General features: G+C 63.1%; 410 protein-coding genes, 5 tRNA genes, 15 pseudogenes and 1 riboswitch (2 of these 431 cut by a window edge). Of the genes and pseudogenes, 237 read left to right on the top strand and 193 right to left on the bottom strand.

The features are described from left to right. Positions 1 to 492 carry the 5' end (the start) of an MFS transporter gene (locus V1293_RS21490; protein WP_334512024.1) on the bottom strand. 756 nt of this gene lie to the left of the window's left edge, so the window shows 492 of its 1,248 coding nt (coding positions 1–492); its start codon is at positions 490 to 492; its stop codon lies beyond the left edge, outside the window. A gap of 215 nt (positions 493 to 707) precedes the next feature. Between V1293_RS21490 and V1293_RS21495 the strand changes: the two are divergent. Continuing rightward, positions 708 to 2,772, top strand: a pseudogene (locus tag V1293_RS21495) (prolyl oligopeptidase family serine peptidase). Positions 2,773 to 2,857: 85 nt separating this feature from the next. On the opposite strand, the gene V1293_RS21500 reads toward V1293_RS21495, so the two are convergent. Then, a complete protein-coding gene (locus tag V1293_RS21500; protein ID WP_334512026.1) occupies positions 2,858 to 3,349 on the bottom strand; it encodes a type II toxin-antitoxin system HicB family antitoxin in 492 nt (163 codons plus the stop codon). Positions 3,350 to 3,444: 95 nt separating this feature from the next. Here V1293_RS21500 and V1293_RS21505 point away from each other — a divergent pair, with 95 nt between their 5' ends. Next, complete coding sequence (locus V1293_RS21505; protein WP_334512028.1) at positions 3,445 to 4,314, top strand: protein-L-isoaspartate O-methyltransferase family protein; 870 nt, start codon at positions 3,445 to 3,447, stop codon at positions 4,312 to 4,314. Positions 4,315 to 4,327: 13 nt separating this feature from the next. Here V1293_RS21505 and V1293_RS21510 read toward each other — a convergent pair whose 3' ends face one another. Further along, a complete protein-coding gene (locus tag V1293_RS21510) occupies positions 4,328 to 5,014 on the bottom strand; it encodes a DUF938 domain-containing protein (protein WP_334512029.1) in 687 nt (228 codons plus the stop codon). Between the two features lie 35 nt (positions 5,015 to 5,049). Next, complete coding sequence (locus V1293_RS21515; protein WP_334516831.1) at positions 5,050 to 5,385, bottom strand: ArsR/SmtB family transcription factor; 336 nt, start codon at positions 5,383 to 5,385, stop codon at positions 5,050 to 5,052. Between the two features lie 182 nt (positions 5,386 to 5,567). Between V1293_RS21515 and soxC the strand changes: the two genes are divergently transcribed. The 10 genes from soxC to V1293_RS21565 all read left to right on the top strand — a co-directional run bounded on the left by soxC (position 5,568) and on the right by V1293_RS21565 (position 13,429). Then, positions 5,568 to 6,875, top strand: a complete 1,308-nt coding sequence (gene soxC / locus V1293_RS21520; RefSeq protein ID WP_334512030.1) for a sulfite dehydrogenase — start codon at positions 5,568 to 5,570, stop codon at positions 6,873 to 6,875. A gap of 7 nt (positions 6,876 to 6,882) precedes the next feature. Continuing rightward, entirely contained in the window at positions 6,883 to 7,530 is a 648-nt protein-coding gene (locus tag V1293_RS21525) for a c-type cytochrome (RefSeq protein ID WP_334512032.1), read from the top strand. Positions 7,531 to 7,592: 62 nt separating this feature from the next. Beyond that, entirely contained in the window at positions 7,593 to 7,919 is a 327-nt protein-coding gene (gene soxX / locus V1293_RS21530) for a sulfur oxidation c-type cytochrome SoxX (protein ID WP_334516833.1), read from the top strand. A gap of 60 nt (positions 7,920 to 7,979) precedes the next feature. Beyond that, complete coding sequence (gene soxY / locus V1293_RS21535) at positions 7,980 to 8,468, top strand: thiosulfate oxidation carrier protein SoxY (protein WP_334512033.1); 489 nt, start codon at positions 7,980 to 7,982, stop codon at positions 8,466 to 8,468. Positions 8,469 to 8,480: 12 nt separating this feature from the next. Continuing rightward, positions 8,481 to 8,792, top strand: coding sequence for a thiosulfate oxidation carrier complex protein SoxZ (soxZ, locus tag V1293_RS21540; protein ID WP_334512035.1), 312 nt, complete (start codon positions 8,481 to 8,483; stop codon positions 8,790 to 8,792). After that, complete coding sequence (gene soxA, locus V1293_RS21545) at positions 8,789 to 9,655, top strand: sulfur oxidation c-type cytochrome SoxA (RefSeq protein ID WP_334512037.1); 867 nt, start codon at positions 8,789 to 8,791, stop codon at positions 9,653 to 9,655. The genes soxZ and soxA overlap by 4 nt, the downstream gene beginning before the upstream one ends. 5 nt (positions 9,656 to 9,660) lie before the next feature. Beyond that, positions 9,661 to 9,966 carry a hypothetical protein gene (locus V1293_RS21550; protein ID WP_334516834.1) on the top strand — a complete coding sequence of 102 codons (306 nt, stop codon included), beginning with the start codon at positions 9,661 to 9,663 and terminating at the stop codon, positions 9,964 to 9,966. An 87-nt stretch (positions 9,967 to 10,053) separates the two neighbouring features. Next, positions 10,054 to 11,808 (top strand): thiosulfohydrolase SoxB, encoded by a 1,755-nt coding sequence (gene soxB / locus V1293_RS21555; RefSeq protein WP_334512039.1) that lies wholly within the window; start codon positions 10,054 to 10,056, stop codon positions 11,806 to 11,808. Further along, positions 11,805 to 12,266, top strand: coding sequence for a DsrE family protein (locus V1293_RS21560; RefSeq protein ID WP_442894261.1), 462 nt, complete (start codon positions 11,805 to 11,807; stop codon positions 12,264 to 12,266). Before soxB ends, V1293_RS21560 begins: the two co-directional genes overlap by 4 nt. Positions 12,267 to 12,388: 122 nt before the next feature. Then, positions 12,389 to 13,429: an MBL fold metallo-hydrolase gene (locus V1293_RS21565; RefSeq protein ID WP_334512040.1), complete on the top strand. Its 1,041-nt coding sequence runs from the start codon at positions 12,389 to 12,391 to the stop codon at positions 13,427 to 13,429. A gap of 146 nt (positions 13,430 to 13,575) precedes the next feature. Here the strand turns inward: V1293_RS21565 and V1293_RS21570 are convergent, their stop codons facing one another. The 3 genes from V1293_RS21570 to V1293_RS21580 are packed head-to-tail and all read right to left on the bottom strand — an operon-like array spanning position 13,576 to position 16,234. Then, positions 13,576 to 14,412 (bottom strand): ABC transporter substrate-binding protein, encoded by an 837-nt coding sequence (locus V1293_RS21570; RefSeq protein WP_334512042.1) that lies wholly within the window; start codon positions 14,410 to 14,412, stop codon positions 13,576 to 13,578. Beyond that, positions 14,412 to 15,194, bottom strand: coding sequence for an ABC transporter ATP-binding protein (locus V1293_RS21575; RefSeq protein ID WP_334512044.1), 783 nt, complete (start codon positions 15,192 to 15,194; stop codon positions 14,412 to 14,414). Before V1293_RS21575 ends, V1293_RS21570 begins: the two co-directional genes overlap by 1 nt. Further along, entirely contained in the window at positions 15,191 to 16,234 is a 1,044-nt protein-coding gene (locus V1293_RS21580; protein WP_334512045.1) for a FecCD family ABC transporter permease, read from the bottom strand. Before V1293_RS21580 ends, V1293_RS21575 begins: the two co-directional genes overlap by 4 nt. A 145-nt stretch (positions 16,235 to 16,379) precedes the next feature. Beyond that, positions 16,380 to 16,578, top strand: a riboswitch (cobalamin riboswitch). Between the two features lie 113 nt (positions 16,579 to 16,691). Between V1293_RS21580 and V1293_RS21585 the strand changes: the two genes are divergently transcribed. From V1293_RS21585 to V1293_RS21600, 4 genes are all read left to right on the top strand, one after another. Then, a complete protein-coding gene (locus V1293_RS21585) occupies positions 16,692 to 18,965 on the top strand; it encodes a TonB-dependent receptor domain-containing protein (protein ID WP_334512047.1) in 2,274 nt (757 codons plus the stop codon). A gap of 95 nt (positions 18,966 to 19,060) precedes the next feature. Next, positions 19,061 to 20,098: a DUF6925 family protein gene (locus tag V1293_RS21590; protein WP_334512049.1), complete on the top strand. Its 1,038-nt coding sequence runs from the start codon at positions 19,061 to 19,063 to the stop codon at positions 20,096 to 20,098. A gap of 115 nt (positions 20,099 to 20,213) precedes the next feature. Further along, positions 20,214 to 20,453 (top strand): transcriptional regulator, encoded by a 240-nt coding sequence (locus tag V1293_RS21595; protein WP_334512051.1) that lies wholly within the window; start codon positions 20,214 to 20,216, stop codon positions 20,451 to 20,453. 6 nt (positions 20,454 to 20,459) lie between these two features. Further along, positions 20,460 to 20,750: a hypothetical protein gene (locus V1293_RS21600; RefSeq protein ID WP_334512052.1), complete on the top strand. Its 291-nt coding sequence runs from the start codon at positions 20,460 to 20,462 to the stop codon at positions 20,748 to 20,750. Positions 20,751 to 20,858: 108 nt separating this feature from the next. On the opposite strand, the gene V1293_RS21605 is transcribed toward V1293_RS21600, so the two are convergent. Further along, complete coding sequence (locus V1293_RS21605; RefSeq protein ID WP_334512053.1) at positions 20,859 to 21,101, bottom strand: hypothetical protein; 243 nt, start codon at positions 21,099 to 21,101, stop codon at positions 20,859 to 20,861. Positions 21,102 to 21,268: 167 nt separating this feature from the next. On the opposite strand from V1293_RS21605, the gene V1293_RS21610 reads away from it, so the two are divergent. From V1293_RS21610 to V1293_RS21625, 4 genes are all read left to right on the top strand, one after another. Next, positions 21,269 to 21,424: a hypothetical protein gene (locus V1293_RS21610; protein ID WP_334512054.1), complete on the top strand. Its 156-nt coding sequence runs from the start codon at positions 21,269 to 21,271 to the stop codon at positions 21,422 to 21,424. Between the two features lie 183 nt (positions 21,425 to 21,607). After that, positions 21,608 to 22,636, top strand: a complete 1,029-nt coding sequence (locus tag V1293_RS21615) for an IS110 family transposase (protein WP_334506067.1) — start codon at positions 21,608 to 21,610, stop codon at positions 22,634 to 22,636. A 560-nt stretch (positions 22,637 to 23,196) separates the two neighbouring features. Next, positions 23,197 to 24,411: an MFS transporter gene (locus tag V1293_RS21620; RefSeq protein WP_334512055.1), complete on the top strand. Its 1,215-nt coding sequence runs from the start codon at positions 23,197 to 23,199 to the stop codon at positions 24,409 to 24,411. 97 nt (positions 24,412 to 24,508) lie between these two features. Then, positions 24,509 to 26,251: an N-acyl-D-amino-acid deacylase family protein gene (locus V1293_RS21625; RefSeq protein WP_334512056.1), complete on the top strand. Its 1,743-nt coding sequence runs from the start codon at positions 24,509 to 24,511 to the stop codon at positions 26,249 to 26,251. 213 nt (positions 26,252 to 26,464) lie between these two features. On the opposite strand, the gene V1293_RS21630 is transcribed toward V1293_RS21625, so the two are convergent. Continuing rightward, complete coding sequence (locus V1293_RS21630) at positions 26,465 to 27,739, bottom strand: MFS transporter (protein WP_334512057.1); 1,275 nt, start codon at positions 27,737 to 27,739, stop codon at positions 26,465 to 26,467. Positions 27,740 to 28,002: 263 nt separating this feature from the next. Between V1293_RS21630 and V1293_RS21635 the strand changes: the two genes are divergently transcribed. From V1293_RS21635 to V1293_RS21650, 4 genes are read left to right on the top strand one after another with little or no spacing between them, the layout of a single operon-like run. Beyond that, positions 28,003 to 28,689: an ABC transporter ATP-binding protein gene (locus tag V1293_RS21635; protein ID WP_334516837.1), complete on the top strand. Its 687-nt coding sequence runs from the start codon at positions 28,003 to 28,005 to the stop codon at positions 28,687 to 28,689. Next, a complete protein-coding gene (locus V1293_RS21640; RefSeq protein WP_334512059.1) occupies positions 28,686 to 31,148 on the top strand; it encodes an ABC transporter permease in 2,463 nt (820 codons plus the stop codon). The genes V1293_RS21635 and V1293_RS21640 overlap by 4 nt, the downstream gene beginning before the upstream one ends. Next, entirely contained in the window at positions 31,138 to 32,223 is a 1,086-nt protein-coding gene (locus V1293_RS21645; RefSeq protein ID WP_334512061.1) for a lipocalin-like domain-containing protein, read from the top strand. The genes V1293_RS21640 and V1293_RS21645 overlap by 11 nt, the downstream gene beginning before the upstream one ends. 27 nt (positions 32,224 to 32,250) lie before the next feature. Then, positions 32,251 to 32,643, top strand: a complete 393-nt coding sequence (locus tag V1293_RS21650; RefSeq protein WP_334512062.1) for an MAPEG family protein — start codon at positions 32,251 to 32,253, stop codon at positions 32,641 to 32,643. Positions 32,644 to 32,985: 342 nt separating this feature from the next. Here the strand turns inward: V1293_RS21650 and V1293_RS21655 are convergent, their stop codons facing one another. From V1293_RS21655 to V1293_RS21665, 3 genes are all read right to left on the bottom strand, one after another. After that, a complete protein-coding gene (locus V1293_RS21655; protein WP_334512064.1) occupies positions 32,986 to 34,179 on the bottom strand; it encodes an ABC transporter substrate-binding protein in 1,194 nt (397 codons plus the stop codon). 151 nt (positions 34,180 to 34,330) lie between these two features. After that, complete coding sequence (locus V1293_RS21660; RefSeq protein ID WP_334512065.1) at positions 34,331 to 37,483, bottom strand: efflux RND transporter permease subunit; 3,153 nt, start codon at positions 37,481 to 37,483, stop codon at positions 34,331 to 34,333. Beyond that, the gene (locus V1293_RS21665; protein WP_334516838.1) at positions 37,480 to 38,601 is read right to left on the bottom strand and encodes an efflux RND transporter periplasmic adaptor subunit; all 1,122 of its coding nucleotides are present in this window, start codon (positions 38,599 to 38,601) and stop codon (positions 37,480 to 37,482) included. The genes V1293_RS21660 and V1293_RS21665 overlap by 4 nt, the downstream gene beginning before the upstream one ends. 131 nt (positions 38,602 to 38,732) lie before the next feature. Here V1293_RS21665 and V1293_RS21670 point away from each other — a divergent pair, with 131 nt between their 5' ends. From V1293_RS21670 to V1293_RS21705, 8 genes are all read left to right on the top strand, one after another. Continuing rightward, the gene (locus V1293_RS21670; protein ID WP_334512068.1) at positions 38,733 to 38,930 is read left to right on the top strand and encodes a hypothetical protein; all 198 of its coding nucleotides are present in this window, start codon (positions 38,733 to 38,735) and stop codon (positions 38,928 to 38,930) included. A gap of 136 nt (positions 38,931 to 39,066) precedes the next feature. After that, the gene (locus V1293_RS21675) at positions 39,067 to 40,221 is read left to right on the top strand and encodes an iron-containing alcohol dehydrogenase (RefSeq protein WP_334512069.1); all 1,155 of its coding nucleotides are present in this window, start codon (positions 39,067 to 39,069) and stop codon (positions 40,219 to 40,221) included. A gap of 16 nt (positions 40,222 to 40,237) precedes the next feature. Next, complete coding sequence (locus V1293_RS21680) at positions 40,238 to 41,788, top strand: AMP-binding protein (RefSeq protein ID WP_334516840.1); 1,551 nt, start codon at positions 40,238 to 40,240, stop codon at positions 41,786 to 41,788. Between the two features lie 296 nt (positions 41,789 to 42,084). Beyond that, positions 42,085 to 43,680 carry an ABC transporter substrate-binding protein gene (locus V1293_RS21685; protein WP_334512071.1) on the top strand — a complete coding sequence of 532 codons (1,596 nt, stop codon included), beginning with the start codon at positions 42,085 to 42,087 and terminating at the stop codon, positions 43,678 to 43,680. Between the two features lie 95 nt (positions 43,681 to 43,775). After that, complete coding sequence (locus tag V1293_RS21690; protein ID WP_334512073.1) at positions 43,776 to 44,723, top strand: ABC transporter permease; 948 nt, start codon at positions 43,776 to 43,778, stop codon at positions 44,721 to 44,723. Between the two features lie 4 nt (positions 44,724 to 44,727). Continuing rightward, entirely contained in the window at positions 44,728 to 45,621 is an 894-nt protein-coding gene (locus V1293_RS21695) for an ABC transporter permease (protein ID WP_334512075.1), read from the top strand. Continuing rightward, positions 45,621 to 46,634, top strand: a complete 1,014-nt coding sequence (locus tag V1293_RS21700) for an ABC transporter ATP-binding protein (protein ID WP_334512077.1) — start codon at positions 45,621 to 45,623, stop codon at positions 46,632 to 46,634. Before V1293_RS21695 ends, V1293_RS21700 begins: the two co-directional genes overlap by 1 nt. Continuing rightward, positions 46,631 to 47,623, top strand: coding sequence for an ABC transporter ATP-binding protein (locus V1293_RS21705; RefSeq protein ID WP_334512078.1), 993 nt, complete (start codon positions 46,631 to 46,633; stop codon positions 47,621 to 47,623). Before V1293_RS21700 ends, V1293_RS21705 begins: the two co-directional genes overlap by 4 nt. A 178-nt stretch (positions 47,624 to 47,801) precedes the next feature. On the opposite strand, the gene V1293_RS21710 is transcribed toward V1293_RS21705, so the two are convergent. From V1293_RS21710 to V1293_RS21745, 8 genes are all read right to left on the bottom strand, one after another. Further along, the gene (locus V1293_RS21710) at positions 47,802 to 49,778 is read right to left on the bottom strand and encodes an acetyl/propionyl/methylcrotonyl-CoA carboxylase subunit alpha (protein WP_442894262.1); all 1,977 of its coding nucleotides are present in this window, start codon (positions 49,776 to 49,778) and stop codon (positions 47,802 to 47,804) included. Beyond that, entirely contained in the window at positions 49,775 to 51,391 is a 1,617-nt protein-coding gene (locus V1293_RS21715) for an acyl-CoA carboxylase subunit beta (protein WP_334512079.1), read from the bottom strand. Before V1293_RS21715 ends, V1293_RS21710 begins: the two co-directional genes overlap by 4 nt. A 120-nt stretch (positions 51,392 to 51,511) precedes the next feature. Further along, positions 51,512 to 52,378: a 3-keto-5-aminohexanoate cleavage protein gene (locus V1293_RS21720; RefSeq protein WP_334512080.1), complete on the bottom strand. Its 867-nt coding sequence runs from the start codon at positions 52,376 to 52,378 to the stop codon at positions 51,512 to 51,514. Between the two features lie 65 nt (positions 52,379 to 52,443). Next, positions 52,444 to 53,265, bottom strand: a complete 822-nt coding sequence (locus V1293_RS21725) for an AraC family transcriptional regulator (protein ID WP_334512081.1) — start codon at positions 53,263 to 53,265, stop codon at positions 52,444 to 52,446. 185 nt (positions 53,266 to 53,450) lie between these two features. Then, on the bottom strand, positions 53,451 to 54,107 hold the full coding sequence (locus V1293_RS21730; protein WP_334512083.1) for a glutathione S-transferase family protein: 657 nt from the start codon (positions 54,105 to 54,107) through the stop codon (positions 53,451 to 53,453). A 36-nt stretch (positions 54,108 to 54,143) separates the two neighbouring features. After that, the gene (locus tag V1293_RS21735; RefSeq protein WP_334512084.1) at positions 54,144 to 55,295 is read right to left on the bottom strand and encodes an acyl-CoA dehydrogenase family protein; all 1,152 of its coding nucleotides are present in this window, start codon (positions 55,293 to 55,295) and stop codon (positions 54,144 to 54,146) included. Positions 55,296 to 55,427: 132 nt separating this feature from the next. Continuing rightward, positions 55,428 to 56,582: an acyl-CoA dehydrogenase family protein gene (locus V1293_RS21740; RefSeq protein ID WP_334512085.1), complete on the bottom strand. Its 1,155-nt coding sequence runs from the start codon at positions 56,580 to 56,582 to the stop codon at positions 55,428 to 55,430. Positions 56,583 to 56,927: 345 nt separating this feature from the next. Beyond that, positions 56,928 to 57,566, bottom strand: a complete 639-nt coding sequence (locus V1293_RS21745; protein WP_334512086.1) for a TetR/AcrR family transcriptional regulator — start codon at positions 57,564 to 57,566, stop codon at positions 56,928 to 56,930. Positions 57,567 to 57,619: 53 nt separating this feature from the next. On the opposite strand from V1293_RS21745, the gene V1293_RS21750 reads away from it, so the two are divergent. The 5 genes from V1293_RS21750 to V1293_RS21770 all read left to right on the top strand — a co-directional run bounded on the left by V1293_RS21750 (position 57,620) and on the right by V1293_RS21770 (position 64,634). Then, a complete protein-coding gene (locus tag V1293_RS21750; RefSeq protein ID WP_334512088.1) occupies positions 57,620 to 57,874 on the top strand; it encodes a hypothetical protein in 255 nt (84 codons plus the stop codon). A 250-nt stretch (positions 57,875 to 58,124) separates the two neighbouring features. After that, positions 58,125 to 61,556 carry an acyl-[ACP]--phospholipid O-acyltransferase gene (locus V1293_RS21755; protein WP_334512089.1) on the top strand — a complete coding sequence of 1,144 codons (3,432 nt, stop codon included), beginning with the start codon at positions 58,125 to 58,127 and terminating at the stop codon, positions 61,554 to 61,556. 289 nt (positions 61,557 to 61,845) lie between these two features. Then, entirely contained in the window at positions 61,846 to 62,013 is a 168-nt protein-coding gene (locus V1293_RS21760; RefSeq protein WP_334512091.1) for a hypothetical protein, read from the top strand. 91 nt (positions 62,014 to 62,104) lie between these two features. Then, positions 62,105 to 62,389, top strand: a complete 285-nt coding sequence (locus tag V1293_RS21765) for a hypothetical protein (protein WP_334512093.1) — start codon at positions 62,105 to 62,107, stop codon at positions 62,387 to 62,389. A 385-nt stretch (positions 62,390 to 62,774) separates the two neighbouring features. Beyond that, entirely contained in the window at positions 62,775 to 64,634 is a 1,860-nt protein-coding gene (locus tag V1293_RS21770) for a P-loop NTPase fold protein (protein ID WP_334512096.1), read from the top strand. A gap of 497 nt (positions 64,635 to 65,131) precedes the next feature. Here the strand turns inward: V1293_RS21770 and V1293_RS21775 are convergent, their stop codons facing one another. Continuing rightward, positions 65,132 to 66,445 (bottom strand): IS110 family transposase, encoded by a 1,314-nt coding sequence (locus V1293_RS21775; protein ID WP_334512097.1) that lies wholly within the window; start codon positions 66,443 to 66,445, stop codon positions 65,132 to 65,134. A 352-nt stretch (positions 66,446 to 66,797) separates the two neighbouring features. Here V1293_RS21775 and V1293_RS21780 point away from each other — a divergent pair, with 352 nt between their 5' ends. Beyond that, complete coding sequence (locus tag V1293_RS21780) at positions 66,798 to 68,348, top strand: acyl-CoA synthetase (protein WP_334512099.1); 1,551 nt, start codon at positions 66,798 to 66,800, stop codon at positions 68,346 to 68,348. 118 nt (positions 68,349 to 68,466) lie between these two features. Here V1293_RS21780 and V1293_RS21785 read toward each other — a convergent pair whose 3' ends face one another. Both V1293_RS21785 and V1293_RS21790 read right to left on the bottom strand, forming a co-directional pair. Beyond that, positions 68,467 to 68,676, bottom strand: a complete 210-nt coding sequence (locus V1293_RS21785; RefSeq protein ID WP_057841312.1) for a cold-shock protein — start codon at positions 68,674 to 68,676, stop codon at positions 68,467 to 68,469. Between the two features lie 178 nt (positions 68,677 to 68,854). Next, a complete protein-coding gene (locus V1293_RS21790; protein WP_334512100.1) occupies positions 68,855 to 69,619 on the bottom strand; it encodes a helix-turn-helix domain-containing protein in 765 nt (254 codons plus the stop codon). Between the two features lie 188 nt (positions 69,620 to 69,807). Here V1293_RS21790 and V1293_RS21795 point away from each other — a divergent pair, with 188 nt between their 5' ends. The 3 genes from V1293_RS21795 (at position 69,808) to V1293_RS21805 (ending at position 75,237) form a co-directional block, all read left to right on the top strand. Continuing rightward, on the top strand, positions 69,808 to 72,081 hold the full coding sequence (locus V1293_RS21795; protein WP_334512101.1) for a marine proteobacterial sortase target protein: 2,274 nt from the start codon (positions 69,808 to 69,810) through the stop codon (positions 72,079 to 72,081). A gap of 196 nt (positions 72,082 to 72,277) precedes the next feature. Beyond that, positions 72,278 to 72,856 (top strand): class GN sortase, encoded by a 579-nt coding sequence (locus V1293_RS21800; protein ID WP_334512102.1) that lies wholly within the window; start codon positions 72,278 to 72,280, stop codon positions 72,854 to 72,856. Positions 72,857 to 73,017: 161 nt separating this feature from the next. Next, positions 73,018 to 75,237, top strand: a complete 2,220-nt coding sequence (locus tag V1293_RS21805; protein ID WP_334512103.1) for an acetate--CoA ligase family protein — start codon at positions 73,018 to 73,020, stop codon at positions 75,235 to 75,237. Positions 75,238 to 75,403: 166 nt separating this feature from the next. On the opposite strand, the gene V1293_RS21810 is transcribed toward V1293_RS21805, so the two are convergent. Beyond that, complete coding sequence (locus V1293_RS21810) at positions 75,404 to 76,165, bottom strand: S1 family peptidase (RefSeq protein ID WP_334512104.1); 762 nt, start codon at positions 76,163 to 76,165, stop codon at positions 75,404 to 75,406. 355 nt (positions 76,166 to 76,520) lie between these two features. Between V1293_RS21810 and V1293_RS21815 the strand changes: the two genes are divergently transcribed. From V1293_RS21815 to V1293_RS21850, 8 genes are all read left to right on the top strand, one after another. Then, a complete protein-coding gene (locus V1293_RS21815; protein WP_334512105.1) occupies positions 76,521 to 77,195 on the top strand; it encodes a response regulator transcription factor in 675 nt (224 codons plus the stop codon). 639 nt (positions 77,196 to 77,834) lie between these two features. Then, positions 77,835 to 80,240 carry a S8 family serine peptidase gene (locus tag V1293_RS21820; protein WP_334512107.1) on the top strand — a complete coding sequence of 802 codons (2,406 nt, stop codon included), beginning with the start codon at positions 77,835 to 77,837 and terminating at the stop codon, positions 80,238 to 80,240. Between the two features lie 165 nt (positions 80,241 to 80,405). Further along, entirely contained in the window at positions 80,406 to 80,597 is a 192-nt protein-coding gene (locus V1293_RS21825) for a hypothetical protein (protein WP_334512108.1), read from the top strand. 53 nt (positions 80,598 to 80,650) lie between these two features. After that, on the top strand, positions 80,651 to 80,818 hold the full coding sequence (locus tag V1293_RS21830; protein ID WP_334512109.1) for a hypothetical protein: 168 nt from the start codon (positions 80,651 to 80,653) through the stop codon (positions 80,816 to 80,818). Between the two features lie 425 nt (positions 80,819 to 81,243). Continuing rightward, entirely contained in the window at positions 81,244 to 81,933 is a 690-nt protein-coding gene (locus V1293_RS21835) for a methyltransferase family protein (protein ID WP_334512110.1), read from the top strand. 153 nt (positions 81,934 to 82,086) lie between these two features. Next, complete coding sequence (locus V1293_RS21840) at positions 82,087 to 82,722, top strand: HAD-IA family hydrolase (RefSeq protein ID WP_334512112.1); 636 nt, start codon at positions 82,087 to 82,089, stop codon at positions 82,720 to 82,722. Between the two features lie 108 nt (positions 82,723 to 82,830). Then, entirely contained in the window at positions 82,831 to 83,778 is a 948-nt protein-coding gene (locus V1293_RS21845; RefSeq protein ID WP_334512116.1) for an AAA family ATPase, read from the top strand. A gap of 7 nt (positions 83,779 to 83,785) precedes the next feature. Next, complete coding sequence (locus V1293_RS21850) at positions 83,786 to 85,162, top strand: vWA domain-containing protein (RefSeq protein WP_334512118.1); 1,377 nt, start codon at positions 83,786 to 83,788, stop codon at positions 85,160 to 85,162. A 6-nt stretch (positions 85,163 to 85,168) separates the two neighbouring features. Here the strand turns inward: V1293_RS21850 and V1293_RS21855 are convergent, their stop codons facing one another. From V1293_RS21855 to V1293_RS21865, 3 genes are read right to left on the bottom strand one after another with little or no spacing between them, the layout of a single operon-like run. Then, on the bottom strand, positions 85,169 to 87,418 hold the full coding sequence (locus V1293_RS21855; protein WP_334512119.1) for a xanthine dehydrogenase family protein molybdopterin-binding subunit: 2,250 nt from the start codon (positions 87,416 to 87,418) through the stop codon (positions 85,169 to 85,171). Then, complete coding sequence (locus tag V1293_RS21860) at positions 87,415 to 87,912, bottom strand: (2Fe-2S)-binding protein (RefSeq protein ID WP_334512120.1); 498 nt, start codon at positions 87,910 to 87,912, stop codon at positions 87,415 to 87,417. Before V1293_RS21860 ends, V1293_RS21855 begins: the two co-directional genes overlap by 4 nt. After that, the gene (locus V1293_RS21865; protein ID WP_334512121.1) at positions 87,909 to 89,270 is read right to left on the bottom strand and encodes a c-type cytochrome; all 1,362 of its coding nucleotides are present in this window, start codon (positions 89,268 to 89,270) and stop codon (positions 87,909 to 87,911) included. Before V1293_RS21865 ends, V1293_RS21860 begins: the two co-directional genes overlap by 4 nt. Positions 89,271 to 89,375: 105 nt before the next feature. Between V1293_RS21865 and recQ the strand changes: the two genes are divergently transcribed. Next, the gene (recQ, locus tag V1293_RS21870; RefSeq protein WP_334512124.1) at positions 89,376 to 91,238 is read left to right on the top strand and encodes a DNA helicase RecQ; all 1,863 of its coding nucleotides are present in this window, start codon (positions 89,376 to 89,378) and stop codon (positions 91,236 to 91,238) included. A gap of 228 nt (positions 91,239 to 91,466) precedes the next feature. Here recQ and V1293_RS21875 read toward each other — a convergent pair whose 3' ends face one another. Beyond that, positions 91,467 to 92,480: a 1-aminocyclopropane-1-carboxylate deaminase gene (locus V1293_RS21875; RefSeq protein WP_334512125.1), complete on the bottom strand. Its 1,014-nt coding sequence runs from the start codon at positions 92,478 to 92,480 to the stop codon at positions 91,467 to 91,469. A gap of 161 nt (positions 92,481 to 92,641) precedes the next feature. Here V1293_RS21875 and V1293_RS21880 point away from each other — a divergent pair, with 161 nt between their 5' ends. Together V1293_RS21880 and V1293_RS21885 are read left to right on the top strand one after the other, a co-directional pair. After that, positions 92,642 to 93,106 carry an Lrp/AsnC family transcriptional regulator gene (locus V1293_RS21880; protein WP_334512126.1) on the top strand — a complete coding sequence of 155 codons (465 nt, stop codon included), beginning with the start codon at positions 92,642 to 92,644 and terminating at the stop codon, positions 93,104 to 93,106. A gap of 83 nt (positions 93,107 to 93,189) precedes the next feature. Further along, positions 93,190 to 93,783 carry a hypothetical protein gene (locus tag V1293_RS21885; RefSeq protein WP_334512127.1) on the top strand — a complete coding sequence of 198 codons (594 nt, stop codon included), beginning with the start codon at positions 93,190 to 93,192 and terminating at the stop codon, positions 93,781 to 93,783. Positions 93,784 to 93,946: 163 nt separating this feature from the next. Here the strand turns inward: V1293_RS21885 and V1293_RS21890 are convergent, their stop codons facing one another. Continuing rightward, positions 93,947 to 94,204 (bottom strand): hypothetical protein, encoded by a 258-nt coding sequence (locus V1293_RS21890; RefSeq protein ID WP_334512129.1) that lies wholly within the window; start codon positions 94,202 to 94,204, stop codon positions 93,947 to 93,949. A 482-nt stretch (positions 94,205 to 94,686) separates the two neighbouring features. Between V1293_RS21890 and V1293_RS21895 the strand changes: the two genes are divergently transcribed. Further along, on the top strand, positions 94,687 to 94,995 hold the full coding sequence (locus V1293_RS21895) for a hypothetical protein (protein ID WP_334512131.1): 309 nt from the start codon (positions 94,687 to 94,689) through the stop codon (positions 94,993 to 94,995). Positions 94,996 to 95,291: 296 nt separating this feature from the next. Here V1293_RS21895 and V1293_RS21900 read toward each other — a convergent pair whose 3' ends face one another. Next, positions 95,292 to 96,182 carry a LysR family transcriptional regulator gene (locus tag V1293_RS21900; RefSeq protein ID WP_334512132.1) on the bottom strand — a complete coding sequence of 297 codons (891 nt, stop codon included), beginning with the start codon at positions 96,180 to 96,182 and terminating at the stop codon, positions 95,292 to 95,294. 196 nt (positions 96,183 to 96,378) lie between these two features. On the opposite strand from V1293_RS21900, the gene dctA reads away from it, so the two are divergent. Together dctA and V1293_RS21910 are read left to right on the top strand one after the other, a co-directional pair. Beyond that, positions 96,379 to 97,695 (top strand): C4-dicarboxylate transporter DctA, encoded by a 1,317-nt coding sequence (gene dctA, locus V1293_RS21905; protein ID WP_334512133.1) that lies wholly within the window; start codon positions 96,379 to 96,381, stop codon positions 97,693 to 97,695. A gap of 31 nt (positions 97,696 to 97,726) precedes the next feature. After that, positions 97,727 to 98,890, top strand: a complete 1,164-nt coding sequence (locus V1293_RS21910) for a mandelate racemase/muconate lactonizing enzyme family protein (RefSeq protein WP_334512135.1) — start codon at positions 97,727 to 97,729, stop codon at positions 98,888 to 98,890. Between the two features lie 343 nt (positions 98,891 to 99,233). Here V1293_RS21910 and V1293_RS21915 read toward each other — a convergent pair whose 3' ends face one another. Further along, positions 99,234 to 100,493, bottom strand: a complete 1,260-nt coding sequence (locus V1293_RS21915) for a S1C family serine protease (RefSeq protein ID WP_334512137.1) — start codon at positions 100,491 to 100,493, stop codon at positions 99,234 to 99,236. A 283-nt stretch (positions 100,494 to 100,776) separates the two neighbouring features. Here V1293_RS21915 and V1293_RS21920 point away from each other — a divergent pair, with 283 nt between their 5' ends. Further along, positions 100,777 to 101,991: a glycosyltransferase family 87 protein gene (locus tag V1293_RS21920; RefSeq protein WP_334512138.1), complete on the top strand. Its 1,215-nt coding sequence runs from the start codon at positions 100,777 to 100,779 to the stop codon at positions 101,989 to 101,991. A gap of 45 nt (positions 101,992 to 102,036) precedes the next feature. Here V1293_RS21920 and V1293_RS21925 read toward each other — a convergent pair whose 3' ends face one another. From V1293_RS21925 to V1293_RS21945, 5 genes are all read right to left on the bottom strand, one after another. Continuing rightward, positions 102,037 to 103,362: a TRAP transporter large permease gene (locus V1293_RS21925; RefSeq protein ID WP_334512139.1), complete on the bottom strand. Its 1,326-nt coding sequence runs from the start codon at positions 103,360 to 103,362 to the stop codon at positions 102,037 to 102,039. Then, positions 103,359 to 103,934, bottom strand: a complete 576-nt coding sequence (locus V1293_RS21930; protein WP_334512142.1) for a TRAP transporter small permease — start codon at positions 103,932 to 103,934, stop codon at positions 103,359 to 103,361. Before V1293_RS21930 ends, V1293_RS21925 begins: the two co-directional genes overlap by 4 nt. Before the next feature lie 70 nt (positions 103,935 to 104,004). Then, positions 104,005 to 105,000: a TRAP transporter substrate-binding protein DctP gene (gene dctP, locus V1293_RS21935; protein WP_334512143.1), complete on the bottom strand. Its 996-nt coding sequence runs from the start codon at positions 104,998 to 105,000 to the stop codon at positions 104,005 to 104,007. A 239-nt stretch (positions 105,001 to 105,239) separates the two neighbouring features. After that, positions 105,240 to 106,109, bottom strand: a complete 870-nt coding sequence (locus V1293_RS21940) for a tetratricopeptide repeat protein (RefSeq protein ID WP_334512145.1) — start codon at positions 106,107 to 106,109, stop codon at positions 105,240 to 105,242. Positions 106,110 to 106,229: 120 nt separating this feature from the next. Continuing rightward, positions 106,230 to 106,886: a FecR family protein gene (locus tag V1293_RS21945; RefSeq protein WP_334512147.1), complete on the bottom strand. Its 657-nt coding sequence runs from the start codon at positions 106,884 to 106,886 to the stop codon at positions 106,230 to 106,232. A 293-nt stretch (positions 106,887 to 107,179) separates the two neighbouring features. On the opposite strand from V1293_RS21945, the gene V1293_RS21950 reads away from it, so the two are divergent. Further along, positions 107,180 to 110,386: a VCBS domain-containing protein gene (locus V1293_RS21950; RefSeq protein ID WP_334512149.1), complete on the top strand. Its 3,207-nt coding sequence runs from the start codon at positions 107,180 to 107,182 to the stop codon at positions 110,384 to 110,386. Between the two features lie 354 nt (positions 110,387 to 110,740). Next, entirely contained in the window at positions 110,741 to 112,981 is a 2,241-nt protein-coding gene (locus tag V1293_RS21955) for a VCBS domain-containing protein (protein ID WP_334512151.1), read from the top strand. Between the two features lie 50 nt (positions 112,982 to 113,031). Here V1293_RS21955 and V1293_RS21960 read toward each other — a convergent pair whose 3' ends face one another. Beyond that, positions 113,032 to 113,994: a Bug family tripartite tricarboxylate transporter substrate binding protein gene (locus V1293_RS21960; RefSeq protein ID WP_334512153.1), complete on the bottom strand. Its 963-nt coding sequence runs from the start codon at positions 113,992 to 113,994 to the stop codon at positions 113,032 to 113,034. A 249-nt stretch (positions 113,995 to 114,243) separates the two neighbouring features. Here V1293_RS21960 and V1293_RS21965 point away from each other — a divergent pair, with 249 nt between their 5' ends. After that, positions 114,244 to 115,158, top strand: coding sequence for a 2-dehydro-3-deoxygalactonokinase (locus V1293_RS21965; RefSeq protein ID WP_334516843.1), 915 nt, complete (start codon positions 114,244 to 114,246; stop codon positions 115,156 to 115,158). A gap of 12 nt (positions 115,159 to 115,170) precedes the next feature. Beyond that, positions 115,171 to 115,809 (top strand): 2-dehydro-3-deoxy-6-phosphogalactonate aldolase, encoded by a 639-nt coding sequence (locus V1293_RS21970; RefSeq protein WP_334512155.1) that lies wholly within the window; start codon positions 115,171 to 115,173, stop codon positions 115,807 to 115,809. A gap of 54 nt (positions 115,810 to 115,863) precedes the next feature. On the opposite strand, the gene V1293_RS21975 is transcribed toward V1293_RS21970, so the two are convergent. Beyond that, a tRNA-Ser gene (locus tag V1293_RS21975) sits at positions 115,864 to 115,953 on the bottom strand. Positions 115,954 to 116,149: 196 nt separating this feature from the next. Between V1293_RS21975 and V1293_RS21980 the strand changes: the two genes are divergently transcribed. Then, on the top strand, positions 116,150 to 116,497 hold the full coding sequence (locus V1293_RS21980; RefSeq protein ID WP_334512157.1) for a hypothetical protein: 348 nt from the start codon (positions 116,150 to 116,152) through the stop codon (positions 116,495 to 116,497). Between the two features lie 53 nt (positions 116,498 to 116,550). Here the strand turns inward: V1293_RS21980 and V1293_RS21985 are convergent, their stop codons facing one another. From V1293_RS21985 to V1293_RS21995, 3 genes are all read right to left on the bottom strand, one after another. Further along, positions 116,551 to 118,011: a trehalose-6-phosphate synthase gene (locus tag V1293_RS21985; RefSeq protein ID WP_334512159.1), complete on the bottom strand. Its 1,461-nt coding sequence runs from the start codon at positions 118,009 to 118,011 to the stop codon at positions 116,551 to 116,553. A gap of 196 nt (positions 118,012 to 118,207) precedes the next feature. Then, the gene (gene otsB, locus V1293_RS21990) at positions 118,208 to 119,044 is read right to left on the bottom strand and encodes a trehalose-phosphatase (protein WP_334512161.1); all 837 of its coding nucleotides are present in this window, start codon (positions 119,042 to 119,044) and stop codon (positions 118,208 to 118,210) included. 6 nt (positions 119,045 to 119,050) lie between these two features. Next, entirely contained in the window at positions 119,051 to 120,553 is a 1,503-nt protein-coding gene (locus V1293_RS21995; protein ID WP_334512163.1) for an MFS transporter, read from the bottom strand. Positions 120,554 to 121,018: 465 nt separating this feature from the next. Between V1293_RS21995 and V1293_RS22000 the strand changes: the two genes are divergently transcribed. Then, entirely contained in the window at positions 121,019 to 121,372 is a 354-nt protein-coding gene (locus V1293_RS22000; RefSeq protein WP_334512165.1) for a DUF3175 domain-containing protein, read from the top strand. A gap of 247 nt (positions 121,373 to 121,619) precedes the next feature. On the opposite strand, the gene V1293_RS22005 is transcribed toward V1293_RS22000, so the two are convergent. Then, positions 121,620 to 123,590: a methyl-accepting chemotaxis protein gene (locus V1293_RS22005; protein ID WP_334516844.1), complete on the bottom strand. Its 1,971-nt coding sequence runs from the start codon at positions 123,588 to 123,590 to the stop codon at positions 121,620 to 121,622. Between the two features lie 520 nt (positions 123,591 to 124,110). On the opposite strand from V1293_RS22005, the gene V1293_RS22010 reads away from it, so the two are divergent. The 4 genes from V1293_RS22010 to V1293_RS22025 all read left to right on the top strand — a co-directional run bounded on the left by V1293_RS22010 (position 124,111) and on the right by V1293_RS22025 (position 129,121). Further along, positions 124,111 to 124,596 (top strand): (2Fe-2S)-binding protein, encoded by a 486-nt coding sequence (locus V1293_RS22010; RefSeq protein WP_334512166.1) that lies wholly within the window; start codon positions 124,111 to 124,113, stop codon positions 124,594 to 124,596. 87 nt (positions 124,597 to 124,683) lie between these two features. Further along, positions 124,684 to 127,023 (top strand): xanthine dehydrogenase family protein molybdopterin-binding subunit, encoded by a 2,340-nt coding sequence (locus tag V1293_RS22015; protein WP_334512168.1) that lies wholly within the window; start codon positions 124,684 to 124,686, stop codon positions 127,021 to 127,023. Positions 127,024 to 127,034: 11 nt separating this feature from the next. Beyond that, complete coding sequence (locus tag V1293_RS22020; RefSeq protein WP_334512169.1) at positions 127,035 to 127,835, top strand: FAD binding domain-containing protein; 801 nt, start codon at positions 127,035 to 127,037, stop codon at positions 127,833 to 127,835. A 173-nt stretch (positions 127,836 to 128,008) separates the two neighbouring features. Then, the gene (locus V1293_RS22025; RefSeq protein ID WP_334512170.1) at positions 128,009 to 129,121 is read left to right on the top strand and encodes a CaiB/BaiF CoA transferase family protein; all 1,113 of its coding nucleotides are present in this window, start codon (positions 128,009 to 128,011) and stop codon (positions 129,119 to 129,121) included. A 127-nt stretch (positions 129,122 to 129,248) separates the two neighbouring features. Here V1293_RS22025 and hppD read toward each other — a convergent pair whose 3' ends face one another. Continuing rightward, positions 129,249 to 130,367 carry a 4-hydroxyphenylpyruvate dioxygenase gene (hppD, locus tag V1293_RS22030; RefSeq protein WP_334512171.1) on the bottom strand — a complete coding sequence of 373 codons (1,119 nt, stop codon included), beginning with the start codon at positions 130,365 to 130,367 and terminating at the stop codon, positions 129,249 to 129,251. 122 nt (positions 130,368 to 130,489) lie between these two features. Between hppD and V1293_RS22035 the strand changes: the two genes are divergently transcribed. Continuing rightward, positions 130,490 to 130,957, top strand: coding sequence for an Lrp/AsnC family transcriptional regulator (locus tag V1293_RS22035; RefSeq protein WP_334512172.1), 468 nt, complete (start codon positions 130,490 to 130,492; stop codon positions 130,955 to 130,957). Positions 130,958 to 131,042: 85 nt separating this feature from the next. Next, positions 131,043 to 131,354, top strand: coding sequence for a DUF1272 domain-containing protein (locus V1293_RS22040; protein WP_334512174.1), 312 nt, complete (start codon positions 131,043 to 131,045; stop codon positions 131,352 to 131,354). A 77-nt stretch (positions 131,355 to 131,431) separates the two neighbouring features. Here the strand turns inward: V1293_RS22040 and V1293_RS22045 are convergent, their stop codons facing one another. The 6 genes from V1293_RS22045 to V1293_RS22070 all read right to left on the bottom strand — a co-directional run bounded on the left by V1293_RS22045 (position 131,432) and on the right by V1293_RS22070 (position 138,948). Next, the gene (locus V1293_RS22045) at positions 131,432 to 133,159 is read right to left on the bottom strand and encodes a metallophosphoesterase family protein (RefSeq protein WP_334512176.1); all 1,728 of its coding nucleotides are present in this window, start codon (positions 133,157 to 133,159) and stop codon (positions 131,432 to 131,434) included. A 195-nt stretch (positions 133,160 to 133,354) separates the two neighbouring features. Next, a complete protein-coding gene (gene fahA / locus V1293_RS22050; protein WP_334512178.1) occupies positions 133,355 to 134,620 on the bottom strand; it encodes a fumarylacetoacetase in 1,266 nt (421 codons plus the stop codon). A gap of 130 nt (positions 134,621 to 134,750) precedes the next feature. Beyond that, entirely contained in the window at positions 134,751 to 136,097 is a 1,347-nt protein-coding gene (gene hmgA / locus V1293_RS22055) for a homogentisate 1,2-dioxygenase (RefSeq protein ID WP_334512180.1), read from the bottom strand. A 2-nt stretch (positions 136,098 to 136,099) separates the two neighbouring features. Continuing rightward, positions 136,100 to 137,056: an MBL fold metallo-hydrolase gene (locus V1293_RS22060; protein WP_108522249.1), complete on the bottom strand. Its 957-nt coding sequence runs from the start codon at positions 137,054 to 137,056 to the stop codon at positions 136,100 to 136,102. Between the two features lie 33 nt (positions 137,057 to 137,089). Further along, positions 137,090 to 137,314, bottom strand: coding sequence for a DUF2783 domain-containing protein (locus tag V1293_RS22065; RefSeq protein WP_334512183.1), 225 nt, complete (start codon positions 137,312 to 137,314; stop codon positions 137,090 to 137,092). Positions 137,315 to 137,337: 23 nt separating this feature from the next. Beyond that, the gene (locus V1293_RS22070) at positions 137,338 to 138,948 is read right to left on the bottom strand and encodes an FAD-dependent oxidoreductase (protein WP_334512185.1); all 1,611 of its coding nucleotides are present in this window, start codon (positions 138,946 to 138,948) and stop codon (positions 137,338 to 137,340) included. 137 nt (positions 138,949 to 139,085) lie between these two features. Between V1293_RS22070 and V1293_RS22075 the strand changes: the two genes are divergently transcribed. Further along, entirely contained in the window at positions 139,086 to 139,601 is a 516-nt protein-coding gene (locus tag V1293_RS22075; RefSeq protein WP_334512187.1) for a MarR family winged helix-turn-helix transcriptional regulator, read from the top strand. A 5-nt stretch (positions 139,602 to 139,606) separates the two neighbouring features. Here V1293_RS22075 and V1293_RS22080 read toward each other — a convergent pair whose 3' ends face one another. From V1293_RS22080 to V1293_RS22090, 3 genes are read right to left on the bottom strand one after another with little or no spacing between them, the layout of a single operon-like run. Next, the gene (locus V1293_RS22080; protein WP_334512188.1) at positions 139,607 to 139,951 is read right to left on the bottom strand and encodes a RidA family protein; all 345 of its coding nucleotides are present in this window, start codon (positions 139,949 to 139,951) and stop codon (positions 139,607 to 139,609) included. A gap of 12 nt (positions 139,952 to 139,963) precedes the next feature. Then, the gene (locus tag V1293_RS22085; protein ID WP_334512190.1) at positions 139,964 to 140,854 is read right to left on the bottom strand and encodes an NAD(P)-dependent oxidoreductase; all 891 of its coding nucleotides are present in this window, start codon (positions 140,852 to 140,854) and stop codon (positions 139,964 to 139,966) included. 3 nt (positions 140,855 to 140,857) lie between these two features. Further along, on the bottom strand, positions 140,858 to 141,664 hold the full coding sequence (locus V1293_RS22090; protein ID WP_334512191.1) for an N-acyl homoserine lactonase family protein: 807 nt from the start codon (positions 141,662 to 141,664) through the stop codon (positions 140,858 to 140,860). Between the two features lie 540 nt (positions 141,665 to 142,204). Between V1293_RS22090 and V1293_RS22095 the strand changes: the two genes are divergently transcribed. The 4 genes from V1293_RS22095 to V1293_RS22110 all read left to right on the top strand — a co-directional run bounded on the left by V1293_RS22095 (position 142,205) and on the right by V1293_RS22110 (position 148,730). Then, on the top strand, positions 142,205 to 143,671 hold the full coding sequence (locus V1293_RS22095; protein WP_334512193.1) for a caspase family protein: 1,467 nt from the start codon (positions 142,205 to 142,207) through the stop codon (positions 143,669 to 143,671). Positions 143,672 to 143,818: 147 nt separating this feature from the next. Further along, positions 143,819 to 144,496, top strand: coding sequence for an OmpA family protein (locus V1293_RS22100; protein ID WP_334512194.1), 678 nt, complete (start codon positions 143,819 to 143,821; stop codon positions 144,494 to 144,496). A 158-nt stretch (positions 144,497 to 144,654) separates the two neighbouring features. Then, positions 144,655 to 145,581 carry an efflux RND transporter periplasmic adaptor subunit gene (locus V1293_RS22105; RefSeq protein ID WP_334512195.1) on the top strand — a complete coding sequence of 309 codons (927 nt, stop codon included), beginning with the start codon at positions 144,655 to 144,657 and terminating at the stop codon, positions 145,579 to 145,581. After that, positions 145,581 to 148,730: an efflux RND transporter permease subunit gene (locus tag V1293_RS22110; RefSeq protein WP_334512196.1), complete on the top strand. Its 3,150-nt coding sequence runs from the start codon at positions 145,581 to 145,583 to the stop codon at positions 148,728 to 148,730. Before V1293_RS22105 ends, V1293_RS22110 begins: the two co-directional genes overlap by 1 nt. Before the next feature lie 33 nt (positions 148,731 to 148,763). Here the strand turns inward: V1293_RS22110 and V1293_RS36205 are convergent, their stop codons facing one another. Genes V1293_RS36205 through V1293_RS22120 form a run of 3 tightly spaced genes read right to left on the bottom strand, consistent with a single transcriptional unit; the run spans position 148,764 to position 149,993 of the window. Further along, positions 148,764 to 149,048 (bottom strand): type II toxin-antitoxin system RelE/ParE family toxin, encoded by a 285-nt coding sequence (locus tag V1293_RS36205; RefSeq protein WP_442894263.1) that lies wholly within the window; start codon positions 149,046 to 149,048, stop codon positions 148,764 to 148,766. After that, positions 149,045 to 149,272 carry a hypothetical protein gene (locus V1293_RS22115; RefSeq protein WP_334512198.1) on the bottom strand — a complete coding sequence of 76 codons (228 nt, stop codon included), beginning with the start codon at positions 149,270 to 149,272 and terminating at the stop codon, positions 149,045 to 149,047. Before V1293_RS22115 ends, V1293_RS36205 begins: the two co-directional genes overlap by 4 nt. A 46-nt stretch (positions 149,273 to 149,318) precedes the next feature. After that, positions 149,319 to 149,993, bottom strand: a complete 675-nt coding sequence (locus V1293_RS22120) for a Crp/Fnr family transcriptional regulator (RefSeq protein ID WP_334512199.1) — start codon at positions 149,991 to 149,993, stop codon at positions 149,319 to 149,321. A gap of 219 nt (positions 149,994 to 150,212) precedes the next feature. Between V1293_RS22120 and V1293_RS22125 the strand changes: the two genes are divergently transcribed. The 3 genes and pseudogenes from V1293_RS22125 to V1293_RS22135 all read left to right on the top strand — a co-directional run. Next, complete coding sequence (locus V1293_RS22125) at positions 150,213 to 152,285, top strand: AsmA family protein (RefSeq protein ID WP_334512200.1); 2,073 nt, start codon at positions 150,213 to 150,215, stop codon at positions 152,283 to 152,285. Positions 152,286 to 152,553: 268 nt separating this feature from the next. Next, positions 152,554 to 155,001, top strand: coding sequence for an adenylate/guanylate cyclase domain-containing protein (locus V1293_RS22130; protein ID WP_334512201.1), 2,448 nt, complete (start codon positions 152,554 to 152,556; stop codon positions 154,999 to 155,001). Between the two features lie 125 nt (positions 155,002 to 155,126). Beyond that, a pseudogene (locus V1293_RS22135) lies at positions 155,127 to 155,360 on the top strand (type I restriction enzyme endonuclease domain-containing protein); the annotation flags it as partial. A 28-nt stretch (positions 155,361 to 155,388) separates the two neighbouring features. Here the strand turns inward: V1293_RS22135 and V1293_RS22140 are convergent. The 3 genes from V1293_RS22140 to V1293_RS22150 all read right to left on the bottom strand — a co-directional run bounded on the left by V1293_RS22140 (position 155,389) and on the right by V1293_RS22150 (position 157,903). Next, complete coding sequence (locus V1293_RS22140; RefSeq protein WP_334512202.1) at positions 155,389 to 155,757, bottom strand: DUF1127 domain-containing protein; 369 nt, start codon at positions 155,755 to 155,757, stop codon at positions 155,389 to 155,391. 216 nt (positions 155,758 to 155,973) lie between these two features. Next, entirely contained in the window at positions 155,974 to 156,201 is a 228-nt protein-coding gene (locus V1293_RS22145) for a tautomerase family protein (protein ID WP_334512204.1), read from the bottom strand. Between the two features lie 124 nt (positions 156,202 to 156,325). Continuing rightward, entirely contained in the window at positions 156,326 to 157,903 is a 1,578-nt protein-coding gene (locus V1293_RS22150; protein ID WP_334512206.1) for a winged helix-turn-helix domain-containing protein, read from the bottom strand. A gap of 242 nt (positions 157,904 to 158,145) precedes the next feature. On the opposite strand from V1293_RS22150, the gene V1293_RS22155 reads away from it, so the two are divergent. From V1293_RS22155 to V1293_RS22165, 3 genes and pseudogenes are all read left to right on the top strand, one after another. Then, a complete protein-coding gene (locus V1293_RS22155) occupies positions 158,146 to 158,991 on the top strand; it encodes a class I SAM-dependent methyltransferase (RefSeq protein WP_334512208.1) in 846 nt (281 codons plus the stop codon). A 133-nt stretch (positions 158,992 to 159,124) separates the two neighbouring features. Continuing rightward, positions 159,125 to 160,015 (top strand): efflux RND transporter periplasmic adaptor subunit, encoded by an 891-nt coding sequence (locus tag V1293_RS22160; protein ID WP_334512210.1) that lies wholly within the window; start codon positions 159,125 to 159,127, stop codon positions 160,013 to 160,015. Between the two features lie 207 nt (positions 160,016 to 160,222). Beyond that, positions 160,223 to 160,505, top strand: a pseudogene (locus V1293_RS22165) (GIY-YIG nuclease family protein). Positions 160,506 to 160,729: 224 nt separating this feature from the next. Here the strand turns inward: V1293_RS22165 and V1293_RS22170 are convergent. Further along, positions 160,730 to 161,569 (bottom strand): caspase family protein, encoded by an 840-nt coding sequence (locus V1293_RS22170; protein ID WP_334512212.1) that lies wholly within the window; start codon positions 161,567 to 161,569, stop codon positions 160,730 to 160,732. Between the two features lie 376 nt (positions 161,570 to 161,945). Here V1293_RS22170 and V1293_RS22175 point away from each other — a divergent pair. The 9 genes and pseudogenes from V1293_RS22175 (at position 161,946) to V1293_RS22215 (ending at position 173,960) form a co-directional block, all read left to right on the top strand. Continuing rightward, positions 161,946 to 163,683 (top strand): annotated as a pseudogene (locus V1293_RS22175) (hypothetical protein). Between the two features lie 150 nt (positions 163,684 to 163,833). Beyond that, entirely contained in the window at positions 163,834 to 164,565 is a 732-nt protein-coding gene (locus V1293_RS22180; RefSeq protein ID WP_334512213.1) for a thermonuclease family protein, read from the top strand. Between the two features lie 226 nt (positions 164,566 to 164,791). Further along, the gene (locus V1293_RS22185) at positions 164,792 to 165,562 is read left to right on the top strand and encodes an LssY C-terminal domain-containing protein (RefSeq protein WP_334512214.1); all 771 of its coding nucleotides are present in this window, start codon (positions 164,792 to 164,794) and stop codon (positions 165,560 to 165,562) included. 200 nt (positions 165,563 to 165,762) lie between these two features. Next, positions 165,763 to 166,947: a pyridoxal-phosphate-dependent aminotransferase family protein gene (locus V1293_RS22190; protein ID WP_334512216.1), complete on the top strand. Its 1,185-nt coding sequence runs from the start codon at positions 165,763 to 165,765 to the stop codon at positions 166,945 to 166,947. Positions 166,948 to 167,296: 349 nt separating this feature from the next. Next, positions 167,297 to 168,370, top strand: coding sequence for a phosphatase PAP2 family protein (locus V1293_RS22195; RefSeq protein ID WP_334512218.1), 1,074 nt, complete (start codon positions 167,297 to 167,299; stop codon positions 168,368 to 168,370). Positions 168,371 to 168,573: 203 nt separating this feature from the next. Continuing rightward, positions 168,574 to 169,644, top strand: coding sequence for an ABC transporter ATP-binding protein (locus V1293_RS22200; RefSeq protein WP_334512221.1), 1,071 nt, complete (start codon positions 168,574 to 168,576; stop codon positions 169,642 to 169,644). A 26-nt stretch (positions 169,645 to 169,670) separates the two neighbouring features. After that, complete coding sequence (locus V1293_RS22205; RefSeq protein WP_334512223.1) at positions 169,671 to 170,660, top strand: extracellular solute-binding protein; 990 nt, start codon at positions 169,671 to 169,673, stop codon at positions 170,658 to 170,660. Positions 170,661 to 171,015: 355 nt separating this feature from the next. Then, entirely contained in the window at positions 171,016 to 172,179 is a 1,164-nt protein-coding gene (locus tag V1293_RS22210) for an IS4 family transposase (protein WP_334516820.1), read from the top strand. Positions 172,180 to 172,244: 65 nt separating this feature from the next. Then, the gene (locus V1293_RS22215; RefSeq protein WP_334512224.1) at positions 172,245 to 173,960 is read left to right on the top strand and encodes an ABC transporter permease; all 1,716 of its coding nucleotides are present in this window, start codon (positions 172,245 to 172,247) and stop codon (positions 173,958 to 173,960) included. Between the two features lie 162 nt (positions 173,961 to 174,122). Here V1293_RS22215 and V1293_RS22220 read toward each other — a convergent pair whose 3' ends face one another. Both V1293_RS22220 and V1293_RS22225 read right to left on the bottom strand, forming a co-directional pair. Then, positions 174,123 to 175,229 carry a hypothetical protein gene (locus V1293_RS22220; protein ID WP_334512226.1) on the bottom strand — a complete coding sequence of 369 codons (1,107 nt, stop codon included), beginning with the start codon at positions 175,227 to 175,229 and terminating at the stop codon, positions 174,123 to 174,125. Beyond that, positions 175,229 to 176,665 (bottom strand): MBOAT family O-acyltransferase, encoded by a 1,437-nt coding sequence (locus V1293_RS22225; protein WP_334512228.1) that lies wholly within the window; start codon positions 176,663 to 176,665, stop codon positions 175,229 to 175,231. Before V1293_RS22225 ends, V1293_RS22220 begins: the two co-directional genes overlap by 1 nt. A gap of 192 nt (positions 176,666 to 176,857) precedes the next feature. Here V1293_RS22225 and V1293_RS22230 point away from each other — a divergent pair, with 192 nt between their 5' ends. Then, a complete protein-coding gene (locus V1293_RS22230) occupies positions 176,858 to 178,975 on the top strand; it encodes a S9 family peptidase (protein WP_334512229.1) in 2,118 nt (705 codons plus the stop codon). A gap of 182 nt (positions 178,976 to 179,157) precedes the next feature. Here V1293_RS22230 and V1293_RS22235 read toward each other — a convergent pair whose 3' ends face one another. The 7 genes from V1293_RS22235 to V1293_RS22265 all read right to left on the bottom strand — a co-directional run bounded on the left by V1293_RS22235 (position 179,158) and on the right by V1293_RS22265 (position 186,921). Continuing rightward, positions 179,158 to 180,321 carry an IS4 family transposase gene (locus V1293_RS22235; RefSeq protein WP_334516820.1) on the bottom strand — a complete coding sequence of 388 codons (1,164 nt, stop codon included), beginning with the start codon at positions 180,319 to 180,321 and terminating at the stop codon, positions 179,158 to 179,160. A gap of 144 nt (positions 180,322 to 180,465) precedes the next feature. Next, positions 180,466 to 181,185: a ribonuclease activity regulator RraA gene (locus V1293_RS22240; protein ID WP_334512231.1), complete on the bottom strand. Its 720-nt coding sequence runs from the start codon at positions 181,183 to 181,185 to the stop codon at positions 180,466 to 180,468. A 108-nt stretch (positions 181,186 to 181,293) separates the two neighbouring features. Next, positions 181,294 to 182,385 carry an SMP-30/gluconolactonase/LRE family protein gene (locus tag V1293_RS22245; protein ID WP_334512232.1) on the bottom strand — a complete coding sequence of 364 codons (1,092 nt, stop codon included), beginning with the start codon at positions 182,383 to 182,385 and terminating at the stop codon, positions 181,294 to 181,296. A gap of 152 nt (positions 182,386 to 182,537) precedes the next feature. Further along, complete coding sequence (gene araD, locus V1293_RS22250) at positions 182,538 to 184,274, bottom strand: L-arabinonate dehydratase (RefSeq protein WP_334512234.1); 1,737 nt, start codon at positions 184,272 to 184,274, stop codon at positions 182,538 to 182,540. Continuing rightward, positions 184,271 to 185,134 (bottom strand): ABC transporter permease, encoded by an 864-nt coding sequence (locus tag V1293_RS22255; protein WP_334512235.1) that lies wholly within the window; start codon positions 185,132 to 185,134, stop codon positions 184,271 to 184,273. The genes araD and V1293_RS22255 overlap by 4 nt, the downstream gene beginning before the upstream one ends. 12 nt (positions 185,135 to 185,146) lie before the next feature. Then, the gene (locus V1293_RS22260; RefSeq protein ID WP_334512237.1) at positions 185,147 to 185,911 is read right to left on the bottom strand and encodes an ABC transporter ATP-binding protein; all 765 of its coding nucleotides are present in this window, start codon (positions 185,909 to 185,911) and stop codon (positions 185,147 to 185,149) included. A 5-nt stretch (positions 185,912 to 185,916) separates the two neighbouring features. After that, positions 185,917 to 186,921 carry an ABC transporter substrate-binding protein gene (locus tag V1293_RS22265; RefSeq protein ID WP_442894365.1) on the bottom strand — a complete coding sequence of 335 codons (1,005 nt, stop codon included), beginning with the start codon at positions 186,919 to 186,921 and terminating at the stop codon, positions 185,917 to 185,919. A gap of 110 nt (positions 186,922 to 187,031) precedes the next feature. On the opposite strand from V1293_RS22265, the gene V1293_RS22270 reads away from it, so the two are divergent. From V1293_RS22270 to V1293_RS22280, 3 genes are all read left to right on the top strand, one after another. Further along, entirely contained in the window at positions 187,032 to 187,751 is a 720-nt protein-coding gene (locus V1293_RS22270; protein WP_334512238.1) for a GntR family transcriptional regulator, read from the top strand. Positions 187,752 to 187,956: 205 nt separating this feature from the next. Beyond that, a complete protein-coding gene (locus V1293_RS22275) occupies positions 187,957 to 188,382 on the top strand; it encodes a response regulator (RefSeq protein WP_334512239.1) in 426 nt (141 codons plus the stop codon). 65 nt (positions 188,383 to 188,447) lie between these two features. After that, positions 188,448 to 191,954: a PAS domain S-box protein gene (locus tag V1293_RS22280; protein WP_334512240.1), complete on the top strand. Its 3,507-nt coding sequence runs from the start codon at positions 188,448 to 188,450 to the stop codon at positions 191,952 to 191,954. Positions 191,955 to 192,026: 72 nt separating this feature from the next. Here V1293_RS22280 and V1293_RS22285 read toward each other — a convergent pair whose 3' ends face one another. Continuing rightward, positions 192,027 to 192,668, bottom strand: coding sequence for a response regulator transcription factor (locus V1293_RS22285; RefSeq protein WP_334512242.1), 642 nt, complete (start codon positions 192,666 to 192,668; stop codon positions 192,027 to 192,029). Positions 192,669 to 192,810: 142 nt separating this feature from the next. Between V1293_RS22285 and V1293_RS22290 the strand changes: the two genes are divergently transcribed. After that, a complete protein-coding gene (locus V1293_RS22290; protein ID WP_334512244.1) occupies positions 192,811 to 193,128 on the top strand; it encodes a hypothetical protein in 318 nt (105 codons plus the stop codon). A gap of 184 nt (positions 193,129 to 193,312) precedes the next feature. On the opposite strand, the gene V1293_RS22295 is transcribed toward V1293_RS22290, so the two are convergent. The 8 genes from V1293_RS22295 to V1293_RS22330 form a co-directional block, all read right to left on the bottom strand. Next, on the bottom strand, positions 193,313 to 193,636 hold the full coding sequence (locus tag V1293_RS22295; protein WP_334512246.1) for a PilZ domain-containing protein: 324 nt from the start codon (positions 193,634 to 193,636) through the stop codon (positions 193,313 to 193,315). Positions 193,637 to 193,639: 3 nt separating this feature from the next. Beyond that, entirely contained in the window at positions 193,640 to 194,512 is an 873-nt protein-coding gene (locus tag V1293_RS22300) for a CheR family methyltransferase (protein ID WP_334512248.1), read from the bottom strand. 30 nt (positions 194,513 to 194,542) lie between these two features. Then, the gene (locus V1293_RS22305) at positions 194,543 to 194,932 is read right to left on the bottom strand and encodes a response regulator (RefSeq protein WP_334512249.1); all 390 of its coding nucleotides are present in this window, start codon (positions 194,930 to 194,932) and stop codon (positions 194,543 to 194,545) included. Positions 194,933 to 194,960: 28 nt separating this feature from the next. Then, entirely contained in the window at positions 194,961 to 195,434 is a 474-nt protein-coding gene (locus tag V1293_RS22310) for a chemotaxis protein CheW (RefSeq protein ID WP_334512250.1), read from the bottom strand. A 72-nt stretch (positions 195,435 to 195,506) separates the two neighbouring features. Continuing rightward, a complete protein-coding gene (locus tag V1293_RS22315; RefSeq protein ID WP_334512251.1) occupies positions 195,507 to 198,248 on the bottom strand; it encodes a hybrid sensor histidine kinase/response regulator in 2,742 nt (913 codons plus the stop codon). A gap of 242 nt (positions 198,249 to 198,490) precedes the next feature. Then, entirely contained in the window at positions 198,491 to 198,871 is a 381-nt protein-coding gene (flbT, locus tag V1293_RS22320) for a flagellar biosynthesis repressor FlbT (protein ID WP_334512252.1), read from the bottom strand. Positions 198,872 to 199,042: 171 nt separating this feature from the next. Next, positions 199,043 to 201,292: a DUF1522 domain-containing protein gene (locus tag V1293_RS22325; protein ID WP_334512254.1), complete on the bottom strand. Its 2,250-nt coding sequence runs from the start codon at positions 201,290 to 201,292 to the stop codon at positions 199,043 to 199,045. A gap of 280 nt (positions 201,293 to 201,572) precedes the next feature. After that, positions 201,573 to 201,989 (bottom strand): response regulator, encoded by a 417-nt coding sequence (locus V1293_RS22330; protein WP_334512257.1) that lies wholly within the window; start codon positions 201,987 to 201,989, stop codon positions 201,573 to 201,575. Between the two features lie 1,077 nt (positions 201,990 to 203,066). Here V1293_RS22330 and V1293_RS22335 point away from each other — a divergent pair. From V1293_RS22335 to V1293_RS22345, 3 genes are all read left to right on the top strand, one after another. Further along, complete coding sequence (locus V1293_RS22335) at positions 203,067 to 203,759, top strand: Crp/Fnr family transcriptional regulator (RefSeq protein WP_442894264.1); 693 nt, start codon at positions 203,067 to 203,069, stop codon at positions 203,757 to 203,759. Between the two features lie 282 nt (positions 203,760 to 204,041). Next, positions 204,042 to 204,425 (top strand): response regulator, encoded by a 384-nt coding sequence (locus V1293_RS22340; RefSeq protein ID WP_108523063.1) that lies wholly within the window; start codon positions 204,042 to 204,044, stop codon positions 204,423 to 204,425. A 216-nt stretch (positions 204,426 to 204,641) separates the two neighbouring features. Beyond that, positions 204,642 to 204,887, top strand: coding sequence for a hypothetical protein (locus V1293_RS22345; protein ID WP_334512261.1), 246 nt, complete (start codon positions 204,642 to 204,644; stop codon positions 204,885 to 204,887). 174 nt (positions 204,888 to 205,061) lie between these two features. Here the strand turns inward: V1293_RS22345 and V1293_RS22350 are convergent, their stop codons facing one another. Continuing rightward, a complete protein-coding gene (locus tag V1293_RS22350; RefSeq protein ID WP_442894265.1) occupies positions 205,062 to 205,634 on the bottom strand; it encodes a response regulator transcription factor in 573 nt (190 codons plus the stop codon). A 412-nt stretch (positions 205,635 to 206,046) separates the two neighbouring features. After that, complete coding sequence (locus V1293_RS22355) at positions 206,047 to 206,316, bottom strand: hypothetical protein (protein WP_334512264.1); 270 nt, start codon at positions 206,314 to 206,316, stop codon at positions 206,047 to 206,049. Positions 206,317 to 206,346: 30 nt separating this feature from the next. On the opposite strand from V1293_RS22355, the gene V1293_RS22360 reads away from it, so the two are divergent. Further along, on the top strand, positions 206,347 to 206,784 hold the full coding sequence (locus V1293_RS22360) for a hypothetical protein (protein ID WP_334512265.1): 438 nt from the start codon (positions 206,347 to 206,349) through the stop codon (positions 206,782 to 206,784). A gap of 40 nt (positions 206,785 to 206,824) precedes the next feature. On the opposite strand, the gene V1293_RS22365 is transcribed toward V1293_RS22360, so the two are convergent. Both V1293_RS22365 and V1293_RS22370 read right to left on the bottom strand, forming a co-directional pair. Further along, complete coding sequence (locus tag V1293_RS22365) at positions 206,825 to 207,031, bottom strand: hypothetical protein (protein ID WP_212422716.1); 207 nt, start codon at positions 207,029 to 207,031, stop codon at positions 206,825 to 206,827. Between the two features lie 100 nt (positions 207,032 to 207,131). After that, positions 207,132 to 208,136, bottom strand: a complete 1,005-nt coding sequence (locus V1293_RS22370) for a glycoside hydrolase family 3 N-terminal domain-containing protein (RefSeq protein ID WP_334512268.1) — start codon at positions 208,134 to 208,136, stop codon at positions 207,132 to 207,134. Positions 208,137 to 208,333: 197 nt separating this feature from the next. On the opposite strand from V1293_RS22370, the gene V1293_RS22375 reads away from it, so the two are divergent. From V1293_RS22375 to V1293_RS22400, 6 genes are all read left to right on the top strand, one after another. Beyond that, positions 208,334 to 208,609 carry a hypothetical protein gene (locus V1293_RS22375; protein WP_334512269.1) on the top strand — a complete coding sequence of 92 codons (276 nt, stop codon included), beginning with the start codon at positions 208,334 to 208,336 and terminating at the stop codon, positions 208,607 to 208,609. A 661-nt stretch (positions 208,610 to 209,270) separates the two neighbouring features. Further along, positions 209,271 to 210,005, top strand: a complete 735-nt coding sequence (locus V1293_RS22380; RefSeq protein WP_334512270.1) for a tetratricopeptide repeat protein — start codon at positions 209,271 to 209,273, stop codon at positions 210,003 to 210,005. A 16-nt stretch (positions 210,006 to 210,021) separates the two neighbouring features. Continuing rightward, complete coding sequence (locus tag V1293_RS22385; protein ID WP_334512271.1) at positions 210,022 to 211,227, top strand: efflux RND transporter periplasmic adaptor subunit; 1,206 nt, start codon at positions 210,022 to 210,024, stop codon at positions 211,225 to 211,227. 5 nt (positions 211,228 to 211,232) lie between these two features. Continuing rightward, positions 211,233 to 212,471 carry an ABC transporter permease gene (locus V1293_RS22390; RefSeq protein ID WP_334512272.1) on the top strand — a complete coding sequence of 413 codons (1,239 nt, stop codon included), beginning with the start codon at positions 211,233 to 211,235 and terminating at the stop codon, positions 212,469 to 212,471. Continuing rightward, a complete protein-coding gene (locus V1293_RS22395) occupies positions 212,468 to 213,187 on the top strand; it encodes an ABC transporter ATP-binding protein (protein WP_334512273.1) in 720 nt (239 codons plus the stop codon). Before V1293_RS22390 ends, V1293_RS22395 begins: the two co-directional genes overlap by 4 nt. A 299-nt stretch (positions 213,188 to 213,486) precedes the next feature. After that, complete coding sequence (locus V1293_RS22400) at positions 213,487 to 214,527, top strand: serine hydrolase (protein ID WP_334512274.1); 1,041 nt, start codon at positions 213,487 to 213,489, stop codon at positions 214,525 to 214,527. Between the two features lie 121 nt (positions 214,528 to 214,648). Here the strand turns inward: V1293_RS22400 and V1293_RS22405 are convergent. Both V1293_RS22405 and V1293_RS22410 read right to left on the bottom strand, forming a co-directional pair. After that, positions 214,649 to 214,738 (bottom strand) — tRNA-Ser (locus V1293_RS22405). 309 nt (positions 214,739 to 215,047) lie between these two features. Next, positions 215,048 to 216,160, bottom strand: coding sequence for an ROK family protein (locus tag V1293_RS22410; protein WP_334512275.1), 1,113 nt, complete (start codon positions 216,158 to 216,160; stop codon positions 215,048 to 215,050). Positions 216,161 to 216,556: 396 nt separating this feature from the next. Here V1293_RS22410 and rplU point away from each other — a divergent pair, with 396 nt between their 5' ends. From rplU to V1293_RS22425, 3 genes are all read left to right on the top strand, one after another. After that, on the top strand, positions 216,557 to 217,024 hold the full coding sequence (rplU, locus tag V1293_RS22415; protein WP_334512276.1) for a 50S ribosomal protein L21: 468 nt from the start codon (positions 216,557 to 216,559) through the stop codon (positions 217,022 to 217,024). Positions 217,025 to 217,114: 90 nt separating this feature from the next. Continuing rightward, positions 217,115 to 217,384 carry a 50S ribosomal protein L27 gene (rpmA, locus tag V1293_RS22420; protein ID WP_028348532.1) on the top strand — a complete coding sequence of 90 codons (270 nt, stop codon included), beginning with the start codon at positions 217,115 to 217,117 and terminating at the stop codon, positions 217,382 to 217,384. A gap of 125 nt (positions 217,385 to 217,509) precedes the next feature. Next, positions 217,510 to 218,106, top strand: coding sequence for a GNAT family N-acetyltransferase (locus V1293_RS22425; RefSeq protein ID WP_334512277.1), 597 nt, complete (start codon positions 217,510 to 217,512; stop codon positions 218,104 to 218,106). A gap of 205 nt (positions 218,107 to 218,311) precedes the next feature. Here V1293_RS22425 and V1293_RS22430 read toward each other — a convergent pair whose 3' ends face one another. Continuing rightward, entirely contained in the window at positions 218,312 to 219,226 is a 915-nt protein-coding gene (locus V1293_RS22430; RefSeq protein WP_334512279.1) for a DMT family transporter, read from the bottom strand. Positions 219,227 to 219,515: 289 nt separating this feature from the next. Between V1293_RS22430 and V1293_RS22435 the strand changes: the two genes are divergently transcribed. From V1293_RS22435 to proB, 3 genes are all read left to right on the top strand, one after another. Continuing rightward, on the top strand, positions 219,516 to 219,998 hold the full coding sequence (locus V1293_RS22435; RefSeq protein WP_334512282.1) for a MaoC family dehydratase: 483 nt from the start codon (positions 219,516 to 219,518) through the stop codon (positions 219,996 to 219,998). 118 nt (positions 219,999 to 220,116) lie between these two features. Next, positions 220,117 to 221,169: a GTPase ObgE gene (obgE, locus tag V1293_RS22440; RefSeq protein WP_334512284.1), complete on the top strand. Its 1,053-nt coding sequence runs from the start codon at positions 220,117 to 220,119 to the stop codon at positions 221,167 to 221,169. Between the two features lie 92 nt (positions 221,170 to 221,261). Next, entirely contained in the window at positions 221,262 to 222,404 is a 1,143-nt protein-coding gene (proB, locus tag V1293_RS22445) for a glutamate 5-kinase (protein WP_334512285.1), read from the top strand. Between the two features lie 2 nt (positions 222,405 to 222,406). Here the strand turns inward: proB and V1293_RS36210 are convergent. Then, positions 222,407 to 222,702: pseudogene (locus tag V1293_RS36210) on the bottom strand (type II toxin-antitoxin system RelE/ParE family toxin). Then, on the bottom strand, positions 222,692 to 222,970 hold the full coding sequence (locus V1293_RS22460) for a type II toxin-antitoxin system ParD family antitoxin (RefSeq protein WP_334512287.1): 279 nt from the start codon (positions 222,968 to 222,970) through the stop codon (positions 222,692 to 222,694). The pseudogene V1293_RS36210 and the gene V1293_RS22460 overlap by 11 nt, the downstream one beginning before the upstream one ends. A 195-nt stretch (positions 222,971 to 223,165) precedes the next feature. On the opposite strand from V1293_RS22460, the gene V1293_RS22465 reads away from it, so the two are divergent. The 11 genes from V1293_RS22465 (at position 223,166) to V1293_RS22515 (ending at position 233,273) form a co-directional block, all read left to right on the top strand. Continuing rightward, positions 223,166 to 224,458: a glutamate-5-semialdehyde dehydrogenase gene (locus V1293_RS22465; RefSeq protein WP_334512290.1), complete on the top strand. Its 1,293-nt coding sequence runs from the start codon at positions 223,166 to 223,168 to the stop codon at positions 224,456 to 224,458. Positions 224,459 to 224,489: 31 nt separating this feature from the next. Beyond that, positions 224,490 to 225,119: a nicotinate-nucleotide adenylyltransferase gene (locus V1293_RS22470; RefSeq protein WP_334512292.1), complete on the top strand. Its 630-nt coding sequence runs from the start codon at positions 224,490 to 224,492 to the stop codon at positions 225,117 to 225,119. A gap of 232 nt (positions 225,120 to 225,351) precedes the next feature. Beyond that, entirely contained in the window at positions 225,352 to 225,705 is a 354-nt protein-coding gene (rsfS, locus tag V1293_RS22475; protein WP_334512294.1) for a ribosome silencing factor, read from the top strand. A 95-nt stretch (positions 225,706 to 225,800) separates the two neighbouring features. Then, positions 225,801 to 226,283: a 23S rRNA (pseudouridine(1915)-N(3))-methyltransferase RlmH gene (gene rlmH, locus V1293_RS22480; RefSeq protein WP_334512295.1), complete on the top strand. Its 483-nt coding sequence runs from the start codon at positions 225,801 to 225,803 to the stop codon at positions 226,281 to 226,283. 40 nt (positions 226,284 to 226,323) lie between these two features. Next, complete coding sequence (locus V1293_RS22485) at positions 226,324 to 227,706, top strand: murein hydrolase activator EnvC family protein (RefSeq protein WP_442894266.1); 1,383 nt, start codon at positions 226,324 to 226,326, stop codon at positions 227,704 to 227,706. Beyond that, entirely contained in the window at positions 227,703 to 229,064 is a 1,362-nt protein-coding gene (locus tag V1293_RS22490) for a S41 family peptidase (protein ID WP_334512296.1), read from the top strand. The genes V1293_RS22485 and V1293_RS22490 overlap by 4 nt, the downstream gene beginning before the upstream one ends. 167 nt (positions 229,065 to 229,231) lie before the next feature. Further along, a complete protein-coding gene (locus V1293_RS22495; RefSeq protein ID WP_334512299.1) occupies positions 229,232 to 230,425 on the top strand; it encodes a divergent polysaccharide deacetylase family protein in 1,194 nt (397 codons plus the stop codon). A 96-nt stretch (positions 230,426 to 230,521) separates the two neighbouring features. Continuing rightward, complete coding sequence (locus tag V1293_RS22500) at positions 230,522 to 231,025, top strand: RNA pyrophosphohydrolase (protein ID WP_334512301.1); 504 nt, start codon at positions 230,522 to 230,524, stop codon at positions 231,023 to 231,025. Between the two features lie 52 nt (positions 231,026 to 231,077). Next, positions 231,078 to 231,575 (top strand): RNA pyrophosphohydrolase, encoded by a 498-nt coding sequence (locus V1293_RS22505; protein WP_334512303.1) that lies wholly within the window; start codon positions 231,078 to 231,080, stop codon positions 231,573 to 231,575. Positions 231,576 to 232,222: 647 nt separating this feature from the next. Next, positions 232,223 to 232,675: an Hsp20 family protein gene (locus tag V1293_RS22510; protein ID WP_334512305.1), complete on the top strand. Its 453-nt coding sequence runs from the start codon at positions 232,223 to 232,225 to the stop codon at positions 232,673 to 232,675. 97 nt (positions 232,676 to 232,772) lie between these two features. Continuing rightward, on the top strand, positions 232,773 to 233,273 hold the full coding sequence (locus V1293_RS22515) for an Hsp20/alpha crystallin family protein (protein WP_334512308.1): 501 nt from the start codon (positions 232,773 to 232,775) through the stop codon (positions 233,271 to 233,273). 36 nt (positions 233,274 to 233,309) lie between these two features. Here V1293_RS22515 and V1293_RS22520 read toward each other — a convergent pair. The 6 genes and pseudogenes from V1293_RS22520 to V1293_RS22545 all read right to left on the bottom strand — a co-directional run bounded on the left by V1293_RS22520 (position 233,310) and on the right by V1293_RS22545 (position 240,235). Further along, positions 233,310 to 234,900 (bottom strand): annotated as a pseudogene (locus V1293_RS22520) (adenylate/guanylate cyclase domain-containing protein). Positions 234,901 to 235,117: 217 nt separating this feature from the next. Further along, complete coding sequence (locus V1293_RS22525) at positions 235,118 to 235,525, bottom strand: F0F1 ATP synthase subunit epsilon (RefSeq protein WP_334512310.1); 408 nt, start codon at positions 235,523 to 235,525, stop codon at positions 235,118 to 235,120. Between the two features lie 88 nt (positions 235,526 to 235,613). Continuing rightward, a complete protein-coding gene (atpD, locus tag V1293_RS22530; protein WP_334512312.1) occupies positions 235,614 to 237,056 on the bottom strand; it encodes a F0F1 ATP synthase subunit beta in 1,443 nt (480 codons plus the stop codon). A 61-nt stretch (positions 237,057 to 237,117) separates the two neighbouring features. Further along, positions 237,118 to 237,996, bottom strand: a complete 879-nt coding sequence (locus V1293_RS22535) for a F0F1 ATP synthase subunit gamma (RefSeq protein WP_334512315.1) — start codon at positions 237,994 to 237,996, stop codon at positions 237,118 to 237,120. A gap of 149 nt (positions 237,997 to 238,145) precedes the next feature. Continuing rightward, positions 238,146 to 239,675 carry a F0F1 ATP synthase subunit alpha gene (atpA, locus tag V1293_RS22540; protein WP_334512317.1) on the bottom strand — a complete coding sequence of 510 codons (1,530 nt, stop codon included), beginning with the start codon at positions 239,673 to 239,675 and terminating at the stop codon, positions 238,146 to 238,148. After that, positions 239,675 to 240,235, bottom strand: coding sequence for a F0F1 ATP synthase subunit delta (locus V1293_RS22545; protein WP_334512319.1), 561 nt, complete (start codon positions 240,233 to 240,235; stop codon positions 239,675 to 239,677). Before V1293_RS22545 ends, atpA begins: the two co-directional genes overlap by 1 nt. Positions 240,236 to 240,889: 654 nt before the next feature. Between V1293_RS22545 and V1293_RS22550 the strand changes: the two are divergent. Next, a pseudogene (locus tag V1293_RS22550) lies at positions 240,890 to 241,382 on the top strand (septal ring lytic transglycosylase RlpA family protein). 162 nt (positions 241,383 to 241,544) lie between these two features. Here the strand turns inward: V1293_RS22550 and V1293_RS22555 are convergent. Then, positions 241,545 to 243,755, bottom strand: a complete 2,211-nt coding sequence (locus V1293_RS22555) for a primosomal protein N' (protein WP_334512321.1) — start codon at positions 243,753 to 243,755, stop codon at positions 241,545 to 241,547. A gap of 143 nt (positions 243,756 to 243,898) precedes the next feature. Here V1293_RS22555 and V1293_RS22560 point away from each other — a divergent pair, with 143 nt between their 5' ends. Then, the gene (locus V1293_RS22560) at positions 243,899 to 244,870 is read left to right on the top strand and encodes a tyrosine recombinase XerC (protein WP_334516850.1); all 972 of its coding nucleotides are present in this window, start codon (positions 243,899 to 243,901) and stop codon (positions 244,868 to 244,870) included. A gap of 115 nt (positions 244,871 to 244,985) precedes the next feature. Continuing rightward, complete coding sequence (locus V1293_RS22565; protein WP_334512323.1) at positions 244,986 to 245,576, top strand: DUF4337 domain-containing protein; 591 nt, start codon at positions 244,986 to 244,988, stop codon at positions 245,574 to 245,576. Positions 245,577 to 245,692: 116 nt separating this feature from the next. Here V1293_RS22565 and V1293_RS22570 read toward each other — a convergent pair whose 3' ends face one another. From V1293_RS22570 to V1293_RS22625, 12 genes are all read right to left on the bottom strand, one after another. Further along, positions 245,693 to 246,223 carry a hypothetical protein gene (locus tag V1293_RS22570; protein WP_334512325.1) on the bottom strand — a complete coding sequence of 177 codons (531 nt, stop codon included), beginning with the start codon at positions 246,221 to 246,223 and terminating at the stop codon, positions 245,693 to 245,695. A gap of 137 nt (positions 246,224 to 246,360) precedes the next feature. Next, a complete protein-coding gene (gene lpdA, locus V1293_RS22575; protein WP_334512327.1) occupies positions 246,361 to 247,761 on the bottom strand; it encodes a dihydrolipoyl dehydrogenase in 1,401 nt (466 codons plus the stop codon). A gap of 34 nt (positions 247,762 to 247,795) precedes the next feature. Continuing rightward, positions 247,796 to 248,542 carry an SDR family oxidoreductase gene (locus V1293_RS22580; RefSeq protein WP_334512330.1) on the bottom strand — a complete coding sequence of 249 codons (747 nt, stop codon included), beginning with the start codon at positions 248,540 to 248,542 and terminating at the stop codon, positions 247,796 to 247,798. A gap of 83 nt (positions 248,543 to 248,625) precedes the next feature. Then, positions 248,626 to 249,861: a 2-oxoglutarate dehydrogenase complex dihydrolipoyllysine-residue succinyltransferase gene (odhB, locus tag V1293_RS22585; protein ID WP_334512332.1), complete on the bottom strand. Its 1,236-nt coding sequence runs from the start codon at positions 249,859 to 249,861 to the stop codon at positions 248,626 to 248,628. A gap of 152 nt (positions 249,862 to 250,013) precedes the next feature. After that, positions 250,014 to 252,974: a 2-oxoglutarate dehydrogenase E1 component gene (locus V1293_RS22590; protein WP_334512334.1), complete on the bottom strand. Its 2,961-nt coding sequence runs from the start codon at positions 252,972 to 252,974 to the stop codon at positions 250,014 to 250,016. A gap of 134 nt (positions 252,975 to 253,108) precedes the next feature. After that, positions 253,109 to 253,993, bottom strand: coding sequence for a succinate--CoA ligase subunit alpha (sucD, locus tag V1293_RS22595; protein WP_334512336.1), 885 nt, complete (start codon positions 253,991 to 253,993; stop codon positions 253,109 to 253,111). Positions 253,994 to 254,032: 39 nt separating this feature from the next. Continuing rightward, positions 254,033 to 254,509 carry a DUF1579 family protein gene (locus V1293_RS22600; RefSeq protein WP_334512338.1) on the bottom strand — a complete coding sequence of 159 codons (477 nt, stop codon included), beginning with the start codon at positions 254,507 to 254,509 and terminating at the stop codon, positions 254,033 to 254,035. Positions 254,510 to 254,511: 2 nt separating this feature from the next. Continuing rightward, on the bottom strand, positions 254,512 to 255,711 hold the full coding sequence (gene sucC / locus V1293_RS22605) for an ADP-forming succinate--CoA ligase subunit beta (RefSeq protein WP_334512340.1): 1,200 nt from the start codon (positions 255,709 to 255,711) through the stop codon (positions 254,512 to 254,514). Positions 255,712 to 255,845: 134 nt separating this feature from the next. Then, positions 255,846 to 256,814 carry a malate dehydrogenase gene (gene mdh / locus V1293_RS22610; protein WP_334512343.1) on the bottom strand — a complete coding sequence of 323 codons (969 nt, stop codon included), beginning with the start codon at positions 256,812 to 256,814 and terminating at the stop codon, positions 255,846 to 255,848. A 196-nt stretch (positions 256,815 to 257,010) separates the two neighbouring features. Continuing rightward, positions 257,011 to 258,192, bottom strand: a complete 1,182-nt coding sequence (zapE, locus tag V1293_RS22615) for a cell division protein ZapE (RefSeq protein ID WP_334512345.1) — start codon at positions 258,190 to 258,192, stop codon at positions 257,011 to 257,013. Positions 258,193 to 258,391: 199 nt separating this feature from the next. Beyond that, the gene (gene thpR / locus V1293_RS22620) at positions 258,392 to 258,928 is read right to left on the bottom strand and encodes an RNA 2',3'-cyclic phosphodiesterase (protein WP_057855043.1); all 537 of its coding nucleotides are present in this window, start codon (positions 258,926 to 258,928) and stop codon (positions 258,392 to 258,394) included. Positions 258,929 to 259,108: 180 nt separating this feature from the next. Continuing rightward, the gene (locus V1293_RS22625) at positions 259,109 to 259,825 is read right to left on the bottom strand and encodes an arylesterase (protein ID WP_334516851.1); all 717 of its coding nucleotides are present in this window, start codon (positions 259,823 to 259,825) and stop codon (positions 259,109 to 259,111) included. Between V1293_RS22625 and V1293_RS22630 the strand changes: the two genes are divergently transcribed. From V1293_RS22630 to V1293_RS22645, 4 genes are all read left to right on the top strand, one after another. Further along, positions 259,824 to 260,537, top strand: a complete 714-nt coding sequence (locus V1293_RS22630; protein ID WP_334512348.1) for an ABC transporter ATP-binding protein — start codon at positions 259,824 to 259,826, stop codon at positions 260,535 to 260,537. The two genes, V1293_RS22625 and V1293_RS22630, sit on opposite strands and share 2 nt — an antisense overlap. Beyond that, the gene (locus V1293_RS22635; protein WP_334512351.1) at positions 260,534 to 263,116 is read left to right on the top strand and encodes an ABC transporter permease; all 2,583 of its coding nucleotides are present in this window, start codon (positions 260,534 to 260,536) and stop codon (positions 263,114 to 263,116) included. Before V1293_RS22630 ends, V1293_RS22635 begins: the two co-directional genes overlap by 4 nt. A gap of 241 nt (positions 263,117 to 263,357) precedes the next feature. Next, on the top strand, positions 263,358 to 264,149 hold the full coding sequence (locus tag V1293_RS22640) for a Bax inhibitor-1/YccA family protein (protein WP_334512353.1): 792 nt from the start codon (positions 263,358 to 263,360) through the stop codon (positions 264,147 to 264,149). A gap of 143 nt (positions 264,150 to 264,292) precedes the next feature. Further along, the gene (locus tag V1293_RS22645) at positions 264,293 to 264,823 is read left to right on the top strand and encodes a GNAT family N-acetyltransferase (protein ID WP_334512355.1); all 531 of its coding nucleotides are present in this window, start codon (positions 264,293 to 264,295) and stop codon (positions 264,821 to 264,823) included. A 258-nt stretch (positions 264,824 to 265,081) separates the two neighbouring features. On the opposite strand, the gene V1293_RS22650 is transcribed toward V1293_RS22645, so the two are convergent. From V1293_RS22650 to acnA, 3 genes are all read right to left on the bottom strand, one after another. Then, the gene (locus V1293_RS22650) at positions 265,082 to 265,453 is read right to left on the bottom strand and encodes a DUF2794 domain-containing protein (RefSeq protein WP_334512356.1); all 372 of its coding nucleotides are present in this window, start codon (positions 265,451 to 265,453) and stop codon (positions 265,082 to 265,084) included. 497 nt (positions 265,454 to 265,950) lie between these two features. Then, positions 265,951 to 266,712, bottom strand: coding sequence for a DUF1223 domain-containing protein (locus V1293_RS22655; RefSeq protein ID WP_334512358.1), 762 nt, complete (start codon positions 266,710 to 266,712; stop codon positions 265,951 to 265,953). 147 nt (positions 266,713 to 266,859) lie between these two features. Next, positions 266,860 to 269,580 (bottom strand): aconitate hydratase AcnA, encoded by a 2,721-nt coding sequence (acnA, locus tag V1293_RS22660; protein WP_334512360.1) that lies wholly within the window; start codon positions 269,578 to 269,580, stop codon positions 266,860 to 266,862. Between the two features lie 228 nt (positions 269,581 to 269,808). On the opposite strand from acnA, the gene ccmA reads away from it, so the two are divergent. The 6 genes from ccmA to V1293_RS22690 all read left to right on the top strand — a co-directional run bounded on the left by ccmA (position 269,809) and on the right by V1293_RS22690 (position 273,145). Continuing rightward, positions 269,809 to 270,411, top strand: coding sequence for a heme ABC exporter ATP-binding protein CcmA (ccmA, locus tag V1293_RS22665; protein WP_334512363.1), 603 nt, complete (start codon positions 269,809 to 269,811; stop codon positions 270,409 to 270,411). Beyond that, positions 270,408 to 271,076: a heme exporter protein CcmB gene (gene ccmB / locus V1293_RS22670; protein WP_334512365.1), complete on the top strand. Its 669-nt coding sequence runs from the start codon at positions 270,408 to 270,410 to the stop codon at positions 271,074 to 271,076. Before ccmA ends, ccmB begins: the two co-directional genes overlap by 4 nt. A 102-nt stretch (positions 271,077 to 271,178) precedes the next feature. Continuing rightward, on the top strand, positions 271,179 to 271,910 hold the full coding sequence (locus V1293_RS22675) for a heme ABC transporter permease (RefSeq protein WP_334512368.1): 732 nt from the start codon (positions 271,179 to 271,181) through the stop codon (positions 271,908 to 271,910). Between the two features lie 4 nt (positions 271,911 to 271,914). After that, positions 271,915 to 272,094 carry a heme exporter protein CcmD gene (gene ccmD / locus V1293_RS22680; RefSeq protein WP_334488094.1) on the top strand — a complete coding sequence of 60 codons (180 nt, stop codon included), beginning with the start codon at positions 271,915 to 271,917 and terminating at the stop codon, positions 272,092 to 272,094. Next, a complete protein-coding gene (locus tag V1293_RS22685) occupies positions 272,091 to 272,684 on the top strand; it encodes a DsbE family thiol:disulfide interchange protein (RefSeq protein WP_334512370.1) in 594 nt (197 codons plus the stop codon). The genes ccmD and V1293_RS22685 overlap by 4 nt, the downstream gene beginning before the upstream one ends. Positions 272,685 to 272,785: 101 nt before the next feature. Next, positions 272,786 to 273,145 (top strand): ComEA family DNA-binding protein, encoded by a 360-nt coding sequence (locus tag V1293_RS22690; protein ID WP_334512372.1) that lies wholly within the window; start codon positions 272,786 to 272,788, stop codon positions 273,143 to 273,145. 212 nt (positions 273,146 to 273,357) lie between these two features. Here the strand turns inward: V1293_RS22690 and V1293_RS22695 are convergent, their stop codons facing one another. Then, the gene (locus V1293_RS22695; RefSeq protein ID WP_334512374.1) at positions 273,358 to 273,960 is read right to left on the bottom strand and encodes a septation protein A; all 603 of its coding nucleotides are present in this window, start codon (positions 273,958 to 273,960) and stop codon (positions 273,358 to 273,360) included. A 125-nt stretch (positions 273,961 to 274,085) separates the two neighbouring features. After that, on the bottom strand, positions 274,086 to 275,033 hold the full coding sequence (ftsY, locus tag V1293_RS22700) for a signal recognition particle-docking protein FtsY (RefSeq protein ID WP_334512377.1): 948 nt from the start codon (positions 275,031 to 275,033) through the stop codon (positions 274,086 to 274,088). 136 nt (positions 275,034 to 275,169) lie between these two features. Here ftsY and V1293_RS22705 point away from each other — a divergent pair, with 136 nt between their 5' ends. Further along, entirely contained in the window at positions 275,170 to 275,805 is a 636-nt protein-coding gene (locus tag V1293_RS22705) for an RluA family pseudouridine synthase (protein ID WP_334512378.1), read from the top strand. A gap of 159 nt (positions 275,806 to 275,964) precedes the next feature. Here V1293_RS22705 and mtaB read toward each other — a convergent pair whose 3' ends face one another. Both mtaB and dapF read right to left on the bottom strand, forming a co-directional pair. Continuing rightward, positions 275,965 to 277,230, bottom strand: a complete 1,266-nt coding sequence (mtaB, locus tag V1293_RS22710; RefSeq protein ID WP_334512381.1) for a tRNA (N(6)-L-threonylcarbamoyladenosine(37)-C(2))-methylthiotransferase MtaB — start codon at positions 277,228 to 277,230, stop codon at positions 275,965 to 275,967. Between the two features lie 3 nt (positions 277,231 to 277,233). Further along, positions 277,234 to 278,106, bottom strand: coding sequence for a diaminopimelate epimerase (gene dapF / locus V1293_RS22715; protein WP_334512383.1), 873 nt, complete (start codon positions 278,104 to 278,106; stop codon positions 277,234 to 277,236). Here dapF and V1293_RS22720 point away from each other — a divergent pair. From V1293_RS22720 to V1293_RS22730, 3 genes are read left to right on the top strand one after another with little or no spacing between them, the layout of a single operon-like run. Beyond that, positions 278,105 to 278,293 carry a hypothetical protein gene (locus V1293_RS22720; RefSeq protein ID WP_334512385.1) on the top strand — a complete coding sequence of 63 codons (189 nt, stop codon included), beginning with the start codon at positions 278,105 to 278,107 and terminating at the stop codon, positions 278,291 to 278,293. The genes dapF and V1293_RS22720 overlap by 2 nt on opposite strands. Beyond that, positions 278,290 to 279,000 carry a GyrI-like domain-containing protein gene (locus V1293_RS22725; protein ID WP_334512388.1) on the top strand — a complete coding sequence of 237 codons (711 nt, stop codon included), beginning with the start codon at positions 278,290 to 278,292 and terminating at the stop codon, positions 278,998 to 279,000. Before V1293_RS22720 ends, V1293_RS22725 begins: the two co-directional genes overlap by 4 nt. Positions 279,001 to 279,005: 5 nt before the next feature. Further along, positions 279,006 to 279,710 carry an SIMPL domain-containing protein gene (locus V1293_RS22730; protein ID WP_334512391.1) on the top strand — a complete coding sequence of 235 codons (705 nt, stop codon included), beginning with the start codon at positions 279,006 to 279,008 and terminating at the stop codon, positions 279,708 to 279,710. Positions 279,711 to 279,852: 142 nt separating this feature from the next. Here the strand turns inward: V1293_RS22730 and V1293_RS22735 are convergent, their stop codons facing one another. Further along, positions 279,853 to 280,917, bottom strand: coding sequence for an MBL fold metallo-hydrolase (locus V1293_RS22735; protein WP_334512393.1), 1,065 nt, complete (start codon positions 280,915 to 280,917; stop codon positions 279,853 to 279,855). 499 nt (positions 280,918 to 281,416) lie between these two features. On the opposite strand from V1293_RS22735, the gene ffh reads away from it, so the two are divergent. The 9 genes from ffh to V1293_RS22780 all read left to right on the top strand — a co-directional run bounded on the left by ffh (position 281,417) and on the right by V1293_RS22780 (position 288,957). Further along, positions 281,417 to 282,964 carry a signal recognition particle protein gene (ffh, locus tag V1293_RS22740; protein WP_334512395.1) on the top strand — a complete coding sequence of 516 codons (1,548 nt, stop codon included), beginning with the start codon at positions 281,417 to 281,419 and terminating at the stop codon, positions 282,962 to 282,964. Positions 282,965 to 283,183: 219 nt separating this feature from the next. Further along, positions 283,184 to 283,516: a 30S ribosomal protein S16 gene (gene rpsP, locus V1293_RS22745; RefSeq protein WP_108520681.1), complete on the top strand. Its 333-nt coding sequence runs from the start codon at positions 283,184 to 283,186 to the stop codon at positions 283,514 to 283,516. A gap of 19 nt (positions 283,517 to 283,535) precedes the next feature. Continuing rightward, entirely contained in the window at positions 283,536 to 284,054 is a 519-nt protein-coding gene (gene rimM, locus V1293_RS22750) for a ribosome maturation factor RimM (RefSeq protein ID WP_334512397.1), read from the top strand. 478 nt (positions 284,055 to 284,532) lie between these two features. Beyond that, entirely contained in the window at positions 284,533 to 285,255 is a 723-nt protein-coding gene (locus V1293_RS22755) for a DUF5343 domain-containing protein (RefSeq protein WP_334512401.1), read from the top strand. A gap of 429 nt (positions 285,256 to 285,684) precedes the next feature. Next, positions 285,685 to 286,404, top strand: coding sequence for a tRNA (guanosine(37)-N1)-methyltransferase TrmD (trmD, locus tag V1293_RS22760; protein WP_334516853.1), 720 nt, complete (start codon positions 285,685 to 285,687; stop codon positions 286,402 to 286,404). A gap of 113 nt (positions 286,405 to 286,517) precedes the next feature. Continuing rightward, positions 286,518 to 286,898: a 50S ribosomal protein L19 gene (gene rplS, locus V1293_RS22765; RefSeq protein WP_057852665.1), complete on the top strand. Its 381-nt coding sequence runs from the start codon at positions 286,518 to 286,520 to the stop codon at positions 286,896 to 286,898. A gap of 133 nt (positions 286,899 to 287,031) precedes the next feature. After that, complete coding sequence (locus V1293_RS22770; RefSeq protein WP_334512403.1) at positions 287,032 to 287,166, top strand: hypothetical protein; 135 nt, start codon at positions 287,032 to 287,034, stop codon at positions 287,164 to 287,166. 75 nt (positions 287,167 to 287,241) lie between these two features. Further along, positions 287,242 to 288,648: a 3-isopropylmalate dehydratase large subunit gene (gene leuC / locus V1293_RS22775; protein WP_334512405.1), complete on the top strand. Its 1,407-nt coding sequence runs from the start codon at positions 287,242 to 287,244 to the stop codon at positions 288,646 to 288,648. A 99-nt stretch (positions 288,649 to 288,747) separates the two neighbouring features. Beyond that, positions 288,748 to 288,957, top strand: a complete 210-nt coding sequence (locus tag V1293_RS22780; RefSeq protein WP_334357063.1) for a hypothetical protein — start codon at positions 288,748 to 288,750, stop codon at positions 288,955 to 288,957. Between the two features lie 74 nt (positions 288,958 to 289,031). Here the strand turns inward: V1293_RS22780 and V1293_RS22785 are convergent, their stop codons facing one another. Next, a complete protein-coding gene (locus V1293_RS22785; RefSeq protein ID WP_334512407.1) occupies positions 289,032 to 289,304 on the bottom strand; it encodes a hypothetical protein in 273 nt (90 codons plus the stop codon). Here V1293_RS22785 and V1293_RS22790 point away from each other — a divergent pair. Continuing rightward, positions 289,293 to 289,502, top strand: coding sequence for a hypothetical protein (locus tag V1293_RS22790; protein WP_334512408.1), 210 nt, complete (start codon positions 289,293 to 289,295; stop codon positions 289,500 to 289,502). The two genes, V1293_RS22785 and V1293_RS22790, sit on opposite strands and share 12 nt — an antisense overlap. Positions 289,503 to 289,840: 338 nt before the next feature. On the opposite strand, the gene V1293_RS22795 is transcribed toward V1293_RS22790, so the two are convergent. Beyond that, complete coding sequence (locus tag V1293_RS22795; RefSeq protein WP_334512409.1) at positions 289,841 to 290,134, bottom strand: hypothetical protein; 294 nt, start codon at positions 290,132 to 290,134, stop codon at positions 289,841 to 289,843. 131 nt (positions 290,135 to 290,265) lie between these two features. Further along, positions 290,266 to 290,502: a hypothetical protein gene (locus tag V1293_RS22800; protein WP_334512410.1), complete on the bottom strand. Its 237-nt coding sequence runs from the start codon at positions 290,500 to 290,502 to the stop codon at positions 290,266 to 290,268. Positions 290,503 to 290,720: 218 nt separating this feature from the next. On the opposite strand from V1293_RS22800, the gene V1293_RS22805 reads away from it, so the two are divergent. Continuing rightward, a complete protein-coding gene (locus V1293_RS22805) occupies positions 290,721 to 290,945 on the top strand; it encodes a hypothetical protein (RefSeq protein WP_334512413.1) in 225 nt (74 codons plus the stop codon). 8 nt (positions 290,946 to 290,953) lie between these two features. Here the strand turns inward: V1293_RS22805 and V1293_RS22810 are convergent, their stop codons facing one another. Continuing rightward, on the bottom strand, positions 290,954 to 291,280 hold the full coding sequence (locus tag V1293_RS22810) for a hypothetical protein (RefSeq protein WP_334512414.1): 327 nt from the start codon (positions 291,278 to 291,280) through the stop codon (positions 290,954 to 290,956). 110 nt (positions 291,281 to 291,390) lie between these two features. On the opposite strand from V1293_RS22810, the gene V1293_RS22815 reads away from it, so the two are divergent. From V1293_RS22815 to V1293_RS22830, 4 genes are all read left to right on the top strand, one after another. Then, positions 291,391 to 291,789, top strand: a complete 399-nt coding sequence (locus tag V1293_RS22815; protein WP_334516855.1) for a metallopeptidase family protein — start codon at positions 291,391 to 291,393, stop codon at positions 291,787 to 291,789. Positions 291,790 to 291,874: 85 nt separating this feature from the next. Continuing rightward, positions 291,875 to 292,480, top strand: coding sequence for a 3-isopropylmalate dehydratase small subunit (gene leuD, locus V1293_RS22820; RefSeq protein ID WP_108520706.1), 606 nt, complete (start codon positions 291,875 to 291,877; stop codon positions 292,478 to 292,480). A 71-nt stretch (positions 292,481 to 292,551) separates the two neighbouring features. After that, positions 292,552 to 293,340: a hypothetical protein gene (locus tag V1293_RS22825; protein WP_334512416.1), complete on the top strand. Its 789-nt coding sequence runs from the start codon at positions 292,552 to 292,554 to the stop codon at positions 293,338 to 293,340. Positions 293,341 to 293,604: 264 nt separating this feature from the next. Beyond that, positions 293,605 to 294,018 carry a DUF6455 family protein gene (locus tag V1293_RS22830; protein WP_334512418.1) on the top strand — a complete coding sequence of 138 codons (414 nt, stop codon included), beginning with the start codon at positions 293,605 to 293,607 and terminating at the stop codon, positions 294,016 to 294,018. A gap of 154 nt (positions 294,019 to 294,172) precedes the next feature. On the opposite strand, the gene V1293_RS22835 is transcribed toward V1293_RS22830, so the two are convergent. After that, positions 294,173 to 295,051 carry an HpcH/HpaI aldolase/citrate lyase family protein gene (locus V1293_RS22835; protein ID WP_334512420.1) on the bottom strand — a complete coding sequence of 293 codons (879 nt, stop codon included), beginning with the start codon at positions 295,049 to 295,051 and terminating at the stop codon, positions 294,173 to 294,175. Between the two features lie 121 nt (positions 295,052 to 295,172). On the opposite strand from V1293_RS22835, the gene V1293_RS22840 reads away from it, so the two are divergent. Continuing rightward, complete coding sequence (locus tag V1293_RS22840; RefSeq protein ID WP_334512422.1) at positions 295,173 to 295,820, top strand: carbonic anhydrase; 648 nt, start codon at positions 295,173 to 295,175, stop codon at positions 295,818 to 295,820. Between the two features lie 176 nt (positions 295,821 to 295,996). Then, a complete protein-coding gene (locus V1293_RS22845; protein WP_334506067.1) occupies positions 295,997 to 297,025 on the top strand; it encodes an IS110 family transposase in 1,029 nt (342 codons plus the stop codon). Between the two features lie 353 nt (positions 297,026 to 297,378). On the opposite strand, the gene V1293_RS22850 is transcribed toward V1293_RS22845, so the two are convergent. Beyond that, the gene (locus tag V1293_RS22850) at positions 297,379 to 298,413 is read right to left on the bottom strand and encodes an aspartate-semialdehyde dehydrogenase (protein WP_334512424.1); all 1,035 of its coding nucleotides are present in this window, start codon (positions 298,411 to 298,413) and stop codon (positions 297,379 to 297,381) included. A 251-nt stretch (positions 298,414 to 298,664) separates the two neighbouring features. Here V1293_RS22850 and V1293_RS22855 point away from each other — a divergent pair, with 251 nt between their 5' ends. Beyond that, entirely contained in the window at positions 298,665 to 299,396 is a 732-nt protein-coding gene (locus tag V1293_RS22855) for a hypothetical protein (RefSeq protein ID WP_334512425.1), read from the top strand. 220 nt (positions 299,397 to 299,616) lie between these two features. Further along, complete coding sequence (locus V1293_RS22860; protein WP_334512427.1) at positions 299,617 to 299,997, top strand: hypothetical protein; 381 nt, start codon at positions 299,617 to 299,619, stop codon at positions 299,995 to 299,997. A gap of 158 nt (positions 299,998 to 300,155) precedes the next feature. Here the strand turns inward: V1293_RS22860 and leuB are convergent, their stop codons facing one another. Next, on the bottom strand, positions 300,156 to 301,268 hold the full coding sequence (gene leuB, locus V1293_RS22865) for a 3-isopropylmalate dehydrogenase (protein WP_334512429.1): 1,113 nt from the start codon (positions 301,266 to 301,268) through the stop codon (positions 300,156 to 300,158). Positions 301,269 to 301,501: 233 nt separating this feature from the next. On the opposite strand from leuB, the gene V1293_RS22870 reads away from it, so the two are divergent. The 3 genes from V1293_RS22870 to V1293_RS22880 all read left to right on the top strand — a co-directional run bounded on the left by V1293_RS22870 (position 301,502) and on the right by V1293_RS22880 (position 304,941). Beyond that, positions 301,502 to 302,365 carry a DMT family transporter gene (locus tag V1293_RS22870; RefSeq protein WP_334512431.1) on the top strand — a complete coding sequence of 288 codons (864 nt, stop codon included), beginning with the start codon at positions 301,502 to 301,504 and terminating at the stop codon, positions 302,363 to 302,365. Between the two features lie 93 nt (positions 302,366 to 302,458). After that, positions 302,459 to 303,655: a YbfB/YjiJ family MFS transporter gene (locus V1293_RS22875; protein ID WP_334512432.1), complete on the top strand. Its 1,197-nt coding sequence runs from the start codon at positions 302,459 to 302,461 to the stop codon at positions 303,653 to 303,655. A gap of 335 nt (positions 303,656 to 303,990) precedes the next feature. Continuing rightward, complete coding sequence (locus V1293_RS22880; RefSeq protein WP_334507587.1) at positions 303,991 to 304,941, top strand: transposase; 951 nt, start codon at positions 303,991 to 303,993, stop codon at positions 304,939 to 304,941. A 212-nt stretch (positions 304,942 to 305,153) separates the two neighbouring features. Here V1293_RS22880 and V1293_RS22885 read toward each other — a convergent pair whose 3' ends face one another. The 3 genes from V1293_RS22885 to V1293_RS22895 form a co-directional block, all read right to left on the bottom strand. Further along, the gene (locus V1293_RS22885) at positions 305,154 to 305,939 is read right to left on the bottom strand and encodes a molybdopterin-dependent oxidoreductase (protein ID WP_334512433.1); all 786 of its coding nucleotides are present in this window, start codon (positions 305,937 to 305,939) and stop codon (positions 305,154 to 305,156) included. A 73-nt stretch (positions 305,940 to 306,012) separates the two neighbouring features. Then, a complete protein-coding gene (locus V1293_RS22890; RefSeq protein ID WP_334512434.1) occupies positions 306,013 to 306,642 on the bottom strand; it encodes a cytochrome b/b6 domain-containing protein in 630 nt (209 codons plus the stop codon). 178 nt (positions 306,643 to 306,820) lie between these two features. Then, a complete protein-coding gene (locus V1293_RS22895; protein ID WP_334512435.1) occupies positions 306,821 to 307,375 on the bottom strand; it encodes a fasciclin domain-containing protein in 555 nt (184 codons plus the stop codon). Between the two features lie 369 nt (positions 307,376 to 307,744). Here V1293_RS22895 and V1293_RS22900 point away from each other — a divergent pair. Beyond that, a pseudogene (locus V1293_RS22900) lies at positions 307,745 to 308,192 on the top strand (IS110 family transposase); the annotation flags it as partial. Between the two features lie 44 nt (positions 308,193 to 308,236). Here V1293_RS22900 and V1293_RS22905 read toward each other — a convergent pair. Next, on the bottom strand, positions 308,237 to 308,998 hold the full coding sequence (locus tag V1293_RS22905) for an SDR family oxidoreductase (protein WP_334512436.1): 762 nt from the start codon (positions 308,996 to 308,998) through the stop codon (positions 308,237 to 308,239). Positions 308,999 to 309,112: 114 nt separating this feature from the next. Between V1293_RS22905 and V1293_RS22910 the strand changes: the two genes are divergently transcribed. Further along, positions 309,113 to 310,639: a malonate--CoA ligase gene (locus V1293_RS22910; protein WP_334512437.1), complete on the top strand. Its 1,527-nt coding sequence runs from the start codon at positions 309,113 to 309,115 to the stop codon at positions 310,637 to 310,639. Positions 310,640 to 310,812: 173 nt separating this feature from the next. Here the strand turns inward: V1293_RS22910 and V1293_RS22915 are convergent, their stop codons facing one another. After that, positions 310,813 to 311,664, bottom strand: coding sequence for a sulfite exporter TauE/SafE family protein (locus tag V1293_RS22915; RefSeq protein WP_334512439.1), 852 nt, complete (start codon positions 311,662 to 311,664; stop codon positions 310,813 to 310,815). Positions 311,665 to 311,797: 133 nt separating this feature from the next. On the opposite strand from V1293_RS22915, the gene V1293_RS22920 reads away from it, so the two are divergent. From V1293_RS22920 to V1293_RS22970, 11 genes and pseudogenes are all read left to right on the top strand, one after another. After that, positions 311,798 to 312,721, top strand: coding sequence for a LysR family transcriptional regulator (locus tag V1293_RS22920; RefSeq protein WP_334512441.1), 924 nt, complete (start codon positions 311,798 to 311,800; stop codon positions 312,719 to 312,721). A gap of 210 nt (positions 312,722 to 312,931) precedes the next feature. After that, positions 312,932 to 313,330, top strand: a complete 399-nt coding sequence (sdhC, locus tag V1293_RS22925) for a succinate dehydrogenase, cytochrome b556 subunit (RefSeq protein ID WP_334512443.1) — start codon at positions 312,932 to 312,934, stop codon at positions 313,328 to 313,330. Between the two features lie 14 nt (positions 313,331 to 313,344). Beyond that, positions 313,345 to 313,719 carry a succinate dehydrogenase, hydrophobic membrane anchor protein gene (sdhD, locus tag V1293_RS22930; protein WP_334516857.1) on the top strand — a complete coding sequence of 125 codons (375 nt, stop codon included), beginning with the start codon at positions 313,345 to 313,347 and terminating at the stop codon, positions 313,717 to 313,719. 3 nt (positions 313,720 to 313,722) lie between these two features. Next, a complete protein-coding gene (sdhA, locus tag V1293_RS22935; RefSeq protein ID WP_334512444.1) occupies positions 313,723 to 315,594 on the top strand; it encodes a succinate dehydrogenase flavoprotein subunit in 1,872 nt (623 codons plus the stop codon). 107 nt (positions 315,595 to 315,701) lie between these two features. After that, entirely contained in the window at positions 315,702 to 316,487 is a 786-nt protein-coding gene (locus V1293_RS22940; RefSeq protein ID WP_334512445.1) for a succinate dehydrogenase iron-sulfur subunit, read from the top strand. A 551-nt stretch (positions 316,488 to 317,038) separates the two neighbouring features. Then, complete coding sequence (locus tag V1293_RS22945) at positions 317,039 to 319,183, top strand: hybrid sensor histidine kinase/response regulator (RefSeq protein ID WP_334512446.1); 2,145 nt, start codon at positions 317,039 to 317,041, stop codon at positions 319,181 to 319,183. A gap of 135 nt (positions 319,184 to 319,318) precedes the next feature. Then, a pseudogene (locus tag V1293_RS22950) lies at positions 319,319 to 321,296 on the top strand (ABC transporter ATP-binding protein/permease). A gap of 136 nt (positions 321,297 to 321,432) precedes the next feature. Further along, positions 321,433 to 322,260 (top strand): FkbM family methyltransferase, encoded by an 828-nt coding sequence (locus tag V1293_RS22955; RefSeq protein ID WP_334512448.1) that lies wholly within the window; start codon positions 321,433 to 321,435, stop codon positions 322,258 to 322,260. A gap of 43 nt (positions 322,261 to 322,303) precedes the next feature. Beyond that, positions 322,304 to 322,690: a VOC family protein gene (locus V1293_RS22960; RefSeq protein WP_334512450.1), complete on the top strand. Its 387-nt coding sequence runs from the start codon at positions 322,304 to 322,306 to the stop codon at positions 322,688 to 322,690. A gap of 91 nt (positions 322,691 to 322,781) precedes the next feature. Further along, positions 322,782 to 323,013 (top strand): annotated as a pseudogene (locus V1293_RS22965) (hypothetical protein). Positions 323,014 to 323,199: 186 nt separating this feature from the next. Continuing rightward, positions 323,200 to 325,182: an OmpA family protein gene (locus V1293_RS22970; RefSeq protein ID WP_334512452.1), complete on the top strand. Its 1,983-nt coding sequence runs from the start codon at positions 323,200 to 323,202 to the stop codon at positions 325,180 to 325,182. Between the two features lie 181 nt (positions 325,183 to 325,363). Here the strand turns inward: V1293_RS22970 and V1293_RS22975 are convergent, their stop codons facing one another. The 7 genes from V1293_RS22975 to V1293_RS23005 all read right to left on the bottom strand — a co-directional run bounded on the left by V1293_RS22975 (position 325,364) and on the right by V1293_RS23005 (position 332,788). Continuing rightward, on the bottom strand, positions 325,364 to 326,209 hold the full coding sequence (locus V1293_RS22975) for a hypothetical protein (protein ID WP_334512454.1): 846 nt from the start codon (positions 326,207 to 326,209) through the stop codon (positions 325,364 to 325,366). 523 nt (positions 326,210 to 326,732) lie between these two features. Beyond that, on the bottom strand, positions 326,733 to 328,070 hold the full coding sequence (gene argG, locus V1293_RS22980) for an argininosuccinate synthase (protein ID WP_334512456.1): 1,338 nt from the start codon (positions 328,068 to 328,070) through the stop codon (positions 326,733 to 326,735). Positions 328,071 to 328,158: 88 nt separating this feature from the next. Further along, positions 328,159 to 328,920: a phosphatase PAP2 family protein gene (locus tag V1293_RS22985; RefSeq protein ID WP_334512458.1), complete on the bottom strand. Its 762-nt coding sequence runs from the start codon at positions 328,918 to 328,920 to the stop codon at positions 328,159 to 328,161. A gap of 90 nt (positions 328,921 to 329,010) precedes the next feature. Continuing rightward, positions 329,011 to 329,502: a hypothetical protein gene (locus V1293_RS22990; RefSeq protein ID WP_334512460.1), complete on the bottom strand. Its 492-nt coding sequence runs from the start codon at positions 329,500 to 329,502 to the stop codon at positions 329,011 to 329,013. Between the two features lie 157 nt (positions 329,503 to 329,659). Then, positions 329,660 to 330,859, bottom strand: a complete 1,200-nt coding sequence (gene rlmN / locus V1293_RS22995) for a 23S rRNA (adenine(2503)-C(2))-methyltransferase RlmN (RefSeq protein ID WP_334512462.1) — start codon at positions 330,857 to 330,859, stop codon at positions 329,660 to 329,662. 257 nt (positions 330,860 to 331,116) lie between these two features. Further along, positions 331,117 to 331,779, bottom strand: coding sequence for an invasion associated locus B family protein (locus V1293_RS23000; RefSeq protein ID WP_442894267.1), 663 nt, complete (start codon positions 331,777 to 331,779; stop codon positions 331,117 to 331,119). A gap of 169 nt (positions 331,780 to 331,948) precedes the next feature. Continuing rightward, the gene (locus tag V1293_RS23005; protein ID WP_334512463.1) at positions 331,949 to 332,788 is read right to left on the bottom strand and encodes an SDR family oxidoreductase; all 840 of its coding nucleotides are present in this window, start codon (positions 332,786 to 332,788) and stop codon (positions 331,949 to 331,951) included. A gap of 121 nt (positions 332,789 to 332,909) precedes the next feature. On the opposite strand from V1293_RS23005, the gene V1293_RS23010 reads away from it, so the two are divergent. From V1293_RS23010 to V1293_RS23020, 3 genes are all read left to right on the top strand, one after another. Further along, entirely contained in the window at positions 332,910 to 333,884 is a 975-nt protein-coding gene (locus V1293_RS23010; protein WP_334512464.1) for an NADPH:quinone oxidoreductase family protein, read from the top strand. A 355-nt stretch (positions 333,885 to 334,239) separates the two neighbouring features. After that, entirely contained in the window at positions 334,240 to 335,346 is a 1,107-nt protein-coding gene (locus V1293_RS23015) for a hypothetical protein (protein ID WP_334512466.1), read from the top strand. A 46-nt stretch (positions 335,347 to 335,392) separates the two neighbouring features. Further along, positions 335,393 to 336,574, top strand: coding sequence for a TAXI family TRAP transporter solute-binding subunit (locus V1293_RS23020; RefSeq protein WP_334512468.1), 1,182 nt, complete (start codon positions 335,393 to 335,395; stop codon positions 336,572 to 336,574). A 7-nt stretch (positions 336,575 to 336,581) separates the two neighbouring features. Here V1293_RS23020 and V1293_RS23025 read toward each other — a convergent pair whose 3' ends face one another. Together V1293_RS23025 and V1293_RS23030 are read right to left on the bottom strand one after the other, a co-directional pair. Beyond that, the gene (locus V1293_RS23025) at positions 336,582 to 336,968 is read right to left on the bottom strand and encodes a YkvA family protein (protein WP_334512470.1); all 387 of its coding nucleotides are present in this window, start codon (positions 336,966 to 336,968) and stop codon (positions 336,582 to 336,584) included. Positions 336,969 to 337,075: 107 nt separating this feature from the next. Beyond that, positions 337,076 to 337,384: a 4a-hydroxytetrahydrobiopterin dehydratase gene (locus V1293_RS23030; RefSeq protein WP_334516861.1), complete on the bottom strand. Its 309-nt coding sequence runs from the start codon at positions 337,382 to 337,384 to the stop codon at positions 337,076 to 337,078. Positions 337,385 to 337,598: 214 nt separating this feature from the next. On the opposite strand from V1293_RS23030, the gene V1293_RS23035 reads away from it, so the two are divergent. After that, positions 337,599 to 339,020: a TAXI family TRAP transporter solute-binding subunit gene (locus V1293_RS23035; RefSeq protein ID WP_334516862.1), complete on the top strand. Its 1,422-nt coding sequence runs from the start codon at positions 337,599 to 337,601 to the stop codon at positions 339,018 to 339,020. 90 nt (positions 339,021 to 339,110) lie between these two features. Continuing rightward, the gene (locus V1293_RS23040) at positions 339,111 to 340,685 is read left to right on the top strand and encodes an alkaline phosphatase D family protein (RefSeq protein ID WP_334512471.1); all 1,575 of its coding nucleotides are present in this window, start codon (positions 339,111 to 339,113) and stop codon (positions 340,683 to 340,685) included. A 36-nt stretch (positions 340,686 to 340,721) separates the two neighbouring features. Here the strand turns inward: V1293_RS23040 and V1293_RS23045 are convergent, their stop codons facing one another. Both V1293_RS23045 and V1293_RS36215 read right to left on the bottom strand, forming a co-directional pair. After that, positions 340,722 to 341,102 carry a response regulator gene (locus V1293_RS23045; RefSeq protein ID WP_334512473.1) on the bottom strand — a complete coding sequence of 127 codons (381 nt, stop codon included), beginning with the start codon at positions 341,100 to 341,102 and terminating at the stop codon, positions 340,722 to 340,724. Positions 341,103 to 341,305: 203 nt separating this feature from the next. Then, positions 341,306 to 341,473 (bottom strand): hypothetical protein, encoded by a 168-nt coding sequence (locus tag V1293_RS36215; protein ID WP_442894392.1) that lies wholly within the window; start codon positions 341,471 to 341,473, stop codon positions 341,306 to 341,308. Between V1293_RS36215 and V1293_RS23050 the strand changes: the two are divergent. From V1293_RS23050 to V1293_RS23060, 3 genes and pseudogenes are all read left to right on the top strand, one after another. Further along, positions 341,393 to 342,092, top strand: a pseudogene (locus tag V1293_RS23050) (Crp/Fnr family transcriptional regulator). The gene V1293_RS36215 and the pseudogene V1293_RS23050 sit on opposite strands and share 81 nt — an antisense overlap. A gap of 208 nt (positions 342,093 to 342,300) precedes the next feature. Next, a complete protein-coding gene (typA, locus tag V1293_RS23055; RefSeq protein ID WP_334512475.1) occupies positions 342,301 to 344,127 on the top strand; it encodes a translational GTPase TypA in 1,827 nt (608 codons plus the stop codon). Between the two features lie 186 nt (positions 344,128 to 344,313). Then, positions 344,314 to 345,570 (top strand): flavin monoamine oxidase family protein, encoded by a 1,257-nt coding sequence (locus V1293_RS23060; protein WP_334512476.1) that lies wholly within the window; start codon positions 344,314 to 344,316, stop codon positions 345,568 to 345,570. Between the two features lie 9 nt (positions 345,571 to 345,579). Here the strand turns inward: V1293_RS23060 and V1293_RS23065 are convergent, their stop codons facing one another. From V1293_RS23065 to V1293_RS23085, 5 genes are all read right to left on the bottom strand, one after another. Beyond that, on the bottom strand, positions 345,580 to 346,485 hold the full coding sequence (locus tag V1293_RS23065) for an HNH endonuclease (RefSeq protein ID WP_334512477.1): 906 nt from the start codon (positions 346,483 to 346,485) through the stop codon (positions 345,580 to 345,582). 73 nt (positions 346,486 to 346,558) lie between these two features. Further along, the gene (locus V1293_RS23070; RefSeq protein WP_334512480.1) at positions 346,559 to 346,966 is read right to left on the bottom strand and encodes a thiol-disulfide oxidoreductase DCC family protein; all 408 of its coding nucleotides are present in this window, start codon (positions 346,964 to 346,966) and stop codon (positions 346,559 to 346,561) included. A gap of 24 nt (positions 346,967 to 346,990) precedes the next feature. Beyond that, entirely contained in the window at positions 346,991 to 348,310 is a 1,320-nt protein-coding gene (locus tag V1293_RS23075; protein WP_334512482.1) for an SDR family oxidoreductase, read from the bottom strand. Positions 348,311 to 348,316: 6 nt separating this feature from the next. Continuing rightward, on the bottom strand, positions 348,317 to 348,784 hold the full coding sequence (locus V1293_RS23080) for a DUF2269 family protein (RefSeq protein ID WP_334512483.1): 468 nt from the start codon (positions 348,782 to 348,784) through the stop codon (positions 348,317 to 348,319). Then, positions 348,781 to 349,680: an alpha/beta hydrolase family protein gene (locus V1293_RS23085; protein WP_334512485.1), complete on the bottom strand. Its 900-nt coding sequence runs from the start codon at positions 349,678 to 349,680 to the stop codon at positions 348,781 to 348,783. The genes V1293_RS23080 and V1293_RS23085 overlap by 4 nt, the downstream gene beginning before the upstream one ends. A 292-nt stretch (positions 349,681 to 349,972) precedes the next feature. On the opposite strand from V1293_RS23085, the gene V1293_RS23090 reads away from it, so the two are divergent. The 3 genes and pseudogenes from V1293_RS23090 to V1293_RS23100 all read left to right on the top strand — a co-directional run. After that, on the top strand, positions 349,973 to 350,482 hold the full coding sequence (locus V1293_RS23090) for a GNAT family N-acetyltransferase (protein WP_247522123.1): 510 nt from the start codon (positions 349,973 to 349,975) through the stop codon (positions 350,480 to 350,482). 96 nt (positions 350,483 to 350,578) lie between these two features. After that, positions 350,579 to 351,106: an inorganic diphosphatase gene (ppa, locus tag V1293_RS23095; RefSeq protein WP_334512488.1), complete on the top strand. Its 528-nt coding sequence runs from the start codon at positions 350,579 to 350,581 to the stop codon at positions 351,104 to 351,106. Between the two features lie 82 nt (positions 351,107 to 351,188). Further along, a pseudogene (locus tag V1293_RS23100) lies at positions 351,189 to 351,394 on the top strand (M20 family peptidase); the annotation flags it as partial. A gap of 45 nt (positions 351,395 to 351,439) precedes the next feature. Here the strand turns inward: V1293_RS23100 and V1293_RS23105 are convergent. The 4 genes from V1293_RS23105 to V1293_RS23120 all read right to left on the bottom strand — a co-directional run bounded on the left by V1293_RS23105 (position 351,440) and on the right by V1293_RS23120 (position 354,397). Then, complete coding sequence (locus V1293_RS23105) at positions 351,440 to 352,603, bottom strand: IS4 family transposase (RefSeq protein ID WP_334516820.1); 1,164 nt, start codon at positions 352,601 to 352,603, stop codon at positions 351,440 to 351,442. A 254-nt stretch (positions 352,604 to 352,857) separates the two neighbouring features. Next, complete coding sequence (gene folD / locus V1293_RS23110) at positions 352,858 to 353,742, bottom strand: bifunctional methylenetetrahydrofolate dehydrogenase/methenyltetrahydrofolate cyclohydrolase FolD (protein WP_334512489.1); 885 nt, start codon at positions 353,740 to 353,742, stop codon at positions 352,858 to 352,860. 1 nt (position 353,743) lies between these two features. Beyond that, positions 353,744 to 354,076 carry a DUF167 domain-containing protein gene (locus V1293_RS23115; RefSeq protein WP_334512491.1) on the bottom strand — a complete coding sequence of 111 codons (333 nt, stop codon included), beginning with the start codon at positions 354,074 to 354,076 and terminating at the stop codon, positions 353,744 to 353,746. Between the two features lie 30 nt (positions 354,077 to 354,106). Further along, positions 354,107 to 354,397, bottom strand: a complete 291-nt coding sequence (locus V1293_RS23120; protein ID WP_334512492.1) for a YggT family protein — start codon at positions 354,395 to 354,397, stop codon at positions 354,107 to 354,109. Positions 354,398 to 354,592: 195 nt separating this feature from the next. Here V1293_RS23120 and V1293_RS23125 point away from each other — a divergent pair. Beyond that, positions 354,593 to 354,668: transfer RNA gene (locus tag V1293_RS23125), tRNA-Ala, on the top strand. Positions 354,669 to 354,778: 110 nt separating this feature from the next. Here V1293_RS23125 and V1293_RS23130 read toward each other — a convergent pair. From V1293_RS23130 to V1293_RS23145, 4 genes and pseudogenes are all read right to left on the bottom strand, one after another. Continuing rightward, positions 354,779 to 355,591 carry an enoyl-CoA hydratase gene (locus V1293_RS23130; RefSeq protein WP_334516864.1) on the bottom strand — a complete coding sequence of 271 codons (813 nt, stop codon included), beginning with the start codon at positions 355,589 to 355,591 and terminating at the stop codon, positions 354,779 to 354,781. A 285-nt stretch (positions 355,592 to 355,876) separates the two neighbouring features. Continuing rightward, positions 355,877 to 356,678 (bottom strand): annotated as a pseudogene (locus V1293_RS23135) (glutamine amidotransferase). Between the two features lie 168 nt (positions 356,679 to 356,846). Next, positions 356,847 to 357,626: an SDR family NAD(P)-dependent oxidoreductase gene (locus V1293_RS23140; protein WP_334512493.1), complete on the bottom strand. Its 780-nt coding sequence runs from the start codon at positions 357,624 to 357,626 to the stop codon at positions 356,847 to 356,849. Positions 357,627 to 357,853: 227 nt separating this feature from the next. Next, positions 357,854 to 358,357, bottom strand: a complete 504-nt coding sequence (locus V1293_RS23145) for a tellurite resistance TerB family protein (protein ID WP_334512494.1) — start codon at positions 358,355 to 358,357, stop codon at positions 357,854 to 357,856. A gap of 376 nt (positions 358,358 to 358,733) precedes the next feature. Here V1293_RS23145 and V1293_RS23150 point away from each other — a divergent pair, with 376 nt between their 5' ends. Further along, positions 358,734 to 359,210: a hypothetical protein gene (locus V1293_RS23150; protein ID WP_334512496.1), complete on the top strand. Its 477-nt coding sequence runs from the start codon at positions 358,734 to 358,736 to the stop codon at positions 359,208 to 359,210. 149 nt (positions 359,211 to 359,359) lie between these two features. Here the strand turns inward: V1293_RS23150 and V1293_RS23155 are convergent, their stop codons facing one another. From V1293_RS23155 to V1293_RS23165, 3 genes and pseudogenes are all read right to left on the bottom strand, one after another. After that, positions 359,360 to 360,775, bottom strand: a complete 1,416-nt coding sequence (locus tag V1293_RS23155; RefSeq protein WP_334512498.1) for an adenylate/guanylate cyclase domain-containing protein — start codon at positions 360,773 to 360,775, stop codon at positions 359,360 to 359,362. A gap of 166 nt (positions 360,776 to 360,941) precedes the next feature. After that, complete coding sequence (locus V1293_RS23160) at positions 360,942 to 362,327, bottom strand: cytochrome P450 (protein ID WP_334512500.1); 1,386 nt, start codon at positions 362,325 to 362,327, stop codon at positions 360,942 to 360,944. Positions 362,328 to 362,410: 83 nt separating this feature from the next. Further along, positions 362,411 to 363,113 (bottom strand): annotated as a pseudogene (locus V1293_RS23165) (hypothetical protein). Positions 363,114 to 363,262: 149 nt separating this feature from the next. Between V1293_RS23165 and V1293_RS23170 the strand changes: the two are divergent. The 4 genes from V1293_RS23170 (at position 363,263) to V1293_RS23185 (ending at position 368,814) form a co-directional block, all read left to right on the top strand. Then, a complete protein-coding gene (locus V1293_RS23170; protein WP_334512502.1) occupies positions 363,263 to 364,954 on the top strand; it encodes an MFS transporter in 1,692 nt (563 codons plus the stop codon). 214 nt (positions 364,955 to 365,168) lie between these two features. Continuing rightward, the gene (locus V1293_RS23175; RefSeq protein WP_334512504.1) at positions 365,169 to 366,305 is read left to right on the top strand and encodes a TRAP transporter substrate-binding protein; all 1,137 of its coding nucleotides are present in this window, start codon (positions 365,169 to 365,171) and stop codon (positions 366,303 to 366,305) included. 92 nt (positions 366,306 to 366,397) lie between these two features. Further along, a complete protein-coding gene (locus tag V1293_RS23180; protein ID WP_334512506.1) occupies positions 366,398 to 367,066 on the top strand; it encodes a TRAP transporter small permease subunit in 669 nt (222 codons plus the stop codon). Beyond that, on the top strand, positions 367,063 to 368,814 hold the full coding sequence (locus V1293_RS23185; protein ID WP_334512508.1) for a TRAP transporter large permease: 1,752 nt from the start codon (positions 367,063 to 367,065) through the stop codon (positions 368,812 to 368,814). The genes V1293_RS23180 and V1293_RS23185 overlap by 4 nt, the downstream gene beginning before the upstream one ends. Before the next feature lie 17 nt (positions 368,815 to 368,831). On the opposite strand, the gene V1293_RS23190 is transcribed toward V1293_RS23185, so the two are convergent. Both V1293_RS23190 and V1293_RS23195 read right to left on the bottom strand, forming a co-directional pair. Further along, positions 368,832 to 369,053, bottom strand: coding sequence for a hypothetical protein (locus tag V1293_RS23190; protein ID WP_334512510.1), 222 nt, complete (start codon positions 369,051 to 369,053; stop codon positions 368,832 to 368,834). Between the two features lie 241 nt (positions 369,054 to 369,294). Further along, entirely contained in the window at positions 369,295 to 369,576 is a 282-nt protein-coding gene (locus V1293_RS23195; protein WP_334512512.1) for a hypothetical protein, read from the bottom strand. 209 nt (positions 369,577 to 369,785) lie between these two features. Here V1293_RS23195 and V1293_RS23200 point away from each other — a divergent pair, with 209 nt between their 5' ends. Continuing rightward, positions 369,786 to 370,820 (top strand): polysaccharide deacetylase family protein, encoded by a 1,035-nt coding sequence (locus V1293_RS23200; RefSeq protein WP_334512514.1) that lies wholly within the window; start codon positions 369,786 to 369,788, stop codon positions 370,818 to 370,820. Between the two features lie 96 nt (positions 370,821 to 370,916). Here V1293_RS23200 and V1293_RS23205 read toward each other — a convergent pair whose 3' ends face one another. From V1293_RS23205 to V1293_RS23230, 6 genes and pseudogenes are all read right to left on the bottom strand, one after another. After that, on the bottom strand, positions 370,917 to 371,333 hold the full coding sequence (locus tag V1293_RS23205) for a hypothetical protein (RefSeq protein WP_334512515.1): 417 nt from the start codon (positions 371,331 to 371,333) through the stop codon (positions 370,917 to 370,919). 102 nt (positions 371,334 to 371,435) lie between these two features. Continuing rightward, positions 371,436 to 373,040, bottom strand: a pseudogene (locus tag V1293_RS23210) (acyltransferase family protein). Continuing rightward, positions 373,002 to 373,077, bottom strand: a tRNA-Thr gene (locus V1293_RS23215). Before V1293_RS23215 ends, V1293_RS23210 begins: the two are co-directional and overlap by 39 nt. 159 nt (positions 373,078 to 373,236) lie before the next feature. Beyond that, complete coding sequence (locus V1293_RS23220; RefSeq protein ID WP_334512516.1) at positions 373,237 to 375,027, bottom strand: heme biosynthesis protein HemY; 1,791 nt, start codon at positions 375,025 to 375,027, stop codon at positions 373,237 to 373,239. 22 nt (positions 375,028 to 375,049) lie between these two features. After that, positions 375,050 to 376,288, bottom strand: coding sequence for a COG4223 family protein (locus tag V1293_RS23225; protein ID WP_334512518.1), 1,239 nt, complete (start codon positions 376,286 to 376,288; stop codon positions 375,050 to 375,052). Between the two features lie 132 nt (positions 376,289 to 376,420). Continuing rightward, positions 376,421 to 377,167: a uroporphyrinogen-III synthase gene (locus tag V1293_RS23230; RefSeq protein WP_334512519.1), complete on the bottom strand. Its 747-nt coding sequence runs from the start codon at positions 377,165 to 377,167 to the stop codon at positions 376,421 to 376,423. 119 nt (positions 377,168 to 377,286) lie between these two features. Between V1293_RS23230 and tsaD the strand changes: the two genes are divergently transcribed. From tsaD to V1293_RS23245, 3 genes are read left to right on the top strand one after another with little or no spacing between them, the layout of a single operon-like run. Then, entirely contained in the window at positions 377,287 to 378,360 is a 1,074-nt protein-coding gene (tsaD, locus tag V1293_RS23235) for a tRNA (adenosine(37)-N6)-threonylcarbamoyltransferase complex transferase subunit TsaD (RefSeq protein WP_334516866.1), read from the top strand. 1 nt (position 378,361) lies between these two features. Beyond that, positions 378,362 to 379,342: an NAD(P)H-dependent glycerol-3-phosphate dehydrogenase gene (locus tag V1293_RS23240; protein WP_334512521.1), complete on the top strand. Its 981-nt coding sequence runs from the start codon at positions 378,362 to 378,364 to the stop codon at positions 379,340 to 379,342. 2 nt (positions 379,343 to 379,344) lie between these two features. Beyond that, on the top strand, positions 379,345 to 379,758 hold the full coding sequence (locus V1293_RS23245) for an EVE domain-containing protein (RefSeq protein ID WP_334512523.1): 414 nt from the start codon (positions 379,345 to 379,347) through the stop codon (positions 379,756 to 379,758). A 145-nt stretch (positions 379,759 to 379,903) separates the two neighbouring features. Here V1293_RS23245 and V1293_RS23250 read toward each other — a convergent pair whose 3' ends face one another. Then, a complete protein-coding gene (locus V1293_RS23250; RefSeq protein WP_334512526.1) occupies positions 379,904 to 381,061 on the bottom strand; it encodes a DNA topoisomerase IB in 1,158 nt (385 codons plus the stop codon). 375 nt (positions 381,062 to 381,436) lie between these two features. Here V1293_RS23250 and acs point away from each other — a divergent pair, with 375 nt between their 5' ends. Continuing rightward, entirely contained in the window at positions 381,437 to 383,389 is a 1,953-nt protein-coding gene (gene acs / locus V1293_RS23255) for an acetate--CoA ligase (RefSeq protein ID WP_334512528.1), read from the top strand. A gap of 306 nt (positions 383,390 to 383,695) precedes the next feature. Continuing rightward, positions 383,696 to 384,208, top strand: a complete 513-nt coding sequence (locus V1293_RS23260; protein WP_334512530.1) for a L,D-transpeptidase — start codon at positions 383,696 to 383,698, stop codon at positions 384,206 to 384,208. 48 nt (positions 384,209 to 384,256) lie between these two features. On the opposite strand, the gene V1293_RS23265 is transcribed toward V1293_RS23260, so the two are convergent. Continuing rightward, positions 384,257 to 384,856: a thermonuclease family protein gene (locus V1293_RS23265; protein ID WP_442894268.1), complete on the bottom strand. Its 600-nt coding sequence runs from the start codon at positions 384,854 to 384,856 to the stop codon at positions 384,257 to 384,259. Between the two features lie 73 nt (positions 384,857 to 384,929). Further along, positions 384,930 to 385,139: a DUF1674 domain-containing protein gene (locus tag V1293_RS23270; protein ID WP_334512532.1), complete on the bottom strand. Its 210-nt coding sequence runs from the start codon at positions 385,137 to 385,139 to the stop codon at positions 384,930 to 384,932. Between the two features lie 160 nt (positions 385,140 to 385,299). On the opposite strand from V1293_RS23270, the gene V1293_RS23275 reads away from it, so the two are divergent. The 3 genes from V1293_RS23275 to purH all read left to right on the top strand — a co-directional run bounded on the left by V1293_RS23275 (position 385,300) and on the right by purH (position 390,321). Continuing rightward, a complete protein-coding gene (locus V1293_RS23275) occupies positions 385,300 to 386,649 on the top strand; it encodes an RsmB/NOP family class I SAM-dependent RNA methyltransferase (protein ID WP_334512533.1) in 1,350 nt (449 codons plus the stop codon). A 161-nt stretch (positions 386,650 to 386,810) separates the two neighbouring features. Continuing rightward, a complete protein-coding gene (locus V1293_RS23280) occupies positions 386,811 to 388,526 on the top strand; it encodes a heparinase II/III family protein (protein ID WP_334512535.1) in 1,716 nt (571 codons plus the stop codon). Positions 388,527 to 388,728: 202 nt separating this feature from the next. Beyond that, the gene (gene purH / locus V1293_RS23285) at positions 388,729 to 390,321 is read left to right on the top strand and encodes a bifunctional phosphoribosylaminoimidazolecarboxamide formyltransferase/IMP cyclohydrolase (RefSeq protein WP_334512537.1); all 1,593 of its coding nucleotides are present in this window, start codon (positions 388,729 to 388,731) and stop codon (positions 390,319 to 390,321) included. Between the two features lie 383 nt (positions 390,322 to 390,704). Here purH and V1293_RS23290 read toward each other — a convergent pair whose 3' ends face one another. Beyond that, positions 390,705 to 392,090, bottom strand: a complete 1,386-nt coding sequence (locus V1293_RS23290; protein ID WP_334512540.1) for an MFS transporter — start codon at positions 392,088 to 392,090, stop codon at positions 390,705 to 390,707. 128 nt (positions 392,091 to 392,218) lie between these two features. Here V1293_RS23290 and ggt point away from each other — a divergent pair, with 128 nt between their 5' ends. Further along, positions 392,219 to 393,964, top strand: a complete 1,746-nt coding sequence (gene ggt, locus V1293_RS23295) for a gamma-glutamyltransferase (protein WP_334512541.1) — start codon at positions 392,219 to 392,221, stop codon at positions 393,962 to 393,964. Between the two features lie 60 nt (positions 393,965 to 394,024). After that, positions 394,025 to 394,921 (top strand): SDR family oxidoreductase, encoded by an 897-nt coding sequence (locus V1293_RS23300; RefSeq protein ID WP_334512543.1) that lies wholly within the window; start codon positions 394,025 to 394,027, stop codon positions 394,919 to 394,921. 126 nt (positions 394,922 to 395,047) lie between these two features. On the opposite strand, the gene V1293_RS23305 is transcribed toward V1293_RS23300, so the two are convergent. Beyond that, positions 395,048 to 395,713, bottom strand: a complete 666-nt coding sequence (locus V1293_RS23305) for a glutathione S-transferase family protein (protein ID WP_334512545.1) — start codon at positions 395,711 to 395,713, stop codon at positions 395,048 to 395,050. A 150-nt stretch (positions 395,714 to 395,863) separates the two neighbouring features. On the opposite strand from V1293_RS23305, the gene V1293_RS23310 reads away from it, so the two are divergent. From V1293_RS23310 to V1293_RS23330, 5 genes are all read left to right on the top strand, one after another. Then, positions 395,864 to 396,472: a DUF2239 family protein gene (locus tag V1293_RS23310; RefSeq protein ID WP_334512547.1), complete on the top strand. Its 609-nt coding sequence runs from the start codon at positions 395,864 to 395,866 to the stop codon at positions 396,470 to 396,472. Between the two features lie 100 nt (positions 396,473 to 396,572). Continuing rightward, on the top strand, positions 396,573 to 396,740 hold the full coding sequence (locus V1293_RS23315) for a hypothetical protein (RefSeq protein ID WP_334512548.1): 168 nt from the start codon (positions 396,573 to 396,575) through the stop codon (positions 396,738 to 396,740). Positions 396,741 to 396,842: 102 nt separating this feature from the next. Next, positions 396,843 to 397,448: a 2-hydroxychromene-2-carboxylate isomerase gene (locus V1293_RS23320; RefSeq protein WP_334512549.1), complete on the top strand. Its 606-nt coding sequence runs from the start codon at positions 396,843 to 396,845 to the stop codon at positions 397,446 to 397,448. Between the two features lie 166 nt (positions 397,449 to 397,614). Further along, a complete protein-coding gene (gene panE / locus V1293_RS23325; protein WP_334512550.1) occupies positions 397,615 to 398,538 on the top strand; it encodes a 2-dehydropantoate 2-reductase in 924 nt (307 codons plus the stop codon). A 251-nt stretch (positions 398,539 to 398,789) separates the two neighbouring features. Then, positions 398,790 to 400,079 (top strand): IS4 family transposase, encoded by a 1,290-nt coding sequence (locus V1293_RS23330; protein ID WP_334512553.1) that lies wholly within the window; start codon positions 398,790 to 398,792, stop codon positions 400,077 to 400,079. Between the two features lie 113 nt (positions 400,080 to 400,192). On the opposite strand, the gene V1293_RS23335 is transcribed toward V1293_RS23330, so the two are convergent. Together V1293_RS23335 and V1293_RS23340 are read right to left on the bottom strand one after the other, a co-directional pair. Beyond that, entirely contained in the window at positions 400,193 to 400,777 is a 585-nt protein-coding gene (locus tag V1293_RS23335) for a c-type cytochrome (protein ID WP_334512556.1), read from the bottom strand. An 84-nt stretch (positions 400,778 to 400,861) separates the two neighbouring features. Next, positions 400,862 to 402,121, bottom strand: a complete 1,260-nt coding sequence (locus V1293_RS23340) for a PQQ-dependent sugar dehydrogenase (RefSeq protein WP_334512558.1) — start codon at positions 402,119 to 402,121, stop codon at positions 400,862 to 400,864. 299 nt (positions 402,122 to 402,420) lie between these two features. Between V1293_RS23340 and V1293_RS23345 the strand changes: the two genes are divergently transcribed. Next, entirely contained in the window at positions 402,421 to 403,308 is an 888-nt protein-coding gene (locus tag V1293_RS23345; RefSeq protein ID WP_334512560.1) for an NAD-dependent epimerase/dehydratase family protein, read from the top strand. Positions 403,309 to 403,313: 5 nt separating this feature from the next. Here V1293_RS23345 and V1293_RS23350 read toward each other — a convergent pair whose 3' ends face one another. Together V1293_RS23350 and V1293_RS23355 are read right to left on the bottom strand one after the other, a co-directional pair. Continuing rightward, complete coding sequence (locus V1293_RS23350) at positions 403,314 to 405,629, bottom strand: DUF2235 domain-containing protein (protein WP_334512561.1); 2,316 nt, start codon at positions 405,627 to 405,629, stop codon at positions 403,314 to 403,316. A gap of 168 nt (positions 405,630 to 405,797) precedes the next feature. Beyond that, positions 405,798 to 405,872: transfer RNA gene (locus V1293_RS23355), tRNA-Gly, on the bottom strand. Between the two features lie 483 nt (positions 405,873 to 406,355). Here V1293_RS23355 and trxA point away from each other — a divergent pair. Next, the gene (trxA, locus tag V1293_RS23360; protein WP_334512563.1) at positions 406,356 to 407,279 is read left to right on the top strand and encodes a thioredoxin; all 924 of its coding nucleotides are present in this window, start codon (positions 406,356 to 406,358) and stop codon (positions 407,277 to 407,279) included. A 78-nt stretch (positions 407,280 to 407,357) separates the two neighbouring features. After that, positions 407,358 to 408,032, top strand: a complete 675-nt coding sequence (locus tag V1293_RS23365) for an LON peptidase substrate-binding domain-containing protein (RefSeq protein ID WP_334512564.1) — start codon at positions 407,358 to 407,360, stop codon at positions 408,030 to 408,032. Positions 408,033 to 408,133: 101 nt separating this feature from the next. Here V1293_RS23365 and V1293_RS23370 read toward each other — a convergent pair whose 3' ends face one another. Next, a complete protein-coding gene (locus tag V1293_RS23370; protein ID WP_334516868.1) occupies positions 408,134 to 410,605 on the bottom strand; it encodes a bifunctional diguanylate cyclase/phosphodiesterase in 2,472 nt (823 codons plus the stop codon). On the opposite strand from V1293_RS23370, the gene V1293_RS23375 reads away from it, so the two are divergent. Beyond that, a complete protein-coding gene (locus V1293_RS23375; RefSeq protein WP_334517084.1) occupies positions 410,549 to 410,698 on the top strand; it encodes a hypothetical protein in 150 nt (49 codons plus the stop codon). The two genes, V1293_RS23370 and V1293_RS23375, sit on opposite strands and share 57 nt — an antisense overlap. Positions 410,699 to 410,934: 236 nt before the next feature. Here the strand turns inward: V1293_RS23375 and V1293_RS23380 are convergent, their stop codons facing one another. Then, on the bottom strand, positions 410,935 to 411,285 hold the full coding sequence (locus V1293_RS23380; RefSeq protein WP_334512565.1) for a hypothetical protein: 351 nt from the start codon (positions 411,283 to 411,285) through the stop codon (positions 410,935 to 410,937). A gap of 90 nt (positions 411,286 to 411,375) precedes the next feature. On the opposite strand from V1293_RS23380, the gene V1293_RS23385 reads away from it, so the two are divergent. Both V1293_RS23385 and V1293_RS23390 read left to right on the top strand, forming a co-directional pair. Beyond that, positions 411,376 to 411,912 carry a TetR/AcrR family transcriptional regulator gene (locus V1293_RS23385; protein WP_334512567.1) on the top strand — a complete coding sequence of 179 codons (537 nt, stop codon included), beginning with the start codon at positions 411,376 to 411,378 and terminating at the stop codon, positions 411,910 to 411,912. Between the two features lie 60 nt (positions 411,913 to 411,972). After that, a complete protein-coding gene (locus tag V1293_RS23390) occupies positions 411,973 to 412,170 on the top strand; it encodes a Trm112 family protein (protein WP_334487762.1) in 198 nt (65 codons plus the stop codon). 70 nt (positions 412,171 to 412,240) lie between these two features. Here V1293_RS23390 and V1293_RS23395 read toward each other — a convergent pair whose 3' ends face one another. After that, positions 412,241 to 413,458, bottom strand: coding sequence for a ubiquinone biosynthesis hydroxylase (locus V1293_RS23395; RefSeq protein ID WP_334512569.1), 1,218 nt, complete (start codon positions 413,456 to 413,458; stop codon positions 412,241 to 412,243). A 197-nt stretch (positions 413,459 to 413,655) separates the two neighbouring features. Between V1293_RS23395 and tesB the strand changes: the two genes are divergently transcribed. After that, a complete protein-coding gene (gene tesB / locus V1293_RS23400) occupies positions 413,656 to 414,516 on the top strand; it encodes an acyl-CoA thioesterase II (RefSeq protein ID WP_108520136.1) in 861 nt (286 codons plus the stop codon). Positions 414,517 to 414,519: 3 nt separating this feature from the next. On the opposite strand, the gene V1293_RS23405 is transcribed toward tesB, so the two are convergent. Beyond that, positions 414,520 to 415,407 (bottom strand): DUF4339 domain-containing protein, encoded by an 888-nt coding sequence (locus V1293_RS23405; RefSeq protein ID WP_334512571.1) that lies wholly within the window; start codon positions 415,405 to 415,407, stop codon positions 414,520 to 414,522. A gap of 244 nt (positions 415,408 to 415,651) precedes the next feature. On the opposite strand from V1293_RS23405, the gene V1293_RS23410 reads away from it, so the two are divergent. The 5 genes from V1293_RS23410 (at position 415,652) to V1293_RS23430 (ending at position 420,151) form a co-directional block, all read left to right on the top strand. Continuing rightward, on the top strand, positions 415,652 to 415,990 hold the full coding sequence (locus tag V1293_RS23410; protein WP_108520132.1) for a P-II family nitrogen regulator: 339 nt from the start codon (positions 415,652 to 415,654) through the stop codon (positions 415,988 to 415,990). Between the two features lie 92 nt (positions 415,991 to 416,082). After that, positions 416,083 to 417,390 carry an ammonium transporter gene (locus V1293_RS23415; protein ID WP_334512572.1) on the top strand — a complete coding sequence of 436 codons (1,308 nt, stop codon included), beginning with the start codon at positions 416,083 to 416,085 and terminating at the stop codon, positions 417,388 to 417,390. A 308-nt stretch (positions 417,391 to 417,698) separates the two neighbouring features. After that, on the top strand, positions 417,699 to 418,037 hold the full coding sequence (locus tag V1293_RS23420; protein WP_008142813.1) for a P-II family nitrogen regulator: 339 nt from the start codon (positions 417,699 to 417,701) through the stop codon (positions 418,035 to 418,037). Between the two features lie 38 nt (positions 418,038 to 418,075). Then, positions 418,076 to 419,524, top strand: a complete 1,449-nt coding sequence (locus tag V1293_RS23425; protein ID WP_334512574.1) for an ammonium transporter — start codon at positions 418,076 to 418,078, stop codon at positions 419,522 to 419,524. Between the two features lie 219 nt (positions 419,525 to 419,743). After that, entirely contained in the window at positions 419,744 to 420,151 is a 408-nt protein-coding gene (locus V1293_RS23430) for a GFA family protein (RefSeq protein WP_334512577.1), read from the top strand. Between the two features lie 6 nt (positions 420,152 to 420,157). On the opposite strand, the gene V1293_RS23435 is transcribed toward V1293_RS23430, so the two are convergent. Continuing rightward, positions 420,158 to 420,574, bottom strand: coding sequence for a type II toxin-antitoxin system VapC family toxin (locus tag V1293_RS23435; protein ID WP_334512580.1), 417 nt, complete (start codon positions 420,572 to 420,574; stop codon positions 420,158 to 420,160). Between the two features lie 3 nt (positions 420,575 to 420,577). After that, positions 420,578 to 420,808, bottom strand: coding sequence for an AbrB/MazE/SpoVT family DNA-binding domain-containing protein (locus tag V1293_RS23440; protein WP_334512582.1), 231 nt, complete (start codon positions 420,806 to 420,808; stop codon positions 420,578 to 420,580). A 172-nt stretch (positions 420,809 to 420,980) separates the two neighbouring features. Here V1293_RS23440 and V1293_RS23445 point away from each other — a divergent pair, with 172 nt between their 5' ends. The 4 genes from V1293_RS23445 to V1293_RS23460 all read left to right on the top strand — a co-directional run bounded on the left by V1293_RS23445 (position 420,981) and on the right by V1293_RS23460 (position 426,548). Further along, positions 420,981 to 422,207, top strand: a complete 1,227-nt coding sequence (locus V1293_RS23445; protein ID WP_334512584.1) for an aminotransferase class I/II-fold pyridoxal phosphate-dependent enzyme — start codon at positions 420,981 to 420,983, stop codon at positions 422,205 to 422,207. Between the two features lie 12 nt (positions 422,208 to 422,219). Beyond that, the gene (locus tag V1293_RS23450) at positions 422,220 to 424,661 is read left to right on the top strand and encodes a DNA translocase FtsK (protein ID WP_334512586.1); all 2,442 of its coding nucleotides are present in this window, start codon (positions 422,220 to 422,222) and stop codon (positions 424,659 to 424,661) included. A 125-nt stretch (positions 424,662 to 424,786) separates the two neighbouring features. After that, positions 424,787 to 425,593: an outer membrane lipoprotein carrier protein LolA gene (locus V1293_RS23455; protein ID WP_334512588.1), complete on the top strand. Its 807-nt coding sequence runs from the start codon at positions 424,787 to 424,789 to the stop codon at positions 425,591 to 425,593. A gap of 139 nt (positions 425,594 to 425,732) precedes the next feature. Next, on the top strand, positions 425,733 to 426,548 hold the full coding sequence (locus V1293_RS23460; RefSeq protein ID WP_334512590.1) for an exodeoxyribonuclease III: 816 nt from the start codon (positions 425,733 to 425,735) through the stop codon (positions 426,546 to 426,548). Between the two features lie 3 nt (positions 426,549 to 426,551). Here V1293_RS23460 and V1293_RS23465 read toward each other — a convergent pair whose 3' ends face one another. Together V1293_RS23465 and V1293_RS23470 are read right to left on the bottom strand one after the other, a co-directional pair. Beyond that, positions 426,552 to 426,992 (bottom strand): cyclic nucleotide-binding domain-containing protein, encoded by a 441-nt coding sequence (locus V1293_RS23465; RefSeq protein WP_334512592.1) that lies wholly within the window; start codon positions 426,990 to 426,992, stop codon positions 426,552 to 426,554. Between the two features lie 51 nt (positions 426,993 to 427,043). Continuing rightward, positions 427,044 to 427,730, bottom strand: a complete 687-nt coding sequence (locus V1293_RS23470) for a response regulator transcription factor (RefSeq protein ID WP_028348340.1) — start codon at positions 427,728 to 427,730, stop codon at positions 427,044 to 427,046. Positions 427,731 to 428,001: 271 nt separating this feature from the next. On the opposite strand from V1293_RS23470, the gene V1293_RS23475 reads away from it, so the two are divergent. Both V1293_RS23475 and V1293_RS23480 read left to right on the top strand, forming a co-directional pair. Then, on the top strand, positions 428,002 to 428,571 hold the full coding sequence (locus V1293_RS23475; RefSeq protein WP_334512595.1) for a L,D-transpeptidase family protein: 570 nt from the start codon (positions 428,002 to 428,004) through the stop codon (positions 428,569 to 428,571). 15 nt (positions 428,572 to 428,586) lie between these two features. Then, positions 428,587 to 429,372, top strand: coding sequence for a 2-keto-4-pentenoate hydratase (locus V1293_RS23480; RefSeq protein ID WP_334512597.1), 786 nt, complete (start codon positions 428,587 to 428,589; stop codon positions 429,370 to 429,372). A 135-nt stretch (positions 429,373 to 429,507) separates the two neighbouring features. Here the strand turns inward: V1293_RS23480 and V1293_RS23485 are convergent, their stop codons facing one another. Further along, positions 429,508 to 430,185, bottom strand: a complete 678-nt coding sequence (locus tag V1293_RS23485; RefSeq protein ID WP_334512600.1) for a YggS family pyridoxal phosphate-dependent enzyme — start codon at positions 430,183 to 430,185, stop codon at positions 429,508 to 429,510. A 118-nt stretch (positions 430,186 to 430,303) separates the two neighbouring features. On the opposite strand from V1293_RS23485, the gene V1293_RS23490 reads away from it, so the two are divergent. Next, positions 430,304 to 431,995, top strand: coding sequence for a sensor domain-containing diguanylate cyclase (locus tag V1293_RS23490; protein ID WP_334512602.1), 1,692 nt, complete (start codon positions 430,304 to 430,306; stop codon positions 431,993 to 431,995). A 30-nt stretch (positions 431,996 to 432,025) separates the two neighbouring features. Here the strand turns inward: V1293_RS23490 and V1293_RS23495 are convergent, their stop codons facing one another. Next, positions 432,026 to 433,759 carry a TIR domain-containing protein gene (locus V1293_RS23495; protein ID WP_334512604.1) on the bottom strand — a complete coding sequence of 578 codons (1,734 nt, stop codon included), beginning with the start codon at positions 433,757 to 433,759 and terminating at the stop codon, positions 432,026 to 432,028. A 375-nt stretch (positions 433,760 to 434,134) separates the two neighbouring features. Here V1293_RS23495 and leuS point away from each other — a divergent pair, with 375 nt between their 5' ends. The 3 genes from leuS to holA all read left to right on the top strand — a co-directional run bounded on the left by leuS (position 434,135) and on the right by holA (position 438,441). Further along, the gene (gene leuS / locus V1293_RS23500; protein WP_334512607.1) at positions 434,135 to 436,759 is read left to right on the top strand and encodes a leucine--tRNA ligase; all 2,625 of its coding nucleotides are present in this window, start codon (positions 434,135 to 434,137) and stop codon (positions 436,757 to 436,759) included. Continuing rightward, positions 436,746 to 437,297: an LPS assembly lipoprotein LptE gene (gene lptE / locus V1293_RS23505; RefSeq protein WP_334512609.1), complete on the top strand. Its 552-nt coding sequence runs from the start codon at positions 436,746 to 436,748 to the stop codon at positions 437,295 to 437,297. The genes leuS and lptE overlap by 14 nt, the downstream gene beginning before the upstream one ends. Positions 437,298 to 437,412: 115 nt before the next feature. Next, positions 437,413 to 438,441, top strand: coding sequence for a DNA polymerase III subunit delta (gene holA, locus V1293_RS23510; protein WP_334512611.1), 1,029 nt, complete (start codon positions 437,413 to 437,415; stop codon positions 438,439 to 438,441). A 194-nt stretch (positions 438,442 to 438,635) separates the two neighbouring features. On the opposite strand, the gene V1293_RS23515 is transcribed toward holA, so the two are convergent. The 7 genes from V1293_RS23515 to hemJ all read right to left on the bottom strand — a co-directional run bounded on the left by V1293_RS23515 (position 438,636) and on the right by hemJ (position 446,969). Continuing rightward, positions 438,636 to 439,520: a ParB/RepB/Spo0J family partition protein gene (locus V1293_RS23515; RefSeq protein WP_334512612.1), complete on the bottom strand. Its 885-nt coding sequence runs from the start codon at positions 439,518 to 439,520 to the stop codon at positions 438,636 to 438,638. A gap of 146 nt (positions 439,521 to 439,666) precedes the next feature. Beyond that, the gene (locus V1293_RS23520; RefSeq protein ID WP_334512614.1) at positions 439,667 to 440,518 is read right to left on the bottom strand and encodes a ParA family protein; all 852 of its coding nucleotides are present in this window, start codon (positions 440,516 to 440,518) and stop codon (positions 439,667 to 439,669) included. Then, positions 440,515 to 441,213, bottom strand: coding sequence for a 16S rRNA (guanine(527)-N(7))-methyltransferase RsmG (gene rsmG / locus V1293_RS23525; RefSeq protein WP_334512616.1), 699 nt, complete (start codon positions 441,211 to 441,213; stop codon positions 440,515 to 440,517). Before rsmG ends, V1293_RS23520 begins: the two co-directional genes overlap by 4 nt. A gap of 138 nt (positions 441,214 to 441,351) precedes the next feature. Next, positions 441,352 to 443,235 carry a tRNA uridine-5-carboxymethylaminomethyl(34) synthesis enzyme MnmG gene (gene mnmG, locus V1293_RS23530; RefSeq protein WP_334512618.1) on the bottom strand — a complete coding sequence of 628 codons (1,884 nt, stop codon included), beginning with the start codon at positions 443,233 to 443,235 and terminating at the stop codon, positions 441,352 to 441,354. A gap of 129 nt (positions 443,236 to 443,364) precedes the next feature. Further along, positions 443,365 to 444,702, bottom strand: coding sequence for a tRNA uridine-5-carboxymethylaminomethyl(34) synthesis GTPase MnmE (gene mnmE, locus V1293_RS23535; RefSeq protein ID WP_334512620.1), 1,338 nt, complete (start codon positions 444,700 to 444,702; stop codon positions 443,365 to 443,367). A gap of 297 nt (positions 444,703 to 444,999) precedes the next feature. Beyond that, positions 445,000 to 446,265, bottom strand: a complete 1,266-nt coding sequence (gene rho, locus V1293_RS23540; RefSeq protein WP_108520089.1) for a transcription termination factor Rho — start codon at positions 446,263 to 446,265, stop codon at positions 445,000 to 445,002. A gap of 257 nt (positions 446,266 to 446,522) precedes the next feature. Continuing rightward, positions 446,523 to 446,969 carry a protoporphyrinogen oxidase HemJ gene (gene hemJ / locus V1293_RS23545; RefSeq protein ID WP_334512622.1) on the bottom strand — a complete coding sequence of 149 codons (447 nt, stop codon included), beginning with the start codon at positions 446,967 to 446,969 and terminating at the stop codon, positions 446,523 to 446,525. A 455-nt stretch (positions 446,970 to 447,424) separates the two neighbouring features. Here hemJ and V1293_RS23550 point away from each other — a divergent pair, with 455 nt between their 5' ends. The 4 genes from V1293_RS23550 to dnaQ are packed head-to-tail and all read left to right on the top strand — an operon-like array spanning position 447,425 to position 450,226. Beyond that, positions 447,425 to 448,264: a pyruvate, water dikinase regulatory protein gene (locus V1293_RS23550; protein ID WP_334512625.1), complete on the top strand. Its 840-nt coding sequence runs from the start codon at positions 447,425 to 447,427 to the stop codon at positions 448,262 to 448,264. A gap of 10 nt (positions 448,265 to 448,274) precedes the next feature. Further along, positions 448,275 to 448,883 (top strand): Maf family protein, encoded by a 609-nt coding sequence (locus V1293_RS23555; RefSeq protein ID WP_334512627.1) that lies wholly within the window; start codon positions 448,275 to 448,277, stop codon positions 448,881 to 448,883. Positions 448,884 to 448,901: 18 nt separating this feature from the next. Continuing rightward, positions 448,902 to 449,501 carry a dephospho-CoA kinase gene (gene coaE, locus V1293_RS23560; protein WP_334512629.1) on the top strand — a complete coding sequence of 200 codons (600 nt, stop codon included), beginning with the start codon at positions 448,902 to 448,904 and terminating at the stop codon, positions 449,499 to 449,501. Between the two features lie 29 nt (positions 449,502 to 449,530). Then, entirely contained in the window at positions 449,531 to 450,226 is a 696-nt protein-coding gene (gene dnaQ / locus V1293_RS23565; RefSeq protein ID WP_334512631.1) for a DNA polymerase III subunit epsilon, read from the top strand. Between the two features lie 22 nt (positions 450,227 to 450,248). Here the strand turns inward: dnaQ and secB are convergent, their stop codons facing one another. Beyond that, positions 450,249 to 450,737 (bottom strand): protein-export chaperone SecB, encoded by a 489-nt coding sequence (secB, locus tag V1293_RS23570; protein WP_334512634.1) that lies wholly within the window; start codon positions 450,735 to 450,737, stop codon positions 450,249 to 450,251. A gap of 438 nt (positions 450,738 to 451,175) precedes the next feature. Between secB and V1293_RS23575 the strand changes: the two genes are divergently transcribed. From V1293_RS23575 to V1293_RS23585, 3 genes are all read left to right on the top strand, one after another. Then, positions 451,176 to 451,877, top strand: a complete 702-nt coding sequence (locus V1293_RS23575) for a Tim44/TimA family putative adaptor protein (RefSeq protein WP_334512636.1) — start codon at positions 451,176 to 451,178, stop codon at positions 451,875 to 451,877. 148 nt (positions 451,878 to 452,025) lie between these two features. Beyond that, a complete protein-coding gene (locus tag V1293_RS23580) occupies positions 452,026 to 453,444 on the top strand; it encodes an MltA domain-containing protein (RefSeq protein WP_442894269.1) in 1,419 nt (472 codons plus the stop codon). After that, a complete protein-coding gene (locus tag V1293_RS23585; protein WP_334512641.1) occupies positions 453,441 to 454,037 on the top strand; it encodes a Smr/MutS family protein in 597 nt (198 codons plus the stop codon). Before V1293_RS23580 ends, V1293_RS23585 begins: the two co-directional genes overlap by 4 nt. A gap of 5 nt (positions 454,038 to 454,042) precedes the next feature. On the opposite strand, the gene V1293_RS23590 is transcribed toward V1293_RS23585, so the two are convergent. The 6 genes from V1293_RS23590 to hslV all read right to left on the bottom strand — a co-directional run bounded on the left by V1293_RS23590 (position 454,043) and on the right by hslV (position 459,460). After that, positions 454,043 to 455,173 carry a hypothetical protein gene (locus V1293_RS23590; protein ID WP_442894270.1) on the bottom strand — a complete coding sequence of 377 codons (1,131 nt, stop codon included), beginning with the start codon at positions 455,171 to 455,173 and terminating at the stop codon, positions 454,043 to 454,045. 173 nt (positions 455,174 to 455,346) lie between these two features. Next, on the bottom strand, positions 455,347 to 456,648 hold the full coding sequence (gene hslU / locus V1293_RS23595; protein ID WP_334512643.1) for an ATP-dependent protease ATPase subunit HslU: 1,302 nt from the start codon (positions 456,646 to 456,648) through the stop codon (positions 455,347 to 455,349). A 9-nt stretch (positions 456,649 to 456,657) separates the two neighbouring features. Next, a complete protein-coding gene (locus V1293_RS23600; protein WP_334516872.1) occupies positions 456,658 to 457,734 on the bottom strand; it encodes a hypothetical protein in 1,077 nt (358 codons plus the stop codon). A gap of 66 nt (positions 457,735 to 457,800) precedes the next feature. Continuing rightward, positions 457,801 to 458,412 (bottom strand): DUF2585 domain-containing protein, encoded by a 612-nt coding sequence (locus V1293_RS23605; RefSeq protein ID WP_334512645.1) that lies wholly within the window; start codon positions 458,410 to 458,412, stop codon positions 457,801 to 457,803. Then, positions 458,409 to 458,894, bottom strand: a complete 486-nt coding sequence (locus V1293_RS23610; RefSeq protein WP_334512647.1) for a GNAT family N-acetyltransferase — start codon at positions 458,892 to 458,894, stop codon at positions 458,409 to 458,411. The genes V1293_RS23605 and V1293_RS23610 overlap by 4 nt, the downstream gene beginning before the upstream one ends. A gap of 14 nt (positions 458,895 to 458,908) precedes the next feature. After that, entirely contained in the window at positions 458,909 to 459,460 is a 552-nt protein-coding gene (gene hslV, locus V1293_RS23615) for an ATP-dependent protease subunit HslV (protein WP_334512649.1), read from the bottom strand. 192 nt (positions 459,461 to 459,652) lie between these two features. Between hslV and hisB the strand changes: the two genes are divergently transcribed. The 3 genes in view from hisB to hisH are tightly spaced (at most 39 nt apart) and all read left to right on the top strand, a layout consistent with a single transcriptional unit that may run on beyond the window. Further along, on the top strand, positions 459,653 to 460,246 hold the full coding sequence (gene hisB, locus V1293_RS23620) for an imidazoleglycerol-phosphate dehydratase HisB (RefSeq protein ID WP_334512651.1): 594 nt from the start codon (positions 459,653 to 459,655) through the stop codon (positions 460,244 to 460,246). Between the two features lie 39 nt (positions 460,247 to 460,285). Continuing rightward, positions 460,286 to 460,819, top strand: coding sequence for a DUF2628 domain-containing protein (locus tag V1293_RS23625; RefSeq protein ID WP_334512653.1), 534 nt, complete (start codon positions 460,286 to 460,288; stop codon positions 460,817 to 460,819). After that, positions 460,816 to 461,373 carry the 5' portion of an imidazole glycerol phosphate synthase subunit HisH gene (hisH, locus tag V1293_RS23630; protein ID WP_334512655.1) on the top strand. It continues 93 nt past the right edge of the window, so 558 of the gene's 651 nt are visible here — the first part of the coding sequence; its start codon is at positions 460,816 to 460,818; its stop codon lies beyond the right edge, outside the window. The genes V1293_RS23625 and hisH overlap by 4 nt, the downstream gene beginning before the upstream one ends.

Below are 461,373 nucleotides of genomic sequence, written 5' to 3' on the forward strand. Positions count from 1 at the left end.
GAGCTGCGGACCGAGCACGCCGGCGAACACGCCGCCCGCCATCACCCATGACACCGCCTTGGGCCGGAACGCGGCGCTGGCGCCGTCGGCGGCGGCAAAACGATAGGACTGCGCTACCGCGCCGTAGAGACCGCCGAGAAACGTCGCGCCGCAGAACAGCCAGAACGAGGCATACAGGACGGCGACGGCGGCGAGCGCGCCGGTCAGCACGCCGCAGAACGCGCCGATGATGAAAGCTGCGCGGCGGCCATAGGCGCGCGAGATCGCGCCAGTCGGCAGCGTGCCGGCGGAGAGCCCCAGCACATACATCGAGAGCGGCACGGTCGCGAGCGAGATGCTCGGCGCCAGCGTCGCGCCGACGATCGAGCCGGTGGCGAAAATGACCGCCGAATTGGCGCCGGTCAGCGCCTGCGCCGCGGCGAGCCGCAGCACATTGGCGCGCGCACGCGCGTCATTGGCGATCTCTTCGGTGGCTGTGGTGGTATCCAACATCGGCAATTCCGCCCGGCAGGCCCCGGGGAGGAGCCTTATCGATTCATTTGCGGGCACTATGAAGACGCGGGGCGATGCGATCAACCGGCGCAAACGGGCGCGCGCTATGCGAAGCGCGCGCATTGGACAGCGCACCGGCAACAGCCTACATCGAGGGTCGCCCGATCATGCCCTATTGCGGTACAAGCGACCGGCACTTTCCTGGAGTTCAAGCCATGCCAATCGACGACAGGCCGACCATCGCCGCGCCCGACGATGATCCGTATCTCTGGCTCGAGGAAATCGAAGGCGAACGCGCGCTCGACTACGTCGATCAGCAAAGCCTGCGGACGCTGGGGAGTTTCGGCGGCCGGCCATTCGAGACCGATCGCGATACGCTCGCGGCGATCTACGATCGAAGCGACAATATCCCCTATGTCACGCGCAGCAGCGGGCACGTCTACAACCTCGAAGGATGCCAGAAATCCGCGCGGCGTCTGGCGGCGCACGACGCTTGTGGACTTTCGCAAAGCGGAGCCTGGCTGGGAGACGCTGCTGGACATCGACCGCCTCGCCGCTGAAGAGGACAAGGATTGGCTGCTGAACTGGACCCAACCGCTGCCGGGAAACTCACGCGTGATCACAGCCCTTTCCCGGGGAGGCAGCGATGCGGTAACGCTGCGGGAATTCGATCTGGATACCAAGGCTTTCGTCGCCGACGGCTTCAACTTGCCGGAAGCCAAGAGCGGGGTCGAATGGATCGACGCTGACACGCTGCTGCTTTCGAGCGCCCTTGGCGAGGGCATGGCGACAAACTCCGGCTACGCGAGAACGGTCCGGCTGTGGCGCCGCGCCGAGCCCGTGGAACGAGCGCCGGTGCTATTCGAAGTGCCGGCCGATCGGATGGCCGCCTATTGCAGCGTCGACGACACCGGGCCAACGCCACGGATGTGGTTCATCGATCGGATCGATTTCTTCAATCTGAATCTCTGGCTCGGCACAGCGGCCGGTCCGCACACAAAGCTCGAGCTGCCGACCGACATCTGGATGGAAGCGCATCAGGACTGGCTGGCCGTGAAGCTGCGTGGCGTCTGGACGGTAGCGGGCAAGACCTATGCGCCGGACAGCGTGCTCGGCATCTCGCTCTCGGCCTTTCTGGCCGGCGACCGCAACTTCACCCTTGTTTTCGAGCCGCAGCCACGGCGGGCGCTACAGGGCTTTTTCTGGACGGCCGGCCAACTCGTCTTGTCTGTTCTCGACGAGTTGCGCCCGGTGTTCGAAATCTGCACGCCGGCGGCAAGCGGCTGGAGCCGCACGGAACTGCGGGGCCTACCCGAAATCGGCGTGGTCGATGTCTGGCGCCTCGACCGTCACGAAGCCGAGAGCAACGGCGACCTGCTCGCCAATGTGCAGGATCCGCTGACGCCGCCTTCGCTGCTGCTGCTCGAGGGCACAGCCAGCCCCGCCATCTTGAAACAGGCGCCGAAGATCTTCTCCGCCGACGGGCTCATGGTCACCCGCCATGAGGCGATTTCGGTGGACGGCGAGCGTATTCCATATGTGCAGACCGGCCCCGCCGCCGAGACCGGCGATGCACCGGTCTATATGAGCGCCTATGGCGGCTTCGGCCTCGCGGTAAAGCCATATTACAACTCCGCACTCGGCAAGCTCTGGCTGGAGCGCGGCGGCACCACGGTGCAGGCCAATATCCGCGGCGGCGGCGAGTTCGGTACGCGCTGGCACGATGCCGGCCGTTACGCCGGAAAGCGGCTGGCGCATGATGATTTCGCGGCGGTTGCCGCCGACCTCGTCAAACGCGGCGTAACGCGCGCCAATAGAATTGCCGCCGAAGGCGGCTCGAACGGCGGCATCCTGATCACCAACATGCTGGTGCGCTACCCCCAGAGATTCGGCGCGCTGTTCTGCACGATTCCCCTGATCGACATGCGCCGCTACACAAAGCTGCTCGCGGGCGCGAGCTGGATCGCGGAATATGGCGATCCCGACAAGCCCGCGGAGTGGGAGTGGCTGAAAACCTATTCCGCCTATCACGCCGCAATACCGGGCCAGAACTACCCGCCGATCCTGATCGCCACCACGCGCCGCGACGACCGCGTGCATCCCGGCCATGCCCGCAAGATGGCGGCCAAGCTGCAGGCGATGGGATACGAGGCCTGGTTCTACGAACCTGCAGCCGGCGGCCATGGCTACGGCAAGGACAACCGCGAGCGCGCCGGATTCATCGCGCTCGGCTACACATTCCTGAGGAACAAGATCGGCTGGGCGGATAACGCCGTGTAGCGTTTTGCTTTTGGGCCGAAGGGCGGGCCAGCGCACCCGCGCTCGCGCGGTTGGACAGCAGATTACGCCACGCGAAAACGCCCTTTCACGGCCGCTTCTTGCCCGGCCTTCTCTCCGCTCGCACCGCGCCAGTCTTGTGGACCTTCGAGCGAGGATCCACGAGGCTGCGCGGAAAGTGCGGACTCCAATCAAGCGCGATCGTGGCGGCGAAGCCGAAGAAGCTGGAGCGGCTCATGCCAAGCTCCGTGGCGCGCTTGTCGATCCGCGTAATCAGGCTCTTCGGCAAATAGACGTTGACCCGTTCGGACGGATCGGGCGGATCGACCCCGACAATGAAATAGGCGACGACGTCGGCACCCTTGGGCAATGCGATCTGCTCGATCGGCGTCGACTCCGGCAGCGGCCTGCCCTGCTCTGCCATACCGTCCACCGCTCGCGCCAGCGCAGCCTCCGCTTTCTCGATCGCCTCCTCCTGTGACCGCCCGCCGGCAACGCAGCCCGGAAAATCGGGAAACCACGCGCCGAGCGCACCGCGCGGGCCGCGCTCCAGCACGGCCGGATAGAGCCGTTTTTTCAATCTGGCCTCCTCACGACTATTATGCTATTTAACACATGCCCGTGTGTCAAATCACACACGGATGATAGCATGGGCCAGGATGGAGGGCAAAAAAAATGGACACGCAAGCCGAACTCCCCATTATCCGCGCGGCCTACGCCAAACAGGTTCTTGCCGCTGCAAACGTGATCGATGCGCGCGTAGCTCAAGCGTTTGCCGCCATCCCCCGCGAGGATTTTCTCGGCCCGGGTCCGTGGCTGGTGCGACGGTGGATGCGCGACTATGTGTCGACACCCGACGCCGACCCCGTCTATCTCTATACCGACGATCTGGTCGCGCTCGTGCCCGAGCGGGGCGTCAACAACGGCCAACCGTCGCTGCACGCCCATCTCATCCATCAGGCCTTACCCGCGGTCGGCGGGCACGTGGTGCATGTTGGAACAGGTACGGGCTATTACACCGCCATCCTCGCACATCTCGTCGGACCGTCAGGGCGGGTAACGGGAATCGAATATGATGGAAGCCTCGCCGCGCGCGCCAGAGCCAGCCTGGCGCCCTACGCGAATGTCGCGGTGATTGAAGGCGACGGCACACAGGTGCCGTTCGATCCCGCCAATGTCATCTATGTCAATGCCGGCTGCACGCGGCCAGCGACACGCTGGCTCGATGGCCTTGCCGATGGCGGCCGCCTGATCATGCCGATGACGTCGGATCAGGGATTTGGCGGCATTGCGCCGGAGCGCATGGCGAGCGCCGGCGCAGTGTTCCGAATTGAGCGAAGAGCGGCGGAATATCTCGCATACTGGATCTCGCCTGTTGCGATCTTTCCCTGCGCCGGCAGCCGCGATGAGGCTTCCGAACAAGCGCTTGCCGAAGCTTTTACCCGCGGCGGCTGGCAAAAGGTCACGCGACTGTACCGGGACCAGGACGTTCCCGACGAGCGCTGCTGGCTTCGCGGACCAGATTGGTGCCTCGCCTATCATTGAGGCGGAACGGCGTTTACGCCGACGCGTCCGATCGCCCGAAGACCAAGATCATGTTGTTGGCTGGCATCTGCACAGTTTCGACCAACGCAAGGCCGACCGTGGCCGCAAGCTTCTCGAGATCGGCGATGTCGCGCACGCCCCATTCGGCATCCTGCTGGCGCAGGCTGGTGTCGAACACGGCGTTGCTCATCGCGGTGTGCTTGCCGTCGCGCTTGAAGGGGCCATAAAGAAACAACCGGCCGTCAGCGCGCAGATATCGCCCCGCACCGGCAAACAGGCCTTCGGCGACGCGCCATGGCGCGATGTGGATCACGTTGGCGCAGAACACCGCCAGCAGTTCCGCCGGACCGCCGCCGTCTTGCATGGCCGAAGACCAGGCGGGATCGGAGAGATCGATCCGCTGCGGCGGGCGAATGTTGGGCATGCCGGCATAAGCGCTCCACGCTTCGATGCTCTTCAGGTGCTGCTCGTTGAAATCGCTCGGCCACCAGGTGATATCGGGCGTGTGCTTTGCAAAATGCACGACATGCTGGCCGGTGCCGCTGCCGGCCTCCAGCACGTCCCCCGTTTTGCCCGCGAGGAATCTCTCCAGCACCGCCCAGATCGGCGCGTGGTTGCGGTGGAATGCCGCCGCATCGAGCCGGCCGTCGGGCTCGACCGGCCGGCCATCCTTGCCGAACTCCACCACAAACTCAGCCATCTCGGTTCGATCCTGCAAAAATCAGCGGCGATGTATCACTTCAGATCGCCGCAGAAAATCTCCTTCAACACCCCGAGGAGACGCAACGTGCGCGGGTCCGCAACACGATAATGCAGCGTCTGCGACGTCCGCCGGAATTCCACCAGGCCATCGGCGCGCAATTTCGCCAGATGCTGCGACAATGCGGACTGGCTGAGTTTCGCGACACCGACCAGTTCTCCCACCGTCATCTCGCCGCGAACCGCAAGAAAACAAAGGATCAACAGGCGCTTTTCGTTGGCGAGCATTTTCAGAAGTTGGGCTGCGTCGCCGGCCTGCTTCGCGAGCTTCTTCAGTGCGTCCGCATCGTCGGCGCCGGGGGCGAATTGCATCTCGTCGGCTGACGTCGCGGCTACTGTCATAACTTATCCGGAATAGTTTTCCGTGCCTGCGAAGCACAGATATCATACTACTGCCCCATCAATCCTTTAGCATTGACTAAATTAGCAAATGTGGATACCGGTTCAAAAAAGCAAGAAATGATGCGGCGATGCGGCCGCGAGGGGAAGAAAACGTGCGGCCTGACCCGTTACGCAGCAAAGCTGTTCTCTCCGATCTTGCCGGCGCGGACGCGCCTTTGGGACGACGCGGCTTTCTCAGGCTCGGCGCAGCGCTGACCGGCAGCCTCGCTATTGGCGGCAAACCCGCCATGGCCGACCCCATGCAAGAGGCGCCTCCCGCCGATGCCCCCTGGTCGCAATCGATCGGCGCAGGCGTGGTCGACCGGCCCTACGGCCGGCCTGCGGATACCGAAGCCTCCGTCATCCGGCGCAACGTCCCCTGGCTCACCGCCAGCGCGGAATCGTCCGTGAGCTTTTCGCCGTTGCAGGACCTACACGGCATCATCACGCCCAATGGATTGTTCTTCGAGCGCCACCATGCGGGCCGGCCCGACATCGATCCGGCGCAGCACAGGCTCATGATCCACGGGCTGGTCGAGCGGCCGCTGTTGCTCACCATGAAAGACATCCTGCGCTTCCCGTCCATATCGCGCATCCATTTCATCGAATGCCCGGCCAATGGCGGCATGAACTGGCGCGCCGCGCAGATGAACTCGCTGCAGTTCAGCCACGGCATGGTCAGTTGCGCCGAATGGATCGGCGTCAAGCTGTCGACGCTGCTGGAAGAGGTCGGCGCCAAGAAGGAAGCGAAGTGGGCGATGGTCGAGGGCGCCGACGGCGCGCATATGAACCGCAGCCTGCCGCTCGACAAATGTCTCGACGATTGTCTCGTGGTCTATGCGCAGAACGGCGAGGCGCTGCGCCCCGAACAGGGCTATCCGCTGCGGCTGGTGGTGCCGGGCTGGGAAGGCAACGTCAACATCAAGTGGCTGCGCCGCATCAAGCTCGGCGACAAGCCGTGGCATTCGCGCGAGGAAACCTCGAAATACACCGACCTGATGCCGGACGGCACCTCGCGCGGCTTCACCTGGCTGATCGACGCCAAATCCGTCATCACCTTTCCCTGCCCGGAAAAGCCGCTCGACGGGCCCGGCCTCTATGAGATCAGGGGACTGGCCTGGACCGGCAACGGCAAGGTCAGGCGTGTCGACGTCTCCATGGACGGCGGCGTCGACTGGCAGAGCGCGCGGCTGCACGAGCCGGTGCTGTCGAAGGCACTCACAAAGTTCACCCTGCCCTGGCGCTGGGACGGCCGTCCGGCGCTGGTTGCATCCCGCGTCATCGATGAGACCGGTTACGTGCAACCGACAATTGCGGAGCTGCGAAAGCAGCGCGGCGCGAACTCGGTCTATCACAACAACTCGATCCAGACCTGGCAGGTCAAATCAGACGGAAGCGTCTTCAATGTACAGCTCGCGTAAGATTTGCATGGCCGTCGTGGCCATCCTGCTGGCGGCCGGAAACCTCGCCGGCGCGGCAGAGCCAGGCTCGTTCGGTTACGGCAGCGCGGCGACGCCGGCGCAGATCGCCGGATGGGACATCGACGCCCGTGGCGAGGACGGGGCAGGCCTGCCGCCAGGCAAGGGCACGGTCGACAGGGGCGCCGACGTCTATGCCGAGCAATGCGCCGCCTGTCATGGAACCTTCGGCGAAGGCGAAGGCCGCTTCCCCAAGCTGGTCGGCGGCGTCGGATCGCTCCGGGACGAGCGGCCGGAGCCGACGGTCGGCAGCTACTGGCCGTTCGCCCCGACCCTGTTTGACTATATTAACCGCGCCATGCCGATGCCTGCGCCGCACACATTGTCATCGGATGACGTTTATGCTTTGACCGCCTATATTCTGAGCCTGAACGACCTCGTTCCCCATGAATTCGTTGCCGATCGCAACAGTTTGCCGAAAGTCAAAATGCGCAATCGCGACAATTTCATCTGGACCGACCCACGGCCCGATACGATGGCCAAACCCTGCATGAATAATTGCGTCAATGCCGCCGATGTCAGGCTATCGTCGACGGCCGAAGGCAGAGACCTGACGCCACGCACGACCGGACCGCTCGACACGATGCAACCGAAATAGAAATTACGGAAACGCCTGTGACCGATCATTTTCTGACGAAATCTGCAAGGCTCGCGGCGCTTATGCTGGCGCTGGTGATCGGCGCGTTCGCATCCGCAGGCACCGCGCAGGCGCAGTCCGCGGTGGATGAAGGCCGCAAGCTCGCTTTCGACCGCAGCAAGGGCAATTGCCTGACCTGTCATGTCATCAAGGGCGGCAACCTGCCCGGCACGATCGGGCCCGAGCTGGTCGACATCAAGAGCAAGTATCCCAAGCGCGAGGATCTCGTCGCCATTCTCAACGACGAGACCCTGCGCAATCCGCTGACCGTGATGCCTCCGTTCGGGCGCAACCGGATCCTGACCGAAAAGGAAATCAACGCGGTGGTGGATTTCCTGCAGACGCTGTGACGCAAGACCAAGAGATTTAAGGCTGTGACGTGCGCGCGCACGCTTTAGGAGACGATGGACATGACTGACGTCGGATTTTCGGCCACGCGGCGGCTGATCCTGCAGGGTGCAGGCGCAGTCGCGCTCGTTGGCCTCGGCAATCCACTCTTTGGCCTGACGCCGGCGCTGGCCGCGGCCAACGACAAATATCCGGAAGAGGCGTTCAAGGCCAAGAGCGAGGCTGACGCGATCAAGGCGCTCTACGGCAAGACGGCGGAGCCCTCCGACAAGGTCAAGATGGATGCGCCTGAAATCGCGGAGAACGGCGCCGTGGTTCCGATATCGGTGACGACGACGCTGGCGGACGTGACCTCGATCTCGTTCCTGGTCAGCGAAAATCCGGTCGCGCTGGTGGCGTCCTACAAGATTCCGGCCGGCACGCTTCCAAACGTCGCCAACCGCATCAAGATGGCGCGAACCAGCAACGTGATCGTGGTCGTGGAAGCCGGCGGCAAGCTCTATAGCGCCAACAAGGAAGTCAAGGTCACCGTCGGCGGCTGCGGCGGTTAAAGGAGAATTCAGATGGCATCGACCATTCGCGTGCGCGCCACTTCGAGCGGCGAGACCACCGAGGTGCAGGCGTTGATCCAGCATCCGATGGATTCCGGCTTCGTCAAGGACGCCAAGGGCGAGATCATTCCCGCGCATTTCATCCAGCAGCTCACCTTCGAACATGACGGCAAGAACGTGTTCACGGCCGATTGGGGCGGCGGCGTTTCCAAGGACCCCTACGTCAAGTTCGCGTTCAAGGGGGCCAAGAAGGGCGACGAGCTGAAGATTAGCTGGGTCGACAACAAGGGCGCCACCGACACCACCACGGCGAAGATCCAATGAAGCTGCGATCCGCGATCTATCCGGCTTCCGCAGCGCTTGCGCTCGCGGTGTTGACGTTTGCGAGCACCTTGCCCTCTGATGCCGCCGACAAGGTCGATCCCATAGCCGACGCCAAGGCGTTCAGGAAATTCTTCACCGACAAATTCCCAAAGGTGAAGCTGGAAGATTTCGTCAACGGCCCCTACTCGATGAACGAGGACCTGCACCGGCAATGGCAGGAGAAGGAGCAATTCCCGCCCTACGAGTTCTCGCTCGAAATGGGCAAGGAAATGTTCTCCAAGCCGTTCAAGAACGGCAAGAGCTATGCCGACTGCTTCCCGAATGGCGGCATCGGCGTTCGCCAGAACTATCCTTACTTCGACGAGAAGGAAGGCAAGGTCATTACGCTGGAGCTCGCACTGAACCGCTGCCGCGAGGCCAACGGCGAACCGCCATATTCCTATGTGAAGGACGAAATGGCGGCGCTGACCGCCTATATGGCCTTCACCTCGCGCGGCAAGCCGATGGATATCAAGATCCCGAACGACCCCCGCGCGCTCGCGGCCTACGAGAACGGCAAGGAATATTTCTACACGCGGCGCGGCCAGCTCAATTTCTCCTGCGCCACCTGCCACGTCCAAAGCCCGGGCGAGCGCGTCCGCGCCGAAATCCTGGCGCCCGCGCTGGGCATCGTCAACGCGATGCCGATCTATCGCTCGGAATGGAGCGGCATGGGCACCACCAGCCGGCGCTTCACCACCTGCAACAGTCAGATCCGCGGCGTGCCGCTGAGCCCGCAGGACGATGAATATCGCAACGTGGAATACTACCTGTCCTATGTCAGCAACGGGCTGCCGATTTCAGGTCCGGGGGCGCGGCCATGAGGAACATGACGCTCAAATGCGCATTGGTTCTGGCGCTGGCAGGAGGCGCGACGAGCGCGCTCGCCGCAGGCTCCGAGGACGAATTCAAGGCGGCCTACGCCGCGGCTGACGCCGCCAACAAGGAGGCCGGCAAGCTGCGCAACCAGTGGACCACCACCGCGTCGACGCTGGCGGCAGCGAAAAAGGCCGCCGATGCCGGCGATTTCGACAAGGCCACCGCATCGGCCAAGGAGGCCGAGGCCCTGGCCAAGGCTTCGATCTTCCAGGCCACCAGCGAGAAGACCCGCTGGAGGGATATGGAAATTCGCTAGAGCATGATCCGGAAAAGTGGAAACCGGTTTTCCGCCAAGATCATGCTCAAAGAATAGACGAGATCTTTACGACGCGCGGAGACCCGCATGACCATCCGCCGCCGCGATTTCCTGACGCTAGCGGGCGCCGCCACCCTGTCCGGCAGCCTGCCGCGGCTCAGCGCGCAGGCCGCCGATAACAATGCAGGCGTTTACGACCTCGAGCGCTTCGGCAACGCGCGCATCCTGCACATCACCGATACCCATGCGCAGCTTCGGCCGGTGTTCTTCCGTGAGCCGAGCGTCAATCTCGGCGTAGGCTCGATGCGGGGCAATCCGCCGCATCTGGTCGGACGCGCCTTCCTCGACCGCTTTGGCATCCGGCCCGACAGCGCTGACGCCTACGCCTTCACCTGCGTTGAATTCGAAAAAGCCGCCGGGAGATTCGGCAAGCTCGGCGGGTTTGCGCATCTGAAGACGCTGGTCGATCGGATGCGCAGTGAAGCCGGCGCCGGGCGCGCGCTGCTGCTCGACGGCGGCGATCTCTGGCAGGGCACCGGGCTCGCCAACACGCTGCAGGGCGCCGACATGGTCGACGCCGCCAACCTGCTCGGCATCGAGGCGATGACCGGCCACTGGGAATTCACCTATGGCGAAAAGGCGTTGCGCGCCAACCTCGAACGCTTCAAGGGCGAATTCCTGGCGCAGAACGTCTTTCTCACCGAGGAAGCCGCCTTCAACGACGCCAAGGCGTTCGATCCGGCGTCGGGGCGCGTGTTCAAGCCGTCCATCATCAAGGAGATCGGCGGGCACCGCATCGCCGTGATCGGGCAGGCGTTCCCCTACGTGCCGATCGCGCACCCGAAGCGTTTTACGCCGGACTGGAAATTCGGTATCCGCGACGAAGAGCTGCAAAAGCTCGTCGACGGACACCGCAATAGCGATAAGGTCGATGCCGTCATCCTGCTCTCGCATAACGGCATGGACGTCGACCTCAAGCTCGCCAGCCGCGTCACCGGCATCGACGTCATTCTCGGCGGCCATACCCATGACGCCGTGCCGCAGCCGGTCGCGGTCACCAACGCTGGCGGCGTCACGCTGGTCACCAATGCCGGCTCGAACGGCAAGTTTCTGGCGGTGCTCGATCTCGATATCGGCAAGGGCAAGGTCGCCAATGTGCGTTACCGGCTGCTGCCGGTGTTTTCGGAATTGCTGAAGCCGGATCCGGCGATGCAGGCGTTGATCGACAAGGTACGCGCGCCGCATGCGGCGGCGCTGGATGAAAAGATCGCCGCCGCCGACCGCCTGCTCTATCGCCGCGGCAATTTCAGCGGCACGATGGATCAACTGATCTGCGACGCACTGCGCGGCGAGTTGAATGCCGAGATCGCGCTGTCGCCGGGCTTTCGCTGGGGCACCACGGCGCTCGCAGGCCAGCCGCTGACGATGGAGGACGTGATGGCGCAGACCGCCGTCACCTATCCCGAGACCTACGTCCAGACCATGACCGGCGGCCAGATCAAGGACGTGCTGGAAGACATCTGCGACAATCTCTTCAACGCCGATCCCTATTACCAGCAGGGCGGCGACATGGTCCGCGTCGGCGGCCTCGCCTATACCTGCACGCCGGACGAATCGGTGGGAAAACGGATTTCCGACCTCAAGCTCGACAACGGCCACGCCCTGCAAGCCGGCAAGCGCTACAAGGTGGCGGGCTGGGCTTCCGTTAACGAGCAGACCGGCGGGCCGATCTGGGATGTGGTTGCCAAACATCTGCGGTCAGGCAAGCCGCCCAACCGGGCGCCGCCGGGCGTGACGCTAAAAGGCGTCGAGGACAATCCGGGCATTGCGGGACAGGGATGAGCGGTTTTTCGACCATCATTCGTACCATGACCGCAGCGGCGTTGATCGCAGCCGCGGCGCCTGCCACCCGCGCCCAGCAGGCGCCGCTGCAGGACAAGCCGTTTGCCGAGCACAAGATCGTTCTGCAGCTCTCCGATAACGACCCGCGGAAACAGGGCCTCGTGCTCAGCGTCACCAGCAATCTGATGAAGCATTACGATCCCGACAAGGTTGCGATCGAGATCGTGACGTTCGGTCCCGGCATCGATCTGCTGCGCCCGGAAAATCCCAACCGCAAGATGGTCGAGAGCCTTGTGGCGCAGGGCGCGCGTTTCGATATCTGTCTCAACACCGTCGACACGCTCGAACGCGAGGTCGGCAAGCGGCCGGAGTTCATCGCGGCCGCGACGCCGGTGCAGGTCGGCGTCGCGCAGATTCTGTTTTTGACCGAGAACGGCTATACGCTGGTGCGGCCGTGATGCCCGATGCCACCATCGTACCGTCAGGCGTGGTACAATTGATGGAACTGCAGGAGCAGGGCTGGAGCTACGTCCGGCCGTAATGTGATAGACTTTAGAAGCAACATCCGGCGGCAGCGGCCATGATTTTTCGTCAGCTCTTCGACAGCGTTTCGGGCACCTACAGTTACCTGCTGGCGAGCCGCGCCGGTGGCGAGGCGTTGATCCTCGACCCCGTGCTGGAAAAGGCCGACCGCTACTGCCAGCTCCTGCGCGAACTGGATTTGCGGCTGGTGAAGGCGGTCGACACCCATCTGCATGCCGACCACGTCACGGGCCTCGGCGAACTGCGCGACCGCACCCAGTGCATCACCATCATGGGCGAGCAGAGCAAGGCCGACGTGGTGTCGATGCGGGTATCCGACGGCGACAAGGTGATGATCGAGGGGCTGAGCCTCGATGTCATGTACACGCCCGGCCACACCGACGATTCCTACAGCTATTTGATGGGCGACCGCGTCTTCACCGGCGATACGCTGTTGATCCGCGGCACCGGCCGCACTGACTTTCAGAACGGCTCTTCGCGCGCGCAATATGAATCGATCTTCAACCGGCTGCTGAAACTGCCTGACGAAACCATGGTATTCCCCGCCCACGACTACAAGGGCGACACGGTCTCCACCATCGGCGAGGAGCGGCGTTACAATCCGCGGCTGCAGGTGCGCTCGGTCGACGAATATATCGAGCTGATGGCCAATCTGAAGCTGCCGAACCCGAAGATGATGGACGTCGCCGTGCCCGCCAACATGCATGTCGGCCTGCACCAGGAGGAGCTTGCCAAGCAGGGGCTCGCGCTCTCCGCCCGCGACGCGATCAACAGTCTGGGCCGGCCCGATATCCTGCTGGTCGATTTGCGCGAAACCAGCGAACGCGCCAAGCACGGCACGATCTCCGGCGCGCTGCATGCGCCCTACCCCGGCATCGCCGAGAGCCTCAAGCCCGGCGGCATGCTGCGCGAAGTCGCCGCCGCCACCGGCCGCCGCGTGGTGTTCTTCTGCGCCTTCGGCGAACGCTCGGCGATGGCGGTGGCCGCGGCGAAGAACGCGGGGCTGGCCAACACCGCGCATATCGAAGGCGGTATCGATGCGTGGAAGAAGGTGGGTGGACCGGTGGTGATCGAGTAATTTTTGTCGTCCCTGCGAACGCAGGGACCCATACGCCGCGGCCCCTGTGATTCAAGGCAGTGGTCGACGCCTTCTCCAGATTACAACGTCCTGTGGTTATGGGTCCCTGCGTTCGCAGGGACGACGAGATAGTTTTGCCGGGGACATCACCGCCCCACCCGCTTCACCTCCGCCGTCAGCGCGTCGAGCGCATCCGCCAGCAGCACGCCACCGCACTCGGTCATGCGCTCCGGAATCACGATGCGCTTTTCCGGCGGGTAGAAGCGCTCCAGCGCCGGATGCAGCAGGAACGCCTGGCCGTCGTCTCTCGCTGTGTCGCCGGCCTGCGAAACCACGATGAAGTCGGGCCGCAAGTTCACGATCGCCTCCAGCGAGGCAAATCCGCCGAAGGCAAAGCCGAGATCGCCGGCCGCGCTGCGCAGCCCGGTTTCGCCGAGCAATGATCCGACAAAGCTGTCGCTACCGGCGACCCAGCCGCGCCGCGACAATGGCAGCACGCGATAATGCCGCTCTGAGACCGCGTGGCGGGCGCGCGTCAGCGCCGCATCGAGCCGCGCGATTTCCGCCGCCGCACGATCGGGGTGTCCGGTGATGTCGCCGGCCTCGCGGATCTGCTGCCGCGCCTCGTCGAGGGTTCGCGGCACGGCGAGTTCGGCGAGGCGAAGCCCCTTGGCCTTCAACAGCTCCCGCGTCGAACGCTTGTCGAACGCGCTGGCGACGACGATGTCGGGTCGGATGAGCAGCACGTCCTCGGCTCCCCCGGACAACACCGGATAGCGGCTGATGTCGCCGGCCTGCGATTGCCAGCCGTCCCGCGAAAACCGGCTCAATCCCAGGATCTGTTCGGGGTCGGCCAGCGTCAGCAGCAATTGATCGGTGCAGACATTCATCGACACCAGCCGCGGCAGACTGGCTGCGAGCGCGGCGCTGCCCGGCATCGCAAGCACCATCATCGTGACCAGAAGTTTCAGCCGCCGTCGCATCAGATATCCGCCCAAGGCACGATGACAGCCTCGCGCTGGAATTCCGCGCGATAGGCCGAGATCCGGAACACATCAGCCATCACCTGCTCGGACAGCGCCGCGGCCGGCGCGCCCTGCGCGACCAGGCGGCCTTCGCACAGCACCAGCACATGGTCGGCAAACCGCGCCGCGAGGCCCAGATCATGCGTCACGACGATGACGAGCACGCCCTTGTCGGCGGTCGCGCGTAAATTCTTCATGACGTCGATCTGGTGGCGCGGGTCGAGCGAGGCGGTCGGCTCGTCGGCCAGGATGACCGGCGCCTCCACCGCCAGCGCTCGCGCCAGCGCGACGCGGCTGCGCTCGCCGCCGGACAGTTCGGTGACGCGACGGTCGCTGAACTCCATCACATCGACCGCCTGCATCGCGCGCAGCACCGCCTCCGCGTCCTTGGGCGACAGGCGCGCCGGATCGGTGGCGCCATGCGGATAGCGGCCGAGCGCCACGATATCTCGCGCCGGCAGCGGCCAGTGCACCACGTGCCCTTGCGGCAAGTAGCCGAAGCGTTTTGCGCGCTCGCGCAGCGGCAGCGAAGCCAGCGTATGGCCGCCGATTTCGATCTCGCCTTCGGACGGGATCAATCCCGCCATCGCGCGCAACAGCGTGGTCTTGCCGGCGCCGTTCGGCCCGACCAACGCCACCAGATGGCCGGCCGACAGCGCGAGCGAAACGTCTTTCAACACGATCCGGCCGGCGAGGCGCACGCCGAGTCCCCTTGCGGTCAGGAGTGCTGCTTCACTCATGCGACACCTCCGCCGAGTGCGCGACGCTCGCGCATGATCAGATAGAGGAAGAACGGCACGCCGATGATCGAGGTCAGCACGCCGACCTTGATATCCGATGTCGAGGGGATGATGCGCACCGCAATATCGGCCGCCAGCAGCAGTGCCGAGCCGGCGAGCGCGCTCGGCACCAAAAGCCGCCCCGGGTCATGCCCGATCAGCGGCCGCATCAGATGTGGCGCAACCAGCCCGATGAAACCGATGGTGCCGGTGACGGCGACCGCGCCGCCGACCCCGAGTGCGACGCCCGAAATCACGAAAAGGCGCAGGCGGCCGACATCGACGCCAAGGCTTTGCGCGGTCTCCTCGCCCAGGCTCAGCGCGCGAAAGGCATGACGCTGGCTGAACAGGATGATCGCGCCGGCAATGATGAACGGCAGCGCCAGCATCACGTGCTGAAAGCTGCGGTCCTCCAGCGAGCCGAGCAGCCAGAACGCGATTTCCAGCACCAGAAAGGGATTGGTGGCAAGGTTCATCACCAGCGCGGTCGCGGCGCCTGCAAAGCTCGAAATCGCCAGTCCCGACAGGATGAGAATCAGTAGCCCCGCGTTGCGGCCGGCAATCGAAAGCAGCACGAACACTGAGCAGAAGGCCGCACAGATCGCCGCCACCGGCAGCGCGTAGGAGCGGACATCGGCCAGCCCCAGCGCGATCACCAGCACCGCGCCGAAGGCGGCCGATTGCGGCGCGCCGAACAGGTCGGGCGAGGCCAGCGGATTGCGCAGCATGCCCTGCAGCGACGCACCCGACAGGCCGAGGATGGCCCCGATCGCCAACGCCAGCAGCGTCCGCGGCAGACGGATTTCCCGCACGATCACCTGCGACACCTCGCTGCCCCCGCCGAGCAAAGCTTCCGCCACCGCAAGCGGCGACAGCCGCACCGGACCAATACCCAGCGAGATCAGCATCAGCAGAACAACGAGGACAGAAAGCGCCGCCACAGCGCCGATCCGCCGGCGCGCGGCATCCTCGTTGGTCACGGCAACAGTCTCAACACTCATCGATCGTCCTAAAGCAGTTTTACCCGCCCCGGTACAGGAGCTCAGGCAAGGAGCAGGCAGGCGTGCTCATGCGGCAAAAATAGCGCACTCGTCCAGTGAGGACCGCGCGCGCCCGTGGCGGGATTGACTCAGACTTTAACAAACTTCTACCATAGTTCCCGACGGTTCCCGTTTTGGGGATCAAAAGGGAATGCGGTGCGGGGAAGTCCCCCAATTCCGCGGCTGCCCCCGCAACTGTAAGCGGCGAATCCTTCGTCATAGGCCACTGGGAATCTCGGTCCTGGGAAGGCGACGAAGGGTAGCGACCCGCGAGCCAGGAGACCTGCCGTCAGCCGTGGTCACACGCGAAGATGTCGGTCGGGGAGTACAGGCATTAGCTTCACCTGAGCTGCTCAAAGCACATGGTGAGACTTGGTTCGCTGTGACGTGCCACTGACGTCATCCCGAGGTCTGAACCATGCCTTCCACCATCACAGCCACCGTGCGACGGCGCCGCTACTGGCTTGCCTCCAGTTTCCTGGTGCCCATCGTATCGCTTGGCATTACCGGCGCGCAGGCGCAGCAGCAGCCGTCCGAGCAATTGCCGCCGATCGAGGTAACCTCGCCCACCGACCCGAACCGGACCCGCGCCAAACCGATCTACGATGAGCCATCAACCTCGCGCCGCGTTGTACCGGCGGCTGCGCCGTCGACTGGCACGCGACCCGCAGCCGGGACCGGCTCGAACGTCGGATCGCAAAGCGTTTCGCAAGGCGCGGGCGACAGTGGCGGCCGCCAGTTTTCAGGCATCGTCGGCACGGCGTCGACCGTTATTACCGCCGAAGAGATCGCGCATTCGCCCGCACAAACGTTGCAGGAAATCATCGCGCAAACGCCCGGCGTGCAGCTGACCAGCCTGTTTGGCGGCGTCAACGGTGCCAAGACCAGCGTCGACCTCCGCGGATTCGGCGCTTTCGCGACCTCAAATACCCTGGTGCTTATCAACGGCCGAAGGCTCAACGACATCGACATGGCGGGTGTCGATTTTTCGACCATTCCGCGCGATTCGATCGAGCGCATTGAAATCACGCGCGGCAACAGCGGCGCGGTGCTCTACGGCGACAACGCGGTCGGCGGCGTCATCAATATCGTCCTGAAGAACGGCGTCGGCGGCCCACCCGTTGCGATGCGCGCAGAGGCCGGTGTCGGCTCCTTCAATCAGCGCATGGCCTCGGTTTCGACTGCGCTGAATTCGGGACCATGGTCGACCTCATTCTATGGCAACGCCATCAAGTCCGACGGCTATCGTGAAAATAATGCGCTCGACCAGCGCAACGGGGTCGGCAATCTCAATTACACCACTCCCGACCTCAAAGCCTTCCTTACGGTGACCGGCGACGACCAGAAGCTGGGTTTCCCCGGCGGCAGGCTGGTGGACCCCTCCATCGGTCTCAACGAGCTAGTCACCAACCGCCGCGGCACCAGCACACCGTTCGACTACGGCAACCAGCAGGGAGCCAGCGCCACCGCTGGATTCACCAAAACCCTGATGAACGGCGTCGATCTCATCGTCGATGGTGGCGTGCGGGACAAGAAGCAGCAGGCCGCCTTCTTTAATCCCTTCAGTAACAGTTACGTCGACAGCCATTTGCAGACATGGTCGCTGACGCCTCGATTAAGCGTCAAAAATGTGATGTTTGGGCTACCCTCTTCGATCCTGACAGGCATCGATTATTACGATGCGACGTTCCACCAGGAGCGGCCGGAATTTAAGGGCACACCGCCGATCCATACCTATGATCTTTCGCAGAAAACACTTGCTGGTTACTGGCAGCAAACTATCGGGCTGTTGCCGACGACCGATTTCTCGTATGGCGCGCGGGTCCAGAACACCACCCTGAGCGCAAGGGATCGTCTTAACGATCCGCCGAATTGCGCCATTTTTTTTACTTGCGGCGCTCAAAACCTTCCGCTGGATAGCAGCGAGACCCAGTACGCCCTGCATCTTGGCCTCGAACATCGCTTCAACAATGTCTTCTCGATATTCGGTCGTGCCGCCCGCGCGTTCCGCACGCCGAATGTCGACGAGAGATTATCTTCCGGCCCCTCCTTCGATCCGGTCTTCTTCACCCCGATTCCGGGCAATTTCAAGCTGAAGACCCAAACCTCTCACGATGTCGAAGGCGGCTTCCGCATCAAGTCGGGCGGCTTCCAGATGCAATCGAGCATCTACAATATGGACCTCGAGAACGAGATCCATTTCGTCCCGGCGCTGTTCTATAACGTCAATCTCGATCCGACCCGCCGCTACGGCTCCGAGACCAGCGCGTCGCTGCGCGTCAGCGACAGCGTTACGCTCCGCGGCGGCGTGGCCTACACCCGGGCGGTGTTTCGCGAAGGCCAATTCGCCGGCAATGACGTTCCGCTGGTGTCCCGCTACACGGCCAGTGGCGGCGTGACGTGGAACATCTGGCAGAACTATCTCGTGGCGGACGCGACGGTGCGCGCTTGGAGCGAACGCTTCATGGACAACGATCAGAAAAATACCCAGCGCCGCATCCCGGCCGATGCCACGGTCGACTTCAAGCTGAGCGGTGCCTATGAGCACTTCTTCTGGTCGCTCAGCGTGAACAACCTGTTCAATGCGCTGTACTACGACTACGCGATCGCGAGCACGTTCACCGACGGCCGCTTCTCGGCCTATCCCCTGCCTGGACGGACCTACATGGTGAAGGCCGGCGCGACGTTCTGACCGAAGCAGCCGGTTCGGCGCCACGCCGGACCGGCTTGTCCTGACCTGACGAGACGGTATTCTCTTGGGCATATTGCCCGGGAGAATGCCCTTTCATGCCTCACTCGCTTTCGTTCCCGCAGGCTGCGATGAGCGCCGCAGCCATCGACCTGCTGCAGCGGGAAATATCCAATCCCGATACGCAATGGAGCCTCGGCACCTTCGGCGCCATTGCCGAATTTTCGCGCGACCCTGACGAGCCGGTGCGCCTCGTCCAGTCGGCGGAAGCCGTTTCGGCCGTGACGCCCCGCGGCGGCATTGCCCTCAAATCTCATGCCGCCATCCGCCCTTTCGCGTCGGAGGGCATCACCAGGACCGGGTGGAATCAAAGGATCGCGCTTTGCCTGCCGCGAGATGATTGCGCCATGCACCAGCGCGTCGCGCTGACGGAGATCGGCCCGGATCACGAAGCGCCGCGAGAGGAAGATCGGAATTCTGTTCTGTTCGATCTGGGTTTCGGCGCGCTGCAGATCGATTGCTGTATTCGAATCGGCGACCGCAGCCTCGCCGCGCAACTACGTGAGCACGCCGGCCGCGCCGTGTTCGAGCCCGGCAATCCCGCCATGGCAATGATCCTCGCGGCCAATCCGCACCGCGTCTTCATCAGCCGGCTCGGCCGCATCGAGGTCTATCAGCCGATCCCGCCGCCGTCGGGCAAGAGCCCGGAAGGACCGCACACGCATGTGCTGCCGAGGCTATTGAAAAGCGGCCGGACCCATCCCGCGACCGAGCCGGTGCCTCAGGGGTGGATCCCCTGCGCCCATCTCTATCCACCGCATCCGGCGCGCGATGGCCTGGGTGAGGCCCGGCCGTTCGACGCCACGCACTATCAAGCCTTTCAGCGGATGATGGCCGCATGCGGCGATCCCACAGCGCTTGCGACCAAGCGGCGGGTGATCGATGCCGTGCTTGCCGGCGAGCCGCCCACGGCCCTGGCCAGTGACCGCCACGGCCGGATCAGCGTCCGTATTGCGTTGCGGCAGATGAAGTCGCAGGGACATGCGTCGGCGGCGCTGAGCGCCTGGCTCGGGAGCCTCGATCAAGCGGCCCCGGACGAGGCTGACGACGAAGCGGCCCTTCAACATGAGGGCTGATTTGACAAGAAAGTGCGGCTTTTTCGACCGAAAATAACGTCCTCTGCGCCCCGATCCGTGGTAAACCGGCCGAAAGACCGCTCGACGATATCTGTCGTGATTTCAGAGGTATGACATGGACGATGAGCCGAAGAGCGCCGCGGAATTGAAGGAGATCCGGCTGAATCGCAAGCGCGCCCAGGAAGTCGAAGGCATCAAGGCAATGGCCGAGATCGCGGCCGCCGATGTCGCGATCCGGAAGCGGACCGAGAAGCTGCGCGCACTGCGTCTGGCGAAGGAAGCGGCCGACCGTGAAAACCCGCCGGAACCGGCGGTCAAGAGCAAGGCCAAGACCAAGGCCGCGAAAAAAGGCTGACCTGAAATGACGAAAGAAGATCGTGATCGCGCCCAGGCCCGCGCCGACAAGGTGGCAAAGGCCGCTCAGGACGCAAGATCCGGCAAGGCCGAACGCGACGCCAGCGCCAAGGCTGTGCTCGACAATATGGCGAAGCTGAAGGCGTTGCGGCTCGCGCGCGAGGCAGCCGAGCCGCAACGTGCTCCCGCTGCGAGGACCGCAAAGAAAGCGCACGCAAGCACCAAGCGGCCGGACGAAAAGCCGGCGGCCTTGTCCGAGTGGCTGGCGAGCCAGCAGAACGGCGGACGGCGAACCTGAGATCGGACTCTTACGGATGTCTCGTCACGCCCGGGGCAAAAGCGCGAAGACGCGCTTTGCGCTTTTGCCGGGCCGAGACAAAAAGTCGGTCAGATATCCGCAAGCGTTTTACGCCGGCCCCGGCCAATCGATCATCGAACGCGTCTTGTTCTCGGCATCGTAGACCTGCACCTGAAGCATCTGGAACCTGTTCTTCAGGGCCATGCCGGCTTCTTCAGCGGCCTCGACCGTGTCGTGATGCGATTTGAAATGACCGTCCACCACCAGCGAGTAACCGGTGGTCGGCGCCTTGTCGGCGCGGACGGCTTTGCGCGGCTGCGGTTCTTCCGCCGCAGGGCGGGGCTTCTTCATGCTGGCTCCGTGTGAAAGCCCTTTTGGACTGAACGCCGCAAAAAGGGCAGGAAAGTTCTTGTGGTCGGCGCTAACATGCCGGCCCAACGCGATCAGATTGAGGTCATGCGGATACTCCGAATCGGCATGCAGAGCAACGTCGATTCATCCGGCGAAAAAGGCATCACATGGGCGGAACTGGCAGAAGGAACGAGCCTCCGAAGCCGGCGGACGACAAACCGAAAAAGCCGAAGCGTGCGCCGGTCGAGGATGACGACTACGAGGACGGCGATATCGCCACGCCGAAGCGCGATCGCACCGGCAACGATGATGAACCGTTGTAGCGGCACTTCGTAGATGGGGTAACGGGCCCCGGCCCGCCTTCCAAGCAAGCCGCGCTTGCTACGGCGCTGTTGGGTAGCGCGCTTCGCGCGGCTTGCTTGGAAGGCGGGCGGTCGTCCCTCACATTGATGGTGTTACGGAGTCAGAGGGATGAGCCTCGCTCCAAGCATCGAGGAGAGACGACCATGAACCACTATGCCGGAATCGACGTGTCATTGGAATGCTCGAGCGTGTGTGTTGTTGACGCAAGCGGCAAGATTTTGCGCGAGGCCAGGGTGGCCAGCGAGCCGGAGGCGCTGATCGCCTGGTTCCGGCAGTCTGGCTTTGAGTTTGAGCGGATCGGGCTGGAAGCCGGGCCCTTGTCGCAATGGCTGTTTGCGGGGATGAAGGCGGCCGGCCTCGCCGTTGAGCTGCTCGAGACGCGGCACGTGCGGAAGGCGTTCGAGGCGATGCCGGTCAAGTCGGATCGCAACGATGCACGCGGGATTGCGCAACTGATGCGGCTGGGCTGGTTCCGGCCGGTGCACTGCAAATCGATCAGTGCGCAAGAGACCCGATCGCTGTTGACCGCCCGCAAGCTGGTGCAATCGAAGCTTCTCGACGTCGAGAACAGCCTGCGCGGGATCCTGCGCGGTTTTGGCCTCAAGGTTGGCAAGACGACCGGGCAGACTTTCGCGGGACGGATCGAGGAACTCGTGGACGGCCATCCGCACCTGCAAATGATCGCCAAGGCGCTGCTGGCGGTGCGAGCGGTGCTGCGGACCGAGTTCGCAGCTTTCGAGAAGCAAACCCGCAGGATGGTGCGGTCCGATACGCAGGCACGGCTGCTGACGTCAGTCCCGGCGGTCGGCCCGATCGTGGCGCTGACCTATGCCAGCGCAATCGACGATCCGACCCGGTTCAAATCGTCGAAGCAGGCAGGAGCCCATTTCGGGTTGACCCCGAAGAAGCATCAATCCGGTGAGACCGACTACACCGGCCGGATCAGCAAGATCGGTGACGCCTCGGTGCGCACGGCGCTCTATGAGGCTGCCAACGTCATGCTGACCAAGCCGCTCAAGGGCTGTTCGCAATTGAAGAGCTGGGCCATGCGGATCAAAAAGCGCGCCGGCATGAGCAAAGCCAAGGTGGCGTTGGCGCGCCGGCTCGCGGTGATCATGCACCGCATGCTCGCCGACGGAACACCCTTCAACGCCGCTGCGGCGGCAGCCTAACAGGGAGAAACAGCAGTTTTCGGGCGGGTCACGACACCAGGCCTTCTCGAAGCGAAGTCCCTTCGCCGGGACGATGGATCAGGTCAGGCCGTTGCCCACCAGGTCGCCTCGTGAGCACGCTCAACGTAGATTGGTCGACCTATCCTCTTCCAACCCCATCAGGTGGCGGCCCTGCGCCGACCCCGTACAGAAGCGAGACCCCGGCGGGCGGACAACGCAAAGGGATTGACTAATCGAGGCCCGTTACAGAAGTGTGGGCAAAGCGACTTGTCCGCCGTAGCTCAACGAGCGAAGGCGGAAGCGTGCCCACCATTCAGTATCGCGGTCGAGGACAAAGGGTGGGCACGGCGCGAAGCGCGCTTTTGCCCACCCAAAGGGATCAGGCATGTCCGACCATTGCCGTGCCGGCGGCCCTTGTCTTCCTGATTCAATGACGCATTTTGCGCGGCCTGCCCTCCGCAGGGGCAGCCATGCAGCTCTATTCATGGACAAATAACGCCTGGCCTATATTTTCGCCAGCGCACTGCCGGGCCGTAAAAACTACGGGATTTTGAGCTGACATGGTCGACATTCTGGCCGCACCGCAACAAGCCAAAGCGGACACTTCGCCGCGCACGCTGGCTGCCATTTCCGTCGCTCATTGGGCCAGCCATTTCCATCTCTTCGTGCTGCCGATGCTGTTTCCGTTCCTGAAAGAACAGCTCGGCGTCGGCTATATCGAGCTCGGTTTCGCGCTCACCGTGTTCGGCATCGTCTCCGGCCTGACGCAGGCGCCGATCGGTTATCTCGCCGACCATATCGGCGCGCGAAAGGTCCTGCTGATCGGCCTCACCGTCGGCGGCCTGGCGCTGATCATGCTCGGCCTGCATCTGAGCTACGTCTCGCTGATCGTCTGCGCCGCGCTGCTTGGACTCGCCAACAGCGTCTATCACCCCTGCGACTATGCGATCCTGTCAACGCATATGGAGGAAGCGCGGATGGGCCGCGCGTTTTCGGTCCACACCTTTGCAGGCTTCCTTGGCGGCGCGGTGGCGCCCGCGATCATGGCCGCGCTGGTGGCGACTATCGGCGGTCTCGGCGCGCTGATCGTGGCCGGCGCGATCGGCCCCGTTGTGGCGCTGCTGTTGATCGCGGTCCGCATTCCCGATGCGAGTTCGGCCGATCGCAAGACCGATGGCGCGGCGTCCCCGCAGCAGGGCATCGTCACGCCGGCCATCATCGTGCTGACGATCTTCTTCATGCTGCTCGGCCTGTCCAATGCCGGCATCAGCAATTTCGGCGTCGTCGCGCTGATGAGCGGCTATGGCGTGACATTCTCGGCCGCCAATATCGCGCTGACCGCCTTTCTCGGCGCCAGCGCGGCCGGCGTGCTGGCCGGCGGCTATCTCGCCGACCGCACCAAGCGCCACGGCAATGTCGCCGCCGCTTGCTTTGCAATCAACGCCGTCATCATCACGATCATTGCGACGATCAACCTGCCGTCGGCCGTGCTGACCGCCGCGATGGGGCTGGCCGGATTCCTCGGCGGCGTCATCGCGCCCTCGCGCGACATGCTGGTGCGCAACGCCGCACCGGCAGGCGCGGCGGGCCGCGCGTTCGGCATCGTCTCTACCGGTTTCAATTTCAGCGGCATTCTCAGCCCGCTATTGTTCGGCTGGATCATGGACCAGAGCCTGCCGCATTGGGTGTTCGGCGCATCCGTTGCCTTCATGGTGCTGACGGTGCTGCTGGCGCTGGTGACCGACCGCAAGCCGGCGGAACCCGTCAGGACGTAACTACCTGCCGATGCATTCCTGAGCCTCATCCCCGGCGGTTGACAGCATCTGACGGCGTCGGATGATGCGCCAACAAAACAGAACCGGGATGGAAGCCATGACCTCGACCCCCGACCTCGTGATCCGCGGCGGCACCGTTGCCGATGGCAAGGGTGGCGAATTGTTCGAGGCCGATGTGGCCGTCTCCGGCGGCCGCATCACCGAAGTCGGCAAGGTTGCCGCAAAGGGCAAGGACGAGATCGACGCCAAAGGCAAGCTGGTCGCGCCCGGCTTTGTCGACGTCCACACCCACTATGATGGCCAGGTCACCTGGAGTCAGGACATCACGCCCTCGTCGCAGAACGGCGTCACGACAGCGATCATGGGCAATTGCGGCGTCGGTTTCGCGCCGTGCCGCCCGGCCGATCATGTCAGGCTGATCCAGTTGATGGAGGGCGTCGAGGATATTCCCGAGCCGGTGCTGAGCGCCGGCATTCCCTGGGCCTGGGAAAGCTTTCCCGATTACATGGGCTGGCTGTCGAAGCGGAATTTCGACATGGATATCGGCGCGCAACTGCCGCATGCGGCGCTGCGCGTTTACGTGATGGGAGAGCGCGGCGCGCGGCGCGATCCCGCAACGCCTGAGGACAACAAGGCGATGGCGGCGCTCGCCGGAGACGCCGTGCGATCAGGCGCACTTGGCTTTTCGACCTCGCGCACCCTCAATCACCGCACCTCGACCGGCGACTACACGCCGACGCTGAAAGCTGGCGAAGATGAATTGACTGCGATTGCGGCTGCGATGCACGGCGTCGGCCGCAGCGTATTGCAATTCGTGCTCGACCAAAGCACCGTGCACGAAGATCTGCCGATGATGCTGCGGGTTGCCCAGAATACCAAATGCCCGATCTCGTTTTCCGTAGCCCAGGCCGACAAGGCGCCGCGACGCTGGCGCCAGACGATGGACACCATCAATGAAGCCGCCGCCCGCGGCCTTTCGATCACGACCCAGATTGCCGCGCGTCCCGTCGGGCTGCTGCTTGGGCTCGAATTGTCGCGCAACCCGTTCCAGACCCATCCGAGCTATCGCGCGATCGCCAAGCTGCCGCTGGCTGAGCGGCTCACGCATTTGCACCGGCCCGAAGTGCGCGCAGCCATCCTGAGCGAAACGGCGACGGCGACCGACGACCCGCTGTTCTTCCGGCCGAACTACGACAAGATGTATCTGCTCGGTGATCCCCCGGACTACGAGCAGCCGCCGGAAAATGCGCTCGGGCCGCAGGCCCGCCGCCAGGGTCGGCAGCCGGAAGAACTCGCCTACGACGCGATGCTTACGGACGAGGGCCGCGGCATGCTCTATGTGCCGTTCCTCAACTATGCCGACGGCAATCTCGATGCCGTACATGAGATGCTTCGCGAACCCAGCGCCGTGCCGGGCCTCTCCGACGGCGGCGCGCATTGCGGCATCATCTGCGACGCCAGCTTCCCGACCTATCTCCTGACGCACTGGACGCGCGACCGCAGCCGCGGCGAAAAACTGTCGATCCCGTTCGTGGTGGCGGCACAGTCGCGCAAGACCGCACTGTCGGTCGGCCTCTATGATCGCGGCGTAATCGCCCCCGGCTTCAAGGCCGACGTCAACGTGATCGACTACGACCGCCTGCACCTGCATCCGCCAAAAGTGCACTACGACCTGCCGGTCGGCGGCCGCCGCCTGATGCAGCAGGTCGACGGCTATGAGGCCACCATCGTCTCCGGCGTGGTGACACAACGCGGCGGCAAGGCGACGGGTGCCCGTCCCGGCAAGCTGGTGCGCGGCGCGCAGGGGAGCAAACCGCAGTTCGACGCGGCGGCGAGTTAGGGCTTGGCTGGTTCAACACGCACGATGTCGTCCCTGCGAACGCAGGGACCCATACGCCGCGGCCCACGTAAGGGAGCACGAGGGAAGATGGCCTCGGTTCGGCAACTCACCGCCGTAATTGGCCAACGCAGAGCATCAGCCGCCACGCCTCATCGATAGATCACGCGGTATGGGTCCCTGCGTTCGCAGGGACGACGAGAGAGTTGTTCCTATTCACGCGAATTTCGGCTGCGCCGCGACCTGGGCCATCAGCCGCTTGCGCTCCGTGTTCGGCCAGAGCAGCAATAGCCCGAGCAGCCCCGACGCCGCCATCACCACCGCATTGATGGTGAAGCCGGTCATGTAGCCGTCGAGCGGCACTGCCGCATTCTGGATCACGACGCCCATCACGGAAGGAGCAATCATGCCCGCCAGCGTGTAGATCGCGCCATAGATCGCGAGCACGGCGCCGCGCTGTTGAACCGGCGTGAATTCGCCGAGCATCGGCGGGCAGACGACATAGATCGAACCGCAGAGACCCGAGCCGACCACGAGGAACGCGATCTGCAGCCCGGCACCGTTGACATGCGGCATCACGGCGAGGATCAACCCGCCGATGATCAGCGGCACCGAGCCGAGCACGCCCCGCGCGCCCCGCGTCGTGAAGCCACGCGCCAGCATCACCTGCGAAATCCATCCCGTCAGCAGGACGATTGTTGCGCCGAACACCCAGGGCAGGACGGAAATCCAGCCCGCATCCTTTTGCGAGAAGCCGAGCCCCTTGACGATGAAGGGCGTGAACCAGGTCAGCCCGAGCGACAACGCCCAATAGGCGCCGAAAGTCGCGGCGCAGCAACCGATGAAGGTTCGCGAGGTCAGAAGCTGGAGATAAGGTACGCGCTGGTCGGCTGCGGCCGCTTCGGCCGTCTGCACCAGCGGCCCTTCTTTGCCCATCACGAGCCACGCCACCACCCACATCAGGCCGACCACCCCGAGCGCGCCGAAGGCGTAGTGCCAGCTATGATTGACGATGATCCAGTTCAGCGCCGGCACCGCCAGGATCACGCCGAACGCGGAACCCTGCGAGAGAATGGCGGTCGGCAGCGTTCGCTTCTCGTCGGGAAACCATTTGTAGACCGCATGCGCCGCGACTGAAAATGCCGGCCCCTCGCCGGCGCCGAGGATGATGCGGCAAATCAGGATCGTGGTGAAACCGACGGTGCCGACCATCGGAAATTGCGCCACCGACCAGATCGCCGCCATCGCGAGCAGCACCCAGCGGGTGTCGACGCGGTTGACGATGAAGCCGACGACGATGGCGGAGATCGAAAACAGGAAGAAAAACGCGGAGCCGAGCAGGCCGAACTGTTCCGGCGAAAGCTTCAGCTCGTCCATGATCGGCGCGCCGGCGAGGCCGACGACGATCTTGTCGGCAAAGTTCACCAGCATGAACAGGAACAGCAGGAAGGTGATCTTCCAGGCGCCCTTCGGCGTCGATTGCGCGGTCATGGCTGGTTTCCCCGTTTATCTTTTGCTGGCTCTGCAGGATCGGCCGGTTCCAATGGTACAAGGGGGCTCGCGGGCAAGGCAACCGGGATTTTTCCGCAGATACCCCGCTCTGCAACTGCCGGCTGCCATGGCAGGCGCGCGCCACAACCGGATCACGATCCCGTCGCGGCGCGATTGAGGCCGTGATCCCAGGCGACCGCCCTGATATGTTGCATGCCATCACGTCAGGGGATTTTCATGGTCAGATCGGTCCATCGTCGCGCATGACCAACGGCAATCCCAATGTGACCGATCACGTGCTTCATGTGGCCGGTCTGACCAAGAGCTACCGTACGGCTGGCGAAGAGGTCGCGGTGCTGCGCGGGGTGAATCTCTCGGTCGCCGCGGGCGAGAGCGTTGCGCTGACGGGTGAATCCGGCAGCGGCAAGAGCACGCTGTTGCACCTGATCGCCGGCCTCGATGCGGCCGATGGCGGCGAGATCAGGCTGGCTGATGCACAGGTCTGCCAACTTAACGATGCAGCCCGCGCGGAATTGCGCCGCGACCGGCTCGGCCTGGTTTTTCAGCAATTCAACCTGATCCCGAGTCTCACGGTGGAAGACAACCTGGTTTTCCAGTCGCGCATTGCCGGCCGTCACGACGCGGCCTGGCACCGCGAACTGGTGGAGCGGCTCGGGCTCGGCAATTTCCTCAAACGCTATCCCGAGCAGTTGTCCGGCGGCCAGCAGCAACGCGTCGCGATCGGCCGGGCACTGGCGGTAAAACCGCTGCTGCTGCTGGCGGACGAGCCGACCGGCAATCTCGACGAGGACACCGCTGACGAGGTGCTGGCGCTGGCGCGCGATCTGGTGACGCGCAGCGGCTGCGGTTTTCTGATGGTGACGCACAGTGAAAGGCTCGCCGCCACACTCGACCGGCGGGTGAACCTCCATGCCGGGGTGATCGCGTGAAGCGCGCGCTATGGACACTGGCCGTATTGCTGAGCCATTGGCGGCGGCATCCGATGCAGCTTGCGACCCTGCTGATCGGGTTGATCTCGGCGACCGCGCTGTGGAGCGGCGTACAGGCGCTCAATCAGCAGGCGCGCACCTCCTACGATCGCGCCGCCGCCACCTTTGGCGGCACGCGCACCGCCATGCTGGCCGCCCGCAGCGGCGCAAGCTTTCCGCAACAACTCTTCGTCGACTTGCGCCGCGCCGGCTGGCCGGTCTCGCCGGTGCTCGAAGGCCGGATCCAGATCGAGGGCCGCTCGTTCCGGCTGCTGGGTATCGAGCCGGTGACGCTGCCTGCGGAAGTCGGCAACGCGCCTGCGATCGGCAGAGCCGATCTGCTATCCTTCATGACGCCGCCGGGCGCAATGCTGGTGGCGCCGGAAACGCTTTCCGATCTCAAGCTCGCGGAGGGCGCGCGCCCCCAGGCCAATGGCGGCGCCTTGCTGCCGCCGCTTCGCGTGCAGCCAAATCTCGTGCCCGGCGTATTGGTCGTCGACATCGGCATCGCGCAGAGCCTGCTGAAGATGCCGGATCAGCTCTCGCGCCTCCTGATCGGCAAGGCGGCGGGCAGGCGCGCGCCGCTTGAAAGCATTGCCGGCGACAGGCTTCGCCTGATCGAGCCCGATGCGGAGACCGACCTCGAACGCCTCACCGACAGTTTTCACCTGAACCTGACCGCGTTCGGGCTGCTGTCATTCTTTGTCGGGCTCTTTATCGTCAATTCGGCGATCGGTCTTGCCTTCGAACAGCGATTGCCGGTGCTGCGCACCTTGCGCGCCTGCGGCGTCTCGGCGCGGATGCTCAACGCCGTGCTGGTGCTTGAGCTGGTGTCGCTCGCGCTGATCGCGGGGCTGATGGGTCTCGTGTGCGGTTACTTCATCGCCGGTGCGCTGCTGCCCGATGTCGCGGCCTCCCTGCGCGGACTCTATGGCGCGCAAATTCCGGGACACCTGACGCTCAAGCCGCAATGGTGGATCGCGGGCATCGCCATCAGCATAACAGGCGCGCTCGCCGCCGCCGCCGCCAGCCTGACCAAGGCGCTGCGGCTGCCGCTGCTCGCCACCGCCCAGCCTTACGCCTGGCAACAGGCGCAGCGGCGCTGGCTGGCCTACCAGAGCGCGCTGGCGCTCGCGGCGTTCGCCGCCGCGGCATGCCTGCTCTGGTTCGGCGATTCGCTGATTTCGGGGTTTGCCGTGCTTGCGGCGCTGATGCTCGGCGCGGCGCTGATCCTGCCGATGTTTCTGGAATTCGTGCTGTCGCTTGGTCAGCGCTATGCGCGAGCCCCGATCAGCGTCTGGTTCTGGGCCGACAGCCGTCAGCAACTGTCCGGGCTGTCGCTCGCCCTGATGGCGCTGTTGCTCGCACTATCAGTCAACGTCGGCGTCTCCACCATGGTCGAGAGTTTCAGCCGCACCTTCCTGGTCTGGCTCGACGGGCGGCTGGCGGCGGATGTCTATGTCAACGCCGCCAACGACGCACAGGCGGCCGAGATCAAGGCGTGGTTGCGCGAGCGCCCCGAGGTCGAGGCGATCCTGCCCGGAGGTCGCGCCGATACGCAATTGGCGGGCGCGCCGATCGAGGTGCTGGGGCTGCCCGATCACGCCATTTATCGCGACAACTGGCCGCTGCTGCAGTTGACTGAGGACGCCTGGATCAAGCTTCGCCCCGGCAATGCGGCCCTCGTCAGCGAGCAACTGGCGCGGCGTCTGCACCTCTCCGTCGGCGACCGCATCGAGGTGCCCGCCTCAGGCGGAAACTGGACACTCGACGTGGTCGGCATCTATGCCGACTATGGCAACCCCAAAGGCCAGATCGCGGTCAACTTCGCCGCGCTGACGCGGCGCTTTCCGGAAATCCCGCTGACGCGCATGGGATTGCGGGTCGCCTCACCCAAGATCGCGGCGCTGATCTCGGCACTGCAGGAAAAATTCGCACTCGACGACCGCAATGTCGCCGACCAGGCGACGATGAAGGCGGAATCGACCCGGATCTTCAACCGCACCTTTGCGGTAACCGCTGCACTGAACGCCTTCACGCTCGGCGTCGCCGGCGTCGCGCTGTTGACGAGCCTGCTGACGCTTGCCAATTCCCGCCTGCCGCAACTGGCCCCATTATGGGCGATCGGCATCACGCGGCGGCGGCTCGCGGCGATCGAGCTTCTGAAGACGATGTCGGTGGCGTTGATCACCACCATCTTCGCGCTTCCGCTGGGTTTGCTGGTCGCGTGGTGCCTGCTCGCGGTCGTCAACGTCAAGGCGTTCGGCTGGCGGTTGCCGTTTCACGTCTTCCCGCTGCAACTGCTGTGGCTCACCGGCGTCGCGATGGCGGCTGCGCTAGCCGCATCTGCGCTTCCCGTCATCAGGCTGGCGCGCATGCAGCCGGCGAGCCTGATCAGGATTTTTGCCAATGAACGGTAACAGCCCGATCACCCGCCGCGGCTTCGTCGGCGGCGCGATCCTTGCCGGCCTCGGCGGCAAGGCGTTCGCACAGGGTTTTGCCGGGCTCGGCGAAAGCGCCGATGGATTTGCGGCGGTCGTGCCCGGCAGAACATTCGCATTTCCCGCCGATCACGGGCCACATCCGGAATTCCGCATCGAGTGGTGGTATGTGACGGCCAATCTTGCCGACGCACATGGCACGGCCTACGGCGCCCAATGGACGCTGTTTCGCCAGGCGATCGCGGCGGGTGGGCCGCCGGACGGCTGGGCGAACCAACAAATCTGGATGGGCCATGCCGCCGTCACCAGCGCCGATACCCATCGGTTCAGCCAGGCGTTCGCGCGCGGCGGGGTCGGCCAGGCCGGCGTCGATGCAAAGCCGTTTCACGCCTGGATCGATGCCTGGGAGATGCGCGGGCTCGATCCGGTGAACGACGACAATATCGCACCGTGCGAGCTGAAAGCATCGGGCGCCGATTTCAGCTACGCGCTGCGCCTCGACGCGGAGCGACCGCTGGTGCTGCAAGGCGACGGCGGCTATAGCCGCAAATCGCTGCGCGAACAGGCCTCCTATTACTACAGCCAGCCGCATTATACGACGAAGGGCATCCTCACCATTGACGACAGGCCTGTCGACGTCACCGGGATGGCCTGGCTCGATCGCGAATGGAGCAGCCAGCCGCTGGCCTCCGATCAAAGCGGATGGGACTGGCTCTCGCTGCACTTCAGCGCCGGCGACAAATTGATGCTGTACCGGATGCGCCAGACCGACGGCCAGCATTACGGCTCCGGCAAATGGATCGCGCCCGACGGCACGGCCGAACAACTCGCCTCCGCCGATATCATGATGACACCGCTGAGCTTCACCGAGATCGAGAAACGGAAGATTCCGACGACATGGCGTATCGCCATTCCAAAGAAGGCGCTGTCGATCGAATGCAGGCCGCTCAATCCGAGAAGCTGGATGGGGACGAGCTTTCGCTATTGGGAAGGCCCGATCAGCTTTGCCGGTAGCCATACCGGGCTAGGCTATCTGGAAATGACCGGCTATTAAACCGCCGCAAAGATAGGAATTTCAGCGATGTATCATCTCACCGCGCTCGTCACCTTGCTGGCGGTCCTGGTCTACTTCTACTCGTCCATCCTGGTGTCGCGGGCGCGCGGCAAATTCGGCGTCAAGCTGCCGGCGATTTCGGGAAATCCGGATTTCGAGCGCGTGTTTCGCGCGCAGATGAACACGCTGGAATGGCTGCCGATCTTCCTGCCGGCGCTGTGGCTGTTCGCGATTTATGTCGGCGACGGTATCGCGGCCGCACTCGGGCTGGTCTGGGTGATCGGCCGCATTCTCTACGTGTTCGGCTATGCCAGGGCGGTCAAGGACCGCAGCACGGGTTTTGCGATTCAGGCGCTGGCGACGATCGCGCTGTGGGTGGGAGCGTTCGGCGCCATCGTGTGGCGGCTGGTGTGGGCGTGAGGGATTGAGGCGAACTCCATACCCTCGTCGTCCCTGCGAACGCACTAGGGCATCTACACATCTCTTCAAGGCTGGAAACGGACTCATCATCAAGGACTTAGCTGCTATGCGGGAGCCGGAATCCGTGGGCGCATCTCAGCGTAGATGAGCAGATTCTCCGCAGTTTACGGCCAACTCGTTGAGAAGACTCAGGAAGATGTGTAGATGCCCTAGTGCGAACGCAGGGACCCATACGCCGTGTCCTTTCGACGAAGTGGAATGCCAGACGCCCGTTCTAACAACAGGCGCCTGTGGTTATGGGTCCCTGCGTTCGCAAGGACGACGATAGTGGGAGCGTGCCACTCACTTCACCAGCGGGCAGCCGGAATCCTTCGCTGCGGGAAACGCCTTGTCTCCCGGCACCACCGCAAGCTGCTTGTAGTAATCCCACGGCTTCTTTGATTCGGACGGCTTCTTGACCTCGAACAGATAGAGGTCGTGCACCATGCGGCCGTTTTCCAGCACCTTGCCACCCTGCGCGAAGTCGTCGTCGACCGGAAGCTCCTTCAGTTTCTTGGCGACCGCCTCGGTATCCTTGGTGCCTGCCGCCTTGACCGCCTTCAGATATTGCAGCGTCGCCGAATAGGTGCCGGCCTGGATCATGTTCGGCATGCGGCCGGTACGCTTGAAGAAGCGTTCGGCAAGGTTGCGGCTCTTGGCGTCGCGGTCCCAATAGTAGCCTTCGGTCAGCACCAGGCCTTGCGAGGCATCGAGCCCGAGGCCATGCACTTCGGCGAGCGTCAGCAGCAGGCCGGCAAGCTTCTGGCCACTCTTGACGATACCGAATTCCGCCGCCTGCTTGATCGAGTTGGTCGTGTCGAGGCCGGCATTGGCGAGGCCGATGATCTTGGCTTTGGAGCTCTGCGCCTGCAGCAGAAACGACGAGAAGTCCGACGAGTTCAGGGGAATGCGGACAGCGCCGAGCACCTTGCCGCCCTTGGCCTTGACGAAATCGCCGGTGTCCTTTTCCAGCGCATGGCCGAAAGCGTAATCCGCGGTCATGAAGAACCAGCTATCGCCGCCGGATTCCACCAGCGCGCCGCCGGTGCCGTAAGCGAGCGCATGGGTATCGTAGGCCCAGTGAAATCCATAAGGCTGGCAGGCGTCGCCAGTGAGGCGCGAGGTCGCCGCGCCCACGACGATGTCGATCTTCTTCATCTGCTTGGAGAGATCGTGGATCGCAAGCGCAACCGAGGAAGTCGTCAGTTCGGTGATCATGTCGACGCCTTCGACCTCATACCAGCGCCGCGCAATGGCGGTGCCGAGATCCGGCTTGTTCTGGTGGTCCGCGGAGACGACTTCGATCTTGTGGCCCAGCACCTCGCCGCCGAAATCCTCGACCGCCATCTTGGCAGCCTCGAAGGACCACTTGCCGCCGTAATCGGCATAGACCCCGGATTGATCGTTCAGAATACCGATCTTGACGCCCTGCGCCGATGCCGGCGCGGCGAGCAAGAGACCACCCACCGCAACGGCGGCTAACAATCCCGACTTCATTTTTTTCTCCCGGAATTTTTTGTCAGAGGAACCTGGCAACACTATTCAATAACCCCGCACCTGCCCATCCATTTTCGGATCAGCCAAAAGTATGGGGAACTTCGGAATCGACACGCATCGGAATGACGGCCGTGATGAACGTATCCGCCGCTCACGCGGCGGCCGGCTTCTTGCCCTTCCCGTCGGCGAGATTCCGCACGATGACATAGAAGATCGGCGTGAAAATCAGGCCGAACAGCGTCACCCCGAGCATGCCGAAGAACACCGCGACGCCGACCGCCTGACGCATCTCCGAACCCGAGCCCGAGGAAACCACCAGCGGCAGCACGCCGAGAATGAAGGCGAACGACGTCATCAGGATCGGGCGCAACCGCAGCCGGCAGGCTTCGATCACAGCTTCCAGCCGCCCCTTTCCTTCGAGTTCGATATCGCGCGCAAACTCGACGATCAGAATGGCGTTCTTGGCCGCCAACCCTACCAGCACCACGAAACCGATCTGGGTCAGGATGTTGACGTCCTGCCCCATGATGCGCACGCCGATGGTGGCGGCCAACAGGCACATCGGCACGATCAGGATGACCGCGAATGGCAAGCTCCAGCTGCCATACTGCGCCGCCAGCACCAGGAACACGAACAGCACGCAGATCGGAAACACGTAGAGACCGGTATTGCCGCCGGTGACCTGTTGATACGAGAGATCGGTCCATTCAAAGGAGAAGCCGCTCGGCAGCGTATCCTCGGCCAGCTTCTTCATGGTGTTGATGGCGGTCGCCGAACTGGTGCCCGGCAGCGTGTCGCCCTGCAACTCGGATGCGGGGTAGAGATTGTAGCGCGCGACCCGATCGGGCCCTGAGATGTCGCTGAAACTCACGACGCTGCCGAGCATCACCATGTCGCCGGCGGCATTGCGGGTGCGCAGGCGCGCGAGATCGGAGGTCTCTTTCCGGAACGGCAGATCGGCCTGCGCCGTGACGTGGTAAGTGCGGCCGAACAGGTTGAAGTCGTTGACATAGGACGAGCCGAAATAGGTCTGGATCGTGTCGGTGATGTTGGCAATCGGCACGCCGAGCTTCTGCGCCTTGACGCGGTCGATATCGACGAACAGTTGCGGCGTGTTGGCGGCAAAAGTCGAGAACACCTGGGTCAGTCCGGGCGCCTTGCGCGCGGCGCCGACCAGTTCGTCCGTCGCCGCCGCCAGCATTTCCGAGCCGCGGCCCTGGCGGTCCTGGATCCGCATGGTGAAGCCGCCGCCGGTGCCGATGCCGGGCACCGCGGGCGGCGGGATGACGATGATGAAGGCGCCCTGGATGCTCGCCAGCCGGCCGCGCAGATTGTTGGCGATCGCGCCTGCAGAAAGCCCCTTCTTGTGGCGCTCTGCCGGATCTTCGAATACCGGGAATAGCGCCGCGGCATTGCTCGCCTGCGTCCGCGTCGCACCCGAGAAACCGGCGAATGCAGCCACGCGAATGATGCCTGGCGTATCCAGCGCAATTCGCTCGATCTCACGCACGATCTCGGTCGTGCGCGCCAGCGACGCCGCGCCCGGCAACTGCACCGAGACGATGACGTAACCGCGGTCCTGTGCCGGGATGAACCCCTGCGGCGTGGTCATCAACAGCCATCCGGCGCTGCCGATCAGCGCCGCATAGAGGATCAGCATCACGACGGAATGCCGGATCACGAAATCGGCGGCGCTGGCATAGCCATGCGACAGCCGATCGAAGCCGCGATTGAAGACGCCGGTAAAGGCGTCCCAGCCGCGCGCGATGAAATTCCAGCTCGCCGGCGGCCGCTTGTCCTCATGCGGCTGCAGGATCAGCGACGCCAGCGCCGGCGACAGCGTCAGCGAGCAGAAACAGGAAATCGCGGTCGCAACCGCAATGGTGACGGCAAACTGCTGAAAGAACTGCCCGGAGATGCCGCCCAGAAACGCTGTGGGCACGAACACCGCGCACAACACCAGCGCAATCGAAACCAGCGCGCTGCCGACCTCCTGCATGGTGCGCAGCGCCGCATCGCGGCGGCTCATGCCGTGTTCGAGATGGCGCTCGACGTTCTCGACGACCACGATCGCGTCGTCGACCACGATGCCGACCGCGAGCACGAGGCCGAACAAGGTGAGATTGTTGATCGAAAATCCCAGCGCCGCCATCACCGCAAAGGTGCCGACCAGCGATACAGGGATTGCGATGATCGGAATAATGGCTGGGCGCCAGCCCTGCAGGAACACCAGCACGACGATCACGACCAGCGCCATCGCCTCGTAGATCGTCTTGATCAGCTCGCTGACGGACTGCGCGATGAATTCGGTCGGGTTGTAGCCGATATTGTAGTCGAGCCCTTTCGGGAAGCTCGTCTTCAGCCGCTCCATCGTGTTCGAAATATTCTTGGCGGTCGCCAGCGCGTTCGAACCGGGCCGTTGGGTCACCAGCATGGCGACGGCGGATTTCCGCAGCAGGAAGCTGTTGGTCGTATAGGCCAGCGCGCCGAGTTCGATCCGCGCGACATCGCGCAGCTTCACCGTGCGCCCGTCGGCGCCGGCCTTGACCACGATCTCCTCGAACTGTTTCGGATCTTTCAGACGCCCGGTGAACGTAAGGTTCGGCGAGAAGGCGCGGTCGCCGATCGGCGGCTCCGCGATCTGCCCGCCCGCGATCTGGACGTTTTGCGCGCGGATCGCCGCCACCACCTCCGCCGCGGTCAGGCCCAGCGTGGAGATCTTGTCGGGATCGAGCCAAAGCCGCATCGAATAGTCGCGCGCGCCGAAAATCTGGATGTCACCGACGCCGTCGAGCCGCAGCAACTGGTCACGGACCTGAAGCAGCGCGTAGTTGGAGATATAGAGCTGGTCGAACGTGTCGTCCGGCGACAGCATGAACACGACCATCAGGATGTCGGGGCTGTTCTTGCGGGTGACGACGCCGTTGCGCTGCACCTCTTCCGGCAACCGGGGTTGCGCGATCGCGACGCGGTTCTGGACCAGCACCTGGGCCTTGTCGAGATCGGTGCCGAGCTTGAACGTCACCGTGATCGTCAATTGCCCGTTCGAGGTGGCCTGGCTGTAGAGATACAGCATGTCCTCGACGCCATTGATCTCCTGCTCGATCGGAGCGGCGACCGTATCAGACACGGTTTGCGCGGAGGCGCCGGGATACTGCGTGGTGATCACCACCGTCGGCGGCACCACTTGCGGATATTCCGAGACCGGCAGCGTGGTATAGGCGATCGCGCCGACAATCAGCAGCACGATCGACAGCACCATCGCCAGGATGGGCTGGTTGATGGAGAGCCGGCCGAGATTCATGTCTTGCCACCGGCCGGCTTGACCTCGGCCATCTGCGGGGTGACTTTCGCGCCGACGCGCGCCCGCTGCAGGCCGTCAACGATCACCCGGTCTTCAGGCTTCAGCCCCTCGCGGATCACGCGCAGGCCTTCGTCGAGCGGCCCAAGCGTCACCGGCCTCGCCTCGACCGTATTGTCGTCCTTGACGACGAAAACGATCTTGCGCGACTGGTCGGTCGCGACAGCCGTGTCCGGCAGCAGCAACGCCTCATAAGGCGCACTGCCGATGATCCGGACCCGGCCGAACTGGCCGGGAAGAATCGAGAGATCCTTGTTCGGGATGATAGCACGGCTGCGCAGCGTCCCGGTCGAGACGTCCAGGCGATTGTCGAGGAAATCCATCTTGCCCTCGTGCGAGGGCTTGGTTCCGCCGGTCAGCGTCACCTCGACCGGGTTCGGCGTATCGCGCGAACTCGGGCGCTTGCCTTCGAACCAGAGCCGGCTGTTTCGCAGGTAGGTCGCCTCGTCGACATCGAAATAGATGTAGATCGGATCAAGCGAGACGATCGAGGTAAGCAGCGTCGCGCCGCCCTCGCTGCCCTGCACGAGATTGCCGGGCGTGACCAGATGGCGGCTGACGCGGCCGGTGATCGGCGCCATCACATGCGTGAACTCGATATTGAGCTTGGCGGCCTTGAGCGCGCCTTCGGCCTGCATTTCCGCGGCGCGCGCCGCCTGCAAGGTCTGGCGGCGCTGGTCGACGATGGAATCGGACACCGCCTGGGTCTGGTTCAGGGTCAGGGCGCGGTCGAGTTCGCGCCTGGCGAGCTCCGCCTTCGCCCGCGCGTCGGACAATTGGCCGTCGGCCTGCTCGGCCACCGCCTCGAACGGACGGGCGTCGATCACGTAAAGCAGATCGCCCGAGCGCACGATGGCGCCGTCGCGGAATTCGACTGATGTCACGAAGCCGCCGACGCGGGCGCGAACCTGAACCTCCTGGATCGCTTCGAACCGTCCGGTGAATTCGTCCCAGTCTGTGACGGTGCGCTTGACCGGCTGCGCAACCGTGACCGGCGGCGCCGCGGGAGCCGCCTGCTGCGGTGGTTTGTTGTCGCAGGCGGACAGCGCCAGCGCGATCATCGGGGCCAACCATTTGAGGCTACGAGGTGAGTGAATGTCGGCCCACGCCAGCAAAGCCGGACGTTTCGATTGCTCAGTTGCGGTCAAACCCCATCTCCCCTCTCGACATCCCTGATGGATGAAAAGCCGCCGTGGAACTTATGGCGGAGGCCACAGATGTGATCGGTTCCCAGTCTCGTCAAGAAGTCGCTGTTATCAAGCACAATCGTTATGCATTCGCGCAGCCAACGCTCAGCACCACGCAAATCTCCCGTTTTTCGCAGTGCGATGAGAACGGAACCCGTGGCAACGAACGCTTAGCTAATCGCCGGCTGATGACGAAAACGTGACTGCATGAGGGCGTCCGCGGTGCAGTCGTAAGATGGCCCAACGGCATCACCTTCGAGCATGACGCCGGGAATTTCCTCCGCTAACCTTGCTGCCAAGGCCCGCAACAAGGGCCAGGAATGTCCGGGGAGGACAGCCGTGCATCAAGGGCGTGTCGTATTCGGCGCGATGGATGAGGTCGTGTTCGGAAGGCCGGCGTCCGAGGCGCTCGTCGGGCAGTTGAACCGGCTCGGCACCACACGCGCCTTCCTGATGGTCAGCGGCACGCTCAACCGCGAAACCGACACGATCGAAACCATCCGCCGCGCGCTGGGCTCGCGCTGTGCCGGCACGTTCGACGCGATGCCACAGCATACGCCCCGCGCCGCGGTCATCGCCGCCAGCGAACAGGCCCGCGCTGCGAATGCCGATCTCATCGTCACGATCGGCGGCGGTTCGATCACCGACGGCGCCAAGGCGGTGCAGCTTTGCCTTGCCAACAATATCCGCAATCCGGATGACATCGACAGGATCAGGGCCGGTCGTGGCGGCTCGCCGCAACTCACCGCGCCGAAGGTGCGCCAGATCAGCGTGCCGACGACGATTGCCGGCGGCGAGTTTTCCGCCACGGCTGGCGTCACCAACGAGAAGACCAGGGTCAAGGAAGCGCTGCGCCATCCGCTGTTGATGCCGCGCGCTGTCATCCTCGATCCCTGGCTGAGCCAGCACACGCCGGAATGGCTGTGGCTTTCGACCGGCATCCGCGCCGTCGATCATTGCGTCGAGGGCATCTGCTCGCGCGAGGCGCACCCTTATGGCGACGCCCAGGCGCTGAAGGGCCTGTCGATGCTGGCGCAGGCGCTGCCGCGGGTGAAAGCCGACGCCAAAGACCTCGACGCGCGGATGGATTGCCAGATCGGGACCTGGCTTTCGACCGGGCCGCTGGCTTCCGGCGTGCCGATGGGCGCCAGCCACGGCATCGGCTACGTGCTCGGCGCGGAATTCGGCGTGCCGCACGGCTACACTTCCTGCGTGATGCTGCCGTCGGTGATGCGCTGGAACAGATCAATCAATGCCGAGCGGCAGGCGATGGTCGCGGCCGCCATGGGGCGCCCTGGCGAGGACGCCGGTGACGTGCTCGACGCCTTCATTCGCGGCCTCGGCATGCCGCGCAGCCTGCGCGACGTCAAAGTGGGACCTGAGCATTTCGACCGCATCGCGCAGGCCGCGATGGCGACGCCCTGGGTGCCGCGCAATCCGCGCAAGATCGACGGGCCGGCGCAGGTTCGCGAAATTCTTGACATGGCCGCGTAAGGAGACCAAAGCCAACATGTACACCGGCAAGCATGCTCGTCTTCGTCCGCTTCAGCCCGCCTTCATCATGGCGTCATCAGGCGAAGCGGTGACCTATCGCGAGCTGGACGCGCGCTCCAACCGGCTGGCGCACCTGTTTCGCAAAAGCGGCCTGAAGCGGCTCGATCATTATTCGATCTTCATGGAGAACAACAGCCGCTACTTCGAAGCCTGTGCCGCGGGCGAACGGAGCGGATTGTATTATACCTGCGTCAATTCCTACCTGACGGCGGGCGAGCTCGCCTACATCCTCACCAACAGCCAGTCGCGCATCCTCATCACCTCGAGAGCAAAACTCGACGTCGCGCGCGAGGCGCTGAAGGAATGCCCAAAGGTCGAACTTTGCATCGTCGCCGACGGCGAAGGTGAAAGCGAACGCATCGTCGGACTGCAGGCGGCAACCGCGGATATGCCGAATACGCCAATTGCCGATGAATTCATCGGCACCGCGATGCTCTATTCGTCCGGAACCACCGGTCGACCCAAGGGAATTCTGCGCCCGCTGCCGGATCAGCCGCCGACCCAGCGACTGCCGCTGTTCGATTTCCTGGAAAAGCTCTGGCAGTATCGCGAGGGCATGATCTATCTGTCGCCGGCGCCGCTCTACCACTCGGCGCCGCAGGCGGCCGTCAACCTCACCATCGGCATCGGCGGCACCGTCGTGATCATGGAGCATTTCGATCCCGAGCAATACCTGCAGCTCATCCAGAAATGGGGCATCACGCATACCCAGCTGGTGCCGACGATGTTCTCGCGGATGCTGAAACTGCCGGAGGAGGTGCGCAAGCGCTACGACCTCTCCTCACTCGAGATCGCGATCCATGCCGCCGCGCCCTGCCCGGCGCTGGTCAAGGACGACATGATCAAGTGGTGGGGACCGATCATCCATGAATATTACGGCGCCACCGAAGGCCTCGGCTTCACCGCCTGCAATTCGGAGCAGTGGCTGGCGCATCGCGGCACCGTAGGCCGAGTGCTGCTCGGCGACCTCCACATCATGGACGAGAACATGAAGCCCTGCCCGAAGGGTACGGCGGGCACGGTGTGGTTCAAGACCGCGAGCCCGTTCGAATACTTCAACGACCCTGCCAAGACCCAGGAGGCCCGTTCGCCCGACGGCAGCATGAGCACGGTCGGTGACGTCGGCTATGTCGACGACGACGGCTATCTCTACCTGACCGATCGCGCGACCTTCATGATCATCTCCGGTGGCGTCAATATCTATCCGCAGGAATGCGAGAACCTGTTGATTACCCATCCCAAGATCGCGGACGCGGCGGTGTTCGGCGTGCCCAATCCGGACCTCGGCGAGGAAGTAAAAGCCGTGGTGCAGCCGATGCCCGGCGTTTCGCCCGGAGCGGATCTGGCCGACGAACTGATCGCCTTCTGCAGCCAGTCGCTCTCGCGCCAAAAGGTGCCGCGTTCGATCGACTTCGAGGCCGAATTGCCGCGGCTGCCGACCGGAAAACTCTACAAGCGGCTGTTGCGCGATCGTTACTGGGGCAACAAGACCTCGCGGATCGTGTGAAGCTGGTCCGGACGAGATCATGGGTGTCGAACGCAGACATGTCGAAGCTCAGTGGTGCAGTGCGTCATTGCCGGGTGAGACATTTTGGCGCGAGCCGCATTGCGACGGCTGAACCGCAACGCAACCGGCGAGCCTGCTGCGAGTGGCCGAAAACGCGGCGCGCAAGTTCCGCCACGCGGATTACGATTAGTCCGAATTGCCAAGCCTTGCATTGGCTTGGCAGGTTGCTCCAAAGCCATGCCATGGTATCCTCGATACCAATCGGCCAATTGAGACCGAAAAATGTGGAGGGGATCATGCGGAGCGTGCAAGCGCTTGCCGTCGCGGCATTGTTATTGCTGCCGGCTGTTGACGTTGCATCGGCCGGCGAGCCGAAACAGGGCGGCATCCTCAGGGTCTATCACCGTGACAGTCCGGGCAGCGCCTCGATCCACGAAGGCGCGACCTATTCGATCAACATTCCCTTCATGCCGGTTTTCAACAACCTCGTCGTCTTCAAGCAGGACGTGGCGCAGAACAGCGTGGATTCGATTGTCCCCGATCTCGCGGAGAGCTGGGCCTGGAGCGCCGACAACAAGAAACTGACCTTCAAGCTGCGGCAGGGCGTCAAATGGCATGACGGCAAGCCGTTCACGTCGGCCGACGTCAAATGCACCTTCGACATGCTGATGGGCAAGTCGCAGCAGAAGTTCCGCCAGAACCCGCGAAAGTCCTGGTACGACCAGGTCAGCGAGGTGACCGTCAGCGGCGATTTCGAAGCATCGTTCAACCTGAAACGGCCGCAGCCGGCGCTGCTTTCGCTGCTCGCCTCCGGCTACACGCCGGTCTATCCCTGCCACGTCTCGCCGGGCGAGATGCGCACCCACCCGATAGGCACCGGCCCGTTCAAATTCGTCGAGTTCAAGGCCAACGAGTCGATCAAGCTGACGAAGAATCCCGACTACTTCAAGAAGGGCCTGCCGCATCTCGATGGCATCGAATTCACCATCATTACCAACCGTTCGACGGCGATTCTCGGGTTTGTCTCCGGAAAATTCGACATGACGTTCCCGACCGAAGTGTCGATTCCGCTGCTCAAGGAGGTCAAGTCGCAGGCGCCGAATGCGGTTTGCGTGGTCGAGCCGATCAACGTCTCCACCAACATCATCGTCAACTCGTCCTCCCCGCCGTTTGACAATCCGGACATTCGCCGGGCGCTAGCGCTGGCGCTGGATCGCAAGGCGTTCGTGCAGATCCTGTTCGAGGGGCAGGCCGATATCGGCGGCACCATGCTGCCGGCGCCGGGCGGATTGTGGGCGATGCCGAAGGAAATGCTGGAATCGATCCCCGGCTACGGCCCCGACATCAACGCCAACCGGGAAGAGGCGCGTAAATTGATGCAGAAGGCGGGTTACGGCCCGGACAAGCGCCTTGCCGTCAAGGTCGCCACGCGCAACATTCCGATTTACCGCGATCCCGCCGTGATCCTGATCGACCAGATCAAGAGCATCTACATCGATGGCGAACTCGACGTCGTCGACACCGCGCAATGGTTCCCGAAGGTCGCGCGCAAGGACTACGCGCTCGGCCTCAACCTCACCGGCAACGCCGTCGACGATCCCGATCAGTCGTTCTACGAGAACTATTCCTGCGGATCGGAGCGCAACTACACCAACTACTGCAACAAGGAGATCGAAAAACTGTTCGATCAGCAGTCGGTCGAGAAGGATGTTGCCAAGCGCAAGAAGCTGGTCTGGGAGATCGACAAGAAGCTTCAGGAAGATGTGGCGAGGCCGATCATATACCATAGCCGGAACGGCTCCTGCTGGCAGCCTTACGTCAAGGGTATCACCATCATGGTGAACAGCTCCTATAACGGCTATCGTTACGAAGACGTCTGGATGGACAAGTAATCGTCCAGCCGCGGAATCAGTTCGCCAGTCGAACTCCAATAGCCGCAAAACCGGTACCCACTTTTGCGGAATACGCTGACGGGAGAACCGCTTAGGTGTTTGCTTATATCGTGCGACGCCTCGCATTGATGCTCGTGACCCTGGTGGGGATCTCGATCATCATCTTCGTGCTGCTGCGCGTCGTTCCCGGCAACATCGTCGACATCCTGTTCGACGCCGCCGGCTTCGTCGATCCCACCGACAAGGCCAATCTCGAAAAGGAGCTGGGCCTCAACCTGCCGATCTACCAGCAATATCTGAACTGGATCGGCGGACTGCTGCATGGCGATCTCGGTTATTCCTACGTATCGGAAAAGCCGGCGCTGCAGGAGATCCTGCCGCGGATTCCGATCACCGCGCGGCTGGCGGCGCTGGCGCTGCTGTTCTCCGCTTCCATCGGCATTCCCCTGGGCGTCATCAGCGCGGTCCACCAGGGCTCGCGGCTCGACTATACCTTGCGCGTCGTCAGCCTGAGCGGCCTGTCGCTGCCTTCGTTCTGGCTCGGCCTGTTGATCCTGATGGCGTCGGTCTCGCTGTTCGGCAGCATGCCGATCTACAATCCGAACCCAAGGACCTGGACCGAGGCGTTCGCGATCTATGCGGTGCCTGCGATGGCGGTCGGCTTTCGCAGCGCCGCGCTGACCATGCGCATCACGCGCTCCTCGATGCTGGAAATCCTGCGGCAGGACTACATCCGCACCGCGCGCGCCAAGGGCGCCTCCGAGGCATCGGTCAATTATCGCCACGCGCTGAAGAACGCCATCCTTCCGGTCATTACGGTGATCGGCATCGAGGCGGCGTTCCTGATCGGCGGGCTGATCGTCACCGAAACCGTGTTCAATATTCCCGGCGTGGCCCGCTTCCTGGTCGAGGCGCTGCGCTGGCGCGACTACCCGATCGTCCAGAATCTCGTGATGCTGATCGCCGTGGTCGTGGTGGTCGCAAACTTCACCGTCGACATGCTTTACGCCGCGATCGACCCGCGCATCCGTTATGGGGATTAGCCGCTTGGCCACGATCAACTTCGATAGCGAATTAAGACGGGCCGGCGCCCATTCGACGCAGGGCTGGCGCCGGCTGCTGTTTCTGGCACAGCGCTATCTGCTCGGCACCATCGGCCTTGTCATCATGGTGATGTTCGTCTGGATGGCGATCTCGGCCGACCTGATCTGCCGCTTCAGCCCGCTCAGCGTCGATTCCGCGCACCGGCTGGCGGCGCCCGACGCCTTGCATTGGATGGGGACGGATTCGTTCGGCCGCGACGTCTGGAGCCGCATCGTGCACGGCGCGCGGATCTCGCTGGCGGTCGGCATCGGCGCCACCGCGCTGGGATCATCGATCGGCGTCATCGTCGGGCTCGCATCGGGCTATCTGTCGGGCTGGGTCGACCTCTTGTTCCAGCGCATCACCGATATTCTGCAAGCCCTGCCCTTGCTGGTGCTGGCGCTGGTGATGACGGCGGCGCTGGGGCCGTCATTGCCGAACGTGATCATCGCGATTGCGATCCCGCTGATCCCGACGGTCGCCCGCGTGATCCGCGCCAATACGCTGGCGCTGCGCGAGCTGCCGTTCGTCGAAGCCGCCAAATCGATCGGCATGAGCGAAACCCGCATCGCGCTGCGCCACGTGCTGCCCAACACGCTGGCGCCCCTGATCGTGCTGGCGACCGCGCAGCTCGGCTCCACCATCCTCACCGAAGCCTCGCTGTCGTTCCTCGGCCTCGGCATCCCCGAACCCTATCCGTCCTGGGGACGCATGCTGTCGGAATCGGCGGCGGAGTATGTCCGCACCGCCCCGTGGCTGGTGATTTTCCCCGGTGTCGCCATCAGCCTTGCGGTGTTCGGCACCAACCTGTTCGGCGACGCATTGCGCGACATCCTCGACCCGAGGCAGCGCGGCTGATGACCGAGGCGCAGAAGGATGACACGGTTCTCGATGTGAAGAACCTGCAGACGGTGTTCTTCACCAATTCGGGATTGTTCCGGGCGGTCGACGACGTCTCGTTCACCGTCCGCCGCGGCGAGACGCTGGCGATCGTCGGCGAGTCCGGCTGCGGCAAGAGCGTGACCGCGCTGTCGGTGATGCGGCTGGTGCCGGACCCGCCGGGCCGCGTGGTCGGCGGCTCGGTGACGCTGGAAGGCACCGACCTGCTCGGCCTCGACGAGGCCGAGATGCGCAAGATCCGCGGCAACCGGATCTCGATGATTTTTCAGGAGCCGATGACCTCGCTCAATCCCGTGATGCGGATCGGCGACCAGATCACCGAGGTGCTGCGCCTGCACCGGGAAATGACCTCCAGGGAGACATGGGCCAAGGCGGTCGAAATGCTGCGCCTCGTCCGCATCCCCGAACCGGAACGGCGGGCGCAGGAATATCCGCATCAGCTTTCCGGCGGGATGCGGCAGCGCGCGATGATCGCGATGGCCTTGGCGTGCCGGCCGGCATTGCTGATCGCGGACGAGCCGACCACCGCGCTCGATGTGACGATCCAGGCGCAGATCCTGGCGCTGATCGTCGATCTGCAGAAGACGCTTGGCACCGGCCTGATCCTGATCACGCACGACCTCGGCGTCGTGGCGCAGACGGCGCAGCGCGTCATCGTGATGTATGCCGGCAAGAAGGTCGAGGAGGCCACCGTCGAAGACCTGTTCGCGAATCCCAGACACCCGTATACGCGCGGGCTGATGGCCTCGATGCCGGCGGTGATTTCGTTTGGCGCCAAGACCGATGCGCGGCTGAACGAGATTCCCGGCATGGTGCCGTCACTGACGAACTTGCCGCCGGGCTGCGCCTTTGCGCCGCGCTGCAGCCTCGCCGTCGATCGCTGCCGCGCAGAATACCCGCCGCTGCAGGAAGTCGACGACGATCACTTCGCGGCGTGCTGGCGGGCGGCGGAACTGGTGGGTGCGCCATGACCGAGCAACGCCCGTTGCTTGAAGTCACCGACCTCGTCAAGCATTACGCGGTGCGCGGCGGCATTTTGCGGCGGCGCGTCGGCACCGTGCATGCTGTCGACGGCGTCAGCTTCTCCGTTGGCAAGGGCGAAACCCTCGGGCTGGTCGGCGAGTCCGGCTGCGGCAAATCGACGGTCGCGCGCAGCGTGCTGCGGCTGGTGGAGCCGTCCAGCGGCGCCATCAAGCTCAATGGCACCGATATCACCGGCCTGAGCAAGGCCGAGATGCGGCCGCATCGGCGCTCGATGCAGATCGTGTTCCAGGACCCGTTCGCCTCGCTCAATCCGCGCATGACCGCGGGCGATATCGTCGGCGAGCCGCTCAGCGTGCATGGTCTCGCAACGGGCCGGGCGCAACAGGAGCGCGTTGCTGAACTGTTCGCTCAGGTAGGCTTGCGGTCCGACCAGATGAAAAACTATCCGCATCAGTTCTCCGGCGGACAACGGCAGCGTATCTGCATTGCGCGGGCGCTGTCGCTCGGACCGAGTCTTATTGTATGCGACGAGCCGGTATCGGCGCTCGACGTCTCGATCCAGGCGCAGGTGATCAACCTGTTGATCGACCTGCAGCGCAAGAATGGTTTCTCCTACCTGTTCATCGCCCATGACCTCGCCGTCGTCGCCCATATCAGCCACCGCGTCGCCGTGATGTATCTCGGACGCATTGTGGAGATCGCGGGCAAGTCCGAATTGTTCGCAAACCCGCGCCATCCCTATACGCAGGCCCTGCTGGCCTCGGTCCCGATCGCCGATCCCAAGGCAAAGCGCCTTGCGCCCGTGGTCGACGGCGACGTCCCAAGCCCGATCAACCCGCCGTCGGGATGCGCCTTCCACACCCGCTGCCGTTACGCCATGGACCGCTGCAAGGTGGAGCGGCCGGCCCTGGTGGCGGCCGGCGAAGGACATCAGGTGGCGTGCTGGCTGAATGACGGCACGGGGCGGCCGGAGTAAACCTCCACCGTCGTCCCTGCGAACGCAGGGACCCATACCGCGTGATCCATCGAGGAAGCGTGGTGGCCGACGTTTTGCATTCATTGCCGCCGTGAGTTGTTGAAGTGAAGCCGTCTGCCTTCGTGCCCATTACACCGGCCGCGGTGTATGGGTCCCGGCTCAAGGCCGGGACGACAGTTCACACTGCCGCAATCTCCACGACGATCTTCCCCGTCGTCACCTGCTCGCCTTCGGCCACATCAATCGACGAAACCGTGCCGGCAACGCCCGCCGTATGCACATGCTCCATCTTCATCGCTTCCAGCGTCATCACAGGCTGGCCGAGCACCACCTGCTCGCCCGGCTTGACCAGCACGGCCACCACGCGGCCGTTCATTGCCGCGCGCACCTTGCCGTCGCCGCCGGCCGCCGTAGCGGACTCTGGTGCGGCGAGGGTAAGGTCGCGAATCGCAATCGTGGCGCCGCGATGCAGAACATAGAGCCGGTCGCCATCGCGAAGGAATTTTGCGGAATCCATGATGCCGTCGGTGTGGAAGCGGACCGTATCGCGGTCGAGTTCGTCGATCTCGAACCGCTGCACGACGCCCGAAAGGCTTGCAAGATAATTCCCGTCGCGCTCGCGAACGATGTCGACCTCGTGAACGCCGTGACCGAGATCAATTCGTGTCGTCAGCGGGAACGTCACCGCCAGACTGCGTCCGCTGCGCCATGGCGGTGCATGCGGATTGGTGACGTAAAGCAACAGCGCTGCCAGCGCGGCTTCCGCCTTCTCGTTTGTACGTGACGCAAGCAGTTCGTCGCGATGATTGCCGATGAAAGCCGTGGTCGCCTCGCCCTTGGCAAAGCCGGGATGACGCAGACAAGAAATCAAAAATCCCTGATTGGTGGTGACACCGAACGCCGCAGTCTGCTCCAGACCGCAAATCAACCGGCCCCGCGCCTCGTTGCGATCGGCGCCATGGCTGATGATCTTGGCGATCATCGAATCGTAGAACGGCGGAATCTCCGCACCCGATTGCAGCGCGTGCTCGACACGGACGCCATCCGGCATCTGCCACAGCGCCATTGTGCCGGACTGCGGCATGAAATCGTGATTGGCGTCCTCCGAGCACAGCCGCACCTCGATGGCATGGCCAGAGAATTTGACATCCTCCTGCTTGAGCCCAAGCGGCTCGCCCGCCGCGATGCGCAACTGCAGTTCGACCAGATCGAGCCCGGTGATCGCCTCGGTGACGGGGTGCTCGACCTGCAGCCGCGTGTTCATTTCCATGAAATAGAACTCGCCGCTCTGATCGAGCAGGAATTCCAGCGTGCCCGCGCCCTCGTAGCCAATCGACTTGACCGCGGCGACGGCGACCGCACCCATGCGCGCCCGCAATTCCGGCGTCACCTTGGGCGAGGGCGCTTCCTCGATCACCTTCTGGTGCCGGCGCTGCACCGAGCAATCGCGCTCGCCGAGATGGATGGCGTTGCCGTAGCGGTCGCCGAACACCTGGATTTCGATGTGACGGGGATCGACGATGGCGCGCTCGAGGATCACGGTGGGGTCGCCGAACGCACCCTGCGCTTCGGAGCGCGCGCTGCGCAGCGCATCCGGAAATGCCGCGGCGTCCGTGACCAGCCGCATGCCGCGTCCGCCGCCGCCCGCGACCGCCTTGATCATGACGGGAAAGCCGATCTTCCTGGCTTCCGCCAGCATCACGGCATCGCTCTGGTCCGCGCCCTGATAGCCGGGCACGCAAGGCACGCCGGCCTTTTGCATGATGTCCTTGGCGCCCGCCTTGTTGCCCATGGCCCGGATCGATTCAGGCGACGGACCGATGAAAACCAGTCCGGCATCGCGGCAGGCTTGCGCAAAATCCTCGTTCTCGGCGAGGAAACCATAGCCGGGATGAATCGCACTGGCGCCGCTGGCCTTGGCGGCGGCGATGATCGCATCGATCCGCAAGTACGACTGCGCCGGCAGCGCTTCCCCGATCCGCACCGCAGAATCGGCTTCGCGAACATGCAGCGCGTCGCGATCGGCATCGGAATAGACGGCAACCACGCCATAGCCGAGGCGGCGCGCGGTGCGCATGATCCGGAGCGCGATCTCGCCGCGGTTGGCGACGAGAATCTTGAAGAACGGCGTCCGCTTCATTTCAGTCCCGCTCATGGCCGCGCGACCGAGAACTGCATGCGCTGGGGCGTGCGGGCCTCGGCCTCGCGGCAGATCGCCAGCACTTCGGAAAGCACGCTGCGGGTATCGCGCGGATCGATCACGCCGTCGTCGAGCACGCGCGCGCTGGTCGAGAACACGTCCATCTGGCCGTCGAACACGCCGGTGATTTGCGCCTTCATCGCCTCGAGCTTCTCCGTCTCGATCGGCTTGCCGCGCCTGGCGGCTGCGGCCTCGGTCACGATCGCCATGGTTTCCGCCGCCTGCTCGCCACCCATCACGGCGGTCTTGGCGTTCGGCCAAGAGAAGCAGAAGCGCGGATGGAAGCCACGGCCGCACATGCCGTAATTGCCGGCGCCGAACGACGCCCCGCAGTAGATCGTGATCTGCGGCACGGTCGCCGAGGTCACCGCCTGGATCATCTTGGAGCCGTGCTTGATCATGCCGGCTTCCTCATAGGCCTTGCCCACCATGTAGCCCGTGGTGTTGTTCATATACAGGATTGGCGTGCGCGACTGGCAGCAGGCCTGGATGAAATGCGTCGCCTTGTTGGCGCCGGGCACATCGAGCGGGCCGTTGTTGGTGATGATCCCGATCGCCTGCCCCTCGATGCGGGCATGGCCGCACACGGTGGCGGGACCGTAATTGGCGCCGAACTCGGTGAAATCGGAATCGTCGATGAAGCGGGCGATGGCCTGGCGCATGTCGACGGGCCGCTTGTGGTCCATCGGCATGATGCCGAGCAGTTCGTCGGCATCGTAGCGCGGCGGCTTGAACGATGCTTCCGCTGGCCTCCGCCGGTCCCATTCCAGATTGGCCATGATGTCGCGCGCGATGCGGAGCGCATCGCGATCGTCTTCGGCCAGATAGTCGCCGAGACCGGAGATGGACGTGTGCATCTCGGCACCGCCGAGTTCCTCCTCGGTCGCAATCTCGCCCGTTGCGGCTTTCAACAGTGGCGGCCCGGCGAGAAATGCGCGGGTGCGGCCGCGGACCATCACGATGTAATCCGAGAGACCCGTTTGATACGCGCCGCCAGCGGTCGACGAGCCATGCGTCACGGTGACGACGGGCAACCCCGCCGCCGACAGCCGCGCCAGGTTGCGAAAGATGTTGCCGCCGCGAATAAAGTCTTCGACGCGGTAGCGCAGCAGATTGGCGCCGGCGCTTTCGACCAGTTGCACGTAAGGCAGCTTGTTTTCCAGCGCCAGTTCCTGCACCCGCAGCGTCTTGTCGAGGCCGAACGGCTGCAGTGCGCCGGCATCGATGCCGGAATCACTGGCGCTGACCATGCAGCGGATGCCGGCGACGAAGCCGATGCCCGCGATCACGCCGCCGCCCGGCACGCTCTTGTCCGCATCCGGCACATCGAACATGTATCCGGCAAGCGTCGACAGTTCGATGAAGGGCGATCCGGGGTCGAGCACCAGCGCGACACGCTCGCGCGGCAGCAACTGTCCGCGCTTGTGGAAGCGGTCCCTGGCGGCAGCGGATGTTGCCCGGGTGCGATCTTCGAGGGTGCGCATGCGCGTGATCAGCGCCAGCATGCCGTCGCGATTGGCTTTGTAGCCGGCGCTGGAGGGGGAGATGGTCGATTCGAGGATGGCCATAAATTCAACTCTCTCCGTCATTCCGGGATGGTGCGCAACACCAGACCCGGAATCTCGAGATTCTCCGATGTGCATAGCACATCGTAGTTCGATGCTTCGCATCGCCCCGGAATGACGACCTCAATGCCTGGTCCCAAATATCTGCCGGGCCTCCGCCGGGCTTGCGATCTCGCGGCCCGCGCGCCGCGCGCAGGCGGCGATGGCGTCGATCAACTGCCCGTTCGAGGTCACCTTGGTGCCGTCGGCGAGATAGAAGGTGTCCTCCAGCCCGGTGCGCAGATGCCCGCCGAGATCGGCGCAGCGCTGATGCAGCGGCCAGATTTCGCCGCGCCCGATCGCGGTGACCTGCCAATGCGCTTCCGGCAATTTCAGCTTCAACAGGATCGGCAGCAATTCCGGATCGGCCGGCATGCCCGAGGCGACGCCCATCACAAAGTTATATTCGAGCGGGCCGGAATACATCCCGGTCTGCCGGTACATGCCGACGCAGCGCACGATGCCGACGTCGAAGCATTCGAACTCGGGAATCGTGCCCGCCTCCTTCATCACGTCGAGATAGTCCTGCACTTTCTCGACCGCGTTATCGAACATCATCGGCGGCCACGCCCAGGTGTTGTCGGACTTCACCTTGAGATAATTCAGCGAACCGGCATTGCAGGCTGCAATCTCAGGCCGGGTCTCGCGCACGCAATCGAGCGCGCCCTGATATTTTGGACCCGAGGTGCCCGTGGTGTGGTTGATGATGACGCCGGGGCACGCCTCGCGTATCGCCTGCTGAATCTCCCTGGATACGTTGACGTCCCAGGACGGCAGATGGCCCTTGTTCGGCTCCTGCTGGCGCAGATGGACATGCATGATGCTGGCGCCGGCATTGAACGCGACCCTGGCCTCGCGCGCCATCTGCTCCGGCGTGACAGGCACATTGTGCTGCTTCGGGTCGGTCAGCACGCCGTTCAGCGCGCAGGTAATGACGGCCTTGTCACCCATGGATCAACCTTCGAAAGCGGGACGCGAGGGATCGCGAAATACCCGGCGCGATCATGCGTCCGGCATCAGCCGGCTTCTTGCGTCAACCCGCTATTGCCGGCGGCGGCACGGCGGTGGCTATAGATCGCCAGATCGCGCGAACCTGAAAAGATCGCGCGCGGCTTCAAGCCATAGAAGCGGCGGATCGAATGGCTGAAATGCGTGGAGTCGGGATAGCCGATGTCCTGCGCCAGATGCGCAAGGTTGATATCCTGGTTGGCGAAATGCAGCAGATGCCGCGCCCGTTTCCATGCGCGGAACGAACGGAAGGAAATGCCCGTCTCTTCCTTGAACAAATGCAGGAAGCGCGACGGCGACAATCCCGCCTCCGCGGCGCAGCTTGCCGCCGTCACCGGCTCGCCGGAGAATTTTCCGATCTGCACAATGGCGCGTGCCACGCGGGCATCGAGTTCGCGCTGCGGCAGGGCCTCGCCGAGGCACAGAGAATCGAACTCGGCGCTGGAAAAATCATTGCCGGCGTGATGCTCACGCAGTTCGCGATAGGCGTCGCGAATGCGGCTGGTGAAAGCGGTGCCTTCAGGCCCCGAGAGGCGCCTGGCGAGATCTTCGAGCGCGCCGGGACGAACGCTCTCCGGTTCGATCACGACGCTGAGCACCGAACGAAAATCGCTGGCGATGGTGTGCCTGATGTTCGGCAACAGGGCGACCATTTCACCATGGGTTTCACGGCCATCGGCGGTGGTGAGCCAGAGACCGCCCTCGAGCGCGACATAGATGTTGAACCCGCCCGAGCAGCGTTGGCGCGGACGGCCGAGCAGGCCGGCGTAGAACACGCGCTCCGGGGTGATCAGCATCAGATGGCCGGATTTGTGGCCGACATCGTCCATGGCTCGTCCTCCTCGCGCGGCTCTCTGGCCGCTGCGACGGGTCAACCATAGCGGAAATTCGGTGTCTGTCACCGACAGAAGAGGCCGTCCGGGGCGATGCGAAGCATCGAACTACGATGTGCTGTGCACATCGGGGAATCTCGAGATTCCGGGTTCGCTTCGCGCCCCGGAATGACGGGGCTCTTTCAAGCCCGGATCCGAGGCGCCACGTTCTGCTCGACGCCGGCCTTGCGTTCCGCCGCAATGGCACGCTTGTACCCGTCGCGTTCCTGCAACCGGGCCCAATAGGCCGCGACATTGGGGCCGAAATCCTTGGCCAGGCCAATATTGCCAGCCAGACGCAACGCATAGCCGTTGACGATATCGGCCGCAGTGAACCGGCCGGCGCACAAGGTTTCAGCATTTGCGGTAGCGGCCTCGACAGCGCGCAGCCGGCCGAGGAACCATTTGGCATAGTCGCCGGCCACCTGCGGGTTCCGCCGTTCTTCCGGTTCGAGCTGGCTGTATCTCAGCACCAGCGTTTGCGGAAAGGTCAGCGTGGCATCGCTGAAATACATCCAGTTCAGGAACGCGCCGTAGGCTGGATCATCCTGGCCTACCACCAGCGGGGTCGGGCCGTATTTGGTGCCGAGGTAATAACAGATGCCAGAGGACTCCGTCATTTTGGTCTCGCCGTCGATCATGAACGGAATAGTGCCGAGCGGATTGATCGCGAGATATTCCTTGGCGAACACCCGCGGCGGGAACGGCAGCATTTTCAGCTCATACGGAAGGCCCATCTCTTCCAGCATCCAGAGCGGCCGGAACGAGCGTGCGCCGTCGCAGTGATAGAGCGTGATCATCAGGCATACCCCTCGTAAGTTCTGATCGGGCTTTTATTAGTTTTTCGGCAGCGTGCCCATCATCTTGCACAGCACCGTCAGCATCACCTCGTCGGCGCCGCCGCCGATCGAGGTCAGGCGGCTGTCGCGATAGGCCCGGCTGACCGGCGTCTCGTTCATGAAACCCATGCCGCCCCAGAACTGCAGGCAGGCGTCGGTGAGTTCGCGGCCCAGACGCCCGGCCTTGAGCTTGGCCATGGTGGCGAGCCGTGTCACGTCTTCGCCCGCAACCAGCGCCTCGGCGGCGCGGTAGATCAGAGCGCGCAGCAATTCGACCTCGGTCTGCATCTCCGCCAACTTGAAGTGGACGGTCTGGTTGTCGAGGATCGACTTTCCGAACGCTTTCCGGTTCCGGGTATATTCGATCGTCTCTGATATGATGAACTCATGCGCCTTGAGGCAGGCGGCCGCGCCCCACAGCCGCTCCTCCTGGAACTGCACCATCTGGTAGGTAAAGCCCTTGCCTTCCTCGCCGATCCGGTTGCGCTTGGGCACCCGGACATTGTCGAAGAAGATCTGCGCGGTGTCGGACGAGCGCATGCCCATCTTGTCGAGCTTGCGCGCGACCTGCACGCCCTTCTCTTTCATGGGCACGCAGATCAGCGACTTGTTGCGATGGACCTGGTCGTCGCTGGTATTGGCGAGCAGGCAGATCCAGTCGGCCTGCACGCCATTGGTGATCCACATCTTGCCGCCATTGATGACGTAATCGTCGCCATCGGCGCGTGCACTGGTCTTGATCGAGGCAACATCAGAGCCGGCGCCGGGCTCGGAGACGCCGATGCAGGCCACCGCGTCACCCGCAATGGCGGGCGCGAGAAACTCGCGGCGCACCTCATCCGAGCCGAACCGCGCCAGCGCGGGAGTAGCCATATCAGTCTGCACCCCGATCGCCATCGGCACGCCGCCGCAGGTGATGGCGCCGAGTTCTTCGGCCATCATCAGCGCATAGGAGTAATCGAGCCCCTGACCGCCGAATTCGACCGGCTTGTTGAGGCCGAGAAAGCCGAGATCGCCGAGCTTCTTGAACAGCTCATGCGCGGGGAAGATGTCCGCCTTCTCCCATTCGTCGACGAACGGGTTGATCTCGGCAGCAATGAACTTCTGCAGGATACGGCGGGGTTCGTCGTGGTCGGCGGTGAAGAGCATTTCTTGGTCAGGCTCCAATCGGTATTTCCACTTGCGTCATGGCCGGGCTTGTCCCGGCCATCCACGTCCTTCTTCCAGTGCCAGCAAGGCGTGGATGCCCGGGTCAGGCCCGGGCATGACGGAGAGAGAACATCACAACCCCATCTGCCTCGAGGCGAGATCCTTCATGATCTCCTCGGTGCCGCCGCCGATGGCATTAACCTTCACCTCGCGATAGATGCGCTCGACCTTGACGCCGCGCATGAAGCCGGCGCCGCCGAAAATCTGCACCGCTTCACTGGCACAGAACGCCATGGTCTGGGTGGCCTGGTTCTTCATCATGCAGATTTCGGCGACCGGGCTCTCGCCCTGCCCGAGCCGCCACGCCAGCATTTCCAGCATCGCCTGCGACGCCGCGACCCTCTGCGCCATGTCGACCAGCTTGTGGCGGATCACCTGGTGCTGCGCGATCGGTTTTCCAAACGTCTTGCGCTCCTTGGCGTAAGCGATCGCCTCATCAAGACAGACGCGGGCATAGGCCGTGCAGCTCGCCGCCATGCCCATGCGCTCGCTGTTGAAATTATGCATGATGATCTTGAAACCATGGCCCTCCTCGCCGATCAGGTTTTCGGCGGGCACGCGGCACTCGTCGAAATGCAGCGTCGCGGTATCCGACGCCCACCAGCCCATCTTTTTCAGTTTGGTCCGCGACAGGCCCGGCGTATCGCCTTCGATCAGCAACAGACTGACGCCGCCCGGTCCCTCGCGGCCGGTGCGCACCGCGACCGTCAGATAATCGGCCCGCATCCCCGAGGTGATGAAGGTCTTTTCGCCACTGACGACATAATGGTCGCCGTCGCGCCGCGCCTTGGTTCGGAGGTTGGCAACGTCGGAGCCACCGCTCGGCTCGGTGATCGCGAGCGCCGAAATCTTCTCGCCCGACAGCACCTGCGGCAGCACCCGGGCCTTGACCTCGGGCCTCGCGGCGCGCGCGATCGGCGGCGAACCGATGGTATGGCTCATCAGGCTCGCACTGATCCCGCCCGCGCCGGCGCGCGCCAGTTCCTGCGACGCCACGATCTTCATGAACTGATCGGCGGCGACGCCGCCATATTCTTCGGGAAAGCCGAGCCCCAATAGCCCGATCTCGGAGGCTTTCCGATAAAGCTCGCGCGGAAACTCGCCGGCTTCGTCCCATTCGTGCGCATAGGGTTCGATCTCGCGCGCGACGAAGCGGCGCATTACGTTGCGAAACGCCTCATGGTCCGCCGTATAGAACGGGCTTTGCACCGTTGTGCGCTCCAGCATGGTTTCCTCCGAAAGGATCACGATGCCCCGATTTGGCTCGCGCAAACTTGCGTTGAGCGGCTGAACGCAAGACCGGTTGCCCGAACATGCCCTAGCCTTGGTTTAAAACCAATAACAACATTGTCGGCCATTCGCCGGGGAGGATGCCCAGTCAAGGGCGGGTACATGGTCGAGTTTCGCGACAGCCAGTTCAACGTGATCAGTGAATTGCTGCGCGGTTCGTGAAGGCGATGCGCGATGGCAGGGCGGAGTTTTTCGGCCCTGGCGACGGCGCTTGTTCCAAGCGTGAATTGATCAGCTCGTGAATCCCTGATTGCTGCACCACCACCACCAGGATCTGCAGGGTCAGACCTCGCGGTCTCGCCCTTTACCAAGAGAGATGCCCAACCCCGCCAGGTGTGTATCCACGAATTGCGCCAACTGTTGGCGCAGCTTTTCCGGCGGCACCGCGACCATTCGCTCTTCCAGGCCGAGTGAAATGATGCCGTGCACGGCGGAGAACATCATGCGCGCCAGCAACGCCACCTCGCCCGGATTCCGGTCGGGCAGGAGCCGGACCATCGGCTCATGCATCAGCGCAAACGCCTGCATCACCATCAGCAGGATGTCTTCGGGGAAAGGCCGGTCGTCCTCCATCCGGTGTTCGAACAGCGAACGCAAAAGATTGGCGTGATCGGCCGCGAACGTCAGGTAGGTCTCGGCCAAGCCGTGGAGCTGGCGGACCGGGTCTTCGGCAGGGACCGCGACCAGGCGGACAGTCAGAGCCCGAACCGTCTCACGATTCACGGTCAGGATCAGGCCGTCGAAGTCTCCGAACTCGTTATAGACGCTTCCGATCGAGCAATCGGCGGCCTCCGCGACATCCCGAACTTTCAATGATCTCAAACCGTTAGCGGCAATCAAGCGCCGCGCGGTCTCGATCATGAGATGGCGGCGCAAATTTTTTTTGCGTTCCCGCAAAGATTCTTCTTGAGCGTTGCTCACGTTTGCCCTACACATTTTGAACGATGTTCATTTTTAACCCGGAGGCTACCCCAATGCAAACCCTTGTTTCCCAGCTGACCACCACTTTCGTCGACGATGCCATCGAACTCGTGAAGGGATTTGGCAAGGTTATCGTCCACACCGCCACCGCGCCGATCGAGCGCATTGCCAATGCCTGCGACGTCGGCGGCGTTCTGGCCCGCCGGCAGCCGGCGCGTCGCCTGCGCGCGATGATGAAAGCCCATCGTCCCCGCAGCCCGTGGAAGCGCTCGCTGTCGCCGTTTGCCTCCCTGCACTACCTGACCTGAGCCGCCGCCGCTTTCGTTCAAATGTGTCTCCGATCGTAAGAAAGGGATCACTATGCCGCGGCAAATCATCCGCCAGCTCACACGACACGATGTCCGGATAACTTTCCGTACAACCTTTCAATGCAACCGTCCCCGGTGACCACCCCGCGCATTGGCCACGACTTTCGCGCGACTGACGATGCCCAAATTAGCAGCTCACGATTTGTAGACCAGATCCGGGATTGCCCGGCCGAAGTAACAGGAAATAGTCATGATCAAGGAATTGCTGTCCTCTCGCCGCTTCGCCCCGCTGTTCTGGTCGCAATTCTGTTCGGCATTGAACGACAACGTGCTGAAGAACGCGCTCGTCATCATGCTGCTCTATGGCGTAGCCGCCGAAGAGGGCGCTCCGCTGGTGACGCTGGCCGGCGCGGTCTTCATCTTCCCCTTTTTCGTGCTTTCGGCGCTCGGCGGCGAACTGGCCGACAAATTCGTCAAGATGACCGTCGCGCGACGCCTGAAGTTCGCCGAAATATTTGCCGCCTGCTTTGCGGCCGCCGGCTTCTACATGCACTCGATCCCGTTGCTGTTCGTGGCGCTCGCGCTGTTCGGCGTGGTGGCAGCCCTGTTCGGCCCGGTGAAATACGCCATCCTTCCCGACCAGCTATCGGTTTCCGAACTCGCAACCGGAAACGCCCTTGTCGAGGGCGCGACCTTCATGGCGATCCTGATCGGCACGATCGCCGGCGGTCTGTTTATCGCAGGCGCCTCGCATATGGGATGGATTTGCCTGGCCGTGGTCGGGCTGTCGATCCTGTCCTGGGCATTTGCGGCCCGTATCCCCGTGAGCCAGCCATCCGCGCCTGATCTGTCGATCACAGCCAATCCCTGGACCTCCACCGTTCACCTTTTGAAGACGCTCCACGCCGAACCGCGCCTGTGGGACGGCATGCTGATCGTGTCCTGGTTCTGGATGGTCGGCGCGATCGTGCTGTCGTTGCTGCCCGCGCTGGTCAAAGATGGCGTCGGCGGCACCGAAGGCGTCGTGACGGTCTGCCTCGCCGTGTTCGCGATCGGTATTGCCGCGGGCTCGCTGCTGGCCGCGCAGCTCAGCCACGTGCGCCCGAATCTCGCGCTGGTGCCGATCGGCGCCATCGTGATGGGCATCGTCGGTCTCGATCTGGCCTGGGCCATCGGAAGCACGGTGCACGGAACCGACGTAACGGCCACCGCATTCACCACCTCCTTCGCTGGCGTCCGGATGCTGGCCGACTTCTTCCTGTTCGCGGTTGGCGGCGGCTTGTTCGTGGTACCGTCCTTCGCCGCCGTCCAGGCATGGTCCGCGCCGTCGGAACGAGCCCGCGTGATCGCCGCCGGCAACGTGCTGCAGGCTGCCTTCATGGTGGTCGGTTCGCTGTTCGTCGCGGCATTGCAGGCGCTTGGTCTTCCGGTCGCCTGGATCTTCTTCGGCCTTGCGATCGCAAGCTTTGGCTCGGTCTGGTTCGTGCTCGGCAAATGGGGCCGCGAAGGCGTGCGCGACTTCGGCGCGCTGCTGTTTCGTGCGCTGTTCCGTGTCGAGGTCCGCGGCATGGAGAATCTGCCGCCGGCCGGCACCCGCATGCTGATCGCGCCGAACCATGTCAGCCTGGTCGATGGCCCGCTGCTGCATGCAACACTGCCGATCGACGCCAGCTTTGCCGTCGACACCGGAATTTCCAAGGCGTGGTGGGCGAAGCCGTTCCTGAAACTGATCAAGCACTACACCATGGATCCGACCAAGCCGCTGGCGGCGCGCGACCTGATCAAGCTGGTGGCATCGGGCGAGCCGGTGGTGATTTTTCCCGAGGGTCGCATCACGGTGTCGGGCTCGCTGATGAAGGTCTATGATGGCACCGCGATGATCGCCGACAAGGCCGATGCGGTCGTTGTGCCCGTCCGCATCGAGGGCGCGCAGCGTTCGCAGCTGAGCTACCTGAAGAACGGCGAGATCAAGCGCTCGTGGTTCCCCAAGGTGACGATCTCGATCCTGCCGCCGGTCAAATTGCCGATCGACCCGTCGCTGAAGGGCAAGACCCGGCGCAATGCGGCAGGCGCGGCGCTGCAGGACGTCATGATCGACGCCACGGTCAAGAACGCCATGCTGGAGCAAACCCTGTTCGAAGCGCTGGCGCATGCCCATCGCGACCGCGACACCGGCAAGCCGATCATTGAGGACGCGCTCGGCACCAGGCTGACCTATCGCAAGTTGATCCTCGGCGCGCAGATGCTGAGCCGCAAGCTGGAGAAGGGCACCACAGCCGGCGAGAATGTCGGCGTGCTGCTGCCGAACTCGGCCGGCGTCGCCGTCGTGTTCATGGCGCTGCAGAGCATCGGCCGCGTGCCCGCGATGCTCAATTTCTCCGCCGGTCCGGTCAATGTGCTGGCGGCGATGCAGGCCGCGCAAGTCAAGACCGTGCTGACCTCGAAGTCCTTCATCGAGAAGGGCAAGCTCGACAAGCTCATTGCCGCCATCGCCGGCCAGGCCAGGGTCGTGTATCTCGAGGATGTCCGCGCCTCGATCGGTGCGCTCGACAAGGTCCGCGGCCTGCTCGCCGACACTGCCCCCCGCACCACCCGCACGGCGGACGATCCGGCGGTCGTCCTGTTCACATCAGGGTCGGAAGGCACGCCCAAGGGTGTCGTGCTCTCCCATCGCAACATCCTCGCCAATGCGGCACAGGCGCTGGCGCGGGTCGATGCCAATGCCAATGACAAGGTATTCAACGTGTTGCCCGTGTTCCACTCCTTCGGCCTGACGGGCGGGATGATGATGCCGATGCTGGCCGGCATTCCGATCTTCATGTATCCGTCGCCGCTGCATTACCGGATCGTGCCGGAACTGATTTACCAGACCGGCGCCACCATCCTGTTCGGCACGGATACTTTCCTCTCCGGTCATGCGCGCTCGGCCCATGCCTACGACTTCCGTACCCTGCGCCTCGTGATCGCCGGCGCGGAAGCGGTGAAGGACAGTACGCGGCAGGTGTATATGGAGCGCTATGGCATCCGCGTCCTCGAAGGCTACGGCGTCACCGAGACCGCGCCCGTGCTCGCGATGAACACGCCGATGGCGAATCGTCCGGGCACCGTCGGCCGGCTGTCGCCGCTGATGGAAGCCCGCCTCGATCCGGTCCCCGGCATCGAGGAAGGCGGACGTCTGTCGGTGCGTGGGCCCAACGTCATGCTGGGATATCTCCGTGCGGAAAACCCCGGCGTGCTGGAGCCGCTCGCCGGCGGCTGGCACGACACCGGCGACATCGTCACCATCGATGCGGCGGGCTTCATCGCCATCAAGGGCCGCGCCAAACGCTTCGCCAAGATTGCCGGCGAGATGGTCTCGCTGTCGGCGGTCGAAGCCATGGCCGCGGCGCTGTGGCCGCAGGCGATGTCGGTTGCGGTATCGATCCCCGATGCACGCAAGGGCGAACGGATCGTGCTCCTCACCACGCAGAAGGATGCCGAGCGCCCGGCGATGCAGCGCCAGGCCAAGACCGTGGGCGCCTCCGAACTGGCGGTGCCGGCAGATATCCGCGTGGTCGGCAATGTACCGCTGCTGGGCTCCGGCAAGACCGACTATGTAGGCGCGACCAGGCTCGCCAGGGAGCTTGCGACGCCGGCCGAGCCGGTGCGACAACAGGAAGCCGCTGAACAGGAAGTCGCATAAATTTATCGCGTCGCCGCGGGATCAATGACGATCCTGCGGCGAGTCGGTCGGGCGAGCCTGGCGAACTGGCCTTTACCCCTGGCGAGTTCGCTCGCCGCTCATCTATATGAATATGGACGGCCGGTCCTGGAAGCGGTTCGACGATGTCGGTTTACCGAGCTAGCCGTTATCGGAGCTGCGTGAGATCACCGACAGCGATCTTCGCTTTTGGAACTTCTCGACCTGACGCGATGTCCTCGGTCGCGCCGACCAACTTCTGATTTTTCCGAAATTTCGACTCGACCATACCGTGACCAAGGACAACAGCGAGAGGGTGCACCGGATCACCGGCATCTATAATCAGTCGAAGCGCATGCAGCAGAAGCGCGGCATGCTCGACGGCATCGCAGCCGAGCTACGGCGGATCATCGGCAGGCCTGCCGAGCAAGGCGAGACCGAACTGCGCCTCGTTGCCTGAGCTACCGGGAGCCCGATCCCATTAGGCATTGCTGGATCGTGCCGGTGGTGGGAGAATCGTCAAGCCAGATATTCTATGAGGGACAATAACAATGATGAAGTTTCTTCTCGCCAGTGCCGCTGTCATCGCTCTTTCGGCGCCGGCGAGCGCGTTCTACACCGAGTGCACAGTCTCAAAGGACACCGAGTTTGCGAATCGGCCCGGCGGCCAGACCGAGCCGCGCTATATGCCGGTCAACAAGGGCGACAAGGTCGCCTTTCGAGATAAGTACCAAGATTGGTGGTTCGTAATGCACTACACCGATGAACGCACCGATTACGGCTGGCTCGCGGAGAACGTTTTGACCCGGTGCAAAAAGATGGAAGGAACACCATAGATCGCCGCTATCCGGCAGCTCCGGCGAGTTGCGCCTCGATCTAAGCTCGGCCAGCGTATCGCTGGCCGGGGTTTTCCTTTGAAACACGATGAAACGCGCCATTTGGCCGCTGGTGCGTTTGCCCGCCCAACCTACCGAATTTGGCCGCGTCCTCAGTTAACGCGCACCCGTAGCCACGGCGGTGCGGATCAAGTGGCAAATTTGCCGGATGATCGGGTCAACCGCGGGCGCAAAGATGAAACCGCCGCCGCGCGCCGCCATGCGGGCTAGTCCACCCTCGGCCCAGACGACAAGGCTTCGGACAACCAGCAGCTTAATGGATACGAAGCTTCAATTTTTCGGGGCAAGTCATGTATGCTGTCGATTATTTGGGAATCACAGCACCATGGCCAACAAAGGCAACAAGCACGTCTGGGACTATTTGGCCTATTACCTCAAGCTCACACATGCGCCGGGCTTTGCAGTACTCCTTTCTGGCCCTTGGGGCGTCGGCAAGACCTATCTATTGAAAGCGTTCTTAAAGCAGCAGTTTGGGGACGATGCGGCTAACTACGTTTACGTGAGCCTCTACGGTCTTTCGACCATTGAAGAAATAGACGACGCGTTATTTCAAGCGGCTTTTCCGGCCTTGACCGGAAAAGCCGCCAAGGTGGCTGGTCGCGTTGCCAAGGCCGGCCTCAAATTTCTTAGGGTTGATCCTGGGGAATGGAGCATCAAGGAATTCCTCAGCAAGTTTGAGGCCAACGTCTATGTGTTTGATGATTTAGAGCGGTGCGAAGCACCGATTAACAAGGTGCTCGGCTATATAAATCAGTTTGTTGAGCACGCCGGCGCCAAGGTGATCATCCTTGCCAACGAGAAGGAAATCGGAGCTGACAACGACTACGCCCGTCGACGAGAAAAGCTGATCGGAAAGACCCTGCAAGTAAGCTCCGATTTTAATGCAGCGTTTGCGCATTTCGCCTCAAATATCGATCATGAGGGGGCGCGTTCATTTGTTCAGAGTAGCTTGGCCGACATCGCGACTATCTATACCCAATCTACGCTAAACAACCTGCGTATTTTGCAGCAGACGATGTGGGACTTTGAGCGTTTGTTCGTCGTGCTGTCTCCTGAGCACCAAGCCAACACGGATGCGATGGCGACGCTTCTGCGGCTGCTTGTTGTACTCTCTTTCGAGTACAAAGCGGCCCGCATCACAGAAGACGATATACTTGTGGGCCGCGGAATGGCGGCGATGATGCGAGCATCGTTCGCTAAAGATGAACCCAAAACGCCAATAGCCCTTTCGAGCGAGAGATATCCATCGGTAGATATTAATGACGATGTTCTCTCGAACCAACTTTTAGTCGACTACCTCGTGCGAGGAATCGTTGACGCTAATGCAATTCGCGCAGAGCTGGAGGCTAGCCGCTTCTTTGTCAAGGTTGCAGACGAACAGCCTTGGCGCACTGTTTGGCATTGGATGGAGCGGTCAGATAGTGAATTTGATGCCGCACTGGCAAAGATGGAGAAGCAATTTGAGGAGCGCGCATTGACCCAAGACGGCGAGATCCTTCATGTTCTCGGTCTGCGGCTCTTCCTCTCTGATCGTGGAATCTTGCGTCTGTCGAGAGCCGAAGTTGTCGCGCAGGGCAAGCAGTACATCGACGATGTTTGTGCAGCGAAGTCGATACAGTATCCGCCCCCCGGCGAGTTCAGCGAACTCCGTTTTCAAGGATGGGGTGGCCTGGGAATCAGCGAGCACGATACTGCCGAGTATAAAGAGCTGCGTCTGCATCTGACCGCGGCAGTGCAGCGCGCGGTCGAGGAGACATATCCCACGCAGGCGATTGATCTTCTATCCGAGATGACGTCGGACGTGGAGGGTTTCTACCGACACACCTCTTTGACCCATGCCGACGCCAGCCAATACATCCGCGCTCCTGTCCTCGCCCAGCTGGGGGTAGATGATTTCGTAAATGTGTTTCTTGCTCTTCATCCCGGCGCGCAGCACGTAGTGATGATGGCGCTTAAAGGCCGTTATGAGTACGGGCAGCTTGACCGCGATTTGAAAGAGGAAAGGCCTTGGATCACGTCGGTGCGAGACGCTCTTGTCGAACGCTTGCCGAGCTTAAGCCCTATTTCGCGGTATCGCCTGCAGAGGCATATCGAATGGTACCTGCAAGCAGTTCATCCTGAGGCGGCTTCCGAGGAGAAGGAAACGGTTTCCGATGAGGAAGATGCTTCCGAGCCGGAGGCGTAAATCTACGCGATCACGCCGTCCCCTCCATCTGGCCATTGGCGCCACTCGGGGCACCCACGTCAAGGCGTGGGCCACCCCGACAAACGTATTCTCACGGCGTCATCGATATCCGGCTGCATCGGCGCTCGATCAACTTCTGTTTTTCCGAAATTTTCGTTGACGCCGGACCCAAATCAGCAATATACCGCTTTCGTCCCGTCCCGGTACGAGGGGCGTTTCGCGATCGTCACAAGCGCGGGATGGGATGCGGTGGACGCGGATGTGCCTTTGACGAACGGTGCGGATGCGTACGGTGAAGTCGTGTGGTCCTGACGCCCCGATGCTGGCGTCAAGTTGGCGAGAAGCAATTCCGCCGGCGACGGTGACAACGAGCCCGGCCCGACCGGGGAGCAACTGTGTTTTTACACGTAGACCTGTGATCGGCCGGGCTCAAGGCTGGCGCTACGCGCCACCGCCTCCGGCGGCTGACGGCCTTGACCCCGTCCGCTCACCGGTCGTTAGGCTGGGCATGCGCTCGGCGGAAGCCGAGCGGGGTCGCTCGGTTTGTAACGGTTGGCGTCCCATTTTTGGCGTCGCGCGATCATGGTGTTGAGGATGACGATGAGCTTGCGCATACAGGCGGTGAGCGCAACCTTCGGCTCCTTTCCCTTGGCGATCAGGCGATCATAGAACGCCTTGAGCACGGGGTTGTGCTGGGTCGCAGCTCCCATGCAAGGCATGTAGAAGAGGTTGCGGGCCTTGCGGCGCCCGCCCTTGATGTGGCGGTTGCCCCGCCGTTGGCCGCTATCGTCATCGTAAGGTGCTACCCCCAGCAAGGCCGCGGCGATATTGTCGTTCACCTGGCCCAGTTCCGGCATCGTCGCGATCAGTCCGGCGGACGTGATCTTACCAAGTCCCGGCACGCTCTCGATGATCTCGGCGAGCTCGGCAAAATGCGCCGTCGCTTTGACCATGGCGGAGATCGCGGTCTCGAGCTTGGCGACTTCGACGGCAATCTTCTTCAAGAGCCGCGCCTGCATTTTCTGCACGACGTCCGGCACAGAATGCTCGCCACTGTTTTTCAAGCTGGTCTGCAGATCGAGCAGTCCCTGGCGCGCATTGACGATCTTGACCAGCCTCTCGCGTGCCGCGTCGAAGGCCTGGCCCGGCGCGTCGGTGAAGGTCTCGGCGAACCAGGCGATCATCTCCGCATCGATCGGATCGTTCTTGGCGAGGCGTCCGGCCGAGCGGGCGAAGCTGCGCACCCGCTTCGGGTCAACGATCCGGACTTCGATGCGGGCCTCGCGCAGCGCCTTGGCCCAGTCCTGCTCATAACCGCCGGAAGCCTCCATGGCTGCCTTGCCGACCTTGTGTTTGCGAAGCCAGCGGATCAATGCGTGCCGCCCCTCTGCGGTGCTCGGGAACGTCTGCCGTTGAGACAGCGAGCGAATGCATGCATCCACCTTGTCCTTGGCCACATCAACACCGACGACAACGACCTCATTTTGTGCCATCATCCACTCCCTTCCTTGCTCGGTTCGGGCTCGCAGCCCATGCAACTGTTCGGGTTGAGGAAGACACCGGATCTGTCCCTCGCTCCCCGACAGGCTCTCAAGGCCTTTGAGCGCGAACGGGCTCAGATCCAGCGACGGGCGGTTGGTCTGAGCCGCCCGTTCGCATATTCTGGCAGATTTTGCGGACACAAGAGCACGATATAAGCCGTAAAGCCATTGCGCAGGGAATGTCGGATGCCTCCGCTGCCCTGTATGCTCGTGTGCGTATTTTTTGTGTCTATTGCACACGAGACCGCGGGTGCAGCGTGCACCCGGCATTCCCTGCGCCCTCTGACTGGAGGGTTAAGGAAATTCGATAGCAAGCCTCGGGCGCAATGCGTCGCGAGAAGGTGAAGTTGCGTCATCCCCCGCTGTCGTCACCCGCCTTGTGCGCAATTGCGCACTGGAGCGGGTGATCCAGTATTCCAGAGGCGCCAATGATTGAACCGATAAGCCGCGGCGTACTGGATACCCGCATGCGCGGTATGACAACTGAGTGTGGGCGGGCACCAGAGAACGATTCAGCCAGCCACTTTACGCAAGACAGCATCCCTATATGCCCCCTCATCTGCCAGGCAGAATGCCATCAAGCAAAACAGGCGGCGCAAGACCGCCGGACGTGGAGGAAACCTTGTCCGTTCGTCATTACGACTGGATCGCCCATTTCGGCCGCCGTACGCCGGACAAGATCGCGGCCATCGACCTCGCCAGCGAGCGCCGGCTTTCCTACGCACAGTTCGATGCGCGGATCTCGCGGCTTGCAACCCATCTGCGCGACAAATTTGACGTCAAGCGTGGCGACCGGGTCGCGGTGCTGGCGCTGAACACGACCGATACGCTGGAAGTGCAGTTCGCCTGTTTCCGGATCGGCGCGGTATTCCTGCCGCTGAATACGCGCCTCACCGTTCCCGAACTGCAATTCATTGTCGGCGATGCCTCGCCGAAAGTGATGATCCACGACACTGATCTCGCCGAGGTCGCACTCACGGTCGCAAGGCTCTGCAACGTTTCGTCCGCGCTGCTGCTTGGCCCCGGCGGTTCCTACGAAGCGGCGATAGCGGCGTCGAAGCCACTCGACCGCTTTGAGCACGTCACGCATGACGACATCTCGACCATCATGTACACGTCGGGCACGACGGGTCAGCCCAAGGGCGCGATCATCACCCACGGCATGACGTTCTGGAATTGCGTCAACCTCGGCGGCCCCGCCTATGTCTCGCCGTCGACGGTGCTGCTCACCGTGCTGCCGCTGTTTCATACCGGCGGGCTCAATTGCTACACCAACCCGGTGCTGCATGCCGGCGGCACCGTCCTGATCATGCGCGCGTTCGATCCCGGCCTGGCGCTGCAACTGATCAGCGACCCATCCTGGGGCATTACCCAATTCTTCGGCGTGCCCGCGATCTACCAGTTCATGGCGCAGCATCCTTCGTTCGCGACATCCGATTTCAGCCGCCTGGTGATCGGCGGCGTCGGCGGCGCGCCGATGCCGGTACCGCTCCTGAAAGTGTGGGAAGAGCGCGGCGTCGCCCTGCAGCAGGGCTACGGCATGACCGAGACGTCGCCGGCGGTGCTGGCGCTCGACCGCGAGGACGCCGCGCGCAAGGCCGGCTCCTCCGGCAAGCCGGTGCTGCACACGGAAGTGCGGATCGTCCGTCCCGACGGGACCGACGCTGACGTCGGCGAACTCGGCGAACTCTGGGTCAAGGGGCCGAACGTCACGCCGGGCTACTGGAACAGGCCGGAGGCCAACGCGTCGTCATTCACCGATGGCTGGCTGCACACCGGCGACGCCACGCGCGTCGACGAGGAAGGGTTCTACTACATCGTCGACCGCTGGAAGGACATGTACATTTCCGGCGGCGAGAACGTCTATCCGGCCGAAGTCGAGAGCGTGCTGCATCAACTGACAGCTATCGCCGAAGCTGCCGTGATCGGTATCCCGAACGAGCAGTGGGGTGAGGTCGGCATGGCGATTATTGCCGTGAAGCCGGGCCAGACGCTGACGCCTGCGGAAATTCACGCCCATTGCGCGGCCAATCTGGCGCGATTCAAGTGCCCGCGGCTGATCGAATTCGTCGATGCCCTGCCGCGCAATGCGACGGGAAAGATTCACAAGCCGACGCTGCGACAGAAATTCAACGCGCCGAAGCCGACCGACAAAGCGGCCATTGCTTCATGATCGTGCGCCGGGATGCGACAAACGAAAAGCCCGCCGGTTCATCACCGGCGGGCTCTTGTATCAGAAGCCAATTAGAGGATCCCAGTACATCCGTGGAAATCCTTAAATCGGCAACCTTTTAGTCGACGCGAAGGTTCTCGGCGCTGGTCTTGCCGCGCATCGGATCCTTCTTCGCTTCGAACGAGATCTTCTGACCTTCGTTGAGCGAGCTCAGGCCCGCGCGTTCGACGGCACTGATGTGGACGAAAACGTCGGTGCTGCCATCATCGGGCTGAATGAAGCCAAAACCCTTGGTCGCGTTGAACCACTTAACTGTTCCGGTAGCCATGTAACTATCTCCAAGATGCGCGAAAGCGCTTTTGCCTGCACGACCTCCGCGCAGGCTTGATCCGATTTCAACGATGTCTTGGGGATTAGAGCCGGTTCGGCGTGGTCAACAAGGCAGAGCGATAATTCGAATAGGGGTCATATAGTGGGTTTCATTGGGAATGCAAGGCTGGAGGGGGCTATCCCGGCAGGAATAGCGCGAAGGATTCATCAGTCGTCCGCCGCAAATGCTGGCGGTACAGCGAATAATTGGGATCGTCGGACGAAACCCTGCCAAAGGTCGGAAGAGCCACCATTTTGATCGGCAAATACGCGATTGGTGCCGCGATCGGCGTCAGCAACGAGCCGCGACCCGCGAGCAGCGTCGTGATGATCCCGTACATCTCGCCCGAAATCGCCAGGTGCGCCACTGTGATCAGGCGATGCTGGCCGTGCCGGTTGGTGACGAGATAGATATGTCTCGACTGGTTCGGCACCGCCACCTCGCCGAACTGGGTGAAGGCCGCGTCCTGCCGCTCGCTTTCGTGAAACACCAGCGAAGACGCCGCCGGATCCCAGGTGATCTCGGTGCGGTAGGCGAAGATCGCGTCCTTGTCGCCGAACGAGGGACGCACCGTGACGTAGGTTCCCTCGATCCAGGCCACCGCGCGGCGCGAATAGGCGCCCAAACCATCGGGCGCGACCTCGCCGTTAACGGCGGCGGCGGGCGCCGGCGCCTCCGGTGTCTTGCGCAAGGAGACGCCGAGCGCCTGCTCGAGCCGGACGGTGGTGGCGAGCGTGAACGGACGGCGGCCACCCAGCACCTTCTCAAGGGTCGAGAGGCTGAGTTTTGCGAGTTCGGCCAGGGATTGCCGGGAGATGCGGCGACGCGCGATTTCCTCACGAATGGTGTCGGCGATCTGCCGGCTCTGCTCGGCGGAAAGCTGCTTGTCCGGCGTCGGCATCGTCACCCCTCGTTTGCGCGCGCCAGTCTAGCAGACGCACAATCCATCACAAACCCGCACAAAGCAGCCTCAGCGGTGGCGTGCCGCGCCGGCCGGCGGCTGAACAAGGCCGATCATTCCGCTCGCGCCAAATCTCCGAATTCCGCACGCTTTCATGCGGCGAAAATCGCCTCTCGGGAGTGAGCGACATGACGACATGCGACGAAATTGAGGCCGACAAACCCAGCGAACAGCCCAACCTGATCAGGCTGGTGCTGTTCTTTGTGATGCAGGGCGTAGCCGTAATCCTGTTCGGGTTTGCGGCATTATTTTTGAGCTTCGAGCCGGTCTGGTCGGCGGAGCGTGTTCAGGCAGCCTTGGTCAAGCCCGGCGAGGCGCGCTCCGGCTCGCTGCTGCTCAAGACGGACGATGGCTACGCCGATGCCTCGCGCCTCGGTATCGATGTCGATCTCACGGTATCGGGCCCGACGGTGCGCGCCCGCGTCACGCAGATTTTCCGCAACCCGACGCAAGACTGGGTCGAGGCCGTCTACGTCTATCCGCTGCCCTCGGGCGGTGCGGTCGATACGCTGAAGATGGTGATCGGCGATCGCGTCGTGGTCGGCGACATCAAGGAACGGCAACAGGCAAAAATCATCTACGACCAGGCGAAGCAGAACGGGCAGAAGGCGGCGCTGACCGAACAGGAACGGCCGAACATCTTCACCAATTCGGCCGCCAATATCGGCCCCGGTGAAACCGTGCTGGTGCAGATCGAATATCAGGAACCGGTCCAGCAATCCGGCAACGAGTTCTCGCTGCGGGTGCCGATGGTGGTCGCCCCGCGCTACAATCCCGCACCCGTCGTGCAGAGCGTCGACTTCCGGCCCGATGGCGGCGGCTGGGGTTCGGCCAAATCCGATCCCGTGCCGGATCGCGACCGCATCTCGCCCGAAGTGCTCGACCCAGCGACGAACGCGCCGGTCAATCCAACCCGCATCACCGTGCGGCTGCAGGCGGGCTTCCCCCTCGGTGAAGTCAAGAGCCACCACCACGCAATCAAGACCGAAAAGCCCGACGCCAACACCAGCATTCTGCGCCTTGCCGAAGGTCCGGTGCCGGCCGACCGCGATTTCGAGCTGACCTGGAAGCCGGCGGCCGAGAAGGCGCCGTCGGTTGGATTATTCCGCGAGCGCGTCGGCGACAGCGATTACCTGCTCGCCTTCGTAACGCCACCTTCGGTCGAGCAGGTGCAGCAGAAGCCATTGCCGCGCGAGGTCATCTTCGTGATCGACAATTCCGGCTCGATGGGCGGCGTCTCGATCATCCAGGCCAAGGCGAGCCTCACTTATGCGCTCGGACGCCTGCAGCCCGGCGACCGTTTCAACGTGATCCGGTTCGATCACACCATGGATGTGCTGTTTCCGGCGGCCGTGCCGGCCGACAGGGAGCATATCGGCCGGGCCACCTCCTTTGTCGACGCGCTGCAGGCCAATGGCGGCACCGAAATGGTGCCGGCGATGCGCGCCGCGCTGTCCGACAATGCCGGCGATGCCAGCTACGTCCGGCAGGTCGTGTTCCTGACCGACGGCGCCATCGGCAACGAACAGCAATTGTTCGAAACCATCAATGCGCTGCGTGGCCGCTCGCGCATCTTCATGGTCGGCATCGGTTCGGCGCCGAACACCTATCTGATGACGCGCGCTGCCGAACTCGGCCGCGGCACCTTCACCCATATCGGCTCGGTGGAACAGGTCGAGGAGCGCATGCGCGGGCTGTTCTCCAAACTGGAGAATCCCGCGGTGACCAATCTCACCGCCAAATTTTCCGACGCCACGGCCGATATCACGCCGGTCGCGATCCCCGACGTCTATCGCGACGAGCCGCTGATTCTCGCGGCAAAGCTCGACAAGCTCGCGGGCTCGGTCGAGATCAAGGGCCGCATCGGCGACCGTCCCTGGGTCGTCACCCTTCCGCTGGCGAACGCCGCTGAAGGCAAGGGCCTTTCCAAACTCTGGGCGCGGCGCAAGATCGCAGATGCCGAAGTCGCGCGCACCACGCGGCAGGCGAGCCCGGAAGACGCCGACAAGGCCATTCTGGCGCTGGCGATCGAGCATCAACTCGTCACGCGGCTGACCAGCCTGGTCGCGGTCGACAAGACACCGAGCCGTCCGGAAGGCGCGCAGCTCAAGATCTCGGAACTCCCGATCAACCTGCCGGCGGGTTGGGATTTTGAAAAAGTGTTCGGCGAGCGCCCACGCGCTCCAGTGACGCCGACGGAACGGCGCGCGGATATCGAGCAGGCGCGGGTTCAGATCGCGGCACTGAAACGGGCGCAGCCTGTCGTCACCCAGGCGCCCAGCACGGTCACACTGCCGAGGACGGCCACAGACGCCGAACTGAAGATGATTGCGGGTGTGATCCTGCTCACGGTCAGCCTGATCCTGTTCGTGTTCACTCGACGTCAGATGTCACTGCGTTGACGTCGGCTGAAAAGAGGAGACCTCCCCGACCTCCTCTTTCCAGAGCGCGCGCGGCTCCACCCGTCCCCCAAGGCCGCGCGCGCCGCTTTTTTTCCTGCGAGCACCGTCATTGCGAGCGAAGCGAAGCAATCCATCCTACCGCGAAAACAAGGAATGGATTGCTTCGCTTCGCTCGCAATGACGGGAGAGCCAACATATGCCCCGCTTCATCCTCCCGCTCTTACTCGCCCTCATCGGCCTGATCCTGTTCGGCCAGGGGGCCTACATCCACGCCAAGGCGCTGGTTGCACAGGTGCTGCTGGAGCGGGCCTTTCAGAAAACCATCGCCACCGGACACGAGACAAAGCCGTGGTCATGGGCAGATACATGGCCGGTCGCCCGCATCGAAGTGAAGCGGATCCATGCCCGCGCCATCGCACTCGCCGGCACCAGCGGCCAGGCACTCGCCTTCGGCCCGGGCCACGTCGAACGGACGCCCGATGCTGGCGAGCGCGGCGTCGCCGTCTATTCGGCGCATCGCGACACGCATTTCGCCTTCCTGAAAAACGTCGTCGCCGGCGACGAGATCAACGTGACGCGAAGCGATGGCAAGCAATTCCATTACCGGGTGGATGCCACCTCGGTCGTGCGCTTCGATGCTTCCGGCATCGATCCGTTCGCAGACGGACATCAACTGGTGCTGTCGACCTGCTGGCCGTTCGACGCGCTGACGCAGGGGCCCGAGCGCTATCTCGTTCACGCCACCATGATTGGCCCCGGACCCCATCCGCACTGAATTCTCCGCGAGCCGGGAAATCGTGCGCGGCGCGAATGGCGCTGCGCGCGCAACGCGTGTTGCCACCCCCGCCAAGTCTCAATAGAAGGGTATCAATCACAAAAACCCATGGTGGTGATTGCTTTCGTCACGCCACTGGAGACTACGGAGTAGAGGCGTCCATGGATCAGGTCAGCACCGCATCGCATCAAGCCGCAAAATGGTCGCCCTCGCCTGAAGCCAGCGACATCGTCAAAAGCATCCATGCGATGCTGCACCCGCGCAACATCGTGCTGGTCGGCGCTACCGACAAGCCCGGCAACTATGCCGAGCGCATCTGGAACAATCTGATCAAGTACAAGTACGAAGGCGGGCTGTTTCCGGTCAACGCCAAGCGCGAAACGATCTGGGGCGTGCCCTGCTACAAGGATTTCGCCAGCCTGCCGGAAAAGCCCGACCATGTGCTGGTGCTGGTGCCGGCGCGTTTCGCGGTGCAGGTGATCCGTGACGCCGCAGCGACCGGCGCGCGCTCCGCCACCATCGTCACCTCTGGCTTCAGCGAGTTACAGGACGAGGAAAGCCAGCGGCTGGCGCTCGAACTGAAGGAAGCGGTGCGCGAGACCGGCCTTGCCGTCACCGGCCCGAACTGCCTCGGCAATCTGAGCGCAGGCGAAAAGCTGTTCACCAATATCGACGACCGTATCGTCACCATGGAAGCAGGTCCGGTGGCGATTGCCGGGCAATCCGGCGCGATCGTGATGGCGATCCGCCAGACGCTGGAAGATCGCGGCGTCGGTGTCGGCTACATGGTCACGACCGGCAATGAGACCGGCCTCGAGACGCCGGACCTGATGGCCTATTTCGCCGCCGATCCCTCGATCCGCGTCATCGTGGTCTATCTCGAAGGCGTCCGGAATACGAAGGTGTTTCGCGAGGCATGCAAGGCTGCACGCGCCGCCGGCAAGCCGGTCATCGCGCTGAAACTCGGCGCCTCCGAGGGCGGCCGCGCCGCCGCGATGGCGCATACCGGCGCGCTCGCTGGCTCCATCGAAACGTTCGACGCGATCTCGACGCGCGAAGGCGTCATACGCGTCCGCGGGCTCGACGAGTTGATCGAGACCACCGAATGCTTCGTGCATGCCGATCCGCCGAAAGGTAATCATCTCGCGGCGGTGTCGCTGTCGGGTGGAAAGCGTGGCCTCTTGATCGACGCGTTCTATTCGGCCGGGCTGAATTTCGCGCCGCTGAGCCCGAATGCGACGGCGCAACTGGCAGAAATGCTCGGCCCCGGCAGCATCGTCGGCAATCCGCTCGACGCCGGCTTCGCCGCGGTGGTTGATCCGTCCGTCTACATGAACTCGATCAAGATCATGATCGACGATCCCGATACCGACATCGTCATCATCGACGCCGAACTGCCGAAGGCGCCGCATGAACTGCGCGAACGCAATCTTCGGATCGTCAACGAGATGGCCGGCGCCGCAAGCAAGCCCGTCGTCTACATCAGTGCGATGTCGATCGGGTTCACCGAGTTCACCAAGGCCTTGCGCAAATCGCTGCCGAACATCGCGGTCATGCAGGGCCTCGACCGCGCGGTCGGCGCGATCAAATCGCTGATTGAATATTCGTCATTGCGCAAGGAAGTGCCGGATATCAAATCGAGTTCGAAGGCTTCGGCGCGCGCGATGTTGGAGAAGGCGCTCAAGAACGCCAACGGCGCCGCGGCGCTCGACGAGGTCGCCTCGAAGAAGTTGCTCAAGGCGTACGGCATTCCGGTTTCAAAGGAAGAGATCGCGCAGACGGCCGCCGAGGCGGTGAAAATCGCCAAGAAGATCGGTTTTCCCGTCGTGGCCAAAGTGGTCAGCGCCGACATCCTGCACAAGTCAGACATCGGCGGCGTGGTGCTGAACCTCAACAGCGCCGCCGAAGTGAAAAAGGCGTTCAACGACATCACCGCGCGGGTCAAGAAGATCAAGAGCAGGCCGAAGCTCGAAGGCATCCTGATCGCGCAGCAGGTCAAGGCCGACCTCGAACTCGTGGTAGGCGCGTCGCTCGACGCCGAGATGGGACCGGTGGTGCTGTTCGGCACCGGCGGCGTCGATATCGAACTGATGAAGGATGTCGCGCTCGCCGGCGCCCCGCTGGACGAGGCGGAGGCAAAGCAATTGATCGCCAAGACCAAGGCCGGCGTGAAGATGAAGGGCTATCGCGGCAAGCCGGCGCTGCACGAGGCTTCCGCCTTGAAGGCGCTGGTCGGCCTCTCCAACCTGATGGCCGACGCCGGCAACCGCATCGCCTCGATCGACGTGAACCCATTTTTGATCAACAGCAAGGTCGGCGTCGCCGCCGACGGCCTGATCGTGCTGAACAACGAAGCAGCGAACAAGGCGGCGAAGCATTAGCGGGTTGGGTCAGTGGTCATTGTCGTCCCTGCCTAGTGCGCAATTGCGCACGGGCGCAGGGACCCATAACCACCGATGCCAGTTGTTACGAAGACAACTAACACCATCGCCCTGCCGATGGGCCGCGGCGTATGGGTCCCTGCGTTCGCAGGGACGACGGAAGTAATTACAACCCCGCACCCCACTTCTGCGCCGTCTGCACGACCCAATCCCGGTGGAGCGTCAGCGGCGTGACACCAGTCATGCTGCCGCAACCAGCCGAGCCGTTCGGCCCGGTCGACCAGCTCACCACGCCGACGATGACGGGGCCGCTTTCCTTGTCTTCGAACACCGGCCCGCCGGAATCACCGGTGCAGGCGCCGAGCCCGTCTCGCGTGCCTTGGCTGACAGGATCGACCAGCCGGATCTGCAGCGTGCCGGGCTTCCCCGTCGCGACCAGGCCGGCGACGCGGATGGTGCCGCCGCTTTTGCCGTCGCCGCGCACGGTCACGCCGATGCCCGCGATGCTAAAACGGCTGCCGACGTTGATCGGGATATCGGGCGATCCGAGCGCGGCCGGCGTCTTGCCCTTGGGCGGCGCCGCCAATAGCAGCAACGCGACATCCGCCGTCGCGCGATGTCCCGACATCGCCTGCATGTTGAAGCCGGGATGAATGGCGACCGCCTTGACGTCCTGCAAAGACGGCTGCCGGTCCGCGCCATATTCGACGATCTTGTAGTCCGCGCCGGGCTGCACGCAGTGCGCCGCGCTCAGCACCAGTTTCGGCGCGATCAACGCGCCGGTGCAAAAATTACCGCGCGAGCCGACGATGGTAACGATCGCACGGGCCACGCCGTCCGCCGACGGCGCACCGCCGCCGACGATGGCGTACGCGGGAACGGATAGCAGCAAAGCAAGGCTGGCAATCATCCGAAGCAGGATTCGCATCGGCGCAGCAACCGCCTGGATCACAAATTTGAGAGGTCGGAATCTTCCGCGATCATTCCAACGAACGTCCTGGAATTGCTCTCGCAACGCAAATCCCCTCCGCAAGCGTGGCTTTATGTAGTTTCGATCGCACAATCACAGGACATCGGCAATATGTCTCGCCTTACCTCCATCAACGCGGCAGACGGCTAGTCTTGAACACATGCGACGCGACTTGCGACGATGCGGATTTTAGTCGCGCCACAAATTTCGTTGTGTCGAACCGCAACCTTAAGTATAGCTATGTTTATTTTGTTTGTTGGCGTCGTGGGCCGAACTGGTGTTCTACGCGCCATGTTCGCGGTGTAAAGCTGTCATGAAGCTCGTAGTCGTCACGCCTATTAGGCTGTTCGGCGAGGGTCTTGCCTCCTGCTTCTCGCACTGCGCGGACATCTCCTTACAAGCGACCGTCTGCGATCTGATTTGCCTGCGACAATGCCTTCAGACCAGGGAGGTAGATATTGTCCTGATCGACGTCACGCAGGGCATTGATCTTGATGAGGTTCGCTCGATTGCGTCCGAACGTACCGACATTGCCTTGGTCGCGCTCGGTCTCCGCGAAGAACGGGGAGATGTGGTCCGCTGCGGTCGAGCGGGGTTCCGCGGTTATGTGGACAGAAATGCTTCGATCGAGGGACTCTGCCAGGCCCTTTCTGACGTTTCCTCGGGGCGACTGGCGTGCAGCGCCGAGATATCTGGCGGATTGTTGCGCGCGCTGTTTGGCATCGAACGCACCGCCCATTCGATGGAACTCGGCGAAGCGCTAACCCGCCGCGAGGGAGAGGTCCTCCAATTGATCGGACAAGGCCTGTCGAACAAGGAGATTGCACGCCATCTGCGCTTGAGCCTCGCGACGGTAAAGCACCACGTTCACCACATTCTTCAGAAGCTCAAGCTGCCGCGCCGCGCCCAGGCGATGCGCCGCGTGCGCGAGACGCCGTGGATTGCATCGTCTGCGCCGTCGTTGGTCCGGCATCAGGATTTCGACTAGCCGGTTCCACAATCGACCTCATGCACGAGAACTGGACAAACAGGCTCGTCCCGGCATCAGGCGATGGTCGGACTTTCTCAACCGAATGGTCGATATCACGGCGAGAGCTCCGTCATGCCGCCGACGGGCGTCGGCGCATGTCACCATTCGCACCGCGGGCATACAATCAATCTTTGATGACATTGAGATTTTTCGTCTCAGGACGCAGGTCGCGCTCGTCCGCACCGCAGACGAAACGCAGCAACACCCGATCGTCGAGATCGATTCCCCGCTACACCCTTCGATCCATACCGTGACGCCAACCGATGGATCTTCGGGTTTAGCCGGCAAGTGATCGTCGTCATCGATCCTTTTTGACCCGACGGGAAGAATGGAATCAAGTGTCGGCTTCTGGGATAAATGCCGCAACGCGCGAACCTGTCGATCACTTTGGGTCTGTTCGCGGTGTGAGCGGTTTGCAGTTTTTCGATTGCTGAGACTGCCCTCGCAGTTCCGATACGGACTTGGCCTCTCGGCGCCTCCTTGAAAGGCGGCGGTGCCGGACTCAAAGATCGGTTGAATTCACGCCAGTTACACGAATTTTCGTCGGAAGGCCGACCGGCCGCAGCGAAGCTGCGCCGGCACCGCGGGGATGCGAGTATGAATCCAGTAACGGATATCTCCGGCCTTTCCGCACTGTGGCAGCAGGCCTCGGGCGGTGACCCGGAAATCAGGATTGCGGTCATCGACGGGCCCGTCGATCTCAACCACTCCGCGCTGCGGCAGGCGCGTGTCACCGCCGGTGAGCAATTTGTTGCCGCCTCCTCCGTCGTCATGTCCGAACATGGGACGCATATCACGAGTGTGATTGCGGGCGCGCCGGCGAGCGGCGTATGCGGCATCGCCCCGAACTGCGCGACGACGGTCTTTTCCATCTACCGGGAAAATGCTGGCGGCGAACTGGAGCCGTCGTCCCAGGCCACACTCGCGATGGCGATCAATCAGGCCCTGGCCGAGGGTGCAGACGTCATCAACATCAGCAGCGGCCAGCAGACTCCGACCGGACAGGCCGACCGTATCCTCAGCGATGCGGTTCGAGCCTGCGCGAGTGCCGGCAAACTCATCGTGGCTGCCGCCGGCAATGACGGCTGCCGATGCGTTCAGGTACCCGGCAGTCTGGCGTCCGTGCTTGCCGTCGGTGCTTGCGACCTGGCAGGTAATCCGCTGCCGTTCAGCAATTTCGGTGACCCGTATCTCGACAACGGCATTTTGGCCCCGGGTGAGAATGTTCTCGGCGCATCGCCGATCCGGCAGGTCGCGGAGCGGTCCGGGACCAGCTTTGCAGCGCCGATCGTAACCGGGATTGTCGCTCTCTTGCTTTCCTGTCTCCGCAAAGCCGGACGCGATGCCAGTCCTCAAGCGGTCCGTGCCGCACTTCTGGCCAGCGCGGCACCTTGCAGTGCCGGAAGCGCCGGCAGCCCTCGCTGTCTCGCCGGGCTGCTCGATGTTTCCGGTGCCGTCGCAGCGTTGCTTGGCGAGAAACACAACCGGATTACCGGCGCGTCGCCGTCGAGCGTCGCCGCCGGAAGGACCCGCCGCCTCGGTGAGGTCTCGGAAATCGCACGCTCCTCCGTTCAACCACAATCCGCCGCTCCATCAACTGCAACCAGAGAGGGTTCCATGGGAGAAATAGCAGCCGCCTCCACGTCTTCCACACCGCGTATTCTTGGCCCCGACGGCTCAGTGGTCAGGAGCGGTGCCGGGCTCATGCCCAGCGAAGTCCAATCCAGCCCGCCGGCAGCGGCTACGCCGCCGTCCGCGGAATACGGCGCCGGCGCACCGTCCGTGCCGGCTGCCGCGCCGCAGTTCTACGCGCCGTCGGCAGGCAACGACGTTGTCTGGGTACCGATGGCGATGTCGGGCGGAGCCGCCTCGCACGGATGGGCGCCGGCACAGATGCCCGCAATGACGCCAAGTTCGGTTCCGCTACCCGCGATGCTGCCTTCCGCGCCTGCGCGCTATGAGTTCACACCATCCGCTCAGACAAGCGAGACCGGTTGCGGCTGCGGCGGCGTACGCCCGTCGGAAGCTCCGGGGACCAGTCGGGGGCAAATGGCGTTCCCGATCGGAAGAATTTTTTACGATTTCGGCAAGGAAGCGCGCCTCGACTACTTCGTTCAGGCGATCGCCAATTGGCGCGACAGCCTCACCGGACGAGGCGATCCGATCTTCGGACCGGATCGAGACCGGTCGGGAGACACCGCAGCTCCCTACAATCCGGCAATCATGGCTCGCTACCTCCTGAATCAAGCCGAAGGCGAAATGAGCACGCCGGCCGGTCAGGGCAGCAATTTCCCGGATGCAGACGCCATAAACTGGACGCTGACCATCGATTCGATACCGATCTATGCCATCAAGCCGCTCGACGTCTTTGGTTTGGGTTTCTTCGCAGCACTGATCCTGGCGCTATGGCATCAGGAAGTGTCGCATGAGGATCCGGCCCACTACCGAATGGGCGCACCGGACGCCGCGGCGGCTCCCCCCATTCCACGCGACGCGTTCCCGCCTCGCGGCGGTGTTGCTCGCGTTTCGATGGCCGGATGGGTCGACAGCACGAATACGACAAAGCTGCTCAACGGCACCATCGTTCCCACGCTCGTCACCGACTGGCGAGGATTCTACCAATGGGATCTGTACTCATTGTTTGGCCCGGAAGCGGATGAGTGGCCTGCCGGCGCCGAGGGATTCCTGGAACGCATCTACAACGAATTCCGGAACGTCGGCATTTCCCCGCAGGATCGCGCGCTCAATTACTCGGCGATGAACGCGTACAATACCAAGAAGATCTTCACGGACGTCGCAACCAAAGAGATGCGTCTGGACACCGTCGAAGTCGACCGGAGCGTCATCTGCCGTCCCGATTCCGACTGCTGGGACGTCACGTATCGGTTCTTCAATCCGACGGCGGTTCTGACCCAGGCCCGTGAAGTCTATCAGTACACGATCGATGTGAGTGACGTCGTGCCGGTGGCAGTCGGGCCGCTGCGGCAATGGCAGATCTATTGAGGCGATTGCTCCTCCCGGTTCGGAGGAGAGCAGAACGTGGCGCGCAACTGCGCCACGTGGTCCAGGGACCAGCAGATCTCTGGGCGACGTCCGTCGATGGTTGTTCTGGCTGGCGCTGACTTCCGGCAGCAACCGTCAACTCAACCCTAGAACAAGGAGCTGAATATGTACGCGAGGAATGATCTGGAGACCTTCAGCACCGTGCGCAGCCCGATCCAGTGTGAGGGCATCGAGCGCGGTCCGAAGAGAATTGCTGAAGTGGCCAACAGCGGATCGGTCAACCCGCAAGGCTGGCAGGACATCGTCGGCGCAGCGGCCCAGGCGTTGCCCGGCGTTCTGGGCGCGTTTGGTATCTGATCGACACTCGGGGCCCGACTCGGTCGGGCCCCACCCTGCATCGGGAGGTCAACATGGCGCAAGAGTCGACTGCCGAAAACTCTCCGCAGCACAACGGCAACAAGGTCGTCCAGCCGGCGGGGAAGATCGTCGTTTCATCAGTCGTTACCCATCAATCGCTGATCGACGCGATCAAGAAGAGAAATCCCATCATCGCGAGCCGCACCGAAGCGGAACGCTGATACGTCATCATCCCAATCAAGGAGCTTCATCCAATGGCAACACCTCCCCGGAAAACTGGTGGCGGCAAAGCCGGCGGTCCACCGCCAGCCGCCCCTCGCCCGCAAGCGGCCGGTCGACCGCAAGCCGCCGAGCCCCCGCAAGCTGCCGATCGACCGGTCAAGCTGCAAGCTGCGGACGCATCGCGTCCGGAGATTGCAACTTATACCGCCCCGACGTCGTCATCCTACGTGGTCCCTCCGCAGGGTCCCGGTGCTCCGACCCAGCTTCGGCATGATGGCGCGCCGCCGTCGGAAGAGCGGCTCAATACGGCGATGAAGGCGCTGCTTGATCCAGCGGCGCGAACAAGTTCCAGCCGGGTGTATTCGGGACAAGCCCGCAACTGGCACCGTTGAGCGACGCGCGAAACGCTAGCTGCGGATGACAAATGAGTACCGGCAGAAATCCTTCCCACCTCAGCCCCCTGATGCGCGCGATGTCCTCACTCGCCGGCATCGGGGCGCTGCTGTTTATGACGGCGGGCACGGTGCAATGGTTGGGTGCATGGGTTTTCCTTTTCGAGATCAGCATTGGCGGCCTCGTCACCGAATCGTGGCTGGCAAGGCATGATCCCGAACTTCTGGCCGAACGCCGTTCGACGCGCGGTCAGGTAGGCTGGGACAGGATACTGACGACGATCATTTCGCTGCTTTGGCTCGGCTGGCTTCCCCTGATGGCGCTCGATGCCGCACGGTTTCGATGGTCGTCGGTTCCTGGCTGGCTACAATGCATCGGTGCAATAGTCCTCGCCGCGTCGTTTTTCCTCGTTTATCTCGCCTATCGGGAGAACAGCTACGCCGCACCCGGTGTGAAGATCCAGCGCCAACGAGGACACACGGCAATCACGACGGGCCCCTACGAATATGTCCGGCATCCGATCTACGCGAGCGGGCTGCTTTCCTATCTCGGCACGCCGCTGTTACTGGGGTCCTGGTATGGCCTTGCCATCGTGCCGGTCATGGCAGCCCTGCTTGCTTTTCGTACCGTCATGGAGGAGCGGATGCTCAAGGCCGAGCTTGACGGCTATCTCGAATATTCTGCCCGTGTCCGCTACCGCCTCCTGCCCATGGTCTGGTAGGCCGACCCAATCTCTCGCAAATGACGGCGCCGAAGAGCTCCTCGGTGGCTTGCCGCGATCCTGAGAATGCCAATAATGGGAACGTGCGTTCTCCCTGTTACCGGCAATGCGTCCGGGTACTGAGGCGAAGCCGTCACTTCGCATAGGCAGGGTATGATGATCGAGGCAGTGATCTGGGATTTCGGCGGCGTGCTGACGACCTCGCCGTTCGAGGCTTTTGCGCGGTATGAGACCGAGCGCGGGCTGCCCGCCGATATCATCCGGCGCACCAACGCGGCCAATCACCTGGAAAACGCCTGGGCCAAGTTCGAACGCGCCGAAGTCGATATCGAAGCCTTCGACGAGTTGTTCGCGGCCGAGTCGCTGGCGCTGGGCGCGGCGGTTCGTGGCAAGGACGTGCTGCCGCTGCTGTCGGGCGATCTGCGGCCCGAGATGGTCGAGGCGCTCAAGCGCGTGAAGGCGCGGTTCAAGACCGGCTGCATCACCAATAATCTTCCCGCCAACGCCATCGGCAGCCATAGTGGCCGCATGCTCTACGTCGCGGAGGTCATGGCGCTGTTCGACCATGTCATCGAGTCGGCGAAAATCGGCCTGCGAAAACCCGACCCGCGCATTTACCGCATGATGATCGAGACGCTGCAGGTCGATCCCAAAAACTGCGTCTATCTCGACGACCTCGGCGTTAATCTGAAACCGGCGCGCGAGATGGGGATGACCACAATCAAGGTGGTCAGTGCAGCGCAGGCGATTGCCGAACTCGAGGCAGCGACCGGGCTGGCATTGCGCTAGGTGGAAAATGGCGGAATTTGCCGCCTCCCATGACGAAACGGCGCTTGTCCTTTACGCGGAACGCAGGCAGAACATTCCGAAATCTATCGAATTTCGGAGTTGAAACCCGTGGCTGAAAACCGGCCGTCGGCCTCGATCGAGGCAGTGGAAAGCGGTCTTGCGGCGCAAGGCTATATTGCGAGCCGCCAAATCGCGACCGCGGTCTATCTGGCGCAGCAGATCGAAAAACCCATCCTGGTCGAAGGCCCCGCCGGCGTTGGCAAGACCGAGCTTGCCAAGGCGATCGCCGCCTGGCGCGGCATGAAGATGATCCGCCTGCAGTGCTATGAAGGGCTCGACGAGGCCAAGGCGCTGTACGAGTGGAAATACGCCAAGCAGCTTCTGTATACGCAGATCCTCAAGGACAAGCTCGGCGAGGTCCTCGGCGGTGCGCCGACGCTCGAAGCGGCGCTCAACCAGCTTCATGATTTCGGCGACGTGTTCTTCTCCAAGGAATTCGTCGAGCCGCGGCCGCTCTTGCAGGCACTGGAACAACCGGCCGGCTGCGTGCTGCTGATCGACGAAATCGACAAGTCGGACGCGGAGTTCGAGTCGCTATTGCTGGAAATCCTCAGTGATTTCCAGGTGACCATTCCGGAACTCGGCACCGTTGTCGCGGTCGCGCCGCCGACCGTGATCCTGACATCGAACAGCGAGCGTGATCTCGGCGACGCGCTGAAGCGGCGCTGCCTGCATTTGCATATCGGCTTCCCCGAACAGAGACTGGAAGAGCGGATCGTCGAGAGCCGCGTGCCCGGCATTTCGCAGACGCTGCGCAAGCAGATGGTGAGCTTCATTCATGAAGTCCGCACCCTCGACCTGAAGAAACTGCCGTCGGTCAGCGAGACCATCGACTGGGCGCGCGTGCTGGTGCTGCTGCAGGCTCCCGAACTCGGCCATGAAGTGGTCAAGGATACGCTGAACGTCCTCCTGAAATACGAGGCGGATATCGAGGCCGCGTCGCCTCAGGTATCCACCTTCATCGCCAAGGCCACGCGTCAAAACGTCTTCGGATAGACAAGGGATGAGAGAGAACCTGCATCGCTTCTTTCGTGCGGCGCGGGGCGCGGGGGTAAAGCTCTCGCCGGCCGAAAGCATCGACGCGATGCGGGCCGTCTCCAAGGTCGGCTTCACCGACCGCACCATCCTGCGCGACACCTTCCTGCTCACGCTCGCCAAGACACAGGACGAGAAGAAGGCGCTCGGCGATTGCTTTGACCTGTTCTTCGATCAGCCCGAGCCGCAGTCACCACCCAAGGACGGCAAGGCCGACGAGCAGGATCCGTCCGGATCCAACGCTGCATCCGATTCGCCCGGCGATTCAAGCGGCGGCGACGAGCAGGCCGAGGGGCTTGGCCAGCTCGCCCAGATGCTGCTGGCGCAGGACCGTAGCCAGATTTCGGCGGCCATCGCCAATGCGGCGAGTGCAGCCTCACTATCCGACATCCGCTATTTTACGCAGCGCGGCATCTTCTCCGGCCGCATCCTCGACCAGATGGGCATCCAGCGCCTGCGCGACGATCTCGGCAATCTGGCCGCGACCAACCCGGCAGTGGCGGAACGGCTGACCAACGCGCTGGACGGGCTGCGCGGCACGGTTCGCGATACGGTCTCGCAGGCGCTCACGCTGTACGGACGCGAGGAAGCGGAAAACCTGCGCAACGAGATTTTGCGCAATGCGCCACTGTCGCGGATCGAGCCGCGGCAGGTCGAGCAGATGCGGCATCTGATCCGGCAGATCGCGCGCCGGCTGCGCGAGCGCTACTCCAAGCCGCGCAAACGACAGCGCCGCGGCCATCTCGACGTTCGCCGCACCATTCGCCGCAATGCCGCCTGGGGCGGCGTGCCGTTCCTGACAGCGTGGAAACGACGGCATCGCGACAAGCCGAAGATCGTAGCGCTCTGCGACGTCTCCGGCTCGGTGGCGCGGGTCTCCGATTTCTTCCTGCTGCTGATCCACAGCCTGCACGAGGTCGTGGACGACGTCCGCTCGTTTGCGTTCTCCGGACATCTGATCGAGGTCAGCGACATCCTGGAATCGAAATCGCCGGAGGAGGCGATGGCCGAGATCATGTCCAAGGTCGGCTTCGGCTCGTCCGACTACGGCAACTCCTTCGACGATTTCGAGCACGGCTGGATGAGCGCGATCACGCCGCAAACCACCGTGATCGTGCTCGGCGATGCCCGCAGCAACGACCTCGATCCCCGTGCCGACATTCTTCGCCGCATCGCCGAGCGGTCGAAGCGGCTGGTCTGGCTCAATCCGGAGGGCCGCATGGCCTGGGGCTGGGGCGATTCCGAGATGCCGCGTTACTCCACCTTCTGCACCGTGGTCCGCCAATGCGCCACCGCAAAGCAGCTCGAACGCGCGGTGTCGGATATCGTGGCGAGCTATCAGTAAACGCCCTCACGCATCGATCGCCTGCTTGATGCGCTTGCGCGTCAGCGGCAAATTCCGCAGCCGCTTTCCCGTGGCATTGGCAATGGCGTTTGCAATCGATGCCGCCGCCGGCCCCTGCCCGGTTTCGCCACTGCCGAGGAAAGGCTGCCCCGGCCGGTCGATGATGTGAACCTCGATGCTGTCAGGCACGGCATCGAAACGCAGGATCGGATAAGTCTGCCAGTCGATGCTGGTTATCCTGGTATCGTCGAAGGTCACGCTCTCGTACAATGTCCAGCTCATCGACTGCACGATTGCGCCTTCGATCTGGTTGATCAACCCGTCGGGATTGACCACCTGCCCGCTGTCAACCGCCGCCACCGCGCGGACCAGACGTGGACGGCCGGTCTCCCGATTTACCTCGACCTCTGAAGCAATGGCGCAATAAGCCGCCAGATTCTTGTAGCGCGCAAAGGCAAAGCCGTAGCCGCGATCCTGCGGCGCTTTCTGGCCGCGCTCCCATCCGAAACCCAGCGCCGCCTTTTCGATCACGGCGCGGCCACGCTGATCCTCAAGATGTTTCAAACGGAATTCGACGGGGTCGGCATCGGCGAGGGCTGCGAGTTCGTCCATGAAGCTCTCGATCGAAAACACGTTGTGATAGGCGCCGAGCGCGCGCATCGCCGAAATCCGCAGCGGCATCGCCGGGATGAAGTGATGCACCACCTGCGCGTTGGGGAACGTGTAAATCGGGATTGCGTTGCGGTCGCCGCCGCCTTCCGGCAGCGGCAGCGGCCTGGGAGCAGGCACGGCAAAGGGTTGCGCCATGTGCTGCGCCGCCAGCATTGCTCCGGCGCCGCCCGGTCGCATCGAGTGCGTATTGCTCCAGACGTCAAAATGCCAGTCGGCGATCTTGCCATTGCCGTCGAGCGAGGCCTCGAGTTTCGTCACCATCGCCGGGCCAAACGGCTCCCAGGCATGCTCCTGTTCGCGCATCCATTGCACGCGAACGGGGCGGCCGGGCAATGCGCGGGCGATCAGCGCGGCATCGGCCGCGGCATCGTCGGCGCCATTATGGCCGTAGCAGCCGGAGCCTTCGACATGGATCAGCCGAACGCTGGCCGGCGGCATGCGCAGCATTTCCGCGATGCCCTGACGATCGGGATAGACGCCTTGCGTATGCGTCCATACCGTCATCGCACCATCGATCAATTGCGCCACGGCACAGGACGGACCGATCGATCCGTGCGCCTGATAGGGCCGCGTATAGGTCGCTTCGATGGTCTTCTGGCCCAACCCCTGCGAATTCAAGACCTGCGAATTGCCGCGCTCGAAAATCGTCGAGGTCTGCGCAGGCAGGCTGGTCAACACCGCAAGCAGGTCGTCCTGCTTTGGCAGGCGCGCGGTCTCCTGCCACTTCGCGGCGCCGGCAAGTGCATTCATCGCCTTGATCGACTGGAACTCCTTTTCCGCGACTACGCCAAGGAAATTGCCGTCACGCACCACCTTGACGACGCCGGGCAGCTTCTCGACAGCGGCGGTATCGCATTCCGTCAGTTGCGCGCCATAGCTCGGCGGCCGCACGATGCGGGCGTGCACCATCCCGGGCAGCCGCATGTCCTGAACATAGGCCGCACCGCCGGTGACCTTGGCGGGGATATCGACGCGCGGCACAGGCCGGCCAATGACCTTGAATGTCGCCGGGTCCTTCAGTTTCGACTTCGGCTGCGCCTGGATATGCAGCATATCGTCCCGGACGAGTTCACCATACGACAGACGTTCACCGTCAGGTGCGATCACCGCACCGTCTGCTGTCCGCAGATTCTCGACCGGTAGGCCAAACCGCCTCGCTGCTTCCGCAAGCAGCAGTTCGCGCGCCTGTGCCGCGGCATTCTGGATCGCGGTGCCGCTGTCCTTCATGGAGTTGCTGCCTGCCGTATAGCCCTCGTTCGCGGTCAGACGCGTGTCCGCCGTCGTCACCTTGAGGGATTCGAAGGCAACATCGAGCTCCTCAGCCGCGATTTGCTGAAACGCCGTCTTGAAGCCTTGACCGAGTTCAGCCTTGCCCGTGAACACCTCAATACTGCCATTGGCGTCAATGCGGATCCACGCGTCGAGATAGGGTGAGTTTTTCAAGCTGCCGGGTGGGCTCGGTGCGGGAGCTGCTGTGGGCGCGTCTTGTTGCTGCGCCAAAGCGCCTGACAACGAGAAGCTGACGATCAGCGCGCCACCGCCTGCCAGCACGCGACGGCGATCGATCATCGCGGGGGCGTTCATCGCACTCTCCCGTCGGCCGTCGACGAAGCATCCGCGGTGTCCATCAGCCTCGCCGCACAATGCACCGCGCGCAGGATGCGCATATGGGTGCCGCAGCGACACAGATGAGGCTCAAGCTCGGAACTGATCTGCTCATTGGTCGGCCTGGAATTTCTCTGCAGAAGGGCCTGCGCCCGCATCATGATTCCGGCGATGCAGTAACCGCATTGTGCTGCCTGCTCTTCCATAAAGGCGCGCTGGATCGGCGCGGGTTCCGACGCCGTGCCGAGGCCCTCAAGCGTCGTTACCTCCTTGCCTTCAAGCAAAATCATCGGCGTCACGCAGGAGAGCACGGCCTTGCCGTCGACGATCACCGTGCACGCGCCGCACTGGCCCAGGCCGCAGCCGAATTTGGCGGCGTTGAGCTTGATGTCTTCGCGCAGCACATAGAGCAGCGGCGTATCCGGATCGGCGTCCACCTGATGCTCCCGACCGTTGACCTTCAATGTCATCATGGCTTTTCTCGCTGCTGAGGATCGGCGGGTGCGTTACGCGGCGCGGGCGATGTCAGGAGAAATGCGGCCTGCGCGCGCCGTGCGTCTTGAACGGTCTTTTCAACGCCAGACCACGGCGGTTGCTTGCTGAAGCGAGCGCGCACATAATTCAGCAGCGCTGACATCTGCGCGTCGTTGATGCTATCGGCGAAGCCCGGCATAATCGGGCTGCGTTCGCCTTCGACGGCTGAAACGCCCGCCAGCACGACGTTGGCGAGATTGCGCGGATCGGGGCTGGAGACTGCCGTACTGAGGGCGAGACTGACGCCGCCATAGGGTAGGGGCCGGTTCGTCTCATGGCAGGATGCACAGGCGCCGGCATAGATCGTCGCGCCAGCCGTGTCGGTCTGCGAGGCCTGAGACGGTGACCTGGCTTGCGCGAGCGTGGCCTCGCCTTCTCGTTTGCGGTCTGGCGTCGGTGCGCCTGATATGTCGGCCATATAGACTGCGATGGCGCGGACATCGCCATCCGGCACCGACGACAGATTGCTGACAACTTGCGCCATCGGCCCGCGCGCTGTGCCGTGATCGGGATGCCAGCCGCTGCGCAAGTACATGTACAGGGCGTCGGCATCCCACGGCACCGGTGCATGCGAGCGGTCGTTCAGGGCATAGGCGAGCCAGTTGTCGACATCACCGCCGGCAAACCGGGCGTTCACGCGTTCCGCGCCAAGCGCGTTGCGTGGCGTGTGGCAAGCGCCGCAATGGGCAAGGCCGGTGACCAGATAGGCACCGCGATTCCATTCGGCGCTCCTTGTCGCGTCGGGCTGATAGGTATCGCGACGAAGGAACAACAGTTTCCACCCGGAGATGACTGGCCGCCGATTAAGCGGGAAGGAAATCTGGTTTTGGCGCGAGGGCGCATCGACCGGTTGTCGCGTCATCAGGAAGGCATAGAGCGCATGGTCGTCCTCATCGGAAACATGGGTGAAATGATCATAGGGAAAGGTCGGATAGAGGTGCTGGCCTTTGCGGTTGACCCCGTCGCGCATCGCGCGGCGGAATGCGGCTTCCGACCATTGGCCAATGCCGGTCTTGGCATCCGGCGTGATGTTGGAAGAGTAGATCGTTCCGAACGGTGTCGGCACCGGCAGGCCACCGGCAAAGTTCTTGCCTCCGCGCACGGTGTGGCATTCGTTGCAATTGCCGATTGCCGCGAGATCGCGACCACGCTTGATCAGGGCCGCATCGAACGCGTGTGGCGCCGGGGGATCGATCGCCGGAATGACCGGTCGCCAAACAATCGCAAAAGCCGTCGCCGTGCCGGCGATCAGCACGACAGCGATACCGCTTGTGATGAGCCGAGACGATCTGGTCATGCTCATGATTTGAGTTTGTTGGTGGACCGTGTTTTAACACGGATATCCCGGCCTCGTTCGCCCGAGACGGCATCGATCACCGCCTGTTGACCCTTTGAAGCCGATATGGAAGCGAACGCAGCCCTTAATCGCCATTCGGGAACCGCTCGGGACGCGCTTTCCGTCCTCAATTCCGTGTTCGGCCTGCCGGCCTTTCGCGGCGCGCAGGAGGAAATCGTCCGCCACGTGACTGATGGCGGCAATTGCCTGGTGCTGATGCCGACCGGCGGCGGCAAGTCGCTTTGCTACCAGTTGCCGTCCTTGTTGCGCGAGGGCTGTGGCATCGTGGTGTCGCCGCTGATCGCGCTGATGCGCGACCAGGTCGCGGGACTGCTGGAGGCCGGCGTCAATGCGGCGGTTCTGAACTCGACGCTGTCGTTTGACGAAGCCTCGGAAGTCGAGCGGCGGCTGCTCGCCGGCGACCTCGACCTGCTCTACGTCGCGCCGGAACGGCTGCTGACGCCGCGCTGCCTGTCCCTGCTCGGACAAGCCAATATCGCGTTGTTTGCGATCGACGAGGCGCATTGCGTGTCGCAATGGGGACACGATTTTCGTCCCGAATATATCGGCCTGTCCGCGATCGCCGAACGCTTTCCGGATGTGCCGCGCATCGCACTGACCGCGACCGCCGACGAGATGACGCGCAAGGAGATCATCGCCCGGCTCGGGCTTGCCGGCGCGCCAAGCTTCGTGGCGAGTTTCGACCGCCCGAATATTCGTTATGAGATCGTCGAAAAGCAGAATGCCCCGGCCCAGCTCAAGGCGTTCATCAGCGAGCGCCACGCCGGAGACGCCGGCATCGTCTATTGCCTGTCGCGCGCCAAGGTCGAGGACACCGCGGCAGCCCTGACCAGCGCCGGTATCCCGGCCCTGCCCTACCACGCCGGACTTGATGCAGGCTTGCGCGCCCGCAACCAGGACCGCTTCATCAACGAGGACGGCGTCGTAATCGTCGCCACCATCGCGTTCGGCATGGGCATCGACAAGCCGGACGTGCGCTTCGTGGCGCATCTCGACCTGCCGAAGAGCATCGAGGCCTATTACCAGGAGACCGGACGCGCCGGGCGCGACGGCAAGCCCTCCAGCGCCTGGATGGCCTATGGCCTGTCCGACATCGTGCAGCAGCGCCGCATGATCGACGAATCCACCGGCTCCGACGCCTTCAAGCGCGTGTCGATCGGCAAGCTCGATGCGCTGGTGGCGCTGGCGGAAACCGCGGGCTGCCGGCGCGGCCGCCTGCTCGGATATTTCGGCGAGGAAGTCACCGGCATCAGTTGCGGCAATTGCGACAACTGCCTGTCGCCGCCGCAGCTTCGCGACGGCAAGGTCGCCGCGCAAAAACTGCTGTCCTGCGCCTACCGCACCGGGCAACGTTTTGGCGCCATGCACCTGATCGACGTGCTGGTCGGCCGCATGACCGAGCGCGTCACGCAATTCGGCCACGACAAGCTTTCCGTATTCGGGATCGGCGCTGATCACAACGAGAAGCAATGGCGCGCCGTGATCCGCCAGCTGGTCGCCATGGGGCATCTGCGGGCCGACAGCGAAGCTTTTGGCGCGCTGAAACTGACGGAAAGCGCACGCGGCGTCCTGAAAGGCGAGACCGAGGTGATGCTGCGCGAGGCGGCGCCCGGAACACGCATTCGCGCCAGCCGCGCCAAATCAAGGCGCGGCGATCTGGCGCCGCGCGCCGAGAGCAAGCCCGGCGATGCTCCCCTGCAGGCGGCGCTGCGGGCATGGCGCTCAGATATCGCGCGCCAGCGCAGCGTGCCGGCCTATGTCGTGCTGCATGATTCCACCATCGACGGCATCGCCGCGGCACGGCCTTCGACGCTCAACGAGCTCCGCAACATCCCCGGCATCGGCGACAAGAAGCTCGAACATTACGGCGACGAACTGCTCGCACTGGTGCGGGCGGCTGACGCGTAAGCAGTTAGAGCGCGATGAATTTACGACGACGCGGAGGTGCCGACGTCTCCCTCGCCCCGCTCTTGCGGGGAGAGGGTCGGGGTGAGGGGTGCTTCCGCGAAATCGGTGCCAATTGAAAGACCTGTACCCCCTCACCCGGATCGCATCTGCGATGCGATCCGACCTCTCCCCGCAAGCGGGCGAGGTTAAGAGCGCACACCTCGGACTCAAACTAGAATCAGCTCCGCCTCAGCCGTTACGGAACGTATAAGCATATCCGTTGATGGCGGGCGCGCCGCCGAGATGGGCGTAGAGCACCTTCGATCCCTTCGGGAAGTAGCCCTTGTTCACGAGGTCGATCATGCCCTGCATGGATTTTCCCTCGTAGACGGGATCGGTGATCATGCCTTCGAGGCGCGCACACAGCCGGATCGCCTCCTTGGTCTCCTCTGAGGGAACGCCATAGGCCGGATAGGCATAGTCCTCGATCAGGACGACATCGTCCTCGGCGATCCCCTGGCCCAATTCAACGAGGCCGGCGGTGCCACGGGCGATATCGAGCACCTGGGCCTTGGTCTGGGCCGGCGTAAAGGAAGCGTCGATGCCGATCACCTTGCGCGCGCGGCCATCCTTGGCAAATCCCACCAGCATGCCGGCGTGGGTCGAACCGGTGACCGTGCAGACCACGATGTAGTCGAAGGCGAAGCCGAGCTCCTTCTCCTGCGCCCGAACCTCTTCCGCGAAGCCGACATAGCCGAGCCCGCCATATTTATGCACGGAGGCGCCGGCCGGGATCGCATAGGGCTTGCCGCCCTTGGCCTTCACATCCGCGATCGCCTCTTCCCAGCTTTGGCGAATGCCGATGTCGAAACCTTCATCGACCATCTGGACATCGGCGCCCATCACGCGGCTGAGCAGGATGTTGCCGACGCGGTCGTAGACGGCGTCCTCATGCGGCACCCAGCTTTCCTGCACCAGGCGGCACTTCATCCCGATCTTGGCCGCAACGGCTGCGACCATGCGGGTGTGGTTGGACTGCACGCCGCCGATCGAGACCAGCGTGTCCGCATTGGAGGCGATCGCATCGGGGATGATGTATTCGAGCTTGCGCAGCTTGTTGCCGCCGAAGGCGAGACCCGAATTGCAATCCTCCCGCTTGGCGTAGAGCTCGACCTGGCCGCCGAGATGTTGCGACAGCCGCTCCAGCTTTTCGATATGGGTGGGCCCGAATGTGAGCGGATATCGTTCAAATTTCTCCAGCATCGTCATCCCCGTTGATGGTCCTGATCTCCGGGAACGCCCGTATCATCGTGGGCTGGAAAGGTGCTCTCTAAGTTATCGCGCATCCTGCAGCAATATTGCATGAATTCCGGACCGAGCTACAATTTCATTCACTATTCCTTGGTATTTCGAGAGATTCTCTCATGGCCGGCAGACTCGACCGCATCGACCTTAAGATATTGCGTTTGCTGCAGAATAGCGGCCGGTTGACCAATGCCGAGCTGGCCGAAACGGCCGGTGTCAGCGCCGCGACCTGTCACCGGCGCACCCAGCGCCTGTTCGACGAGGGGTTCATAGCAGGGGTCAGGGCGATGGTGGCGCCGCGCAAGGTCGGCAAGGGGGCCCTCGTCATGGTCGGCGTCGTGCTCGACCGCTCCACACCGGAAAGCTTCGCCGCCTTCGAGCGGGCGATCGCGCAGCTCAAATTTGTGCTCGATTGCCATCTGGTGGCCGGCGATTTCGACTACTTCCTCAAGATCCGCGTCGGCGATATGGAGGATTTCAACCGCATCCATGGCGAACAATTGATCGCGCTGCCGGGCGTCCGCCAAACCCGAACCTTCTTCGTCATGAAGGAGGTGGTCGACAACGCGCCGCTCGATTTCTGACGGCGTTCGGCATCGCAACACCGGACCACCTTGCCCTTATGTTGTTGCCTGAACCTTGCGAGACTCTGGTCACACCGCGCGCCATGTCCTATCAACCGGGCATGACCATGAAGCTTTGCCGGCAGGCTTTCGCCCTTGCCATCATTTTCATTGCAATGCCGGCCCGCGCCTCGGACGAACTTCAGCGGCAAGAACCCGATACCGTCATCTTTGCGATGATGTCCGGCAAGTGCAGCACGCTCAAGGTCGCGGGACGGGACTTGGCCTGTCGGGCCGTTGCCTTCTTCCAGACCGAGGAAGGCAGGGCGAATTTTACCGTGGCAATCGACGATCCCGGCGACGACAGCCACATCATCACCTTCTCCGGCGACAACGGGCGAAGGCCGGAGGCCAATCTGTACGAATTGCCGATCGACCGGATGCTGCTGAAATCCAAGGACAGGCCGAAGGCCGACGGCCTGCCGGTGCCGTCAGTCGAATCGAGTGCCGGCCTCTGCAAACAGGTCGGAAATTTCGTGACGCTCGAACTTTCCAGCATCACCTGCACGGCGACTGACAAGAACGGCAGGAAATACGAACTGCAGTACAAGTCCGATGGCACGCCGATGGCGGTACGCCGCATCAAGCGGATGCGCGTCGGCAGCCCCGCGGTGTCGCCGTTCGACGATGTGAAATAAAATGCGGGGCGCGAAATGAAAGGCCGCCGGCGGAAAACCGACGGCGGCCAGTGTCGATCCACGCATGGCTCGCGACTGCGTGGACAATCTCATGCTAGGTTGAAATTCCTGCCACGGAGTGGAGGCTAGCAGTCAAAGTCGAGCGATTGCCTTCATACAGGCTTTACCGTGAGCCGCTTCGCTCGCGCCCGCTCCTCGTTGGCAGGATGGAGCTCGCGATATCAAACGCGACGGCCCATCGCGGCTTTTCTTCCTCCGCGCCGGGCACGTTGATCTGAACGCCGCCGCCGTCGCTGACGGTGTAGGACGCCGCCAGTACGGCAGCTTCGAGGGCCGCGCCCCGCGAATCGTAGACGCCGCCGATCTTGACGTTGTCGGCAAACACCGACCAGCCCAGCGGCGCCTTCACGATTTCGAACACCGATCGCTCCATCAGATCACCCTGTATCGCTTCACCTGTATCGCTTCCGTCCCTCGCCCACGCGGCGAATCCTGGCGAAGGGAGCGTGGCGCCGGGACGCTGGCTTGTCGCCGGCGGCCTTCACTCGCCCGTCGAGAAACCGCAACCCGATCAACGAATGTACCGCCGGTGCATGCGCGATTTCCTTCCGCACGGCATCGACAATTCGTTCGAACTCAACTTCGCTCATCGCACGCTCCATTGCGCCAGGCCGGCATTCTGCCGCCAGGACGATAAGAAGGACCGCGCTACGCACAGATCGCCATGCAAGTTTGTTGTTTGAAGGCTCGCCCGCGGTCGCTTCGATGGCAAAAAATGGTCGAAATCGGGAACGGCCCAGCCGCGCCCGCGTGAAACCGGTGGCCCGCTGCCCTGCTGGCGTCCCCCCTTGGCCCAACTTGCCCGATGCGTGCTAGATTCGGCAGCGAATCAGGAGGGTTTGCATGCCGGTAGACAGTGACAGCGCCATTGCGTGGCACCGCGCCCAGCTCAAGAAGCTTCGCGAGACCTTGAAGAACATCGAGACCGCGAGGTTCATGGTGGGCGAGCCCGCCCAAGCGAACAGGACCGGCAAGACGCAGAAGGCGATTGCCGAACTCGAGCAGAAAATCCGGCAGTCGCAGCACATCATCGCCGCCTATGAGCGGCAGACCCGGCGGCCGCTTGCGACCGACCAGCGAAGCCTCGCCAGCGTGAGCTGGAGCAGCTGGAATGCCCAGACCGCGCATGGCCGCGGCGGCAATTCGCGGTAGGCGTTGAACGGCCTGACGGCCGCCGGCCATCAGGCGGGATCCGCGCCCAGGTTCGAGCTAGCGGATCGTCATGTTGGCGCGCCGCGGATGCGTTCGCGGCTGAGCGCCGTCAGACGGCTCTAGGACGCGTACTCACAAATCAAGGTCGATGGTGGGTCTTGACGAATGTCTGCTGTGCCACAGGAACCAAATTCCGTATCGCAGCGAGACTACGCGATGCACACAAGCGGACCACCGGACGCCTTGAGGTTGGAAGAAGGTGCGCGTGGTGGTCATCATGGCAGCCGAGTGTTTCTTCAGCCGACCTCTGCAGCTTCGAATGCCGACCACAGAGCTTCAACTTCGTGACTCTGTCGTGCTGCCGGGCGAAAGAGCCGTATCTCGATCGGGATCACGGACTTGGCATCGCCGGCCTCGACTAGCGAACCCGCCTTGATGTCGTCTTCGGCCAGCGTTCGGGGAAGCCAGGCGACACCGTCTCCGGACCTGACCATCGATAGCAGCGTCGCGGCGAGATGCGAGGTGAAGATCTTCTTCAGGTCCCTTTTCGCCAACTGACTTGCGACGATGCGGCCCAGCCCTGACTGCGGGCTGTAGGCCAAGTAGGGGATGGTCTCGTCGCTCTGCAGCGACCACCGCGGCTTCCGGCCGGCGCCCGCCGCGCTGAGCGGAAGGAGCGTGTCGGTACCCACGACGATGCTCTTGAATTGCCTGGTATCGAGCCGGCTGCCCATGCTGCGGTGATAGTGGCACAACAGGAACGACACGTCGCCCCGGAGCATCATCCGCTCGCACGCCAGCATGCTATCGGAAACGAGATTGAGATTGCCCAAGGCGAGGATCTTCTCGCTGCTCCGGACCCACTTCGGAAAGAACGTGAACGACAGTACGTGCGTCGCCGCGATCGACAGCGGTCCCGCGCCCCGTCCGGCCACTTCGAGGGTCTCGCGGCGCAGTTGATGAAGCGCTCTGGTCAGGATCTCTGCCTGGGTGTGGAAGTGCTCGCCGGCGGGCGTGAGCGTCACGCTGTGCGTCGTGCGAACGAATAGCGGCGCCCCCACCCAGTCCTCCAATGCCCGGATCCGCCGGCTGAAGGCCGGCTGGGTGACGTGACGGGCTTCGGCCGCCTTGGAGAAGCTCAAGGTCTCAGAGAGAGCCAGATAGTCCTCGAACCAGATCAGTTCCATCGGTAATGCCGAAACGGCATAACTATTCTCGGCAACAGCATTAGCCTTCTCCCCCGCCTGAAGCCTACGGATCACTGCAGGCTACACAACATCGCAGCAGCACGGAAGTCGTTCCGGACACCGGAGCGGCCCTTTCCAAACAGCTACAGAGGCCGGCCCAAGGCCCAGCACAGCGCAGCCATCAGGGGAGAAAACATTGAGAAAAGCGCCATCATTCGGATTTTTGAGCGAACTCTATGTGCAGGTCCTCCTTGCCATCCTGCTCGGCGGTCTGGTCGGCTATCTCTGGCCTCAGGTCGGGACCAGCCTTCAGCCGCTCGCCGACGGCTTCATCAAACTGATCAAGATGCTGCTGTCGCCGATCATCTTCGGTACGGTCGTCGTCGGCATAGCCAAGATGAGCGACATCAAGGAAGTCGGCCGGATCGGTGTCAAGTCGCTGATCTACTTCGAGGCGGTCTCGACCCTTGCCTTGGTGATCGGCCTGATCGTCGTCAACGTGATCAAGCCGGGCGCCGGTATGAACATCGACGCCAGCCACATCGATGCGGGATCGATCTCGGCCTACGTAAAGGCCGCCGACGGCAACCACGGTTTCGTGCAGTTCCTGCTCGACATCATCCCGACCACGATCGTCGACGCCTTCGCCAGGGGGATGATGCTGCAGGTCATCCTGGTTTCGGTGCTGATCGGCATCGCCATGGTTCAACTCGGCGACTACGGCAAGCCGCTGGTGAACGTGATCGACATCCTACTGCATGCCCTGTTCCGGATCGTGGCAATGGTGATGCGCCTCGCCCCGCTAGGAGCCGGGGCGGGGGTCGCGTTCACGATCGGGAAGTACGGGATCGCGACGCTCTGGTCGCTCGGCTATCTGATGCTCGGTGTCTACGTCACCACCATTCTCTTCGTCGTCGTGGTGCTCGGCGGCATCGCGACGTGGGCCGGCTTTTCGCTGCCGCAGTTCTTCCGTTACTTCAAGGACGAGATCCTCATCGTCCTGGGCACCTGCTCGACCGAAGCGGTGATGCCGCAGATGCTGGTCAAGCTCGAACGGCTCGGTTGCGACAAGACCGTCGTCGGCATGGTGCTGCCCACCGGCTACACGTTCAATGCCGACGGCACGTCGATCTACCTTTCCATGGCCGCCATCTTCGTAGCCCAGGCGACGAACACCGATCTTTCCTTCGGCGACCAGATTATTCTGCTGGGCGTGCTTCTCCTGACGTCGAAGGGATCCGCTGGCGTCGCTGGCGCCGGCTTCGTGACGCTCGCCGCGACCCTCTCTTCGATCCACACCGTTCCCGTAGCCGGGCTCGTTCTACTACTCGGCGTCGATCGCTTCATGAACGAAGCCCGTGCCGTGACCAACCTGATCGGCAACGGGATCGCGACGATCGCGATCGCCAAGTGGGACGGCGCGTTCGACCGGAAGCAGGCAGCGGAGGCCATGCGCCTTCATGGCAAGGAGCCCATCACAGCCGAATACGAACTTCCCGAGACAACCCACTAACCCGAGTCAGCAACTCAAAACGGAGAATGCCATGCGTATCGTAGATGTCGTCGAGGCGACCAAGCCAATCTCGTCGCCGATCCGGAATGCCTACATCGATTTCTCGAAGATGACGTCCAGCCTCGTCGCCGTCGTAACCGACGTCGTCCGCGACGGGCGGCGAGTGATCGGCTACGGCTTCAATTCGAACGGCCGCTACGGTCAGGGCGGACTGATCCGGGAGCGCTTTCGCGACCGCATTCTGGAAGCCGAACCCGCCAGCCTGCTCAACGACGAGGGTACCAATCTAGATCCGCATCGCATCTGGGCGAAGATGATGTCGAACGAGAAGCCCGGCGGTCACGGCGAGCGTTCCGTCGCCGTCGGAACGCTCGATATGGCGATCTGGGATGCGACCGCCAAGATCGCCGGGAAGCCGCTGTTCCGCCTGCTGGCCGAAATGAAGGGCAAGGAGGCCAACCCGCGGGTCTTCGTCTACGCTGCCGGCGGCTATTACTATCCCGGCAAGGACAACTCCGCATTGCAGGCGGAAATGCGCGGCTACCTAAACCGCGGCTACAACGTCGTGAAGATGAAGATCGGTGGCGCATCGATCGACGAGGACCGCGGCCGCATCGAGGCCGTGCTCAAGGAAATCGGGTCGCAGGCCAAGCTCGCCGTCGATGCCAACGGTCGCTTCGATCTCGAGACCGGCATCGCCTATGCCAAAATGCTGCGCCAGTACCCGCTGTTCTGGTATGAGGAGATCGGCGATCCGCTCGACTACGCCCTCCAGGCCGCCGTCGCCGAATTCTATCCCGGTCCGATGGCCACGGGCGAGAACCTGTTTTCGCATCAGGACGCTCGCAACCTGCTCCGCTACGGCGGCATGCGCCCGGACCGCGACTGGCTGCAGTTCGACTGTGCTTTGTCATACGGTCTCGTCGAATATCTCCGGACCCTGGACGTCCTAGCCCAACACGGTTGGTCGCCGTCGCGCTGCATCCCGCACGGTGGTCACCAGATGTCGTTGAACATCGCCGCCGGTCTAGGGCTCGGCGGCAACGAGAGCTACCCGGACCTCTTCCAGCCCTACGGTGGATTCCCGGATTCGGTCCGGGTTCAAGACGGTCACATCGTGATGCCGGACATTCCGGGCATCGGCTTCGAGGGCAAGTCGGATCTAATCAAGGTCATGCGCGAACTGGCCGAATAGTCGGCCTAGTTGAGGTAAAGAGCACGATCGGAAGCGATCCGCGTCGGACAAGATGTCCGTTGTGGGTCGCTGGCGTGCACATCAATTTCGGCTATGGGTCATTCGCGGCGATGTCGCGCGGCCAGCAAGGTCGGCCATGTATGCTGCCGAAAGCGGAATCAAATTCAGAGCATTAGCCGCTCCGCGACGTACAGACGTGATTCAAGCTCCGAAACCGGATCATCGAATCATGCGCGATGAACTCAGCGACTTCGAATGGATCGCCATCAGGCCAATGCGGCCGAACACGATACGCGGCGTTCGCATCAATCCGAATTTGGCTGCGTGCTAACGAGTCCAAGCCCTAGTTCTTTGCCGTCTCTTTCTCCTTCGCCTTGGCCTTGCAGGAAATCAGGAACGTGAACGCCCGCGCATTGCGCGCGATGTCGGCCGTCTTCAACTCGGCCTTGGCATCGGAGATCTGATACGGCACCACGCTGTTATCGAGAAAATCCCGGAGCGCCCCGGTCTTGATGGCGAAATTGATGTTCTCGGGGATGTTGCCCGTTGCCCGCACGAACTTGATGGCGTTCAGCTTTGCCGCGACCACGCCGACCACGCCGCCGCTCGACGCCAATAGCGGCCCGCCGCTATTGCCGGGTTGAACGGCCGCGCTGATCTGCAGAAAGCGCGTGTCGTTCAGGATGCCGCTGAGCGAGCTTACGATCCCGGTCGTCACCGTGAAATCGGATGTCAGCAGTCCATGAAAGGGATAGCCGATCGCCACCACGCTGTCGCCGGACTGGATCGCCTTGTCCCTGATCCTGGCAACATCCTTGAACGAGCCCGTCGCCTGCAGCAGCGCGAGATCGTTGGTCTCGTCGCTCGACACCAGGCGCAGTTTGGCGGGCGCCTCGCCGGACAGATTGCCCAGGATGTCGCCGACGCAGCCCTGCACGACATGCGCATTGGTCACGAGGTGCCCGTTCGGGCTCACCAGAAAGCCAGTGCCGGTCTGGTCGAACATTCTGTCGGGTTTGGCCGGCGCAGAATCCGGCGCCGCCGCGGCGGCGACCGGCTTGGCGGCGGGGAGCACCGAGAAATCGCCGGCGCTGGCCACACCGGACTGCTTGGTCTTGGCGACGCAGTTCGCCAGAATGGGCAGCAGTTGTCCGGTCTGATCGAGGCTGAACTGGAAGAGCTGTCCTTGCGTATAGGCCGTCATCCCCTTCGCCTTTCGGAATTGGGTGATGAGCGCGGAATTGGCCGGCATCGGCACGCGAACCACCTTGTCGCCGATCGGGACGCCATGGACATTGAACGGTTGCTGTCCATCGAATGTCAGGGTCAGCGGAAAGGCCTGTCCTGCTGTGAGCGTCCATTGCTCATGCATGAACCCCAGACCCCACCCGCCATTGCCGTCGATCGTCACCATGAAGTAGATGCCGCTGGCGTATCGGGCGCCTGCTGCACAATGCGAGAAAGATCCGGTCTGATCGTTGGTGTAGGCCCCGCCCTGCCAGTTACCGACGCTGATCGAACCGTAAGGCCCGCGCGCATCCGCATTCGAACCGGCAAAAATCGTACACAACAAAACTGTGACCGCAGCAGCACGGCATTTCATAAGTGTATTCCCCACAGACCCAAGGGTGAGCATATTGATATTTGCAACCGGTGTCCATTTGGAGCGACGCAGGGAAGGCCGAAATATTCTGCCGTGGCAGCGGAAAATCGGCTCGGCGTCGGTTTCATGGCCGCAAGGACGGTCCAACTGCCGAAGCGCTTTCGTTAAGTTCTTTGCCGGATCATTCGGCACATCGTCTCGATCGTCGTAAGATCGACGCCGATTCGCATCCGCCCGCGGCAAAACAGCTCATCGCTTGGCAGAAAAACTGGCAGGACAACGCATGGACTTGGCACACGGCGGAGACAATTTCGGGCAGAGGGACGCACTGCGTCCACCCGTGGTCGTGCTGATCCCCAGCCTTTTGATGGCATTTTACGTCTGGCTGAATCTGCTCACGACCATTCCATATCCGGGCAAGATCGGGCTCGACTACAATACCCTCGGCACCGACTGGATGGTGTTCTACGGCGCGATCCGCTCGGTCCTCGATGGCAACGCGCCGCTGATCTTCGATGGCGATCGCTTCACCGACTTCCTCAACACGAGTTTTGCCGGATGGCTCTCCAAGCCGCTGGAATTTCGGCCATGGGCCTACCCGCCGAGCTTCCTGCTGATCCTGCTGCCGTTCGCGCCATTGGGTTTCTTCGGCTCCTATGTGGCGTTTCAGGTCGTGACCGGCGGCCTGCTGGCGCTGGCGCTGCGATCGAGTGCGGCAGCCGCCCTGCCCTCTGGCGCCCTGCTCGTGGCCGCGTTGATTTGCCCGGCATCGGCCATCAATGCGATCGACGGTCAGGCCGTCTTTCTGGTCGCAGCCCTGATCGTCGGCGGGTTTGGCCTTCTCGAACGGCGTCCCTATCTCGGCGGATTGGTGCTGGGACTGCTGACGTTCAAACCCCAATTCTGCATCCTGGTCCCGATCGCCTTGATCGCCGCCGGGCAGTGGCGCGCGTTTTTGGCGTCGGGCTTGTCCGCGCTGGCCATGATGATCGCGAGCGGATTGATTTTCGGATGGGACCTGTGGATCCGCTGGTTTCCGCTCATCATCGAGAATCTCGTCAGCCCGAGCGAGAAGTGGATCGAGTTCGGCCGCATGTGGGGGCACAGTGTCTACACCTGCGCAGTTCTGCTCGGCGCGCCGCAACGGCTGGCGTCGTGGGTTCAACTGCTCGCCACGCTGGGCGCGGCAGCATCCGTCGTCATCGCGTTCCGATCGCGGCTGGGGACGCGGGAAAAGACGGCGGTCTTTCTGGCCGCCACCGTTCTCGCCGCGCCGCATTCCGGCCCCTATGATGTGACGCTGCTGGTGATCGCAGCGGCGTTCTGGTTGATGGCGCGCGCCGCTCCGCTGCCGCTGTGGTGCTGGACGCTGGCGTTCCTGATCTGGCTGATGCCGCTGCTGAGCCCGCCTCTGCTGTTTCCCGTGGCCAGGATCGCCCCGCTGTTTCCCGTGCTGCTGATTGTGCTGTTGCTCCGTCCGCGGTCAGAGCGCATCTAGCCGCGCGGCGATGGTCTGCGGCAAGTCGGCCGAAGGACGAAGTGTTCACTTCGGCCCAACAGCAGCGCCCATCAGGTGATCAGGCAGCCATGTGGCGATACTTGGAAAGATTGACAGGATGATGATCGCGACAATCATCATCATGACATAGGGCACGGAGCCCCACAGCACCGTCTTGGTGGGCACGTCCGGCGCTATGGCGTTGACCACGAACAGGTTCAGCCCGACCGGCGGGGTTATGAGCCCGATTTCCATATTGATGGTCACGATGACGCCGAACCAGACCGGGTCGAAACCGGCGGCCGTAATAATCGGCAACAGGATCGGTGCGGTCATCAGGATGATTCCGGCGGGGGGAATGAAGCAGCCGCATACCAGCAAGAAGACGTTGATGAGTCCCATCAGCACCCAGCGATTGAGCTGCGCGTCGGCAATGGCCTGCGCCAGCGTCTGGGTGATGTAGAGCGAAGTCAGCATGTAGCCGAACAGCACGGCGGTCGCGATAATCATCAGGATCATCACCGACTCGCGCGTGGTCGAGCGCAGTATCTGCCACCAGGCCGTCGGACTCCACATCCGGTAGATTACTATCGCCAGGACGACGCACAGCGCGGCGCCGACGCCTGCCGCTTCCGACGGCGTCGCAATGCCGCCGTACAGCACGTACATCACCCCGAAAACGATCGCCAGGAAGGGCGCTACTTTCGGAATCGATTCAAGCTTCTCGCGCCAGGTGAAACGGAATCCCGCCTCGTAGGCACGGAAGCCCTTGTACCAAATGTAGGCCAGCGTCCACAGCATGAAGAGGCCGGTCAGCAACAAGCCCGGCAGCACCCCGGCCAGGAACAAACGGCCGATGGAGGTCTCGGTCGCAATGCCGTAAAGGATGAAGGTGATCGACGGCGGGATCAGGATGCCGAGCGTGCCACCGGCGCAGATCGACCCGGTTGCCACTTCGTCCGGGTAACCACGCGCGCGCATTTCCGGTATGCCCATCTTGCCAATGGCGGCGCAGGTTGCCGGCGAGGAGCCGGTCAGCGCCGCGAACAGCGCGCAAGCGCCGATATTGGAAATCACCAGCCCGCCGGGCACCCGGTAAAGCCAGCGATCGAGCGCGATATAGAGATCCTTCCCGGCCGGCGACGAGCCGATCGCCGCCCCCATCATGATGAACATCGGAATCGAGACGAGCGTAAAATCATTCAAGCCCGAATAGAGCGTCTCCGCCGCAACCCGCAGCGAATCGGTGCCCTGGAACAGCACAAGGAACGCAACGCCAACGGCGCCGAGCCCGAAAGCGACCGGCGCGCCGGTCAGTAGCACCAGCACCGTGGTGACGAGCACGAGAACACCTTGAGCAGCCGGGCTCATATGCCGACTCCCGGAATGTTCACATCGGTCCCGCTCTCAGGCAAGCTTGCGTCGACGGAGCGCTCCTTAACCTCGATGCCGAACGGCGGCTCGCGGCCGGTGAGCAGATTGAGCAGATCGGCGACATACTGCAGCGTGAGAATCCCCAAGCCCACCGGCATGGCACCGTAGGGAATCCACAGCCGCGCTCGCCACATGGTGTCGGACACCCAGCGGCCCTCGTAGGCCTCATACCAGAATTGAAAGGTGAGCACGGTCATTAACAGGCAAAAGCCCAGCGAGACCGTGATAGCGCAAATGGCGAGCCAGTAGCGCGCGCGCTCGCCGACATAGATCGGCAGCACATCCACGTTCACGTGGCCCTTGGTCAGCAGCACGTAGGGCGCGCCGATGAAGGTAGCCGCAATCAGGCTGTAGGTGACGAAATCGGTCTGCCAGATCGTGTTCTGATTGAGAACATAACGGATGAACACCATCTGACAGACAATGATCACCGCGACCGCCGTCAATGCCGCCGCGAAAATCCCGCAGGCTTGCGATATCAGCGTTACAAGTCGATTGAGAATGTTCATCCGTCCCCCCGCTCCCGTGAGCGCAAGAGATCGGCCGGCGAACGGCCGGCCGGTCCTTATCGAAGGAGCCTTACTTGACTGCCAACGCCTCGTCGATCAGCTTCTTGCCGTCGGGCACTTCCTTGCCGAACTCGGCGTAGGAGCTTTTTTGTGCCACGTCGAGCCACGCCTGGTACTCAGCCGCCGACAGGGTCACGACTTCGACCTTGTTGTCCTGGAAGGTCTTGACCATCTTTTCGTCGAGACCCTTGCTCTCCTTCGCGAAATATTCTTCCGACTTCTTGCCGGCCTTGAGCAGAACGTCCTGTTGCTGCTTGTTGAGCTTGTCGAATGCCTTCTTCGACATCAGCACCGGCTCGTACATGAACCACAGCGCATTTTCGCCCGGAGCGGTGATGCACTTGACCTGCTCGTAGATGCGGAACGAGACGAAACTGCCGGTCGAGGTATCGGTAGCCTCCGCGACGCCCGTCTGCAGCGCGTTATAGACTTCGTTCGACGGAATCGAGACGATCGAGGCACCTGCGGCCTGCCACATCGCCGCGAAGGTCGGGCCGGCGGAGCGGATCTTCACACCCTTGATGTCTTCCGGCTTGCGGATGCAGCCTTTCTTGGAGGCCACGGCGCCGGCGAGCCAGGCGTCGGCAAGCACGATGACGCCAGCCTTCTCGATCTTGGCCTTGATGTCCTTCATGAACGGCGAGTTCGCCAGGCGCGCGGCGCGGTCATGGCTGCGCACGAGGCCCGGCATCAGAGTGGCACCAAAGTCACGCACCTTGCCGCTGGCGTAATCAAGCGGGAATGACGAGATGTCGAGTTGGCCGTTGACCATGGCGTTCCACTGGTCGTTCGGCTTGAATAGCGAGGCGCCCGGGTAGACCTGGATCTCGAGGCCGACATTGGCGGCCTTGGCTTCCTTGGCGATGATCTGCACCATCTCGTCACGCGGATCGCCCTTGCCGCCCGGAAACTGGTGAGAGGCTTTCAGTGTCACTTGCGCGTGAGCCGGCGCCGACAGCAGGATCGCCGTAGCCGTAGCGAACAATATCGTCGAGACTTTCTTCATCTTGCGTTGCTCCTCCACAGAGTCTTTTCGGGCAGCGAGTGCGCCGCCGCGCTTGGTCGATCGAACAATAGCCAAAAATCGCCCGTTGCGCCCAATTTTACCATAGCCACGCGTGCGGCATAGCGCCATAGAGTCCCGCGCGCCGACATGGCGGGCCCGCCGCACGGGGTGCGAGCGAAGGCGGGCGCTGAGAGAGGGAGTGGATTCGAACGAGCCTCTTTCCGAACCAAGCTGGCTGATCAATCGCTGGTTCGCACGCCATAGCGCGTGAAGTCGTCGTCGATTCCAGCCTGGATGGTCCTTGCCGCTGAAATATCGGCATCGCCGCCAGCCTTGTCGCCGTTCTTGAGCCTGGCGAGTCCGCGCCCATAGAGCGCACTCGCCAGCTTCGGATCGACACGCAGCGCGGAACTGAAATCATCGATCGCCGCGTCAGCTTGTCCCATCTTCAGGTGGATCAGTCCACGCGAGTCATGCGTGGCGGCGTCGTTGGGCCACGACTGAAGCACCTTGCTGCAGTCTTCAAGCGCCGCCTGCAACGCGCCGAGAATGGCCCGGGTCCAGCAGCGGCCGCTCCACGCGGCTTCCAGATTGGGCTCGAGGCGAATGGCCTCGTCGTAGTCCCGCGCCGCGCGATCGTATTCGTTCTTTTTCAGGTAGACTCCGGCACGGTTGACGAAAGCCCTGCCGTAGTTCGGATTGAGCTTGATCGCCTCATCGAGAGATTTGAGGGCGATGTCGTATTCGCCTTTTCTCAAGTAAGCCGCACCGCGGTTGTTGAGGGGCTTGGCGTTGGTTGGATCCAGCCTGATCGATTGATCGAAATCGGGGATGGCGCGGTCGAAGTCTCCCTTTGCCGTATGGGCGTTGCCACGATTGTTATAGGCAACGGCAAGCGCCGTCGTTGTACCCTGACCGGAATCGATCAGCGCCGTGCAACCACTGATCCGGGCCGCAAGCGAGATGCGATCCGAGCCGTTGCACAGCTCGATGTTCCCGAGATAGTCGCTCTTCCCTGGGCTCTGCGCGGCAGCCAGCGACCCGAGCAGCAGCAAGGCCAGAATAGGCGTTGCGCCGTGAACGACGGGTCCGCTTGCACGAAATTTCATATCCGGCCTTCCGATTCTGCCGCCAGGGAAGAAGCGGCCGTCGACTCGAACGCTCCACGCCCGGACGTCGTCTGGCTGACAAGTTGCGGGCATCGGGAACGGCTTGCGCCCTACAACGGCCTAGCACCCTCGACAGATGTTCAGGTTCGACTTGGGAAGAGCCCTTTGTTCGGGTTGCTGCGCCGCCGGCGCCCCCGGCTTTCTCGCGACACTGCTTTTACCCTCTTCAATGAGCGTGGAAAATCTGACTGTCCCGTCATCAGAAATTTCGACGCGTGGCGTGGTGCCTCGAATGCCCATCGTCGCAACCGGGGTGTCGACCTTCATGTCGCCGGTCTTCGCGACCTTGCCCGCGACAAAGGTGAAGGTTCCCTTGGTTAGATTGAACAAGGATGCGTTGGACGTACTATTTGGATCGAACACGAACTCGTTCAAAACCATGCGCGCGTTGTTCGACAGGTTGAAGGACGTGCCGTCGGTGAAGTTGATACCGACCTTGCCGTCGGCGCCGGTTGCAACGGCATCGCCCTGATAGACGAGATCACCTACCTTCGCCTGAGCAGCCTGACCTGTGGTACTCGCCTGAACGACCACCGCACTCGCGCGTTCAAGCGTGACCGAACCGGTGGCGACGACGACCTTTCCAATTGGTTTTGATGCGAGATCCTGAACGGCGGGCTTGGCGATATCGCGTTGCGCGTGAGCCGGTCCGGCGAGAATCCCGGCTGCCGCCAGAACGAAGCCTGTCACCAATACGACCATCGCATGCGTGCACATGATCCCCCCTTTCTCGAGAAGATCTTGTCCGAGAGATCGCTCGCGGGCTCTTTGAACCATCGGCCGCGGCGACATTAGCCGATATCGGGGGAAGGCATCATCTGCCATCCGTTCAAAAGGATTACTCCCTTTGAGCCTAAAGCCTAACGCCCATGGATTGGGGTAATTTGAATCAGGAGGTCTCGGCGGCCAGCCTTTCGGCTGGCCGCGCCGGGATAGCTTGACCTCATGGGCTGGGCAAAGCCAGACCACGACAATTTGCACGAGGTAAGTGGCAGGCGGGGGTTACAGCCATGCTCGTCGGGTCCCACGCAGAGACTGGGGACGAACGTAAGGCCGTTGCGGCCCCGCTTCCCCGCATTATCGGCAACGTTCAGACCGCGGCCGGTTTCGGCACCCTCAGGCATGCGACCTGCACGGCCGCTCAAGTCCCGGTCGGCGATCCTCGAAGCCGGCCTGATGCCGGCAGGTTCGGCATGCTGTGGCTCACAGCACTTACCTTCTCGCTTACGAAGAAGGTCCAGGCCGCCGACCCGAACGTCACTTTCCTGGACGACGACAACATCACATACAAGGACCTCGAGCACGGTGCGTTCGAACTCGTGACCAAGGAGGCGGTGCCGCGACGCATCATCGTCGCGGACCCTGGAGAGACAATCGTCCTAAGCAGGATTGGATCCTCAATCAGCGTAAGCCCGAGCGCGAATACCCGTGCCCGGATGGAGGAGCTGCAGGAAGCCCAACAGGACGTACTTGCCAACCTCGCGAAAGGATTGGGGCCGGCCGGGTCGAGCACACCTCCCTTCGTCAATCAACTGCCGGCGCAACGAATCAATTTTATTCAGACCGACACCTCCACAACGCCAAATTTTCTCCCACCGCCGGAGTGGATCAACATCGTAGCTCCCGAGATCGTTTTCGGCAAACTGCCGCCTATGCCGCCGACGCTGAACGCAGTGAGCGGGCCGACCGAAATCGACACAGTGGTGTTTGACGCCTTCACCGCAACGAGCGGAACTTTCGTTGCCAGCAGTCCGCGTAGCGACGCCACGCTCGTCTACAGCATCGGCGGCGGGACCACCGGCATCACGGTGCTGGAAGGGGTGACATACGATATATCCAAGACCGGTCTCTATGGCACGCTTTTCGTCAACAGCACGACCGGCGCTTACACCTACGTCCCGAACAGTGACGCGATCAATGCGCTGACGGCTCCGACGACCGAAAGCTTCACCGTCACGGTGTCGGACGGGACGCTCTCGGCCAATCAAACCTTCACAATCACCATCAATGGCGTCAACGATGCGGCCGTCATTTCCGGCACCACGACCGGTGCGGTAATCGAGGCCAGCGGTGCCGCGCCCGGCATGCCGGCCGCGACCGGCACCCTCACCGATACCGACGTCGACAATACGCCCAACACTTTCACCGCCGTGAGCTCGCCGACGGCGAGCGCGGGCGGCTACGGCACCTTCACGATCACGGCGGCCGGCGCGTGGACTTACACGCTCAACAACGCCAACAGCACGGTGCAGGCGCTCAATGTCGGCGACACGCTGACCGACACCTTCACGGTGACCACCATCGACGGCACCGCACAGGTCGTGACGATCACCATCACCGGCGCCAACGACGCAGCCGTCATCTCCGGCACCACGACCGGCTCCGTGATCGAGACTGGCGCTACCCCTGGCACGCCGACCGCGACCGGTACGCTCACCGATAGCGATGTCGATAATACGCCCAACACCTTCACGGCGGTGAGTTCACCGGCGGCGAGCGCGGGCGGCTACGGCACCTTCACGATGACGGCCGCCGGCGTGTGGACCTACATGCTCGACGATACCAACAGCGTGGTACAGGCGCTCGACGTCGGCGATACGCTGACCGACACCTTCACGGTGACCGCCGTCGACGGCACCGCACAGCAGGTGACGATCACCATCCACGGCGCCAGCGACGCGGACCCCAATGATTTCGACTATTTGGCCACGGGGACGGTTGTCATATCTGATCTACCGTTCGTCTATGGCACTCCCCGAGGCGACAGCATCGCAGGAGGAGGCAACGACGGACAAATCATCTATGGGGGCGCCGGTGATGACACCCTTAACGGTACCGGCAAGGGGGACAACGTCTACGGTGGCTCCGGCAACGACACTATCAAAGGCAATGACGGGGATGACACGATCTACGGAGGCTCGGGAAGCGATACCATCAACGCCAATAATGGAAACGATACCATCATCGGCGGGTTTGGATCGGACCTGCTCACTGGCAGCAATGGAGATGACCGCTTCGTTTATCTGTCCGTAGCAGATTCCAACGCGGCCCAGTTTGACGTCATCTCCGATTTTAGATCCGGATCTGACAGGATCGACTTGGCGGCCCTCGGCGCACTTGCCTTCCTGGCATTGAATTTCGCAAGCACTTCGGTGCCGCCACATACCATCGCCTGGATCTATGACAGCGCGGCGAACGAAACCATCGTGTATGTCAATTCGACCGATCAAACCCTGACCATTGGCTCCTCCGGCCTGCTGGAAATTCATCTGCAGGGGATCGTTAGCGTTGAAGCGTCGGACTTCGTTTACACCTCGGCAACGGCGTCAGCGCCGGTAGTCGGCGAGCCTGTCGATCTTGCGCTAATCGCAACGGCGGCAGGCGATGACGAGACCATCGCCACGGCGACCACCACCGAAGCTTCATCCGACTGGACCGTCCGCGACGGCGCGCTCCTTGCAGACTGGAACTGGACGGTTCGAACGGTCGGCGAGCGCAACAGCTTTGACTTCGCCAGCGACGGCGACGCCCGGACGTATTCGACCGGCTCCACCAATGATGACGCGGCGATTGCTACTCTAACAAGTGGACCGCCAATCGAAGTGCATCACGGTGACTTCACGACGCCTGTGGAGAAAAACTTCGTGCTGGATCAGAAGCCGGTGCTCGACACCAAGATCCACGGCGCGAATTTCGCCGCGCTGAACGATTTGGTCATGCCGTCGCAGGTCGTGAAGGACGCCGCGATTGCTGACGATGCGCAGCGCAATGCAAATCACGGCGGGCCGCACTCCGGAGCTCCGAAAGTGCACGGAAATGGCGGAGACGACCATCATTCCAATTCAGGCGAAGCGAACAAGCACGAAACTGCATACAAGCATGGAGCCTCTGATGTGGAGCCAGCAACCGCCTATGCGGCATCTGGCTCAGCAGCTGCCCATCAGCAGGGGCATGGAGACTCATTCCACTTCAAGGACGAGATGTCCGGCCCCAAAGCTTCGGATGTCGTCGAGAAGGCTTCGGAGATGGACGCCGTCATAGCCCCGATCAGCCCCTCCGACAAAACGGCAGCCCCGGACGATCCATCGACGGTTTCGGAGATAGCCCAATTGATCGAACCGTCTCCATCAAAGCATCACCTGTCTGACTATTTCAATCACGGCGGGGGTCACATCGGGAACGGCCATGCCCATGCGGCGCTCGACCTGATTGTGTGACGGAGCTGCGCTGATTTTCCAGCACTGCCACTTTCGCGTCGCGCGAGTGGCCTACTTCGCTTCACTTGCCTTGATTCCCGAGCTTTCAATGAGCTTGGCTTCGCGCGGCAGATCGACAGTGCGGCGGCCGTCGATTCGAAGTCCGGACCGGTTGGCTCAAGCCTTCTTGCGCTCAAAAGGGACTACTTCTTTTGAGCCTAAAGCCTAACGCCCATGGATTGGGGTAACTTGGGATCAGGAGGTTCTCGGCGGCCTGCCCTCGGCTGGCGGCGCCGGATTATTTTGACCGCATGGGCTGGGCAAAGCCAGACCACGAAAAATCGCACGGGGTAAGTGGCAGGCGGGGTTGGAGCCATGCTCGTCGAGTCCCACGCCGAGACTGGGGACGAACGGAAGGCCGCTGCGGCCCCGCTTCCCCACACTATCGGCAACGTTCGGACCGCCGCCAGTTCCGCCACTCTCAGGCGCGCGACCTGCATTTCCGCTCAAGTCACGCTCGACGATCCTCGAAGCCGCGTTCATGCCGGCGGGTTCGGCATGCTGTGGCTCACAGCCCTGACCTTCGCGCTTGGGAAACAGGCCCAGGCCGCCGAGCCCAACGTCACACTCCTGGACGACGGCAACATCACATACAAGGATCTCGAGCACGGCGCGTTCGAGCTGATCACCAAGGAAGTGATCCCTCGACGCTTCCTCGTCGAGGATCCCGGACAGACCATTATCCTGCGGTCGCAAGGGTCCTCGATCAGCGTGAGTCAGGCCACAAACTCCGCTGCGCGAATGGCCGAATTGCAGGCAGCCCAGCAGGAAGCGCTCGCCATCTTCGAAAAAGGACTGGGGTCGACGGGATCGAGCACGCCTCCTCCGCTCGAACGGCTACCCGTGGAACCGATCAATTTCATTCAGATTGATAATTCTTCCCCAGAGCGGGAATTGCCTGCGTTGCCCGGGTCGATCTTGGCCCCGGTCCCGGAGACCATTTTCGGAAAGCTGCCGCCTCCACCGCCAACGCCGCCGACGCTGAATGCGGTAATCGGGCCGACTGAAATCGACACGACGGTCTTCGACCTCTTCACCGCGACAAGCGGCACTTTCCTTGCCAGCAGCCCCAACAGCGGCGCGACGCTTACCTTCGGCATCAGCGGGGGAACCGCCGGCAGCACCGTCATCGATGGCGTAACCTACGATGTGTCAAGGGCTGGTCCCTACGGCACGCTTTACGTCGATAGCACGACCGGCGCCTATACGTTCGTTCCGGATAATGACGCGATCAATGCGCTTATTGAGCCGACCGCCACGGATTTCACGATCACCGTATCCGACGGGACGCTCTCGGCCGCTCAACCCTTTACGATCGCCATCAACGGCACCAACGACGCGGCCGTCATCTCCGGCGCCACCAATGGCACGGCGATCGAGGCCAGTGGCGTCGCCAACGCCGCGCTGGGCGCGCTGAGCGCCAGCGGGACGCTCACCAGCACCGACGTCGATGACGCGCCCAACACCTTCGCGGCGGTCGGCACACCGACCGAGAGCGCGCGCGGCTTTGGCACCTTCACGATGACGACGGCCGGCGTATGGACCTACACGGTCAACGATGCCAACAGCGCGGTGCAGGCACTCAATGTCGGCGACAAGCTGACCGACTCCTTCACGGTGACCACCATCGACGGCACCCCACAGACGGTGACAGTCACCATCAACGGCACCAACGATGCAGCAGTCATTTCCGGCGCCACGACCGGCTCCGTGACCGAGGACGGTGGCACCAAGTGCGACCCGCCGACCGCGACCGGGACGCTCACCGCTACCGACGTCGACAACGCGCCCGGTTTTACGGCGGTCAATTGCCCGACGGCCAGCGATGCCGGCTATGGCACCTTCACGATGACGTCGGACGGCGTGTGGACCTACACGCTCGACGACGGCAATTGCGCGGTGCAGGCACTTAATGTTGGAGACAAGCTGATTGACTGCTTTACGGTGACCACCATCGACGGGACCCCGCAGGTGGTGAAGATCACCATCAACGGCGCCAACGACGCCGCCGTCATTTGTGGCGCGACGACCGGCTCAGTGACCGAGGCTGGCGCTTGCACATACGGTACGCCGATCGCGACCGGCGCGCTTACCGATACCGACGTCGACAACACGCCCAACACGTTCACGGCAGTATGCGCGCCGAAGGCAAGCGAAAGCGGCTATGGCACCTTCACGATGACGGCGGATGGCGTCTGGACCTACACGCTCGACAACGCCAATTGCGAAGTGCAGGCGCTCAACGACTGCGACACGCTGACCGACTGCTTCAAGGTGACCACCATCGACGGCACCGCACAGGTGGTGACAATCACCATCAACGGCGCCGACGACACGTTCCACTTCAAGGACGAGATATCCGACGTCAGAACTTCGGATGTCATCGACCTTGCAGAGGACATCCCGGCGTCGATCAGCTCCGCCGAAAACGCCGCAGCAACCAGCGCACCGCCAGCGATTTCAGAGGCAGCCCAACCGATCGAGCTGTCTGCACAATGGTGGAATCAGCCGGGTAACGCTGTCACGACCCACGCGACGCACGACCTGATCGTGTGACGGAGCTGCGCCGGTTCCAGCGCAGCCGTTCCACGCCGCACGAGCCGCCCTTACTTCGCTTCGCTCGCCTTGATCCCCGAGCTTTCAACGAGCTTGGCCACCCGTGGCAGGTCGGCGGCGAACAGGCGTGCATGCGCCTCAGGCGTCAACTCGTTGTCGGGGAATGGCAGGGTTCCAAGTTGCTTCAGCTTCTCCAGCAGCTCTGGCTCAGCCAGCGCCGCGCGGAGCGCCGAGTTCAGCGCATTGATGGTCTCCTTGGGCGTGCCCTTTGCCACGTAGAGCCCATGCCACATCGAGTAGCTGACCTCGGGCATGCCGAGCTCGGCGGTGGTCGGCACGTCCTTCAATTGCTCAAGACGTTGTGGCGAGGTGATAGCGATGCCGTGAAGCGTTCCGGCCTGAATCTGCGGCAGCGCGTTGGTCACCTGATCCCACAGAAGATCGATCTGCCCCGCCAGGAGATCGCCGATTGCGGGGGCTGATCCGCGATAAGCCACGACCGTCGGTTTGAAACCGAGCACATTGCCCATCATCACGGCGCACAAATGACTGTTGGTCCCGAGACCGCCATGCGCGAAGTTTGCCTTGTCACCCTGCGCCTTGATCCAGTCCACAAAATCCTTCGGTGCCGCGCCGGGGATCGACTTGCGGCCAATCAGGACCATTGGCGCGTTGTTGACGAGGCCGACCGCCTCAAACGCCGTTTTGGTATCGTAGCGCAGGTTGATGAACAGGCTGGGCGCCGCGAGCAGCGCGACGTGGTTGATCAGGACCGTCGAACCATCAGGCGCCGACCGGGCGACGCGATCATTGGCCAGCGTGCTGCCGCCTCCGACCACGTTCTCGATGATGACGGTCTGGCCGAGCGTGCGCGACATCCGCTCGCCGATGAGGCGTGCGACGGTATCCGTGCCGCCGCCGGCCGCAAACGGGACCACCAGCGTCACCGTTTTCGGGGTCGATTGCGCATGGGCCTGCGGCGCAAGCGCCGCAATCAGGAAACCAAGGCCCATGAGGGCGCTTCTAGAGGGAAGATTGATCACGGTGGCGTCCTCCAAAGTATTTATTTTTGTTGTTATGCCGCATTGTTGCGGACGTGCGCGCGTTGGCGAGACCGCGCCGCGGAAAACAGCGGGCATCGCATGACGGCGGATCATGCTGATTGCAGCGCTGCAAATCAATTACAAAGCGAGCGTAGCTCGCCGGCAGACCGGCGTGATACCATGTCCCCAAGGCGCGGATGGCATCGGAACGGAGTTGAAATGAGCGAGGCTGCATATGTCGCGGTCGACTGGGGCACGAGCAGTTTCCGGCTTTGGCTCGTCGACCGGGCCGGCAACGTGCTGGGAGAACGGCGCAGCCACGAGGGCATGATGGCGGCAGGCAAGCTCGACTTCGCGACCGTGCTGCGATCGCATCTGGAAGCCGTAGGCGCCGCCCCCGGGTTGCCCGTTGTCGTCTGCGGCATGGCCGGCGCCCGAGGCGGGTGGGTTGAAGCCGGATATGTCGACACGCCGGCGCGGCTCGCATCGATCCTGAAGCATGCGGTGCCGGTGCCGGGACAGAACCGAGACATCCGCATCCTCCCGGGAATCGCGCAGCGAGACCGCAACGCGCCGGATGTCATGCGGGGCGAGGAAACGCAGTTGCTCGGTGCGCTGGGCATGGACGCGACTGGCGATGCGGTCGTCTGCATGCCAGGCACGCATTCGAAGTGGGTCAGGGTCAGTGGTGGGACCGTCCTCCGCTTCGCCACGTTCATGACGGGCGAGCTGTTCGACGTCATCTCACGAGAGACGATCCTGTCCCACGCGGTGACCGGCGCCGATGAGGCGGAAAATATCGACGCCTTCAGGTCGGCGGTCATTGCCGCGTTCAAGACGCCTTCGTTGGCCGCCAATCTTTTGTTCCAGGTGCGATCGGGTCAACTCCTCTACGGCGGCACGCCATCCTCGGCCCGCGAAAAAATATCCGGTACTCTGATTGGTCTCGAATTGGCGGCGGGACTTGCCGGAGACGTACCGAGGAGCGGCATCACGCTGGTGGCGTCAGGACGGCTCCAGACGCTTTATCAGTTGGCGTTTGACACGGTCTCCGTTCCTGTCCGATCAATCGGCGCTGAGGATGCGGTCCGTCGCGGCCTTTCGATGGCCGCGGAATCCATTTGGAACGTATAGAGGATCAGACGAATGAGCGTTGTCCCATTTCCCCCGATGAAGCGTCTGCTGGTCGCGATCCTGCGCGGCGTGAGGCCCGAGGAAACGCAGGATATTGTCAGCGCGCTGATCGACAACGACATGACGGCGATAGAGATCCCGCTCAACTCTCCGGATCCGTTCCGCTCCATCGAGATCGCCGTCAGGAAGGCGCCCGCCGGAATCCTGGTGGGTGCCGGCACTGTCCTGACGTTGGACGATGTGGCACGGCTCCATGATGTCGGCGGCCGGCTCATGGTTTCCCCCAACGTCGATCCCGAAGTCATCTCCAGCGCCCGGACCTGCGGCATGGTCACGATGCCCGGCGTCTTTACCCCGACGGAGGCCCTGCTGGCCGCCAAGGCGGGCGCTTCAAGCCTCAAGTTCTTTCCCGCCAGCGTGCTTGGCGCCGCGGGCATCACCGCCATTCGCGCCGTTCTTCCCGCAGACCTGATGATCGCCGCCGTGGGCGGCGTCTCCGACAAGAACTTCCTGGACTACACGCGGGCCGGCATTCTGGCGTTCGGCCTCGGCAGCAGCCTCTACAAACCCGGCATGACGGCAGCCGAGTCGGCTGTTCGCGCCAAGGCGACGATCGACGCGTATGATATGGCGATTCGAGAGGCCCGGTAGAGCAGCGAGAGACAAACTCGCCGACGGCCGCGAAACGAGCCCAGGCCGGACATTTGGCGGAGAGAGTGGGATTCGAACCCACGGTACGGTTTCCCGCACACACGCTTTCCAAGCGTGCGCCTTAAGCCACTCGGCCATCTCTCCGGAGGCCCTCTCTTGAAGGGGCAGGACTGATTTTGCAAGGGAGGCCGGGCGCGGCCGCTAAAATTTCCCCAATTCATTGAATTTATTTGGTTATTTTGATCATCCGGCATCGGACAGTTGGCGCCTTGTCGGGCCTTGAACCGGAATCCGGCCACGATCGACGACGACAAGTGGCAACCCATCGGTGGAGGACGGCATGATGATCACGCGGACACTTCAATTCTCCATCCTGGTATCGGCCCTTGCGCTGGGCGCCACCGGCCCCGCGATGGCGCAGTCCTGCACCCGCCAGGGCGTGGACGTCACCTGCGACGACGGCAGGCGCGGGATTTTCGCCGGCGAATCGCTCATCTGGGCGGACGGCACGCGGTCGAACCTGGTCTCGCCGCATCCGAGCGTCATCATCGGTAACAAGTCGTCGGTCGTGATCGGCCCCGGCGTGTTCGCCGGTAACGGGAAGGGCGGTTACGTGCCGATGGAAAATCCGAGCGCGCCGACCAAGGCGCGCTGCCCCGTGCTGGATGGCGTGTCGTATTGTTATTGAGTTGAGTGCTTGGATTCCCTCTCCTCAGGATGAGGAAGACAGCCGCTCCGGGACTAATGATACCGCGCACCGTTATTGTTGGCGGAGCGAAGCGGCCATAGTGCGGGCTCGGTCACCACAGTCGCCAATTCTTCCCGGTCGAGCTGGCATTCGCGCAGCGCGTCGGTGAAGTCGGCGAACCATTGCTGGATCGTGTGGCCGCGCAGCTTCGCCATCATCGCTTCCCAGCGCATCCGACGTTCGGTCAGCGGCATCGACAGCGCGACCGCGATGGTGCGCGCCATGCCGTCGATATCGTGCGGATTGACCAGCAGCGCGGTGTCGAGCTCGTTGGCGGCGCCGGCGAATTTCGACAGCACGAGCACGCCGGGGTCGACCGGGTTTTGCGCGGCGACATATTCCTTGGCGACGAGATTCATCCCATCCTGCAGCGGCGTCACCACGCCGACCTGCGCGGCGCGATAGAGGCCCGCCAGCACGGCCTGGCCGTAGCCCTTGTTGAGATAGCGGATCGGCGTCCAGTCCACCTCGCCATGCACACCGTTGACGTCGCTGACCAACCTCGCGACCTCACTCTGCAGATTGCCGTAGGCCTCGATCGCGCCGCGCGAGGGCGTCGCGATCTGCAGCAGCGACGCCGTGCGCGCCAGCGACGGATGCAGCGTCCACATCCGGTCGAACGCCTTGATGCGGTTGATCAGGCCCTTGGAATAATCCAGCCGATCGACGCCGATCGCGAGCTTCTCGCCATTGAGGCTGCGCCGCAGCCGCGAGACATCCGGATGGGTCGACGCCTTCGCCGCCAGTTGTGCGAATTGCTGGGGATCGATGCCTATCGGAAATACCGCGGCGCGCGTGCGGCCATAGCGCGAAATGATGACGCCGTCATGCACGACGAGGCCGAGATCGGACTGAGCGTAAGACAGGAAGTTCTCGCAATCTTCCTCGGTCTGAAAACCGATCAGATCATAGGCCAGCATCGCCTCGATCAGCTCGCGATGATGCGGCACGCCGCCGATCACCGAACGCGCCGGCCACGGCGTGTGCAGGAAGAAGCCGATCGGCTGCGTGACGCCGAGATCGCGCAACTCGGCGCCGAGCGCGAGGAAATGATAGTCCTGAATCCAGAACGCCGAATCCGTTTTCCGGAATCGCAACAGCGCACGCGCCATGAAGGCGTTCACTTCGCGATAGCTGAGATAGTCCTCTTGCGTGGCGCGGATCAGATCGGCGCGCGAATGCAACGCCGGCCACAACGTGGAATTCGCAAAACCTTCGTAATAGCCGCCGTAATGCGCGGCCGGCAGGTCGAGCATCGCAAGCGCACCGGTACCCAGTGCTTCGATTTCGGCAAAAGGTTCCTTCAGGTTCCCGTCGCGGACCCTTCCGCTGGAACCGACCCAGATAGCGCCCGACTTCTCGACGATCGGCAACAACGCCGCGGCGAGTCCCCCCGTCATGGGTTCGTTGGGTTTTCCGCGGGAAACGCGGTTAGAAACGACGACGAGGTTCAAAGGTCCCCTCCCGTTGATGCGCTCGCGTTAACAACCGTTCATCAATATGGTTCCTGATCACCCTTTCAACGAATTGAAACCAAATTCGGGCTACGGCGTGCAGGAACTCACCGGAACTCACGAAAAATAAAATGTATCGCGAACCTCGGCATCAAGCGCGAGAATCTGTGGTCGAAAGCCGTCGAGACCAAAAACATTATGGCAGCGGTGCGTCCCTTTCGTCGTCAAGCAGGTGCGCGAGAAATTCACGCACGTCGCTCGGCGCATCGAAGTGTCCGGCCACGCCCTTGGCGCGGCGTCCGACGGAGAAGGCAAGGCCATCGAGATCAGGCATGATCGCAAACACGGTCTCGTCGGTGACGTCGTCGCCGATGAAGAACGGCCGGCGGCCCTTGAAAGGTTCGCGTTTCATCAACTCGTGCACGCCGCTCGCCTTGGTGAAGCCGGAATGCTTGATCTCGCAAACGCATTTGCCGGGCAGCACCTCGATCGGCGCGTTGGGCAGATCGGCCCTGATCAGCGACACCGCGGCATAGATCGCCTTCTCGGCGTGCGGGGCGAGGCGGTAGTGCAGCGCCAGCGAGTAACCCTTGTCTTCCAGCAATATTCCTGGGCTCAGCTTTGCGATCGCGGCCAGCCGGCGTTTCAATTCCTTGTCCAGTGGCGGCGCATGGGCGTCCACTGACTCGCTGTCCGGCTCGATCCGCATCTCGGCGCCATGGCCGCCGACCGCCGGAAATTGATCGGGCGCAAAAATCAAGTCGATATCGTTGAGCGAGCGGCCGCTGACCAGCGCCAGCGCGCCGTTGGTTCGCACCAGCAGGCGGTTCAGGGTCTTCGCCAGGCCCGGCGGCACCCAGACTTCGCGCGGCGTCGGCATCAGATCGAGCAGCGTACCGTCGATGTCGAGCAGGATCGCGGTTTCGCTTAAGTGCGGCACCAGCGAGCTCGGCACCGGAACGGTTTCCGGCGCGGCTTCGTCTTCGCGGACGATATCTTCTTCCAACGGCATTTCCAGCAGATCCTCATTCATCTCATCCTACTCCACAAATGCGAGCGGCCGTGCGACAGATTCGAGCGACTTGCGCTCGGCCGCGATGGCGTATTTCCAGGCCACGATGGCGGCCACGATCATCAATGCCGACCCGAACAGGTAGCCGGCGAAGACACTGTTACGCGATCCGGTATCGATCAGGGCGCCGAACAGCGCCGGTCCTGCCACGCCGCCAATGCCCGTTCCGATCGCGTAGAACAGTGCAATCGCGAGCGCGCGCACCTCCAGCGGAAACGTCTCGCTGACGGTGAGATAGGCCGCACTCGCCGCCGGCGAGGCAAAGAAGAAGATCACCATCCAGGCGATGGTCTGGGTCTGCGCAGTCAGAACGCCGATCGAGAACAGATAGCCCGACAGCGCAAGCAAAATGCCCGACACGCCATAGGTCACCATGATCATCATGCGCCGGCCCAGCGTATCGAACAGCCGGCCGAGCAACAGCGGCCCGAGGAAATTGCCTGCCGCAAACGGCAGGATGTACCAGCCGACATCGTTGGCCGGGATGCCGAAGAAATCGGTCAGCACCAGCGCGAAGGTAAAGAAGATGGCGTTGTAGAAGAACGCCTGCGACGCCATCAGCACCAGCCCGACCAGCGAACGCTTCCGGTACCTCGTGAACAATGTATGCGCCACTTCTCCCAGCGGCGTATGGCTGCGCATCTTCAGCCTGACCTTCGGGAACACCTCGTCGGCCGGATGATCCGAATGTCTCGTAGATGCCCTCTCGATATCGTCGACGATCGCGTGCGCTTCGTCAGGGCGGCCATGGATCATCAGCCAGCGCGGGCTTTCCGGAATCCACATCCGCATCACGAAGACGATCAGGCCGAGAGCTGCGCCGATGAAGTAAGCCAGCCGCCAGCCGAGATCCGGCGCCAGCACGTTGGGATCGAGCAGCACGATGGCGGCGACCGCGCCGATCGCAGCCCCGATCCAGAAGCTGCCGTTGATCACAAGATCAGTCCAGCCGCGATAGCGCGCCGGCACCAGCTCCTGGATCGTCGAATTGATCGCGGTATATTCGCCGCCGATCCCCGCCCCGGTCAGGAAGCGAAACAGCGCGTAACTCGCCACGTTCCACGACAGCGCGGTGGCGGCCGTCGCGGTGAGATACAGCGCGAGCGTAATGAAGAACAGTTTCTTGCGCCCGATGCGATCCGTGAGCCAGCCGAAGCCAAGCGCCCCGAGCACCGCACCCGCGAGATAGGCGCTGTTGGCGAGACCAACATCGAAATTCGAAAATTGCAGCGTCGGGCTTTCCTTGAGCGCGCCCGACAAGGCGCCCGCCAGCGTGACTTCCAGCCCGTCCAGAATCCAGGTGATGCCGAGCGCAGCCACGACGCGCGTGTGAAAACCGCCCCAGCGCAGACAATCGAGCCGCGCAGGGATGCTGGTCTCGACGACGCCGTCGCTATCCTGTTTCAGCGGCGCGGAAATGGAGGCGCTCTCACCCACCGCCGCACCGTGCCGTATTGCTTTCGGAACCATCCGATTGGACCAATGAAAAAACACCCCCGGAACGCCCCAGCCCCAGGGTTTTCGCGTCAAATTGCGGCAAACATGATGCCCGACCCCAAGATAACCCCCTTGGAGGGGTGGGGTTCCGGGGCTTTGGGTGGCGAAATTGCATAGCTGTCGGAATGCCCCGCGCGAAGGCTGGGCATCCAGCGCGCCTAATCCTCAATACGTCATTGCGAGCGAAGCGAAGCAATCCACCTCGCCGCTTGCGGAGACATCGATTGCTTCGTCGCTTTCGCTTCTCGCAATGACGTGGAGCTTCCGAGTTCAAATCTCAAACAGTTCACAGGATGGATGGAGCGAAGCGATGAAAAATTACATCCTCGCGACGCGGGTAGCGGAGGCGCCTGCCAGCAACGTCACCGTCATTCGAACAACGACAAGGAACCGAACCATCGGACGACCGTTTTCGGCAAAACAGCAATGGAGCCGACCATGGCCGAGCGACGGAAGACGACACGCCCACGAAAGACTGCAGCCCGAAAAACCAGCCGCACGACAACTGCGAAGAAATCATCGCCGAAGCGATGGTCGCAACGGGTCACCCGGGAAAGCGACGCGCTCGATCTGAAACCCGGCGTCTTCAAGCTGACCAGCGCAAAGAAAATCGCGGCATCGCTCAAGCGCTCCGCCGAACATAGTTCGCGCCGCAAGGCCGGCGCCTATCGCTCGGCGCTGTCGATGCTGACGTTTTATATCAACCGCGCGGGCAAGACGTTGCCAAAGACGGAGCGCACAAGGCTGGAGCGCGCGAAGGTCGAGCTGAAGCACCAGTTCGGGAGGGAGTAGTCTCGCTGTCGTCCCTGCGAAAACAGGGGCGCCAGGTTAATAGGTTCTCGCCTTTCCCCCCACGGTCGTCCCTGCGAACGCAGGGACCCATACCGCGTGATCCATCGAGGAAGCGTGGTGGGCGACACTCTGTGTTAATCAACTAGCGCTGTGGGCTGCTGAAGCGAAGCCGTCGCACGGCGTACCCTTCATACCGGCCGCGGCGTATGGGCCCCTGCTTTCGCAGGGGCGACGGCGATGGATACTCTCACGCCGCCCTGATATTCGCCATGAAGCGGTCGAGCTCTTCGCGCAGGCGACTGCTTTCACTCGACAGCGTGCGCGCCGAATTCAGCACCTCCTCGGAAGCCGAGCCGGTTTCGGTTGCGCCGCGATTGACGTGCATGACGTTGGCGGCGGCCTCCTGCGTACCTTGCGCGACGTTCTGGACGCTGCGCGCGATTTCCTGCGTCGCCGAGCTTTGCTGCTCGACGGCGCTGGCGATCGTCGCGGCGATGTCGGAGATTTTTCCGATGGTGCCGCCGATCTCCTTGATCGCAGCGACCGATTCCTGCGTCGCGCCCTGCATGCCCGAGATGTGATTGGAAATTTCGTCGGTCGCTTTCGCAGTCTGGCTGGCCAGCGACTTGACCTCGGACGCAACCACCGCAAAGCCGCGGCCGGCATCGCCGGCACGCGCCGCCTCGATGGTGGCGTTCAACGCCAGCAGATTGGTCTGCTCGGCAATCGCCGTGATCAGCTTGACGACGTCGCCGATCTCCTGCGCGGCGCGCGACAGCTTGCCGATCCGCCCGTCGGTCTGTTCGGCCTGGCGCACGGCGGCTTCCGCGATCTGGCTGCTTTCCTTGACGCGGCGCCCGATCTCGTCGACGGACGCCGACAATTCCTCGGTCGCTGATGCCACCGACTGCATATTGGTGGAGGCTTCTTCCGAGGCGCCGGCGACCTGGCTCGACAGGCTCTGGGTGGTTTCCGCGGTCCGCGTCAGTGTGCCCGCCGCGGCTTCGAGCTGCACGGCGGAAGATGAAACGTTAGCGACAATGGCGCCAACCGCTGCTTCGAATTCGTCGGCGAAGCGAATGAGTTCGGCGCGGCGCGCGGCGCTCGCAGCCTTGTTTTGCGCTTCCTGGGTAGCGGCGTCGCGCTCGGCGCGGGCGATGGCCTGCACCTTGAACTCTTCGACCGCGCTCGCCATCTCGCCGAGTTCGTCCTTGCGGCCAAGGCCCGGCAGAACAACTTCGAAATTGCCGGCGGCGAGTTCGCGCATCGCACTGCACATCGCCGTCATCGGCCGGGATATGCCCTTGCCGAGCAGCAGCGCCAGCAAACCGCCGAGCACGAAACCGCCGGCGGCCAGCATCAGGATCAGCCGCTCGGTCTCGCCGATGGTCGCGTCCGACTCGGCTTCGAGCCGCTTCTGGTCGGCCAGCAGGTCCGACTTCATCGCCGCCGAGCCCTTGTTGATGGCGGCGGCCGACTCCGTCATTTCCAGAATAAGCTCGTCGATCTCCTTGGCATTATCGACCAGCTTGGCGAGCGACTTCTGGTATTGTTCCAGGAGAGCCGAGATCTCCTGGACCCCCTCACGAAGCTTGTCATTGTTCGCCGGGATCGCCTTTATCGAACTGCCGAGGAATTTCAGGCGCGCGAGTGCGCTGGATGCGACCGTTTTGTCCGAGTTGATGACGAACGTATTGGCTAGTCCGACCACGGCCTGAAGCTCATCGGCCACTTTTTTCGCGCTGAAGGTGACCGCCTGAAGCTCGGATTCATCGGCGTCGCTGGGAAGATCATCGAGCTTGTAATAGAGCGACTGGCCGCTGCGCGTGAGCTGATTTTGCGCGATCCGCGCGCTCTCGTCCTTGACCTTGAGGATATCGGCGAAAATCTTGGTGAAGATACGGAATTCCCGCTCCAGTTTGACGATCTGCTCGAGCCGTGTCGGGTTGGTGGTCCCCTTCATCGAGGCCGTGATCGCGTCCTTCAGGCTGGCTTCGGCCGCCAGCGCCGCCTTGCCGTCCTCTTCCTTTCCGGTGACCACGAAATAGCGGGCGAGCGAGCGATAGGAGATCAGCTCGCGATCGATGTCGCGAGACAGATCCGCCTCCTGCACGCTGTGCCGGTAGGAGTCCACGCCGGCCGAAACATTTTCGAAGCCGAGATAGGCAAAACCCATGCTGGCGGCCGAAATTGCCAGCACGACGGCAAAGCCAAGCATGATCTTGGCGCGGAACCGCAGGGTTGGGAGCTTGAATAACGAGCCGCTACGCTTCAAGAATCGCACGTCACACCCCGTTTTCGTTCTGAAAAACAGGCATCGGGAGGCCCAGCCCCCAATCCGGCGCACAAACTTAAGGCAGAATGGATAAAGGTACGTAAATCCGGGCAAAAGTTGCAGGGACGGCTCTTTCCCTCCCCTGGAGGGGCGAGACGAGCGAAGCTCGCTCGTGGGTCGGTTCGCATGGAGCGAAGCGAAATGCGAAACGGGGTGGGGTGATCTGCCAACTCGGGCGCTGATCGAGAGGAGAGACCGTCACCCCACCCCGCCACTCATTTCATGAGCGGCACCCTCCCCCTCCAGGGCCTCTCCAGGGGAGGGTAAAAAGATTCTCCGCGAGAATCCTCAGCGCGCTACGCGAATGTCATCACAATGACAGGGGCGACCAAAATCCTAGTTGCAAGTTCCCTCTCCCGTGTTTCTAATTGGAATAATTATAAAACATCGGGAGGTACCACGCGTGTCTACAGTCAAACTGACGGTGAACGGCAAAGCCGTCTCGGCCGAGGTCGAGGACCGGACGCTTCTCGTCCATCTTCTGCGCGAAAATCTGAACCTGACCGGCACCCATGTCGGCTGCGACACCAGCCAGTGCGGCGCCTGCGTCGTCCATATCGATGGCCGGGCGGTAAAATCCTGCACCGTGCTGGCGGGCCAGGCCGCCGGCTCCAGCGTCACCACCATCGAAGGCATCGCGAAAGGCGACGAACTGCACCCGATGCAGGCGGCGTTCCGCGATAATCACGGCCTGCAGTGCGGTTACTGCACCCCGGGCATGATCATGTCGGCGATCGATATTGTGCACCGCCACAGCGGCCAGCTCGACGAGGAAACCGTCCGGCACGAGCTGGAAGGCAACATCTGCCGCTGCACCGGCTACCACAACATCGTCAAATCGGTGCTCGACGCAGCCGGCCGGATGAAGGTCGCGCAGGCGGCTGAATAGAAGCCGCCGGCGAGCAATTTTTCGAATTCAACACCGCGTTTCGAAACGAAATAGCGGAAACAATAACTCCGGTTGGGAGGACAGGACATGGGCGTTGAAGGCATTGGCGCAAGCGTCGTGCGCAAGGAAGACCGCCGTTTCATTACCGGCAAGGGACGTTACGTCGACGACATCAAGCTGGTGGGCATGACCTACGCGCATTTCGTTCGCAGCCCGCACGCGCATGCCAAAATCAAGAGCATCGATACATCCGCGGCGATGAAGATGCCGGGCGTGGTCGGCGTGCTGACCGGCCAGCAGATCGTCGATGACAAGATCGGCAACCTTATCTGCGGCTGGGCCATCACCTCCAAGGACGGCACCGGCATGAAGATGGGCGCATGGCCGGCGATGGCGCCGGAAACCGTGCGTTTCGTCGGGCAAGCGGTCGCGGTGGTGATCGCGGAAACCAAGAACCAGGCGCGGGACGCCGCCGAGGCCGTGGTCGTCAACTACGAGGAATTGCCGGCCGCCGCCGACATCAGCGCCGCGATCAAGGCGGGCGCGCCGCAACTGCACCCGGAAGCCCCGGGCAACGTGATCTACGACTGGACCATCGGCGATGAAGCCGCAACCGAAGCGGCTTTCAAGTCGGCAGCCAATGTCGTGTCGCTCGACATCACCAACAACCGGCTGGTGCCGAACGCGATGGAGCCGCGCGCGGCGATCGCAGAGTATAACGAGCCCGAAGAGCACTTTACGCTCTACACGACCTCGCAGAATCCGCATGTCGCCCGCCTCGTGCTGTCGGCGTTCTACAACATCGCGCAGGAGCACAAGCTGCGCGTCGTGGCGCCCGACGTCGGCGGCGGTTTCGGCTCGAAAATCTTCATCTACCCCGAAGAGATGGTGGCGCTGTGGGCCTCCAAGAAGGTCGGCCGTCCGGTGAAGTGGACCGGCGATCGCACCGAGGCCTTTCTCACCGACGCCCATGGCCGCGATCACCTCACCAAGGCGGAGATGGCGTTCGACAAGGACAACAAGGTCACGGGCTTGCGCGTCAAGACCTACGCCAACCTCGGCGCCTACATGTCGCTGTTCTCCTCCTCGGTGCCGACCTATCTCTACGCGACGCTGCTGTCGGGCCAGTACAACATCCCCAACATCTTCGCCGAAGTGATCAGCGTCTACACCAACACCGTGCCGGTCGATGCCTATCGCGGCGCGGGCCGCCCCGAAGCAAGCTTTGTGGTGGAACGGCTGATGGAGACCGCGGCGCGGCAGTTGAAGGTCGATCCGGCCGAACTGCGCCGCAAGAATTTTATCACGCAGTTCCCGCATCAGACGCCCGTCATCATGGCCTATGACATCGGCGACTTTAATGCCTCGCTCGATGCGGCGATGAAGGCGATCGATTACGCGGGCTTTCCGGTTCGCAAGGCGACGGCTAAATCCGAGGGCAAGCTGCGCGGCATCGGCATCTCCTGCTATATCGAGGCCTGCGGCATCGCGCCGTCAAAAGCCGTCGGCAGTCTCGGCGCCGGCGTGGGTCTATGGGAATCCGCCGAAGTCCGCGTCAACCCGGTCGGCACCATCGAAGTCCTGACGGGATCGCACAGCCACGGCCAGGGCCATGAGACGACCTTCTGCCAGCTCATTGCCGATCGCCTCGGCATTCCCATCAGCCAGGTGCAGATCGTGCATGGCGACACCGACAAGGTGCAGTTCGGCATGGGCACCTACGGTTCGCGCTCGGCGGCCGTTGGTCTCACCGCGATTCTGAAGGCGATGGAAAAGGTCGAGGCCAAGGCCAAGAAGATCGCGGCCCATCAGCTCGAGGCATCCGAGAACGACATCGTCATCGAGAACGGCGAGTTCAAGGTTACCGGCACCGACAAGTCGATCGCGCTGCCGATGGTCGCACTCGCCGCCTACACCGCGCATAATCTGCCTGACGGCATGGAGCCGGGTCTGAAGGAGGGCGCGTTCTACGACCCGACCAACTTCACCTTCCCGGCCGGCGCCTACATCTGCGAAATGGAAGTAGATAGCGCTACCGGCAAGAGCTCCTTTGTCAACTTCGTGGCGGCTGATGATTTCGGGCGACTGATCAATCCGATGATCGTCGAAGGCCAGGTCCATGGCGGCCTTGCCCAGGGCATCGGCCAGGCGTTGCTCGAAGGCGTGGTGTATGACTCATCGGGTCAGCTCGTGACGGCGTCTTTCATGGATTACACCATGCCGCGCGCCGACGACCTGCCGTCGTTCAAGCTGTCGCACACCACGACGCTGTGTCCGGGCAATCCGCTCGGCGTCAAGGGCTGCGGCGAAGCCGGCGCGATCGGCGCGTCGGCCGCCGTAATCAACGCCATCACGGATGCGATCGGCAACAACAAACTCGAAATGCCCGCGACGCCCGATCGCGTCTGGCATGCGATCCACGGCTGAGGAGGAAAACCATGTACCAGACAACCTATCACCGTCCCTCCTCGATCGATGAAGCCGCGGCATTGTTCGCCAAGGGTTCAGACTCGAAATACCTGGCCGGCGGTCACACGCTGATCCCTGTCATGAAACAGCGCTTGGCCTCGCCTTCCGACGTAATCGATCTCGGCAAGATCAAGGAGCTTGTCGGCATCGAAGCATCCGGCGACACGCTGACGGTCAAGGCGGCCACGACGCATTGCGACGTCGCCCAGAACGCAGCGGCAAAGAAGGCAATCCCCGCACTGGCCTATCTCGCTTCACTGATCGGAGATCCCGCCGTGCGCCATCGCGGCACCATCGGCGGCTCGATCGCCAACAACGATCCGGCGGCGGATTATCCCGCCGCCCTGCTCGCGCTTGATGCGACCGTGACGACCAACAAGCGCAGCATCAAGGCCGATGACTTCTTCAAGGGCCTGTTCTCAACGGCGCTGGAAGACGGCGAGATCATCACCGCGGTGACGTTCCCGATTGCGGCCAAGGCGGGGTATTCCAAATTTCTCCACCCGGCGTCGCGCTTCGCATTGACCGGCGTGTTCGTGGCCAAGACCTCCGCCGGCGATGTCCGCGTCGCCGCCACCGGCGCCTCGCAAGACGGCGTCATGCGGGTGCCGGCGATCGAGGCGGCCTTGAAGGCGAACTGGTCGGCAGGTGCGCTCGACGGCGTCACGATTTCCGCCGACGGCTTGATGAGCGACATCCACGGCACGTCGGACTATCGTGCCAACCTCATCAAGGTGATGGCGCAGCGCGCAGTGACCGCCGCGGGCTAATAGCGCCTGGACACAACTTTCATGCAAGCGGCGCGCAGCAATGCGCGCCGCTTTCGCATTTTGGTCCGATTCTCGGCAAAAGAAGCTTGTCAGGGCCTCGCTTCGGCGGGACAATTTAGCTAATCAACTAATTAAAGCGTTGCCAGAGACGCTTCCCTTGGGAGAGAAAACAAGTGCTCGACAAACCAGCCACCCAATCCGCCACCCGCACCTCCGGCCCGCTCGCCGGCTTCCGCATCGTCGAATTCGCCGGCATCGGCCCGGGCCCGTTCGCCTGCATGATGCTGGCCGACATGGGCGCGGAAGTCGTGACACTCGATCGCGTCGGCGCGAAGAAGAACCTGAAATCGGTGGCGGGGCGCGGCCGGAAAGTTGTCGAGCTCGATTTGAAGGACAAGGCCGCGGTCGCGCAGGTGCTCGACCTGCTCGCTGGCGCCGATGCGCTGATCGAAGGCTTTCGCCCCGGCGTGATGGAGCGGCTTGGCCTCGGGCCCGATGTGGTGATGGCCCGCAACCCGCGGCTGGTGTTCGGCCGCATGACCGGCTGGGGCCAGGAGGGCCCGCTGGCGCAAGCGGCCGGCCATGACATCAACTACATCTCGGTCACCGGCGCGCTTGCCGCGATCGGCACGAAGGAGAAGCCGGTGCCGCCGCTCAACCTGGTCGGCGATTTCGGCGGCGGCGCGCTCTATCTCGTGGTCGGCGTGCTCGCCGCGCTTTTGGAAGCGTCAAAATCCGGCAAGGGCCAGGTGGTCGACGCCGCGATGTGCGATGGCGCGGCGTCGCTGATGTCGATGTTCTTCGACATGACCGCGATCGGCCGCTGGGTCGAAGGACGCGAACAGAATTTCCTCGATGGCGGCGCGCATTTCTACGGCATCTATGAATGTTCCTGCGGCAATTTCATTTCGATCGGCTCGATCGAACCGCAGTTCTATGCGCTGCTGCGCCAGCATGCCGGCCTGACCGACGCCGACTTCGACGCGCAGATGGACCGCAAGGCATGGCCCGCGCTGAAGGAGAAACTCACAAAGGTGTTCAAGAGCAAGTCCCGCGAGGACTGGTGCAGGATCATGGAGGGCACCGACATCTGCTTCGCGCCGATCCTGACCATGGCGGAAGCGCCAAAACACCCGCACATGGCCGCGCGCAAGGTGTTCGTCGAGCGTCACGGCGTGACGCAGCCGGCGCCCGCGCCGCGCTTTTCGCGCACGCCGTCATCGATCAGGGATGCGGAGAAGGCGGATATCGGTGAACTGACAAACGCGTGGAAGGCGGGACGGTAATCCTCTTTCCGTCATGGCCGGGCTTGTCCCGGCCATCCACGTCTTGCTTTGCATGAAGCTCCAAAGAACGTGGATGCCCGGGACAAGCCCGGGCATGACAGTGAATGATTGCGCCGCCACAAACCTTTCAGGCCGCGTTCCCCACCTTCAACACACCGCGGCGAATCTGATCCTCCTCGATCGACTCGAACAGCGCCTTGAAATTACCCTCGCCGAATCCATCATCGCCCTTGCGCTGGATGAATTCGAAGAAAATCGGCCCGATCGCGTTCGCCGAAAAGATCTGCAGCAGCACCTTGGTGTGGCCGCCGTCGACCACGCCCTCACCGTCAATGAGAATGCCGTCGCGCTGCAGCCGCGCGACGTCCTCGCCATGCTGCGGCAGGCGCGCATCGATCTTCTCGAAATAAGTATCGGGCGGCGACGGCATGAACGGCAATCCCGCCTCGCGCAACGCCTCGACGGTGCGGTAGATATCCCGCGCGCCACAGGCGATGTGTTGGATGCCCTCACCGCGATAGATGTTGAGATATTCCTCGATCTGTCCGGAATCGCCGGCATCCTCGTTGATCGGAATCCGGATCTTGCCGTCCGGACTCGTCAAGGCACGGGAGAACAGGCCGGATGCGCGGCCCTCGATGTCGAAGAAGCGGATCTGGCGGAAGTTGAAGAGCTTTTCGTAGAAGCCGGTCCATACATCCATGCGGCCGCGATGGACGTTGTGGGTGAGGTGATCGACGTAATACAGCCCCGCGCCGGCAGGACGTGGGTCCTTGGCGCCCAGCCATTCGAACTCGAGGTCATAGGCCGAGCCCTTGGCGCCATAGCGGTCGACGAAATAGAGCAGGCTACCGCCGATGCCCTTGATCGCGGGCACATCGAGCGTCTTCTGCGCGGAAGAAATATCGGCGGGCTCCGCACCCAGCGAGAGCGCCCGCTCATAGGCCTGCTTCGCATCGACCACGCGAAACGCCATCGATGGCGCGCAGGGCCCGTGCGCGGCGACGAAGCCATGGCCGTGGGTACCAGCCTCCTCGTTGACGAGATAATTGATGTCGCCCTGGCGATAGACCGTGATCTTCTTTGTCTTGTGGCGAGCGACCGGCGCATAGCTCATCAGCTTGAGCAGCGCGTGCAGTTCTGCAGGCTTCGGGTGCGCATACTCGACGAACTCAAAGCCGTCCGTGCCCATCGGATTATCGGCGCTGATGGTGGCGGCTGGCGCATCGTGCGGAAACGGACCCATGGCGGAATCTCCCAAAATTGAGCTGGATCAATATCGGTCGAAACGCGCGCAAAGTGTGTGCAAATGGCCGTGCATCTGGCTATGATCGCGCACATATCGTGCATAGAAACGGCAGTTGGCGCATGATCTCCGTAGACACATTCGATCTCAAAATACTGGCCGCGCTGCAGGACGACGGCCGGCTGACCAACCAGCAGCTCGCCGATCTCGTCGGCCTGTCGGCCTCGCAATGCTCGCGGCGGCGGATGCGGCTGGAGGAGGAAAAGGTGATCGCGGGCTACCACGCCGACCTCGCCGGCGAAGCCCTCGGCTTCAACCTGATCGCCTTCGTCCACATCACGCTGGCGACGCATTCGCCCGACAACGCCAAGAAATTCCGTGAACTGGTCAACCGCGTCGACGACATCCAGGAGGCCTATTCGCTCACCGGCGACGCCGACTACGTGCTGAAGGTTCTGCTGCGCGACCTCAAGGACCTCTCCGGGCTCGTCAACGACGTGCTGATGCCGCACCAGAGCGTCGCGCATGTGCGCTCATCGATCGTGCTGGACCGGCTGAAAGAGAGCGCGAGGTTGCCGTTGAAGTCCTGACGTGGCGCAATTTGAGGGAAATTTGTCATTCGCGTTTTCCCTCCGATTTGCGATGATCCCCCAGGATTCACATCACGAGACCGCCATGGCGCTGCAACTCCGGCCGAACTGCGAATATTGCGACAAGGACCTGCCGCCGAACGCTGTGGACGCGCGGATCTGCTCCTACGAATGCACGTTCTGCGCGGATTGCGTGGACAACAAGCTGCACAATGTCTGCCCGAACTGCGGCGGCGGTTTTGAGCGCCGGCCGATCCGGCCCGCGACCGAGCGGCGGCCCGGGGTATGCGCGGCGAAGCACCCGCCGTCAGACAAACGGGTGCACTTGAAGTACAGCGTTGAGGAAGTCGCGGCCCATTCGGCGAAGATCGGGCATATTCGACCCGAAGAGCGGTAGGCGCGGTCCCTGTGAAACAGTTTCTGAGGAAACTCCGCGCGCTTAAGTGATCGACACGGCGCGACGCAAATTACGTCCTACCTGGCCTTTCGGACCGACGGATACCACTGCACCATATAGCCCTGACCAGGCAAATGGCCGCCGTCGCTTTCGACTGTCTCGAAGCTCAGCAGCCCATCGGGACCAGGCTGCAGGTCGGGAAAGCCGCCGACCGGCTGAAACTCATATTCGAAGCCTCCCGCCTTCTCAATGAAGATCTTGACATGGTCTATGAAGCGCCCCAGCGCGAAGTACCAGACGCCATTGTCCATCTCCAACATCTGATACTGATATTCGACAACGGTCGTTTTTGACGAGATCTGAGCGGCTCCAGCGATCCGGTTGTTTAGCACCTTGTCGCGCTTCTGCGCCTTCGGCTTCGGCGACATTTTGATGACCGAGAATGCACGATCTCGAATATTCTTCGAAGGATGATTTTCGACGCGCTTGTTTGTGATGGTTCTAAACTCGAAGAGTTCCTCGGGCCCGGGATACAACTCGATCTTATAGCGAACCGTGGCTTCGATGAAGTTGCCCTCTGGCAGGCTTATCGGCCGATGTTTGAGCGTTATTTCCGCTTTTGTCCCAGCGCGCTTGGAATGGAAAGGCTTGAACCGGCGCAGGGCGTGGAAAAGATACTTTGAATTCTGCGGCAGGATTTTCTTTTGAATCAGGAAGCGGGCGACTCCGTCGGGCCAGTACCTGTTATCCGTTGTCCAGCAGTCACGTTCTTCCATCCATCTCCGATGGTGAATGGCACCTTCGCCCGTCGCGCAGTTCAGCAGACCGAAGTTGAACGCATTTGTATAGCGCGGATTGGCTGGCGTCCTGCCTGCATACGCCGACCCGGCGGGAATAAACTTGATGTCGCCGAAATTTCCAGAGACTGAACTGAATCGCGGCAAGTGCTCATGCCCGTACAGGACCAGGTCGAAATTCGATGAGATCAGTTGCTCTAGGATGGCCTGCTCATCTTCATGCACCCAGCTCAACGGATGGTGCATAACAAGAATCTTGAAATCGGCGTGACGCAGCCGCGCCATGGCATCACGAAGCTGTCGTTCAGTGATCGCGAGTGTACCATAGTCCCAGTATGGATGATCGGCGGCTTCACCCTTTGCGCGTATCGCGTGCCGACCGCAGCAAACAGCCGTATTGATCGTTGCGATGCCGAGCTTGTTGGACCCGCGATCCAGAATGAGCGAATGAACGAGATCCCCATCCGGATACGACCAGCCGTTGTCCTTTGAGAAATGATAGAAGCTCTGGAAAGGCGAGAGCATCATGGGAGACTTCTTGCGATCGTACAGCAAGTCGCCAAGCTGCCGTTGGCGCTCGGGCGCCTTCGAGGACAACAGCTTTTCCCAGTCGAGCGGGATTTCGGAGATCTTGTCTCGCTCTAGGTCGTGGTTTCCCGGCGAGAACACGAATGTAGCTCGCTCGCCAATAAGGCTACGTATTGGATCAATGAGGCTAGTCTTTGCGGCCGCATACTCAGATGCGCTTCCTGAGAATGCGACATCGCCACTGAAGACAACGAGATCGATGTCCGACAGTTCGGGATCAAAGCTACTTCTGGCGCGAATGTCTTCCAGCATTCCTTGCAGCAGAACGCTTCGGTCGAGATCGGGGAGGCCTTGATGCCAATCGGAAATGTGCAGCCAGGCAACGCGGCTCTTGGAGTCTCGCGAATGGCCGCTTGAAACGCCGTTTTTACCTTTTTTTAATATTCGCTTGAAATCATTTCGAGACTGTTGCTTAGCCACAACGGTAAACCTATCTTGGGCAAGTATCTTGCTTCGAGGTCTGCTTCACAGCTAAATTAAGGCCCAGGCAATTAAAGGTTGAATGGAGAGTTCCATGCTCGACATCAGCGGTCAAGTACTCGGCGAAAAGTAACTGATCTTGAACGACTTTTGCTGTGCGGCGACCTTGCCGCCGGCAAGCTGGTAACATAACGCCTAAGGTACGATAGTACCCTCCACCTCACCGAAGCCGACGCGATAGCCATCGCCCTGGCACCAGCCGCGCATCACGAGCGAATCGCCGTCCTCCAGGAACGTCCGTTTCACGCCCGCGGCCAGCTCCACCGGCTCGGTGCCGTTCCAGCTTATTTCGAGCAGGCTGCCGCGCTGGTCCTTTTCCGGGCCGGAGATGGTGCCAGAGCCTAAGAGATCGCCGACGTTCATGGCGCAGCCGGACGAGGCGTGGTGCACGAGTTGCTGCACCGACGACCAGTACATGTACTTGAAATTAGTACGGCTGATGTTTTGGGCCTCGTTCATCTGCGCCGCGCGCAAACCGACCTCGAGCGCCATGTCGTAATTGTTCGGCTGCGCCTGCTGCAGATAGGGCAGCGGCTTCGGGTCCTGCGCAGGCCCATGCAATCGGAACGGCTCCAGCGCCTCGCGCGTCACCACCCACGGGCTGATCGAGGTCGCGAACACCTTGGCCTGGAACGGGCCGAGCGGCACATACTCCCACTGCTGGATGTCGCGCGCGCTCCAGTCGTTCAGGATCACGAAGCCGAAGATCATCTCTTCGGCCTGCTTCTCGGTGAGCATTTCACCCATCACCGACGGCTGGCCGACCACCACGCCCATCTCGAGTTCGAAATCGAGCCGCTTGCAGGGCCCAAAACTCGGCACGTCGGTGGTCGGCGGCTTCAGCTGCCCGCGCGGACGGCGAACCGGCGTGCCGCTGACGACGACGGTGGAAGCGCGGCCGTTGTAGCCGATCGGCATGTGCAGCCAGTTCGGCTGCAAGGCATTGTCCTTGCCGCGGAACATCACGCCGACATTGGTGGCGTGCTCCTTCGATGAATAGAAGTCGGTATAGCCCGAAACGGCGAACGGCATGTGCAGCTTTACATCCGCCATCGGCAACAGCGCGCGCTTGCGCAGCTTTTCATTGTCGCGCAGCTCGGGATGATCCTGCCGCAGAAGCTCGCTGATCCGCGCGCGCGTGCTCGACCAGACTTTTGGCCCCAGCGCCATGAACGGATTGAGCTGGGGCGCGACGAAGACGGCGGGTTCGACGACGTCGAACCGGCAATCCTGCGCGAGTTGCCAGAGATCGAGCACGTAATTGCCGATCGCGACGCCGATGCGCGGGGCGAGGCCGTCCTTGGCGGAGAACACGCCGTACGGGAGATTCTGGATCGGGAAATGGGAATCGGGCGCGACGTCGATGAAGGAGCGCAGTTTGGGGTCGTTGGGATGGGGCACAATGTCTCTCCGATTGGGCATCGTCATGGCCGGGCTTGTCCCGGCCATCCACGACTTCTCTTTGCTGCCTCAAGACGTGGATGCCCGGGACAAGCCCGGGCATGACAGAGTTTAAATGGCCTGCGACACCTCACGGCTTGTTCGGATCGAACCGCTTCTCCAGTCCCTTCCAGCAATCGGCGTAGTCATCCTGCAAGGTCGCCGACTTCGCCGCGTGCTGGGTCACGCGCTGCGGGTATCGCGTCTCGAACATGAAGGCCATGGTGCCGGTCAGTTTCACCGGCTTCAACTCGCCATTGCTGGCGTGATCGAACGCCTGGCGATCCGGGCCATGCGGCAGCATCATGTTGTGCAGGCTGATGCCGCCGGGGACAAAACCTTCCGGCTTGGCGTCGTAGACGCCGTAGATCAGCCCCATGAACTCCGACATGATGTTCATGTGATACCAGGGCGGACGGAAAGTATTCTCCGCGACCGCCCAGCGTTCCGGGAAGATGACAAAGTCAATATTCGCGGTGCCCGCGGTTTCCGACGGTGACGTCAGCACCGTGAAGATCGAGGGATCGGGATGGTCGAAGCTGATGGCGCCGACCGGCGAGAAGGTGCGCAGGTCATATTTGTAGGGCGCGTAGTTGCCGTGCCAGGCCACCACGTCGATCGGCGAATGCGGCAGGGTCGTCTTGAACAGCGAACCGCCCCACTTCACATAGAGTTCGGTCGGCGTGTCCTTGTCCTCGAAAGCCGCTACGGGGGTCAGGAAGTCGCGCGAATTGGCGAGGCAGTTGGCGCCGATCGGCCCGCGCTCCGGCAGCGTGAACGCGCCACCGTAATTCTCGCAGAGATAGCCGCGCGCAGGGCCGTTCGGAATCTCGGCGCGGAATTTCACGCCACGCGGGATCACGGCGATCTCGCCCGGCTCGATATCGATGCGGCCGAATTCGGTGACGAGCCGCAGATTGCCCTGCTGAGCCACGAACATCATCTCACCGTCGGCATTGTAGAAGTGCTGATCGACCATCGACTTGGTGATGAGATAGACATGCGCAGCCATGCCGGCCTGGGTGTTGGCATCGCCTGCGGTCGTCATGGTCTGCACGCCCTGCAGGAAGGTCATGTCCTCCCCAGGAATCGGCGCGGGATCCCAACGCAGTTGCGCGATCGGCAAGTCGTATTCGTGGCATGGCGCGGTGCGCCACAGCCCGGCATCGGCTTTGGCGAAGCGGCCCGAATGCTTCACCGACGGGCGGATGCGATAAAGCCATGAGCGCTCGTTGCTGCCGCGCGGCGCGGTGAAGGGCGAGCCGGAAAGCTGTTCGGCATAGAGCCCGTAGGCGCAGCGCTGCGGCGAGTTGCGCCCCATCGGCAGCGCGCCGGGCAACGCCTCGGTCTCAAAACTGTTGCCGAAGCCGGACATGTAGCCCGGCGTCAATTGCGCGGTGCTTCGAACGATCTGATCAGGCGAGGTATTGATATTCATGGTCATCCTCCTCCTTGCAGGGCGGCCCACATTTCCTGGTCACGCTTGTCGGTCCAGATCACGGGGTCGTCGATTCCCGAGGCTTCGTCGAACGCGCGCGAGACGTTGAATGGCAGGCAATGCTCGTAAATGGCGAAGCTGGAAAATTTCGGGTCCATCACCTCGCGCGTCGCGGCCATGGTTTCTTTCAGCGTGCGGCCCTTGGCGACCGAGCTCTCCGCCGCGCCGTAAAGCGAGGTGACGAAATCGCGCGTCATCGCGATGGCATCGCGGCCGGTCGAAAGTCCCTTCAGCGCGTCGCCACGGCCCGGCGCGATCGCTTTCGGGTTAAAGGCGCGGATTTCATTCAGCGTAGCCGGCCATTCGCGCAAATGCGCGTCGCCGCAATAGCAGGCGGAGTGATATTCGATGAGATCGCCGGAGAACATCACCTCCGCATCCGGCACCCAGGCCACGATGTCGCCGGACGTATGCCCGGCGCCAAGCTGCATCAGCCGCACCTCTCGCTTGCCGAGATAGATCGACATCTCGCCCTCGAAAGTCAGCGTCGGCCAGGTCAGGCCGGGAATGCTCTGCGCATCCTGGAACAGGCGGGGAAAGCGGCCATATTCGGAATCCCAATCCTGCTGGCCACGCTCCTCGATCAGCCGATGGGTTTCGGCTGAGGCCACGATGCCCTGCGCCTTGTAGGCGGAAGCCCCGAGCACGCGCACGGCATGGTAATGCGACAGCACGACATATTTGATCGGCTTGTCGGTGACCGTGCGCACGCGCTCGATCACCTTGTTCGCCATCGCCGGTGTCGCCTGCGCATCGAACACCAGGCAGCCGTCGTCGCCGACAATGATCGCGGAGTTCGGATCGCCCTCGGCGGTGAAGGCGTAGAGATCGGTGCCGATTTCGGAGAAGGTGATCTTCTTCTCCACCAGATCGGTCGTGGACGCGAAACCTTTGGCCATCAATTCGATTCCTGACTTCGTTCGAGACATGAATTACTGCTGCTGTTGTTGCTGCGGGCTCGCGTCGAGCATCCGCCGCTTGGCGAGCGCGATGGCCTCGTGCAACACGGCGAGATCGCCGATGTGGTTGGCGAGAACCAGAACCAGCATCGCGTCGAGATCGGCGCTCTGTTCGTCGCTCAAGCCCCGATGGGCCTCGACGATGGCGCGAAACGCGTCGTCGGGCTTGGAAAAATTCGAAGCGGTCGATAGCGCCATTAGAAAAACCTCAATTCGAAACCTCAGTTGTGGCCGGCAGCACGCGCCAGCGCGGCGTTGAGCCCCTCGCGGGTCGGATGCCGGAACCGCGCCGCGACATATCCATCGGGCCGCAACAGATAGGCGGTGCCCGGCTCGGCGTCGTAGCGCGCGACCGCAAGCCCTGCGGCATCGGCCAAGCCGCCATCGCCAATGCGGACCGTACCCACCCCTTCAGGCACTTCCACGGCCGCTCCATTGCCAAACTCCAGTAACGTGAACCGCGTTCCGGCATGTATGAAGGCTTCCGTCAGGAACATCGGCTCGCCGCCCGGGCCTGCAACCGGCGCGTCCGCCATCGAAGCGCCGGGCCGCGGGCCGCCGCGCCAACTGTCGCCATCGGCGGTCGAGAGCGGCGTCTCATAGATCGAGGGCGTCGAGAGACGCCCCGCATTCACCATGCGCTTGCCGAACTCGGTTTCCTTGGCGAGCGACAGCACCGCCTTGCGCAGCCGCGCCTCCTGGTGCGAATTGGGCGCCATGAAGTCGGTCGAGCGCGTGGACTCGCGGATGTTCTCGTCGGCGGCCGCACTGCGTTCGGTATGGTAGCTCTCCAGCAGCGCCTCCGGCGAGGTTCCCCGCAGCACGCGATCAAGCTTCCACGCCAGATTCTCGGCATCCTCGAGCCCTGAATTGGCGCCGCGGGCGCCGAACGGCGAGACCTGATGCGCGGCATCGCCGGCAAAGATCACCCGGCCATGGACGAACTTGTTCATCCGCCGGCACTGGAACTTGTACAGCGAGATCCATTCGAAATCGAACTTGTCATGGCCGAGCATGCGCGCGATGCGGGGCCGCACGTTCTCCGGCAGCTTTTCGACGGCGGGATCGGCAAAGCGATTGAGCTGCAGGTCGATCCGCCAGATGTCGTCTGGCTGTTTGTGCAACAGCGCAGAACGTCCGGCATGGAACGGCGGATCGAACCAGAACCAGCGCTCGGTCGGAAACGCAGCCGTCATCTTGACGTCGGCGATCAGGAATTGATCCTCGAACACTTGCCCTGCGAATTCCGCACCCACCATTTGCCGCAGCGAGGAACGCGCGCCATCGCAGGCGATGACGTATTGCGCATTCAGCCGATACGGCCCATCAGGCGTCTGGATCGTCAAAGCCACATGGTCGTTGCGCGGCTCGAGCCCCGTCACCTTGTTGCGCCAGCGCAGGTCGATTGCGGGAAGCTCGCCGACGCGATCGACCAGATAGGCCTCGGCATAGAATTGCTGCAGGTTGATGAAGGCCGGCCGCTTGTGGCCCTGCTCCGGCAGCAGATTGAACTGGTAGAGCTGCTGCTCGCCGTGAAAGATCTTGCCGACGCTCCACACCACGCCCTTGTCGACCATGCGCTGGCCGATGCCGAGCCGGTCCCAGAATTCGAGCGAGCGTTTTGAAAAGCAGATCGCCCGCGAGCCCTCGCCGATCCGGTCGGCGTCGTCGAGCAGCACGACGGATTGCCCGCGTTGCGCCAGATCGATCGCCAGCGACAGCCCCACCGGGCCGGCGCCGACCACGACGACGGCGTATTCAGCGATGTTCGCACCCGCCCGGTCCTGATCGGGGTGGCGGCGATAGCCGAACTGGGTTTTAGTCAGCGCCATGCGGGCTCAACCCCGTGACTAGCCAAGGGCCTGCGACCCTGCTAAATTAGTCTCACCTGCAACTATCTTAAACCCCCGGCCGGGTCCGGCGTCAACTCAAATCGAGGCGATTCTTGCCAAAGGCGATTTCAGGCGAAATGGCTGCCGATCCACGAGAAGAGAGCGCGCCGAAAAAAGCCGCGCGCCTTGATCTCTTCAAATTCGCGCCGTTTCAGCTCAACCGGCTGGCGGCGGAAGTCAGTTCCGCGCTCTCGGCCGAGTATGCGGTCCGCTACGGGCTCGACATTCCGGAATGGCGCGTGCTGGCGACGCTCGGCTTCCGCCACGATGCCTGCAGCGCGCAATATATCGCCCACTGCACCCGCACCCACAAATCCACCATCAGCCGGGCCGTCACCTCGCTGATGAAGCGGCAGATCATCGAGCGCGTCGAGAACGAGGACGACCGCCGCGAATTCCGCCTGCGCCTGACACGCAAGGGCGCAACCCTCTACGAGGAACTGATCCCGCGCCTGTTGCGCAAGGAGCAGGCAATCCTGTCATGCCTCTCCGCGCAGGAGCGGCGCGATTTCGCGCGGCTGCTCGGCAAGATCGAGCAGAGCCTCGAACTGGTGCAGACCAGCGAAGAGGCCGATGCGAAAGAGGCTTACTGACCGGCTCACTTCACTGCCGTCACCACGATCTCCACGATGTGCGGCGGTTCGAGATCGACGCCGATGCAGGCGCGCATCGGCGGGTTCCTGGTATCGACCCACTCGTCCCAGGCGCGGTTCATCTCGGCCTTGCGCTTGATGTCGGTGATATAGACGATGGCCGAGAGGATCTTGCTCTTGTCCGTGCCGCACAGCGCAAGGCTTTCGTCGATCCGGGCGAGCGCCTTTGCGCTCTGCTCGTACATCGAGGAACTGACCGGATCCGGCGCGACCGCCACCGTGAAAACGAGATCCTCGTGAGCGACGGCGCGGCTGCGGGTGGGCGTGAGCCCGGCAAAGCGATGGATCATGGTTGTCTCCGGTTAGCGGCTATCAATATGCTTCGCGATGACAGGAAAATAGTTGTCCCCCGAACCGGCATCGATGGCTTCCTGCAGCACCGTACCGATCAATTCCGCGCCGCGAATCCTGATGCCGGCGTCGGCCGCCAGCTCCAGCGCGTACGACAAATCCTTCAGCGCGTATTCGGTTGAAAACGCGCGCTCAGGAAAATTGCCCGGCACGATCGCCTTCATGCCGTGGTTGCGCAGCGCAAAGCTGTCCGCCGAGCCCTTTGAAAGCGTATCGAGCAGCAGTTTTGGATCGACGCCATTGTGCTTCGCCACCGCGACCGCCTCAGCCAGCGCGTTGACGGTTTCGAACAGCACCATGTTGTTGAGGATTTTTGTCACCTGCCCCGCGCCGACCTCGCCGCAATGGGTGACGTCGGTCGCAAAACAGCGGATCAGCGGCTCGATGTCGGCGTAGAGCGCAGGCGTCGCGCCAACCATCACGCTCAGCGTGCCGTCCTGCGCCGCCTGTCGCGTACGCGCGATCGGCGCGTCGGCCCAGGCAGTGCCTTTGGCCTGCAACTGCCCGGCAAAATCGCGGGTCTGGCTGACCGACGACGTACCGAGATCGACCACGACCTGCCCGCTGCGGACGTTCCTGAGAATGCCGTCGCCTTCGAACACCGTGCGCACATGCTTGGCGCTCGGCAGGCACAGGAACAGCAGGTCGCTTTGCCTGATCAAATCGGCAACGGAGCCTGCGATCTCGGCGCCATCCGCCTGCAGCCGCGCCAATGGCTCCGGCGACAGATCGAAGGCAATGACGCGCTTGCCGCTCTTCTTCACGAGATTGCGACAGATCGGCTCGCCCATCACGCCGAGGCCGATGAAGCCGACAGTCTTGTGCGCTGACATCAAAGCCATCAGCTATTTCGCAAACGAACGCGATGGCGCAAGATGCAGCGCGAACACATCGACCTTGTCGCTGGCGCGCGGATAGATCTCGCTCACGATCGGATCGTGGCCGGGGATGAAGCGGTCGGGATGCCCGGCCAGCCGCTCGACGATCTCCCAGCCCTGCGCCATGTCGCCGACATTGTAGACGATCGGAAACGGGCTGCGCTTCTGCAGATTGGCGTAGTAATGTGCCGCGTCCGACGCCAGCACCACCGGCCCGCGCGCCGTTTCCACGCGCACCACCTGCAACCCGTCGGAATGGCCGCCGACGCGATGCACCGTCACGCCGGGCGCGATCTCGCCGTCGCCGGAATGAAAGGTGACGCGCTCGCCATAGACATGGCGCACCATCGTGGTGACGTGCTCGACCGAGAACGGATGCCGCAGCATGCCGTTGCACATGCAGCGCCCGGTCGCATAGCTCATCTCGCGGTCCTGCAGATGAAACCGCGCGCTGGGGAAGCGATCGAGATTGCCGGCGTGGTCGTAGTGCAAATGGGTGACAATCACGTCGCGGATTGTGCCGGCGGCCACGCCGAAATCCGCCAGCGCGTCGACCGGATTGAGCGTGAGCTTGCGCGAGCGCGCCTTCGCCTCTTCGGCATTGAAGCCGGTATCGACCAGAATTTCGCGACCGCCGCCTCGGATCAGCCAGACGAAATAATCCAGGTCCTGCGCGGTGGTCTCGTGCGGATCGGGGATCAGAAAATTCAAATGGGGGGTGCGCGGCGACATCGTCGCGTAGCGCAGCGCGTAGATTTCGTAGGCATTTCCCATCGGTGTTACCTTTTTTGGAAGTTTCTTGGATGCGTGGATTGGCCGACCCCGGCAACAAGCCATTGTCATCCGCAAAGGTCAAACCCCGAGGCGAATGACCGCCGCATGACAGCGCCGCGCACTATGTGAGAGGGATCACATTACCGCCGAGTGGCGTCGCCTCGAAAGCGGGGTGACGCGGTATCGGCGGCAGCTAAAGCCGACGGGCCGCGGCACGCTGGATGCCCCGCTTTCGCGGGGTATCACGGTCATGTCGGGACGCGAAGCCGGGTACGTGTGCGAAAGCATTGTCGGCAGACCAGGAACCGTTTGCCCCGACCAATTGCAAGCTGTGGTTCTGCCATCACAGACGCTTTTATTCCTTTCGTCCGCCCCGCCCCTGTCGCGGTGAATTGTCGCAATTAGTGACGACATCGCAAGCGGTTGACGGGCTGCGGGCGCGGTTTGATAATGCTGGGAGCGTAGAGTAAGGTCGCCGCGGCGCGAGCTGGTATCGGCGCCATTTTTGGCTGGACTGCCGTGATCTGGGCTGCCGTTATTATGAAAATCCGCCTTGCATTACTCCTCACATTGTTTTTTTCGGTCGCGTCGGTAGCCCCGTCGTTCGCAGCCGGTGAACGGTATGCGCTGGTGATCGGCAACGCGAAATATCCGGACGCCGAGGCGCCGCTGAAGGAGCCGATCAACGATGCCCGCGACATCGCCGAAGAGCTCAAGCGCGACGGTTTCAATGTCGATATCGGCGAGAACCTCACCGGCGAGCAGATGCGCCGCGCTTTCGAGCGCCTGTATGGCAAGATCAAGCCGGGCTCGGTCGCGCTGATCTTCTTCTCCGGCTTTGGCGTGCAGTCGAGCCGCCAGAGCTACATGATCCCCGTCGATGCCCAGATCTGGACCGAGCCCGACGTCCGCCGTGACGGTTTCAGCCTCGAGACCGTGCTGGGGGAGATCAACAGCCGGGGCGCCGGCGTCAAGATCGCGCTGATCGATGCCTCCAGGCGCAATCCGTTCGAGCGCCGGTTCCGCAGCTTTTCCGCCGGCCTTGCGCCGGTCATTGCGCCGAACGGCACACTGGTGATGTATTCGGCCGCGCTCTCGTCCGTCGTTTCCGACAATGGCAGCGACCGCAGCCTGTTCGTGAAAGAACTGCTGAAGGAAATCCGCACCCCCGATTTGATGGCGGAGGAAACGCTGAATCGCACCCGTGTCGGCGTGACCCGCGTCTCGCGCCAGGAACAGGTGCCGTGGATTTCGTCGTCGCTGGCCGAGGATTTCTCCTTCATCCCCAGCGGCTCAGGCCCGCGGCCGGCGAGCCCGCCGCCTGGTCCGGTGGCCACGGCGCCTGCAGCGCCACCTGCTCCCGCGCCTGCGCCTGCACCCCCAGCGGTGGCCGCACCGGCGCCTCCGCCTGCGCCGCCCGCGTCGCCAAAACCGGTTGAAGCCGCGATTCCTCCACCCCCGCCGCCGGCCAAGCCGGCCGAGAGCCCCGGCCCGACCGTGCCTGCGCTTGCCGACGATCCGACCATCAAAAGCCTGAACGCCAAGCTCAACGAAAATCCGGACGATGCCGCCGCGCTGTACCGGCGCGGGCAGGTCTATGCGAGCAAAGGCGCTTACGAACTCGCCATCAAGGACTTCAACAATTCGCTGCGGCTGAACCCGAAGGATGTGGAAGCCTTCAACAACCGCTGCTGGGCACGCACGGTGATCGGCGACCTGCAGGCGGCCCTGAAGGATTGCAACGAGGCGTTGCGGCTGCGACCGAATTTCGTCGACGCGCTCGACAGCCGCGGCCTCGTCAACCTGAAGAGCGGCCAGAACAAGAATGCAATTGCTGATTTCGATGCCGCTCTCAAGATCAACCCGAGATTGACGTCGTCGCTGTACGGTCGGGGCCTTGCCAAGAAGCGCAACGGTTCGATTTCGGAAGGCGACCTGGATATCAACAATGCGAAGGCGATGGACCCCAATATCGTCAAGGAATTCGCCGATTACGGGGTGCAGTGACGATTTTTTTAGATGAAGGCTGGCGGCCCCTCGAACCCTATCGCGGGCGTCCAGACTAAAGAGAAGCAGCCGGCCGCGACCCAAAGTCCGGTAGCTCATTTGGATGACGTTGGAACCGCGTGGGAAGCCCGCAGGAGGGGACTGACAATGGCAAATATCTCAGCAGCGAGACCCTTTACCGCAATCGTCTCGGTTGCGGCATTCGGCGCCGCAATTTCCTTTAGCGCGGGAACCGCCCTGGCCCAGGACAAAAGCGTCACCGAGGATCAGATCGTCCGCGCGCTGGTACCGGAAAAGAAGCCGCTGACCCGCGGGCTTTCGACCGGTCCGCAGACCACCGTCGACCCGGCCGTAACCGCCGCCGAGGGCAAGTTCGTCCAGAAGATCCGTGGCCGCTCCACGCGTTCGCTTTCGAGCGCCGAGCGCGAAGAGATCGCCGCCATCGTCAAGGACAAGCCGAAGATCGATCTGGAGATCAACTTCGACTACAACTCGGCCGATATCAGCGCGAAGTCGCTGCCGTCGGTTCAGGCGCTCGGCCGTGCGCTCACCAACAATGATCTCAAAGGTTCGACCTTCGTGGTCGCGGGCCATACCGACGCGGCCGGCGGCGAAACCTATAACCAGGATCTCTCCGAGCGCCGCGCCGACGCGATCAAGCGCTATCTCGTCGACAAATACGGCATCAACGGCACCGATCTCGTCACCGTCGGATATGGCAAGAGCAAGCTCAAGGATCCGAGCCAGCCGATGGCGGAAGTGAACCGCCGCGTCCAGGTCGTGAATATGGAAAACAAGGCCACGGCGTCGAACGCAGCCAAATAAGGACTGCAAGTAAGGGCGTGGCGCCGACCAATATTTTCCGGCTACAATGCGTCCCGCAGCCCCCGTGCGGGACGTATTCGTTTTGGGCTCCATTGCAGGTCGTCGGCCAGCCAAATGCGCCCTGTTTGATTTGACTTCCAGTCTGGATTGATCCGGCGATGAAATTCTCCGAATACCTCAAACCTGCGCTCGGAGTGGCCTTCGTTGCCGCTCTCGCCGTCGGCTATTACTGGTTCGAGCACCGTCCGCACGCCGAAGAAAAAGACACGCCGGGCCAGGCGCTGGTGATCGTGACCAAAGCCACCAATGCCTGCTTCTCCGACATGGTGCGGGTCACCGGCTTTATCGTGCCGCGCCGGGAGGCCCAGATCGGTGTCGATCAGGAAGGCTCACGGGTGACCGACCTGTTCGTCAGGGAAGGCGACATGGTCACCGAAAATCAGGAACTGGCGCGCCTCACCGCGCCGCCGCAGCAGCAGCCCGGCGCCCCGGGCGGCCGACAGGGGCCGATCTCGCTACGCACCCCCGCCGCCGGTCTGGTCACTGAGGTCAGGACCGCAGTCGGCGCTCCGGCCTCGCCGCAGGCAGGCCCGATGTTCCGCATTGCCGTGAACAATGAAATCGAGCTCGAAGCCGAAGTGCCGAGCATTCACCTGCTCAAGCTCAATCCGGGTGCGACGGTGCGCATCAGCCGCGACGACGCGCCCGACGTCGTCGGCAAGGTCCGGCAGATTTCGCCGCAGATCGACCGCACCACCCAGCTCGGCAAGGTCCGGATTTCGCTGAACAACAATCCGTCGCTCAAGGTCGGCATGTTCGCCCGCGCCAATATCGACGCCAAACGTTCCTGCGGCGTCGCCGTGCCGCGCACCGCCATCGACCGCCTGACCCTGCAGGTCGTGAAAGGCAACACCATCGAGACGCGACGGGTGCGCGTCGGCCTGACCTCCGAAACCTCCACCGAAATTCTTGAAGGCCTCGACGTCGGCGAAATCGTCGTGGCTGATGCTGGCACCTCGCTGCATGACGGCGACCAGATCAAGACCATGTTCGCCGACGAACTCGAGCGCACGCGGACACGCTAATGGCATTGAACATCTCGGCATGGTCGATCAGGAACCCGCTGCCTTCCATCGTCTTCTCGATCATCCTTCTGGTGCTGGGCTGGGTCAGCTTCACCAAGCTCGCGGTGACACGGCTGCCGAGCGCCGACATCCCGGTGATTTCGGTCGCCGTCGCGCAATTTGGCGCAGCTCCCGCCGAGCTGGAATCGCAGGTCACCAAGACCATCGAGGACGGCGTATCCGGCGTCGAGGGCGTGCGGCATATTTCGTCGTCGATCACCGACGGCCTGTCGGTGACCACGATCCAGTTCGCGCTGGAGACCAACACCGATCGCGCGCTCAATGACGTCAAGGACGCCGTCACCCGCGTTCGCTCCAACCTGCCGCAGAACGTCAACGAGCCGCTGATCCAGCGCGTCGACGTGATCGGCCTGCCGATCGTCACCTATGCGGCGATCTCGCCCGGCAAGACGCCGGAGCAGCTTTCCTATTTCGTCGACGACGTCGTCAAACGCGCGCTGCAGGGCGTGCGCGGCGTGGCGCAGGTTGAGCGCATTGGCGGTGTCGAGCGCGAGATTCTGGTGTCGCTCGATCCGGACCGGCTGCAAGCCGCGGGGCTCACGGCCGTCAATGTCAGCCAGATCCTGCGCGGCACCAATGTCGACGTCGCTGGCGGCCGCGCCCAGATCGGCAAGAACGACCAGGCGATCCGCACGCTGGCCGGCGCCAAGACGCTGAACGAACTCGCCGGCACCATGATCCCGCTGTTCGGCGGCGGCGAAATGCGGCTCGACGATCTCGGCACCGTCACCGACACCATCGCCGATCGCAGCACCTTTGCCCGCTTCAACGGCGAGCCCGTGGTGGCGCTCGGCATCAAGCGCTCCAAGGGCGCCAGCGACGTGGTGGTGGCGGCCGCCGTGCAGAAGCGCATCGACGCGCTGAAGGTCGCCTATCCCGACGTCGACCTGAAGCTGATCGACACCTCGGTCGACTTCACCAAGGGCAATTATGAAGCGGCGATCTCGACCCTGTTCGAGGGCGCGATCCTTGCCGTCATCATCGTGCTGTTGTTCCTGCGCGATATCAGAGCCACCGTCATCGCCGCGATCTCGCTGCCGCTGTCGATCTTCCCGGCGTTCTGGGTGATGGACCTGCTCGGCTTCTCGCTCAACCTGGTCTCTTTTCTCGCCATCACGCTGTCGACGGGCATCCTGGTCGACGACGCCATCGTCGAGATCGAGAACATCGTGCGCCACATGCGCATGGGCAAATCGCCCTATCGCGCGGCCCTCGAAGCCGCCGACGAAATTGGCCTCGCGGTGATCGCGATTTCGCTGACCATCATCGCGATCTTTGCGCCCGCCAGTTTCATGTCGGGGATCGCCGGGCAATTCTTCAAGCAGTTCGGCATCACGGTGTCGGTGCAGGTGTTCTTCTCGCTGCTCGCCGCGCGCTTCGTGACGCCGGTGCTCGCCGCCTACTTCCTGAAGGATCATCCGCACGAGGACCCGCCGCCTGGGCGCATCCTGCAAGGATACACCCGGCTCGTGACATGGTCGGTTAAGCACTATTTCATCACGGTATTGATCGGCTTCGGCGTCTTCGCGGCTTCGATCTGGAGCATTACGCTGCTGCCGCAGGGCTTCCTGCCCGCGCAGGACACCGCGCGCTCGCTGCTGGCGATGGAGCTGCCGCCGGGCTCGCAGCTCGCCTATACCGAGAAGGTGACGGAGGAAATCGTCGCCCGCCTGCGCAAGCGGCCCGAGGTGAAGAGCATCTTCGTCGATGGCGGAAGGGTGCCGCCGGGAACACAGGAAGTCCGCCGCGCCGCGCTGATCATCAATTACACGCCGAAAGGCGATCGCAAGATCACGCAGCGGCAGCTCGAACTCGAAATCGGCCAGGAGCTCGAAAACGTTCCCGACATCCGCTTCTGGTTCCTCGACGAGAACGGCCTGCGCGCGATTTCGCTGGTCGTGACCGGCGTCGACAGCAACATCGTCAACAACGTCGCCAGCGAACTGGCGACGCAGATGAAGCGGATTCCGATCATCGCCAACGTGATCTCGGAAACCGCGCTCGACCGACCCGAACTCCGCATCCGGCCGCGCGCAGAACTGGCGGCACGGCTCGGCGTCTCCACCGAAAGCCTGTCGCAGACGATCCGTGTCGCCACCATCGGCGACGTCGGTCCGGCGTTGGCGAAATTCGACGCCGGCGACCGCCAGGTGCCGATCCGCGTCCAGCTCGAGGACAGCGCGCGCAGCGACCTGCAGATGCTGCAGCAGTTGCGGGTGCCGCTCGGGCAGCGCGGCGAGCGCGGCGGCGTGCCGCTGTCGGTTGTCGCCGACATCCAGCTCGATCAGGGCCCGACCAGCATCAACCGCTACGACCGCGAACGGCAGGCAACGGTGGCCGCCGACCTCGTGGGCACCGCGGCCCTCGGCGACGCGACCAAGAAGATCTACGACCTTCCGGTCATGAAGAGCCTGCCGAAGGGCGTGAAGGTGAGCCCGTCGGGCGACGCTGAAAGCCTGGCCGAATTGTCGGACGGTTTTGCCACCGCCATTACCGCCGGGCTGATGATGGTCTACGCCGTGCTGGTGCTGCTGTTCGGAACGTTCCTGCAGCCGATCACCATCCTGTTCTCGCTGCCGCTCTCGATCGGCGGCGCGATCGTGGCACTGCTGCTGACCGGCAAGCAGCTCACGACGCCGGTGTGGATCGGCATTTTGATGCTGATGGGCATCGTCACCAAGAACGCCATCATGCTGGTGGAGTTCGCGGTCGAAGCGATCCGCGAAGGCAAGAAGCGCGACGAGGCCATCATCGACGCCGGCATGAAGCGGGCCCGCCCGATCGTGATGACGACGATCGCGATGGCGGCCGGCATGATGCCGTCAGCGCTGGCGTTCGGCGCCGGCGGCGAATTCCGTTCGCCGATGGCGCTTGCGGTGATCGGCGGTCTCATATTCTCCACCATCCTGTCGCTGGTGTTCGTGCCCGCGATGTTCATGGTGATGGACGATCTCGGCGCAATGTTCTGGCGCTTGGGTAAGAAACTGATCGTTTCCAGCGCGGAGACCGAGGCGGGCGGTCACGGACCGGATCATCACCACGAGCCATCAGCCAAGGGCCCGCCCGCGATGTCGCCTGCGGCGAAGTAGGGCCGGCTCTGCGCCCTTTGAGGGTAGAGCCGGCTACCTATCGTTCTTCCATGCTCTTCGAGACGTGTGCCGGATGTGCAGAATTTCTATCGCGTCTCGTATTCGATAGAAGATCTCGTAGGGATAACGGACGACAAATATTACCCGCACGTCGGGATCATCCGTCCGATAGCCGCTGTGCGGATGATCTTTGAGCTGGGCTACCGCCTCGCGAATGCTTGCCGCTACGTTCCGCGCACCGCCCGCAGATCGCTCTCTCAGGTATTCGATTATTCGCTCTCGGTCGGAGAAGGCAGCGGGCGTATAGCGTATCTTCATCCGTCGTGGCGCTTGTCGGCTTCGGTAACGATCTCGTCCGGCACGAATTCCCCGCGATCAGCTTCAGCCAACCCTCTCCGGACCGCCGCTCGCTCATCGTCTGACATCGAGTAGACGCCCGTCCGCCGCGCCTCGATTTCACGGGCGTATTCGGCGAGTTCCTCCTGATCCTCCACGGGCCAGGTCTCGGCGTGCTCGATCACTTCTTTGAGTATCTTGTTCATGCGGTCATCATACCACAGCAGGTCATGGTTGACGAACGAGGGAACTTCACTCGTTCCGTGCCACCGCCGTCAGCTTGGTCATGTTCTGCAGCAGGATGCGTCCGCGCTGCAGGTCCAGGATGCCGTCCTTGCGCCAGAGCTGCAGTTGACGGTTGACGCTTTCGCGGGCGGCGCCGACGAAGACGCCGAGTTGCTCCTGCGAGATGTGCACTTCGGAACCGAAATCGGAGGCGAGTGCGCAGAGCCGTCGCGCCAGCCGGACCGGCAGCGGCTGCAGCACGCTTTCCTCCATCCGCTCGCTCTGCCAGCGGATAAGCTGGCACAGCAGCTTCATGATCTTGATCGCGACCTTGGGCTCGCGCTCCAGAAAGGCCAGGAAATCCTCGCGCCGCAGCACGAACAGTTCCGATGGCTCGCCGGCGGTGGCGTCCGCGGTGCGGCTCTGGCCGTCGAGGACGGCGACCTCGCCGAACAGATCGCCGGGGCCCATGAAATTCAGCGTCAGGCGGCTGCCGTCGGAGGCGCCGGTTTCGATCCGGATCTGGCCGCGGCGGACCCCGTAGAGGGCGTCGCCGGCATCGCCCTTCTGGAACAGCATTTCGCCGAGACCGAGCTGCTCGGTGTGGCAAAGGCCGGAGATGCGCTGCAATTCGTCAGCGCCAAGATCCGCAAACATCGGATTCATTTTCAAAATGACCGCAAATTCGGCCTGTTTGCTCATTGTACTACCTTCCAAAATCAGCCCGGACCCGCCCCCTCAGGCCGTTAGCAAGATTCCTATGCCAACGAGTGTGTCATAAGTCACATAACTTTGCAGTACCCTCGGAATATTTTTGGCTTCTTTGGGCCCTACCCTTTCCGGGGTAAGCTCGCCTGACCGGTTGCGCCCGCGTGTTGCGCCGCCGAAATAAGTGCCGTTTGCGCGGTCTGGAATGTCGATATGAAAGCATTGAAAATTGCCGGCGCCGTCATCGCGGCCGTGGTCGTCGTCATCGCGCTGCTGCTGGTGATCGGCATCCCGTCCTCCTTCCTGACGGCGCAGATCCAGGAGCGGGTCGAGCGCGAGTCCGGCTACAAGCTCACCATCAATGGCGGCGCCAGGATCGGCCTGTGGCCATCGCTCAACATTACGCTGAACGATGTCACGCTGCAGAACCCGAACGACCGCGACATCAACCGCAGCTTCGCGGCCGCAAGCATCGAGGCGGACGTGACGCTCGCCAGCCTGTGGGCCGGCAAGCCGCACATCACCGAACTCGTCATCATCCGTCCGGTGGCGAATTTGCCGCTGCGGCGCGAGCGCGTGAGGGACGCCTCCCCTCCCTCGAAGCCCGCCACCGGCAAGACGGCTGACGCTTTTTCGATCGAGCACATCAGCGTCACCGGCGGCACCATCGTGTTCTCCAACCTGCGCGACCGCGTCGAGCGCAGAATCGAGACCGTCAACGCCGACGTCACCATCGCTTCCGACCGCAAGGTCGTGCTGACAGGCAGCGCCCGCCGGGACGGCTATCCGCTGAAATTCGAGCTCAAGGCGACGCCGCCCGCAGCCCCGATCGAGCGGCAGAACATCCCGGCCGAGATCAAGATCGACGCACCCGACCTGTTGCGCGCCCCGCTCACCGCCAAGGCCGAAGCCCGGCTCAACGGCTCGGTCGTGATGATCAACGGCGTCACCGGCGCGCTCGGCGACGCCGCGTTCAACGGCTGGGCCTCGGTCGATCTGTCGAGCAAGCCGCTGGTGAAGCTCGACCTCGATTTCCAGAAGCTCGCGGTCGCGACGACGCGCAGCACCGGCGATACTTCGGCACAGCCCTGGAGCAGTGCGACGATCGACGTCAACGGCCTCAATTATATCGACCTGCAGGCGCGCATTTCCGCGGCCGAGCTCAACGTCGGCGACGCGCGCTTCACCCCCGCCGCGATCGAGGCCACGCTCACAAGCGGCGTCCTCAAGGCGCAGGTTTCCAACCTCGGCGCCTATGAGGGCAACGCCAATGGCGATCTGACCCTCGATGTCTCCACCGCCAATCCCATCTACACGATGCGGGCGGACCTCACCGGCGTGCGCGCGCTTCCGCTGCTGCATGGCCTCGCCGATTTCGACAAGCTCGACGGCAAGATGCAGGCGAAGCTCAGCGTGCGCTCCTCCGGCACCAGCCAGCGCGCGATCATGTCGAACATGGCCGGCACCGCCTTCGTCGTGTTCCAGGACGGCGCCATCAAGGGCCTCAACGTCGCGCAGATGATCCGCTCGCTGACGGCGAGCACGCTGTCGGGCTGGCAGGAGAGCGAAGAGAAGCTGACGGACCTGTCGCAATTGTCGGCATCGTTCAAGATCGACAAGGGCCAGGCGCAGACCACCGATCTCAATCTGGTCGGCCCGCTGGTCAAGATGACCGGCGCGGGCACCATCGACCTCGGCACCAAGCAGATCGGCTTCCGCGTCGAGCCGAAGCTGGTGATGACCACCGAGGGCCAGGGCCGCGCCGGCGATCCGGTCGGGCTCGGCATCCCCGTGATGATCTCAGGGCCATGGGGGAGCCCACGGATCTATCCGGAGATGCAGGGCATCCTCGACAATCCCGATGCCGCCTATGGCAAGCTGAAGGAGATGGGCAAGGGCCTGTTCGGCCAGAACGGCGCCGGGCTTGGCGCCGCGATCGGCAGCCTGCTCGGCGGACAGCCGGGGGCGGCCGGCGGACAACAGAACGGCGCCGGCGGACAGGGCGCGGCTGGCAGCCAGCAGCCGGGCGGTCCGCTTGGCGGCCAGCTCGGCGAGACCCTCGGCAATCTCCTGCAGCAGGGCCTGAGCGGATTGGGCCAGAGCCAGGGCCAGGGCGGCACGCGGCCGGGCGGCCAACGCAGCATCCAGAGCCCGGCCTCGCCCGCACCGGCGCCGACCGAGGCCGCTCCGGCCGAGCCCGCTCCCCCTGCGGTGCCGAGCGATACGACCGCGCAGCAGGACAGTCAGCCAATGAACGACGTCTTGCGGCAACTTTTCAACCGGTGACATCCCGTCCGCCCCTTGCCGTCATGGCCGGGCTTGTCCCGGCCATCCGCCGTCAGCGAGCTCGAAGGACGTGGATGCCCGGGACAAGCCCGGGCATGACGAATCCCCGCGATTCCTGTCCATAATTGGGGCTAACCATGTTGGCGGGCTCACAGCCCCTCCCTCCAATTCGTGCTAGACAGGCCCTCACGCCGGAGCTGCCGAGACAGGCCGGCGTCAGTGACAAACCGATGCGCCCGCGCAGGCCGTGCGCCGCACGAGGGTCCGGATGAACGAGGTCAAGGACAGAGTCTGGTTCCTGCGCGAAGGCCTGTTCGCCAAATACGTCGTCGCGCTGGTCGGCCTCGTCGTGTTCGTGCTGGCCATCAACGGCGCGATGGAAGTCTGGATCACCTACCGCGGCATCAAGAGCTCGCTCAACGACGGCATGAGCGAGAAGGCGGAAGCGACCGCCAAGCGGATCCAGCAATCCCTGTCCGACCTCGAGCGGCAGATTTCCTGGGTGACGCGGGCCTCCTCCAACACCACCGACCTGCGCCGCGCCGACTATGCCCAGTTGCTGCGGCAGGTGCAGCAGGTCACCCAGCTCTCGCTGCTCAACGCCCAGGGCCGCGAACAGCTCCGCATGACGCGCCAGACCGTCACGCTCGACAGCAACGCCGATTTTTCCCGCGACGTCAGGCTGACCGAAACCATCCCGCGCGGCACCAGTTTTGCGCCGGCCTACCTCCGCGGCGAGCGGCCGTTCACGTCGATCACGCTGCCGCACGCCGACGGCAGCTTCACCGTCGCCGAGATCGACCTCGATTTCCTGTCGGAGTTTTTGATCGATGCCCAGGTCGGCAAGGTCGCGTTTGCCTACGTCACCGATTCCAGGGGCGACGTGCTGGCCACCTCCTCGAACGGGCCTGAAGTCGGCAAGAATCTGTCGGCGCTGCCGCAGGTCGCAGCGGTCAGCAAGCCCGGCGGCGTGGCGCCGGCGTCGGGCAAGGATGCCAAGGGCAACGCCGTGCTGACTACATCGAGCCTGGTGCCGAAGCTCGGCTGGCGCGTGTTCTTCGAACAGGAGACCGCGCAGGCGCTGACGCCGATCCGCGATCAACTGGCGCGGATCGCGCTTCTGATCGCGCTCGGCCTTGTGGTCGCGATCATCGCCGGCACCATCATGGCCCGCCGCATGCTGGTGCCGATCACGGCGCTGCAGGCCGGCGCGCGGCGGCTCGGCGCCGGCGATTTCGGTCATCGCATCGAGGTGAAGACATCCGACGAGCTGGAGGAGCTCGCCAACCAGTTCAACGGCATGGCCGGGCAATTGGCCGAGACCTATTCGAACCTCGAATCCAAGGTGAAGGAGCGGACGCGGGATCTGGCGCAGTCGATCAACGAGCTCAAGGTGCTCGAGGAGGTCGGCCGCGCGGTGGCTTCCTCGCTCGATCTCAACGCCGTGCTGCCCACGGTTGCAGCCCGTGCGCTGGAAATCACCCATGCCGACGCCGTGCTGATCTACGGCTATGACGCCGGCAATCACCGGTTCAACCTGACGGAAGCGATCGGCATCGACAAGGCGGCCGAGGGCCGCCACCGCGCCATCGACGCCGACAACTCGCCGCTCGGCGAAGCCGCAACGAGCGGCGAGCCGATCGCGATACCCCAGCTCGGCGCGATATCAGAACATCCCCTGCGCGATGTCGTAATCGAAGCCGGATTCCACTCGGTGCTGGTGGTGCCGCTGGTCGACCAGACCGGCATATTGGGTTCGCTGGTGGTGCTGCGGCGGAACGCGGGCGAATTCTCCGCCAATTTGATCGGGCTGATGAAGACCTTTGCGCACCAGGCGGTGCTGGCGATGCGCAATGCGCGGCTGTTCACCGAAGTGGACCACAAGAGCCGCGAGCTTTTGGCCGCCAACGACATCGTGCGCGAACAGGCCGACAAGCTGCAGGAGCAGACCGACCAGCTCAGGGACTGGAACCGCTCGCTGGAGGAGCGCGTCGAGACGCAGCTCGGCGAGATCGAGCGCATCCGGCGGCTGGAGCGTTTCCTGGCGCCGCAGGTCGCGCAACTGATCGCGTCCTCCGACGGCCATGAAGGCCTGCTCGACAGCCACCGCCGCGAGGTGACGGTGGTGTTTTGTGACCTGCGCGGTTTTACGGCGTTCACCGAGACCACCGAGCCCGAGGAGGCGATGAACGTGCTGCGTGAATATCACGCGGCGCTCGGCGAACTGATTTTCAAGTATGAAGGCACGCTCGACCGCTATGCCGGCGACGGCGTGATGATCCTGTTCAACGCGCCGATTCAGTTCGACGACCATACCGCCCGCGCCGTTCGCATGGCTATCGAGATGCGCGACACCATCGGCGGACTGACCGACAAGTGGCGCAACCGCGGCCACAATCTCGGCTTCGGCATCGGCATCGCGCTCGGCTACGCCACGCTCGGCCAGATCGGTTTCGAGCAGCGGCTGGAATACGCCGCCATCGGCAGCGTGACCAATTTGGCGTCGCGGCTGTGCGACGAGGCCAAGGCCAACCAGATCGTGGTGTCCAGGCGCGTCTACGGCATGGTCGAGCCATGGGTGGAGGGAAGGCCGATCGACGATTTGAATCTGAAGGGGTTCAATCATCCGATCTTGGCGGCGGAGATTCTGAGCTGGCGCGAGACAGTCGACAACGTGGTGGATGCGGCGGCGGCGCGACGCAAGAAGATGTCGTAGGCGTCCGTCGCGGTCGTCCTGCAAAATATCGAAAACAACCCCATGCAAAGTAGCCGAAGGCCAGCGTGATGCCTTGGGCATTTCGACCGGCCTACGTAGAATCGCGTTGAAACCACAATAGCGCCGTCAAGGTAATGGGCGACGACGCGCTCCGTACCATCGCCCGCGAGCTCGTCGCAACAGTGCGCGCGAATGCCACCATCGACTGGACTGTTCGCGATAACGTCCGCACCCATTTGCGTGTGCTCGTAAAAAGGATCCTCCGCAAATACGGCTATCCGCCAGATATGCAAGAAAAAGCAACCCAGACGGTGCTGGAGCAGGCGGAGTTGCTTTCCCAACGGTGGGCGGCGCTCTAGGCGCATATGCGCCCAGAAAGCTCGCCCGTCAGTGCCAGCCAGGCTGCTGCATTCGCGCGCGGGCCTGTGCCAGTTCTTCCAGCCTGCTCTCGATCTCGGAGCGGGTCATCGCGATATCCTGGAGCTGGCGGTCGTCGAGCCTGTGCAGGGCTACGCGCGCGGCGTGACGCTCGTGGCGCGCGATTACCGCCGCGAGGAAGCGGTTGATGAGACGGCGCACGCGCGCCAGCCAAATTGCAGTTCGCCAGGCAAATGGCTTGGAGCCTTCTCCGTTCCGATTGAATCGGAACGGGGCTCCAGATTTTTGATTTGACGCGTTTTCTTGACGCGAACCTGTTCCCACTTCGCTGGAAAACGCTCTGGTGGCGGAGGTCGGAATGGTGGTCAGCATGGCCATGGCAATTTTCTTTCAAACAGTAGTCCGGAACCCGGCGAGCTTGCCGGCCCCCTTTCTATCGAAGGCCTGCTGCCAGCATAGTGTCAGCAGCGTTCGGGGTGTGCGCTTAAAGGCGGCGAGCACCGGACGACTGGATGAAGGTCTAAATGAGGAAGCGATTTGCCGCGCAGCACCGCCCGCGGAACCAGCCCGCCGGCGATGCAAGGCGAAAACGCGTCAGGCCACCTTTCGTCCGGCCGCGAGATCCTTGACGGCTTCCGTGGTCAGCGGCTGACCGCCGACGCCCCAATCGCCGCTCGCGACTTCGGAAATCTTGACCCAGGTGACGCCGCGCATGCTCTCGCCTTCGATCGACACCATGGCGTCCGTGAGCTTGCTGATCATCTGGCGCTTCTGCTCGGCATTGAACACGTTCTCGATGACGTGAACCTCTATCAACGGCATGTCGTTCTCCTTGATGGTTGCCTCGCGAAAGCGAGGGCAGCATCGACATGCCCGTTACGGCCGGCCAAGACTTTCAGACAGCTGTGATTTACCGTCCAGACCAGCTTGAGATATCGCCGCACAGCTATTGCAGACCGGCGCGCCGAAACCCTTCCAGATAATGCGCCTTGTCCGCCTCGTGCTCGAACGGCAGTCCGCTGGCGAGCCAGGCGAGCGAGATGTTGGGCTGGGCGCGGCGGAGCTCTTGCAGCGCGGCTTTGGCGGCGTCAGTGCTGCCTGCCATGCCGAGGGAAGCCGTCAGCACGCGATGGGCGCCGACAAAATCGCTTCGCTGGCGCAACGCTTCGCGCGACAGGCGGATCGCCTCCGCGTAATTTTTGCCGATATACTGGCAATAGGCGGCGACGCCGCAATAGATCGCGGCAAAGGGATCGCGGGGTGAGAATTTCAGCGCCTCGCGCGCGGCACGATCGCCCTCTTCCCAGCGACCGCGATAGGACAGCGCGACACCATAGATGCCGCGCGCGGGCGAAAAATTCGGATTGAGCCGAAGCGCCAGCTCGAATTCGGCGATGCAATCGTCGAAGCGGCCCTGGAACAGATAGACGCTGGCGAGCGCATAATGCGCCCACGCGTCCTCGCTGTCGGCGCGGATCGCCGCCAGCGCCGCGCGCTCGGCGACCGGGACAGCTTTGGACATCTCCTCCCAGCCCATATGGGCGCTGAACGTATGGCAGGCCGCCAGCAGGCTCAGCGCCTGGCCGTAACCGGGATCGACGCTGATCGCCTTTTCCAGAAGCGCCTGCGCGACCAGATTGTCCTGCCGCGTCACGCGCCAGTAGTGCGACAGCGCCCGCATCACCAGATCCCACGCATCCATATTATCAGGCGTCTTGCGCCGGGCCCGGAAATCCTCGGCGGCGTAGAGCTGCGGCTCGATCGCCGCGACCACGGCCTGGGTGATGTCGTCCTGCACGGCGAACACGTCGGCGAGATTGCGGTCGTAGCGCTCGGCCCAGAGCTGGCTGCCGCTCGCCACGTCGACGAGTTGGGCATTGATGCGCACATGGTCGCCGTCCTTGCGCACGCTGCCTTCGACGACATAGCCGACGCCGAGCTCCTCGCCGATCTGCTTGTGGTGGACGGATTTGCCCTTGTAGCTGAACGAGGAATTGCGCGCGATCACGTAGAACCAGCGCAGCTTCGACAGCGCGGTGATGATGTCCTCGCTGATGCCTTCGGAAAAATATTCCTGCTCCGGCTCGCCGGAGAGATTGGCAAACGGCAGCACGGCGATCGCGGTGCGATCGAGCGCCGGGAGTTGCTGATGCGGCAGCTCGCCGGCGAAACCGGGCGAGGAAGGCGCATCGACGCGCGCCAGTCCGCCGCCGCGCAGTGGCTGCACGTCGCCGACGAAACGAAAACCCTTTCGCGCAATGGTGCGGATCACGGCCTGATCCTTGCCGCTGTCGCCGACCGCCCGCCGCGCGGCGTTGATCCGGCTCGTCAAGGTGGATTCGGAGACGATGCGGCCGTCCCATATCGTCTCGATCAGGTCGTCCTTGGTGACGACGTGGTCGCGGTTTTCGATCAGGTGAATCAGGAGATCGAACACCTGCGGCTCGACCGCGACACTCTCGCCGCCGCGGGTCAGCTCGCGAAGGTCGACATCCAGCACATGGTTTGAAAAATGAAATTGCACGGCTTCATCCCGGTTAAATCATCATTAGGTCATTTCATTTCGTCCCGTACGCGGTCAGAGGTAGACTGAATTTCCTGGCGGGGAAGTGTATGAAATCTCACAGAAAGAGAGATCTCACTGAAAAATAAGGATCCTCTCAAGGCAAAATCAGCCCGGCATCACAGTCTTTAGGTCCTGACAGGGCCATGTTCGGTTCATCGCAGCCCCATTCCGTGGCCGCATGACACCCGAAGGAGACATCAATGGCCGCCCAGACAGCGATTGCAGCGACCTCGACCCAACCCGCCCCCGACCTTGCCGGCCTCAAGACGCGTCAGCAGGCCGCATGGTCCTCGGGTAATTACGCCATTGTCGGCGCGACGCTGCAGATCGTCGGCGAGGAGCTGTGCGAGGCGCTCGATCTCAAGGCCGGCTCAAAGGTGCTCGATGTCGCCGCCGGCAACGGCATGGCGAGCCTCGCCGCGGCGCGGCGGTGGTGCGACGTCACCTCGACCGATTACGTGCCGGCGTTGCTGGAGCGCGGCCAGGCGCGCGCTGCCGCGGAAGGCATGCAAATCGAATTCAGGGAGGCGGATGCGGAAAACCTGCCGTTCGACGATAACAGCTTTGACGCGGTGCTCTCCACCTTCGGCGTCATGTTCACGCCGAACCAGGACCGCGCGGCCGCCGAGCTGATGCGGGTGTGCAAGCCCAGGGGCCAGATCGGCCTCGCGAACTGGACGCCGGAAGGTTTTATCGGACAGGTCTTCAAGACGATCGGCAAATATCTGCCGCCTCCCACCGGGGCCAAATCGCCGGCGCTGTGGGGAACGCGCGCGCGGCTGACCGAAATGTTCGACGCTGATGCGCGCGCGATCAAGGCGGAATCGCGCCTGTTCAAGTTCCGCTATCGCTCGCCGGCGCACTTCCTCGATGTGTTCAAGACCTATTACGGCCCGGTGCTGAAAGCCTTCGCCGCCCTCGAGCCGGCCAAACAGGAAGAGCTGCATAACGATCTGAATGCGCTCATCGTCCGCATGAACCGCTCCGGCGACGGCACCATGGTCGTGCCCAGCGAATATCTCGAGGTCGTTATCACCAAGCGGTGAAACGCGCCCCGGGCAACCGTTCCGCGGGGCCATTGGCATGGCCCCGCTGCCGGCGTCCCAAGTGATTCTTGCCGCTTGGCTGCGAGGCGCGCTTTCTGATATCCAAGACCCTGAATTTCAGAGGGAATTGCCGATGCCCGCCTTTGCCGCGCGCAACCTTGCGCCGACGCTCACTGCCCTGATTGCCGCGGGCTTGCTCAGCCTTTCCCCCGTCCTCGCCGCCGACGATGAAGCCCCCGCCAAGGGCGCCGCCGTCACCGTCCTCAAGGCCGCAAAATCCTGTTTCGCCAATATCGTCGAAGTCTCCGGCACCATCATTCCGCGCGAGGAGAACCAGGTGCGGCCCGAGCGGATGGGGCTGAAGGTGGCCGAGGTGATGGTGGATGCCGGCGACAGCGTGACCGCAGGCCAGGTGCTGGCGCGGCTGACCCTGCCCGAGGGCGGGCAGATCACGGTGCAGGCGCCGGTGGGTGGCGTGATCTCGGCCTCGACGGCGTCCGTCGGCGCGATGGCATCTAGCAAGGGCGAAGCGCTGTTCTCCATCATCGCGCGTGGCGAGTTCGATCTGGTCGGCATGGTGCCGACGCGCGATATCCAAAAGCTTGCCGTCAACCAGACCGCGCGGATCAAGATAATCGGCGCCGGCGAGGTCGATGGCAAGGTGCGGCGGCTGTCGACCACCGTCGAGCCGAACAGCCAGCTCGCGCAGGTGTTCCTCGGCGTCACCACCAACCGGCGGCTCTTGGTGAATTCAAGCGGCCGCGCGCAGATCAAGACCGGGCAGAGCTGCGGCGTCTCGGTGCCGCTCACCGCGATCCTCTATGGCTCCGCCGGCACCGTGGTGCAGGTGGTGCGCCGCGCGCGCGTCGAAACGCGGCGGGTGGAGACCGGGCTGATGTCGGCCGGACAGGTCGAGATTACCTCGGGGCTGCAGGAAGGCGACATCGTGGTGGCGCGCGCCGGCGCGCTGTTGCGCGAGGGCGATCCGGTCCGGGCGGTGACGGCGAGCGCGGATGTGAAGTAGGGGCGGACGGGCACAACTGCTGCCGTCATCCCTGCGTTCGCAGGGACGACCGTGTGGAGAGACGCGAGAACCTATCACTTGTCGCCCCTGCGAAAGCAGGGGCCCATAACCACCGGCGGTCGTTGTGTGCTAGGATGTCTGCCACCACGCTTCATCGATAGATCACGCGGTATGGGTTCCTGCGTTCGCAGGAACGACGGGTGGCGCATGTATTACGTTTTACATCCTCGCGAGCCGACGTCATGGCACCCTCTATATCGGGGTGACCAATTCTCTCTCCAAACGGATGGAGCAGCATCGCAACGGCGAGGGCTCATCGTTCGTCAAAACCTACGGCGTTTATCGGCTGGTTTACGTCGAGGCCTTCGAGCGGCCGGATGAAGCGATTGCCCGTGAAAAGCAGCTCAAGCGCTGGAATCGGGACTGGAAGATCGAGCTGATCGAGCGCGAGAATTTGGAGTGGCGCGATCTCAGCGATCTGATTGTTTGAACCTGGCCCGCACTCTATTCCCGTCGCCCCTGCGAACGCAGGGGCCCATACGCCGCGGCCGGCGGATGGGGCACACTGGAAGACGGCTTCGGTTCAGCAAGCGACTGCGGGCGTTGGACAACGCAGAGCGTCGCCTCCCGCGCCCCGTCGATGGATCACGCGGTATGGGTCCCTGCGTTCGCAGGGACGACGTGTTGAGAGAGTTGGGCGCGCCTTCACGCGGCTTACCCGCCTAGCGGTACGTCTTCCAGCAGCGACGACGACACCTGCGGCACCTGCTCGCCGTCGGAGGCGCGGGAGACGGAGATGCGGGTCTTGTTGAAGGCGGTGGCCGCGCCGGACTGCGAATCCAAATTGTTCAGGAGCTCGGTCACCAGCACGCTGTACTGGCCCTTGCCGTCATCGGCGACCTTGCCCGGCGTCGCCGAGGTCAGGATCAGCGCGTTTTCCGGCGCGGAGATCGGGGCGAGCCCGTGCGAGTAGGAGCGGAAGCGGCGTTCATAGGGGTTGCGGCGGGAGGCGTCGACGACGACGAGCTTGGCCTTGGCGCCCTTCTCGGTCATCGCGTCCAGCACCTGTTCGATGGAGACGCCGTCGCGGCGGACGTCGGCTTCCTTCCAGATCGCGGCATCGACCGGAATCATGAAGCTCTCGCGGCCGACCTGGACGCCATAGCCGCCGAAGAACAGCATCGCCACGGTGTCCTGCTTGATCTTGGCCTTGAGCCGGACAATGGCGCGGGCCATGTCGTCCTTGGTGGCGTCCTCGACCACGTCGACGTCAAAACCCTTGGCGCGCAGGGCGGCGGTGAGGCCGCGGGCATCGTTGATCGGCTGGGCGAGCGGCGCCGACGCATCCGGGTAGTGACCGTTGCCGATCACCAGCGCAACGCGGCTGGCTGACGTGCCGATCGAGCCGGTCTGCTCGGTTCCGATCGCCTTGGCGGCGTCGAGCGAGCGCTTGTTCAACGCGGCATGGGCGCCGATCGCCAGCGACACCAGGCCGACAAACGCAACGGCAATGGTGACGGTGCGGCGGGAGATGCGGAGCTGACCGAGGTTCATCGCGTTACCATTCCCAAGTTTATTCAAAGGCACCAAACAAAGACCGCGCCAGTTAGTCGCGTCCAGACCGTTCAGGTTTGAAGGGGTTGCAAGGTGTGTGCCGTCGAATTGCGCTCAATTTGCGGCACCGCAACAACCGGGCTTTTAGCCTGCCGGGCCCTCCCGAACAACCTCATTTGCCGCATGGAGCCTATTGCCTCCCAATACTGGCGGAAGGTTAATTCCAGTTAAGTGACCTAGATCACATTTGTATTTTTCGCGGATTTGTCTAGTTTTCAAGGGCTTGCAGGCCCGATCCGGCCGGCGGTGGCCGCCTTAAGTAATATGCCATGCTTAACGCGACCCTTCCTTCACCGTTCCGGCGGAAAGAAACTGCATGGGCTTCCACACCATTGCCGGCGCCGCATTTCGGGCGCTGACCGCGCGGAAAGACGGCCCCTCGCTGTACGACGTCTGCGATCCCGTGCTGCTCAAATACCGCGACGGCGACCCCCATCTCGGCAAGTTCTATCGCACGGCGCTGGGTAACCCGGCGCTGCGGCCGCTGCTGCGGCGGACCGGGCTGCCCGCGCTGCGGGACGCGAAGCGGCTCGGCACCTTGCAGGAGGCGCTGCGGCGGGCGCGCGACGATGCCGAGCCGGATTGGGCCGCGGTCGGCGCCCCGATCGCCGAACTGATGGCCGAGATCGGGGTGAACCACCCCTCCCCGCCGCCGGCGGCGGCGACGGGCCGGCCGTCCGGGCTAGCCGAGATCGACCGGGTGATCCGCCGCTGCGGCGCCCACCTCCTGGGCTCGTTCGCCAAAAACGGCTTCATCCCGACCTATGCCGCCTTCAACCTGATCGGCGATCCCGACATCGGCGGGCGCGAGATGCTGATGGCGCTGACCGGGCTGAACTCGCGCGGCTACAAGAACTCGACGCTGTTGTTCAACCTGGCGCGGATCTTCATCGCGCATTCCCGCGGCCCGCGCCCTGATCAACCCGCCCTGGAGGGGGATCGCCGAGCCGATGTGGCAGCCGATGCAGATCCGCCACCGCTCGGCCTATTACGACGCCTTCTTCACCGAGGCGCTCTTGAGTTATGTCGAGACCGGGCTGGCATCGGCCGATGAGGCCGCGGCGTCGCGGCGCGCAATTTCGGAGATGGTGGATTTCTGCCTGAAGACCTCAGCCGAGGAAGTGTCCTCGCATGACGGCGCCACGGTGCGCGTGATCACGGCCCTGGCTCCGCTGCCGCATCCGCGCTTCTCGCGTTTCTTCGCCCAGATCAAGCAGGATTTGGGCTTCGGCATCTACGTGCCGGACTGCGACACCACCGCGTGCTCGTTCTCGGCGGCGACCCAGGCAGGCTCCACCGATCCGATCCTCGACCAGCCGCTTTTGGATTTCTACCGCGGCTATCAGGTGCGCGAGGGCGCCAATGAGCCGCGCGTCACCGTCCCGCTCAACGACAACATCGATTACGAGGGCGGCGTCGTCACCTGGATCGACAATCTCGCGGGCGACCGTCCCTACGGCAACGACCTCGATCCTACGCTCAACCTTGACATTCTCGAAGTCTCATTCCGCAATCTGAAGCGCTGGAAGATTTTGGAGACGCCGCAGCGGCTGGAGACGGTGCATCGCATCCTGGGCTTCCAGCGGCGGCTGGTGGAAAGCGGCGCCTTCGCCAACCCGCGCTCGCACATCTATTACCTGCCGGAACTCTACTCCGCCTATTTCGGCCGCTGCCATGCTGCGTTCATGGCATTGCCTGATGCGGCACGGCGGGCGATCGATCCGGACGGCACGTTCGCCTTCATCCGCGGGCGCGTGCTCGCCTATGTCGAGGGGGAATTGATCGCGCGCGAGATGAACCCGTTCGACGCCGCGCTGGCGCTGATAGCGCTGGCGCATCTCGGCGCCGACGTTTCGACCTTCGCGCCGGCGCTCAACTGCATCACAGCCCATCTCGGCGAAGGCGGCAGGCATGGGCCCTACAAGGCCTATGAATGGAACAAGATGAAGACGCCGACGCGGATTCTCGTCGGCGGACCCGAGGTGACGTCGGCGTTTGTGTTGATGGGATTGGCGCTGGCGCGAGGCGCGATGATCAAGGATTCGAGCGGCTAACATCGCTCGTCATACCCCGCGCATGCGGGACGCAGGTAGGGCGGCAGCGAGGTGTCGCAATGACGGGAAGTTGAAAGCGATGCGACGTTCCGGCTCTGGCAAGATGGCCCCTTTGTCCGCACTATCCGCATCATTCCGCGGGGGCTACCGATGAATTTACGGAAATTGCTGTCCGCCGTTTTGCTGCTGTCGCTCCCCGCCATCGCGCAGGCGGCCGACATCACCGGCGTCCCGAAAATCCGCGAAGGCGATCAGCTCCAGATCGGCAACACCCGCATTCGTCTCGGCGGCATCGACGCGCCGTCCGTCGATCAGCTCTGCCTCAACACCAAAAGCGAGCGCTGGACCTGCGGAGCCGCCGCGCGCGACGAACTGATCAAGCGCTTCGGCGGCAAAAGCTGGACCTGTCATACCCGGGCGGTAACCGACCGCCGCGGCCGCACGGTGGCGCGCTGCGAGGCCGACGGCGAGGACATCCAGAAATGGCTGGTGTCGAACGGCTGGGCGCTGGCGCTGACCCGCCTCTCGCACGACTACGAAGGCGACGAGAAGGCTGCGCGCGAGGCCAAGGCCGGGATGTGGCAGGGCGCGTTCATCGCGCCGTGGGACTGGCGTGTCCGCAACAAGAAGACCGCCATTCTCGGCGCGGTCAAGCCCCCGGAGAATGCCAGGGCGATCCTGCTGGCTTCGGCATCCGGTTCGGTGGCGCCCTCGCCCGACTGCACCATCAAGGGCAATGTCAACCGGTCCGGCGAATGCATCTATCACCAGCCGACGAGCCGCTGGTATGCGAAGATCGAGATGAAGATCTCCAAGGGTACGCGCTGGTTCTGCTCGGTCGAGGAGGCCGAAGCCGCCGGCTGCCGCGAGACGCGGCGGTAGTTTTTTAACCTCGCCCCGCTTGCGGGGAGAGGTCGAATTCTCGCGCAGCGAGAATTCGGGTGAGGGGGTACAGGTCCATCCATTGATATCGGATTCGCGGAGAGAGCCCCTCACCCCGACCCTCTCCCCGTAAGAACGGGGCGAGGGAGAACGATCTGCCGTGCCAGAAACTCAAACCGATCCACGATTGCGGCGACGACGGCGCGGCGGGATGCGGCGCGCGGTGATGCTTACGCTCGTCATCCTCGGCGGCTACGGCCTGCTCGCTTATTTGGTGCTGCCGGGGTTCTGGACGCATTACGAGCATCAGCGCGGGCTCGCCGACATGCCGATGGTGACGCGGACCGCACAGGGCATCCCCGGCGATCCCATGAATGTCGGGCTGATCGGCGACATCGGCGACGTGGTCTGCGCGATGCACGCGGCCGGCTGGTATCCGGCCGACCGGATCACGCTGAAATCCTCGATCGAGATCGTCGGCAGCGTGCTGCTGGATCGTCCCTACAAGGACGCGCCGGTGAGCAATCTCTATTATCTCGGCCGCCGCGAGGATCTCGCCTATGAAAAGCCGATCGGGACCAGCGCCGACCAGCGCAACCATGTGCGCTACTGGAAGGTGCTGGAGAGCGGCGCGGAAAAGCGTCCGGTCTGGCTTGGCGCTGCGACGCAGGATCGCGGCGTCGGCGTCAGCAGATACACTGCTGCGGTCACGCACCACATCGGCCCCGATCTCGACGCCGAGCGCGCGCTGCTTGCGGCCGATCTGGAAAGCGCCGGCATGGTCGAGGCCAAATATCAGGTCACCGGCATCGGACCGACGATTGCGGGCCATAATGGCGGCGGCGACCTCTATTACACCGACGGCGAAATCTGGGTGCTGCGGCTGGTCGAAGCCTGCAAGAAGCGCGAGGGGCCTGCGGTGACGATCCCGAGCCCGCCGGCAACCGAATTGAAGGATCAGATCTGGCGCGCGATCGCCAACGCGGTGGGGAAATAGCTACGTGCAGCGAGTGCGAGGAGCGGAGCAATCAGTGCAATTTGATCTTTTTTGCGGCTCTGGACTGCCTCGCAGAGCCTGTCATCGGGCGCACATTTGTGTGACCCGGTGGCTCGCAATGACGGCTCCAATCCAATATTATGATACCCAAACCTCATGCGCTTCGATTCCGCGTACCTACCCATAAGGAAAACCAAAAAATGACCGTTCGCGCGGGCCGGGAATTTCTGGCCATCCCCGGACCCACCACCATGCCCGACGAAGTGCTGCAGGCGATGCATCGCCCGGCGCTCGATATCTATTCCGAACAGATGCTGGAACTGACCGACAGCCTGCTCGCCGATCTCTCGAAACTGTTCGCGACCAAGGGCAAATCCTACATCTACATCGCCAACGGCCATGGCGCATGGGAAGCGACGCTTTCCAACGTGCTGTCGCGCGGCGACAAGCTCTTGGTGCTGGAAAGCGGACGCTTTGCGATCGGCTGGGGCCAGGCGGCGGCGGCGATGGGCGTCGAGGTCGAGGTGCTGAAGGGCGACTGGCGCCGTGCGATCCGTCCCGCCGAGGTCGAGGCGCGGCTGAAGCAGGACAAGGAGCATACCATCAAGGCGATCGTCGCGGTGCAGGTCGATACCGCCTCGGGCGCCTATAACGACGTCGAAGCGATCGGCAAGGCGATCAAATCGACCGGGCATCCCGCGCTGTTCATGGTCGATACCGTGGCCTCGCTCGGCTGCATGCCGTTCGAGATGGACAAATGGGGCATCGACGTCGCGATGTCCGGCTCGCAGAAGGGCCTGATGACGCCGCCGGGCCTGGGCTTCGTCGCCGCCAACGACCGCGCCCGCGCGGTGCACAGACGCGCCAATCTGCGCACGCCCTATTGGGACTGGACCGAGCGCGAAGGAGCTGAGCACTATCGCAAATATGCCGGCACCGCGCCGGTGCATCTGCTGTTCGCGCTGCGCAAGGCGATCGACATGCTGCATGTCGAGGGACTTGAAAACGCCTTTCTGCGTCATCGCCTGCTCGCCGAAGCGGTGCGCCGCGCGGTGGCGGCGTGGTCCGAGGGCCAGGTGCTTGGCTTCAATATTGCGGAGGCCAATGAGCGCTCCAACACGGTGACGACGGTGACGATGAACGGCTTTGATCCGGCCGCGCTGCAGCGCTACTGCAAGGACAAATGCGGCGTGGTGCTGGGCACCGGCATCGGCGATCTCTCCGGCCAGGCTTTCCGGATCGCCCATATGGGCCATGTGAATGCGCCGATGATTTTGGGCACGCTCGGCGTCATCGAAGTCGGCCTCAACGCGCTCAATATTCCCCATGGCAAGGGCGGAACCGAGGCCGCGATCGAGTATCTCGGCGAGAGTGTCGGGGCGTGAGCCTTATCCGTTCAGGCCGTTGATTGTATTAACTGTCGTCCCTGCCTTGTGCGCAATTGCGCGCGGGCGCAGGGCCATATTCACCGCTGCAAATTGTGAGAAGAGCCGTCCGCCGATGTGCCCCTTCCAGGGGCCGCGGCGTATGGTCCCGGCTCAAGGCCGGGACGACAGGTGGATAGGCCATCGGCTCTCTACTTCGTCGTCCCCGAGAATGCAGGACCCACAACCACCGTCGCCAGTGTGAGAACAGCCGTCTGCCGATGTGGCCCGCCTGAATTGCTGAGTTGGGTTAGAGCATTCTTAGGCTTTGGCCTCTAGTCGTAGAATTGCAGGATGTGAGGCCATAGCAATGTCGGTTACATCGGGGATCGCAAAGCGCACGGCTGCTTCAGACGCTAACGGTCTGACCGTCGATCCGATCCGCCTTCAAAGTGTCATGGGCCGCTGGCTGATGTTCAGCGACTATGGCGTAGCTGCGCAGCGCCACATGGCCGTCGTCTGGTCTTGTGTGTTGGGATGCGTGCTTGCCGACGCGGTCTGGCTGCCGAATTCCAAACTTGCCTTCCCGTCCTCGAACTGGCCAGGTCTTTTACTCAGCATCGCTTGCTGCGCGCTCGCCGGCGCCTTTCTCGCTATTGCATCAAACCGCCTTCGGAGCGACGAGAGCCGTCCGGCTATCGTACTGCGAAGCGCTTTGATCCGAACGGAGTTGCTGTGGCAAGCCGCGCTTCCGATCGGCTCGCTGCTCGTCGCCGGAGTCACACTCAGCTATTTGATTACGTCGGCGGACCTGCCGTTGCGGGATGCGCCGTTGGCGCGTCTCGATCGCGATATCGGTTTCGACTGGCTGCGCTTTCTGGATGCGACGAATTCCACCCCGTTTTTCGCGGCATTGCTTGTCAAGGCCTACAACACGACCGGTCCGGTCTCCCAGTTGGTTATCGTCTGGCTGGCCCTGAACCGGCGCGGCGAGCGGCTTGCAGAATTCATCGCCGTTCTCAGCCTGAGCACGATCGGGGTATGCGTCGGCATGTGGCTGGTGCCGGCGGCAGGTGGCTTCGCATATTATGGACCCGGGCCGCAACTTGTCGGGAATTTCTCCGCGCTGGGAGAGATGTGGCCCTTCGCGCGCGATTTCACTGCGCTGCGAAACGGAACGCTCCTGGTGATCGATCTGTCGGCGCTTCACGGTGTGGTCAGCTTTCCCTCGTTCCACACTATGCTGGGTGTCATGACCGCCTATGCGCTACGCGATACACGCTGGCTCATGATTCCGGTCTTGCTCCTGAATGGAACAATGATCGTTGCGACGCTGCCCGTGGGAGGCCACCATCTCGCTGACGTGTTGGCTGGTGCTGGACTGACCTTCGGCGCGATACTCTTGATCCGTCGCTCAAGTAACGATCTCAAGAAGATTTCTTGACCCGAGGCGACCGCCGGCATTCGCCCGCGACGGCACTCACCCACGTTTGATCCAAATGCGCGGCGCCCCGCCCAAGGCCGGGACGACGCGGATATTTCGTCATTTCTCACCTCCGCACCAACGCGCAGTATCGACGCGCCACATTTAGTGCGTATACTGGCATACCAAGCCGGGCGCTGATCCGTGCACGAACAAGAGCGGGAGTGAGGCGATTGGCGTCGGTTGATTTACGCGGCCTGACCAAGCGATTTGGCTCGCTTACGGTGGTCGATAACGTCTCCTTGAAAATCGCCCATGGACAACTGGTCTGCCTGCTCGGGCCCTCCGGATGCGGCAAGACCACGACGCTGCGGCTGATCGCGGGTTTTCTGGAACCGTCCGACGGCGAGATCCATGTTGGCGAGCGGCTGGTGTCGTCGCGGGCGCGCACGCTGCCGCCCGAACAGCGCAACATGTCGATGATTTTTCAGAGCTACGCGTTGTGGCCGCATATGACGGTGACCGAAAACATCGTCTACGGCCTGCGGCTGCGCAAACTCGACCGCGACACCATCGCAAAAAAACTTGCGGCGATTTTGGCCACCACCAAGCTCGAAGCGCTGGCGCAGCGCTATCCCGGCGAACTCTCCGGCGGACAGCAACAGCGCGTCGCGCTGGCGCGCGCGCTGATCGTCGAGCCGCAGACGCTGCTGCTCGACGAGCCGCTTTCGAACCTCGACGCCAATTTGCGCGAGGAGATGCGGTTCGAAATCCGTCGCCTGCATGATGAATATCGCTACACCACCGTCTATGTCACCCACGATCAATCCGAAGCCATGACCACGGCCGACCTGATCGCGGTGATGAATGGCGGCCGGATCGACCAGCTCGGCACGCCCGAAGACATTTATGCGCGGCCTGAATCCGAATTCGTGGCCCGATTCATCGGTGCCAGCAACGTCATCAAGGGCACCGCGCTTGACGCCAACCACGTCGCCTTTGCGGGCGCGACGTTGAAGGTGGTCGGCGCGCCGCTCACATCGGGACAGGACGCCGTGGTCGCGATCCGCCAGCACGATATTGGGCTTTCGACTCAGCCGCCGGCTTCACCAGAGAATGCGATCAAGGCGGTTGTCACGCGGCAGGTCTATCTCGGCGCCGCGCGCGACTACATGGTCGAGATAGCCGACGGCACCAGCTTGCGCGCCACTACGCCGACCGAAACCAGCGTGCAAAAGGGCGGCGAGGTCTGGTTGACGCTGCCGCCCGAGCGCTGCCGGGCGCTGAGCCGCTAAAGAAAAAAAGAAAACGGGAGGACGCGATGGAGGGACGAAAACTTTCGCGGCGCGACATCCTGCAAGGCTCAGTGGCGCTGGCGGCCGGAACCGTATTCGCCTCCCCCGTTCGCGCCCAGGCGCCGGAGCCAGCCGCGATCACGCCGGCGCTGGTGGAGGCGGCGAAGAAGGAAGGCAAACTGATCTTCTATTCGTCGATGGATCTGCCGGTCGGCGAAAAACTCGGCAAGGCGTTCGAGGCCGCCTATCCCGGCATCACCATTCAGATCGAGCGTTCCGGCTCGGAGCGGTTGTTCCAGCGGATCGACCAGGAATTCGGTTCAGGCATCCGCGCAGCCGACGTGATCAACACCTCGGATGCGTCGCACATCATTACCTGGAAGCGAAACGGTTGGTTGGCGCCATTTGTATCAGAGGATATGGCCCGGCATTTTCTTCCTGAATATCGCGACCCCGACGGCATGTCCGCCACCTCGCGGATCTATTTGTCGTCGATCGCCTACAACACAAATCTGGTCAAGCCCGAAGACGCACCGAAGAGCTTTGCCGACCTGCTCGATCCCAAATGGGCAGGCAAGATGGTCAAGGGTCACCCGGCCTATAGCGGCACCATCATGACCGCGACCTTCCAGCTGGTCCGTGAACTGGGCTGGGACTATCTGGAGAAGCTGTCGAAACAGCGGGTAATGCAGGTGCAGTCCTCGACCGATCCGCCGAAAAAGCTTTCGCTTGGCGAGCGCGCTGTGATGGCCGACGGCAATGAATACGGCGTCGTGCTGCTGAAGGAAGCCGGCCAACCGGTTGAGCCGATCTATCCGGCCGAAGGCGCGCCGACGATCTCGGGGCCGACGCCATCTTTGCGTCAGCGCCGCACCCAAATGCCGCGCGGCTGTTCCAGGCCTGGCTGCACACCCGCGAGACCCAACAATTCTTCACCGACTTCACCGCACAGTATTCGGTTCACACGCAGGTGCAATCGAAGCCGGGACGGCGGAAGATTTCGGACATCAAGCTGATGAAGGAAGATGCGGAGGGCGTCGAGAAGATGGCCGAAGAAATCAAGACGCGCTATGCGCGGCTGTTCAGGGTTTGAGGATGGACGCGGCGACCCTCTCCGTCCGCCTCGCCCCGCTTGCGGGGAGTCGAGGCGAGCGAAGCTCGCTCTTAGGCCGACGCGCATCGCCAGATGCGTGGCGGGTGAGGGGGCTCTCCGCGAGTCCGAACTTGCGGCGAGAGCCCCTCACCCCGACCCTCTCCCCGCAAGCGCGCAGCGCTGTCCGGGGAATGATTCACTATGCCGCAGCGCATGCCCGGCAAATCCAGCGTGAGCCGGATACTTTCTGGTTGTCGAGACTCAGAAAGGGGCCGGGCATGCGCTGCGTAAATAGCATCTTTGGGGAGCTTCTCAAACCGATCGATCGGCGGCAATTTCGCGGGATTGTGGAGAAGCATGACGGCGACGCCTACGACAAGTCATTCAAAAGCTGGGATCATTTGGTGACGCTCGTCGGAGCCCAGCTAGGCCAGGTGATGAGTCTGCGCGCGGTCGAAGGCGCTTTCAATGCCAACAGCCATCAGCATTATCATCTTGGTGTGGGCCGGGTTGCTCGTTCGACGCTTTCGGATGCGAATGCGCGGCGCCCGGTTGGCGTTTTTGCGGAGACCTTCGCCATGCTGGCGGAGAAGGCTGATCGACATACGCGGGTGGAGGGAGCCGAGATGGTTCGGCTGATCGACTCGAGCCCGGTTCCGTTGGGCAAGGTGTGCAAATGGGCTGAATGGAATGGTCGCATCCGCGGCATGAAGATGCATACGGTCTACGAACCGGACGGCAAGTGCCCCCGCTGCGTCGAGATTACGCCGGCGACCGTCAACGACGTCGAGATCGGCCGCCAAACCGAACTCGAAGCCGGCGTGACTTACGTGTTCGACAAAGGCTATTACCACTTCGGCTGGTGGAAGAAGATCAATGATACCGGGGCTTTCTTCGTCACACGCACCAAGGTGAGCACGCGCTTGCGCAAGTCGAAGTCCCGGTATGTCCGCAAGACCATCGGCGACGGTTTCAAAATCATCAACGATGCCGATGTCGCGCTTGCGAGCAAAGGCGATTCCAGTCTTCCGATTCCGTTGCGCCGCATCAAAGTCAGGCGCGACAAAGGTGGAGTGATCACGCTCATCACCAACGATCTCGAACGCACAGCCGTCGAGATTGCGGCACTCTATAAGAGCCGTTGGCAGATCGAGCTTTTGTTCCGTTGGATCAAGCAGCATCTCAATCTTCGCAAGTTCATGGCCAAAAACGACAACGCAATCCGTCTGCAGATCCTCGCCGCGATGATCGCATATCTGCTTCTGCGCCTCGCCCGGCGATTGAATTCCTTGAAAATGCTGGACTTGCGCTTCGCCGAGTTGGTCTGCCAACGCCTGTTCATGCGAAGTCACATCGCAAAAATTGACAAACCTCCGCCGGTCAACCCGAGCAAGCCGAAGCCCAGGTTTTCTGCCGATCAACTGGGATTCTGCTATGAGTGATTTTTCCCCGGACAGCCCTGCGCAAGCGCGGGGCGAGGGAGCTGCACCTCGCTTGTGGAAATGACATGACCACCATCACCACCACCGACACGCCTAGATCCCGCATCGACCTCACCCGCCCCGTGCTGTGGCTGTTCGCCGCCTTCATGATCGTGCTGATCGTGCTGCCGCTGTCATGGCTGGCGGTTTTCGCGTTCACGGACAAGGCACGGCGCCCGACGCTGCAGAATTTCGTCACGCTGTTCACCGACCCCGCGTTCCTCGATCCGCTGCTGACGACCGCGATCATCGCCACCACCTCGGCGGTGATCTGCTGCCTTGTCGCCGCTCCGATCGGCTGGCTGGTGTCGCGCACCGACATGCCGGGACGGCAGACCATCCGCGCGCTGGTGACGGCGTCCTTTGTCACGCCGCCGTTTCTCGGCGCGGTCGCCTGGGAATTGCTGGCGGCGCCCAACAGCGGCCTTTTGAACCAGCTCTATCGCTATCTCACCGGCGCCGAAGATCCGCTGTTCGACATCTATTCACTGACCGGGTTGATCTTCGTGATCTCCTGCTACACCTTCCCGTTCGTGTTCGTGCTGGTCGCCAACGCGCTCGACAACATGCCGGGCGAGCTGGAAGATGCCTCTGCCATTCTCGGCGGCAAGGCATGGACCACGGCGCGGCGCGTCACGATACCGCTCGCACTTCCCGCGCTGGTCGCCGGGGCATTGATCGCATTCCTGCAGGCGATGACGCTGTTCGGATCGCCCGCGATCCTGGCGCTGCCGGCCGGCTTCCACACCATGACGACGAAAATCTGGAGCCTGTTCCAGTATCCGCCGAAACTCGAACTCGCGGCAGCGGCCGCCGTGCCGCTGCTGCTGCTGACGATCCTGCTGCTGCAGGGCCAGAAATTCCTGCTCGGCCGCCGCGGCTTCTCCGTGGTCGGCGGCAAATATGGCGCGCCGCGCCAGGTCGAGATGAAGGGCTGGCGCTGGGCGGCGCTGGCGTTCTGCCTCGTCGTGTTGCTCAATCCGGTGTTCCTGCCCTATTTCGCGCTGCTCAACGCGGCGTTCTCGCCGAACGCGACCACGCTGGTGACGCCGTCGACGGCGACCCTGCACAACATCGTGTTCGTCTTCACCGAATTGTCGTCGACCCAGCTCGCGCTGAAGAACACGGTGATCCTGGGCGCATCGACGGCGACCGTCGGCACGATCCTCGCGCTGGTCGTCGCCTATGTCACGACGCGGCGCGCGATCGCGAGCCACCGCGTGCTCGGCTTTCTCGCCACCGCCCCGGTCGCGGTGCCCGGCATCGTGCTCGGCGTCGGGCTGTTCTTAAGTTACACGCGGCCGCCGTTCGTGCTCTACGGCACGCTGTGGATCCTGCTGCTGGCGTTCCTCACCATCAATCTCCCCTCGGCCTATCAGCAATTGCAGGCAGCGTTCGCGACCATTCATCCGGAGCTCGAAGATGCCAGCCGCATCCTCGGCGCGACGCGGCTACAGGCGCTGCGCCAAATCACCGCGCCCTTGTTGCGCACCGGTGTGATCGCGACCTGGTGCTTCATCTTCATCGGCGTGATGCGCGAACTATCCGCGGCGATCGTGCTGTTCACCTCGCAGACCAAGGTGCTGTCGGTCTTGATCTACGACCTCAATGAAAGCGGCGACCTCGCTGCGATTTCGGTGCTCGGCATCGCCATGCTGGTGATTACGTTTGCGGTGGTGCTTGCGGTAAACAGGATTCCGGTATTCGGGGGCGGCGCCGCGGCGAGGTTGAGGAATAGTTGACACGTCGTCCCTGCGAACGCAGGGACCCATACGCCACGGCCGGCGTAATGGGCGGGAGGGGAGACGCAACGGTGATTTGCTAACGCAGAGCGTCTGCGACCGCGCTTCATTGAGAGATCACGCGGTATGGGTCCCCGCGTTCGCAGGGACGACGACGGTCAGTTAGTGGTCGACCTTATACGCCTCGACCTGCGCCTTGAGGCGCTCCAGCGATACCAGCGTCTTCGCGCGATCCACAAGATGCCTCCGCTCCGCCAGCCACGACAAAATCTTCAGATCAATCGCCGGCGAGTGATGGATCACGTCGCCGTAATTGCCGAGGTCGTGGGTCACCTCTTTCACGTCGCGGAAATCATGCAGCCGCACATTGGGGAATTGCAATAATCGCGGGAAGGCGTAGGCCGAGAAGTCGTAGGCGATTTTCAGCGTTGCCGGCGAGGCGTCGCGCATCGCCACGAATTGCAGGATCGAATAGGGCGCGAAGTAGATGTCAAAGGTGACGTCCGGGTTGTTCTCGATCAACGCGACCGCGTCGCGCTCAAAGCCCCGGACCATCGCGTCGTAATTGTAGCCTTCCGCGATGGAACCGCTGCGCGCGGGATCGGTGATGCGCCTGAAGGCCGCGACGGCGTTTTGCGCATTGTAGAATCCCGCGACGTCGAAATCGGGCCGCAGCGCGTTGATGTCATCGACGTTGGCGATGGGGAATTTGAACATGACGCCGTTGGTCAGCCGCGCCACGATCGGCTCAAACGGCGGGATCGCGCGCGCCAATATCCACAGCGACTCGCGCGCCATGGCGCCGCTGAACAAATAGCCAGCGATGCTTTTTACGTTGCGCCGGTAGAGATCGGCCGGAACGTAGATGTCGGAATCGATCTCGGGCGCGTCGCGAAAGATCCAGTCGTCCATTTGCCAGATCACCCGCTTGGGACGGCGTTCCATCGCGGCCGCCAGCACAAAACCTTGTTCGCGGGAATTCGAACCGGTCATCGCGAGCTTTAGCGAGCGGACGCCCAACACGCGATCGATGTCACTTTGTCGGAAGTGAATGCCAAGCGAGGTGCCCATGAAGACCGTGTCGAATTGCTGGCTGCGGATCAGGCCGGCATCCTGCATGCGGCTGTCGGGCGAATACATCGCCGGCAACAGCCGCGCGGGCCGGAACAAATGCAGGGGATCGACGACGAAGTTCAGCGTCGCCGCCATCAGGATGATGGCCACTGTTGCGCACAGAAATCGCCACAGGTTTTTCGACGCCACACTCATCAGAACCTGAAATAGATGAATTCGCTATGCTGCTGGATTCCGAGAATACCGAACGCCAGCACCGCCGCGGAGGCATAGAGGAACAGCGGCTTCATCCGCTGTGCGCGAAGGTTTTCGCCGACGGCCCGGTTCTTGTGATCGTAACCCATGATCTCCTGCGTGTTCGGCGCGAACCAGGCCAGCGCGGCGTATATCGCGACGAACAGCGCGTAGACCATTTCAACGCGGCCAAAGGCGATGTCGGAAGGATCGGCCATTTTCGACAGCAGATGCAACGCGGTCGGCATGTCATGGGCGCGGAAGAAAACCCAGGCGATGACGACGGCCAAAAAGGTCAGAGCGGCGCCGGCGATATCGGCAAGGCGGGCGAAGCGCGGCGGCGCCTTGGGGCCGTAGTTGCTCCAGGCGTGATTGATGCAGAGATAGACGCCGTGCAGCGCGCCCCAGGCCACGAAGGTCCATGCCGCGCCGTGCCAGAAGCCGCCGAGCAGCATGGTGATCATGAGATTGACATAGCGCAGGATACTGCCATGGCGGTTGCCGCCGAGCGGGATGTAGAGATAGTCGCGCAGGAACTGCGACAGCGTCATGTGCCAGCGCCGCCAGAAATCGACGATCGAGACCGCCTTGTAGGGCGAGTTGAAATTCAGCGGCAGAAAAATGCCGAACATCAGCGAGATACCGATCGCCATGTCGGAATAGCCGGAGAAATCGAAATAGAGCTGGAACGTGTAAGCCAGCACGCCGATCCAGGCCTGATCGAAGGTGGGCGCATTGGAGCCGAAGGCCTGCGCGACCAGCGGCTGGATGCCGTCGGCCAGGCAGGTCTTCTTGAACAGGCCGATGGCGAAGATGATCAGGCCGCACAGGATCAGATGCGGATCGGGGCGTTTTGTCTCCGCCCGCTCGAACTGCGGGATCATGTCCTTGTGGTGCAGGATCGGCCCGGCGATCAGGTGCGGAAAGTATGCGACGAACAGCGCGTAATGCGGCAGCGCGTAGCGCGCGACGTTGCCCCCGTAGGCGTCGACCAGGAACGCGATCTGGGTAAAGGTGTAGAAGGAAATGCCGACCGGAAGCACGATCTTGACGACGAATCCGGCCGAGAACAGCGCATTGAGATTGGCGGCGAAAAATCCCGCATATTTGAAGATGCCGAGCACCGCGAGATCGCCGGCGACGCCTGTTGTGAGCGCGGTAAACCGTGCACCTGGGCCGAGCTTGCGCGCGATCAGGAGATAGCCGACGCCGTAATTGAAGGCGATCGAAACAAGCAGCAACGGCACGAACTGCCCGCCGCCGAAGGCATAAAAGACCAGCGAGGCCAGCGTCAGCCAGACTACCGGAGCCAGATGGCTGCGGCGGCCAAGCGCGAAATAGCCGAGCAAGACGACCGGCAGGAACAGGAAGATAAAGGAATGCGAATTGAAGAGCATCGACCTTTCCCCGCGGGGCCGAAAAGCCTAACCATAGGAGGCGGACGCCACAACCCGCACCGATCTGGCAATCGGCGCATTTGAACCGATATAGAGGGGCTCCCCTCCCCGTTCTTCACGGGGAGAGGTTTTGCAAGCCCATGCATTGGTTCGACCCGCGACCATCTCGCCCAGGAACTGAACGAGGATTGAGTGACAGAAGCAGCCATCAAACAGACTTCCCTGCCCGCCCCATCAGCGCCGCGCCGCCCGCATTCCTTCACCACGCATGGCATCACGGTGACGGATGATTACGCATGGCTGAAAGACGCCAGATGGCAGGAAGTGCTGCGCGATCCCTCGATCCTGGATCCGGATATCAGAAAATATCTGGAAGCCGAGAACGACTACACCGAAAGCCTGCTCGGCCACACGGCCTCCTTGCAGAAGAAGCTGGTCGCAGAGATGCGCGGCCGGATCAAGGAAGACGATTCCAGCGTGCCTGCGCCGGACGGTCCGTTTGCCTATTTGCGGAAATTTCGGGAGGGCGGGCAGCATGAACTGTTCGGCCGCACGCCGCGCGACGGCGGCGACGTCGAGATCGTGCTCGACGGCGATGCGCTGGCCGCGAACCATGAGTATTTCAAGTTCGGCAGCGCGCGGCATTCGCATGACCACAAACTACAGGCGTGGAGCGCCGATACCAAGGGCTCCGAATATTTTTCGATCCGCGTGCGCGACTGGGCCGATGGCACCGATCGCGACGACCTCGTCGAGGAGACCGACGGCGGCATCGTCTGGAGCAAGGATTGCACCAGCTTCTTCTACGTCAAACTCGACGACAATCATCGCCCGATGCAGGTGTGGCGGCATCGGCTTGGCACCAAGCAGGCTGACGACACGCTGGTTTATGAAGAGCAGGACTCCGGCTGGTTCACGCATCTGCACGAGAGCTCTTCCGGCCGCTTCTGCGTCATCGCCGGCGGCGACCATGAGACCTCGGAGCAACGGCTGATCGATCTGGCCAATCCCGAAGCGCCGCCGCTTCTGGTCGCGGCGCGCGAGGAAGGCGTGCAGTATTCGCTCGCCGACCGCGGCGATGAGCTGTTCATTCTCACCAATGCGGACGGCGCAATCGACTTCAAGGTCGTCACCGCACCGCTTGCCGCGCCCGAACGCGCCAACTGGCGCGACCTGATTCCATATCGCGATGGCGTCTATGTGCTCGATGTCGAACTCTATGCCGGCCACATGGTGCGGCTGGAGCGCGCCAACGCGCTGCCTGCGATCATCATCCGTGACCTCAAGACCGGCGAAGAGCACGCCATCGCCTTCGACGAGGCCGCCTATTCGCTCGACACCATGGGCGGCTACGAGTTCGAGACCACGAATTTGCGGTTTTCCTATTCGTCGATGACGACGCCGGCGGAAGTCTATGATTACGACATGGCGACGCGGGCGCGCCTGCTGCGCAAGCGGCAGGAAATTCCGTCCGGCCATAACCCGGCCGACTATGTCACCACGCGCATCATGGCGACCTCGCACGACGGCGCGCAGGTACCGGTCTCGATCCTGCACCGCAAGGATCTGGTGCGCGACGGCAAGGCACCGCTGTTACTCTACGGCTACGGCTCCTACGGCATGGCGATGCCGGCATCGTTTGCCGCCAACCGGCTGTCGCTGGTCGATCGCGGTTTTGTCTACGCCATCGCGCATATCCGCGGCGGCGCCGACAAGGGCTGGGGCTGGTATCTCGACGGCAAGCGCGAGAAGAAGACAAATTCGTTCGATGATTTCGCAGCGGCAGGGCGCGCGCTGATCGAGGCAAAGTACACGAATGCGAAGCGCATCGTCGGCCATGGCGGCAGCGCCGGCGGCATGCTGATGGGCGCGATCGCCAACCGATCAGGCGAATTGTTTGCCGGCATCGTCGCCGAAGTGCCGTTCGTCGATGTGCTCAACACCATGCTCGACGACACGCTGCCGCTGACGCCGCCTGAATGGCCGGAATGGGGCAACCCGATCGAAAGCGAAAAGGATTTTCGCACCATTTTGTCGTACTCGCCCTACGACAACCTCGCGGCCAAAGAATATCCGGCGATCCTGGCGATGGGCGGGCTGACCGATCCGCGTGTCACCTATTGGGAGCCGGCGAAATGGATCGCACGCCTGCGCGCGACCATGAGTGGCGGCGGCCCGGTGCTGCTGCGCACCAACATGGGCGCCGGCCACGGCGGCGCGTCGGGGCGGTTCAACCGGCTGGATGAAGTCGCGATCGCCTATGCGTTTGCGCTGTGGGCGGTTGGACTGGCGGAGAGGGGTGAGGTGTAGCGCCTCCCTCTCCCCGTCCTTCACGGGGTCGAGACGAGCGAAGCTCGCTCTTAGAGGGTCGGGGTGAGGGGCTCTCTCCGCAAGCACTGCAGTCTATAGATAGACCTGTACCCCCTCACCCGGATCGCATCTTCGATGCGCTCCGACCTCTCCCCGCAAGCGCAGGGCTGTCCGGGGAAAAATCACTCATAGCAGAATCCCAGTTGATCGGCAGAAAACCTGGGCTTCGGCTTGCTCGGGTTGACCGGCGGAGGTTTGTCAATTTTTGCGATGTGACTTCGCATGAACAGGCGTTGGCAGACCAACTCGGCGAAGCGCAAGTCCAGCATTTTCAAGGAATTCAATCGCCGGGCGAGGCGCAGAAGCAGATATGCGATCATCGCGGCGAGGATCTGCAGACGGATTGCGTTGTCGTTTTTGGCCATGAACTTGCGAAGATTGAGATGCTGCTTGATCCAACGGAACAAAAGCTCGATCTGCCAACGGCTCTTATAGAGTGCCGCAATCTCGACGGCTGTGCGTTCGAGATCGTTGGTGATGAGCGTGATCACTCCACCTTTGTCGCGCCTGACTTTGATGCGGCGCAACGGAATCGGAAGACTGGAATCGCCTTTGCTCGCAAGCGCGACATCGGCATCGTTGATGATTTTGAAACCGTCGCCGATGGTCTTGCGGACATACCGGGACTTCGACTTGCGCAAGCGCGTGCTCACCTTGGTGCGTGTGACGAAGAAAGCCCCGGTATCATTGATCTTCTTCCACCAGCCGAAGTGGTAATAGCCTTTGTCGAACACGTAAGTCACGCCGGCTTCGAGTTCGGTTTGGCGGCCGATCTCGACGTCGTTGACGGTCGCCGGCGTAATCTCGACGCAGCGGGGGCACTTGCCGTCCGGTTCGTAGACCGTATGCATCTTCATGCCGCGGATGCGACCATTCCATTCAGCCCATTTGCACACCTTGCCCAACGGAACCGGGCTCGAGTCGATCAGCCGAACCATCTCGGCTCCCTCCACCCGCGTATGTCGATCAGCCTTCTCCGCCAGCATGGCGAAGGTCTCCGCAAAAACGCCAACCGGGCGCCGCGCATTCGCATCCGAAAGCGTCGAACGAGCAACCCGGCCCACACCAAGATGATAATGCTGATGGCTGTTGGCATTGAAAGCGCCTTCGACCGCGCGCAGACTCATCACCTGGCCTAGCTGGGCTCCGACGAGCGTCACCAAATGATCCCAGCTTTTGAATGACTTGTCGTAGGCGTCGCCGTCATGCTTCTCCACAATCCCGCGAAATTGCCGCCGATCGATCGGTTTGAGAAGCTCCCCAAAGATGCTATTTACGCAGCGCATGCCCGGCCCCTTTCTGAGTCTCGACAACCAGAAAGTATCCGGCTCACGCTGGATTTGCCGGGCATGCGCTGCGGCATAGTGAATCATTCCCCGGACAGCGCTGCGCGCTTGCGGGGAGAGGTTAGGGATAGCGGCCTTTGTCCGCTACCGCCCATTCTTCTTCCGCCATTCCGCGAAATCCGTCAGCGTCTGCGGGTCGGTCGCCGGATACAGTCCCAAAATGCCGCGGCCGCCCCGGACCTGCTCCGTAACAAAATCCTCGAACGCGGTCATCTCGACCGCTTCGTCGACGATCTCATCCGCCAGATGCGCGGGGATCACGATCACGCCGTCGCTGTCGCCGAGGATGACGTCGCCGGGAAACACCGGCGCGTCGCCGCAGCCGATCGGGACGTTGATCTCGATCGCCTGATGCAGCGTCAGATTGGTCGGCGCGCTCGGGCGGTGGTGGTAGGCGGGAAAGCCGAGGGCGGCGATTTCGGCGGAATCGCGAAAACCGCCATCGGTGATCACGCCGGCGCAGCCGCGCTGCATCAGCCGCGTCACCAAAATGGCGCCGGCGGAGGCCGCGCGCGCATCCTTGCGGCTGTCCATCACCAGCACCGCGCCGGGCGGGCAATCCTCGATCGCCTTGCGCTGCGGGTGGCCGCGGTCGCGGAACACGTCGATCTTGTTGAGATCCTCGCGCGCCGGCATGTAGCGCAGCGTGAAGGCTTCGCCGACCAGCACCGGCTGATCGGGACCGAGCGGATGCACGTCCTGGATCATCTGGATGCGAAAGCCGCGCTTGAACAGCGCGGTGGCGACGGTGGCGGTGGAGACTGTTTTCAGCTTGTTGCGGGTGGCGTCGCTCAGTTTTGTCATTTCATTCATCCCAGTTGATCGTCATTCCGGAGCGCTCGCGTTAGCGAGCGAATCCGGAATCTCGAGGTTCCGGGTTCACGCTTCGCGTGCCCCGGAACGACAGATGGCTCACACCGCCCCGTGCGACTCCACATACAGCGCGTAGACCGAGTGGCAGCTCGTCATATAGAGGCGGTTGTTCTTCGGGCCGCCGAAGGTGAGGTTGGCGCAGCGCTCCGGCAGGCGGATGTGGGCGAGCGGCTTGCCGGCGGGGCTGAACACCATGACGCCGTCGAGCTCTTCCGGCTTGCCCTTGAGCTGGAACACTTTTCGGCCGCCGACGTCCGAAGGCTCGGACTGCAGCGCGCCGTTCGAGCCCCAGCCGCACCACAGATTGCCGTCACGGTCGACGCGAAAACCGTCGAGCGCGCCCTGATCGGCGGCATCGATCAGCTTGGTCTTGCCGCCCACCGTGCCGTCGTCATTGACGTCAAAACTCCAGATGCTGCGGTTCGGCGTGCCCTTCCACTCCACGACATAGAGTTTTTTCTCGTCCGGCGAGAAAGCGATCCCGTTGGGATTGACGATGTCGGTAATGACGGCCGTCAGCTTGCCGTCCTTGGTGAGGCGATAAACGTTGGTGGTCGCCTGCTCGGGCTTTTCCTTCTTGCCTTCCCATTCGCCGTTGATGCCGAACAGGGGATCGGTGAACCAGATGGTGTCGTCGGACTTGACCACAATATCATTGGGCGCGTTCAGCCGCTTGCCCTCGAACTTGTCGGCCAGCACCGTGATCTTGCCGTCCTTCTCGGTGCGGGTGATGCGGCGGGTGACCGAATGCTCGCAGGTGACGAGCCGGCCCTGACGATCGCGGGCGTTGCCGTTGGCGTAGTTGGCGTTGGCGCGGAAGACTGAGGTCTGGCTGGTCTTCTCGTCGAACTTCATGATGCGGTTGTTCGGAATATCGGAGAACAAGAGATAGCCGCCCTCGGGAAAATAGGCCGGGCCTTCGGCCCAGCGCATGCCGGTGGCGACCTGTTCGACGGTCGAGGAATAGATCCGATACTTTGCAAAGCTGGGATCGAGGATCTGCACCGCCGGATCGGGATAGCGCTGGTTCGGCGTGAACGAGAACGATTGCGCAGCCGCGCTGCGCGCGAGAAGCGTCGTGGCAGCGGCGGCGCTGGCCGCGGCGAGTAGGTTTCGTCGTGTAAAGGTCATTGGTCGCCCTCCCTGTGATGCCTCGGCGTTTGCTCGCCGGACCTTGGTTTGTCATTCCGGGGCGATGCGCCAGCATCGAACCCGGAATCTCGAGGTTCTCAGGTGCGCAATTGCGCACCATAGTTCGCTTCGCGCCCCGGAACGACATTGAGTTAGTAGATCGACGGCTCCTCCACCGGCTTCCCAAATCCGGTCTCCAGAAAATCGAAGTCGCAGCCTTCATTGGCTTGCTTGATGTGCTTGGTGAACATCCAGCCATAGCCGCGCTCGTAGCGCGGCTCCGGCGCCTTCCATTCGGCGCGGCGCTTTGCGAGTTCTGCCTCCGGCACATCAAGGTTGATGGTGCGCGCGTTGACGTCGAGCGTGATCTTGTCGCCGGTTCGCACCAGCGCCAGCGGCCCGCCGATATAGGATTCCGGCGAAACATGCAGAATGCAGGCGCCATAGCTGGTACCGCTCATGCGCGCGTCCGACAGCCGCACCATGTCGCGCACGCCCTGCCTCACCAGTTTTGTCGGGATCGGCAACATGCCCCATTCCGGCATGCCCGGCCCGCCCTGCGGGCCGGCATTGCGCAGGATCAGCACATGATCCGCCGAGACGTCGAGGTTGGGATCGTCGATCGCCTTCTTCATCGAGGGGTAATCGTCGAACACCAGCGCCGGGCCGGTGTGCTTGAGAAAACGCGGCTCGCAGGCGCTGGGCTTGATCACGCAGCCATCGGGCGCGAGATTGCCCTTGAGCACGGCGAGCGCGCCCTCCTTGTAGATGGGGTTCTCGACGCTGCGAATGACGTCGTCATTGTAGACTTCGGCGCGCGCGATGTTGTCGCCAAGCGTCTGGCCGGTGACGGTCATGACGTCGAGATGCAGATGCTCTTTGATCCGGCTCATCAGGCCCGGCAGGCCGCCGGCATAGAAGAAATCCTCCATCAGATATTTGTCGCCGCTCGGGCGCACATTGGCGATGACGGGCACCTTGCGGCTAGCCTTTTCAAAATCGTCGAGCCCGATGTCCTGACCGGCGCGGCGGGCCTGCGCGATCAGATGGATGATCGCATTGGTCGAGCAGCCCATCGCCATCGCGACGGTGATCGCGTTCTCGAAGGCTTTCCGGGTCTGGATTTTTTCCGGCGTCAGGTCTTCCCACACCATCTCGACAATCCGTCGGCCGCATTCGGATGCCATGCGGATATGGCCGGCATCGGCGGCGGGAATCGAGGACGCGCCCGGCAGCGTCATGCCGATCGATTCCGCGATCGCCGTCATCGTCGACGCCGTACCCATGGTCATGCAGGTGCCATAGCTGCGGGCGATGCCGGCCTCGACATCGACCCAGTCCTTGTCGGAGATTTTTCCGGCGCGCCGCTCGTCCCAATATTTCCAGGCATCCGAGCCGGAGCCAAGCGTCTTGCCCTTCCAGTTGCCGCGCAGCATCGGCCCCGCCGGCAGATAGATCGTGGGCAGGTTCATGCTGGTGGCGCCCAGCAGCAGGCCTGGCGTGGTCTTGTCGCAGCCACCCATCAGCACGACGCCATCGACGGGATGGCCACGCAGCAGTTCCTCGGCATCCATCGCCAGCATGTTGCGATAGAGCATCGTGGTCGGCTTCAGAAACGATTCCGACAGCGACAGCGCCGGCAGCTCCATCGGGAAACCGCCCGCCATCAGGATGCCGCGCTTGACGTCGTCGACGCGGCTCTTGAAATGCATGTGGCAGGGCTGCGCGTCCGACCAGGTGTTGAGGATCGCGATGACCGGCCGACCCTTCCATTCCTCCGGCGCGTAGCCCATCTGCATCGCCCGCGAGCGGTGGCCGAAGGCGCGGAGATCGTCGGGCGCGAACCAGCGCGCGCTGCGGAGGTCGGCGGGGTTCTTCTTGTTGCTCATGACTGCGTGCCCCATTTCTGGACGGTATTGCGTTCGATGGTGCGGAAGATCAGGTTCTCGACAATCAAGCCGATCACGATCACCGTCAACAGGCCGGCGAACACCGCCGGAATATCCAGCAGATTGCGGTTCTCGAAGATGAACCAGCCGAGGCCGCCCTGCCCCGACGACACGCCGAACACGAGTTCGGCGGCGATCAGTGTGCGCCAGGCGAACGCCCATCCGATCTTCAGTCCGGTCAGGATCGAGCCGAAGGCGGCGGGGATGAGAATACGCGCGACATAAGGCAAACCGCGCAGGCCGTAATTGCGGCCGACCATCCGCAGCGTGTTCGACACGCTCTTGAAGCCGGAATGGGTGTTGAGCGCGACCGGCCACAGCACCGAATGGATCAGCACGAAAACCAGACTGCCGTTGCCAAGCCCGAACCAGATCAGCGCCAGCGGCAACAGCGCAATCGCCGGCAGCGGATTGAACATCGCTGTGATGGTTTCGAGAAAGTCCGTGCCGATCCGGGTCGAGATCGCGAGAATCGTGAAGATGGCCGCAAGGATGATGCCGGCGGCATAGCCCATGAACAGCACCTTTAGCGACGCCCAGGCGCGCATGGGAATGGTGCCGTCGCGCACCCTGTCGAACATCGTCAGAATCGTGTCGTGGAAGGTCGGAAACAGCAGCGGATTATTGAGGACGGTGCCGTAGATCTCCCAGGCCGCGGCGAGAAAGATGATGATCACGGACTTGCGGACGAAGCCGTCGTTCCACAACAGCTCCAATACTGTCAGCTTGCGCTCGACTTCCGCCGGGACAATTGCCGACGCATCGGCGGCATCGCGCAGTAGAATTTTTGCCTCGCCCATCGCGCGCTCCCCTCAATGTGCCGTCACGGCGTCCGCGAACAAGAGATCGTGGATCTGCTTTTCCAGCCGCGCGGCGCTGCCGTCCGCGCCGGAGACCTTGTCGACATCGATGACCTCGGCCTTGACCCGGCCCGGATGCGGCGACAGCAGCAGGATGCGGTTGCCGATCTTGATCGCTTCCGCGATCGAATGGGTGACGAACAGAACGGTGAACTTGGTCTCTGCCCAGAGCTGCAACAACTCGTCCTGGCAGGTGCGCCGCGTCAGCGCGTCGAGGGCGGCGAACGGCTCGTCCATCAAGAGAATATCCGGCTCCATCGCCATGCCGCGCGCGATCGCCACGCGCTGCTTCATGCCGCCGGACAGCGTGTGCGGATAGGCATCGACGACACGGGTGAGGCTGACTTTTTCGATATAGGCGCGCGCCCTCGCCTCGGCTTCCTTGCGCGGCAAACGGCGCGTCATCAGCAGCGGGAACATCACGTTTTCCAGCACCGTCTTCCACGGCAGCAACTGGTCGAACTCCTGGAAGATCATCATCCGGTCGGCGCCGGGCTCTGATATTTCCCGGCCGCTAATGCGCATCTTGCCTTCGCTCGGCGTCATGTAGCCGCCGACCGCTTTCAACAGCGTCGACTTGCCGCAACCGGAGGGGCCGAGCAGCACGAAGCGATCGGAACGATCGACCGTGAAGCTGACCCGCTCGGTCGCGGTCACCACCGCGCTCGAAGTCTTGTAGCGCAGCGTTACGTCACTGACATCGAGAAGCGCGGTCATGTCGATCAATTGCCCTTCAGGTCGTGCGCGGCCGGCAGATAGTAATCGGTGAAGGCTTTTGGCATGGTCTTCAGCGTGCCGACCTTGAACAGGTGGGCGGCGAATTTCATAGTGCCCTGCGGCTGCAGGTTCCACTCCATCATGCCGGGCTCCTTGAGCCACGCCAGCAAATCCTCGACGCTGGTCTTGTCGCCGGTGACTTCCTTGTAGATTTCGACCGCAGCCCTGGTGTCGCTGCGGATCAGGTCCTGCGCCTCCTTGGTGGCGTCGCGTACCGCCTGCACGATCTTCGGATTGGCGTCGGCGAATTTGGTCGTGGTGAAGAACTGCGCCTGGCTGAGCGGGCCACCCATCACATCGGGCGACGACAGCACCACATGCGCACCGGGAACGTTCTTCAATTCGAGGAACGTGAACGGCGGAATCGAAAAATGATTGCGCACCTCGTGCTGCGTGTTGGTCAACGCCACATAGGCGTCGGGATGGCCGAGCTGCACGGTGTTGGGATCGAGCTTCGACCATTGGTCGGCGCCGAAGGCTTCGGCGGCGGCGATCTGCAGCACGATCGCCTGCGTCGAGACCTTGACGGTGGGCACCGCGATCTTGTCGTTCGGGCCGAAATCCTTGATCGACTTGATATTCGGATCGCGGCTGATCAGCGTCATCGGCTGCGCCGAGGTGGCGACGATGCCCTTGACGCCGCCGCGGGTGCGATCCCACAGCAGCAGCAGATTGCCGGTCCCGGTGTTGAGGATATCGACGCTGCCGGCCAGCAAGGCATCGGTCTGCGCGCCGCCGCCGCTCAAATTGATCCATTTGGTGGTGACGCCGGGCAGGCCGAGGGAAGCCGCATGCTTCTCGATCAGCTTGTTCTTTTCCATGATGTGCGAGGGCATGTAGAAAATGCCCGGCTGCCGCGACAGCGTCACTTCCGACTTCTGCTGGGCCGATGCCCGGGAGCCCGGCAGCAAAATCAGCATCGCAACGACGCCCGCGCAGGCGCTCCACATCCTGTTTTTCATTGTGCATCTCCTCCGGCGTCTCGTTGACGCTTCTGGGGAGATGCACTAATGTATTAGTGTATCTGAAGCAAGTCCCTTCTGGAACGGCCGGTCGCCCGATGGCTCCCCCGAACTCCGCCTCCCGCCGCGCAGCCCCGCGTTCCACAGGCGGGCTCGATCGCGATCGCCAGGCCGCGCCGCAGGTGTTCGAGCGCCTGCGCAGCATGATCATTTCGCTGGAGCTGCCGCCGGGATCGCCGCTGTCGCGCGCCGCATTGGCAGGCCAGTTCGGCGTCAGCTCGACGCCGATCCGCGATGCGCTGATGCGGCTCGAGGAGGAAGGCCTCGTCGACGTCTTCCCGCAACATGCCACCGTGGTCAGCCGGGTCGACGTACGGCTGGCGCAGCAGGCGCATTTCCTGCGGCAGGCGGTCGAACTCGAAATCGTGCGCGGGCTCGCGATCCAGCATGACGAAACGCTCGTCGCCGAGCTTCACGCGACGATTGCCCTCCAGCAGCAATACGCCAAGGCCGGCGATTTCGAAAAATTCATGGCCGCCGATAACGAGTTCCACAGCCAGCTCTACACGGCTGCCGACAAGCAGGACATCTGGGCGCTGGTGCGCAGCCGCAGCGGGCATATCGACCGGCTGCGCCGGATGCATCTGCCCTCGCCGGGCAAGGCGCAGGATATCGTGCGGCATCACAGATTGATCGCAAAAGCAATCGATGCGGGGGAACCCGACGAGGCGCAGAAGCATCTGCGCACACATCTGTCGGGCACGCTCAGCGAACTCGCCCGGATTCGATCGCGATATCCGGAATATCTCAGCAACTGATCCTTGCCCTTGGGCCTCGCGCTGCAGGCGCAGGGCTTCGTATTTGTCTGCCCGGCAACAGGCGGATAACTGCGTTTTTATCCAGCTTTTTGACGGCTAACCGGAGCGTTCGTAGCGGCGAAGCAGTTGCAGCAACACGACGATTCGGCGAAACTCGCAACCTGCCGTTGACCTGATTCCAGCGGGGCCCGGAGAACTTTTTACTTTGGCAAGAATACTGATCGTGGATGACGATGGGGCGGTCCAGATGACGGTCCGCCTGTTGCTGGAGCGCGCCGGCCATAGCGTGGTCGCTGCCGATGACGGCCGAAAGGGCCTGGCGCTGTGCCAAACCGGGAATTTCGATCTGTTGTTCCTCGACATCTTCATGCCGGGAATGGACGGATTTGAAGCCATGCGGATGGTTCGCCAGCAGCAACCGCAGCTTCCGATCATCGTCATCTCCGGCCGGCCGATCTCGTCGGACGCCGACACGACCCCGGACTTCCTGACCATGGCGACCAAGCTCGGAGCGATCTCCAGCCTGCAGAAACCGTTCCGGCCAGCCGACCTCCTGGCAGCCGTCGCGGGCTGCCTGGAAGCCGCTGAACGCGGCCCGCCATCGCGCGGCGGTGTTGCTTCCTCCCCGTAATGCGCCATAGCATCCGATTTGCCCGGCAGTTCGCCGGGCCGGAGCGGAGGGCGAGCGAACCCAACATGACGCTCACAACCAGGCTTTCCATCGCGATGATTGCGTTGGTCGCGGTCGCGGTTTCCGCGGTCGGATGGCTGAACTATCGCAACCTGGAACAGGCGCTCCTGCTGCGCGCCCGCGACCGCATCGAGACTCATTCGCGGCAGCTCGCGACCGACCTCGAATACTACGCGGCGAGCGCAACCGGAGACGTCACGGGCTTTCGTTCCGCAGTAGGGCTGCAGGGATTGATCCGCGCCCGCAGCGCCGGGGGCATCGATCCGGTCGATGGCGTCTCCGAAAAGACCTGGCGCGACCGGATTGCATCACGTTTCGCGGCCGAACTCGAAGCCAAGCCCATCTACGCGATGTTTCGGATCATAGGCCTTGATGATGATGGCCGTGAGCTTGTCCGCGTCGATCGCGCGGGACCGAACGACACGGTTCGGATCGTTCCCGAAGAGGGATTGCAGAAGAGAAGCAATCGCAGCTACTTCCCGGAAACGATCCGGCTAGGCCCCGGACAGATCTACGTCTCGTCGCTCGATCTGGGTCGCCGGAACGGACTGATCGAGGAGGTGCACAGGCCGACGCTCCGCATCGCGACGCCGATATTCGCAGACGACGGCAAACGGTTCGGCATTTTCATGATCAATCTCGACATGCGGCGCGCGTTCGAGCGCGTGCGGTCGTCGGTGTTGCCTGGCGAGACCATATACGTCGTCAACAAGCAGGGCGACTATCTCATTCACCCGGATCGGTCGCGCGAGTTCGGCGCGTTGCTCGGCAAGCCGAACAACTGGAAAGCCGATTTCCCGCATCTGGCGTCGCAGGCCGGAACCACGCAAGTCAGCGCGGACATAGTTCCGGATCAAGCCGCACGGCCGGGCGGAATAGCCCTCGCGCCTGCCCTGCTGGCCGGCGTCGAATGGGTTGGCGTGGTCGAAACCGCCCCTAACGCGGTCATCATGGCGCCGGCCGCGAGCATCCGAAATACTTCCCTTCTCGTTGGTGGGATCGCGGTGTTGTGCGCGGCAGTGCTGGCCCTGCTGATCGCGAGGTCGCTGACCCACCCGATCGTGCAGTTAACCGAAGCCGTGCAGGGAGTGGCCAGTAACAAGAAGATTGCGATTCCGGTCGAAGCACGCGGCGAGACCGGCGTACTGGCACGCGCGTTTGCGCAAGCAATCGGCGAAGTGAACGCAAAGACCGCCGCGCTCCAGCAAGAGGTACAGGAGCATCGCCGCACCGTAGCGGCGCGCGACCATCATGCCGAGCGGGAGCGGCTGTTCAGCGCGGCGGTCGAATCCTCCAACGACGCCATCATCACGACGTCGCTCGACGGCACCATCACCGGCTGGAACTCGGCGGCGGAGCGGCTGTTCGGCTACAGCGCGGCGGAAGCCACGGGCGAGAACATCACGCTGCTTGTACCCGAAGACCGGCTGCCGGAGCTGCAGGACGCGCTGCGCCGGATCGGCTGGGGCGAAAGCATCGAAGCCAGTGAAACAGTGCGGCTGCGAAAAGGTGGAGGGCGGATCGAAGTTGCGCTCAGCATCTCCCCGATCAAGTCCCCCTCAGGCGCGACCATCGGCATCTCGAAGGTGGCGCGCGACATCACCGAAACCAACAAGACCCGGCAGGTGCTGCGTCGGCAGACCGAAGAGCTTCGCCGCATCTTCGAGACCTCGCAGGATCTGATCATGGTGATGGATGCCAGAGGATTTCTGGTTCAGATCAGCCCGAGCAGCGAGGCCATATTGGGCTACCGGCCGGAGGAAATGATCGGCCGCAGCGGCGAGGACTTCATTCATCCCGACCATCTCGAGACCTCACGCAAGGAAATGCGCGCGGCACGGCGCGGGCAGCGCCCGAAGATGTCCGACACGCGCTGCATCCACAAGAACGGGCGAGAGGTGTGGCTGTCATGGCTCGGAACATGGTCCGAGCCGGCCAGGCGCTTCTTCTTCGTCGGCCGCGACATGACCGAGAGCCGGCTGGCGCAGGAGGCGCTGCGCGAAAGCGAACGACTGGCGCGCGGCATCGTCGACACGGCGCTCGATGCCTTCGTCCAGATCGACGAGAAGGGCTTCATCCGGGACTGGAATGCGCAGGCGGAAAATATCTTTGGATGGTCGCGCGATGAAGCGCTAGGGAAGAACGTGTTCGAACTGATGGGCCAGCCGGACGGGCATGGCCCTCTCAAGAAAGCCCTGCAGTCCTTCCTGCTTTCCGGCAACGAGGCGGTCCGCCAGCCCCGCCGTGAGCTCGAGATAAGGCGACGGGACGGAAAGAAGATCACTGCGGAGCTGAGCATCGCCGCGCTGAGAACGCGCGGTGGCTTCGTGTTCAACGGATTCGTCCGCGATCTCACCGACAAGATCGCCGCCGAGGAGCGGATCAGGCAGGCCGAGAAGATGGAGGCGATGGGCCAGCTCACCGGCGGCATCGCGCACGACTTCAACAACATTCTCACCGTGATCACGGGAACGATCGAAATCCTGGCCGACGCCGTCAAGGGCGAGCCGCAACTCGCCGCCATCACGCGAATGATTGACGAGGCGGCGTCGCGCGGCGCCGACCTCACCCAGCACCTGCTCGCATTCGCGCGCAAGCAGCCGCTCGAGCCGAAGGTAACCGACGTCAACACGCTGATCATCGACACCGCGAAACTGCTGCAGCGGACGCTCGGCGAGCATGTCGAGATCGAATCCGTGTTCGAAGACGAGACCTGTCCGGCGATCGTCGACCCCAATCAACTCGCCACCGCGATCCTCAACCTGGCCCTCAACGCCCGCGACGCCATGCCGGATGGCGGCAAGCTGATCATCGAAACCGGCTTCGTCATTCTCGATGACAATTATGCGAGGATGCACAGCGACGTCCGGCCCGGCCGCTACGCCATGATCGGGGTGAGCGATACCGGGGCCGGCATCCCGGCAGCGATGCTCGACAAGGTATTCAATCCGTTCTTCACCTCAAAAGGCCCCGGCAAGGGCACCGGCCTCGGACTGAGCATGGTGTACGGCTTTATCAAGCAATCGGCCGGCCACATCATGATCTACAGCGAGGAGGGCCATGGCACGACGATCAAGATGTACCTGCCGCCGGCCACGGGCACCTTGCCGGCGGCCGAGCCGGCACTGGCGCAGGCCGTCGAAGGCGGTCGCGAAACGATTCTGGTGGTGGAGGACGACAAGCTGGTGCGCGACTATGTGCTGGCGCAACTGCATTCACTCGGTTACGTCACGCTGGACGCGGCGAACGCAACCGAAGCCCTCGCGCTCGTCCGTATCGGCCATGCGTTCGACCTGCTGTTCACCGACGTGATCATGCCCGGCATAAACGGCCGCCAGCTCGCCGACGAGATCGCGAAGGTCAAGCCCGGGTTGAGGGTACTGTTCACCTCGGGCTATACCGAGAATGCCATCATTCATCACGGCCGGCTCGACGAAGGCGTATTGCTGCTCGCCAAGCCCTACCGGAAATCGGATATGGCGATCATGATTCGCAAAGCGCTCGCCGACTGAACGCCGCGGAGCGCGCATCCAGCGCCGCGGCTGTCCCCGATCAGGCCCGTGTGCCTGCGATCAGAACCATAATCAGATTTGGCCCTGACGCTGGGTGGTCATTACGATCCGGACAAGGTCGGCCGCATTCCGCGCGCCGAGCTTCTTCATGATATTGGCGCGGTGATCCTCGATCGTGCGCGGGCTGATTCCGAGATGCCGTCCCGCTTCCTTGTTGGAAGCGCCGGCGGTGAACTGTTCCAGCACCTCGCGTTCGCGCCGCGTGAGCGGTTCGCGTCCCGGAAAATGCAGGGTCGCGATTCGAGATGCCGAATTCTCCGCCTGCCGGCGAGCATAGGCCTCGATCGCCTCATCGAGCCGCGCCACGATTTCGCTGCCGCGAAACGGCTTTTCGATGAAGTCCAGCGCGCCGTTCTTGATGGCGCTGACCGCCATGGCGATGTCGCCCTGCCCGGAGATCATGAAGATCGGCGCAGGGTAATCCTCACCATGCAGCTCTCTCAGAATATCGAGACCGGACTTACCGGGGATATGCACATCGAGCAGGATGCAGGCTGGCGTCCGCGTTCGCGCAATCGCCAGCAGGGCGGCGCCATCGGCGAAACAGATGACCTGATAGCCGCCTGCCGTCAGGACCATCGATAGCGTGTCGCGAACGGCAGGGTCGTCGTCGACGACGAAGATCTCCCCACGGGAGGGGACTTTCTCAGCCATGTTCCATCGTCCATGCGTGGTTGAATGTGACTCACACTCGGATAACGGTATCGAACTCCATACCGGACCGTATTTGTACGGGACCACAGCTTAACGCACAAGTAGCAACGCACCCCTAAAAAAGTAACTAAGAAGTGCAACCATGCGGAATGCAGCAGGCGACGGCGTCGCGCAGGCGCCCCTCGGCCAGGATGACGCCTACCGCGCCGTGATTTCGGACCTCCAGAACAGCCTGCGGACGATCGCAAGGGAAACTTCGCCGGAAACTTCGCCCGGCAGCCCCGAGAGTTCCACCAACATCATCGTGCTCGACGACGTGTCTCCTCGCTACATGAAGGCTGCCGCCGCATTGCAGGCCTGCGGCATCAATCTTGGCATTGCCCTGCGCTCTCTGCTGGATCCCGGCGATAGCGATCCATGCGCCTCAAGCCCGCCGGCACTTTCGGTCATCGGGGCGTAAGCCCGACACGGCACCGCCATGCTGGAGCGCACCATGTCCCTCCGCCGCAAACTTTCACCCGGATTTTCTCGCGCCGGTAACTACCTGCTGCGATCGCCGGGCGCAAACGCGTTCCGCGTTTGTCGCGACGGAAAACCGGGAACCCACTTTGCGCTAACGCGGCCGTGCGGGTCCGGATTCTGCTCTAATGCATCGCCTCTTCAGCCTTTGACGAGGCGCCCGACCGCTTCTTGGCGTGCTTGCCTCTCAGAAAGCGGATGTCCATTTCCGTGCCGTTGACGCGAACCAGCTCGCAGCGGCGATAGGCGAGGCCGGTCGACGACAGCAGCAGGAAGAACTCCTTGAGATTGAGGCCTTGAATGGAGCCTTCCACGGTCAGCGTGGCGTCGGTGTCCGAGATCGCGTTGAGCTGGCAGTCCCTGCGCCAGGTCCCGTCGATCGCCATGAGGCAGACGTCATAGCCCCGGCTGAACGTAACCCGCTCGGCGCCTTTGCCCTCCTCTGTCATCGCTCACCGTCCCGCCATCGCCGCGATTTTTGGCATCGACGTTGCCGCCTGCGCAGACGCGGCACGCGCGCCGTTCGGCCGATAGAGACCGCGCCTGTCCGGGAACGGCTTGAAGACATCCGTCAGGCCGACAACCGTTTCCGCCGCGCCCAGCACCAGGAAGCCATCGCCTTCCATCGCCTTGGCGAGACGGCCAAAGATATTGATCTTGGTGTCCTGATCGAAATAGATCAGGACGTTACGGCAGAAGATGACGTCAAAGGTGCCGAGCTGGGAGAAATCGTGCAGCAGGTTCAGTTGCCGGTGCTGAACCATGGCGCGCAGCTCCGGGCTGATCTGCCAGAGTTCGCCGTTCTGCTTGAAATATTTGACGAGCAGTTGAATCGGAAGGCCGCGCTGGACCTCGAACTGGCTGTAGACGCCCGACTTCGATTTCTCGAGCACTTCGGTGGACAGGTCGGTCGCGATGATTTCGACGCGCCATCCGGCAAGCGTCGCGCCCATTTCCTTCAGCGACATGGCAAGCGAATACGGCTCCTGGCCGGTCGAGCCGGCGGCGCACCATATTCTGATGCTCTTGCGACCGGCGCGCGCCTTCAACAACTCCGGCATGATCGTGTCGCGGAAGTGTTCGAACGGCACCTTGTCGCGGAAGAAGAAGGTTTCGTTGGTGGTCATGGCTTCGACCACCTGGGCGATGATCGTTGACGATCCGCCCTTCATTTTCTGCACGAGTTCGCCGATGCCCGGCACACCGCATTTGCGCGACAGCGGAAGCAGGCGGCTTTCGATCAGATATTGCTTGTCTGCGGACAGGTCGAGACCGGAATGATCCTTCAGGAGCTTACGCAGATACTCATAGTCTGGCGGGGTCACGGGGGCCTCTCAAGGGCAAGCGGATAAGATTTAGACCGAGCTCTGTTCGTTAAGCGCGACCAGACCGACTTCCTGGAATTTTGCGGCGACGATGTCCTTGTCGAACGGCTTCATGATGTATTCGTTGGCGCCGGCATGCAGCGCACGCGAGATATGATCCATGCCGTTCTCGGTGGTGCAGAACACCACCTTGGGCGCATCGCCGCCGGGCAGGCGGCGCAGATGGCCGAGGAATTCGTAGCCGTCCATGACCGGCATGTTCCAGTCGAGCAAAACCGCCGTAGGCATGGCGCTCCTGCAGGCCTCGAGTGCCTGCTCACCGTCCTCGGCCTCGGTGATCTGGAAGTCCATATCTTCCAGGATACGGCGCGCGATCTTTCGCACGACGCTGGAGTCATCGACCACAAGACAGGTTTTCATTTTGGGCTTCCTTGCTTGACGCGCGGCGCTACGCTGGGAGGGTTGTTTTCGGCACGATTTCGAGAACGCGATCGACGTCGAGGACGACCATGAGCTGGCCGTCGAGACGGTGAACGCCGCCGGCCAGCTTGGCCATGCGGGGGTCGAGATTGACGGGGTTTTCCTCGCGGCCGTTGTCGTGAAGTTTCAAGACCTCGCCGATCTGGTCGATCAAAAGGCCGTAGGACTCGCCGCGCAGATCGACGCCGACCGCCATCGGCGGCTTGCCGTCGTCGTTCTTCGGCAGGCCCAGGCGGGCGCGCATGTCGACCACGGTGACGATGCGGCCGCGCAGGTTGAGCACGCCGGCGATCTCGCTGGAGGCCAGCGGCACCCGCGTCAGCCGTTCCGGCATGAACACGTCCTGCACCCGCGAGATCGGCAGGCCGAACAATTGCCCGCCGATCACGGCGGTGACGTATTCGGCCACGGTGCCCTCGATGGTCTCGGTCTTGGTTGTCATGGTCACTTACCTTGTTTGAGCATGATCTTTTCGGAAAACCGGTTCCCACTTTTCCGGATCATGCTCTATTCCTTAGGCCGCGTTCCTGACCTCGGCGGTCTGTTCCTTCAGCGCCGCGATCAGGCCGGGACGGTCGAACTTGGCGACGTAATCGTGGAAGCCGGCCTGCCGCCCGCGCTCGATCGCCGCCGGCGATACCAGCGAGGACAGCGCGATGATCGGCATCGTGCTCAGATTGTTGTCGGCGCGGATCGTCTCGGCAAACTCGAAGCCGTTCATGTCCGGCATTTCGATGTCGGTCAGCACCACATCGTAGGTCTGGTTCGAACGCAGCGCGGCGAGCCCCTCCTGCGCGTTGACGGCGACCCGCACCTTGTAGCCGGCGGCCTTCAGGACCGGCGCCAGCATGTTGCGGAAGAACGCTGAGTCGTCGACCAGCAGCACCGATCGCGCCGTCGAAGATTCCCGCATCTCCTTGCGCGAGAACCAGTCGGCAAACGCCATCGGCAGGAAGTGGCCGACGTCGATCACTTCGGTGGCCTGGCCCTTGATCACGGCCGACCCCAGGATGCCGTCCTGCTGGCCGGCGACCTCGATGTGCAGCCGCTCCTCGACGATGTCGATGATCTCGTCGACCACGAGCCCCATCGAGCGGCCGTCGTCGGCGAACACCAGGATCGGCTGCGAGCCTGTGGTCTGGACGGTGACCCCCTTCATCTGCACCAGCGGCATCAATTGCTCGCGGTACTGCACCATGTAGCGGCCGTTTGAGAGCTCGATCTTGTCGGTGGCGATCTCCTCCAGCCGGGTGACGAGCCCGAGCGGGACCGCCTTGGGCTGGCTGGAACCGGCGCGGAACACCAAGAGCGAGGTGAGCTGCTCGCCGCCGATCGCATGTGCCGCGGAAGCCTCGTCGGCCATCTCATGGGCCGAGGCGCCGGAGGCGCCGAGCGCCTTGGCGATGCCGTTGGGATCGATGATCATGATGACGGCGCCATCGCCCAGAATGGTGTTGCCGGAGAACATGTCGATGTGCCGCAGCTTGGTCGACATCGGCTTGACCACGATTTCTTCGGTGTGGAACACGCCGTCGACCACGATGCCAAAGGTCTGGCTGCCGACCTGCGTCACCACGATGAAGCCGTTCTCGGGATCGCTTGACGAACCGTCGTCGATCTTCAGCAGCTTCTTCAGGTGCATCAGCGGCAACAGCTTGTTGCGCAACCTGAGGACCGCGGTGTCCTTGATGCGCTCGATGCGGTGTTCGGAGTTGGCGCGCGCCCGCACCAGCTCGACCACGGAGAGCTGCGGGATCGCAAAGCGGTCGCCGGCGGCCTCCACGATCAGGGCCGAGACGATGGCCAAGGTCAGCGGGATCTTGATGGTGACGGAAGAGCCCTCGCCGGCCACCGACTTGATGTCGATGGTGCCGCCGATCTGGTCGATATTGGTGCGCACCACGTCCATGCCGACGCCGCGGCCGGAGACCGAGGTGACGGCAGCCGCGGTGGAGAAGCCCGGAGCGAAGATGAACTTGTGGATCTGGGCTTCGGTCATCTTCTCCAGCTCGGCCTCGGTGACGAGACCGTTCTGCAGCGCCTTGGCCTTGATCCGCTCGGTGTTGAGCCCGCGGCCATTATCCGCGATGCAGATGATGATGTGGCCGCCCTCGTGATAGGCCGAAAGCCTGATGGTGCCCTGCTCGCCCTTGCCGGAGGCCAGCCGCTCGGCCGGGGTCTCCAGGCCGTGGTCGGCGGAGTTGCGCACCATGTGCGTCAACGGATCCTTGATCAGGTCGAGCACCTGGCGGTCGAGCTCGGTGTCGGCGCCGTGCATCTCGAGCTCGATCTGCTTGCCGAGTTCGCCGGAGAGGTCGCGGACGATGCGCGGCAGCTTCTGCCAGGCATTGCCGATCGGCTGCATCCGCGTCTTCATGACGCCTTCCTGCAGCTCGGCGGTGACGTTGGAGAGTCGCTGCAGCGGCACCTTGAACTCGGTGTCCTCGTTGCGGCGGGAGATCTCCAGCAGCTGGTTGCGGGTCAAGACCAGCTCGGAGACCATGGTCATCAGATGTTCGAGCGTGTCGACGTTGACGCGGATCGACTGGTTGGCGATCTTGTCGGCTTCCTGGACGTCGGCATCCATGGCAACGGGCTTCCGGGCGGGTTTGGCCTTTACTTCCTTTGCGGCCGGCACCGCCTCGGGTTCAGGGGAAGCCTGTTTGGCGGCGGGCGCCGGCTTGGGTGCGGCCGGGGCGACTTCGGTGGCGGTCTCGCGGAAGGCGCGTTCGAGGTCGTCGAGCGAGACTTCGCCGGGACGCAAAGGACGTTCCAGCACCTGGTCCACCAGCGTGCCCGCCGTCATTGCGGGCTGCACCGGCGGTGCGGCCACCACGGGGACAGGCGCGGGTTGAGCGGGCGCTTCGGCCGCCGCATGCTTGGCGCCTTCGGCCATCGCATGCAGCTGCTCGATCAGGTCCTCGTCAGTGCCTTCGGGCTCGGTCTCGGTGGCTTCCAGGCCGGCGAGGATTTCCTTGATGCGGTCGATCGAGGACAGGATCAGCGTCACGGCTTCGGCCTTGACCGGCATGCCGTCGCGGAATTTGCCCATCAGCGTCTCGCCGGCATGGGCCAGCGCTTCCAGCCGCGGCAACCCCAGGAAGCCGCAGGTGCCCTTGATGGTGTGGACCAGGCGAAAGATGTTATCCAGGATCTTCGCGTCGCTCGGGTCCTGCTCGAACCGCACCAACTGATTGTCGACCGTATCCAGGCTCTCGCTGGTCTCCGTCAGGAACTCCCGCAACAGGTCGTCCATAGAGCATGCCTTCCAAAAATCAGATATCGGCCTTCTGCAGACTAACCCTCCGGATTTCACGGCTCCGTTAATTTCACCGTCCGTGCTAATACGGATATGGTGAACAAAATATCGTCGTGGGCGTTCGCGGCGGCGCTGTCGACGACATTTGCGCGGTCGACGACATTTGAAAGTCTCGACGGCAACCGGCCGGCGCGCCGGTTCATGATTTGGAGACTTGCGCGTAGCGACGGTCGCGCCGGTCAGGCTGCAAGCAGCTCGTCTTCGCGCTTCACCAGCTTCCTGATTTCCTTGAGCGCCTTGTAGAGCGCGCCCGCGGCAACATGGGCATTGGCGGCATCGATCGTGACGCGAGCGCCCGGATTGGTCTCGCGCAGCTCGCGCAGGAAGCCTTGATAGGCGGTCCGGTAACGCGGAATGTCGTTTTTCAGATACATGGTCTGAAGGCAGAGATAGAGACGCTTGGCCGGCGTGTTGGCGGTCTCGGCCGTGATGGTGTCTCGCTCGCGCAGTATCGGCGCGTCGCCGTCGATCAGGAATGAGGTGCGCGTGCCGGAATTGACGAGAACAGTTTCGCCGATCACGATCCGTTCAAATGGCTTCAGCTCAACACGTAGCGGCACAATCGTCCCCCGTTCGAACACGCGCGCGAACGCTGCGGCTCACGACGTTTACGAAACATCGTTCGTGCAAATGCGCGGCGAACATGCCGCCATATAATTTTTAGGGATCCTGGATCGATGGTGGCGGCGGGGTTTTCCCCGCCGCCTTGATCGTTGACGTCGCTATCGCGCTTAGCGCAGGAGCTGCAGCACGCTCTGCTGGCTCTGGTTGGCCAGCGCCAGCGCGGACACCGCGATCGACTGACGGGTCGACAGCGCCTGGCTGTTCGCCGCTTCCTCGTTGGTATCGGCCAGCGTCAGGTTCGACGAGCCGGTCTGCAGCACGTTGATCAGGTTCTTCGAGAAGTCCTGACGGATCTGCACGATCGACAGGTTCGAACCGAGGGTAGAAGCCTGCGTGCGCAGCTGGGTCGAGGCGCTGCTCAGGTCGGCAAAAACCCTGTTGGTGGCGGCGTTGTCAATGAAGTCGACGCCGCTGGTCAAGTTCGCCAGGCCGAGGCCGGCGGCATCAAAGTTGACGCCGGTGATGTTCAGGGTCGACTTGCCGGTTTCGTTGAACGTCAGCTTGAGCTGATCGCCGCTGAGCAGGTTGACGCCGTTGAACGACGCGTCCGCCGCGGTGCTGGTGATCTGGGCCAGGATGCCGTTGAACTGGTTCACCAAAGTAGCGCGGGTGTTCTGGGCCTGCGCATCGACGACAGGAGCCACCGCGTTGGTGAAGGACAGCACAGCCGTCACCGTACCGCCGATCGCGCCACCGGAGACCGACGACCCGAGCGTCGACGACGCATAGTCGTTAGCCGTCGAGATCGTGAGCTTGCCCGCAGAGTCGAGCGTGGCGATCTGGTTGTTGGCCTGCAGCGCCGTGTTCAACTGATCGAGGGTCTTGACCGTGCCGTTGGTGCCGTCGCCGAAGGTGACGTTGACTGCCGTGCCGCTATTGAAGGAGGAGAAGGTCAAGGTCTTGCCGTTGATGCCGCCGGCCGCGGAAGTGCGGGCCGCCGTGAACGCATTGTCGGTGCCGGTGTTGCCGCCAAGGCCAAGCGCGCTCAGCGCGTTGCCGGTGCCGGTGATCGCCAGATCCTGGCTGGTGCCGGTCGAAAGCTTCAGCGTGCCGTTGCTGGCGATCGATGAGGCAACCTGACCGGAAGCGGTGGCCAGAGTGGCCGCGCCGCTCGCGTTCGTGGCGGTCTGCACGCCGGTCGCCAGGTCGACGGCCTTGAGCAGGTCGGCAATCGTGGCGGACTGGATGTAGACGGTCGAGTTTCCGCTGCCGTCGGTGACGACGTTGCCGCTCACGCCCGAGCCAGTCGGGACATTCGCCGCAGCCGGGGTAGCGCCGGCGGCGAAGTTGATGGTGTGGCCATTGACATAGAGCGACGAACCGGTCTGCAGCAGCGAACCGAGCGTGTTGGTGTCGGTCGTGCGGGTCGCCTCGACGGTGGCCGTGCCCGAGCCGGTCGCCGGCGTGAGGCCGAGCGCGTTGAGAATGTCAGCCTTGCCGCTGACCGAGAGATCGGCACCGGTCGAACTCTGCAGCTTGACCGCACCGGCAGTGATCGACGAAGCCGTCTGGCCCGAGGCAGGGCTGGTGACCGTCGCGGTGCCGCTGGCGTTCACGGCGGACCGGACGCCGCTGGCAAGATCGATCGCCTGAAGCACGTCGCCCACCGTGGTGGCCGCGTTCAGGTAGACCTTCGAGTTGCCGCTGCCGTCGTTGACGACGTTGCCGCTCACGCCCGAACCGGCCGGAACCGCCGCAGCGGCTGGGGTCGCGGCTGACGTGAAGGTGATGGTCTTGCCGTTCACGGTGAGCACGTCACCGTCAACGAACTTGGTGGCGGCCTGCGTGGTCAACGCAGCGGTAGCGCCATAGATCAGCGTGCCGGTCGTGATGGCAGCCGCCGCGTTGTCGTTCACCGCCGTGCCGGTGGCAGCGCCAGAAACGCCGCCGAGCTTGGTGGTGCTTGCAGCCGCCGTCGCGCCGCCGGCCGCACCGGTGTAGAGCACGTTGCTGCTCGCGGTCGCGCTGGTGTAGCTCGTGGTGCCGCGCAGGTCGGCAGCCGTTGCACCGGTGATCGTGGTGGAGACGTTCGACTTGGTGGAGTAGCCGACCGCGCTCTGCAGCGCCTGGTTGGCGATCGACTTCGCGGTGTCGACCAGCTTCTGCAGCGAGGTGATGCCGTTGTTGGCCTGCTGCAGCACCTGCACGCCGTTGCCGATGCCGTCGAGCAAATTGTTGATGTCACCGGCGCGCGAATCGAGCGACTGCGCGGTGAAGAAGTTGGTCGGGTTGTCGAGGGCGGTGTTGACCTTCTTGCCGGTGGCAAGGCGGTTCTGCGTGGTCGCGAGCAGATCGGCGGTCGACTGCAGCGAGAGAAGGTTCTGGCGAACCGAAGCCGAGAGAACAATACCTGACATAACTCATATCCTTCTGGATGAACACGATTGACGCAACGCCACAACTTCATTGGGCGACCGTGCCACACTGGTTCTGAAGCGCTACCCACAGGTTAACGCGCCGATCCGTACGGATACGGAAGGCCAAGAAAATCTTCGTCAATGTCATTTATGGTAAACAGAGTCTTACTGATGCAGGCCCCCGGTCCCGGCGCCGCAACGACGCCGATCGCGGAAGGCCGTGAGCGGCACATCGAGCCGTTGAGCAATCGATCGCCGGCGGCGGAATTCCGCGGGGCCGCTAGTTCGACTGGACGACGCCGCCGAAACCGGACCGGGCTTCGGCAAGACATTCGTTAACGATCGTCAGCAGCGCCCCCGGCGTGAACGGCTTGCGCAGGCAGCGTGCGGCGCCGAGTTCGAGCGCCATGCGCAAAAAGTCCGGCGCCGGCGAGTCGAGGTTGGCAAAGGCGTATCCCGACATCGCAACCAGCGGAATCGCCGGCGCGCGTTCGTGGAATATCCTGATCGATTCGAAACCGCGCATGTGCGGCATGAAGATGTCGACGAGCATCAGATCGAAGCTGGAATCTTCCAGCGCACGAAGCCCGGCCTCGCCGCCATCGGCTATCGTCACGTCAAAGCCGTGACGCTCGAGATAGATCTCGATCGCCGAGCAGACCATGGGATCGTCATCGACGATGAGAACGCGTGTCATGTCAGCCCCCCGGAAACAGATAACGTACTTTCAGTGCAATCATTCCTCAGTCGCAATCATTGTGAGTCGTAATCATTGTGGGGCTGCTTGAGCCATATGCCCATGGCAACGCGGTGTGCCGATCGTCATCGACCGCCAGGATGCGCCGCATGACCCTTCCCTCGCCGCGTCGGACGCTCAAATGCGCCTTTTCGGCCATCCCTGCCAGAAGGACGACCTTCCACCCGACCGCGAGGGCAGTTTTGCCTTGCGAATCAGTGCACTACCCGCATTTCTGCCGCAAATCGCCGGTCTGTCTGCCCTCCACAGTGTATAAGGCCGGTTCCACAACCTGTCGCCACGGCCGGGAATCGCGGCGCGCCTTGCCCAAATTGCCGCGAGCATTCGATCTGCCGCCTTCGATCCGTGCGTATCGCGCGCTCCCAATCGATCATCGCAGGACCTTGTCGGCGGCGGCGTTGACGTTGCTCTGCCCGCATCTCAAAACCGCCGAACTGGCCAGGGCGCCGCCGAGCGGAGCAGCGCATTACAAAAACATATAGCGCGGCATGAGCAGCCCCGCTGATGCAGGGCCGGCGATCTGCTCCGCACAATGCGTCTCGCCCGACGGATCGCGCCCGTCGTTCGACGCGCGGGATTGGTGCGACGGCAGAGTACCGCCGCCGATCCGGGAATTCCTCGCACGGAGGATCGACGTGCGGCGCATACACTTCAACGGGGCCTGTCTCGCCACCGACAACCACGGGCAAATCGAAATCATCGATGTCGACGGCCCCGCGGAAGACCTCGTGCGAGTGCGACGGGGCGATCCGGATGCTGCGCGACCGGCCGCTGAATGCGACGAATAGCTGCCGCCCGCACGGGCACCTGCCCAACGGCGCACGCGCCTTGTCTGGCGTCTTGGGAAGGCGTCGACGCGGCGTCGACTGCGTGCGTCTATTTGCCATTTCTTCTTGCCAATAAAATGTGCAAGGATCATCCTGTATTTCGGATTGCACGCATAGACGCCAGAGACCGGCTAGGCCCGTAAGGCAGGAGACTGCTTTGGATTCAGCCCCTCGTTCTCCGAATGGATTCTTGTCATCGCTGACCGCGGACGATTTCGAATTGCTTCGTCCGCATCTGCGTGCCGCCGATCTCAGCCTGGACATGGTGCTGGTCGAAGTCGACGAGACGCTCAAGCGTGCGTACCTCCCGCACAAAGGCGTCATCTCGCTGGTCGTCAAGCTCGCACGCGGCGAGCATGTCCAGATCGCCATGATCGGCCGCGACAGCATTTTCGGTGCATTCTCCGCGCTCGGCGACCCCGTCGCGCTAAATACCGCCGAGGTGCTGGTGCCCGGCGCCGCCTCGACGATCGATCTCGACCAGCTTCGTAGTGCGGCAGACCAGAGCGCCACGTTGCGTACCGCGCTGACGCGGCACGGCCTCGCCGTCTATGCGCAAATCCAGCAGACTGCGGGCTGCAACGCCTCGCACACGGTGGAGTCCCGGCTGGCGCGATGCCTGTTGCATACGCGCGACCTCTCCGGCAGCGACAAGCTCATCCTGACCCAGGAAGCGATGGCCCAGATGATCGGCGCGCGCCGCAACAGCGTTTCGCTGGTGGCGAACACGCTGCAGCAGGCAAACTTCATCCACTACAGCCGCGGACATATCGAAATCACCAACGTGGACGGCCTGATCAAGACTTCCTGCGAGTGCTACGCGACGGTCAAGTCGCAGTACACGAGGCTGCTGCATCCGCGCACCCACTGCGCGGCCGCATGACCGCTTTCCGCGATCGACACAGCCCGATCTGTGATACGCATCGCGCCGCCGTTGCGCGCGAGGATTGCGCAATCCCCTGATACCCTTACCGTATTATTACGGCCAATCGCCGCCTCTGCGGCGTTTCGACCGGCGCCGAGTTAACGCGCTGTTCAATGAGCCCTGATAGTTGTCACGGTGCTGACGGGTGCGGGTTCGGGAAAAGACAATCGATACTCTTTTCGCGTGCGACGCGCATTCACCTGTGTTCGGCGGCTTGCTGTTTTGCGCGGAGTTAAAGACATGGCTTTTGACTTGTCGATGCCGATCCTGGTGGTCGATGACTACAGCACCATGATCCGCATCATCCGCAACCTTCTGAAGCAGCTTGGATTCGAGAATGTCGACGAGGCCAGCGACGGATCGGCCGCGCTCGCCAAGATGCAGACCAAGCGGTACGGCCTCGTGATCTCCGACTGGAACATGGAGCCGATGACCGGCTACGACCTGCTCAGGGAAGTCCGCGCCAGCCCGGAATTCTCCAAGACGCCTTTCATCATGATTACGGCTGAATCCAAGACCGAAAACGTCATTGCCGCGAAGAAGGCCGGCGTCAACAATTACATCGTCAAGCCGTTCAATGCCGCAACGCTGAAGACCAAGATGGAAGCGGTGTTTCCCGGTTAAGCCGACTGACATCTTCCGGGAGCGCATCGCCGCCTCCGGGGCCACGCCGCACGTCCGCCGCTGCCACGCCCCGCAAGCGGCGCGCTTCACAAGATGTCTTGCGAGAGCCGGCTTGCTCCGCGCCGCCGATGCCGGCCAGCCGTACTTCTACGGTTTGTGATTTTCACCTCCGGATAACGTTGACTGAGGATAGTGCAGGGACCAACGGAGTCCCCCATGTTCACGTTTGAAACGAGCGATCAGAAGGAAGTACGGCGTTTCCGTATCGCCCAGTTCAATGGCAGGACCGCAACCGTGCGTTCGGCCGGATCGGCGGTCACAGGCCACGTTCGGTCGATCGTGGAAAACAAGTCGAGCGTTCCGGCGGCGTGGACCATTACGATCATCCCGGAAGAGCCCAGGCCGACGCTCGCGTTGCGGCCCGCGCCCCGCGCCCGCTCCATCATGGAAGACCTCTGCTGAACCCCAGAACGCGCGATCTCGACGCGAGCCGGCTTCCACCCCGCATCAAGTGCGGGGCAGGCTTTCGTTCGTAAACGCTCGGGCAGCCCCGCTTGGCCTGCCCGCTTCCGGCACATCGACAGCTCCGAGCGGCGCGATCAGCCGCGCATCGCAGGCATGATTTTCGAAAAAGAATCAGGCGGGCTGCAGCAGCGCCTTGCGAACCAGATCCGCGGTGTTGCGGGCGCCAAGCTTGCGCATGGCCTCGGCGCGATGGCTCTCGAATGTCCTTGGGCTGATATTCATCCGCAAGGCGCCCTGCTTGTTGGAGCAGCCTTCGCTAATAAGGCTCAGCACCTCGCGCTCGCGCTTGGTCAGCGGCTTCTGGCCGGCCTCCGGGGTGAACATCAGGCCCGCCCTGCGGGCGCCATCCGCGGGGTGGCGGGCCGGGGCCTCGCGCATCTGCTTGCCAGCGGCATCGGAGGCCGGCGCCGGATGATTGTCCGATATCTGCTTCACCAGGGCGCAAACGCGCTCGGTTTGCTGAAGCGCATTCTCCACCACCTGTTGCAGGTAGAGCCGGTTGCCGGGCGCTTGCGAAAACTGGTGGCTGTGCTGCTTGATCTCATTCATATAGAGCAGCAACGCCGTGAGGGGACCGTTCAACTGCCGGGCAATCGCAGCGCTCGCCTCTTCCGCGGCACGCGAGCGCGCGGCGGACAGTTGGACGATCTCAGGATTCTCTTCGAGAGGTGTGATGCTTTCCATCCACTTCGTGAAGTGCGAATCAGCGGCGCGATGGTCTTGTCTTGACATATAACTATTTTATCGGTCTCGACCTTCCTTCATGGTTAATTTCTCAACCAGTAAGACTACGGAGAAATCAATCAGCATGCTCCGTTGCTGGGCCGAAACTGGCCAAAATTCGCTCGAAGTCGGCTGCTTTTGATCGAAACAGATGACCGAAAGGTAAACGCCGTAGCCCGTCACCCCCGCATTTTTACGGTAGATTCATTTACTTTCTTAATAGGATTCAACCGGATCCTCTCCCGCTTTCCGAGCCGTTTTGCGCGCGCGTCTACGCCTCCGCTCCAACGCGGCATTCCGCGTGCCTTGGCATCGCCCGGAGGGGAGATCCCCGGGGCTGAGGGGATGAGATCAGGATCCGGCCGTCGTCGGATCAGGGACGACGCAGCTTGAGGAACTTTTCGAGAAATCGTCCCGAGACGACGAACCTGAACCACCAATAGGCCATCCGCCGCGCTTTCATCGGTTCGATCCTTGCTGACTGGTGCGGCCGCTGCGCCTCGCGAACTAGCGCAAGCGCCGTCAGGTGCGTATGATTTGCTTCACAACCGGCCGCGAAAACCTGGAGGGCTGCGCCGCCATTTTCGCCGATTTCCGATTTACAGACCCCACCAGCCTCGCAATGATCGAGGCCCAACATCATCCCGCAATGAAACCAAAAAAGGAGACGGCGATGTCGCAAGCAAAGGGATCATGGATGACGGTGGCCGTGCTGGCGGGCGTCCTGGCGTTCAGTTCGGGCGCGGCGGCACAAACCGCGCCGCCACAAACCGCATCGCCACCGGCGGAGAACGCGGCGCCGACGGCCGACAACGCCGTGATGCTGACCGTGTTCTTGAAGCACGACCAGTCGCGCCCCCTGAGCGAGCTCAACGCACAGCTCCAGCGCCAGGGATATTACAAGGCGTTCCCACCTGACGGCGTCGAGGTCGTGAGCTGGTATGTGATGATGGGAGTAGGCCAGGTGGTGACGCTGCGGCTGCCGGCGTCGCGGTTGCGCGAAGTCAACCGTATCCTCGAGAACACCGCCTGGGGCAGCTACCGCACCGAGTTTTATCCGACCTATGATTACAAGGCGATCGGCATCGCGGCGCACGAGAAGGCGCAGTAGGACAGCGCGGAACAATTCCGTTCGGAAGGCCCGCGAGGGATCAGCCGAGCCTGGAGATCTGTTCCTCGGTCACGACCCGCTCGATGTTCTCGGTCTTGCTCTTGATCCGATAGCGCGGGCGGCCGTCGGACTCGATCGGCAGGCAGGTCACGATGGTGTAGATGCTGCGTTCCTTCGCCGTAGCACGGCCCTGCGGGCCCTGCTGCTGGTGGTGAACGTCGTCATTGATCGCGAAATTGTGGGCCATCGCCGGTCTTTCCGTTGAAAAAAGGCTTGTAGACTCAATGGCCTCGCAAGGCAACAGATCGTCGGCGGATTTTGACCGGGGCGATCCCGGGTTCCACCCGTCAGGCCATCAACAGCGCCTTTCGCTTAGCCACCCGCGCGATCGATTTCTCTATTGCCGAACCGGACAAGGTCATGTCGCGCAAGCTCCGTTCGACGTATTCGGCGATGGCGGCCATTTCCTGCTCCTGATCGAACAGATTGTTGCCGATGCAGAGCATGTCGATGCCGGCTTGCAGCGACTGCAGGCTGGCTTCCCGCGTGCCCAGCGCCTTTTGCAATCCCTGCATCTGCATATCGTCGGTGATCAGGAGCGTATCCGGAAGGCGCTTGCGCAAACGGCCAAGCCCCGCCGCTGACAGCGTCATCGGGTGATCCCCGTCCCATTGGCTGACGATGGCATGGCTGACCAGCACCGCATCGCCGAACATCCTTGGCGCGAGCGAATAGAACAGCTCTTCCTGTTCATCCCGAAGCGCATCGGAAATATCCATGAACCCCTGATGCGAATCGACGAGCGCGCCGCCGATGCCGGGGAAATGCTTCAGGCACAGGCCGATGCGCTGCGCCCGCGCCACCTCGCCCGCCAGCAACGCATTGGCCTCCACTTCCGCGATGTCGGCGGAGTAGGAACGCTTGATCTTTCCAATGTTCGGATTTTCGGGGTTGTAATCGACGTCGATGACGGGCGCGAAATCATAGTGAATGCCGAGCCGCCGCAACTCGGCAAAGCTCGCGGTGAGGATCGCGCGCTTCTGATCCGGCGCGAGATGATTGAACTCCTTCGCGCTCGGCAACGGCGCGAAGCCGCGGCTTTCCTTCAACCGCCGCACCAGGCCGCCTTCCTGGTCGATGAACACCATCGGCGCGGAAGGCAGGGCGGAAATCTGCGCGCAGAGGCGCCGCACCTGTTCGGGCGACTCGATGTTGTTGTCGTATTGCTGCGTCCGGCAGGAATAGTCGAACAGGATTACGCCGCCAAGGCCGTGGCGGGCGGCGAATTGCTTCAGCCAATCCGGAACGATCTTGCCGAAGAAGCCGAGGATGAAGAGTTCGCCGATGAGCATGTGAGAGCCTTGAGGCATGGTGCCTTGAGTCCGGTCAGGCCAGGTTCAGCCAATCATCGCGCCACGCATGAGGAAGATACCCGACTCGCCGCGTCAGACCAATTGGGTGACCTTGATCACATCGCATCACAGCCAGCGCCTCTAGGAGTGAATCATCGCAGAGCGATTCTCGCTCTGCCCAACCCAAGGAGACGTCCATGACGAAGATCAAGAAGATCATTACCGCCGCTATCACTGCTCTGGCGTTGACCACCGCCTCTTTGGCCATCCCGGGTCAGGCTTTCGCTGGCGGTCATGGTCACGGTGGGCATGGCGGGCACTTTGGAGGCCACGGCCATCACGGGTTTGGCCATGGTCATTTTGGCCATGGTTTTTTTGGGCATGGTCATCATCACCATCGCCATTTCTTCGCTTATAACAGCTGCTGGAAATGGAGCCCCTACGGCCCGGTCAATGTCTGCCGCTATTATTGATTCGCGATGAAGAAAAGACGCTCGCCCGGGCCGAGAGGCTCGGGCGAGTTTCTCGATTCCGTGATGATCACCGTGATCGACTGCATGGGCCCGGCAACCAATCTCGTGGCACGCCCATCGGCCTGTCACCATCTGGGCTCCCCATGCTGCGCCAGGTGCATTCGCGACGGTCGAGGTGATCTGCCGGTGCCCGTTTAGCGCCAACTGTCCGATCCTGATGAGACCTGACCAGGATCGGCTGGCCCGCAGGTTCGACGGCAGCTTAAGCCTCAAGGCTTACTCCGTAAGCGCCACATCCCTGAACGCGCACGTCCTTGAACGCATTTGCTTTGGCTTCCAGTGTCTTGGCTTCCAGTGTCTTGGCTTCGCGTTCGTTGCGCGTCGAATGGAACTGGCGGAGAAAGCCGGGTTCCGGCTGCGGCAAGCTGGATATGTGATGCCTAGCACATTTGTCGGCGCGCAGGTGGGCTAGGCTTCAGTTCGCGAGAGGTGCTGTGGAGAGATTTAGTCCGCGTCAGCGCGGCTCACACGCGCCTTTCTGGCACGAACAAGCAAGCTGAAAGCGTGTACAACCATGTGGCGCACCCCAAATTTCCGATCGATCGACCCGATCTCAAGCCGATCATTGCGGCCAGGATTTCGCTGCGCAATTTCGGCGGCCATGAAGCGAGCGGTTGTCGTCATTGCCTGCTGCTCCGCTCTGCTGACCGCCCCGCACACCGCCCTTGCCGACGCCGCGTCCGATCAGAAAATGGCCAATCACTACGAGCAGGCGGCGCAAGCGGGCGATGACGATGCCCAGTTCTATCTTGGGGCACTTCATTCAGCAGGCGTCGGCCGTCCGCGTAGCGACGCGGAGGCATTTCGCTGGTTCTCGCGCGCCGCCGATCAGGGGCACGCCCATGCCAGTTTGATCGTTGCCGGTCTCTATGCGAGCGGGCGCGGCACAACGAAGGACAATGTGAAGGCCTATAGCTGGGCCTATATCGTTGCTTCGGCGAGCAAGGTCGACGAGGACCGCAACGGTGCGCGGCAACTGATGTCGCTGCTCATGAAGAAGATGACGAGCGATGAGATCGGCCGTGCCGTGGTGGCAGCAAGAGCCTGGCGCGCCGTTCGGACTGCTGGCGCGGGCAAGGCTCCGAGTATCGAAAGAGCTCTAGAGGCAGACCAAGCCGCACCGGCTGCGCCCCCACCTGCACCCGCGGTCGTGCAGCCGGCGCCCACGGTCTCGGCGGCGCCCGCGGCCTCGCAGCCGGCGCCATCCAACGTCACGGTATTGCCGGCATCTCCCAAGGCCACGTCGGCAGCTCCCGTGAAGAATGCAAAACGAGATGATGCCCGTGATCTGCTCGACCAGGTTCCATCAGGCCTGCGCAAGCGGTTTGGCTTCTGATTTAAGGGGACGCACCATGAAATTGCAGCATCTCGTCGCAACCGGAATTCTGGCCGTCGCCGCGGCAGGGGCCGGCTATTACGGCTACTCCCATCTGCTTCATCCGCCATCGGTGACCACCAGCATTGCGAGCCTCGCGGCGGTTTCCGAAGCCGTTTACGGCACAGGCACCGTCGAGCCCGAGCGCTGGGCCAAGGTGGTGCCGCTGCAGCGCCGCCGGCTGGTCGACCTTTGCCGATGCGAGGGACAGGTGGTCAAGAGCGGCCAGATCCTCGGCCGCCAGGACGACGCCGAGGAGCGCAGCGCGCTGGAACAGATGGAAATCAATCGAGGCCAGCTCGAACGCGATCTGGCGCGCGCCGAGAAGGATCGCGACAAGAACGACGCCACGCGCACCGAGTACGAGCAGCGCTGGACCAAGCTCGAGGAAGCAAAATCGAGGATCGCCGCGCAGAAGGTGCGGCTCGACTCGCTATTGCTGAGAGCTCCGCTCGACGGCATGGTGCTGCGGCGCGACAGCGAGGTCGGCGAGATCGCCGGTCCCACCGACGTCCTGTTCTGGGTGGGACCGCCTGCACCGATGCAGGTCGTTGCCGAAATCAACGAGGAAGAAATCAACCGCATCGCGGCCGGCCAGAAGGCTTTCCTGCGAAGCGAGGCTTTTCCCGGAAGGGCGCTGCGCGCCACGGTCTCCCAGATCACGCCCAAGGGCGACCCGACCCGCAAGACCTTCCGCGTCTATCTGCGGCTGCCACAGGATACGCCGCTGCGGATTGGCATGTCAGTCGAGACCAATATCATTTTCCGCGAGAAGCCGGCGGCCATCGTGGTGCCGGCAGAGGCCATCGCAGGCGATTCGGTTCAGATGGTCGATGACGGCCGGATCAGGCGCGTGCCCATAACAGTCGGCATCCGCGGCAGCCGCAACACCGAGATCATCGGCGACATATCCAAGGGCACCCCTGTGCTCTCTCCCGCACGCAGGGATCTCGCTGACGGCGCCAGGATTCGCATCGACAACAGCTTGACCCGAGCTGTGGAACCTGCGGCCGCGAGTGAACCGGCTGATCAGCCAGGCGCACCCCCCGAAGCGACCGTGGTAGCCTCGGTCACCACAGCGCCTTCGGATCCCGATGATGCGGTGATTTCGGCAGCCATGACCGCCCACATCGACTCCGTCGTCAGTGACGCGCGTCGTAACTTCATCAGCAACAGCCGGTAGCCGCCGTGAAACTTCTGTTCAGCATTGCATGGACCCATGTCAGCTCCCGGGTGCGCCAGACCCTCGTGGGCATGGCTGGCGTGTCCATGGGGGTAGGCTTCACCATCATGATGGCGGGCCTGATGCAGGGTTCGCAGATCGACTTCCTGCGGCAGCTCGTCGACACCATGCCGCATATCACGGTCGAGGATGAGCGGCGCTCCGTGCCGACACAACCCGCAGAGCAGGAATATGCGGCGGTCCAGATGCCCGACATCGCCAATGTCGGCAAACGTCCCGGCATCAAATATCCGGAATCGGTGATGAGCTCGCTGCGCTCCTGGATCCCTGGCGACGTGGCTCCCTCGGTGAAGACCACCGCGATCATCAATCACGGCGGCGCGCGTATCGGCATCACCTTGAGCGGCATCGACCCCCGCCGCGAGATTCATGTCTCGAAACTCGCCTCGCAAATGCGTGAGGGAAAGCTCGACGACCTTTCACGTGCGCCGAACGGCATCATCATGGGCGAGGCCCTGGCTGAAAAACTCGGCGTGAAAACCGGCAACACCGTCCTCCTGATCGGCGGCCAGGGCGTCCAACTGAATTCGACGGTGGCTGGGCTCTATCGCTCCGGCCTGAAGCGCGTCGATGAGAGCCAGATCTATTCGCTGATGGGGCCGGCGCAGGTCATGATGGGACAAAGCGGGGTCGTCAACCAGCTGCGCCTGCGGCTGAGCGATCCGATGTCGGCGCAAAAGGTCGCAGCCCAGGTCGAAGCGCAGACTGGCTACAAATCTGTGTCCTGGCAGGAAGCCAATGCCGACCTGCTGTCGACCTTTTCCGTGCGCGACTTCATCGTGCTCACCGTGATGGGCGCGATGCTGCTGACGTCCTCCTTTGCCACCTACAACATCATCTCGACGATCACGCACGAGAAGCGCCAGGACATCGCGATCATGAAATCGCTGGGCATGCGCGAATATGCGGTGCGACGGATCTTCATCATCGAATCCATCATCATCGGCGTGGTCGGCATCCTGTTCGGATGGATCCTTGGTTACCTGCTCTGCTACGGCTGGTCGAAGATCACGATCTTCAATCCGCTGACGGGCACGACCGTTCCGCTGCAGATCTATTACTCGCTGATGCACTATGTGATCGCCGGCGGCATATCCCTGCTCTGCTGCGCAGGTGCGGCCTATTTCCCGGCGCGCAAGGCAACGCGCGTGCATCCGGTCGAAATCATCAGGGGGGCATCATGACTGAGGTCGCATTGCAGGCGGTGGAACTGGTCCGCCGCATCGAGGGCGCTGTTTCGCACACCCTCGTCAACGGCATTGATCTTGCGGTGAACAAGGGCGAGTTCGTCGCCATTACCGGGCCGTCGGGATCGGGCAAATCGTCGCTGCTCTATCTGCTCGGCCTGCTCGATGCGCCCAGCGAAGGCGAGGTCATGATCTGCGGCCAGCCGACCTCGAAATTGTCGGAGTCGGACCGGGCCGATGTCCGCCTGACCAAATGCGGTTTCGTGTTCCAGTTCCATTTCCTGCTGCCGGAGTTCACCTCGCTCGACAATGTGCTGCTGCCGATGCGGGCGGCCGGCAAGATGGCTGAGGCCGAGATGTGCGAGCGCGGCCTCTCCCTGCTGGGCTCGCTCGGGCTTAGCGAGCACGCCAACAAGCGTCCCAACCAGCTCTCTGGCGGCCAGCGCCAGCGCGTCGCCATCGCCCGCGCGCTTGCCAACCGCCCCGAGATCATCGTGGCCGACGAGCCGACCGGCGCGCTCGATACCGCATCGACCGAACAGGTGTTTTCGATCCTCCGCGACATCGCAGACCAGGGCCAGACCGTGGTCGTGGTCACCCACGATCCCGCGCTCGCCGCCCGCGCCGACCGCTGCATCCACATCGTCGACGGCAAGATCGCGGAGATCACCGGACGGGGTGGAGGGGAGCTGGTTTGTGAGGCCGCAAGTTAGTCCTTGGATCACATTTGGCGGAGGAAGGGTGTGAAGCCCGGCTTCATCAACCAATTGTGCTCAGCCCCCCGGTTGAAGTGATTGGGCTCTCACGCTGCGGCTTTCTAGCTTGGCATGCGCAGGCTTCCGATCGGCAACCTTCAGATCGCGGGCTCGTTTGCCTGCGCCCGGCGATCTCGCATGAGGTCCGTATGGCGGCGGGTTCGACGAGATTGTGGCTTCGCCGCTCAAGCGCAGGTCTGTGCCTCTCGCTCTTATTTGTGCTCGGCGGAACGCGAGCCATTCTTGCGGATCCTGAGATGGACGCGCACGTACGAGAAATCGTAACGGAGAACCTTGCTCCGGTGACGACGGCCGACCATCCAGGCGGCATTGCAGCCGCCGCTTACGTCGCCGGTCGGATACAGTTCTTCAATTTCGGGTTCGCTGATGAGGCCGAGAGGCGACCCGTCACGTCGGACACGCTGTTCAATGTCGCGTCGGTGCGAAAGTTGTTCGAGGCTACGCTGGTCGCGCTCGGCGTGCTCCGCGGCGAATTGAGGTTGGACGACCCCGTCAACAAATACGTCACCGAATTGCACGGCGACTATATCAGTCGGGTAACCATTGGCCAGCTCGTGACCCACACATCCGGTCTCTTGCTGCCGACGGATCATCCGCCGTGGCCGAACGCCTCGTACTCCCTGGCCGAATTCATCGACATGCTGAACGCCTGGACGCCGCACGCCGGCGAAGAGCCCGGCAAGCAGCGCATCTATACTCACGCCGGCTACGTCCTGCTCCAGCTCGCACTTGAGCGTCGCTATGGAGTTCCGATCGGACAACTTGTCGAAAGCCGTATTCTGACGCCCCTTGGCATGCATTCGACGCTGATCCCGGAACGCGGGCGGGATAACCGAGCGATCATGCCGCCGGAGCTATTACAGAAAACCGTTCAGGGTTATTCCGACCAGGGCACGCCGATTGGTTCTCCCGGAAACCAGCAGGGCTATTTCGACTTTCCGGGCACCGGACAAATGTTCTCCTCCGCGCGGGACCTCGTCACCTTGATGGCCGCGTGCATCGACGGCAACGTGGCCGATCCACAGTTGCGCGAGGCCTTGCGAATGACCCAGCGCGAGGCATTCCATTTTGACCAGGAGTTCGGACAAGCGATGGCTTGGGAAAATGTAGATCTCGGCGAACTCGACATCGTCGACAAACCGGGCGGTCTCAATAATGCGTCGGCGTATGTGGGACTGGTGCCGGCGAGAAGGATCGGGTTGCTTCTCTTGGCGAACCGTGGCGAACTTTCTCATGAGATCGGCCGCTATCGCATCCTCCCGGCGTTGGCGCGATAGCAGGTTGAGATTCAGCGGAGAAGTCGATCGTGATGGCCGGCTCGGAGGTCAGCCGGCCTGCTTGCACGCTACGAGGCGTACCGGGCGCTTTTCCTTGTCTGAGCAGTTGGGCCTGAGCGGCTGGCGGAGAGGGAGGGATTCGAACCCCCGATAGGCTTGCACCTATGCCGCATTTCGAGTGCGGTGCATTCGACCACTCTGCCACCTCTCCAAGCGCCGTGACGGGCAGATTCGGCCCGCGGTCGGGGCGAGTTCTAGGCGAGGAAGGCTGGGCAGACAAGGCGCGGGAGCGAGAAATTCGCGCCAGAACGGGCCGGAACGGCTGTAAGAAAAAATGGGGTGGGACCGCCAGACGCGACAAAACACTGACGGTCCCGTGCCGCTGCTTTGAAATCCTGGCCGGGAAGTGCGGCTTCGCCGGTCAGCCGGAGCGACGAAATGACGGTAGCAATGCAGAGCGAAACGGCAACGCGAACCCGCTTTTAACCTAACCAGTCAACCTTACCGGCCGCGGAAAGCGTCATTCCCGGCTCTTTTTCGCCTTCTTCTCGTCCTTGCCATTGTCCTTGCTGCTCTCCTTGCGCCGATTGGTGAAGCGCGCATTGCCGAGGCCGGTGCCGATGGTCAGCACGCCCCAGCGCTCGACGTCCTGCATGAAGGGAACTTCGGACAGGCCCTGCACCACGCCGTCATTGTGCATCAGCACGGCGGTGTCGTGATCGCCGATCTGCGGGATCGCCTCCACCAGGCTTGCGGGCAGGTTGAACTTGCTGCTCTCCCAATTGCCCGGCAGGTTCTGTGCGCCCTTCTCGATCGAGCCGTCCGCGTCGATCACGCCGGGACAGGCGATGCCGATGAAGGGCGCGAGCTTCAGGCCTTCGGCCTCTGTGGCAGTGATCAGGTCCTTCAGCATCTTGACCAGCCGCTTGACCGCGCCTTCGCGCGTCGGCTCATCGTCGGCGTGCCGCCACAGCTCGGATTTCCAGACGTCGGCTTTGGAAAGGTCAGGCGCCTTCTTCCAGCGGGTCTCCACCACGCCGCAGCGGATGTTGGTGCCGCCGATATCCACTGCAAGGATGCTGTCATGGCCCTCGAAAATCCACGATGGCGCCAAATGCAGCGTGCCGATCAGGCCGGCGTCATCGGGATGAAAGCGGATCGGCACCAGGTCGACGTCAAAATCCTCAGCCTTGAGGATGATGTCGGTGCGAGCGATGGCGATCTCCCCGACACGGCTCTGCCGGAAGCCGCCGCCGACCACGATGCGCTCGGTATCGGCCCACGCCTTGGTCTTGAGGAACCGCCGCGTCACATAGGCCAGCTCCTGGGCAAACTCTTCGATCGCGCCATGCACCAAGGCTGCGGCGCCAACATCGTCGCCGACCAGCGCCTCATCGAGCTCGCCCTTTGGAATCTCGCCGGCCGACTTTTTGCCAAGGGGATCGTCGCCGTTCTTCCTGAGCGGCTTGCGCAGGCTGTCCAGGATCTTGCGGAAAGCTCCCTTGCTGGCGCGGTCGCCGAGAAAGCCTTCGTCATCCTTCAGTTCGACGTTGAAACTGTCGACCTCGACCGACGGCAGGCGGGTGGCGCCGTGGCGGGCGATGCCCGTGGTCGTTATGATGTCTTCTGCCATGTGGCCTGTGCCCCTGCCGGATTTCGCTGGCGACAACGGGCGGGGAACCCATTGGTTTCAAAACTGGGGCGATGGCGAGGTAGCGAATGGCGGGTGGGGGCGGCGAATAAGGTACCCCATTCGCTATTCGCCACTCGCTATTCGCCATTTTCGGCCAAATTCTTCATTTTTGGCCGGTTTTTGGGTCACTTTGCCTTGACTCACGGCTTTCTCAGGCTATAAGTCCCCGCATCCGGCGCGGGATTTCTCGCGCCGCTTGTTTTTGCGCGAATTCCTTGGGGGCTTGCTCCCCGGCCGCGCGAAAATCGTACCCATAACGACTGACCAAAAAGCCGACCCGGGCAACCCTTTTGGGAATATGTCCGAGGCCGGGATCGAACACGAAGGAAAAAAACGATGTTCGCAGTCATCAAAACCGGCGGCCGGCAATACCGCGTCGTTCCGGATGATGTGCTCGAGATAGGCAAGATCGCCGGCGATGTCGGTACGATCGTGCAGCTTGGTGAAGTTCTGGTGGTCGGCGCTGACACGCCGGTGCTGGGCACGCCGACGGTGGCAGGCGCCTCCGTGGCGGCCGAAGTGCTGGACCACAAGCGCGGCCCCAAGGTGATCGCATTCAAGAAGCGTCGCCGCAAGAATTCGCGCCGCAAGCGCGGCTATCGCGACGAGATCACGGTGCTTCGCATCACCGAGATCCTGACCGATAACGCCAAACCTTCGATCGGCCCGCGGCCGAAGAAGGAAAAGGTCGCAGCCCCCGCCGCCGAAGGCGACGACGAGGCACCGAAGGCCGCCAAGAAGAAGGCGCCCGCGAAAAAAGCTGCGGCGAAGCCCGCCGCGAAGGGCAAGAGCGACAAGAAGTGATACGCTTCAACGAAAAGTTGAAGCGCGATAAAAAGTGAAATGATTCCGTCAAGGAATTGATCTAAAACTTAGCGAAGTCGGAGACGGGCCATGGCTCACAAAAAAGCAGGCGGTTCATCGCGAAACGGACGCGATTCAGCGGGCAAGCGCCTGGGCATCAAGGCCTATGGCGGCGAGCACGTGATTCCCGGCAACATTATCGCGCGTCAACGCGGCACCACCTGGCATCCCGGCCTTAATGTCGGCATGGGCACCGACCATACTCTCTTTGCCAAGGTCGAAGGTCATGTCGAGTTTCGTGCAAAAGCCAATGGTCGCACTTTCGTATCGGTAGTCCCGATGACGGAGGCAGCCGAATAGACGGTGGACACATCTTAAGTCCGCCGGGTCCTGTTGAACCGGCGGAGTCGAAAAGGGCTCCAAGGGGAGGCGGGAAACCGGCCTCCCCTTTTTATTTTGCGCATTTTCGCAATCAGGAGCCCGACATGTTGCAGGACATCCCGATTCCAACGCCTGCGCTACGCGAACCGAGTAGCTGCGTCCTCGAGACCGAACGGCTGACGTTGCGCCGGCCGACGCTCGCGGACGTAAAAGCGATTGCGCATCTCGCCAACGATCGCCGCATTGCGGAAAACACCCGCCGCCTGCCGCATCCCTATTCGCAGGACCACGCGGTCGAATTCGTGCGCGCGACGTCCACCAATAGCAGCGAGACGGTGTTCCTGATCGAACAGAACTATTCGCCCGTCGGCATGGTCGGCGTCGACCGCAGCGAGCCGGACGCGCCGGAACTCGGCTACTGGCTCGGCGTCGCGCATTGGGGCCAGGGCTTTGGCACCGAAGCCGCGCGCGCGGTGATCGATTTCTTCTTCGAGGAGTTCGATGCCGAGCACCTGATTTCAGGCGCCCGCGTCGCCAATCCGGCGTCGCGCAACATTTTGGAGAAATGCGGCTTCCAGTGGAGCGGCGTCGAGCTGCACCGCTTCGAGGCGCTGGGATCCTCGACCCCGGTCGACCGCTTCCGCCTGACGCGCGGCGTCTGGTCGTCGCTGAAGAACTGGGGGAGCTCGACGAGGAGATAGCGGTAGTCCTCACCGTCGCATCTCAGCGCTCTCTTTTCCCCTCTCCCCTTGTGGGAGAGGGTGGATCGAATGAGCGCAGCTCATTCGAGACGGGTGAGGGGTCTGTCTCCGCGGAGAGAGACCCCTCATCCGCCTTCCCTTCGGGAAGGCACCTTCTCCCACAAGGGGAGAAGGAAGAAAGCGCGCCGCTTCTATGCTTCCTCGCTCACGCCGGTGGATTGACCACCGCTTCCTCGTGGCCCAGCTGCTGCTCGCGCAGGAAGATATAGAAGCCGGCGCCGATGATGATGGCCGCGCCGATCAAAGTCGAAATCGACGGCACGTCGCCCCACACGACAAAGCCGAAGATCACCGCCCATACGATCATCGAGTATTGATAGGGTACCACGACGCTCGCCGGCGCCAGTTTCAGCGAACGGTTGATGCATAGCAGCGCGACGACCGACGTAACTCCCGCCACCGCAAACAGGCCGAGACTGCCTGATGTCGGCGTCACCCAGCCGATTGGTGACATCAGCGCGCCGAGCAGGAAGGTGCCGCCGAACTGCGAGGTCGTCAGCACGATATCCGGCGTCGCCCGCAGCGAACGCGTGATCAGCATCAGCAACGCAAACGACAGGCTGCCGCCGAGCGCGATCAATGCCGGCCAGCTCACGGTCTGCGTCGACGGGCGCAGCGCGATCAGGACGCCACAGAACCCGATCAGGATCGCGGTCCAGCGCCGCCAGCCGACGCGTTCGCCAAGCACGATGCCCGACAGCGCGGTGACGAAGATCGGCGAGGCCAGATAATAGGTGATGACGTCGGCGAGCGGCAGATAGACGGTGGCAAGGAAGAAGGCCGCGACTTCGAGCGTCGAAAGCGTCACGCGCAATAGCTGCAGCCACGGCCGCTCGATGCGGGAAAATTCGGCGCGCTGCTTCCAGATCACCGGCAACAGCACCAGCAGCGCGGCGCAGGCGCGCAGCCACAGCAACTGCCCGACCGAATAGGTCGCGACCATGTATTTCCCGAGCGCATCGCCGAACGAGAACATGAAGATCGACGACAGCATCAAGCCGATGCCGGCCAGCCGCGCGGAACGCTCGTCATAGGTGGAGATCTTGGCGAACAGGCTCATTGATGAATTCGGCGCTTCCCCGTCATGGCCGGACATAGCCGTCGAAGGACGGCGTCGCTACCGCTCGCGCTCCGGCCACCCACGTCTTCTTGTTGCTTCGGTGCTTTAAAGACGTAGACGCCCGGGATGTCCATAGCGACACACCGCAGGGCCCGGACACAAAATCGCGAAAACAACCCCATGCAAAGTAGAACGGGGCCCGGTTCGCAGCACGCGTACCAATTGTCGCAGCTTGACGGCTGCGCTACCGGTACATTCATCCATCTCTCGCAAGCGCAGGAAACCCGATATGACCGACTTCGATCCTGCCCAGCATCGCATGGTGAGCGAACAGCGCTGGTTCGAGGATTTCGTGCTCGGCGAACGTTTCGTGATCCCGAGCCGGACCCAGACTTCGGCGGTGTTCGCCGCGTTCCAGACGGCGAGCGGCGACACCCATCCGATCCACTACGACGTCGAATATTGCCGCGCGCGCGGCATGCCGGACCTGCTCGCGCATGGTTTTCAGACGCTTGTCCATACCGCGCCGGGCGCCGGCCTGTTTCCGTATATCGTCGAGGAATCGCTGGTTGGATTTCTTGAGCAATCGAGCCGGTTCCTGAAGCCGGTCTATGCCGGCGACACCATCTATCCCGCGCTCGAAGTGACCGAACTCATCCCCGGCCGCTCGACCGGCGTGGTGACGCTGCGCTCGACCGTGTTCAACCAGCGCAAGGAGCTGGTGCTGGAAGGGATGCAGAAGTTTCTCATTCGAAGGCGGCCTGCCTCGTAAGAGGGCCTTCGCTTCCGGTTCGACGCCGCAAAAACGGCCCGAAAATTAAGGCTTTTCGCCAATGTTGCGGGCCTTGAGGGTTGCCGCACGGGCCCCCCTGCCCTAACTAGTACAAATCATGAAATTCCTTGACGAGGCAAAGGTCTATATCCGCTCCGGCGACGGCGGCAACGGCTGCGTGGCGTTCCGCCGCGAGAAGTTCATCGAGTTCGGCGGGCCCTCCGGCGGCAATGGCGGCCGCGGCGGCGACGTCATCGTCGAGGTGGTCGACGGGCTGAACACGCTGATCGACTATCGCTACCAGCAGCACTTCAAGGCGCCAAAGGGCACCAATGGCATGGGCAAGGACCGCCATGGCGCCAACGGCAAATCGATCGTGCTGAAAGTGCCGGTCGGCACCCAGATTTTCGATGAGGATCGCGAAACGCTGATCCACGACTTCACCGAGCTCGGCGAAAAATTCGTGCTGGCGGAAGGCGGCAATGGCGGCTTCGGCAACGCGCATTTCAAATCCTCCACCAACCGCACGCCGCGCAACGCCAATCCCGGCCAGGAAGGCGAAGAGCGCTGGATCTGGCTGCGGCTGAAACTGATCGCCGACGCCGGCGTCGTCGGCCTGCCCAATGCCGGCAAGTCGACCTTCCTCTCCGTCGTCAGCGCGGCGAAACCGAAGATCGCCGATTATCCCTTCACCACGCTGCATCCGCAGCTCGGCGTCGTGAGTGCGCAGGGCCGCGAATTCGTGCTCGCCGACATTCCCGGGCTGATCGAGGGCGCGCATGAAGGCGCAGGGCTCGGCGACAGATTCCTCGGCCATGTCGAACGCTGCCGCGTGCTGCTGCATCTGATCGACGCCACCTGCGAGCACGCCGGCAAGGCCTACAAGACCGTGCGGACCGAGCTCGAAGCCTATGAGGGACATCTCGCCGACAAGATCGAGATCGTGGCGCTGAACAAGATCGACGCGGTTGCGCCTGACGAATTGAAGAAGCAGCGCGATCGGCTGAAACGCGCCGCGAAGAAGACGCCGCTGCTGCTTTCAGCCGCGACCGGTGAGGGCGTGCCGGAAGCGCTCAAGGCGCTGGTCGAGGTGATCGGCGAAGCGCCGGTTTCGCTGAAGGCCAAGGGCGGCCAGGACCCGTGGGCGCCGGCGACGCCGCCGCAGGGCTGATGCAAACTTGAGCCTCCGCCGGCCGCGCCACTTCCAAATCGGGGAGCTGGCGCGTATTGCTTCCCGACCATCCGCCTCATTCGACCGCACCCATGAAACGCCCCGCGCTCAAAAATTTCCGCCGCATCGTCGTCAAGGTCGGCTCCTCGCTGCTGATCGACTCCCATGCGGGCGAGGTTCGCGCGGCGTGGCTGTCGGCGCTGGCGGCCGATATCGCCAAGCTGCACGGCGAAGGCCGCGACGTGCTGGTGGTCTCATCGGGCTCGATTGCGCTCGGCCGCAGCCGTTTAAAATTGCCGCGCGGCCCGTTGAGGCTCGAGGAAAGCCAGGGTGCCGCAGCGGTGGGACAAATCGCGCTGGCGCGGATCTGGTCGGAAGTGCTCGGGGCTCACGGTATCGGCGCCGGACAGATTTTGGTGACGCTGCAGGACACCGAGGAGCGCCGCCGCTATCTCAACGCCCGCTCGACCATCGCAAAACTGCTGGAATGGCGCGCGGTGCCCGTGATCAACGAGAACGACACGGTTGCGACCAACGAAATCCGCTATGGCGACAATGATCGCCTCGCCGCGCGCGTCGCCACCATGGCGAGCGCCGATTTGCTGATCCTGCTGTCCGATATCGACGGCCTCTATGACGCGCCGCCCGGCGCCAATCCCAACGCCAAACTGATTCCGATCGTCGAATCCGTCACCTCGGAAATCGAAGGCATGGCGGGCGCGGCCGAATCCGAATTGTCGCGCGGCGGCATGTTCACCAAGATCGAGGCGGCGAAGATCGCGACCACATCAGGCACGCACATGCTGATCGCGTCGGGCAAGATCGAGCATCCGCTGCAGGCGATTGCGGACGGCGGTCGCTGCACCTGGTTCCTGACGCCGGCCAATCCCGTCGCCGCGCGAAAACGCTGGATCGCGGGCTCGCTGGAGCCGAAGGGCACACTGACCATCGATGCCGGCGCGGTCGCGGCCTTGCGCGCAGGCAAAAGCCTGCTGCCGGCCGGCGTGATCCGGATCGAGGGCCAGTTCGCCCGCGGCGATGCGGTCGTGGTGCGCGGCCCCGACACCCACGAGATCGGCCGCGGCCTCGTCGCCTACGACGCCGAGGATGCCGAAAAGATCAAAGGCCGCTCCTCGCCGGACGTGATGGCAATCCTCGGCGTCAGCGGCCGGGCGGAGATGATCCACCGCGATGATCTGGTGGTGGGCGGGCCTAGATCGACCGATCCCGCCTAGCTTCATGCCATATCGTCAGCGCCGATGTCCTGCCGGCTGTTCATCACGCGAACGACTTCGATGCCGTCGGAGACAGGGCTGTAGAAGATAACGTAGTTTCCGACTGGGAAACTGCGCAAATTCCTTCGCAGTTCGGACGTTCGCGCCCTGCCAACGGATTCTCGATGAGCATCTGAAAAACGTTGCCAATGCGATTGATCAGCCGCTCCGCGGCCTGAATGTCGTCAACGGCGACAAAATCCCAGATCGAATCGAGATCGAGGTCGGCCTGCGGAAGTTTGCGAAATTTATTCGGCACGTTTGCGCGCGGCCAGTCTTTGCCGTCCCCGCGTCTTTATGCCTTCGATCCATTCGGAGAGATCAACTTCCTCCATCGGCCCGCTGTCGAAGCCCTTCTGAATCTCGGCGCGCAACGCCTCAAGCTTTGCCTTGCGTCGCTCCTCCCGCTCTTCAACCAGCCGCAAGCCCTCGCGCATGACCTCACTGGCCGTCGAGTAGCGGCCGCTCTCGAGCAGGCCTTCGATCATTTCCTCGAAGTGTTTGCCGATGCTGTAGCTGGTGGCCATAGGTCGCTCCCGGATATCATAAAATAATATTTAATGATATTCGCTACAACCCGCAAGCCGAGGCTACCAATTATCATTCGACGACTGGGTCATTGACTTAGTCCGAAGCGCCAACCAGCCATGTCGGTTCCGGACCTCGCAAAAGCAGGATTTCCGTGCTAGGACATGGCCTTACTCTAGACCCCGAGACCTCCGATGACCGCCCCCCTCAAGGCAATCGACGGCAAAGCCGATCTGCCCGCTTTGATGACAGACCTCGGCAACCGGGCGCGCGCCGCCGCGCGGGTGCTGGCGCTGGCGCCGCCGGAGCAGAAGAACCGTGCGCTGGAGGCGATCGAGCGGGCGATCCGCGCCAACGCAGAAAAGATTCTCGCGGCCAATGCCGAGGACGTTGCGGAAGTGCGCGCCGGTGGGGCGACATCGGCCTTCATCGATCGGCTGACGCTGACGCCTGCGCGCATCGAGGCGATGGCCGACGGCGTGGCCACCGTGCGCGGCATCCCCGATCCGGTCGGGTCCGTCACCGAGAGCTGGCAGCGGCCGAACGGCATGACCATCGAGCGCGTGCGCGTGCCGCTCGGCGTGATCGGCGTGATCTTCGAGAGCCGTCCCAACGTCGCGGCGGATGCCGGCGTGCTGTGCGTGAAGTCCGGCAACGCCGTGATCCTGCGCGGCGGCTCCGACAGTTTTCGCTCCTGCCGCGCCATCCATGACTGCCTGGCGCAGGGCCTGCGCGAGGCGGGCCTGCCGGAAGCTGCGATCACCCTGGTCCCGACACGCGACCGCGCAGCTGTTGGATTAATGCTGTCGGGATTGGGCGGCGGCATCGACGTGATCGTGCCGCGCGGCGGCAAGAGCCTGGTGGCGCGCGTCGAGGCCGAAGCGCGCGTGCCGGTGTTCGCGCATCTCGAAGGCGTCAACCACGTCTATGTCGATCGCACTGCCAATCTCGAGATGGCCAAGTCGATCGTGCTGAACGCCAAGATGCGCCGTACCGGCGTCTGCGGAGCGGCCGAGACTCTACTGGTTGATCGCGCAGGCGCCGCGACCAATCTGAAGCCGCTGGTCGAGATGCTGATCGAATCCGGCTGCGAGGTGCGCGGCGACGACGTCGTGCAGAAGATCGACGCGCGGGTGAAGCCGGCAACCGACGATGACTGGGACACCGAGTATCTCGACGCCATCATCGCCGCGCGTGTCGTCGACGGCGTCGATGACGCGATCGCGCATATCCAGGACCACGGCTCGCGCCACACCGATGCGATCGTGGCCGAGGATACAAAGGCGGCCGAGAAATTCCTCAGCGAGGTCGATTCCGCGATCGTGCTGCACAACGCATCGACGCAGTTCGCCGATGGCGGCGAGTTCGGCTTCGGCGCCGAGATCGGGATTGCCACCGGCAAATTCCACGCCCGTGGCCCTGTTGGCGCCGAGCAGCTGACGAGCTTCAAGTATCGCGTTCGCGGCACCGGGCAGACGCGGCCATGAACGCCAGCCCGCGCACACGGTGACCCGGCTGATGCAATTGCAATCGGCCGCGCAAACCATCCCCTTCCATACCAACGGCATGCGCATCGGCCTGCTCGGCGGTTCGTTCAATCCGCCGCACGCGGCGCATCGCGCCATCAGCCTGTTTGCGATCAAGCGCCTGAAGCTCGATCGCGTCTGGTGGCTGCTGACGCCGGGCAATCCGCTCAAGGATACCGGGCGACTGCACGGCCTCTCCGAACGCGCCCGCGCTGCGCTCGAGGTCGCCGACGATCCGCGCATCGATATCAGCTGTCTCGAAGCTGTCATCGGGGTCAGGTACACCGTCGATACGATCATTCATTTGCGCCGCCGCGTTTCAGGCGTGCGTTTCGTCTGGATCATGGGCGCCGACAATCTCGCGCAGTTCCATCGCTGGAAGGATTGGCGGCGCATCGCTACCGAGGTGCCGATCGCCGTGATCGACCGCCCGCCGCAGAGTTTCCGGGCGCTTGCCGCCCCTGCCGCCCAGGCGCTGGCGCGCTATAGATTGCCCGAGAACCAGGCGGCCCGGCTGACCGATCAGCGGGCCCCTGCCTGGGTTTTCCTCACCGGCATGAAACTGAAGATGTCATCGACCGGCCTTCGGAACTCCGACGGGAGCTGGAAGGCAAAGAAGTGACAGTCTGGTTCGAAGCGGCAGGCGGGGCTCACTGGAATATTGAAACCATTAACCCCACATGCCTAATATAGTCGGCGGACGCCAGGATTCGGCGTTCGCGATACAGTGAAAGGAATGGTCCCTGGCCACATCTGTATTGTCCAAGTCTGTTTTACCCAAGGCGACTGGTAGCAAGACCAGCAATGGCAAGTCTGCCAAGACCCCGCGTAAAACATCGACACAAGCTGCGGCCTTGAAGGCGCAACCCGACGCCGACAAGACGCTGAATATGATCCTCTCCCGCCTCGACGATATGAAGGCGGAAGAAACGGTCACCATCGACCTTCGCGGCAAATCCGCCTTTTCCGACTTCATGATCGTCACGTCAGGCCGGGCCAACCGGCATGTCGGCGCGATCGCGGAAAACGTCACGAAAGCCCTGAAGGAAAACGGCATCAGGAACATCCATGTCGAGGGCTTGCCCAATTGCGACTGGGTGCTGATCGATTCCGGCGATGTGGTCGTGCACGTGTTCAGGCCCGAGGTGCGCGAATTCTACAATCTCGAAAGGTTGTGGGCGCAAAACCCTGCGGCGGCGGCGATCTGAACGCTCGGCCGATGCGAATCGGCTGAGCGCATGTAGTCTGCCCAGCGCGCGCGAAAAGCGCGCGTGCCGGAAAGTGCACGCCAGAAACAGCATTCATGCGCCTTGTCGTGGTCTCAATCGGCCGGCTGAAGCAGGGTCCGGAACAGGAACTGGCCGAGCGCTATCGCGAGCGCTTCGAGGACATCGGCCGCAAGCTCGGCTTTCGCGGCCTCACGATTCATGAAATTCCGGAAAGCCGCGCGCGCGACGCCGCGACCCGGATATCGGAGGAAGCCGCGGCGATTGCGGCGGCGATACCGGAGAAATCCGTGCTGGTGGCGCTGGACGAGCACGGCAAGACCGTCGATAGCGCGACTTTCGCCCGGCAGCTCGGCGATTGGCGGGATCAAGGGATTGCCAACACTATTTTCGCGATCGGAGGCGCGGACGGACTTTCGCCCGATTTGCAGCGCAAGGCTAAATTACGCATTGCGTTCGGCTCGGCGACCTGGCCGCATCAAATGGTCCGCGTCATGCTTCTTGAACAGATTTACCGGGCCGCGACCATTCTGGCCGGCCACCCCTACCATCGCGCGTAAGGCACGGTGACGTGAATACGGATAACGCCGAATAGACCGGATGCATTCAACGCGGGACACTCACTCATTCGACTCCACCGGCCGCGGCATGCCGCCGATGCCGGCTGTCTCGCTTTCCCTGCTGCTGCTGCTTTCCGCAAGCATCGTTGCGGCATCGCTTTCGCCGGCGGTAGCGCAGTCCGCGGCGCCCGCACAGCAGGCGACGGCCGTTTCCCCCGATGCCATCAAGCAGCGCGAGGAGGAGCTGGAGGCCACGCGCGAGCAGCAGCGCAAGGCGGCCGAACTTCAGCAAAAACTAAAGGCCGATATCGCGGCAATCGGTCAGGACCGCTCCAAGCTCAACCAGCAACTGATCGACATCGCCACCCAGGTGCGCAGCGTCGAGACCCGCATCGGTGAGACCGAGGCCCGTCTGCGCCCGCTCGACGCCCGCGAGCAGCAGGTCAGGGCTTCGCTCGATTCACGTCGCACCGAAATCGTCGAGGTGCTGGCGGCGCTGCAGCGCGCCGGCCGGCGCACGCCGCCGGCGCTGTTGGTCCGGCCCGAAGACGCGTTGGAATCGCTGCGCACTGCCATGCTGCTCGGATCGGTCGTCCCCGAACTGCGCGGACGCGCGGAGAAACTTGCCGCCGATCTCGGCGAGCTCGTGAATTTGCGCAAGACCATCGCCACCGAGCGCGACGTGCTGGCGCGGGATCGCGACAGGCTGAAGGACGATTCCGTCAGGCTGGCTGCGCTGGTGGAAGAGCGGCAGCGCAAGCAGAGCGCGATCGAAAAGGACGTCGAGGCCGAAGGTGCGCGCGCCATCAACCTGTCCAGGCAGGTCGAGGGCCTGCAGGGCCTGATCACGAAAATGGAGCAGGACCTGAAGAGTGCGGCCAAAGCGGCCGCAGCCGCCAGCCTGCAGGGCGCTCCGGCTGCCCCCAACGGCAAACCTAACCTGGGGGCGCTGAAGGACCCTGCCCGATTAAGCCCGGCCATCGCATTTTCCTCCGCCAAGGGCCTGTTCGCTTTTCCGGTCAATGGCCGCAAGATTCGCGAATTTGGCGGTTCCGACGGTGCTGGTGGCGTGGAAAAAGGCATTTCCTTGGCAACCAAGGCCGGGGCTCAGGTCACAACACCGTGTGACGGCTGGGTTGTTTACGCCGGACCCTTCCGGAGCTACGGACAACTCTTGATCCTCAATGCCGGGGGCGGGTATCATGTCCTGATCGCCGGGATGGAGCGCATTTCGGTAAACATCGGCCAGTTTGTACTTACGGGAGAGCCGGTCGCGACTATGGGATCGACGTCCCGGGTTGCATCCATTCTCGCGACGACCGCGAGCCAGCCGGTGCTCTATGTCGAGTTCCGTAAGGACGGCACTCCAATCGACTCAGGCCCATGGTGGGCCGCTAACGAAGGCGAAAAGGTTCGCGGATGATGCGCAAGACTTCTGTAATTCTTCTCAGCGCCGCCACCGGTGCGGCTTTGACGCTCTTCGTCACGCAGCCTCGCTCTGTGCTGATGATGGGTTCGAGTGCGCGTGCGGCAACCTCGGACACCTACCGCCAACTCAATCTGTTCGGCGACGTGTTCGAGCGCGTCCGCAGCGACTATGTCGAGAAGCCCGACGACAGCAAGCTGGTCGAATCGGCGATCTCGGGCATGCTGGCCGGCCTCGATCCGCATTCGAGCTACATGGACGCAAAGAGCTTCCGCGACATGCAGGTGCAGACCCGCGGTGAATTCGGCGGGCTCGGCATCGAGGTCACGATGGAAGACGGCCTGATCAAGGTGGTCTCGCCGATCGACGACACCCCGGCGTCGAAGGCCGGCATCATGGCCAACGACATCATCACCAATCTCGACGACGAAGCCGTGCAGGGTCTCACCCTCAACCAGGCGGTCGAGAAGATGCGCGGGCCGGTCAACACCAAGATCCGCCTCAAGATCATCCGCAAGGGCCAGGACAATCCGATCGAAGTCACGCTGGTGCGCGACAACATCCGCGTCCGCTCGGTGCGCGCGCGCGTCGAACAGGACGACATCGCCTATATCCGCGTCACCACCTTCAACGAGCAGACCACCGAGGGCCTGAAGCGCGAGATCGGCAACCTCTCGAACCAGCTCGGCGACAAGCTCAAGGGCTACATCATCGATCTGCGAAACAATCCCGGCGGCTTGCTGGAGGAAGCGGTCACCGTTTCCGACACCTTCCTGGAGCGCGGCGAGATCGTCTCGACCCGCGGCCGCAATGCCGAGGAAACCCAGCGCCGCGCCGCCCACTCGGGCGACCTGACCAAGGGCAAGCCGATCATCGTGCTTGTCAATGGCGGCTCGGCCTCGGCCTCCGAAATCGTCGCCGGCGCGCTGCAGGATCACAAGCGGGCCACGCTGGTTGGCACGCGTTCGTTCGGCAAGGGCTCGGTGCAGACCATCATCCCGCTCGGCAGCGGCAACGGTGCGCTGCGCCTCACCACCGCGCGCTACTTCACGCCGTCGGGCAAGTCGATCCAGGCCAAGGGCATCGTGCCCGATATCGAGGTGCTGCAGGACGTGCCGGACGAACTGAAGACGCGCACCGACACCAAGGGCGAGGCCTCGCTGCGCGGCCATCTGAAAACGGATGGCGACGAAAAGACCGGCTCGCAATCCTACGTGCCGCCGGACGCCAAGGACGACAAGGCGCTGAAGACGGCGGCCGACCTGCTGCACGGCATCAAGTCGACGGCGACCGCGGCACCGGCGACCGGCGACAAGGCGGCGGTCGAAAAGCCGGCCAACAAGGCCGCGAACTAACCCAACGATCCCTGATAATTCATCATCCAAAGGGCGGCTCACCGGGCCGCCCTTTTTCGTCGCCGGTTGCGGCCTCCGGCCCCCGAACGGTGCTTTTGCGGGAGCGGCGCAGGCGCTCGAATCCGGGCCGCCGTGGTATCGTCGGCCCCGGTGATTCGGGGAGGTCCATGACGGAAATGACCGACGATCTGAGCACGCCGCTCGGACAGAAGACAGCGCGCCAGAAGCGCCGGTTCCGGCTGCCCTTCACTGCGATGCAGGCGCTGGCTGTGCTGCTTGGCCTGTTCCTGGTCGCCTTCCTCGCCGTAGCCCTCTTCACCGACAACCCGTTCGGCGGCGAACCGGTCGCCCGTATCGCGCTGCGCCAGCCGGCAGCGGACGAAAAGCAGCCGGCCTCGGGCCACGCCGGACAGGCGGCGAAATCGGCACAGCAGGCTCCAAGCGGCGACAACAAGACCGTCACCATCATCGACGGCTCCAGCGGCAAGCGCCAGGATGTCGTGATCAGCAGCGATGCCGCCGACAAAACCGGTGCCGAGCCTGCGCCGACGATGGCAATGGCCGGCATCGACCAGCGGCTGCTGGAAAAGTCCCGTTACGGCATGATCCCGGTGGTTGCCGACGGCCTGAAACCCTTCACGGTCTATGCGGCCGACGCCGACCGCACCAAGGCCGCCAAGATGCCTGTCGTCGCCATCGTGGTCGGCGGGCTCGGGGTCGGCGCCGCCAAGACGGCCGATGCCATCATGAAGCTGCCGCCGGCCGTAACGCTGGCATTCACCCCCTATGGGGCAGACCCCGCCAAGCTCGCCGAGCGGGCCCGTGCGCAGCGCCACGAGATCCTGCTTCAGGTTCCGATGGAGCCGTTCGACTATCCCGACAATGACCCCGGCCCGCAGACGCTGCTCACGACGCTGACGCCCGAGCAGAACATCGACCGGCTGTGCTGGCACCTCAGCCGGTTCCAGGGCTATGCGGGAATCGCCAATTTCATGGGTGCGCGTTTCACGGCGACCGACACCGTGATGCAGCCGATCATCCGCGAAGCGGCCAAGCGCGGTCTCGGCTATCTCGATGACGGCTCCTCGCCGCGCAGCGCCGCGCCTTCCCTGACGGCGTCCGAATCGATGCCCTTCGCCAAGGCCGATTTTACCATCGATGCCGTGCCGACCTCGGCCGAGATCGACCGGACGCTGGTCAAGCTGGAGACGCTCGCCAAGGAGCGGGGGCTCGCCGTGGGCGTCGCCTCGGCGCTGCCGATTTCGATCGAGCGGCTTGCCGCCTGGATCAAGACCCTCGATAGCCGCGGCATCATGCTTGTGCCATTGACAACGGCGATGCTGAAATCAAAATCAGGCTAGAGATCAAGCTGATGGCGGCGATCCGGACTTTCCCGGACTGCGCCGGAACGACCGGCTGCGGATGGACTTGATGCAGGCAAAGGAATCGTGAGGGACATGGCGCGCTACGAGGACCTGCCTTACCGGACCTGCGTCGGCATGATGCTGATCAATGCGGCCGGGCTGGTCTTCATTGGCCGCCGCGCCGGCGGCATCGAACATGTCGATCAAGCCCACGTCTGGCAGATGCCGCAGGGCGGCGTCGATCCCGGCGAGGACACCTGGGAGGCCGCCAAGCGCGAGCTTTATGAGGAAACCAGCGTCCGCTCGGTGGAGAAGCTCGGCGAAGTCCCGGATTGGCTGATCTACGACATTCCACGCACGGTGGCCGGCCGCGCCTGGAAGGGCCGTTACCGCGGGCAACGGCAGAAATGGTACGCCGTGCGCTTTACCGGCAAGGACGCCGAAATCAACGTCTCAAGCCCCGGCGGCGGACACAAGGCCGAATTCGTGAACTGGCGCTGGGAGCCAATGAAAAATCTCCCGAACCTGATCGTCCCGTTCAAGCGGCCGGTCTACGAACGCGTGGTCAAGGAATTCGCCAGCCTCGCGGGCGGCTAGCCCTCTTCATTTTGACGCGCTGTCGCGGCGCTACTCGGCACCCCCAAACGCCATGTCCGACAAACCCTATCGGCCCAATGTGGGCATTGCGCTGTTCAACGCCTCCGGCGAGGTGCTGATCGGGCATCGCTTCCGGGACGATGGACCGGAAATCATTCTTCCCGGCCTCGAATGGCAGATGCCGCAGGGCGGCATCGACGCCGGCGAGAACCCGCGCGATGCCGTCATGCGCGAACTCTGGGAGGAGACCGGGGCGGTCAGCGCCGAATATCTCGGCGAGACCGATTGGATAAAATATGAATTCCCGCCCTATCACGGACCGTCCACGCATCGCCTCGCCCAATTCCGCGGCCAGCGGCAGAAATGGTTCGCGCTACGGTTCACCGGCCGCGACGACGAGATTGACCCGCTGACGCCGCGCAACGGCCAGCCGGCCGAATTCGATTCCTGGCGCTGGGAGCGGCTCGACCGCGTCGCCGACTTGGTCGTGCCGTTCCGGCGCGACGTCTATCGGATGGTGGCGCGGCATTTTGCAGAATTCACCCGCTAGATTGCACGGTCTCACCGCGGTCGCGGACGAGGCACTTGACGGCGTCTTGTCGTTAAATATTTTTCGGCCGGCCGAGCTCGCAGTGAGCGCCCGATGCTGTCGGTGGTTTGTTTCAGCGAACCTTTTTGTATCGAGCGCAGACTAACGGGCTCAGCTTGAAATAACCCGCACCGGTGTTTTGCCTCCCATGATGGATGTGACTGTAGCCAAGCGCCGCCGGAGTTGGGAGTGGCGGGTGCACCGGAATGGCACGCTGATCATGCACGGGCGCGAACGTACCCGTCCGGCGGCCCGATATCAGGTTTACCGCAGTCTGTTCATGCTGCTGGCGATCGGCCGGAGGCCGGTCGAACCGCGACCCTCCACGGTTCACCTGGAGCCCGAAACCGGCCGCAAAGCCGCAGCCGATCTGGCGGACCTTCGGCGCCCGGCCCGCCCGTTAACTCCGGATTGAGCCTGCCGCAGCCGCGAACGGCCGCATCTAATAATTTTGAATGCGGCCCCTTGGAACTTTTTGGCCCTTTTCTAATTCGATTTTTGCCGCTGACCGCGGTGCCGGATGCCAGATCGGGTCCGGCGAGTTGAGTGGGCGCCGGACGGTGTCCGACGCTCCTTCGTATCCATCTTGCTCTTAGGAGGACTTGGCTATGAGGACCTTTGACTTCTCGCCTTTGTGGCGCTCGACGATCGGTTTCGATCATCTGGCGGACCTGCTCGACAGCAGTTTGCGGCAGTCCGCCGACGACAATTATCCGCCCTACAATGTCGAACGTTGCGGCGAAGACGCTTATCGGATTTCGCTCGCTGTTGCTGGCTTCGGCATGGACGACATTACCGTGACCGCAGAACGGGACACGCTGATCATCGAGGGTAAGAAGCCCGACGCCGAACAACGCGAGTACCTGTATCACGGCATCGCGGCCCGGCCGTTCCGCCGGGTGTTCAGCCTTGCCGACTATGTTCAGGTCAAGCAGGCCTCGTTCAAGGACGGCCTGCTGATCGTCGATCTGGTTCGCGAAGTGCCTGACTCGATGAAGCCGCGGCGTATCCCGATCGGAAGCGCCGGCGCTTCCCTCCAGATCGAACAGAAGGCGGCCTAACGCCGCTCTTCGGCAATGAAGGCTCGGCGCGCGGATTACCGACCCGCGCGCGGGCCTATAACTATCGATATGCAGAAATCCTTATGAGGAGGACATTATGGCTATTCGTGATCTGATTCCATGGTCGAGAAACCAGGAGCTTGCGCCTTCGCGCGGCAGCTTCGATCCCTTCTTCACCCTGCACCGGGAGATGAATCGGCTGTTCGACGATGTCTTCCGCGGATTCGGGGCGCCCGCGCGCTTCGGCAGTCCGCTGATGGAAGGCCGCTTCGGATGGCCGAGCATCGAGCTCAAGGAAAACGACAAGGAACTGACCGTTTCGGCTGAGCTGCCCGGTCTGACGGAAAAAGACGTTCAGGTCGAGATCGCCAACGGCGTTCTGACCCTGCGCGGCGAGAAGAAGTCCGAGCGAACCGATAATGGCGGCAGATACTTCTCCGAGCGCTACTACGGTTCGTTCGAGCGGCAGATTCCGCTCGACGGGGTCGAGGAAGACAAGGCCGAAGCCAAATTCCATGACGGCGTCTTGACGATCACGCTGCCGAAATCCGAACAGGCCCGTTCGGCCGTCAAACGCATCCCCATCAGCAGCCAATGACGACAATGGCGGCGGCGTCAGACCGCCGCCGCCGGGCTAGTTCGGTCCGACCGAAAATGGGCCGATGGCAATAACCTGACAATTGTTGTCGCGCGTGGCGCATTCGGCGAGCGCGCCATTGATCGCAGCCTGCTCGGTCGCCGCCTTCAATCCCAGCCCCGGCCGGCCGGCCGCGCCGACCGCCACCACGTTCCAGCCGCTCGAGGCCTCCGCGACCCGGCGCGCGACATCGTCGCGCGCGTCGGCTGATATCATCGTATTACCGGCAGCCTTGAAGAAGCCGGTTATCCTGAGCGAGGCCGGAATCGGAACGACGAAATTGTCGTTGAGCGCAACGATCGTGCAGGGGACGCCGGCGATCCCGCCGCATGACTCCAGGGCACGCCGCACAGCTTCCTCGACGGTGTCCAGCGCAATGGGAAAGAACAGCGCGCCGCCGGGGCCCAGCGCGAGCGCCTTGTTCTTTCGCGCCGGCGCATAGACGGCTTCAAGCCGCGCCTTGCCGCCGTCGCGGGTGAGCGGGACGTTCCCGGCGGCGAAGGGCTGCTCGGTCACGGCGTCATGCCTGATCCAGGGCAATGGCGGCATTGGCGGCTTGCCGTGCGCGTAAACGATGGTGTCGCCGACCGCGTATAATTCGCATTTGCGCGGCGACTGCGCGGCGTCGGCGCGCTTCTGGCATTGCTCTACGGCGGCCGATTTCGCAGCCTCCTCGCTCGGCTGGGCGGTGACGAAAGCGTTGAAGCCACCGATATTGAGCGAGAACGCCTTGAAATCGGCAGCGGGTGCGTAGTCGGAAGCGAGCGTGGCGCGGGCCTTGTCGGCAATGAAGGGAATGCTGGCGGCAGCGAATTTTTCTGACGATACGACCATCGGCGGCGAAGGCGATGGCGGCGGCGCGGCGGCAGCCGATGGCGCCGGACTCGGAACGCTAGTTGGGGCGGCGACCTTTGACGGCGCCAAGGTCTCGAGCTTGGTGAAATAGAGAAAGCCGCCGACCCCGATCGCGGCAAGGCTGACCACGGTGACCGCGACCGGCCACATCCAGTTCGGCTGCGGCGCCTAGCGCCGTCGCAGGCTTCTTGACCTGCGGCGTTGTGTAGGTGCCGTCCTCGCGGCGCATCGCCACCATGTAGGCGTGCACCGGCGTCGGGATGTTCTTCACCTCCTGCGCGCCGATATCGGCGAACTGAACCGAGAGCTTGTTGGCGACCTGCTCGTGCACCGCGCGCGAAATACAGATGCCGCCGACCTCGGCGAGGCCCTCCAGGCGAGCGGCGATGTTGACGCCATCGCCCAGCAGGTCGCCGTCGCGCTCGACCACGTCGCCGATCGTGATGCCGATGCGAAAGGCCATCTGGCGGCTGGCCGGATAGGCCATGTTGCGGGTGCGCAGGCTCTCCTGGATGTCGATCGCGCAGCGCACCGCTTCGACCGCGCTCGGGAATTCGGCGAGCACGGCGTCTCCAGCGGTATTGAAAATGCGGCCGCCGCCTTTGGCGATGAAATCGTCGGTCACCTGACGATAGGACGCGAGCCGCCGCAGCGTCTCCTCTTCGTCCTCGGCGACCAATCGGCTGTAGCCGGCAATATCGGCCGCAAAAATCGCCGCGATCTTGCGTTTCATCGAAAGCAGCCCCGGATCAATACCAGCATCCGGAACAATGCCGCCAGAAGTTCCCCGGCGCAACCTCAGCATTCCGATCGAAGCACGCCCTTTGACTTGGGGCGGGGTATCGGCTGGTCGGCGTCGGGAAGCGGTCAAAACAAAAAGTGCCCGTCACATCGTGACGAGCGCCGGTTTTACTTGGGCCTCCATTGCGCCCCGGAGCGGACCCCGGGGCTTAGTGCATAGCGGTCGCACTAAGCTCGTGCTGGATGCTCTTGAAGTGATCGAGCCGCTCGATGGCGTGATCGAGCTCGTCCCCTTCCTTCTCGGCGAGCTTGGCTTCCATCTCGGCAATCGTCTCGGCGAACTGCGCCCGATCGACATCCTGTATCGAGGTGGCGACGTCGGCGAGCACGGTGAGGCGATTGTCCGACACTTCGGCAAGGCCACCGAGCACGATGACCTTCTGGTGCGCGCCACCCGTGCTGATGGTCAGGATGCCCGGGCGGATCGCAGCTACGACCGGCGCGTGTCCGGCGAGCACGCCGAAATCGCCTTCCAGGCCGGGAACGTCAACCTGATCGACTTCGCCGGAGAAGGCGAGCTTTTCGGGAGAGACGAGATCGAAGTGGAAGGTAGCCATGGGAAACCTGCGAATGGTGAGTAGCGAATAGCGAGTGGGGAAGAACGGGAGCAGCGCTATTCGCTACTCCCTATTCGCCATTCGCCCCTTAGGCTGCTTCAGCAGCCAGCTTCTTGCCCTTCTCGACGGCTTCTTCGATGGTGCCGACCATATAGAAGGCGGCTTCCGGCAGGTGATCGTACTTGCCTTCGCAGATCGCGCGGAAGCCCTTGATGGTGTCGGCGAGATCGACGAACTTGCCGGGCGAGCCGGTGAAGACTTCAGCGACGTGGAACGGCTGCGACAGGAAGCGCTCGATCTTGCGGGCGCGGGCCACGGCGATCTTGTCCTCTTCCGATAGTTCGTCCATGCCGAGAATGGCGATGATGTCCTGCAGCGACTTGTACTTCTGCAGCACCTGCTGAACCATGCGCGCGGTGTTGTAGTGATCCTCGCCGACGACGAGCGGGGAGAGCATGCGCGAGGTCGAGTCGAGCGGGTCCACCGCCGGATAGATGCCCTTTTCCGAGATCGCGCGGTTCAACACCGTGGTGGCGTCCAGATGGGCGAACGAGGTGGCGGGCGCCGGGTCGGTCAAGTCGTCGGCCGGCACGTAGATCGCCTGCACCGAAGTGATCGAGCCCTTGTGCGTCGTGGTGATGCGCTCCTGCAGCGCGCCCATGTCGGTGGCAAGCGTCGGCTGATAGCCCACGGCCGAAGGAATACGGCCCAACAGCGCCGACACTTCGGAGCCGGCCTGCGTGAAGCGGAAGATGTTGTCGACGAAGAACAGCACGTCCTGGCCCTGGTCGCGGAAGTGCTCGGCGACCGTCAGGCCGGTAAGGCCGACGCGGGCGCGGGCGCCCGGAGGTTCGTTCATCTGGCCGAACACCAGCGCGCATTTGGACTTGACGCTCGGATCGGGATTCTTCGGATCGGCGTTGACCTTGGATTCGATGAACTCGTGATAGAGGTCGTTGCCTTCGCGGGTACGCTCGCCGACGCCGGCGAACACCGAGTAACCACCATGGGCCTTGGCGACGTTGTTGATCAGCTCCTGAATCAGCACGGTCTTGCCGACGCCGGCGCCGCCAAACAGGCCGATCTTGCCGCCCTTGGCGTAGGGCGCCAGCAGGTCGACAACCTTGATGCCGGTGACGAGAATTTCAGCCTCGGTGGACTGGTCGGTATAGGTCGGCGCTTCCTGATGGATCGCGCGCATGCCTTCCGAAGCCACGGGACCGGCTTCATCGATGGGCTCGCCAATGACGTTGATGATGCGGCCGAGCGTGCCGGCGCCGACCGGCACCATGATCGGGTTGCCGGTATCGGTGACTTCCTGACCGCGAACCAGACCCTCGGTGGTGTCCATCGCGATGGTACGCACTGTGGATTCGCCGAGATGCTGCGCCACTTCGAGCACCAGACGGTTGGCGCCGTTCTTGGTCTCGATCGCGTTCAGAATGGCGGGCAGATATCCCTCGAACTGCACGTCGACGACGGCGCCGATGACCTGCGTGATGCGTCCGGTCTGGTTGGCGGGTGTGGCCATAAACTCTCTCCTTCGAATTCGTATCTCTAGACAACCGTCAGCTTGATCGTGCCCGTCGCCGTTACATCGCCTCGGCGCCGGAGATGATTTCAATCAGCTCCTTGGTGATCATGGCCTGACGGGTTCGGTTGTAGATCAAAGTCTGCTTGCGGATCATGTCGCCGGCGTTACGGGTGGCATTGTCCATCGCGCTCATCTGCGCGCCGTAGAACGAGGCGTTGTTTTCCAGCAATGCGCGGAAGATCTGCACCGCGAGATTGCGCGGCAGCAGGCGCGTCAGGATCTCGTCTTCTTCCGGCTCGTATTCGTAGGACGTGGCCGGCCCGGCATTCGCTGCCGGCGCTTCCACTACCAGCGGAATAACCTGCTGGGCGGTCGGGATCTGCGAGATCACGGACTTGAAGCGCGAATAGAACAGCGTGCAGACGTCGAACTCGCCGGCCTCGAAGCGCGCCAGAATCTTTTTGGCAATGTCTTCGGCATTGACGAATCCGAGCTGGCGAACCGAGCGCAGGTCGACGTGCTCGACGATGTTCTTCTCGAAGGTGCGGCGGAGCTGCTCGTAACCCTTGCGGCCGACGCAGAAAATCTTGACCTCTTTGCCCTGGCCGATCAGCGACTGCGCGCGTTCACGGGCCAAACGCACGATCGACGAATTGAAGGCGCCGGACAGGCCGCGCTCGCCGGTGCAGACCAGCAGCAGATGCACCTGATCCCTGCCGGTGCCGGCCAGCAGCGCCGGGGCGCCGGGCGAAGCGGCTGCGGCGCTGGCGATATTGGAGATCACCGCGTCCATCTTCTCGGCATAGGGCCGCGCCGCTTCGGCAGCGGTCTGCGCACGGCGCAGCTTTGAAGCCGCAACCATCTGCATCGCCTTGGTGATCTTCTGCGTCGCCTTGGTCGAGGCGATGCGGACCCGCATATCTTTAAGTGAAGCCATTCTCAGTTCACCCCGGCGACCTGTTTTTCAACCTGGTCGCAAATCCCTCGTTCGTCATGCCCGGCCTTGTGCCGGGCATCCACGTCTTGCCGTCTGCACCACGTCAAGGACGTGGATGGCCGGGACAAGCCCGGCCATGACGGAATGAATCAAGCAAACGTCTTGGCGTAACCTTCGACCACGCTCTTCAGCTTGCCGGCGAGATCGTCGGAGAGGTCGCGACTGTCACGGATGCCGTTGAGAATCTCGACGTTCTTGCCGCGCAGCAGCGACAGCAGACCGTCCTCGAACCCGCGTACCTTGTCGACCGGTAGCGGATCGAGGTAGCCGTTGGTGCCGGCCCAGATCACGCAGACCTGCTCTTCCATCTTCAGCGGCGAGAACTGCGGCTGCTTCAGAAGTTCGGTCAGACGCGAGCCGCGGTTGAGCAGGCGCTGGGTCGAGGCGTCGAGATCGGAGCCGAACTGCGCGAACGCTGCCATTTCGCGGTACTGCGCGAGCTCACCCTTGATCTTGCCGGCGACCTTTTTCATCGCCTTGGTCTGCGCCGAGGATCCGACGCGCGACACCGACAAACCGACGTTGACCGCCGGGCGGATACCCTGGAAGAACAGATCGGTTTCCAGGAAGATCTGCCCGTCGGTAATCGAAATCACGTTGGTCGGGATGTAGGCCGACACGTCGTTGGCCTGGGTTTCGATGACAGGCAGCGCGGTGAGCGAGCCCGAACCATGGTCCTTGCTGAGCTTCGCGGCGCGCTCGAGCAGGCGGGAGTGCAGATAGAACACGTCGCCGGGATAGGCTTCGCGGCCCGGCGGGCGGCGCAGCAAGAGCGACATCTGGCGGTAGGCGACGGCCTGCTTGGACAAATCGTCATAGATGATGACGGCGTGCATGCCGTTGTCGCGGAAGTACTCGCCCATGGTGCAGCCGGTGAACGGCGCGATGTACTGCATCGGCGCCGGATCCGACGCGGTGGCGGCGACGACGATCGAATATTCCAGCGCGCCCTGCTCTTCGAGCACCTTCACGAACTGGGCGACGGTCGAACGCTTCTGGCCGATCGCGACATAGACGCAATACAGCTTGATGTTCTCGTCCGGCTGCGCGTTGAGCGGCTTCTGGTTCAGGATGGTGTCGAGCGCGATCGCGGTCTTGCCGGTCTGGCGGTCGCCAATGATCAGCTCGCGCTGGCCGCGGCCGATCGGGATCAACGCATCGATCGCCTTGAGGCCGGTCGCCATCGGCTCGTTGACCGATTTGCGCGGAATGATGCCGGGTGCCTTGACGTCGATGCGCATGCGCTTGTCGGCCTGGATCGGACCCTTGCCGTCGATGGGATTGCCGAGCGCGTCGACCACGCGGCCGAGCAGGCCCTTGCCGACCGGCGTATCCACGATGGCGCGGGTGCGCTTGACGGTCTGGCCTTCCTTGATCTCGCGGTCGGCGCCGAAGATCACGATACCGACGTTGTCGGTCTCGAGGTTCAGCGCCATGCCGCGCGTGCCGTTCTCGAACTCGACCATTTCACCGGCCTGGACGTTATCCAGACCATAGACGCGGGCGATACCGTCACCGACGGACAGCACCTGTCCGACTTCGGTAACCTCAGCCTCCTGGCCGAAATTCTTGATCTGGTCCTTGAGGATCGCGGAAATTTCCGCGGCGCGGATGTCCATCAGCCTGCCTCTTTCATCGCGTGCTTGATCGAATTGAGTTTGGTGCGAAGCGAACTATCCACCATGCGGCTGCCGAGCTTGACCACAAGGCCGCCAATGATGGAGGGATCGACTTTCACGTTGAGCGCGACGTCCTTGCCCGTCACCGATTTCAGTGCGGTCTTCAGCGCGTCGAGATTCTTTTCATTGAGCTGTTCGGCGACGGTGACGTCGGCGGTCGCCTCGCCCTTGTACTTCGCCACCAGCGCGCGGAAGGCGCGGATCACGTCAGTGACGGCGAACAGCCGGCGATTGGCGGTGAGGACTTTGAGGAATTTGGCGGAGGTGCCGGTAATTCCGGCCTTGTCGAGCACGGCATTCAGCGCCTTCGCCTGCGCGTCGGACGAGAAAACCGGGCTGCGAACGAGGCGCTTCAGATCGGCGCTTTCGCTCAGCATGGCCTCGAATCTATCGAGATCGGCCCTGACGGCGTCGACGGATTTCTCGTCGCGCGCCAACTCGAACAAGGCCGTAGCATAACGGCCGGACACTCCCGAAACGGACGGATCTTCAGCAGCCACGGAGACGCTCTTTTTTTGCTGTCAAACTCGCAAGGGAAAAACCGTCGCCACGGGTAGCGGCGCCTAGCGATCCAAGCCCTTGGAATTCAAGCGGGACTTCGATTTTCGACCGGCACGAGAGGTGCCGGGATCGTTAAAATCGCGGCTTTGCTAACATAGCGAGCGCGCAGGTGCAACATGACCGCGCGTTCAGGCGATGCCTTGTCGCACGCCAATTTTCAGTCATGGCAGACGTCGTTTTTGACGGCGATCAACTGCCCCGGATCCGCCTTCGGCGCACCCACCGCAACATCCGCTTCGGCCGTGGTCGGATTGGTTCCGCCCGAATTTGCATGGCGGGCATGAGCGGAGCGGCCGGAACGAACCTGTCCGATTCTTTTCATTTGAACATTACTTGAACAAATCTTCGCCTTAACCGGGATTACAGTATTTGTAAGTAATAATCGGTAATTAATAGGTTAAAATTTCGTTAAGGCCCAAGATTACGGAATATCGTTTGATTAGTTGATCTCAGTAACAAGATATGTCAGCCGGCCAAAAACCGCCTTTACTGCCCAATTCATGCCGCATTGCGTCACCAAACGGCAACCACTGAAACTGGGACGGGGGTTCCACTTGTCACACATGTGACAATACTGTCTGAGGGACTAGTTTATGTTGAATACCAATAAAGTGGTGCCGGGAACTCTAACCCGGTCGCGTACGGCTTTCGCCTTAATCGCCGCAACTCTGTTGGTCGGTGGCAGCATCTCCGAAGCCTCCGCCAAATCCAGGCATCACCGCCACCACTCCCACCACCGCTCATGCCCACAAGGCCAAGAGCAACTGGATGGACGCCAATGCCGCGATCGGTTCGGGCTCCGGGCACGGCTTCTCGGGAAAGGCTTCTTTCTACGGCAATGAATCCGGCAGCAAGACCGCCTCCGGACAGCGCTTCAACCAGAACGCCATGACCGCGGCCCACCGCTCGCTGCCGTTCGGCACCAAGCTGCGGGTGACCCATCGTGGCCAGAGCGTCGTCGTCACGATCAATGACCGTGGTCCCTTCATCAAGGGCCGCGTGCTTGACCTGTCCACGGGCGCTGCCCGCGCCATCGGCCTGACCGGCGCCGGCGTCGGCCACGTCACCGCCGAGGTCGTCTCTTAGGCGCGCGCCTGCGCGCCGTTTTCCGGTCCACCAGATCAGTAAGCGTTGCGTTGCGTAAACGATCGCGGAGCTTTCCGCGGCAACAAAGGCCTGCCGTCGCAAATGACGGCAGGCCTTTTTTGTTATTTCCGTCATTGCGAGCCAACGGGGAGAGACCTTTCGCTACAAAAAGCTCTGCGGATCGACGTCGACCTCGAGCTTGAGATTGCCCTTGGTCTTCGGCCCGGCGGCCAGCCATTCGCGCAAATATTCCGACAGGTCGACATTGCGCAGCGACTTCACCAGCAGGCGGAACCGGTAGCGGCCCTTGATGACGGCAAGCGGCGCCTCGGCGGGGCCGAGCACCTGGATGCGCTCGTCGATCGGCGCGACCGCAGCGAGCCTGCGCGCAAAGCCTTCCGCGGTCGGGCGGTCGCCTGCGGAGATGATCAGGCTGGCGAGCCGGCCGAACGGCGGATAGCCGGCGCGTTCGCGCGCCTCGATCTCGCTCGCGTAAAATGCCTCGCGGTCGCTCGCGACCAATGCCTTCATCACGGGGTGTTCGGGCTGGTGGGTCTGCAGGTAACCGACGCCACGGCCCTGCTCGCGCCCGGCGCGGCCGATCACCTGATTGAGCAACTGGAACGTCCGCTCGGCGGCGCGCGGGTCGCCGTTACCGAGGCCCAAATCCGCGTCGACCACGCCGACCAGATTGAGCCGCGGAAAATTATGGCCCTTGGCCACCAGTTGCGTGCCGACGATGATGTCGACGCGGCCTTCCGCGATTTCGTTCAGCTCGCTGCGCATGGTCTCGATCGAGGTGATGAGATCGCTCGACAGCACCATGGTGCGCGCATTCGGAAACAGCGCGGCCGCCTCTTCCTGCAGGCGCTCGACGCCGGGGCCGACCGCGACCAGCGATTCCTCGGCCTGGCAATGCGGGCAGATGTTCGGCCGCGACATCGAGAAGCCGCAATGGTGACAGACCAGACGCTGGCGAAATCTGTGATCCACCAGCCAGGCGTCGCAGATGGTGCAGGCAAAGCGATGGCCGCAGGCGCGGCATAGCGTCAGCGGCGCATAGCCGCGGCGGTTGAGAAACAACAGCGCCTGCTCGCGCTTCTCGATCGCGAACTGAATCTGTTCGGCCAGCGGCGGCGAGATGAAGCGGCCGCGGGCTGGCTGTGCGCGGCGCAGATCGATCGCCTCGATATGCGGCATGTGCTGGCCGCCGAAGCGCGACGGCAGCGCGACGCGCTGATAGCGGCCCTTGCGCGCATTGACCTCGGTTTCGACCGACGGCGTCGCGGACGCCAGCACGATCGGAATTTTGGCGATATGCGCGCGCACCACCGCCATGTCGCGGGCGTGGTAATGCGCGCCGTCGTCCTGCTTGTAGGCCTGGTCGTGCTCTTCATCGACGATGATGAGGCCCAGATCCGCATAGGGCAGAAACAGCGCCGAGCGCGCGCCGACCACGACCGGCGCCTCGCCCGCCGATATCGCCGCCCAATTGCGCTGCCGGGTGCGCGGCGTCAGTTCGGAATGCCACTCGATCGGACGTACGCCGAAGCGCTGGGCAAAGCGGTCGAGGAATTGTCCGGTCAGCGCGATCTCCGGCATCAGGATCAGCGTCTGCTTAGCCCGCCGGATGACTTCCGCAATCGCCTCGAAATAAACCTCGGTCTTGCCCGAACCAGTGACGCCGTCGAGCAGCGCGACATGGAAGGAGCCATTGGCCGCGAGTGCGCGCATCGCGTCGACCGCCGTGCGTTGCTGGGGAGAAAACTCCGGCTGCGCGAAGGACGGATCGGGCGCGGGCGGCGCCAAGGGCGGCGGCATCGCCTCGACGGCGAGCGTGCCCTCATCGACCAGGCCGTCAACCACGCCGCCGCTGACGCCGGCTTCCCGCGCGGCTTCGGACTTGCCGTGCAGCAGGCCGTCCGACAGCACCTCGATCAGCCGCCGCCGCGCCGGCGTCAAACGCCGTGGCGGCTCGCCGACCAGCCGCACGCCAAGCCGCATCCGCTCAGGTCCGAGATTTTCGCCCATCCGCAAGGCCATGCGCAGCACCATGCCGCGGGCGGAGAGCGTGTAGTTGGCGACCCAATCGACCAGGCTGCGCAGTTCCTCCTTCAGCGGCGGCACGTCGAGCTTTTCACTGACATCCTTCAGGCGATTATGCAGGCGCGGATCGGGATTGGCGTTCTCCGCCCACACCACCGCCACCACTTCACGCGGACCGAGCGGCACGCAGACGACGTCGCCGGGCTTCAGCGCCATGCCGCGCGGCACGCGGTAGGAATAATTCTGATTGAGCGCGACCGGCACCAGCACGTCGACGACACGGGTCGCCGATGCGGATGAGGTGGTTTCGCGGGTGGCGTGGTCCATCAGGGGAATCAGGCTTGAGGTGTCCAGAGCAAGGCTAACGCCGCGCCGCCAGGTTAGCGAACGGTAAACGAAAGAAGTGCGATATAATGGACGGAATCATCGTCTCCAAGGCAAGGTTCAAGGCAAGCTCTAAGGCAAGGCTGATGGCAAAGGAAGTTCCGGCACTGCAACCGATCGAGCTCGACTGCGCCGACGAAGGCCTCGCGCGGGAGATGACGCGCTGGCTGACGCATCTGCGCGCCGAACGGCGGCTCTCGCCGAAGACGCTCGAAGCCTACGCCCGCGACCTCCGCCAATGCCTCACTTTTCTGAGCCAGCACTGGGGCGCCCGGGTCACGCTGAAGGGGTTTGCCGCGCTGGAGGCCACCGACGTCAGGGCCTTCATGGCGATGCGCCGCGCCGACGACATTGCCGGGCGTTCACTGATGCGGGCGCTGGCGGGCCTGCGTTCATTCGCCCGCTATCTCGAACGCGAAGGCAAAGGCAAGGTCGGCGCCCTGTCCGCCATCCGCGCGCCCAAGGTTGCAAAGAGCCTGCCGAAGCCGATCCAGATGGACGCCGCCAAGCGCTTTGCGGATGCCGACGAGCGCGCCGGCGAGGAACGCGATCCCTGGATTCTGGCGCGCGACGCCGCCGTCATGGCGCTGCTCTACGGCTCGGGCCTGCGCATCTCCGAGGCGCTCGGACTGAAGCGGCGCGACGTGCCCAAACCAGGCGAGGGCGACGTCCTCATCGTGACCGGCAAGGGCAACAAGACCCGGATGGTGCCGGTGCTGCAAAACGTGCTGGCGCTGATCGCCGATTACGTTGCGATGTGCCCGCATTCGTTGCCCCCCGCCGGACCCATTTTCGTCGGCGCGCGCGGCGGACCGCTTTCGCCGCGGATCATCCAGCTCACCATGGAGCGGCTGCGCGGCGCGCTCGGCCTGCCCGACAGCGCCACGCCCCATGCGCTGCGGCATTCCTTCGCGACCCATTTGCTCAGCCGCGGCGGCGATTTGCGCGCGATCCAGGAACTGCTCGGCCACGCCTCGCTCTCGACCACGCAGATCTATACCGGCGTCGACAGCGAACGGCTTTTGGAAGTGTACAAGAGCGCGCATCCGCGGGGATGAACGCCCGCATACCCCGCCGACACACTCCCGTCACATCGATGGCCTCTTAAGCTAGCCTCTTGCGCTCGCATTGCGGTTCGGCAATCGTACGCCATCCATTAGCAGGAGGGGAATCATGGGCGCACATGAAAGCATGGAGCATGCGGAGCATGCCGAGCACGCTTCGGGCTCGAACAAGAAGATCGCGCTGCTGATCGCCGTGATCGCCTTGTTTCTGGCGCTGTCGGAAACGCTGGGCAAGGGCGCGCAGACCGAAGCCATCAGCAAGAATGTCGAGGCTTCGAACCTCTGGGCGTTCTTCCAGGCCAAGAGCATCCGCCGCACCGTGGTGCAGGCCACGGCCGAGCACGCCAAGCTCAGCCTCGGAACCGTCGGCGACGATGCGTCAAAGGCGGCGCTGCAGAAGCAGATCGACGACTGGAACAAGACCGCGCAGCGCTACCGTTCGGAGCCGGAAACCGGCGAGGGTTCGGAAGAACTTGCCAAGCGGGCCAAGCACGCCGAGCACGAGCGCGACGAGGCCACCGCAAAGTATCATCACTACGAAATCGCCTCGGCCGCCTTCCAGATCGGCATCGTGCTGGCTTCCGCCACCATCATCACCGGCATGATCGTGCTGGCCTGGGTGTCGGGCGCGCTGGCGATCGCGGGCATCGCGATTACCGCGCTCGGCCTCTACGCGCCGCATCTGTTGCATCTGCATTGAGTGTTCGTCATCACCCGCGAAAGCGGGTGATCCAGTACGCCGCGACCTGTCGGCTCAAGCACTACTTTCTCTGGGATACTGGATTGCCCGGTCAAGCCGGGCAATGACGATGAGGGCTACCGCGCCTCGTGCACGCTCTTGCGGAAACGCGCGATCAGCCGCAGTGTGCGCGATGACCAGCCCTCGCCGTCGCCACCCAGCATTTCCTTGATGCGCTGCTTGATCGGCTGGACCAGGGCCGCCGCCTTGGCGCGCATCGCCATGATGAATTCATAGACCTGCTTGAACCACGCCATCTGCAGGAGTTTTGTGCGCGTCACGTCGAAGATGAAGGCGGTGACGCCGACGCCGACGAGCTTCCCGAACACGATGACGACGACAGCGCTGAGCCAATATTCATTCGCCAGCAGCCAGAGGCCGACCAGCTTGAGCGGAAAAAGCAGGATCACCGGCACCGCGAACACGATCAACGTCATCGCCGGCGACAGCGTATCGACGCGCTCGGACAGCCATTGCTTGAACGCGCGCAGCGGGATCAGTGCAACGATGCGCTCGACGATCGGCTCAAGATGATCCCACAGCCAGGCTTCGATCAGGAAGATAACCGCAAGCAGGACCCAGAACGGCTGTAACAGGCGGCGCATCATCTATTGTGTCTCTGGACCGCAATGACTTTCATTCCAGCGTCACTCCGCCCCATCTGTTTGTTTAAAGCATGATCTTTTCGAGAAAGCGGATACCCGCTTCTTCAATCACGCTCTACCCGGAATGTACCGGATATCGATCACATATGGATGGTGCGTTTGCCGGCCGCAAGCGCCGCTTCCTTGATGGCTTCCGAGCGGGTCGGATGGGCGTGACACGTGCGCGCCAGATCTTCGGCGGAGCCGCCAAACTCCATCAGAACGCAGGCTTCATGGATCATTTCGCCGGCTTCGCGGCCGACGATGTGCACGCCGAGCACGCGGTCGGTCTTCGCATCTGCGAGAATCTTCACGAAACCGTCAGTGGTCTGGTTGACCTTGGAGCGGCCGTTGGCGGTGAACGGGAATTTGCCCGAGGTATACGCGACACCCGCCTGCTTCAGCTCTTCCTCGGTCTTGCCGACCGACGACACTTCCGGCGTGGTATACACGACGCCTGGAATAACATCGTAGTTCACATGGCCGGCCTGGCCCGCAATGATCTCGGCGCAGGCGACGCCCTCGTCCTCGGCCTTGTGCGCGAGCATCGGTCCCGCCACCACGTCGCCGATCGCATAGACGCCCTTCACGCTGGTTGCGAAATGCGCGTCGATCTGCACGCGGCCGCGATTGTCGAGCGCGATGCCGGCTTCCTTGAGGCCCAGCCCTTCTGTGTACGGCACGCGACCGATACAAACCAGCACGACATCGGTTTCGAACGTCTCTGCCGCCCCGCCGGCTGCCGGTTCGACACTGACGTTCAACGTCTTGCCCGACGTATCGACGCCGATGACCTTGGCGCCGAGCTTGAAAGCAAAGCCCTGCTTTTCGAGCATGCGCTGGAATTGTTTCGCCACTTCGCCATCCATGCCGGGCAGGATGCGGTCTAGGAATTCGACGACCAGGACCTCGGCCCCCAGCCGGCGCCACACCGAGCCAAGTTCGAGGCCGATCACGCCGGCACCGATGATCAGCATTTTTTCCGGCACTTTTTCCAGCGAAAGCGCGCCGGTCGACGACACGATGCGCTTCTCGTCGATCTCGATGCCTTTCAGCCGCGCGATATCGGAGCCGGTCGCGATCACGATGTTCTTCGTCTCAACCGTCTCGGTCTTGCCGTTGCCACTGACTTCTACCTTGCCGGTCCCGAGGATCCTGCCGGTGCCCTTCAGCACGTCGATCTTGTTCTTCTTCATCAGGAACTCGACGCCCTTGACGTTGCCGTCGATACCCTGCTGCTTGAAATTCATCATCGATGGCAGATCGAGTTTTGGCGCGGAAACGCTGACGCCCATCTTGGCAAAGGAGTGCGCGGCCTCCTCGAACATTTCGGAGGCATGCAGCAGCGCCTTCGACGGCATGCAGCCGACATTGAGGCAGGTGCCGCCGAGTGTTGCGTTCTTCTCGACCACGGCGACCTTCATGCCGAGTTGCGCCGCGCGCACCGCGCAGACATATCCGCCCGGGCCGGTGCCGATGACGACGAGATCGTAGGAAGCCATGATGAAGTCCTGTAGCTGAGAAACGTGTCAGGTATTACCGCCCACCCGAGACATCAAGGATGGCGCTGGTGACGTAGGATGCCTCGTCCGAGATCAGCCAGACGATGGCGTTGGCGATTTCATCCGCAGTGCCGACGCGCTGCATCGGCACCATGTGCGCCAGCCGGTGCGCGCGATCGGGCTCGCCGCCGGAAGCGTGAATCTCGGTGTCGATCAGCCCGGGGCGGATCGCGGCCACGCGAATGCCCTCGCCGGCGACTTCATGGCCGAGGCCCACGGTGAAGGAATCCACCGCGCCCTTGGAGGCCGCATAATCGACATACGTGTTGGGGGAGCCGAGTTTCGCTGCGACCGAGGAAAGATTGACGATGACGCCGCCCTCGCCGCCCCTGCGGGTCGACATCCGCTTCACCGCCTCGCGCGCGCACAGGATGCTGCCGGTGACGTTAACGGCCATCATGCGCTGGATGCGTTCGGCCGACATGTCCTCGACCCGCGCCGAGGGACCTACGATGCCGGCATTGTTGACGAGCGCCCCTAACGTTCCGAATTCGTCCGCCGCGGCGAACAGCGCCAAAATATCCGCCTCGCTGCCGACATCGCATTTGACGGCGATCGCCTTGCCGTTCTTGCGCTCGATCGAGGCAACGACTTCCTTCGCCGCCGCCTCATTGCTGGCGTAGCCGACCACGACGCGAAAGCCGCGCGCGGCGGCGGCGAGTGCGGTAGCGCGGCCGATGCCGCGGCTGCCGCCGGTGATCACAACAACCTTGTCCGTCACATCAGCCCCCCACAAGTCAGCGCGTATCGATCCATGGCTCGCAGCGCCGGCCTTTCGCACCGGCGCGGACAAAGCCGGTGGTGTTAGAGATCCAGCACCAGCCGCGCCGGATCTTCCAGGCTTTCCTTGACGCGGACCAGGAACGTCACCGCTTCCTTGCCGTCGATCACGCGGTGATCGTAGGACAGCGCCAGATACATCATCGGGCGCACCTCGATCTTGCCGGCGACCACCATCGGCCGCTCCTGGATCTTGTGCATGCCGAGAATGCCGGACTGCGGCGCGTTCAGGATCGGCGTCGACATCAGCGAGCCGTAGATGCCGCCATTGGTGATGGTGAAGGTGCCGCCCTGCATCTCGTCGATCTTGAGCTGGCCATCGCGGGCACGGCGACCGAAATCGGCGATTCCCTTCTCGATGTCGGAGATCGACTTGTGGTCGCAGTCGCGCACCACGGGCACGACCAGGCCCTTGTCGGTGCCGACGGCGACGCCGATGTGGTAGTAGTTCTTGTAGATCAAATCGGTGCCGTCGATCTCGGCATTGACGGCCGGGATGTCCTTTAGCGCCTGCACGACGGCCTTGGTGAAGAAGCCCATGAAGCCGAGCTTCGAGCCATGCTTCTTCTCGAACACGTCCTTGTACTGCGCGCGCATCGCCATGATGTGGGTCATGTCGACCTCGTTGAAGGTCGTCAGCATCGCGGCGGTGTTCTGCACGTCCTTCAGCCGCCGCGCGATGGTCTGGCGCAGCCGCGTCATCTTCACGCGTTCTTCGCGCGCGGCATCGTCAGCCGGAGACGGCGCGCGCACCTGCACCGATGCGGCCGGCTGATTGACCGGCGTCGGCGCGGACGCCGCCTTCTCGATCGCGGCCAGCATGTCGCCCTTGGTGACGCGGCCATCCTTGCCGGAGCCCGGCACGGTCGCGGCATCGATGCCGCTTTCGGCGGAGAGTTTTCGAACCGACGGCGCCAGCGGCGCATCCGATGCCACAGCCTTCGGAGCCGCCGCAGGCGCGGCGGCGGGCGCTGCAGCCGGAGCGGTGGCCTTGGCAGGCGCGGCTGACCTGGCGCCGCCGGCCGCGCCTTCATTGATCTGCCCGAGCAGCGCGCCGACGGCAACCGTCTCGCCGTCCTTGGCCGCTATCTCACCGAGCACACCGGCTGATGGCGCCGGCACTTCGATGGTGACCTTGTCGGTCTCGAGTTCGACCAGCGGCTCGTCCACCGCGACGGCGTCGCCGGCTTTCTTGAACCAGCGGCCGATGGTTGCTTCCGTCACGGACTCGCCGAGCGTCGGAACACGAATTTCAGTCATGATATGGTTTCCTCTTTGCGTCATGACCGGACTCGTCCCGGCCATCCACGCCTCAAAAAGATCTCGAACAAAAGGCCGTGGATGCCCGGGACATTTGGGGCGAAGACGGCGCTTCGCGCCTTTGACCCGGGCATGACGACCAAGGAAATTTCTTAGTTCAGCGCCTCATCCAGCATCGCCTTGAGCTGCGCCTGGTGCTTCGACATCAAACCGGTGGCGGTTGCGGCCGAGGCGGCGCGGCCCGCGTAACGCGGACGCCGGTTCGGCGCATGGATCTGGGTCAGCACCCATTCGAGATAGGGCTCGATGAAGTGCCACGCCCCCATGTTGCGCGGCTCTTCCTGGCACCACACCACTTCTTCGACGTTCTTGAAGCGTCCGAGTTCGTGCACCAACGCTTTCAGCGGCACCGGATAAAGCTGCTCGACGCGCATGATGTAGATGTCGTCGATGCCGCGCTTCTCGCGCTCCTCGTAGAGATCGTAATAGACCTTGCCCGAGCACAGCACGACGCGGCGGATCTTGTCGTCCGACACCAACTTGATCTTCTCGTCGGGCAGCATCTGGGCGTCATCGTACAGGATGCGGTGGAAGGTGGTGTCTGCCGCCAATTCGTCCAGCCGCGAGACCGCGCGCTTGTGCCGCAACAGCGACTTCGGCGTCATCATGATCAGGGGCTTGCGTATCTCGCGATGCAACTGGCGCCGCAGCACGTGGAAGTAATTCGCCGGCGTGGTGGGATACACCACCTGCATGTTGTCTTCGGCGCACATTTGCAGGAAACGCTCGAGCCGCGCCGAGGAATGCTCCGGCCCCTGCCCTTCATAGCCATGCGGCAGCAAGCAGACGAGGCCGGACATGCGCAGCCATTTGCGCTCGCCCGACGAGATGAACTGGTCGAACAGCACCTGGGCGCCGTTGGCGAAGTCGCCGAACTGCGCTTCCCACATCGCCAGCGCCTTCGGCTCGGCCAGCGAATAGCCGTACTCGAAGCCGAGCACCGCCTCTTCCGACAGCAGCGAGTTGATGACCTCGTAATGGCCCTGGTCGTGGCCGAGATGGTTGAACGGCGTGTAGCGGCTCTCGTCTTCCTGATCGATCAGCACCGAATGGCGCTGCGAAAACGTGCCGCGCTCGCTGTCCTGTCCCGACAGCCGGACGTGGCGGCCTTCCTGCAGCAGCGTGCAGAACGCCAGCGCCTCGCCGGTCGCCCAGTCGATGCCGACGCCGTTGTCGATGGCTTTGGCGCGATTTTCCAGGAAGCGCTGGATGGTGCGGTGAACCCGAAAACCGTCCGGCACCTTGGTGATCTTGCGCCCGATATCCTTCAGGACGTTGATGTCGACGCCGGTGACCCCGCGGCGGGCCTCCTCTTCCTGATCGGCGGACTTGAAGCCCGCCCACTTGCCATCGAGCCAGTCGGCCTTGTTCGGCTTGTAGCCGGAACCCGCCTCGAGCTCGGCATCGAGCCGCGCGCGCCAGTCGGCCTTGGCCTTCTCGACCTCGCCCTCGGTCATCACGCCGTCGGCGATCAGCCGCCTGGCGTAGATCTCCAGCGTAGACGGATGCGAGGCGATCCGCTTGTACATCACCGGCTGGGTGAACGCCGGCTCGTCGCCCTCGTTGTGGCCATGCCTGCGATAGCAGAACATGTCGATGACGACCGGCTTGTGGAATTTCTGCCGGAATTCGATCGCGACCTTGGCCGCGAACACCACCGCCTCCGGGTCGTCGCCGTTCACATGGAAGATCGGCGCATCGATCATCTTCGCCACGTCGGACGGATAGGGCGAGGAGCGCGAATAGCGCGGATAGGTGGTGAAGCCGATCTGGTTGTTGACGATGAAATGCAGCGAGCCGCCGGTGCGGTAGCCCTTGAGGTCGGACAGACCAAAACATTCCGCCACCACGCCCTGGCCGGCGAACGCCGCGTCGCCGTGCATCAGGAGCGGCAGCACGGAAATACGCATGTCCGGCGGATCGCCGTGCTGGTCCTGCTTGGCGCGCACCTTGCCGAGCACGACCGGATCGACGATTTCGAGATGCGACGGGTTGGCGGTCAGCGACAGATGGATCTTGTTGTTGTCGAACTCGCGGTCGCTTGAGGCGCCGAGATGGTATTTGACGTCGCCGGAGCCTTCGACCGCGTCCGGATTGGCGGAACCGCCCTTGAATTCATGAAACAGCGCGCGGTGTGGCTTGCCCATCACCTGGGTCAGTACGTTGAGGCGGCCGCGATGCGGCATGCCGAGCACGATTTCCTTCACGCCGAGATTGCCGCCGCGCTTGATGATCTGCTCCAGCGCCGGGATCAGCGATTCACCGCCGTCGAGGCCGAAGCGCTTGGTGCCCGTGAACTTGAGGTCGCAGAACTTTTCAAAGCCTTCGGCTTCGACCAGCTTGTTGAGGATCGCGCGGCGTCCCTCGCGGGTGAAACTGATTTCCTTGTCCGGACCCTCGATGCGCTCCTGGATCCAGGCCTTTTGCGCCGCGTTGGAGATGTGCATGAACTCGACGCCGAGCGTCTGGCAGTAGGTACGTTCGCAGATCGCGACGATCTCGCGAAGCGAGCCGTATTCGAGGCCGAGCACGTGGTCGAGGAAGATCTTGCGGTCGAAATCGGCTTCGGTGAAGCCATAGGTGCGCGGATCGAGTTCTTCGCGATCGCGCTGCGCCTCGATGCCGAGCGGATCGAGCTTGGCGTGGAAATGACCGCGCATGCGATAGGCGCGGATCAGCATCAAGGCGCGGACCGAATCGCGGGTCGCCTGGTTGATGTCGGCGGCCGACAGCTCGGCGCCCCTGGCCTGCGCCTTGGCGGCGAGCTTGGCGCCGACCGCCTTCTCCACGGTGATCCAGTTGCCGTCCAGCGCCGAGGTCAGTTCGTCGCGCGGGGTAAGTGGCCAGTTGTCGCGGCCCCAGGACGGGCCTTCGGCGTTCTTCTGGACGTCGGCCGGGGTGTCTTTCAGGCTCTTGAAGAATTCCTGCCACTCGCCATCGACCGACGCGGGGTCCTGCTCGTAGCGGGCGTAGAGATCGTCGATGTAGGTGGCGTTGGTGCCCTGCAAAAAGGAAGAAAGGGCAAATGCTGCATTCGCGTCCTGGCGAGACATGATGGCGTCCTGGTGATTTTCGGTTTGCGCGTAGAAGACGGCGCATCGCCGATCCGGAAACCGGATCAGCGGGATAAAGTACCCTTTATCCTATCTAATGCGAAACTTCGCCCCGAAAAGAACCAAGAATTGAATCATGATTTCAATTTTTCGGCAAGGGTGTGTCCGAGCCGCGCCGGCGACGGAGAGACCGTAATTCCGGCCGCTTCCATGGCCGTGGTCTTGGATCCGGCGTCGCCCTTGCCGCCGGAAATGATCGCACCCGCATGGCCCATGCGGCGGCCGGGAGGGGCGGTGACGCCGGCGATGAAGCCGACCATCGGCTTCTTCCGGCCCCGCTTGGCCTCGTCCTTGATGAACTGGGCGGCGTCTTCCTCGGCCGAACCGCCGATTTCACCGATCATGATGATCGAGGTGGTCTTGGGGTCGGCCAGGAACATTTCCAGCACATCGATGAACTCGGTGCCCTTGACCGGGTCGCCGCCGATGCCGACCGCGGTGGTCTGGCCGAGGCCTTCCTGGGTGGTCTGGAACACGGCTTCATAGGTCAACGTGCCCGAGCGGGAAACGATCCCGACGCTGCCCGGCTTGAAGATGTTGGCCGGCATGATGCCGATCTTGCACTCGCCCGCGGTCATCACGCCCGGGCAGTTGGGCCCGATCAGGCGCGACTTCGATCCCGACAGCGAGCGCTTCACGCGCACCATATCGAGCACCGGAATGCCCTCGGTGATGCAGACGATCAGCGGAATTTCCGCATCGATCGCCTCGCAGATCGCATCCGCCGCGCCCGGCGGCGGCACGTAGATCACCGACGCATCGGCGCCGGTCTTTTCGCGCGCCTCGGCGACGGTGTCGAAGACCGGCAGGTTCAGATGCTTCGAGCCGCCCTTGCCTGGCGAAGTGCCGCCGACCATCTGGGTGCCGTAAGCGATCGCGGCTTCCGAATGGAACGTGCCGTTCTTGCCGGTAAAACCCTGGCAGATGACTTTGGTATTCTTGTCGATCAGAACGGACATGGTTGAGGACGCTTTCGTAGGTGACCGGGAACGATGGGTTTAGTGAATCCGCCGGTAGACGCCGGTGAGCACGTCGGCCCATCCTTCGGCGTCAGGCGAGAACTGGATCTTCATGGTGTAGTTGTCGTCGTCGACGACTTCATAAACGTGACGCGCGTTGCCGCGCAGCGAGCCGCGCACGAGAATCAACGTCTTGCCGGTCCAGCCGCCGGAGGCCGGCGCCGGCGAATAGTAGCCGAGCGAATCGTGCCAGAACAATTTGTAGTGCCGGTCGTCGCGATCATAGGTGAACACGCCATGGGTGGCGAAGGTCTCCTTGCCGTCGCGCATCTGGCGGGCGTCCTGGATCAGGTAGAAGCCGTTGAGATCCATCCGCGCCACCACATGCGAGGTCGCAGGCCCCCCCGCGGTCCAGCGCGACGGATAGACCATTTCCTCGCCGGTCCACTCGCCCGCAAAAACCGCGAGCTTGCGGTGTTCTTCCAGCGGTGTCGGTGCGGCGAGATGGTCAGCCATCGCTAGCCTCCCTTGACGGCTTTCACGATTTTCTGTGCGGCATCGTCGAGATTATCAGCCGGTACCACGTTGAGCCCGGATTCACGGATGATCTGCTTGCCGGCGTCGACATTGGTGCCCTCGAGCCGCACCACCAGCGGCACTTTCAGGCCGACTTCCTTGACGGCAGCGACGACGCCTTCGGCGATGATGTCGCACTTCATGATGCCGCCGAAGATGTTGACCAGGATGCCCTTCACGTTCGGGTCCGCGGTGATGATCTTGAAGGCCGCCGCCACCTTCTCCTTGCTGGCGCCGCCGCCGACGTCGAGGAAGTTGGCGGGTTCCATGCCGTAGAGCTTGATGATGTCCATGGTTGCCATGGCAAGGCCGGCGCCGTTGACCATGCAGCCGATGGTGCCGTCGAGGGTCACGTAGTTGAGATCGTATTTGGACGCCTCGACTTCCTTGGCGTCTTCTTCGGTCAAATCGCGCAACGCCACCGCCACCTCGGGATGGCGGAACAGCGCGTTGTCGTCGAACGACACCTTGGCATCGAGCACGCGTAACAGGCCCTGCCTGGTCACGACCAGCGGATTGATCTCCAGCATCGCCATGTCCTTGGCAACGAAGGCCGTGTAGAGCTGGGTCACCAGCTTCTCGGCCTGCCTGGCGAGGTCGCCGGTAAGCTTCAGGGCGTTCGCGACCGTGCGTCCGTGATGGCTCATGATGCCGGTCGCCGGATCGACCGAGAAGGTCACGATCTTCTCGGGCGTGTTGTGCGCGACTTCCTCGATGTTGACGCCGCCTTCGGTCGAGACCACGAACGACACTTCAGATGTTTCGCGGTCGACCAGAATCGAGAGATAGAACTCCTTGTCGATGTCAGAGCCTTCCTCGATGTAGAGGCGGTTGACCTGCTTGCCCTGGGGGCCGGTCTGCACGGTCACCAGCGTCGCGCCCAGCATCTGCTTGACGAATTCGTTGACCTCGGCGACGGATTTCGCGATGCGGACGCCGCCCTTGTCGCCGGCCGAAGCTTCCTTGAACTTGCCCTTGCCGCGGCCGCCGGCATGGATCTGGCTCTTCACCACCCAGATCGGGCCGGGAAGTTGCTTGGCGGCGGCATCCGAATCCGAGGCCTTCAAGACCGGCACGCCGCGCGAAATCGGCACGCCGAATTCATGCAGCAGAGCCTTGGCCTGGTATTCATGGATATTCATCTGGACGCTCCCCAAAACCCTTTAGCGGCGAGTTCTACAGTTCACCGGCGTTGGTAGTTGGCATACCATATACCAATAGAACTGCAACCCTGAAAACGCTTCCGCCCCCGCGAAGGGGCGAAAGCCGAGTAAAATCAACGACCGAGCAGGTCGGGCGCGATCTTCTTGCAGGCGTCGACCAGACCCTGAACCGCGCCGACCGACTTGTCGAAGGCGTCGCGGTCCTTACCGGCCAGCTCGATCTCGACGATACGCTCGACACCCTTCGAGCCGATGACGACGGGCACGCCGACATACATGTCCTTCACGCCGTATTCGCCGTTGAGATAGGCGGCGCAGGGCAGCACGCGCTTCTTGTCCTTCAGGTAGCTCTCGGCCATCGCGATCGCGGAAGCGGCGGGGGCATAGAACGCCGAACCGGTCTTCAGGAGGTTGACGATCTCGGCGCCGCCATTGCGGGTCCGGTCGACGATCTCGTCGATGCGCGTCTGCGAGGTCCAGCCCATCTTGACCAGATCGGGCAGCGGAATGCCGGCAACGGTGGAGTAGCGCGTCAGCGGCACCATGGTGTCGCCGTGGCCGCCGAGCACGAAGGCGGTGACGTCTTCGACCGAGACGTTGAATTCATCGGCCAGGAAATAGCGGAACCGGGCGGAGTCGAGCACGCCGGCCATGCCGACCACCTTCTTGTGCGGCAGGCCGGAAGCCTTCTGCAGCGCCCACACCATCGCATCCAGCGGGTTGGTGATGCAGATGACGAACGCGTCCGGGGCGTATTTCTTGATGCCGGCGCCGACCTGCTCCATGACCTTGAGATTGATGCTCAGCAGATCGTCGCGGCTCATGCCGGGCTTGCGCGGCACGCCGGCGGTGACGATGCAGACCTTGGCGCCCTCGAGCGCGTCGTAGGAATTGGCGCCGGTGAAATGGGCGTCGAAACCGTCGACCGGGGCCGACTGCGCGATATCGAGCGCTTTACCCTGGGGAACGCCCTCCGCGATGTCGAACATCACGACGTCGCCGAGCTCCTTCAGGCCAACGAGGTGAGCCAGCGTTCCGCCGATCTGACCGGAGCCAATCAAAGCAATCTTGTCGCGCGCCATGGGAAATTTGTCCTTCTGAGACGGAGAGTGAGGGTGTGGATAACGAAGTTGGATGGCTGGTTATCCCTTTCGAATGAACGGTTCAAGCCGGGGCATGCCCAATTCCAAGGCCCCGCCTCGATTTCGGTCAGGTATGCCAGGAAGCGCCGTCATTCCCGGGCGCGCGACAGCGCGAACCCGAATGACGGCAGAGAGACTACGTCTCCACCAGCCCCGTACTCGACCCGCTCGCCGCGGAATCCTTCCGGCCATGCGGCAACGCCAGGTAGGATTCCGAGCTCATTTCGATCAGCCGTGACGAGGTCCGCTTGAACTCGTTGGCCTCATTGCCCCCGGCCGCCAGATAGAGCGACATCGGATCGGCTTCGGCTGACGCCATCAGCTTCACGGCATTGTCATAGAGCGTGTCGATCAGCGAGATGAAACGCTTGGCGGCGTTCCTCTCAGGGTAATCCATGACCGGAATGCGGTCGATCAGGATGGTGTGATAATCATGCGCCAGCCGCAAATAGTCCGACGCGGCCAGCGGCTTTTCGCAGATATCGGCAAAGGAAAACCGCGCCACGCCGTGCGCCGAGCACGGCACATGCAGCTTGCGGCCCTTGATAGCGATGTCGCGCGACTTGCACGGCGCGTTGCCGGTCATCCTGCCCCAGGCGCGGTTGAGGACGAATTCGGCTTCCGGATCGTTCGTCAGCCACATCTTCACGCCGGCGAGTTTTTCCAGGCGGAAATCAGTGCGCGCGTCGAGCCGCAGCACGTCCATGCGATCTGCGATCTGCGAAATGAACGGCAGGAACAGTGCACGGTTGAGCCCGCCCTTGTAGAGGTCTTCGGGCGCGACGTTCGAGGTCGCCACCACCACCGTGCCGAGTTCGAACAGTTTTGAGAACAGCCGCCCCAGGATCATGGCGTCGGCGATGTCGGTGACGTGGAATTCGTCGAAGCACAACAGCCAGGCCTCGTCGAAGATGGCGTTGGCTGTCAGCTCGATAACGTCGCCGTCTGCAATTTCGCCGCGCGCGATGTTCTGGCGATAAGCGTAGATCTTCTCATGCGCCTCGGCCATGAATTCGTGGAAATGGGCGCGGCGCTTGTGCTGGACCGGTGAGTGCTGAAAGAACAGGTCCATCAGCATGGTCTTGCCGCGGCCGACCTCGCCATGAACGTAAAGCCCGCGCGGCGGGGCCTCGCTCTTGTCGCCGAACAGCCGGCCAAGCAGGCTGAGCTTGCGCGCCGGCTTGTAGCTGGAAAGCCGCTCCTCGAGCGCTGAGAACGCCTCGGCGGCGTCGGCCTGCGCGGGATCGGCCTCGATCGCGCCGGAGGAAACCAGCGCCTGATACTGTGCGCGGAACGAGGTGGGGTCAGTCGACAGCATGGCCCCCTTTCGGCCTCAAGCGAGCGGAAATTGCAAGCCGGGAATTGGTGTTGGGGGTATGCAAACACAGCTCGTCATACCCGCGAAAGCGGGTATCCAGTACGCCGCGGCTTCTCGGTTCTATCGCAAGCGCCTCTGGTATACTGGATCATCCGCCTTCGCGGATGATGACAGCGATGTTGCGGCATACCGCTGTGCCTCACGCACTCAGTGCGTAGGAATCCTCGACCACATAGGGTCCGCCGCCGGTGGAGGCCCGCGACGAAAACAGCACGAAGCGCGATGCCATGAATGTGCGGCTCGGAAAATAGCCGCGCACCGAGAGATAATCGGCAACGTCCTGGCTCGACGCGTCATGCAGCCGCGCCAGCGTCACATGGGGGATGAATTTTCGCCCCTCCGGATCGAGTCCGAGCCGCTGCATCAGCCGTTCGAGTTCGGCCTGCAGCTCGATCAGCGGCCGGCTCGGCTCGACGGAAGCGACCACCGCGCGCGGTTTCTTGCCGCCAAAGCTTTGCAGGCCCTGCACCTTGACCTCGAACGGCTTGCGGTTGATCCGAAACAGCATCGAGGCGATTTCATTCGCCGACATGCCGTCGATATCGCCGATGAAGCGCAAGGTGACGTGGTAATTTTCGGGATCGATCCAGCGGGCGCCGGGAAGGCCGCCACGCAAATTGGAAAGGCTCTGGCCGATCTCGGCCGGAATTTCCAGTCCAGCAAACAAACGCGGCATCGCACGACTCCCGATGCTTGGGCATGACCTCAAAAAGGACCATGTCCTGTAACAGCGCCCGGCGACGAATCACCGATCACTAATTCCTACCCGACTTATATGACTCTGCGAAGCACGCGCCGCGCGCGGAGCGGAAAGCTACGGGGAAAACCACCGGTAACGTTATCGTTTGCATCTTTTTCAACTCCGCTGCCCGGAGATCGTGCCGAGAAATGCCTCCACCATAGGCAGAATATTCTTCACGATGGCATCGACGCCCTCGGCGGTCGGATGCAGCCCGTCCGCCTGGTTGAGTTTGGCTTCGGCGGCGACCCCTTCCAGGAAAAACGGGTAAAGCGGGACACCGAAGGATTTGGCAAGCTCCGGATAGATCGCATTGAAGCGCGCGGCATATTCGCTGCCGTAATTGGGCGGGGCAAGCATTCCGCACATGAGAACCGCGATCTTGCGCGCCTTCAGCCGCGTCAGGATATCGGTCAGCGCGGCACGGGTGACGGCGGGGTCGATCCCGCGCAGCGCGTCGTTGGCGCCGAGTTCGAGAATCACCGCCTCTGTTCCCTCCGGGATCGACCAGTCCAGACGGTCGCGGCCGCCAGACGAGGTATCGCCGGATACCCCGGCATTGATCATGTCGACCTTTATCCCTTTGTCGCTCAACGCTTTTTGCAGGCGAGCCGGGAACGCCGCCGAGGCCTGTAGGCCGAGGCCTGCGCTCAAGGAATCGCCGAGCACGACCATTTTGACCGGTTTGGCCGGCGCGGTAGCCGGGACTTGAGCCTGAGCTTGGGCCCAAACCGGCCCCGCCGTCATCAAAGCCATAATCAACACGCGTATGTGCGCAAACATCCGTTTCAAGCCCTCGACCCGAGTGGCTGAAGTGCCATATGACCGAGCCATGGACAGTCGCATCGAAACCTCTTCACTGGCCGGCGTCGAGCCGGACACCATTTCCATTTCCAACGTCAACCTCTCGCTCGGTTCAGGCGCCGCTCGCGTTCATATCCTGAAAGATATCAGCCTTCGTGTGGCACCGGGCGAGGCGATCGGCCTGATCGGACCCTCTGGTTCCGGCAAATCCACCTTGCTGATGGTGATGGCGGGGCTGGAGCGTCCTGACAGCGGAGAGGTGGTGGTCAACGGTACCCCGTTCAATGCTCTCGACGAGGATGCGCTGGCCCGCTTTCGCGGCCGCCAGGTCGGCATCGTGTTCCAGTCGTTTCATCTGATCCCTACCATGACGGCGCTGGAAAACGTCGCGGTGCCGCTGGAGCTCGCCGGAAATCCCGACGCGGCAGCGCGCGCGGCGCAGGAGCTGGCGTCCGTCGGGCTCGGCGAGCGCCTGCACCACTATCCGACACAATTGTCCGGAGGCGAGCAGCAGCGCGTGGCGCTCGCCCGCGCGCTGGCGCCGGATCCCGCCATTCTCGTTGCGGACGAGCCGACCGGCAATCTCGACGAAATCACCGGCAAGCAGATCGTCGACATGCTCTTCACCAAACACGCCGAGCGCGGCATGACGCTGGTGCTGGTGACGCACGACAGTTCGCTGGCGCAGCGCTGCGACCGCGTGGTGCGGCTGCGCTCGGGCCGGATCGACGGACATTCATGACCACCATTTCCGAACCGGTCTATCGCAGCCGCGCATCATCCCTGGCGCTGCGCTACGCGCTGCGCGAATTGCGCGGCGGCTTGCGCGGCTTTTATGTCTTCATCGCCTGCATTGCGCTCGGCGTGATGGCGATTGCCGGCGTCGGCTCGGTCGCCGCTAGCCTCAGCGAAGGTTTGACCCGCGAGGGCCGCACGCTGCTCGGCGGCGACGTCGCATTCTCGCTGATCCAGCGCGAGGCCAAGCCGGAGGAAACAGCCTTCCTGCGCACGCGCGGCCAAGTTTCGGTCGCGGCGACGCTGCGTGTAATGGCTCGCAGCAACGACGGCAAGCTGGCGCTGGTCGAACTCAAGGCGGTGGACGGCAACTACCCGATGCTAGGGGAGCTGACGCTCGATCCCAAAATCCCGATGGCGGATCTGTTGGCCGAACGCCAAGAAACTTCTGGAGCCGCGTTCGGCGCGGCGGTGGATTCCACGCTGCTGGCGCGGCTCGACCTGAAGCTCGGCGACCGCATCACAATCGGCAACGCCAGCTTCCAGATCCGCAGCGTGGTCGGCGCCGAGCCGGACAAGCTTGCCGGCAATGTCGGATTGGGCCCCCGCGTTCTCGTCGGCGAAGCGAGCCTGCGCGCCACCGGCTTGCTGCAGCCCGGCAGCCTGGTGCGCTGGATCTACCGGCTCAAGCTGCCGGACAACGCAGCCGACGACCGCGCCGCGACCCAACTGGTCGACAATGCACGCAGCGCCCTCCCCGAGGCCGGCTGGGAAATCCGCAGCCGCGGCAACGCCTCGCCGCAACTCGAACGCACCATCAACCGCTTCACCCAGTTCCTGACACTGGTCGGCCTCGCAGCGCTTCTGGTCGGCGGCGTCGGCGTCGCCAACGCGGTCAAGAGCCACATCGATCGCCGCCGCGACGTCATCGCCTCGTTCAAGGCGCTCGGCGCCACCGGCCGCGACGTCTTTACGATCTACCTGACGCAGGTGGTCGTGCTGGCCGGGATAGGCTCGGTGATCGGGCTCGCCGCCGGCGCGGCCTTGCCGTTCGTCATCGTCGGCGTGTTCGGCAAGGTGCTGCCGCTGCCCGTGATCCCTGCGCTACATGCCGACGAACTGGCGCTGTCGTTCATCTACGGCCTGCTCACCGCGCTCGCCTTCGGATTATGGCCGCTCGGCCGCGTGCACGACGTGCCGGTCGCGGCCTTGTTTCGCGAGGAGGTCGCGCGCGAATGGCACCGGCCGCGCTGGGGTTATCTCGCGCTGATGGCGGTCGTCATCGCGCTGCTGGTCGCCGTCGCCATCGGGCTCGCCTATGACAAGCGGGTCGCCGCCGTCTTCGTCGTCTCCTCGGTTGCGGTGTTTGCGCTGCTGCGCGGTGTCGCCGCCGGCCTGATGGCGCTGGCACGCCGCATGCCGCGCAGCCGCATCACCATGCTGCGACTGGCCATTGCCAACATCCACCGGCCCGGCGCGCTGACGCCCTCGGTCGTGATGTCGCTCGGCCTTGGCCTCGCGGTGCTGGTCACGATCACCCAGATCGACGGCAATCTGCGCCGGCAATTCCTGGCCGCGCTGCCGGAGCGCGCGCCCTCGTTCTACTTCATCGACATCCCGACCGCCGACGCCGATCGCTTCGGCGCCTTTCTCAAGCAGGTGGCGCCGCAATCGACGGTTGAGGACGTGCCGATGCTGCGCGGACGCATCGTCGGCGCCCGCGGCCTCAAGGCCGACCAGCTCAAGCCGTCGCAGGATTCTGAATGGGTGCTGCAGAGCGACCGCGGCCTGACCTATACCGCCGAAATCCCCAAGGGCTCGAAGATCGTCGAGGGCGAATGGTGGCGCGCGGATTATAGCGGCCCGCCGCTGGTCTCGATGGAAAAGAAGATCGCCGACGGCCTGAAGCTCAAAATCGGCGACGAGATCGTGGTCAACGTGCTCGGCCGCGACATCCCGGCCAGGATCAGCAATTTGCGCAACATCGACTGGCAGGGGCTCGGCATCAATTTCGTGCTGGTGTTCTCGCCCAACGCCTTCAAGGGCGCGCCGCACAGCCATGTCGCGACCCTGTCCGAGGCTCACCCGGATCCCACCGGCGACGCGGCGATCATCAAGCAGGTGGCGGATGCTTTTCCGATGGTCACCAGCGTTCGGGTCCGTGAGGCGCTGGAAACCGTCGGCACTGTGGTCACCAACCTCGTGCTCGCCATCCGCGGTGCCAGCGCGGTGACGCTGGTCTCGGCGATCCTGGTGCTGGGCGGCGCGCTGGCGGCCGGCCACCGCCACCGGGTCTATGACGCTGTCATCCTGAAGACGCTCGGCGCGACCCGGGTGCGCCTGCTCGGCGCCTACGCGCTGGAATACCTGATGATCGGCCTCGCCACGGCGGTTTTCGGCGTGATCGCGGGTTCGATCGCGGCCTGGCTGATCGTGACCCGGCTGATGACGCTCAGTTTCATCTGGCAGGCTGGCAGCGCCGCAGGCGTGGTCGCCGCCGCCCTGGTCGTCACGGTAGGCCTCGGGCTCGCCGGGACGTTGTTGGCCCTGAACCAGAAGCCGGCCAGCGTGCTACGGAATTTGTGACAATTTGTAGCGGCGGAAAGGCGGGATTAACGCTGCTTTTGCTTGGGAATGACGGCAGAAGCGACATTCAGCCGCGCGTGGAAGCTTGCGTCGAATGTGTTAGTTTCCCACATACCAGCCAAGATCAGAGGCCGGCTTGATGACGTGAAATTAATGTCAGCAAATCGGGGCATCTGAGATAGAAATCTAACCGGCGCCGCAAACCCTTGCGCTCCGCCGGGCAACCAACGGGAATTCGACCATGTCGGACCTAGACCGTAACTACGTATCTCCTTTCGGCCGGGCCGCCGGACGCGTTGACGCTGCGGCCGTCGATGCCGGTCTGCGCGCCTACATGCTGCGCATCTACAACTACATGAGCATCGGCCTGGCGATCACCGGCCTTGCCGCCCTCGGCGTCTACATGGCTGCGGTGACCACCGATCAGGCCGGCGCCGTCGCCAGGTTCGGCAACGCCTACCTGACGCAGTTCGGCTACGCGATGTACGTCAGCCCTCTGAAGTGGCTGTTCATCCTCGCACCGCTGGCCATGGTGTTTGCGATCTCGGCCGGCATCAACCGGCTGCGTCCTGCGACCGCCCAGATGCTGTTCTGGGTGTTCTCGGCGCTGATGGGCATTTCGCTGTCGTCGATCTTCCTGGTGTATACGCACACCTCGATCGTGCGGGTGTTCTTCATCACCGCGGCCACCTTCGGCGCACTGAGCCTGTACGGCTACACCACCAAGCGTGACATGAGCGGCATGGGGTCGTTCCTGTTCATGGGCCTGATCGGCATCATCATCGCGAGCCTGGTCAACCTGTTCCTGGCCAGCTCGATGCTGCAGTTCATCGTCTCGGTGGTCGGCGTGCTGGTGTTCGCGGGCCTCACCGCCTGGGATACCCAGCGGCTGAAGAACGAGTACATCTACGGCTATGCCTCGGGAGGCGCTGACGTTGAGGAGCGTGCGGCGATTACCGGTGCGCTGTCGCTCTACCTGAACTTCATCAACCTGTTCACGCTGCTGTTGCAGCTGCTCGGCCAGCGCGACTAAGCGCTGCCGCAGAGGTTACAAGTCGAAGCCCCGGCCCAGCGGCCGGGGCTTTTGTTTGGTCCAATACGCGTCATGCCCGAGCATGACCCGGCCATGCCGGAAAGAGCGTTGATCCGGATGCGCCTGCTGATATCTTTTCGGCCATGTCCGCCGCTGAAATCCGGCCCGCCACCGAGGCCGACCTCCCCGCCATCACTGAAATCTACGAGCATGCCGTGCGCTACGGCACCGCGACGTTCGAGCTCGTCCCGCCGGATTTGGCCGAGATGACCCGGCGGTTCAACGTCCTGGTGAACGGCGGCTTCCCCTATTTCGCGGCCTCGGTCGAAGGCGATGTGATCGGCTACGCCTATGCCGGCCCTTATCGGCCGCGGCCGGCCTATCGTTTCACGGTGGAGAACTCGGTCTACTTGCAGCCCTCGATCCACCGCCGCGGCATCGGCCTGCAACTGATGCAGCGGCTGATCGCCGAATGCGAGGCGCGCGGCTACCGGCAGATGATCGCGGTGATCGGCGATTCCGCCAATGCCGGCTCAATCGGCGTTCACACCAGGACTGGCTTCCAGATGATCGGAACCCATCCGAGCGTCGGCTTCAAATTCGGGCGCTGGCTGGACACGGTCATGATGCAGCGTGCGCTCGGCGAAGGCAGCACGACGCTCCCCGCTTCGTAGTCTGGAGAACCGTAGCGCCTCTTTGGCGGTACACCGCAGGACCCAGACTCAAAATCGCGAAAACAACCCCATGCAAAGAAGCGTCGTAGCTTCGTAATGTGGGCAAAGCCAACGGGTCACGCGAATGCGCGCCCGGCGACGAGCGCAATTGCGCTCGCACAGTGATGACAGGCTCCGCGCGCCCACCGTTCTTGCTCCCGTTGGGAAAGATGGTGGGCACGGCGCAAGCGCGCCTTTGCCCACCCCACGGCGGCTTCGCTACACCAGCGCCAGCTTGCGATCGATCACCAGCAGCACGCGTTCGAGTTCGTGGCCGCGGCGCAGGATCAGGCCGGTCGCGGAGATCACGCTATACATGCCCTGCTTGCGCGCCAGCCGCGGATCCTTCTCGATCCGGTAAATCGGCACTTCGGAAGCGCGGCGGAAGACCGAAAACACCGCGCGGTCTTTCAGGAAGTCGATGGCGTAGTCGCGCCATTCGCCGTCGGCGACCATGCGCCCATACAGATTGAGGATACGGTTGAGTTCGAGACGATTGAACGTGACACGATTTGGCGGTGGAACTGCAGTGGCGGGGCGCGCCACTGCGCGGCTCTCGCTTGGATCGGTGTCCTCCGATATCGAGCTCATGGAGCGCCTCCTGTCATCTCAGGCTCGTTCCCGAAAACCGGTCCCCACTTTTCGGGAGCATGCCGAGGTCCACATGATTGCGCTAACCGCAGGACCCTGCAAGGGGTGCAAATACAAAGGGAACCGCGCCGGATGACCCGGTATCACAGGAAATCTCGATTCACGGGATCGTTAGCGGAATCTTATTGCTGCCCCACTTCCGCCAAGCGTCCGCCCCGCTAGGTTGCGACAAGATAATCCTGCGTTGGCCCGGTCCTTTCGGTTCCGGATTCCTCAGCCCCCAGCCCCCCGGGGCCGTCGGGATCGGGTCTGTTCGCAGAGGGAGTTAATCCCGATACTGGGCCAACGAAAGTTGGTCCTTTTTCTTTTGGGGGTCAGGCTTGGAGATCGGGCCTAGAGATCAGGCTTGGAGATCAGGCTTGGACACGACGGCATTTCGGCGCGTTTGAACCGCGCCTGCTGCAGCGACACCATTCAAGAAAATTCCGATAAGAGAACTATCGCAGCTCGGTGTAGGCGGCGCCAAGCATCGCGCCCGGCTTTTCGCGGTTGCCGTCCTGGACATAGACGATCGCGGCATCGACGCCTTCGCGGGAAATATTCTCCACCGGGATGGTCCAGCTTCCCGCGCCGCCGTTCCAGTCTCCGACCTTCACGAGATTGCGCACCACGTTGTAGTAGGTGATTTGTTGGCCGCGATTCTCGCCGCGCCCGATCGAAATCGGCACCGCCCGCGAGACCGAGCAAAGCCAGACTTCGCCGCGACCCGTCGCCGACACCTTGCTCGCCTCGACCGAGACGTTGATCAGCTTGCCCGACAACGTCATCGTCACCGGCACCGACATCACGCCCTCGGCCTTGCTCGTGTTCTTGATGGCGCCCTCGATCGCGGCACGATCGCTGCCGATCACCTGCGCCGAGCCATTGACGATCATCTGCGGCGTATAGAGGTTGCGGTCGCCGCGCACATGCGAATAGGCTTTTTGACGCGCGCTGAACCGCGAGTCCGCCAGCGTGTCCTTCCAGCCGAGATAATCCCAGTAGTCGATCGGCATGCTCAGCGCGATCACGTTGGGATCTTTTGCGAGTTCGCCGACGATCCTGTCGGCCGGCGGACACGACGAACAGCCCTGCGACGTGAACAGTTCAACCACGGCGCGCGGATCGGCATGCGCCGGGCGAATGACGGCGATGATCGCGCAGACACCGAGCGCACCGGACCACCGCGATATGCCGCTATAGGCCATCATCGCTGTCATTGGCCGAACCGTCCGTCCGTATTTTTACTGGGCATGGTTTGATATCCTGAAAGCGTGCCCCAGACGCGCGAAAGCGGCCTTGTCATAGGCCGCCTTCTTCCTGCTCGCCACTCACTTCGCAGTGAGGCACTGATCACAAATCCGCGTTTAAGCCGCGAGTTTGCGCAGCACATAATGCAGAATGCCGCCGTTTCGGTAGTACTCGAGCTCGTCGAGGGTATCGATGCGGCAAAGCAGCGGCACGCGCGTGAGCGAACCGTCGCCGGAGACGATCTCGGCCGTCAGCGTCTGACGCGGCTTCAGGTCGCCCTGCAAGCCCCGGATCGTCACCTTTTCGTCGCCCTTCAGGCCGAGCGATGTCCACGATGTGCCGTCTTCGAAGGTGAGCGGCAACACACCCATGCCGACCAGGTTGGAGCGATGGATGCGCTCAAAGCTCTGGCAGATCACGGCGCGGACGCCGAGCAGGCGGGTGCCCTTCGCGGCCCAGTCGCGCGACGAGCCGTTGCCGTATTCGGCGCCGGCGAACACCACCAGCGGCACGCTCTCCTGCTGGTACTGCATCGCCGCGTCATAGATCGACATCTGTTCGCCGTCGGGCCAGTGCTTGGTGAGCCCGCCTTCCGGAATATTGCCGTCGGCGCCCTTCAGCATGAAGTTCTTGATGCGGATGTTGGCGAAGGTGCCGCGCATCATGATCTCATGATTGCCGCGCCGCGTGCCGTACTGGTTGAAGTCGGCGGGACGCACCTGGTGCTCGCTGAGGAATTTTCCGGCAGGCGAAGTCAGCTTGATCGAACCGGCCGGCGAGATGTGGTCGGTGGTGATCTTGTCGCCGAACATCGCCAGAATCCGCGCGTCGACCACGTCGACGACGGGGTCGGGCTGCTTCTTCATGCCCTCGAAATAGGGCGGGTTCTGCACGTAGGTCGACGACATGTTCCAGCGATAGGTCTCGCTGTCGGTGGTCTTGATCTTGCGCCAGTTGGTGTCGCCCTTGAACACGTCGGCGTAGCGCTTCTTGAAGATCGTGGCCGTCACGAACTTCTTCATGAAGGCGTTGATTTCCTTCGTCGTCGGCCAGATGTCCTTCAAATAGACCGGCTTGCCGTCCTTGCCGGCGCCGATCGGCTCGACGGCGAGATCCTTGGTCACCGTGCCCGCGAGCGCGTAAGCCACGACCAGCGGCGGCGACGCCAGATAGTTCGCCTGCACGTCCGGCGAGACGCGGCCTTCGAAATTGCGGTTACCCGACAGGACGGCCGCGGCGACGATGCCGTTGTCGTTGATCGACTTCGAAATCTCTTCCGGCAGCGGGCCGGAATTGCCGATGCAGGTGGTGCAGCCGAAGCCGATCAGGTTGAAACCGACCTTGTCGAGATGGCTCTGCAGTCCGGAGTTGGAAAGATATTCCGCGACCACCTGGCTTCCCGGCGCGAGCGAGGTCTTCACCCACGGCTTGGCCTTCAAACCCTTGGCTGCGGCATTGCGCGCCAGAAGTCCCGCGCCGATCAGGACGCTCGGGTTGGAGGTGTTGGTGCAGGACGTGATCGCGGCGATCACGACGTCGCCATGGCCGAGATCGAAGTCGCGGTTCTCGACCGAATAGCGGTTCTCGGCGCCTTCCGGCTTCTTGTATTCGCCGGCCAGCGCGGTGGCGAAGCCGGTGGAGACCGCGGGCAGCGCGACGCGGCCTTCGGGGCGCTTCGGGCCGGCCATTGACGGCACGACATCCTTGAGATCGAGCGTCAGCGTTTCCGTGAACACCGGATCAGTTGATTTCGCCGTGCGGAACAGGCCCTGCGCCTTGGCGTAAGCCGAAACCAGCGCGACGCGATCCGCCTTGCGGCCCGAGGTCTTGAGGTAATCGATGGTCGCGGCGTCGACCGGGAAGAAGCCGCAGGTCGCGCCATATTCGGGCGCCATGTTGCCGATGGTCGCCTTGTCCGCGACCGAGAGATAGTCGAGGCCGGGGCCGAAGAATTCGACGAACTTGCCGACCACGCCCTGCTTGCGCAGCATCTGCGTGACGGTCAGCACCAGGTCGGTCGCGGTGACGCCTTCCTTGAGCTGGCCCTTGAGCTTGAAGCCGACCACTTCCGGCAACAGCATCGACAGCGGCTGGCCGAGCATGCAGGCTTCCGCCTCGATGCCGCCGACGCCCCAGCCGAGCACGGCGAGCCCGTTGACCATGGTGGTGTGCGAGTCGGTGCCAACAAGCGAATCCGGATAGGCGACCTCGAAGGTGCCGGTCTTCTTGCCGACCGTCATCTTCTCCTTCTTCGTCCACACCGTCTGCGCGAGATATTCGAGATTGACCTGGTGGCAGATGCCGGTGCCGGGCGGCACCACGGAGAAATTCGAGAACGCCTTCTGGCCCCATTTCAGGAACTCGTAGCGCTCCTGGTTCTGCTTGTATTCCTCGACCACGTTCTTGCCGAACGCCTTGTTGTCGCCGAAGAAGTTGACGATCACGGAGTGGTCGATGACGAGATCGACCGGCACCAGCGGGTTGATCTTTTCGGCATCGCCGCCGAGCGCCTGCATCGCGTTACGCATCGCGGCGAGATCGACCACCGCCGGCACGCCGGTGAAATCCTGCATCAACACGCGCGCCGGGCGGAACGCCACTTCATGCTCGAGCTTGCGCTTCCGGAGCCATTTCGACACCGCAATGATGTCGGCCTTCTTGACCGTGCGGTCGTCCTCATTGCGCAACAGGTTTTCCAGCAGCACCTTCATCGAATAGGGCAGCTTGGAAATTCCCTTCAGACCGTTCTTCTCGGCGGCGGGCAGGCTGTAATAAACGTAGGTCTTGCTGCCGACCTTGAGGGTCTTGCGGCATTTGAAGCTGTCGAGCGAGGTCATGTCAGGAAATCCCAAATTCTAGTTATACCCTGCAAGGGTATTTAAACACCCTCGGCGTAAGGCTGGCCTGTTGGCTTGCAGCCGCCGATTGTGTGCTGCATCAAGTGGTTCCGGGCTTATAGAATCTTTCTAGAAGCGCCGCCACACTGACAATCGTGCTGCAGCAATGCGGTACCCACAAATTCTGACGCGGTACCCATCAATTTCAGAGGGCTGTGACGAAGCAAAATGCGGCTCTCCGGGCGCCAAATCGACTGTATCAGGGGCGGCCGCAGCGTGTTCGCCGGCCTCGATTTCGAAGCCGTTTCCGGCGAGGTTTTGGCCGTGGTCGGCCCGAACGGCTCCGGCAAGACCTCGCTGTTGCGGCTGATCGCGGGCCTGCTGGTGCCGGCAGGCGGGTCGGTCGACCTGGAAGGCGGCGAGGCCGAACTGACCCTGCCGGAACAATCGCACTATCTCGGCCATCGCGACGCGCTGAAGCCGGCGCTGAGCGTGCGCGAGAACCTCGCGTTCTGGCGGGATTTTCTGGGCGGCGCGGCCGGCGACCTCAGCAAATGCCTCGCCGCCGTGGGCCTCGGCCATGCCGCCCATCTGCCGGCGGCGTTTCTCTCGGCCGGCCAGCGGCGGCGGCTTTCGATCGCCCGCCTGCTGGTGGTGCGCCGGCCGGTCTGGCTGCTGGACGAGCCGACCTCGGCGCTCGATACCGCCGGGCAGGATCTGTTTGTGGGCGTGATGCGCGAGCATTTGGCAGGCGGCGGCATCATCATTGCGGCGACCCACACCCCGCTGGGGATCGACGCGAGGGAACTGCGGATGAGAGGCGCGGCATGACCGCCCTCGCCGAACTGATTCGCCGGGACATCAAAATCGCGCTGCGCGTCGGCGGCGGGGCGCTGATCGGCGTGCTGTTTTTCCTTACCGTCACGGTGCTGATGCCGTTCGCGATCGGGCCCGACCTGGCGCTGCTGACGCGGCTCGGACCCGCGATCCTCTGGCTCGGCGCGCTGCTGGCGAGCCTGCTCACGCTGGACCGCCTGTTCACGGCCGACCACGAGGACGGCTCGCTCGACCTGATCGTGATGGGCCGGACACCGCTGGAACTGGCGTGTGCCGCGAAAGCGCTGGCGCACTGGCTTGCCGCCGGCGTGCCGCTGATCGCGGCGACCCCCGTGCTCGGGCTGATGCTCAATCTCGACGCTCCCGCAACCTTGGCGGTCGCGCTGACGCTGCTGGTGGGAACACCGGCGCTGACGTTCACGGGTATGATCGGCGCGGCGCTCGCTGTGACACTCCACCGCGGCGGCCTGTTGCTGGCGGTGCTGGTGCTGCCGCTGTCGATCCCGGTACTGATCTTCGGCGTCGCGGCGTCGCAAGCGGCCATATCAGGCCCGCTGTCGTTCGGAACACCGTTTTCGATCCTGTGCGCGCTCTCGCTGGTCAGCCTGGTGGTCGGACCGTTCGCGGCCGCGGCCAGCCTGCGCCACGGCCTGGACTAACAATGACTTGCACTGACTTGACGCCGATCAACTCTCGCGGAGGCAATATGAAACAAACCAAGCCGCATTGCCTGCCCCGCCGCTGACGACTATCAGGATGCCATGACGCTGATCGATCTCGCCAATCCCACCAAATTCCTGTCGCTGACGGCGCGCGTGCTGCCGTGGCTGGCGGGCGCAACCGCGATCCTGCTGCTGATCGGGTTCTATCAGGCGGCGACGGCGCCCGACGATTATCAGCAGGGCGCCACGGTCAAGATCATGTTCATCCACGTGCCGAATGCGTGGCTTTCGATGTTCGTGTGGGGCGTCATGAGCATTGCCGCGCTGGGCACGCTGGTCTGGCGGCATCCGCTGGCCGACGTCGCGGCCAAGTCCGCCGCGCCGATCGGGGCGGCATTCACGTTTCTTGCGCTGGTCACGGGTTCGCTGTGGGGACGGCCAATGTGGGGCACCTATTGGCAATGGGATGCGCGGCTCACCTCGGTGCTGGTCCTGTTCCTGATGTATCTCGGCCTGATGGCGCTGTGGCGCGCGGTGGACGATCCGTCGCGGGCGGCGCGCGCCGCGGCCGTCCTGACGCTGGTCGGCGCGCTCAACCTGCCGATAATCAAATTCTCGGTCGACTGGTGGAACACGCTGCATCAGCCGGCGTCCGTGCTGCGGATGGGTGGACCGACGCTCGACAAGGCGTTTCTGATTCCATTGCTCGTGATGGCGGTCGGCTTTTCGCTGCTGTTCGTCACCCTGCATCTGGCCGCAATGCGCAACGAGATCCTGCGCCGGCGCGTACGCAGCTTGCAGATGATGCAAGCCAGCCAGCAGGCGGCGTGACGCGATGTCGCTTGGTCCCTACGCTTCCTTTATCGTCACGTCCTACACGCTGGTGGCAGCGGTCGTGGTGCTTCTCATCATCTGGATTGCCATCGACTATCGGCTTCAGAAGGAGCGCCTGCGCGAACTCGAGGCCAGCGGCGTGACCCGGCGCTCCGGCCGCCAGGCGACGGACATCCGATGACCGCGCCGCCCACAACATCGGATGGGCCGCCCCGCCGCTGGCGCTGGCTGGTGGCGCTGCCGCTGATCGGTTTCTTGGCCGTCGCTGCGCTGTTCCTGCTGCGGCTGTATGGCGGCGATCCCTCAAAAATCCCCTCCGCCCTGATCGGCCGCCCGGCGCCACAGACCACGCTTCCGGCGCTGGAAGGCCTCGCCCATAACGGCGTGCCGGTGCCCGGACTCGACCCCGCCGCCTTCAAGGGCAAGGTCTCCGTCGTCAATGTCTGGGCGTCCTGGTGCGTGCCGTGCCACGACGAGGCGCCGCTGCTGACCGCATTGGCGAAGGATACGCGGCTGCAGATCGTCGGCATCAACTACAAGGATTCGCCCGACAACGCCCGCCGCTTCCTCGGCCGCTACGGCAACCCGTTCAGCATGGTCGGCGTCGACGGCAACGGCCGCGGCGCGATCGAATGGGGGGTCTACGGCGTGCCTGAAACTTTTGTCGTCGGCCGCGACGGAACCATCGTTTACAAGTTGGTCGGGCCGGTGACGCCGTCCAATCTCGACAGCGTACTGAAGGTCGAGATCGAGAAGGCGTTGAGCAAATAAATCTCGGCTTTTATCTGCCGTTCATTTTAGAGCCATGGCGCCGCCACGAATTCGCAGCTAGCTTTATGGCGTTACTTGAACCGTCCTTGGAGGGACACCCTATGCGTCATTTCACGCTCGCTTCTCTTCTCGCCACCGCGCTCACTCTCGGCCTCATGACGGCGACGCCGTCGATGGCCCAGGGCACGCAGCCCGCGACCAAATCCGACAGCAAGATGGCGCCAGCGCCGAAGGCTTCTGAGTCGAAGATGGCGCCGGCGCCGAAGGCCGAACTGCTCGATATCAACTCGGCGACCGCCGATCAGCTCGACGCGCTGCCGGGTGTCGGCAAGGCCTACTCCGCCAAGATCATCGCGGGCCGGCCGTACAAGGGCAAGGACGAGCTGGTGCAGAAGAGCATCGTGCCGCAGGCGACCTACGACAAGATCAAGGACAAGATCATCGCCAAGCAGAAGAGCTGAGGCGGCGTTGCTTCACCTCTCCCCGTTCTTTACGGGGAGAGGTCGAATTCTCGCACAGCGAGAATTCGGGTGAGGGGCCTCGCAGGCGCTCACCACAACCGAGACTTTCTTCGACGAGAGAGCCCCTCACCCCAGCCCTCTAAGAGCGAGCTGCGCTCGTCTCCACCCCGCGAAGAGCGGGGCGAGGGAGTCGAGCCGCGCAAGCGGCCCTATCACCCCTTGCTCACATCCCCCGCATCCGCCTCGCTCGCCTCAAGCGTGGCCGGCTCCAGATGATAGCGCTTGACTAGCGGCATCTGGGCGATGCCGAAGATCATTGTCAGCGGCGTCACGCCGAACACCTTGAAATTCACCCAGAAGTCGGTGGACTGCGTGCGCCAGATGATTTCGTTCAAGATCGCCATGCCGAAGAAGAACACCGCCCAGCGCATGGTCAGGATGCGCCAGCCCTTCGGCGTCAGGTTGAACATCTGGTCGAACATGACGGCGATGAAGGAACGGCCGAACAAAAGCCCGCCGCCGAGGACCGCCGCGAACAGGCCGTAGATGATGGTCGGCTTCACCTTGATGAAGGTCTCGTCGTGCAGCACCAGCGTCAGCGTGCCGAACACCAGCACGATGACGGCGGTGACGATCGCCATCATGGGCACATGCCGCACCACCACGTAGGAGGCGATCATCGCGGCCACGATCGCCACCATGAAGGCGCCGGTCGCGACGAACAGGTTGAACTTCGCGTTGGCGACGAAGAACACGAGCAGCGGACCAAGTTCGGTCGCGAGCTTGAACACCGGATGCGGCTGAGTCTTGTCCATTTCATATCCTGTGTTGCCGTCATCACCCGCGAAGGCGGGTGATCCAGTACTCCGGGGCGTCTCGGTCCCGATCAGCGGCGCGGCGTACTGGATGCCCCGCTTTCGCGGGGCATGACAAAGAAAACCTAACTCTCAATTCCTGCAATCGCGTTGGCGAAATCCCGCGCGGTGAACGGCGCGAGATCGTCGACGCCTTCGCCGACGCCGATAAAGTGCACCGGCAGTTTGAATTTCTCCGCCAGCGCCACCAGGATGCCGCCCCGCGCGGTGCCGTCGAGCTTCGTCATCACGAGTCCGGTGACGCCTGCGGTACGATGAAATGCCTCGACCTGCGACAGCGCATTTTGTCCCACCGTGGCATCGAGCACGAGCAGCACCGCGTGGGGCGCCGATGCATCGACCTTCTTGATGACACGAACGACCTTTTCGAGCTCGTTCATCAGCTCGGCCTTGTTCTGCAAGCGCCCGGCGGTATCGACCAGCAGCACGTCGATATTCTGCTCCTTCGCCGCGGTCAGCGCGTTGAAGGCAAGGCTCGCCGAATCCGAACCCTGCGCGCCGGCAATGACCTGCGATCTGGTGCGCTCGCCCCAGACCTTGAGCTGTTCGATCGCGGCGGCGCGAAACGTATCGCCGGCCGCCATCATGATCTTGCGGCCCTCGGCACTCAATTTTGCGGCAAGCTTGCCGATGGTGGTGGTCTTGCCGGAGCCATTGACGCCGACCACGAGAATGACGAACGGCTTTTGCGCCGCGTCGATCTCCAGCGGCCTCGCCACCGGCGCCAGCACCTTCTCGACTTCGCTCGCGACGACCGTCTTCACTTCGTCGGCCGAGATCGCCTTGTCGTAGCGGCCGGCGCCGACGGCGTCCGCGATGCGAACCGCCACGGCCGTGCCGAGATCGGCGCGCAGCAGCACGTCCTCGATGTCGTCGAGCATGGCGCGGTCGAGCTTGCGCTTGGTGACGAGGTCGGCAACGGCCGAGCCCAGCGAACTCGAGGTTCGCTTCAGGCCGCTCGAAAGCCGCCGCCACCAGCTCAATTTGGAGGTTCCGGGAGTGGTATCGCTCATGTCGGGGACGTGTTAGCGGTTTCGCGCCATGAGCGGAAGTCACAACCAATCTATTGCTGTTCCCGGGACATCCTTTGATATCCCAGGGCTAACGGCGGATGAAATCCAGGCTCGCGTCCTCCACCGCGACGGGCTGATGCTGGTGATCGACAAGCCGGCCGGCCTGCCGGTGCATCGCGGCCCCAAGGGCGGCGCCAATCTGGAAGCATCCTTCGACGGCTTGCGATTCGGCCTGCCGCGGCCGCCGGTGCTGGCCCACCGGCTCGACAAGGATACCTCCGGCTGTCTGGTGCTGGGACGCCATCGCAAGGCCACCGCCTCGCTCGGCCTGTTGTTCAAACACGGCAAGGTCGGAAAGACCTATTGGGCCGTGGTCGAGGGCGGACCTGCCGAGGATGAAGGCACCATCGACATGCCGCTGGGCCGGCTCAACGTCGAGCGCGGCTGGTGGCAGAAGCCGGACCCGGACGGGCAGAAGGCCATCACCAACTGGAAAGTCTGCGGCCGCGGCGACGGCCTTAGCTGGCTGGCGCTGGAGCCGGTCACTGGCCGCACCCATCAATTGCGCGTGCACGCGTCGGCGATGGGCTGGCCGATCGTCGGCGACAACATCTACGGCAACGGACCTCGTTTTGGCGAGCCGATCCTGCATCTGCATTCCCGCGAGATCGTGATTCCGATTTCGAAGAACAAGGAACCGGTGCGCGTGGTGGCGCCGGCGCCGGAGCATATGCGGGAGCGGTTGAGAAAGTGCGGCTGGAACGGGGAGTAGTAACGCGGAGCGCTTGCTCACTTCCCTTCTCCCCTTGTGGGAGAAGGTGGATCGACGGCGCGAAGCGACGGCGAGACGGATGAGGGGTCTGTCTCCGCGGATAGAGACCCCTCATCCGGCGCTTCGCGCCACCTTCTCCCACAAGGGGAGAAGGGAGAATTAGACCGTCAACCGCGCACCATCGTGGCCGTTGATCGCGAGCGCCATCACCGCGCCCGGTTTTTCACCTGATACAGCAACCGGCAAGAAATGCTCGGTGCGCCCCTGCGTCGCGCTCTCGATCAAAACCTGACGCACCGCGCCGACCTCCGACGTCAGCCGCCGCTGCAACGCCGTCTCGCCAACCGCGCGCAAACGCTTCGCGCGCGCCTTGATGGCTTCACCCGAAACCTGCGGCATCCGGGCCGCCGGCGTGCCCGGACGTTTGGAATATGGAAACACGTGCAGGAAGGTGAGATCGCATTCCTCCACGAGGTCCTGCGTCCGCGTGAACATTTCCTCGGTCTCGGTCGGAAAGCCCGCAATGATATCGGCCCCGAGCGTGATGTCCGGGCGCAACCGCCGCACCTGCGCGCAGAATTCGATCGCGTCCTTGCGCAAATGCCGCCGCTTCATCCGCTTCAAAATCATGTCGTCGCCGGATTGCAGCGACAGATGCAGATGCGGCATCAGCCGCTCATCGTCCGCGATGACGTCGAGCAGGTCGCGATCGGCCTCGATGGAATCGATCGATGATATCCGCAGGCGTTTCAGTTCCGGCACGTGGCGCAAAATCTGTTTTGTCAGCTGCCCAAGCTTGGGCGTGCCCGGCAGATCGGCGCCGTAGCTGGTGAGGTCCACGCCGGTCAGCACGATCTCGGCATGGCCGCGCTCGGCCAGCGTTCGGACCTGCTCGACGACGGCGCCCATCGGCACCGAGCGCGAATTGCCGCGGCCGTAGGGAATGATGCAGAAGGTGCAGCGGTGGTCGCAGCCGTTCTGCACCTGGACGAACACACGCGGCAGGCCGGCCTTGAAGCCGTCAAGCAGATGCGGCGCCATCTCCTTGACCGCCATGATGTCGGCGACCGCGATCTTCTCGCTAGCCTCGACCCCAAAGCCTGTGTCGAACGCCGCGCGCGCGTCGCGCCAGGCTTCACCGCGCATCTTGTCGTCGTTGCCGACGACGCGATCGACCTCGGCCATTTCGGCAAACATTTTTGGTTGGGTCTGCGCCGCGCAGCCGGTGACGACGATGCGCGCATCCGGCCGCTCGCGCTTCAGCCGCCGGATCGATTGCCGCGCCTGCGCCACCGCCTCGTTGGTGACCGCACAGCTATTGATGACGACAGTATCGGAAAGGCCTGCGCGCTCCGCCTCGCGTGCGATCACCTCGGATTCGAACGCGTTGAGACGGCAGCCGAAGGTGAGGACGTCGACGCTCATGGCTCAGGCGACGCTGGCGAACAGCGCCGGATCGAATCGCCCCTCATACTCGAAATCGGCGGTGCCGGTCATCAGCACATGGTCGTCATGCTCGCGCCATTCGATCGTAAGCTTGCCGCCGGGCAGCGTGATCTCGACGCTGCGATTGGCGCGCTTCAGCCGCGCCGCCGCGACCGCGGTCGCACAGGCGGCCGAGCCGCACGCCTTGGTCAGGCCGACGCCGCGCTCCCAGGTGCGGATCGTGATGTGATCGCGATCGACGATATGGGCGAGCGTGATGTTGGCGCGCTCGGGAAAGATCGGGTGGTTTTCCAGCAGCGGCCCGAAGCGTTCGAGATCATAGGCGTTGACGTCGTCGACCCAGAAGATCGCGTGCGGATTGCCCATCGAGACCACCGACGGCGAATGCAGCACCGGCTCATCGATCGGCCCGACCTGCAGTTCGATGTAGCGGGTATCGCGAAATTCTTCCGCCAGCGGAATATCCTGCCAACCGAACTTCGGCGCGCCCATGTCGACGGTATAGAGATCGGGCGCCGGGCCCTGCCAGCAATTGAGGAGGCCGGCGCGGGTTTCAAAGGTCACCGCCGTTTGTCCGGTCTTCTCGAACAGGCGCCGCACCACGCAGCGCATGCCGTTGCCGCAGGCGCCGGCCTCAGAGCCGTCATTGTTGTAGATGCGGATGAAGGCCTCGGTGCCCTGCAGCCGCGGCGGCTGCAATACCATCAACTGGTCATAGGGCACGCCTGCAGGGGAGGCGACCGCGCGAGCCTCCTCGGCCGTCACGGTGGCCTTGGAATCGCGCAAATCCACCACGACGATTTCGTTGCCGATGCCGTTCATCTTGGCAAATGCGTGGTTGGCGAGCGCGCTCATGGAATTTCCCAAATTCTGCCTGCCTTATATGGCGAATGTTAGCGCATTGCCTAGTGCGCAGGGGCGTATGACGCATCTGTCATGGGACGAAAGCGGACCTTGCGTGTTAGAAAATGGCACCATTCTGGCGGGCGCGGATGGGGACATGCCGCCGCCAGGTGGGGTGGATGGAGAATACCTGAAATGAACCGTATCAGCACTTTCCGTGCGGCCGTGGTCGCGCTCTCCATGGTTGCGTTTGGCGGGGCCGCACTGGCGCAATCGCCGGCGCCCTCGGCCTCGCCAGCCCCGAGCCCGTCGGCTGTGCCCAGCCCCGCACCGTCGGCGGCGCCGGTCCCGCCGCCGGCCGAAACCAAGTCGCCGGCGGATACCCCCACGGCGGAAAAAGCCCCGACGCCTGCGCCCCCTCCTCCCGCCGCCAGCGTCCAGAACGCCGACCCCTTCGGCGAAGAGTTCGCGCTCGAGCCCAAGAAAGTGGTTGTCATGAAGGGCACCGCGAATTGGGATGCCGCATTCGACACCCTGATCGATGCGTTCAAGGCGCTGACCGCCGTGCTCGACAAGCAGGGCATCAAGGCCGCGGGCAATTCGATGATCGTCTACACCTCGACCGACGATACCGGCTTTACGTTTCTCGCCCAGATTCCGGTCGATCAGGACGTCAAGAACCTGACCAAGGACATGAGCATGGGCAAGTCGCCCGAGGGCAAGGCGCTGAAGTTCGTCCATCGCGGCTCCTACGACAACATGGACAACACCTATGAGGCGATCACCAACCACCTCGACGACAAGAAGCTCGAGGCCAAGGATACTTTCATCGAGGAATACATCACCGATCCCCTGAAGACGGCGGAGGACAAGCTGGTGATCAACGTCTATGTGCCGCTGAAGTGAGACGCATGGAGCATCCGTTCGCCCTTGCGGCCGTGGCCGCCACGCTGTTGGCCACGCCCGCGCTGGCGCAGACAATGCCGCCGCCCGCGATTTCCGTGACCGGCGAAGCGTCCGTGTCGGTGGCGCCCGATCAGGCCCAGATCGACGGCGGCGTGACGTCGGATGCCAGGACCGCGCGAGAGGCCTCCGACGCGAACAACGCGGCCATGGGCAAGGTGCTGCTGGCGCTCAAGGGCGCCGGGATCGAGGAAAAGGACTACCAGACCTCGCGACTGTCGCTGCAGCCGCAGTTCGCCACGCCGTCCAAAGCCTCGGAGCGCGCACAAGGCATCCTCAGCTTCCGCGCCAGCAACCGCGTGACGGTCAAGATCCGCGATGTGGCCAAGGTCGCGAACGTGATCGACGTGCTGGTGGGCGCCGGCGCCAACGAGATCGGTGGCATCCACTTCACGGTGACGCAGGCTTCGAAAGTGCTCGACGAAGCCCGCGAGAAGGCGATCGCGGACGCGCGCCGCAAAGCCGAGATCTATGCCAAGGCCGCCGGCGTGACGCTCGGCGAGCCGATCAGCATTTCCGAGGAAGGCGCGCCCGTGCCGGTATTTCGCGGCAAGATGGCGGCCCCAATGGCTGCGGGTGCGCCGGTAGCGCAAGGCGAAGAGACGCTATCGGTGACGGTGAACGTGTCCTGGGCGATCAAGGCCGCACAGTAGCTGCTGTCGTCCCTGCGAAAGCATGCGAAAGCAGGGACCCATAACCACAGGACTTTGTGGTTTGGCTAAGCTGGCTCCCGCTTTTTCCAAACAATCAGCAATGGTGGCTATGGGTCCCTGCGTTCGCAGGGACGACACGAGATTAGATTTCGACCACCTGCCCCGGCTTCGGCGCGGCAAACCGCTCCGGCGGGATCTTCGCTTCCTTGAGCGCGTCGGCCAGCGCATTCACCGGCGCGTCGATCGCCTCATCCGTGAGCTGGAACGTGCCGTGATGATGCGCCAGCGCCTGCTCGGCTCCGCAGTCGGAGAGCGCCTTCACGGCATCAGACGGATTCATGTGCTGGTCCTTCATGAACCAGCGCGGCTCATAGGCGCCGATCGGCAATATTGCGAGCCGCAGCGGACCGTGCTTCTCGGCCACGCGCCGAAAATGCTTGCCCTCGCCATAGCCGGAATCGCAGACGATGTAGATTTTGCCCGCCGGCGTCTCCAGCACAAAACTCGCCCACAGCGCCTTGTTGCGGTCGAACAATCCGCGCGCCGACCAGTGCCGTGTCGGCACCAGCGTCACCGCGATGCCGTTGCCGAGCTCGACGCGATCCTGCCAGTCAAAGCCTTCGGCTTTGATCGCGGCGTCCGCGTCGCGCATGGTGATTTCGTTGCCGAGCGGCGTGATCACGCGCGGCGAAAACTTTTCCGCAAGCTTCGACAGCGTCGCGATGTCGAGATGATCGTAATGGCCGTGCGAGACCAGCGCGACGTCGATCTTGGGCAGCGCGTCGAACGCGATGCCGGGATCGTTGTGCCGGTGCGGGCCGGCAAAGGAAACCGGCGAGGCCCGCATCGACCACACGGGATCGATGAGGATGTTGAGATCCCGCGTCTGGATCAGCCAGGAGACGTGGCCGACAAACGACAGCCGCACCTTGTCGCCGGAAACACGCGGCGGCGGCGTATCGCTGTGGGCGTTCGGCACCCAATCCGGCCAGCCCGCGCGCTTCCGGTCGGTGCCGAACTGCCAGCGCAGCACCTCGGCCAGCGATTTCGGCGGCACCCCGTCGGAATCGAAGAAGCGGGTTCCGTCGAAATGATCGGAAATGGGGCCGTCATAGGTTTTCATGTTGCTGATCCAGATCGAGGGCACACCGACGGCTGCGGCAGCGCCGGCGAACACTCCAAAGACACGGCGGCGGGTGATGGGCACGGGAAAACACGAAGGGCGGGAGAGAGCTGACGACATGGGGATTTATATGGCGGTTGGGGTTGAACTTGGAACCTGCGGCAAGATTACCGTTCGCCGCTGAACGACCCCTTGAGAAAGTCCATTCTTTCCAATGGTTTACACGACGATCGAGGACATTTCGATCCAGTTTCTCCTTGACTTTCGTCCCTTCCAGGCGTTTAAGGCGCGCACTTTCTCGGAAAGACGTTCTTTTCGACCCGCCGCCCGGTCCTTGAGACCGGAGGCCAACGCCCGACAGCGCGATGCGCCCTCGGGCGCGAAAGTGTTTGGACGATCGTCTTGGCGTTCTGCGTCGAGGCACATTAGGTCGTCATCACCCGCGAATGCGGGTGATCCAGTATTCCAGAGGCGGCTCGGCTGAACCGAGAAGCCGCGGCGTACTGGATACCCCGCTTTCGCGGGGTATGACGGGTGGTGAATAAGGCAGCGCCTGCAAAGAGCAGGACAGAGGACAACGGCATTGTTCGACAATCTGTCGGAAAAGCTTGGTGGGATACTCGATCGGCTGACGGGCCGCGGTTCGCTGTCGGAGGCCGATGTCGACGCCGCGATGCGCGAGGTGCGTCGCGCGCTGCTGGAAGCCGACGTTGCGCTCGAGGTTGTCAGAAGTTTCACCGATCGCGTCCGCGAGCAGGCGGTCGGCGCCACCGTCGTCAAGTCGGTCACGCCCGGCCAGATGGTGGTCAAGATCGTCCATGACGAGCTGATCGCCACGCTTGGTTCCGACGGCCAGACCATCGACCTCAATGCGGTGCCGCCGGTCGCCATCATGATGGTCGGCCTGCAGGGCTCCGGCAAAACCACCACCACGGCAAAGCTCGCCCGCCGCATGACCCAGCGCGACAAGCGCAAGGTGCTGATGGCCTCGCTCGACATCTACCGCCCGGCGGCGATGGAGCAATTGGCCGTGCTCGGCCGCGACCTCGACATTCCGACGCTGCCGATCGTGGCCGGCCAGAAGCCGGCGCAGATTGCCAAGCGCGCGCTCGAAGCCGGCAAGCTCGGCGGCTACGACGTGGTGCTGCTTGACACCGCCGGCCGCACCACGCTCGACGAAGAGATGATGAGCGAGGCGGCCGAGATCAAAACCACGGCCAATCCGCATGAAGTGCTGCTGGTAGCGGATTCCCTCACCGGCCAGGACGCGGTCAATCTCGCGCGCGCCTTCGATCAACGCGTCGGCCTCACCGGCATCGTGCTGACGCGCGTCGACGGCGACGGCCGCGGCGGCGCGGCGCTGTCGATGCGCGCGGTGACCGGCAAGCCGATCAAGCTGATCGGCACCGGCGAAAAGACCGACGCGCTGGAAGATTTTCACCCGAGCCGCATTGCGGGGCGCATCCTTGGCATGGGCGACGTGGTGTCGCTGGTCGAACGCGCAGCGGCGAATATCGACGCCGAGAAGGCCGCGCGCACGGCAGAGCGGATGCGCAAGGGCCAGTTCGACCTGACCGACATGCGCGAGCAATTGCTGCAGATGGCGAACATGGGCGGCATCAGCGGGCTGATGGGCATGATGCCCGGCGTTGCCAAGATGAAGAACCAGATTGCGGCGGCCGGGATCGACGACAAGATCATCAAGCGCCAGGTCGCGATCATCGATTCGATGACGCGGGCCGAGCGCAAGAGCCCCGACATCCTGAAAGCGAGCCGCAAGAAGCGCATCGCTGCCGGCGCCGGCCAGAATGTCGAACAGGTCAACAAGCTTTTGAAAATGCACCGGAACATGGCCGACATGATGAAGGCCATGGGTTCGGGCAAGCGCGGCCCGCTGGCCGGCATCGCGCAGGCGATGGGCTTTGGCGGCGGCATGAAGCCGCCTTCGCCCGAGGAAATGAAGGCGCTGGCCGAGAAGATGCAGGGCGGCGCGGGCGGCGGCCTGCCGAATTTGCCGAAGGATCTTCCTGTCGGCCTGCGCCAGGGCCTGCCGAACGTGCCGGGCCTCACCGGCCTCAGCGGCAAGCCGACCTTGCCCGGCCTCGGCGGCTTTCCGGGGAAGAAGAAATGACTTCTCGCCAACACGCGCCGTCATCGTCCGCCTTGTGCGCAATTGCGCACTGGAGCGGACGATCCAGCACGCCGCGCTCCCTCGGTTCAATCGCTAATGCCTGCGATTACTGGATGCCCCGCCTTCGCGGGGCATGACAGGCGAGGCAGGCCCCTCTCGCAATGACGCCAATTCACACCGTTCAGATCACCGAGTTTTTACGTTTAACAGGAGAACCAAATGTCAGTCGTTATCCGCCTCGCTCGCGCAGGCACCAAGAAGCGTCCGGTCTATCACGTCGTCGTCGCCGACTCTCGCTTCCCCCGCGACGGCCGATTCATCGAGCGTCTCGGCCATTTCAATCCGCTGCTGCCGAAGGACAATGAGTCGCGGCTGAAGCTCGACATGGACAAGGTCAAGTCCTGGCTCGCCAAGGGTGCACAGCCGTCGGACCGCGTGACGCGTTTCCTGGATGCGGCCGGTATCGTCAAGCGTCCTGCCCGCAGCAACCCGGAAAAGGCCGTGCCGCGAAAGGAGCGCAAGGCGCGCGCCGAAGCCGCAGCGAAGGCGTAAAGCATAGCGGCGCACGACGGTGGCAGCACCGATTTGCGTCGCGCGTATCGGCGCCGCGCACGGCGTGCGCGGCGCGGTGAAACTGTGGACGTTCACCGAAGATCCGCTGGCCGTGAAACATTACGGCCCGCTGATGACCAAGGATGGCGCGCGCCAGTTCGAGGTGGCGCATGTCCGTGAGGCCAGGGATCATCTGGTGGCGACGCTGAAGGGCATCGCCACCCGCGAGGATGCCGAACGGCTCAACGGCCTCGAGCTCTATATCGCGCGCGAAAAACTGCCCGAGACCGACGAAGACGAATATTATCACGCCGACCTGATCGGGCTTGCGGCGGTCAATGCCTTGAACGAGCCGCTCGGCCGCGTCACCGCGATCCATAATTTCGGTGCCGGCGACATCATCGAGATCGCGCCTCCGCAAGGCCCGACCATGCTGCTGCCGTTCACCAATGCGGTGGTGCCGACGGTCGATCTCGCCGGCGGCCGCTTAGTGATCGAGCTGCCGCAGGAAATCGAAGGCGACGACGCCCAGTCCTGACTTGTCATCGCCGGGCCAAGTGGTCTGCCTTGCGCAGGCTACGTAAACTTGTCTGCGCCCCGGCGATCCATCCTTTTCAAAGAAGATGGATACGCGGCATTAGGTAGCAAACTCACCAAGCCTATTTTGGCTCGCTTTCGAGTATCTCTACCCACCGTTTGAACACAGAACAGAATTTTGCCGCGCCAGCTCTTCCGTAAGCGCCGTCACTCCGAAGACAGAAAAGCCCCGCTAGGCGCAACTGCCAGCCATCCGCCGCGCGTTCGGCGAATCAGATTCGGGGCGGATTTCACTCGCGTTTCCACCGATAAGTTCATTTTTCTACACCATGTTTTAGTACACATGCGCATCTAAATTATTTTCATTAGTAAAATCAAATAGTTATATAGTAAAATACCGGTAGTACAGATAACAGGACGCTATTTACTTTATCTGTACGATGTGTTTTATGGTACAAGCGACTGAAACGGAGGCCGACGTGGCCGTTACAGCAGATAAGCCCTGTCCCTATGCGCCGGCAAGCGCAATCCTTGATCTGGTTGATCGTCACCGCAATCGTGGCTTGCCGCCGCCTATCAATGCAGAGGTTCTCGCCCGCGCGAGCATTTCGGAGAGCTTGATTCCTCGGACCCTGTACGCGCTGCAGGCGCTCGATTTGATTGACGAGGCGGGCAGGCCAACGCCCACCTTCGAAGGTATCCGTCTGGCTCCGGAGGCTGAATATAAGAAGCGCCTTGAGGACTGGCTCAAGGGCGCATACGCCGACGTGTTTGCGTTCGCTGATCCTTCCCAGGATGACGATGTCGCCATTCGCGACGCCTTTCGAAGCTACCAGCCAGCTGGCCAGCGAGATCGAATGATCACGCTCTTTCAGGGATTGTGTGCCGCCGCCGGACTTGCGCCGGAAAAGCCAAAGGCACAGCAGAATCGATCGGTCCTGCGCATTCTTCCGAAACCAACGGCCCCGGCGGCGGCCAAGCGCAGCAGCTTTCTGAAAGCCGTTGCCAAGCCTGCTGCTAGCACCGCGCATAGTGGCTTGCCGCCTGCGCTGGCGGGTCTACTGGCTAGCCTGCCAGCAGCCGGCGAGGGTTGGACGGCCGATGACCGCGCAAAGTTCGTGACAACGTTCAGCGCAGTTCTCGATTTCTGTTTTCCGATAATCAAAGAAGACGCAGCTAAACAAAACGGCGACGCCCAATGAGGCCGTCGCCGTTCGTATCACCGCAGAGGGAAGACAGTTTTTTGCGGAACACTTCCCTTCGCAAGGCCCCTCAAACCCCGGCCGCGCCGGACCCAGAGAAACCCATGTGGCAAGCCGTCAGAAGATAATCGGAAGGGCTAAGCCCTCGCCAACGCGACCTTGGCTCGATTTACCGCGTCGGATCACTCCGGCGCGGTAATTTCTTTAAATCTATCAGCCCTCACGAATCACGTCTACAGCGGCGGACCTTAAGGTTTGGCAAAGGTTATCCACGATGCCCCGCCTTGATGGTCAAGAACAAACCGGACACCGCTGGCCTCCAACGGCAGCATCGACCGATAGCGACAAGGCGAGTTCGCTACTTAATGCCGTGGATACGCGGGTCAAGCCCGAGTATGACGGTCTAAATCCAATGGCGATCATATGACCATGACCTGGCGCGCTACCGTTCTCACGCTCTTCCCCGAGATGTTTCCCGGGCCGCTCGGCGTCAGCCTGGCGGGCAAGGCGCTGACATCAGGCCTGTGGCGGCTTGAGGCGCGCGACATCAGGGACTCCGCCACCGACCGCCACCGCAGCGTCGATGACACCCCGGCTGGCGGCGGCCCGGGCATGGTGTTGCGCGCCGACGTGCTGGCGGCGGCGATCGACGCCGCGGATGCCGGCCAAAACCGTCCGCGCTTGCTGATGAGCCCGCGCGGTCGGCCATTGACCCAGTCGCAGGTTAAGCAACTCGCAGCCGGGCCGGGGCCCCTGATCGTCTGCGGCCGGTTCGAGGGGGTCGATCAGCGGGTGATCGAGGCACGGCACCTCGAGGAGGTCTCGATCGGGGACTACGTGCTGTCAGGTGGCGAAATCGCCGCGATGGCCCTGATCGACGCCTGCGTCCGGCTTTTGCCGGGCGTGATGGGCAAGCAGACCTCAGGCGAGGAGGAAAGCTTTTCCGAAGGACTACTGGAATACCCCCAGTTCACCCGCCCGCAGGAGTTCGAGGGCCGTGGCATCCCGGAAATCCTGATCTCGGGGGATCATGCCAAGGTGGCGGCATGGCGCCGGGCCGAAGCCGAGGCCCTGACCCGGGCGCGGCGGCCGGATTTGTGGGCCGCGAGGCCCGGCCAAAAAGGCACAAAAAACACGACGGACGGGTGACAAGCCGCCGCCTTTGCCTTATACGAGCGCCAAATCCGCGCAGTGGCAGGATAAATGGACGTTCGCGCGAGCCCGCGCTGGACTGGCTGGGCGCGCCGCCGATGGAGATTTCAATGAACCTCATTCAACAGCTCGAAAAAGAGCAATTCGAAAAACTGTCGGCGACCAAGTCGATCCCGGAATTCGGGCCCGGCGACACCGTGATCGTCAACGTCAAGGTGGTCGAAGGCGAGCGCACCCGCGTGCAGGCCTATGAAGGCGTCTGCATCGGCCGTTCCGGCGGCGGGCTCAACGAGAGCTTCACCGTCCGCAAGATTTCCTACGGCGAAGGCGTGGAGCGCGTGTTCCCCGTGATGTCGCCGATGATCGACTCGATCAAGGTGGTGCGCCGCGGCAAGGTCCGTCGCGCCAAGCTGTATTACCTGCGCCAACTGCGCGGCAAGTCGGCCCGCATTGTCGAGAAGCAGGACCGCGCCACCGCCGTCGGCGAGTAATCTGCCCCGAAAGGGATGCGACAAAAGCGCGGGGGTTTGCCCCGCGCTTTTTTGTTGCCTGGTACCTATCTACGTATCAGCCCTGCCAATCGATTGATTGTGGCGGCCGGACGCCCTGTGTTAGAAATTCAGAATGGTTCTAGATCGTACCAGCGCCGCCATCGGCACCGCCCAGAGGATCGTCATCGACGATCGCTCGCGCCTGCCCGGCCGCTTCTTCGGACGGTTCGCGACTTCGGCGACGTCAGAGCTTACGCGCGCAGCTTGAGCTGCGCTGACGCCCTGTTGCTTGCGCACCTTGCGCTTAACCGCCCACACAGAATTTCTTTTGGAGCTGACGCTCATGTCCAAACCGACCACGCTGTACGACAAGATCTGGAACGACCATCTGGTGCACGAAGCCGATGACGGCACCTGCCTGCTCTATATCGATCGCCATCTGGTGCACGAGGTGACCTCGCCGCAGGCGTTCGAAGGCCTGCGCGCCACCGGCCGCAAGGTTCACGCGCCCGAGAAGACGCTGGCCGTCGTCGACCACAACATTCCGACCACCGACCGCTCGAAACCGAATCCCGATCCGGAGAGCATCGAGCAGATGCGCGTGATGGCGGAAAACGCCCGGGAATTCGGCATCGAATATTACAACGAGTTCGACAAGCGCCAGGGCATCGTGCACGTGATCGGCCCCGAGCAGGGCTTTACGCTGCCCGGCACCACCATCGTCTGCGGTGACAGCCACACCTCCACCCATGGCGCGTTCGGCGCGCTGGCGCACGGCATCGGCACGTCGGAAGTCGAACATGTGCTGGCGACGCAGACGCTGATCCAGAAAAAGGCAAAAAACATGCGCGCGGTGGTCGACGGCAAATTGCCCGACGGCGTCACCGGCAAGGACATCATCCTGGCGATCATCGGCGAGATCGGCACCGCCGGCGGCACCGGCTACGTGCTGGAATACTCCGGAGACGCCATCCGCGCGCTCTCGATGGAAGGCCGCATGACGGTCTGCAACATGTCGATCGAGGGCGGCGCCCGCGCCGGTCTGATCGCGCCGGACGCGAAGGCGTTCGAATTCCTGAAGGGCCGTCCGAAGTCTCCGAAGGGCGCCGACTGGGACGCCGCAATGCGCTACTGGGACAAGCTGCGCTCCGACGAAGGCGCGCATTTCGACCACGAGATCCGGCTGGACGCGGCAAAGCTGCCGCCGATCGTGACCTGGGGCACCTCGCCCGAGGACGTGGTGTCGATCACGGGCTTCGTGCCGGATCCCGATGAGATCGCGGACGAGGCCAAGCGGCTGTCGAAGCACCGCGCCCTGAAATATATGGGCCTGACCGCGGGCACGAAGATCACCGACATCAAGCTCGACCGCGTCTTCATCGGCTCCTGCACCAACGGCCGCATCGAGGATCTGCGCGCGGCCGCAAAGGTCGCCGAGGGCAAGACCGTCAACGCCCACGTCAACGCGATGATCGTGCCGGGTTCGGGCATCGTGAAGGAACAGGCCGAAGCCGAAGGCCTCGACAAGATCTTCATCAAGGCCGGCTTCGAATGGCGCGAGCCGGGCTGCTCGATGTGTCTGGCGATGAACCCCGACAAGCTGTCCCCGGAAGAGCGCTGCGCCTCGACCTCGAACCGCAATTTCGAGGGCCGTCAGGGATTCAAGGGCCGCACCCACCTGGTGTCGCCGGCCATGGCGGCAGCGGCGGCGATCGCCGGACACTTTGTCGACATCCGGGAGTGGCGTTAACCCCCCTTTGCCTAGATAGCGAGGCGTTCTGGCAACGCGACGTTAACAGGCGAGGCGCAGACTGGTCCCTTGCGAAGCGCTTTCGCGAGGGACCCGGCCGTGACGGACAAGCCTGAATTCGTCGATATGATCAGCGAGCTGACGCGCCAGTCGCGCCGCCGCGTGATGCCGCGCGTCGTCGATCTCCCAACATCGCCCAAGGATACCTCACGCCTCAGTCACTGGCCGCCGGAGCATTGGGCACAGTGGCGAATGGAAAAGCTGACGCCGTGGAAGATCAAGCCTTGGGAAGGCAAGGATTGGGATTGAGCGAGGCCGTATTTCTCTTGCTGCTAAACAAATCAGGCGCCCAACCGGGCGCCTGATTCTTTTTCAGTCTGATCTCACCAATACCGGTATCCGTAATAGCGGTGACGCCACCACGGGCGATATTTGCAGATCTTGCGCGGCCCGTAATAGGTCCAGATCACGCGGCAGTAGCGGTGCCGGTAGCCATAGTAATACGGGTATCCGTAATAGCTCGGCGCGTAGAAGCGGCGATGGAAGTGATGCCGGTGGTGGAAGTACGGCCGGTGATAGACGTGGCGATATCCGTAGCGCATGCCGCCGCCGTGGAACACGGGCGCGGCGCGAAAGCCGCCACGATGGATCGCCATACCACCGCCTCTGAACCCGCCGCCATGGAACGCAGCGCCGCCGCCCCTGAATCCACCGCCATGAAACCCGCCGCCGTGGAAGCCACCGCCACCGCCTCCGCCGCGAAAACCGCCGCCTCCACCACCGCGGAAACCACCGCCGCCGTGGCCGCGATGCTGAACTTCGGTCGTCAGCCCGTCGGTTGCAAACTTCGCTGAAGGCGCCGTGCCGGGACTCGCAAGCGAGAGCGCCTCAGCGCGCTGTTGTGATGCGGCTGCGAACGCAAACAGAGCCGCAGCCGTTACGCCCAGACGGCGGACAAGGCCGCGTCCGGGATCGGATATCGCCATGGATGAACCTCCCTAACCGGCGACGGCGCGCCCGCAGCCGCTCTGCGGCTGATCCCCGTCGCGTTTCTTTGCGGTCGCTCCCAACATGACGTTAGAGACAGGCATGTGAACGCGCCATGAATGCGCCAACCGCAAAGATGAATGCGCAAGAGAATGCACAAGAGAAAGCGCAAAAGAGATTTGCGGCTGACGGAAGTTGTGCACGCTCACCACCAGAGCGGACCAAACCCGATGCCGAAGGTGAACGGCGCCGGTGCGTAATAGGGATACGGCCGATAGTAGACCGGCCGACCGTAGTAGTAGGGACGGTAGTACGGACGATAATAGCCGTAATGACGATAGTAGCGCCTGTTATAGCGCTGCGCGCTGAAATCTGTGGCATCGGATGTGCCGGCGCTTTGCGCCTTCGCCTGTGGCGCCGCGGCGACCGGACTGGCCGCGGCCGGTCCGGCAACCACGAGCGCACTTGCGACAAGGGCTGCCCCGATCAAGCTCTTCATGACGGACTCCTCTCGTTGATCCAGACCATCAAATACGCGCAGCAATCTCGCCAGTTTCAAGGCGGCAGAAAAAACGAAAACAGGCCCGCAATGAAGCGGGCCTGTGCGATATCCGCGGCGAGCCGTCGGACTTACCAGCGGTGCCAGTGACGATGATGATGGTGCCAGCGGTGCCACCGATGGTGGCGATGGTGTCGCCAATGCACTTCCGTGGCCGCCAGCCGGGCGTCCTCCTGAACCACCGCGGCGGCGCCGGGATTGCTGAGCGACAGCGCATTGGCGCGCTCGGCTGGAGCCGTGAGCGCGAGCAACGCGCCAACGGCGGCGAGTCCAAAAACTTTCGCGACAGGAACTTTCGTGAACTGCATAAATGCTCTCCTTGGGTCGGGTGTCCACGTCTGCGCCGAATCGCTCGCCGCAACGCTGCACGCAATCTGAAGCCTGCGACTTGAATGGGCCCTGAATGAATGCGCCACGAACATGAACGCGAGCCAGCACGCGACGCCGCTTAAAAATTTTCCCGCGCGGCAAACCCGGCGCAGACTGGCGCCGTATCTTCGACAGCGCCTTCTGTATGGAGATTTCCATGGCATCATTTTGCACGCGCGCAGCAATATCGCGCGCAGCAGCGGCAGCGACCTCAATCGCCGTGGCCGCATTGTGCAGCAATGCCGCGCCGGCGTCGCAAGGCCCCGGCGGCGGCATGGGGACGGCAAGCCTCCTCACCCAGACGGTGATGGCCGTTCTCGTCTATGGCATGTCGGCGATGATCGTCTGCGCCGGATTGATCGGCGCGGTACTCAGGCGCTAACGCGCAACCTAACCGGGCCGCCAGTAGCAGTTCATGCGCGGGGTGATCACCGTGCCGCTTGGCCGGTACTCCTGCACGTAATGCGCGGTGCAATCGCGCACGGCGTTGGGGCCGGGGTTGTAGCGCGGGTAGACGTCAGGCGCCCATTCCTGCTGCCGATAGATCGGCACACGCCGCAACGGCCGCCGCCGCTGCGCCGACACATCCGTAACAACCGGCTTCGGCGCCGCCGCGACCCACAGCTCCGGCAATGCCGTCTGCGCCTGCGCCATCGTCCCGGGGAGCAAGAACCCGGCAAAAGCAGCCCAAATTGCAACCGTCACAATCCGCTTCATCTTAAAGTCCACCCACGCCTGATATTCCCGTACGGTCCCCGATTGGCGCGCCGAGGTCAACTCGCAAAACCAGGATGCGCCCGGGCACAACACACGCTAAATACGTCCTGATGTGGACCGAAGCAAAAGCCCCCTCGCTCGCCGAAATGGAAGCCATGGCGCATCAGGTGTTCGAACGCCTGCCAAAGACGTTTCGAACCCTGTGCCAGGGTGTGATCATCCGCGTCGACGATTTTCCGACCGACGAGGTTCTGGACGAGATGCAGGCGCAAAGCGAATTCGACCTGCTCGGCCTGTTCGTTGGGCTAGGCCTGCCGCAGCAGAGCAATCAGGACGTCGCCCGACTGCCCAACATGATCTGGCTCTACCGGCGGCCGATCCTCGATTACTGGGCCGAACATGAGGAAACGCTGGGCCATATCGTCCGCCACGTCCTGATCCACGAGATCGGGCACCATTTTGGGCTATCGGACGCCGATATGGAGGCGATCGAGGCTAATGCAGGCTAGGATTGCGCAAATTGGCCTTTTGCCGGGGCCAAATTCGCGATAAATCAGCGGCCCTGTCCCACCCTTCAACCGGGAAGTGCGATCGATGGAAAAGTTCACCACACTGGAAGGCGTCGCTGCCCCCCTGAAGATCATCAATGTCGACACCGACATGATCATCCCGAAACAGTATTTGAAGACCATCAAGCGCACCGGCCTCGGCAAGGGGCTGTTCTCCGAGCAACGCTACAAGGATGACGGCAGCGAGAACCCGGACTTCGTGCTCAACCAGCCGGCCTATCGCAATGCCAAGGTGCTGGTTGCCGGCGACAATTTCGGCTGCGGTTCCAGCCGCGAGCACGCGCCGTGGGCGCTGCTCGATTTCGGCATCCGCTGCGTGATCTCGACCTCGTTCGGCGACATCTTCTACAACAACTGCTTCAAGAACGGCATCCTGCCGATCCGTGTCACCCAGGACGACCTCGACAAATTGTTCGACGACGCCGAGCGCGGAGCGAATGCGACGCTGACCATCGACCTCGCCAACCAGGAGATCCGCGGCCCCGACGGCGGCAAGGTGAAGTTCGAGATCGATCCGTTCCGCAAGCACTGCCTGATGAACGGCCTCGACGACATCGGCCTGACCATGGAAAAGAAATCGTCGATCGACGATTACGAGGCGAAGCTGAAGAAAGAGCGCGCTTGGGCGTGATCGTGTTACCTGATCGTGTTACGAGAGCCCCGATCACATCGGGGCTCTTTCGTTAAGCGGAGGCGACGCGGATGCGGCCTGACGTCGTCACTTTCTGGCACGGTCCGCTTGACGGGCTGCGGCTGACCTGCCTGCGGTCGCAGGTCGCCGCCGGCCACAAGGTGACCGTCTACAGTTTCGATCCATTGCCGGGCCTGCCCGACGGCGTCGGCAATGCCGAGGCCGAGGCGATCCTGCCGCATTCCTTTTCCGAACGGCTGCGTCCGCCGCAGCCCGATGGAAGCTGGCGCGACTGGACCATTTTGCAGTTCAGCGACTTTTTCCGGATGCGGCTGATGGCGGAGCGGGCCGGGCTGTGGCTCGACGCCGACGTGCTGTTGCTGAAGCCGGTCGAGATCGATCCGGCAAAACCTTATTTCGCGTGGGAGCGCCGGCGCCAGTTGGGCAATTCGGCGCTGTACCTGCCATCAGACGATCCGATCGTGCGCGCGTTCGAGGAACTGATGGAGCAGGAGGATCTGACGCCGGACTGGCTGGCACTGCGTCATCGCCTCACCTTCATGCTGCGCCAGTTACGACGCCGATCGAGCCGTCTCTCCGACATCCGCGTCGCCATCTACGGCCCGGCCGCACTGACCGCGCTGGCGCGCCGCTCGGGTGAATTGCAGCACGCGCTGCCGAAGCAATCCTTCTACGCTGTCCATGCCGAGCCGAAACTGTTCTTCGAGCCGACGGATTTTTCCGGCCTGCTCGCCGATCCGGAGATCGTTGGGCTGCACATTTCGCCAAAAGGCCGCGGCGGCGAGAAGCCCATTCCCGGCAGCCTTTATGCGTGGGCGGCGGAGAGGTTTGGCAAATAGGCGCGGCGTGCCTTCTTCCCTTCTCCCCTTGTGGGAGAAGGTGCCGTAGCGGAGCGAAGGCGGATGAGGGGTTCTCTCCGTGGAGACAGACCCCTCATCCGTCTCGCTGCCGCTTCGCGTCAGCGATCCACCTTCTCCCACAAGGGGAGAAGGAAGAGGGAGCGAGCCGCTTACATCGCGCTTCCCAATTTGATCCAGCGCAACGACGCACGCACGATCTGCGCTCACCTTGGGCCCATCCAGCTACCCCAAGGGAGCCGTGCCATGACCGTTCAGGAAAAGCCCTATCCCGTCGTCAGCCTTGTGGTCGACATCTTCGGCGAATGGCTGAAGCACCGGCGCGAGCTGAGGGAGATGCGCGAGATGGACGCCGCCAATTTCGGCCAGATCGCCAGCGAATTGCGGATGTCTTCCGCCGAGCTGGAGGCGCTGGTCCGTCAGGGGCCGCATGCTGCCGACGAACTGCCGAAGATGCTGACAGCCCTTGGCGTCGACCAGCAGGACCTGGCGCGGACCGAGCCCCTCGTGCTGCGCGACATGGAACGCGTCTGCTCCCTGTGCAACCACAAGCGCCAATGCGACCGCGATCTCGCCGCCGGCACGTCGGCTGCGCATTATCAGGAATATTGCGGCAATGCCGATACGATCGACGGCCTCGGCCCGCGGGTCAGTTCGTAATGCAGGCTTCTTCCTTCTCCCCTTGTGGTAGAAGGTGGATCGCTGGCGCGAAGCGGCAGCGAGACGGATGAGGGGTCTGTCTCCGCGGATGGAGACCCCTCATCCGCCTTCGCTGCGCGAAGGCACCTTCTCCCACAAGGGGAGAAGGGAAGATTCAATGCCCCATCGCCGCGATCGCATCCGCTATCGCAATCGTCCGCTTCGCCATATCGGCGTGCAGCCGCTCCACCATCCGTCCGTCGAGCTGGATGGCGCCGCGTGAGGCGTTTTCCGGCTGTTCGAATGCCGCGATGATCTTGCGCGCCTGCTCGACCTCTTCCGCCGGCGGCGTGAAGATCGCGTTGCAGGCCTCGATATGGCTCGGATGGATCAGCGTCTTGCCGTCGAAGCCGAGATCGCGGCCCTGCGCGCATTCGGTCGCAAAGCCGTCGATATTGCTGATGTCGCTGTAGGGTCCGTCGAGAATTTCCAGCCCGTGCGCGCGCGTCGCCAGGATGCAGTGCGTGATCATCGGGATCATCGCCGCACGGCCCGGCTGCATGCGGATCCGCGTCTCCCGCGAAATGTCGTTCGGACCGAACACGAAGCCGGCGAGCCGGGTTTCGGAATCCCGCGATGCTGCCGCCAGCTTGTCCGCATCCAGCACCGCGCGCGCGGTCTCGATCATGGCCCAGACCCGAATGGACATGTCGGCGTTGATGTCGCTCAGGCGGTTGGCGATGGCGTTGAGATCGGCCACGGTGGAAATCTTCGGCACCAGAATGCCGTCAGGCCGGGCCTTGCCGGCCATGGTGACATCGTCGACCCACCAGGGCGTATCGAGGCTGTTGACGCGGATCAGCACCTCGCGCTTGCCGAACCCGCCGGCCGCAATCGCCTTGGCGATCTGATCGCGCGCCACAGCCTTGGCGTCCGGCGCCACCGAATCCTCGAGGTCGAGAATAATGCCGTCGGCGGGCAAGTTGCGCGCCTTTTCCAGCGCCCGCGCGTTCGATCCCGGCATGAACAACAGGCTGCGGCGCGGACGGATCATGGGGCTGGTTCCTCGAGGGCGTTTTGGGTCCCTCGCCCTACCATTTCAAACCGGGGTCCGAAAGCCTTGTTCCTGTCATCGGCTTATGGTTAGGCATGGCCCAAGACAGGCAACAGGACACATGGCGACCTCATTCCCGCAACATCTGCTCGACGGCTATCGGGCCTTTAGCTCGCAGCGGCTGCCGACCGAACAGACGCGCTACCGGGAACTATCCGAACGCGGCCAGTCGCCCGCCGTGATGGTGATCGGCTGCTGCGATTCGCGCGTCTCGCCGGAGGTGATCTTCGACGCCGGCCCTGGCGAACTCTTCGTGGTGCGCAACGTCGCCAACCTGGTGCCGGTCTTCCAGCCGGACGGCGGCGCCCATGGCGTCTCGGCGGCGCTGGAATACGCAGTACAGGTGCTGCGCATAAAACACATCGTGGTGCTCGGCCATGCGCAATGCGGCGGCATCCGTGCCTTCATCGACGACATCGATCCGCTGTCGCCGGGCGATTTCATCGGCCGCTGGATGGCGATGTTCATCAAGCCGGGCGAAAAGGTCGGCCAGCGCGAGCACGAGACCCGGCAGGATTTCACCACGCGGATCGAGAAGGCCGCGGTGTTCCGCTCACTCGAAAACCTGCTGACGTTTCCATTCGTGCGCAGCCGCGTCGAGCGCGGCGAGATGGAATTGCACGGCGCCTATTTCGGCGTCGCCGAGGGCTCGCTGTTCGTGCTCGACCCGGAAGCGAAGGAGTTTCGCAGCGTGAGGGGTAGCGAATAGCCGTAGATGGGGTAACGGGCCCCGGCCCGCCTTCCAAGCAAGCCGCGCTTGCTACGGCGCTGTTGGGTAGCGCGCTTCGCGCGGCTTGCTTGGAAGGCGGGCGGTCGTCCCTCACATTGATGGTGTTACGGAGTCAGAGGGATGAGCCTCGCTCCAAGCATCGAGGAGAGACGACCATGAACCACTATGCCGGAATCGACGTGTCATTGGAATGCTCGAGCGTGTGTGTTGTTGACGCAAGCGGCAAGATTTTGCGCGAGGCCAGGGTGGCCAGCGAGCCGGAGGCGCTGATCGCCTGGTTCCGGCAGTCTGGCTTTGAGTTTGAGCGGATCGGGCTGGAAGCCGGGCCCTTGTCGCAATGGCTGTTTGCGGGGATGAAGGCGGCCGGCCTCGCCGTTGAGCTGCTCGAGACGCGGCACGTGCGGAAGGCGTTCGAGGCGATGCCGGTCAAGTCGGATCGCAACGATGCACGCGGGATTGCGCAACTGATGCGGCTGGGCTGGTTCCGGCCGGTGCACTGCAAATCGATCAGTGCGCAAGAGACCCGATCGCTGTTGACCGCCCGCAAGCTGGTGCAATCGAAGCTTCTCGACGTCGAGAACAGCCTGCGCGGGATCCTGCGCGGTTTTGGCCTCAAGGTTGGCAAGACGACCGGGCAGACTTTCGCGGGACGGATCGAGGAACTCGTGGACGGCCATCCGCACCTGCAAATGATCGCCAAGGCGCTGCTGGCGGTGCGAGCGGTGCTGCGGACCGAGTTCGCAGCTTTCGAGAAGCAAACCCGCAGGATGGTGCGGTCCGATACGCAGGCACGGCTGCTGACGTCAGTCCCGGCGGTCGGCCCGATCGTGGCGCTGACCTATGCCAGCGCAATCGACGATCCGACCCGGTTCAAATCGTCGAAGCAGGCAGGAGCCCATTTCGGGTTGACCCCGAAGAAGCATCAATCCGGTGAGACCGACTACACCGGCCGGATCAGCAAGATCGGTGACGCCTCGGTGCGCACGGCGCTCTATGAGGCTGCCAACGTCATGCTGACCAAGCCGCTCAAGGGCTGTTCGCAATTGAAGAGCTGGGCCATGCGGATCAAAAAGCGCGCCGGCATGAGCAAAGCCAAGGTGGCGTTGGCGCGCCGGCTCGCGGTGATCATGCACCGCATGCTCGCCGACGGAACACCCTTCAACGCCGCTGCGGCGGCAGCCTAACAGGGAGAAACAGCAGTTTTCGGGCGGGTCACGACACCAGGCCTTCTCGAAGCGAAGTCCCTTCGCCGGGACGATGGATCAGGTCAGGCCGTTGCCCACCAGGTCGCCTCGTGAGCACGCTCAACGTAGATTGGTCGACCTATCCTCTTCCAACCCCATCAGGTGGCGGCCCTGCGCCGACCCCGTACAGAAGCGAGACCCCGGCGGGCGGACAACGCAAAGGGATTGACTAATCGAGGCCCGTTACAGAAGGGTGGGCAAAGCGGAAGCGTGCCCACCATCTCTCCAACGCGACGCACAGGTATGGTGGGCACGGCGCAAATGCGCCTTTTGCTCACCCTACGAATTCGGCCTCACGCCGCCTTCTTCTTCGCGGTGATCAGCTTGCGGTTGATCAGGCATTCGGCGATCTGGATCGCGTTCAGCGCGGCGCCCTTGCGCAGATTGTCCGACACGCACCACAACTGCAGGCCGTTCTCGACGGTGTTGTCCTCGCGGATGCGACTGATATAGGTCGCATCTTCGCCGGCCGCCTCATACGGCGTGACGTAGCCGCCGGGCTCGTGCTTGTCGATGACCAGGCACCCCGGCGCGTTGCGCAGGATGTTTCGCGCTTCATCGGCCGTGATCGGATTCTCGAACTCGATGTTGACGGCCTCGGAATGGCCGACGAAGACAGGCACGCGCACGCAGGTCGCGGTCAGCCTGATTTTGGGATCAAGAATCTTCTTGGTCTCCATCATCATCTTCCACTCTTCCTTGGTGTAGCCGTCCTCCATGAAGACGTCGATGTGCGGGATGACGTTGAAGGCGATGCGCTTGGGGAACTTCTTGTTGATGAGTTCGCTGTTGGTGTAGACGGCCTTGGTCTGCGAAAACAGTTCGTCCATCGCGTCCTTGCCGGCACCCGAGACCGATTGATAGGTCGAGACCACGACGCGCTTGATGGTGGCCTTGTCATGCAGCGGCTTCAGCGCGACCACGAGCTGCGCGGTCGAGCAGTTCGGGTTGGCGATGATGTTCTTCTTGGTGAAGTCCTTGGTCGCGTCCGCGTTCACCTCGGGCACGATCAGCGGCACGTCCGGATCCATCCGCCAGGCCGACGAATTGTCGATCACGACCGCGCCTGCGGCGCCGATCTTCGGCGACCATTCCTTCGACACCGAGCCGCCCGCCGACATCAGGCAGATATCGACATCGGAAAAATCATAATGCTCGAGCGCTTTGACCTTCAGCGTGCGGTCGCCATAGGACACTTCGACGCCGACGCTGCGGCGCGAGGCCAGCACCACGACCTCGTCGGCGGGGAATTTGCGCTCGTCGAGAATGTTGAGCATTTCGCGCCCGACATTGCCGGTCGCACCGACGACAGCGACTTTGTAACCCATCGTTCACTCTCCGAGGAAAAATGCCGCCCCGCCGCGTCAAGCGGAAAGGGGGAAGGCAGCGCTTCTATGCGAGAAACGCCCTTATAGCGTTTTCGAACGAAGTGGATACCGGTTCGCGTGAAGAAAACGCGTCAAAACAAGAATCTAGACAACGTTTGGCGGTTGTGTTTGGGCGTTTGATGCATTCGTTTCCGGCCAGAACGGCCAGTTCCCATTATACGACGAGAATTCACCCGGCGTTGGCAAGCTTCGTGGACGAGGCCTGCGGAACGCTGGCGCGGCTCTGCGCCTACCTGATGACGCTGGCGCTGATGGCCATTGGCGGTATCGCGCTATGGCATCATCTCCCGGAAATCACGGCTATGGAGACTTCGCCCAAGAGCTGGACCCAGGCCGGACGCGCGGCGCCGGCGTTCGCCGTCAGCCAGTTCATTTTTCCAGGCAAGACAGAGACTTACGAAGTTCTTCGGCATCCCGAGGGCGGCCGCAAGGACGTGTTCCGCTGGAGCGGCACCGGCGGCACGCCCGTTGCTGAACTCGAAATCTATCGTCCGGGCGAAGAAAGCGATCAGGTCGGCTCGGCGGCCGGCTACCTTGCCGCGAGGATGGACCTGGCCGGCGCGCGCGAGTTGGAGGCGGCAGGAATCGTCGACAGCAAGTTCGGCGCCGTCACTCTGTTTCGCCGGGTCGGCGGCACCGAGGCCGCCCGCGCCTGCCTCCGATTTTTTAGGCATGTCGATGAGCCGAAATTCCGTCTCTCCGGCTGGTCATGCCTGGGCGAGGATTTGCCGGCCCGCCGTGCAGCGATCGGCTGCATGCTGAACCGGCTGATCCTGCTGACGGCCGGAAACGATACAAAACTGACGGAACTGTTCGCCCATGCCGAAGTCAGGCGCAGCGATTGCGCGATCTCGGGCGCTCCGGCCTTGTCGGCGGATTGGGTGATGGGCGCCGATAACCCGCATTTGCGCGGCGCGCTGTAATCCGCCGTTGACGGGGCCCGCTTCCGCGGGCCCCTGACAATTGTGGCAACAAGCAGCCAAGACACTGGTTTTCATGAAACTTTTTCGCTTCGCGCTGCATTATTCCGGCGCGGTGTGGCGCAATTGACCTAGCGACGATGGTCCCCCCATGGCTACAATGCCGGCAATCAGATTTGGCGATCGGCCAGCCCCCGCAAGGGCGGACAATGACGAGGATGCAATGACCCGAAAATTCCCCGCTGCGAGCAAGCTCGCGATGTTGCTTGCCGCAGTTGCCCTCGTCGCGATTGGCACAACCTCCGCCAGCGCTCAGTCCAGGCAGCAATACGACCGGGACGGCCGCCCCTATTACGGCGCGAACGGTCCCAACCGTTCCTACCAGCAGGGCCCGCGCACCCGCGTCTACGTCACCACGCGCTCCTGGCTCGACGCCGGCACCGAAGTGCTGCCGGGCGACCGCAAGTTCCAGGACTACGCCTTCCCGCCGGATCTCGGCTACCCGACCTTCGCGCGCGAAAACCTCAACCGGCCGATCGACCGCCAGCCGCTCAACCCGCCTTCGGACATGGGCGGCTATCCGCAGCGCTTCCCGCTGTATTGAGAGCGGCGCTAACCCTCGTCGTCCCTGCGGAACGCAGGAACCCATACGCCGCGGCTTTTCGATTGAGAAGCCGCTGTTCGACGATCTTTATTTGCCCACAAGCGGTTGTGATTATCGGTCCCTGCTTTCGCAGGGACGACACCGAATTTGTTGCGCGCCTACGCGTGCAGCTTCTGCAGCTCCTTCAGGATCGCCTCGCCCATCTGCGTGGTTGAGGCCGCCGTCGTGCCCTCGGACTTGATATCAGCGGTGCGAAGACCACTGGCGAGCACGGCCGCGATCGCAGCATCAACCTTGTCGGCCAGCGCGCCCATGTCGAAGGAATAGCGCAGCGCCATCCCGAAAGATGAGATCATCGCGATCGGATTGGCCAGCCCTTGGCCTGCGATATCGGGCGCCGAGCCGTGCACCGGCTCGAACAGCGAGCGGCGCTTCCTGGTCTTGGCGTCGACTTCGCCAAGCGAGGCCGAGGGCAGCATGCCGAGCGAGCCGGTCAGCATCGCCGCGATGTCGGACAGCATGTCGCCGAACAGATTGTCGGTGACGATGACGTCGAACTGCTTCGGCGCCTTCACCAGCATCATGCCGCCGGAATCGGCGAGCTGATGCTCCAGCGTCACGTCCTTGTATTCGCGCGCATGCACCTGGGTCATCACTTCGTTCCAGAGCACGCCCGACTTCATGACGTTGCGCTTTTCCATCGAGGTCACCTTGTTGCGGCGCTTGCGCGCCAGATCGAAGGCGACGCGGCCGATGCGCTCGATTTCGTAGGTATCGTAGACCTGGGTATCGATGGCGCGCTTCTGGCCGTTGCCGAGATCGGTGATGGTCTTCGGCTCGCCGAAATAGACGCCGCCGGTGAGTTCGCGCACGATCATGATGTCGAGGCCTTCGACCGCCTCGCGCTTCAGGCTGGAAGCATCCGCCAGCGCCGGATAGCAGACGGCGGGACGAAGGTTGGCGAATAGGCCGAGATCCTTGCGCAGCCGCAACAGGCCGGCCTCGGGGCGCACCTCATAGGGCACGCTGTCCCACTTCGGGCCGCCGACCGCGCCGAAGATGATGGCATCAGCGGCCACAGCCTTGGCCATGTCGCCTTCCGAGATCGACACCTTGTGCGCGTCATAGGCGGAGCCGCCGACCAGACCCTCCTCGGTCTCGAACTTCGCGATGCCCTGCTTGTTCAGCCAGTCGATCAGGCGCTGCACCTCCCCCATCACTTCGGGGCCGATGCCGTCGCCGGGGAGAAGCAGCAGTTTATGGGTCGCCATGGTCGTTTACCTCCGGTTCGTCATGGCCGGGCTTGTCCCGGCCATCCACGTCTTGTTTGCGTCGGCAGTAAGACGTGGATGCCCGGCACAAGGCCGGGCATGACGGAAAATGCGAAATCCGGGCGGAGTGCTAAAGCGCCGGAAGCGGATTGGCAAGGCGCAGAAAACAGGGCCAGAATGGCCGGGAAAGAGCAACCCGCAAGCCCCCTCAAGAAGGCACCAAGACGGATCTCATGACATCAGCCATTATCTACGCCTTTGCCTCGGCCTTCTTCCTCGGCGCCGGGGTCGTTCTGGCGCAGCTTGGACTGCGGACCGTCGAGCCGCTGTCGGGGGCCGCGATCAGCGTCCCCTCCTTCACGCTGCTGTTCCTGCTGCTGTCGCCGCTGATCCTCCAGGACGAGCCGGTGGTCTGGCGCGGCCTGCCGATTTTCATCGCCATCGGCCTGTTCTTCCCGGCTTCGCTGACGCTGTTGACCTTCGCCTCGAACCGGGCGCTCGGGCCGGTGATTACGTCGACGCTCGGCAACCTCGCGCCGCTGTTTGCGGTGGCGACCGCAGTGATCCTGCTGCACGAGCCGCTGCATCCGCCGCAGCTCCTTGGCCTCGTCGTGGCCGTTGCGGGGGCTGCGATCATCACCGTGACCCGCCCGCGCGATCTCGGCCATTGGCGGAGCTGGGCGCTGCTGCTGCCGCTGTGCAGCGCGCTGATCCGCGGCGTGGCGCCGCCGGTCGTCAAGCTCGGGCTTGCGGTCTGGCCAAGCGTGCTTTGGGCATGCCTGATCGGTTACATCACGTCGTCGCTGGTGGTGCTGACGGTACAGCGCGTCCGCAAGGGCAGCTTTGTCGTGCAGGCGCCGCGCGCCGGCCTGTTCTGGTTCGCGATGACCGGAATCAGCAACGGCTTAAGCGCCCTCACGCTGTTCGCCGCGGTCCGCAACGGCCCGATCACGCTGGTGGCGCCGCTCGCCGCGATCTATCCGCTGGTCACGGTGGCGCTTAGCGCGGTGGTGCTCAAGCATATCGAGATCACTGCGCGGATCGTGGCAGGGGCCGCACTGACGGTGCTCGGCGTCGTGCTGGTGCTGATCGGCTGATGCCGTTGCCGGATTGGCAAGACACCGTTGCGGACGCCGCACCTGTGCAAGCCGACGCATGCCTGCCAAGATAGCGGCTTGCCGGAGTTTTCAGTGCGATCCCCCGACCGTCCCCAGACTTACACCCACCCCGCTCGGTTGATTCTCATCCTGTCGCTGGCGCCGACCGTGGGCCTCGGCATCGGCCGCTTCGCCTATGCGCTGGTGCTGCCTGATATGCGCGATACGCTGGCGTGGTCCTACTCTGCCGCCGGCTTCATGAATACGGTCAACGCCGCCGGATATCTCGCAGGCGCCCTGCTCGCCTCGCGCATGATCAGGACCTTTGGGCTGGCCGCATCGGTGCGATGGGGCACGCTGGCCTGCGTGCTGTCGCTGGCGCTGTGCGCGATGTCAGGCAATTTCTACGTTCTGAGTTTCGCGCGGCTGTTGGCCGGGGTCGGCGCCGCGGCCGGGTTCGTCGGCGGCGGCACGCTGGCCGCGACGATCGCGCAGTCGCGGCCCGAACGGGCGAACTTCCTGCTCAGCCTGTTCTATGCCGGACCCGGAATCGGCATCCTGTCGTCGGGACTGATGGCGCCGTTTGTCTTGCAGTGGTTCGGTCCCGGTTCATGGTGGATCGTCTGGTGGGCGATGACCGCGCTGGCGGTCGCCATGACGATCCCGGTGCTGCTCGCGCCACTCCATGCCGGCGCGATCGCCGCCGCGACCACAACGGCTAAATTCGCGGTGACGCCGGTTCTGATTTATCTCACCGGCTACTTCCTGTTCGGCGCCGGCTACATCGCCTACATGACCTTCATGATCGCCTATGTCCGCGACGCCGGCGGCGGCGCGGCAGCGCAGAGCGCATTCTGGAGCCTGATCGGCCTCAGCGCATTCGTGACCCCATGGGTGTGGCGTCGCGTGCTCGCGCTCGACCGCGGCGGCCTTGCCACCACGATCATTCTCGGCATCAACGCCATCGGCGCGGCAATGCCGATCTTCGGGCAGTCGGTATGGCTGCTTGCGATCTCGGCGCTGGTGTTCGGCGTTGCCTTTTTCGCGGTGGTCGGCTCCACCACCGCCTTCGTCCGTTTCAACTACCCGCCGCAGGCCTGGCCGACGGCGATTGCAGCCTTGACGATTTCATTCGGCATCGGCCAGACGCTCGGGCCGATCGTCGTCGGTGCGATCACCGACGCTGTGGGCAGTCTGTCGTTCGCGCTGAATGTCTCGGCCGCGATGCTGGCACTGGGGGCGGTGCTATCGGCGTTTCAAAAGAAGGTCAGGCGGAGCTCTTCGCCGTAAAGCATTATCTATCCGCGTGTCGTCCCTGCGAACGCAGGGACCCATAACCACAGGATTTCGTGGTTATGCGAAGCTGTCGCTCCAACCTTCTCCAAAATTCAGATCACGCGGTATGGGTCCCTGCGTTCGCACATCGGCGCTAAAATAGTGTTGCGGGTCGGAATCGTTTGTGATTCCAGCGTGTCATGAGGCACGAATCACTGGTGAATGAGGACTGGGCGAACGTTGTCGCCCGGCTTGGCGGGGTGGAAACGCTTGAAGTTACGGCGCGTAAGACGAGAGCGTTTTTGCGTCCGCGTGAGATCACCAATGCGGTGGATTTGCTGAGATTGATCTTGGCTTACTGTCTGGGCGAGCGCGGATTGCGCTCGACCGTTGCATGGGCGACATCGGTAGGTCTTGTCGATATTTCCAACGTGGCTCTGCTATATCGACTGCGTCAGTGCGGGGACTGGTTCGCAATGCTGGTGGGTCAGGTACTTGCGGCCACTGCCCCGTCAGCGAGCCGGGGACGAATGATCCGCATCATCGATGCCACTTCGGTGCCGAAGAAAGGATCGGAGGCCAGGAAGAAGAACAAGGTGTGGCGCATCCACAGCGCGTTCGATCTGCCGCAGGAACGCTTTGGCCACTTCGAACTGACCGATCAGCGGGCGGGCGAGACGCTCGACCGGATACCGGCGGTGGCTGGAGAGATCCGCCTTGCCGATCGCGCCTATTTGCAACCGGACCGCATGGCGACCCTGCTCGAAGCCGGAGCGGACCTCGTGATCCGGGCCGGCTGGAAGAGCGCGCGCTGGCTCGATGCCGAAGGTGAGGTGTTCGATCTCCTCGCCGCGTTGCGCAAGGCGGCAGTCCGCGGGCTGATCGATCGGCCGATCTGGGTAAAACGCAAGCGCGGCGCACCTCTCGCCTTGCGTCTGGTCGCCATCAAGAAGCCGGTGCAGGCGGCTGCCGACGCGCGACGCAAGGCGCGCCGCGACGCACAGCGAGGCGGTCACCAACTCTCGAAGCAAACGCTCGAGGCCGCCGAATGGGTGATCCTGATCACCTCACTCAAGCCCAAGGACTTCGCAACCGCCGATGTCCTGGCCCTATATCGCCTTCGATGGCGGATCGAACTCGGCTTCAAACGATTGAAGAGTCTGATCGGCCTGAAGGGACCGCCAGGAACCGATGAAGGCTCCGCCAGACCCCACGTTCTGGCTCATCTATTGGCCATTCTGCTGCTCGAGCCGTTCATCGACGAACTCGAGGTCTCTCCCCGCTTGGCCGAAGCCGCCTGACGCCGCCTGGCGCTTGGCGTCTGCTTCAGAATCTCGTCGCCTCGCTGCTTCAGGCGATTATCCCACAGCCCACAATCGCCTGCCTGCGCCGGTCAAAGTCGGCGCTCCAGCGCCATCTTCGCGAACCCCCAAGAAAACGCACGTATCAAACAATGATCCAACTACCTTAGCGCCTATGTGCGTTCGCAGGGACGACGAGGGAGCGGGTCTACTCAACTCCCGCTGAACGAATTATACCCCTGGTCTTCCCAGAAGCCGCCCTTGTAGTCATTGGTGACTTCCATCGACATCACGTATTTCGGATTCTTGAAGCCGAGCTTGGTCGGCACCCGGATCTTCATCGGGAAACCGTAGGCGCGCGGCAGGATCTCGTCGCCGAACTTGAACGTCATCTGGGTCTGCGCATGCAGCGCGGTCGCCATGTCGAGCGGCGAGTTGTAGCCGTCCTTGTCGGCGCACTGGAACCAGACATATTTCGCCCGCGTATCGGCGCCGATCAGTTTCAGGAAATCGCGCAACGGCGTGCCGGTCCAGCTTCCAATCGCGCTCCAGCCTTCGACGCAGATGTGGCGCGTGATCTGCTTGACCTGCGGCAACTGGTAGAGCTCTTCCAGCGTCCAGGATTTCTTGTTCTCGACCAGGCCGCGCACCTCGAGCTTCCAGGTCTTGCCGTCGACCGTTGGCGCTTCCTCGATGTCATAATAGCCGTTGAACGGGAACGGCTTGGTGATGGCGCTTTCCGGGAAGGTCGGCGCCATGGCATGGGGGTTGAAGATCAACGCCTGCACGCCGTCATTGAACTTCGAAACCTGCTTCAGCATCTCCTCGGCCGAAAAACTGTCCGTCACGTCGCACCCCGTCAGCAGCGTCAGCGCGCCGAGGCTGGCGCCGCCCGAGATGAAGCGCCGGCGGCTCAGATCCGGCATGGTCTTGATCGCGTCCCTGACGAGAAGCGTCTTGTCGACGCCGGGGATGAGAAGTTTGCGCATGCGGCCCATGACCGTGCTCCTGTCTATCTATTGTGCATGATCTTAATCGGAAAACCGGTTCCCACTTTTCCGGATCATGCGGTTAGCGGCCGATGATCATGGCGCGCAGGCTCTTCGGCACCAGAAGCGCGAGCGCGACATGAACCACCATGAAGGCGACAATCGCCGCCATGCAGAAGAAATGGACGTAACGGGCGGCATCGTAGCCGCCGAACAGCGCCGTCAGGTATTGCAACTGCACCGGCTTCCAGATCGCCAGGCCCGACAGCACGATGAGGATGCCGACAACGATGATCCCGGCATAAAGCAGCTTCTGCACGTAATTGTACTTGGTGAGGTCGTCGTGCGAGAGCTTGCCGGTCAGCGCCGCCTTGGTGTCCGAGATCACGCCCTCCGGCGTGATCGGCAGCAGCTTCTTGCGGAAGCGGCCGGTGACAATACCGAACACGAGATAGATCAGGCCGTTCACCATCAACAACCACATCGCCGCGAAATGCCAGAGCAGCGCGCCGCCGAGCCAGCCGCCCAGCGTGATGCTCGGGGAGAAGCGGAAATCGAACAGCGGCGAGGCATTGTAGATCTGCCATCCCGACATGATCATCAGGACCATCGCAAAGGCGTTGGTCCAATGCAGCGCCCGCACCCAGGCCGGCTGAATGATCTTGGCCTTGGTTGACGCGGCGTGTTCGTCGCTGACTGTTACGGCCGACATGGCTCTTCCCTGCTTGGAATTCGTTGTCATTTATACGCCGGGAACCGGCTTTCCGTTACTGCCGTGACGCTATCAGATCGATGCACGGCGCGTATCGGGTTCACAAAAAAGCGAGCCGGGTTGCCCCGGCTCGCCAATCCACACGCCCTGTTGGGACCAGTCAGGGGCGCGCGGGAGCTCAGGACGCCGGCATCAGCACGGTATCGACCACATGGATCACGCCGTTGGACTGATTGACGTTCGAGATCGTGACCATCGAGGTTCCACCCTTGGCGTCGACGATCCAGACCTTGCCGTCCTGGAGCTTGACCGACAGCTGTTCGCCCTCGGCGGTCTTGAGCTTCATGCCGTCCTTCAGGTCGGACGCGGCGAGCTTGCCGGGCACGACATGGTAGGTGAGGATCTTGGTCAGGGTCGCCTTGTTCTCAGGCTTCACCAGCGTCTCGACGGTGCCGGACGGCAGCTTGCCGAAGGCGGTGTTGGTCGGCGCGAACACCGTGAACGGGCCCTTGCTTTCCAGCGTTTCGACCAGGCCGGCAGCCTTCACCGCGGCAACCAGCGTGGTGTGATCCTTCGAGTTGACGGCGTTCTGGACGATGTTCTTGGAGGGGAACATCGCCGCGCCACCGACCATCACGGTCTTTTCCTCCGCGCTGGCGGGCGCGGTGATGGTGGCGGTGAAAGCCAGTGCGCTGAACACGGCGGCGGACAGAAATGCAATACGTTTGGACATGGAATCTTCTCCCGAGGATTGCGATGGCCGGCGGGGCATCCGCCGGTGCTGAAAACAACGACGCCAGGTCGATTGACCGGGTTGATTTCGTCGTCGTTGGGCCGAGCTACGGGAGGTTTTTCGGCCGGTTTCGGCGAATAAATTATCGTGATGGCTGAAACTTTTGCGGGCGCGGGCCGTGCGGCGGCGGCCCACCTCGTCGCCCCTGCGAAAGCAGGGGCCCATAACCACAGGCGTCAGCTATTGCGAACGCTGGGGCCACCGCTTGGCGCAACGACAGGCGTCGGTGGCTATGTTGGGGTGGACGGCCCCCGACGGCATCGATGTGCCAGAATGAGGTCGATAAGATCTCAGACAAGGGAGCCGTCCATGAGTGAGATTATCAGAATTGGCGTCGACACGTCCAAGAGTGTTTTCGTGCTGCATGGTGTGGATTCGGCCGAGCGGCCGGTGCTGCGCAAGAAACTGCGCCGGCGCGACTTCCTGAAGTTTTTCGAGGGGCTGCCTCCGACCCAGGTCGGCCTGGAAGCCTGCGGCGGGTCGCATCACTGGGGGCGCGAGTTGATGGCGCTGGGGCACGATGTGAAGCTGTTGCCGGCGCAGCACGTGAAGCCGTACGTGCAGCGTAACAAGAACGACAACGGGGATGCCGATGCGGTTTGCGAGGCGATGAGCCGGCCCCGCATGAGCTTCGTGGCGGTCAAGACGGCAGAGCAGCAGGCCGCGCAGATGCTGATGACGACGCGCCAGCGGCTGATCGACTATCGCACGCAGCTCATCAACACCATCCGCGGCCACGCGGCCGAGTTCGGGCTTACGGGTCCCTGCGTTCGCAGGGACGACAATTCGAGAGAGTTCGCTTCAATCCCGATTATGCGGCGTCTGAATAAACCCGCGATTGTGCGTCGGGCTGATCAGGATCTCGTTCATGCACACGCGCGGCGGCATGCTGGCGACGAAGGCGATGGTGCGGCCGCAATCTTCCGGCTGCAGCATTTTGGCCTGCTCTTCCTCCGACGGCACGACGGGGCGCGATTTCAAGATCGGCGTCGCGACCTCGCCGGGTGACAGGCAGCAGGCGCGCAGGCCGTTGACGCATTCGTCCATGTTGAAGGAATGGGTCAGCGCCAGCACCGCATGCTTGGTCGTGGTGTAGGCCGGGCCCGGCATTTTCGAGACGTGGCGGCCGGCCCAGGACGCGACGTTGATGATGCAGCCGTCCTGCTGTTTCCTCATCGCCGGCAGCACCGCGCGCATGCAATAGAGCACGCCGTTCAGGTTGATATCGACGACCTTGTCCCAGCCGTCCAGTTCCATGTCGGCCCAGCTTCGCTTCGGCACGTTGATGCCGGCGCTGTTGACGAGAAGATCGATCCGGCCGTAACGGCTGAGAATCTGGTCGGCCGCCTTGTCCACGTCGGCCTTGTTGCTGACATCAAGTGCGATAGCCTCGGCCTTGCCGCCCTTTTTGACGATATCAGCCACGACCGTGTCCAGCGCGTCTTTCCGCCGTCCCGAAACCACCACGGTCCAGCCATCCGCCGCCAGGAATTCCGCCCCTGACGCGCCGATCCCACTGCCACCGCCCGTCACCCAGGCCACGCGTTTCCCGCTATTTGTCATGCAAACTGTCTCCGTTGCTTTTAGAAGGGCGTTCTTGCTATTCCAGCCCACGAAATTCCGCTGGCCAGCGCCCCTCCCTGAGGGGCGCAAGCCGCGCCCCTCAGGGAATGTTGCATGAACACGACCGCCAACGCCAACCTGTTTTCCCGTCTGTTCGATACGCTCGACGATCCGAACCGGCTCGCGATCGAAATGCTCGATGGCACGCGCATCAGCTATGGCGATCTGATCGCCCGCGCCGGGCAGATGGCGAATGTGCTGGTTGCGCGCGGCGTCAAGTCCGGCGACCGCGTCGCGGCGCAGACCGAGAAATCGGTGCCGGCGCTGGTGCTCTATCTGGCGACCGTGCGCGCGGGCGCGGTGTATCTGCCGCTCAACACCGCCTATACGCTGAACGAACTCGACTACTTCATCTCCGACGCCGAGCCGTCGCTGGTGGTGTGCGATCCCTCGAAAGCGGACGGCATCGCCGCGATCGCGGCGAAGGTGAAGGCCAAAATCGAAACGCTCGGGCCCGACGGCAAGGGATCGCTTACGGATGCAGCCGCCAAGGCGGATGGCGCATTCGCGACCGTCGCGCGCGCCAATGACGACCTCGCCGCGATCCTCTACACCTCGGGCACGACAGGCCGCTCCAAGGGCGCGATGCTGACGCACGATAATCTGGCGTCGAACTCCTACAGCCTGGTCGACTACTGGCGCTTCACGAACAAGGACGTGCTGATCCACGCGCTGCCGATCTATCACACCCACGGCCTGTTCGTGGCGAGCAACGTCACGCTGTTCGCCCGCGCCTCGATGATCTTCCTGCCGAAATTCGACCCCGAGATAATCATCAAGCTGATGGCGCGAGCGACCGTGATGATGGGCGTGCCGACCTTCTACACAAGGCTGTTGCAAAGCCCGGCGCTTTCGAAGGAATCGACGAAGCATATGCGGCTGTTCATTTCCGGCTCCGCGCCGCTGCTCGCCGATACCCACCGCGAGTGGTCCGCGCGCACCGGCCACGCCGTGCTCGAACGCTACGGCATGACCGAAACCAACATGAACACCTCCAACCCCTATGACGGCGAGCGCGTGCCCGGCGCCGTCGGCCATCCCCTGCCCGGCGTCTCCGTACGCGTCACCGATCCTGAAACGGCGAAGGAGCTCGCGCGCGACGAGATCGGCATGATCGAGGTCAAGGGGCCGAACGTCTTCAAGGGCTACTGGCGGATGCCGGAAAAGACAAAATCCGAATTCCGCGACGACGGCTTCTTCATTACGGGCGATCTCGGCAAGATCGACGCCAAGGGCTATGTGCACATCCTCGGCCGCGGCAAGGATCTGGTGATTTCGGGCGGCTTCAACGTCTACCCGAAGGAAATCGAGAGCGAGATCGATGCCATGCCGGGCGTGATCGAATCCGCCGTGATCGGCGTGCCGCATGCCGATTTCGGCGAGGGCGTTACGGCCGTGGTGGTCTGCAACAAGGGCGCGGATGTCACCGAAGCGGGCGTGCTAAAGGCGCTCGACGGAAGGCTTGCCAAATTCAAGATGCCGAAGCGCGTGTTCGTGGTCGACGAACTGCCGCGCAACGCCATGGGCAAGGTGCAGAAGAATATTTTGCGGGATACGTACGCGAAGATTTACGCGAAGTAACTCGCTGTCGTTCCGAAGTTGTTCGGTGTCGTCCCTGCGAAAGCAGGGACCCATACGCCGCGGCGGATATTTTAAGAAACGCTGGTCGACGGCTTTTTTCTAACCACTGATACCTGTGGTTATGGGTCCCTGCGTTCGCAGGGACGACCCCGATAACTATCTTCGGGTTCCTCCTACAACAAGCTGATCACGAACCTTCCGCCGACGATGGACATATACGTGCCGAATGCCATCTCCAGCGCGCGCTTCGACATCGCATGTGCGGCGCGCACCCCGAGCGGCGCTGTGATCAGCGTGGTCGGCATTACCAATAGCGCACCGATCAGCGACACATAGCCGATGGCAAACGGCATCTGCAGCGCGGTGACATCGGGAAAGCGCGCTGCCGCTGGCCAGCCCGCATAGACATAGCCGATCGCGCCGGGAATTGAGATCAATACCGCAATCGCCGATGAGGTCGCCACCGCCTGATGGATCGGCCGACCATAGAACGTCATCAGCAGGTTCGCGAACAGGCCGCCGCCGACGCCCATCAAGGTCGACAACAGCCCGACGAAGAAGCCGTAGACGCGCATCAGAAAGCCCTTCGGCACGTCGTCGCCGAGCTTCCAGGTTTCCCGCGTCAGCAACAACCGCGCCGCCGCCGACCACGCCACTATCACGAACACGATCTTGAACAGCCTCTCCGGCGCGTAGCGCGCGGTGACGCTGCCGGCCAGAACGCCGAGCACGATCGGCAGCCACCAGCGCCTGAGGATGTCCATGTCGACCGCGCCCCTTTTGTAATGGGCGCGAAACGAAGAAAGCGAGGTCGGGATGATGATCGCAAGCGAGGTGCCGATGCAGAGCGGCATCCGCACTTCAAGTGGCACGCCGGCCAGCCGAAAGCATTCGTAGAACACCGGCACCAGAATGGCGCCGCCGCCGATGCCGAAGATGCCGGCAAGAAATCCCGACAGCGCCCCGACTGCGATCAGCAGCAGGGCGAGTTCGATGAGCTCTTTAAGATCGAGGCCGGCCATCATGTTCTTTGAGCATCCCACGTCCAGGACCTGCGACCCGCGCATCCGCATGGCCGCCCGCGATACTTAGCTACTTCTGGAATCCGGGAGTATCCATTATCTTTTACAGACACCCTTGCGAAATGCGGAAGGATCAATGGACCTGGTGTCGGCCATGGCGACCTTTGTCCGTGCGGTCGACGCCGGCAGCCTGTCGGCGGCGGCGCGCTCGCTGCCGAGTTCATTGACGTCGGTGAGCCGGCATATCTCGGCGCTGGAGGAGCATTTCGGGACCCGCCTCCTGTTGCGCACCACGCGCCAGCTCGCGCTCACCGACGAGGGCCGGATCCTGTACGAGCGCGCCAAAGCGGTCCTCGGCGAGGTCAAGGAGATCGAGGCGGCGCTGTCGCGCGGCCGTCACCAGCCATCGGGGCGGATCCGGGTCAGCTCGCCGAGCCTGATGGGCCGGCTCGTGATCGCGCCTTTGCTCGCGGAATTTTTGCGCCGCTATCCGGCGCTGTCGGTCGATCTTTTGCTGGTCGACCGCCCGGTCGACATGGTCGAGGAAGACATTCATCTCGCGATTCGCATCGGCCGGTTGCGCGATTCGCAATTGGTCGCGCGCAAGCTCGCGGACTTGCGGATGATCGTCTGCGCCTCGCCCGACTATCTCGCGCGCCGGGGCACGCCGCGGGCGCCGGCCGATCTCGTGCATCATGACTGCCTGGTGTTCTCGGACGCGCCCGGCAGCGCCGAATGGCGCTTCGCCGACGACGGCAAAGCGGGCCGCAAAATCCGCATATCCGGTCGGCTCTGGATGAATAGCCTCGAGGCGCTCGCCACTGTTGCGAAGGAAGGCGCCGGCATCGCGCGGGTGCCGTCGTGGCAGGTCGAGGCCGACCTGGCCGCCGGCCGCCTGGTGCGGCTGCTCGCCGACTACGAGCCGGCGCCGGTGCCATTGCACCTGATGTTTCAGCCGTCGCGGCTGGCTTCGCCGAAGATCAGGGCCTTCGTCGATTACCTTGTCGAGCGCTGGCGCGGCACCAATCCATTCGGCGCGCAGCCCGGCGCTGACCAATAAGGGAATAATGATTCAATTCTTCAACCATGCCAAATGGCCGTGGTATACCAAGCGCCGATCAATCGCGCTTGATAGACTCCTAGCAATGAACGCCGGTTCGATTTCAAGCGATTTGACCGTTGCGTGGACTGTTTCGACTCCGTAAATAGAATTCATCTACCGCGCATCCCCATGGGCCGGCCGCGGTTCCACAAAACATGAAGCCGCCGAATGACCGCCAGGATCGAACGACCGCTATCGCCCCATTTGCAGACCTATCGCGTCACCCTGACGATGGCGCTTTCCATCGTCCATCGCGCCACGGGAATCGCGCTCTATTTCGGTACGCTGCTGCTCTCCTGGTGGCTGATTGCCGCGGCATCCGGCCCGGGGGCCTACGCCAACGTCCAGGCCTTCACCGGCAGCATCATCGGCAAGCTGATCGTGTTCGGCTACACGTGGGCGTTGCTGCATCATCTGTGTAGCGGTATCCGCTACTTCTTCTGGGACCTCGGCTACGGCTTCAAGGCCAATGAGCGCGAGGCGCTGACCTGGGGCGCGCTGATCGCGGGCATTTCGCTGACCGTCCTGGTCTGGATCATCGCCTACACGGTCGGAGGCGGACGATGAGCGGCCCCTCCTCGATGCGCACGCCGCTCGGCCGCGTCCGCAATCTCGGTTCCTCGCATTCCGGCACCACCGATTTCTGGCGCCAACGTCTCACGGCGGTGGCGATGGCGCTGCTGATCGTGCCCGTCATCGTGATCGTCCTGATGCTGATCGGCCGCAACCAGGCCGGTGCCGCCCAAATCCTCGGCTCGCTGCCGATCGCGATCATCCTGGTCCTCTTCATCATCGCCAGCACCTGGCACATGAAAATCGGCATGCAGATCGTGATCGAGGACTATGTGCATAACGAGAAGCTGAAGCTCGCCAGCGTGATGGCGAATAATTTCTTCTGTATCGCGGTGGCCTTGGCCTCGATTTACGCGATTCTCAAATTGTCATCGGGAGTTTAACCCATGGCGGCTCAAGGTTCGGCTGCACAAGGTAACGGCAAGGCTTCCAACGGCAGTGGCGGAATCGGAACTAGTCCTGCCACCAACGGAAAAGCCTATCCGATCGAGGACCACACCTACGACGTCGTCGTCGTTGGCGCCGGCGGCGCCGGCCTGCGCGCCGTGGTCGGCTGCTCGGAAGCGGGCCTGCGCACCGCCTGCATCACCAAAGTGTTCCCGACCCGCTCGCATACGGTTGCGGCGCAAGGCGGCATTTCGGCTTCGCTCGGCAACATGCATCCGGACGACTGGCGCTGGCACATGTACGACACCGTCAAGGGGTCGGACTGGCTCGGCGATCAGGACGCGATCGAATACATGGTGCGCAACGCGCCGGAAGCCGTCTACGAACTCGAGCACTGGGGCGTGCCGTTTTCGCGCACCGAGGACGGCAGGATCTACCAGCGCCCGTTCGGTGGCATGACCATGGATTACGGCAAAGGCCAGGCGCAGCGCACCTGCGCCGCCGCCGACCGCACCGGCCATGCCATGCTCCACACGATGTATGGCCAGGCGCTTCGCCACTCGGCCGAATTCTACATCGAGTTCTTCGCCATCGACCTGATCATGGACGACCAGGGCGTCTGCCGCGGCGTGATCGCGCTCAAGCTCGACGACGGCACGCTGCACCGCTTCCGCGCCCAGACCACGATTCTCGCCACCGGCGGCTACGGCCGCGCCTACGCCTCCTGCACCTCGGCGCATACCTGCACCGGTGACGGCGGCGGCATGGTGCTGCGCGCCGGCCTGCCGATGCAGGACATGGAGTTCATCCAGTTCCACCCAACAGGCATCTACGGCTCGGGCTGCCTCGTGACCGAGGGCGCCCGCGGCGAAGGCGGCTATCTCGTCAATTCCGAGGGCGAGCGCTTCATGGAGCGTTACGCGCCTTCGGCCAAGGACCTCGCCTCCCGCGACGTGGTCTCGCGCTCGATGACCATCGAGATCCGAGAAGGCCGCGGCGTTGGCAAGAAGAAGGACCACATCTTCCTTCATCTCGACCATCTCGATCCCAAGGTGCTGAACGAGCGGCTGCCGGGCATTTCCGAATCGGCGAAGATCTTCGCCAATGTCGACGTCACCCGCGAGCCGATCCCGATCGTGCCGACCGCGCATTACAACATGGGCGGAATCCCGACCAATTATCACGGCGAAGTGCTGACCAAGAAGAATGGCGACGACAATGCCGTAGTGCCCGGCCTGATGGCGCTCGGCGAAGCGGCCTGCGTCTCCGTGCATGGTGCCAATCGCCTCGGCTCCAACTCGCTGATCGATCTGGTCGTGTTCGGCCGTGCGGCTGCGCTGCGGCTTGCGGAAAAGCTGACGCCGAGCGGCAAGCAGCCGGAACTGCCGAAGGATTCCGCCGATCTGGCGCTCGGCCGGCTCGACCATTATCGCTACGCCTCCGGCGGCACGCCGACCGCTAAACTGCGCGACAGCATGCAGCATGTGATGCAGAACAACTGCGCCGTGTTCCGCACCGGGGAGGTGCTGCAGGAAGGGCATAACCTGATCCACAAGGTGCATGGCGGCATCGGCGACGTCGCAACGTCCGACCGCTCGCTGGTCTGGAACTCCGACCTGATCGAGACGCTCGAATTCGACAATCTGATCGTGCAGGCCGTCGTCACCATGGATTCGGCGGCAAACCGCACCGAAAGCCGCGGCGCGCATGCGCGCGAGGATTTCCCCGACCGCGACGACAAGAACTGGATGAAGCATACGCTGGCGTGGATCGATAACCGCGGCGACACCACGATCGATTACCGTCCGGTGCACGACTACACGATGACGAACGACGTACAGTACATCCCGCCGAAGGCGCGGGTGTATTGATCGCACTGGTCATGCGCGGAGACTTGATCCGCGCATCCATCCTCGAGAACGGATGGATTGCCCGGTCAGGCCCGGCAATGACGAGGAGAACCGTAAAGGCAGGACATATGGCTGAATTCGCGCTTCCGAAAAATTCGAGGATCACCGGCGGCAAGACCTGGCCGAAGCCTCAAGGCGCGACCGAGACGCGCGAGTTCAGGGTGTATCGCTGGAATCCGGACGACGGCAAGAATCCGAGCGTCGACACCTATCACGTCGACATCAACGACTGCGGGCCGATGGTGCTGGACGGCCTGATCTGGATCAAGAACCACATCGACCCGACGCTGACCTTCCGCCGCTCCTGCCGCGAAGGCGTTTGCGGCTCCTGCGCCATGAACATCGACGGCCAGAACACGCTGGCCTGCACCAAGTCGATGCACGACGTGGCCGCGGGCGGCGCGGTCAAGGTCAACCCGCTGCCGCACCAGCCGGTCGTCAAGGACCTGGTCCCCGACCTCACCAATTTCTACGCCCAATATGCCTCGATCGAGCCGTGGCTGAAGACCACCACGCCGACGCCGCAGAAGGAATGGAAGCAGAGCCACGAGGACCGCGAAAAGCTCGACGGGCTCTATGAGTGCATTCTCTGCGCCTGCTGCTCGACCTCCTGCCCGAGCTATTGGTGGAACAGCGAGCGCTTCCTGGGACCGGCCGCGCTATTGCAGGCGAATCGCTGGGTAAAAGATTCCCGCGATGAGGCCACTGGTGAACGGCTCGACAATCTCGAAGACCCGTTCCGGCTCTACCGCTGCCACACCATCATGAACTGCGCCAAGGCCTGCCCAAAGGGCCTCAACCCGTCCGAGGCCATCGCCGAGCTCAAGCTGAAGATGGTCGAGCGGCAAATCTAGGCATCTTCCGGATCAAGCGCAGCGAAATCCGGGACAGTTTTAGCTGATCGTGAGAATCCCGGATTGCGTGGAACCGGTCATCGGGCGCGCGTTCGCGCGACCCGTTGGCTCCGTCCTTGCTACGGGACCAAAGCTAGCGCTAGCCAAAGAAGTTGCGGCGCAACTTGTCGGCAAGCCAGAACGCATAAATTGCGACGAACGAGAGAACGAGTAATTCTCCGGTCAGTAGAAAAGCCTGCCCTGCAGCTGACATGAATTCCTCCATTGTTAGCTTTGTTCGTTCACCGGTCGATGCCGGCGCGCGACGTACAATTGCCTTCAACCGCCAACCCGCCATTGCGATGGATCAATTTCGGAACCGCCGCCGCCTGGCTCCAGGACTCAACGACCGCACCTCAACGACCGCACCTCGGCGACCGCGTCGATGCCGTCCCGGACATTTGAGCAAATCAGAACGCGGCCGGTCCGGCCACGGAAAACTCGGTTCCATCGACGGGGACTTTGTTCCCAACCAGGGATTGCGTTAAGCTCGACGCGGAGCCGGAGCGCCCGTGCGGATCGAGCAACGCAATTCGCTGAGACTGCTGCAATGGATGATGGTCGCTTCGCTGGCCCTTCCATTGGCGCTGTTCATCTTTGCATCCGCGGTGTCCTGGGTCTCGATCCGCGAAACCGCCGACCGCGAAATCGAACGCTCGCTGGATGTCGCGCACGAGCATGCGCTGAAAGTATTCGAGACCATCGACCGCAGCCTGTCGGAGATGGCCGAGATCATCCGCGACGTTCCCGATGCCGACATCGTTGCCCGCGAGCAAATGCTGCATTTGCGGCTGAAACAACTGGTCGCTTCCCTGCCGCAGGTGAAGTCGGCCTGGATCTTCGACGCCAAGGGCCACGCCCTCGTCAACAGCCTGGTCGTGCCGGCGGCTGAGATCGATTTTTCCGACCGGGATTACTTCAAGGCCCATTCGGCCGGCGATATCGGAACCTATATCGGCGAAGCGATGAAGCCGCGGCGGCCCTATCAGGGCGCCGCGTTCTTCGGCGTCAGCCGGCGGCGTCCGGGCGAGGACGGCGGCTTCGCCGGCGTGCTTCAGGCGTCCGTATTCCCGGAATATTTCGAGAATTATTACGCGCGGATCGGCCGCGAACCCGGCAGCTACTTCGCGCTCGGCCGGACGGACGGCACCGTGCTGGCGCGTTTCCCCATCATCGAGCGCGACATCCGTCTCGACCCCAAGGGCCCGATCGGGAAAATAATTGCCGCCAGTCCAACGGCCGGCCTCATCACGGTGACGTCGCCGACCGACGGCATCGAACGCCGCCTTGGCTACCGGCGGCTCGCCGAATACCCGCTCTATGTCGGCGCCGGCCTCGAGACCTCGGCGATACGCGCGCGCTGGCTGTCCACGATGAGCCAGCATCTGGTGTTCGGCGCGCCCGCCACCGCGCTGCTGTTTGCCTTGCTGGGGCTGGCGCTGCGCCGGACGCGTCATCTCTATTTCGAAGCCGAGAAGCGGCAGGTGGCCGAGGAAGCGCTGAAGCACGGCCAGCGGCTCGAGGCGCTGGGCCAGCTCACCGGCGGCGTCGCACACGACTTCAACAACCTGCTCACGGTGATTCGCGCTTCCGTGGACCTGCTGCGGCGGCCCGACCTGCCGGAGCCGCGGCGGCTGCGCTACATCGAGGCGATCTCCGATACCGTGACCCGCGCCGCCAAGCTGACCGGGCAGTTGCTGGCCTTCGCGCGGCGGCAGACGTTGAAGCCGGAGGTGTTCGAGGTCGGCCGAAGCGTGCAGACGCTGGCCGAAATGATCGGCACCCTGATCGGTTCGCGCATCGAGATCGTCATCCTTGGGTCGGAAGAACCGTGCTTCGTCAATGCCGACGCCGGCCAGTTCGAAACCGCCATCATCAACATGGCCGTGAATGCGCGGGATGCCATGGAGGGCCGCGGACGGCTGACGATTGCGGTGGGCATGGCGGCCAGTCTGCCCAACGCCGCGCCCTCGTCGCAAAATCCCTATGGCTATGTGGCCGTATCCGTCGCCGACACCGGCAGCGGGATTCCTTCCGACCAGTTCGAGCGCATCTTCGAACCCTTCTTTACGACCAAGCAGGCCGGCCACGGCACCGGGCTCGGCCTGTCGCAGGTGTTCGGTTTCGCCAAGCAATCCGGCGGCGAAGTGGCGGTCGCCAGCGAAGTGGGCAAAGGCAGTATCTTCACGCTGTATCTGCCACGCACCGCCGGCAGCGGGAAATCGCGACAGATGCCGGCGGCGGATGCCCAGGCGATCGACGGAAGCGGAATGTCGGTGCTCGTGGTCGAGGACAATGCCGAGGTCGGCCGATTCACGACCGACGCGCTGGCCGAACTCGGCTATGCGACCAGGCTGGTCGGCAACGCCACGCATGCGCTCGAAGAGCTGGCGGCCGGTGCAAACCGCTTCGACGCCGTGTTTACGGATGTCGTGATGCCCGGCGTGACCGGCATTGAGCTGGCCCAGGAAATCCGCCGCCATTATCCCGACCTGCCGGTCGTGCTGACCAGCGGCTACAGCCACGTGCTGTCGGAACAGGGCAGCCACGGTTTCGAGCTGCTGCAAAAGCCCTACTCGATCGAGCAGCTCTCCCGCGTGCTGCACCGGGCAGGCCGGCGGAAATTCGAGAACGCGCCGACAGCCGCGTCATCCTGACGCCGCGATAGTTGAAGGCATCTACACCCGCTGACGCGGCGGTCATGCATTTCCTGCGCACGGGATTTTGGCGTTTCCAGCCCACGCGCGCGGAAACCAGCGGGAACCTTTTGATTTACCTGCCGTTATGCCGCCATGGCCAAAGCAATCAGCAAGTCCGATCCGCGCGCAACCAAATCGGATTCCGCGGGAAAGGCGAAGTTTGTCGAGGTCGTCGCGGAAGCCGGCGATCACGTCGAGCCGCCACCGCCCGAGGCGATCGAGCCCGACCCGAAGATGTCGCCGGAGGAGGCCGAGGAGGCGCGCAAGGATTATCTGCTGACGCGGTTCTGGATCAGCGCGCGCGGCTACTGGGGCGGGAATGGCGACCGGCTGGCATGGCTGTTTACGATCGGGCTGTTGCTCCTGATCGTCGGCCACGTCGGCTTTCAATACGGCATCAATGTCTGGAACCGCGCGATCTTCGACGCCATCGAGAAGCGCGATTCCGCCACCGTGTATTATCTCGCCGCGGTGTTCTTCCCACTGGCGATCTGCAGCGTGCTGCTCGGCGTGGCGCAGGTGTTCGCCCGCATGGGCATCCAGCGCCGCTGGCGCGCCTGGCTGACCAATGCGGTGATATCGCGCTGGCTGGCCAATGGCCGCTACTATCAGCTCAACCTCGTCGGCGGCGATCACAAGAACCCGGAGTATCGCATCGCCGAGGATTTGCGCATCGCCACCGACTCGCCGGTCGATTTCGTCGCCGGCGTCACCTCGGCATTCCTGTCGGCCGCCACCTTCATTGTCGTGCTGTGGACCATCGGCGGCGCGCTGACGGTGACGCTGGGAGGCTCGACCCTCACCATCCCCCGGCTTTCTCGTGATTGCCGCGGTGATCTACGCTGCGATCGCCTCGGGCTCGATCATGACCATCGGACGGAGCTTCGTGCAGGTGTCCGAGGACAAGAACCAGGCCGAGGCGGAATACCGCTACGTCCTGACCCGCGTGCGCGAGAACGGCGAAAGCATCGCGCTGCTCGGCGGCGAGGAGGAAGAGCGCGACGGCATCGACAAGACCTTTTCAAGGGTGCTGCGGCAATGGGCGCGGCTCGCCGGCCAGCACATGCGCACCACGCTGGTGTCGCAAGGATCGGGCCTGATCGCGCCTGTCGTGCCGCTGCTGTTGTGCGCGCCCAAATTCCTCGACGGCAGCATGAGCCTCGGACAGGTGATGCAGGCGGCTTCCGCCTTCACCATCGTGCAGACCGCGTTCGGCTGGCTGGTCGACAATTATCCGCGGCTCGCCGACTGGAACGCCTGCGCGCGCCGCATCGCCTCGCTGATGATGTCGCTCGACGGCCTCGAACGCGCCGAGCAAGGCGACGGCATCGGGCGCATCCAACGCGGTGAAACCAAAGGCGATACCATGCTGAGCCTCAACGATCTGTCGGTAACGCTCGACGACGGTACCGCTGTTGTCGCCGAGACCGAAGTGGCGATCGAACCCGGCGAGCGCCTGTTGGTTGCGGGTGAATCCGGCACCGGCAAGAGCACATTGGTTCGCGCGCTGGCGGGGCTGTGGCCATGGGGTGGCGGCAGCGTCAACTTCCACCCCGACCGCCGGCTCTTCATGCTGCCGCAAAAACCCTACATTCCGTCCGGCACGCTGCGGCGCGCGATCGCCTATCCCGGCGCGGCCGATGACTGGCTCACCGAGCAGATTTGCGACGCGCTGCGTAAGGTCGGCCTCGACCATCTCAAGGAGAAGATCGAGGAAGAGGGACCGTGGGACCAGACGCTATCCGGCGGCGAGAAGCAGCGGCTGGCGTTTGCGCGCCTGCTGCTGCACAACCCCGACATCGTGGTGCTGGACGAGGCGACGTCGGCGCTCGACGAGAAGAGCCAGGACAAGATGATGGAGCTCGTCATCAAGGAGCTGCCGAAGGCCACCATCGTCAGCGTCGCCCACCGCGCCGAGTTGGAGGCGTTTCACAGCCGCAAGATCGTGCTGGAGCGCCACAAGGGCGGCGCCAAACTGGTCAGCGACGTCGCGCTGATCCCGCGCAAGGGCGGACAACGCCTGCTCGGCCGCTTCCTGCGCCATCGGAAGGCCGCGAAGAAGGCGGCATAGCGGCTTCCCTGCCACCCCATAGGATCTACAAGCTGTGTCCAATCGTCATCATTGCGATCATCAACGCAACAATAATTGAACCTGTTTCACCACCGCAAAACCGGCTATGCATGCGCGCTTCACCGAGGACTTGTGCTTGACGCCCGACAACGATCCGTCTCCCGCGCCGTTCGGCGCATTCGCCCCGAATGCCGCGCAGGCCGCGATCATCCGGCTTGCCCACCGCACGCGGCTGAAGCGCGGCGCGTTTCGCCCCTGGCTGTCGCGGCTGGTGAACCTGCTGCGCGCGGGTCCCATCGACGTGCCGTATCAGGGCGCCTCGTTCCGCTTCTACCATCAGGCCAGCGCCACCGAGCGCGGCGCGCTGTTCAATCCCGCCTACAACATCGAGGAGCTGGATTTCTTGCGCACGCATGTGCCCGCTGGCGGCGTATTCGTCGATGTCGGCGCCAATGTCGGCACCTATGCGCTTGCGTTGGCGCGGCATGTCGGCACTGATGGCAAGGTGATCGCGATCGAGCCGCATCCGGTCACCCATTCGCGGTTGGCCTTCAACAACACAGCCTCCGGCTTCACCCAGGCGCGACTGGTCGCGGCCGCCTCCGGCCCGGCCGATGGCGAATTGTTGATTGAAACCGACGGCGACAATCTCGGCGCCAGCCGCATCGTGTCCGGCGAAGCCTCCGCCAAGGCGATCAAGGTGCCGTCGCTGCGGCTGCAGCGCATTCTCGAAGAGGCCGGGGTCTCGCATGTCGACGCGCTCAAGATCGATGTCGAAGGTTTTGAGGATCGCGTGCTGACCGGCTTCTTCGCCGACGCCCCGCAGGCATTGTGGCCCCGTGCGGTCGTGATCGAGCATCTGTCAAAGGACGAGTGGCTGGACGACTGCATCGCCGACATGCGCGCACGAGGTTATATCGAGAGCGGCAAGACCCGCAGCAACACATTGCTGACACGACGCTGAATTTCCCTGGCGCAAATCATTCCTCAAACCGCAGGAGAGCTTGATGATCGACCACATCGGATTTTCGGTTTCGGATTATGAACGCTCCAAGACTTTCTATCTGAAAGCCCTGGCGCCGCTCGACTACACCCTCGTGATGGAAGTCACGCAGGAACAGCACGGCCACGATCCCGCGGCGGGTTTCGGCGCCGATGGAAAGCCGGATTTCTGGATCGGCGGCGAAGGCGGATTGGACAAGCCGTTGCATGTCGCGATCGTGGCCAAGGACCGCGCCACGGTGGACGCCTTCTACAAGGCGGCCATGGCCGCCGGCGGGCGCGACAACGGCGCTCCCGGAATTCGCTCGCACTACCACCCGAACTATTACGGCGCATTCGTGCTCGATCCCGACGGCCACAATATCGAAGCCGTCTGCCACGCGCCGGCTTAGCTGTCCCGCCGGTTCCATTTTTGGATCGCGCGGGAACTTGATGGCGTCGTGGCCGTTGTCGTCCCCGGAGTTGACTACTTCAGGAGACGCGATGCCGATTGAACCGCCGGAGATACCGCCGGCGACACCGGGACAACCGACCGAGCCGCCGGCGGAGAGCCCGCCGGGCAGTCCTCGTCCGGAGGTACCACCACCGCTCCGTGAACCCGGTCAGCCACCACAACCGCAGGACTTGCCGGGCAAGATGCCGGATGAGTTACCGACACGCGGGCCGAACGGCCCCCCGCACTCCCAATCCCGCCACCGATCCGAGGACCGCATGAACGCTCCGCCTGAACACGCAATGAATAATGATGCACGCAACCCATTGCGCCAATGAAATAAAAAGCATCCGACCATTTGTAGGTCGCCACAATGCGGCCTAATGATTAGCCGTTCAATCGACCAACTGACATGTCAATAAAGGCCATTCCGTTGCTGTCAGGCCTATTCCGGGGACCAAGGACATCATGACAAACCTTCGCATCCTGCTGCTCGCCACGACTGCCTTGACGGCGACGCAGCTCGCGACCTCCGCATCGCATGCGCAGACCGCACCGATCGTCGTGGCGCAAGCCAGGGAAGAGGTTGGCCCGGACGGCAGGCCCAAGGCGCCGCCAAAGGGCGCTCCGCCGCCGGCTGCCGCGCCGAAGGCCCCGGCTCCCCCGCCACCCCCGGCTGCGGCACCTCCGCGTCCGGCTGCCCCTCCGCCGCCACCGCCTGCTGCGGCTCCGCCACCGCGTCCAACGCCGCCCCCGCCGCCTCCAGCGGCTGCGCCGCCGCGCCCGACGCCACCGCCGCCTCCCCCGGCTGCCGCACCGAAGGCACCGACGCCGCCTCCGCCACCTCCCGCTGCCGCGCCGAAGGCACCGACGCCACCTCCGCCGCCTCCCGCTGCCGCGCCGAAGGCCCCGACTCCGACTCCGCCGCCCCCGGCGGCTGCACCTTCGCGCCCGACGACGCCGCCGCCCCCTCCGCCGGCAGCCGCGCCTGCGGCGCCGAAGCAACCGGCCGCACCGACTACGCCACCACCGCCGCCGTCATCTCAGAAGGGGACGCCATCGCCCGTGCCAACGCCGCCCCCGCCGGCTGGCGCCAAGCAGCCGCCGGCACCTGCCACCACACCCGCTCCCACGGCGCCACCGGCGGCCGCCCCTCCGCCTGGCGGAAGCACGACGACGGCGCCACCGCCGCGTCCCGGCGCACCAACGACGCCTCCGAGTGCGGGCGCCCCGACAACCGCGCCGACCACGCCGCCAGGACGACCCGGCGCGCCGCCGCCTGCCGCGCCAAGCGCTGGCGCCCCAGCCGCTCCGGGCGCAACGCCGCCGGCGGCTGCTCCCACGGCACCGACCGCCGTGCCGGGCGCGCCGAACGCCACGCCACCGGCCGGTCGGGCCCAGAACGCGCCGCCGACCGTCGCGCCAGCCTTCCGCCAGGCGCCTCAGGTCACCGCACCACTGCCAGCACCTCCGCCTGCCGCGAGCGTGGCACCGATCCGCGCGGGCGCTCCGCCGTCGGGACCGCAACGCCTCGACGACTTCCGTGGCCAGCGCCGCGAGTCCCAGGAGGGCGGCCGCACGATCATCACCGAGCCCGGCCGGATCATCATTCGCGATCCCGGCGGACAGCAATATGTCCGCCACAGCGAAGTGGACCGCTTCCGCTACGGCGCGCGTGACATCCAGACCCAGACCGTCGGCGGCGAGACCCGCACCGTCGTGATCAGGCCTGACGGCACGCAGGTGATCAACGTGGTCGGCCGCGACGGCCAGTTGCTGCGCCGTATCCGCCGCGACGATCGCGGCCGCGAGGTCATCATCATCGACAACAGCTACCGCGATCCGCGCGGGGGCGGCGGGTTCTATGTCAACCTGGCGCCGCCGGTGGTCCGCATTCCCTACAACCGCTACATCGTCGACGCCGAGGAGGCGTCGCCGGAGGTGCTCTACGAGACCATGATGGCGCCGCCGGTGGAACGGATCGAACGGCGTTATTCGCTGGACGAAATCCGCTACAGCCCCACGGTGCGGCAGCGGATGCCGAGCATCGACGTCAACACCATCAACTTCGAAACCGGATCGTGGGAAATCCCGCCTGATCAGGCGGCGAAGCTGCAGGCGATCGCCGACGGCCTCAACCGCGCGATCCAGCAAAATCCGCGCGCGGTGTTCCTGATCGAGGGCCACACCGACGCGGTCGGCAACGACGTTGACAATCTGTCGCTGTCGGATCGCCGCGCGGAATCCGCGGCCACCTTGCTGACGCAGCAGTTCAACGTGCCGGCGGAAAACCTGACCTCGCAAGGTTATGGCGAGCAGTACCTGAAAGAGCCGATCGACGGGCCGAGCCCGATCAACCGGCGCGTCACCATCCGCAACATCACGCCGCTGCTCACCGGCGGACAGGCCTCGCTGCCGCCGCCCCCGCCCGGCACCGCGCCGCCGCGCTGAGCGAGCGCCGTTACAAAAATGAAAATGGCCGGGAGCAATCCCGGCCATTTTTTAGCTTCTTGTTTTGACGCGTTTTCTACCGCAGATAAGTCTACGCAATCTGCGCAAGCTTGATTGCTATGCGAACCGGTGTCCACTTCGCTCGAAAACGCTATCACGCACACGGCCAGCCCTTTATCGCTCAACGGCGCGGCCGGAAAAGCTTGGCCGTGGCGATGCCTTTCGCCTGGGCGCGCAACCCGGCGCGGTCAGCGTGCTCCTTGGCGAACGCCGCGTCGTCGAACACCTCTTCGGGCTTACGCACGACAGCTATATCGCAAGGCGCAGCGAGGTGCTTCGGCGCTGTTTCCGGCGAATAGCCGACGACGAACGTATTGGCGGTGAACACGCCGCTCGGGTCGACCGTCTGTTTCACCTTGCAGCATTTCGCGTAATCGTCCGTGGAGTAGTAGAACGGCCACACCTTGCTCATGTCGAGGTCGCCGTGGCTCGCCCAGAACCAGCGGTGATCTGCTGTGGAGAATGTGCCATTCGGCCCAACGCCTTCGGCGATGTTGATGTTCTGCCATTCCGCCGCAAGCTTCTGCGCGTTTTGCATTCTGGCGTTGTAGAAGACGTCTAGATTGTAGCCGATGGTGGTGTTGCGCCACGCGTACGACGTCTGCTTGCGCTTGCCGTTTTTCGTCACCGCGGAGTTCTCGCCGCCGAAGTTCTGGCACTGGACAAATACCATCAGGCCATCGCTGCTGCGTCCAACCATCGCATCGATCCGGGTCGCGGCCCACTCGGACCACCCGGAAGTAGCGACCTTGTCGGTGACCTGGGCATTCTTCAGGAACGGGTAGTTGAATTCGCGCGTGCCATGGTAAGTCCAGAGCTGCGTGACGCTTTCCGAGACAGGCGTGATGACGCTGTCGTCGCGCAACGTCATAGAAAGATTGATGAGCTCCTGCTCAGCCCACTCCTTGAATCGCTCCCACCAGGTTGAACCAAAGGACGCGGACCACAAGTACTCGCGCGCGTACAAGCAGGTCATCCCATACGATCCGGGTCTGCATTGGGGTGTTGCGGGCAGATGATGGCCGCAGGAGACATGTTCGCTGCGGGGTTCGAAGTCGTGGCGTACTGGTAGACAAACTTCCAGTAGGGCGGGTCGCCTATCGTATAGACGGGGCAGGAAAAAGCAGGGAGCGCCATGATGAACACCCTCTTCGCTTGCTGTTCGCTGGGAACCGACGCATCTCACACGGGAAGATCAGCCGCTGCTCTGATGGCGATCTTGCGCGGGGGCTTCCTGAAGCCCCGAATTGACGCCAAGGCTGCACATTTCTTTGACACACGCAAGGATGACACGCGCTTAAGTTGCGCATTCAGCGCGGCGCCGAAGGTGGGAATGCGCGCGATCGTGAAGGTGGGGAAATCTATCCGTCCGGATGACGCGTCAATAGCGGGCGCCAGCCCTGTCGCCCCCGGCGACCCGTTTTCGCCAAGGCTCCGCCGGGTGATGGTGCCAGGGCCGCCAGGACGACAATTGTATCAACCCGCGCAACTCAGCCTTGGTCGCTCTCGAGCTTGAAGATCTCCGAGCCTTCGCTGCCGGACAGCAATCCCGTATCCGAATAGAGCTTCAGCTTGGCGCGGGTATCGACGATGTCGAGGTTGCGCATCGTGAGTTGGCCGATGCGGTCCGCCGGCGTGAACGCCGCATCCTCCACCTTCTCCATGCTGAGCCGCTCCGGCTGATAGGTCAGATTGGGGCTCTCGGTGTTGAGGATCGAGTAGTCGTTGCCACGGCGCAACTCGAGCGTCACCTCGCCGGTGACGGCGCGCGCCACCCAGCGTTGGGCGGTTTCGCGCAGCATCAGGGCCTGGGAATCGAACCAGCGTCCCTGATAGAGCAATCGGCCAAGGCGCATGCCGCTGATCCGGTATTGTTCGATGGTGTCTTCGTTGTGGATGCCGGTGACCAGGCGTTCGTAGGCGATGTGCAGCAGCGCCATGCCGGGCGCCTCGTAGATGCCGCGGCTCTTCGCCTCGATGATCCGGTTCTCGATCTGGTCGCTCATGCCAAGGCCGTGCCGGCCGCCGATGGCGTTGGCCTCGAGGAACAGCGCGACGGGGTCCGCGAAGGTCTGGCCGTTCAGCGCGACCGGCTGACCCTCCTCGAAACGCACGGCGACCTTTTCGGCCTTGACGACACAGTCGTCGCGCCAGAACGGCACGCCCATGATCGGATTGACGATCTTGATGCCGCTGTCGAGGTGCTCGAGATCCTTGGCCTCATGGGTAGCGCCGAGCAGATTGCTGTCGGTCGAGTAGGCCTTTTCGGCGCTCATCTTGTAGGCGAATCCATTGGCGGTCATGAACGCCGACATTTCCGCGCGGCCGCCCAGTTCGTCGATGAATTGCTGGTCGAGCCAGGGCTTGTAGATCCGCAAGCTCGGATTGGTCAGCAGGCCGTAGCGGTAGAACCGCTCGATATCGTTGCCCTTGTAGGTAGAGCCATCGCCCCAGATGTTGACGCCGTCTTCCTTCATGGCCGCGACCAGCATCGTGCCGGTTACGGCGCGGCCGAGCGGCGTGGTGTTGAAGTAGGCGATGCCGCCGGTCGAGACGTGGAAGGCGCCGGACTGGATGGCGGCGATACCTTCGTGGACCAGTTGCGCGCGGCAATCCACCAGCCGGGCTTTTTCGCCGCCGAACTCGATCGCCTTGCGCGGAATCTCGTCGTAGTCGCCCTCGTCAGGCTGGCCGAGGTTGGCAGTATAGGCGAAGACGCGCGCGCCCTTTTGCTTCATCCACAACAGCGCCGCGCTGGTATCGAGACCGCCCGAGAAAGCGATGCCGACTTTTTCCCCCTTGGGCAGGCTTTTCAGAATCGTACTCATGTAGCTTCCAATCGGTCGAAATGGCGGATTGCCGTTTGCGGCTTGAGGGCGCGAATAACAAATTTCGCGCTGACGGGCACGCGTTTAATTATCCCGCCTCGCGCCCGCGCCAGCGCTGCCACAGGCGGTAGCCGGGCCAGCCGCAGCGCGCCAGCGCGCCTTCGACCTGCGCATCCGTCAGCCGGGTCGCCGGCCAGCGGTAAATCCAGGCATAGGCCAGCCAGATCACGAAGAAGCTGACGAGACCGGCGGCGGCGACATCGGTAAAGAAATGCCCGCCGAACGCCATTCGCAGCACGCTGGTGACGACCCCGAACAGGGTCGCCGCCGCATAGGCCAAGGGCCGCCACGCCGGCGGCGTCAGCGCCGCGGGCGCGTAGGTCCAGAATGCGGTGGCGCCCTCGCCGGAGAAGAACGAGCAGTTGCGCCCGCACTCCCCGCGCGGATCCCACCACGGCACGAATTGCCAGGGGCCGTTGAACTCTGTCACCACCACCGGCCGCGGCCGTCCCCAGTAGCTCTTGAAGGTGAGATTGGTCAGCACGACCGCGGAGAGCAGGATGGTGACCAGCAGAAACACCGCCGCGCGGCCCGGAACCAGCATCGGCCGGTCCGGCCGCAGCAGCTTTGCCACGATGGCAATCAGCGCCGGCAGCGCCAGCGCCCAGGCGATCCACATCGCGCCATCGCGCGCGAAGGCGGCAAGCCAGCTCTGCTTCAGTGGAAAGGAGGCGCTCGTGGGATCAAAGAACAATGCCGCCAGCTTCAGGTCGAGTTCAGGGAAAATCCCGAACAGCAGTCCGATGACGAGCGACAGGCCCAACGCGATTACAAGTCCGGTCCGGTTCATGGCGCGGGGTTTAGCCGAGGCGGTCGGTGATGAAAAGGCTCACGCTGGCTTCCCTTCGCTCCTTGTGGGGGCGGAAGAAACAAGAAAGCGTCACGCCTGCGGCCGCGACTGCGACGGCAATGGTGGCGGCGGCCGCAAGGGTGGCCGCGGTTCTCGCCAGGCGCCGGCCGAGTGACCTGCGATCATCCAGTAGACGAGGCCGGAGACGATGCCCGCCCCGGTCATGATTTCGAGATGGCGGTGCACGATGCCGTCGAAACGGAGCGTGTCGGGATCAAACGGGACAAGTCCGAGATAGCAGGCCGCACCCACGACCGCGCCGCCAACCGCATAAGCGAGCACGCTGCGGATATAGAACGCTTCCGTGACAAGCACCACGACCAGCGCCGGCAATAGCGCGAAGCCGGACAGAAAGATGAAGCCGAAGCCCAGCACGACGTTGAGCGCGCCCTGATCGATCGGCCCGCTTCCGAGATCGCTGAATTCCGGATACAGCACCGCGCCGACCACGATCATCCCGGCCACGAAGCAGGCGGCGAGAAAAGCGAACAGGATAACGAAGATGCGGCCGATCAATGCCATGAGGTGATTCCGTCGTTGAGCATAGACGGCGCCGCCCACTCCACCGTCATGCCCGGGCTTGACCCGGGCATCCACGCCTTGCTTTGTCGAGCGGAAGCAAAGACGTGGATGGCCGGGTCAAGCCCGGCCATGACGAACTTTGGTGCTCTCGTCATTCTCAATCCGTCATCGCCATGGCGCGCAGCGCCTGGCGCTCGCGCGCGGACAGCTTTTCGGTCTCCGACTTCAACTGGCCGCAGGCGGCGAGAATATCGCGGCCGCGCGGCGTGCGGACCGGCGACGAGTAGCCGGCGTTGAAGATGTATTCGGAGAACTTTTCGATCTGCTCCCAGTCCGAGCACTCATACTTTGTGCCCGGCCACGGGTTGAACGGAATCAAATTGATTTTCGCGGGAATACCCTTGAGCAGCTTCACGAGCAGCTTGGCGTCATCCATGGAATCGTTGACACCCTTGAGCATCACATATTCGAAGGTGATGCGCCGCGCGTTCGACGAACCGGGATAGTCGCGGCAAGCCTGCAATAATTCGGCAATCGGATATTTGCGGTTGAGCGGCACCAGCTCGTTGCGCAGCTCGTCGCGCACCGCGTGGAGTGAAATCGCCAGCATGACCCCGATTTCGTCGCCGGTGCGCACGATGTTCGGCACCACGCCCGAGGTCGACAGCGTGATGCGGCGGCGGGAAATGCCGATGCCTTCATTGTCGGCCGTGATCAGCAGCGCATCGCGCACCGCATCGAAATTGTAGAGCGGCTCACCCATGCCCATCATGACGACGTTGGTGACGAGGCGGCTGCCGGTCGGGGTTTCGCGATCGGCCCAGTCGTTGAGGCGGTCGCGCGCCACCATGATCTGGCCGACGATTTCGCCCGCGGTGAGATTGCGCACCAGCCGCTGCGTGCCGGTGTGGCAGAACGAGCAATTCAGCGTGCAGCCGACCTGCGAGGAGACGCAGAGCGTGCCGCGGTCGGTTTCGGGAATGTAGACGCACTCGACTTCATGCGCCTTCTGGAACGCGTCACCGCTCGGCAGGCGCAACAGCCATTTGCGGGTGCCATCGTTGGAAACCTGCTCGGCCACCACTTCGGGGCGGTCGACGGTAAAATGCTGCTCGAGCTGCGCACGCATTTCCTTCGAAATGCTGGTCATCTCGTCGAATGCCCTGGCGCCGCGGACATACATCCAGTGCCACAGCTGCTGCGTGCGCATCTTGCGCTGCGCGGACGCAACGCCGATCTCGCCGAGCCGGTCGGCGATCTCGGTGCGCGACAGGCCGATCAGCGAGGGCTTTGCCGGCGGCACATAGGTTTCGAGCGGAACCTTCTCCAGCAGCGCCACGGAAGATGAAAGCGACATTAATTCACACGAGACGGTTGAAGCGGATGCATAAAGTGAGCAATGCAACCTGTCCGCCGTAGCTCAGCGAGCGAAGGCGGAAGCGTGCCCACCACAAACGTTAATGGTAGGCACGGCGCGTCGCGCCTTTGCCCACCCTGCGAGTACACTCAAATAGGCCTTCCAGGCCCCCTAAACAACGTCATTCTGGGCTTAAAAGGCCGTTGTTGGAGCATGATCTCTTCGGAAAACCGGAAGCCACTTTTCCGGATCATGCCCTAGCGCTTGCAGTCCTGCGCCAGCCGGTCGAGCGCCTGGGACAGCCCCTTGAGCGAGAAGACGTCCGTGGTCTCGGTGCCCTTGGCCGAAACGCCCTTGACGGTGACTTCGGCGGATTTGCGCATGGCGTTGACCATCTGCTCTTCCTCCGCGGCGTTCTTGATCCAAAGCCCGTCGCCCTGGGTATACATCGCATAGGCCGAGCCGCCGACCTCGAGCGAGGATTCCGAGCCCGGCTTCAGCGCGTATCCGATCATGATCGAAACTTCGTTGACGACTTTCTCGGCCGGGCGCGTCGAGACGAAAGCGTAGGCGGGATCGCGCGGGCGATTCGGCGGATTGGTTTTGGATGACGATGGCTTCGCCAGCGCGAAGCAAACCTTCCTGCCATTCGGCGTCGCCGTGTAGGCGCCCCAGATACCGTACTGACCGATCAAGGTAGGCTCCGCAACGCCCACGGCGGCGGTCGCCGCCGGTTCCGGTTTCGCAGGTTTGGCCGTCGTCGGCTTTGCCGCCGGTGCTGGCGCAGGCGCAGGCTTGGCCGCTTCCTTTGCAGGTTCCTTGGCGCCCTTCGAAGCAGTGCCCTGTGCTTGCGCGAGGGATGACGCCCCACACAACGCCGCAATCGCAACCAGAAATGTCAGTATTCGCAACACGGACAACTGGTTCCCTCATCATTGTGACTGGAAGATGGCCCGAGGGCGCATCGCGCCGCCGGGGGATGGATAGCCGGGAAATGCTTTTTTGGGAAGGCAGTTGCGGTGTTGCTCACCGTCGCAGCCGCGCCTTCGTAACAGGTCCCTTTTGGGAATCAAGGCGCGGGTTTCGGTTTCAGCCTTTCGGCCGGCGATCGCGCTGTTTCTGCCACTGCGCATCGGTCCATTGCAGCAGATCCTCGGCGCCGGAACTGCGCAAATGGGCGCCACCATCCTGCACCACCATCTCGCCATTGATGTAACCGGCCCGATCCGAAATCAGAAAGCTCGCCAGGTCAGCAAGTTCGCCATGCTCGCCGGCGCGGCCGAGCGGATTGCGTTGCGCCCAGCCTTCATCGCGGCCCTCGGGGCGGAGCTGACCCGAAGCCCCAGGCGTCGGAAACGCGCCGGGCGCGATCGCGACCGTGCGCACACCCTTGGGTCCCCACTCCACCGCAAGGCTTTTGGTCATCGCGAGCACGGCGGATTTCGCCATCGCCGACGGCACCGTGAAGGCGCGACCGGTGATGGTCGAGGTCGAGAGAATGCTCAGCACCACGCCTTTGTGCTTGCCGTCGATCCAGCGCCGGCCCGCGGCGAGCGTGCAATACATCGTGCCGTGCAGCGTCGGCGCCAGGATCGCATCCGCCGCCCGCGGCGACAAATGCGCGGTCTGCGCAATGAAGGTCGCAGCGGCATTATTGACCAGCACGTCGATCGGCGCCTCGCGCCATATCGCTTCCATCATGGCGTCGACCGCGGCGCCGTCGCGGATATCGCAACCGATCACGCCGACCTTGCCGCCGAGCTTGCTGCGCATCTTTGCTGCCGTCGCCTCCAGCAATTCGAGCCGGCGGCCGCAAATGATCAGATCTGCGCCGAGCTCGACGAAGCGGTGTCCCATCGCGGCTCCCAGCCCCGAACCGCCGCCCGTGACCAAGATCCGCTTTCCCGCCAGCAGGCCCTTTTCAAACATCGTTTGAATCCCCCTTGAACCACCGCGAAGCCATGCATCGAATCGGATTGTAGCCCGGCTTCAAATCCGGCAAGAAGCTGCCAGCCTCTTATATTCTCGGCCCGAAAAATCAGGTGCGCCCATGAAAGCCATTCTCTGCTCGCAATATTGCCAACCCGACGACCTCGTGCTGGCCGACGTGCCCGATCCGGTGGCCGAACCGGGACAGGCCGTGATTGCGATCAAGGCTGCGGCGCTGAATTTCTTCGACATCCTGATGATCCAGGGCAAGTACCAGATCAAGCCGCCATTCCCGTTTTCGCCCGCCGCCGAGGTTGCCGGCGTGATCGAAAGCGTCGGCGCAGGAGTCACCGACCTGAAGGTCGGCGACCGCGTGGTGGCGTCGTGCGGCCACAACGGCGCGCGCGAAAAGATCGCACTGCCCGCGAGTTCCATCGTGAAGATTCCCGACAATCTGGATTTCGATCGCGCCGCAGGCATCATCATCATCTACGGCACGGCGCTGCACGCGCTGGAAGACCGCGCCAGCCCGAAGCCGGGCGAGACACTTGCCGTGCTGGGCGCTGCCGGCGGCACCGGACTTGCGGCCTGCGAACTCGGCAAGCTGATGGGCCTGAAGGTGATCGCCTGCGCATCGTCGGACGAGAAGCTCGAATTTGCCAAGGCGCATGGCGCCGAGCTCACGCTGAACTACAGCAAGGATGACCTGAAAGAGGGCTTGCGCCGGCTCACGGGAGGCAAGGGCGCCGACATCGTCTTCGATCCGGTGGGCGGCACTTACGCCGAAGCCGCCTTGCGCTCGATTGCCTGGGAAGGTCGCTTCCTGGTGATCGGCTTCGCCGCGGGCGACATTCCGAAGATGCCGCTCAACCTCGCGCTGCTGAAGGGCTGCGATATCCGCGGCGTGTTCTGGGGCGCGTGGACCAGGGTCAATCCGGAGAAGAACCGCGCCAACCTGGAGAAGCTCGTGAAGTGGACCGCGGAAGGCAAGATCTCCTCGCATGTCGATCGCACCTTTCCGCTGGCGCAAACCGCTGAAGCGCTGAAGGTGCTCGCCGGCCGCAAGGCGATGGGCAAGGTGATCCTGCACCCCTGAGAGGCGATGCCGGATCATTCGTTGAATTGCTGAATTGTCGTCCGCATGGAAAATGCGCAACGGTCCGCGCGATGCGCGGCCGGAGAACATGTGTCGCTATGTGACGCATGCCTCAATGTCATTTCACCGAGATCATTTCCCGGTAACAATGCGTGTTCTCAAACCCCTCGATGCCGCTTCTTCGCCTCAATCATACCAAAATATCTCCTCATTCGCGCCGGCCGCCGCCGTTTTTTGAGCCCATTCCGTGTGCGATTTTAACCATCAGTAAAGGGGCTCCTGTACGTCAACAAGAGCAAGAAGCAAGGTGCAGGGGGACGCCCGTAGTTGCGTTCAGTAGTGGGGAGCATCATCCATGGCGGAGAATACCAGGCTGCCGACACAGCCAAGAGATCCGTTCGACAGGTTCGACGAGGCCATCAGCGATCCTCGGTTGTATGAAGCTGATCAATCTCGATACGAGCAGCTGCGATATGAGCCGCAGTCGCGGTATGAGCAGCAGCCTCAGTATGAGCCGCAACCCCAATACGAGCAGCCTCGATACGAGCAGCCCTTTGCGCTGTCGTTTGATCGGACGGACGTGCTGCCGGAGGAGCTGCCGCCACACGAGCCGGTGCCGCTTTTCCTCGCCAATTATGAGGAAGAATCTCATCAGCAGCTTTCCGAATATGCTTTCGCAAGCGGCAGCCGAAGGTTCGGCAGCGGCGGGCTGAAGAAAGCACGCGCAGGACGCATCGTAACCGGCGTCGTGGTGGTGTCGGCGATTGCGGCCGTTCTCGCACTGTTTTCCATCGACTCGACGCGCGCCGTCATCTTCAACGCCTCGCTTGGCGGTGGCGGCGGCAGCGCGCCTCCTCCCGCTCAGCTTGCCGCGGCGGTGCCGGAGCCTGCTCAGCCGCAGCGCATTGCCGCGCCGCCGCTTGCCGCCGAACCGACCGGCGCGGAAGTCGCGGCTGCGCGCCGCACGCCGCCCAATGCGCTGGCATCGGCATCGCCGACGCGCGACGAAATCGCCGCCGCCTATCAGAGCGCGCTCAAAGGCAAGGTCGCGGTGCCCGAGCCGGTGGCGCGCGAAGCTAGCCGCGAGGTCGCTGCGGTAACTCCGGCGGCCCCGGTGGTCGCGGTCGCTCCCGCCGTTCGCGAGCCTGTCCCGGTGACGCGTGAGGCGGCTCCGGCACGGCGCATCGATCCGGACGAGCTTGCGGTGCTGCTGAAGCGGGCGAAGAGCCTGCTTTCGATCGGCGACATCACTTCCGCCCGCCTGCTGCTCGAACGGGCCGCGGACGCGCAGGAGGTGGAAGCCGCGCTGATGCTGGCGGGGACGTATGATCCGCAGGTGCTGGGCAGCCAGGATTTGCGGAGCATCACCCCCGATCCGGCGGCGGCGCGGGTTTGGTACCAGAAGGCCGCCCAGCTCGGTTCGGCAGACGCGAAGCGGCGGCTCGGTCAGCTGCAGAACTAGGCAATACTGAACCAGAGAATTACTCAAGACCAGCGCAGAGGTATCTATGCGACATTTGTTCGGAATGGCATTGCTCGCCATGACGATGGCATGCAGCAACATAGCGGTCCAGGCTGCAGAGACGGAATACGATCCAGCCAAGGTCAGCGACAGCCTGAAGGCTATTTTTCAGTTCGGTTCGGTCGCCACCAAGCAGGCGCTGAACCAGAACACTGTCACGCTTATCTCGGGAACGATCGGCGGCACCTATGTGCAGTTCGGCGCCGACCTCGCTTCCGTGCTCGACGACGGAAACAAGTTGCGCGTACTTCCGATCGTCGGGCGCGGCTCTGTGCAGAGCGTGGCCGACATCCTGTTCCTGCAGGGCGTCGACCTCGGCATCGTGCGAGCCGACACGCTCGACTATCTCGAGAAAAAGGGCTTCGCAAAGGACATCAAGAAGCAGTTCACCTATGTGACCAAACTCTACAATGAAGAGATGTATGTCATCTCGTCGAAGTCGGTCACCAACATCAGCCAGCTCAATGGCAAGAAGGTCAGCGTCGATCTTCCCAACGGCGGCACCTTCGTCACCGCGGCAATCGTGTTCGAGCGGCTCGGCATCAAGCCGAACTTCGTCTATATCGAGCAGCGCATCGCGATGGAAAAAATGCGGGCCGGCGAGATCGACGCGGTGATTGCCGTTGGCGGCAAGCCGTACAAATCGGTCAGCAACTTCAACGACAACCGCTTCCACCTCGTTCCGGTCGACTATGCGCGGCCGCTGCAGACCGACTATCTGCCGGCGACGCTAACGTCGAAGGATTATCCCAACCTGATCGCGGAGGGCGAGAAGGTCGATACCATCGCCGTGCCCGCAGTGCTCGCCGCCTACAACTGGGCGCCCAACACCGACCGCTATCGCAAGCTGGCCCAGTTTGTGGATGCCTTCTTCACGAAGTTTCCGACGTTCCAGAATCCGCCGTTCCACCCGAAGTGGAAGGAGGTCTCGCTGTCGGCGCCGTTGCCCGACTGGCAGCGTCTGCCGGTCGCCGAGCAATGGCTCAAGAGCCACAACGTCGAGGCCGTGTCGCGCGCCAGGTTCGATGAATTCCTGAAACAGAGCCCGGCAACCGCGGCAAACGTCAAGTCGGACGCGGACAAGGAAACCCTGTTCAGGCAATTCCAGGCCTGGGAGGCCGAGCGAGGCGCAAGAGCGCAGGCTCCTCAGCCGCCGGCGCAGCGCTAGGCGCTGGCTATTCCGTCGCCTCGGCGGCGTCGATCCCGCGCTTTAACGCGGCGCGGGCGGCATCGCGATGCTCCTGCGTGATGTGGCCCGCGACCATGCGGATGGCGGTGGCCAGGACGGCGGCATCGTCGGTAAAGCCGAGCAACGGCAGCATGTCCGGCATGAAATCGAACGGCAGGATGAAATAGGCGACGGCGCCGAGCAGCGCCGCCTGCACGTGACGCGGCGTCTGTTTGTCGAACGCGCAATAATAGGCCGCGAGCAGGTCTTCGGCGAAGGGAAGCTGCGCCACCACCTGCTTGAACTTGATCCAGAAGCGCCGACGCACGCTTTCGCGGTCCTGCGCCAGCCGGTCGGCCGGATCGAAACCCGCGGTGTGATCGGACGATGCCATCGCGGCGCTCCCTCAAGGACTCCGGCGCGGCAGATCGCCGCGGGCGCCGGACGTCATTGAACAATTGGGGATGTCCGTTCCGCCGCGCAAGATCGTGGGTGCCGAACTCAGGTGACGCCCAATTGCTTCGCGATGGTATTCATCGCCTTGGCCAGATCGATGTCGAGCCTGGTGACGCCGCCGGCGTCGTGGGTCGCCAGCACCACCTCCACCGTCTTGTAGACGTTCTTCCATTCCGGATGATGGTCGCTCTTTTCCGCCACCAGGGCGGCGCGGGACATGAATCCGAAGGCTTCGTTGAAATCCTTGAAGGTGAAGGTCCGCCCGATCGCCTCACGTCCCGGCGTCTCGGACCAGCCGGGAAGTTCCGCCAGCGCCGATTTCCGCGCCTCCGCCGACAGCCGTTCCGCCATGATCGCCTCCCGTTTCACACCATCTCCACCCTAACACCGAAGGCCGCTTCGGGGATCCCCTGCCCAAAATCGGCCGCGACGGGTGACCGGTGGCGGTTCGGAACGCTGGTAACCATGACGGAGTTGTAACAATGGTTAAGCGGGAAATTTGCTAGGGTGCTCGTGCAAGTGTGCCCGGCGGCATGAAATGGCACCTCCAACGATCATCCAGGGATTGATGACCGACGGCCCCCTTCTTTCGGAAAAGCCGGCCCCACCTTCGCCCCGCTCAGCGAAACGACGGCTGACCTTCGTCACGCTGGCCGGCGTGCTGGCCATCGTCGGTGCGCTGGTGGCCGGCTATTACTTTGCCATGCGGCCCGTGACCCTGCGGATCGCCGTCGGCCCGGCCAACAGCGACGACCTCAAGGTCGTTCAGAACTTGACGCAGGCCTTCAACAATCAGCGAAACAGCGTGGTCCGGTTGCGCCCGGTGCAGACCGATGGCGCGGTGGCGAGCGCCAATCTGCTCGGCGAAGGCAAGGCCGATCTTGCCATCATCAGGGGCGACCTCGATGTGCCGAAGAATGCGCTGGCCGTGGCGACGCTGCGCAAGAACGTCGTGGTGCTGTGGGTGCCGCCTGCGGCCAAGACCAAGGGGAAGAAGGCCGCGCCCGCCATCACGAAAATCGGCCAGCTCGCCGGGCATCGCATCGGCGTCGTCGGCCGCACCCAGGCCAACGTCAATCTGCTCAAGGTGATCCTGCGGCAATACGGCGTCGATCCGGCGAAGGTCGAGATCATCCAGTTTCCCGCCAACGAGGCCGCAGAGACCATTCGTAACCAGAAGGCGGACGCCTATCTCGCCGCCGGCCCGGTCAACAGCAAGATCACGGCGGACGCGATCACCGCCTCTGCGCGCGACGGCGGCACGCCGAAATTCCTTGCAATCGATTCGGCCGAGGCGATTGCGCAGAACCATCCCGCCTACGAGGCCTCCGACATCCCGGCCGGAACGTTTGGCGGCGCACCGGGCCGGCCTGAGGAAGAGGTCAAGACGATCAGCTTTTCGCACCACATCGTGGCGCGCAGGGGTATTGCGGAATCGACCATCGCGATCTTTACGCGGCAGTTGTTTGCGATCCGCCAGACGCTGAAGAACGAATTTCCGCTGGCCGCCAAGATCGAAACGCCCGATACCGACAAGGACGCCACCATCCCCGTTCATCCCGGCGCCGCCGCCTTTGTCGACGGCGAGGAAAAGACCTTCCTCGACCGCTACAGCGATTACATCTGGTGGGCCTTGATGGCGCTATCGGCGATGGGTTCCGCCGGCGCCTGGTTCGCCGGATATCTCAAGAAGGATGATCGCAGCATCAACACGTCGCAGCGCGACCGGCTGCTCGACATGCTGACCGCCGCCCGCCAATGCGATTCGATGGAAGAACTCGACCGGATGCAGTCGGAAGCCGACGCCATTCTGCGCGACACGCTGCAATGCTTCGAGCACGGCGCGATCGAGCAAGGCACGTTGACCGCGTTCAACATCGCGATCGAGCAGTTCCACAACGCGGTGGCCGACCGCAAGGCGCTCCTGATGAGCATGCCGCAAAACCTGCAACGGGCGAGCGCGCAATTCCGTGCTGCCGGCAATGCGTGATCTGCAAATCCCGTAATCGAACCGTCATGAATTCTTTCTAGGTCTGTCGGTGCTATCGTCGCACCCGCGCCAGATCCGAAAGAGGCCCGCATGACGTTCAAGATTTCCCGCAATGGTCGCCGCGGACTTTCCCGGCGGCGCCTTCTCTCCGCTGCAGGTGCCGGTGCCATCAGCGCGCTTGCCATGCCTTATCTCAGCCGCGCCGCCGACCGGCCGGTTGTTACCTCCGGCCTGCAATCCGGTGACGTCGGCGCCGATGGCGGCGTGGTGTGGGCGCGCGCCGACCGTCCCTCGCAAATGCTGGTCGAAGTCGCCACCTCGGAGTCCTTTGCCAACGCACGGATGCTGCCGCCGATCGCAGCCCTGCCGGAAACCGACTTCACCGCGAAAATGCTGCTGGAGAACCTGCCTGCGGGACAGCAGATCTTCTACCGTGTCCGCTTTCGCGACCTCGCGCATATCGGCATCGAAAGCGAAGCGGTAGTCGGACGGTTCCGCACCGCGCCGGCCGATCGCCGCGACGTCAGCTTCGTCTGGGGCGGCGACGTTGCCGGACAGGGCTGGGGCATCAACCCCGACGACGACGGCATGTTCACCTTCGCCACCATGCGCAAGCATCGCCCGGATTTCCTGCTGCATTCCGGCGACACCGTCTATGCCGACGGACCGATCAAGGACGAAGTCACTCTTGCCGACGGCAATATCTGGAAGAATGTGACGACCCCGGAGAAGTCAAAGGTCGCCGAAACGCTCGACGAATTCCGCGCCGCGCACAAGTACAATTTCATGGACGAGCATCTGCGCGCGTTCAACGCCGAAGTGCCGGTCTTGGTGCAGTGGGACGACCACGAAGTCACCAACAACTGGTCGCTGTCGAAGGAATTGCCGGCGTCCTACAAGGAACGCAACATCACCCTGCTCGCCGCCCGCGCGGCGCGCGCGTTCCACGAAATGTATCCGATGCGCGAGAGCATCGTGGAGCCCGGCCGGGTCTATCGCGTGCTCAATTACGGGCCGCATCTTGATGTGTTCATGCTGGACGAGCGCAGCTATCGCGGCGCCAACGGTCCGAACCAGGAGACGGTCTATGGGCCGGGAAGCTTCTTTCTCGGGCCTGCGCAACTCGCCTGGTTGAAGCGCGCGCTCCTCAACTCGCGCGCCACCTGGAAAGTGATCGCATCCGACATGCCGCTCAGCATCATCGTCTATGACGATGCGCCCAACAAGAAGGGCTCGGAAGCCGTTGCGCAGGGCGATGGGCCGCCGCGCGGCCGTGAACTGGAGATCGCCGACCTCTTGCGCTTCATCAAGACATCAGGCGTCGTCAACACCGTGTGGCTGACGGCGGATGTGCACTACGCGGCTGCGCACTACTACAATCCCGACAAGGCGCAGTTTGGGGAATTCGACCCGTTCTGGGAATTCGTCGCAGGTCCCCTGCACGCCGGCACGTTCGGACCGAACGACCTCGACAATACCTTCGGACCGGAAGTGAAGTTCATCAAGGCGCCGGGGCCCGGCAATCAAAACCTGCCGCCATCGGCCGGCATGCAGTTCTTCGGTCACGTCAGGATCGACGGCGCCACCGGACAAATAACGATCACCCTCCGCGACCGCGCCGACGTGGCGCTGTGGTCGACGACGCTCGATCCGAAGCCAGTGTAGTTGAGCCCGCGTAGTTGTCGCGAAGGGCTCAACCGCTCATGGCCTGCTGCCGCGGTTCTTCAGCAGCGCCTGCAGCGCATCGGTCGAATAGGGCTTGGGCAACCTCGGCTTGCACACGAACCGCGCCGGCAGCCTGGCGTCGGTGGCACAGCCGGTGACGAAAGCAAAAGGAATTTTCAGCGCTTCGAGCCGTTCGGCTACGGCAAAACTCTTCTCGCGGATGAGGCTGACATCGAGCAGCGCGAATTGCGGCGGCCGGTCGGCAATCATATCGAGCGCTTTGGCCACGTTCGCGGCGGTCCGCACCGTTTTCACGCCAAAACCCAAAATCGTGTCTTCGAAATCGAGCGCAATGATTGGATCGTCTTCGACGACCAGCACATCGCTGGGCATGCCGTCATAGGAGGCGGGGTCCATGTCTCTCGCCAGTTCAGGGTTCAGCATTTGCTCAGAGGCCCGGGCCGAAGCCCCGGAAGGCACAACACCAGCCGACGCCCGTAAAAGCGCATCACCGGTTCCGGAACTGAAACCACCACATGTAAGTCCTATCGTCTGTCCACTAGTGCACACATAAACGGGGATTGGATCGATTATTGTGCTCCGGCGGGGAGCAGGAACCTTCAATGATTTTGCGACAGGAAGATGCGGCCGGCGGGCGGCCGTTCAACAATTTGTTGCGCCGACTGAACGACGCCGATTTTGCGTTGATCGAACCGCACCTCGTCCCCGCCGACGCCGCTCCGAACGACCTGCTCTACAGCCCCGGCGACCACGTCGAGACCGTGCACTTCCCCTGCGGTCCCAGCCTGGTGTCCTACATGGTGACAAATGAGGACGGCCGCGATGTCGAGACCATCCTGATCGGCCGCGAAGGCGCCGTCGGCGGCAATCGTCAGCCAGGGCTATCTCCCCGCCTATACCCGCATCGCCGTCAAATTCGCAGGTCCCTTCGTGCGGCTGCCGGTCGGCAAGCTCGACACGGCGAAATCGAAATCACGCACGCTGAGCAACATTTTCGCACGTTACGCCGATTGCATGCTGGCCCAGATCTTCCAGTCTACCGCCTGCAACGCCATCCATTCGATCGAGCAGCGGACGGCGAAATGGATCGTTTCGGCGATGGAACGCGCCGACGGCGACGAGGTCGTGCCGCTGACTCATGAGCAATTGGCGACCCTGCTTGGGGTCGGCCGCTCCTATACCAGCCGGGTCATTCAGACCTTCAAGGCGGAGGGCACGCTGGAGACCCGGCGCGGCTCGATCCTGGTCCGCAACCCGGAGGCCATGCGAAACCGGTCCTGCCAGTGCAACGAGGCGGTCAAAGCCCATTTCGAGGTAGTCTTGCGGGGGATCTACCCCGACCCCGAAAAGGCAATTGAGGCGGGCGATGCGCCCAAAATCAGCTAACCAAATGCCAAACAATCCATTGTTTTTTGGCGTTTTCTGACTATATTGCGCCGCAACGCGTAAGGTGTGCCCGGTCCTTTTGGCCGGGCTTCCTTTTTGGGGGAGAAAGCGCCCCTTCGAATTCCAGGTATCGAGCGCGATCCGGAGAAGTCGGTCCCGGTTTTCCGGTGAGATCGCGCGTCCACCATGCACGACCAGAAGAAGAGCCATGAACCTTCGTAACGTCGCCATCATCGCCCACGTCGACCACGGCAAGACCACCCTCGTCGACCGCCTGCTGCAGCAATCCGGCACCTATCGCGAAAACCAGAAGGTGACCGAGCGCGCGATGGACTCCAACGATCTGGAGCGCGAGCGCGGCATCACCATTCTGGCCAAGGCGGCCTCGGTGCAGTGGAAGGACACCCGCATCAACATCGTCGACACCCCAGGCCACGCCGATTTCGGCGGTGAGGTCGAGCGCATCCTCAACATGGTCGATGGCGCGCTGGTGCTGGTCGACGCCGCCGAAGGTCCGCTGCCGCAAACCAAGTTCGTGGTCTCCAAGGCGCTCAAGGTCGGGCTGAAGCCGATCGTGGTCATCAACAAGGTCGACCGCCCCGACGCGCGGCCGACCGAAGTCATCAACGAAGTGTTCGACCTGTTCGCGGCGCTCGACGCCAGCGAGGAGCAGCTCGATTTCCCGATCCTCTACGGATCGGCCAAGCAGGGCTGGATGGCCGATAGCCCGGACGGCTCCCACGACGCCGGCATGCAGCCGCTGTTCGACCTGATCGTGCGCCACGTCGCGCCGCCGAGCGTCGAGGAAGGCCCGTTCCGGATGATCGGCACCATCCTCGAAGCCAACCCCTATCTCGGCCGCATCATCACCGGCCGCATCAGTTCGGGCTCGATCAAGCCGAACCAGCAGGTGAAGGTGCTCGGCGCCGACGGCAAGACCATCGAGCAGGGGCGCATCACCAAAATCCTCGCCTTCCGCGGCATCGAGCGTACTCCGCTCGATGAGGCCGATGCCGGCGACATCGTTGCAATTGCGGGCCTCACCAAGGGCACCGTCGCCGACACCTTCTGCGACCCCACGGTCGAGACGCCGCTGGTGGCGCAGCCGATCGATCCGCCGACGGTTTCGATGTCGTTCATCGTCAACAACTCACCGCTCGCCGGCACCGAGGGCGACAAGGTGACCTCGCGCATGATCCGCGACCGCCTGCTGCGCGAGGCCGAAGGCAATGTCGCGCTGCGCGTGGTCGAGGCTTCCGACAAGGATTCGATGGAAGTGTCCGGCCGCGGCGAATTGCAGCTCGCGATCCTGATCGAGACCATGCGCCGCGAAGGTTTTGAGCTTTCGGTGTCGCGTCCGCGCGTCGTGCTGCAGAAGGACGAGGCCACCGGCCAGTGGAAGGAGCCGATCGAGGAAGTCGTGATCGACGTCGACGAGGAGCATTCCGGCGTCGTCGTGCAGAAGATGAGCGAGCGCAAGGCCGAGATGATCGAGATGCGCCCGTCCGGCGGCAACCGCCTCCGCCTGGTGTTCTACGCGCCGACCCGCGGCCTGATCGGCTATCAGGGCGAGTTGCTGACCGACACCCGCGGCACCGCGATCATGAACCGCCTGTTCCACGGCTATGCCAACTACAAGGGCGACATCCAGGGCCGCCGCAACGGCGTCTTGATCTCCAACGATCAGGGTGAAGCGGTGGCTTACGCCATGTTCAAGCTGGAAGACCGCGGCCCGATGATGATCGAGCCCGGCTGGAAGGTCTACAAGGGCATGATCGTCGGCGAGCATACCCGCGACAACGACCTCGAGATCAACGTGCTCAAGGGCAAGCAGCTCACCAACATCCGCACCACCTCCAAGGACGAGGCGGTGCGCCTGACGCCGCCGATCCGGATGACGCTGGAAAAGGCGCTGGCCTATATCGAGGACGACGAGCTGGTCGAAGTGACCCCGAAGTCGATCCGCCTGCGCAAGAAGTTCTTGGACGCCAACGACCGCAAGCGCGCGGAAAAGGCCAAGGAAGCGGTGGCCTGATCTTACCTCGCCCCGCTTGCGGGGAGAGGTCGGAGACGGCGCGATAGCGGCGTCTCCGGGTGAGGGGGTACCGGTGTCGCGTTCACCGCACCTTTCCGATACTGTCTTTGCTGATAGAGCCCCTCACCCCGACCCTCTCCCCGCAAGCGGGGCGAGGGAGCAGAAGCCCGGCGCCGCGTACGTCCCATGTCCCTGCCCTCGTCAGTCGATGTCGCCATCATCGGCGCCGGCGCCGCCGGCCTCGGCGCCGCCAATGCGTTAAAGAATTCCGGCCTCTCCGTCCTCGTGCTGGAAGCGCGCGACCGCGTCGGCGGCCGGGCCCACACCATCATGGCTTCGCCCGACGTCACCTTCGACGTCGGCTGCGGCTGGCTGCATTCGGCCGACCAGAACTCCTTCGTCAAAATCGCCGAGCAACTGAATTTCGAAATCAACAGGTCGCTGCCGCCCTGGCGCGACCGCGCCTACGGCAAGGCGTTCCCGCAAGACGACCGCGACGACTTTATCCGCGCGCTCACCGCGTTCTACGATCGTGCCGAGCAAGCCGCTGATGAGGCCGAACGAAGTGGCCGCGACGGCGCCGCTAGCCTTTGTCTCGAGCCCGGCAACCGCTGGAACCCGATGATCGATGCCATCTCGACCTACATCAATGGCTGCGAGCTCGATTCCGTCTCCCTTCTCGACATGGACGCCTATGAGGATACCGACCTCAACTGGCGCATCCGCCGCGGCTATGGTGCGCTGATTGCCGCCTACGGCGCGGCATGTCCGCTCGCGTTCAATTGCGTGGTGACGCTGATCGATCATTCGGCAAAGCGCGTCCGCATCGAGACCTCGCAAGGCACGCTGACGGCCGACAAGGTCATCGTTACCGTGCCGACCAATTTGATCGCCGACGAGGCGATCCGCTTTCACCCGCCGTTGCCGGCAAAAGTCGACGCCGCGCGCGGCCTGCCGCTCGGCCTCGCCGACAAGGTGACGCTGGCGCTGGACGAGCCGGAGGCGCTGCCGACAGAGGGCAATCTGCGCGCCGCCACCATGCGCACCGCAATGGGCACCTATCACATCCGCCCATTCGGCCAGCCCTGCATCGAAGGTTTTTTCGGCGGCCGTTTTGCGCAATCGCTGGAAGGCGCCGGCGAAGGCGCGCTCGCCGCGGAGAGCATCAACGAGATCGCCTCGATCCTCGGCAACGATTTTCGCCGCAAGCTAAAGCCGCTCGCGGAATCGCGCTGGGCCCATGACCCCTTCGCGCGCGGTTCGTATTCGCACGCGCTGCCGGGCCATGCCGGGGATCGGGCAGTGCTGGCAGCGTCGGTCGACGGCCGGCTGTTCTTTGCGGGAGAAGCGACGTCGCCGGAATTTTTCACGACCGCGCATGGAGCAAGGGACAGCGGAGAGAGGGCGGCCGGGGAAGTATTGGCTGCGAGCAACTCAAGATAGACGACGGGTCTACCGCGCGCCCTTGAATACTACGTCCCGATGAAACTTCAGGTATTGAGCGTTCGGATAAAGGGACCCATCGCTTGGCAGATGGATAACGCCACTCGGATTCAAGAGACGCGCGGCCTCTTCTGGAACGTGATTCTTGGCCACAAGAATTTTGTAATCGTCGCCCACGGAGATAAGCCCGCGATCAAACATCCAATGCACAGTACCTGAAAGGGCTAGGCCGTTGCGAACAGAATCGGGCCCCTTCGACGCGACCGGCTGAATATGAGCCGCTTGGACCTCCGGACGTCCTCCACCATTGATCAGACGAAGACCCGTCATGGCACATCGATTCGCGTACGCGGCTCGCACATTGTGCATGAAGGACCGCTCACGGAACGGTCTCAATACGGTCATTTCAACAATCGGCCGTTCAAAAGGAACGTCTGGTTCTGCCCAACCTGGAGTCGAGACCGCTTTGGTTTCGGCGCTCTCGCTGAGCACCGGAGCGAATCCAGCTTTCAAAATCCGATCAAATTCGGTGTCGGGAACAAGCCGCACGGCTCGTCCAAATGCGCCCTTGTTCGTCGAGCCATCGGCTTTCTTCAAAGCACTTTCGTAGTATTCGCTACCTTCAGCGAACGGTACTGGCAGATCAAAATCAAGGTAATCCGAGATAAGTGCGAAGTAATGATCGGCGAGCTCAGCGTCCTCGACGACCGCCGTCACGCGTGCGACGCCGAAGTAACATTGACGTCCACCTATGCTGGATAACTCCACGCTCGTTCGCCGGGGCTCATAATAGACGATGTGATCGCCAACTGCTTGGCTGACCTGATTCAGATACGTGCGAGGGAAATGATATCGGGCTTCGGGCAAATCTTTGTAGCCCGGGGTCACTTTCGTTGTGAAAACTGCCTTTGCCATGAACTAGCCGCTAACGACCCCACAACAACAAAAATGCAAACTAGTGTAGCTTTGACGAATTGAATAGTGAGCCCTACTCCATCACCCGCGCCCGCATGTCCGCGTCCGGCACGAAGCACTCGTTATACTTCCCGAAAATTCGATAGCGGTTTCGCGCAATTAGGCTGTAGACGGCGTCACGCAGCGGCTTCGGCACGGCGAACAGCATTCGCACCCAGCCCCATCCCGGCAGCGCACTCAGTACCGTCAGCGCCGCATCCGATTTGAAATACGCGACGCCGCCGTGAATGACAGCATTGGTATCGGGATCATTGGGATCGATACCAAAAGCCTGCGCCAGCCGCGTGCCGTAGGGCGACTGGATCGCGGTGAAGCGGAATTTTCGCTCGACATCGCGTGTCGCGACGAAGCGGATCCAGCGCGAGCAGAAGACGCAGACGCCGTCATAGAGGATCACGTCATCGTCGGGCCAATTAGTCACGGGTTTGGGGTCATTCGGTTGGGATCATCGGTTGTCCAGGGTCAGCAACGCCACGATCATCAGTACGATGGCGGGGCAGGTCTTCACCAGCGCGCCGAGCGGCTCGATCCAGAGGTCCGGCGTCAGGATCGCCGCGCCGATCATATAGCCGAGCGAGGCAACGATGCCCGCGATCAGACCAAATGCCGCGGTGCGGCGGAACGCGATCAGCACGCCGATGCCCATATCCATCAGGCTGGTGCCGATGGTGATGGGGGCAACCAGCGCCGGCGGGAAGCCGTGGCTGCTCAGGATCCCGGCCGCTGCGTCATAGGAAATCACCAGCGCAATAAAGCCTGATACCACCCAGAACACAACGAGGCTTGCGATCATCAACGCCTTGATCGGGAACAGCCGGGCAAACCATTTGTCCTGAATGGTCGCCCGGCGTTTTCCGGCCGTCTGTTCGATGCGCTTCGGTACGATGCCGGTCGCGGCCATCCAGTCGGCGGGGTCGCCGCTGACGCCGCGGCGCAGCTCCGCGATCGCGGTGGTTCGCATCGGCGGCATCCAGCCGAACCGGTTCGCGAGATCGCCGAATCTTGCGCCGAGATCGAGCAGGAACGAGGGCATGACGATGCGCCACCATCTGCCGGTGCCGAACACTTCGCGGAATTGATCGATCACGTCACCGAGCGTGACCGGCTGCTCCTGCATCAGGTCCCATGTCACGGCGTTCGCCTCGCCGGGATCACGCGCCGCAAGCCAGGCGATGGTCGCGGCAATGTCCTCCATGGCGACCGGCTGGAACGGCGCAGCCCGCTCGGCGGCCGGCAGATCGAGCGGAAACGCCGCCAGCGAGCGCACCATGGCGCTGCCGCCATAAGCCGCAAGCGCCACCACGAAGCCCGGCCGCAGGATCGCGAACGCGACGCCGGATTCCGCGATCAGGCGCTCGGCCTCGCGTTTGGTGGTGCTGAAGGCGGTTCGGTCGGTCTCGCTCGTGCCCGGAATCGAGATATGCACCAGCCGGATCGCACGGTCGCCGTCGCGGATCGCCTGCAACAACCGCACGACGAAATCGCGATGCACGGCGGCGGTGTCGCTGCCGGGGCCGTCCTGCAGCACGCCGAGGCAATTGACGACGACATCGATGTGGTGGTCGCGCAGCAACCGCGCCAGCTGGGCCGCTTGCATCGACATGATAGGCAGTTCGAGATCAAGCGCGCCGCCGTTCTGCGACGCGGGCAATTTGCGGGCGACGCCCACCACGCGAAATCCCCGGGCGCGCAGATCGCTGGTCACGAAGCCGCCGATCAGGCCGGAGGCGCCGAGCACGAGGATTTTTCGGATGTCGGCGTTCATGCCTGCCTAAAGCGGTTTGGCGATCATCAGCCAGAGAATAGCCATGACAGAGCCAAAACCGGGAATCCCGAACAGAAACCAGCGGTGGAAAAGTGCGAAATAGCGCGGCGGCAACTTCTGGTTCTGCTCAGCCGCCTTGTGTGCGAGATCGCGCATTTCGATCTGCATGAAGATGACAGGCACCCAGAACAGCCCCGCGACCGCATAGAGCCCGAGCGAAGCCATCAGCCAGCGTTCGCTCCACAGGGTCGAGGACAGCCACATCAGCACGCCGCCACTCACCGGCTGCAGCAGCACCGCCGTCAGCGTGAACAGCATGTCGGCGATGACGACGGTTTCGGCCGTGCGCGCGATGAAGGCGACGTCCCGGCTGCGATGGGCCATCAGCATGAAGAACGCGATACCGGCGCCGGTGCCGAGAATGACGATCGCACCGAGCACGTGCAGGTATTTGACGAGGAAATACAGCGTCATCGCTTGGCCGCCGGGGTCCGGGATCGCGCCTTCAAGGCGCGATCGAGTTCAGGTTCGGCAAGCTTTACACCACCTCCGGTTTCCACCAGCCAGTGGCCTTCGCTGCCATGGGCCTGGAGCACGCGAAAATCCGTCTTGCCGCCGGCGGCACGAAACGCATCGACCAGTTGACGCGAGAATGCGGGCGAAAAGTAGCTGTCATTGGCGGCCACCAGCCAGGTCACCTTGACGCGCGCGGCCTTGCCGAATTCGCCCGCAGCGGCCATCAGCGAACGCGGCGCACAGACCCGGTTGGGAAAATCATTGGCATGCCCGCCGCGCCCCGGCGCGAACGCGATGATGGCGGCGACGTTTTTCGGATCCTCGCCGGCCAGCGCCAGCGCGCCCCAGGCGCCGGCCGAATGGCCGATCACGACCATGCCCTCGGGGCGGATGAAGGGTTGCTTGCGTGTGAAGCCGACCGCGGCGGCGATCTCATCCGCCGTGACGCGGCCGGATTTGGCGTAATCGGCCTCGTCGCAGCCGCCCTGATCTTCGAGGTATTTTCCGCCCGTCGCGCCATGGCCCGGACGCTCGGGGACCAGCACGGCAAAACCGCGCGTCACCAGCCAGGCGGCGAGCGCGCGGTATTCGGGCTGCGGCATCTGCGCCCGTCGCATGACGTTCTGGGTGGAGGCGTGCGCGATCACGGCCAGCGGAAATGGTCCCTCGCCAGGCGGCCGAAACAATACCGCATGCGCCGCGGTGACAGGATCGGGAGCAGGCACCAGCCATTGCTGCAGCCGGTGCGGTTCGCCCTCCGCACCCTGCGCGCCAAGAGCGGGCTGCGCGGATGCGGCCTTCACACCGAGCGCGGCCACGAGAACCAGCGCAAAAAGCAGGTTTGGCGGATGCATGAACGGGCCTGACACAGCCAAGGGCGGGCGTATTTTTGCGAAGTCACCAGCAGAATACCGCCGGCGAATCAAATCCGGCGCATTTTTTGGGTGAACAGGATTTGCGGAAAGCTTCGGCGAGGGACCAAGAGGATAGTTTTGCCCTCTCTCCCCCCGGTAAAATGCGGGTCGAAGCAACACTCTGTTCTTTTTCGGCACAGTAGCGTGAACAACTGATGCAGAAAATCCACAGGTTAACCGATAATTAACGATGGACCTTGAAGCCGGGCCGCCGACTTGCTTTGATCAGGTCATGAGCACAACCCTGATCGAGGTCCGACCGGCCAAGGCTGCAGACGCAGCCGCGGTGGCGTCTACCCATGATGAAGCCTGGCGCTCCGCCTATCAGGGCATCATTCCCGGCGCCGAGCTCGAAAAACTCATCAACCGTCGCGGCCCGCAATGGTGGGACAGCGCTATCCGCAAAGGCAGCCGCGTCAGCGTGCTGGTGTTCGGCGACAAGGTTGCGGGCTACGCCAATTACGGCCGCAACCGCGCCCGCAGCCTGCATTTCGAGGGCGAGATTTACGAGCTCTATCTGCGGCCGGAATTCCAGGGCCTTGGCTTCGGCCGCCGCCTCTTCACCGCCGCCCGGCGCGATCTGATGCAGAGCGGGCTGAAGAGCATGGTGATCTGGGCGCTCTCCGACAACGACACGGCGACGGAATTCTACCGTGCGCTCGGCGGCCGGATGGTGGCCCGCTCCTCGGAGAAGTTCGGGCCGAAGTCGCTCGACAAGGTCGCTTTCGCCTGGACCAACTGAAGCTATTTCAGGCTTTTCCCTGCTCCGCTGCGGGTCTAAACGGACCCTGACGCGCGCCTGATTCCAGGCGCCCCCTTAACGCCAAGCGGAGCCCTTATGCGCATTGACGCCATCCCGATCGGAGTAAATCCGCCACACGACGTCAACGTCATCATCGAGGTGCCGGTTGGCGGCGAGCCGATCAAATATGAAATGGACAAGGAAGCCGGTACCCTGGTGGTCGATCGCTTCCTCTACACGGCGATGCGCTACCCCGGCAATTACGGCTTCATCCCCCACACGCTATCGGGCGACGGCGACCCTTGCGACGTGCTGGTCGCCAACACCCGCGCGATCGTGCCGGGCGCCGTGATGAGCGTGCGCCCCGTCGGCGTGCTGCTGATGGAAGACGAAGCCGGCGGCGACGAGAAGATCATCGCGGTGCCGTCCTCGAAGCTGACCCAGCGCTACGACAAGGTCAGAAATTACAGCGACCTCCCCGACATCACGCTGCAGCAGATCCAGCACTTCTTCGAGCACTACAAGGATCTCGAGCCCGGCAAATGGGTGAAGGTGCTGCGCTGGTGCGGCGCCGAGGATGCCCACCGGCTGATCGTGGAAGGCATCGAACGCGCGAAGAAGTAGTAATTGTTCTCGTGTCCCGGACGCGTTGCAGCGTGCAACGCTGAGCCGGGACCCATTGCGCCTCACCGGCCCGGCTCAGCAGATCGTCGCGCCCGGCCTGATGTTCGCCGCCACCGACTCGCGCCACTACACAGGAATCACCGACAAGATCTTCCGCTTCTCGCCGGTGCGCGCCAGTTCGGACGATTTTGAAGCGGCTTCCACGGCACCAACGAGCGCCTCTCGATCGAGGGCTATGCCGACATGATCCGGTTTTACCGGCGGCTGATCGAGAACAGTGCGGAGTGACTAGAGGACTCCCTCTCCCCTTGTGCAGGGCTGTCCGGGGAAAAATCACTCATAGCAGAATCCCAGTTGATCGGCAGAAAACCTGGGCTTCGGCTTGCTCGGGTTGACCGGCGGAGGTTTGTCAATTTTTGCGATGTGACTTCGCATGAACAGGCGTTGGCAGACCAACTCGGCGAAGCGCAAGTCCAGCATTTTCAAGGAATTCAATCGCCGGGCGAGGCGCAGAAGCAGATATGCGATCATCGCGGCGAGGATCTGCAGACGGATTGCGTTGTCGTTTTTGGCCATGAACTTGCGAAGATTGAGATGCTGCTTGATCCAACGGAACAAAAGCTCGATCTGCCAACGGCTCTTATAGAGTGCCGCAATCTCGACGGCTGTGCGTTCGAGATCGTTGGTGATGAGCGTGATCACTCCACCTTTGTCGCGCCTGACTTTGATGCGGCGCAACGGAATCGGAAGACTGGAATCGCCTTTGCTCGCAAGCGCGACATCGGCATCGTTGATGATTTTGAAACCGTCGCCGATGGTCTTGCGGACATACCGGGACTTCGACTTGCGCAAGCGCGTGCTCACCTTGGTGCGTGTGACGAAGAAAGCCCCGGTATCATTGATCTTCTTCCACCAGCCGAAGTGGTAATAGCCTTTGTCGAACACGTAAGTCACGCCGGCTTCGAGTTCGGTTTGGCGGCCGATCTCGACGTCGTTGACGGTCGCCGGCGTAATCTCGACGCAGCGGGGGCACTTGCCGTCCGGTTCGTAGACCGTATGCATCTTCATGCCGCGGATGCGACCATTCCATTCAGCCCATTTGCACACCTTGCCCAACGGAACCGGGCTCGAGTCGATCAGCCGAACCATCTCGGCTCCCTCCACCCGCGTATGTCGATCAGCCTTCTCCGCCAGCATGGCGAAGGTCTCCGCAAAAACGCCAACCGGGCGCCGCGCATTCGCATCCGAAAGCGTCGAACGAGCAACCCGGCCCACACCAAGATGATAATGCTGATGGCTGTTGGCATTGAAAGCGCCTTCGACCGCGCGCAGACTCATCACCTGGCCTAGCTGGGCTCCGACGAGCGTCACCAAATGATCCCAGCTTTTGAATGACTTGTCGTAGGCGTCGCCGTCATGCTTCTCCACAATCCCGCGAAATTGCCGCCGATCGATCGGTTTGAGAAGCTCCCCAAAGATGCTATTTACGCAGCGCATGCCCGGCCCCTCTCTGAGTCTCGACAACCAGAAAGTATCCGGCTCACGCTGGATTTGCCGGGCATGCGCTGCGGCATAGTGAATCATTCCCCGGACAGCGCTGCGCTCTTGCGGGGAGAGGGTTGGGGTGAGGGGTCCATCCGCGAGTCCCGACGGCGAAAAGAGTCCGCGGCGACAGCCCCTCACCCCGACCCTCTAAGAGCGAGCTTCGCTCGTCTCGACCCCGTGAAGAACGGGGAGAGGGAGAAGAAAACTCACACCGCAGGCTTCGGTAGCCCCTGAATCGCGCACGCCGCGCGCAGCGTATTCACCAGGAGGCACGCCACGGTCATCTGCCCGACGCCGCCTGGCACCGGCGTGATCGCGCCGGCGACCTCCGCCACTTCCTTGAACGCGACGTCGCCGACCAGCCGCGTCTTGCCGTCGGCCAATGGAAGCCGGTTGATGCCGACATCGATCACGGTGGCGCCCGGCTTGATCCAGCCGGCACGCACCATTTCGGGCTTGCCGACGGCGGCATAGACCAGATCGGCGTGGGCGCAGAGTTGCGGCAGATCCTTTGAGCGCGAATGCGCAATCGTCACCGTCGCATTTTCGTTGAGCAGCAACTGCACCAGCGGGCGGCCGACCAGATTGGAACGGCCGATCACGATCGCGTTCATGCCTTCCAGCGAGGCATGCACGCTCTTGGTCAGGATGATGCAGCCGAGCGGGGTGCATGGCGACAGCGCGGCAAAGCCGCCGGCCAGCCGGCCGGCATTGTTGGGGTGCAGGCCGTCGACATCCTTGGCCGGATCGATGGCATTGATGACGGTTTCGGTGTGGATCGATTTCGGCAGCGGCAATTGCACGAGAATGCCGTGCACGGCGGGATCGCCGTTGAGCTTTGCGATCAGCGCCAGCAGATCGGCCTGCGCCACATCGGCGGGCAGCTTGTGCTCGAACGAGGCCATGCCGGCGGCCTGGGTCTGGGTGTGCTTGCTGCGGACATAGACTTCGCTGGCGGGGTCGCTGCCGACCAGCACTACCGCGAGGCCCGGCGTAAGCTGGTGCTCGCGCTTGACCCGGGCAACCTCTTCCGCAACGCGGGTGCGAAGCTCCGCTGCAATGATTTTTCCGTCGATAATACGTGCCGTCATCTCAATCCTTCGTCTTTTCCGGCCTGGCGGCTGCAGCTTTTCGGAGCGTTTCGCCGAGAATTTTGGGATCGCCGTCGACCGCGACCTGTTTCAGCCGCGACGTGACGCCTGACAGGATCTTCACTTTCGCCTTCGGGACACCAAGCGCCTTGGCCAGCAATTCGGTCACCGCGCGGTTGGCCTCGCCGCCCTCGGCGATGGCGCGAACGCGAACCTTTACGACCGATCGGCCGTTGGCGAGCGTCTCAATCCCGTCGATGTCGTCGCGCCCGCCACGCGGCGTCACCCGCAGTGCAATGCTGATACCCTCGGTTGAATAGCGCCAAGGATCCATCACGCATCCATCAGCTACCGACGCCGGCGATCAGACGACGTTGGGATAGATGTAGTAGAGGATCACCCGCTGAACGAACATGATGACCAGGATCAGGATGATCGGCGAGATGTCGAGGCCGCCCAGATTGGGCATGAACCGGCGGATCGGCATCAGCGCCGGCTCGGTGATCCGGTAAAGGAACTCGGCCACCGCCGCGACGAACTGGTTGCGCGTGTTCACGACATTGAAGGCGATCAGCCAGGACAGGATGGCGGAGGCGATCAACAGCCAGACATAGAGGTCAAGGACGATGATGACGATGTCGAGGATAGCGCGCATGTTGGGGGGAGCTCACGAGGAGGGACAAACAGCTAGATATCGGTTCATCCCCCCGCAAACAAGGGAAGTTCCCGGCAAAATGACGCCAAAATCGGCCGTTTCAGGTTTCTTGCACCGTTCTTGACTTGGCCTTGGGCCGGACTGTAAATGGCGCCGATTGTCGGTCGCTTCGGGTCATCCCGAGACGGCCGCGACGGGGCCATAGCTCAGCTGGGAGAGCGCGTCGTTCGCAATGACGAGGTCGGCGGTTCGATCCCGCCTGGCTCCACCACGCTTCGCCCTTCGGGCTACGCGTGGCGCAGCCACGCAAGTCCGAAGGACGAAGCGTGCCCGGCATAGCCCGAAGGGCGACGACGGGCTGGATCCGCAAGCTCCTCCCCCTCACCTCCCCGTAAACTTCGGCGGCCTCTTCTCCACAAAACTCGCCACGCCCTCCCGGAAATCGCTTCCCTTCAGCGCGATCTGCATTTCGCGGTTGGCGTCGATGGTGGCTTCCGCCAGCGTCTGGAACGGCACGTCGTAGAGCTGGCGCTTGATCACCGAAATCGCGCTGGGCGAGACGAAATCGGCCAGATCCCGCGCATAGGCATAGGTCTGCTCGCGCAACTGGTTCGGTGGATAGAGCCGGTTGACCAGCCCGATTCGCAGCGCCTCCTCGCTTGACACCCGCCGCGCGGACATCAGCAAATCGAGCGCATTGGCGTGGCCGACGATGCGCGGCAGCATCCAGCTGATGCCGTGCTCGGCGATCAGCCCGCGGCGCGCAAAGGACGTTGTGAAGACGGTGTTGTCGGCGGCAAACCGCAGATCGCAATAGAGCGCGTGGACGAGGCCGATGCCGGCGGTGGCGCCGTTCAGCATGCCGATCACGGGCTTTGGGATCGCCGGATAATAGGCATAGCGCGTCTGCCAGTCCGCCCGGCGGTTCATGTCGAACGGCGGGGTGTTCTCGCCACGCCTGACCTCGTTGGGATCGATACCCTGCAGGGCTTCCATATCGGCGCCGGCGCAGAAGGCGCGGCCGGCGCCGGTGAGCACGATGACACGGACGCTGTCATCACCGGCCGCCGCCTCCATCGCGTGGCGCACGTCGCGCTCCATGGTCGCGGTCCACGCATTCATGCGGTCCGGCCGGTTGAGCGTGATGGTCGCGATCCTGTCGCTCACCTCGAAGAGAATATGCTGATAATTCATCGCGACCTCCCTGTCGTTTCGGTCATTGACGTGTCGCGCGCGAGCCTTTCGGACGCGCCAGATGTAGTCGTGATAGACGGCGTCTTCGGTGAAATGGTTTGCGAAGCGCGCGCCATCGCCAGACCCTGCCGGTAGCGTGAAGTCACTGAGGAGCGATGCGAACTCATCGCCGGTCATATCGCCTCCCATTCGCCTGCTGGTGTCCGCAGGCTTCAGGCAGCGACACTATCACATCCAGGAATTTTGAAAGAGGTTCGACGCGCGCGGGAAAATTCCGCGTGGCGGCTATTCGGCGGCGTCCAGCATGATCGCGCGCGGCGCGCGTGCGATCCAGCCCGCAATGAAATTCTTCAACCACGCCCGCTCGATCACGTCGTGCACCGCGCGGCCTTCAAAGTGAAGATGACGCGGCTGCGCGCCCGGCGAATCCATGCGGACGCATCCAGCGCGTGGTCCAGCGATGCATCATGGCGTAGGTCACATCAGGATGAAACTGGAAGCCGAACGCATGACCGTGCTGATACGCCTGCACTGGAAAGTCGTCGCCTTCAGCAAGCAATTTTGCGCCGCGAGGCAGTTGAAATCCCTCGCCGTGCCAGTGATAGACGCGCTCCGGCCAGTCCGGGCACAACGCATGTCCGGCCTCCGTTGGGCGGATCGGATAGTAGCCGACCTCGACCCGGCCTTCATGATGCGGCGCGACCTGCGCCCCCAATTGTTTGGCAAGCATCTGCGCGCCCAGGCAGATGCCGAGAAACGGCCGCTGCTCACGCAGTGGAATCTCGATCCAGTCGATTTCGCGGCGGACATAGTTGTCGGAATCGTTGGCGCTCATCGGGCCGCCGAAGATGACCGCGCCGGCATGCTGGTCCATCGTGTCCGGCAACGGGTCGCCGAACCGTGGGCGTCGGATGTCGAGGGGGTGGCCGAGCGCCCGCAGCGCATTGCCGACCCGTCCCGGCGTCGACGTCTCCTGGTGCAGAACGATCAGGACCGGCTTGAGGAGCGCCGGGTCAGATGCACCCAACGTGCGTCGGCCCGGAAACGGCAGCACGTTTTCGTGATCATTGTTCGACCGGAACGACATCAGCGTTGCCTAAAGGCACCTCAAACCGAAACCATACCTAAGTGAATCTTAATTTCGCGTGAGTTCACGCACACATCAAAAAGTGAAAGCAAACCGCGGACCAGATGCGGTCTCCGCCGCGCATGCTCGGCACGCGCGCGCTTTCGCCCGCAAAAATACGTGGTTTTCTCAGCGCTGGCGGAGCTGGAAGCGGCCAACCGCGCCAAGGATGAAGGAGCGCGGAAACAGCCGGAGCAGGAACGGCACGACCTTGATGCCGAGGCCAGGCAGCACTGCCCGTTTGTTCGCCATCAATCCGCTATAGGCCTGCTGTGCGACATCGGCCGGCGACACGTTGAGGATCGCCGAATCAAAACCGGGCCTGAATCCGGCCCGCGCCTGAAATTCCGAGGGCACGGGCCCGGGACACAACACCGTCACGCGCACGCCATGTGGCGCCAACTCTTCGCGCATGGCCTCGGTGAACGACAGCACATAGGCCTTGGATGCGTAATAGACCGCCATTCCCGGCCCCGGCAGAAAACCGGCGATCGAACCGACATTGAGGAGGCCGCCGCGATGGCGGATCAGGTGATCCGAAAACCGCAGTGACAGGTCGGTCAGCGCGCGGACGTTGACGGCGATGATCTCGAGTTGATTGGACCGATCGCGCTGGATCGCCCGGCCGAACAGTCCGAATCCCGCGTTGTTGACGATGTATTCGACCTCCACGCCGGAAGCGGTCAACGCCTCGGCAATCCTGTCGCCGCAGTCGGGTTGCGCAAGGTCGCAGGGAATGACGATCGGCGCAGCGCCACCTGCCGTCTTGATTTCACTCGCCAGCGCTTCCAGGCGATCTGCGCGCCGCGCCACCAGCGCCACACGATGACCGTGCGAGGCAAAAACGCGCGCCAGCTCGGTGCCTATGCCCGCCGATGCACCGGTTATCAGCGTCACACGCTCAGTCACGGTTGAATGCTCTTGAAATGAAATTGAAGGTTATGCCGCCAGCATTGGAACGAGAGCACAGGCGCGTGGTGTGACGCAAGCCACCCCTCAAACATGGCGCCATGCAGGCCCGCGTGCCGCGCGCGCTGAATTCTCTATGTTTTCAGACTTATCGCGCGTTAGCGCAGCCGATTGCACCGCAGATTAAAGTTTCGTCATCTGCAATGACGTGGCTGCGCCGCGCATAGTCACATTGCCGCGTCTTCGGCCTTCGGCGCGCCCGCGGTTGAGGGCTGCCGCTGCCCCGCCACCTTGTGCTTGAGATCGATCCGGTCGCGCGATGAAATACCGAGCAGATCAGCCGCGCGCCAGACGACGTTATCCTCGAACTCGCTGACCTCGCCGTCCGCGTATACCAGCTCCCACATCATCTCGATGATGCGGAGCCGGCCCTCCTCATTGACCGAACGCATGATGACGCTGGTGAAATGATAGAGATCGACCGCCTCACCTTCGGCCCGCGTCGCGGACGCGATCAAGTGATCTGCCGTACCGGGATCGAGCTTGAAGCGGGTTTCGATCAGACCGTGCAATTTGCGCTTCTCGATCGCGCTCGGCTCGCCATCGAGCGAGACGACGTGAACCAGCAGCGCTGTCGCCGCCAGAAGATACCCGGTATCGTCGAACGCGAGATCCGGATCCGCGCTGGGCGCAACGATATCGGCAATGAATTGGCGCAGTCCGTCGAGCATCAATCTACCTGCAAAGTCGTGAAAGCCGTTCAGTGAATGAATATGGGTCAAAGATTTGGCCGCCGCAATCCGCGCGATGAATGCCGGCGGGTGCAGACAGATTAAATCGACGTCACATTGAGTGTTCAGAAACATCTGCGCAAATCCCAAGCAGCGCCCGCAACGGCCGCAGCAATCCGCCGAGCGATCTGTTGAGTCGGCGCGCCCGTGTGCGTGGGTTCAACGCACGAAACCTCGCCGCCTCCGGAGCACACGGCCTGGGCTGGCTGCGCGATTCGCCGCAGGCAGCGAGGTCAATAGATAATTGCAAGTCATTCGCATTTGCATTAGGGGTGAACTCGTTGTTTCAGCAAGCGATTTCTCAAAGGAAACGAACATGGCCACCTTCCGCTTCGCACTTGGTGCTGCCGTCGTGTTGGGAATAGCTTCAGGAGCCGCGCTGGCGGCGGGCGACCTGGCGAAGCAGACGCCGATCGAGGTAACGGTCGATCTCGGCTCGCCCGGCAAACACGAATTCGCGCCGAAGCAACTCAAGTTTGAAACCGGCAAGCTCTACAAGCTGATCCTGCGCAACACGAGCAACGATCCGCATTACTTCACCTCGCACGCGTTCTCGCAGATGGTGTTCACGCGCAAGGTGCAGGTGACGCAGCAGCAGAACGGCAAGGCGGTCACGCTCGCGGAATTCAAGGGCGCGATCCGCGAGATCGAGGTCTATCCGGGACAATCCGCCGAATGGTGGCTGGTGCCGGTCGCGGCCGGCCGCGCCAGCGACCTGCGTTGCGACATCAAGACCAGTGATGGCAAGACCCACGCCGAACTCGGCATGACCGGCGAGATCGTGATCGAGTAGCGCTTCGGCCAATTCATTTTCCGTCATGCCCGGCCTTGTGCCGGGCATCCACGTCTTTGCGACAGCGAAGCAAGAAAGACGTGGATGGCCGGGCAAAGGCGAGCGGAAGCGATGCCGTCTTTCAGACGGCTATGCCCGCCCATGACGAGTTAGTGCGAGGGTATCTCGTACACCACCATCTTGTCAGCGATGCCGCGCAGCGCGGCTTCCTTCTGGATCGGCCTGATCGCCTCTTTCTGAAGGATCGTGGCGACCGCAGGCGAGTCGATCACCGGTCCGGTGATATGGATTTCCTGCGAGGTCGACAGGCTCTGCACCCTTGACGCGATGTTGACGGTCTGGCCGAAATAATCCTGCCGCTCGTTGAGCATCACCGCCAGGCACGGGCCTTCGTGGATGCCGATCTTGACGATCAGGTCCTCCCGGCCGCGCGCGGCATTGAGTTCGGCCATCGCCGCGCGCATGCGCAAGCCCGCCACGATCGCATGTTCCGGCCGGATGAAGGTGGCCATCACGGCGTCGCCGATCGTCTTCACCACCGCACCCTTCTCGGAGGCGATGATTTCGAGCAGCGCATGGAAATGCGCGCGCACGAGATCGAAGGCGGCGAGATCGCCGACCCGCTCATAGAGCGCCGTGGAGCCCTTCAGGTCCGTGAACAGGAAAGTCAGGGACGTGATCTTGAGGCGCTGATCGACGTTGAGGTTATCAGCCTTGAAGACGTCGCGAAAAGTCTGGTTCGACAGCATCCGCTTGGCGGTCAGGATCGGCTTGCGCTTGCCGAGCAGTTCGTGGAGCGTATCGTTGGCGACCCAGACGGCGGGAAGCACCCGATGGTCGGTCTGGTTCTCGAGCGACAGCCGCAGCGGCCCGGGACGCATCACAGTCGTGCCGGTCGGCGCGTGCAGCTTGTTGAAGACGATGGAAAACTGCTGGCGCTCGCGGGTCGGCTCGCCCTGGATATCCAGGAAATGCGCCGAATGCGTCACCGGCTCGAACACGATCACGAACTGATTGGGCAGCTGCAGCGACAGCACCGCCTTCTCGCCCGCCGGCAACTCGATCGCCTCGAGCGAAACCTCGTCGATCAGCCGCGTGATCGATTCCTCGCTCAGGTCCATCCCCGAGCTCCAGAACATCTGGCGGTTATATTCCCAGATCGGCAGCGTATTGGGATCGTGTGCGGCGATGCGGCGGACGCGGGGACTGACGGTGAAAGAAACCTCGACGCGGTCGTCGACGGATGCCTCATAACCCTGAGCGCATAACGCGCAATTGTAGTCGTCGTGCCGAAGCGATTTCAGCGTGTTGTGCGCACCGAGCACGCCACCACAGCCAGGGCACAGGACATTCCAGCTGAGATCGAACAGCCCGAGCCGCGCCGAATGCAGGAAGGCCGAGATGACCTTTTCTTCGTCAAGCCCGTACCGGGCGGCAAAATCCAGCAGGTTGATCCGGTTGAGGTCGCGATCCTCGCCCTTCGCAATCAGCTGCGAAATGGCCTCGACCACCGCGGGATCAGCGGTCTGCCGCAGAACGGAGAACTGGGCCTGGGTATCGCTCATGCTGACAACCTAGATGACGTTGGCGAAGCGGCTCCGCAAGGTGCCCTTTGTCGTTTGGCGCGTTTTTCTACCGCAGATAAGTCTACGCAATCTGCGCAAACTTGATTGTTATGCAAACCGGCAATCCGTTCGGATCAGGTCCGGGAAGGGCTTTCGCCTCGAAACACTACCGGGGTGTGATGGCAAACATCGGCGAACGGTCAGGCTGCGTCGTCACCACGCCGATCGGCATCACCGGCTCCTTGTCGACCAGGCCGACATGAAACGCGCCGATCACCTTCGCCAGCGCCAGCGTTGCCTCCACCAGCGCGAAATGCGCGCCGATGCAGACGCGTGCGCCGACGCCGAACGGCAGATAGGCGAAGCGATCGGGCGGCGTACCGGTCATGAAACGGGACGGGATGAAGGCGTTCGGATCGCGCCAGAGTTTTTCATGCCGGTGCAGCAGCCACGGTGCGATCAGGATGACATCCTTCTTCTTGACCGGAAGCCCCGCGATCGTATCCGGCCCACTGGCTGCACGCGCAATCAGGAACGCCGGCGGATAGAGCCGCATGGTTTCGTCGATCACCGCGCGGGTGAATTTCAGCCGCTCGATATCGAGCGTGCCGTCGATGGTTGCGCCCTGCACCTCGTCGGCGACGTCGTGCTGGACTGCAGGATCGAGCGCCAGCAGGTAGAGCGCCCAGAACAGCGCGGTCGCCGTCGTCTCGTGCCCAGCGAGGATCATGGTCGCGATTTGATCGCCAAGCTGCGCATCGGTGAAGGCCTGGCCGGTTTCCGGGTCGCGCGCGTCGCCCATCAGGTCGAACAGATCTTGCGCCGGCGCGCCCGCGTTCTTGCCGGCGGCGCAGCGCTCGGCCATCAGCATGCCGACGAACGCGGTCCAGCGCTTGCGGAAACGAGCGCGCGAAATATCCTGCGGGCTAGGCCAGCTCAATGGCAGCAGCAGATCGAGAAAATGCGGCCGCGCCAGCCGCTCGCCATACTCCATCACGAAGTCGCGCAGCGCCGCACCGTGCCGATCCATCCCGAACGAGAACATCGTGCGGCCGGCGATTTCGAGCGCCATCCGCTGCATCGCCTCGCGCAGGTCGACGGGCGCGTTGCTGGCGGCCCTTAGCTTGGCGACCGTCTCGTCGGTCGCCGCCATCATGTGCGGAATGAGCGTCATCACCGCGCGTGGCGTGAACGCCGGCGCCAGCGTCCGGCGCTGATGCTTCCACGCGCGCCCTTCTGAAATCAGCAGGCCTTCGCCGAGGATCGGACGCAGCACGCGGATGCCGGCCGGCGTCCTTGTATAGTTTTCGTAATTGTCGACCAGCACATGCTTGATCGCATCCGGCGCGTTGAGGATGAAACTGTTGCGCCCGAAGAAGCGGCCCTGGACGATATCTTCCTCGTAGGCGCGCTGGCCCCAGCTCCCGATCGGGCTGATGCGGATCGCCTTCATCCGCCCGAACGCCGTCATGTCGTCGGGGGCCCGTGGCGGGCTTGGCGGCACCAGCGGCGCGCGGGCGGCCGGCATGTCGTAGGCTTCGGCTATGCTCATGGGTGCCTATCCCGTAGATCCGGATGAGCGAGTATCTCAGTCTTCGATCCGGGCTTCTCAAAGGCGCGGTGGTTCACCCACAGCTAGTAAGTCAATTCGGCAATCGCAATGCGGTTTTCCAAGGCCGGCCAGGCCCGCGCCACGATTCGCTCTGTATTGAACATGGCTGCCACCGGGCGGCCAACCTCCTCTGCCGAAAGCCGCAAGGTCGAGACCGAATCGGCCGGCACGCCGGATTTCACGTCCTTCGGCTCCTTGCCGTCGATCAGCACCACATACCGCGGCAAGCCGAAATAACCCCGCGGACGCGACATCAGCACCACGGCCCCCGCGCCCGCATCCGCGGGCCAGGCTGACGTCGCCCGCGCCACCATTCCTGATGTAATTGCGGATCGAATAGCCGCCGCGCGAATTGCGCTGCGCGCCGGTGCGACGCTGCAATTCCTTGACGGCCTCGCCGAGCTCACGGCGCTGGTCTTCGGTCGAGGAGCGGCTTGCCTGCTCCACTTTGTCATCGCTGCGCGCCGGTGGGTCGGCGAAATTGATCGCCAGCATCCGTTCGCGTGGCACCCGGTTCGATTCCATGCGCCATAACGCAGTGATCCATGGCGCCGCATGGTCGCCATTGCCATGCACGAACAGGATCGGCGGAACCACCGCCGGCGCGGATACCTCCGGCACCGTCTGCGCCCGCGCCCGCAAGCCAAAGAGCGGGAGACCGAATGAGCCAGCCAGCAAAGGTAGGGCTCCGGCACTCCTGAGGATCAACCGCCGCGACAGCCTCATTTCCAAACCTCTCGTTGCTTTTCAATATCTTAGCTGTGCGATAGCACCGTCGACAGCGGCGCTGCGACTGGACAGGCCAGGGTTTTCACAGGCATCACTTTAAGTTCGAATGGAATCAAGCCGGTGACGGAAGGCCAACGGAACCCATCATGACCGACAAGCCGAAACGCCTGGGTTTTGCGACTGACGGCATCGCAGCGCCGCTGCGGCACGCCGTGTTCCGGCGCATCTGGCTCGCCAGCCTCGTCTCCAATCTGGGAATCTTGATCCAGGGCGTTGGGGCTGCCTGGGCGATGACGCAGATGACGTCGTCGGCCGACAAGGTCGCGCTGGTGCAGACCGCGCTGATGCTGCCGGTCATGCTGATTTCGATGCCGGCCGGCGCCATCGCCGACATGCACGACCGCCGCGTCGTCGCAATGATCTCGCTCGGCATCGCGCTGGCCGGCGCAACCACGCTCACGGTGCTGGCATGGCTCGGCCTCGTGACGCCGAATATCCTGCTGGCGCTGTGCTTCGTCGTCGGCAGCGGCATGGCGCTGTTCGGGCCGGCCTGGCAGGCCTCGGTCAGCGAGCAGGTGCCGGCGGAAACGCTTCCGGCCGCGGTCGCGCTCAATGGCATCAGCTACAACATTGCGCGCAGCTTCGGCCCCGCGATCGGCGGCATCGTGGTCGCTACCGCGGGCGCGGTGGCCGCGTTTGCCGTCAACGCGGCGCTGTATCTGCCGCTGATGGTGGTGCTGTTTCTGTGGAACCGCGCCAGCGAGCCGTCGCGCCTGCCGCGCGAGCGTCTTAACCGCGCCATGGTCTCGGGCGTGCGCTACATCACCAATTCGCCGTCGATCAAGATCGTTCTGACGCGCACGCTGGTCACCGGCATCATCGGCGGCTCGGTCTCGGCGCTGATGCCGCTGGTCGCCCGCGACCTCCTGCATGGCGGCGCGCAAACCTACGGCATCATGCTCGGGGCCTTCGGCATGGGCGCGGTGTTCGGTGCACTCAATATCGGCGAGGTGCGCCGGCGCATGAGCGGCGAGGCCGCGGTGCGCGCCTGCGCGATATCGATGGCCGGCGCGATCGCCGCCGTCGCCATCAGCACGAATGCCATCCTGACGGCGGTCGCCCTGGTAATCGCCGGTGCGATGTGGATGCTGGCGGTCGCGCTGTTCAACATCGGTGTGCAGCTATCGGCGCCGCGCTGGGTCGCGGGCCGCTCGCTGGCGGCTTTCCAGGCCTCGATCGCCGGCGGCATTGCGGTGGGAAGCTGGGGCTGGGGGCACCTCACCGACCTCGCCGGCGTCGAGACCGCGCTGCTGGTTTCGGCCTCCCTGATGCTGGTTTCACCCCTGCTCGGAATCTGGCTGCGCATGCCGCGGGTCGGCGCGCGCAACGAGGACGCCACCGAGCTCCTGGCCGATCCCGAGGTACAATTGTCGCTGACGGGACGCAGCGGGCCGCTGGTGGTCGAGATCGAGTATCGCGTCGCGCAGGATAATGCACGCGCCTTCCACAATGTGATGCAGGAAGTGCAGCTCAGCCGGCAGCGCAACGGCGCCTATGGCTGGTCGATCGCGCGCGACATCGGCGACCCCGAATTATGGACCGAGCGCTACCACTGCCCGACCTGGCTCGATTATCTGCGCCAGCGTAACCGTGCGACGCAGTCCGAGCGCGCCCTGCACCAGCGCGCGATCGGCTTTCATCTCGGCCCCGACCCGATCCGCGTCCGCCGCATGCTGGAGCGGCCGTTCGGCTCGGTCCGCTGGAAGGAAGATACCCCCGACCGCGCCGCCAATGAGGTCTTGCCGGTGGTCGCAACGGCGGCAGGCAGCAGCACCTGATTGGCGGACGCACTGCGGTCGCGTGGCTCGGCTGGGCCGTTAACCAGTCAGATAACCGGGCTGGCGCGATGGGGGTACTCATGGGTTGCTGCCCGCGGCCGCGCCGCAACGCCGCACTGGTATAACGTATCCTTGCCAAAGCTCGGGCCCGGCCTCTAGACTTCCTGCCAATAAAATGCCGGCCAACCAAGGACCGGTCAACCGGGAGGACTTCATGACCAAACCAACCAAGGACAAGACTTCGACCCGTCGCCGCTTTCTGAAAGTGGCCGTCGCCGGGGCTGCGGCAGTTGCTGCTCCAACCGTTGTCAGCGCCCAGGGGCCCATCAGCATGCGCTTTCAGAGCACCTGGCCGTCCAAGGATATCTTCCACGAATATGCACTCGACTACGCCAAGACGGTCAACGACATGACCGGCGGCGACCTCAAGATCGAGGTGCTTCCCGCCGGCGCCGTGGTGCCCGCATTCGGGCTGATCGATGCCGTGTCGAAAGGCACGCTCGATGGAGGCCACGGCGTGCTGGTCTACCACTACGGCAAGCAGAACGCGCTGGCGCTGTGGGGTTCGGGTCCGGGCTTCGCCATGGACGCCAACATGCTGCTGGCCTGGCACAGGTGGGGCGGCGGCAAGGAGCTTCTCGCCAAGCTGTATGCATCGCTCGGCCTGAACGTGGTTTCGTTCCCCTACGGTCCGATGGCGACGCAGCCGCTCGGCTGGTTCAAGAAACCGATCACCAATGCCGACGACTTCAAAGGCATCAAATTCCGCACCGTCGGCATCTCCATCGACATGTTCACCGCCATGGGCGCCGCGGTGAACGCGCTGCCCGGCGGCGAAATCGTCTCCGCGATGGATCGCGGCCTGATCGATGCGGCCGAGTTCAACAATGCCTCGTCGGACCGGCTGCTTGGCTTCGCCGACGTCTCCAAGGTCTGCATGCTGCAAAGCTACCACCAGAACGCCGAGCAGCTCGAAATCACCTTCAACAAGGCCAAGTACGACGCGCTGCCGGACAAGATGAAGGCGATCATTGCCAATGCGGTGACCGCCGCCTCGCAAGAGATGCAATGGAAGGCGATCGACCGCTACTCGAAGGACTACGTCGAGTTGCAGACCAAGGACAAGGTGAAGTTCTACAAGACGCCGGATTCAGTCCTCAAACGGCAGCTCGAGATCTTCGATGACATCGTGAAGAAGTACTCGGCGACAAATCCGCTGTTCAAGGAAATCGTCGAATCGCAGATCGCGTTTGCCAGCCGGGCGACGCAATGGGAACAGGACACCGTCGTCAACCGCAAGATGGCGTTCGATTACTACTTCGGGCCAAAAGGGACCGCGAAGAAGACCTGACGGCGTCTTGAACCGGCAAAGCCCCGTTCGGGACGACGACCGGACGGTGCTTTGTCATTTCATTCTTTCCTCGGATTAATCGGCGGCGACCAATGACGGTCCAAAGATTTCTGCTTGTCGTTGACGAAATCAGCACATGGTGCGGCAAGGTCGCGGCCTGGCTGATTATTTTGCTGATGGCCGTCGTCTGCGTCGAAGTATTCAAGCGCTACATCATGAACATGCCGACGGCGTGGATCTTCGATCTTGATAATATACTGTACGGAACCGCGTTCATGCTGTGCGGCGCCTATACGCTGGCGCAGAACGCCCATGTCCGCGGCGACTTCCTTTACAGCTCGATACGACCGCGCATGCAGGCCTCGCTGGACATCGTGCTGTACGCGGTTTTCTTCATCCCTGGTATCGCCGCCCTCATATACGCGGGCTTTGACTACGCCGCCGACTCGTGGCGGATCGCGGAGCATTCGAATGTGACGGCAGACGGGCCGCCGGTTTATCACTTCAAATCCATGATCCCCATCGCGGGCGCGCTGGTGATGCTGCAAGGCGTCGCCGAGATCGTGCGTTGCGTCGTCTGCCTGCGGACCGGCGAATGGCCCAGCCGGCTGAAGGACGTCGCGGAGATCGACGTCATCGAGCAGCAGCTCGCTCACAGCGAATATGTCGACGAGGAGTCGCGCAAGATCGCCATCGCGCGGGCGCATGAAATCGACGAGAGTGCGCGCCAGCGCGGTATGGGCGGGGATCTGAACACATGAGCGATCCGGCACTCGGGCTCTTGATGCTCACGCTCATCGTGGTTGTGATCATGATGGGCTTCCCGACAGCGTTCACGCTGATGGGCCTGGGCATATTTTTCGGCTACATCGCGTTCTATGACCCGACGCATTCCTGGGCCAACAACCGCGTATTCGATTTGATGGTTGAGCGCACCTACGGCGCCATGACCAACGACGTCCTGATCTCCATCCCGCTGTTCGTGCTGATGGGCTACGTGATGGAGCGCGGCGCGCTGGTCGACAAGATGTTCTACTCGATCCAGCTCGCGTTCCGCCGCGTGCCGGCTTCGCTTGCAGTCGCGACCCTGATCGTCTGCACGTTTTGGGGAATCGCGAGCGGCCTTGTCGGCGCGGTGGTGGTGCTGATGGGCGTCATCGCATTCAATCCCATGCTCAAGGCGGGGTACGATGTGAAGCTCGCCTCCGGCGTCATCACAGCGGGCGGCACGCTCGGCATTCTGATTCCGCCGTCGGTCATGATCATCGTCTATGCTGCGGTCGCCGGTCAGTCGATCGTCAAGCTTTATGCTGCGGCGATGTTCCCCGGCTTCTTTCTGTCGTTCCTGTATCTCGTTTACATAATCGCCTGGGCGATGATCAATCCAAAGATCGCCCCGCCATTGCCGGAGGACCAAACGAAGGTTCCGGTGCCGGCATGGCTGTCGAGGTTCGAGGACACCTACCGTTCACAAACGATCCTGATCTCTCTGATTAGGGGGCTGCTCTCGCCGTCGCGGGCAAGGCAAATCGACGCGGAAGGCCGTCGGGTCAGCTACTGGATGCTGCTCTCGAGTTTCGGTTACGCGCTGGTGCCGTTTATCATCGTCGCCGGCACGCTAGCCACCGTCTGGTGGTACGTCGTCATTCACCAGCAGGCCGCCGTCGAACTCGCGGTAACCGGCGTGCAGCAATTGGGCACACCGGAGCTGGTTACGAAAGAGGCCACGCCCGCGGAGCAGGGGCCAGGACTCGAATTCTACCTCTGGTTCTGGAGCATCACGGCTGTTTGCGCGCTGTTGCAGGTCCGTTACTACTGGCGGTTCAACGCCGAGCGGCTTTCGGTCGTGAAACTGCTGACCTCGTCGACCATGCCGCTCGGTATTCTTACCGTCGTCGTGCTCGCCGTCATCCTGTTCGGAATCTGCACCGCGACCGAGTCCGCCGCCGTTGGCGCTTTCGGCGCCTTCCTGCTGGCGCTGCAGGCCCGCACGCTCAACTGGAAGCGCACCAAGGAGGCGGTGTTCCTGACCGCCAAGACCACGGCGATGGTGTGCTGGCTGTTCGTCGGCTCCGCGCTGTTCTCAGCGGTGTTCGCCATCCTCGGCGGTCAGGCGCTGCTGGAAAGCTGGGTGCTCTCGCTCAACATGTCGCCGGTGCAGTTCATGATCCTGTCGCAGGCGATCATCTTCATTCTCGGCTGGCCGCTGGAATGGACCGAGATCATCATCATCTTCGTGCCGATCTTCCTGCCGATGCTGAAGCATTTCGGCATCGACCCGGTCCTGTGGGGCGTGCTGGTATTCGTGAACCTGCAGGCCGCGTTCCTGTCGCCGCCGGTCGCGATGTCGGCGTTCTATCTCAAGGGCGTCGCCCCGAAGCACGTTACGCTCAACCAGATCTTCGCCGGCATGATGCCCTACATGCTGATCGTGATCATGTGCATGGTGATCATGTATCTCTGGCCGGGCATGACGCTGTGGCTGCCGAACTACCTCTACGGCGGCTAGAGCCCTCGAGAGGGCTTTTACTGCCCGTGACTTGTCAGCTTCTGCTGGCAGGCCTTGCTGATCTTGGCGCGGTTTTGCTTCAGGCAGGCCAGAATGATCTGATCGCCATCCTGCATCTGCGCCCGGCAATACCGCGAGACGTCGCGCGCGCACTCGTCATGCCCCTCTTTTTTTTGTGTCTGTGCCGACGCGCTCGAAGCCATCAGGATCAGGGGAATGACGAAAAGGATCTTGGTCATTTGTTATGCCTTCGTAGCCGGGAAACGCAATGACCGCGTTCTATAGCGTTTTCGGGCGAGGTGGGAACCGGTTCGCGTCAAGAAAACGCGTCAAAACAGGAATCCAGTGCGCCAAAATCCCGGCCGCACGCATTTGTGAACGGTGAAATGGCCCAACCGCTCGCCTTGTGAACGACGCAAAACGAAAAACGCCTGCGTCGCATCGACGCAAGCGTTCCCGAGAGCCAAAAGAGAGAGCCGATTACTGCGCGGCGAGCTTGCCGGATTTCTGGGCGGCGAGATCGCGGTCCATCACGGTACGGCAGCCCGCGCTCAGATCGGAGCGATGCTTGATCATGCAGGCCGTGATTTTCGGAATGTTCGGGATTTCCGAGCTGCAGAGGCGGAACGCATCGCCGGTGCACATCTGCTGCGCTTCCGAGCTGAAGGCGAAGCTTGCGGTCGACGAGACGGCGGCGAAGGAGGTAGTCAGGGCCAGCACTAAACTGACCTTGCGAACGGTATTGAAGAAGGTTGCGGTCATTTTCGGCTCCATTGGCCCAGCTACGTGGACCGGTTGTTGATGGTCGCACCATGCGCCTGGAACCGCGGGCGCGACTGTGACTGACGTCACTCAGCCTTAAACCCCTCATCTTCTTCGTCTAACCGGCGCGTATTCGGGAGACGTTAAGACTTTGTTGGCACTAATACCCCGTTGCGTGTGTGTACCCCGGGTATGTGGAAAGAGTAGCGATGCGTAATGCGTTGGGCCTGATGCTGGCCAGTGTAGTGACGGCGGTTTTGATCACCGGCGTCTGGTTCTGGACCTCCTCGCCGCGCGCCGACGCGGCCCCGCCTCAAACCGTCGCCGCCCGCAAGGCCGAGCCGTTACCGGCGCCGGCCGCGGCCAGGCCCGCGCTGAAGGACGACGTCGAGATCACGGCTTCCCTCTCGAAGCCCGCTCCTGCCCCCGCGCCCGTTCCCGCAGCCCAGCCCGCGAAATCGGCCTGCGCCAATCCGGACGCTCTCGGCGTCAGCCGCACCGTCGTGATCGACACGACCGGCGGTCCCGGCTTCGGCTTCCTGCAATACAAGCAGTTCGACTTCCTGACCGACAAGGAAGTGGTGCTGACGTTCGACGACGGCCCGTGGCCGACCACACCGGCGGTGCTGAAGGCGCTTGCGGAAGAATGCACGAAGGCCTTGTTCTTCCCCGTCGGCAAGCACACCACCTATCATCCGGAAATTCTCAAGCAGGTCGCCGCTGCCGGCCACACCATCGGCTCGCACACCTGGTCGCACGCCCATCTCGACAGCAAGAAGTTGACCGAGGCGCAGGTGAGAGAAGAGATCGAGAAGGGCTTTAGCGCCGTGAAGATGGCGCTGGGTGCTGCGCCCGCGCCGTTCTTCCGCTTCCCTGGGCTCGCGCACACGCAAGGAGCCCTTGGCTATCTCGCCTCGCGCAACATCTCGATGTTTTCAGTTGATGTCGATTCCAACGACTTCAAGTCGTCGGGCCCCGACCAGGTCATTCAGAACGTCATGACCAAGCTCGACAAACAGGGCAAGGGCGTCATCCTGATGCACGATCTGCAGAAGCATACGGCGCTGGCCCTGCCGACGCTGCTGCGCCGCCTCAAGGCCGGTGGCTACAAGGTCGTGCAGATGAAGGCCAAGGAGCAGCTCGAAACCTTGCCGGAATACGACGCGATGCTGGTGAAGGACCAGAAGGTGCCGGCGGTTGCCAGCCGCCCGATCAGCAGCGTGGTGCAGACGGTTTCGCAGTAAGGATTGGCGGGAAGCCGGTCGCCGGCTCCAGCCTTACTCAAAGCAAAACGCGCCCTTCGGATTTGAACCCGAGAGGCGCGTTTTGCTTTGGCAATGTTACCAATAGATGCCGTGCCGGTGCAGTGCGCCGATGATGCGCGCGATCCGGAAGCGTATGCCGTGCGGCCTGGCGCTCCTCGACATGTACGCCGTTCTTCGGGCCATGGGCCTTCCGGGTCCGGCGCTCATGCGCCCGGCAGCGGGCCGATGCATCCCGGCCGCCCTGGCGGCCCTGGGCCTTGCCGTCTCGCTCCTGGTCGTCTCGGCCTTGCTTTCGGGCTTGGGCTCGACGACCGCGGGCCGCTCGACATATTTTGGCGCTTCCGCAGCTTCCGCGCTTTTCGATGCATCGGCAGCCCTGGCCGGCGCCGGAGCGGCCTGCGTCTCGCTGCCAGCCAGCGACAAGCTCCGATCGCCAGCTTGAGCTGTGGCGGATGCCAAAATGAACCCTGTGATGAGAATGAATTTACGCATGTTGTGTCTCCCCTTGAGGTTGAGGTGGAGACTATGCCGGGCAGGCGATTCCCGATGTGAGACAGGTCACGCACCGCGATCGAACAGGATCGCGCGGCGCCTTCAAGACGCACCGCCGCGGGGGCTGACCAACGGTTCCGCAAGGATGGCAGCCGGGCGCTTTCGCAGCAGCTCTTTTCCCGGCACCTCAATCAGGCGATACGTGATCGATGCCAATCCAACGATTGCGACGAAGAAACCCACCAGGAAAAACGCGCTGTCGTAGGGCATCTGAATGAGAAACGCGACAGATGCCAGATGCACGCCCAGCTGAAGCGGAAAATGCACGAGATAGATGGAGTAGGAGATGGTGCCGAGATAGACCAGCGGCGGAAGCGTCAAAACCCACTTAACTAGCCGGCCATGGATCGCACCGACAATCAGGGCCGGAAAGCATATTGCCACGACCACCAGATGAAGCAGCCCGGCCAGCTCGCCCTCCGCGCTGTAGAAGAGAAATCCGGAAGCCGCGGCGATGGCAAGTCCGTCGGCAAGGCCGCGATTCAGGTTGATCCGCGGCAGCCAATACGAATGTACACGATGCAGCGCTATTCCGCAGCAGAAGCCGACGATGGTCCGGAAGATGTCTTTGGTGGCTCCAGGCCCGGCCGCCGCATCGCTGGTCAGATCACCTTTCAGGATTACGGCAAATAACACCGCGAATAACGCGAACAGTACCGCGCGGACAATGTTGCGCGGGAGCGCGATGGCCGCCAGGAACAGAACATTGACGACGAACTCTGCCGAGATCGACCACGACGGTGCGTTGAATGAAGGCCCGCTCTCAAGCCCTGTTCGATTCAGCAGCAGAAGGTTCAATACGAAATCATACGTGTCGTTGAACAGTTATTCAAACGGCGGCGAGCTCAGACGATTGACCAGGATCCATTGCATGACGGCCACGGCGCATAGCGTCGCAAAGTGCAACGGATACATTCGGGCAATTCGTTCGCGAACGTTGTTCGCGAACGTCGCGCTGCGCTGGTCGTTCCAATACGCGCGGGCGAGCACAAAGCCGGACAACACGAAGAAGAAGTCAACGAGAAGCTCGCCGTGGCGATAAAAGGGTGCCATGAGCCACGGAAGCGGAGCGGCACCAAAATGGCTTGCGTAGTGCCATCCGACAACGCCGATCGCCGCGAGGGCTCGTAGACTATCCAACTCATGCAGACGATTGGGTTCGCGGCTCCTGAAAAGCCCTAACGCGTAGTCCACCAACTCACCCATCCCGGTTGGCGCCCCAGCGCGAGAATCGTGCGCAGCTAGATTGCGGGGGCCTGCATGTCGATCTCCAGGAAATCGGCCGGTGTCCACGTCGAGTTGCTCGTTGATGTACTTCCGACGCGGTTCGGCGCTGCGAAACGCAGTTGAGATTTTCCGGGTTCTCGAAGTGTCGCGGAGCCCGCACGCTTGCTGATACGATGATTCCGTACGCAACCACAGAGCTACATCAGAAAATGGTGTACTCTGGATTAACCCGCTCGTCCTGGCGGCCGGCGCAACGAAGGTGCACCCGACCGTTAGCGGGTCGGGCAAAGGCGAGAAGAGCAAAATTCCCCGCCACACGGTTGAGCGGCGGTTTCTTTGGTCCAAGACCGGTGGCGATGAAGAAAGCCGATCAGGCAAATGTGGTGCCGCAAACAGGACTCGAACCTGTGACCCCGTCATTACGAATGACGTGCTCTACCAACTGAGCTATTGCGGCGGACCAAACGCAGCGTCCGGGCGTGACCCGAAATCGCCCGCACCTGATATCGGTCAGAGCCCCGATTGGCAAGAAAAACGCTGGCCCCACAAAGCGTTTTCAAGCGAAGTGGGTGCCGGTTCGCGTCAAGAAAACGCGTCAAAACAAGAATCTAGACGCCTAGTTGCCGCCCCAGCGTGACAAAAATCCCCGCCAGCCGCCGGCTTGGGCCTTGGGCGGGCCGATTTGTTCCGCGAATTCGTCGGGGGCGCCCTCGTCGTCGACCCCGGGATCGTCCGGCGCCCGAATGAGAGGAATGACCGCCGGAATGGGAGTTGGAACAGCCTTCGGAATGTCCTGCCGTGACCGGAACAAGGGGGCCGGCCGGCTTGGCGCCGATTCGGCCGGCTTGGGCGGGGCGGGCGTTGGCGCGGGGACCGCCTCGGGGCGGGTCGGTTCGGCGGGAGCAACCTCGGCGGTGGCAGCCGGTGGAGGCGCATTATCCTGCTCGGCAGTCGGCGCAGGAGCTGAAGCAGCGGGCGCCGCGGAAGGTGCGGGGTCGACGGGCAACGGAACCGGCTTCTCCTCGTCGACATCCTTTGGCGGCGCGAGCACGACGGCGCGGCGCGGGGTTGCCAGCATGGCTTCCTCGAACGGCGAGGATTCGATCGCAGGCCCCTTGTCGGACGGCAGCGCCGCGACGGGGGTCTGCCACTGGAAGGCATCGAGCCTGCCGGTAACCGGCGAAACCGGCCGCCAGCGATCACTGACATAACCGTCGGCGGTCCAGGCCGGATCGTGCAGCGCACGCACCGCGCGCAAGGTCCAGGCCCGCGCCCGGCCACTGTCGCCATGCTCGGTGCGCTCAATCTCCGCCATCAGCAGCGCGACCCGTTGCGTCGGAGCTGCGATGAACGGCGCCAGCGCCTCCCGCGCTTTTGTAAACTCGGACGCGTCGATCGCGGCGCGCGCAATCGCCAATGCACCCTCGATGTGGTCAGGCGCTTTCGCGGCGAGCGTCTCGACGCGAACCAGCCGTTGCCGCGCGGAATCGCCGAGCTTCACATGCGCATAGGCGTCGGCCAGATCGGGATGCGGCTGCGCCAGCCACGCCGTCTCGACGAGGCGCATCGAACGCCGCACCTGGTGCGCCTCGCTTTCGAACTTGCTCGCCAGCACCGCGGCCGGCACCAAGGTCGGCGCCAGCTTGACCGCTTCCATCACGCTCTCGCGCGCCAGATCGCGATCGACCTTTTCGAGTTCGAGCGCGCGTGCCGTCAGCAGCACGCCGCGATGCCGGCGATAAGTCGCCTTGTCGATCAGTCCGGCCGATTGATTGTTGTCGAGGATTTTCAGCGCGCCGGCCCAGTCGCCCTTCGCGCAGCAGAAGCCGAGCACCGCATGCGACGCCCATGACGAGGACGGCGACAATTTCAGCGCTTCCTCGGCGACCATCACGGCTGCGACCGGATCGTCGGCGCGCTGCGCCTCGATGAACAGGCCGCGCAGGCCCAACAGCCGCGTGTCCTCGCGCTCGGCCATGGCGCGGAAGGCGCGCTGCGCGCCCTCGCGATCGCCATCGAGCTGCGCCGACTGCGCATGCAGCAGCAGGGCCAGCGGATCGTGCGCCGCATGTTTGCGCGCCGCCTCGGCATGGATGCGGGCGGCGGTGGAATCACCATGGCCGATCGCCAGCAGCCCTTGCGTGATCGCATGCCGGCCGCGGGCCTGACGCCGTTCACGCCGGTTGCGCCGCATACGCGCCGGCGTGCGCCACGCGCCGCGCAGGATCGCCCAAATCATCATCGCCGCAACGACGACAATGCCCAGCGCCAGCACGAACACCGGCAGCGTGGTCTGAACGCGATAGCCGCCCCATGACAGCACGGCATCGCCGGTCTGTTCGGCAATCCAGGCCGCGCCGGCCGCTCCCAGCGCGATCAACAACAGAAACAGAATGATCCGGACCATTGAAATCCTTACTGCGAAATCCTTATTGCGCCGGTTTGGCGAGCGCCGCCATGGCGTCGGTCGCAAATTGACGGGATGCGGCCAGCGCGGCGTCGCGCGCGTCGGCCCGTTCAAGCCAGGATTGCGCCGCGGCGCGATCGGCCGGCTCCAGCGTCTTCAATTCCCGCCGCGCCTCGTTGAAATCATTTCGCAGCGCCGCCGCCGTGATCCGCGCCACCACGGCGCCGCGATCGCTGCCGGCGGGATCGGTGCGTTCGATCTTGACCAGTTTCGCCGCGCCCGCCTGCAGGCGTTCGACAATGCCGGCGCCGGTCGTCGTGGCATTGCTCTGTTGCGCGGCCGGCAACAGTTTTGGCACCAACGCCAGCAGTTCGCTGCTCAGCTTGCCGGCGTTCGGCACGCCCTTCTCCGCAAACTGATCGAGCGGCTTCAAGGCATCCGGACTGGGCGCCAGCGCTTTGGTCGCGGCGAGCGCCGCCGGATAGGGATCGCCGATCCGGACCAGCACATCGAGCAGAGCTCCCGCCACCAGGCGGCGCAGCGCCACGTCGTCGGCAGGCTTGGCGTCGGCCTTGGCATCGGCAAGCTTGCTGCCTTGCTGCGCAATCTCGGCGCCCTGCGTCCGTACCTGGCTTTCGATCTTCGCGATGCGTTCATCGAGCCCCGAAATATCCGGCGACACCGCGCCGTCGCCGCGCGGGGCGGACTTCACATCATTGATGGCGGACGCCAGCTTCTCGCCTTGCGCCCGCGTTGCCGCGAGTTCGGCGCGCAGCGCCGCGACTGTTTTTTCCAGGGTCTCGGTGCGCGCGGCAGCCGCCGGATCGGGTACGGGCTTGCCGACCTTTGGCTCCAGTCCGGCGACACGCGTGGTGAGCGCGTCGATAGCGGTGCTGAGCTGCGGGGCAGGCGGCGCGGAGGCGGGCTGGATTGCAGGCCAACCCAGCATCGAGCCGACGCCAATCACCAGCGCAGCCGCGACTGCGCCGGAGACCGGCGCGACGATCCAGGGCGAGACAGGCCGGGACGGCGGCTCCGCGACCGCAGGCCTCTCGACCGAAGGCTCCTCAACTGAAGGCTCTTCAATTGAAGCCTTGGCGACCTCGGGCGCGGCCTCAGCCACCGGCTCGGGTGCTGCCTCGGCAGAACCCTTCGTCTCGCTCGACACTTCGGTCGCCTTGAGATCGATGGTCGGCGGCTCGCGCTTCGGCCGGCCCGAATCGGGCAGCGATCCAGTGTCTTCGGGCCTGTCATCGACCATCACGGCGGTTCCCTTGAATGGTTAGGTTCCGGAACTTAGCAGAATCGGGACGTCTTAGAGCATGATCCGGCAGTGGCGGCACCGGTTTTCCGATAAGACCATGCTCAGACTTAAAGATTAGAGCACGAACGGCTAGCCAGACCGCGGTTGCAACGCCCGGCCCAGCGCCTCGAACAGGGCATTTTCGTCCGGCGAAGCCGCCGCCGTGACCTGGGTCGCACCGCCGTCCCGCAGGACCGCGGCGACGGCCGGCGAAATGCAGCATTGCGGCAGCGCCAATGCCGAGATTTCGACGCCGCCTGCGCGCGCCGCCTCCAGGAATGCCCGCGCGCTGCGCCGCGAGTAATGCAGCACGGCCTCGATCTCATGCGCCACAAAGGCGTCACATACCTCCTGCGGCAGCCTGGGCGCCGGCACCATCCGGTAGGTGGTCTGCGTCACCACCGTAAAGCCGCTCTCGCCGAGCTCGCTCGCCAAGTCACGCGCGAGATCGGCGCCGGCAAGGTAGAGGATCGGGCTGGCCTTCTTCAGTTGCTTCGACTTCGCCCGCGCCAGCACCAGATCGCGCAACGCGCCGGCGTCGCCCTTTGACGCGATTACCTCGCCAAACCCGGCATCGCGCGCCGCTTCTGCGGTATTTTCGCCAACCGCGAACAGGGGCAGTTTGACGAGCCGGCTGGCGGCCAGATGTGGCGCGATGGCGCGCAATGCGTTGGCGCTGGTGACGATGACGGCGCCATAATTTGCATCCGCATCGTCCTGGAACGGCACCGGCTCGAACCGCAGCATCGGCGCGCGCAGGACCTCAAAACCCCTGGCACGGAGGGCCTTGGCCGTCGTCTCATCATCGGGGCTTGGTCGCGTGACGAGAACGGCCATATTTCAGATCTCCGCCAACACGGCATACCCAAGCGATTGCACGCCGTCACCTCGTAATGCTACCCGGTTACGGAAGCGTTGCGATAGCGCAAGGGATCAAATTGGACAACGACACGCCGATGCTGGTGCTGGGTATCGAAACCACCTGCGATGAAACCGCAGCCGCCGTGGTGGAACGCCAGAGCGACGGCAGCGGCAAGATTCTGTCCAACATCGTGCGCTCGCAGACCACGGAGCACGCCCGTTTCGGCGGCGTGGTGCCGGAGATCGCGGCGCGGGCCCATGTCGACCTGCTCGATGGCATCGTTGGCCAGGCGATGAAGGACGCCAACACCGGCTTTGCGCAATTGTCGGCGGTGGCGGCCGCCGCCGGCCCCGGCCTGATCGGCGGCGTGATCGTCGGCCTCACCACGGCCAAGGCAATCGCGATGGTGCACGATACGCCGCTGATTGCGGTCAATCATCTCGAAGCCCACGCCTTGACGCCGCGGCTCACTTGCGCGCTCGCCTTTCCCTATTGCCTGTTCCTGGCGTCCGGCGGGCATACCCAGATCGTCGCCGTGGTCGGCGTCGGCCAATATGTACGGCTCGGCACCACCGTCGATGACGCGATGGGCGAGGCTTTCGACAAGGTCGCAAAAATGCTGTCGCTGCCCTACCCCGGCGGACCGGAGGTCGAACGATCAGCGGCGAGCGGCGACGCCAAACGGTTCGCCTTTCCGCGGCCGATGCTCGGGCGGCCGGATGCGAATTTCTCGCTGTCGGGATTGAAGACGGCGGTTCGCAACGAAGCCAGCCGCATGACGCCGCTGGAACCGCAGGATGTCAGCGATCTCTGCGCCAGTTTTCAGGCCGCGGTGCTGGAATCGACGGCGGACCGGCTGAGCGTCGGCCTGCGCCTGTTTCACGAACAATTCGGCCCGCCTCGCGCACTGGTTGCCGCCGGCGGCGTCGCCGCCAATCACGCCATCCGCGGCGCGTTGCAGGACGTTGCCGCCAAAGCGCAGACCACGCTGATCATTCCGCCGCCCGCACTGTGCACCGATAACGGCGCGATGATCGCCTGGGCCGGCGCAGAACGGATGGCGCTCGGACTGACCGATACGATGGACGCGCCGCCGCGCGCGCGCTGGCTGTTAGATGCCAACGCGACAGCGCCGGCCGGCTACACCAACACGCGCGCGGGATTCTGACATGACGTCGTTTAACTCAGTCGCGGTGATAGGCGCCGGTTCATGGGGGACGGCGCTCGCCGGCGCCGCCGCGCGCGCCGGCCGCGATGTGACACTTTACGCTCGCAACGCCGAAGCTGCCGCGCAAATGAAATCGACGCGCATCAATCCGCGATTGCCTGGCGTGCCCATCGACAGCCGCATCGAGATCACCGGCGACATGATCGCGGCCGCGGCCGCCGACATCGTCCTGATGGCTACGCCCGCGCAGCATCTGCGCGAAACGACGGTGGCGCTGGCGCCCCACCTGAAAAAGAACACGCCCGTCATCGCCACCGCCAAGGGCATCGAGCGCGGTACGCACAAATTCATGACGGAAGTGATCGCGGAAGCTGCACCCGACGCGACACCCGCGATCCTGTCGGGGCCGAGTTTTGCCGATGACGTGGCCCGCGGGCTTCCGACCGCCGTCACGCTGGCGGCGAAAGACGATAGGCTGGCGAGCGCGCTGGTACAGGCGCTGGGCTCGTCGACCTTCCGGCCCTATCACACCACTGATATCCGCGGCGTTGAGATCGGTGGCGCGGCAAAAAACGTGCTGGCGATCGCCGCCGGCATCGTCGAGGGACGAAAGCTCGGCGCTTCTGCATTGGCAGCGCTCACCACACGTGGCTTCAGCGAACTGGCAAGGCTCGGCCGCGCCTGCGGCGCGCGCAGCGAGACCCTGGTAGGCCTCTCCGGCCTCGGCGATCTGGTCCTGAGCTGCTCCAGCCTCCAATCGCGCAACTTTACGCTCGGCATTGCACTCGGCCGCGGCGAACAGCCGGACCGCGACAAGCTCGCCGAAGGCGAGTTCACCGCGCCAGTGCTGATCGAACTGGCGGCTTCGCAAAATGTCGATATGCCGGTATCAAAAGCGGTTGCGGCGATACTTGGCGGCAAGGTCACGATCGACGCGGCGATCGAAGGCCTGCTGACGCGGCCGTTCAAGGCGGAGGAATGACGATGGCGTACTGGCTGGTAAAATCCGAACCCTCAACCTGGTCATGGGACCAGCAGGTCGCCAAGGGCGCAAAGGGCGAGGCCTGGACCGGCGTGCGCAATTTCACCGCACGCCAAAACCTCGTGAACATGAAGAAGGGCGACAAGGCCTTCTTCTATCATTCCAACGAGGGCAAGGAGATCGTCGGCATCGCGGAAGTTATCAAGGAGGCCTATCCCGACCCCTCCGACAAGACCGGCAAATTCGTCTGCGTCGACATCAAGGCGGACAAGCCGTTGAAGACGCCGGTGACGATGGCCGCGATCAAGGCCGACAAGAAACTCGCCGACATGGCGCTGGTGAAATATTCGCGGCTGTCGGTGCAGCCGGTGACGGCGGAAGAGTGGAAGATGGTCTGCAAGATGGGCGGCGTGTAGGGCTCACTTTCCCTCTCCCCTTGTGGGAGAGGGTGGATCAATCGCGCGAAGCACGATTGAGACGGGTGAGGGGTCTGTCTCCGCGGAAAGAACCCCTCATCCGGCGCTTCGCGCCACCTTCTCCCACAAGGGGAGAAGGGAAGAATCAGGCGGCCGCCGCCGTCACCACCTGCGCCAGCAGCGCCTCGCGCTTGGCTTGCGTGCGGTAGCCCTTCATCGTCGCGGCAAAACGTTCGAGGATGCCGTCCTCGAACGCGGTGACGATGGTGTCGTGCACATAACTCTTGCGGCAGATCGCGGGCGTGTTCGACAGTTCGTCGGCAGCGGCGCGCACCGCATCCAGCACCTGCTTCTTGCGGCCGCGCTCGCTTGCTGCGGGCGTTATCCGCGACAGCGATTCCAGCACCACGGCGGATGCCATCAGGGTGCGAAAGTCCTTCAGCGAAATCTTGATGCCGGCGATCTCGCGCAGGAACGCATTCACCGTGGTGGTCGAAACCGTGCGTACGGTGCCGGAATTGTCGCGGTACTGGAACATGCGCTTGCCTGGCACGGTGCGCAGGATGCCGATGGCGCGCACCAGCTTGGCGGCGTCGCATTCCTTGCGCACGGCCTTGCCGCCCTTGGCCTTGAAGGTCAGGACGAAGCTGTCGTCTTCCAGCGTGACGTTGGACTTCAACATCGTGGTGGCGCCGCGGGTGCCGTTGAGGCGGGCGTAGGATTCGTTGCCCGGCCGGATTGCGGTGCGGGCGATCAGTTCGATCACCGCCGAGAGCGCGAACTCGCGCGTCGGCTCGTCGCCGGACAGATAGGCCGAGACCTTGCGGCGGATCTTCGGCAAGGCCGCCACCAGCCGCGCCAGGCGATGCGCCTTGCGCTGCTCGCGGACCTTTTCCCAATCGACGTGATAGCGATACTGCAGCCGCCCTGCCGCATCGATGCCGACGGCCTGCAGGTGCGAACTCGGATCGGCCGAATAGCGCACGTCGCGATAGGCCGGCGGCACCGCCATCGAATGCAGGCGGCGGATGGTGCCGGCATGGCGGATCTGGGTGCCGTTGGCGCGATGGAATGAATAGCCCTTGCCGCGCTTGACGCGGCGGATGGTCAGCCCGTTCTGGTCGCCGAGCTTGAGGCCGAGTTCACTGGCCAGGTCTTCGACGGAGGTTTTGGCAATGATGTGCGGCTTTGCCGCGGACGGCGTGACCGGCACCTTCGGCAATTGCCCAAGCGCTTCGGCCAATGCAACGGCGGGATCGGCGGAAACGGGCCGCGTAGCCTCGAAACTCTGCTGATCCATCATGACCGTTATCGCCTTGCTCCACCTGTCTGCCGGCAATGCCTGTTGTTGTGGCTTGGTTCCGGAGGGCCGTCCGGCCCCGGGGAGGCCATTTAGGGGGTAATGAACCGCTTTGCGAGTCCCGATTCCGTCATTGACGGTTATTAGATACCGATCATGGGTGCCATTCCGGCGATAGCGTTGATTTTGGACTCCACCAAAACCTGAAAATGCCGGCGATCTTGATCAGGAACAAGGTCCTTAGCCGTCCAGCCGACCAAGGTCGCAGACGTTTCCGCCTTGTCCGGGCATCGTCCCGCGACGCATAATCGCTGTAACAATCAGGACGGCTTGCGGGCCCGCAGCATGTGCGGCGCCGCAACGAGTGGGAGGGTAAAAATGTCCGAGAAGATCTACGACGTACCAGCCGATTGGGCGAAGCGCGCCTACGCCGACGACGCCAAGTACCGCGAGATGTACGCCCGCTCGGTCAATGATCCCAACGGCTTCTGGGCCGAACAGGCCAAGCGCATCGACTGGATGAAGCCCTTCCACAAGGTCGAAAACGCCTCCTTCGCCCCCGGCAACATCTCGATCAAATGGTTCGAGGACGGCGTCCTGAACGCCGCCTGGAACTGCATCGACCGCCATCTCGACAAGCGCGGCGACCAGACCGCGATCATCTGGGAAGGCGACGATCCCTCGCAATCCAGGCACATCACTTACCGGCAGCTGCACGACGAAGTCTGCAAGATGGCCAACATCCTGCGGACGCGGAACGTCAAGAAGGGCGACCGCGTCACGATCTATCTGCCGATGATCCCGGAAGCGGCCTATGCGATGCTGGCATGCGCACGGATCGGCGCCATTCATTCCGTGGTGTTCGCCGGCTTCTCGCCCGACAGCCTCGCCCAGCGCATCACCGACTGCCAGTCCAGGGTCATCATCACCGCCGACGAGGGACTGCGCGGCGGCAAGAAGGTGCCGCTGAAGGCCAATGTCGATGCGGCGCTCGAGAAGGCCGGCGACGTCGACTGGGTCATCGTGGTCAAACGCACCGGGGCTGCCGTCGACATGAAACTGTCGCGCGACCTCTGGTATCACGAGGCCGCAAAGGTCGTGACAACGGAATGCCCGTGCGAGCATATGCACGCGGAGGATCCGCTGTTCATCCTCTATACGTCGGGCTCGACCGGCCAGCCCAAGGGCGTGCTGCACACCACGGGCGGCTATCTCGTCTACGCGGCGATAACGCATCAATACGTATTCGACTATCACGACGGCGACATCTTCTGGTGCACCGCCGACGTCGGCTGGGTCACCGGCCACAGCTACATCGTCTACGGACCGCTCGCGAACGGCGCCACCACGCTGATGTTCGAAGGCGTGCCGAACTATCCTGACAATTCGCGCTTCTGGAACGTCATCGACAAGCACAACGTCAACATCTTCTACACCGCACCAACGGCAATCCGCGCGCTGATGCAGAGCGGCGACGAACCGGTGAAGAAGACCTCGCGCAAGAGCTTGCGTCTGCTCGGCACCGTCGGCGAGCCGATCAATCCGGAAGCCTGGGAATGGTACTATCGCGTGGTCGGCGACAGCCGCTGCCCGATCGTCGATACCTGGTGGCAGACCGAGACCGGCGGCATCCTGATCACACCACTGCCGGGCGCGACAAAACTCAAGCCGGGTTCGGCGACGCGGCCGTTCTTCGGCGTGGTGCCTGAGATCGTCGATGCCGACGGCAAGGTGCTGGAGGGCGAAGCCACAGGCAATCTCTGCCTCATCAAGTCCTGGCCGGGGATGATGCGCACGGTCTATGGCGATCACGCCCGTTTCGAGCAGACCTATTTCTCGACCTACAAGGGCAAATATTTCACCGGCGACGGCTGCCGTCGGGATGCCGACGGCTACTACTGGATCACCGGCCGCGTCGACGACGTCATCAACGTGTCAGGCCATCGCATGGGCACCGCCGAGGTCGAGAGCTCGCTGGTGGCGCATGCCAAGGTGTCGGAAGCCGCCGTGGTCGGCTATCCCCACGACATCAAGGGCCAGGGCATCTATGCCTATGTGACCCTGATGGCCGGCACCGAGCCAACTGAAGAATTGCGCAAGGAGCTGGTGGCCTGGGTGCGCAAGGACATCGGCCCGATCGCCTCGCCCGATCAGATCCAGTTCGCACCGGGCCTGCCGAAAACCCGTTCCGGCAAGATCATGCGCCGTATCCTGCGCAAGATCGCCGAGGATGAACCCTCCAGCCTCGGCGATACCTCGACGCTCGCCGACCCGCACGTGGTCGAAGATCTCGTGCAGAACCGGCAGAACAAGAAGGGCGCGCCGGCGTAAGGCCCGCCGGAGCAAGGCTCTCGCTCCGGGACCCCGGGGCGAGGCAGGCGATCCCATCGCACTCACGCAGTTGTCAGTAGCGAGCCCGCTTCGGCGGGCATTTCGCCGCCATGTGTTGTTTTCCGGTCATTTACTTTATTTCAAACATTTTCTTTGTTCCGCCCAGCGAAACCAGTCTCGAGGCCGGTGTTGAAACCAGCCGGCGAGTCCGCACGACTAAATTGAATGCGGACGAGACAGCGGGCCTTTGAGGCCCGAAAGGACATTTGAGGATCCCCTGAGAGGGCGGGCAGAGTGGAGCTGGGCATGTTGAAAAGGATTGCGGTGGCGCTGGCCGCCACCATGGGTGTGGGCGTTGTGATGTCGTCGGCGGCGCAAGCGCGGCCGGAACTGGTCGGTATCAACGGCGACTACGCGCCGGGCACGATCGTGGTGAAGACCCATGAGCGGCGTCTCTATCTCGTTCTCGAATCCGGACGCGCGATGCGCTATCCGGTCGGCGTCGGCAAGTCCGGCAAGCAGTGGGCAGGCACCACCCGGATCGACGGCAAGTACCTGCATCCGGCATGGTCACCGCCGAATGAAGTGAAGCGCGACAAGCCGAACATGCCCGACGTTATTCCGGGCGGCTCGCCACGCAACCCGATGGGTGTCGCGGCGATGACATTGGCCGGCGGCGAATACGCGATCCACGGCACTAACGTGCCGGGCTCTGTCGGCGGCTTCGTGTCCTACGGCTGCATCCGTATGTTGAACGACGACATCTCCGACCTCTATCAACGCGTATCGGTCGGAACGACCGTGACCGTCACGCGCTGATCCACGGATTTGATTGAACGTAAAAGGCTGCGCGATTGCGCGGCCTTTTCATTTCGGCGGCATTTGGCCCGCATTCGCGCACCAGCCGTTGCGATGGCCGCCGCTGTAGCTGCGGGCATGACCGGCCGCGAGCATCGCCGTCGAAACATTTCCGGTGCGCCTGGTTACAACGTCGGCGACGACGCGGCCGGAATATTTGTCTGGTCCGATATTGAAAATCCTGACATCGCCTTCGCTGAGCATTGCGCGCAACGCGCCCGTCGCAGCCTCGGCCATCTGCAGCTCCTGCGGGCACGACGCCTTCAACTCGGGCGCATCGATACCGCGCAAGCGGATACGCGTGGTCGGATCGAGGCCAGGCTCCAGATGAACCCGAGCCTCAAACGTGTCGCCATCGATGGTGCGGATCACATCGACGGGGTGACGCACATCAGAATTGCCGCCGCGCTTCCAGACCATCTCGGCATTGCGCGCCGCCTGGCTATCGACGGAATTCGACGCAGGCCATCGCAGCCATTGCCGCACCGGCAGCATCGTCCCGGCCGCTACGCAAGCGACGAATACCCAAGGCAGGGCCGCCGAAAACCAGCGGCGCCGGGAACCCCGGCGCGGAGGCCGATATGCATTTATTCTCTCGTATGGGGACATATTCCCCGACTAAGGGCTGAGTCGGGGCATCCGGCAAGGGCCCATTGCTATCCCTTTTGCTATCCCTTGGACCTCAAAAATCCGACGCGATCCCTTTGCGCTCCCAATCGCCATAGCGGGTCGGTTCCGGGCCCTTCGGACCCTGAAATTCCTTCTGCTGCGGCGTGGCGCTGGCCGCGGCGGCCTTGCGGCGCGCGTCGGCCTCGGCCAGCGCGCGCTCGGCGGCGGGCGTCAGCTTCTTGCGTTCCGCGACGGGCGCGGGGAATGAGGGACTGTCGGTCATCGCAGTTCTCCTCTTAGCACAGGGATGAGCGCACAGATGACATCACATTCGCGAAATTGTCTGTGGCGATTCTTACATTTGGCATATTCGCATGCCAAACGGACTTTCATTCCAATGGCATGAGCCAGAACCTTTCCGCTTTCCGAGACATTGCCGCTTCATGCCACCTTCCAGATTCGCAGTACCTGCCGAAGTGCCCGGTCTCGCGGCACGCCGGATCGCGGCTGACATACTCGACGGCGTACTGCACAAGCACCGCACCCTCGACGACCAGCTTGACGGCGCCGGCGCGCATCCCGGGCTGAAGACGCTAGCCGATCGCGACCGCGCCCTGATGCGGCGGCTGGTGGCGACGATTCTGCGGCGGCTCGGCACGCTCGGTCATTTGCTGTCGCGCCTGCTCGATCGCGGTATCCCGACGGATGCGCCGCGCGCGCAAAGCGCGCTGCTGATCGGCGCCGCGCAGATTCTCTGGATGGACGTCCCCGATCACGCCGCCGTCGATCTCTCGGTGCGGCTGGTGCAATCGGACCGACGCGCCGCGAAATATGCCGGCCTCGTCAACGCGGTGCTGCGCCGCTGTGCCCGCGAGGGGCAGCCGCTGATCGACGAAGTCAAATCGCAGAACCTGGATATTCCGCCATGGCTGCTGGCGCGCTGGATCGGCGCGTATGGCGAGACCACCGCGCGGCAGATGGCGCTCGCCATCGGCCACGAACCATCGCTCGACATCACCGTGAAATCAGACCCGACACAATGGGCAAGCCGTCTGCACGGTGAAACGTTGCCGACCGGCACCGTGCGCACCTTGCTGCAGGGTTCGGTGACCATGCTGCCCGGCTTCACCGAGGGCCAGTGGTGGGTGCAGGACGCTGCCGCTGCGCTGCCGGCGCGGTTGTTCGGCGACGTCGCCGGCAAGACCATTGTCGATCTCTGCGCCGCGCCCGGCGGCAAAACCGCGCAACTGGCGCAAGCCGGCGCGCGCGTCACCGCGGTCGACCGCTCGCCGGCGCGCATGGCGCGGCTGCGTGACAATCTGGCGCGGCTTTCGCTGCAGGCCGACGACGTCGTGACCGATGCCGCCGAGTGGTCCGGTGGCGGCAATGGCGGCTTTGACGGCGTGCTGGTGGACGCGCCCTGCACCTCCACCGGCACCATAAGGCGTCACCCCGACGTGGCCTGGCTGCGTCAGGAAGCCGACATTGCCGCATTGACGGCGTTGCAGAAGCGATTGCTGCAACGGGCGGTCGCGCTGCTCAAACCGGGCGGAACGCTGGTCTATTGCACCTGTTCGCTGGAGCCGGAGGAAGGTGAGCAGGCCATAGCATCCCTGTTGGCCGCCGAATCCGGCATGAGCCGTGCCCCGGTGGAAGCAAGCGAGGTCGCGGGCTTAAGCGAAATCGTGACCGCAAACGGCGATTTGCGGACCCTGCCCTGCCATTTGCCCCATACTGACCCCCGGCTCGGCGGGTTGGATGGATTTTACGCGGCTCGTCTGGTTAAATCCTGATTTTAAACTGGAATTTCTCGGCCTTCGGGGTGATTCGCCGGCTTTCAAGATGGTGTCATCCCGGCGTTTCCGGATTAAAAGGATTCGCCAGAATACCCCTCCCTCCCTAAGCAAGGCACGGCGTGTCGGTCGCTCAACGCAGACGCATCTCGACGCTTATCATGAGCCGCTCGGCGCGGACCGTGATCGCGCGTGCGACCGGCGCTACGGTGGCGGTGTCGCGCTTGTGGCCCGGCCGCGCCGACCGGCTGATCATCGCACCGCATGACCTGCGCACCGCCGACGCCACCCGCGCCGCCGAGATCTATGCCGGCCGTTTCGTGTTCGCCGGCAAGATCGTGACCTGCCATGGCCGCTCGATCTTCGATCTCGAACCGCCGTCGGAAGATTGGGAAGTCGCCCTGCTCGGCTTCGGCTGGCTGCGGCATCTTCGCGCCGCCGACACCGCGCTGACCCGCGCCAATGCCCGCTCGCTGGTCGACGACTGGATCTCGAATCCGGCGCGCAAGCGGCCGCTCGAACGCCGCGCCGACGTGCTGGCGCGCCGCGTGATCTCGCTGTTGTCGCAGGCGCCGCTGGTGCTCGGCGACACCGACGGAAAATTCTATCGCAAATATCTGCGCGGGCTGACCCGCGAGATTCGCTATTTGCGCTACGCGATGCTCGACATCGCCGACGGCGTGTCGCGGCTGCAGGTCCTGATCGCGCTTTGCTACGCTTCGCTGTGCCTTGCCAATCAGGCGCGTCACATCCGTTCCGCCACGCGACGGCTTTCCGACGAATTGCAGCGGCAGATCCTGCCCGACGGCGGGCACATCTCGCGCAATCCCGGCGCGCTGGTCGAGCTGCTCAGCGACCTGCTGCCGCTGCGGCAGACCTTTGCCGCCCGCAACATCGCGCCGCCGCCGGCGCTTTTGAATGCGATCGACCGCATGATGCCGATGCTGCGCTTCTTCCGTCATGGCGACGGCAGTTTTGCGCTGTTCAACGGCATGAGCAACGCGCCCTCGGACCTGGTGGCCACCCTGCTTGCCTATGACGACACCCACGGCGTGCCGATGTCGAACATGCCGCATACCGGCTTCCAGCGCCTCGATGCCGGCACGACGACCGTCATCATGGACGCCGGGCCGCCGCCGCCGCCGAATGTCAGCCAGGAAGCGCATGCCGGTTGCCTCTCGTTCGAATTGTCTTCCGGAGCGAGCCGGATCGTCATCAATTGCGGCATGCCCTCGACCGGCCGCGACAATTGGCGCACCTTTGCGCGCAGCACCGCGGCGCATTCGACCCTGACCTATCACGACACGTCCTCGTGCCAGTTCATCGAACTGTCGGCAATGAAGCGCCTGCTGCAGGGCGCGCCCGTCGTCAGCGGCCCGGCCAACGTGGAAAGCTACCGTGAGGCGGTGGTCGATGGCGATCTCCTGACCACGTCGCATGACGGGTACCTTGCAAAATTCGGCGTCGTGCACCGCCGGGTGCTGATGATCTCCCAGGACGGCGGCAGGCTCGACGGCGAGGACACCATCGCGCCGGCGCCGGGCGCGCGCATCAAGGGCGACCAGACCGATTTTGCCCTGCGGTTTCATCTGCATCCCGCGGTGAAGGCAAGCCGCCTCAGCGACGCGCGCGGCGTCATGCTGGTATTGCCCAACCGCGACGTCTGGACCTTCGAGGCGCTCGACGACAAGGTCGACCTTGAGGACAGCGTATTTCTGGCCGGCAATGACGGCCCCCGCCGCACCGCCCAGATCGTGATCCGCCAGGATTCCCGCCACGCCTCCTCGGTCCGCTGGAGTTTTGTCCGCTCGACGACGACGGCGGCCGGCACGACCGCCCGGCGCAATGCGCGGCGCGAGCCGGAACTGCCGCTTTAAAGAACGACACGCCGCTATCCGTCATGGCCGGGCTTGACCCGGCCATCCACGCCTTTCTGCTCCATTGGGACCAAGACGTGGATGCCCGGGACAAGCCCGGGCATGACGGCCCCTTTCAATTTCGGCGGAAATCCACGTCGACGGCGGTTTCATGTCCCGCAAAACCGTGCTACCCGGCGGCCTTTCCACACAGGACTAAGCCATGACCGACCATCCGCGCCGTATAACCCGCGCCCTGTTGTCCGTTTCCGACAAGACCGGCCTGATCGAATTTGCCAAGGCGCTGGCCGGACATGGCGTCGAGCTCGTCTCCACGGGGGGCACCGCGAAGGCGATCGCGGCGGCCGGGCTACCGGTCAAGGACGTCTCGGACCTGACGGGCTTTCCCGAAATGATGGACGGCCGGGTCAAGACGCTGCACCCCAGGGTGCATGGCGGCCTGCTTGCGATCCGCGACAACAAGGAGCATGCCGACGCGATGAAGGCGCATGGCATCGCGCCGATCGATCTGCTCGTGGTCAACCTCTACCCGTTCGAGGAGACCGTCGACAAAGGCGCGGGCTACGAAGACTGCATCGAGAACATCGACATCGGTGGTCCCGCGATGATCCGCGCAGCTGCGAAGAACCACGACGATGTCGCTGTCGTCGTCGAGGCGCAGGACTATCAGGCCGTGCTCGACGAACTCGCCGCCAACAAGGGTGCAACGACGCTGTCGCTGCGCCGGCGCCTTGCCGCAAAAGCCTATGCGCGCACCGCCGCCTATGACGCCGCGATCTCGAACTGGTTCGCGCTTCAGCTCAAGAACGACGCGCCGGATTTCCGCGCCTTCGGCGGCCGCTTAATCCAGTCCTTGCGCTATGGCGAGAACCCGCACCAGACGGCCGCGTTCTATCGCACGCCCGACAAGCGGCCCGGCGTCGCCACCGCGCGGCAAATGCAGGGCAAGGAACTGTCCTACAACAACATCAACGATACCGACGCGGCCTATGAGTGCATCGGCGAATTTGATCCGAAGCGCACAGCGGCATGCGTCATCGTAAAGCATGCGAACCCCTGCGGCGTTGCGGAGGGACCTGATCTCGTCACCGCCTATCGCCGCGCGCTCGCCTGCGACTCGACCTCCGCCTATGGCGGAATCATCGCAGTCAACCGCACGCTCGATGCGGAAGCCGCGCGCGCCATCATCGGCATCTTCACCGAAGTGATCATCGCGCCCGACGCCACCGAAGAAGCAATTTCGATAATCGGCGGCAGGAAGAATTTGCGGCTGCTGCTCGCGGGCGGCCTGCCTGATCCGCGCGCGGCCGGCCTGACCGCCAAGACGGTTGCCGGTGGCCTGCTGGTGCAGAGCCGCGACAATGCCGTCGTTGAGGACATGGATATCAAGGTTGCGACCCGGCGCGCGCCGACGGACGCCGAACTGCGCGATCTCAAATTCGCTTTCCGTGTCGCCAAGCACGTCAAGTCGAACACGATTATTTACGCCAAGGATCTCGCCACCGTCGGCATCGGCGCCGGCCAGATGAGCCGGGTCGATTCCGCACGCATCGCCGCCCGCAAGGCGCTCGATGCCGCGGCTGAACTGAATCTCGCCGAACCCCTGACCAAGGGCTCCGTCGTCGCTTCCGACGCTTTCTTCCCCTTCGCCGACGGCATGCTGGCGTGCATCGAAGCCGGTGCCACCGCCGTGATCCAGCCGGGCGGCTCGATGCGTGATGATGAAGTCATCAAGGCCGCCGACGACCACGGCATCACCATGGTGTTCACCGGCGTGCGCCACTTCAGGCATTGAACGACTGGCTTCGTCATTGCGATCGAAGCTGCGTAGGGTGGGCAAAGGCGCGTTAGCGACGTGCCCACCCTTTTCAAGACATGCTCGACGATAGATGGTGGGCACGCTGTCGCTTTGCCCGCCCTACGGACTGACAGGAGGGCGGGAAGTTCTGCAGCAAACCTCGGGCGCAATGCGTCGCGAGATCACAAACACATATTCGGTCGTCATCACCCGCCTTGTGCGCAATTGCGCACTGGGGCGGGTGATCCAGTATTCCACAGGCAGCAGTGATAGGACCGATAAGCCGCGGCGTACTGGATCCCCCGCCGGAGCCTGTCATCGGGCTCGCCAAAGGCGAGACCCGGTGGCGGGGGACGACGACGTCATCCAGTCGCTCGCCGTCACTCCCTCACCCGCGTCAGCAGCGCCAGGCCTGCAAGGAAAAACACGACCAGCATCGCCATGCCGGCCTTCTGGCTCGCGGTGTATGCCGTGATCGCGCCGATCAAGAGCGGACCGATGAACGACGTCACCTTCCCGGTCAGCGCGAACAGTCCAAAATACTGCGCGATGCGATCTTTCGGCGCGAGACGTATCAGGAGCGTGCGCGACGCCGCCTGCAGCGGGCCGCCGGCCGCGCCGATCAGACATCCGAGCACGAGATAGGCGCGCTCGGCCGCTCCCGAGAACAGCGGGCCGCCCGGCACCGGCGGTGCGACCTTGACGAACAGAATCGAATCCCTGTCGACCAGCAAAATCGCAGCCAACGCAAACAGCAGGATCAGCAAGCTGCCGGCGATGACGCGCTTGGGTCCGAGTTTGTCGTCGAGCTTGCCGCCGAGCCACGCGCCGAAGGTTCCGGCGATGGCCAGCAGAATTCCAAAACTTCCGATCTGGATCGTATGCCAGCCGAACGTGCCGGCGGCGTAGATGCCCCCGAACGCAAACAGCGACACCAGCCCGTCAGTATAGATCATGTTGGCGAGCAGGAACGCCGCCACCGATCTCTGCTTCGGCAATTCGCCGAGCGTCCGCTTCAGCCCGTTCAATCCTTCGCGCAACGCCTCGCGGATCGGACGCTTTGCCGGGTAATCCGGCGTCAGCAGAAACATCGGCAATACGAAGATGATGAACCAGATGCCGGTCAGCGGGCCGGTAATGCGATCGCCCTGGTGGCTGACCGGGTCGAGGCCGAACAGCGGCGCCAGGCCGAAAAGTGTGCGCCCCGTTTCGGGGTTCGCGGCCAGAAAGCCGAGCACCAGGACGAGGCTGAGGATGCCGCCGATATAACCGGTGGCCCATCCGGTGCCGGACAATCGCCCGATTCGATCCGGCGGCACCAGCGTCGGCATCATCGCGTTGTTGAAGACGGTGGCGAATTCGACGCCGACGCTCGCGATCGAATAGGCAAGCAACAGCGCCGGGATGACGCTCGGGTCACCAGGCTTTCCGAACCACATCAAGGAGGCGCCGATCACCAGCAACGCGCCAAAACCGGCGATCCACGGCTTGCGGCGTCCGCTGGCATCGGCAATCGCGCCCAGCACCGGCGACAGCAGCGCGATCATCAGGCCGGCGGCCGCGGTGGCAAATCCCCACAATGCCTGCCCCTGCGCCGGATCCGGCGCGACGAAGCCCGCGAAATAGGGCGCAAATACAAAGGTGGTGATCAGTGTGAAATAAGGCTGCGCGGCCCAATCGAAGAAGATCCAGCTGATGACGGCGGCGCGGCGCGGATATTCCCGCGGTATTTCGGCGCCGGCTGCCTCGGAAGCGATCACCGTCATGTGAGAAATTTCCTTCAAAAGCCTCGCGTGGCATTTTGCCCGTTGAGTCCGAACCCATATAGCATGCGTCACCGGCGCTGGGGGCTGTTGCCAGGCGTCACACAGACTCCAACTGCGGCGGATTTTCGATGGCGGTCTTTTCAATCCGGTGGCGTCGAGTAGCCGCCACATTCGTACTTGCGTTTGCCTTTGGGGCGACGGCCTTCGCGCAGGAACGCCGCTCTTACGCGCCCCCCGATCTCACTACCGTTCGCGCCATCGCGGCCGAGCATGGTTTGGTGGTGGCACAGGAGAGGCTTGCCGCGCAAGTCGGTGCCGATATCCTCCGGCAGGGCGGCAATGCGGTCGACGCCGCGGTCGCCACCGGTTTTGCGCTTGCCGTCACCTATCCGCGCGCCGGAAACATCGGCGGCGGTGGCTTCATGGTGATTCATTCGGCCGGGCGCAACGAGGATGTCGCCATCGATTATCGCGAGACCGCGCCGGGTGCGATCACGTCGGATGTTTTTCTTGGGGCCGACGGCAAGCCCGATACCGACAAGTCGCGCAATTCCGCACTTGGTATCGGCGTGCCCGGCACGGTAGCCGGGCTGGCAGTGGCGCTCGAGAGATACGGCTCCGGCCGTTTCACACTCGCGCAAATCCTCAAACCCGCCATCGAACTGGCGCGCGACGGTTTTGTGGTCGCCGACGACATGGCCGACACGCTGTCGGATATGTACCGCCGAATGGGACGCTGGCCGAATTCGGCAAAGGCGTTGTCCCGCAGCGACGGCACGCCCCTGCAGGAGGGCGACCGGTTGATTCAGGCCGACCTCGCTGCAACATTGTCGGCGATTGCCGATCAGGGGGCGCGCGGATTTTATGAGGGGCCGGTGGCCGAACGGCTGGCAAAGGCTGTCCGCGACGGCGGCGGCCTCATGACGGTGGACGATCTGAAATCCTATCAGGCTGTCATCCGCAGCCCGGTGCGCGGCAGCTACCGCGGCTACGAGATCGTATCGATGCCGCTGCCCTCCTCCGGCGGCACGGTTTTGCTGGAGACGCTGAACATTCTCGAAGGGTTTCCGATGCCGGACATGAAGCAGGGCACCGCGCCTTCGCTCCACGTCATGATCGAAGCCATGAAGCGTGCTTACGCCGACCGCGCGCGCTATCTTGGCGATCCCGCCTTCGTCAACGCACCGGTCAATGTCCTGGTCACCAAGGAATACGCCGCGCGGCAACGCGCCAGTATCGATCTCGATCGCGCGACGCCCGCCGCCGATGTGCTGTCGGTGAGTCCGGCGCGGGAGGGCGCCAACACCACGCATTATTCGGTCGTCGATTCCAGCGGCAATGCGGTCAGCAACACCTACACGCTGAACTTCCCCTACGGCGTCGGCCTGGTCGCCGAGGGCACCGGCGTGCTGCTCAACAACGAGCTCGACGATTTCACCGCAGCACCCGGCGCCTCGAACGCCTTTGGCCTGGTCGGCTTCGAAGCCAATCTGCCCGGCCCTGGAAAGCGGCCATTATCGTCGATGTCGCCGACCATTGTGCTGAAGGACGGCAAGCCGGTGCTGGTAACGGGTACACCCGGCGGCAGCCGCATCATTTCGGCGGTGCTGCAGGTCGTGGTCGACGTGCTCGACTACAACATGGATGTCGCCGCCGCCGTTGCGGCACCGCGGGTTCATCATCAATGGCTGCCCGATGAAGTGCGGGTAGAACGCGGGTTTTCCGACGAGGTGTTAGCCGGGCTGAAGGCGAAAGGCCACAAGGTGATCGAGCCGCTCGGCCAGACGTCGGCGAATTCGATCGCGGTCACGCCGAACGGCCTGCTCGGCGCACCCGACCCCCGCACAAGGGGCGCGGCGGCGGTCGGACAATGAGGACGTGCACTCGTGAGGGACGCGCCGTAATATGCGTCCCCTCTCACAGGAGAGTTTCAGATGACATCCCTCAAAGGCAAGACGCTGTTCGTATCCGGCGCCAGCCGCGGCATCGGCCTGGCCATCGCATTACGTGCCGCGGGTGACGGCGCCAATGTCGCGATTGCGGCGAAGACCGCGGAGCCGCACCCGAAGCTCAAGGGCACCATTTACACCGCGGCGGAGGAAATTCGCGCCGCTGGCGGCAAGGCGCTGCCGGTGCTGTGCGACATCCGCGACGAGGCGCAGGTGATCGCGGCGATCGAGCAGACCGTTGCCGAATTCGGCGGCATCGACATCTGCGTCAACAACGCCAGCGCGATCAGCCTGACCAATTCGCAAGGAACCGACATGAAGCGGTTCGACCTGATGATGGGCATTAATACCCGCGGCACCTTCATGGTGTCGAAATATTGCATCCCGCATCTGAAGAAGGCGGCCAATCCGCACATCCTGATGCTGTCGCCGCCGCTCGACATGAAGACAAAATGGTTCGAGCATTCCACCGCCTACACGATGGCGAAGTTCGGCATGAGCATGTGCGTGCTGGGGCTATCAGGTGAATTGAAATCCGCGGGCGTCGCGGTCAACGCGCTGTGGCCGCGCACCACCATCGCTACCGCCGCGGTCGGCAATTTGCTCGGCGGCGACGCCATGATGCGCGCCAGCCGCACCCCCGAGATCATGGGCGATGCCGCGCACGCGATCCTGACCCGCCCGTCGCGCGAATTCACCGGGCAGTTCTGCATCGACGACAAGGTATTGTACGCCTCTGGCGTCAGGGATTTCGAGCACTACCGTGTCGACCGCTCGGTGCCGTTGATGTCGGATTTCTTCGTCCCCGACGACGACGTGCCGCCGCCCGGCGTCACCGTGCAGGCGCTGCCCTCGGTGGGTGCAGCGCAGGCATCGCACTAGAGGCTATCGTCGCTGGTTCCGTTGCGGAGCATGTGAACGTCACGCTGGAGTTCGACGCCTCTGGCACGCTGCAGGGCTCGACCTATATGCAAAGGAAGTAATCGCGGCGGTGCAGCCGTGAGACGATCAGCGCCCGACCACATACGGCCCGCCCTTTTCCAGCGCGCGCGCATAGGCCGGGCGGGCGTGAATGCGTTCGAGAAACGCCATCGCCTTGGGATGACCTACCTCCAGCCCGCCACGCGCCGCGGCGGCCTCCAGCGGAAAGCTCATCTGGATGTCGGCGCCGGTGAATTCGCTGCCGGCGAACCATTCGCTTTTTGCCAGCTCGCCCTCCCAGTAGTCCATATGCTGCTTGAGCTGCGGATTGACGAGCGTGGTCAGCGCCGTGTTGGAGACCTTGCGCACCAGCGGCCGCAGCAGAGCCGGCGCGCGCTTCGGCATCAGTGTGAACAGAAGCTTCAGCAAGAGCGGCGACATCGCGGAGCCTTCGGCATAGTGCAGCCAATAGGTGTAGCGCAGGCGCTCCGGCGTATTGGGCGGCGGGATCAGGCGGCCGTCGCCATAGGTGCCGATGATGTATTCGCAGATCGCGCCGGACTCGGCGATGGTGTTGCCATTGTCGGTAATGACGGGCGATTTGCCGAGCGGGTGGATGGCGCGCAGCTCCTTCGGCGCACGCATGTCCGGCTGGCGCTGGTAGCGGACGATCTCATAGGGCACACCGAGCTCTTCGAGCAGCCACAGCACGCGCTGCGAGCGGGAATTGTTGAGATGATGAACCGTCAGCATGGCGTCCCCTTCAATTGGCCGCCGTTGGTGCCAGCCGGGGAACGGAAAGTCGAGACGGCCATTATAGGCGCGATATATTTACCCGGATGATATTGACAACACAATTTATCCGGGTAAATATAAACCAGCGAAAATCCAGAGTTATCTCCGATGGTTGACAATACCCGTCCCAAATTCACGGCCTTCATGGGCCCGCAACGCCTGGCGGCGGGCCCGCTCGCCGAGGTCGCGATTGCGGTGATGCAGGCTTCCCACAGGCCCGCCGCGCCGCCGATCATCATATTCAGCGACGCGACCGGCCAGCCGATCGATCTTGATCTTCGCGGCACCGAACGCGAAATCATTGCCCGCCTGCCGCAACCCGCCCCGCCTCCGGACCTCGAAACCGAAGAGACGGCGGCAGCGGAGCCGCGTGGGCGCGGACGGCCCAGGCTCGGCGTTGTCGCGCGCGAGGTGACGTTGCTGCCGCGCCATTGGGAGTGGCTCGGCACGCAGCCCGGCGGCGCATCGGTGGCGCTCCGAAAGCTGGTGGAAGAAGCGCGCCGTGCCAATGGCGATGCGGATCGCGCCCGCGCGGCAACGGATGCCGCCTATCGTTTCATGGCTGTCATGGCCGGCAATCTCGCCGGCTTCGAGGAAGCTTCGCGGGCATTGTTCGCCGATGACCGGCGGCGATTCGTCGGTCTCGTCGCGGGCTGGCCCGACGATATCCGCGACCACGTCGTCAAACTCGCCTTCGCCGATCGCGCCGAGCCATAGGCGCGGGTCACACCCCTAGCCGAATTTCCAAAGCCTCTCGCCCGCCACCGCTCCCGGTGCGCGGCAATGATCCGTCACGTCTTCAATGGGAGCAATCGCCGTGTCGAAAACCGCCTGCGCGAGCGAGCGCGAAACGGTGAAGGCGGTTGCCGGCGCGACGCTTTCGGTTGCGGCCGCTTATCCGATCGTGTTCAGCGCCATGTTCGTCCTGCAATTCGGCTATTACACGCTGGTCTGGCGTCGCCGCCCGCTTCGGCGGATGGTGTGACGTCGGGTAAGTCGCGCATTCCCGCGATATTACGATCGTCATAATACTGTGGACGCGCTGCCTGCCTTGCGCCACAATGCGCCAAAACACGGGGAGACTGCCGTGAGTTCAAATCCACAGTTCCTGTTCGATTTCGGCAGCCCCAACGCCTTCCTCAGCCACGAAGCTATACCGGCGATCGAAAAGCGCACCGGGGCGAAGTTCGAATATGTGCCGATCCTGCTCGGCGGCATCTTCAAGGCCACCAACAACAAGTCGCCCGCCGAAACGCTCGCCGGCATCAAGAACAAGCGCGAATTCCACGCGCTGGAGACCGAACGCTTCCTGAAGCGGTTTGGAGTCAAGCCCTATGTCTGGAATCCGTTTTTTCCGGTCAACACGCTGAACTTGATGCGTGCGGCGGTAGCGGCTCAGTTCGAAGGCGTGTTTGAGAAATATGTCGAGGCCGCCTTCCATCACATGTGGGTCGAGCCGAAAAAAATGGATGACCCCGAAGTCGCGGTCGAAGCGCTGGCCTCGTCCGGCCTCGATGCAGCAAAACTGCTGGCGCGCTCGCAGGACACCGATGTCAAGGCGAGGCTGATCGAGAACACCCAGTCCGCCGTCGAGCGCGGTGCGTTCGGCTCGCCGACATTTTTCGTCGGCAAGGAAATGTTTTTCGGCAAGGAGCAGCTTCGCGAAGTCGAGGAAATGGTCTTGGGGAAATAGCCGCGCGGCCGGCCCAAGCCGCTCGGCGGGACATGGTAGGCAGGCGAATCGTAAGTGGCAAATAGCTGACGGTCAGTGGTAATGGTGGCCGGAAGTTTTCGGGCCCGTCATCCGCCAACCCGCTATTCGGCCCTCACCAAAACCAACAATAAAAGGAAGTTGATCCATGCGTATTCTCGTGGTCGGCGCCGGCGCGATCGGCGGCTATTTCGGCGGCAGGCTGCTTCAGGCAGGCAACGACGTGACGTTCCTGGTGCGGCCGAAGCGCGCTTCAGAACTCGCAAGCGCAGGCCTCGTCATCAGGAGTTCCGCCGGCGACGTGACGCTCAAGAGCCCGCCGACGGTCCAGGCCGACAAGCTCGCCGAGAAATTCGACGTCGTGCTGCTGAGCTGCAAGGCGTTCGACCTGGAAGACGCGATCAAGTCGTTTGCGCCCGCGGTCGGGCCGAACACAGCGATTATCCCGCTGCTCAACGGCATGCTGCACCTCAACGTCCTGGACGAGAAATTCGGAGCCGACCGCGTGCTCGGCGGCCTCTGCGCGATCGCGGTGACCCTCAACGAAGCCCGCGAGGTGGTCCAGCTCGCACCGATGCAGTCACTCAATTTTGGCGAGCGCGATGGCGCCATGTCGGAGCGGGTGCGCGCAATCGCGAAGGTGTTTGAGAGCGGTAAGTTCGGCGCCGTGGCCAGCGAACAGATCATGCAGGACATGTGGGAGAAGTGGGTTTTCCTCGCTTCGCTTGCGGCATCGACCTCTCTGATGCGCACCTCCGTCGGCAACATCCTGGCCGCCACCGGCGGCAAGGATTTTCTGCTCGGCATGCTCGACGAATGCAGCGCGATTGCAAAGGCGTCGGGCTATGAACCGGCCGGCCCGTTCTTCCAGCGCACCAGCGGCTTGTTGACGACCGAGGGCTCGCCGATGACCGCCTCGATGTTCCGCGATATCAAAGCGGGCCTGCCAGTCGAGGCCGACCATGTGATCGGCGATCTCGTTGTACGCGCCGACGCGGCGAAGATTCCGGTGCCGAAGCTGCGTATCGCCTATACGCATCTCAAGGCGTATGAGAAGCAGCGCTCCGCGTAGTCACTCGACGCTATAGCAGTCGTCATCACAATCGTCTCAGTCGTCCCTGCGAACGCACTAGTAGATGCACAGATCTTGACTGCGACGGAATGACTCGGCCTTTTGATTTAGCCTTCCCCGGCGCCGGGGCGGCGTGATTCTGTGTGTGGCACTTCGATTCTGTTGAGGTGCCAGATGTTGAACGAACAATTCAGGCTTGGTCGGTTCGGGGACGGTCGTCTCGATAAAGGGGGGCGGCCCTGCTCGAAGGAATGGTCACGCGCGCCAGTTCGTGCTTGCGGCGAGCGGCGGCGGGTGATCGGGCCAAGATCGTCCAATTCGGCCGATTTCTCGCCAATGAGAATGTGACCCTGGAAGCGCTGCTCGCAGGCTGGGGTGAACAAACGGCCGTTGCAGTGGCTGGCCGGCACGTGCTGGCGATCCAGGATACAAGCGAGATCAATTTTAGAACCAAGCCCGAGCGCCGGCGCGGGCTGGGTGAGATCGGCAAAGGGACCGGCCACGGTTTGCTGTTGCATGCAATGGCCACCGTAGATGCCGACAGCGACGCATGTCTGGGTCTGGTTGCCGGGAAGATTTGGACGCGCCAAGGCCGGGTGACGGTTCCGCATGACAAGCGGCCGCTGGAGCAGAAGGAATCGGAGCGTTGGATCAGCACGGCCAATCGAGCCAAGCAGGTATTGTCTGCGGCCGCGATGGTCACGGTGATCGATGATCGCGAGGGCGACATCTATGCCAAATGGGCGAGCGTATCGGACTCAAACTTTCATCTGCTGACGCGGAGCATGCATGATCGCGTGCTGGCGGACGGGGCAAGCATGTATGCCACCGCCGCCAGCTGGCCCATCGTCGACACCGCGACCATTGATGTTGTGGCGCGTGCCGATCGACCCGCCCGGCAAGCCAAACTCATGCTGCGTTTCGGTCGGGTCACCCTCAAACGGCCGCAGAAGGCATCGTCCGATTTACCCAAGACGGTCGAGCTTACTCTGGTCGAGGTCGCTGAAGTCGATCCGCCAGCAGGCGTCGAGCCGCTGCATTGGTACCTGCTGACGACCCATGACGTGAGCGATGTCGCGTCCGCCTGGCAGATCGTTAATTGGTACAAAAAGCGCTGGATTATCGAGCAACTGTTTCGCCTGATCAAAACTCAGGGTCTCCAGCTCGAAGACAGCCGGATCGAAACGGCCGATCGGCTGCTCAAGCTCACCGCGATTGCCGCCAAAGCTGCCGTTATGATCCTGCAACTCGTTCAGGCTCGCGACGGACGCAGCGCCGAGCCCGCCAGCAACGCGTTCAATGAAGAGCAGATCAAACTCCTCGCCGCGCTTGCCACCAAATACGAGGGCAGGACCGCACTCCAAAGCAATCCACATCCGCCGCAAAGCCTGGCTTGGGCCTCATGGATCATCGCTCGCCTCGGCGGATGGGACGGATACCCACGCACCAAACCGGGACCCATCACCATGCGGCATGGCCTCCAATACTTCTTAGGCGTGGCGGCGGCGTGGGCAACCCTCAAAGATGTGCGAATCAACTAGTGCGAACGCAGGGACCCATAGCCACAGGGCGTTGTGAGTTAAGCGAGGCGTCAACCACTGCCTACAATCATTTGGGCCGCGGAGTATGGGTCCCTGCGTTCGCAGGGACGACGTCAGAGATGCGCGAGATAATGCGCGAGCGCCTCGATCTCTTCCTCGCTGAGGGGAAAGGCGACATCCGCCATCGCCGCCATGGCGCCGCCGGCCCGCACGCCGGATTTGTAGTCGCGCAGTGCCTTCACGAGATATTCCTCGCGCTGGCCGGCGACGCGGGCGACCGCCTTGGTGCCGGCGAAGGTATCGGTGTGACATGAAGCGCAGCGCCGGCCGACCGCCGCCTGCGCGCCTTTCGTTGAAAGGCCCGGATTGTCGTCGGGCTTGGGCGTCTTCGGCAGCGGAAGCGAGGCGTAGTAGGCGCCGAGGTTGCGGATGTCCTCATTGTTGAGCTGCTCGACGATCGGCTGCATCTGCTCGTTCTTGCGGGTGCCGGCGCGAAAGAACACGAGCTGCCACTGGATGAAGGGATCGGGCTGGGCGGCGAGCGAGGGGGTGTTCTCCATCTGCGAGATGCCGCCCTCGCCGTGGCAGCCGACACACAGCTCGGCCTTCTCCTTGCCGGCCGCGATATCGGCGGCGCGGGCAGGCGAGCCACAGGTGATTGCCGACGCCAGCACGATCCCGACCAGTGCATTTCGCATGTGAACTCCTCTGCGCCACACCGCAAACAACAGGGGCTGCGGCCACCCGTTCCCGGATAACCGCAGCCCCTGATCGTTGACGTCCTACTTCTTGTAGCTGATGCGATAGATCGCGCCGGCCCAGTCGTCGGCCACCAGGATCGAACCGTCCTTGGCCAGCACGATATCCGCCGGACGGCCGAGATAGCCGGTGTCGCCTTCGAGCCAGCCGGAGGCAAAGATTTCCGACTTGGCGTTCTTGCCGTCGGCATCGACAATCACGCGCTTGATCCGGGCGCCCTGGTACTTGTGCCGGTTCCAGGAGCCATGCTCGGCGATCAGGATGTTGTTCTTGTACTCAGCCGGGAATTGGTCGCCGGTATAGAACTTCATGCCGAGCGGCGCCACGTGTGCGCCGAGATTGACCACGGGCGGCGTGAACTCCGAGCACTTGTGACCCATCGCGAATTTCGGGTCCGGCATATCGCCCTGGTGGCAATAGGGATAGCCGAAATGCTCGCCGATCTTGGAGATCATGTTGAGCTTGTCGCTCGGCATGTCGTCGCTGATCCAGTCGCGCGCGTTCTCCGTGAACCAGTATCGCCCCGAGCGCGGATCGACGTCGCCGCCGACGCTGTTGCGGACGCCGAGCGCCCAGATCTCGGCATTGCCGGTCTTGGGATCGACGCGGCGGATCTGCGAGACGCTGGTCGGGGGGAGGCCGATGTTGAAGGGAGGTCCGAACGGCATATAGAACCAGCCATCCTTGTCGACGGCGATGTATTTCCAGCCATGCGCGACGTAGGATGGCATGTCGTCATACACCACCTTGCCGGCGCCGAGATTGTCGAGATTGGCTTCGGCGTTTTCGTATTTGATCAGCTTGTTGATCGCGACGACGTAGAGCGCGCCATCGAGAAAGGCGAGGCCGGTCGGCATGTTGAGGCCCTTGAGGACAGTCTTGACCTCTCTCTTTCCGCCATTGTCCTTGATCGCATAGACATTGCCGAGGCTGAAGGAGCCGACAAACAGCGTGCCCTTGTCGCCCCAGGCCATCTGCCGCGCCTCCAGAACGTTGGAGGCATAGACTTCTATACTGAAGCCTTGCGGCAGCTTGATCTTCTTCATCGTTGCCGCAAGTTCGGCGTCCGATGCGCCGGTCGGCGGACCGGAGGGCGGCGCCTGGCCCTTCTGGGCCTCGGTCTCGTCGCCGAGGAACCAGTCCGGCGGCGGGTTGGTCCAGAACTCCTTGGTGCCGGACTCGTATTTCTTCAGGGGCTTCTGTTGCGCGTTGGCCTGGCTGGCCCCCACGACAACGAGGACGGCTGCGAGCACAAGAATAGATCGATTGAAAGCCGATTTCATCGCGTCACTCCCTTGGCAGCCTGGCGGCTGCGCCTGTTATTATTTTGAAACGTTCGAGAGGCGAACTTGGTCTGATGAGGTGGGACAGACCAAAAATGGTAACACATCCGATGCGGGAGAGAAGCGGGTGATGCGCGACTCTGTCAGACAAAAACAGACTGAAGGGAAAATTCTTAGCCCGGTTTGTTTGAGACCTTTTTTACGACGGACGCGCTGCATCGCAATATTTGCCGAGAGCCAACGCTTGCTCTGGTCGACGAGCGCCGCACATGGGCAAGCTTCCACAGCAAGGACCGATCATGCGTGTATTCATTCTCGGTGGGACAGGCGTGGTCGGTTCTGCCGTTGTGCGGGAGCTGATTGCGCGCGGGCATGAACTGTTCGGCCTTGCGCGAAGCGGCACGGCCGCAGCGAGGCTTGGCCAATGGGGCGCGACACCGATTGCGGGCGACATCGGATGCCCCGAACCATGGGTCGGAAAGTTGCCGCAACTCGACGCGGTCGTTCACGCAGCATGCGATTTCGACAGCGATATGGGCACGACCGATCGCCGCCTACTGGATGTGCTGCTGCCCACGCTCGCGGCGCAGCGGGACCCGCCGCGCTTGATCTATACCGGCGGCTGCTGGCTGTTCGGCGCGACGGGCGATGAACTCGCGACCGAGGAGACGCCGTTCCGTCCGCTGCCCGCCTTCGCCTGGATGGTGCCGCAACTAAGGCGCGTGCTGACGGCTACCGGCCTCGACGGCATCGTCATCCATCCCGCCATGGTCTACGCACGGGATGGCGGTGTCTTTCATCGCCTGGCACGCGACGCGAAGACGGGTGAGACGGTGAGCGTGGTGGAAAGCGAGGCCGTGCGCTGGCCGCTGGTGCACAACGAGGACCTCGCAAGTCTCTACGCGCTGGCGCTCGAAAGCGCCCCGGCGGGATCGAGCTATATCGGGGCCGCGATCGAAGGGCTTCCGATCGGTCGCATTGCACGCGCCTTCGCAAGGCGTTTTGGCACCGGGAAGATTGAACCGCAGATCGTTCCGGTCGACGCCATCGCGGCTGAACTGGGCGAATGGGCCCGAGGCTATGCACTCGACCAGCGGCTCAGTGGCGCAAAGGCGCGGCGGGAACTTGGCTGGCGGCCAAAACATCTGGATCCGGAAGGCGAAATCGCTCGGCTTGTCTCAAGCTAGTGGCGCTATCTCGTTCGCTTGACGGTGAGGTATGCCGTGCCGCGATTGTTGCGGTAGAGGAGGTCATAGAAGCCTGGCACGCCGATCACGGCGTCGTTGACGAAGACGAACAGTTCTTGTTTGCGATCGGGCGCGATCGTGGGCGCGATATTGAACTGGATTATGTCATCGTAAGGATCAGGCTCGTACGAGCTCTCTTCACCACCGACATGCCCAAACCGAAGCACGATGCGGAACCAGTCCTTAGATAATTCCCGACGCAAGGGCAGAAACAGCGAGAGATATATGCGCTCGTACCAGGCCGGCTGGTCTTTGGCGGAGAAACCCCCAACCGGGGTGCCGATGCGGGTGACGCCATTGAACCATGGCTCACCCGGCTGGATGGTCACATAGTAGCGCGCGCGATGTTCGAGCAGGATGCCTGTTGCCTTGCACAGTTCCGACGTTTTGAATTCGACACGTTTGCTCTGGTTGATTTCAAGCACGGCGGGCTTTGGATCGGCATCGCCGTGAACGCAGGTGTATCCGGCCACGTCCAGGCCATCGTAGGCGAGATGATTCACCACCGCCAATCCGAGATAGAAGAACGCCACCGCGAAGAAAGCCGGCGCGATCGTGCGTTTCAGATGGTCGTGGAAGCCAATGTAAATCGGGCTGCTGCGGAGTCGATAGATCCAGTTGTCGGGCAGGCCTGACGGCGCTTCCGGCGTCTTTCGCCAGATCGAAGCCATCAGATTTGATGTACGACCTGCGATTCGCGAGGATACATACAGCAAACCGGAAACCAGGCCAACCAGAACAAGGAACCAACCCGGCGCGCGTGCATAGCCGTCGATCCACGTCGACGCAAAGCCTGGAAGAAATCCACCGACAAAGCGCACAAAGTCGGACACCCAGCGAATCGGGCTTGTATATTCATCATAGCGTTGCGCGCCGCTCACCAGCGGAAACAGCACCAGCCACACTGTCGCGCCGACAGTCGCGAAATAGGTGATGCGGCGCTTCCAGACCTCGTTCCAGACATGTTCCTGCGCCAGCGCGCGCTGCGCCGCAGCCGCGCTGGCTTCAAACGGTTCTGTGGCTGGGCCGATCCTGAACTTATCGGGCGATACAATCTCGCCGTCTTCCTTGACGACGCGATAATAGGGCGGAAGGCCAACCGGCGCGTAGGCATGCGCGTGGTTTTCGACGCGCCTGAAGACGCTTTCATGAATTTTTGCGATTCCGACGCCGACCTCGTCGTCTTCCTGTTTTCTGGTCTCCGGATACAGGAATGGGACCAGTTTGCGCGGCCCGTAGCGGTAGTAGCCGCCGAGACCTTTGCGCGGGTCGTAGAGCCGTCCGTCCTTGTCCCGCTTGGAAATCGCGTTCTTGAACGTGTCGGGATCGGATATCATCAGGTCAGGATTGGGCGGCTCGTTTGCATAATCCGATTTGAATTTGAGCCCGCATCGCTTGGCCTCGGTAATCATCCAGACGAACGGAATGTAGGCAAGCGCATCGTCGGGATAACCGCCGCCGACATTGGTGTGCACGCCGGCGAACCAGACCTGGCTGATACGTTCGTCCTTGATGAAGCGCCGCCCGTCGACATCGGGCCCAGCGGTGTTGCCGTTGATGCCGGCGGTTTCGTCCCAAAGCTGCGGGTGGAACGTAGTCCGCTCCTCATCGAGCGCCAGCGCCTGGCAGGCGCGCATGACACGAGGCGAGAGACGATTGTTCGGCAGTTCAATCGGCCAGATATACTGATGAATGCCGCGCGTCATCTCGTCGACCGGCATGCCGTAAGCGGCAACCGTGTCCCAAACGCCGACGAACCTGATCTTGACGTTCCTGCGAACCTCTTTCGGAGGATAATGCGGTCCGAACTTGTTGCGGATCCACTGATAGGGCGCTTCAAACTTCAGATGATGGTAGCGGTCCCTGCGATAGGCGCGGTAGGCCGCACTCGCCAGGCTGTGGAGTTCGGCTTCATTGTCGGCTTTGACAAGGCCCTGGCTGTCGATCAACCCCATCACGATCCGGATCGTGAAGGCGCCGCGGCTGAAGCCGAAGCCGAACAGCTCGTCGTCGGCATCGCGATAGTTGCGGCAGGCGAATTTGTAGAGGGCGATGACGTTGCGCCGGAGGCCGAGACCGAACGCGCCACCGAGGATCGCCATCGGTTTGAATGACGAGGTGCCGACGCCGTCGTCGTAAAATGCGACCTGGTCATTGTTCGAAAGATCCAGCGCCTCGAAGGTGCGCCAGACGTTGGTTCGCCAGACTTTTGCTGAAGAATTGCCGGTGCCGTCGGATAGCAGAATGATTTTTCGGCCCATGAAATTGCCCCGCCGAGTGATGAAGAGACCCCACAATCTCTGGTCCAGGAGAATTACACGCTCCGCTCGAACCAAGGGAGAGCTGGATCACATCGCGGGCTCAAAAAGCGACAAGGCCGCCCAAAGGCGGCCTGTCGATGATCCGGTAATTTGCCATAGAAGAAAATCTGGAGCGGGCGAAGGGGCTCGAACCCTCGACCCCGACCTTGGCAAGGTCGTGCTCTACCACTGAGCTACACCCGCATCCGAGATGGCGGCGAACGCTCGCCGTCAACGGCAGACCTATGCCAAATGCCGACCGTGAATGCAACAGTCCGCGTGCGATCCGTTGTCACGCGGATAATCCGATTTCATTAACAATTGGGAGCGAATCGGTCCGAAACAACGCCTAAACGGGGTTTGTCGGCCCCTATACCCAGCCCGGGAACCTAAGGGTCCGGCCGCCGGCGCGATGCGCGGGCGATTCGAGCCATTTTTTCGAACAAGCCTCCCAACGTCCGCTGTCAATTCGTCCCGCACGTCGCAATCGAAGGGCCTTGGCTTGCCTCGACGGGGCATCGACGTTCCAGCGGGGTTCCGCCCCCTCGCCCGATGACGCGGCGGCACCCTGCCGATTGAATTTTGTGGCCAAGCCGCCATCTAGCGGAGGAGGAACTTCGCCCCTAGCCGTGCTAGAACGGGCCCGAATTCCAAAGACATCTTCTCAAGACATCAGGCGAGGATACCGTGACGATAGTTGAGCAGGGCGGCGGCCCGGCGCCGCAGGCAGCACCCGATCTGATCAAGGAGACGACCACCCAGACCTTCGTGAAGGATGTCATCGAGGAATCGAAGCGGCAGCCGGTGCTGATCGATTTCTGGGCGCCCTGGTGCGGCCCCTGCCGTCAGCTCACGCCCGCTCTCGAAAAGGCAGTCCGCGCGGCCAAGGGCAAGGTCAAGCTGGTCAAGATGAATATCGACGAGCATCCGGCCATCCCCGGTCAGATGGGCATTCAGTCGATCCCGGCCGTGATCGCGTTCGTGGGCGGCCAGCCCGCCGACGGCTTCATGGGCGCGGTGCCGGAGAGCCAGATCAACGCCTTCATCGACAAACTCACCAAGGGCATGACGGCGCCGGGCGAGCCGAATATCGCCGAGATTCTGCAAGAGGCCGAGGCCGTACTGGCGGAAGGCGATCCGGCCGGCGCAGCCCAGATCTACGCCGAGGTGCTCGCGCACGATTCCACCAATATCGCGGCGCTGGCAGGGCTGGCGAAATGCTACGTGACATCTGGCGCCATCGAACAGGCCAGGCAGACCCTCGGGATGGTGCCGGAGTCGAAGCGCAATGACGCCGCCGTCAAGGCGGTGCAGGCCTCGATCGATCTCGCCGAGCAGGCCCAGGCGGTCGGCCCGGTGACCGAGCTGGAACAGAAAGTCGCCGCAAACCCGCTCGACCATCAGGCGCGATTCGATCTGGCGACCGCGCTCAACGCCCAGGGCAACCGCGCCGAGGCGACCAACCAGTTGCTCGAAATCGTCAAGCGCGATCGCAAGTGGAATGACGACGGTGCGCGCAAGCAGTTGGTGCAGTTCTTCGAAGCATGGGGCGGCGCCGACGAGGCGACCGTCGATGGACGCAAGCGGCTGTCGACGATCCTGTTTTCGTAGGGCCCGTTCCATAAAAGTGGGAACCGGTTTTATGACCAGAATACCCACCAAACCAACAAACTAACGCCGGGACTGCAAATGCCGATCAATGCCGAATACCGCGGACCCGGCGAGCTTCCCGAAATCATTCCGGTGTTTCCGTTGCCGGGCGCGCTGTTGCTGCCGCGCGGCCAGATGCCGCTCAATATTTTCGAGCCGCGCTATCTGGCGATGGTGGACGATGCGCTGCGCGACGGTCACCGGCTGATCGGGATGATCCAGCCGGATATTTCCCACAGCAGGGACGAGGCAAGGCCGGAGCTGTTCCGGGTCGGCTGTGTCGGCCGCATCACGCAGCTCGCCGAATCCGGCGACGGCCGCTACATCCTGGAACTTACCGGCGTCGCCCGCTTCAAGGTGGTCGAGGAAGTCACCGCCCTGACCGCGTACCGGCAATGCAAGGTGGATTTCTTCCCCTATGCCGACGATTTCGTTGCGCGCAAAGGCGAAGAAGCCGTCGATCGCGCGGCCTTGCTCGACGTGCTGACTGATTTTCTCGAAGCCAACAATCTGAAGGTGGATTGGGAAGGCATCGAGAGCGCGCCGAACGAGGCGCTGGTCAATGCGCTGGCGATGATGTCTCCATATGGACCGGCGGAGAAGCAGGCGATGCTGGAAGCGACCGACCTGAAAACCCGCGCCGAAATCCTGATCGCGGTGACCGAAATGGACCTCGCCAAGAAGCGCACCAGCGGCGACACCGGGCTGCAGTAGACGCTGAGCCTCAGCCAGAGCGGTTTGGTTAGATGCGTTGCGATGGTCCGAGCGCAGCTAGCTCTAGCTAGTGTCCGCATGTCGTCCGCTTGACGGCCCGTTCAGCGCGCCACGCTCCTGGCAGCCCTGCGCCGTCGCACGGTCTGAGCCTGCGTGCGCAGCATTGCAAGAACTTTGGCGCCATCCATCGGTCTGCCAAGATAATAGCCCTGCATTTCAGTGCATGCCTCCGCATGGAGGATTTCCAGCTGTTCCTTCGTTTCGACCCCTTCGGCCGTCGTCGTCCTGCCGAGACTGACGGCGAATCGGACCACCGCGCGTGCGATCAGGCGTGATTCCTCTTTTGCATCCGACAGCGCGCTGACGAAGCTGCGATCGATCTTGATTTTGTCGAATGGAAACCTCTGAAGAAGACTGAGTGATGAGTAGCCGGTACCAAAATCGTCCAGGGCTACTCGCACGCCCAGTTTATGCAGCTGATCAAGCGCAGCGAACACAGCCTCGCTGTCATGCATGGTGACCGTCTCGGTGACCTCGAGCTCGAGTCTTTGCGGCGCAATTCCCGAATTCGCAAGCGCGCCTACGATGATCGAAACCAGCTCCTTGCTCCTGAATTGAGCGGGTGACAGATTTATTGCGATCTTGAGATCGGCAGGCCACTTGGCCGCCTCGGCACAGGCGGCCCTCAACACCCACTCCCCGAGAGGCACGATCAAGCCTGTTTCTTCCGCAAGCGGGATAAATTCGGCCGGCATGACCAAACCGCGCTGGGGATGATGCCAGCGCAGCAACGCCTCAAAGCCGCTGGGTTCTCCACTCACGACATTGATGAACGGTTGGTAGTGGAGCTCGAATCCGCCGTTGGCAAGTGCGTCACGCATATCCCGCTCCAGGTTGCGACGGGCATGCATGAGCTGGTCGAGCTCCGGCTCGAAGAAGCGGAATGAACCACGTCCGCCACTCTTGGCGGAATAAAGGGCGAGATCCGCGCTCTTGAGGATTTCGTCGGGATTGGTTCCGTCGCGTGGCGCGATGGCGATGCCGATGCTGGTGCCGATGGTCACCTGATGTTCGCCAAGATCGAACGGTTCGCAAAGCGCGTGGCTGATTTTTTCGGCAAGGGCCGTGGCTTCGACGACGGGATTGGTCACGTAGTCGATCACGGCGAACTCGTCGCCGCCCAGCCGTGCAATCAGGGCCGTATCGCGGATGCATTCGAGCAGCCGCGCGGCGACGGCTTGCAGCAGCTTGTCGCCTGCCGGATGACCGAGCGTGTCGTTGACCTCCTTGAAGCGGTCGAGATCGAGCATCAACACGGCAAGGCCGAATCCTCCCTCGCGGGTGATTGCAAGGGCGTGCTCCATGCGCACTCTCAGCCGCACGCGATTTGGCAGGTCCGTCAGCGCGTCATGCTGGGCCATATGGATGATCCTGGCCTCGGACTGCCGCTGCTCGGTGACGTCGAGGTGCGTTGCCACCCATCCGCCGCCCACCATTGGCTGTCGGGTAACGCAGATCAATCGACCGTCCGCGAATTCGTCGGTCCTGCTGGTGGTTGCGTCGGGTGGTAACGCATTCAACGTCGAGAGCAACCGCTTCGCCGCGCTTTCGCTGGTCTCGCCCTTGAGGATGCCGTTCGCAATCCGATGCTTGATGATTTGTTGATGCGGTGTTCCCGCCTTCAACAGTTCCGGCGGCAGCCGATACATTTTGGCATAACGATCATTGCATACCACGAGCCGCTTCTCTGCATCGAACATGCAGAGGCCCTCCCCCATGTGGTTGATGGCGGTATCCAGTCTGAGTTTTTGTTCCTGCAATTCTCTTTGCGATCCTTCAACCTCCTGCCGGGCGAGCGACAACTGGCTGATGATTTCTTCGAATTTGCGGGTTCGGTTGGCAAGGCGGCGATCCGCGAGAACGCCGATCAGGCTCATTCCGAGCACCGATAGAGCCACGCCGGCGATTGCAAGGGCGAGGAAGGTCGGAGAAAGCGACAGGCCGTGGGATATCTGTGTCGGATCGGGAATGATTAGCACGGCGCCCATGGCCGTAAAATGATGCGAGACGATTGCGAGCGTCAGCAGCAGCGCCGCTGCAAGCGTCCCCCATTTATTCTTGTGGCGTAGCGCGATCGCCAGCGCGGCATAGCCGAAGAACATGCCGAGCACGATCGAGACGAACACGAGGTCCAAGGCCCAGGTCACGCGGCCCGGCACTTCGAGCGCCCACATACCGAGATAGTGCATGCCCGCAATGCCGCCGCCGATGACGATACCGCCAGCAGCAACGCGCCACCGGTCGGGGTCGCTGGCAGCAATTCCAAAGCCACAGGACGTCAGTACCATGGCCACGGCGAGCGACAGTGCGGTCAGGACGATGCCATAACCGGTTGATACACCGGGCTCGTAGGCGAGCATTGCAACGAAGTGCGTCGCCCAAATCCCATAGCCGATCGCAGCGCCGGCAATTGCAATCCAGATCAGGCGCGTTCGTGCCTGCGAGGCGGTGGCGCGATGAAAGATGTTGACCGCGACAATGCTTGCAACGAAGCAAACCAGACCGGCGAGCAGTACAAGCCGCCAATCATGCTCGGCGGTAAGACACGTAAATATGCGAAACATGCAATTGGTCCATCTTCAATCCTACGACGGTTGTCTGATTAAGCTTTCAGCGCGTTAATTTCGTGCAATGCCCGGTTGCATGCCTACCGGAACGTAAATGCTGTTTACACAATGATTCCAAAGGCTAAGAGCCGTTGCGCACGCGACGGGACACGGCTCCCCGTATTCGTACGGGGGCTTGGAGGCCATCCCCGTTCCGGAGAGCCGGCGCGAGTCCACGGAAATGCCGGAGAACCCGACATGCCACATCAACCGGTGAGGCCGGGAGTCCGCGCCGGCTAATATCCCGCGACCGCCATCGCCACCACGGCGCTCAGCGCCATCCAGCCAAAATGTTTGCCGCGCGTCGCCCAGGCATTGGCGAACGCAGCGAAGCCGAACACGCAAGCGATCGTGACGATGATCCAGTGCCGTGCTGGCTCCGATTCCATCCAGGGTGCGGCGAGCAACAGCACGCCGCCACCGATCCACGCTACGGTGCCGGCATGCCAGACCAGATGGATCAGCGTGCGCAGCCGCGCCGGCTCGATGGTCGCCCGTGCAAAGACCTTGGTTTCGCCGAGCACGCCGTGGATCAGGGCAACCGCAATTGCGGCGAGGCCGGAACATTGCAGCAAGAGATCGCGCATCGGATCCTCCATACAGTGCTGTATGGTTATGGCGCATGCGCTGGCTCCTGTCAATACAGTGGTGTATGGTGCGGTATTGCGGGAACGACCATGAGCGATCAACTCTCGGCCAAAGACTGGCTCGATCAGGGCCTCAAGACGCTGGCGCAGAAGGGTTTCACGGCCCTGAAGGCGGAACCTTTGGCGAAGGCGATGGGGGTCTCACGCGGCAGCTTTTACTGGCATTTCGCCGATATCAACGCGTTCCGTGCGGCCATCCTCGCGCATTGGCGCGAGGTGGCCGCCGAGCAGATCATCGCCAATGTCGAAGCCGCCGCGAAAGATGAAAACCCGCTGGCGTTGCTGCTGAGCCGGGTATTTAGCGAAAAGCTGACGCTGGAGAAGGCGGTCCGCACCTGGGCCAGCGTCGATCCCGCCGCCCGCGCCGCCATGCAGGCGATTGACCGGCGGCGGCTCAGCTATGTCGAAAACCTTTTATTGCAGTTCGGCTTGCGGGCGGAAGTGGCCCGCGCCCGCGCCCAACTCCTCTATTGGGCGTTTCTCGGCTACGCGCTATCGGACCAGGCCTTGCCGAAGGCGCGGCAGCAGGCCGTGCTCGACGAAATGTTGCAAATGGCCCAGCGCTAGCTCGCGCAGTTACAGGCCGGGTCCAATATGCTAAGGACCGCGGTAAACCGGAGACCGCAAATGAATGCCACGCCCGAACGCCTCGACAGCACCGTCGATCCAAAGCTGTTGGAGATCCTGGTCTGTCCGGTGACCAAGGGCCCGCTCGAATTCGATTCGACCCGGCAGGAACTGATCTCGCGCTCGGCCAAGCTCGCCTACCCGATCCGCGACGGCATCCCGATCATGCTGCCGGAAGAGGCGCGAAAGATCGAGTGACGAAAGCGGCGAATGGTGAGTGGCGAATAGCGGAAATTCCATTCGCTACTCCCTATTCGCCATTCGCCTTCTACAGCGCCTCACCCTTCAACAGCCGCGGTACCTCGCCGGACAATCCCGCGGCCTGCCGGATGAAAAGGCTCTTCAGCGGCGGCGCGCGATCGACGAGGCCGAGCCCGATATCGCGCACGGCTCGCAACAAATTCGATTCGTTCGAGAACAGGAAGTTCAGCGAATTGGTGGCAAGCCCCATCGCCATTGTGTCGAAGCGCCGCCAGCGCTGGTAGCGGTCGAGCACGTCGGCCTGCCCGGGATCGATGCCGAGCCGCGCCGCATCGACCACGACTTCGGCCAGCGCGGCGATGTCCTTCAGGCCCATGTTGAGGCCCTGCCCCGCGATCGGATGAATGACGTGCGCAGCATCGCCGACCAGCGCCAGCCGCTCGGCGATGAATGAGCGGGCGACGAAATAGCCAAGCGGAAACGCGCGAGGCTTGTCGAGCGCCTTGATCTCGCCGAGGTGCAGCCCGAAGCGCTTCTCGAGTTCATCGTGGAACTCGGCTTCGCCGAGCGCGGTGATGCGCGCGGCCTCGGTGCGGCTCTCGGTCCATACCAGCGACGAGCGCTTGCCGGTCAGCGGCAGGATCGCGAACGGACCCGCGGGAAGAAAATGCTCTTCGGCGCGGCCCTGATGATCGCGCTCATGGCCGACGGTGACGACGATGCCGGATTGATCGTAGTCCCAGCCATGGGTGGCAATGCCGGCGCGCTCGCGCAGTTTTGAGCGCGCGCCGTCGGCGGCCACCAGCAGGCTTGCCTCGACGACATTGCCGTCGGCGAGCGTCACGGTGACGCCATCGGAACGCGAATCGTGGGTCGAAACCGCCGTGGCCCGGAGATCGATGCCTTCAGCCTCGGCGCGAGCCACCAGCGCATCGATCAGACGGCGATTTTCGACCATGTGGGCGAAGGGTTCGCCGGGTTCGACATTTCCCGCAAAGGTCAGGAACACCGGACGGGTGGCATCCTCCAGCTTGGAATCGGTGACGACCATGTCGAGGATCGGCTGGGAGTCGGATACCTTGTCCCAGACGCCGAGCGCCTCGAACAACCGCCGGCACGCGGCCACGATCGCGGTCGCCCGCGGATCGCGGCTCGGCCGCGTGGCAAGTGCCGGATCGGCAACGATGACGGGAATATCGGGGCCCAGGCCCTGACGGAACGCCAGCGCCAGCGCCAGCCCTGCAAAGGCGCCGCCACAGATGACAATGCTTCGCTGTGCCGCCATGCGATCCTTGCCCGGTTACTTCGTCAGACTACGCTTGCTACCTGATTATAGCTGGGCGAAACAGGGCCGAGAAACAAGGCTTATGTCACCCCGTCATTCCGGGGCACATGTCAGCGTGAACCCGGAATCTCGAGATTCCGGGTTCAACGCTTCGCATCGCCCCGGAATGACGCAAAATGTTCGACCGAAAGCACGCCATGTCCAAAGGCCTCATTGACCTGATTTCGATCCTCGATCTCGAACAGCTCGAGGTGAACCTGTTTAGAGGCAACAGCCCAAAGACGAGCTGGCAACGGGTATTCGGCGGCCAGGTGATCGGACAGGCGATGGTGGCGGCTTGCCGCACCGTCGAGGGCCGCCTGCCGCATTCAATCCATTGCTATTTCATCCTGCCCGGCGATCCGCAGATCCCGATCATCTACCAGGTCGAACGCCTGCGCGACGGCAAGAGCTATTCGACCCGTCGCGTCACCGCGATCCAGCATGGCAACGCGATCTTCTCGATCATGGTGTCGTTCCATGCGGAAGAGGAAGGCGCGTTCAACCATCAGGAAAAGATGCCGGATGTTCCGCCGCCGGAAAAACTCACGGCGGAAGAAGTGTCGAAGCAGCCGATGTTCAAGGAGATGCCGGAATTCATCCGCCGCTATTACGAATCCGACCGGCCGATCGAGCTGCGCCCGGTCGAGCTCGGCCGCTATTTCGGCCAGAAGATCGACGACGGGCGCATCCATGTCTGGATTCGCACCGCGGCCAAGTTGCCCGACGATCCCGCGCTGCATTTGTGCGCGCTGGCGTATGCGTCGGATTTCTCGCTGCTCGATGCGGTGATGGCGCGCTACGGCCGCACCCTGTTCGACAAGCGGATGATGCCGGCGAGCCTCGACCACGCGATGTGGTTTCACCGGCCGTTCCGCGCCGATGAATGGCTACTCTACGCGCAGGACTCCCCGAGCGCGCAAGACGGCCGCGGATTGACCCGCGGCCTGATCTTCAAGCCCGACGGCACGCTGGTGGCGTCGGTCGCCCAGGAGGGCTCGGTGCGCCAGCGCAAGTGAGCTTTAGCCGTTGGCCGATGCGCCTCGCTCGGCCAAAACGGTCTGCGACGCCAGCCACTGCCACATCCATCGATACACCCACGGTATCGGGATGATGAAGGCGCTGGCGATTGCAGCCACGATCGTACGCCACAGGAACTCCAGGCCGCTGCCGATGAAGAGGACTTCGCGCCGCGTGCCCTGGATGTTCCGGCAAACCCACCGCATCCAGGCCACGTAAACCCAGGCCCAGCCGACGATGGTGATGATGGCGATAGCCGCAAGAATGGCCCAACCGACGTAAGCCCAGACCGGGCCGGAGAAGCCGAGTTCGAGTGGCTGCCCGTTGGACGCGAGATTCGCGATGAACCATTTGAGAAACAACCAGTGCAGGGCCATCAGAACGAGGATCATCAGATTGCTGAGCAACTGGCTGCCGATAAAGCCAACGCCAATCATGAGAACGACGAAGCCAAAAAACCAGGGAACGATCGTCATCGCCTCGCCCTCGAAGCTGAGGTTCGGCCGTCCCGGCACGCCCACGCACGGGACGATCCACTTGATGTACCAGATCAGAACCCATGGTGCCGGGATGATGAAGATCAGACCGACCACGAGCGCCAGGGTACGCCACGTAAATTCCAGGATCCCGAAGTCGATCGACAGCGGACCTCCGCTATAGCTCCCGGCCATTGGCGGCTGGCCGCCGGGGTGCGGCATGGAGGGCGGGCCTGATCCGCCGGGGATCAGGCCGGGAATGTCGCCGGCCCGCTGCCAGCCCGACATCCCCTCGGTCCAGACCAATGTGTCCGCGCCAACCATGCCCCGGGTAATAAGGTCGCGGAGCTGCGCCTCCGGATAAGGGCCCTGTTGCTGGCCGCTGGATGCATAAAACCACGATCGGTTCGACATTATTATTCCCTTGAGCCGTGGAAATGGGGGAGCCGGCGGAGTGGCTGGCGGTGAAACCACATTTTGGCGGACGATCCTGCCGCCTGTACAGTGATCGACGTCACCAGCTCGAAATGTTTTCCGCTTCTACTTGCAACTTTTTTGTGCCATTTGCCTAGAAAGATGCCAGATTTGCAGTGGCGGCGCCGTCGGCGGTCAGTCCGCCCGGTGCTCAAGAAATATCCAGCGAAATGAAGGCCTGACCATGAAACTCGTCGTCGCGATCATCAAACCCTTCAAGCTTGACGAGGTGCGTCAGGCGCTGACGGCCATCGGCGTCCACGGCATGACGGTGACTGAGGTCAAGGGCTACGGCCGCCAAAAGGGCCACACCGAAATCTATCGCGGCGCCGAATATGTCGTGAACTTCCTGCCCAAGCTCCGAATCGAAATCGCGGTCGCCTCCGACGTCGCCGAGAAGGCGGTCGAGGTCATCACCGCGAACGCGCGTACCGGGCAGATCGGCGACGGCAAGATATTCGTCACGCCGATCGACCACGCGCTGAGAATCCGCACCGGCGAGACCGATAGCGACGCGCTTTGAGGCATCGCGAAAATTCAACGCGCGGCGGCAACGACGCCGAACGCGAGAAGCCAAGAAACGACAACGACACGACAACAGGCCGGGGGAATTCCATGGGGGCACCATCGTATCGTGCAGCGGGGAATGCTGCGCTCATCACGCTTGCGGCGAGTTCGCTCGCGACGCCGGCCCTGGCCGCCGAGACGTCCACCATCAATGCCGCCGACACTGCATGGATAATCGTCGCCACCGCGCTGGTCCTGATGATGACGATACCGGGCCTGGCGCTGTTCTATTCCGGCATGGTGCGCAAGAAGAACGTGCTGGCGACCATGGCACAGAGCCTCGCTGCCGTTGCGATCATCTCGATTCTGTGGGTGGCGTTCGGCTATTCGCTGGCCTTCGTCGGCGACGGTCCCTGGATCGGCACGCTCGACCGTTGGTTCCTGATCGGAATGACAATGGAGAGCGTCAACCCGGCGGCCAAGACGATACCGGAAGCGCTGTTCATGCTGTACCAGATGACGTTTGCGATCATCACGGTGGCGCTGGTGGCAGGCGCGGTGGCGGACCGGATGCGGTTCTCGGCCTATCTGCTGTTTTCCGTCGGCTGGTTCACATTCGTCTATGTGCCGCTTGCGCACTGGGTGTGGGGCGGCGGATTCCTTGCCACCAGGGGCGTGCTGGATTTCGCCGGCGGCCTCGTCGTGCATCTTTCCGCCGGCATCGGCGGACTGGTTGCGGCGATGGTGATGGGCCGGCGTCAGGGCTATGGCAGCGAGAACCTCGCGCCGTTCGACCTGTCGCTCGCCGTGATCGGCACCGGATTGTTGTGGGTCGGCTGGTTCGGCTTCAATGGCGGGTCGGCGCTGGCCGCGAATTCGCGCGCGGTGATGGCGATCACCGCGACGCATCTGGCCGCCTGCGCCGGCGCGCTGACCTGGGCAGCGATCGAATGGGCGACGCGGCGCAAGCCGTCGGTGCTCGGCATGATTTCGGGCGCCGTCGCGGGTCTCGGCACCATCACGCCGGCTTCCGGATACGTTGCGCCGTGGCACGGCGTCGTCATCGGCGTCGTCGCGGGAACGCTGTGTTTCTGGGCCTGCACCTGGCTCAAGCAGCGCTTCAAATATGACGACTCGCTCGACGTGTTCGGCGTCCACGGCATTGGCGGATTGACCGGCACATTGCTCGCCGGCGTCTTTGCGGTGAACGCGATCGGCGGCACCGCAGGTCTGATCGAGGGCAATGCGCAGCAAGTCCTGATCCAGCTCTATGGGATCGCCGCCACGCTGGTGTGGTCCGGCGGCATCACCTTTGTGCTGCTCAAGCTGGTGGGCGTGCTCGCGCCGCTGCGGGTATCGCTGCAGCAGGAGCTGGAAGGCCTCGATATCTCGCAGCACGGCGAAGCGCTGCAATAGGCCGCCCACCCCGTTACCACTTTCTTGCACTGCCGCTGAGCAGGGATTGTTTCCTCCCGTCAGGTCTGCCCACGATTTGGGCAAACCTGACTACGCTTTGGGCGCGACCGAATGGCGCAGGAACGTGCAATTCCCGCAAAGGGCGAAAAGGGCCGGATTCATAATCTGTTAGTGAACGGTCCTGATCTGGCACGGCATTTGATTCTATGGGTGCTGGCTGTGCCCGCGTAGTGAACATCTCCGCGTGGTGAACCTCAGTCGAGAACGCCCGGTCCCTCTGAGCCGGGCCCAAGCGGGGACCAAGACCCATGAAAATTGTTATGGCGATCATCAAGCCATTCAAGCTCGAAGAAGTCCGTGACGCCCTGACCGCCATCGGCGTTCACGGCCTCACGGTGACGGAAGTCAAAGGCTACGGCCGGCAGAAGGGCCACACTGAAATTTACCGCGGCGCCGAATACGCCGTGAGCTTCCTGCCCAAGATCAAGATCGAGGTCGCTGTTGCCTCCGATCAGGTCGACAAGACCATCGACGCCATCACGTCAGCCGCCAAGACCGGCCAGATCGGCGACGGCAAGATCTTCGTCATCAACCTCGACCATGCGGTTCGCATCCGCACCGGTGAGGCGGATGCCGCGGCCCTCTGATTTCGCGCTCAAACCTTACCACTCAGGAGTAAAACCAAATGACGTTTAAACGTCCCTATAGCGCGGGACTGACGGCCCTCGCAGTCGGCCTGTTCGCCGCGACCGCGGCCTACGCCGAACCAACCGTCAACAAGGGCGACAACGCCTGGATGCTGACTTCGACAGTGCTGGTGCTGTTGATGACCATCCCCGGCCTGGCGCTGTTCTATGGCGGTCTCGTCCGTTCCAAGAACATGCTCTCGGTCCTGATGCAGGTTTTCTACACCGTCTGCATCGTCACCCTGCTCTGGGCGCTCTACGGCTACAGCCTCGCCTTCACCGGCGGTTCCGACTTCATCGGCGGCTTCTCCAAGGCCTTCATGATGGGCATCACCACCGATTCGAAGGCAGCGACCTTCTCGGTGGACGCCAACATCTCGGAACTGGTCTATGTCTGCTTCCAGATGACCTTTGCGGCAATCACCCCCGCCCTCATCGTCGGCGCCTTCGCCGAACGCATGAAGTTCTCGGCGATCGCGCTGTTCATCCCGCTCTGGGTCACGCTGATCTACTTCCCGATCGCACACATGGTCTGGTACTGGCCCGGTCCGGACATGATCCAGGATGCCGCCAAGGCGCTCGCCGCGGCTGCTGACGGTGCCGCCAAGACCGCGGCGCAGGCCAAGCTCGATGAGATCAACGCCGACGCCGGCTGGATCTTCAAGAAGGGTGCGATCGACTTCGCCGGCGGCACCGTGGTGCACATCAACGCCGGTATCGCCGGTCTCGTCGGTGCGCTCCTGATCGGCAAGCGCGTTGGCTACGGCAAGGAGCTGATGGCCCCGCACTCGCTGACCATGACCATGATCGGCGCTTCGCTGCTCTGGGTCGGCTGGTTCGGCTTCAATGCCGGATCGAACCTGGAAGCCTCCGGCGGCGCCGCGCTCGCCATGACCAACTCCTTCGTTGCGACCGCAGCGGCGGCGATGGCCTGGATGTTCGCGGAATGGATCGTCAAGGGTCATCCTTCCGTGCTCGGCGCGTTGTCGGGTGCGGTGGCGGGCCTCGTGGCGGTCACGCCGGCAGCCGGCTATGCCGGCCCGATGGGCGCGATCGTGCTCGGCCTCGTGGTCGGTGTGGTCTGCCTGTTCTTCTGCACCGTGGTGAAGAACTCGCTCGGCTATGACGATTCGCTCGACGTGTTCGGCGTCCACTGCGTCGGCGGTATCATCGGCGCGCTCGGCACCGGCATCCTGGTGAATCCGGCGCTCGGTGGTGCTGGTATCATCGACTACACCGCCATTCCGCCGAAGGTCGCCGACTACGACTTCGCGGCGCAGATGGTCTCGCAAGCGTGGGGCGTCTGCACCACGCTGGTGTGGTCGGGCGTCGGTTCGGCGATCCTCTACAAGGTGGTCGACGTGATCGTCGGTCTGCGCGTCAACGTCGAAACCGAGCGTGAAGGCCTCGACGTCACCGAGCACACCGAGCGCGCCTACAACATGTAAGTTCTCACGGGATGCGGTCCCCCAAGGGACAACGTAGTCGTTGTCCCGGGGTCGCACCCACAACTCCGGTTCGGGCACATACCCGGCAATGCCCTGACCGTTGAGGGGCTCCAGCGCAAGTTGGAGCCCCTTTCTTTTTTGCTCGCCCGTCCCAGGAAAAAGATTGCCAAATCCGGCGCGAGCCGCCGAAATGGCGGTCAATAGAACCGGGAGGACGTCATGAAACTCGAAGGCGGATGCTATTGCGGCAAGGTGCGCTATGAGGCGGGAGGCGAGCCGATGATGAAGGCGCAGTGCCACTGCCGGGAATGCCAGTACATCACCGGCGGCTCCGCCAACGTCTTTCTGCTGATGCCGGCCGCCGGCTTCAAATACACCGGGCAAGCACCCAAGCAGTTCAAACGCAGCGACCTCGAACGACCCATGACGCGGGAATTCTGCCCCGAATGCGGCACCCATGTCGTCACGCGACCGCCGGGGATGCCGGCGATCGTGATCAAGGTCGGCACGCTCGACGATCCCACCCTGTTCGGCGAACCGCAGATGGCGATCTACACCGTCGACAAGCAGCCGTACCACCATATCCCGGAGGGCCTGCCGAGCTTTGAGCGGCTGCCGGCGCGGTAGCCTGCGCTACAAGCCTGTCTCGCTTTCCGGCGCGATCAACCTGACGGCCGGAAAGTAAGTTCGATAACGCCGCATATCGCGCGTCAGGAGGGGTAGCTGTTCGACGACTGCATGCGCGCCAATAAAGAAGTCCGGCAGCACACCGCTGCGGGTGCCACCCGCGTTGCGGTACTGAACCGACGCCTTGCCGGCCAGGAACAGCGCCATCCGCGGTATCGGCGCAACGGCGATGCCGGCCTTCGCCAAAGCGGCTTCGAAATCTTCAATCATTGGAAAGCGAATCGACGTTTCCGCAAAGATAACGTCATTGATCAGCAACGGACCGCGGGCAGCCGCGTTCTCGAGCTGCGCAAGCGACCACTCCCACCATCCTGGAGTCTGCCCGAAAATATCCAGCAGGACGTTCGAATCCACCAGCGTCACGGACTAATCCCCGCGCGTGATCGCCATGATTTCGTCCGTGGAGAGACCTGGGCCGGCGATACCGACCAGCTTGGCAAAGCGGCTTGGTTCCCTCGTGCCGTCGGCCTTCTCGATCACGATACTCCCGTCGGTCGCAAGCCGGAATTCAACCCGGCTTCCGGGCACGATCCCCAGGCGATCACGAACCGGCTTAGGGATCGTCACCTGACCCTTGCTCGTAACCGTCGTTGCCATGGCAGGCCTCACAGCAGTAATACCAGCTTAGAATATGGTAATACCTCGCAAATTGTCCAGACCAGCCGATGGTTAATCGCGTCTTAACCTCGCCGTATCTATGGTGGTTTGATGTGTTTCCGGTCGGAGGTTTAGTCCCTCGGCCGCTTTTGAAAGTGCTGGCGTATCAGACATGGCAATGACCGCCTCTTCCGGCGTGGCGCAGGGCGCTGGCAGTGCAACCCCTGCCGGTCAGGCCGAGCGCTCGCCCTTTCTGCGGACGACCGAATTGTTGGCGCCGTATCAACCCGCTAAGCCGTTGATTACGCTTTCATTAGGTGAGCCGCAGCATCCGGTGCCTGGCTTTGTCGGACCGGTCCTCGCGAAGCACATCGCCGAATTCGGCCGCTATCCCCTCGCCAAGGGCATCGAGCCGTTCCGGCGGGCGGCCGCGAACTGGCTTTCCACCCGGTTCCAGCTCCCCCGCCCGGTCGATCCCGAGAGCGAAATCCTGGTGCTGAACGGCAGCCGCGAGGGGCTGTTTTTCGCGGCGATCACCGCCGCCCGTTATGTTGGTCCGCGCAAGGGCAGGCCCGCGATCCTGATGCCCAACCCGTTTTATCCCGCCTATGGCGCGGGCGCCCGCGCCGCCGGTTGCGAACTGATCTACCTGCCGACCACGCTCGCCAACGGATTTTTGCCGGATCTCGATGCGCTCGATGACGCAACGCTGGCCCGAACCGTGGCGATGTTCATCGCCTCGCCCGCCAACCCGCAAGGCGCCGTCGCCTCGCGCGACTACTTCATCCGCTTGAAGAAGCTCGCCGACCGGCACGGCTTCATGATCCTGAGCGACGAGTGCTATTCGGAAATCTACACCAGGCAGGCGCCGGGCAGCGCGCTGGAATGCGCCGGTCCCGACTTCACCAACGTCGTAGCGTTCCAGTCGCTGTCGAAGCGCTCGAACCTGCCCGGCATGCGGGTCGGCTTTGCCGCCGGGGACCGAAAGTTTCTCGCGGCCTTTCACGAATTGCGCAATGTCGCGGCACCCCAGGTGCCGGTGCCGCTGCAGCACGTTGCGGTCGCTGCCTATAGCGACGAAGCGCACGTCGAAGAGAACCGCAGGCTTTACCGCATCAAGTTCGACCTCGCCGACCAGATTCTCGGCAGCCGCTACGGCTATGTCCGGCCCGCCGGCGGCTTCTGCGTCTGGCTCGACGTCTCGAAACTCGGCGGCGACGAGGCTGTGGCGGTGAAACTTTATCGCGATGCGGGGGTCCGCGTGATCCCCGGAAGTTATCTGTCGCGGCTGCAGAGCGACGGCTTCAATCCCGGCGCAGGCTACATCCGTCTCGCGCTGGTCTCCGACAGTGAATCAACGGCCGAGGCTTTGCATCGGCTTGTCGAAATTCTGGATTAATCGCAGGGCCCCATGAGCATGCCAGCGATCGAACGTGTCATTCCCCTGGTCGGCCATCTGCCGGTCTCGATCCGCGACGCCCTCGCGCGGCGCCTGCGCGAACTCGCAGGCCTTTGTCTGATCGCGCTATCCGGCGTGGCGGCGGCGGCTTTGATGACGTGGTCGGTACAGGACCCGAGCCTGAGCCACGCGACATCGCGTCCGATCCGCAACGTTCTTGGCTATCCCGGCGCGATCGGCGCCGATCTCCTGATGCAGATCCTCGGCCTCGGCGCGATCATGCTGATCCTCCCCGTTGCGGTGTGGGGCTGGCGCATGCTGACCCATCGCACCTTCGACCGCGAAGCGCTCCGCCTTGGATGCTGGATTCTCTGCACCGTGATCGCGGCAGGCTTTGCAAGCTGCTGGCCGCATGGCGGCGCGTGGGCGCTGCCGACCGGCCTTGGCGGCGTCGTCGGCGATGCACTGGTGCGCGCGCCCGCCGTGGTGTTCGGTCCGGCCGGCTTCACCTATCGTCTCGTGCTCGGCATCATCCTGTTCGCGGCGATGTGCACGGCCTTCCTGTTTGCCAGCGGCTGGGGCTCGCGCCCGAGAGATGAAGAGCTGACGCCGATCGAGGACGATGACACGCCCTTCGAGGAAGAAGCAGATCGCAGTTCGGTTTCGCTCGGATGGGTGTATCACGCGCTGATGAGCGCAAAGGCGCGGCTCGGTTGGCTGATGAGCGCGGCCTACCGATCGCTGGTGTCGAGTTCGCCGCCGCCTCGCACGGCCTCGTTCGAACGTCAGGAACCGAGCCTCCGCGGCCGCGCCGCGCCGGCACTGGCCCCGCGGGACGAAGAATTCGAGGACGAGGAAGAAGAGGAAGACGAGGACGAGGAAGTCCCGGCCGCCCGCGCTCCGCGCAAGAAGGCTGCGCCGCGCGCGGCGGCGCGTAAATCCGATAAATTCGAACTGCCATCGGTCTCGGTGCTGACGGCGCCCAAGGCGTCGGACCGGCAGCCGCTCAGCAAGGCCGAACTGGAGGCCAATTCACGCGCGCTGGAAGGCGTGCTCGGCGATTTCGGCGTCCGCGGCGAGATCGTCAAGGCCAATCCCGGCCCGGTCGTGACGCTCTACGAACTCGAACCGGCGCCCGGCATCAAATCCTCGCGCGTGATCGGCCTTGCCGACGATATCGCCCGCTCGATGAGCGCGCTTTCGGCGCGCGTCGCCGTGGTGGCCGGCCGCAACGCCATCGGCATCGAACTGCCGAATGCGCATCGCGAAAAGGTTTACCTGCGCGAATTGCTGACCACGAAGGACGAGTCGCACGCGAAGCTGCCGCTCTGCCTCGGCAAGAATATCGGCGGCGAATCCATCATCATCGATCTGGCGCGCACGCCGCATATGCTGATCGCCGGCACCACCGGCTCCGGCAAATCGGTCGCGATCAACACCATGATTCTGAGCCTGGTCTACCGCTTGCGGCCGGATCAGTGCCGATTGATCATGGTCGATCCCAAAATGCTCGAACTCTCCGTCTATGACGGCATCCCGCATCTGCTGACGCCTGTTGTGACCGACCCGAAAAAGGCGGTGGTGGCGCTGAAATGGGCCGTGCGCGAGATGGAAGAGCGCTACAAGAAAATGGCCAAGCTCGGTGTGCGCAACATCGACGGCTACAACCAGCGCCTCGTCGAAGCCAAGGGCAAGGGCGAGGAGTTGACGCGCACGGTGCATACCGGCTTCGACAAGGAAAGCGGCAAGGCGATCTACGAGGAAGAAAAGCTCGATCTCGAACCATTGCCCTATATCGTAATCATCGTCGACGAAATGGCTGACCTGATGATGGTGGCCGGCAAGGACATCGAAGGCGCGGTGCAGCGTCTGGCACAGATGGCGCGTGCCGCCGGCCTGCACGTGATCCTCGCAACCCAACGTCCGTCGGTCGACGTCATCACCGGCACCATCAAGGCGAACTTCCCGACCCGTATCTCGTTTCAGGTCACCTCGAAAATCGACAGCCGCACCATCCTCGGCGAAATGGGCGCCGAGCAACTGCTCGGCCAGGGCGACATGCTCTATATGGCCGGCGGCGGACGCATCAGCCGCGTGCATGGTCCGTTCGTCTCCGACGAAGAAGTCGAGAAGGTGGTGCGTCACCTCAAGACGCAGGGTGCGCCGGAATATCTGGAAGCGGTCACCGCGGAAGAGCCGACCGACGAGGACGGCGCGGTGTTCGATTCCACGGGCATGGGCGGCGATGGCGGCGGCGACCTGTTCTCGCAGGCGGTTGCGATCGTCAAGCGCGACCGCAAGGCCTCGACCTCCTACATTCAACGCCGGCTGCAAATCGGCTATAACCGCGCCGCATCGTTGATGGAGCGGATGGAACTCGAAGGCATCGTCGGGCAGGCGAATCACGCCGGCAAGCGCGAAATTCTGGTCGCGGAGGAAGAGGGCGGATTCTAGATACAGGCGCCGAACGTGGATTCGGCGCAACGATTTTCACGGAAAAACGATATCTCCTTTGGTCGAAAGCACGATAAAATGGGCGGTAGCGGGATGCCTCGTTGAATAGAGATCCGAAATATCTGATGACACAACAACCCACCCATCGCGGGCTGCGCTCCGGACTGGCCCTTTTGATCGCCACATCCATCGCAGGCTTCGCGACGCCGGCGCTCTCGCAGACCGTGCCGGTTCCGAAGCCCGCGCCCAAAGGCCGCGACGGCAGCGTGCAGATGAGCGCGCAGGAGAAGGGACCGACGACCACCGGCGCCACCCAGACGCCGCCCAACCCGGTGATTCCCAACCCGAACCGCAACGTCCCGGCCAATATTTTTGCAACCTTCGACGCCAACCAGAAGGCGCAGGCTGCCCGGGTCAGTTCCTATCTGTCCTCGCTGCAGACGCTGGTCGGAAATTTCGTCCAGGTCGGCCCTGACGGCAGCAAGACCAAGGGCGATTTCTACATCCAGAAGCCGGGCAAGGTGCGTTTCGAGTACGATGCGCCCAGTCCGATCGCGATCATCGCCGACGGCTCGTCGCTGGCGGTACGGGATACGAAGCTTGCGACCCAGGACATCTATCCGCTGTCGCAAACGCCGCTGCGCTTCCTGCTGTCGGACCGGATCGATCTGTTGAAGGACACCAATGTCGTCAACGTCACGGCCGATGACATCTACATCAGCGTCACCATCGAGGAGAAGCAGGCCCTGATCGGCACCAGCCGGCTGATGCTGATGGTCGGCACCAAGGATGGCCAGCTCAAGCAATGGACGGTGACCGACCCGCAGGGATACGACACCACGATTGCGGTCTACAATCTGGACTCGACAAAGAAGGTCGACCCCGGCCTCTTCAAGATCGACTTCACCAACTACATGACCCCTGCGAATTAGAGCGTTTTCGAGCGAAGTGGGTCCCGGTTCGCGTGAAGAAAACGCGTCAAAACAAAAAGCTCTGAACCGCGCGCCTTCGCCATTCTTTCTGTGGAGAGGCGGAAATCCGTGCCGGGAACCGTGGTAAGACACGGCCCTCATGCGGTTTTCCCTGACAACGTGGAATATCAATTCGGTGCGCCTTCGCATCGACATCGTCGCCAAGTTCCTCAAATCGGCGCGGCCGGACGTGCTGTGCCTGCAAGAAACCAAATGCATCGACGACGCTTTCCCGCTGAAGCGATTCAAGCGTCTCGGCTATGAGCATGTCGCGCTGAACGGGCAGAAGGGCTATCACGGCGTCGCCATCATCTCGAAACTGCCGTTCGAGGCCACCGATATCAGAACCTTCTGCGACAAGATCGATTCGCGTCACATCTCGGTGGCGTTCGGCGAGAAGGCGCAGCTCGCAAAGCCGCTGGTGCTGCATAATTTCTACGTACCGGCCGGCGGCGACATTCCCGATCCCGCGCTCAATCCGAAGTTCGATCACAAGCTGAAATTTCTCGACGAGATGAAGGCGTGCGAACCGCTGCATCCGCGCGGCGACGACCGGCATATCCTGGTCGGCGACCTCAACGTCGCGCCGCATGAGAATGACGTGTGGTCGCACAAGCAGCTTTTGAAGGTCGTCTCGCACACGCCGATCGAATGCGAGAAGCTCTTGGCGGCGCAGGCCCATGGCGAATGGTTCGACGTCGCGCGCGAGCGGATCCCGCTTTCGGAAAAGGTCTATACGTGGTGGAGCTACCGCGCCGCCGACTGGACGGTGGGCGACCGTGGCCGGCGACTCGACCACATCTGGGTTTCGCGCGCGTTGAAAGATGGTGTTAGCGATTTCAAGATCACCCGCGACGCCCGCGGCTGGGAGCGCCCGTCCGACCACGTGCCGGTAACGGTGACGCTGGAAGCGTAGCGATCAGATGCTCAGCTTGGCGCCCGCCATCAAAATATCGCTGGCGAGCTGGCTGGTGCGGGTGGCGAGTTCGTCGCGCAGGCGGCGCGCCGCGCCGGGGTCGCTTTCGAGCACGCGTTGAAACAGGCTGCGCGCGACCCGGATGACGGAGGAATGATCAAGCGCGACTGCGCTCGACGGCCGCTTCATCGCGACGATCAGCGCCAATTCGCCGATCAGGGAGCCGGGGCCCGCGACGACTTCGGCGCCGCCGTCCTCGACGCGAAACGAACCGCGCTGAACGATATAGCCGGCATCCGCCTCGTCGCCGGCGTTGAACAGATAATCGCCGGGCGAGAAATTGCGCTGCTCCGAGCCGATCGCCAGCATGCGCAGAGCCGCCGTTCCCAACAGGCGTAATGTCGGGACCCGCTCGAGCAGGGCTACATCATCTTCGATCGACATGGACCCGTGACTGGGATGCGCGAAAATTACGGATCGTGGCTGCGAATCGTATCACGGCACCAGCTTGTAGCCACCGGCTTCCGTCACCAGGATTTCAGGATTGGCCGCATCCTTCTCGATCTTCTGCCTGAGACGGTAGATATGGGTTTCCAGCGTGTGCGTCGTGACGCCCGAATTGTAGCCCCAGACTTCCTGCAGCAACGTCTCGCGCGACACCGGCAACTGGCCGGCGCGATACAGGAAACGCAGGATCGCGGTTTCCTTCTCGGTCAGCCGCACTTTTCTGGCATTGGCGGCGGTCAGCATCTTGGAGCCGGGCCGGAAGCTGTAGGGACCGACGGAAAACACCGCGTCCTCGCTGGCCTCGTGCTGGCGGAGCTGCGCCCTGATCCGGGCGAGCAGGACGGCAAACCGGAACGGCTTTGCGACGTAATCATTGGCGCCGGATTCGAGCCCCAAGATGGTGTCTGAATCGGTGTCGTGGCCGGTCAACATGATGATCGGCGCCTTGAAGCCGCCCTTGCGGAGGCTGCGCACGACTTCCCTTCCGTCGGTATCCGGCAAGCCGACATCCATCAGCACCAGATCGGGGGAGTTGGCTTTGGCGGCGCTGGCGCCCTTGGCGCCGGTATCGACTGCGGAAGCTTCGAATTCCTCGTGCAGCGATAGTTGCTCGACCAGTGTGTCGCGCAGATCGGTGTCGTCATCCACGATCAGGATCTTGCGGGCATTGGGCATAGGATACGATCCTCTTGAGGGCAGGCGGCGGACACAAGTGGGAGCGTCTCAAGCCGGGTCTTGGTCGGTGACAACCTGATTCGCAGGCAAACTTCACAAGCAAGCCGGGTCATCAGGGTACTGATTCGCATTGAGGTAAGAAATTGTTACAGATTCACAAGCCGAACCGCAGTCTATCCCAAATTTGAGGCCCGTTTGGATGAATGTCCTGTAATGGCGTCAAATAGAACAAATGCGGCCGGGCAGGCAATCCCAAGATTCGGGCATTGGCATGGAAAGCAACACCATTTCAATCACTTATCAGACAACCGCGCGTGATCGGCCGCTGGCGGCAATCCGGGTCCACAGGGCTGCTGGCGACCCCCGCCGGGGCTGGCTGACAGCGGACGGCTGGACCGTGCCGGTGGCACTTGGCCGCGGCGGTATCCTCGCCAACAAGCGGGAGGGCGATGGCGGCACTCCCAGGGGCACGTACCATCCGCTGCAATTGTGGTGGCGCGCCGACCGCCATCCTCGACCGCGGACCTATCTCCCGGTCCGGCCGATCCGGCCCGAAGACGCATGGTGCGAGGACCCGCGGGACCGCCGTTACAATCAGCCCATTCGCCTGGTCCGGGATCAGGCCGGCGACCGGCTCACGCGCGAAGACCACCTCTACGATTTCATCGTCGAAATCGATCACAACGCCGGCCCACGGGTAGCCGGCCGCGGCAGCGCCGTGTTCCTGCATCTGGCGCGCCCCAATTTCTCGCCGACGGCCGGATGCGTTTCGATGACAAAATCCGCCATGCTGCGGCTGTTGCGGCGAATGGGCCCGCAGACGAAGATCGTGATCGGCTGATGGGGAGGCAGAACAATGCTCGACAAGAACGCAATAGCGGCCGCGTCAAAGACGCTGCACGACCACTGGCGGGCCGGCACCAAATTTTCCGGCCTTGACGAAGAGCTGCGGCCGCATGACCGCCTCGAGGCCTACGCGATCCAGGCGGGAATCGAAAAATATTCGTCCGATAGTCTGTTCGGCTGGAAGATCGCCGCGACCAGCGAGGCCGGACAAAAGCACATCAACGTCGACGGCCCGATGGCCGGGCGCATCCTGGCCGAGACCGTAATTCCCGACGGCGGGACGGCTTCAATGGCGGGCAACGAAATGCGCGTCGCAGAACCTGAATTCGCCTTTCGCATGCGCGTGGATCTGCCGGCGCGTACCACGCCCTATACCGTGCGGCAGGTGCTCGATGCGGTCGATACGCTGCATCCGGCCATCGAGATTCCGGATTCGCGGTTTGCCGATTTCGTCAGCGCTGGCGCCGCGCAGATCATTGCCGACAACGCCTGCGCGCATCTGTTCGTGCTGGGATCGCCTACGAGTGCAGACTGGCGCTCGCTGGACCTGGTGGAGGAAAGACCCGCTGTCAGTTTGCGCGGCCGGCAATTTATCGGTCACGGCAGGAATGTATTGGGCGATCCGCGAGTGGCGCTGACATGGCTTGCCAACGAACTGCGCCAGCTAGGCGTGACGTTGAAGGCTGGCCGGATCGTTACCACAGGCACCTGCCACCCGCCGCTGCCGATTCAATCGGGTGATTTTTGCGCCGTCGATTTCGGCGCGCTCGGAAAGGTGTCGGTGGGGTTCAAGTAGACGCGTCAACTCAATGTCGTCCCTGCGAACGCAGGGACCCATACTCCGCGGCGGCACTGAATGGCACGCGGCCAGACGTCCTCAGACAACAAACATTGGTGGTTATGGGTCCCTGCGTTCGCAGGGACGACAATCTTACCGCGTCCCAAAAATCGCCGAACCCACGCGCACATGCGTCGCGCCGAGTTGGATCGCTACCGCGAAATCGGCGCTCATGCCCATCGACAGATTTTTCAGCCCGTTGCGCGCGGCGATCTTGGCCGTCAATGCGAAATGCGGCGCCGGCGCCTCGTCGACCGGCGGGATGCACATCAAACCGGAAATGACCAGGCCGTATTTGTCGCGACAGTTCGCGATGAAGGCATCCGCCTCGCCCGGCGCGACGCCGGCCTTCTGCGGCTCTTCACCAGTGTTCACCTGAATGAACAATTCCGGCCGCTTGTTCTGCGAATTGATTTCCTTGGCTAACGCTTCGCAAATGCTCGGACGGTCGACCGAATGGATGGCGTCGAACAGCGCCACCGCCTCCCTTGCCTTGTTGGATTGCAACGGCCCGATCAGATGCAACGCAATTCCGGGACAAGCCGACACCAATGCCGGCCATTTCGCTTTGGCTTCCTGCACGCGATTTTCGCCGAACACGCGCTGCCCGGCATCGATGACAGGCGAAATGGCCGCGGCGTCGAACGTCTTCGACACCGCGATCAGCGTCACCGACGCGCGCTCGCGGCGCGCTTCCTTGCACGCGCGCGCGATCTCCTGCTCCACCTGGGCCAGACCGTTTGGTAAAGACTTGGTTAGCGGCGTCGCCATCTCTCTCGCGTCATGTCCTGATTTCGGCCGGAAATTTTACGGCATTTCCTCGAATTTTACCAAGTTCGGGAAAGGCTTTTTGAAACCTTCGCTCTACCCTCCGATGTTGGGGGGCAGGATGTCTGGCGTTACTTTCAACCGCAATCGGGTCAAACTCAAGAAGCTTCTGGGAATCCGGGCGCGGCTTGCGATGCTGGCCGTGATGCTGGTGGCGCCCTTGATGCTGGAGCGCGTCCGCTCGCTCGAAGACACCCGCGCCAGGCAGATCGCGATGGCGTCAGAAGAATACGCCAACATCACCCACCACAGCGCCGAGACCCAGCGCGAGGTGATCTCCTCCGTCGAGACGATGCTGAAATCGGCCGCCTATATCCGCGCCTCCAGCGGCATCGGGCGCAGTTGCGAAATTTTGCGCGCCAGCCTGCCCGCCAACCTGCCCTGGATCCGCAGCATCATGCTCGTGAGCAAGGAAGGCGTGGTCCAGTGTTCCACCCTGAACATTCAGGTCGGCCTTAACATCGGCGATCGCGACTATTTCAGGAAGGCGCAGGAAACCCGCGATTTCGTCTTCAGCGACTACCTGTTCGGCAAGACCAACAACCGGCCGATCATGATGGCGGCCTATCCGGTCTCCGCGATCAACCCGGACGAAGATTCGGTCGCGGTCGCCGGCATCAATCTCGACTGGCTGTCCAAGATCATGGCCAACCTCGGCGGACGGCCGGGCATTTCATCGCTGCTGATCGATAGCACCGGCATCGTGCTGGCGGCGCCACCGGACCAGGCCAGCATGATCGGCCGGCCGCTCGACAACGTGCCGCTGCTGTCGGCGATCACCTACAAGGCGCTCAGCGCCAACTCCGATACCGGATCGCTTTCCTTTACCGCCAACGACGGCTCCAGGCGCGCCATCAGTTTCGCGCGCATTCCCGGGACGCAATCGCGCCTGATCGTCAGCGTCGACGAAGCCAAGGTGACGGCCGCGATCAACCGCGAGATCCGCACCGCTTATCTTCAATTGGGATTCGTCTGCCTGTTCGTGCTGCTCGGCGCGCTGATCGGGGCAGAGAAGCTCATCATCAATCCGATCGAAGTCATGACCGGCATGGCCAGGCGGTTCGGCGAAGGCGACTGGTCGGCCCGCGTTTCGCGCAGCCGGCTGCCGTTGGAATTCATGCCGCTGGCCCGCGCCTTCAACGCGATGGCGGCGCAACTCAGCCAGCGCGAGCGCGAGTTGGTCGCGACCAACGACCGGCTCACCGTGATGGCCTCGATCGACATGCTGTCGGGCCTGGCCAATCGCCGCGGCTTCCAGAGCCGGCTCGATTTCGAATGGTTGAAGGCGCAGCAGTATCATTGCGAGCTGTCGCTGTTGATGATCGATGTCGATCACTTCAAGCTTTACAATGACACCTATGGCCACCCCGAGGGCGATGCCTGCCTCACCCGGCTCGGTGAAGCGCTGGCCGGCATCGCCGGCGACACAATGGGCTTTGCCGGCCGCTATGGCGGCGAGGAATTCTGCCTGCTGCTGCCGAACACGAGCCCGCAGCGAGCGCTCGAGATCGGCGAAACGGTGCGCGCGACCGTGCAAGACCTCGGCCTGCCGCACATCACCTCCAGCCACCGCACCGTCACCGTCAGCGTCGGCGTAGCCGCGACGCTTCCGAGCGATGCGCAGACCCCCGGCGACCTGATCGAAGCCGCGGATGCCGCCCTCTACGCCGCCAAACACCGCGGCCGCAACACCGTGGTTGAGCATGGCTTTGCCAAGCTGGTCGACGAGGCGGGCATGGCGATGGCGGGGTGAGCGCTTGTCCCAGAGTCCCGCTTCCGATCGTCAAGCGGGCGCGCGATCGATCTCATCCCTCATGTAATTGAGGGCTGGGTCGAGAATTGCACGCCATGCGTCTTGCGAGTAGCCATCGACGATTCGTGCTTCACTGAGTGCATCGATGAACGCATCACGGAACAACCCGAAATGCTCGGTCTTGATCCCCATGCTGCGATGACGATCAACCTGGTCGCCAAGACTTGTGGTGCGCAAATCCCGCGTGAAGTTGAGGATACTGCCCATCGCCCTGTTTAGCTTCCGCGACTGCTCGTCGACGCTGGAGCCTTGCTGGAACAGGCCGCGGATTTCATCCGATTTTTCAAACAGGATTCGGTAGAACGAGCGAAAGAAATCCGCATTCTTGCGAAGCTCCGTGTTGTACTGTGTGTCTGCATATTGTTTTACGGGTATGGGGATTTTACCCTTCGCAACATCCTGGAGCGCACTGACAAGATCGCCCATCGGCTCCCAGCGGTCACCGCCTTCGAGTTCAAGCATCTTCGCAAGAATGAACGAAAGCGCCGGCTGGTTCAGCCGAAGTCCATCATCGAAGTATGATCTCGGCGATTTGAAGAAGTCAGCCTTCTTTTGCAGATCTGCAAAGGCTGCGATCGATACCGGTGGTTTTCCTTGCAACAGCTCCAGAGCCAGCAGCGCGAGATGATATTGATCCGTTTTCGCGCCTATTGGTTTTCCGTAATATCGCTCGGGGCTGAGATAGGAAAGCGTGCGAGAGTCCTGCAGGCGGGTAGGAAGGTCGCGACAGGACTCAAGAGTTTCGTTGGCGATCGGTAGCAGCGAGATATAGGCCTTGTCTCTCGTCGCGTCATAATGAACGTGCGATGGCCGGACCGGGCCAATCAGCGGCTGCCCCTCCATTCGATGCAAATCCGCCGCGACACGAACAAGCTGCCCAATTGCGCTTGCGACAAGCTCGCCGGGAAGCTTGCCTTCCTTTTCGAGCCTTGATTGCAGCGTTGGCACATTGAGATAATCCATCACGACGCAAGACAAGCGCGCATCTGGTATAACTTGCCTGATCTCGATCGCTGTCGAGTTGCTGATATTCTTGACGATGTTCGCACGTTTGACGAAATCGGTGTTGAGCCACCCCCTGCTCGGCGTCGGGATCAGGACTTTGATAGCGACGTCGATATCAGACTGTTTGGCCCGATAGAACATCGAGTAATCGCCGATTGCGAACGATTCGCCAAGCACGACATCCGAGGGAATCATTTCGGCGACTTGAGGCCGGATATCATCGGTAGTGTCGTCCAATCCGATGGCACTCAATGCGATGGCATTCATCAAATTGGATGCGATGTGGATCAGCGCATCATCGAGTTTTTTCTTGCTTAGCGTTGACAGCGGCTGGCTGGGTGGCCATGCCGCCTGGATATTGTCGAGCCCGGTCGCCTTCTGAATAGTGTCTGTGACCTCGTCGATCGGCACCCAAAAAATTTTGACGCGGCCGGCTTTCTGATAGCCGAGAATTTGGGGCAGTTCCTTCTTGATGATAAACGTCGAACTCAGAAATCCCTTACCGACAAGAAGCAGCGCTATGCGCGAACTGGCAATCGCGCCACGAATCTTCTTTTTCCAATCCTGACTCGTCTCGATCTCATCGTCGGACCAGAGTTCAAATGCTTGCTCGTAAACACCACCCCCCATGGCGGCCTGGAATTTCCGACGCCAGTTTGTTTCCCGGTGGCTATAGCTGACGAATATTTTGGCGGGCATCGGACTGTCGTCGCCTCCCCCGGTTGCAACCTTAGGTCTGGGGCGCGGCGGTGGCAAGACGGGCGACCACGACAAGCCCGACGGACGACATCAGCGGGATCACGCAAACGTCCTGCAATGGCGGCCCGCATCCATGGGCTAGAACGCGCGCGGGGGCGCTCACCAACATCGCGGTTTAAATACCATTCTCGAGCACGACTTTGCCAAGCTGGAGGATGAAGCCGGGATGGCGATGGCGGGGTAAACGGGGCACTTCGCGCCTTCGGTCAAATGGCCGTTCCCACCGCCCCAACCCGTTGACCCCGCAGCCGCTTTTGTGGCCTAGTCCGCCGTCCTCTGGACGAGACCCGAATCCACAAAAAACCCCCCGATTGCATGACCTCCGAACGCTACAACGCCCGCGATTCCGAGCCGCGCTGGCAACGCCAGTGGGACGAAAAGGCGATCTTCGCCTCGAAAAACGACGATTCCAGGCCGAAATATTACGTGCTCGAGATGTTCCCCTACCCGTCCGGGCGCATCCATATCGGGCACGTCCGCAATTACACCTTGGGTGACGTGCTGGCCCGGTTCATGCGCGCCAAGGGTTTTAACGTGCTGCACCCGATGGGCTGGGACGCGTTCGGGCTGCCGGCCGAGAACGCCGCGATCGAGCGCAAGGTCGCGCCCAAAGCCTGGACCTACGACAATATCGCCGCGATGAAGAAACAGTTGCGGTCGATCGGGCTGTCGCTGGACTGGTCACGCGAATTCGCGACCTGCGATCCCTCTTACTACAAGCATCAGCAGAAGATGTTTCTGGACTTCCTGCGCGCAGGGTTGGCCGAGCGCGAGAAGCGCAAGATCAACTGGGACCCGGTCGACATGACCGTGCTCGCCAACGAGCAGGTGATCGACGGCCGCGGCTGGCGCTCCGGCGCCGTGGTCGAGCAGCGCGAGATGAACCAGTGGGTCTTCAAGATCACAAAATACTCGCAGGAGCTGCTGGACGCACTGGACGGGCTGGACCGCTGGCCCGACAAGGTCCGGCTGATGCAGCGCAACTGGATCGGCCGCTCCGAAGGCCTGCTGTTGCGCTTCGCGCTCGATCCGGCCACGACGCCCGCTGGCGAAACCGAGCTAAAGATTTTCACGACGCGGCCGGACACGCTGTTCGGCGCGAAATTCATGGCGATCTCGGCCGATCATCCGCTGGCGATAGCCGCGGCGGCGAAGAATCCTGATCTCGCCGAGTTCATCGCGGACGTGAAGAAGATCGGCACCGCGCAGGAGATCATCGACACCGCCGAGAAGCAGGGTTTTGACACCGGCATCAAGGCCGTCCACCCGTTCGACCCGAGTTGGAAGCTGCCGGTCTATGTCGCGAACTTCGTGCTGATGGAATACGGCACCGGCGCGATCTTCGGCTGCCCGGGGCACGACCAGCGCGACCTCGATTTCGTCAATAAATACGCGCTCGGCGTAACGCCGGTGGTCTGCCCCGAGGGCCAGGACCCCAAGACGTTCGTCATTACCGACACCGCCTATGACGGCGAAGGCCGCATGATCAATTCCCGCTTTCTCGATGGCATGACCATCGAGCAGGCCAAGGAGGAGGTCGCAAAGCGGCTGGAAAATGAGATGCGGGGCAACGCACCCGTCGGCGAGCGGCAGGTGAACTTCCGCCTGCGCGACTGGGGTATTTCACGCCAGCGCTATTGGGGCTGCCCGATCCCTGTCATCCACTGCCCGAAATGCGACGTGGTGCCGGTACCCGACGATCAGTTGCCGGTGGTGCTGCCGGAGGATGCCACCTTCGACAAGCCGGGCAACGCGCTCGACCATCACCCGACCTGGAAGCACGTCATCTGCCCGAAATGCGGCGGCAAAGCCCAGCGCGAAACCGACACCATGGACACCTTCGTGGATTCGTCCTGGTATTTTGCGCGCTTCACCGATCCCTGGAACGAGAAGGCGCCGACCACGCCTGACGTGGCCAACCGGATGATGCCGGTCGACCAGTATATCGGCGGCGTCGAGCACGCGATCCTGCATCTGCTCTACAGCCGCTTCTTCACCCGCGCGATGAAGGCGACCGGCCATATCGGCATGGACGAGCCGTTCGCCGGCATGTTCACCCAAGGCATGGTGGTGCACGAGACCTACCAGAAGGCTGACGGATCTTACGTCACCCCTGCGGAAGTGAAGATCGAAGCCGGCGGCAACGGCAAGCGCGCCATCCTGCTGGAAACCGGTGAAAACATCACCGTCGGCCCGATCGAGAAGATGTCGAAGTCGAAGAGGAATACCGTCGACCCCGACGACATCATCGCGACCTATGGCGCCGATGTCGCGCGCTGGTTCATGCTGTCGGATTCCCCGCCCGACCGCGACGTGATCTGGAGCGACGAGCGCGTGCAGGGCGCCTCGCGCTTCGTGCAGCGGCTGTGGCGGCTGGTGAACGAATCGGCCGGGATCGCCAAAACGGCTCCGGCCGACCGGCCGGCCTCGTTCGGCGCCGATGCGCTCGGCTTGCGCAAGGCCGCCCACGGCGCGCTGGACAAGGTGTCGTCCGGGATCGAGCGGCTGCATTTCAATGTCTGCCTCGCCCATATCCGGGAATTCGCCAATGCGCTGGCCGAGGTATTGGGCAGGGACGGCAAGCCGGCCGCGGACACCGCCTGGGCGGTTCGGGAAGCCGCGACCATCCTGGTTCAACTGTTCGCGCCGATGATGCCGCATCTGGCCGAGGAGTGCTGGCAGGTTCTGGGGCAGTCCGGGCTGATTTCGGAGGCCAACTGGCCCCAAATCGAACGCGATTTGTTGGTTGAAGACACCGTGACGCTGGTGGTCCAGGTCAACGGCAAGAAGCGGGGTGATGTTACCGTGCCACGGGTCGCCCAAAATCCGGAAATTGAGGCTGCCGTTTTGTCGCTCGATGCGGTAAAACTCGCTCTCGGCGGCAAGGCCGTCCGCAAGGTAATCGTAGTTCCCATGAGGATCGTGAATGTCGTTGGCTAGGACCCGGATCGCCGTTCGGCTCATCGCCGTCGCCGCTCTGGCGGCGCTCACGGCCGGCTGTTTCCAGCCGATGTATGCCGAACGTAATGACGGCAAGCCCGGCCTGCGGGAAAAGCTGATGGGCGTGGAAGTCCCGCCGGTCGACAAGCCCAACGCTTCGCGCGAAGCCCGGATCCAGGTGGAGATCCGCAACGCGCTGGCGTTCAAGCTTTACGGCAACGCCACCGGCATGCCGCCGACCCATCGGCTGGTGCTGCGCTTTAGCACCACCCGCAACTCGCTCATGATCGATCCCGCCACCGCGCTGCCGTCGAGCGAAAATTACGGCATCGACGCGCAGTACAATCTGATCGACCTCGCCACCAACAAGTCGGTCATGACGGGCACGACCTTCTCGCGCGTGTCCTATGACATCCCCGGCCAGTTGCAGCGCTTCGCCCGCCAGCGTGCGTTCCGCGACGCCGAGGATCGCGCCGCCAACGAAATTGCCGAAAACATCCAGACCCGGCTGGCGTCGTTCTTCTACGCCGGCACCTGACGTTCCGTCATTCCGGGGCGTGCGAAGCACGAACCCGGAATCTCGCACAGCAACCTCTGGATTCCGGGTCCACGCGAAGACGCGTGTCCCGGAATGACGCCAAGAAAGGTCTGTCGTGGTCGCGCTCCGCGGAAAAGACATCGACGCCTTTCTCGCCCGGCCTGATGCCGGCCGCCCCATCATCCTGCTCTATGGTCCGGATGCCGGTCTCGTCCGCGAGCGCGCCGACGCGTTAATTGCCTCGGCGGTTGACGATCCCAACGATCCCTTTTCGCTGGTGCGGCTCGATGGCGACGACCTGTCGGCCGAACCGTCGCGGCTGGTCGATGAAGCCATGACGATCCCGATGTTCGGCGGCCGCCGCGCCATCCGGGTGCGCGCCGGCTCTCGCAGTTTCGCCAGCGGCGTCGATACGCTGGCCGATTCGCCGGTGAAGGATTGCCGTATCGTGATCGAGGCCGGCGAGCTGCGGCCGGAATCGCCGCTGCGCAAGGCCTGCGAGCGCGCCAAGACCGCGGTCGCTATCGCCTGCTATCCCGACACCGAGCGCGACCTTGCCCGATTGATCGACGAGGAATTGCGGACTTCCAATCTGCGCCTCGCCGCAGACGCCCGCGCCGTCCTGATGTCATTGCTCGGCGGCGACCGCCAGGCCTCGCGCAACGAGCTGCGCAAGCTTGCGCTCTATGCCCACGGCAAGGGCGAGATCGCCCTCGACGACGTCATGACCGTCGTCTCCGACGCGTCCGAGCTGAAGCTAGACCCGATCGTGGACGGCGCTTTTGCCGGCAGGCCGGACCTGGTCGAAAGCGAATTTGCCAAAGCCATGGTCGCCGGCACCTATCCCGGCGTCATCATCTCCGCCGCGCAGCGCCAGGCGGCATGGCTGCACAAATCGGCGCTCGCGGTGGCCGAAGGCACCCCCGTCTCGACCTTGCTCGAAAGCGGCTATCCGCGCCTGCATTTCTCCCGCAAGGGCGCCGTCGAAATCGCGCTGCGCAATTTCAGCGTAACGCGACTCGCCGCCATCATCGATCAGCTCGGAACGGCCGCGCTCGACATGCGCAAACAAGCCTCGCTGGCGTCAGCGATCGGGCTACGGACGTTGCTGTCGATTGCCGCGAACGCGAAGCGGCGGGGGTGAGGACGATGTTTCTCTCCTCTCCCTCGCCCCGCGCTTGCGGGGTCGAGACGAGCGAAGCTCGCTCTTAGAGGGTTGGGGTGAGGGGCTGCTTCCGCGAGTCCCGAACGACGCGAGACCTGTACCCCCTCACCCGGATTGCTTCGCAATCCGACCTCTCCCCGCAAGCGGGGCGAGGTCAAGAAGCGCTGCATTTCCTAGCCCCCCTTCGCCAGCCGCCGCATTACTTCGTCGAGCTGTTCGAGATTGCGATAGCTGATCTGGACGGTGCCGCCGGGGTCGCGGTGGTTGACGGTCACGGTGAGACCGAGGGCATCGCTGACGCGCTTCTCCAGCGCAATCGTGTCGGGATCTTTTGTCTTGCCGCCCGCGGCCCGCGCCTTTTGCGGCTTGCGTTCAGGGACGCCCTCCTCATGCGCCAGCGCCTCAGTCTGGCGGACGTTCAACCCCTCCTCGACAATGCGCTTCGCCGCGGCCAGCGGATCGGGCACGCCGATCAGCGCGCGGGCGTGGCCTGCCGACAATTGGCCGTTGGAAATAAAGGCTTGCACCTCCGCCGGTAGCTTCGTCAGCCGCATCATATTGGCGACATGGCTGCGGCTCTTGCCGACGTCCTTCGCGATCTCTTCCTGGCTGCGTTTGAACTCGTCGGCGAGCGCATGATAACCCTGCGCCTCTTCCATCGGGTTCAGATCTTCCCGCTGCACGTTCTCGATGATCATGATCTCGAGCGCGTCACTGTCGCTGACATCGATCGGAACGATCGGGACTTCGTGCAGGCTGGCGAGTTGCGCGGCACGCCAACGGCGTTCACCGGCGATGATCTCGTAGCGATCCTGCGCACCCTTTACCGGCCGCACCACGATTGGCTGGATCACGCCATGCTGCTTGACCGAATCGGCGAGCTCGCCGAGCTCGGCATCAGAAAAGGTCCGGCGCGGGTTACGCGGATTCGGTTTCAAAAATTCGATCGGCACCTTGCGCTGGTTGCGCGGCCGGTCGACATGCGCGGCCTCGCCGCCGACATCTCCGATCAGACTTGCGAGACCACGACCCAGTCGCGAACGCGTTTCGTCGGCCATCGCCGCCAACTCCCTAGGATTCACTTACGCTACTCCGGAACAGAATTCGGTTGACCGTAGGGTGGGCAAAGCGAAGCGTGCCCACCGATTTTCGCGACAGATCATGGTGGGCAAGGCGAAGACGCCTTTGCCCACCCTACGCCCGACTAATGCGTCCTCAGCTCACGCTCGCGCTGGATCACTTCCGTCGCAAGCTTCAGATAGGCTTCGCTGCCGACGCATTTGAGGTCGTAGACCAGCACCGGCTTGCCGTAGGACGGCGCCTCGGAGATGCGCACGTTGCGCGGGATCATGGTGTCGTAGACCTTGCCGCCCATGAACTGCCGCACGTCGGCGACGACCTGGTTCGACAGATTGTTGCGGGAGTCGAACATGGTCAGCACGATGCCGTGGATCGACAGGTTCGGATTGAGCGTCGAGCGCACCTGCTCCACCGTCTGCAGCAATTGCGAAAGACCTTCGAGCGCGAAGAACTCGCATTGCAGCGGCACCAGGATCGCGTCCGACGCCGCCATCGCGTTGACGGTGAGGAGGTTGAGCGACGGCGGGCAATCGATCAGCACATAGGTGTACTCGGTTTCCGGCGCCGCGTTCTTGTTCAGCGCGGCGATCGCATCGCGCAGGCGGAAGGCGCGGCCGGGCGTCGTGCCGAGTTCGAGCTCGAGGCCCGACAGGTCCATCGTCGACGAGGCGATGTGCAGCCGCGGCACCGCAGTGGCAACCACGGCGTCGCGCAGCGGCGCTTCGCCGATCAGCACGTCGTAGGTCGAGCAGTTGCGATTGCGGCGGTCGATGCCGAGACCCGTGGAGGCGTTGCCTTGCGGATCGAGGTCGACGATCAGCACGCGCTCGCCAATTGCCGCGAGCGCGGTGCCCAGATTGATCGCTGTGGTGGTCTTGCCGACGCCGCCCTTTTGATTGGCCAACGACAGGATGCGTGGATGGGGTGGCGGAGTGGGTTCTCTATCCTCTTGATATAACTCGTCTAATTCGCTCATGCCCGATCGCCATGTGTGATCGCGGAGGGGTTGCGCCGCTCGATCCGATCGAGTTCGACGATCCAGCCGTGCCCGCCCGTGCGGCTGGAATGGAGTCGCGGTTCAATATTCCAATATTTAGTAGCCTCGGTCAATTCAGCTTCTACATCTTGGCCTTTGAGAAACAAAGCTTTTGCGCCTTCTTTCACAAACGGTTCCGCAAAACCGACAAGCTGATGTAACGGAGCCAGTGCCCGCGCAGTGACGCAATCGACGCGACTGCCAATTCTATCCACACTATCCCCGATTCCCGCCAAATGCACGGTGGCAGCCGCAGAAGTTATGCGCACCGCCTCGCGCAGGAAGGCCGCCTTCTTGGCGTTGCGCTCGACCAAATGGACGTTGGCCCCCGGCGTCTCTGCCAGCGCGCAAGCCAACACCACGCCCGGGAAGCCGCCGCCGCTGCCAAGATCGACCCAGATCCTCGCCGTCGGCGCCAGGTCCAGCAGCTGCAGCGAATCGGCGACGTGTCGAGTCCAGAGATGCGGAAGCGTCGACGGCGCCACAAGATTTGTCTTGGCCTGCCACTCCACCAATAACGCTGTATAGCGGTCCAGTCGTGCTTCCGTTTCACGCGAAACGGGGGTGAGGGCCAAGGCCGCCGATCTATCGGATGGCAAGATCGGAGAGGCGTCTTGGACGGCGACTTTCGCCATGGGGGGTCTCGCTGAGCGTCATCTTCGGGCAATCGATGGGTGGAGCGACGCGATACCTATCAGCCAGGGCATGCCGGCATCGATGGCTATCGCTTCGCCCCACCCATGCTACATCAACGTTTCACGTGAAACAGATTCTTAACCCGTCGCCTTCGAAGTCTTCCGCCGCGCTTCCCTTCGGAGATAGGCCGCGAGAATTCCCAGCGCCGCCGGCGTCAAACCATCGAGCCGGCCCGCCTGCCCGACGGTCCGCGGCCGCGCCGCCTCGAGTTTGGAGCGTGCCTCGTTAGAGAGCCCGGGGACATCCGCGTAGTCGATATCGGTCAGGACCAGGCCCTCGTCGCGCCGGAAGGCATCGACGTCGGCGGTCTGGCGCTTGAGATAGACATCGTATTTGGCGTCGATCTCGAGATGCACGGCGATCGTCGGATCAATGGCCGAGAGCTCCGGCCAGATGCCGCGCAGCCCATCCCATTCGATATCGGGATAGGCCAGCAACTCAAACGCCGAACGCCGATGGCCATCCCGGTTGAGAGCCAGACCATGCCTGGCTGCTGCGTTGGGAGTCATCGTCAGCGACTTCGCCAATGCCTTGGCCGCAGCCAGCGCGGCCATCTTATCGCGATGGCGCTCTGAGCGCGCCTGCCCGACGCAGCCCAAGGCGATCCCCTTGTCGGTCAGGCGCTGGTCGGCATTGTCCGCCCGCAAGGTCAGGCGATACTCCGCCCGCGAGGTGAACATCCGGTACGGCTCGGTGATCCCGCGGGTCACGAGATCGTCGATCATCACGCCGAGATAGCCGTCTGCCCGATCGAACACGATCGGGTCGGCGCCTCCGGCTGCCAATGCCGCGTTCAGGCCGGCAACAATTCCCTGCGCCGCCGCCTCTTCATATCCCGTCGTGCCGTTGATCTGCCCGGCAAGGAAGAGGCCCGGCAGGCGCCTGGTCTGCAGCGTCGGTTCCAGTTCGCGGGGATCGACATGGTCATATTCGATGGCATAGCCCGGCCGGACCATCTTCACTCGCTCAAGCCCAGGAATGGTCGCGAGGATCGCGAGCTGAACCTCCTCCGGCAGCGAGGTCGAGATGCCGTTGGGATAGACGGTGGAGTCGTCGAGCCCTTCCGGCTCCAGGAAGATCTGGTGGCCGTCGCGATCGCCGAACCGGACGATCTTGTCCTCGATCGAGGGACAGTAGCGCGGACCGCTGCTCTTGATCTGGCCCGAGTACATCGGCGAACGGTGCACGTTGGCCCGGATCACCTCATGGGTGGCCGAGGTCGTCCGGGTGATCCCGCACTGGATCTGCGGCGTCGTGATCTGGTCGGTCATGACCGAGAACGGCTCAGGCGGATCGTCGCCGGGCTGCATTTCGACCGCGGACCAGTCGATGGTCGAGCCATCGAGCCGCGGCGGCGTGCCGGTCTTCAATCGGCCGAGCGTAAAGCCGACCCTCTCGAAGGAAGCCGAAAGCCCCATTGCCGGCGCCTCCCCGACCCGTCCGGCCGGCCAGTTCTTTTCGCCGAGATGGATGAGTCCCCGCAGGAAGGTCCCGGTCGTGATGACTACGGCACCGGCGGTGAGCTCCCGGCCCTCGCCCAAACGAATTCCGGTGACCCGGCCGTTCGCGACGATCAGCTCATCCGCCTCGCCCTCGATCACGCTGAGATTGTTGGTCTCCCGAACCGCGGCCTGCATGGCGGCGGCGTAGAGCTTGCGGTCCGCTTGGGCCCGCGGTCCGCGGACGGCCGGACCCTTGCGGCGGTTCAACATCCGAAACTGGATCCCGCCGGCATCGGCTACCCGGCCCATGAGACCGTCCAGGGCATCGACCTCGCGGACCAGATGGCCCTTGCCGAGTCCGCCGATGGCGGGATTGCAGGACATCGCTCCCACGGTCGCAAAGCGGTGCGTCACTAGCGCGGTTTTTTCACCCATCCGCGCAGCCGCACTCGCAGCCTCGCAGCCGGCATGGCCGCCACCGATGACGATGACATCGAAAGAATCCGCTCGGGAAATCATGCGGCGACTTCTATCTCGGAGTTCAAAAACGCGGAAGGAGAAATTGCCAAGGTTGTTTCACGTGAAACAGCGGAGCCCGGAATCGACCGAATGTTTCACGTGAAACAGGCGGCCATGGTTAAGGAAGTATTACTTACCTACACAGAACTCGCGGAAGATGACGTCGAGAATGTCCTCGACGTCCACACGTCCGAGCAGCCTTCCCACAGAGTGTGCCGCCAATCGAAGTTCTTCCGCCGCCAGCTCCTCCCCCTGCCCGACCACCGCGACACTGCAGCGAAGCGAAGTCGCCGTCTCCTGCAAGAGTTTCCGTTGCCGGGTTCGGCTGATCAGTCCGCCCTCGGTACCGCCAAAGTAGTGCTGGGCGAAATCGACCAATGCCGCGATCAGCTCCGGCACGCCATCGCCGCGGCTCGCCGAAATCTCGAAGCTCCCAAGGCCCGGCGTCCCAGCCTCGGCCAATGGCCGACCCGTTCCTTCGAGATCGATCTTGTTTCGCACCTTCCAGATCGGCGCGGCCCCACCGTGATCGATCGTCATCTGCGGCGAGTCGGAAAGCCACAATACGAGATCAGCATCCGCCGCGCGGGCCCGGGCACGACGGACGCCCTCCTGCTCGACCGGATCGTCGGTCTCGCGGATGCCCGCGGTATCGATCACCGTCACCGGGTAGCCGTCGAGATCGAGCTGCACCTCGATGACGTCGCGCGTGGTGCCGGCGTGCGGCGAGACGATCGCAACTTCACGGCGCGCGAGTTGATTCATCAGCGTCGACTTGCCGACATTCGGCGGCCCGGCGATCGCGACGACGAGACCATCGCGAAGCCGCTCGCCCCGCCCCTGCTCCGCAAGGACTTCCTCGATCTCAGCCAGCAGCGCTTTGACCTTCGCCAGCGCCGGTGCGATCAATTCCGCCGGCACGTCGCCCTCGTCCGAAAAATCAATCCCGGCCTCGATCAAGGCTGACGCCTCGATGATCCGCGCGCGCCAATCGCGCGCCTTGTCGCCGAGCAGTCCTTTTAACTGGCGCAGCGCCTGGCGCCGCTGCCGATCGGTGTCGGCATGGATGAGATCGTCGAGACCTTCGGCTTCCGTCAGATCGAGCTTGCCGTTCTCGAACGCGCGCCGGGTAAATTCGCCAGGCTCGGCCGGGCGAACCTCTTCGAATGCGGACAGCGCCGCGAACAAGGCCGCCAGCACCGCGCGTCCGCCATGGACGTGAAATTCCGCGACGTCTTCCCCAGTCGCGCTGGCCGGACCGGGAAACCACAACACCACCGCATCGTCGATCGGCCGCTGGCCGACATCCCTCAGCAGCGCGCGGGCGGCCGTTCGCGGCGATGGCAATTTGCCAGCCAGCGCGGTGAGCACTTTCCCAGCCTGCGAACCCGAGACGCGCACCAACGCGATCGCACTCGGTGGCCGGCCCGACGACAATGCAAAGATGGTCTGATCCCGCGGATGCATGGCCTATTTGTGCGGGCGGTTTTGAAAAGGCAACGCGATTCGATTCGGGGCTGAACGCGCGGGCGATACATCCGGTCTATCGCGGATAAGTGCGGCAAAGAATGCTACAAAATCCGGAGAGCGCCCTCCCCCCAGACACCCTGATCCAAATAAATATAATAAAATTCAATGTGTTATATAGTTAACCAAACTATAACGCCGATTTTTCGATGCTGTATTCGCATTGCAGCGACGGCCGGTATGAAAAAGGCGCCCCGCTTCCCGCGAGGCGCCCTCCTCCAAACCTGACCTGACGGATCAGGTGTTCATGGAATCGAAGAACTCCGAGTTGTTCTTGGTGTTACGGAGCTTATCGAGCAGGAAGTCGATCGCGTCCATCGTGCCCATCGGATTGAGGATCCGGCGCAGCACGTACATCTTCTTCAGGAGCTGCGGATCGGTGATCAGCTCTTCCTTGCGGGTGCCGGAGCGCGAGATGTCGATCGCCGGGAAGGTCCGCTTGTCCGAGACCTTGCGGTCGAGGATCAGTTCGGAGTTACCGGTGCCCTTGAATTCTTCGAAGATCACTTCGTCCATTCGGCTGCCGGTATCGACCAGCGCGGTCGCGATGATCGTGAGCGAACCGCCCTCCTCGATGTTGCGCGCGGCGCCGAAGAATCGCTTTGGCCGCTGCAGCGCGTTGGCATCGACGCCGCCGGTCAGCACCTTGCCGGATGACGGCACCACGGTGTTGTAGGCGCGGCCCAGACGCGTGATCGAGTCGAGCAGGATCACGACGTCGCGGCCGTGCTCGACGAGCCGCTTGGCTTTCTCGATCACCATCTCGGCGACCTGGACGTGACGCACGGCGGGTTCGTCGAACGTGGACGACACCACCTCGCCCTTCACCGAGCGCTGCATGTCCGTGACTTCTTCCGGACGTTCGTCGATCAGCAGAACGATCAGGTAGCATTCCGGATGATTGGCGGTGATGGAGTGCGCGATGTTCTGCATCAGCACGGTTTTGCCGGTGCGCGGCGGCGCCACGATCAGGGCGCGCTGGCCCTTGCCGATCGGCGCGACAATGTCGATCACCCTTGCAGAAAGGTCTTTTCGCGTCGGGTCCTCGAGCTCGAGGCGGAAGCGCTGGTCCGGAAACAGCGGGGTCAGGTTGTCGAAATTGACCTTGTGCTTGGACTTTTCCGGATCTTCGAAATTGAGCGTGTTGACCTTGAGCAGTGCGAAATAGCGTTCGCCTTCTTTCGGGCTGCGGATGTGGCCTTCGATGGTGTCGCCGGTGCGAAGGCCGAAGCGGCGGATCTGCGACGGCGAGACGTAGATGTCGTCAGGGCCGGGCAGGTAGTTGGCGTCGGGCGAACGCAGAAAGCCGAAGCCGTCGGAGAGAACCTCGACGACGCCTTCGCCGATAATGTCGATTTCCTGAATCGCGAGCTGCTTGAGAATCGCGAACATCAGCTCCTGCTTGCGCATGGTGCTGGCATTTTCGACCCCGTTCTCTTCCGCGAACGAGACGAGCTCGGCCGGCGTTTTCGATTTGAGGTCCTGGAGTTTCATTTCCCGCATTGGGGTGTCCTGTGGAGTGTTCTTTAGGGAAGGGGTGCGAGGTGGCTTGGAGAAAAAGCGGACACGAAAAATGGAAGGTCCGCAGGTCTAAGCAAGGAAAGCGCCGGTGAGGCTTCAAACCTGATGCGGCGGCCGGTCCCTTGAAGAAACCGGAACGTAACCGCATCCGCCTGCGTGGGGTGGGATTTCGACAATATAGAAAATCGGTCGGCGCTTCGCAAGCAGGAGAGAAAGCGCCGAATCGAAGAAAGCTGAGGCTAGAACGGCTTCACGATCACCAGGATGACGATAAAGACCATCAGAACGGTCGGCACCTCATTGATAATACGATAGAATTTCTGGCTTCTGGTATTCCGGTCGGCGGCGAAATCCTTAACCCAGCGGGAAAAAAAGCCGTGGACGCCCGAGAGGATCAGCACCAGCGTCAATTTGCCGTGGAACCAGCCGGATGTGTACCAATGCCCGCTCCAGGCCAGATAAAGCCCGGCCAGCCAGGTGACGATCATTGCCGGATTGATGATCGCCTTCAGCAATCGCCATTCCATCACCTTGAAGGTCTCGGACTGCTTCGATCCGACCTCGGCATCGCAGTGATAGACGAACAGGCGCGGCAGATAGAGCATGCCGGCCATCCACGAGATGACCGCGACCACATGCAGCGCCTTGATCCACGGATACGCCGTGATCGTGATCCACTCGTACATTGCTGTCGCCCGACCTTGCTCGTCCCCGAAACTTTCCAACGCTCGTAGCGTTGCGAAGGAGCGCTGCCAGCGAGGGGACGCAAGACATATCCGCAAAGCACCGCTTCTCTAAACTAATAATTTTAGAATCTTAGGTTTGAGTCTAAGTGACCGTGATTATGACTCACACAAAACGATCCCGAATGTTTGCGAGGCTTGTTCACAGCCATCCCCAATTTCGGCCGGACATTGCATCGTCCCGATAACGCCACGTCCATCAATTGCTTGCGCTGTTTCGTGGTCAGCTTATGAAGAGACAAATCCACACCTTCCCACTATCATGGCAGTGAGCGGGCGGACTTGCCCTCTCGCGGGGCCCCTGTGAAGAAATGTCCGGGTTATCCCTGACGCGGCGATCCAGGGCCTGATATCTCGGTTAAGGTCCACAGGATTCACAGGATTACACAGGGGTTCTGGTGCCCACGACCGGCAATTATTTTCATCTTCATCTGGTGTCCGACTCGACCGGCGAGACGCTGATCACGGTGGCGCGCGCGGTGGCTGCGCAGTACGCCAATGTGACCGCGGTCGAACATGTCTATCCGCTGGTGCGCAGTCAGAAGCAGCTTGATCGTGTGCTCGACGAGATCGAGGAGGCGCCGGGCATCGTGCTCTTCACACTGCTGGAAAAGGATCTGGTCGGCCGGCTGGAGGCCAAGTGCAGGGACATCAACATCCCGAGCCTTTCGATCATCGGCCCGGTGATGCAATTGTTCGAGGCCTATCTCGGCGCCGCCACGACGGGGCGGGTCGGCGCCCAGCACGTTCTGAACGCGGAATATTTCAAGCGCATCGACGCCTTGAACTACACCATGATCCATGACGACGGCCAGCACGTCGAAGGTCTGGAAGATGCCGACGTGGTTCTGGTCGGCGTGTCCCGCACCTCGAAGACGCCGACCTCGATTTATCTCGCCAACCGCGGCGTCCGCACCGCGAATGTGCCGCTGGTGCCGGGCATTCCGCTGCCGCACCAGCTGGAGACGTTGAAAAAGCCGTTGGTCGTGAGCCTTCATGCGACGCCGGAGCGGTTGATCCAGGTCCGGCAAAACCGGTTGCTGAGCATGGGCGCCGATACCCCCAACGATGATTACATCGATCGTCAGGCGGTGGCCGACGAAGTCGCCTACGCCCGGAAACTGAGTGCCAGATTCAGTTGGGCCCAGCTCGACGTGACGCGCCGCTCGATCGAGGAAACCGCCGCGGCCGTGCTGAAACTGTTCACCGATCGCCAGCGGCAGCGGCTTCCGGAATGACGCGGCTACGATGACGATCTGGCGCGGAAAAGAGCCATTGATCCTGGCGTCGCAAAGCCGTGCACGTCAGATGCTGCTTGCCAATGCCGGCATTTTCTTCGAGGCCGTTCCCGCTGATATCGACGAACGCGCGTTGCATAAGAATTCCGGCCTTTCCGCGCCCGGCGAAATCGCGGGCCTGCTGGCGCGCGAGAAGGCGTGCTTCGTATCGTCGAAAAATCCCGGCCGTTATGTCGTCGGCGCCGATCAGACGCTGGCTTTGGGAAACCGCCTGTTCAGCAAGCCGGCCGGCCGCGCGCAGGCGGCAGATCAATTGCGCCTGCTTGCAGGCCATACGCACGAACTGCACTCCGCCGTTGCGGTTGCCCGTGACGGCAAGATAGTGTTTTCCGATGTCGTTGTTGCCAGAATGACGATGCGGCGTTTGGACGAAAGCGAGATCGAAGCTTATCTGGATCAGGCCGGGCAGGCGGTCACGACCAGCGTCGGCGCCTATCAGCTCGAAGGGCTGGGCGTGCATCTGTTCGAACGCATCGAGGGTGACCACTTCACCATTCTCGGCCTGCCGCTACTGCCGCTGCTGGCGTTCCTGCGCGGCGAGGGCCTGCTCAATGTCTAGAATGGAAACGGCAATCTGATGCGGATTCTCGGACTGACCGGCTCGATCGGGATGGGAAAATCCACCACCGCAAAGCTGTTCACGGAGGCGGGCGTGCCGGTTTATGACGCCGACGCTGCCGTCCACAAAATCTATGAAGGCGAGGCGGCGCCGGCGATCGAGGCGGCATTTCCCGGCACGACCGTCGACGGCAAGGTCGATCGCGCAAAGCTGTCTGCCAGGGTGGTGCATGATCCTGCTGCGATCAAGCAGCTCGAGCAGATCGTTCACCCGATGCTCGGCGCCTCGCGCCGGAAATTCCTCGAAGATGCAGAACGTTCCGGCGCGCCGGTCGTCCTGATGGATATCCCGCTATTGTTCGAAACCGGCGGTGAGAAACGCGTCGACGCCGTCGTCGTGGTCTCAACCGATCCGGCGACGCAGCGCGAGCGGATTCTGGCGCGCGGCACCATGACATCAGAGGCGCTCGACGGCATTTTAGCGCGGCAATTGCCCGATGCCGAAAAGCGCAAGCGCGCGGATTTCGTGGTGGATACGTCGCATGGATTGGACCCGGTGCGCGCAGCCATCCGCGACATTCTGGCCGAGGTCGTTAAGATGCCGCAGCGGCGAACCTGATTCGCCTGTAGCTCCGGTTCCTGAAATCCATGCGCGAAATCGTTCTCGATACCGAAACCACTGGCCTCGACCCGCTACGCGGCGACCGCTTGGTCGAGATCGGCTGCATCGAGATATTCAACCGCATGCCGACGGGGCAGACCTTTCACCGCTACATCAATCCCGAGCGCGACATGCCGGCCGAAGCGTTTGCCGTGCACGGCCTGTCCAGCGAGTTCCTTTCCAGCAAGCCGCTGTTCACGGAAGTGGTCGAGGAGTTCCTGGAATTCATCGGCGACGCGCCGCTTGTGATTCACAACGCCTCGTTCGACATCAGCTTCATCAATGCCGAGCTCGACCGCATCAAGCGCCAGCCGGTTTCACGCGATCGCCTGGTCGATACGCTGCTGTTGGCCCGCCGCAAGCATCCCGGCGTGTCGAACCGGCTGGACGATCTCTGCTCGCGCTATGCGATCGACAATTCCCGCCGCGCCAAGCACGGCGCGCTGCTCGACGCCGAACTCCTGGCCGAAGTCTATATCGACCTGATCGGGGCGCGGCAGTCGCAACTGATCCTGGCGTCGGAAATGCGCGTCACTGTCAGCAACGGATTTGGCGAAACGCCGCGCCGGCAGCGCGAGGCGCCGCTGGCGCCGCGAATCACCGACGCCGACCGCGAAGCCCATCGCGCCTTCATCGCCACTTTGGGCGACAAGCCGATCTGGAACGACTTTCTGGGAGCCTAGCGGCGTTTGGCCGCTGGCTTGTTTAGCTCGGCTTCGCGCCGGAAGCGGCCTGTGCCGCAGCCTGCCGCTCCATGTTCTGGCGGTACAGGCCGACGAAATCGACGGGATCGAGCATCAGCGGCGGGAAACCGCCGTCGCGGACCGCGGTGGCGATGATTTCGCGCGCGAACGGGAACAACAGCCGCGGGCATTCGATCATGACCAGCGGGTGCAGGTTTTCCTTCGGCACATTGACGATGCGGAACACGCCGGCATAGGCGAGTTCGAAGCTGAACATCACCTTGCCGGCATTTTCAGCCTTGCCCTCGATCGAAAGCGTCACTTCGAACTCGTTGTCCGAGAGGTTATTCGCGGAAACGTTAATCTGGATGTTGATCGCCGGCTGCTGCTGTTGCGGCGCCAGCGAGGAGGGGGCGTTCGGATTCTCGAACGACAGGTCCTTGGTGTATTGCGCCAGTACGTTGAGCTGGGGAGGGGCCTGCTCGGGAGGCGCGCCGTTGCCGTTGGTCATGAAATCTCTCCTGAAGCTGGCGAGCGGAGCCCGTTTTCGTCTGAATTCGCTCGATCGGCGGGATGCCTTTTCCGGGCGAGTGGCTATCATAGCCCCGCCTCGTTCCACAAGGACGACGGAACGGCCGACTGGACCCTCGGCGAAATGTGGCGGATATGCCTAATACGGCCTCGCCGGTCGCTCAATATGTACCCTAAATAATTGAATATGCGTGATTTCCGGACACGATCGGGTTTCCCCTCGCCCCCAAACGCGCTACAATTCACCCGCGCCAAAACGCGCCATTGGCCGGGCGTAGTTTCATGCCTACATGCTGCAGTCTCAATCGATGATGTAATCTCTGCCGTTCTCAGGGAAAACTCGTAAGAGAGCTTCACATCAGGGAACGCTCGACCGCCGGGCCCGTTGCCGGCGTTAGAACCAGAAAGCGAATACGACGTGGATATTTACACCATCATCTTCCTGGCGCTGGCGGTCTTTATCTTCCTGCGCCTGCGTAGCGTCCTCGGACAGCGCACTGGAAGCGAACGGCCGCCCTATGATCGCGCCGCGCCCAATGTCGTGCAGCGAACGCAGGACAACAACGTCGTTCCGATGCCGGGTGCGGTGATCGATCAGGCGCCACTGGCGCCGAGCGCCGATGTCGCGCCGTCCGACCGCTGGAAGGGCATTGCCGAGCCGGGCACGCCGCTCGCCGCAGGCCTCGACGCCATTGCCGCCCAGGACTCCTCGTTCGATCCCAGGCACTTCCTCTCCGGCGCCCGCGGCGCCTACGAGATGATCGTGCTGGCCTTCGCCAATGGCGATCGCCGCGCGCTGAAGGATCTCCTGTCCAGCGAGGTCTATGAGAGCTTCGAGGCCGTGATCAAGGATCGCGAGAAGCACGAGCAGAAAACCGAAACGCGGTTTGTTTCGATCGACAAGGCCGAGCTGGTGGGTGCGGAAGCCCGCGATCGCGCGGCGCAGCTGACCGTTCGTTTCGTGTCGCAGATGATCTCGGTCACCCGCGACAGGACCGGCGCCATTGTCGATGGCAATCCCGATAAGGTCGCCGATATCACCGATGTCTGGACATTCGCCCGCGACACGAGCTCTCGCGATCCGAACTGGAAGCTGGTTGGCACTGGAAGCGCGGCCTGAGACGCGACGCCTTGCGGGGTTCGCGTTTGGCGTGATCGCTTTGGCGTGTTCGCTGGCTCCGGAGGATGCCCTTGCAGCGCGTCATGCGCGTTCGCAAAAGCCTTCGCATCCGCCGAACGTCCGTCATCTGCCGTATCCAGAGCTTGAATTGCCGTTTCAGATCAGCGGCGGCCAGTATGCGCCGGTCGCCTGGTCCGAGATCGCGGGATGGCGCGACGACGATCATCTCGCCGCCTACAAGGCGTTTCGCGTGAGTTGCCGACCGATATCGGCGCAACGAACGCCGCCGGCCGATCCGAAGGCGCTCGGCACCTCGTTGCGCGATCCCTGCCAGATCGCAAAAGGTCTGGAACTGTCCGACGGACTGAAGGCAAAGGCTTTCTTCGAGGAGCATTTTCTCCCCTTGCGCATTTCGCGGCTTGGCGAAGGCGAGGGCTTTGTCACCGGCTATTACGAACCCATCGTCGACGGCTCGCGGACGGAGAACGAGGTCTACAAGGTGCCGGTCTACCGCCGGCCATCCAATCTGTTCGTCCGCGGCACCACACAGAGCTCGGCCGGCTTGCCCAACAAGGGCCAGGTGTTCCGCAAGATCGGCCGCCGCAAGCTGGTGCCCTATTACGATCGGGCCGAGATCGAGGACGGCGCGATTGAAGGCCGCGGCCTCGAAATCTGCTGGCTGAAGGAACAGACCGACCTGCTGTTCTCGCAGATCCAGGGTTCGGCGCGGGTCAGCCTCGACGACGGCTCGACCATTCGCATCAATTACGATGCCCATAATGGCTATCCCTATACGGCGGTCGGCCGCATCCTGATCGAGCGCAACGTCATCCCCAAGGATCAGATGTCGATGCAGAAGATCCGGGAGTGGATGGAGGAGAATCCGAATGAGGCCGACGAACTGCGGCGGCAGAACAAATCCTACGTCTTCTTCCGCGAGGTGCAGCTTTCCGACAAGGACGAGGCGGTCGGCGCCCAGGGCGTGCCGCTGACGCCGGGCCGCTCGATCGCGGTCGACAAATCGCTGCATGTCTATGGCACGCCGTTCTTCATCGAAGGCGAGCTGCCGATCGAATCGGCGCTATCAAAGACGCCGTTCCGCCGCCTGATGATTGCGCAGGACACTGGCTCTGCCATCGTCGGTCCCGCGCGCGCCGATCTCTATTTCGGCGCCGGTCTCGAAGCCGGCAAGGTTGCCGGCCGCCTCCGCCACAATGCGCGCTTCGTCATCCTGGTGCCGAAGAGCCTCGATCCGGTGGCGCGCGGCCGCAAGATGCCGGTGCCGGACGATCGGCCGTCGGAGAAGATCGCAAAACTGTTCCCGCAAGTCGATCCGCTGAAGGATCCGAAGAACGCTGCGAAGCCGCCCGACGTGACCGCGGCGACCAACGCCAGGCCCGCGGCCCAGGCGGTACCATCGACGCCCGCCGCGGTCCCCTCGCAAGCCCCGGCGGTCCAGGCTGCCGTGGCGAAGCCGGTGCCGCTTCCAGAGCCGCGGCCCAAGGTTGAAGCGGTCTCGGTAAAGCCGCATCAGCGCCATCTGCGCCGATATCGCCATCGTCGATGAAACGCCGGCGATCTAACTTGATTCCCGAATTGCCGGAGCCGCCGCGACGCAAGCGCGACCTGAGCGAGGAGGACCGCGCGCTGTGGGAGAGCGTCGCCAAGCAGGTCAAGCCGCTGCGCAAACGGCACCGCGCCTCGAAACCGCCCGTCGCTGCAGTGGAAGGCGGGACCAAACTGGCGCCAAAGCCTGCCGCTTCGCCGAAACACATCACACCGGCGCGAATCGTTGCTCCTTCAAAGCCGGAGCCGCCGCCGCTGGCGCCGATCGGCCGCCGCGAGCGGTCGCATCTGTCGCGCGGGCGGAAGGAGATCGATGCCCGGCTCGACCTGCATGGCATGACGCAGACGCGCGCGCATCGGGCGCTGTTCGGCTTCCTGCAGCGCGCCCATCATGACGGGCTGACCTTCGTGCTCATCATCACCGGCAAGGGCAAGATGGGGGCTGAGTCCGAGCGCGGCGTGTTGCGCCGCCAGGTGCCGCAATGGCTCGGTCTGCCGGAATTCCGCTCGCTGGTGGTCGGCTTCGAGGAAGCCCATATCGGCCATGGCGGCGAGGGCGCCTTGTATGTGCGGGTGCGGCGGGCGCGGGTTTAATTCCATCAAAACGGCCGCACGATCCCGACACGCGGGATCAGAGTCACGATCCAGCCAAATGCCAGCGTCTTCCGATCATCCGACGATATTGGCGTCACGTCCTTCGAAGTAGGCAGCATCTTCACCGCGTGCAGGATCAGGAACAGGCACACCGCCCAGTTCGAAATCCAGCGGGAATAATCGAACACGATCGCAAACATGACGAGATAGCCAAGGCTGACCACGATGATCGCGGCGGTGACGATGTGGCGATGTGCGTCAACGGAAAGTGCTGCGATCAGATTGCGCAAATATCGCCAGAGCGGCGTGTGCAGCCAGATCAGCAGCGCAAACACCGGCACGCCGAGGATGTTGTGCGGCAGGCGAGCCCAGGTATCCCAAATTTCCTTCGAGAGCGGTTGGTACCAGATATAGCCAAAACTCAGCAGGTTCGCTTGCGACGGGTCGGCCATCCGGCTGCGCAAATGCGCGACGAACTCCGTCTCCGGCACTGGAACGGTGCCGTAGAATTGCGCGCCGATGAAAAGCACGCCCACCGCCCCGAGCGATGCGATGCCGACGGCGACGCTCTGTCGGCTGGTTCCGTGAACGAGATAATGACGCAACACCACGATGGCAGCGATCGCCGGCACATACATCAAGAGATGAATGTGGTGGATCAGCACGAGCACGATCGAGAACGCCGCGGCGAGCAATACATAGGCTAGCGAGCGCGCTGGGATCAGCAGCAGGCAGATCGCGAACAGGCATCCGTAAATGTCGAAGTGCCCAAGGGTGTGCATAAAATTCTTCAGGAAGAACGGCGAGCCCGCCATGAACACGAACAACGGCAAATGCTTTTCGTCAAAACCGAACGTCCGTCGGAAGAGCCGGACGAACAGCCCTGCCGTCACCAGCCACACCGTGCCAGCCAGCGCGAACACCAGCCACGCCGGCACCTTGGCCGTAAACAGCGAGACGACCGCGCCAATCAGGGCGCGTTTTGTAAAGCCGAAATGATAATCGACCAGCAGATGGATGTAGGGGACGTAAGGCGGCAACGCGATTTTGTGCCAGAACACCCCGATCAGCACGGCGGCATTGACGGCAAGCATCAAGCGCCAGGGGTTTTCCCATAGCCGCAAATTCAGATTCATCGTCGTCCCGGCCAAGCGATCTGGCACAACTGATGCCGTAGGGGGCCCGTCCACACCATCAACCACAGGCCGGCTTCACAGACGGGATAGCGGCCCCAGCGAGAGCACACAATGAACATTTGTGGCTATGGGTCCGTGCGTTCGCACGGACGACAACGGTTCGGGCAGTTGGACTACAAAATAAACCGGCTCAAATCGGCGTCCTTGGCGAGATCGCCGACGTGCTTCTGCACGTAATCGGCATCGACCTTGATGGTCTCACCATGGCGATCCGGCGCGGCGAACGAAATCTCGTCGAGCACGCGCTCCATCACGGTCTGCAGCCGGCGGGCGCCGATGTTTTCTACGGTCGAATTGACGGCGACCGCGATGTCGGCCAGCGCGTCGATGGCGCCGTCGGTGATGTCGAGCGTCACGCCCTCGGTATGCAGCAGCGCGACATATTGCTTGATCAGCGACGCCTCCGGCTCGGTCAAAATCCGGCGCATGTCGTCGCGGGTCAGTGCTTCCAGCTCGACGCGGATCGGCAGGCGGCCCTGCAATTCCGGCAACAGGTCCGAGGGTTTTGCGATATGAAACGCGCCGGATGCGATGAACAGGATGTGATCCGTTTTGACGGCGCCGTGCTTGGTCGTGACCGTGGTGCCTTCGATCAGCGGCAGCAGGTCGCGCTGCACGCCCTCGCGCGAAACGTCGCCGCCGAGGCGGTTTTCGCGCACGCAGATCTTGTCGATTTCGTCGAGGAATACGATGCCGTTGTTTTCGACCGCAGCGATCGCTTCCAGCACCAGCTGGTCATTGTCGAGCAGCTTGTCGGATTCCTCGTTGACGAGGATTTCGTGCGAGCTTTCGACTGTCAGGCGGCGGGTCTTGGTTCGCCCGCCCATCTTTCCGAAGATGTCGCCGATCGAAATCGCGCCCATCTGCGCGCCCGGCATGCCCGGGATTTCGAACATCGGCATGCCGCCGGAGGATTGCGTTTCGATCTCGATTTCCTTGTCGTTGAGCTCGCCGGCGCGCAGCTTCTTGCGGAAGGAATCGCGGGTGGCGGGGCTCGACGCCGGTCCGACCAATGCGTCCAGCACACGCTCTTCGGCGGCCTGCTGCGCGCGGGCCTGCACGTCCTTGCGCTTGCGCTCGCGGACCTGCACGATCGCGACTTCGACGAGGTCGCGAATAATCTGCTCGACGTCGCGGCCGACATAGCCGACCTCGGTGAACTTGGTGGCCTCGACCTTGATGAAGGGCGCGTTGGCCAGCTTCGCCAGCCGCCGCGCGATCTCGGTCTTGCCGACGCCGGTTGGCCCGATCATCAGGATATTTTTTGGCAGCACCTCTTCGCGCAAGCTGCCGGTGAGTTGCAGCCGCCGCCAGCGGTTGCGCAGCGCGATCGACACCGCGCGCTTGGCGTCGGTCTGGCCGACGATGAAGCGGTCGAGTTCGGAGACGATTTCACGGGGAGAAAAGTCGGTCATTCGTCCATCTTATACGGATAGGGTTGGTTGCGGGAGGCGACGGGTGAGCGCCAACGGTGTCAATTTCAATATCCCGGCTCGCAGTGGCTTCCATCCGGCGCTGAGCAAGAGCACGAAAGCACCGAGCACAAGGAGCGTGAGCGGGGTCGTCATATCGGAGAGCCCCACTTGGCGGATCAGGGTCCAGAATGCAACTCCGGCGTAGGCGAGGCCGGATACCAGCAGAGCGCGGCGGTCGATCAAGACTGCAACAAAGCTCAATGCCAGAAATACAGCCATGATGGCGACGGCCGTCCCGGGAGAGAGTTTGGACGCGTCAGTCACCATTCCCTTGATCAGCGAGTGAACTATCAAGGGCGATGCAAGTAGGTGAAGCCAGAAGGCGACGTCGGTTCGTCGCGTCAGTCGCTCCGGATCGGCGATATCGAAGCGCATCGCCAACGCGAATACGGCAAGACCGCAAGCAAAAATGACGACATTATACGCGACGGGCGGTAACTCCGGCGTCAGCCCATGAACCAGTCCGACGACCGTGCCTGTCAGCGCGCAGCAGCCCGCCGCGATGGTGATGGGCACCCGAAAGCGCCAATAGTGCACCGCCGTCGCCAACACGGTCACAAAAGCGGCGGCCGCCACCATCGTCGGCTCGTATCCGTTGAGGCCCAACATGCCCGCAGGGGTCTGCAGATGGATGTTGGCCCTCGCATCCGTGCCGAAAAATGTATTCGTGCCCAGGAATACGGCCGCCGCAAAGACGACCAGAAGAACGATGCTCGGCAACGCCATGCGCCGAAGCCGGGTGAAGAACTCCGCAAGCAGCCATGCCATGATGGCGATGGTGATCCACATCCCCAGTGGGCCGCCAGATCGCGACCCAAAATACCCTGTCGCTCCAATGAACAAGGCAAGGCCAATAGTGACAAAGATGTCGCTGAAACCGCTGATGAAACGAAGCTGTTCGTCGTCGGGCGAGGCGGGCAATTCCGGCGGCTCGCCGGCAGTTTCCAGCGCGCGCAGGCGTTCGGCCTGTTCGGCCGTGATAATGCCGCGCTCAACGCCCTTCTCCAAAATCTCGCTTGCAATCATCGACACTGGACCTCTGGCGTTAAGTAAGCCGGATCAGGGCTGTCGCAAGCAGCCGATGCAATCGGGCTAGATGATCGGCGGCCCACTTTGCCACAGCTTGATCGCCTCGAAGGGGTGAATCAGCATGATGATGTTGAGCGTCAGATTGTCACGAATGTGGAGCGCCAACACGAGTTCGAACAGCAGCGCCAGTGCCACGGTGATGGCGACCGGGAGCTTTCTTGCCAGCAGAAAGCCGCCGATCATCGCAACCGAGTCGGAGATCGAGTTGACGATGGTATCGCCGAAATAATCCAGCGAGATCGTGCCGGCGCGGTAGCGATTGATGATCCAGTCGGAATTCTCGACCAGTTCCCAGCCGCCCTCGACCAGCATGGCAAGGATCAGGCGGCCCTGCCAGGCGAGGCGCGGGAAGGCGAGCAAGGCTGCGCCGTAGAACAGGATGCCGTGCAGGATGTGCGACAGCGTGTACCAGTCGGCGATGTGCTGCGAGTTCTCCGAACTCTGCACCACGCCGTGCCAGAGTTTTACGTAGCCACAGGCGCAGATCGGCAGGCGGCCCATCCCGTACAGGATCGCGGCTTGAGCTGCGAGAATGCAGGCTGCGATCAAGGTCCAATGCCAGGCCGAAAGCGCGCGGATGACCGGGGCTTTGTCGATGCTGCTGGTAGAGGTCATGCGTTGCGGACCATCAATAGGGCTGGGCCATCAGGTGTATCGACCATACCAACTTTTTCAAAGCCCGCCTTCTCGTAGGCGCGAATAGCGCGGGCATTGGCCGGATCGGGATCGGTGACAATGCGCGGCGTACCATTCCTTAGGCGCTCGTCGACGAAGGCGCGAATGAGCGCCGAACCATGGCCGCGTTCGATCATGTCGGGCTCGCCGATGAACAGGTCGATGCCGCGGGTGCCGCGCGGATGTTCGCCAAAGCCCGAATTCCACGCAGTCAGGTCGTAGCACTGTAGATAGGCGAAATCGTTGCTCCCCGCCGAGACGATGAACTGCTCCATCGCGGGTTCATCGAGGTCGCCGCTGACGAGATCATATTGCTCGGACGGATCGCCCCACCATTGCACGACATGCGGCTCCGCCAGCCAACGCCGGACCAGCGGTAGATCTGCAGATGTCATCGGGCGGAAGGCATAGTCCGGCGCCATGACCGGCGGCTCCCTCAGAGCGTTTCGATCGTGACGTTGCGGTTGGTGTAGACGCAGATATCGGCGGCGATATCGAGGGCGCGGCGCACGATGGTCTCGGCATCCTTGTCGGTGTCGACCAGGGCGCGGGCGGCGGCGAGCGCGTAGTTGCCGCCGGAGCCGATCGCCATGACGCCTGCTTCCGGCTCCAGCACGTCCCCGGTGCCGGTCAGGACCAGCGAGACGTCCTTGTCGGCGACGATCATCATCGCCTCCAGCCGGCGCAGATAGCGGTCAGTCCGCCAGTCCTTGGCGAGTTCGACCGCCGCCCGGGTCAATTGCCCCGGATATTGCTCGAGCTTGCTTTCCAGCCGCTCGAACAGGGTGAAGGCGTCCGCCGTCGCTCCGGCAAAGCCGCCGATCACGTCGCCCTTGCCCAGTTTGCGGACCTTTTTGGCGTTGGCCTTGATGACGGTCTGGCCGATCGAGACCTGGCCGTCGCCGCCGATCACTACCTTGCCGCCCTTGCGGACCGTCAAAATCGTGGTCCCGTGCCAGATCGGCAGCGTATTCTCAGATGCTTGCATGCGTTGCCCTCGTTCCCGTCAGATTTAGGGGTTGGCAAGCAGGGTTACAATCGGGGCATTTCAGCCGGGATTCCACTCACCATGAGCCGAAGTTCGGCCCTTTAGGCGTCATCCCGCAGTAGCGAAGGCGATATCAGCCTGTTAAAAGGGCCGCGTTTTCGGCCCCCAGGCCGCCAAAGGGAAGCAGTTTTCATGCGCACAGCGTCCATCAAGCGCAAGACCAAGGAAACCGACATCGAGGTCGCGGTAAACCTCGATGGCACGGGCGTGTCCAAGGTTTCGACCGGTATCGGCTTTTTCGACCATATGCTCGACCTCCTGGCCAGGCATTCCCGCATCGACATCACGGTGAAGGCCGATGGCGACCTCCATGTCGATCACCACCACACCACCGAGGACGTCGGCATCGCGCTGGGGCAGGCCGTTAAACAGGCGCTCGGCACCATGGCCGGCATCACCCGCTATGCCTCGATCCACATGCCGATGGACGAGACGCTGTCGCGCGTCGTGATCGACATTTCGGGCCGGCCGGTGCTGGTGTTCAAGGTCGAATTTCCGCGCGACAAGGTCGGTCAGTTCGATACCGAGCTGGTGCGCGAATGGTTCAACGCCTTCACCATCAACGCCGGCGTGACTTTGCACGTCGAGACATTATATGGCGAGAACAGCCATCATATCGCCGAATCCTGTTTCAAGGGTCTGGCGAGGGCGCTTCGTGCCGCGGTTGCGATCGATCCGAGCGCGGCCGGCGAAGTGCCTTCCACCAAGGGTCAGCTCGGCGGCTGATTTCTTGTTTGCGTTTTTCGTTCGCGGCGGAGAGGTTCGATGCCGGTCTACACAGTGCATGCTCCCGTAGCCAACGGCGCCGATCTCGCGGCGGCCGACAAATTCGTGTTTGTGCGTGACGGCTTCCATTTCTGGGCCGCGGTCGCGAGCGTGATCTGGCTGTTGTGGCATCGGCTGTGGCTGGCGCTGATCGGCTGGATCGTTCTGATGATCGCCATCCAGTTCGGGATGTCGGCGCTGGGCGCCGCCCGTGGCACGATCTTCATGGCCGACGTCCTGATTGCGATACTGATGGGCCTCGAAGCGGCCAGCCTGCGGCGCTGGACGCTGTCGCGGCGCAAATGGCGCCAGCTCGACATCGTGGTCGCCGACGACGAGGAAACGGCCGAGCGCCGCTTCTTCGATCGCTGGACCGGCCGGCAGCGCGGGCTTAGCAACGATCAATGGGCGGTCGATCGCGGCGGACCGCCGCCGACCCGCAACATTCCGGGCCAGCCGTTCTCCAAACCGCCGCCGCCATTGCCGCAAGGCGGGATCATCGGCCTGTTTCCGGAGCCGGGAGGGCCGCGATGACCGTTGCGATCGTCGATTACGGCTCCGGCAATCTTCACTCGGCGGCAAAAGCTTTCGAGCGGGCCTCCCGGAGCATGGAAGAGCCGCAGAAGGTCGTTGTGACGCGTGATCCCGAGGCCGTGTTTCGCGCCGATCGTATCGTGCTGCCCGGCGTCGGCGCCTTCGCCGATTGCCGCCGCGGCCTCGACGCGGTCGACGGCATGCTGGAAGCGATGACCGAGGCCGTGCGCGTCAAGGCCCGGCCGTTCTTCGGCATCTGCGTCGGCATGCAGCTGATGGCCACGCGCGGCAAGGAGCACGTCGTAACCGACGGCTTCAACTGGATCGAGGGCGACGTCGAGAAGATCTCGCCGCGCGAGGAAAATCTGAAGATCCCGCACATGGGCTGGAATACGCTCGACATGATCCGCGAGCACCCCGTGCTGGAGCGGCTGTCGCTCGGGCCGAAGGGGCGCCACGCTTACTTCGTGCACTCCTATCACCTCAACGCCTCCAACGAGGCCGATGTGCTGGCGCGCGCCGATTACGGCGGGCCCGTGACGGCAATCGTCGGC

The organism is Bradyrhizobium sp. AZCC 1693, from assembly GCF_036924745.1.
GTDB lineage: Bacteria > Pseudomonadota > Alphaproteobacteria > Rhizobiales > Xanthobacteraceae > Bradyrhizobium.

Coding starts and splice junctions, on each gene's coding strand:
- V1293_RS21505 (WP_334512028.1), top strand. CDS start 3,445: ATGGACACGCAAGCCGAACTCCCCATTATCCGCGCGGCCTACGCCAAA.
- V1293_RS21510 (WP_334512029.1), bottom strand. CDS start 5,014: ATGGCTGAGTTTGTGGTGGAGTTCGGCAAGGATGGCCGGCCGGTCGAG.
- V1293_RS21515 (WP_334516831.1), bottom strand. CDS start 5,385: ATGCAATTCGCCCCCGGCGCCGACGATGCGGACGCACTGAAGAAGCTC.
- V1293_RS21525 (WP_334512032.1), top strand. CDS start 6,883: ATGGCCGTCGTGGCCATCCTGCTGGCGGCCGGAAACCTCGCCGGCGCG.
- soxX (WP_334516833.1), top strand. CDS start 7,593: ATGCTGGCGCTGGTGATCGGCGCGTTCGCATCCGCAGGCACCGCGCAG.
- soxY (WP_334512033.1), top strand. CDS start 7,980: ATGACTGACGTCGGATTTTCGGCCACGCGGCGGCTGATCCTGCAGGGT.
- soxZ (WP_334512035.1), top strand. CDS start 8,481: ATGGCATCGACCATTCGCGTGCGCGCCACTTCGAGCGGCGAGACCACC.
- soxA (WP_334512037.1), top strand. CDS start 8,789: ATGAAGCTGCGATCCGCGATCTATCCGGCTTCCGCAGCGCTTGCGCTC.
- V1293_RS21550 (WP_334516834.1), top strand. CDS start 9,661: ATGACGCTCAAATGCGCATTGGTTCTGGCGCTGGCAGGAGGCGCGACG.
- soxB (WP_334512039.1), top strand. CDS start 10,054: ATGACCATCCGCCGCCGCGATTTCCTGACGCTAGCGGGCGCCGCCACC.
- V1293_RS21560 (WP_442894261.1), top strand. CDS start 11,805: ATGAGCGGTTTTTCGACCATCATTCGTACCATGACCGCAGCGGCGTTG.
- V1293_RS21565 (WP_334512040.1), top strand. CDS start 12,389: ATGATTTTTCGTCAGCTCTTCGACAGCGTTTCGGGCACCTACAGTTAC.
- V1293_RS21570 (WP_334512042.1), bottom strand. CDS start 14,412: ATGCGACGGCGGCTGAAACTTCTGGTCACGATGATGGTGCTTGCGATG.
- V1293_RS21575 (WP_334512044.1), bottom strand. CDS start 15,194: ATGAGTGAAGCAGCACTCCTGACCGCAAGGGGACTCGGCGTGCGCCTC.
- V1293_RS21580 (WP_334512045.1), bottom strand. CDS start 16,234: ATGAGTGTTGAGACTGTTGCCGTGACCAACGAGGATGCCGCGCGCCGG.
- V1293_RS21585 (WP_334512047.1), top strand. CDS start 16,692: ATGCCTTCCACCATCACAGCCACCGTGCGACGGCGCCGCTACTGGCTT.
- V1293_RS21590 (WP_334512049.1), top strand. CDS start 19,061: ATGCCTCACTCGCTTTCGTTCCCGCAGGCTGCGATGAGCGCCGCAGCC.
- V1293_RS21595 (WP_334512051.1), top strand. CDS start 20,214: ATGGACGATGAGCCGAAGAGCGCCGCGGAATTGAAGGAGATCCGGCTG.
- V1293_RS21600 (WP_334512052.1), top strand. CDS start 20,460: ATGACGAAAGAAGATCGTGATCGCGCCCAGGCCCGCGCCGACAAGGTG.
- V1293_RS21605 (WP_334512053.1), bottom strand. CDS start 21,101: ATGAAGAAGCCCCGCCCTGCGGCGGAAGAACCGCAGCCGCGCAAAGCC.
- V1293_RS21610 (WP_334512054.1), top strand. CDS start 21,269: ATGGGCGGAACTGGCAGAAGGAACGAGCCTCCGAAGCCGGCGGACGAC.
- V1293_RS21615 (WP_334506067.1), top strand. CDS start 21,608: ATGAACCACTATGCCGGAATCGACGTGTCATTGGAATGCTCGAGCGTG.
- V1293_RS21620 (WP_334512055.1), top strand. CDS start 23,197: ATGGTCGACATTCTGGCCGCACCGCAACAAGCCAAAGCGGACACTTCG.
- V1293_RS21625 (WP_334512056.1), top strand. CDS start 24,509: ATGACCTCGACCCCCGACCTCGTGATCCGCGGCGGCACCGTTGCCGAT.
- V1293_RS21630 (WP_334512057.1), bottom strand. CDS start 27,739: ATGACCGCGCAATCGACGCCGAAGGGCGCCTGGAAGATCACCTTCCTG.
- V1293_RS21635 (WP_334516837.1), top strand. CDS start 28,003: ATGACCAACGGCAATCCCAATGTGACCGATCACGTGCTTCATGTGGCC.
- V1293_RS21645 (WP_334512061.1), top strand. CDS start 31,138: ATGAACGGTAACAGCCCGATCACCCGCCGCGGCTTCGTCGGCGGCGCG.
- V1293_RS21650 (WP_334512062.1), top strand. CDS start 32,251: ATGTATCATCTCACCGCGCTCGTCACCTTGCTGGCGGTCCTGGTCTAC.
- V1293_RS21655 (WP_334512064.1), bottom strand. CDS start 34,179: ATGAAGTCGGGATTGTTAGCCGCCGTTGCGGTGGGTGGTCTCTTGCTC.
- V1293_RS21660 (WP_334512065.1), bottom strand. CDS start 37,483: ATGAATCTCGGCCGGCTCTCCATCAACCAGCCCATCCTGGCGATGGTG.
- V1293_RS21665 (WP_334516838.1), bottom strand. CDS start 38,601: ATGATCGCGCTGGCGCTGTCCGCCTGCGACAACAAACCACCGCAGCAG.
- V1293_RS21680 (WP_334516840.1), top strand. CDS start 40,238: ATGTACACCGGCAAGCATGCTCGTCTTCGTCCGCTTCAGCCCGCCTTC.
- V1293_RS21685 (WP_334512071.1), top strand. CDS start 42,085: ATGCGGAGCGTGCAAGCGCTTGCCGTCGCGGCATTGTTATTGCTGCCG.
- V1293_RS21700 (WP_334512077.1), top strand. CDS start 45,621: ATGACCGAGGCGCAGAAGGATGACACGGTTCTCGATGTGAAGAACCTG.
- V1293_RS21705 (WP_334512078.1), top strand. CDS start 46,631: ATGACCGAGCAACGCCCGTTGCTTGAAGTCACCGACCTCGTCAAGCAT.
- V1293_RS21710 (WP_442894262.1), bottom strand. CDS start 49,778: ATGAGCGGGACTGAAATGAAGCGGACGCCGTTCTTCAAGATTCTCGTC.
- V1293_RS21715 (WP_334512079.1), bottom strand. CDS start 51,391: ATGGCCATCCTCGAATCGACCATCTCCCCCTCCAGCGCCGGCTACAAA.
- V1293_RS21720 (WP_334512080.1), bottom strand. CDS start 52,378: ATGGGTGACAAGGCCGTCATTACCTGCGCGCTGAACGGCGTGCTGACC.
- V1293_RS21725 (WP_334512081.1), bottom strand. CDS start 53,265: ATGGACGATGTCGGCCACAAATCCGGCCATCTGATGCTGATCACCCCG.
- V1293_RS21730 (WP_334512083.1), bottom strand. CDS start 54,107: ATGATCACGCTCTATCACTGCGACGGCGCACGCTCGTTCCGGCCGCTC.
- V1293_RS21735 (WP_334512084.1), bottom strand. CDS start 55,295: ATGCTCTTCACCGCCGACCACGACGAACCCCGCCGTATCCTGCAGAAG.
- V1293_RS21740 (WP_334512085.1), bottom strand. CDS start 56,582: ATGCTGGAGCGCACAACGGTGCAAAGCCCGTTCTATACGGCGGACCAT.
- V1293_RS21750 (WP_334512088.1), top strand. CDS start 57,620: ATGCAAACCCTTGTTTCCCAGCTGACCACCACTTTCGTCGACGATGCC.
- V1293_RS21755 (WP_334512089.1), top strand. CDS start 58,125: ATGATCAAGGAATTGCTGTCCTCTCGCCGCTTCGCCCCGCTGTTCTGG.
- V1293_RS21765 (WP_334512093.1), top strand. CDS start 62,105: ATGATGAAGTTTCTTCTCGCCAGTGCCGCTGTCATCGCTCTTTCGGCG.
- V1293_RS21770 (WP_334512096.1), top strand. CDS start 62,775: ATGGCCAACAAAGGCAACAAGCACGTCTGGGACTATTTGGCCTATTAC.
- V1293_RS21775 (WP_334512097.1), bottom strand. CDS start 66,445: ATGCCGGGTGCACGCTGCACCCGCGGTCTCGTGTGCAATAGACACAAA.
- V1293_RS21785 (WP_057841312.1), bottom strand. CDS start 68,676: ATGGCTACCGGAACAGTTAAGTGGTTCAACGCGACCAAGGGTTTTGGC.
- V1293_RS21790 (WP_334512100.1), bottom strand. CDS start 69,619: ATGCCGACGCCGGACAAGCAGCTTTCCGCCGAGCAGAGCCGGCAGATC.
- V1293_RS21795 (WP_334512101.1), top strand. CDS start 69,808: ATGACGACATGCGACGAAATTGAGGCCGACAAACCCAGCGAACAGCCC.
- V1293_RS21800 (WP_334512102.1), top strand. CDS start 72,278: ATGCCCCGCTTCATCCTCCCGCTCTTACTCGCCCTCATCGGCCTGATC.
- V1293_RS21805 (WP_334512103.1), top strand. CDS start 73,018: ATGGATCAGGTCAGCACCGCATCGCATCAAGCCGCAAAATGGTCGCCC.
- V1293_RS21810 (WP_334512104.1), bottom strand. CDS start 76,165: ATGCGAATCCTGCTTCGGATGATTGCCAGCCTTGCTTTGCTGCTATCC.
- V1293_RS21815 (WP_334512105.1), top strand. CDS start 76,521: ATGAAGCTCGTAGTCGTCACGCCTATTAGGCTGTTCGGCGAGGGTCTT.
- V1293_RS21820 (WP_334512107.1), top strand. CDS start 77,835: ATGAATCCAGTAACGGATATCTCCGGCCTTTCCGCACTGTGGCAGCAG.
- V1293_RS21825 (WP_334512108.1), top strand. CDS start 80,406: ATGTACGCGAGGAATGATCTGGAGACCTTCAGCACCGTGCGCAGCCCG.
- V1293_RS21830 (WP_334512109.1), top strand. CDS start 80,651: ATGGCGCAAGAGTCGACTGCCGAAAACTCTCCGCAGCACAACGGCAAC.
- V1293_RS21835 (WP_334512110.1), top strand. CDS start 81,244: ATGAGTACCGGCAGAAATCCTTCCCACCTCAGCCCCCTGATGCGCGCG.
- V1293_RS21840 (WP_334512112.1), top strand. CDS start 82,087: ATGATGATCGAGGCAGTGATCTGGGATTTCGGCGGCGTGCTGACGACC.
- V1293_RS21850 (WP_334512118.1), top strand. CDS start 83,786: ATGAGAGAGAACCTGCATCGCTTCTTTCGTGCGGCGCGGGGCGCGGGG.
- V1293_RS21855 (WP_334512119.1), bottom strand. CDS start 87,418: ATGAACGCCCCCGCGATGATCGATCGCCGTCGCGTGCTGGCAGGCGGT.
- V1293_RS21860 (WP_334512120.1), bottom strand. CDS start 87,912: ATGATGACATTGAAGGTCAACGGTCGGGAGCATCAGGTGGACGCCGAT.
- V1293_RS21865 (WP_334512121.1), bottom strand. CDS start 89,270: ATGACCAGATCGTCTCGGCTCATCACAAGCGGTATCGCTGTCGTGCTG.
- recQ (WP_334512124.1), top strand. CDS start 89,376: ATGGAAGCGAACGCAGCCCTTAATCGCCATTCGGGAACCGCTCGGGAC.
- V1293_RS21875 (WP_334512125.1), bottom strand. CDS start 92,480: ATGCTGGAGAAATTTGAACGATATCCGCTCACATTCGGGCCCACCCAT.
- V1293_RS21880 (WP_334512126.1), top strand. CDS start 92,642: ATGGCCGGCAGACTCGACCGCATCGACCTTAAGATATTGCGTTTGCTG.
- V1293_RS21885 (WP_334512127.1), top strand. CDS start 93,190: ATGTCCTATCAACCGGGCATGACCATGAAGCTTTGCCGGCAGGCTTTC.
- V1293_RS21895 (WP_334512131.1), top strand. CDS start 94,687: ATGCCGGTAGACAGTGACAGCGCCATTGCGTGGCACCGCGCCCAGCTC.
- V1293_RS21900 (WP_334512132.1), bottom strand. CDS start 96,182: ATGGAACTGATCTGGTTCGAGGACTATCTGGCTCTCTCTGAGACCTTG.
- V1293_RS21910 (WP_334512135.1), top strand. CDS start 97,727: ATGCGTATCGTAGATGTCGTCGAGGCGACCAAGCCAATCTCGTCGCCG.
- V1293_RS21915 (WP_334512137.1), bottom strand. CDS start 100,493: ATGAAATGCCGTGCTGCTGCGGTCACAGTTTTGTTGTGTACGATTTTT.
- V1293_RS21920 (WP_334512138.1), top strand. CDS start 100,777: ATGGACTTGGCACACGGCGGAGACAATTTCGGGCAGAGGGACGCACTG.
- V1293_RS21925 (WP_334512139.1), bottom strand. CDS start 103,362: ATGAGCCCGGCTGCTCAAGGTGTTCTCGTGCTCGTCACCACGGTGCTG.
- V1293_RS21930 (WP_334512142.1), bottom strand. CDS start 103,934: ATGAACATTCTCAATCGACTTGTAACGCTGATATCGCAAGCCTGCGGG.
- dctP (WP_334512143.1), bottom strand. CDS start 105,000: ATGAAGAAAGTCTCGACGATATTGTTCGCTACGGCTACGGCGATCCTG.
- V1293_RS21940 (WP_334512145.1), bottom strand. CDS start 106,109: ATGAAATTTCGTGCAAGCGGACCCGTCGTTCACGGCGCAACGCCTATT.
- V1293_RS21945 (WP_334512147.1), bottom strand. CDS start 106,886: ATGTGCACGCATGCGATGGTCGTATTGGTGACAGGCTTCGTTCTGGCG.
- V1293_RS21950 (WP_334512149.1), top strand. CDS start 107,180: ATGCTCGTCGGGTCCCACGCAGAGACTGGGGACGAACGTAAGGCCGTT.
- V1293_RS21955 (WP_334512151.1), top strand. CDS start 110,741: ATGCTCGTCGAGTCCCACGCCGAGACTGGGGACGAACGGAAGGCCGCT.
- V1293_RS21960 (WP_334512153.1), bottom strand. CDS start 113,994: ATGGGCCTTGGTTTCCTGATTGCGGCGCTTGCGCCGCAGGCCCATGCG.
- V1293_RS21965 (WP_334516843.1), top strand. CDS start 114,244: ATGAGCGAGGCTGCATATGTCGCGGTCGACTGGGGCACGAGCAGTTTC.
- V1293_RS21970 (WP_334512155.1), top strand. CDS start 115,171: ATGAGCGTTGTCCCATTTCCCCCGATGAAGCGTCTGCTGGTCGCGATC.
- V1293_RS21980 (WP_334512157.1), top strand. CDS start 116,150: ATGATGATCACGCGGACACTTCAATTCTCCATCCTGGTATCGGCCCTT.
- otsB (WP_334512161.1), bottom strand. CDS start 119,044: ATGAATGAGGATCTGCTGGAAATGCCGTTGGAAGAAGATATCGTCCGC.
- V1293_RS21995 (WP_334512163.1), bottom strand. CDS start 120,553: ATGGTTCCGAAAGCAATACGGCACGGTGCGGCGGTGGGTGAGAGCGCC.
- V1293_RS22000 (WP_334512165.1), top strand. CDS start 121,019: ATGGCCGAGCGACGGAAGACGACACGCCCACGAAAGACTGCAGCCCGA.
- V1293_RS22005 (WP_334516844.1), bottom strand. CDS start 123,590: ATGCTTGGCTTTGCCGTCGTGCTGGCAATTTCGGCCGCCAGCATGGGT.
- V1293_RS22015 (WP_334512168.1), top strand. CDS start 124,684: ATGGGCGTTGAAGGCATTGGCGCAAGCGTCGTGCGCAAGGAAGACCGC.
- V1293_RS22020 (WP_334512169.1), top strand. CDS start 127,035: ATGTACCAGACAACCTATCACCGTCCCTCCTCGATCGATGAAGCCGCG.
- hppD (WP_334512171.1), bottom strand. CDS start 130,367: ATGGGTCCGTTTCCGCACGATGCGCCAGCCGCCACCATCAGCGCCGAT.
- V1293_RS22035 (WP_334512172.1), top strand. CDS start 130,490: ATGATCTCCGTAGACACATTCGATCTCAAAATACTGGCCGCGCTGCAG.
- V1293_RS22040 (WP_334512174.1), top strand. CDS start 131,043: ATGGCGCTGCAACTCCGGCCGAACTGCGAATATTGCGACAAGGACCTG.
- hmgA (WP_334512180.1), bottom strand. CDS start 136,097: ATGAATATCAATACCTCGCCTGATCAGATCGTTCGAAGCACCGCGCAA.
- V1293_RS22060 (WP_108522249.1), bottom strand. CDS start 137,056: ATGGCCAAAGGTTTCGCGTCCACGACCGATCTGGTGGAGAAGAAGATC.
- V1293_RS22065 (WP_334512183.1), bottom strand. CDS start 137,314: ATGGCGCTATCGACCGCTTCGAATTTTTCCAAGCCCGACGACGCGTTT.
- V1293_RS22070 (WP_334512185.1), bottom strand. CDS start 138,948: ATGGCGCTGACTAAAACCCAGTTCGGCTATCGCCGCCACCCCGATCAG.
- V1293_RS22075 (WP_334512187.1), top strand. CDS start 139,086: ATGGCTGCCGATCCACGAGAAGAGAGCGCGCCGAAAAAAGCCGCGCGC.
- V1293_RS22080 (WP_334512188.1), bottom strand. CDS start 139,951: ATGATCCATCGCTTTGCCGGGCTCACGCCCACCCGCAGCCGCGCCGTC.
- V1293_RS22085 (WP_334512190.1), bottom strand. CDS start 140,854: ATGGCTTTGATGTCAGCGCACAAGACTGTCGGCTTCATCGGCCTCGGC.
- V1293_RS22090 (WP_334512191.1), bottom strand. CDS start 141,664: ATGGGAAATGCCTACGAAATCTACGCGCTGCGCTACGCGACGATGTCG.
- V1293_RS22095 (WP_334512193.1), top strand. CDS start 142,205: ATGAAAATCCGCCTTGCATTACTCCTCACATTGTTTTTTTCGGTCGCG.
- V1293_RS22100 (WP_334512194.1), top strand. CDS start 143,819: ATGGCAAATATCTCAGCAGCGAGACCCTTTACCGCAATCGTCTCGGTT.
- V1293_RS22105 (WP_334512195.1), top strand. CDS start 144,655: ATGAAATTCTCCGAATACCTCAAACCTGCGCTCGGAGTGGCCTTCGTT.
- V1293_RS22110 (WP_334512196.1), top strand. CDS start 145,581: ATGGCATTGAACATCTCGGCATGGTCGATCAGGAACCCGCTGCCTTCC.
- V1293_RS36205 (WP_442894263.1), bottom strand. CDS start 149,048: ATGAAGATACGCTATACGCCCGCTGCCTTCTCCGACCGAGAGCGAATA.
- V1293_RS22115 (WP_334512198.1), bottom strand. CDS start 149,272: ATGAACAAGATACTCAAAGAAGTGATCGAGCACGCCGAGACCTGGCCC.
- V1293_RS22120 (WP_334512199.1), bottom strand. CDS start 149,993: ATGAGCAAACAGGCCGAATTTGCGGTCATTTTGAAAATGAATCCGATG.
- V1293_RS22125 (WP_334512200.1), top strand. CDS start 150,213: ATGAAAGCATTGAAAATTGCCGGCGCCGTCATCGCGGCCGTGGTCGTC.
- V1293_RS22130 (WP_334512201.1), top strand. CDS start 152,554: ATGAACGAGGTCAAGGACAGAGTCTGGTTCCTGCGCGAAGGCCTGTTC.
- V1293_RS22140 (WP_334512202.1), bottom strand. CDS start 155,757: ATGGCCATGCTGACCACCATTCCGACCTCCGCCACCAGAGCGTTTTCC.
- V1293_RS22145 (WP_334512204.1), bottom strand. CDS start 156,201: ATGCCGTTGATAGAGGTTCACGTCATCGAGAACGTGTTCAATGCCGAG.
- V1293_RS22155 (WP_334512208.1), top strand. CDS start 158,146: ATGGCCGCCCAGACAGCGATTGCAGCGACCTCGACCCAACCCGCCCCC.
- V1293_RS22160 (WP_334512210.1), top strand. CDS start 159,125: ATGCCCGCCTTTGCCGCGCGCAACCTTGCGCCGACGCTCACTGCCCTG.
- V1293_RS22170 (WP_334512212.1), bottom strand. CDS start 161,569: ATGAACCTCGGTCAGCTCCGCATCTCCCGCCGCACCGTCACCATTGCC.
- V1293_RS22180 (WP_334512213.1), top strand. CDS start 163,834: ATGAATTTACGGAAATTGCTGTCCGCCGTTTTGCTGCTGTCGCTCCCC.
- V1293_RS22185 (WP_334512214.1), top strand. CDS start 164,792: ATGCTTACGCTCGTCATCCTCGGCGGCTACGGCCTGCTCGCTTATTTG.
- V1293_RS22190 (WP_334512216.1), top strand. CDS start 165,763: ATGACCGTTCGCGCGGGCCGGGAATTTCTGGCCATCCCCGGACCCACC.
- V1293_RS22195 (WP_334512218.1), top strand. CDS start 167,297: ATGTCGGTTACATCGGGGATCGCAAAGCGCACGGCTGCTTCAGACGCT.
- V1293_RS22205 (WP_334512223.1), top strand. CDS start 169,671: ATGGAGGGACGAAAACTTTCGCGGCGCGACATCCTGCAAGGCTCAGTG.
- V1293_RS22210 (WP_334516820.1), top strand. CDS start 171,016: ATGCGCTGCGTAAATAGCATCTTTGGGGAGCTTCTCAAACCGATCGAT.
- V1293_RS22215 (WP_334512224.1), top strand. CDS start 172,245: ATGACCACCATCACCACCACCGACACGCCTAGATCCCGCATCGACCTC.
- V1293_RS22220 (WP_334512226.1), bottom strand. CDS start 175,229: ATGAGTGTGGCGTCGAAAAACCTGTGGCGATTTCTGTGCGCAACAGTG.
- V1293_RS22225 (WP_334512228.1), bottom strand. CDS start 176,665: ATGCTCTTCAATTCGCATTCCTTTATCTTCCTGTTCCTGCCGGTCGTC.
- V1293_RS22235 (WP_334516820.1), bottom strand. CDS start 180,321: ATGCGCTGCGTAAATAGCATCTTTGGGGAGCTTCTCAAACCGATCGAT.
- V1293_RS22240 (WP_334512231.1), bottom strand. CDS start 181,185: ATGACAAAACTGAGCGACGCCACCCGCAACAAGCTGAAAACAGTCTCC.
- V1293_RS22245 (WP_334512232.1), bottom strand. CDS start 182,385: ATGACCTTTACACGACGAAACCTACTCGCCGCGGCCAGCGCCGCCGCT.
- araD (WP_334512234.1), bottom strand. CDS start 184,274: ATGAGCAACAAGAAGAACCCCGCCGACCTCCGCAGCGCGCGCTGGTTC.
- V1293_RS22255 (WP_334512235.1), bottom strand. CDS start 185,134: ATGGGCGAGGCAAAAATTCTACTGCGCGATGCCGCCGATGCGTCGGCA.
- V1293_RS22260 (WP_334512237.1), bottom strand. CDS start 185,911: ATGACCGCGCTTCTCGATGTCAGTGACGTAACGCTGCGCTACAAGACT.
- V1293_RS22265 (WP_442894365.1), bottom strand. CDS start 186,921: ATGTGGAGCGCCTGCGCGGGCGTCGTTGCGATGCTGATTTTGCTGCCG.
- V1293_RS22270 (WP_334512238.1), top strand. CDS start 187,032: ATGGCTCCCCCGAACTCCGCCTCCCGCCGCGCAGCCCCGCGTTCCACA.
- V1293_RS22280 (WP_334512240.1), top strand. CDS start 188,448: ATGACGCTCACAACCAGGCTTTCCATCGCGATGATTGCGTTGGTCGCG.
- V1293_RS22285 (WP_334512242.1), bottom strand. CDS start 192,668: ATGGCTGAGAAAGTCCCCTCCCGTGGGGAGATCTTCGTCGTCGACGAC.
- V1293_RS22290 (WP_334512244.1), top strand. CDS start 192,811: ATGCGGAATGCAGCAGGCGACGGCGTCGCGCAGGCGCCCCTCGGCCAG.
- V1293_RS22295 (WP_334512246.1), bottom strand. CDS start 193,636: ATGACAGAGGAGGGCAAAGGCGCCGAGCGGGTTACGTTCAGCCGGGGC.
- V1293_RS22305 (WP_334512249.1), bottom strand. CDS start 194,932: ATGAAAACCTGTCTTGTGGTCGATGACTCCAGCGTCGTGCGAAAGATC.
- V1293_RS22310 (WP_334512250.1), bottom strand. CDS start 195,434: ATGACAACCAAGACCGAGACCATCGAGGGCACCGTGGCCGAATACGTC.
- V1293_RS22315 (WP_334512251.1), bottom strand. CDS start 198,248: ATGGACGACCTGTTGCGGGAGTTCCTGACGGAGACCAGCGAGAGCCTG.
- V1293_RS22325 (WP_334512254.1), bottom strand. CDS start 201,292: ATGTCAGGTATTGTTCTCTCGGCTTCGGTTCGCCAGAACCTTCTCTCG.
- V1293_RS22330 (WP_334512257.1), bottom strand. CDS start 201,989: ATGACACGCGTTCTCATCGTCGATGACGATCCCATGGTCTGCTCGGCG.
- V1293_RS22340 (WP_108523063.1), top strand. CDS start 204,042: ATGGCTTTTGACTTGTCGATGCCGATCCTGGTGGTCGATGACTACAGC.
- V1293_RS22345 (WP_334512261.1), top strand. CDS start 204,642: ATGTTCACGTTTGAAACGAGCGATCAGAAGGAAGTACGGCGTTTCCGT.
- V1293_RS22350 (WP_442894265.1), bottom strand. CDS start 205,634: ATGGAAAGCATCACACCTCTCGAAGAGAATCCTGAGATCGTCCAACTG.
- V1293_RS22355 (WP_334512264.1), bottom strand. CDS start 206,316: ATGATGTTGGGCCTCGATCATTGCGAGGCTGGTGGGGTCTGTAAATCG.
- V1293_RS22360 (WP_334512265.1), top strand. CDS start 206,347: ATGTCGCAAGCAAAGGGATCATGGATGACGGTGGCCGTGCTGGCGGGC.
- V1293_RS22365 (WP_212422716.1), bottom strand. CDS start 207,031: ATGGCCCACAATTTCGCGATCAATGACGACGTTCACCACCAGCAGCAG.
- V1293_RS22370 (WP_334512268.1), bottom strand. CDS start 208,136: ATGCTCATCGGCGAACTCTTCATCCTCGGCTTCTTCGGCAAGATCGTT.
- V1293_RS22375 (WP_334512269.1), top strand. CDS start 208,334: ATGACGAAGATCAAGAAGATCATTACCGCCGCTATCACTGCTCTGGCG.
- V1293_RS22380 (WP_334512270.1), top strand. CDS start 209,271: ATGAAGCGAGCGGTTGTCGTCATTGCCTGCTGCTCCGCTCTGCTGACC.
- V1293_RS22385 (WP_334512271.1), top strand. CDS start 210,022: ATGAAATTGCAGCATCTCGTCGCAACCGGAATTCTGGCCGTCGCCGCG.
- V1293_RS22395 (WP_334512273.1), top strand. CDS start 212,468: ATGACTGAGGTCGCATTGCAGGCGGTGGAACTGGTCCGCCGCATCGAG.
- V1293_RS22400 (WP_334512274.1), top strand. CDS start 213,487: ATGGACGCGCACGTACGAGAAATCGTAACGGAGAACCTTGCTCCGGTG.
- V1293_RS22410 (WP_334512275.1), bottom strand. CDS start 216,160: ATGGCAGAAGACATCATAACGACCACGGGCATCGCCCGCCACGGCGCC.
- rplU (WP_334512276.1), top strand. CDS start 216,557: ATGTTCGCAGTCATCAAAACCGGCGGCCGGCAATACCGCGTCGTTCCG.
- rpmA (WP_028348532.1), top strand. CDS start 217,115: ATGGCTCACAAAAAAGCAGGCGGTTCATCGCGAAACGGACGCGATTCA.
- V1293_RS22425 (WP_334512277.1), top strand. CDS start 217,510: ATGTTGCAGGACATCCCGATTCCAACGCCTGCGCTACGCGAACCGAGT.
- V1293_RS22430 (WP_334512279.1), bottom strand. CDS start 219,226: ATGAGCCTGTTCGCCAAGATCTCCACCTATGACGAGCGTTCCGCGCGG.
- V1293_RS22435 (WP_334512282.1), top strand. CDS start 219,516: ATGACCGACTTCGATCCTGCCCAGCATCGCATGGTGAGCGAACAGCGC.
- obgE (WP_334512284.1), top strand. CDS start 220,117: ATGAAATTCCTTGACGAGGCAAAGGTCTATATCCGCTCCGGCGACGGC.
- proB (WP_334512285.1), top strand. CDS start 221,262: ATGAAACGCCCCGCGCTCAAAAATTTCCGCCGCATCGTCGTCAAGGTC.
- V1293_RS22460 (WP_334512287.1), bottom strand. CDS start 222,970: ATGGCCACCAGCTACAGCATCGGCAAACACTTCGAGGAAATGATCGAA.
- V1293_RS22465 (WP_334512290.1), top strand. CDS start 223,166: ATGACCGCCCCCCTCAAGGCAATCGACGGCAAAGCCGATCTGCCCGCT.
- V1293_RS22470 (WP_334512292.1), top strand. CDS start 224,490: ATGCAATTGCAATCGGCCGCGCAAACCATCCCCTTCCATACCAACGGC.
- rlmH (WP_334512295.1), top strand. CDS start 225,801: ATGCGCCTTGTCGTGGTCTCAATCGGCCGGCTGAAGCAGGGTCCGGAA.
- V1293_RS22485 (WP_442894266.1), top strand. CDS start 226,324: ATGCATTCAACGCGGGACACTCACTCATTCGACTCCACCGGCCGCGGC.
- V1293_RS22490 (WP_334512296.1), top strand. CDS start 227,703: ATGATGCGCAAGACTTCTGTAATTCTTCTCAGCGCCGCCACCGGTGCG.
- V1293_RS22495 (WP_334512299.1), top strand. CDS start 229,232: ATGACGGAAATGACCGACGATCTGAGCACGCCGCTCGGACAGAAGACA.
- V1293_RS22500 (WP_334512301.1), top strand. CDS start 230,522: ATGGCGCGCTACGAGGACCTGCCTTACCGGACCTGCGTCGGCATGATG.
- V1293_RS22505 (WP_334512303.1), top strand. CDS start 231,078: ATGTCCGACAAACCCTATCGGCCCAATGTGGGCATTGCGCTGTTCAAC.
- V1293_RS22510 (WP_334512305.1), top strand. CDS start 232,223: ATGAGGACCTTTGACTTCTCGCCTTTGTGGCGCTCGACGATCGGTTTC.
- V1293_RS22515 (WP_334512308.1), top strand. CDS start 232,773: ATGGCTATTCGTGATCTGATTCCATGGTCGAGAAACCAGGAGCTTGCG.
- V1293_RS22525 (WP_334512310.1), bottom strand. CDS start 235,525: ATGGCTACCTTCCACTTCGATCTCGTCTCTCCCGAAAAGCTCGCCTTC.
- atpD (WP_334512312.1), bottom strand. CDS start 237,056: ATGGCCACACCCGCCAACCAGACCGGACGCATCACGCAGGTCATCGGC.
- V1293_RS22535 (WP_334512315.1), bottom strand. CDS start 237,996: ATGGCTTCACTTAAAGATATGCGGGTCCGCATCGCCTCGACCAAGGCG.
- atpA (WP_334512317.1), bottom strand. CDS start 239,675: ATGGACATCCGCGCCGCGGAAATTTCCGCGATCCTCAAGGACCAGATC.
- V1293_RS22555 (WP_334512321.1), bottom strand. CDS start 243,755: ATGGACCACGCCACCCGCGAAACCACCTCATCCGCATCGGCGACCCGT.
- V1293_RS22560 (WP_334516850.1), top strand. CDS start 243,899: ATGGCAAAGGAAGTTCCGGCACTGCAACCGATCGAGCTCGACTGCGCC.
- V1293_RS22565 (WP_334512323.1), top strand. CDS start 244,986: ATGGGCGCACATGAAAGCATGGAGCATGCGGAGCATGCCGAGCACGCT.
- V1293_RS22570 (WP_334512325.1), bottom strand. CDS start 246,223: ATGATGCGCCGCCTGTTACAGCCGTTCTGGGTCCTGCTTGCGGTTATC.
- lpdA (WP_334512327.1), bottom strand. CDS start 247,761: ATGGCTTCCTACGATCTCGTCGTCATCGGCACCGGCCCGGGCGGATAT.
- odhB (WP_334512332.1), bottom strand. CDS start 249,861: ATGACTGAAATTCGTGTTCCGACGCTCGGCGAGTCCGTGACGGAAGCA.
- V1293_RS22590 (WP_334512334.1), bottom strand. CDS start 252,974: ATGTCTCGCCAGGACGCGAATGCAGCATTTGCCCTTTCTTCCTTTTTG.
- sucD (WP_334512336.1), bottom strand. CDS start 253,993: ATGTCCGTTCTGATCGACAAGAATACCAAAGTCATCTGCCAGGGTTTT.
- V1293_RS22600 (WP_334512338.1), bottom strand. CDS start 254,509: ATGGCTGACCATCTCGCCGCACCGACACCGCTGGAAGAACACCGCAAG.
- sucC (WP_334512340.1), bottom strand. CDS start 255,711: ATGAATATCCATGAATACCAGGCCAAGGCTCTGCTGCATGAATTCGGC.
- mdh (WP_334512343.1), bottom strand. CDS start 256,814: ATGGCGCGCGACAAGATTGCTTTGATTGGCTCCGGTCAGATCGGCGGA.
- zapE (WP_334512345.1), bottom strand. CDS start 258,192: ATGCTGTCGACTGACCCCACCTCGTTCCGCGCACAGTATCAGGCGCTG.
- thpR (WP_057855043.1), bottom strand. CDS start 258,928: ATGCCGCGTTTGTTTGCTGGACTGGAAATTCCGGCCGAGATCGGCCAG.
- V1293_RS22630 (WP_334512348.1), top strand. CDS start 259,824: ATGGACAGTCGCATCGAAACCTCTTCACTGGCCGGCGTCGAGCCGGAC.
- V1293_RS22625 (WP_334516851.1), bottom strand. CDS start 259,825: ATGGCTCGGTCATATGGCACTTCAGCCACTCGGGTCGAGGGCTTGAAA.
- V1293_RS22635 (WP_334512351.1), top strand. CDS start 260,534: ATGACCACCATTTCCGAACCGGTCTATCGCAGCCGCGCATCATCCCTG.
- V1293_RS22640 (WP_334512353.1), top strand. CDS start 263,358: ATGTCGGACCTAGACCGTAACTACGTATCTCCTTTCGGCCGGGCCGCC.
- V1293_RS22645 (WP_334512355.1), top strand. CDS start 264,293: ATGTCCGCCGCTGAAATCCGGCCCGCCACCGAGGCCGACCTCCCCGCC.
- V1293_RS22650 (WP_334512356.1), bottom strand. CDS start 265,453: ATGAGCTCGATATCGGAGGACACCGATCCAAGCGAGAGCCGCGCAGTG.
- V1293_RS22655 (WP_334512358.1), bottom strand. CDS start 266,712: ATGACAGCGATGATGGCCTATAGCGGCATATCGCGGTGGTCCGGTGCG.
- acnA (WP_334512360.1), bottom strand. CDS start 269,580: ATGACCTCGCTCGACAGCTTCAAATGCCGCAAGACCCTCAAGGTCGGC.
- ccmA (WP_334512363.1), top strand. CDS start 269,809: ATGCGGCTCTCCGGGCGCCAAATCGACTGTATCAGGGGCGGCCGCAGC.
- ccmB (WP_334512365.1), top strand. CDS start 270,408: ATGACCGCCCTCGCCGAACTGATTCGCCGGGACATCAAAATCGCGCTG.
- V1293_RS22675 (WP_334512368.1), top strand. CDS start 271,179: ATGACGCTGATCGATCTCGCCAATCCCACCAAATTCCTGTCGCTGACG.
- ccmD (WP_334488094.1), top strand. CDS start 271,915: ATGTCGCTTGGTCCCTACGCTTCCTTTATCGTCACGTCCTACACGCTG.
- V1293_RS22685 (WP_334512370.1), top strand. CDS start 272,091: ATGACCGCGCCGCCCACAACATCGGATGGGCCGCCCCGCCGCTGGCGC.
- V1293_RS22690 (WP_334512372.1), top strand. CDS start 272,786: ATGCGTCATTTCACGCTCGCTTCTCTTCTCGCCACCGCGCTCACTCTC.
- V1293_RS22695 (WP_334512374.1), bottom strand. CDS start 273,960: ATGGACAAGACTCAGCCGCATCCGGTGTTCAAGCTCGCGACCGAACTT.
- ftsY (WP_334512377.1), bottom strand. CDS start 275,033: ATGAGCGATACCACTCCCGGAACCTCCAAATTGAGCTGGTGGCGGCGG.
- V1293_RS22705 (WP_334512378.1), top strand. CDS start 275,170: ATGCTGGTGATCGACAAGCCGGCCGGCCTGCCGGTGCATCGCGGCCCC.
- mtaB (WP_334512381.1), bottom strand. CDS start 277,230: ATGAGCGTCGACGTCCTCACCTTCGGCTGCCGTCTCAACGCGTTCGAA.
- V1293_RS22720 (WP_334512385.1), top strand. CDS start 278,105: ATGGAATTTCCCAAATTCTGCCTGCCTTATATGGCGAATGTTAGCGCA.
- dapF (WP_334512383.1), bottom strand. CDS start 278,106: ATGAGCGCGCTCGCCAACCACGCATTTGCCAAGATGAACGGCATCGGC.
- V1293_RS22725 (WP_334512388.1), top strand. CDS start 278,290: ATGAACCGTATCAGCACTTTCCGTGCGGCCGTGGTCGCGCTCTCCATG.
- V1293_RS22730 (WP_334512391.1), top strand. CDS start 279,006: ATGGAGCATCCGTTCGCCCTTGCGGCCGTGGCCGCCACGCTGTTGGCC.
- rpsP (WP_108520681.1), top strand. CDS start 283,184: ATGTCAGTCGTTATCCGCCTCGCTCGCGCAGGCACCAAGAAGCGTCCG.
- trmD (WP_334516853.1), top strand. CDS start 285,685: ATGACCTGGCGCGCTACCGTTCTCACGCTCTTCCCCGAGATGTTTCCC.
- rplS (WP_057852665.1), top strand. CDS start 286,518: ATGAACCTCATTCAACAGCTCGAAAAAGAGCAATTCGAAAAACTGTCG.
- V1293_RS22770 (WP_334512403.1), top strand. CDS start 287,032: ATGGTTCTAGATCGTACCAGCGCCGCCATCGGCACCGCCCAGAGGATC.
- leuC (WP_334512405.1), top strand. CDS start 287,242: ATGTCCAAACCGACCACGCTGTACGACAAGATCTGGAACGACCATCTG.
- V1293_RS22790 (WP_334512408.1), top strand. CDS start 289,293: ATGGATCGCCATACCACCGCCTCTGAACCCGCCGCCATGGAACGCAGC.
- V1293_RS22785 (WP_334512407.1), bottom strand. CDS start 289,304: ATGGCGATCCATCGTGGCGGCTTTCGCGCCGCGCCCGTGTTCCACGGC.
- V1293_RS22795 (WP_334512409.1), bottom strand. CDS start 290,134: ATGAAGAGCTTGATCGGGGCAGCCCTTGTCGCAAGTGCGCTCGTGGTT.
- V1293_RS22800 (WP_334512410.1), bottom strand. CDS start 290,502: ATGCAGTTCACGAAAGTTCCTGTCGCGAAAGTTTTTGGACTCGCCGCC.
- V1293_RS22805 (WP_334512413.1), top strand. CDS start 290,721: ATGGCATCATTTTGCACGCGCGCAGCAATATCGCGCGCAGCAGCGGCA.
- V1293_RS22810 (WP_334512414.1), bottom strand. CDS start 291,280: ATGAAGCGGATTGTGACGGTTGCAATTTGGGCTGCTTTTGCCGGGTTC.
- V1293_RS22815 (WP_334516855.1), top strand. CDS start 291,391: ATGTGGACCGAAGCAAAAGCCCCCTCGCTCGCCGAAATGGAAGCCATG.
- leuD (WP_108520706.1), top strand. CDS start 291,875: ATGGAAAAGTTCACCACACTGGAAGGCGTCGCTGCCCCCCTGAAGATC.
- V1293_RS22825 (WP_334512416.1), top strand. CDS start 292,552: ATGCGGCCTGACGTCGTCACTTTCTGGCACGGTCCGCTTGACGGGCTG.
- V1293_RS22830 (WP_334512418.1), top strand. CDS start 293,605: ATGACCGTTCAGGAAAAGCCCTATCCCGTCGTCAGCCTTGTGGTCGAC.
- V1293_RS22835 (WP_334512420.1), bottom strand. CDS start 295,051: ATGATCCGTCCGCGCCGCAGCCTGTTGTTCATGCCGGGATCGAACGCG.
- V1293_RS22840 (WP_334512422.1), top strand. CDS start 295,173: ATGGCGACCTCATTCCCGCAACATCTGCTCGACGGCTATCGGGCCTTT.
- V1293_RS22845 (WP_334506067.1), top strand. CDS start 295,997: ATGAACCACTATGCCGGAATCGACGTGTCATTGGAATGCTCGAGCGTG.
- V1293_RS22850 (WP_334512424.1), bottom strand. CDS start 298,413: ATGGGTTACAAAGTCGCTGTCGTCGGTGCGACCGGCAATGTCGGGCGC.
- V1293_RS22860 (WP_334512427.1), top strand. CDS start 299,617: ATGACCCGAAAATTCCCCGCTGCGAGCAAGCTCGCGATGTTGCTTGCC.
- leuB (WP_334512429.1), bottom strand. CDS start 301,268: ATGGCGACCCATAAACTGCTGCTTCTCCCCGGCGACGGCATCGGCCCC.
- V1293_RS22870 (WP_334512431.1), top strand. CDS start 301,502: ATGACATCAGCCATTATCTACGCCTTTGCCTCGGCCTTCTTCCTCGGC.
- V1293_RS22885 (WP_334512433.1), bottom strand. CDS start 305,939: ATGGGCCGCATGCGCAAACTTCTCATCCCCGGCGTCGACAAGACGCTT.
- V1293_RS22890 (WP_334512434.1), bottom strand. CDS start 306,642: ATGTCGGCCGTAACAGTCAGCGACGAACACGCCGCGTCAACCAAGGCC.
- V1293_RS22895 (WP_334512435.1), bottom strand. CDS start 307,375: ATGTCCAAACGTATTGCATTTCTGTCCGCCGCCGTGTTCAGCGCACTG.
- V1293_RS22905 (WP_334512436.1), bottom strand. CDS start 308,998: ATGACAAATAGCGGGAAACGCGTGGCCTGGGTGACGGGCGGTGGCAGT.
- V1293_RS22910 (WP_334512437.1), top strand. CDS start 309,113: ATGAACACGACCGCCAACGCCAACCTGTTTTCCCGTCTGTTCGATACG.
- V1293_RS22915 (WP_334512439.1), bottom strand. CDS start 311,664: ATGATGGCCGGCCTCGATCTTAAAGAGCTCATCGAACTCGCCCTGCTG.
- V1293_RS22920 (WP_334512441.1), top strand. CDS start 311,798: ATGGACCTGGTGTCGGCCATGGCGACCTTTGTCCGTGCGGTCGACGCC.
- sdhC (WP_334512443.1), top strand. CDS start 312,932: ATGACCGCCAGGATCGAACGACCGCTATCGCCCCATTTGCAGACCTAT.
- sdhD (WP_334516857.1), top strand. CDS start 313,345: ATGCGCACGCCGCTCGGCCGCGTCCGCAATCTCGGTTCCTCGCATTCC.
- sdhA (WP_334512444.1), top strand. CDS start 313,723: ATGGCGGCTCAAGGTTCGGCTGCACAAGGTAACGGCAAGGCTTCCAAC.
- V1293_RS22940 (WP_334512445.1), top strand. CDS start 315,702: ATGGCTGAATTCGCGCTTCCGAAAAATTCGAGGATCACCGGCGGCAAG.
- V1293_RS22960 (WP_334512450.1), top strand. CDS start 322,304: ATGATCGACCACATCGGATTTTCGGTTTCGGATTATGAACGCTCCAAG.
- V1293_RS22970 (WP_334512452.1), top strand. CDS start 323,200: ATGACAAACCTTCGCATCCTGCTGCTCGCCACGACTGCCTTGACGGCG.
- argG (WP_334512456.1), bottom strand. CDS start 328,070: ATGAGTACGATTCTGAAAAGCCTGCCCAAGGGGGAAAAAGTCGGCATC.
- V1293_RS22985 (WP_334512458.1), bottom strand. CDS start 328,920: ATGAACCGGACCGGACTTGTAATCGCGTTGGGCCTGTCGCTCGTCATC.
- V1293_RS22990 (WP_334512460.1), bottom strand. CDS start 329,502: ATGGCATTGATCGGCCGCATCTTCGTTATCCTGTTCGCTTTTCTCGCC.
- rlmN (WP_334512462.1), bottom strand. CDS start 330,859: ATGTCGCTTTCATCTTCCGTGGCGCTGCTGGAGAAGGTTCCGCTCGAA.
- V1293_RS23005 (WP_334512463.1), bottom strand. CDS start 332,788: ATGTTTGAAAAGGGCCTGCTGGCGGGAAAGCGGATCTTGGTCACGGGC.
- V1293_RS23010 (WP_334512464.1), top strand. CDS start 332,910: ATGAAAGCCATTCTCTGCTCGCAATATTGCCAACCCGACGACCTCGTG.
- V1293_RS23015 (WP_334512466.1), top strand. CDS start 334,240: ATGGCGGAGAATACCAGGCTGCCGACACAGCCAAGAGATCCGTTCGAC.
- V1293_RS23020 (WP_334512468.1), top strand. CDS start 335,393: ATGCGACATTTGTTCGGAATGGCATTGCTCGCCATGACGATGGCATGC.
- V1293_RS23025 (WP_334512470.1), bottom strand. CDS start 336,968: ATGGCATCGTCCGATCACACCGCGGGTTTCGATCCGGCCGACCGGCTG.
- V1293_RS23035 (WP_334516862.1), top strand. CDS start 337,599: ATGACCGACGGCCCCCTTCTTTCGGAAAAGCCGGCCCCACCTTCGCCC.
- V1293_RS23040 (WP_334512471.1), top strand. CDS start 339,111: ATGACGTTCAAGATTTCCCGCAATGGTCGCCGCGGACTTTCCCGGCGG.
- V1293_RS23045 (WP_334512473.1), bottom strand. CDS start 341,102: ATGGACCCCGCCTCCTATGACGGCATGCCCAGCGATGTGCTGGTCGTC.
- typA (WP_334512475.1), top strand. CDS start 342,301: ATGAACCTTCGTAACGTCGCCATCATCGCCCACGTCGACCACGGCAAG.
- V1293_RS23060 (WP_334512476.1), top strand. CDS start 344,314: ATGTCCCTGCCCTCGTCAGTCGATGTCGCCATCATCGGCGCCGGCGCC.
- V1293_RS23065 (WP_334512477.1), bottom strand. CDS start 346,485: ATGGCAAAGGCAGTTTTCACAACGAAAGTGACCCCGGGCTACAAAGAT.
- V1293_RS23075 (WP_334512482.1), bottom strand. CDS start 348,310: ATGAACGCCGACATCCGAAAAATCCTCGTGCTCGGCGCCTCCGGCCTG.
- V1293_RS23080 (WP_334512483.1), bottom strand. CDS start 348,784: ATGACGCTGTATTTCCTCGTCAAATACCTGCACGTGCTCGGTGCGATC.
- V1293_RS23085 (WP_334512485.1), bottom strand. CDS start 349,680: ATGCATCCGCCAAACCTGCTTTTTGCGCTGGTTCTCGTGGCCGCGCTC.
- V1293_RS23090 (WP_247522123.1), top strand. CDS start 349,973: ATGAGCACAACCCTGATCGAGGTCCGACCGGCCAAGGCTGCAGACGCA.
- ppa (WP_334512488.1), top strand. CDS start 350,579: ATGCGCATTGACGCCATCCCGATCGGAGTAAATCCGCCACACGACGTC.
- V1293_RS23105 (WP_334516820.1), bottom strand. CDS start 352,603: ATGCGCTGCGTAAATAGCATCTTTGGGGAGCTTCTCAAACCGATCGAT.
- folD (WP_334512489.1), bottom strand. CDS start 353,742: ATGACGGCACGTATTATCGACGGAAAAATCATTGCAGCGGAGCTTCGC.
- V1293_RS23115 (WP_334512491.1), bottom strand. CDS start 354,076: ATGGATCCTTGGCGCTATTCAACCGAGGGTATCAGCATTGCACTGCGG.
- V1293_RS23120 (WP_334512492.1), bottom strand. CDS start 354,397: ATGCGCGCTATCCTCGACATCGTCATCATCGTCCTTGACCTCTATGTC.
- V1293_RS23130 (WP_334516864.1), bottom strand. CDS start 355,591: ATGAATTATCAGCATATTCTCTTCGAGGTGAGCGACAGGATCGCGACC.
- V1293_RS23145 (WP_334512494.1), bottom strand. CDS start 358,357: ATGCTCGACGGACTGCGCCAATTCATTGCCGATATCGTTGCGCCCAGC.
- V1293_RS23150 (WP_334512496.1), top strand. CDS start 358,734: ATGGCCACCTTCCGCTTCGCACTTGGTGCTGCCGTCGTGTTGGGAATA.
- V1293_RS23155 (WP_334512498.1), bottom strand. CDS start 360,775: ATGAGCGATACCCAGGCCCAGTTCTCCGTTCTGCGGCAGACCGCTGAT.
- V1293_RS23160 (WP_334512500.1), bottom strand. CDS start 362,327: ATGAGCATAGCCGAAGCCTACGACATGCCGGCCGCCCGCGCGCCGCTG.
- V1293_RS23170 (WP_334512502.1), top strand. CDS start 363,263: ATGACCGACAAGCCGAAACGCCTGGGTTTTGCGACTGACGGCATCGCA.
- V1293_RS23175 (WP_334512504.1), top strand. CDS start 365,169: ATGACCAAACCAACCAAGGACAAGACTTCGACCCGTCGCCGCTTTCTG.
- V1293_RS23180 (WP_334512506.1), top strand. CDS start 366,398: ATGACGGTCCAAAGATTTCTGCTTGTCGTTGACGAAATCAGCACATGG.
- V1293_RS23185 (WP_334512508.1), top strand. CDS start 367,063: ATGAGCGATCCGGCACTCGGGCTCTTGATGCTCACGCTCATCGTGGTT.
- V1293_RS23190 (WP_334512510.1), bottom strand. CDS start 369,053: ATGACCAAGATCCTTTTCGTCATTCCCCTGATCCTGATGGCTTCGAGC.
- V1293_RS23195 (WP_334512512.1), bottom strand. CDS start 369,576: ATGACCGCAACCTTCTTCAATACCGTTCGCAAGGTCAGTTTAGTGCTG.
- V1293_RS23200 (WP_334512514.1), top strand. CDS start 369,786: ATGCGTAATGCGTTGGGCCTGATGCTGGCCAGTGTAGTGACGGCGGTT.
- V1293_RS23205 (WP_334512515.1), bottom strand. CDS start 371,333: ATGCGTAAATTCATTCTCATCACAGGGTTCATTTTGGCATCCGCCACA.
- V1293_RS23220 (WP_334512516.1), bottom strand. CDS start 375,027: ATGGTCCGGATCATTCTGTTTCTGTTGTTGATCGCGCTGGGAGCGGCC.
- V1293_RS23225 (WP_334512518.1), bottom strand. CDS start 376,288: ATGGTCGATGACAGGCCCGAAGACACTGGATCGCTGCCCGATTCGGGC.
- V1293_RS23230 (WP_334512519.1), bottom strand. CDS start 377,167: ATGGCCGTTCTCGTCACGCGACCAAGCCCCGATGATGAGACGACGGCC.
- tsaD (WP_334516866.1), top strand. CDS start 377,287: ATGCTGGTGCTGGGTATCGAAACCACCTGCGATGAAACCGCAGCCGCC.
- V1293_RS23240 (WP_334512521.1), top strand. CDS start 378,362: ATGACGTCGTTTAACTCAGTCGCGGTGATAGGCGCCGGTTCATGGGGG.
- V1293_RS23245 (WP_334512523.1), top strand. CDS start 379,345: ATGGCGTACTGGCTGGTAAAATCCGAACCCTCAACCTGGTCATGGGAC.
- V1293_RS23250 (WP_334512526.1), bottom strand. CDS start 381,061: ATGATGGATCAGCAGAGTTTCGAGGCTACGCGGCCCGTTTCCGCCGAT.
- acs (WP_334512528.1), top strand. CDS start 381,437: ATGTCCGAGAAGATCTACGACGTACCAGCCGATTGGGCGAAGCGCGCC.
- V1293_RS23260 (WP_334512530.1), top strand. CDS start 383,696: ATGTTGAAAAGGATTGCGGTGGCGCTGGCCGCCACCATGGGTGTGGGC.
- V1293_RS23265 (WP_442894268.1), bottom strand. CDS start 384,856: ATGTCCCCATACGAGAGAATAAATGCATATCGGCCTCCGCGCCGGGGT.
- V1293_RS23270 (WP_334512532.1), bottom strand. CDS start 385,139: ATGACCGACAGTCCCTCATTCCCCGCGCCCGTCGCGGAACGCAAGAAG.
- V1293_RS23275 (WP_334512533.1), top strand. CDS start 385,300: ATGCCACCTTCCAGATTCGCAGTACCTGCCGAAGTGCCCGGTCTCGCG.
- V1293_RS23280 (WP_334512535.1), top strand. CDS start 386,811: ATGAGCCGCTCGGCGCGGACCGTGATCGCGCGTGCGACCGGCGCTACG.
- purH (WP_334512537.1), top strand. CDS start 388,729: ATGACCGACCATCCGCGCCGTATAACCCGCGCCCTGTTGTCCGTTTCC.
- V1293_RS23290 (WP_334512540.1), bottom strand. CDS start 392,090: ATGACGGTGATCGCTTCCGAGGCAGCCGGCGCCGAAATACCGCGGGAA.
- ggt (WP_334512541.1), top strand. CDS start 392,219: ATGGCGGTCTTTTCAATCCGGTGGCGTCGAGTAGCCGCCACATTCGTA.
- V1293_RS23300 (WP_334512543.1), top strand. CDS start 394,025: ATGACATCCCTCAAAGGCAAGACGCTGTTCGTATCCGGCGCCAGCCGC.
- V1293_RS23305 (WP_334512545.1), bottom strand. CDS start 395,713: ATGCTGACGGTTCATCATCTCAACAATTCCCGCTCGCAGCGCGTGCTG.
- V1293_RS23310 (WP_334512547.1), top strand. CDS start 395,864: ATGGTTGACAATACCCGTCCCAAATTCACGGCCTTCATGGGCCCGCAA.
- panE (WP_334512550.1), top strand. CDS start 397,615: ATGCGTATTCTCGTGGTCGGCGCCGGCGCGATCGGCGGCTATTTCGGC.
- V1293_RS23330 (WP_334512553.1), top strand. CDS start 398,790: ATGGTCACGCGCGCCAGTTCGTGCTTGCGGCGAGCGGCGGCGGGTGAT.
- V1293_RS23335 (WP_334512556.1), bottom strand. CDS start 400,777: ATGCGAAATGCACTGGTCGGGATCGTGCTGGCGTCGGCAATCACCTGT.
- V1293_RS23340 (WP_334512558.1), bottom strand. CDS start 402,121: ATGAAATCGGCTTTCAATCGATCTATTCTTGTGCTCGCAGCCGTCCTC.
- V1293_RS23345 (WP_334512560.1), top strand. CDS start 402,421: ATGCGTGTATTCATTCTCGGTGGGACAGGCGTGGTCGGTTCTGCCGTT.
- V1293_RS23350 (WP_334512561.1), bottom strand. CDS start 405,629: ATGGGCCGAAAAATCATTCTGCTATCCGACGGCACCGGCAATTCTTCA.
- V1293_RS23365 (WP_334512564.1), top strand. CDS start 407,358: ATGCCGATCAATGCCGAATACCGCGGACCCGGCGAGCTTCCCGAAATC.
- V1293_RS23375 (WP_334517084.1), top strand. CDS start 410,549: ATGAAAGATGTTGACCGCGACAATGCTTGCAACGAAGCAAACCAGACC.
- V1293_RS23380 (WP_334512565.1), bottom strand. CDS start 411,285: ATGCGCGATCTCTTGCTGCAATGTTCCGGCCTCGCCGCAATTGCGGTT.
- V1293_RS23385 (WP_334512567.1), top strand. CDS start 411,376: ATGAGCGATCAACTCTCGGCCAAAGACTGGCTCGATCAGGGCCTCAAG.
- V1293_RS23390 (WP_334487762.1), top strand. CDS start 411,973: ATGAATGCCACGCCCGAACGCCTCGACAGCACCGTCGATCCAAAGCTG.
- V1293_RS23395 (WP_334512569.1), bottom strand. CDS start 413,458: ATGGCGGCACAGCGAAGCATTGTCATCTGTGGCGGCGCCTTTGCAGGG.
- tesB (WP_108520136.1), top strand. CDS start 413,656: ATGTCCAAAGGCCTCATTGACCTGATTTCGATCCTCGATCTCGAACAG.
- V1293_RS23405 (WP_334512571.1), bottom strand. CDS start 415,407: ATGTCGAACCGATCGTGGTTTTATGCATCCAGCGGCCAGCAACAGGGC.
- V1293_RS23410 (WP_108520132.1), top strand. CDS start 415,652: ATGAAACTCGTCGTCGCGATCATCAAACCCTTCAAGCTTGACGAGGTG.
- V1293_RS23415 (WP_334512572.1), top strand. CDS start 416,083: ATGGGGGCACCATCGTATCGTGCAGCGGGGAATGCTGCGCTCATCACG.
- V1293_RS23420 (WP_008142813.1), top strand. CDS start 417,699: ATGAAAATTGTTATGGCGATCATCAAGCCATTCAAGCTCGAAGAAGTC.
- V1293_RS23425 (WP_334512574.1), top strand. CDS start 418,076: ATGACGTTTAAACGTCCCTATAGCGCGGGACTGACGGCCCTCGCAGTC.
- V1293_RS23430 (WP_334512577.1), top strand. CDS start 419,744: ATGAAACTCGAAGGCGGATGCTATTGCGGCAAGGTGCGCTATGAGGCG.
- V1293_RS23440 (WP_334512582.1), bottom strand. CDS start 420,808: ATGGCAACGACGGTTACGAGCAAGGGTCAGGTGACGATCCCTAAGCCG.
- V1293_RS23445 (WP_334512584.1), top strand. CDS start 420,981: ATGGCAATGACCGCCTCTTCCGGCGTGGCGCAGGGCGCTGGCAGTGCA.
- V1293_RS23450 (WP_334512586.1), top strand. CDS start 422,220: ATGAGCATGCCAGCGATCGAACGTGTCATTCCCCTGGTCGGCCATCTG.
- V1293_RS23455 (WP_334512588.1), top strand. CDS start 424,787: ATGACACAACAACCCACCCATCGCGGGCTGCGCTCCGGACTGGCCCTT.
- V1293_RS23460 (WP_334512590.1), top strand. CDS start 425,733: ATGCGGTTTTCCCTGACAACGTGGAATATCAATTCGGTGCGCCTTCGC.
- V1293_RS23465 (WP_334512592.1), bottom strand. CDS start 426,992: ATGTCGATCGAAGATGATGTAGCCCTGCTCGAGCGGGTCCCGACATTA.
- V1293_RS23470 (WP_028348340.1), bottom strand. CDS start 427,730: ATGCCCAATGCCCGCAAGATCCTGATCGTGGATGACGACACCGATCTG.
- V1293_RS23475 (WP_334512595.1), top strand. CDS start 428,002: ATGGAAAGCAACACCATTTCAATCACTTATCAGACAACCGCGCGTGAT.
- V1293_RS23480 (WP_334512597.1), top strand. CDS start 428,587: ATGCTCGACAAGAACGCAATAGCGGCCGCGTCAAAGACGCTGCACGAC.
- V1293_RS23485 (WP_334512600.1), bottom strand. CDS start 430,185: ATGGCGACGCCGCTAACCAAGTCTTTACCAAACGGTCTGGCCCAGGTG.
- V1293_RS23490 (WP_334512602.1), top strand. CDS start 430,304: ATGTCTGGCGTTACTTTCAACCGCAATCGGGTCAAACTCAAGAAGCTT.
- V1293_RS23495 (WP_334512604.1), bottom strand. CDS start 433,759: ATGCCCGCCAAAATATTCGTCAGCTATAGCCACCGGGAAACAAACTGG.
- leuS (WP_334512607.1), top strand. CDS start 434,135: ATGACCTCCGAACGCTACAACGCCCGCGATTCCGAGCCGCGCTGGCAA.
- lptE (WP_334512609.1), top strand. CDS start 436,746: ATGTCGTTGGCTAGGACCCGGATCGCCGTTCGGCTCATCGCCGTCGCC.
- V1293_RS23515 (WP_334512612.1), bottom strand. CDS start 439,520: ATGGCCGACGAAACGCGTTCGCGACTGGGTCGTGGTCTCGCAAGTCTG.
- V1293_RS23520 (WP_334512614.1), bottom strand. CDS start 440,518: ATGAGCGAATTAGACGAGTTATATCAAGAGGATAGAGAACCCACTCCG.
- rsmG (WP_334512616.1), bottom strand. CDS start 441,213: ATGGCGAAAGTCGCCGTCCAAGACGCCTCTCCGATCTTGCCATCCGAT.
- mnmG (WP_334512618.1), bottom strand. CDS start 443,235: ATGATTTCCCGAGCGGATTCTTTCGATGTCATCGTCATCGGTGGCGGC.
- mnmE (WP_334512620.1), bottom strand. CDS start 444,702: ATGCATCCGCGGGATCAGACCATCTTTGCATTGTCGTCGGGCCGGCCA.
- rho (WP_108520089.1), bottom strand. CDS start 446,265: ATGCGGGAAATGAAACTCCAGGACCTCAAATCGAAAACGCCGGCCGAG.
- hemJ (WP_334512622.1), bottom strand. CDS start 446,969: ATGTACGAGTGGATCACGATCACGGCGTATCCGTGGATCAAGGCGCTG.
- V1293_RS23555 (WP_334512627.1), top strand. CDS start 448,275: ATGACGATCTGGCGCGGAAAAGAGCCATTGATCCTGGCGTCGCAAAGC.
- coaE (WP_334512629.1), top strand. CDS start 448,902: ATGCGGATTCTCGGACTGACCGGCTCGATCGGGATGGGAAAATCCACC.
- dnaQ (WP_334512631.1), top strand. CDS start 449,531: ATGCGCGAAATCGTTCTCGATACCGAAACCACTGGCCTCGACCCGCTA.
- secB (WP_334512634.1), bottom strand. CDS start 450,737: ATGACCAACGGCAACGGCGCGCCTCCCGAGCAGGCCCCTCCCCAGCTC.
- V1293_RS23585 (WP_334512641.1), top strand. CDS start 453,441: ATGAAACGCCGGCGATCTAACTTGATTCCCGAATTGCCGGAGCCGCCG.
- V1293_RS23590 (WP_442894270.1), bottom strand. CDS start 455,173: ATGAATCTGAATTTGCGGCTATGGGAAAACCCCTGGCGCTTGATGCTT.
- hslU (WP_334512643.1), bottom strand. CDS start 456,648: ATGACCGACTTTTCTCCCCGTGAAATCGTCTCCGAACTCGACCGCTTC.
- V1293_RS23600 (WP_334516872.1), bottom strand. CDS start 457,734: ATGATTGCAAGCGAGATTTTGGAGAAGGGCGTTGAGCGCGGCATTATC.
- V1293_RS23605 (WP_334512645.1), bottom strand. CDS start 458,412: ATGACCTCTACCAGCAGCATCGACAAAGCCCCGGTCATCCGCGCGCTT.
- V1293_RS23610 (WP_334512647.1), bottom strand. CDS start 458,894: ATGGCGCCGGACTATGCCTTCCGCCCGATGACATCTGCAGATCTACCG.
- hslV (WP_334512649.1), bottom strand. CDS start 459,460: ATGCAAGCATCTGAGAATACGCTGCCGATCTGGCACGGGACCACGATT.
- hisB (WP_334512651.1), top strand. CDS start 459,653: ATGCGCACAGCGTCCATCAAGCGCAAGACCAAGGAAACCGACATCGAG.
- V1293_RS23625 (WP_334512653.1), top strand. CDS start 460,286: ATGCCGGTCTACACAGTGCATGCTCCCGTAGCCAACGGCGCCGATCTC.